The organism is Pseudomonas sp. CYM-20-01 (assembly GCF_023169845.1).
In the GTDB taxonomy this organism is placed as follows: Bacteria; Pseudomonadota; Gammaproteobacteria; order Pseudomonadales; family Pseudomonadaceae; genus Aquipseudomonas; species Aquipseudomonas azotoformans.
In genome coordinates this window covers 5,665,418-6,126,790 of the sequence record NZ_AP025169.1, presented here as the reverse complement: position 1 = coordinate 6,126,790, position 461,373 = coordinate 5,665,418, and the positions used below count along the sequence as shown (strand labels likewise).

The following is a 461,373-nucleotide window of genomic DNA, read 5'->3' as shown; positions in this document are numbered from 1 at the left end:
CGACTGTGGGTCGACGCCGTTGTTCTTCGACTTGGCCATCTTCTCGGTGCCGCCGATTTCCACCGGCAGGCCGTCGGCGATCAGCTTGGCGCTGATGACCTTGGCTTTGCTGTCGCGCTCAAGCTCGACGTCAGCCGGGTTGAACCAGGTGTAGGCGCCGTTGGCTTCACGGCGATAGTAGGTCTCGGCGACCACCATGCCCTGGGTCAGCAGGTTCTTGAACGGCTCGTCGGAGCTCACCAGGCCTTCGTCACGCATCAGCTTGTGGAAGAAGCGCGCGTACAGCAGGTGCAGGATGGCGTGTTCGATACCGCCGATGTACTGGTCAACCGGCAACCAGTGGTCGGCCGCGGATTTCTCTACCAGGCCGCCTTCATAGTGCGGCGAGGCGTAGCGGGCGTAGTACCACGAGGACTCGACGAAGGTGTCCATGGTGTCGGTTTCACGCTTGGCAGGCGCGCCGCATTTCGGGCAGCTGCACTCGTAGAACTCGGGCATGCGCGCCAATGGCGAACCGGCCCCGTCCGGCACCACGTCTTCCGGCAGGACGACTGGCAGTTGGTCTTCCGGTACTGGCACGTCGCCACAGCTTTCGCAGTGGATGATCGGGATCGGGCAGCCCCAGTAGCGCTGGCGGCTGATACCCCAGTCGCGCAGGCGGAACTGGGTGCGCGAGGCACCGAGGTTTTTCTTGACCAGCGCGACTTCGATGGCGTCGAAAGCGCCCTGGAAATCCAGGCCGTCGAACTCGCCGGAGTTGATCAGCGTGCCGTGCTCGCCGTAGGCGTCTTGCCACGGGGCCGGGTTAGTGTCGCCCGAGCTGGTGCGCACCACGGACTTGATCGGCAGGCTGTATTTAGTGGCGAATTCGAAATCGCGCTCGTCGTGGGCCGGCACTGCCATTACTGCGCCATCGCCGTAGTGCATCAGCACGTAGTTGGCGACCCATACCGGCAGCTTTTCACCGGTGAGTGGGTGCTCGACGAACAGGCCAGTCGGCAGGCCTTTTTTCTCCTGGGTGGCGACGTCGGCTTCGGCCACGCTGCCGCCTTTGCATTCGGCGATGAACGCCAGCAGCTCAGGGTTGTTCTGTGCAGCCTGGGTGGCCAGCGGGTGTTCGGCAGCCACGGCGACGTAGGTCGCGCCCATCAGGGTGTCCGGACGGGTGGTGAAGACTTTCAGTGCGCCCGCTGCGCCGATCGAGTCGACGTTGTACGGGAACTGCACTTCCATGCCCTTGGACTTGCCGATCCAGTTGCGTTGCATGGTCTTGACCTGTTCCGGCCAGCCCGGCAGGTCGTCGAGGCTCGACAAGAGTTCATCCGCGTAGGCGGTGATCTTGAAGTAGTACATCGGGATTTCGCGCTTTTCGATCAGCGCGCCGGAGCGCCAGCCGCGACCGTCGATCACTTGCTCGTTGGCAAGGACGGTCTGGTCGATCGGGTCCCAGTTCACGGTGCCGCTCTTTTTGTAGATCACGCCTTTTTCGAACAGGCGGGTGAACAGCCATTGTTCCCAGCGGTAGTAATCCGGCTTGCAGGTGGTGACTTCGCGGGACCAGTCCACCGCCAGGCCCAGGCTGCGCAGCTGGGACTTCATGTAGGCGATGTTTTCGTAGGTCCACTTGGCGGGGGCCACGTTGTTTTTCATCGCGGCGTTTTCCGCCGGCATGCCGAAGGCATCCCAACCCATGGGTTGCAGGACGTTCTTGCCTTGCATGCGCTGGTAACGGGAAATCACGTCGCCGATGGTGTAGTTACGCACGTGCCCCATGTGTAGCTTGCCGCTGGGGTAAGGGAACATCGATAGGCAGTAGTAAGTCTCCTTGCCTGGCTGTTCACTGACTTCAAAGGACTTTTGCTCGTCCCAGAAGGTTTGGGCGGCATTTTCTATTTCACGGGGCTGATATTGTTCGTGCATGGCTACTTTTGAACTGAATAGGGGTGGCCTAATCCTCTTCGGTGCAACATTCAGGTTGATCGACACCAAAAAGCGGCGCGTCCGTGCCCAAACCCTGCGGGAAGTGGAGTTACAGGAAGCGCCGTAGCATACATGACCCCACTCTATCGAGGGAAACCCTGATTGCTCTGGCAGGGCCGTCTGTCGCGGCGCCGGGCAGGCGCAGCCACGGGGGCTACGCTGTTTATTGGGGAGCAAGTCTTTCTTCAATGAGGTGAGGGGATGGTTGAATCGCAGCGAATCGTAACGAAACCGGAAATCTACGAAGGACTGATCGACCGATTGGGTCGTGCATTGGATGCAGCGAGGACAGCGGGCCGATTGCGTGATGAACGGCCTGTGGAGTTGGAACTGCGCGGTTTGACCCGCGCGGAGTTGGAACTGATCAAGGCTTATCTGGAGCGGAATGGGCGCGGTGCGCCTCCTCTGGTGGCAACCCCGCCACCCAAGGAGCCCACGCACTCTGCCAAGGTGGTGTGGCTCAAGGACTTGTCGGTCGGTCGCGGCCCGGAAAAACGCCGCTTCGTACGCTACAAGTAGTTCACTCCCCCTAGAGCAACACCTTCGCGTCATGTCACGGTAAAGATTGTCGCTAAACCCCGTTACACCTTAGGCTTCGGGCATCTTTGGAGATGCCCGATGCCTATTCGTTACTTCATTAAACAACTGCTCCTGCCGCCCGGCATTCTCTTGCTGCTGCTGGCCCTTGCCTGGTGGTTTCGGCGTAGCCGGCCACGCTTGGCGGGTTGCTGCTTTGCGCTGGGGTTTGGCGGTATGTGGCTGATCAGCCTGCCGGTGATGGTGGAGTGGGGCGCACGAGCCCTGGAGACTGAGCCGCCGTTGGCGCGGGAAGATTGGTCGACGCTGGCGCAACGCGCCGATGCGATCGTGGTGTTGGGCTCCGGGCGTGAGCGCGGTGACCCGGCCTGGGGCATCGATCAGCCGACGGGTACCGGCCTGGAGCGCCAGCGCTATGCCGCACGATTGGCCAAGGCCTCCGGGCTGCCGGTGCTGACGACCGGCGGCCTGCATTACGGCACACCGCCTAGCGAGGCGGAGCTGATGGCGGTGTCGATGCAGGATGACTTCGGTGTGACGGTGCGCTGGAAGGAAGAGCGCAGCCGAACCACCTGGGAAAACGCGCAGATGAGCGCAGAGATTCTCTTGCCCGAAGGCATCAAGCGCGTGGTGGTGGTGACCCAGGCCTGGCACATGCCGCGTTCGGTGTGGAGCTTTGAGAGAGCCGGCTTTACCGTGGTGCCGGCGCCGGTGGGGTTCCTGGGCGTGGACAACGCCAGGCCACTGGGTGGCTGGATGCCGGAGTTCGTCTCAGTGTGGCGCAGCGGGCAGTTGATCAACGAAGCGGTGGGGCAGGTGGGCTATCGGTTGTTCTACCGATAACGCGGCAGATCATCATGTGGGAGGGGGCTTGCCCCCGATAGCAGAGTGTCAGTCAGTACATCTGATACTGATACACAGCCATCGGGGGCAAGCCCCCTCCCACATTGGTTTTGGGTTGTCTGTCAGACGGTTTTGGACATGCGGCTCGCCAGCAGCGCCCAGCCAAACAGCCCCAGGCACACAATGATCAACGGCCACGAACGCCATTGCAGGTACGGCGTGAGGTTGTGCATGGGCACCACTTCACCGTAGAGGATGCCGCGTTCGAATTGCGGGATCTGCGCGGTGATCTGCCCGAACGGGTTGATCAGGCCGGTCACGCCATTGTTGGTGGCGCGGATCATCCAGCGGCCGGCTTCCAATGCACGCATCTGCGCCATTTGCAGGTGCTGCAATGGGCCGATGGAGCGGCCGAACCAGGTGTCGTTGCTGATGGTCAGCAGCAGATCGCTCTGCGCCGACAGGCCGGCGGCGAATTCCGGGTACACCACTTCGTAGCAAATGAACGGCGCAATCTGATAGCCCTTGGCCTGCAGCATCGCCTGGTCCGAGGGGCCGCGGGCGAAGTCCGACATCGGCAGGTCGAAGAAGGCAATCAGGCCGCGCAGCATGTCTTGCAATGGCACGTACTCACCGAACGGCACCAGTTTCTGCTTGAGGTAGGTGCCGTCGCCTTCGCCGACCACGGTGATGCCGTTGAAGTAGCGCTTCTGGTGGTGCACTTCCTGGCGGATCGGTACCCCGGTGATCAGCGCGGTGTGCCGGTCGGCGGCGAATTTGCCCATCATGCCCAGGTAGCCTTCGACAGACTCCTTGAGCACCGGCACCGCTGTTTCCGGCCATACCAGCAAGTCGACACGCTTGGAACTGAAGCTCATGTCGCGATACAGCGCGAGCTGCGCGTTGAGCTGCTCCGGGTCCCACTTCATGCTCTGTTCAACGTTGCCCTGGATGGCGGCTACGCTCAGCGGCGCGCCGGACGGACTGGTCCAGGCGTGATGCTTGAGCGCCAGGCCGATCGCCCAGGGCGCGACCAGCAACACCAGGCCGACACCGATAAACGCGTTGCGCTTGCCGGCCAGCAGGCGCGGCAGGTTGCACAGCAGGGCGGCGGTGAGTGCCAGGGCAAAGGAGATCAGCCACATCCCGCCCAGCGGCGCGAGGCCGGTGAGGGGGCCGTCGAGTTGGCTGTAGCCGGAGTACAGCCACGGGAACCCGGTAAGGAACCAGCCGCGAAACGCCTCCTGGCCGACCCACAACGCTGCGAATGTCAGCGCATCCGCCAGCGGCGCTTCGTTGCGGCGCAACCAGCGCGCCCACAACCAGGCGGGCAGGGCGAAGAACCAGGCGATGGCGGCGGTGAACAACAGCATCAGGAACCCCGCCAGCAACACCGAAGCGCCGCCGAAGTGGTGGATGCTGTAGTAGATCCAACTGGTGCCGGCACCAAACAGGCCGAAGCCGAAACACCAGCCACGACCCAGGGCCTGGTGTGGGCTCAGGTCCCGCAGCCCCACATAGAACAAGCCGACCGCGACCAGCGCAAACGGCCACAGGTCGAACGGCGCCAGCGCCAGGGTAGTGATGGCGCCGGCCACCACGGCCAGCAAATTACCGGGCCAGCCGGGAGCGGTGAGACGGCGCATGTCAGTCCTTAGCGGGCAATAGGGGTCAAGCGGATCAAGTGGATGCGACGGCTATCGGCATTCAGGATACGGAAGCGATAGGCGCCGATCTCGGTGGTTTCGTTACGTTTTGGCAGGTGGCCAAACGCACTCATCACCAGGCCACCGACGGTGTCGAACTCGTCGTCGGAAAATTCGCTGTCGAAGAACTCGTTGAAGTTCTCGATCGGCGTCAGCGCCTTGATCAGGAAGTCTCCGCTGGGCAGTGGCTTGATGTAGCTGTCTTCTTCGACGTCGTGTTCGTCTTCGATATCGCCGACGATCTGTTCCAGCACGTCTTCAATCGTGACCAGGCCGGCCACGCCGCCGTATTCGTCGATCACAATGGCCATGTGATTGTGGTTGGCGCGGAATTCGCGCAGCAGCACATTCAGGCGCTTGGATTCAGGCACGAAGGTCGCCGGGCGCAGCAGGTCCTTGATGTTGAAGCTGTCGCCGTTCTCCTTGAGGATCAGCGGCAGCAGGTCCTTGGCCAGCAGGACGCCCATGACATCGTCATGGCTTTCACCGATCACCGGGTAGCGCGAGTGCGCCGAGTCGATCACGGCCGGGAGGAACTCCCGTGGGGTCTGGGTCGCCTTGATGCTGATCATCTGCGAGCGCGGGACCATGATGTCCCGCACTTGCAGGTCAGCCACCTGGATGGCGCCCTCGACAATGGCCAGCGCTTCGCTGTCCAGCAACTTGTTCTGATGGGCCTCGCGCAGCAGCTCCAGCAGCTCCTGGCGGTTTTTCGGCTCGTGGGCAAAAGCCTGGGTCAGTTTACCCAGCCATGACTTCTGCCCGTTGCTCGATCGGTCTTCGCTCATAGCGATTACTCTGAATCCTTTATTGTTACAGTTGAGTGTTTTTAAGCTTCGTCGTCGGCATACGGGTCCCGATGACCCAATTCTGCAAGCAACGTTTGTTCCAGTGTTTCCATTTCCTCGGCTTCGTCATCGTCTATATGGTCGTAACCCAAGAGATGCAAGCAGCCGTGGATGACTAGATGGGCCCAGTGGGCCTCAAGTTCCTTGCCTTGTTCCTTCGCTTCGCGCTCCACCACCGCGACACAGATGACCAGGTCGCCCAGCAACGGGATATCCAGCAGCTCATCCGGCACGTCGGCGGGGAAGGACAGCACGTTGGTCGCGTAATCCTTCTGGCGCCAGGTGTGGTTCAGTTCGCGGCCTTCGGGCTCATCGACCAGGCGAATAGTCAGTTCCGAGTCGGCGCTGCGCTGGCGCAGGGCCAGGGCGCACCACTGACGGAACTGGGCTTCACTGGGGGCGGGCGCTTCGGTGGCCAGCTGCAGGTCTAGCTCAAGCATCGCGGCGAACGTCCTTGGACAACCCATCGTCACGGTGCTCGAAACGCTCGTAGGCCTCGACGATGCGCTGTACCAGCGGGTGGCGAACCACATCCTTGGGCATGAAGTGCGTAAAGCTGATGCCCGGCACATCCTTGAGCACCTCGATCACCTGGCCCAGGCCCGACTTGGTGCCCTTGGGCAGGTCGACCTGGGTGATGTCGCCGGTGATCACGGCGGTGGAGCCGAAACCGATGCGGGTGAGGAACATCTTCATCTGCTCGACCGTGGTGTTCTGGCTTTCGTCGAGGATGATGAAGCTGTTGTTCAAAGTGCGGCCGCGCATGTAGGCCAGCGGGGCGATCTCGATCACCTGGCGTTCGATCAGCTTGGCCACGTATTCGAAGCCAAGCATCTCGTACAGTGCGTCGTAGAGCGGGCGCAGGTACGGGTCGATCTTCTGGGCCAGGTCGCCGGGCAGGAAGCCGAGCTTCTCGCCAGCCTCGACCGCCGGGCGTACCAGCAGGATGCGGCGCACTTGCTCGCGTTCCAGCGCATCGACCGCGCAGGCCACGGCCAGGTAGGTCTTGCCGGTACCGGCGGGGCCGATGCCGAAGTTGATATCGTTGCCGAGGATTTCCTTGACGTACTTCTGCTGATTCAAGCCGCGCGGGCGAATCATGCCTTTTTTGGTACGCAGGGCCACGCTGGCTTCGGCCACGGGGTTGTTGGCCAGGTCTTCCACGGCCGATTCCTGCAGGTACAGGTGCACGGTTTCCGGCGACAGCTCGCTACCCTTGGTTTCACGGTAGAGGCGGCGCAGCAGGTTTTCTGCGGACGTGGTGTGTTGGGGTTCACCAATGAGCTCGAACTGATTGCCGCGATTGCGGATCTCGATGCTCAGGCGTTGTTCGATCAGGCGCAGGTGCTCGTCGAACTGTCCGCACAGATTGGCGAAACGGCGAGCCTCAAACGGCTCGAGGAGAAAACGATGGGGTTCTGCGATGGGTGCGTTCAAGGTTGTTTTTAGCCGCCCTTTGGCTGTTGAGGTGAAATAGAGAATAACGCCAGCTGCCCGTGTGCGAAAGCACTTACGTCATCGGAATGTTGCACGGTCAAAATGTGGGAGGGGGCTTGCCCCCGATAGCGCCGGTTCAGATAAAACATCTGTGTCTGACACGCCGTCATCGGGGGCAAGCCCCCTCCCACATTGAGTCGCTGTTAATCAGGTCATTATTGCAACAATGATCCGCGCAACGAGTGCGGTTGCGCCGCATCGATATGCACATCGGCAAACTGGCCGATCAGGGTCGGATTATCGCAGCGGAAGTTTACGATTCGGTTGTTCTCGGTACGCCCCTGCAATTCGCCCGGGTCTTTTTTCGAATAGTCGGTGACCAGGATGCGCTGGATGGACCCGACCATTTGTCGGCTGATCTCGAAACCCTGCTGGTTCAAGCGGTGTTGCAGCGCATTGAGGCGCTCTTTTTTCAGCGCTTCCGGGGTCTCGTCCGCCAGGTCGGCCGCCGGGGTGCCGGGGCGCTGGCTGTAGACGAACGAGTAGGAGAAGTCGAAACCGACGTCTTCGATCAGCTTCATGGTCTGCTCGAAGTCTTTCTCGGTCTCGCCGGGGAAGCCGACGATAAAGTCGGAACTGATGCAGATGCCCGGCACCGCTGCGCGCAATTTGCGCAGTTTGGATTTGTATTCCAGGGCCGTGTGGTTGCGTTTCATGGCCGCCAGAATGCGGTCCGAGCCCGATTGCACCGGCAAGTGCAGGTGTTTGACCAGTTCCGGCACTTCAGCGTGGGCCTGGATCAGGCTGTCGGAGAACTCCAGCGGGTGTGAGGTGGTGTAGCGGATGCGCTCGATACCGTCCACGGCCGCCACCACGCGGATCAGCTCTGCCAGGTCGGCCAGGCGGCCGTCCTCGGTCAGGCCGCGGTAGCCATTGACGTTCTGGCCCAGCAGGGTCACTTCGCGCACGCCGTTTTCGGCCAAGTGGATGATTTCCGACAGCACATCGTCAAACGGCCGGCTGACTTCTTCACCGCGGGTGTAGGGCACCACGCAGAAGGTGCAGTACTTGCTGCAGCCTTCCATCACCGACACGTAGGCGCTTGGCCCATCGATACGCGGCTCGGGCAAGTGGTCGAATTTTTCGATTTCCGGGAACGACACATCCACCTGCGGCAGCTTGGTGACGCGCGCGGCATCGATCATTTCCGGCAGGCGGTGCAGGGTCTGTGGACCGAAGACCACGTCGACATAGGGTGCGCGGTCGCGGATCGCGGCGCCTTCCTGGCTGGCCACGCAACCGCCGACGGCGATCACCATGTCCGGGTTGGCGAGTTTCAATTCGCGCCAGCGGCCCAGCTGGGAGTACACACGGTCCTGGGCCCGCTCGCGGATCGAGCAGGTATTGAGCAGGATCACGTCGGCATCTTCGGCGCGGGCGGTGACTTCCAGGGCCTGGTGTTCGCCCAGCAGATCGACCATGCGCGAGCTGTCGTACTCGTTCATCTGGCAACCGTGGGTTTCGATGTAAAGCTTCTTGGCCATGGGAATCGTCAACTGGTGGTAAAGAACCGCGCATTATAGGGGGCATGCCCATTGGTTCCTAGCGTTGTGCATCGGGTGCCATGCTATAGTTCGCGCCCTCTTTTATATCCCCGATGTGTTGTTCGCCCACCATGACCAAACGTGAAGCTCCAATCTACAAGGTGATTTTCCTCAACCAGGGCCAGGTGTTCGAAATGTACGCCAAGCAGATCTATCAGAGCGATCTGTGGGGTTTCCTGGAGGTGGAAGAGTTCGTCTTTGGCGAGCGCACCCAGTTGGTCGTCGACCCGGGCGAAGAGAAGCTCAAGGCACAGTTCGAAGGCGTGGTGCGCAGTTTTGTGCCGATGCATTCGATTGTGCGCATCGATGAGGTGGAGCGCCTGGGCACGCCGAAGATCAGCGAGGCACGGGGCACCAGCAATGTGATGCCATTTCCGATGCCTATGCCGGAGAAGTAAGGCGGCTGTCAGGGCAGGGGTGAGAAGGGCGAACGCCCATCGGCGCTCTGCAGTTCCAGAAGGTAGTTGCGGAAAATCTGGCCCAGCACCTGGGTCGCCACTTCCAGTTCATCGCGCTGCATGTGCTCGGCGACTTCGTCGGCGGTGTCCAGCGCGTCTTCGGCGCCGTTGACCGCGGCCATTTTCAATACGATGTAGGCCTGGACGTTATTGGCCGGCACGCCTTCACCCTTGAAGAACATATTGCCCAGTTGGAATTGCGCCTGGGCATGGCCCTGCAACGAAGCTTTCTCGAAGTAGCTCAAGGCTTTGTTGAGGTCGCGGGCGGGGTTCTTGCTGTCGTGGAAGTACTCGCCCAACTCGTATTGCGCCTGCGCATCCCCGCCGTCGGCCTGTTTCTGGCACGCGCTCAGAGCTTCGGCCTGGCTGTCTGGCTGGGTATTGAGGGTGCAACGACCCATCGCTGGGATTAACAACGAGTTGCCGCCTGCTTGTGCATGTGCCAGCAGCGGCTGAAGGAGCAACAGGCAGCCCAGAACCAGGGTGCGGCCGGTGCGTTTCATGGGAATCGACTTACCTCTGACGGGGCACGCGGACCCTCGGGGGATCCAATAAGCGCGCATTATGAAATAAGCAGGCCTCTGCTTACAAAGTCTTTACTCGTTTTTCTGCTGCTTGGGCAAGTTATCTGCCGGATTGCAGGTGAATTCTCGGAAAAACTCGGAAATATCTGTAAGCAAAGTAGCAAATCAGACACCGTTTGCGCGGTGCCGGATGTTCGCAGCCTATTACTTCAGTGCGGCGAAGGCGCGTTCAGCGGCGTCGAGGGTCAGTTTCAGCTCGGCTTCGCCATGGGCAATCGAGGTGAAGCCGGCTTCGAAAGCGCTCGGTGCCAGGTACACGCCGCCTTCCAGCATCAGGTGGAAGAAGCGCTTGAACAGATCGGCGTCGCTGCCCATCACGTCATCAAAGGTGACGATATCGTCGGCACCGCTGAAATACAGGCCGAACATACCGCCGGCCTGGGTGGTGACAAACGGAATGCCAGCGGCATCGGCGCGCTGTTGCAGGCCGTCGAGCAGGCGTGTGGTGTAGTCGGTCAGCTCGGCATGGAAGCCTGGGCGGCTGATCAGGCGCAGGGTGGTCAGGCCGGCGGCCATGGCCAGCGGGTTACCCGACAAGGTACCGGCCTGGTATACCGGGCCCAGCGGCGCGATGTGCTGCATGATCTCGCGCTTGCCGCCGAAGCAGCCCACCGGCATGCCGCCGCCGATGATCTTGCCGAAGGTGCTCAGGTCTGGCGTGACGCCGTAGTGCGCCTGGGCGCCGCCGAGGGCGACGCGGAAACCGGTCATCACTTCGTCGAAAATCAGCACCACACCGTGTTTGTCGCACTGCTCGCGCAGGCCTTCAAGGAAGCCCGGCGCGGGCGGCACGCAGTTCATGTTGCCGGCCACCGGCTCGACGATGATGCACGCCACGTCCTGGCCTACTTCATTAAGCATCTGCTCGACCGCGGCGATGTCGTTGAACGGCAGGGTCAGGGTGTGCTTGGCGAACGCAGCCGGTACGCCGGCCGAGCTTGGCACGCCCTGGGTCAGCAGGCCGGAGCCGGCCTTGACCAACAGGCTGTCGGAGTGGCCGTGGTAGCAACCTTCGAACTTGATGATGCTGTCGCGGCCGGTGAAACCGCGGGCCAGGCGGATCGCGCTCATGGTGGCTTCGGTGCCGGAGCTGACCATGCGCACCATTTCCATCGACGGTACGATCGAACAGACCAGGTCCGCCATCTCGGTTTCCATGGCGGTCGGCGCGCCGTAGGACAGGCCGTGTTCCAGTTGCTTGCGCACGGCATCCAGCACGTCCGGGTGGCTGTGGCCGAGAATCATTGGGCCCCAGGAGCCCACGTAGTCCACGTAGCGCTTGTCATCTTCGTCGGTGACGTAGGCGCCTTCGGCATGCTTGAAGAACAGCGGCGTGCCGCCCACGCTCTTGAACGCACGCACGGGGGAGTTCACACCGCCGGGGATGTGTTTCTGGGCATTGGCAAACAGCGTTTCGGAACGGGACATGATCGGGCTCTCTAAACTGAATTTTTAAGAAGGTCGTTGAACGCACGGGCGCGGCGCGTGACTTCCTGGGTTGTGTCGGCGCCAAACAGGCCGTGCACCACCGCCAGCAGATCGGCACCGTGGGCCACCAGGGGCTCGGCGTTCTCCAGGGTGATGCCGCCGATCACGCAGATCGGCAACTGCAGGCGCGCACGGGCCTGGGCCAGCATTTCGACGGTGGCGGCAGGGGCGCCGGGCTTGGTACTGGAATTGAAGAAGCGACCGAAGGCGACGTAGCTCGCACCTTCCTTGGCAGCCTGCTCGGCCAGTTCGATCTGGCTGTGGCAGGTAGAACCGATGATGGCCTTGGAACCGAGCAGGGCGCGGGCCGGGGTCAGCGGGCCGTCGGTCTGGCCCAGGTGCACGCCGACGCCGAGGCGCGCGGCCAGTTCGGCGTCGTCGTTGATAATGAGTTGAGTCTTGTAGCGTGAGCACAGCTCTCGCAGCTTTTCTGCTTCACGCAGGCGCCGGGCCTCGTCGCTGCTTTTGTCGCGGTATTGCAGCAGGGTCACGCCACCGTCCATCGCCGCTTCGACGTAGGCGAGGAATTTGCCGGCCAACAGTTGGCTGTCGGTAATGGCGTAAAGGCCACGTAGTTTCATCAGGCAGGCCTCGTGCTGTTAAGAGCAGAAATCCAGCGGCAGACGGCGCGGCACGAACTGGCCCTGGCCGAGTTGTTCAGCGTCACGCAGGGTGCGCCAAGTGTAGTTGAGGGCAGACTGCACGGCGCTCACCAGGCCTTCGCCCTGGGCGATCCGACCTGCCAGGGCGCTGGCCAGCGTGCAGCCCGAACCGTGGTAACTGCCGGGCAGGCGTTGGCAGTTAAAGGTCTGGCGCGTGCCGTCACGGCTGTAGAGGCGGTTGTGTACTTCGTGCTCGTCGCCATGTCCACCGGTGATCAGCAGGTGCTTTATATAGGGCAGCAGCTTCTCGGCGCATTCGTCTGCGGTGCCTTCGGGCAGTTCGGCGAGGATGCGCGCTTCGGGCAGGTTCGGCGTGGCGATCAGCGACAACGGCAACAGCCGCTCACGCATCGCATAACCGACCTCGTCCTTGCCCAGGCTGCCGCCACCACCGGCGCGCAGCACCGGGTCGCACACCACCGGCAGGTGCGGATGCGCCTGCAGCAGTTCGACCACGGTGTCGACCATCGCGGTCGAGCCGAGCATGCCGAGCTTGACCGCCGCCACTTCGGAGTCGCCGAGCACGGCATTGGCCTGGGCCAGCACCCACTCGCGGTCGAGCACGCGGAAATCGCTGACGTTGACCGTGTTCTGCACAGTCAGCGCGGTGACGGCCGGAGCCGCATGGCAACCCTGGGCGAGCAGGGCTTCGATATCTGCCTGCAAGCCGGCGCCACCACTGGGATCATGGCCGGAGAGACAGAGGACAACGGGGCGAGAGCTGTAGATATTCATGGTGCGCGAGCTTACCACCAAACGCTTTTGGCGGGGCTGTTGCGCACAGTAGGATTTTCACCGTGGGTGGAAGGTTTCAGCAACCCAAATGAGTGCATGCGAATTGCTGAAAGCCCCGTTCTAGAGCCTTTCAAAAAATTATTTCAATGGTGTCTAATAGCCTTTAGTGGCTATGCTAGAGTGGATCCAAACTACTAACTGTATTGCCGGTGTACGTCTTCTCAAAAGGAATGGGGGGCTTTTTTGACATAACCGGACAGGCCACGCTGGGGCTCTATGCGCTATTTGCTGATTTTATTGTTGTGCGGGCTGCCGATGCTCGCCAGCGCCATCGAGTTCAACCAGGACACGCGAAGCCTGCCGCTGGGGCGAGCCCTGCAAGTGCTCGAAGACCCGACCGATGCCCTCACCATCGCCGATGTCAGCGCACCCTCCGCTGTCACGCAATTCAAGCCCCACGATAAAGACACCCTGAATGCTGGTTATTCGCGCTCGGTGTTCTGGCTCAAGGTCAATCTGCACTACCTGCCCCAGAATCCTGAAGCCCAACGCACCTGGTTGCTGGAGCTGGCCTACCCGCCCCTCGACCATCTGGACCTGTACCTGCCCGACAGCACCGGCACCTATCGCCTCGCCGGGCGCACAGGGGATGCGCTGCCGTTTGCCGCCCGTGAGATTCGCCAGAACAACTACCTGTTCAAACTCGACTTCACGCCGGGCGAAGCGAAAACCGTCTACCTGCGCCTGCAAAGCGAAGGCTCGATCCAGGCGCCTTTGACGCTGTGGTCCAGCACCGCGTATCTGGAACAACAGCCGCTGCGCCTGTATGTGTTGGGCCTGATCTATGGCGTGTTGCTGGGCATGCTGGTGTACAACCTGTTCATCTATCTCAGCGTGCGCGACACCAGCTACCTCTATTACATCCTGTATATCGCTTCATTCGGCATGTACCAGCTGTCGGTCAATGGCGCGGCAGTGGAGTACTTCTGGCCGGACAACCCGTGGTGGGCGAATGCCGCGACGCCGTTCCTGATTGGCTCGGCAGCGTTGTTCGGCAGCCTGTTTGCGCGCAGCTTCCTGCACACGGCCCAGCACAGTCGCTGGATCAACCGTCTGTTGCTGGCGCTGGTGGCGTGTGGCGGTGTGGTGATGCTGCTGTCGTTGATGACCAGCTACGCCCTGGCGCTGCGCCTGGCCACCGGCTTGGCGCTGGTGTTTACCGTGACCATCTTTGTCGCGGCCATCAAGGCCTGGTATTGCGGGCAGCGGGTGGCGCGCTATTTCATCATCGCCTGGTCGGCGTTCCTGCTCGGCGGGGTGGTGAATACCCTAATGGTGCTGGGCTACCTGCCGAATATGTTCCTGACCATGTACGCCAGCCAGATTGGTTCGGCGATCGAAGTCGCGTTGTTGTCCCTGGCCCTGGCCGACCGCATCAATGCCATGCGTGAGCAACAGGCGCAGATCCTGTTCGACGCCAGCCAGAAGCTCGAAGTGCTCAACCTGCAGTTGGCACGCAGCAACCGACTCAAGGATGAATTCCTCGCCACCTTGACCCACGAACTGCGCACCCCGATGAACGGCGTGATCGGCTCCCTCGAACTGATGCAAACCGTGCCGCTGGATGCGGACCTGGCGCAATACCAGCAAACCGCCGCCGGCTCGGCGCGGGACATGATGCGCATGGTCAACGGTATCCTTACCCTCACCGAGTTGCAGGCCGGGCGCCTGGTTGCGCAGCCCGAGGTGTTCAGCCTGCGCGGTACCCTCGACACCTTGCGCCAGCAGTTCAGCGCCAGCGCCCAGAGCAAGGGCCTGGCGTTTTCCATCGACGTGGCGGACGAGCTGCCGGACCGTGTGCTGGGCGACGCCGACAAACTGTTGCAGTGCCTCGATTGCCTGCTGGATAACGCCTTCAAGTTCACCCACGAAGGTTCGGTACGCCTGCGTGTGGTCGGCGTGCCCCACAGCGACGGTCGCTTGCGCCTGAGCTTTATCGTCACCGATACCGGGATCGGCTTTGCTTTCCTGGATGAAGCCACCCTGTATCAGCGCTTCTTCCAGCTGGATGGTTCCACCACCCGTGAATACGGCGGCCTGGGCATCGGCCTGGCCATCTGCCGGCAACTGATCGAGCTGCTGGGCGGGCGCCTTACCCATCATTCCGAGCCGCGCAAAGGCAGCCGCTTCCAGCTGGAAGTGGAGGTCAGCCCGGTCGCGCCCGAGTCCAAGCCTGCGCCGGACAAGCAGCGTGCGCCCCAGGAGTGCTCGGTGCTGCTGGTGGATGACAACAGCGTCGGCCAGTTGGCGGTGCGCGGCATGCTGCTCAAGCTCGGTTACCGGGTGAAAACCGTGGACAGCGGCCCGAACGCGTTGGCGGCGTTGCAGGCGGCGGATTTCGACGCAGTGCTGTTGGATATTCCCGAGGGTGGTTTCTCGTTGTGCTGTCAGATTCGTGCGCTGCCGGGCTGTGGCGAATTACCAGTGATTGCCTTGAGCACGTCGCTGAATGTGTCGGAACGTGAGGGGTGCCATGGCATCGGGATTTCCGAGCGCCTGGCCAAGCCTGTGCGTTTCGAGGCATTGCAGGCGGTGTTGGAGCGTCGGTTGTTGCGCCCTTTAGAGGGCAAAAGCGCCGGACAATCGGCGGGTATGCCACTTTTTTAAGGGGTATGACGGTGCTTAACTGAAATGCAGGCCTCAACTGAACGTGGCCTTTTTTCTTGGAGGCCCGTCATGAACCTGCATCAATTTGCCGAAACCCACGACGTCACCAACCAGCCGCCGTCCCTGGACGGCACCAACCTGTACCGTATCGACTTGCCTTTGCAGGAATGGTCGCGCCGCTTTGGTGCCGGCTGGGCAAAAGCGAGTATCGATGCCTACGGTGCGTTGGCCGGCGGGCCATTGATGGAAGCCGGGTTCCTGGCGAACCAGAACAAACCGGTGTTCAGCAGCCATGACCGGTATGGCCATCGCATCGACCTCGTGGAGTTTCACCCGGCTTATCACGAACTGATGCGTACCGCTGTCGAACACGGCCTGCCGTCGCTGCCTTGGGCCCATCCGCAGTCCGGCGCCCACGTGGCCCGCGCCGCCATGACCTACCTGCACAGCCAGGCCGAAGCCGGCACCGGCTGTCCGCTGACCATGACTTTCGCCTGTGTGCCTGCGCTACGTCTGCAGCCTGACTTGGCTGACATCTGGCTGCCGAAAGTCCTCAATACCCAATACGATTCGCGCAACGTTGGCATCGCCCACAAGGCCGGTGCCACCATCGGCATGGCCATGACCGAGAAGCAGGGTGGTACCGATGTGCGTGCCAATACCACCCGGGCGTATCCGGTGGGAGCGGGCGGGCCAGGGCAGGCCTATGAACTGGTGGGCCACAAGTGGTTCTGCTCGGCACCGATGTGTGATGCGTTCTTGACTCTGGCGCAAACCGACAAGGGCCTCACCTGCTTCCTGCTGCCCCGGCACCGTCCGGATGACACGCGCAACGAGTTCTACATCCAGCGCCTGAAAAACAAACTCGGCAACTGCTCCAACGCCTCCAGCGAAGTGGAATTCCGTGGTGCCCTGGCCTGGATGATCGGCGAAGAAGGCCGTGGCGTGCCGACCATCATCGAGATGGTCGCCATGACTCGCTTCGATTGCATGGTCGGCTCCAGCGCCCTGATGCGCCAGGCGCTGACCCAGGCCAGCCATCATTGTGCCCATCGTTCGGTCGGCGGCCGCGTGCTCAGCGAGCAGCCGTTGATGCAGAACGTGCTGGCGGACCTGGCGCTGGAAAGCGAATCCGCACTGGCCCTGAGCCTGCGCATGGGCCGTGCGCTGGATCATCTGGACGATGAACAGGAAGCCAAGTTCGCCCGGCTGGTGACGGCGGTGGGCAAGTATTGGATCTGCAAACGTGCGCCGGCGATGATCAACGAGGCAGCTGAATGCATGGGCGGCGCCGGCTATGTCGAAGACAGCATTTTGCCGCGTCTGTACCGTGAGGCACCGGTGAACTCGACGTGGGAAGGGTCCGGTAACGTGCAGTGCCTGGACGTGCTGCGGGCGTTGTCGAAAGAGCCGGGTGTGCTGGAGGCGCTGTTTGTCGAACTGGGCGATGGGCATGGCGACAAGTTGCTTGTGCGGCATATCGAACAGCTCAAGTCGGCGTTCATGGACACCCAGGACATCCAGTACCGTGCGCGGCAACTCACCGAAGACATCGCCGTGGCATTGCAGGCCAAGTTGTTGCTGGAGGCGGGGATTGCGGCGGTCAGTGATGGGTTTATCGCCAGTCGGTTGGGCGAAACGTCCGCTCGGGTCTATGGCACCTTGCCTCGTGGTGTGGATGTGGCGGCGCTCGTCACCCGTTCCACCCCCAATCTATCGGACTAAAATGCGGTAAACATGTGGGAGGGGGCTTGCCGCCGATAGCGGTGTGTCAGCGATAGATGTGTTGGCTGACAGTCAGCTATCGGGGGCAAGCCCCCTCCCACATTTACCGCATTCCAACTCTGGTGTTTCGGTGAGGCCGGGATACAGGCAAGATAAAGGCCTGCAAGTCAGAACACAGGATGCTTACCGTGACCGAAGCTTTTGTTGTCGTTCAAACCGCTGAAGAAGCCGTGGACCGGCTGGCGGCCCTGCATGAGCGTGCCACTGGCGCGCTCAATCAAGCCCTCAAGCAATACCTCAAAGACCGCGTCGAGCCCGACGCCGCACAACGTGCGCTGTTTCGCTACCCGGAACTGCGCCTGACTTACCACTGCCACGGCGAAGTCCCACAGACCACCCGGGCGTATGCCAAGGTTCAACTACCAGGAACCTACAGTGTCACCGTCACCCATCCTGCAGCGTTCCGTAAATACCTGCTGGAGCAACTGGTGCCGCTGATGCACGACTTCACCGTGACCGTGGAAGTCGGCGTGAGCCAGCAGAACATCCCGTACCCCTACGTGGTGGAGCAGGGCGATGAACTGGCCGGCTCCGGCGTTACCGCTGCGACCTTGGCTCGCGTATTCCCGAGCACCGACCTGTCGGCCGCCACCGATGGCATCGCCGATGGCTTGTACGATTGGGAAAACACCGACCCGCTGCCCCTGGCGCTGTTCGATGCGGCCCGCGTGGACTTCTCCCTGCGCCGCCTGGTGCACTACACCGGCAGTGACTGGCGCCATGTGCAGCCGTGGATCCTGCTGACCAACTACCACCGGTATGTCGACCAGTTCATCCTGCATGGCCTGGAGCAACTGCGCAGCGACCCGCGCTTTATCCGCATGGTGCTGCCGGGCAACGTGGTGATCGACAAGAGCATGGATCACGGTGAGGCGTCGGCAATTGCCGCCGGTGTGGTGTGGCACCGTTACCAGATGCCGGCCTACCACCTGCAGGCCACCGATGGCCACGGCGTGACCCTGGTAAACATCGGCGTCGGCCCGTCCAACGCCAAGAACATCACCGACCACCTGGCCGTACTGCGTCCACATTGCTGGCTGATGATCGGCCACTGTGGCGGCCTGCGCCAATCCCAGACCATTGGCGACTACGTACTGGCGCACGCTTATATGCGCCGCGACGGCATTCTCGACCGCGTGGTGCCGCCGAACATCCCGATCCCGGCGCTGGCTGAAGTGCAGCTTGCGTTGCAGCAAGCGGCCGCCAACGTTACCGGCGAAAAAGGCGAAGAGCTGAAAAAACGCCTGCGTACCGGCACTGTGTTGACCTACGACGACCGTAACTGGGAACTGCGCTGGGCCCAGGAACGCCCACTGATCAACCTGTCCCGCGCCGTGGCCGTGGACATGGAAAGCGGCACCATCGCCGCGCAAGGCTATCGTTTGCGTGTGCCGTACGGCACCTTGTTGTGCGTGTCGGACAAGCCGCTGCACAGCGAAATCAAGCTGCCGGGTTCGGCCAACGCGTTCTATGAGCGCGCGGTCAGCCAGCACTTGAAGATCGGTATCGAGGCGGTGGACCTGCTGCGCACCGAACTCAACTCGCTGCACTCGCGCAAACTGCGCAGCTTCGACGAGCCGCCGTTCCGCTAAGCGGTTGGGATGGTCATTTAACGGTCAGGCCACTAGCATTGTCGGTCCTGACCGTTAGATGTTCCTTTGCCATGTCCCGTCCCACCCGTCCCGATTCGCGCCGCCCTGGCGTGAAAACCCCGTATTCCGCTGCGCGGCGTGTCGCCAAGGCGCCTCCGGCCGAGCCGAAGTTGATCCTGTTCAATAAACCGTTCGATGTGCTGACCCAGTTCAGCGACGAAGGCGGGCGCGCGACCCTCAAGGATTTCATCGATATCCCCGGCATCTACCCGGCGGGCCGCCTGGACCGTGACAGCGAAGGCCTGTTGCTGCTGACCAACGATGGCCAGTTACAGGCGCGTATCGCCGACCCCAAGCATAAGCTGGCGAAAACCTACTGGGTGCAGGTGGAAGGCGAACCCACCGAGGAACAGTTGCAACGCCTGCGCAAAGGCGTCGAACTGAACGACGGCATGACCTTGCCCGCCGAGGCTCGGCAGTTGGATGAGCCCGAGCTGTGGCCGCGCAACCCGCCCGTGCGCTTTCGCAAAAGCGTCCCGACGCACTGGCTGGAACTGATCATTCGTGAGGGGCGCAACCGCCAGGTACGGCGCATGACCGCTGCTGTCGGTTTGCCTACCTTGCGCCTGGTGCGCGTGCGGATTGGCGATTGGTCGATCGATGGCCTGGACCAAGGCCAGTGGAAGGAAGTACCGGCGCGCTTATAAGGCGCCGGACTCGATCAGGCCGATCACCACGCTCTTGATGATGAACGCGGCCACGCCCAGGCCCAGCACGAAGAACAGAATGAACGAGCCAAAGCGCCCGGCCTTGGACTTCTTCGCCAGGTCCCAGACGATAAAGCCCATGAAAATGATCAGGATCGTGACCAGGCCGGTCATCATCCATTCTTCGAAGAGGGCGGGGTCGATGTTGTTCATGGTGTTTTTCCGACAGGAGCAGGCGGGAAGTATAAGGCAGTGTTACAGACGCAACATTGACCTGAGTCGAAGCGCAATCCAAATGTGGGAGGGGGCTTGCCCCCGATGACGCTGGGTCAGTCATATATAGGCTGACTGACACTCAGCCATCGGGGGCAAGCCCCCTCCCACAGTTGATTTATATTGATCTCAGGTTCGCAGGTGCGTCAGGGGCAGTTCGGTGCTGTTCAACACCTGGTTCAGCACAAAGCTCGACCGCACACTGGTCACACCTTCGATGCGGGTCAAATGCCCCAGCAGCAGTTTCTGATAGTGATCCATGTCCGGCACCACCACCTTCAACTGATAGTCCGCATCCATGCCTGTCACCAGACTGCACTCCAGCACCTGGGGCAGGGTGCGGATCGCCGCCTCGAAGTTCTCGAAACGCTCGGGGGTGTGGCGGTCCATGCCGATCAGCACGTAGGCGGTCAGGCTCAGGCCGAGCATCTTGCGGTCGAGCAGGGCGACCTGGCGGGCGATGTAGCCGTCGTCCTCCAACTGCTTGACCCGGCGCGAGCAAGGCGACGGCGACAAGCCGATGCGTTCGGCCAACTCCTGGTTGGAGATCCTCGCGTCGCGCTGCAATTCCGCCAAAATACTCAGGTCGTATCGGTCAAGCTTGCTCATTGGGTTGGCCTTTGTCGTAACTATTGCGGTGAATTATCTATGAAGGGTTAAAAATTGCGCAAGCACTGTTTATTGACGCAATCTTCGCAATCATCTGTCGGGCGCCTACGGGTATCTTTATCAACAGAATCACCGCCTGGACAACAGTCCACAGCAGCCCGCCCAATCAGGCCCGCTGCGGCCGCCACCCCAGCAGGGTTGAGCCGGCCTCCAGGCTGCACACTGTCCACAAGACGGCGTGAGGTGAGCCAACGCCAAAAGCGTTGAGCCAGGACGAAGTTCTCAAGGGGTGGCCGACGGGTCACCCCTTTTCTTTTGCCTGCTGATAACCTGTCCGCGAACCGGGCCTGGCTTTTCCAGTCTCATGGACAGGCCCTAATCCGCAGTGAGGAATAGCATGAAGCGCATCTGGCGTATGGCAGGTGTAGGTTTGCTGATGGTCACCGTTGGCGTCCAGGCATTGGCCGACGAACGTGACAACGGGCCGCGTGGTGAAGGCGGCGGCCAGCATGAAAGAGGGCCGGAGGGTGGGCGACCTGGGGGGGGTAATGAGCCGCCGCGGCCGCAGAACAATCAGCCTCGGCCGGAAAACAATCAACCACGCCCGCAGAATCAGCATTTTGATCGTGGTGGCCAAAACGGTGGTGGCCAATGGCAAGGGCGCCCCCAAGGTAACGAGCAGGGGCGACCGCAGCCTCAACCGCAGCCGTCGAACAACCTGCCGATCCAGAGTCGCCCCGACACCGTGCGCCAGACCCAGGAACCGCGTCAGGGCTACTACCGCGACATCCCGCGCCGTAATGACGGCAACCCACACTGGGAAGCCGGCGGCCCAGGCTCGCGCCCCGGCGACAACCGCTGGCCAGGTCGCCCCGATGGGCATGGCAATGGCTGGGGCCCAGGCCCGCAACATCGCCCAGGCTATGTAATCGACCGCTTCCCCGACCGCAACTACCGCGTGCCTTACCGAGGCCAGGATTACTTCTACTCCGGCGGCTATTGGTATCGCCCGCAAGGCCCGCGTTATGTAGTGGTGACGCCACCCTACGGCATCCGCGTGCATTACCTGCCGGACTACGCGCGCGAAGTGTGGGTGGGCAGCACGCTGTTCTTCCTCGCGGCCGGTGCGTATTACACCTACGAAAGCAGCTCCCAACAGTACGTGGTGGTGCAACCACCGACGCAGGTGCCAGCGCCGCCGCCCGCGCCGCAAGGCAATGGCTATGACGTGGTGGCGTATCCCGCCAATGGGCAGTCGCCGGCCCAGGTGCAGCAGGACGGTTATGACTGCTATCGCTGGGCGGTGCAGCAAAGCGGTTTCGACCCGCAGCAAGTGACCTACGCGCCTGACCCGGCGGTGGTGCAAACCTACCGCCAGGCCCAGGGCAACTGCCTGAGCAGTCGCGGCTATCAGGTGCAGTACTAGGGTTTATTGCCCGTGACCACTTCCCGTGGGTCGGCGTGTACCAGCACTTCGGCACGCGGGTAGGCTTTGTGAATGGCGTCGGCGGCCTGGTCGCTGATGCCGTGGGCCACTGACAGCGTCAATTCCCCCGGCAGTTCCAGGTGCAGTTGCACAAACCAGTGGCTGCCGGAAATCCGCGTGCGCAAATCATGCGCGCCCAATACTCCCGGTACGCCACGGGCCAGTTCCAGCATGTGCTGGCTCACGTCCGGCGGCAGTTCTTCATCCATCAACACCGCAAAACTTTCCCGGGCGATCTGGACTGCGCTCCACAAGATGTAGGCGGCAATGCCCAGGCCGAACCAGGCGTCCACTTGATGGTAGCCAAAGCCCGCGAGCACCAGCGCCACCAGGATGCTGCCGTTGAGCATCAGATCCGAGCGATAGTGCAGCGAATCGGCGCGCACGGCGTTGGAGCCGGTTTCGCGGATCACCCGGTGTTGCAGCATCAACAAGGCCACGGTCAGCGCCAGGGAAAATACGATCACGCCGATGCTCAACCACGGTGCGCCGACCGGCTCCGGGTGTTGCAGGCGCTGGTAGGCCTGGAATGCGATCAGCACCGCGCTGCCGCCGATAAACAGCGCCTGGGCCATGCCGGACAGCGATTCGGCCTTGCCATGCCCATAGCGGTGATCGTCATCGGCTGGGCGCAGGGCGTAGTGCACCGCGAGCAAATTCAACAGCGAGGTTACGCCGTCCAACAGCGAGTCGGTCAACCCGGCGAGCATGCTCACCGAACCGCTGAGCCACCAGGCGATGGCCTTGGTGATAATCAGCGCACAGGCCACGCCCACCGAAGCGCGGGTGGCCAGGCGCAAGAGCCTGGCGTGTTCGGGACTGCTGGTCATGGACGGTCCTTAGGCAGCGGGTTGAAGGCCCAGGGATGCGAGTTGCTGCACGCTGCCCTTGAACTGGATCATGCGCGGGTCGTCCAGCGGCAGGCGGCGGCCGGTTTCCTTCTGGATGATGCTTTGCAGCTTGGCGTTGTCGACCTTACCGTCGGCGCCGATGGCGTCGTGGAGTTTGGCCGGGTCGACCTGGGCGGTCTTGCCCGGTTCGAAATAGATGGCGCCGGTGGCGAAGTCCACACCGAACGCGATCAGGCCGGGGATCACATAGAACAGCAGGCCCACGGCATCGAGCACGGCGATGGTCGGGTCGATCTTGCCATCGATTTGGCCACGGCGGTCCGGGTAGAAGATCGAACCGCAGGCCGTCAGTTGGCTCAGCAGGGTGACGGCAAGGACACCGCCGATGACACGGGAAGCGATACGCATAACATTCTCCTGAACACGATTTAAAGAGGACTATAAGCTAGATCGGCTGAACGGCGCCGTTCCAATGTGGGAGCTGGCTTGCCTGCGATTGCGGTGGTTCAGTCAGAAGTGCATTGGCTGACACGCCGCAATCGCAGGCAAGCCAGCTCCCACCTTTGATTGCATTCGCAATTGAAGTGGGTGGCGTTTCTGAGACCATCGTCGGCACTCGGCAGTTCGCCGTTATACTCGCCGCTCTGCTTTGGAGCCAGTATGAATTCGTTGCCGATTGATGAAGTTTTACCCGCCCTGCGTGACGCCTTGGCGAATCGCCATGAAGCCGTGTTGGAAGCACCTCCCGGCGCCGGTAAAACCACCCGTGTGCCCTTGGCGTTGTTGAACGAGCCCTGGCTGGCCGGGCAGACCATCCTCATGCTCGAACCTCGCCGCCTGGCCGCCCGTGCGGCGGCCGAACGCCTGGCCAGCGAGTTGGGTGAAAAAGTTGGCGAAACGGTCGGCTATCGCATTCGCTTGGACAGTAAAGTCGGCCCCAACACCCGCATCGAAGTGGTCACCGAAGGCATCCTCACCCGTCGCCTGCAAGACGACCCGGCGCTGGACGGTGTAGGCCTGCTGATCTTTGACGAATTCCACGAGCGCAGCCTCGACGCCGACCTGGCACTGGCCCTGAGCCTCAACGGCCGCGAGCTGTTTCGCGACGAGCAACCGCTGAAAATTCTGCTGATGTCCGCCACTCTGGAAGGGGAGCGCCTCGCCAGCCTGCTGGACGACGCGCCGATCCTGCGCAGTGAAGGCCGCATGTTCCCGGTGCAGATGCGCTGGGGCCGCCCTTATCAGCCCGGTGAATTCATCGAACCACGCGTGGTGCAAACCATCCTCGAAGCCCTGCACGACGAAACCGGCAGCGTGCTGGTGTTCTTGCCGGGGCAGGCGGAGATTCGCCGGGTCAACCAGCAGTTGGCGGACGCCTTGGGCGAGCGCAGCGATGTGCTGTTGTGCCCGCTGCATGGCGAACTGGACCTCAATGCCCAACGCGCCGCCATCGACCCGGCGCCCGCCGGTAAGCGCAAAGTGGTGCTGGCGACCAATATTGCCGAGACCAGTCTCACCATCAACGGCGTGCGCGTGGTGATCGATGCCGGGCTGGCACGCGTACCGCGTTTCGACCCGGGCAGCGGAATGACCCGCCTCGACACCCAACGCATCTCCCGCGCCAGCGCCACGCAACGTGCCGGCCGGGCAGGGCGCCTGGAGCCGGGCGTGTGTTATCGCCTATGGTCCGAGGACCAGCATGAAGGCCTGGCCGCCTATGGCAGCGCGGAAATCCTCGCCGCCGACCTGGCCGGCCTGGCCCTGCAGCTGGCGCGCTGGGGCGTTACGCCCACCCAACTGGTGTGGCTGGATGTGCCGCCCACCGCCGCGTATGCCCAGGCCCAGGACTTGCTGGTGCGCCTCGGCGCGTTGAATGACGACACACTCACCGCCCACGGCCAGAAAATGGCCGAGTTACCGGCCCACCCGCGTATCGCCCATCTGCTGTTGCGCGGGCAGGACCTGGGGCTGGCGAGCACCGCGTGCGATGTCGCCGCGCTGTTGGGCGAGCGCGACATCCTGCGCGGCGGCGGTGCGGATTTGCACAGTCGCCTGGCGCTGCTGTCCGGTGAAGAACGCGCGCGCGGTACTCAAGGCGGCGTGCAACGGGCCAAACAATTGGCCCGACAATATCGCGGCTACTTGAGAGGCCAGGCCACGCAACCCGTGGCGGATCCCGATCATCCGCGTTGGCTCGGCGCTCTGTTGGCGCTGGCCTACCCGGACCGCGTCGCCCAGCAACGTCGCCCAGGCGGCGCCGAATACCGCCTGGCCAACGGCCGCGCGGCGCTGTTCGCCGAGGCCGACAGCCTGATGAAGCAACCCTGGCTGGTCATCGCCGACCTGGGCAGCCGCCAGGGCCAGCGTGAAGAACGCATTTACCTGGCGGCGGATTTCGATCCGGCGCTGTTCGACACGGTGCTTGCCGAACAAGTGCGCAACGTCGATCAGCTTGACTGGGACGAGCGCGAAGGCGTGCTGCGCGCCGAACGCCAACGCAAAGTCGGTGAACTGGTGCTCAGCCGCGAACCGCTCACCGGCCTCGACGAGTCCGCACGCAGCCAGGCGCTGGTCAACCTGGTGCGTCGCAAAGGTCTGGAGCTGCTGCCGTGGACGCCGGAGCTGCGCCAATGGCAGGCCCGCGTGATGCTGCTGCGTCACCTTGACGCCGGTAAAGCCAGCGAGTGGCCGGATATCAGCGACAAGGCTTTGCTCGCCAATCTTGAAGATTGGCTGATGCCCTACCTGGGCAAAGTCTCGCGCCTGAGCCATTTCGCCAACCTGGATATCTCCAGCTTCCTGCACAACCTGCTGCCGTGGCCGCTGCCCCAGCGCCTCGATGAACTGGCGCCACAGCATGTGAAAGTGCCGTCGGGCTCGTCGGTGCGGCTGGACTACAGCGAACAGCCGCCGATCCTGGCGGTGCGCTTGCAGGAATTGTTCGGGCTGGCCGACACCCCGCGCATTGCTGGTGGGCGCCAGGTGGTGAAACTGCACCTGCTGTCCCCGGCGCGGCGGCCGGTGCAGGTCACGCAGGATCTGGCGAACTTTTGGCGCAGTACCTACGCCGAGGTGAAGAAGGATCTGAAGGGGCGCTACCCCAAGCATTACTGGCCGGATGATCCGTTGGTGGCCGAGGCGACGGCACGGATAAAACCTCGCAAGTCGTAACACCACAGGGTCCAAATGTGGGAGGGGGCTTGCCCCCGATAGCGGTCTGGCAGCGAGAGAGGTATTGGCTGACACACTGCCATCGGGGGCAAGCCCCCTCCCACATGGGTTTTACGGTGTTGGTTATGGCGCGGGGGGTAGCAGGAACCGGGCGATCACCGGCAGGTGGTTGGAGATGCGCAAGGTGTCTTCCTGGCGAACCTTCGCCTCGACCCGCTTGATCCGCGGGCTGTAGAACAGGTAATCCAGCGTGCGATCCGGCCCTTCCACACTGGGGTCGTTGGGGAAGTGGGTCAGCCACTTTTCACGGTCAATCCCGCTGGATTGACTGTTGCTCGGGATCATCGGGTATTTGTCCCACAGCAGGTGCAGCTCGCTGTCTGGCGAATACTGCCCGCGTTTGGTGGCGTCCAGGCGCAGGAACTGGCCCAGGGGCAGCAGGTTGAAATCCCCGCCGATCAGCCAGGGCGTGCCACGGCCTTCGAATTTATCCAGCAGCTTGACCGTGGTTTGTACCTGCTCCAGCACCGCGCTGCGCCCTGGGGCGTCACCGTCCAGGCGCGTGTTGAGCACCGCCAGTTGGCCGCCGTCGCTCAGGGGCAGGTAAGTCAGCAGCAAGGCCGGCTTGGGCTGGAACTGGCGGCTGAGGATGTTGGCCTCGGGTGCCGGCAATTGCAGGCGTTCGGCGTGTTCGATCTGATAGCGGCTGAGTGTCGCGAGCTTTCGGCCGACGCTGCCGAAGATATGCCAATCGGGCACGAAGTCCGCTTTCCAGTCGAAGGCCTGGGCGCTGCATGGGTACAGGTCGACCAGGCGTTCTTGCAGCAGGGCCAGTTGGTCCTGATAGTGGGAAGGCTTGGCGTTTTCGTCGAGCTCCTGCAACAGCAGGATGTCGGGTTGTTCGTCGCGGATCACTCGCGCCACTTCGTCGAGGCTGGCGGCCATGTCTTCCACGGTAGGCCGATCATCCGGGCCGCTGCCATCGACCGTGTCGTACCAGAACACGTAGTTCTTGCCGGCCAGGTATTGCACGTTCCAGGTCATGACCTTGAGCGCCTGCCCCGGCAGCAGCGTGGGCGCACGCGGCGCAACGCAACTCACCGGCAGGGTTTCCTTGGGCTCGGGGCGCCAGGTCAGGCTGTAGACCATGGCTGCAAACAACCCCGCGATGATCAGCAGGCTCAGCAAGGTGATGCGCAATAAACGGGTCATCGGCTCGGCTTATAGCGTTTCAGAGGTGACACGGAGCATATCACCGCGCGTCGGCATCGCCACCGATCAGCATGAATAAACGGAACAGCACCACGCTGGTAAACAACTGCAGGAAGCTGTGGGCGCTGTCCAGTAACAGGCCCAGCAGCGGCGCGGGCTCGGGGTAGGCCGCTACGCTGGCGCCCTTGAGCAGCCACAACGGCGTCATCACACACAGCAGGCACACCAGGATCCGCCAGAAATGCCCACGGCTCAGGCGGAAACTTTCCTTCATTGCTTCCAGCGCCGGCATGCCGCGCAGCACCAGCAGGTACTCGGCAAAGGCCAGCACCACCATCAGCCACAGGCCCGGCAGGAAATACAGCGACAGCCCCAGCAGAATCAGCAGTGTGCTCATGGCTGTCAGCAGGGCAAAGCGCGGCCACAGAGTCAGGGCCATGGCCCATACATCCTTGGTGCGCGGCGACTCGCCACGGGTGCGGGCATCCAGAAACAGGATCAAGGCCCCGGTGTACAGCGGGTACACCAGCAACCCCACCACCACGCTGTAGCCGGGGAATGCATCCTCGCCTACCACGTGATTCAGCACCTGTTGCAGCAGGGCTTCGAAAATCACCAACGGCAAGCACAACTGGACGATAGCGCCCAGGTTGCGTTGGGTGAAACGGAAGGAGTCGCGCAGCACGTCTAACGGATTCATCAAGTTCATCGCAGGCCTGAAAGCAAGGGCAACACTTTAACCGATCATCACCGGCGGTAAGCAAACGTAAACCTTGAGTAAAGACTATTGAAACAACTCGTAACACCCCCATAACTAGCACGGCGCCTGATCACAGGCGACACCACGATTTCTACCGGCAATCTAACGAGGTCGCCATGAACAGCGAAGAGCAAACCCTGATCGATGGACTGTTTTCACGGTTGCAACAAGCCGAAACGGACTCAGCCCCCCGCGACGCCCAGGCCGAAGCGCGGATCAAGGAGCACATGACGCGCCAACCAGCGGCCGGGTACTACATGACCCAGTCGATCCTGGTGCAGGAACATGCGCTCAAGAGCCTCGACGCGCAGAACAAGCAGCAGGCGCAGCAGATCCAGCAATTGCAGGATGAACTGCAGAGGGCCAAATCCGCGCAGCCTGCTCCGGCGAGCAGCGGCGGTTTCCTGTCGAGCATCTTTGGCGGCGGTGGTTCCCGTGATCAGCAGCCGGCTCAAAGTGCACCGCCTTCTTCTGGTGGCGGCTGGCGCGAACCGGCGCGGCCTGGGTTCAGCCAACCTGCCCCGCAGCAGAATTATCAACAGCCTGCTCCAGCCGCTCCGGTGGGCAGCGGCTTCCTCGGCGGCGCGATGAAAACCGCAGCCGGCGTGGCCGGTGGTGTATTGCTGGCCGAAGGCATCAGCAGCCTGTTCAACCACAATTCGCAACAGCCGCAAGTCGTGGAAGAAATCATTCGTGAGGAGCCAGCGCCTGCCAGTGACAACGGCAACTGGGGCAATGATGACCAGAAGTACGCCGGCAACGACAGCTGGGGCAGCAACAATTCGGACAGCTTCGCTGACAGCGACTATTCCGACGATTCGTCTTCTTTCGGCGACGACGATTCCTTCGTCTGACCCACCTCGGCCCGGGGCGCTGCGTCGCCCCGGTCTGATTTTTCCCGGCAACCCTCTCGCGGCTGGCATACTTGCACCCTTTCCGGGCCCTGGCGCCTGGCTGTCATGAGGAAGTGCGGTGAAGAAAATTGCAGTGTTCGCCGATGTGCAAAACCTCTACTACACCGTCCGCCAGGCCTATGGTTGCCACTTCAACTACGCCGCGCTGTGGGCTGACATCAGCGCGCGCGGGCAGATTGTCGAGGCGTACGCGTATGCCATCGACCGTGGCGACAGCAAGCAGCAGCAATTCCAGCAGATCCTGCGCAACCTCGGCTTCACGGTAAAACTCAAGCCCTACATCCAGCGCAGCGACGGCTCGGCCAAGGGCGACTGGGACGTGGGCATCACCCTCGACATCATGGACGCCGCCGACCACGTTGACGAAATCGTGCTGGCCTCCGGCGACGGGGACTTCGACATGCTCCTAGACCGGGTTATCCACAAGCATGGTGTTGAAGCCGTGGCCTATGGCGTGCCGGGGCTGACGGCCAATTCGCTGATTCGCGCCGCCAGCCGCTACGTGCCGATTGAAGGCGCGTTGTTGCTCAAATAGATCTTTTACGGAGTTGGAACAGGTTTGGAACGTATAGCGGTCATCGACTTTGAAACCACCGGCATCACCCCGAGCAGCCACTGCCGGGCCACGGAAATCGCGGTGGTCATCCTTGAGCGTGGCCAGATCGTGGACCGCTACCAGAGCCTGATGAATGCCGGTGTACGCGTTCCGGGTTTTATCGAACAACTCACCGGCATCAGCAACGCCATGCTGCGCAGCGCGCCGCCGGCGGAGCGGGTGATGAACGAGGTCAATGAGTTCGTCGGGACTACGCCGCTGATGGCGCATAACGCTGCGTTCGACCAGAAGTTCTGGGATTACGAATTGGGCTTGATCCGCCGCACCCGGTTACAGAAATTTGCCTGCTCGCTGTTGCTGGCGCGTCGCCTGATGCCGTCTGCGCCCAATCACAAGCTCGGCACGTTGAACGCCTTCGCTCAGCTGCCCCACACCGGCAAGGCCCACCGGGCGCTGGCGGATGCGGAGATGGCGGCCAACCTCACGGCGCACCTGGCCGAGGAACTGCGCCGTACCCACGGCTTGCGCGAACTGTCCCACGACCTGCTGTGCACCTTGCAGAAAGTGCCGGCGGCGAAGATCAATGAGCATTTGAAGAAGCATCGCGGGTTCTAACGTCGCCACACGCCCCAAAACACTGAGCTCTGAATGTGAAAATCAACATGTGGGAGGGGGCTTGCCCCCGATAGCGGCCTGTCAGCTACAGATGTATTGGCTGACACACTGCCATCGGGGGCAAGCCCTCTCCCACAGGGGTTCTGCGGTGTTTAGCGAGGCTGTACACAGGCCAACGCCCGATCCACCACCCCCTTCGCCATCTCCACCAAATGCATCACGGCCCGCTGTTGCGCCTTCATCGCCTCATTCGATGAATGCGCTGTCTCCACCGCGCAATGCAGCAAATCGGCCGCATGGGCGAGGGCGTCTTCGAAACTCAGGTTGTCGTTCAGGGTGAAGGTGGGCGCATCCGGGGCGGAGGCTTTTAGGTAATAGTCGATGGCTCGGCGATTGAGCAGGGCGTCTTCGCTGAGGAAACGGGGTGGATCGGGGGTTACTTTGACCATGGTGTAACTCCTCTGAATTAAGAAGCCATCACCGTTCGCTTGCACGCGAAAGAGGGTGGCAGCTGTACGCAGGTGTGCAAGACCGGGGCAAAGGAGAACCCGGCAGACCCCGAAGGTCTCCAGCGCACAGCCGCCATAACAGATAAACGTCGGTCATTAAAACCGCACGTTGAGATGTAGGGCGTTTGTGCACCTTTGCGAGCTGGACTTGCACGTCCGATCACCGATTTTTTCGATGACGGGGCGAGACTAGCTACCGGATCCGGCTGACGCAAGGCTCCAGGATTCTCTCGGAAACATCCTTCAAATGAAAGAGATAGGTCTTGCTGGCCATTGAAAACTTGGCTTTTGAAGGCAGGTTTCTGAATGGTCAGTAGGCAGAATCCTATCGCTGCCTAGAACCCTTCTGTTTTTCCGCTTCATTCAGATTGTCGACTTTGCGGTTCAACCACCATTTTTCCCATTCCCCTCCAACTGCCCCAACGGCACCCGCCGCTCTATCGCACTCGACAAAATAATCGAGGTCTTGCTGAACCCGAACTTCGCGATCCGGTTGATCAAATTCTCCAACTCCGGCATCGACCCCACCGCCGCCTGCATGATCACGCACGGGTCGCCGGTCACCCGATGGCATTCTGTCAGCTCTGGAATTTCCGCCAGCGCGTCGTACACCTTCTGACTGCCATGATTGGTCAGCCGCAGTTCAATCACGCACTGGATCGGCAACCCCACCTTGGATAAATCCACCTTGGCCTGATACCCGGTGATCACGCCACAGGCCTCCAGCTTGGCCAAGCGCTCGGCCACGGCAGGGGCGGAGAGGTTTACCGTGCGGGCCAGTTGCGCGTAGGACGCACGGCCGTCTTCGAGCAGTGCGCTGAGGAGCATGCGGTCGTATTTGTCCATGATAAGGCTCCAGTTGTGCGTGGCTTTCGAAAGCACGGTTTATAGCCTTCACAACCATGCTTTGGAAAGTGTAATGGCGTTTTAAACAGGTTTTGTAACTTATGTTTATCGACCTGCCTTTTTAGAATAAGCCTCTCTTCTCTCTGCCTTAGAGCTGCCCAATGCCTGGCCCACGTCGCTTTCCCTTACCGTTGATCGCTGCCTTTTTTGCGCTGTATGTGATTTGGGGCTCCACCTACCTGGTGATCCGCATTGGCGTGGAGTACTGGCCGCCGTTGATGCTGGGCGGGATTCGCTTTTTGGTGGCCGGTTTGGCGATGTATGGCTTTCTGCGCTGGCGCGGGGCACCGGCGCCGACCTGGGTGCAGTGGAAGGCGGCGGCGAAGATTGGCGTTCTGCTGCTGACCTTCGGCAATGGCGCGGTGACGGTGGCCGAGCACACCGGTGTCGCGTCCGGCGTAGCGGCGTTAGCGGTGGCGACGGTGCCGTTGTTCACCTTGTTGTGCGGCTATTTCTGGGGCGCGCGTAATACCCGCCTGGAGTGGGCCGGGGTGGTGCTGGGGATTATCGGCATTGCCATGCTCAACATGGGCTCCAACCTGCAATCAAGTCCGACCGGCGCGATGCTGTTGCTGTTTGCCGCCGCGTCCTGGGCGTTCGGTTCGGTGTGGAGCAAGCACTTGCCGTTGCCGGCGGGCGCGATGGCCAGCGCGGCGGAAATGATCATTGCCGGTGCGCTGCTGTTGGTGGGCAGTGCGCTGACCGGTGAGCGGTTGCACGCGGTGCCACCGATCGAGGGCTGGCTGGCCCTGGCTTACCTGGCGGTATTCGGTTCGATCATCGCCTTCAACGCCTACATGTACCTGCTCAAGCACGTGCGTCCGGCGGCGGCGACCAGCTATGCCTACGTCAACCCGGCGGTGGCGGTATTGCTGGGGATTGTGTTCGTGGGTGAGACCATCGGCGTCGAAGAAGCCCTGGCGATGCTGGTGATTATCAGCGCGGTGCTGTTGATCAGCCTGCCCCAGTGGCGCAAGCCCAAGCCGGAAATAAGGTAAACTGCGGCGCATTGCGACCTTGCGCTGAATTTTTCCTACGGTAAACACATGACTTTCGCCACCCTTGGCCTGATCGAACCCTTGCTGCGCGCCCTTGAGACGCTTGGCTACCAGACCCCGACGCCGGTGCAGGCGCAAGCCATTCCGGCGGTGCTGGCCGGTCGCGACCTGATGGCCGCAGCCCAGACCGGCACCGGCAAGACCGCCGGTTTCGCCTTGCCGCTCCTGCAACTGCTGACGATGGAAGGGCCGAAAGTCGCCGCCAACTCGGCGCGTGCGCTGATTCTGTGCCCGACCCGCGAGCTGGCCGAGCAGGTGCACGCCAGTGTTGCCGAGTACGCCCAACACCTGCCGCTCACCACCTACGCGGTGTACGGCGGCGTGAGCATCAACCCGCAGATGATGAAGCTGCGCAAGGGCGTCGACATCCTGGTCGCCACGCCGGGCCGCCTGATCGACCTGTTCCGCCAGAACGCGCTGAAACTCAACCAGCTGCAAACCCTGGTACTCGACGAAGCCGACCGCATGCTCGACCTGGGCTTCTCCGAAGAGCTGGCGAACATCTACCGCATGCTGCCGAAAAAGCGTCAGACCTTGCTGTTCTCCGCGACTTTCTCCGATGACATCCGCCTGCTGGCCGGGCAGATGCTCAACGATCCGCTGAGCATCGAGGTCAGCCCGCGCAACGTTGCTGCCAACACCGTGAAGCAGTGGGTGGTGCCGGTGGACAAGAAGCGCAAGCCGGAGCTGTTTGTGCACTTGATGCGCAAAGGTCGCTGGAAGCAGGTGCTGGTGTTCGCCAAGACCCGTAACGGCGTGGATGCGCTGGTGGATAAGTTGCAGGGCCTGGGCATCAACGCCGACGGCATCCATGGTGACAAGCCGCAAGCCACGCGCCAGCGTGCGCTGGACCGTTTCAAGTCGAGTGACGTGCAGATCCTGGTGGCCACCGACGTGGCGGCCCGTGGCCTGGACATCGAAGACTTGCCGCTGGTGGTCAACTTCGATTTGCCGATCGTGGCTGAAGACTACATCCACCGTATTGGCCGTACCGGGCGTGCGGGCAACACCGGTGAGGCGATTTCCCTGGTGTGTGCCGATGAAGTGAACATGCTGTCGGCCATCGAGATGCTCACGCGTCAGACCTTGACCCGCAAGATGGAGCCGGACTTCGAGCCGGAACACCGCGTGCCGGACACCGATGCCAGCGGGCAGGTGGTGAAGAAGCCGAAAAAGCCGAAGAAACCTAAAACGTCGGGTGGTGGCGGTAAGCGCAACCTGGGCAAGTGGGTGGACAGCGGCGAAGCGGCGCCGGTGGAGCCGTCGATCAAGCCGGTGCGCAAGGTGCCTGTTTTCAATACCGGGCCGCGCAAGAAGAAATGATTTTTTGGCGCTGCTGATGGCCTCATCGGGGGCAAGCCCCCTCCCACACTTTGATGTGTGAATACAGTCAAATGTGGGAGGGGGCTTGCCCCCGATGGCGGCCTTGAATTCAGCGCAAATCTCAGCGATTAAGCCACTCCAACATCCCCCGCCCAGCCGCCCGGCCGCTGGCAAAACACCCCGTCAGCAAATACCCGCCGGTCGGCGCCTCCCAGTCCAGCATCTCCCCCGCACAAAACACGCCTGGCAACTGCTTGAGCATCAGCCGCTCATCCAGCGCCTCGAACGGCACGCCGCCTGCGGTGCTGATCGCTTCATCCATCGGCCGGGTCTTCACCAGGGTCAAGGGCAGCGCCTTGATCGCCACCGCCAACTGCGCCGGATCATTGAAGTGGTCGGCCGGTGTCAACTCCCGCAGCAGCGCTGCCTTCACCCCATCCAACCCCAACTGACTGTGCAGGTGTTTGCTCATTGAGCGTGAGCCACGGGGTTTGGCCAGCGCAGCCTGGACCTTGTCCAGCGGCTTGCTCGGCAGCAGGTCGATGTGCACGGTGGCCGAGCCGTTGCGGTTGATCGCTTCGCGAATCGGCGCCGACAGCGCGTAGATCAAGCTGCCTTCGATGCCGGTGGCGGTGACCACACATTCGCCCAGCCGAGGCTTGTCATCCCCCAGCCCGATGGCGACGTTTTTCAACGGTGCGCCGGCGAATTTGCTGACCATCAATTCGCTCCAGGCCGACACCTCGAAACCGCAGTTGCTCGGTTGCAACGCGGTGCAGGGCACGCCGCGATCCTCCAGCAACTTGAGCCATGCACCGTCGGAGCCCAGGCGCGACCAACTGCCGCCGCCGAGGGCCAGCAGCACGGCGTCGCTGTGGACAGTTTTTTCGCCTTCGGGGTTGTGGATAAGTAAGCCGCCCTCGGCATTCCAGCCCAGCCAACGATGCCGGGTGTGGATAACCACGCCCTGATCGCGCAGGCGCTTGAGCCAGGCACGTAAAAGCGGTGCGGCTTTCATATCCGTAGGAAACACCCGGCCTGAGGTGCCGACAAAGGTCTCGATGCCCAAGCCATGAATCCACTCGCACAACGCCTCGGCACCAAAACCACGCAGCAGTGGCGCCATGTGCGGCGCACGTTCGGCATAGCGCGAAAGAAACGCCGGGTACGCTTCGGAATGGGTGATGTTCATGCCACCCACGCCGGCCAGCAGGAACTTGCGCCCCACGGACGGCATGCCGTCGTACAGGTCCACCCGCACGCCTGCCTGGCTCAGGACTTCAGCGGCCATCAGCCCGGCAGGGCCGCCGCCGATGATGGCAACGTGGGAAGGAGCAGTAGCGGACATCGTCAAGCCTGGTGAAAACGAAAGGGTGGCCATTGTAAGCAATGCCGCGCCATTACGGGGGGGAGAAAATCTGTAGTGGCGAGCGGGCTCATATGGGTCAGGCAAAACCGGTATTGGCGTAAGGCGGGTACTCATCCTTGCGGTCGGCGTCGGTGATCGGGCCGCCAGTGAGGCCATATTTATCCAGGGTCGGCACCAGGTTGCCAAAGAACGCGTCCTGCTGTTTTTCCCGCTTCACCACCTCGATGATCGGGAACACAAACGACGTCACGATGCCCACGCCTGCCGCAGCCCAGCCGAGTACACCGGCGAAGGTGCCGGCAATCGCCGCCGCATCCGCCACGCCGAACAGGCCGGCGCCGCCTTCAATAATCGAGGCCACCGCCGCGCCGGTGCCCAGGGCGCCGCTGGTGAGGGAGAAACCGGCGTTGACGTTGTCGCCGGCAAACGCGCTGTTGACCCCGCTGATCAGGCCGAACACGCCGCCGATGAAGCTGCCGGTGCCGCCGACGATCTTGCCCAGGTTGCCCAGGCGGTTGAGGCCGTCGGTGTTCTGCACCATTTTGCCGGTGGGGAAGTCGCCGATGCCCTGGGGTTTGTTCGGGTCAATCGGCGTGGGTTTCCAGGTCATGCCGTAGCCGGCCTCCTTGGCGTACTTGGTGCCGCCTTCGGTGATCAGCCCGGCGAACTGCATGCCCGCCGCCACGCGCCCGGCGTTGTCCGCCGGGCTGTTGCCGCCGGTGGCCGAGCGCGCCGCCAGTACGCCGCCGGCCAGCAGCGCACTGCCGATATGCAGCAGGCCCTGTTTATAGGCGTCACTGGCGTTGAGCTTCAGCCCATCGACGGCCTTGGGCAGCACGTCGCTGATCTTCTGGCCCTGGCGGTTCACGTCCCACATTGAGCGGATCAACGAGATCACGTCCTGCGGCTTGATCTGCACACCGCTGGCATCCTTGAACAGGTCCGGGTCGTCGGCCATGGCTTTGTCGATGATGGCCGTGGTCTTGGCCTCGTCAAAATTGCCATTGGCATCGCCGAACGCGCCTTTGAGCACGTCGTCGTTGGCGCCGTTGACCAGGGAGTCGGACACCGCCTGGTTGACGTATTGCTGCACCGTCGACGAATCCTGGGCCGAGACCTTGTCGCCGAGGAACTCCTTGAGCAACTCCGCCTTGGCCGCGTATTGGCCGATGGCGGTCATCGGGTCGGCGTTCGGCTGGGCGAGGGCGTCTTGCAGGTCTTTGCCGTTGAGGATGTGGTCTTTGAAGAATTGCTCGATGTCCCCGGACTTGCCGGATTTTTCGGCAATGACGCTGAGGTCCACATGGCCGTCGCCACCCAGGGCCAGGTCGGTGAGGGTGGCGTCGGTGCCGGCCAGGCTCAGAGCGTCGATCAACGACAGCGGTTTGCCATCAGCCCCTTTGGTGGCCAGGGCGGTGTTGAGCACATTGCCGCTGTTGATCTGGCCGTCCTGGTAGGCCTGCAGTTGGTGCTTGATCGCCGGGTCGCTGTTGACGATATCGCGCATGCCGGAGGCCTGGTTCTGCGAGAGGAAGGTCTTCACGTCCGGGTCACTGGAAAGCTTGGCGACGGCGGCGTCGAGCTGGTCGGTGACCTTGGATTTGGTCGGGTTGAGGTGGTATTGGGTATCGGCGGTGATCCCGGCGTACAGGTCGCCGTCGCCCACTTTGTCACTGGCGGCCATGCGGGCGCGGGCGTCACTGATTTCCATCATCACCGCGGCTTTGGTTTTGCCGTCGTAGTTTTCCGGGTGTTCGAGCACGTCCTTGGTCAGCTTGGAGGTGTCGACGTCGGCCACCGAGCTGCGCACCGAGGCGTTGCTGAGCATCATCAACACGCCGTGGTCGTCCTTGGGCGCCTGGTTTTCCAGCCAGGCGCCGATGTTTTTCTGTTGGGTGATGCCGTCAGCCTTCGCGGTGGCGGGCAGGTCGCCGGCCATGTCGAGGGTGCGCAGCATGCCCGGTGTCGACCAGTAGCCCGCGGCACCGGTCAGCTCGGGGCTCAGGCCGGAGTCATCCTTGATCGCCTTGAGGTTGGCGGTGTTCAGGCTGCCGTTGTTGGCGCGCTGGTTGGGGCCCTGCATCTCCGGGCCGGCGCTGCTCACGAGGGAAATGTTGGCCATGACGATGGCGGCGGACTTGGCGTTTTCCTTGGCCAGGCTCGTGGCATCCGGGTTCTTGCTGAGGAAGGTGCTGTAGGACTTCGAGGCAGCTGACAGATCCTTGTTGGATTGGCTGATGAACTTATCCACATCGGCGTGGGTAATCACCCCGTCGCTTTTGCCCAGGCCGCCGCTGTCCAGGGCGTTCATCAGGCTCGGGCTGCCGGCCAGGTATTTGAGGCAGGCCTGGGCTTCGGGCGGCAGGTCGGCGGGCGGGTTGGAGAAGTCGATGGGGCGGTCGTGCAGGCCCCATTTGTCCCAGTTGTCGCTGAGCATTTTCGAGGCGGCGCGCGGGCGATCGAGGTCGCGCTCTTCCTGGGTCGGCGTGCCGCTGGTGTTGCCGACAATTTTGTCCCAGTCCTTGGCGCTGGCGTATTTGGAGTTGTCGATCCAATTGGTGTCCACGGCGCCGCCGACGCCAAAAATGCCGTTGGATTCCTTGACCACCGAGGCGTACAGGTCGGGACTGATAGCCTGGGACACGATGATCTTGTCACCGGACGCGGTTTCGTAGCGGATCAGCCCGTGGCCGAGTTCTTCCGGCGTGCCCACCAGGTTCACGCTGCCGGCTTCATCGGCCCCGGCCAGGTGGTAGCCTGCGTTCTTGCTGTCGTTGATCAGGCCCCAGGTCTCGCCATCGGACTTCACTTTTTCGTACAGGTCGCTGTTGGTTTCCTTACTCACGACCACCTTATCGCCCGATAGGGTTTCGTAGCGAATCATCCCTGGACCGACTTCATCGGCCGGGCCGATGGCTTTGTAGGTGTCCAGGCCCGGTGCGGTGTCACCGGCCTGGGCGATGCGGTAGCCGTCGGCCTTGCTGGAGGCGAGGGCAGGGTTGTCGGTCACCGCCAGCACCTTGAAATTGCCGGGGTGGGCGGCGTCCTTGAAACCGGACAGGGCGCGGGACATTGCCGCGTCGAAGGTGGCGGCGACTTTCTTCAGGGCGTCGTCATTGCCGGGCGTCGAGCTGCTGCCGATCTTGTAGGTTGCCATCGCTGGGTACTCTGAAAGCGGAAGAGGCCCTCAGGTTGATGGCGGGGTGCGGCAGTTTTGTTGCAAAACGGCCATAAATGCCATGTTCCACAACGTTTCACGGTTGTGGAAAGGATTCTGGTTAAAAAACGTACAGCTTCCTACGGGCTATACTGGTTCTGGCTTTCAGCGCCTTACGCTCAAGTTATCCACAGGTGGTTCCACAGGCATTGTGGGTAACGCTCACAGTTCAGTGACAACCTGATGACGTCCACACCCGCTGCGCACTGTGGTGCAGGATGCCGTGTCGGCGGGCCAGTGCGGGGCGGTCTTTGCTGTAGCCGCCGCCGATCACGCCCATCACCGGGATGTCGCGGCCCAGGCAATGGCGCATCACGCTTTCATCGCGGGCGGCGACGCCTTGGTCGGTCAGCTTGAGGTAACCCAGGGCGTCGTCCTTGTGCACATCGACGCCGGCGTCGTACAGCACCAGGTCGGGCTGGTAGAGCGGCAGCAGGTAGCTGAGGGCATCGTCCACCACCTTGAGGTAGTCGGCGTCGCCCATGCCCATCGGCAGCGGGATGTCCCAGTCACTCTGGGCCTTGCGGGCGGGGAAGTTCTTTTCGCAGTGCAGCGATACAGTGATGGCGTCCGGCGTGTCGTGGAGGATGCGTGCCGTGCCATCGCCCTGGTGCACGTCGCAATCAAAGATCAGCACGCGGTTGACCCGGCCGCTGGCCAGCAGGTAATGGCTGATCACCGCCAGGTCGTTGAAGATGCAAAAGCCCGCCGGGTAATCGTAGTGAGCGTGGTGGGTGCCGCCGGCCAGGTGGCAGGCCAGGCCGTGTTCCAATGCTTGCTCCGCTGCCAGGATGGAACCGCCGACCGCGCGCACGGTGCGCCGGGCCAGGGCTTCGTTCCAGGGCAGGCCGAGGCGGCGCTGGTCTTCGCGGGACAACTCGCCGCCCATGTAGCGTTCGATATACCCCGCGTCATGGGCCAGGGCCAGAATTTCCGGCGGGCACAGCTGCGGGCGCAGCAGTTGGCTGTCCTCGGTCAGTCCAGTGGACACCAGGTGGTCGCGCAGCAGGCGGAACTTGTCCATGGGGAACCGGTGGTCCGCCGGGAACTCGGGGCTGTAGTCATCGTGGTAGATCAATGGCAAAGGCATGGGATTTTCTGACGGGAACCTGCGGCGCATCTTACCCGCGTTGTACACTCACGCACATGGCAAGGGAGGGGACCCATGGAGCCGATACTCGAATTGGAAAGCGCACGCTTGGTATTGCGCCAATGGCGCGACAGCGACTTGCCGGACTTTGCGCGCATGTGCGCCGACCCGCAGGTGATGCGTTATTTCCCGGCCACACTGAGCCACCTGGAAAGCGCCGCGTTGATCGGCCGGATTCGCGGCCACTTCGCCGAATACGGCTTTGGCCTGTGGGCCTTGCAACGCAAGGACACCGGGGAATTCATCGGCCTCACCGGGTTGCTGAATGTCAGCTTCGATGCCGACTTTACCCCGGCGGTAGAAATCGGCTGGCGCCTGGCCCGCGAACACTGGGGCCTGGGCTATGCCAGCGAGGCCGCCTGGACCGCATTGCGCTGTGGTTTTGATCGTCTGAACTTGGACGAGATTGTTGCCTTCACCACGGAAGCCAATCTGCCATCACAAAAAGTCATGCAGGCCATCGGTATGCATTACGATCCCCAGGCAGATTTTGAACACCCCAAGGTCGCAGCCGATGACCCGCTGCGCCATCATGTTTTGTACCGCATCACCCGCGCCCAATGGTTGGACACGCTGCACGGATAGGCAGCCCGGAATGCCCGATAGATTTTAGGAGTTGCTCAATGAGCCAAGTATTGGAAGATCTGGTGGACCTGCTGACCCTGGAGCCGATCGAGGAAAACCTCTTTCGCGGCCGCAGTCAGGACCTGGGTTTTCGCCAACTGTTCGGTGGCCAGGTGCTCGGCCAATCGCTGTCGGCCGCCAGCCAGACGGTAGAAGAAGCGCGGCATGTGCATTCGCTGCACGGTTATTTCCTGCGCCCCGGTGATGCGAAATTGCCGGTGGTGTATTCGGTGGATCGCGTTCGCGACGGCGGCAGTTTCAGCACGCGCCGCGTGACCGCTATCCAGAAAGGCCACCCGATCTTCACTTGCACCACCTCGTTCCAGTACGACGAGCAAGGCTTCGACCACCAGACCACCATGCCGGTGGTGGTCGGCCCGGAAAACCTGCCCTCGGAGCTGGAACTGACCCAGCAGCGTGCGCACCTGATCCCCGAGCACATGCGTGACAAGCTGCTGTGCCCCAAGCCGATCGAAGTGCGCCCGGTCACCGAAAAAGACCCGTTCAACCCGCAGCCGTCCGACCCGGTCAAGTACGTGTGGTTCCGTGCTGACGGCGCCCTGGCCGACGCGCCGGCGCTGCACAAATACCTGCTGGCCTACGCCTCGGACTTTGGCCTGCTGACCACCTCGCTGCTGCCCCATGGCAAAACCGTATGGCAGAAAGATATGCAGGTCGCCAGCCTCGACCACGCGCTGTGGTTCCACGCCGACCTGCGTGCCGATGACTGGTTGCTCTACGCCATGGACAGCCCGTGGGCCGGTAATTCCCGCGGGTTCTCCCGGGGCAGCGTGTACAACCGCGCCGGGCAGTTGGTGGCCTCGGTGACCCAGGAAGGCCTGATTCGCCATCGCAAGGATTGGGCATGAGCCTGGCGGACGTTAGACATTGGGTGTTCGACATGGACGGCACGCTCACGGTGGCGGTGCATGATTTCGCGGCCATTCGCGTAGCGTTAGAAATCCCGCCCGAAGACGACATACTCACGCACCTGGCAGCGTTGCCGGCGCAGGTTGGGGCGGCCAAGCATGCCTGGCTGCTGGAGCATGAGCGCGAGCTGGCGTTGGGTTCAGTGGCTGCCGACGGTGCGGTGGACCTGGTGCGCGAACTGGCCGGGCGTGGCTATCGCCTGGGCATCCTGACGCGCAATGCGCGGGAGTTGGCGCATATCACCCTGGAGGCGATTGGCCTGGCGGACTGCTTTGCCGTCGAGGACGTGCTGGGGCGGGATGATGCGCAACCCAAGCCTGATCCGGATGGTTTGCTGAAACTCGCAGCCGCTTGGGACGTTGCGCCCAGCGAGATGGTGATGGTCGGAGATTACCGTTTCGACCTGGATTGTGGCCGGGCGGCGGGGACGCGGACGGTGTTGGTGAATCTGCCGGAGAACCCGTGGCCGGAGTTGGCGGATTGGCATGCATCGGACTGCGCGGTGCTGCACCAGATGATCCAGCCCAGGCAATAGAGATCAACTGTGGGAGGGGGCAAGCCCCCTCCCACAGGTTATGGCGTGAACAGTACTTTCTGGCCCTCGGGCGACGTAAACATCCCATCCCCGTTATGCCCCACCCCCGGCACTTCCACCAGTTGATGGCTCAACTGCGGATGCCGCTGCTTGAGGTAGTCAAAATAGTTGCGCCCCCGAATCAGGCGGTACGCGCCCTGGGTTTCGGCGGCGCAGCTTTTGTCCAGCGCCGGGTGGTTCGGGTCGGTGTCCTGCTGGCCCAGCAGGTAGGTGATGTTGCGTGACACGTAAGCCTGCTCAAGCTGTTGGGCACTCTGGCCCTTGGCGTAGTCGGGGAGGTTGTGCAGGCCGTACTTCCAGTCGTTGAAGCCGGGGCAACTGGCGATGTCGAACTTCACCGGGCGTTGTGGGGTGAAGTAGGCGTAGGACGAGGGGTTGGCCACCACGTAACGCAGGCTGATGCCTTCGGTTTGCAGCATTGGGTGGTCGTGGCCGGTGAGGGCGAAGCGCTGCACCACCTGGCCGCCGCCGGAGTGGCCGGCGACCACGATTTCTTTCAGCGCTGGGAACAGCTTGCGGTTGCCCAGGTGTTTGATGATCTGGTCGAGGGCGCCGTAGGAGCTGATTGGCCCCGGACCGGTGGAAGGCTCGCCGGCCATCCAGTCATTGCCGTTCCAGCGCAACACCTGGTTTTCCAGATGGTTGCGCTTGACGTCGGACTCATTCAGAAACTGCGGTGCAATCACCAGCGTGTTGGTGGCCTGGCCGGCGTGCTCGGCGGCGTCTTCAGCGCTTTGCAGGTAGGTCTGCGCATTGCGCAGGCGGCCGTGCACGATGATCAGCGCGCGGGTGACCTGGGGCAGCGGCTGGCGCCAGTCCTGGCTCAAGCCCAGGCTGAGATCGCCGGCCTCCAGGTGGAAACGATCAGGGCTGACGTCCTTGACGCCGTGCTCGGCGGCCCAGGTAGAACACGTAACTAACAAGCCCAGCAGCCATCCCAATCGTTTATTCATTTAAAGACTCTTGGCGGTAAACGTGTCGCATTGAGTGATCTGGCCCTGGGCGAAGCCGGTCTTGAACCAGCGAACCCGCTGTGCCGAGGTGCCGTGGGTAAACGAGTCCGGCACAACGCGCCCCTGACCCTGTTGCTGCAGACGGTCATCGCCAATGGCGTTGGCCGCGTTCAGTGCTTCTTCAATGTCACCGGGCTCCAGCCAGTTGAGACGCTTTTGCGCACGGTTGGCCCACACCCCGGCGAAGCAGTCGGCCTGCAGTTCCTGACGCACCAGCAGGCCGCCATCGCCTTGCATCTGCCGGCCTTGCTGGCGCGCCGCCTGGATCTTCGACGAGATGCCCAGCAAGGTCTGCACGTGGTGCCCGACTTCGTGGGCGATTACGTAGGCCTGGGCGAAATCACCGGCGGCCTGGAAGCGTTGCGACATTTCCCGGAAGAAATCCAGGTCCAGGTATACCTGCTGGTCAGCCGGGCAATAGAACGGGCCGCTGGCGGAGGTGGCACCCCCGCAGGCGGAATTGACCCGGCCACGGAACAGGATCAGTTTCGGGTTCTTGTAGGCCAAGCCGTTTTCCTGGAACACCTGGCCCCAGGTGTCTTCGGTGTCGCCCAGGACGGCACGGACAAAATCCGCCTGCTCATCGTTGGCCGGCGGCGCCTGGCGCGTCTGCGTGCTCACTGACGGTGCCTGTTCCAGCTGGCCGGTCAACTGGCCGAGGATCTGCATCGGGTCCTGGCCGGTCAGCCAGCCGATGCCGACGATCAGCACGATCGCCGTGAGGCTCAGGCCCTTGCCGCCCCCAAAGCGCATACCGCCCCCACCGCCGCCGCTGTCATCGCGGGCGTCGACCACGTTGTCGCTGCGTCGGCCTTTTTTCCATAGCATGGGGCAATCCTCTTTGATGAACGGTCCTACAGGGATGTGGGTTGAGTATGGCCGTTATTAGCGGCAATACCCTTCGCCGGTATCGACGATCAAGCAATCCTTTTTATCCGCCAACCATTTCAAACCGGTGGCTTCGCCGTCGCCGGCGCTCAGTTGCTGCGGGCCGTCCGGACGGGTAAAGGCGATGCCGTCTTCGTTGGCTTCACCTTTGAAGGTGCCCGAGTCGTCGTCATCAAGGCCGTACTTCATGGTCAGGATGTAGTGACCACGGCCGATACTGTCGTCCTTGGCGATGGTGAGGTAGAGGCCTTCGACGCCGATCCACTTGCCGACCCATTTGTCGGTGGGCGGCGTTGCCGGCACCAGTGTGGCTTGTACGGACGCCGGGGCCGGCTTGGGGGCTGGCGCCTCTTGCTGGTTGCATGCGGTGAGCAGGGCAAGGGCAGACAGAACAAAGAGGATTTTTTTCATAGCGGCAAGGCCTTGATTAAAAAGTGTGCAACACGGCAGTCAACGTGCAGCGTTGGACTCGAATCCGGTGATTTAGTGCGCTGTTCGCACGGTGTTTGGTTATGCTCTAGGGGCAGACGCAGGCCCGGCTGCTAGATTACCGGGTTGAGTGCCACGCGTTCAGCTCGCCACGCAAGAGAATTCCATGACTGTCAGCACCCCCCTTTCCGGCGTCAATCACCCCTTCAAAGGCATTTTGCTGATTGTACTGGCGACGTTCCTGTTCTCCAGCCATGACGCCTTGTCCAAATACCTGGCCGGGTTTTACCCGATCGTGATGGTGGTGTGGGCGCGTTACCTGGTGCACACCTTGTTGATGGCCGGTATTTTCCTGCCGCAATCGGGTTTGCGCGTGCTGCGCAGCAAACGGCCGGGGATGCAGGTGGTGCGGGCGTTATGCCTGTTGGGCACCAGCCTGTTTTTCACCTCGGCGCTGCACTTCATCCCCCTGGCGGAAGCCACGGCGGTGAACTTCCTCGCACCGATCCTGGTGACGGCGCTCTCGGTGCCGCTGCTCGGCGAGCATGTGACGCGTGGCCAGTGGCTGGCGGTGATCTGCGGGTTTGTAGGGGTGCTGATCATCATCCACCCCGGTGGCGAACTGTTCACCCCGGCGGTCTTGCTGCCCCTTTGTTCAGCGCTGTTCTTCTGCTTCTACCAACTGCTCACGCGCATCCTCAGCCAATACGACACCCCCACCACCAGCAACTTCTTCGCCGGCCTGTGCAATACCCTGGTGATGAGTGCGATGGTGCCGTTCTTCTGGCAGGTGCCGACGCTGTGGCATGGGGTGTTGATGCTGGCCCTGGGCACCTGCGGGATGACCGCGCACTTGATGCTGACCCAGGCGTTCCGCTTCGCGGCACCGGCCTTGCTGGCGCCGTTCGGCTATTGTCAGATCGTGTTCGCGGGGTTGTTGGGCTGGCTGGTGTTCAACCACACCCCGGACCTGACCACGGTGGTCGGTATCGGGGTGATCTGCATGAGCGGGCTGGCCGCTGCCTGGCAGCAGCGGCGCCGGTAGCTGAGACGATAGATCAAACGTCTACGGTAGGGATCTTGCGCGGTGCCATGAAGTACATCCAGGTCAGCGCAATGAAGTACATCGCTGGGATCAGGGTGAACAACACGGTGTAGTTGTTGTTCGTGACCGTGAGGATGTGGCCGACGATCTGGGTCATGAACATGCCGCCGATGGCCGCGCACATGCCACCAAAACCGAACACTGTGCTCATCATGTGCTTGGGCGTGTAGTCCATCACCAGGCTCCAGATGTTGGCGGTCCAGGCTTGATGCGCGCCAATTGCCAGGGAGATGGCAAACACCGCGACCCACAGCTGGCTGGAGCCGGCCGCCATGATCACGCCGACGATGCAGCAGGCAAACAGCAGCATCGACAGCAGCCGCGCCTTGATCGAGTTCATGCCACGGCCGATCAGGAACGACGACAGGATCCCACCCCCCACGCTGCCGAAGTCGGCGGTCAGGTAGATGATGATCAGCGGGATACCCATCTGGGTCACGTTGATGCCCAGGTTGTATTGCTGGTTCAGGAACGGCGGCAGCCAATACAGGTAGAACCAGAACACCGGCGCGGTCAGCGAGTAGGCGAGGGCGAAGGCCCAGGTACCACGCATGCGCAGGATGCGGCTGAAGGGCACGCGGGGTTGTTCTGGTTCGACTTCCTGCTGCACGTAGTCCAGTTCGGACTGTTTAACGGTGGGATGGTCTTCCGGGTTGAAGTATTTCAAGCCCCAGAACAGCAGCCAGATCCCGCCGAGTGCCGACATGCACAGGAACGCCGCCTGCCAGCCCCACACGTGCAGGATCAACGGCAGCAGCATCGGCGTCATCATCGCGCCAACGTTGGTGCCGGCGTTGAAGATACCGGTGGCCACTGCCCGTTCGCCGGCCGGGAACCACAGGCGTGTGGTCTTGACGCAGGCCGGGTAGTTGGCGGCTTCGGTCAGCCCGAGAATGAAACGACAGACCATGAAGCCCACCGCCGAGGTGGCCAGGCCGTGGGCGCCGGTGGCCAGGCTCCACAACAGGACCGCGCAGAAAAACACGCGTTTCACGCCGACCCGGTCGATCAAGCGCCCCTGCAGCACAAAGCCGATGGCGTAGCCGACTTGGAACCAGAAGTTGATGTTGGCGTAGTCCATCGCCGTCCAGCTCATCTCCTTGGCGAGGATAGGCTGCATCACGCCCAATGCGGCGCGGTCGATGTAGTTGAGGGTGGTGGCGAAGAACACCAGGGCCAACATGCCCCAGCGCGTTTTACCCACGGCCAGGGCGCCGCGGATCTTGTCGCCGATGCCGGCGTGCGGGGTGTCCGGGCGGTCGGCCAGGACGGAGTTTTGCAGAGGCATGAGGTCGTACCCGTTTTTTGAAATTTTTATGGTGTGTTCTGGGTCTTGTTACTGAATCGATGGTGCGCAGTGGCTAAAAAATCGTCAATTCGCCAAAACGGCTTTGTGTTCGATAATCGCACCAAAAACTAACCGGTTCGTACATTTTAATTGCTGTGAACAGTTTAGCGGCCAATAATTTGCCGTAAATAAGACGCGCCTTAAATGCCGGGAGTCGCCCATGCAACGCTCTATTGCCACCGTTTCCTTGAGCGGAACCCTGCCGGAGAAACTCGAAGCCATCGCGGCCGCCGGGTTCGACGGTGTAGAAATCTTCGAAAACGACCTGTTGTATTACGACGGCAGCCCCCGCGAAGTTAGGCAAATGTGTGCCGACCTGGGCATTGCCATCACCTTGTTCCAGCCGTTTCGCGACTTTGAAGGCTGCCGTCGTGACCGCCTGGCCCGCAACCTGGAACGTGCCGAACGCAAATTCGACTTGATGCAGGAACTGGGCACCGACCTGGTGCTTGTGTGCAGCAATGCCTCGGCCGATTGCGTGGGCGACGAGCGCATTTTGCTCGATGACCTTGGCCTGCTCGCCGAACATGCCGGCCGCCGTGGCTTGCGCATCGGTTATGAAGCGCTGGCCTGGGGCAAGCATGTGAACACCTGGCAACAGGTGTGGAACCTGGTACGTCAGGTCGATCATCCGAGCCTTGGCGTCTTGCTCGACAGCTTCCACACCCTGTCCCTCAAGGGCGACCCGAGCGCCATCGCCGAGATTCCCGGCGACAAGATCTTTTTCGTGCAAATGGCCGACGCGCCGATCCTGGCCATGGACGTGCTGGAGTGGAGCCGGCATTTCCGCTGCTTCCCCGGCCAAGGCGAATTCGACCTGGCAGGGTTCCTTGCGCCGATCATCAAGAGCGGCTACACCGGGCCGCTGTCCCTGGAAATTTTCAACGACGGCTTCCGCGCCGCGCCCACCCGTGCGAACGCGGCGGATGGCCTGCGCTCCTTGCTGTACCTGGAAGAGAAAACCCGCGAACGCCTGAAACAGCAAGCACCGGCGCAACCGGTGGAGATTCTGTTTGATACCCCGCCGGCCAGCGAATACGACGGCATCGAGTTCCTCGAATTCGCCGTGGACGAGAGCCTTGGCGCCAAGCTGACCCACTGGTTGGAACGCCTGGGGTTCGTCAAGGCCGGGCAGCATCGCTCCAAGAGCGTAAGCCTGTTGCGCCAGGGCGATATCAACCTGATCCTCAACTGCGAACCCTATTCGTTTGCCCACAACTTTTTCGAAGCCCATGGGCCGTCGCTGTGTGCCACCGCGATTCGGGTCAGGGACAGCGCCAAGGCGCTGGAGCGGGCGGTGGCGTACAAAGGCCAGCCGTATCGCGGCCTGGTCGGGCCGAATGAGCTGGAGCTGGCGGCGGTGCGTGCGCCGGATGGCAGCCTGATTTACCTGGTGGATCAGAGCGAAGGCGGGCTCTACGACACCGACTTCAACCTGCAGCCCGCCGCGTCCTCCAGCGGCGGCTTGCTGCGCATCGACCACATGGCCATGGCCTTGCCGGCCGATAGCCTCGACAGTTGGGTGCTGTTCTACAAGAGCCTGCTGGATTTCGAAGCCGATGACGAAGTGGTGCTGCCCGACCCTTACGGCCTGGTGAAAAGCCGCGCGCTGCGCAGCCGTTGCAGCTCGATCCGCCTGCCGCTGAACATCTCTGAGAACCGCAACACCGCGATTTCCCATGCGCTGTCGAGCTATCGTGGCTCGGGCGTGCACCATATTGCCTTCGACTGCGCGGACATCTTCGCCGAAGTGCGCCGCGCCAAGGAGGCCGGGGTGCCGCTGCTGGATATCCCGCTCAACTATTACGACGACCTGGCGGCGCGTTTCGATTTCGACGATGAATTCCTCAGTGAGCTGGCGTACTACAACGTGCTGTACGACCGTGACGCCCAAGGCGGTGAGCTGTTTCACGTGTACACCGAACCCTTCGAAGGGCGGTTTTTCTTCGAGATCATCCAGCGCAAGAACGGTTATGCCGGCTACGGCGCGGCCAACGTGGCGGTGCGCCTGGCGGCCATGGCCAAATCGCGCAGCGGCGCGGTGCGCCAGGCGCGTTTATAACGGCGGCCCGGGTGCTTTCTTTCGGGGGGCATCGCGGCCCATAATCACGGCCTGCATAACACTGGCCGTGAGCGCACCATGACCACCGAGGCACCTCGCAAGAGTCGTAAGAACAATCCGGAAAAGACCCGCGAAAACATACTCCAGGAAGCCATCGTCGAGTTTGTCCAGCAGGGCCTTTCCGGCGCTCGCGTGGACGCGATCGCCGAACGCATCCACACCTCCAAGCGCATGATCTACTACTACTTCGGCAGCAAGGAGCAGTTGTACGTCGAGGTGCTGGAGAAACTCTACGGCGACATCCGCAACACCGAAACGCGCATGAACCTCACGGCCCTGGAACCGCGTGAAGCGATCCGGCGGCTGGTGGAGTTTACCTTTGATCACCATGACCAGAATGTGGATTTTGTGCGCATTGTCAGCATCGAAAATATCCACAATGCCGAGTACGTGAAGCGCACAGACACCATCAAGGCGATGAACAGCAAGATCCTTGAAGGGTTGGGGGAGACCTTGCGCCGTGGCGCCGAGCTGGGCTTGTTCCGCGAAGGGCTGGAACCGTTGGACGTGCACCTGCTGATCAACTCGTTCAGCTTTTACCGGGTGTCCAACCGCCATACCTTCAGTGAGATTTTTCAGATCGACCTGTCGGATGAGGCGGTTAAACAGCGGCATCGGGACATGATTTGTGATTCGGTGATGCGTTACCTCCAGGCCTGAAGTTTCAGGTTGGAATGCATTCAAAATGTGGGAGGGGGCAAGCCCCCTCCCACATTTGGATTTTTATTCCAACTCAGTCAGGTATTCATGCTTTGGAAATGCGCCAGCATCCTATCGGCATCCGGCACTTCCCCACTGAACAACTCAAACGCCTTCACTGCCTGAAACACCGCCATGTTGCCGCCATCCAGGGTGCGGCAGCCCAAGGCACGGGCATCGCGCAGCAGTTCGGTTTCCAGCGGGAAGTACACGATTTCAGCCACCCACAGTTCGGCCCGTAAAAAGGCGGCGGGCACTGGTGTGCCGGGCAGTTTGGCCATGCCCATCGGCGTGGTGTTCACCAGGCCATCGGCCTCGGCCACGGCGTTTTTCACGTTATTGCCCACTTGGGCACGGCCCGGCCCGAAACGTAGCGTGAGGTTATCCACAAGGTCGCGGGCGCGGGCGGGGTCCACGTCGAAAATACTCAACTGTTGCACCCCCTCGGCCAGCAGCGCATGGGCTACCGCCGCACCTGCGCCGCCGGCGCCCATCTGCACCACGTGTTGGCGGGCGACGTCACTCAAGTTGCGCCGAAACCCTTCGGCAAATCCCAGGCAATCGGTGTTGTGGCCGATGCGTTTGCCGTCCTTGAACACCACCGTATTGACCGCGCCGATGCCACGGGCCTCGTCGGACAGTTCATCGAGCAACGGCAGGATCGCCTGCTTGCACGGGTAGGTAATATTCAGCCCTGTAAAGCCTGTGAGTTCGGCGGCGCGCAGCAGATCGGGCAGGGCGTCGATATCCAGGTGCCGGGGTTCAAGGTCGATCAGGCGGTACAGGTAGCGCAAGCCTTGGGCATCGCCTTCGTGTTCATGCAGCGCGGGCGTACGGGAGGCCTGGATACCGGCGCCGATCAGGCCGGCGAGAATGCGCGGTTTCATCGGGCCGATCCTTTGAGCAACTGGCTGAAGTGTTCCAGTGCCAGGTGGTAGCCATGGCTGCCGAAACCCGCGAGCACGGCCTTGGCGATGGGCGAGACAAAGGAGTGATGACGGAATGCTTCACGGGCGTGCACGTTGGAGAGGTGCACTTCGATCACCGGCACTTCACTGGCCACCAGCGCGTCACGAATCGCCACCGAGGTGTGGGTCCAGGCCGCCGGGTTGATCACGATACCGGCGCAGCGGGCGCGGGCGCCGTGGATCCAGTCGAGCAGTTCGCCTTCATGGTTGGTCTGGCGGAATTCGATTTTCAGGCCCAACTGTTCAGCGCTTCGGCCGCACAAAGCAGCAACATCAGCCAGGGTTTCATGGCCGTAGGTGGCGGGCTCGCGAGTGCCGAGCAGGTTGAGGTTGGGGCCGTTGAGCACCAGCACGATAGGCGGCATGGGGCGTCTCTCCACAGTTATTGTTCGTTGTGGGGATAAAATGTACTGGTTGGTTAATTTGGTCAATTGATCGCAGCGGATGTGTTCGATTACCGAACTGTTAATCAGGCCTTTCATACCGCCGGATCAGATTAGATATCAATTGAAAATCATTCTCGACAACGCTTAAGATGCCCGCCTGTTTCCTTAACATTCCAGGGAGTCGGTTTGTCGGACGTGGATCTCAAAGGCCTGTTTCTCAAGCATGCCGATACCCTGCGCGGGTATCTGGCGCGCAAGGTACGGGACCCGCAATTGGCCGCAGACCTGGTGCAGGAGAGCTTCCTGCGCCTGGCGGAAAAGCCGGCCGGCGAGCGCATCGACAACTCCCAGGGCTATCTCTATCGAACGGCGAGCAATCTGCTGATCGACCATATTCGCCAGGAAGCGCGGCGCAAGACAGACTCCGTGCCCCATGAGGCGCTGGCCGAGATTGAAGATGACGTGGCCGGGTTGGAGGCTCAGGCAATGGCGCAGCAACAGCGACAGGCATTGAAGCAGGCACTGGCGGAATTGCCGGAACGCACCCAGCAGATTTTCCGTCTCAACCGCATCGAAGGCATGACCCACGCCCAGGTCGCCCGGCACCTGGACATCTCTGACAGCTCAGTACAAAAGCATCTGGCCAAAGCGTTGGCCTACGTGATGCAGCGCTTGCAGGAAGGCGAGAGGGCGCCATCCGACGAATGAATTACCGAAAAACGCCCGTTCACTCGTCACAGCGTTATATAACGAAAAATTCGAGATTCACACGTGAATAGCCAGGGTCCGCAACAGCACAGCATTACCGAGGAGGCCGCCGAGTGGGCGGTGCGCCTGCACGCCGGTGCCCTGACCGAACAGGAGCAGGCCGAGTTGCGGCATTGGATCGCCTGCGACAGCCGCCACGAAGCGGCATTGCGCTTTGCCGAACAGACCTGGGCGGCACTGGGCGAGGCGTACAAGGAGCCGCCGGTGAACCGCCAGCGCCCGTCGGCGGCGACGCAGCCTGTGCGCGGGACCAGGCGGCGCCGGCCATGGCAACGTGCGGCTGCCGTTGCGCTGGTCGTGGTGGTAGCCGGTGTCAGCTGGGGGCGTGGGCCGGACCTGTTGCTGCGCATGCAGGCCGACTACATCACCGAAAAAGGCGAAGTGCGCACCGTGCACCTGGCCGATGGCAGCAAGGTCGAGCTGGATTCCGGCAGTGCCATTCGCCTGGATTACGACGGTGTGCAACGCCGAATCAGCCTGCTGCAAGGCTCGGCGATCTTTGATGTGGCACCGAGGGTGGGCGAAGAAACCCGACCGTTCGTGGTGCAGAGCGCCGGGGGACAAACCCGGGCGCTGGGCACGCGGTTTGTGGTGGAGCGCGAGGGCGATAGCCAGGCGTGGACCGGCGTGTTGGAGCACAGTGTCGAGGTCACGCTGCAAGCTGTCCCGAAAAAAGGTCCGGCCGACAGAGTGGTCAAAGAAGGCCAGGCCGTACGCTACAGCACTCAGGAAGGCATCGTCCCTTTGGACCAGCTCGACGTAGCGCGCGCCACCAGTTGGCGACGCGGTGTGTTGATCTTTGATCGCCAGCCGTTGGCCAACGTCATCGAACAGCTCAACCGCTACCGCCCCGGGCGCGTGGTGTTGATCGACTCGGCATTGGGCGATCGTGAAGTCAGCGGTGTGTTCCGCCTCGACATGCTCGACACCGCTCTCGACACGCTCACCCAGGAACTGCAAGTGCAACGCTTGGACCTGGCAGGCCTCAGCCTGATCTATTGATGACCCGGTGGGGGCCAGCTCCCACCGCCTGAAATCCCCCTTCCTGAAAAACTTTCAAAAAACCTTACTGACTTCCTGCGCGTCGCACGTCTTGCTAGGTGAGAAGCATTCGCATAAACAAGAAAACGCTCAACGCAGGGAACCACAGAAATGTCAGCACTCAACAAGGGGCGTATCACCGCAAGCCGGTTAGCCCTGGCCATCCACTTGGGCCTGTTCGCCGCAGTGGCTCCAGTATTCGCTGCTCAGTCTCAGGCGAATGCGGCGCAACCTGCGGTGCTGATGCTGGATATCCCCGCGCAACCCCTGGGCAGTGCCGTGCTGGCATTCGCCGACCAGGCCGGCCTGCAAGTGCTGTTCGACAGCCAGCGCCTGGCCGGTTTGCAGAGCACGGCGGTGAAGGGGCAATACGGCGTGCAGGAAGGGTTGGCGCGTCTGCTGGGGAATGCGCCAGTGGAGTATCGCTTCAATGGCGAGCGCCAAGTCACCCTGACCCGCGTGGAGCAGAGCGGCGCCGCACTGGCGCTGGCGACCACCACGATCACCGGCCTGCACCCCAACGACTGGGTGTATGCATCGCCACGCTCGGTGAGTGTGGTCGGGCGTGAGCAACTGGACCGCAACCCGCCACGGCATGCCGCCGAGATGCTCGAAGAGGCGCCGGGTGTCTACTCGGCGGTCAGCCAGCAAGACCCTGGCCTGTCGGTGAACATTCGCGGTATCCAGGACTACGGCCGGGTCAACATGTCAGTGGACGGCATGCGCCAGAACTACCAGCAAAGTGGTCACCAGCAACGCAATGGCACGCTGTATGTCGACCCGGAATTGCTCTCGGAGGTGGTGATCGAGAAGGGCGCCACGTCTACGATGGGCGGCGCCGGGGTGATCGGCGGGGTGGCCAATTTTCGCACCGTGGAAGCGGCCGACCTGCTCAAGGGCGGCAAGGAAATCGGTGGGCGCATCCGTTTGACCAGCGGGTTGGGCGGGCGCAGCAACGGCACGCATTTTATCGGTAGTTCGGCGTTTGCCGTGGGCACCGATGTGTGGGACATGCTGGTGGCCGCCAGTGAGCGTCATCTCGGCGACTACAAACCCGGCACCCGGGGCAGCATCGGTGAGTTGCGCACCGGCAGTTCCTTCCTGCCGGCCAGTGAAGACCGGATCAAAAACTCTACCGTTGAGTACACCGGCTCGGTGATGCGCTCGCGCCTGCTCAAGCTGGGTCTGAACCTGCCCGTGGATCAGCGCCTGCAACTGAGCTACCTGACCACCGAAGTCAATTACGACGACGTCAACATGATGACCGCCGAAAAAGCCCAGCTGTGGGAGAAGCTCGGCAGCAGCAACGTCACGGCGCAGAACTTCGCGCTGGACTACAGCTACACGCCGGACAACCCGCTGATCGATTTCAAGGCCAAGCTTTATTACGTCGACACCCGTAATGACCAGACCACGCTGACCCGTGGCAGCAGCAAGGGCTATGACGTCACCTACCAGACCAATACCTATGGTGTGCAGGCGCAGAATATTTCGACCTTTGCCTTGAGCGAACTGTCGGTGATCAAGGCCAACTATGGCCTGGAGTTTTTCTACGACAAGGTCCGGCCGGACTCCAACCAGATGGTGGCCGCCGATTCGGCGGTGACGGCCTCGGCGGCGGAAAGCATCACGCCCAAGGGTGATCGGGCAATGGGCAGCCTGTTCGCGCGCCTGGACTACGACTACGACAACTGGCTGAACCTCAATGCCGGGTTGCGTTACGACCGCTATCGGCTGCGCGGTGAAACCGGCCTGAACACCCGTACCTTCATTATCGGCACCACTCGGCAGGTCGGCTTGCCCATGACCTATGACGTGGATCGGGAGGAAGGGCATTTCTCGCCGACCTTTGGCCTGTCGGTCAAGCCCGGCGTGGATTGGCTGCAATTGTTTGCCACGTACGGCAAGGGCTGGCGCCCGCCGGCCGTCACCGAATCGCTGGTCAGCGGCCGGCCACATGGCGGCGGTTCGGAATCGATTTTCCCCAACCCTTACTTGAAGCCCGAGACGTCCACGGCCTGGGAGGTCGGCTTCAACGTGCTGAAGGAAGACCTGCTGTTCGCCGAGGACCGCGTGGGCATGAAGGTCTCCTACTTCAACACCCGCGTGGATGACTTTTCCTATATGGCCCTGGGGGTGCAGCCGCCCGGTTATGGCATCGCCAACATCGGTAATGCGGCGTATGTGAACAACCTGGAAACCACGCGTTTTCGCGGCCTTGAGTATCAGCTGGATTACGACGCCGGGTTTGCCTACGGCCAGTTCAACTACACGCGCATGCTCGGCAGTAATACGTTCTGCAGCAAGACCGCGTGGCTGGGTGGCGTCACCAAGATCCAGAAAGGGCCGGGCAGCCGGGCGCCGGTAGACGCGATGGTGCCGGACGACGTGGCCAATGCGGGGCAGAGCTGCAGCGCGATCCTGGGCTCCTCCGAACACATGCCGATGGACCGTGGCACCGCGACGCTGGGTGCGCGGTTCCTTGAGCGCAAGTTGGATGTAGGGGTTCGTGCGCGCTACAGCGGCGGTTACTACGTCAAAGGTGGCGCCGGCGTGACCACCTCGCAAACCGGTGTCTATCCGGCCGACTGGAAACCCTACACCGTCTACGACCTGTACAGCAGCTACCGCGCCACCGAGCAGTTGACCCTGCGCCTGGCCATGGAAAACGTCACCGACCGCGCCTACCTGGTGCCACTGGGCGACGTATTGGCCTTCACCCTGGGGCGTGGGCGCACGTTGCAGGGCACCGTTGAATATCAGTTCTGACCGATTTTGCCCAGTGACGGGCAAAACCACAGCAGGCACTGGCTTGCTGCGGAGATACCACCCCATGACTTGGAGTTTTGCATGAGCATTTCTATTTCATACAGCACCGCCTACGCCGCTAACACCGTTGCCGAGTACCTGAGCGACTGGTCGGCTTACTTTGGTGACCTGAACCACCGTGAAGGGTCGGTCAAAGAGGGTTCGAACACTGGTGGTTTCAATCCTGGCCCGTTCGACGGTACCCAATATGGCGTGTCGAGCACTGTCAGCAACGCGGCGGTGGTGGCCAACGGCGACCTGCATTACACCTTGTTCAACCCGCCGTCGCACACCTTGTGGGGTTCGATCGACTCGCTAAACCTGGGCACTGTCCTCACCGGCGGCGCTGCCGGCGGTAGCTACGCCCTCGCCGAGCAGGAAGTCAGCTTCGCCAACCTGGGCCTGTCGAGCCTGCAGGCCGAAGGCCGCGATGGCCAGGTGCACAAAATCATCTACGGCCTGATGAGCGGCGACAGCTCGGCACTGGCGTCGGCGATCGACTCCCTGCTCAAGGACATCGACCCAAGCCTGTCGATCAACTCGACGTTCGACCAACTGGCCGCAGCCGGTGTGGCCCATGTGGACTCGGCTGCTGTCGCCGCCTCCGATGTGGCCCTGGTGGGCGTGCAAGACGTGCCTCAGGACTTCGCCCTGGCCGCTTAAGCAAAAAAGCGAATGGAAGATCGCTCTCCCATTCGCCGCATGACACACCGCCGTCGCCCAAGCCTTCTATTTCTTCAGCGACGGCGGTGCCGAATTCTGCGCAGCGTCGTACCGCCTGTCAACGCGACGGCGCTGCCCGCTCAACCCTTTGAGAATCCCCAGATGCGCCACGCCGGCAACGAAACCCTGGCCGCCCTCACGGCCTATAAAAGTGGCTTCTTCAACATCGGCCTGTTCTCGGCGGTGATCAACCTGCTGATGCTCGCCCCGGCGCTGTACATGCTGCAGGTGTACGACCGGGTGCTGGCCTCGGGCAATCAGATGACCCTGCTCATGCTGACGCTGATGATCCTCGGCCTGTTTGGCCTGATGGGCGCGTTGGAGTGGGTGCGCAGCCAGGTGGTGATCCGCCTCGGCACGCAGATGGACATGCGCTTGAACCAGCGGGTGTACGACGCCGCGTTCGAAGCGCAACTCAAGGGCGGCACCCAGGCGGCCGGGCAGGCGCTGCATGACCTGACCACGTTGCGTCAGTTCGCCACCGGCCAGGCGTTGTTCGCGTTTTTCGACGCGCCGTGGTTTCCGGTGTACCTGCTGGTGATCTTCCTGTTCCACCCCTGGCTCGGGCTGTTGGCGCTGGTCGGTGCGGTGCTGCTGATCGTGCTGGCGTGGGTCAACCATCACGTCAGCCAGGCGCCGATGGCGCTGGCCAGCCAACTGTCGATCAGCGCCAGCCAGCAGGCCACGGCCAACCTGCGCAATGCCGACACTATTGAAGCCATGGGCATGCTCGCCACGTTGCGCGCGCGTTGGTTCGGCCAGCACCAGGCGTTCCTGGCGCAGCAGAACCTGGCCAGTGAAAAGACCGCGACCGTCACCGCCTGGTCCAAGGGCGTGCGCCTGGCGTTGCAGTCGCTGGTACTGGGCCTGGGCGCGTTGCTCGCGGTGCAGGGCGCCATCACGCCGGGGATGATGATTGCCGGTTCGATCCTCATGGGCCGCGTGCTCAGCCCGATCGACCAGTTGATCGGCGTGTGGAAGCAGTGGGGCTCGGCGCGCCTGGCGTTTGATCGCCTGTCACAGATGCTGGAGGCCAACCCGGCACGGCCCGAACGCATGAGCCTGCCGGTGCCCAAGGGGCAACTGAGCGTCGAGCAAATCAGCGCCTGTGCCCCCGGCAGCCGTCGACCGGCGCTGGCCAATTTGGGCTTCAGCCTGGCGGCGGGTGAGGTGCTGGGGGTGATTGGGCCGTCGGGCTGCGGCAAATCCACCCTGGCCCGGATACTGGTGGGCGCCTGGGCACCCCTGGCCGGCAAGGTGCGGCTGGACGGTGCCGACCTGGCCCTGTGGGACAAACAGCAACTGGGCCCGCACATCGGCTACCTGCCGCAGGACATCCAGTTGTTCGCCGGCAGCATCGCGCAAAACATTGCACGGTTTGCCGAGGTCGAGGCGGACAAAGTCCTTGCCGCCGCGCAAATGGCCGGCGTGCATGAGCTGATCCTGCAACTGCCCCTGGGCTACGACACGCAATTGGGGGAGGGCGGCGCTGGATTGTCCGGTGGCCAGAAACAGCGGGTCGCCCTGGCGCGTGCGCTGTATGGCCTGCCCGCGCTGATCGTGCTGGACGAGCCCAATGCCAACCTCGATGAAGTCGGCGAACAAGCCCTGCTCCAAGCCATCGCCCAGCTCAAGCAACAGCGCCGCACGGTGATCCTGATCACCCACAAGCCCAACGTACTGACCCTCACGGACCAGTTGCTGATCCTCAAGGACGGCCAATTGCAGGCCTTCGGGTCGACGGCACGGGTGTTGGAGGCGCGGCAGAAACCGGCAGCGAGCAAACCGGTGTCGACCCTGAGCATGAGTTACCGCCTCGGTGAAGGAAAACAGGCATGAGCCAGAGCAAACCCGTGCTGATCAGTGATGCGCCGAACAACGTGCTGGCGCTGGATGATAAAAAATATTCACGGTTGGGCTGGCTGTTGGTGCTCGGCGGTTTTGCCGGGTTCCTCGGCTGGGCAGCGTGGGCGCCACTGGACAAGGGCGTGGCGGTGCCGGGCAAGGTCATGGTTTCGGGCCATCGCAAGACGGTGCAGCATCCGGCCGGGGGGATCGTGGAACGTATCGAGGTGCGCGACGGTGATGTGGTCAACGCTGGCCAGGTGCTGCTGCGCTTGAAGGAAACCCCGTTGCGCGGGCAGATGCAGTCCCTGCGCAGCCAGTACCTGGCATCCCTGGCCAGCGAAGCGCGTTTAAGTGCCGAAAGCGAAGGGCTGGCGGCGATCACCTTCGGCCCGGAACTGCTCAACGATCCTGAGGCGACCGGCACGCTGAGCCTGCAACGGCAACTGTTCCATAGCCGTGCCCAGGCACTGGCCACCGAGCAACAAGGCCTGCGCGAAACCATCGCCGGCGCCGAGGCCCAGTTGCGCGGCACGCGGGATTCGCAGGCGAGCAAAGTCCAGCAACGGGCCGCGTTGAATGAGCAACTGCAAGGCCTGCGCGAGTTGGCGCGTGACGGTTACATCCCGCGCAACCGCCTGCTCGACAGCGAGCGCCTGTATTCCCAGATCGACGGCGCCATCGCCGAAGACTACGGCCGCATCGGCCAATTGCAGCGCCAGGTGCAGGAACTGCGTCTGCGCATCCGCCAGCTTGGCGAAGACTTCCAGAAAGACCTGCGCGGCCAGTTGGCCGAGACCCGCACCCGCAGCGACGACCTGCGCAATCGCCTGGCTTCGGCCGAGTTCGAACTGGCCAACAGCCTGGTGCGAGCGCCGGCGTCCGGGGTGGTGGTGGGGCTGGACGTGTACACCGAAGGTGGGGTGATCAAGCCCGGCCAGGCGTTGATGGACATCGTGCCCCAGGGCGAGCCGCTGCTGGTAGAAGCTCGGGTGCCGGTGCAGATGGTCGATAAAGTGCATCCGGGCTTGCCGGTGGAGTTGATGTTCTCGGCGTTCAACCAATCCACCACGCCACGGGTGGCCGGTGAGGTGACGCTGGTCTCTGCCGACCGCCAGGTTGATGAGCGCACCGACGAGCCGTATTACACGCTGCGCGCCCAGGTCAGCGCGGCGGGCATGCAGCAACTGGACGGCGTGCAGATCCGTCCGGGCATGCCGGTGGAAACCTTCGTCAAGACGGGTGAGCGCTCGATGCTCAACTACTTGTTCAAACCCCTGATGGATCGCACCCACATGGCCCTGGTGGAAGAATGAAGGCGCTGTTTTTTACCTTGTGTTTGGGTTGCACCTCGGCGGCGCACGCCTTGGGTTTGCTGGAGGCCTACGACTTGGCCCTGCGCAATGATCCGTCCTTCCAGGCAGCCATCCAGGAGCGTGAGGGCGGTGAAGAAAATCGCGCGATCGGTCGTGCGGCGTTGTTGCCCAATTTATCGTGGAGCTATAACAACTCGCGCAATGAATCCGAAGTGACGGCGGGGGATGTCAAAAGCGACCGTGATTACCGCAGTTATGCCTCGACCCTGACCTTGCAGCAACCACTGCTGGATTACGAAGCCTACGCGCGCTTTCGCCAGGGCACCGCCCAGGCCTTGATGGCTGATGAGCGTTTTCGTGGCAAGAGCCAGGAACTGGCGGTGCGGGTGCTCAATGCCTACAGCCAGGCCTTACTTGCACAGGAACGTATCGAGCTGAGCCGCGCACAGAAACGCGCGTATGCCGAGCGCCTGCAACTCAATGACCGCCTGCTCAAAGGCGGCGAAGGCACCCGTACCGATGTGCTGGAAACCCAGGCGCGCCTGAGCCTGGCCCAGGCCGAAGAGATCGAATCCCAGGATACCCAGGACAGCGCCCTGCGCGAGTTGGAAGCCATCGTCGGCCAACCGTTGCAGATCGAAGAACTGGCGCCGCTGACGCGCCAATTCGAGATCCCGCCGCTGGAGCCCAACCGTTTTGAAACCTGGCGCGAACTGGCCATGGCCAACAACCCGGAACTCCAATCCCAGCACCACGCCCTGGACGTGGCCTCCTACGAAGTGGAACGCAAACGCGCCGGGCACCTGCCCAAGGTCAGCTTGTACGCCACGAGCCGCCAGACCAACTCCGACTCGGAGAGCAGCTACAACCAGAAGTACGACACCAACACGGTCGGCATCCAGGTCAGCCTGCCGCTGTTTGCCGGTGGTGGCGTGTCGGCGTCCACGCGCCAGGCGGCTAATCAACTGTCCCAGGCCCAATATGAACTGGACGTGCAAACCTCGGCCACGCTGGTGGAGTTGCGCAAGCAGTTCAACCTCAACACCAGCGGCGCGGCCAAGGTGCGCGCCTATGAAATGGCGGTCAGCTCCGCCACGGCGTTGGTCGCTGCGACAAAGAAGAGTGTTGCCGGCGGTGAGCGGGTCAACCTCGACGTGCTCGACGCCGAGCAACAACTGTTCACTGCCCGCCGCGACCTGGCGAATGCGCGGCATGCGTATCTGCTGGCGAGGATTCAGCTGAAGTATTACGCGGGGTTGCTGAGCGAGCAGGATCTGCGGGCGTTGGCGGAGTATTTCCAGCCCTCGGCATGAGTGGTTACAACCCGGCCGTCGCCGGGTTTTTTGTGCTTACTAGTCTGTGAAACAGCTTCGTGTAGTTGAAGCCGGTTGTCGGGTGGCAGGGGAAAATTGTTACCTGGCGGAAAATAACCTAACGGATGGGTTACGCCTGAGAATAGGCGCTTACAAGGGATATGTAATTTCGGTGTTTATCAGGGATGAGCATTGCCCGCCCCATGTGCATGTGCGGGGCAAGGAATGGGATGCGCGTTTTCGTTTCAGTTTTCTGGATGGGGACGTGGAGTTGTGGGACGTAGAGCCTGAGCGGCGGCGGCCACCCATGGCGGTTTTGAAAGAAATACGCTGGGCGATCATGCAGCGGCATTACTTGGCGCGGGCACGTAGGCTCTGGTGGGAATACCTGCAAACGGTCTGCCTGGAAAATCATTCCTGGGATTGGGAGGCCCGCGAGGTGTTGCCTGGGCTGATCATTCAGCCTGGAGTTTATGTGATCGCGCGTGCCCGGCACGATGTCGTGGGGCAGAAAACAATTTTGAATCTGGTCAGGGCACCGGGTTTTGTGGAGATTGAACTATGAAGCAAATCGTAAAAGCCAAAGTTGTACCCTATAAACCGCTCACTGAGGCCGATGTAGAAAAGGCGATAGCCCGAGGGCGCAAGACACGGCACCTTTATGCCCGTGCCAGCGCTGTGCGTTATGAAGACAACTGCCTTTCCATCGGCTTCAGCGACGGCAGTCGCGTTGTACTGCCGGTGGCTGGCCTGCCCGAGTTCGCGGGGTTTTCCCTGGAGGACTTTGAGCAACTGGAAGTCGGCTTTGGCGGAAAGGCGCTGTGCTGTGAGGCCCAAGACCTGGACGTTTCGATCACTGGCCTGATTGCCACCAGCAAACCCCTGATGGACCTGGCGATCAGCCTGGTTGCCTCGCGCAACGGTCGCAAAAGCAGCGCCGCCAAAGCCGCCGCCGCCCGCGCCAATGGCAAGAAGGGCGGACGGCCGCGCAAGAAGCAGCCGGAGGACGTCGAGTTACCGCCGAGTCAATAACACCCCGGATTCCATGTGGTGCGTCCACGGAAACTGGTCAAACATCGCGCATTTCGTAATCTTATGCGTGTCATGCAGTTGCGCGATGTTCGCCGCCAACGTCTCCGGGTTGCAGGAGATGTACAGGATGTTGTCGAAGCGCCGGGTCAGTTCGCAGGTGTCCGGGTCCATGCCGGCGCGGGGCGGGTCGACGAACACGCTGCCGAACTCGTAGCGCTTCAGGTCGATGCCGTGCAGGCGACGGAATGGGCGCACTTCATTCAGTGCTTCGGTGAGCTCTTCGGCGGAGAGGCGCACCAGGGTGACGTTACCCACCGCGTTTTCATCGAGGTTGCTCAAGGCCGCATTCACTGAGGTCTTGCTGATCTCGGTGGCCAGCACGTTGCGCACGCGCGTCGCCAGGGGCAGGGTGAAGTTGCCGTTGCCACAGTACAGTTCCAGCAGATCATCCGGGCGATCGCCCAGGGCTTCATAGGCCCAGTTGAGCATCTTCTGGTTCACCGTGCCGTTGGGCTGGGTGAAGGCACCTTCGGGCTGGCGGTAGCTGAAGGTACGGCCGCCGACTTCGAGCTTTTCCACCACGTAGTCATGGCCGATCACATCGCGCTTGCCCTTGGAACGGCCGATGATGCTGACATTCAAGTCGGCAGCCAGCTGGTTTGCGGCGGTGTGCCAGTGCTCGTCCAGCGGGCGGTGATAGCACAAGGTGATCATCGCGTCGCCAGCCAGGGTGGTGAGGAACTCCACCTGGAACAGCTTGTGGCTCAGGGCGGCGCTGGCTTGCCAGGCGGCCTTGAGCTGGGGCATCAACTGGTTGATGCGCTGGCTGGCGATGGGGAACTCTTCGATCAGGATCGGCGTGCGCTTGTCGTCCTGGGAGAACATCGCATAGTGGCGCTCACCACCTTCGCGCCACAGGCGGAACTCCGCGCGCAGGCGGAAATGCTGCAGCGGCGAGTCGAAGACCTGCGGCTCGGGCGCGTCGAACGGTGCCAACAGGTCACGCAAGCGCGTGACCTTGTCTTGCAGTTGAGCGGTGTAGCGTGCGGCGTCAAAAGTCATGCGTTGAACCAGCCCAGCTTGATCACAAACAGAATCGACAGAATCACCAGCGCCGGGTTCAGCTCACGGTAGCGGCCCGAAAGCAGCTTGATGGCGGTCCAGGCGATGAAACCGAAGGCGATGCCGTTGGCGATGGAGTAGGTGAAAGGCATCGCCAGGGCGGTGATCACCACCGGCGCTGCAACGGTAATGTCGTCCCAGTCGATTTCGGCTAGGCCCTGGGTCATCAGCACCGCCACGAACAGCAGGGCCGGCGCGGTGGCGAAGGCTGGGACGCTGGCGGCCAGTGGCGAGAAGAACAACGCCAGCAGGAACAGGATCGCGACCACGATCGCGGTCAAGCCGGTACGGCCACCGGCGCTCACGCCCGCAGCCGATTCGATGTAGCTGGTGGTGGTCGAGGTGCCGAGCAGGGAACCGGCCATGGCGGCGGTACTGTCGGCGATCAGCGCACGGCCCATTTTCGGCATGTGGCCATCCTTGCCCATCAGGCCGGCACGCTTGGCCACGCCGATCAGGGTGCCGGAGTTATCGAACAGGTCGACGAACAGGAAGGCGAAAATCACGCTGACCAGGCCGATATCCAGCGCGCCCTTGATATCCAGCTGCAGGAACGTCGGGGCCAGGGACGGCGGCATCGACGTCACGCCGCCAAAGGGTGTGACGCCCAGCAGGATGGAAACAATGGTCACCGCCAGGATGCCGATCAACACCGCGCCGCGCACGGCCAAGGCCTCCAGGGCTACGATCAGCACGAAGCCGAGGGTGGCGAGAATCGGTGCTGGTTGTTTCAAGTCGCCTAGGCCCACCATGGTGGCCGGGTTGCTGACCACGATCCCGGCGTTGTGCAGGGCGATCAAGGCCAGGAACAGGCCGATACCGGCGGCAATCGCCGAGCGCAGGGGCAGGGGGATGGCGTTGATGATCCATTCACGGATACGGAAGATCGACAGCAGGAAGAACAACACCGCCGAAATAAACACCGCACCCAGCGCCACCTGCCAGGTGTGGCCCATGTGCAGCACCACGGTGTAGGTGAAGAAGGCATTGAGGCCCATGCCCGGCGCGAGGGCGATCGGGTAGTTGGCGATCAGGCCCATCACGGTCGAACCGATGGCGGCCGCCAGGCAGGTCGCGACGAACACCGCGCCCTTGTCCATGCCGGTCTCGCCGAGGATGCTCGGGTTCACGAACAGGATGTAGGCCATGGCCAGGAATGTCGTGATGCCCGCGAGGATCTCGGTGCGCACGTTGGTGTTGTGTGCCTTGAGTTGAAACAGCTTTTCCAGCATGCCTGCTCCCTGTGACGCTCTGTGGCGTCGTGATTTGTTGACCTCTAAGTCAAAGCACAAACTGCGCCAAGCGCCTTTGGTTTCAGAGAGGATCGGAAAAAGCGGCGCATCATACCAGCAGCCGAGGCCTTGAGGCATACTGCGCCGACGTTTAAACGAAGGTCATCTGCAACATGAAAAACGCCAGCCCGTGGAGTCTAGCCCTGATCCCCTGTATCAGCCTGTTGCTCGGCGCAGCACCGGCCTGGGGCGCGACTGCACCGCCGTTGAGCGAAGTGCGGGTGTTCAAGGTTGAATCGGCGGCGTGCACGGAAGCCATTCCGGAGCGCGCGCAAAGCACGCAGATGTGCACGCACCGTGGGCCTACCAAAGTGTCGGTCATGGAAGTCGGCCTGGGCAACAACCCCATGGGCCGCTTTGATGGCGCAGAGCTCAATGGGCAGCGCACGGCGGTCTGCCAGGTGGGCAACATCAGCGAGGCCTGCAACGGGGCCGGCACGCTGATGGGCTACATCTATGTGTTTGACCTGAACGTGGAGGCCCAGGGCTGGTTCCAATACAGCAACTCCTCGATCAACCCTCCGCAGAACACCCTGACGACACTGCTCAATATCCGCTGATCAATCACCTTGAACGCTCATTACCCCGGGAAGTCGTACCCCTGAGACGGCGACTTCCCTGAACGCCGCGGATGTCCACCAACCCGTGAGGTGTTTATGAGCGCAACCCCCAATGGCGCGGCGGCCCAACCGTTCGTCAGCCACTCGATACGCCTGAGCCTCAACGGCCAGGATCGCCAACTGGATGTGTTGCCGTGGACCACACTGCTCGACCTGCTGCGCGAGCAACTTGACCTTGTCGGCAGCAAAAAAGGCTGCGACCACGGCCAATGCGGCGCCTGCACGGTGTTGCGCGATGGCAAGCGGATCAATGCCTGCCTGACCCTGGCGGTAATGTGCGACGGCGCCGAGCTGACCACCATCGAAGGCCTGGCCGACGGCGACCAACTGCACCCGATGCAGCAGGCGTTTATCAAGCACGACGCCTTCCAATGCGGCTACTGCACCCCCGGCCAGATCTGTTCCGCCGTGGGCCTGGCCAACGAAGGCCGCGCCCATGACACCGCGCAAATCCAGGAATTGATGAGCGGCAACCTGTGCCGCTGTGGCGCCTACAGCAATATCCGCGATGCCATCGAGGAAGTCCTGGAGGGCAAACCATGAACCCCTTCCATTACAGCCGGCCGACCGGCGTACAGGAGGCCGTGCACCTCAGCAGCGCTGCTTCGCGCTTTATCGCCGGGGGCACCAACCTGCTGGACCTGATGAAAGAAAACATCAGCCGCCCCGAGCATCTCATCGATATCACCGGCCTGCCGTTGCATGACATTCAGCAAACGGCCAGTGGCGGGCTGTTGATTGGCGCCCTGGTGAGCAATGCCGACCTGGCCTGGCACCCGTTGATCGAACAGCATTACCCGTTGCTCTCCCAGGCCATCCTCGCCGGTGCCTCGCCGCAGCTGCGCAATATGGCCAGTACTGGCGGCAACCTGCTGCAACGCACCCGCTGCTACTACTTCTATGACGCCACGGTGCCGTGCAACAAGCGCGAGCCCGGCAGCGGCTGCCCGGCGCGCACCGGCTTGAACCGCATCCATGCGATCCTGGGGGCGAGTGAGCAGTGCGTTGCTACCCACCCTTCGGACATGTGTGTCGCCCTGGCGGCATTGGCGGCGCGGGTACATGTCGAGGGCCGTGGCGGTGCGCGGATCATTGAGTTCGCCGACTTCCACCGTTTGCCCGGCGACACGCCGCAACGCGACAACCTGCTGGCCGACGATGAGTTGATCACCGCCATCGAACTGCCTGCCGACAACCTGGCAAGCCACAGCAACTACCTGAAGATTCGCGACCGCGCCTCTTACGCCTTCGCCTTGGTGTCTGTAGCCGCAGCCCTTGAGCTGGACGGTGACGTCATCGTCGACGCACGCCTGGCGCTCGGCGGCGTGGCCCACAAACCCTGGCGTGACCGCGCGGTGGAAGCCGGGCTGATCGGCCAGGTCGTCAGCCGCGAAACCTTCAGTCAAGCCGCCGACGCCCTGCTGCAAGACGCCGAACCCCTGGCGCACAACGGCTTCAAAATCAAGCTGGCGCGCCGGGGCATCATTCGTGCCCTGAGTGACGCCGCTGTCGCAGGAGAGCGCCCATGACTGCCATCGGCAAACCCTTGGACCGGGTCGACGGTCTGCTCAAGGTCACCGGCCAGGCGCGTTACGCCGGTGAGTTTCCCGAGGATGGCTTGCTGCATGGCAGCGTGGTGTCCAGCACCGTCGCCAAGGGCCGGGTGCTGCGTATCGACGCTTCCAGGGCGTTGGCGCTGCCGGGGGTGGTGGCGGTAATTGATCACCTCAACCGGCCAAAAATCGCCAGCTACGACGACGCTTTCCAGGACGACGACGCGGCCGACGGCTCACCGTTCCGCCCGCTGTACAACGACCGTGTGCTGTACAGCGGCCAACCCCTGGCCTTGGTGATCGCCGACAACCTCGAATTGGCGCGGCATGCTGGCTCCCTGGTGGAGATCGAGTACGCAACCGAAGCCTTCGAAACCGACCTGCTGGCCATGCAGGAACAGGCCTATGCCTCGCCGCAAACCCCGCCCAAGCCGCGCGGCAACTTCCAGGCCGAGTGGAGCGGCGCCGCCGTCAGCCTGGACCTGCACTACAGCACGCCCGTCGAACATCACAACCCGATGGAGCCGCACGCCAGCACCGTGCTGTATCAGCCGGACGGCACCCTGCATATCCATGACAAGACCCAGGGCCCGCAGAACTGCCAGGCCTATGTGCAAAAAGTCTTCGGCCTGGATAAAAGCCAGGTGCGCATCTTTGCCGCGTTCGTCGGCGGTGCGTTTGGCTCCGGTTTGCGCCCGCAGTACCAATTGCCGCTGGCGGTGATGGCGTCCCTGGCGCTCAAACGCTCGGTACGCGTTACCCTGACTCGCCAACAGATGTTTACCTTCGGCTACCGCCCGCGCACCCTGCAGCGTTTGCAAATGGGCGCGGCCGCCGACGGTCGTTTGCTCGCGCTGGGCCACACCGCTATCGGCCAGACCTCGCGCTTCGAGGATTTCAGCGAACATGTGGTGGAGTGGAGCGGCATGCTCTATCACTGCGACAACGTGCAACTGACCTACAACCTGGTGCCCCTGGACGTGTTCACGCCCCTGGACATGCGTGCGCCTGGCGCTGCCCTCGGGGTGATTGGCCTGGAGTGCGCCATGGATGAACTGGCCTGCGCCCTGGGGATCGACCCGGTGCAACTGCGGCTGATCAACTACGCCGAGCGCAACCAGAACGAAGACAAACCCTGGTCAAGCAAGGCCCTGCGCGAATGCTACCGCGAAGGTGCCGAGCGTTTCGGCTGGAGCCAGCGCAACCCGGAACCGCGCAGCATGCGCGACGGCCGCCAGTTGATCGGCTGGGGCATGGCCGGCGGTGTGTGGGAAGCCATGCAGATGAAGGCCAGTGCCAAGGCGCGGATCGACGCGCAGGGCAAGCTGACGGTCAGCAGCGCCACCACCGATATCGGCACTGGCACTTACACGGTGATGACCCAGATTGCGGCGCAGGCCAGTGGTGTGGCGGTCGAAGACGTGGCCTTTCTGTTGGGCGACTCCTCACTGCCCACCGCGCCACTGCAGGGCGGTTCGTTTACCGTGTCCTCGGTGGGGACGGCGGTGCAGCAAGCCTGCGAAGCGTTGACCGGCAAACTGCTGGCCATTGCCCGGCAGACATACCCGGTCTTCACGCAGGCAGAATCCGTACGCTCTGAAGACGGCCACTTGCACACCGGTGACGTGAGTGTGTCGTTGGCGCAGTTGGTCAAGGACAGTGGCGAAGACGCGTTGGAAGTGCAGGTCGACAGCGAGCCCGACAAAAAACGCGAGGGCTACAGCACCGCCACCCATTCGGCCGTCTTCGTCGAGGTGCAGGTGGATGAGGACCTGGGCACCATCAAGGTCCGCCGGGTGGTCAGTGCGATTGCCGCCGGGCGCGTTGTCAACCCCAAGATGGCCCGCAGCCAGATTCTTGGCGGGGTGGTGTGGGGCATCGGCATGGCCCTGCATGAAGAAACCCAGACCGATCATCAGTTGGGGCGCTTCATGAACCACAGCCTGGCCGAATACCATATCCCGGTGAACGCGGACATTGGCGAGATCGACGTGGTGTTTGTCGAGGAACATGACGAGATCGTCAACGCCCTCGGGTCCAAGGGCGTGGGGGAGATCGGCATTGTCGGTGTTGCGGCGGCGGTGGCGAACGCGATTTATCACGCCACCGGCAAACGGGTGCGGGAATTTCCCATCACCCTCGATAAGGTGCTCTGACACGGTCTAGCCAGCACTGATTATCCAAGTGTGGGAGGGGGCTTGCCCCCGATGGAGGGTGTCAGTCAACGATGCTGTGACTGACATGGCGCTAGCGGGGGCAAGCCCCCTCCCACATGGGTTATACGCTGGTTTTTTGAATAGGCTCTTCCACCGGTACGTGCATGCGATCCCGATTCGCCAGGGTCGGGAACAGCTTGATCCACACGCCCGTCACCACCAGCGTACCGATCCCGCCCATGACCACGGCGGGCACGGTGCCGAACCAGTGGGCGGTAATGCCGGATTCGAACTCACCCAACTGGTTGGATGCGCCGATAAACAGGCCATTGACCGCACTGACGCGGCCGCGCATGTCATCCGGGGTTTCCAACTGCACAAACGACGCACGGATGACCATGCTGATCATATCCGCCGCCCCCAGCACCACCAGCACCGCCAGGGAAAACCAGAAGGAGGTGGACAGGCCGAAGGCGATGGTCGCCACGCCAAACACACCGACAGCCGTGAACATCACGCGGCCCACATGGCGGTCCACCGAGAACCGCGCCAGCCACAATGACATCAACAATGCGCCCACCGCCGGCGCCGACCGCAGCAGGCCCAGGCCCCAGGCGCCGGTCAGCAGGATGTCTTTGGCGAACACTGGCAGCAATGCAGTCGCGCCGCCCAGCAGCACAGCGAACAGGTCCAGGGAGATGGCGCCGAGGATGTCCGGGCGGCTGCGGATAAAACGGATGCCGGCCAGCAGCGAATCCAGGGTGGCCTTGCCCTTGTTGAGCGGAGTCTGACGGGCGGGCAGGTTGAGGGTCAGCACGCAGGCAATGAGGTAAAGCACCACGGTGGGGCCATACACCCATACGCTGCCGAACGCATAGAGCAAACCGCCGAGGGCCGGCGCGACAATGGTTGCCAATTGCTGGGCAGACTGCGATGAGGCCACGGCTCGCGGGAACAAGGCGCTGGGCACAATACTTGGCAGCAACGCCTGGGTGGTCGGCATTTCAAAGGAGCGCGCAGCACCCAGCAGAAAGGCGAGAATAAAGATCATCTCGCGGGTCACGTTGCCGGTCAGGCCGCCGATGGCCAGGCTCAGTGCAATCAGCGCCTGCACGGTCTGGCAGATGGCGGCCACCTTGCGCCGTTCATAGCGGTCGGCAACGTGCCCGGTGTGCAACATGAACAGCACGCGAGGTACGAACTCCACCAGGCCGACCAACCCCAGGTCCAGCACATTGCCGGTCAGTTGGTAGAGGTTCCAGCCGATGGCCACGGTGAGCATCTGGAAGCCGCTGGCGGTAAAGATGCGCGCCAGCCAGAACGCGATGAAAGGGCGGTGGTGACGCAACAGCAACGCGGGTTCACTAGGCATCGGGGAATTCAGATCAGAGCCGGAGGGAGCGCCGAGATTATCATTAAGTTGTAACAGATAGTTGCAACAACTGAGCTGAGGCAGTCTGTCACGCGGCAAAAGACCACACAGTTCAATCCTGAAAATGGGACTACTCTTTCAGCAATGCTTGATCCAGATCAATGCCCGCCCGGGCATCGGCCTGGCGGCCTCAGGGCCAGATTCCCTACGCGGTTGGTTGAAAAAAAGAAACGAATCGAAATTCGCCAGGCTCCATATCCGTGGGGGCAGTGGGTGCAGGCTCCCGCCAGCAGCCGGTATTACCTGACAGAGGAAGACATATGTTCGGTTTGGAGGCGCTCGATCTCGCCCGAATTCAATTTGCGTTCACCATCTCTTTCCACATCCTGTTCCCGGCGATCACCATCGGCCTGGCCAGTTACCTCGCGGTGCTGGAAGGCTTGTGGCTCAAGACCCACAACGACACCTACCGTGACCTCTACCACTTCTGGTCGAAGATCTTCGCCGTCAACTTCGGCATGGGCGTGGTGTCCGGTTTGGTCATGGCCTACCAGTTCGGCACCAACTGGAGCCGCTTCTCGGACTTCGCCGGCGCCGTCACCGGCCCGCTGCTTACGTACGAAGTGCTCACGGCCTTCTTCCTCGAAGCCGGTTTCCTCGGCGTGATGCTGTTCGGCTGGAACAAGGTCGGGCGCAAGCTGCACTTTTTCTCCACCGTGATGGTGGCCGTGGGTACGCTGATTTCCACGTTCTGGATCCTCTCCTCCAACAGCTGGATGCAGACGCCCCAGGGCTTTGAAATCATCGACGGCCGGGTGATCCCGACCGACTGGTTCGCCGTGGTCTTCAACCCGTCGTTCCCGTATCGCCTGGCGCACATGGCCACGGCAGCCTTCGTGGCCACTGCGTTCTTTGTCGGTTCCTCGGCGGCCTGGCACTTGCTGCGCGGCAAGGACAACCCGGCGATCCGCAAGATGCTCTCGATGGCAATGTGGATGGCCCTGATCGTTGCGCCCATCCAGGCGGTGATCGGTGATTTCCATGGCCTCAACACCCTGAAGCACCAACCGGCGAAAATTGCCGCGATTGAAGGCCACTGGGAAAACATCGGTAACGAACCGACGCCGTTGATCCTGTTCGGCTGGCCCGACATGAAGGCCGAGAAAACCAAGTTCGCGGTAGAAATCCCCTACCTGGGCAGCCTGATTCTCACCCACTCCCTGGACAAACAGGTGCCGGCGCTCAAGGAGTTTCCACCGGAAGACCGCCCCAACTCGACCATCGTATTCTGGTCGTTCCGGGTCATGGTCGGCCTGGGCTTCCTGATGATCTTCACTGGCCTATTCAGCCTCTGGCTGCGCCGGGGCGACAAGATGTACACGTCCAAGCCGTTCCTGTACCTGGCGTTGTGGATGGGGCCGTCCGGCCTGATCGCGATTCTTGCGGGTTGGTTCACCACCGAGATCGGCCGCCAGCCGTGGGTGGTCTATGGCTTGATGCGCACGGCGGACGCGTCCTCCGGGCATAGCCTGGCGCAGATGACCATCACCCTGGTGTTGTTCGTGGTGGTGTACTTCGCGCTGTTCGGTGCGGGCCTGGGTTATATGATGCGCCTGGTGCGCAAAGGGCCTCAGACCCACGAAGGCAGCGAGCCCACCCACGGTGGCCCTGGCCAGAAACGTACGCCGGCCCGTCCGTTGTCCGCCGCCGATGATGGCAGCGATGACGACCACACCCACATCCAGCACAAGGGGCATTGAGATGGGTATTGATCTTCCGCTGATCTGGGCCGTGATCATCATCTTCGGCATCATGATGTACGTGGTCATGGACGGTTTCGACCTGGGTATCGGCATCCTGTTTCCGTTTATCCCGGGCAAGACCGATCGTGATGTGATGATGAACACCGTGGCCCCGGTCTGGGACGGTAACGAAACCTGGCTGGTACTGGGCGGCGCGGCGTTGTTCGGTGCGTTCCCGCTGGCCTATTCGGTGGTGCTGTCGGCGCTGTACCTGCCGCTGATCCTGATGCTGATCGGGCTGATCTTCCGCGGTGTAGCCTTCGAATTCCGCTTCAAGGCCAAGGACCACAAGCGTCACCTGTGGGACAAGGCATTCATTGGCGGCTCGCTGGCGGCAACGTTCTTCCAGGGCGTGGCGCTGGGTGCGTTCATCGATGGCATTCCAGTGGTGAATCGCCAGTTTGCCGGCGGTTCGCTGGACTGGCTCACGCCGTTCACGATGTTCTGCGGCGTGGCGCTGATCGTGGCTTATGCGTTGCTCGGCTGCACCTGGCTGATCATGAAGACCGAAGGCTCGTTGCAGGAGAAAATGCACAACCTGGCGCGGCCATTGGCCTTCGTGGTGCTGGCGGTGATCGGCATCGTGAGTATCTGGACGCCGCTGACGCACCCGGAAATCGCCTCGCGCTGGTTCACCCTGCCAAACCTGTTCTGGTTCCTGCCAGTGCCGATCCTGGTGCTGGTGACCATGTACGGGTTGATCCGCGCGGTGGCACGTAACGCACACTACACGCCATTCCTGCTGACGCTGGTGCTGATCTTCCTGGGCTACAGCGGTTTGGGCATCAGCCTGTGGCCGAACATCATCCCGCCGTCAGTCTCAATTTGGGATGCTGCCGCGCCGCCGCAAAGCCAGGGCTTCATGCTGGTGGGTACGCTGTTCATTATCCCGTTCATCCTGGGCTATACCTTCTGGAGCTATTACGTGTTCCGCGGCAAGGTCACCCACGAAGACGGTTATCACTAGGAGGGTCGTTCCATGTCCGGCAAACCTTCGTTGCACGAGATTGAACAGGCCGAGAAGCAGCCATTGTGGCGGCGCCTGGGGTGGCTGGCGATGATCTGGACTGGCAGTGTGCTGGCCCTGTTCGTCGTGGCCAGCCTGATGCGCATGTTTATGAATGCGGCCGGCCTGACCACCCACTGACATCCCGATCCGGGCTTTGCGGCCCGGCTTTCCAGCCCTGCTTTTTGCGAGAGAAGCAGGGTTTTTTTATTTGCGCGCCTTGAGGATCACGAACTTCGGCGTGGTGGCGACTTGCTCGACACCCCGGAACAGGCGTGCCAGCTTGGTGTGATAACCCAAATGTCGGTTGCCGACTATATAGAGGGCGCCGCCCACCACCAGTGCTTCCCGTGCCTGCTGGAACATGCGCCAGGCGAGGAAATCACCGACCACCTGCTGCTGGTGGAACGGTGGGTTGCACAGTACCACGTCCAGGGACTGTGGCTCTTGTCCGGCCAGGCCGTCGGCGGCACGCACCACCACATCACGTTCGCCGAGGGCGGCCTGCCAGTTCTCCAGCGCCGACTGCACGGCCATGTAGGACTCGTCCACCAAGGTGTAGTGTGCTTCGGGGTTGTGCAGGGCGCTGGCAATCGCCAGTACGCCGTTGCCGCACCCCAGGTCCGCCACGCGGGCGCTGCCCAGGTTTTTCGGCAGGTGGGGCAGGAACGCGCGGGTACCGATGTCCAGGCTTTCACGGCAGAACACGTTGGCGTGGTTCAGCAACTCGATAGCCGGTGCGTCGAGGGCGTAGCGGGTGGGGTAGGGCGAGACGGAAACGGGGCGGTCTTGCGCGGTGGCGATCAGCAGGCGTGCTTTTTTTACCGCGAGCGATGCGTGCATCGGGCCAATGTAACGCTCCAGCAACTCGCCCGCCGCCCGTGGCAAATGCTTGATCATTGCCCCGGCGATCACTTCGGCGCCTGGGGCCAGTTGGCCTTGCAAGCGGATCAGTTGTTCTTCCAGCAGCGCGAGGGTTTTGGGTACGCGGATCAGCACCCGGTCGAACGGCCCGGTGGGGAGGTGGCTGGCCGCGATGAACGGAACAGCGTCAAACGCCTTGCCGTTGCGCACCAGGTTTTTTTCCAGGCCTTGTGCCGCCAGGAACGAGTCGCCACTGGAGGTCACCTGCACCTGGCCCTGAAGGCTGGCGGCAAGGGCGCCGAAGCTGTCATTGAGCACCAGCACCCGGGTGTGTGCGGCCGGCTGCTGTTCGGCCAAATGGCTGAGCAGGTACTCGTCGGCGGCATCGAAGGCTTGCAGCGGATCGTTGTGTTGCTCTGGCTGGCGGATCAGATCGAGCTGGGCGAAGGGGCTTTCGAGCAGGGGCATGGCGGGGGAGGCTCTGGGTAAACAATGGGTGTTCGACTCGGGCGGCCGAACCGTCTGAGTGCACTACGGGCGATACCCCGGCGGGGCGGCTCAGCACTCAGAATGGGCGGTAAATGTTACGTTTATTTCAGCGGGATTACATGTGGTGTTTCTTGGCCGGTTAAATAATCCCGTACTGCGCGGCGCGAAGCACCGCAGCGATCTTGTTGTTGACCCCCAGTTTCTTGAGAGAACTGGCAATGTGAAAGCCCACCGTACGTTCGGACAAACAAAGTATGGCGGCGACATCTGCCGCCGTCTTGCCCTTACCAGACCACATGAGGACTTCCGTTTCCCGCGGGGTCAATTTGCAGGCCGGGTTGAGGCTGGCCTTCTCGGCAAACTTCTGCACCATTACGGCATGCATCGCGTGACAGAGCCATAGCACTATTGCCGCCTTTTCATACAGTTCTTCCGGGCTGATGTCACCCTTGCCACGGCTCAACGTCAGCATGCTGAATGCACCCCGGAAATCATGCACGCTGATGGTCATCGCCTTGTGTACGCCTAAGGTTTGGGCCAAAGACCAAAGGCTGGGCACATCTTTGAATGTTTCCTCCTGCCAGACAATGGGTAATACAGATTCCTTGCAATGCTTCACCACAGGGTCTACGTCGAAGTAATGCGCTTGGTCGTACAGTTTTTTCCATTCGTTTGAATAGTTTGTAAATTCTATGGGTTTGATTTGGCTCTTTGGGAGTTGAGAACTCATCTTGAAGGAACAGTTTTGGAAGCCGAGTTCGTAGGTTTTATTGACAGTCAGCTCAAATACGCTAGTGACCTCGTTCTCGCCTTCCAGCGTGTGGAGCCGTGTATTGCGCCAGTTAAGCATGGGTAAATCTCCATGGATTCTCCGTGACTTGGGGTACGTCCTTAACCCCCATAGCTGCACGAAAATCAGTGTAGGACACGGACTACAGGGTGAGAGGAAAATTTCGTTCTTGGGTGGCAAGCTTTAAGAATTTTTCCGCAGGAAGGTTAGTTGGCTAAGTAAGTGGCAAGTTGGAAAATCGCGATTTATGAGTGGCTTGAAGCCGCTGTAACAATCAACTAACAGCGCATTTATGAAGCGCCTTAAAAGGCTAATAGCGAATTGATTGGAGGTGCAATTAAGTTGCCATCACTGTGTGCTTGCGTGATGCCACTACCTATCGTAGGTGTTTCCGCACGTGACTTTGAGCGACACTAGAGCACCTGTAGAACGGAGCCCCCCATGACGGCCAGTGCTGAGAAATTTACCCGCCAGACCTTGCTCGACGTGCAATCGCTGACCCCCAGCCTGTTTACCTTGCGCACCACCCGCGACCCGGGCTTTCGTTTTACCGCGGGCCAGTTTGTGCGCCTGGGGGTTACCAAGGCAGATGGCAGCACGGTATGGCGTGCGTATTCCTTGGTGTCCTCGCCGTTTGATGAACACTTGGACTTCTTCTCGATTGTCGTCCCGGACGGTGAGTTCACCAGCGAACTGAGCCGCCTGCGTGTGGGCGATACCTTGATGGTGGAGCGCCAGGCCACGGGGTTCCTGACCTTGAACCGTTTCGTCGACGGCCGAGATCTGTGGATGCTGGGCACCGGCACCGGGGTGGCGCCGTTTTTGTCGATCCTGCAGGACTTCGAGGTCTGGGAGAAATTCGAACGCATCATCCTGGTGTACAGCGCACGCGAAGCCAAAGAGTTGGCTTACCAAGCGCTGATCAACACGTTGGGCGAACGCGAGTACCTGGCCGAATACGCGCACAAGTTCACCTACATCCCCATCGTCACCCGCGAACAACACCCCGGTGCGTTGAACGGCCGCATTACCACGCTGATCGAAAATGGCGAGTTGGAACGCGCGGCGGGCGTCGAACTGACCCCGGAGCATTCCCGTGTGCTGATCTGTGGCAACCCGCAGATGGTCGATGACACGCGCCAGTTGCTCAAACTGCGGGATATGAACCTGAGCTTGAGCCGTCGACCTGGCCAGGTGGCGGTGGAAAACTACTGGTAATAAAAAAGGCGCCTCACACCAGGCGCCTTTTTCATGCCGGCTCGATTAGAGCGGCTTGTCGTTCTGTGCCTTGAGCAGATCGCGGATCTCACCCAGCAACACTTCTTCCTTGGTCGGCGTCGGCGGCAGGCTTGGTGCCACGGCCTCTTCACGCTTGAGGCGGTTGATTACCTTCACACCCATGAAAATCGCAAACGCGACGATCACAAAGTCGATGACGCTCTGGATGAACTTGCCGTATGCCAGGACCACCGCAGGCACATCGCCTTGGGCGGCCTTGAGCGTTATCGCCAGGTCACCGAAGTCCACGCCCCCGATCAACAGACCAATGGGCGGCATAACCACATCGCCTACAAACGAGGAAACAATTTTGCCGAAGGCGGCGCCGATGATAATACCGACGGCCATGTCGACCACATTACCTTTGACCGCGAAGGCCTTGAACTCACTGATCACGCCCATAGGTTATTCCTTGTTACAGATGAGAAGGGTGGTACCCAGTGTAAGTCAGTCGTAGAGCGCTTGCCTGAAACAACCGCTAACACTGTCAGCTTTTATCGACACATTAAAACCCAATTAGTTTGCAAAGTGCCATCAATCGCGCGCGAAATACTCGCCAAATCAGCCGCTTACCAGATTATTTTATCAATCGGGTTGGTACGGCTTTTCTATTTATCTTCTGACTCGCGGGTCACTAGCCTCTGGCAAGCACAACTGAATGTGCACTAAAAAAACCAGAGGAAACCTCGATGAACAACCCAATGAGCCGCGGGCCTGTTACAGCCCGATCCGCGCTGGTACTGGTGACCGCCAGCCTGCTTTCCCTGTCTGTACACGCCGCCAACCTGACCCGCGACAACGGTGCCGCCGTCGGCGACAACCAGAACTCGCAAACCGCCGGCGCCAATGGCCCGGTGCTGCTCCAGGACGTGCAGCTTATTCAGAAATTGCAGCGTTTCGATCGCGAGCGCATCCCCGAGCGCGTCGTACACGCGCGTGGCACCGGCGCTCATGGCACCTTCACCGTCACTGACGGCCTTAGCGACCTGACCAAGGCCAAGGTCTTTGCGGCCGGCGAGGCGACGCCGGTGTTCGTGCGCTTCTCCGCTGTGGTCCACGGCAACCACTCCCCGGAAACCCTGCGTGACCCACGCGGTTTCGCCACCAAGTTCTATACGGCCGAAGGCAATTGGGATTTGGTGGGCAACAACTTCCCGACATTCTTCATCCGTGATGCCATCAAGTTCCCGGACATGGTCCACGCGTTCAAGCCAGACCCGCGTACCAACCTGGATGACGACTCGCGTCGCTTCGACTTCTTCTCCCACGTGCCCGAAGCCACCCGCACGCTGACCGAGCTGTACTCCGACTCTGGCACTCCGGCCAGTTACCGGGAGATGGACGGCAACGGCGTGCACGCCTACAAGCTGATCAACGCCAAGGGTGAAGTGCACTACGTCAAGTTCCACTGGAAGAGCCTGCAAGGCATCAAGAACCTCGACCCCAAGCAGGTCACCGAAGTGCAGGGCCGCGACTACAGCCACATGACCAACGACCTGGTCACCCACATCAACAAGGGCGACTTCCCCAAGTGGGACCTGTACGTGCAGGTGCTCAAGCCTGAAGACCTGGCCAAGTTCGATTTCGACCCGCTGGACGCCACCAAGATCTGGCCGGATGTACCCGAGCGCAAAGTCGGACAAATGGTGCTGAACCGCAACCCGGCCAACGTTTTCCAGGAAACCGAGCAAGTGGCCATGGCCCCGGCCAACCTGGTGCCGGGCATCGAGCCGTCGGAGGATCGCCTGCTGCAAGGCCGGGTGTTCTCCTACGCCGATACCCAGATGTACCGCCTGGGCGCCAACGCCTTGCAACTGCCGATCAACGCGCCACGGGTGACCGTCAACAACGGCAACCAGGACGGCGCGATGAACTTCGGCAAGACCACCACCGGAGTGAACTACCAGCCAAGCCGCCTGCTGCCACGGGAAGAACCGCAAACCGCACGCTACAGCCAGTCGGCGCTGTCAGGCAGCACCCAGCAGGCGAAGATCCAGCGTGAGCAGAACTTCAAGCAGGCAGGCGACTTGTACCGCTCCTACAGCAAGAAAGAGCGTCAGGACCTGATCGAAAACTTCGGCGGCTCGCTGGCCACCACCGATGACGAGAGCAAGCACATCATCCTGTCGTTCCTCTACAAAGCCGACCCGGAATACGGCACCGGCGTGGCCAAGGTGGCCAAGGGTGACCTGGCGCGCGTGAAGGCGTTGGCGGAAAAACTGACCGACTGATCCGTTGGTTACGGTCGGCGCCCCGATACGGGCGTCGACCCCTGGCAGGAGAAAAACCATGCGAATTTCTATCGGTTTGCTGATGACCATGCTGGCCTTTGTCGCCCATGCCGAGACTCCCGACCCGGTAGCGCTCAAGGCCCAGTTGCAGGACTACTACTTCGACGCCGCCCGCCGTGGTGACCTGGACATGCTCAACACCTTCATCGACGCCGGTTATAGCCTCAACACCCAGGACGACAAGGGCTACACCGCGCTGATCCTCGCCGCCTACCACGGCCAGGGGCCGTTCGTGGAGCGCTTGCTCAACGCCGGTGCCGACGCCTGCGTGCAGGACAAACGCGGCAACACCGCGCTGATGGGCGCGATCTTCAAGGGCGAGCTGAAAATCGCCCAGCGCCTGCTGGCCACCGACTGCAACCCCGACCAGCGCAACGGTGCCGGACAGACCGCCGCCATGTACGCCGGGCTGTTCAAGCGTGTCGAACTGCTCGATGAACTCAAGGCCAAAGGTGCCGACCTTAACGCCGAGGACCCGGTCGGCAACAGTGCTTCACGCTTGGCCAGTGGTGAAATCCGGACCCCGGCGTCGCGCTGAGCTATCATCGCGGTTTTTCGGTTGGAGGTTCTCAAATGGCAAAGGCCAAGCGCATGTACGGCTGCACGGAGTGCGGCGCGACCTTTCCCAAGTGGGCCGGCCAGTGCACCGAGTGCGGTGCGTGGAACACCCTGACTGAAACCATGATCGAGAGCGGCGGTGCGGCGGCCCCCACCGGCCGTGCCGGCTGGACCGGGCAGCAGGCGCAGATCAAGACCCTGGCTGAAGTCAGCGTGGAAGAAATCCCGCGATTTTCCACGGCATCCGGCGAGTTGGACCGCGTGCTGGGCGGCGGCCTGGTGGACGGCTCGGTGGTGCTGATCGGCGGTGACCCGGGCATCGGCAAATCGACGATTTTGCTGCAAACCCTGTGCAGCATCGCCAGCCGCATGCCGGCGCTGTATGTCACCGGCGAGGAATCCCAGCAACAAGTGGCCATGCGCGCCCGCCGCTTGGGATTGCCCCAGGACCAATTGCGGGTCATGACCGAAACCTGCATCGAAAGCATCATTGCCACGGCCCGTATCGAAAAGCCCAAGGTCATGGTGATCGACTCGATCCAGACCATTTTCACCGAGCAGTTGCAATCGGCGCCGGGCGGCGTGTCCCAGGTGCGCGAGAGCGCGGCGCTGCTGGTGCGGTATGCCAAGCAGAGCGGCACGGCGATCTTCCTGGTCGGCCACGTCACCAAAGAAGGCGCGCTGGCCGGGCCTCGGGTGCTGGAGCATATGGTCGACACCGTGCTGTATTTCGAAGGTGAATCGGATGGCCGCCTGCGTTTGCTGCGGGCGGTGAAGAACCGCTTCGGGGCGGTAAACGAATTGGGCGTGTTCGCCATGACCGACCGGGGACTGAAAGAGGTCTCCAATCCGTCGGCGATCTTTCTGACGCGTGCCCAGGAAGAAGTCCCGGGCAGTGTGGTGATGGCAACGTGGGAAGGCACCCGCCCGATGCTGGTGGAAGTGCAGGCGTTGGTCGATGACAGCCACCTGGCCAACCCGCGCCGCGTGACCCTGGGCCTGGATCAGAACCGGTTGGCAATGTTGCTGGCGGTATTGCACCGGCATGGCGGCATTCCGACCCATGACCAGGATGTGTTCCTCAACGTGGTGGGCGGGGTCAAGGTGCTGGAGACGGCGTCCGACCTGGCGTTGATGGCGGCGGTCATGTCGAGCTTGCGCAATAAACCGCTGCCTCACGACCTGCTGGTGTTTGGCGAGGTCGGCCTGTCGGGCGAAGTGCGCCCGGTACCGAGTGGTCAGGAACGGTTGAAAGAAGCGGCCAAGCATGGCTTCAAACGCGCAATCGTGCCCAAGGGCAATGCGCCGAAAGAGTCGCCGCCAGGCATAAAAATTATTGGGGTCACGCGCCTGGAGCAGGCGCTAGATGCACTGTTCGAATAAATCAGGGATGAATGCCATGCAACCATCGAAATGCTGGGGCGCAGTCGCCCTGTTTGTCGCCTTGGCCGGGTTGCCCGCTTTGGCGTGGGCCGAGTTGCCCGCCGGATATCGTCTGGCGCAAAAGCTGGCAACGGATGACGGCAGCGTTCTACAGGTGCTCGAAGACCAACGCATCAGCGCTCAGTTGCACAAGGACAGTTGGGGCAACGGGTTGGACGAAGATTCGTTCGACGAGCCCGGCGACCTGGTGGAAAAACCGTTGTTGGAAGCCCAGGTCCGGTTAGTGTCGGCCTCCGGCGACGTGATCGCCCATGAAGACCTCGGTTACCCGTTGGCCGAGGTCAAGAAAGCCCCGCTCAAGGGCTTGCCGGAGACGGTGTATTTCCTGGTCATCGACCAGACCGCGCCGATGGGTAGCTATAGCGGCCCGGCCACGCAGTTGTTAATGCCCGCCAAGCAACAACTCAAACCGATGGACTACAAAGGCACCGACGGCAAGATCAAGCCACTGACCCTGGCACAGACTGGCAAGGCCGCCTGGCAGGCGGCGACGCCAACCACGGGTGGGGCGGATGAATTGCTGCAAGTGTCGTCCTTCATGGACGGTGATGGGGACGAAGACTTCGCCACCCGTTACACCACCTACCGTTTTGCCGATGGCCTCTGGCAGGCTGCGTCGACTCAGAAAGCCGGCTTCTGGGAGTCGGAAAGCGACTTCCCGGCGCGTACGGCATTTCCCTGAGTCGTCACACTTCCAGCAAGGCGGCCAACTCTCGGTGCAGCTCATCCTCGTCACCCAGGTTCAACTCGATCAGCCGCCGCAAGTGGCTGATCGAGTCCAGGTCGATGTGCTGACACACAAAACCCAGTTGCCCAGGATCCTCATGGGTCAGTCGCACTTGCATCTTTATATGCGCCTTGGGATCCAGGCGGATGTCGACGTCGAACGGCAGCGCCTTGTTGCCCTTCCAGTCTTCCGGCCGTTGCACCAGCAGGCCCTTTAACGACAAATCCACCAATTGCACTGGCCATTCGCGGCCGTTTTGCCGAATTTCGGTCTTGGCATCAAAGGCGATGCGGCGGAAACGACGGCGGTCAGACGGTTGCTCGGTCATGGTGAAACCCTCCGGGGATAGGGGGATTGTAGCCGTGCGTCATTATTGGCCCGGGTTTTCTGCTTTTTTTGTCCGCAGAAGGCTCTAGACCAACGTAGGGGGGTGGCCTTTAAGTCCAGTAGCGCTAAACTCCGGATGGCTGTCCTTTCTGTCCACCCTGGCTGGAATACAAAAATGAAAAATAATAATAGCCTGCTACGCCACCTACCCTGGCTGGTGCTGGCAATCGTAGGAGCGTGCGCCCTGGGCGTAGTGGCCTTGCGCCGCGGCGAGGCGATCAACGCCTTGTGGATTGTGGTCGCTGCTGTGGCCATCTATCTGGTTGCGTACCGCTACTACAGTCTGTTCATCGCTAATAATGTGATGCAGCTCGATCCACGGCGGGCCACCCCCGCAGTGCTCAACAACGATGGTCTGGACTATGTGCCGACCAACAAACACATCCTGTTCGGTCACCACTTTGCGGCGATTGCCGGTGCAGGCCCGCTGGTCGGCCCGGTACTGGCGGCGCAAATGGGTTATCTGCCCGGCACGCTCTGGCTGATTGCCGGCGTGGTGCTGGCCGGTGCGGTGCAGGACTTCATGGTCCTGTTCCTGTCCACCCGTCGCAATGGCCGTTCCCTGGGGGACATGGTTCGCGAAGAGATGGGCCGCATCCCGGGGACCATCGCGCTGTTCGGCTGCTTCCTGATCATGATCATCATCCTCGCGGTGCTGGCGCTGATCGTGGTCAAGGCCCTGGCCGAGAGCCCATGGGGCATCTTCACGGTGATGGCGACCATCCCGATCGCGATGTTCATGGGCATCTACATGCGCTACATCCGCCCGGGCCGCATCGGTGAAATTTCGATCATCGGCGTGCTGTTGCTGCTGGGTTCGATCTGGCTGGGCGGGCAGATTGCCGCTGATCCGGTCTGGGCCAAAGCGTTCACCTTCACCGGCATTCAAATTACCTGGATGCTGATCGGCTACGGTTTCGTCGCCGCCGTCCTGCCGGTGTGGCTGATCCTGGCACCGCGTGACTACCTCTCCACTTTCCTGAAAATCGGCACCATCATCGCCCTGGCGATCGGCATCCTGGTCACCATGCCCGAGCTGAAAATGCCGGCCCTGACCCAGTTCATCGACGGCACCGGCCCGGTGTGGAAGGGCGGCCTGTTCCCGTTCCTGTTCATTACCATCGCCTGTGGCGCGGTCTCGGGTTTCCACGCGCTGATCTCTTCGGGCACCACGCCCAAGCTGCTGGATAACGAAACCAACGCCCGTTATATCGGTTACGGCGGCATGTTGATGGAGTCGTTCGTGGCCATCATGGCGATGGTTGCCGCTTCGGTGATCGAACCGGGCGTGTATTTCGCCATGAACAGCCCGGCCGCCGTGGTCGGTGGTGATGTGGTTGCCGTGGCGCAAACCGTCAGCAGCTGGGGTTTTTCGATCACGCCTGAGGCGCTGCAAGCCGTGGCCCATGACATCGGCGAAACCACCATCCTGGCGCGTGCCGGCGGCGCACCGACCTTGGCGGTGGGTATCGCACAGATCCTGCACAGCGTACTGCCGGGTGAAAACACCATGGCGTTCTGGTACCACTTTGCGATCCTGTTTGAAGCGCTGTTCATCCTGACGGCGGTGGATGCGGGCACCCGTGCCGGTCGTTTCATGCTGCAGGACCTGCTGGGCTCTTTCGTGCCGGCGCTGAAACGCACCGAGTCGTGGACCGCCAACCTCATTGCAACCGCCGGTTGCGTGGCGATGTGGGGTTACCTGCTGTACCAGGGCGTGATCGACCCACTGGGTGGTATCAACACCTTGTGGCCGCTGTTCGGTATCTCCAACCAGATGCTGGCGGGTATCGCGCTGATGCTGGCTACCGTTGTGCTGATCAAAATGAAGCGCCAACGCTACATCTGGGTGACCATGCTGCCGGCCGTCTGGCTGCTGATCTGCACCACCACCGCGGGCTTCATCAAGCTGTTCGACGCCAACCCGGCGATCGGCTTCCTGTCGCTGGCGAAGAAATACAGCGATGCATTGGCCAACGGCCAGATCCTGGCCCCGGCCAAGAGCATCGACCAGATGCAGCACGTGATCTACAACGCCTACACCAACGCAACGCTGACGGCGCTGTTCCTGTTCGTGGTGTTCAGCATCCTGTTCTATGCGCTCAAGGTTGGCGTCGCCGCCTGGGGCAACAAAGAACGTACGGATAAAGAAGCCCCGTTCCAGGCCGTACCGGACGCGTAATCGAGGGTTGCAACCATGTTCAATGACATCAGTCGCCTCGGTAAATACCTCGGTCAGGCCGCGCGCCTGATGGTCGGCATGCCCGACTACGACACCTACGTCGAGCATATGCAAACCAAACACCCGGACAAGCCGGTGATGGACTACAAGGCGTTCTTCCGGGAACGCCAGGAAGCCCGTTACGGCGGCAAGGGTGGGCCCAAGTGCTGTTGAGTTAACGCAACTCCCCTGTGGGAGGGGGCTTGCCCCCGATAGCGGTGTGTCAGTGACAGATAAGCGCCTGACACGCTGCTATCGGGGGCAAGCCCCCTCCCACATTTGTTTCTGTGTTCCTTCAAGGAGAATATTTTGTCCTCTCCCATCCCGGTCACCGTCCTCAGCGGCTTCCTCGGCGCCGGCAAGACCACCTTGCTGCGCCACCTGCTCAGAGCCGAGCACGGCCTGAAAATCGCCGTGATCGAAAACGAATTCAGCGACGCCGGTATCGACACCCAGCTGTTGGGCGCAGAGCCGGTGCAAGTCATGACCCTGTCCAACGGCTGCGTGTGCTGCACCATCCACACCGACCTGACCAAAGCCCTGTACCTGCTGCTCGAGCGCCTGGACAGCGGCGAGATCGCCTTCGACCGCCTGGTGATCGAGTGCACCGGCCTGGCCGACCCGGCGCCGGTGGCCCAGACCTTTTTCATCGACGAGGAATTGCGTGAGCGCTACATCCTCGACGGCATCATCACCCTGGTGGACGCGGCCCACGCCGAGCACCACCTGACCCAGACCATCGCCCAGGCCCAGATCGGCTTTGCCGACCGCCTGCTGGTGAGCAAGCGCGACCTGGTGGACGACGCCACCTTCGACGCACTCAGCGAACGCCTGACCCGCATCAACCGCCGTGCGCCGATTCGCGTGGTCGAGCACGGCAAGATTGATTTGGCCGAACTGCTCGATGTGCGCGGCTTCAACCTCAACGCGGGCATGAGCCTGCGCCCGGTGCGCGCCGCGCCGTCCATCGACCGTATCTCCAGCCTGGTGCTGCGCACCGACCAGCCGCTGGATATCGACCGACTCAGTGAGTTCATGAACGAACTGCTGGAAGACCACGGCAAGCAACTGCTGCGCTACAAGGGCGTGCTGAACATTGCCGGGGAAGACCGGCGCATGGTGTTTCAGGGCGTGCTGAAACTCTACGGTTTCGATTGGGATACCGAATGGGCCGAAGGCGAGGTGCGAGAGAGTGTGATCGTGTTCATTGCCGATGAGTTGCCCGAAGACAAAATTCGCGAAGGTTTTGCCAAGGTCTACCAACCCTGACTTGAAACACAATCAAATGTGGGAGGGGGCTTGCCCCCGATGAGGGTGTGTCAGTAGATAACTCTGTGACTGACACACTGCTATCGGGGGCAAGCCCCCTCCCACAATTAACTGTATTTCAAACTGGAATTGGCATAAAAAAGCCCGGCTCTTCAGCCGGGCTTCTTATTCAAGCAACTGCAATCAAGCGCCGTACACCGGCAGCTTCTTGCAGATGGCCTTGACCTTCTCACGTACCGCGTCGATCACGGCTTCGTTGTTCAGGTCTGCCAGGATGTCGCAGATCCAGCCAGCCAGTTCCTTGCACTCTGCTTCCTTGAAGCCGCGAGTGGTCACAGCCGGGGTGCCGAAGCGCAGGCCGGAGGTGACGAACGGCGAACGTGGGTCGTTCGGCACGGAGTTCTTGTTCACGGTGATGAAGGCTTTGCCCAGGGCAGCGTCAGCATCTTTACCGGAAATGTCCTGCTTGATCAGCGACAGCAGGAACAGGTGGTTCTCGGTACCGCCAGACACTACGTCAAAGCCGCGCTCGATGAACACGCTGGCCATGGCCTGGGCGTTCTTGACCACTTGTTGCTGGTAGGTCTTGAACTCAGGCTGCAGTGCTTCCTTGAAGCAGATCGCTTTGGCGGCGATTACGTGCTCCAGCGGGCCACCCTGGGCGCCTGGGAAGACAGCGGAGTTCAGCTTCTTCTCGATGTCGGCGTTGGCGCGAGCCAGGATCAGGCCGCCACGTGGACCGCGCAGGGTCTTGTGGGTGGTGGTGGTCACGACGTCAGCGAAAGGCACCGGGTTCGGGTAGACGCCAGCGGCGACCAGACCGGCCACGTGGGCCATGTCGACGAACAGGTACGCACCGACCTTGTCAGCGATGGCGCGGAAGCGTGGGAAGTCCAGGATCTGCGAGTAGGCAGAGAAACCGGCCACGATCATTTTTGGCTTGTGTTCAACCGCCAGGCGCTCGACTTCGTCGTAGTCGATCAGGCCGTTGGCATCGATACCGTATTGAACGGCGTTGTACAGCTTGCCGGAGGAGGAAACGCTGGCGCCGTGGGTCAGGTGACCGCCGTGGGCCAGGCTCATGCCCAGGATGGTGTCGCCGCCTTGCAGCAGGGCCAGGTATACGGCGCTGTTGGCTTGGGAGCCGGCGTGTGGCTGGACGTTGGCGTAGTCGGCGCCGAACAGTTCTTTTGCACGGTCGATGGCCAGTTGCTCAACCACGTCGACGTACTCGCAACCACCGTAGTAGCGCTTGCCTGGGTAGCCTTCGGCGTACTTGTTGGTCAGAACCGAGCCTTGAGCCTCCATCACCGCAGGGCTGGTGTAGTTTTCCGAAGCGATCAGCTCAATGTGCTCTTCCTGGCGCACGGCTTCTTGCTCCATGGCGGCGAAGAGATCGGCGTCGTACTTGGCAATAGTCAAATCACGGCTGAACATGGCGGTCCTCAAGGATCGGGGGCAGAAAAGGAGGGCATTCTAACCCAATGGGTTTTAGATGGCATATGAAAGGACATCATGTCGCGGACAAGTGGGGCTCATCTGGGGATAGGCGGTGGCTGCGAGTGCCTGATCGGGGGCTTGCCCCCGATGAGGCCAGTGGCCTCACCGCAAAACTTCAGTCGAACATGAACAGCGCATCATTGCTGAACTGCGCCTCGAACCGGTTCGCCGGCATCGGCCGTCCAAACAGATACCCCTGCACTTCATCACAGCCATGCTCACGCAGGAAATCCAGCTGCTCATGGGTTTCCACACCCTCGGCGATTACCGCCAGGTTCAGGCTGTGTGCCATGGCGATAATGGCGCGGGCGATCTGCGCGTCCTGTTCGCCAGAAGGCAGGCCGTCGACGAAGGTACGGTCGATCTTCAACACATCGATGGGGAATTGCTTGAGGTAGTTGAGCGAGGAGTAACCGGTGCCGAAGTCGTCGACCGCAATGCTCAGGCCCAGGTTTTTCAAGCTGTCGAGGATCTGCATGGCCTCGTTGACCTCACGCATCAGGATACTTTCGGTCAACTCCAACTCCAGGCACGCCGGCGGTAGGCCGGTGTCCTTGAGGATGGTGGCGATGCGCGTACCCAACTGGCCGTCGGAGAATTGCCGAGCCGAGATGTTCACCGAGACTTTCGGCACCCGCACCTTGTTCTGGTGCCAGGTCTTGAGCTGACGACAGGCCTCACTGATCACCCAGTCGCCCACATCCACCACCAGGCCCAACTCTTCCAGCACCGGGATGAAGTCTCCCGGCGGCACCAGGCCGCGGCGCGGATGACGCCAGCGCAGCAGGGCTTCGGCGCCGGTCAGGCGTTTGCCGTCGCCGCTGAACTGCGGTTGGTAATAGAGTACGAATTCGTTCTGGTCCAGCGCATGGCGCAAATCGCTTTCCAGCTCCAAGCGTTCCAGGGCGCTGGCGTTCATGTCGGCCTGGTAGAACTGGAAGTTGTTCTTGCCGCGTTCCTTGGCGTGATACATCGCCGTGTCAGCGTTTTTCATCAACTGGCTCAGTTCGTTGCCGTCCTGCGGGCTCAGGGCGATACCGATACTGGCGGTTACGAAGAACTCACGGCCCTCCAGCACGAAGGGTTTCACCAGGCTGGCGAGGATCTGCTCGGCCACATGAATCGCGCGGTTGAGTGCCATGTCACGGTTGACCCGTGGTTGCAGGAGCAAGGTGAACTCGTCGCCGCCCATGCGCGCCACGGTGTCGTCTTCGGCGACGCAGCCCAGCAGGCGCGTGGCCATTTCCTTGAGCATGCGGTCGCCGGCGGCGTGGCCCAGGGAGTCGTTGATCGGCTTGAAGCGGTCGAGGTCGAGAAACATCAGCACCACCCACGACTTCTGTCGTTCCGCCGATTGCAGCGCGGTGTGCAGGCGGTCCTGGAACAGCGTGCGGTTGGGCAGGTGGGTCAGGGCGTCGTAGTAGGCCAGGCGGTGGATACGCTGCTCGCTGGCTTTGCGCTCGCTGATATCACTGAAGAAGCACACGTAACTGGCCAGGTCGCCTTCATCGTCGAACACGGCGGTAATGCCGACCCACGCCGGGTAATGCTCGCCATTGCGACGCTTGAGCCACACTTCGCCTTCCCAGGTGCTGTGCTGGTGCAACTGCTTGAGCACATAGCGCAGGTGGGCTTCCTGTTGTTCATCGACGGTGAGCATGTTCGGCAACTGGTCGAGCACATCGCTGACCGCATAGCCGCTGACCCGGCTGAACGCCTCGTTGGCCTGCACGATATAGCCGGCGGGGTCGGTGATCAGGATCGCTGAGGTTGAGTGCTCGAAGACCGTGGCCGCCATGCGCAGGTCTTTCTCGGCGCGGCGTTGCTGGCTGATATCGCGGCCCACCCCGAGGATGCCCTCGAAGGCGCCGTGCTCGTCCCACACCAGCACCAGGCGCAGTTCGATCGGCACCTTGCGACCGTCGGCGCGCAGGCAGTCGAACAGGAACAGCTGGGTCTGGATCTCATCACGCAGCCTGTTCAGTGCCTCGGGGTCGCCCAGCGCGCGGCTGACCTGTTCCATCAGGCTGTAAATGCCGGTCAGTTGCTGCGGGTTGGCGATGATTGACTGCCAGCCGTTCTTGAACACCCAGTCCACGTCATAGCCGAGCACGGCGTTGACTGACGGGCTGATGTAGTTGAGGGCCAACTGGCTGTCGGTGGAGCAGATCACGTCGCTGATGCTTTCGGCCAGCATGCGGTAGCGCTGTTCGCTGTCGCGCAGGGATTCGCTGGCTTCGATCTGGTCGGTGATGTCCTTGGCCACGCCGATGATGCGGGTGATTTGCGCAGTCTTGTCCCGCGCCAGGGCCTGTTCGCGAATATCGAAGCGCCGCCAGTCGTTATTGCGGTGACGGAAACGCAGTTGGCATTGCAGTTGGGTGGTGTAGCCGACCTGGCGCTGTTGCTGGCGCAAGTCGTGGTAATGCTCGGCGTCTTCGGGGTGCAGCAGGATTTCCCAGAAGTACTCGCCCATTTGCTGCAATTCGGCCTTGTTATAGCCGAGGGCGTGGCCCAGATGGTGGTTGCTGAAAATCATGCGCTGGCTGATCACATCCTGCACATACAGGTGGTCGGGCACGGTGCGCACCACGTCCGACCAGAAACTCTCGCGTTCCACCAGCGACAGTTCGATCAGCTTGCGGCTGGTGATATCGCTGATGCTGAGGATCACCGCCTTGAAATCGTCCTGCTGCTCGGGCAGGCGCATCACTAGCCACAGGTATTGCTCGTTGCCGACCACGTCCTTGAGCTGGATTTCCAGCTCCAACTGGCTTTGTTGGGTCAGGACGGCTTCGAGAATCTGGTAACCGATGGACGTAGCGTTGCGTGGGCAGTCATCGATCAGGCGCTCCCAGGCCTGCTCGCAGGAACCCACATTCAGCAGGCTGACCGCCACCTGGTTGACCTCGGTGACGCGCAGTTCCTTGAGCAGTTGCTGGCGCTCGCCAGGGTTGTCCTGCAGCCAGGCGTGCAGTTGCTCGCGGGTTTCCAGCCGAGTCTTGTCGAAGAACGCATTCAGCCCCGACAGGTCCAGCACGCAGAGGGCCACGCCGGTGCCTTCGAAAATATCCTGGTAGCGCCGCCGCCCCTCATGCACCTGGCGCTGACGGCGGCGCATGTTGAGCAGCACGATCACCGGGATCAACGAGAACGCCAGGCCCAGCAGGCATTTACCGATGAAGGCCGGCAGCAGTTGCTCCAGCACGGCGCTGCGGTCGAACAGCCCGCGCAATTGCCAGTCGCTTTTGCTCAGGGGGGTGACCAGCACGCTTTTGTTCAATTCGTCCGGGGTCAGCGCCGAGGTCCACTGCGCCGGCATGCCGCTGTCACGGCTGACCACGCGATGGTTGATGCGGTTCTCGATGGCCCACATCGGGCGCTGGCCCTGGCCGTCCTGGCGGGTGAGGTTGGTCAGGTAGTTGGGGGCCAGGCGCAGCGCCCAATACATCCGTGAGCCGCCACTGGGCTGATGCAACAGTAGATAGATGAGGGTGCCGTCGTTGCTGTTGCTCAGGTAATAAGACTGGCCGTGGCTGCGTTGCACCAGTTCTTCGAGCCAGGCGCTGTCCTGGCTGTCGCTGGCACTGTCGCTGATCATCGCGCCGCTGGGGGCAAGCAGGGCGATGCTGCGCAGTTCCGGCAGCGAACGTTGCAAGGTCCGCATCAAGGCTTGTTGCTGTTCGCTGTCACGCGGTGGCTCGACCATCGGCAGCAGGTTCAGGGCAATCTTTGCGCTGAGGGCCATGTTCAGGCTGATCTGTTCAGCCAGGTCGGCGCTGTAGTCGATGGTGTATTGCTGCTGGTTCTTCTGGTTTTGCTGCAACTGGTCCAGCAGTTGCCAGAACAATAACGCGAGCAGCATAAGGACAAGCGTCGCCAATGCGCCTTTGAGGGTGCCGTGCAGGGGCGCTCCCGGCGCTATATGAGCGGCGCGCAGGGGAGTTGGCGGCGTGACTTTGGACAAGCTGTGATCCTGCGGTTTGGCTGGACTGGCGCGCGACGTGCACTATAAGCCGGACGCCCGGAGGGCGGCTAGCATGCCTTGACTTGTGGCAAAGTGCCAGCCCTTGCCTGGCTGGACTGACCAAGCGCATTCAGGTAGCTTTGCCGGTTACGCGGGGGCGTTCCAGCCCCAGATATTCAGGCTTTATACCGCACGCTGGCATTGATGATAGTCAACGGCCCGCGCCGCGCATGGCCTGGCACGGGCTTCGCCCGCTCAATTCATCAGTCACTGACGCTAGGTTCACCATGGCTCAATACGTCTTCACCATGCATCGGCTGGGCAAAGTTGTCCCCCCGAAGCGGGAAATCCTGAAAAACATTTCGTTGTCCTTTTTCCCCGGCGCCAAGATCGGCGTACTCGGCCTCAACGGTTCGGGTAAATCCACGCTGCTGAAAATCATGGCCGGCGTCGACACCGAGTTCGAAGGCGAAGCCCGCCCGATGCCAGACCTGAACATCGGCTACCTGCCGCAAGAGCCGATCCTGGATCCGACCAAGACCGTGCGTGAAGTGGTCGAAGAAGCCGTCAGCGTGATCAAGGACGCCCAGGCGCGCCTGGACGAGGTCTACGCCGCCTACGCCGAACCGGATGCCGACTTCGACAAACTGGCCGCCGAGCAGGCCAAGCTCGAAGCGATCCTGCAGGCCGGCGACGGTCATAACCTGGAGCGCCAGCTGGAAGTCGCCGCCGACGCGCTGCGCCTGCCGGCGTGGGACGCCAAGGTCGAACACCTGTCCGGTGGTGAGAAGCGCCGCGTGGCCCTGTGCCGCCTGCTGCTGTCGGCCCCCGACATGCTGCTGCTCGACGAACCGACCAACCACTTGGACGCCGATTCCGTCGCCTGGCTGGAACACTTCCTTCACGATTTCCCGGGCACCGTGGTTGCGATCACGCACGACCGCTACTTCCTGGACAACGTCGCCGGCTGGATCCTCGAACTCGACCGTGGCGCCGGTATCCCTTACGAGGGCAACTACTCCGGTTGGCTGGAAGCCAAGTCCGACCGTCTGGCCGCCGAATCCAAGCAGCAATCGGCCCACGAAAAGGCCATGAAGGAAGAACTGGAGTGGGTGCGCAAAGGCGCCAAGGCCCGCCAGTCCAAGTCCAAGGCCCGTCTGCAACGCTTTGAAGAAATGCAATCGCAGGAATTCCAGAAGCGTTCGGAAACCAACGAAATCTACATCCCGGCCGGTCCGCGCCTGGGTGACAAGGTCATCGAGTTCAAGAACGTTTCCAAAGGCTATGGCGACCGCGTGCTGATCGACAACCTGTCGTTCTCCATGCCAAAAGGCGCGATCGTCGGCGTAATCGGCGGTAACGGTGCGGGTAAATCCACGCTGTTCCGCATGCTGATGGGCAAGGAAACCCCGGATTCGGGCACCATCGAAGTTGGCGAAACCGTGCAGTTGGCCTGCGTGGACCAGAGCCGTGAAGACCTCGACGGCAGCAAGACCGTGTTCCAGCAGATTTCCGACGGCTCCGACCAGATCCGCATCGGCAACTATGAAATCCCGTCGCGTACCTATGTCGGTCGCTTCAACTTCAAGGGCGGCGACCAGCAGAAGTTCGTCAAGGACCTGTCCGGTGGTGAGCGCGGTCGCTTGCACCTGGCCCTGACCCTGAAAGAGGGCGGCAACGTCCTGCTGCTCGACGAACCGTCCAACGACCTCGACGTTGAAACCCTGCGTTCCCTGGAAGAAGCCCTGCTGGACTTCCCGGGCGCCGCCATTGTGATCTCTCACGATCGGTGGTTCCTTGACCGCGTCGCGACCCACATCCTGGCGTACGAAGACGACTCGCAAGCGGTGTTCTTCGAAGGTAACTACACCGAGTACGAAGCGGACCGTAAGAAGCGCCTGGGCGAAGCAGCTGCCCAACCGCACCGTGTACGGCACAAAAAACTGGCCTGATCCGGGCTGGTGGTTTGAAAGAGCGGAGCCTTCGGGCTCCGTTTTTTTTGCTTTCAAATGTGGGAGGGGGCTTGCCCCCGATAGCTGTGTGACTATTGGTGCGTCGCTTGAGCTGAAATCCCTGTTTAAGGGCAGAAATGGCCTGTGATTTACATCTAATGCACCATTTAAATTCACAAAGGCGACATTTTGCCCTGTCGCGGTGCGACATGAATTGTTAAAGTCCGGCCCAATCTCATTTAAAAACAATCAATTTGCCGAGACTTTTCATGATCGAATCCGTCGAATCCTTCCTTGCCCGTCTCAAGAAACGCGACCCTGACCAGCCGGAATTCCACCAGGCTGTAGAAGAGGTCCTACGCAGCCTGTGGCCGTTTCTCGAAGCCAACCCCCACTACCTGACCTCGGGCATCCTGGAGCGCATCTGCGAGCCGGAACGCGCGATTACCTTCCGGGTGTCGTGGGTGGATGATCACGGCAAGGTCCAGGTCAATCGCGGTTTCCGTATCCAGATGAACAGCGCCATCGGCCCGTACAAAGGCGGCCTGCGCTTCCACCCGTCGGTCAACCTGGGCGTGCTGAAATTCCTCGCCTTTGAGCAGACCTTCAAGAATTCCCTGACGTCGCTGCCCATGGGCGGCGGCAAAGGCGGCTCGGACTTTGATCCAAAAGGTAAGAGCGACGCCGAAGTCATGCGCTTCTGCCAGGCCTTCATGAGCGAGTTGTATCGCCATATCGGCGCGGATGTGGACGTGCCGGCCGGTGACATCGGCGTTGGCGCCCGTGAGATCGGCTTCCTGTTCGGCCAGTACAAGCGCCTGAGTAACCAGTTCACCTCGGTGCTGACCGGCAAGGGCATGACCTACGGCGGCAGCCTGATTCGCCCGGAAGCCACCGGTTTTGGCTGCGTATACTTCGCCGAAGAAATGCTCAAGCGCAACAACCAGCGGGTTGAAGGCAAGCGCGTGGCGGTGTCCGGTTCCGGCAACGTGGCGCAATATGCGGCGCGCAAGGTCATGGACCTGGGCGGCAAGGTGATTTCCCTGTCCGATTCCGAAGGCACCCTGTACGCCGAAAGCGGTTTGACCGAGGAACAATGGTCGGCCCTGTTGGAGCTGAAAAACGTGCAGCGCGGGCGCATCAGCGAACTGGCTTCGCGTTACGGCCTGGAGTTCCGCGCCGGTAAAACCCCTTGGGAACTGGCCTGCGATATCGCACTGCCCTGTGCGACCCAGAACGAACTCGATGCCGAGGCCGCCCGTACTCTACTGCGCAACGGCTGCCTCTGCGTGGCCGAAGGCGCCAATATGCCGACCACCTTGGAGGCTGTGGATCTCTTTATCGAGGCCGGCATCCTGTTCGCCCCGGGCAAGGCGTCCAATGCCGGTGGCGTGGCCGTGAGTGGCCTGGAAATGTCACAGAACGCCATGCGCCTGCTGTGGAGCGCCGGTGAAGTGGACAGCAAGCTGCACAACATCATGCAGTCGATCCACCATGCCTGCGTGCACTACGGCGAAGAAAACGGCCGCATCAACTACGTCAAAGGCGCGAACATCGCGGGCTTCGTCAAAGTTGCCGACGCCATGCTGGCCCAAGGCATCGTCTAAGCCTCGGGCTCGATCCGCAGCACTTCGATCAACTGATCGCCGACGGGGCGTTGCCACAACACCTCGTCGCCGACCTGGGCGCCCAGCAAGGCGCGGCCCAGGGGCGACCCCCAGTTGATCAAGCCGGCGCCGGCGTCGGCCTGGTCTTCACCGACCAACTGAATGCGTTGCTGTTCGTCCTGCTCATTGGCGAAGGTTACCCAGCTGCCGATCTGCACCTTGTCGGTGGACGTTGCGGGCGCCACCACTTGGGCGCTCTGCACCCGCTGGTTGAAGTAGCGCAAATCCCGCTCAAGATCCGCCTGGCGCTGCTTGTCGTCTTTGGCGGACTCCAGGCCGTATTCGTGCTGCAACTGCGCAACCTTGGCCTGCAACTGCGCCAGCCCTTGCGCGGTGAGGCGGTTGGGTTGCTCGCTGACCTGGCGCTCTACCGGCTGGTCGGGCTGGGCGGCGGCGTTGTCCTCGTTTACAAAAGCTCGGCTCATGACGTTCTCCCTCAATGGAGTTTGGGCCATCATCGCCGCGCAATCGTTCCCATGCTCTGCGTGGGAATGCTGCCCTGCACGCTCTGCGTCCGCTACCTACTGCGAACGATAGGCCCTGGCGGCGTCGCGGTCTTTCTCATGCTGCCAGGCGCGTTCGCGGTCGTCCCAGTGATTGTCCTTGTAGTCTCGCAGGTCTTCGTTCTCGCGCATGGCCTTGCACTGGCGAAAACCATCCTCCCAGCCCTCGGCGTATTCACGGTCCTTGAGATAACGCGGCACGTTCTTGCGAAACTCCCCGCTGATCACCCCGGCCGCCTGGCGACCGCTGCTGCAACCGTCATCAAAACCATCGGCAAACGCCGGTGGGTAACCCTTGGCCAACAACTCCTGATGGGTCGACTGGCAACCCGCCAACAACACCACTGCACACAGCATTACCGCAGACCGCCACATGGCGTACCCCCTGGCCGTTTCACGGCTGATAGGGGAAGTCTAGTCAGGGGTTTGTTGGAGCGGTGTGAAAGGATGGTGAGAAAGGTGTTGGGGTAAAGGGCCATCAATGACGATTCCCTTTAAATTGCAGGACGTTTCCTAGAGAATCTCTGGCCTATTGTGCCGTACCGTTTGGATCATTAGCCTCTTCGGGTCGCTGCATATCAGCGGCCGGGTTTAGCGATCCGAGCCTCAAGAGTGGCACCGCTCCCAATAGTATTAGCTGGCATCTGTCAGCTTTTAGCGTTTTATGGCGGCTGTGTGCGGGAGACCTTTGAGTCTACCCGGGGTGCTCTCAGACCCGGATCGCTAACCTGCACACAGCTGCCACCCTCTTCATGTTTAGCGATGTGATCTGGTGGCTCGACTTCATAAGAGAGCAATCATCATGAGCAAAGTCGTCCCTGATCCACCCTTGTCCGCAATCACCACACTCGGCGTCGTCACTTTCGGCGACTACGGCGAAAACGAAAAACCGCTGTTTCGTGTCAATTCCGGCATGCCGATTGAGGAAGCGCTGGAGCACGCCTCCACTTTGCTTTTTTATTCCAAGAAGCTCGCCATGGAAGCCGCAATGGATGTGCGTGGCGAGCAATACGCCTGGGCCGCGCACTATCTGTGTGAGATGGGCAAAGCCGTAGTGGATGACCTGACCCAGGCGATGACATCTGCAACTTAAGAGGTGAATTTGCTTCTGTGGTGAGCGGGGCAAGCCCGCTCACCACAGGGTTATCGACGGCTGAAAATATTCCGGTGCGGCTTTCAGTCGTAATAACCCACGGTTTTTTTCAGTTGATCCGCGTATTCGTAAATCTCATCAATGGATGAAATGGCGTGCCGGGTTTCATTTTTTTCCTCGTCGAATATCCCAAGGTATTTTTGGCTGCGATTGAAGTGAAGACGGCAGATAGGCTTGCGATTGTTGTCGTCCAGTAATATCCCAAAATAGCTCTGGGTATCGCGTTGAACGATTCGTTTGGCATCGACAACGGAGCGTACGACAGCGCGAACGATGTGATAACCCTCCAGTTCCTCAAGCGTCGTCAGGATCTTGTCTTCCGATTCGTCTCGTTCCTGAAGATCCGTATTCGCGCTGTTCGTGACAGTCAATGAAGCTATCGTTGGTTGAATTACGCCGCTCATGGCTGACTTGAGTCGATCATTGATTTGGTCATTCAGAAACTGAGCCAAGGCTTTTCGTGTCAGTTCGAAAAACTGCTCACGGACTTTCTGCGTGATCACGCCTTCGTAAACGCGGGAGGCGAAGAATTTTACGAAGTCGTCTTCCGGCTTGCTGACTTGAGCGCCAATCAGCTTCTTGAGCTGGCTGACATATTTCAGCTCTCCCGCAGCGTTAATGATTGAATCGACGTCGAAGGCTGACTTTGTCAGCTTTATCAACTCCGGTACGGAATACTCATCAATGTCCAGCAGGTCCAGCTCTAGAAATGGCTTTTCGTCCATCTTGTTAGGTGCGTCCAGATCAGTAAAAAACCGATAGACCTGACCGTTGGTGAGAATTGAGATTCTTGCGCTGGTGACATGAAAATACCGAAACAGCTGCGAGGCATGATTGATGCTCAGTGATTCGCCGATTTTTTTGCATTCAATGAGTATCTGAACTTCGCCGTCTTTCATGATGGCGTAGTCGATTTTTTCACCTTTCTTCGTCCCGACATCGCAGACAAACTCAGGCGTCACTTCTTGCGGATCAAACACGTCATAACCCAGCACCGTGTTGATAAACGGCATTACAAAAGCATTCTTGGTCGCTTCTTCTGTTTGAATGGCCGGGCCTTGCAACCGAACCTTGGCGGCCAGACTGGTGAGCTTTTCGAAAAATTCCATAGTAAGCCTCTTACCTATTCAGATCCGTGTATAGACGTGGTGGCAATTTGACTGCTACCCGAGACTAGACACAAATCCCCATAAAGCGAGGCTTCGTCGGAGCAAGTTTTCGATGACTCAAAAAAGCTAAAAAAACCGCAAGATTTCCTTCTTAGTAATCAGGGGCTTGAGGATGGCTTGTGAGTTTGCTGTGTAGGCGAATAATTTGGGTAATTCTTAGCGAGTTTCCGTGAGCGCAGTATGCTCCGCCAATTCCTGCTGGATAAACGCCGCAATCATCGCGCGATACACCTTCTCGGTGACCTCGGGATTGGCGCCCACGGCCTGGGATATCTCCCGTACCTTGGCGATTACCTGTTCAACCCGTTGTGGTGCCTTGACGCTGTCCGTGTCTTTCTTGAAGCGTGCAGCCTGGGAGACGTAGGCACCACGTTCGGCCAGCAGGGTGACGATCTGCTGGTCGAGGCGGTCGATATGGGTGCGGATTTCTTCGAGGCTGGTGGTGTTAACGGCCATGTTAGTGGGGCTCCTTTTAGTTGGAACTGAATAGACGCTGAGCCAATGTGGGAGGAGGCTTGCCTCCGATGACGGCGTGTCAGTCGATGGATACGTGACTGATGCACTGCTATCGGGGGCAAGCCCCCTCCCACATTCTGGTTCACTGGGCGTGGGTTAGTAGTGGTACCACTTCACTTCAAGCATCACTTCATTCACTGGCGTCGACAGGTGGCTGTACTCGCGTTGGGCGCTCAAACGCAGGCCGAGGTTGCGCGACAATTCCCACTGTTGGTTCAGGCTGATGCTGCGGCGCACTTCGCCATTGGTGAAGAAGTCGCCCTTGGCTTCCAGGCTCAGGTTGCCCAGTGGGTTCTTCCACAGCACGCCGGTGTTGAACCCGGCCGCCGGGGAGATGGCTTCGCTGAAGTCATTGTTGTGCTCCACGCGCACGGTGCCGAGGGCGAAGCCGAGCATGTCGTCGCTCAACTGCCAGGTGCCGCCGGCGCCGCCGTTGACGTGGGCGACCAGGGTTTCGTCGTCGTGTTTGCCGGGCACGCGTTCAAGGCCGCCAGTGACTTGCCAGGACCACGGCTGCAACAGGGCGTTGCGTGGGGTCAGGGAGCGGATGGTGGCCAGGTCCAGTTGCTGCAGTTGCCAGTGGTTGCCTTCGTACTGGCGCAGTTTCATCTGCAGGATTTCGATCTGTGCGCCGAGGGGGAAACCTTCGGCGTTGTCGTTGAGGTCGTGGTAGGCCATGCGCAGGCCGTATTCGCCGAAGGCCTTGTCGCCACGGGTGCCGATGCCGGCTTGCCAGGTGCGCGACTCATGGCCGTTTTCCGGCAGGCCGGGCGGGGTGATCTTGAGGTCGGGCGCCGGGTTCTGGTTGATTGCGCGCAGCAGTTCGAAGCTGCGTTGGGAGCGCGCGGTGTCGCGCTCCAGGCCATTGGCGCGGTAGCGGCCGAGGCGGTAGGCGGCGTCGATGATCAGGGCTTGGCGGTCTTTCGCGATGGCCTTGAACGCAGGCTCCTGCAGCTGCTTCTGGTCATCGCTGACCTTCAACACCCACTGCTGTTCGTCGCTGTCCAGCGGCTTGGCGCGCTCCAACAGCTCGCGTTCGCGGGACGGGCGGTAGTCGATCCTTTCCACCAGGCCCGCATCCTTGACGGCCTTGACCGTGTCGGTCGGGATGGCGGTCAGTGGAAACTGTTCGGTCAGGCGCAGGCCGGGGCGGGCCACTTGCAGCAGTTCGAGCAGGCGATAGGAGCAGTTTTCGTCGAAAAAGAAGTAGTCGAACTGGATCTGCTTGAGCTCCCACACGTGCTCGACCATGCGCTCGGTCTCGACCTGGGTGAGGTTGAGGCGGTATTCCCACAAGTCGCGATTCTCAAGGCTGCGGTATTCGGAGAGTTTTTCCTGGTAAGGCACTAGCGCGAACAGGCCGGGGTAGCCGCCCATCAGGCCTTTCCAGGCGTAAAGAATACTGTTGTCGGAGCCTTCGATATAGGCGCCGAAGTTGATCGCATAGCTGAGCAGGGCGGTGTTGTTGCTTTGCACGTCGGCCTGGTCGATGCGCAGCAGGGTGTGGCCAAACATCGACGACGGGCTGTTGAGGTAGGCCGCCGGGAAGATCATCACTGCGCTGTGCGGGGCGACGTCCTTGAACCATTGCTTGAATTCGGTGCAGTCCACGGCAGGCAGGTCAGTGAGGTGCAACTGATCCTTGAGCCAGCGGGTCCGTGCGGGGTAAACGCATTGGGCGTGCTTTTGACCCAGGCTGGCGGGCGCGTAGAGCGCGTCAACGGTGGCCTTGAGCTCGGCGTCCGGGTGGTGGGCGCCATCGGGTGCGAGGAAGAATTTCTTGTCGCTGACATAGCTGCGCCAGCCACTGATTTTGCCGGCTTCATAATGGCCGAGGGACAGCCAGAACGGATCGTTGGCCAATTGCTGCAAACGTTGATCATCAAGATGCGGGGCCGCATACAGCGGGGCGCAGGCAAAGAGTGCCATCCAGGCAAAGCGTTTGAGCATAGGGGCAACTTAAGTCGGAAATAAGAGAGACCCAAAGGGGAGGCGGGCCCAAAAATAAAACCCGCGCCTTAAGCAGGCGCGGGCTGCACGAGCTTAAGCCTGGGTAGCGTATTTCGCCAGACGGGCATCGCTTTTCAGTACAGCAATGGTGTTGTTGTGCACGTCGTCAGCGGTCACGTCAGCCTTGCTGAAGATCTGCTGGAAGTGCTCGTGGGTCACGGCCGCGAAGTGCTCGCGATCTTCCGGCGCCACGCCCAGTACCACGGCGTAGGTGGTCAGTGCTTCGCCATTACCCTTGGCCATGTCTTCGGACAGCTCGTTCATCATGCCATTCATGGCAATCCACGATTTGCCGCCGTAAGTCAGGGCGCTGTTGGTGCTGCAACCGTTGGTGCCCGAGGTCATGCCGAAAGTGGCGTTACCCGAAGTACCGTTGGTGGTGGAAGCCAGGAAGTGAGCCGGAGTGCCGCGCTGGCCTTCGAACAACATGTTGCCCCAACCGCAGTTCGGGCCACCTGGTGCTTCTGCCATTGCATTGAGGGAGACGACGGTGAAGAGAGTACCGAGAAGGATCCGTTTCATAGCTTTGTTCTCTTTGTGTGCAAACCAATGGACAAGGGTTCAGGCGCGTCGCAGCGCCCTAGGGGCCAGTTATTAGTCCAACCCGCGCAGTTTGGAGTTTAGGCACGTTCCAAGGGTTCCGTGCATTTTTCTAAAACATTCGATGATGACGCGATATTTTTGCAGGACGCGTCCCGTGTCTATGCTTTCCCACAGGCGCGCCTTGCCAGAGCGCGTAACCGGGAGCCAGAATGCCGTCATCTGCCCCGCCTGATGTAAGGAAGCCCGATGCCTGATCCTGTTGCTGCCAGCTTGCGTCTAGCGCCCGAAGCGCTGACTCGCCCCTTCTCCGCTGAACAGTTCAGCTTCTCGACCACCAATGATTTGGAGCCCTTTCGCGGTGTGCTTGGCCAGGAACGTGCGGTTGAAGCGTTGCAGTTTGGTGTGGCCATGCCACGCCCCGGTTACAATGTGTTTGTCATGGGCGAGCCGGGCACCGGCCGCTTTTCGTTCGTCAAACGCTACCTGAAGGCCGAAGGCAAACGCCTGCAGACCCCGGCTGATTGGGTCTACGTGAATAATTTTGATGAGCCTCGCGAACCCCGCGCCCTGGAATTGCCCGGCGGCGCAGCGGCGGCGTTCATCAACGACATCAACGGTTTGATCGACAACCTCGCAGCCACCTTCCCGGCGGCCTTCGAACACCCGACGTATCAACAGCGCAAGAGCGCCATCGACCGCGCCTTCAACCAGCGCTACGACAAGGCCCTGGACGTGATCGAACGCCTGGCCCTGGAAAAGGATGTGGCGCTGTACCGCGACAGCTCCAACATTGCCTTCACGCCGATGCTCGACGGCAAGGCGTTGGACGAAGCTGAGTTCTCGCAGCTGCCGGAAGCCGACCGCGAGCGGTTCCACACGGATATTTCCGAGCTGGAAGAGCGCCTCAACGAAGAACTGGCGAGCCTGCCACAGTGGAAGCGTGAGTCGAACAACCAACTGCGCCAGTTCAACGAAGAAACCATCACCCTGGCCTTGCAGCCTTTGCTTGCACCGTTGTCGGAAAAGTACGCGGAAAACGCAGGCGTATGCGGTTACCTGCAAGCCATGCAGGTGTACTTGCTCAAGACCGTGGTCGAGCAACTGGTGGACGACGCCAAAACCGACGCCCAGGCGCGCAAGCTGCTCGAAGAGCAGTACTGCCCAAGCCTGGTGGTCGGCCATCCGGTCAACGGCGGCGCACCGGTGGTGTTTGAGCCGCACCCGACCTACGACAACCTGTTCGGCCGCATCGAATACAGCACCGACCAGGGCGCGCTCTACACCACCTATCGCCAGCTGCGCCCCGGCGCGTTGCACCGTGCCAACGGCGGTTTCCTGATTCTTGAAGCCGAAAAAATGCTCAGCGAGCCGTTCGTGTGGGACGCTCTCAAGCGCTCCCTGCAATCGCGCAAGTTGAAGATGGAATCGCCGCTGGGCGAGCTGGGCCGCCTGGCCACCGTGACGCTCAACCCGCAGATGATCCCGTTGCAGGTCAAGGTGATCATCATCGGTTCGCGCCAGTTGTACTACGCGTTGCAGGATGCCGATCCGGACTTTCAGGAGATGTTCCGCGTACTGGTGGACTTCGACGAAGACATCCCGATGGTCGACGAAAGCCTGGAGCAGTTCGCCCAATTGCTGAAAACTCGCACGTCGGAAGAAGGCATGGCGCCGCTGACTTCGGACGCGGTGGCGCGGTTGGCGACTTACAGCGCACGGTTGGCGGAACACCAGGGGCGCTTGTCGGCGCGCATCGGGGATTTGTTCCAGCTGGTCAGCGAGGCAGACTTCATTCGCCACCTGGCTGGCGACGAAATGACCGATGCCGGGCATATCGAACGCGCACTCAAGGCCAAGGCCACGCGTACCGGGCGGGTGTCGGCGCGGATTCTCGACGACATGCTCGCCGGGGTGATCCTGATCGACACCGCCGGTGCGGCGGTGGGCAAGTGCAACGGGCTGACGGTGCTGGAAGTCGGTGACTCGGCCTTTGGCGTGCCGGCGCGGATTTCCGCCACGGTGTACCCGGGCGGCAGCGGTATTGTCGACATCGAGCGTGAGGTCAACCTCGGCCAGCCGATCCACTCCAAGGGTGTGATGATCCTCACCGGTTACCTGGGCAGTCGTTATGCCCAGGAATTCCCGTTGGCGATCTCGGCGAGTATCGCGCTGGAGCAGTCCTACGGTTATGTGGACGGCGACAGCGCCTCCCTTGGCGAGGCGTGCACCTTGATCTCGGCCTTGTCGAAAACCCCGCTCAAGCAATGCTTCGCCATCACCGGCTCCATCAACCAGTTTGGTGAAGTGCAGGCGGTGGGTGGGGTCAACGAGAAGATCGAAGGCTTCTTCCGCCTGTGCGAAGCGCGCGGTTTGACTGGTGAACAGGGTGCGATCATTCCCCAGGCCAACGTCGCCACGTTGATGCTCGATGAGAAGGTGCTGCAGGCCGTGCGTGCCGGGCAGTTCCATATCTATGCCGTGCGCCAGGCGGACGAGGCGTTGAGCCTGTTGGTGGGCGAGCCTGCCGGTGAGCCGGATGCCGAAGGGCAGTTCCCGGAGGGCACGGTGAATGCGCGTGTGGTAGAGCGGTTGCGCGCGATTGCCGAGATGATCAGCGAGGATGACCTGAAGGAGGCGGAAAAGGAGTTGGCGCAGGAGGCGTTGGCGCAAGCCAAGCCCACCTGACGGCGTAGTGGCTTATTGGGCTGGGCGGGCTCCTGTGGTGAGCGGGCTTGTTGTGGTGAGCGGGCTTGCCCCGCGTTGGGCTGCGAAGCGGCCCCAAAACCAGACAACTGAGTTCTGTCTGGAAGAACGCGGCGACTGGATTAGGGCGGCTGCGCCACCCAACGCGGGGCAAGCCCGCTCACCACAGGAGCCCGCTCGCCACAACAAGCCCCTCACCACATGACCAGTAAAACCGTCATGAATTTGGCGCGACTGTAGGGCCAACGCCCGTTGGTCCCTACAACCTTGGTTTGTCGTGGTTTTCTTCTATTCTGTGCTCAAGGGATATCCACAGGAGTCGCGGGATAGAAACAGCCTCGCCCCAGGCGCAGGTTGAACACCGATCTACCGAGGGTCGCCGCCATGCCGCGCAACCTTTGCCTTACCCGCCAGTGCTTTGGCCTGGTCACCCGTATCGAATGTTCCATTCGCCCTCTTGCGGGGGATAACGGGATGTGGACCTTGTTGTTTGCCGCCGGAATGACCGGTGAACAGCCTTCCACTATCAAGTCCCAAGGCCCGTTCCCCGGGCCCTTCGTCGCGGAAAACATGCTGGAGTCCATCGTGGACAGCCTGACCCAGCACGGTTACGAGAAAGCGGGTGACCCGCAGATCTGGTGCCTGCACATGCAGGCCCATCTGCGACAGCTCAATGGTGACACCCAGCACTGATCGCTATTTGCCCTCGGGCTTGTCCAGCTTGACCTCGAAACCGTATTGCACGGTGCTCAGGTCGGTGCGCTGGTAGCTTTCCAGGGCGGTCGGCTGGCCGTAGAAGTAATGCACGTCAAACAGCGCCGTGCCGTACTCCTCGGCACGGTGGCTGACGCCGAGGATTTCCTTGAGGTAGTTGCCGCTGGCGTCCTTGGCGTAGAAGCGCCAGCTGTCGGCGGGGAACTCCTTCTGGTCGACGATCAGCGCGTTGTCCTTGAGCGACAGCCCCTTGGGCAGCTTGGCCACGTCGATCTCGGCTTTGTCGATGGTCGCCAGGAACAGCGGGATCGAGCCCACCACATACGCCGGGTTTTCCGGGAACAGGTTCAGGTCGTAGGTCAGGGTGCCGCGTGCCGGGTTCAATTCAAACGCCTCGGCCGGCAGTTCGATCGGCTCACCGCGCTCGCCTTTTTCGTCGGCAGTGAAGAAGGTCACTGGCGACTCGCTGCTGTTGCGCTCGCTGCCCACCAGGTCGTCATTGAAGGTGAACGGGTGGTCGAACACGATGTGCGCGGCGCTGGCGTCTTCAACCGACTGGCTGATGGTGACGCTGTTTTTCAGTTGGTCCTCGGTCATGCCCGCGTCTTTGAGCCAGCTGGCCGCGCCGTCGTCATACACGGTGACCGGCATCGGCAGGGCCTGGACGCTGTTCTGCAGGCTGTTCTTGTCGAAGCGCATCACCGGCAGGTCGAGGTCTTTGCGCGTGCGCGTGGCGGTGGAAAAATCCAGTACGTTGACCTGCAGGTTGTCGATCACGCCATTGAAATACACCTTGGCGTAATGGCTGTTTTGTTTGTGTTCGAAAGCTTTTTGCTCATCGGTGAGCTGTTTCTCGAACGCCTCCGACCAGGCCTTCTGCTTTTGCATCTCGGCCAGTTGTTTCTCATAGAACGCCACTTGGGCGCTGCTTTCGTTGATCGAGCCGGAGCGGGTAAGGAATTGCCCGGTACTGTCGCGTGCCTGTACCAGTAGTGGGTTGGGCGATTCATCGCCGACTTCAGGCGCCAGCGGTTGGCTGTTGGTCAGCTCGATCTCGGCGTAGTTCTTTTCCAGGAGCAGCAGGTTGAGGGTGATGTTGCCCTCGGTGCGCTTGTGGCCCACGTCTTTTTTCGACAGATCAAAGGTCAACACCTTGCCCGGCGCGACCACTTCCACCGTGCCCTTGAGGCTGACGGGCTGTGGCTGGCTCTTGTTTTCCGTCTCGATGCCGTCGATGAACGGGTAGGTCACCGTCAGGTCGTCGGGGTTGGTCAGGTTGGAGCTGCTGGGGCTCAGTTGGATGCCCGGATCGGTTTCCGACCATTCCGGCTGGAAGGGGATGACCTTGTTGTTGCTCAAGGTCACCGACTGCCACTCCAGGCCATGGGGGAAGGGGAACTGGTCAGGCATGTTGAAGCTGAACGGGAACACCGGCTGCAAGTCGGTCAGGTAGTCGGAGTGGGAGGTCTTGCGCAGCACGAACAGGCCATTGATATAGGTGTCCACCAGCGCCTGGGGCGTGGGGTAGTGCTTGAGCAGGGCCAGGGTGTCTTCGCCGTACTCGGCTTCGATGGGTTTGCTGGCGAGCTTGACCCGCGCCCGCTCCAGCAGCAGCAGCGAACCGCCCAGGTCGGCGACGGCGTCACGCAGCTTGGGGTCCTGGATGCTGTCCAGGGAGTGTTCGAACTTTGCGGTTTTCTCTTCGAGGGTGGTCTGCTTCTGCTCGTCGCTGGGGGAGCAGCCGCCAGCCAGCAGCAATGCCGCGCACAGGCCGATACTGGCCAAAGGGGATCGCACATCCATCATCTGAGTTTTTCCTGTCCGACGTCATTGAGCCGAGTTGTTATTGGGCTCGACACTAGCAGAAAAATTCTCTTACAGATGCCGCACAGGTCAGTTTTCTCGTGGTGACAGGTGTCTTATAGCGGCTGGTATACTCGCCGCCATTTCTAGCCAAGCTGTGTGAGATTCAATGGAACGCTTTATCGAAAATGCTATGTACGCCTCGCGCTGGCTGCTGGCGCCGATCTATTTCGGCTTGTCCCTGGGGCTGCTGGCGCTGGCGCTGAAATTCTTCCAGGAAGTGATTCACCTGCTGCCGAGCGTGTTCTCGATGGCCGAGTCGGAGCTGATCCTGGTGCTGCTGTCGTTGATCGACATGGCCCTGGTTGGCGGCTTGCTGGTGATGGTGATGATTTCCGGCTACGAGAACTTCGTCTCGCAGCTGGATATCGATGAAAACAAAGAGAAGCTCAACTGGCTGGGCACCATGGATTCTTCATCGCTGAAGATGAAAGTGGCGGCCTCCATCGTGGCGATCTCGTCCATCCACTTGCTGCGCATCTTCATGGACGCCAAGAACGTCGATCCGCAGCATCTGATGTGGTACGTGATCATCCACATGACCTTCGTGATCTCGGCGTTTGCCATGGGTTACCTGGACAAGGTCACCAAGCACTGATGCCCCGCGCCGGCCTTACTGCTCCACGAAGTAGTAAGGCTGGCGATTGATCGACATTTGCTTGATCACCTTCACCGGGGTCGCCAGGTCATCGGTGTGGTCCAGCAGCGCAACGTTGCCGGGCTTGGCGCCGAGGTAGCTGTGCAGCTCGGCCTCGGTCTTCAGGATCGGCAAGTAGGCCTGCAGATAGAACACGCTGGCCCCGGCGATGCGCTCGTTGGGCTGGAACAGCACCACTTCCTTGCCTTCATCCTTGAACGCCTGAACCTGGCTGATCACCGGGACGAACGACTGGCGCACGTCCGCTTTGGGCGCAAACCAGAACGCGGCGATCAGGTAGCAGCCTATGGCCAGGGTGAAAACGCCACCCACGATGGTTTTGTGATGTGTGTAGAGCGCAGGTTTATGGGCTTTCAGCCAATCCAGCAGCACTCGTGCATACTCCGCGGCCAGGACGGCGGCGGCTGGCGCGAGTGCCATCAGGTACACCGTGCGTTTGCTCGAGGCCAGGGTCAGCAGGGTGAACTGCGCCACCAGCCAGACGCTGAAGAACAGGTGGTAGCGGTTGCGCACCAGGGTTTTACGGAAGTGCCACAGGCCCAGGTACACCAGGATGTTCCAGGGCAGGAATGCCTCCGGCAGCTTGACGATGTAGTAGTAGAACGGCTCGTAATGCCCGGCCTCGACAAACGAACCGCTGAACCGGCCGACGCTGTTGGTCAGCAACACTTCGGCCACCGCTTGCATGCCGCCACGCTGGAACAGGAAGCCCAGCCAGATCACCAGTGGCACCAGCGCCACCAAGGTGAACAGCGCGGGCTTGAGCCAGTCGCCAAGGCGCAGGCGCTTGTCCATGACGCTGGTACTGGCCAGGTACACAAAAATCACAATGCCCGGCATCGCCAGGCCCAGTACGCCTTTGCTGAGGGTGGCGATCACCATCCCTGCGGTAAACAGTGCCCAGGCGCCTGTGCTTGAACCTTGGCGATCGTGTCGCACGGCCTGGTAGAACGCCAGCAGCGCGGTGGTTACGCCGAGGGTGAGCAGCGAATCTTCACCCACACCGCGCGCATTGCTCCAATAACTGGCCATGGTCGCCAGCATCAAGGCCGCGCTGAACGCCAGCGTCTGCGGCCGACCGAACTTGCGCAGCATTGTGTAAAGCAGCATCACGCTGAACAACCCGGCAAATGCCGAAGCCAGGCGCACCGCCCAGGTGGTGCCGCCAAACAGGCGAATCGCCCCGGCATCGATCCACAGGCTCAGGGGTGGTTTTTCCAGGAAAGGTTCACGGAACAACTGGGGCACCACCCAGTTATTGTCCAGGTGCATGGCCATGGCGATCCCGGCCACGCGGGCTTCGGTGGAGCCTTGCAGCTCGTGGTTACCCAGGGCAAAGAAGAACAACAGACCAGCAAGCAGGAACAGCAGGGGAGCGGGACGCGTCATGGAGTGTGGCTACCAGGGCAGGAGGACCGTCCGGGGGAACGGTCATTGCAATGGGCTAGTATCCGTCGGCGTTTCTGAATATTTCGTGAACGAATGTGGGTTTTTTGTAAGGTAGGTCACGGCGCCATCAAGCTGGGCAGTGCGGCTTTACCTTCCGGGGTCAGCACAGGCTCCAATTGCTCCCAGGTAAAGCTCAGTTCGTTATCGCAGCCATCGCCTTGGGCGGGCGTCGACAGTTGCAGGCCCTGGGTGTTGAAGCTCAAGTCGAACGAGGAATAACTGGTCACGGCCGGGCACCCTTCGTCCGTGGTGGTCTGCTTGGTCAGCCAGGTGCTGAAAGCGGCCGGCAGTTTGACCTGACCCGAGTAGGGCGTGTCCCATTGCTCATGGCCGCCCAACCACGTCCAGGGGTCGACCTTTTCACCGGTTTGCAGGTTCCAACTGTGCAGGCCCCAACTGATGCCCCCGCGCCCGTAGCCCGCCGACCAGCGATAGAACCGCACGGTGATCCAGTGCGATGACCAGTAGAACGGTTCCACCGCGATCTCGCTGGTGGTGGTGCCGCCGCTCTGGTCCAGTGAGTTGCGCCGCTCCCTGTAGAAATCGGCCTGGCCGTCCGGGTTGATGGCCATGCGCGCGAGCTCGCGGTTGATCTTGTCGATGGCCGCACCGTCGCCTTCGAGTTTCAGGATGACCTGGCCCCCTTGGGTCTTCACTTGATAGGCGTGTTCGGCGAAGGTTTTTCGCTCGACCGTTACCGCGGGTGGCACGGCTTCAAGCGCATTGTTATAGGCATCGCTGGCACAACCGTCGGTGTCCGCGCGTTTGAGCATCAGCGCCAGGCTTTTACCGCCGAGGGTTTTGCTCCAGGTGCCGGTCAGCGTGTCGCCCTGCGGCTCATCCAACTGCCAGAAGCCGGTTTGCCCTTCCTCGGCCCACGGCTCACTGGCGTTGGCTTGAGTGAGCTGAATGGGCGTCAGGATGCGTTGGTAGTAGTAGCTGCCATTGGCGCCGTGGGCACCGTTGAAACAGGCGGTGATCGCGGACTTGCCCAAGGTGCCGGTCCAGACACCGGCCAGGTCGGCGGCGTTTGCAAGCAGAGGGGAGCAGGCAAGGGTGAGGATGGCGAGTGGCTTGAACACGGGTATCGGACTTCCGGGTGTCTGATAGAGGGGAGCAGGGTAATCGTAAGTGGGGGGGGATTCCAGATAGGGACTGTTTTGCGTTGCAGGCTTACATTTTTATCTGATCAAATTTCCCGGGCGCAGAAAAACGCCATGGCACGCTGAATGCGGCTGCTCCTCTTATCAACGCTGATTGATTCATGATGGCCGGCCACCATCGCACGAGATTGTGCGCCTTGTTCCAATAGGTCTCGTTATTCCAGTGTTTCGCCAGACAGAAAATGGGGAGCCCGCAGTCTCGAAATGCCTGTTTTTCTGCATGCCCTTTGGTAAAGCGGTCTTGAGAGATAACCACCCAATCACCTTCATCGCGAAGCACTGATATCCAGGAAACATCACTTGCGTTCTGGGGGAATTTATCCCTGAGCGGAACTACGCCATGCTCATGGACTTTTGAAAGTTCATTCAATGCTCGCGCCAGTGCAGGTGGCAGGTTGTGGTCCAGAAGGAAATTCAAGCCGCGCGCCTTTGCTCGAACTCGATAGCGGCTCTTACAGCGGAGGGTGGGATCTCGTATAGCAGGGCAATACGTTTTGTGTCGTTTCCTTCCGCCTCATAGGCGTTAAACAGCGTTGCGGTGTCGATACCCGCTCCAGTCAGTACCGGCTTTCCAAAATTCCTGGCGGGGTCCAGTACGACGATCTTGCTGCGTTTGACTGGGTACCAGCGTTGGGCCGAGCCTTTGCCGGTGTAGTCGATCCCCTCGTACAACGATGGGCTGATGACGTGCTTGAACGCGTATTGTTTTTTAATCAGGTCCAGCAGTGTCTCGTCGCCTGTCTCATCCAGAACAGTCGCAAAGATGCTGCGACCATCTGTTTGGAAGCGCTTGCAGGTGAACGGGTAGGCTTGACCGAACAGCTCTGAGGCTTGTCGGGAGGCGTTGCGAATGGCTTGCAGGCTCACGCCGTGTTGACGAAAGGCGTGCACGAAGCGAATTTCAAGCAGGTCATGGAAGCTCAATATGTATTCGTTCACATCCATCAGTTCTGATTGCCAAAGGCCGGGATGATGAATGCCGTTGGAACTGTAACCGAATAGCCATCTACGAATATCTGCGGCGGGGATACCGGTGTAAAGGGAGGCTTCACTGGGGGTATAGAGGCCGACGCCCACAAGGGGGCTGGGCGAGACAGTGCTTTGCATGAAGGGCCTCCTTATTCGTGAATGGGCGTGCTGGAGTCTGGGGGCTTGAGTGATTGCGTTCAATCTTCGGCAGACGAGCAGTCCTCTGAAGACTATTCGAGCAACCGAGTTCGCGCCAGTTCATCCACGGCGCGCCAACATGCAGGACTTTTCTGGCTGCTTGAGTAAGCGGGTGTAGTCCATATCGGTGACTTCCAACAGCTCGCAGCATTCTTCAGGTAAGACAGAAACTCCTAACCTGTCTCTAATGAGAAGTATTATCATGTGTGACTTTCCTTAGCCGTCCCCTGGATATCGCACCGATGGCCTCATCTTCTTCTGCCCATCAGGTTGTGGGCGAACTCTACGCCCAGCACCACAGCTGGGTGGTGCAGTTGTTGCGGCGCAAGCTGGGTGGGCAAGAGCAGGCCCTGGACTTGGCGCAGGATACCTTCGTGCGGATCCTGAGCAGCGGCAGCGTGCCGGTTTTTCGTGAGCCGCGAGCCTACCTTACGACTGTCGCCAGCCGTTTATGCGGGCAGTACTTCCGTCGCCAGGCGTTGGAGCGAGCGTATGAACAGTCGCTGATGATCCTGGAGCCCGAACACATGCCGTCGCCGGAAACCCGTTTGCTGGTGCTTGAAGCGTTGGACGCCGTCGGCCAGGTGCTGGACGGGTTGGGCAGCAAGGTGCGCGAGATCTTCCTGCTGTCCCAGTTGGATGGCCTGACTTATCCACAGATCGCGGAGCACATGGACCTCAGCGTGAATGTGGTGCAAAAAGCCATGCTTAAAGCCTATCGCCATTGCTACCTGGCGGTTTACGCGGCATGAACCGTTTCAAGCCCGCCAATAATCAGCCCCTGGACGAGCACGTGTTGGACCAGGCGCTGAACTGGATGGTCGCGCTGCAATCGGGCACCTGCGGCGCCGCCGAGCAGCAGGCTTGCCAGCAGTGGCGCAACGATAACCCGCAACATGAGTTGGCCTGGCAGCGCTTGGCTGGGCTCAGCCGCGACATGCGCCTCCACACGCACACATTGCCCGCGCCCAGCGCCCGCCAATTGTTGCGCGCACGCAGTGGTCCATCGCGGCGCACCGTGCTCAAGGGCCTCGCCGGCCTGAGCGTGGCCACCGCCGTTGGCCTGAGTGTGCGCGAGCGGGCGCTGTTGCCGGAGCTGTTCAGCGATTACCACACCGCTACCGGGGAGAGACGGCACCTGCGCCTGGCCAATGCCGGGGAATTGCAGTTGGATACGCGCACCGCTGTGGATATCCGTGGCGCCCACTTGGCGCTGAACCTCGGTCGGCTGCTGTTGACCACAGGCCCGCGCGCCGACATTGCGGTCCAGACTGCCAATGGCTGGGTACGGCCTGCGGCATTCTCACAGATCATCATCAGCCATGACCTGCTTCGCCAGCAGGGTACGCGGGTGCAGATGCTCTCGGGCAGCGCCTCTGTCGAGCCGTTGCACGGTGTCGGCACGCAACTCGGTATCGGCCAGCAATTGATCTTCAATCGTCTTCAGAGCAGTCAGCCAGCAGCCGTGCCATCCACCGCCGACGCCTGGACCCAAGGCCTGTTGATCGCCGAGCGCATGCCGCTCGGCGCAGTACTCGAAGAACTCGACCGCTACCGGCGTGGCGTGCTGCGCTGCGACCCTGCGGTGGCGAGTTTGCAGGTGTCAGGTTCGTTCTCGCTGGACCAGCCCGAAGCCAGCCTCGACCTGCTGGCCAAGGTGTTGCCCGTGCGCGTGCAGCGGGTGTTCGGCTACCTGGCGACCGTCGGGCCCGCCTGACCGAAAAATAGTGTTCACCGCGTGGCAGGTTTTCCCATCTCGAGCATCAAGACAGGTAAGACGCAGAAAAAAGCGTCCACCCAACCCTTTCACGACAGGACAGTCTTTATGCTCAGCCGCGTCAGCGCTTTGCGCACCGTTATCCTCGGTTTATCGGTGGCAACCGCAAGCCACAGCATCATGGCCGCCACTGCGGCGCCTACCCAGCAACAATCCCAACCTCGTGCGTATGACATTTCGCCCGGTAGCCTGGACCGTGTGTTGGGGGCCTTTGGGCAGCAAGCGGGCGTGATGATCGGCATTGATTCGGCGCTGGCAGCCGGCATTCAGAGCAAAGGGCTCAAAGGTAATTTCTCGGTGGACGAAGGCCTGGAGCACCTGTTGAGCCCGGCGGGCTTGCAGGCGGAGCACGAGCAGGGTGGCTATCGCGTGGTCGCCAAGCCGTTGTCCCAGGACGGCAAGGTAGAGTTGCAGACCACCCAAGTCAGCGCCAACCAACTCGGCACGGTCACCGAAGGCACGGGCTCGTATACCCCGGGCACCATCGCCACGGCCACGCGCCTGGTACTGACACCACGGGAAACACCACAATCGATCTCGGTGGTCACCCGCCAGGTCATGGATGACTTCGGCCTCAACTCCATCGATGACGTAATGCGCCACACGCCAGGCATCACCGTGTCGACCTATGACACCGAGCGCACCAACTATTACTCGCGTGGTTTCTCCATCGAGAACTTCCAGTACGACGGCATTCCGACCCTGCGCGACGCCCAATACTCGGCAGGCCAGACCATGACTGACATGGCGATCTACGACCGCGTCGAAGTGCTCAAGGGCGCCACCGGCCTGCTCACCGGTGCCGGTGGCCCGGGCGGCACCATCAACCTGATCCGCAAGAAACCGACCTCCGAGTTCAAAAGCAGCATCGAACTGGGCGCGGGCTCCTGGGATAACTACCGTTCCCAGGTCGACGTCAGCGGCCCCCTGACCGACACCGGCAACGTGCGTGGCCGTGCGGTGGCGGCGTATCAGGACAAAAAGTCGTTCCTCGATCACTACTCGCGCAAGACCAGCGTGCTCTACGGCATCCTCGAAGTCGACCTGACCCCGGACACCCTGCTGACCCTGGGCGCCGACTACCAGGACAGCGACCCCAAAGGTTCCAGCTGGACCGGCACCCGCACCATCTTCGACGCCACCGGCAACAAACTCGACCTGCCGCGCTCGTTCAACAACGGGCCCAAGTGGGGTTCATGGCAACAATACAGCCACACCGTGTTCGCCACCCTGGAACACAATTTCGACAACGGCTGGGTCACCAAAGGCCAGTACAACCATCAGGTCAATGGCTATGACGCGCCGCTGGGCTACATCTCCCAGGACTCCGCCACCGCCAGTTCGATCTATGCGGCCAAGTACACCGGTGACACCACCAGCGACAGCCTGGATGTGTACGCGTCGGGCCCCTTTGACCTGTTTGGCCGTGAACACGAATTGGTGATCGGGCAGTCCGTGTCGAGCTCTCGCTGGAAGGGCAAGGACTACCGTAACCCTGTCTACTTCAACAACGCCTATGACTTTTACAACTGGCACGGTGAAGCCATTGAACCGGCGTGGGGCAAGGCTTCCCGGTTCAGCGATGAAATCACGCGTCAGACCGGCACCTACATCACCGGGCGCTTCAGCCTGACCGACGCGATGCACCTGTTGCTGGGCACGCGGGTGGCCAACTATCAAGTCACTGGCACCAGCGACACCGAAGAAAGCGGCAAGGTCGTGCCGTACGCCGGCCTGACGTACGACCTCAACGAAAACCTCACCGCCTACGCCAGCTACACCGAAATCTTCAAGCCGCAAACCCAGTACCGCGACCGCACCAACACCATGCTTGAACCGGACGAAGGCAAAAACTACGAGATCGGCCTCAAGGGCGAATTCTTCGACGGTCGCCTGAACGCCAGCCTCGCCTACTTCGAGGTGCACGAGACCAATCGCCCGATCGCCGATACCGCCTGGAACTCCCAGCCGGCCGTTGATTACGCGTACATGGGCACCGAGAGCAAAACCAAAGGCTACGAAGCCGAAATCTCCGGCGAACTCGCCCCCGGCTGGCAGTTGCAAGCCGGCTACACCCACAAGATCGCCCGTGATGCTGATGGTAAGAAAGTGGCGACCTGGGAGCCCGAGGATCAGGTCACCCTATACACCAGCTACAAACTCCAAGGCAGCCTGGACAAACTCACCCTAGGTGGTGGCACGCGCTGGCAGAGCGCGGGCTGGCAAACCGTGCGCAACTGGGGCTATCCGGGCGGCGGTCGTTCGGAAAAATTCACCCAGGACCCGTACTGGCTGGTGGACGTGATGGCGCGCTATCAACTGACGAAAAACCTGTCGGCCACGCTTAACGTCAACAACTTGTTCGACAAGAAATACTTCACCAATATCGGGTTCTATGACTCGGCGTACTACGGTGACCCGCGCAATGTGATGGTGACGACGCGCTGGGATTTCTGAAGCGCATGACAGTAAAAGGCCGAGTTTCCTCGGCCTTTTTTATTATTGGAATGCTTGTGTGTCTTGGGTGAGGACCAGTACTCGCTCTACCAACAGTTCGCTCAGCACGATCAATTGCTGGGTGGCTAGCAGCTTGTGACGGCTGGCACCTTCGAGTTCGAAGGCCAGGTCGGTGGTCATGGCGTTGAGTGAGGCGAGGGTTTCGCTGGCTTGGATTAGTAGGGTTTCGGGGGAGATGTCTGGGGCGAGGGTGAAGAGGGTTGTTGGGGGTGGATTGGGGGTGATCTTTTTCATGGCTGAAACTCCTTGATTGATGGAGTCGCCAGACATCGCTGCTAAACGAAAAGGGTGGCGACTGTACGCGGGTTAGCAGACCAGGAATCAAGGAACCCGGCGCACCCGAAAGTGCCCCACGCACAGCCGCCATAATACGCACCAGCGGATGCTGACAGCATCGCTGGAACGGATGGTGGCTTTGCAGGCCTTGATAGTAAACGAGCTGCTAAACCCGGTCGCTGATTTTGCAGCGACTGGGGGAGGCTATCTGTGTGGTGGGCGTTGCACCAGTTCATCAATGGCGCGATAGCTTGACGGAAAATTCTGAAGGGCCGTCCTGTGGGCTTTCTAAACTCCAGAAACCACAAAACCCGCACTAGGCGGGTTCTGTCGATGCTTCGAATTGGTGGGCCGGGGGGATTTGAGCCCGTAAAGCAAACTATTAATTTATCGAATTAATATCGATTTTTATCTTTGACTGGAATACCAGTTGGAATAATGCAGCCTACTCCCACGACCTGTTTACATTTGATCTTGCCAGGATGCTTCATGACCACTGCTATGGCCCTCTGAAAATGTCAGTACCCATATATCGGCGACGGCACGGTCGGGTAAGCCCTGTAGACGTGCCGGAAAACATTCTCAGCCAGGATTTTGATCTCACTCTCACTGTAGTCTTTATCCGGAAGCCCGGTGCTGTCGTCCCAGAGGAAGTCATAGATTTTCTGCTTCACAGCGTCGCGCGTGCTTTCCTTCTCGCGCCAGTTCTCGACCCTAAGCCGCTCGGCTTTCAGGGTTTCCAGCAGCTCGGCAGAGACCTTCTTGATCTTTGCTGTATCGCCCTTGGAGAGCTGTGGCTTTGAGAGGAGGTCGAACAAGGCGAGAGTTTCTTCATCAAGCCCCTCCTCCATGGCGCGTCGTTCTTCTGCACTCAGATCATCGACAAGCTTCAGAAGCGCCTCGAAGGTCTTTTGGATAGTGAGCCGGTTTTTCTCAAGATTGTATTCATCGACAAGTTTGTCGTAGTGAGCCTGGAAGTCAGTACGCAGGGGGTTCTTCATCAGAAGGATGTTCAGACGTTTTTCGATGACATCCTTCAATCCCTGCACGGCGGTGTGCTTGGCCGGAGATTTTGCAAACTCCAAACGCAGCCGTTCGAAGTCGATCTTGCTAATGTCATAGACCCCAGCTCCCTCACCTGTAGCGGTACGGGTGTGGATCGCTTCATCAACGATCCCGTGAAGCTGACGGATGATGTCGCTGATGTCAGCGGCTTCCTGGTCGGCCTGCAAACTTTTGTAGATGATATTGATCGCATCCCTGGTATCGCGCTGCCCATTCACGCCGGGCACATTGATACAGGCTTTGAACTTCTTGAAGACCTCGCGAGCCATAATCTCAAAGCGCTTGCGAGTCTGATCGTTCTCGTTGACTACCTCTTTGGCCTCGATGATGGCAGCGTTTCGCGCAAAGCCTGTCTTCTCGTTGATGTCTTCAAGGCGAAAGCCCTGGACTTGAAGGAAGTCGCGTACAAAGCCGATGGCTTCGATGAGCTCTGCGAGAAGGTCTTCCTTAGGCAAGGTAGGGTCGAGTTCGCTCTCATCATCCCCATGCCCCTCATCTCCGCGACCGGCAAAGGTAGACAGGGCCTCGCGCAGGTTTTTGAGGATGCCGCAGTAATCGACGATCAGACCGTTATTTTTGCCTTCTGCAACACGGTTCGCGCGGGCAATAGCCTGCATAAGCGTGTGAGCCTGCAAAGGCTTGTCGAGATAAAGTGTGGACAGGGTTGGTACGTCAAAACCGGTCAGCCACATGGCGCAGACGATAGCCACGCGAAACGGGTGTTCAGGCTTTTTGAATGCACTCTCAAGGTCGATACGCTTTCCATCGCCAAGCAGAAAACCCTCTTTCATCAGGCGACGATGCGGGGTGATGTCCAGGTCCCATTTACGGAACTTGTCCACTTCGCCTTGTTCTTCGCTCACCACAACGGCGATCTGCGTTTCCCGCATCCAGTCGATCTGACGGCGACGCCAGATATCATCTTGCTCATCCAGAGCGCTCGGCAGGTCTTTTTCCAGTAGTGCGATGTGATCTTGCCAGTAGGCATCGATCAGCTTGTGCATGCGCACGCAGGTTATTTTGTCGATACAAACGAGCATGGCCTTGCCTGTTTCCCAGCCATTGGCGTAATGCTGGACAAAATCCTGTGCAACCTGTTCGAGGCGGCTGGTGCTGGTGATGATGTGGTAGTCACGTTTCAGCGCGCGCTCCAGGCGTTGCTGAATATCGATATCCTCAATCTCTAACTCTTCAAGTTTTGCCGCAATTTTCTCATTTAGGCCCTTCGGATCGGCAACACTATGTTCGTCGCCATCCTCATCTACAAAGCGTAGCTGTTCGCCGCGCGCGTCGTAATAGAGCGGTACGGTGGCGTTGTCTTCTACGGCGCGTTGGAAGTCGTAGGTGGAGACGTATTCACCGAAGACCTTTTTGGTGATTTCATCATCCTTGAACAGTGGCGTACCGGTGAAGCCGATGAAGCTGGCACCGGGCATGGCGTTGCGCATGTTTAGTGAGAGCGTGCCGTACTGGGTACGGTGCGCTTCGTCAGTAATGACGATGATGTCATCCCGTTCCGAGTAAGGTTTCTCGGGATCGACCTTTTTGTTGAATTTCTGAATTAACGAGAATACGAAAGCTTTGTGCTGCCCCAGCAACTCTTGCAAATGCTCGCCGCTGGTGGCACGGCACGGATCACGGTCGTTATCCACAACCCCGCACCCGCCGAAGGTTTTGTAGATCTGAGTATCTAGATCCTCGCGGTCGGTCAGGACGACAAAGGTGTAGTTGCCGCCGAGCTTTCGGTGGACCTTACGGGCAAAGAACACAATTGAATAGGACTTGCCGGAGCCTTGGGTGTGCCAGAAAACCCCGAGTTTGCCGGCACGGGCTTTACGATCCTTCACGGCATCAATGGCGCGATTAACACCTAGGAACTGGTGATTCCGGGCGACGATTTTCACGAGTTTTCCAGTGCTCTCATCGAAGAGAATGTAGTTCTCGAAGATGTCCATCAAGTTCGCTTTGGAGCACGTGCCTTTCAGCAGCGTCTCCATGTCCACAACGCCGGGACTGTCCTCATGCAAGCGCTTCCAGTCGTTGAAATGCGTAAATTTGCTAGAGACCGAGCCGATCTTGGCGTCCACGCCATTGCCCAAGACGATGAACGCGTTGTGGTGGAAGAGATGCGGGATGGTGTCCTTGTAATCAGCAAAGTTTTTCTCGTAAGCCGACTTGATGTCCTTATGGACATTCTTGAGCTCCATGAACACGAGCGGGATGCCGTTCACGAAGCACACTATATCGGCGCGTCGGCGATACAGTTCACCTTTGACCCACAGTTCTCGCACGACGAGGAAGTGGTTTTTTTCAAGATTATCGAAGTCGAAAAGGCGAAGGCGCTTTTTGACGCGCTCACCTTTCTCGTTGCGGAAGCTGACCTCAACGCCATTTTTATGAAGATTGTCCTTCTCGCGATTGGTCGCCAGCAGCACAGAACTGCTGCTGTACTCATTCACAATACGCAAAGCGTCTTCATAGGCCTCCGTCGGGAGACCGGGATTGAGGTCGATTAGCTTCTGGCCAAGGTAGCGGTTCAGCACTACTTCAGTTTCACTGGTGCGACCGAGGGTGCCTTCCTTGCCTAAAACCTCCTGCATGGCGTAGATCGACTCATCCCACTGCAAGTCATGCAATAGGTAGTTAGTAGTCGTTTCCTGCGCTAGGTGATCCTCGGTCATCGCATTCATACGGTGATGTCTCCATTCATCAGTCGAGGCAATAGTAAGTCACGGGCTCTGATCAAAGTCTTGTTTTGAATCGAGAGAGTTTTGAGTGTTTCAATAGCATCAGAAACTTGCTCATTAAAAGCATCCAGCAGAGGCTCTGGCGGGACATTTAACTTTGATGTTTTCAGGTAGCTCCAGTCTGCCCGGGGCATCTTAGATCCTTCTTTTACAGTCTTCGAGGCAAGAGCAACAAAAAAATCACTGGATAAATATAGCAGGCAGTAGTAGTAAAGTAACCCGCTTGCAGGCCTTATAACAATAGCATCGGAAGAGGTAATGCCTTCGCAGAGGGTAAAGCCCACCTTGTGGAAGTACGGTCTGATTTTTCCGAACAGAATATCCCCTAGCGAAAACCTTAGCTTTGTGCTTGTTACCCTCTCTGCTGAATCCCACTGACTCAGAGTAATTGAGCGGCGCGGCATGTGCTCCAATCCGATGTAAGGCGTATCCGGATCAAGCTTATCCGGAGAGACGCTATTTTTGATCTCAGTGCAAATTTCATTGAGTGGGACATTTCCCCATCCGTCTGGCACACAATTCGTAACTCTAATATGCTCGTGCCCTGGAAAGCGTAGCTGGGTGAACCACTCGTTGAATAATTGTCGGCAATAATCTTCAATAAGCTGAATACGCCGATTGTTATTCCTTACTAAATCGTCATAGGTGGATATGTAGTTCGCAATTTTTATTTGCTCACTAAGCTCTTGAGGGACTCGAAACTTTATTGAAAGAAGCTTCTCTTGGCTAAGGTTGTCTTGCGCCGCCCCCTGAGTGAATTGCTTGTATTCAAGCTTTAATTTTGCATCAAACAGGTATTTTACGTATCGAGCATCCGCCTTTTCACTATCGGGAATAAACCCAATGATGCTATCAGGAAAGCATGCGTCAATTCCCAGTATAGAGGTTTCAGCAATATTGGCAGCGATTGTTATACATAGCGTGCCAGCAGGCCATAGCTTGCTCTGAGCCAACCCTGCTTCGCTATAAGTTTGGCTAAAATCGTTAAGATATAGCCCCGCGTGCTTTACGTCGCCGGTTTGTATAAAAGGATATTGACCACCGTAAAGATGTTCGGCATCTCTTGGCCTATGGCGGGACCTTCCCCGAGAGACATATCCAAGCTCATTTAGTGAGCGCTCAACCCAAGTCATACCCCAAGCCCTTCAAAATTCTGCGAAATTTTTTCCGCTAAGAATACGGCTTCTTCGTTTAGCCCCTTGAGCTCAATATGGATATCTTTCATTACCTCGTCAAAATCAAAATCCTCATCAATTTCCTCAGGTGCTACTTCAACGTATCGCCCTGGAGTTAGGCTCCAATCAGCCTCCTCAATATCTTCTATTGATACAAGTTTGACGAGGCCTTTCACATTTGCTAGTTTCCCTTCGGGAAAGCGGTGTAGCAGCCAATGCGCTTGTTTATAAAAATATCGAACTTGTTTGAGCTGCTCTATCGCTACTCGCCTCGCGGCATCTGCTGTTTTTTTCAGACTTACACGACGAGTTCCATGGATGCTTGCGTAATCCCAGTGTTCACTTTCTCTCGCAGTATGCTCGCCTTCGCAAAGCTCAATAAGCCGTGTGCTGAGTTTGTAAGAGTGGTCAATCAGCTTAATCAAATCACGGCTATTCACAGCAAGTTCTTTGAGGCAAACATCTTTCTCTGTAAAGTCGTACAGCTCTTTTGCTGTCTCTTTTGTGCTGCCGCCCCACCATTTGTGTAGGTCGTTTTTCAAAACTTTTAAGCTAGCCCAGTCAGAATCAATTTGCTCAACAGCTGTGAGTAGTTCACCGTGCAGAGTAACATGCAAATGTTCAGCACTAGCTCCACTTTCCAATTGCTTAAGGAATGGCTCCATTGCTGCATAGAGCGCCTTAAACGCTGCAATAAAATCTGGAACCGGCTCTGCAAGTAATTTATCTGACTTTTCGCAAGCGTGGGCTTCGAGCAGTGCTCTATCTATATAGCTTTGCACAAGCTCAATAAAACGATCCGCCTCTCCTCGATATAGCCATAAAATTGAGGTTAAATTATTAAGTTGCTCAGGGCTAAAGTCGTAGATTTTTCGTGTGACTTTACGGTAAACATTCCTTGCGTCAAGCATCAGGACTTTGTTCTGGTGCTCCTTGGGTTTATCTTTGTTAAGAAACCAAAGCTGACAGGGGACTGTACGTGTGTAGAAAAAGTTGCTGCGGATGTCGATCATGGCGTCGACATGGCCTGATTTCACAAGCTGTTCGCGCACCTTGACATCTTCACGGCCCGCACTTGATGCTTGCGAGGACATGACAAAACCTGCCCGCCCTTTGTCATTTAGGTAACTATAGAAATATTGAATCCAGAGATAGTTTGCATTTGGGACTTTCTTGGTTTTGTTGATGCCGGGGATGCCAAATGGCAGGCGCGGATCATTCTTGATTTTCTCAGCATCCACCTCGTCTACGTTAAACGGAGGATTCGCCATGACGAAATCGACATTGCCCCAAAGGTTTTCATGGGGATCGTTGTAATATGTGATGGCCTGTTCGCCGCCGACAACGTTACCTTCAAGACCATGAACAGCAAGGTTCATTTTGCAGAGGCGAGTCGTTACACGGTTCTTCTCATGGCCAAAGAAGGTGAGTTTGTTCGGATCTTCTTTATGGACTTCTAGGAAATGAGCGCTTTGCACGAACATGCCGCCAGAGCCGCACGCCGGGTCAAATACGATACCGTGATCGGGCTCCAGCACGTTGGTGATGAGCTGCACCAAAGATACAGGCGTGAAGAACTCTCCACCGTCATGCGCCCCTTGGTCGGCAAACTCGGTCAGGAAGTACTCGTAGATGCGACCGAAAATATCCCCGGTAGCCTTCTTCAACTCGTCCGGGTTCAAGGTCCGCAAGAGCTGTCCGAGGACATCGTTCGGGATACTGCGATACTCGTTCTTAGGCAACTGGCTCGCTAGGTTGGCATAATCCTTCTCAATGGACTCCATCGCCTTGATGATGGCTTCGGCACGATCATCGGCGTCGGTCAGCGCTACAAGGGCGTCAAATTCAGCCTTAGGATTGAGGAAAATTGCCCCTTTCTGCGAAAAATCTTCCTTCGTGAGCTCACGGGGCTTGCCGCCCCGGCTCGGCAAACTCGCAACGATTTGTCCCTTTACGGCGAGGAAGCGGCTATAGGCGTGACGCAGAAAAATCAAGCCCATCACGGGCAGGAAATATTCGTTGCTGGCTAGTTCAGAGTTGCTACGAAGGGTGTCTGCCGCCTTCCAAAGCCGTCTTTCAATTGCCTCGATGTTTTCTAACTGAGCCAAAACAGCATCCTTTTAATAACACGGGTATGAGGACAGCTCACAGCGCTCCCGGCCTTCGAAGCCGCTTGGAGCGCCAATCCTCAAGAAAGCAACGATTCTAGTTTCTTAGGCCATGTTTTGATAGCCAGCACTATGGCCAGCAAACAATTGGTTAGGGGGGCTCATATGGGAGCGTGGGTTACGAGGATGGTTTGGAAATACTCGTGACTCACCGCCTAAGTGTTAGTGAGATAAAGTAATCTACCTAAACGTTATCTCGTCCAACCATGAATTGAGCACTACATATCTTCTTCCGTGCTGCAACAGCTCTAGGTCGCTTTCAGGGGATGAGGCTAGCAATCTCATCAACGCAATGACGAGGTGCGTCCCATGCGGCTCCAGATCAATCGTGCAGTAAGCCGATAGTAATACAACGTTGTATTCGCGCGGCCGTCTAGATAGAAAGCCAGAAACCATCGCACATGCTTAACCTGCCAAACCCACGGATTCTCGCGCTGCCACCGCTTTTGAATAGCCACATGCATAATCCGGGCTTGCCGAAGATGGCGTTGCTGCGTAGCAGTCGAGCCAGTCAATACGCCACTCAGGAAAAGCGCCATATCGAATGGCTTGGTCATGTCCGACCTCCAATATATGCTGATACCACGTCGATTCGGTGATGTCCGAGCTCAAAGCTGATCTGTTGGCGCGCCTGTCGAGCAAGGTCGTGATCAACGCGATAACAGTGGCCACCACTAACCGGTGCGGGGTCACCGGTAAGTTGCTTGTACCGTTCGCAAGCGTAAGCCGCTCTTAGTTCATGAAAGCTTTTCAGTCCTTGTTCGTGCAGTGTTTTACGCGCAGGGCACACGGTCTGTTGCAAGAACGTTGCGTAGCTTTCGTCTCGAGCCAGCAAGTTACGGCTGCCGATTGGTGACGCATTTCGAGCGAACTGTAGCGCCGCCCTCACTTTTTCATTGGCCACGACCCAGCGTGGTGCCGAAGCTCCGGACCTGCCACCTTTGGTCCCATCCTGAATATTGATGCGGCCTAAGTGTTTAGCCTCACATTGCAAACGTGGCAGGTCAGCCAAGATCGTTTCGCGCAATCGCATGCCGGTTGCGCGGGCCAAGTAGACGATCGCAGCGACGCGGTAGTGTTGCTGCTCACGAAGCGCTTCAATCACTCGACTCAGTTGTTGATGCTCTTGGCCATCCGGTGCTCGCGTGCGTACGTTTGATCGCTGCATGCCGAGTGTCTTGCTCGGGCTGGCGATTTTCACGTACTGGTCGCCGCGTAGTGCTGCGAGGGTACGGTTTACGCTACTCAGGCGGTTCTGCGCGGTGGCGATGCAGATTTCACCTTGTTGGATTTGCTGACGCAGGTGTTTGGCGTAGCTGTGCAAGGTACTGCGATCTATCTGGCGGGCGTCGTTGTAACCGGGGCCGTCCGCTGACCGACACCACTTCACGAAAGCCTGCCAGCGATCACTGTATGCTTTGACCGTAGCGAAGTGGCCGCCGGCAAACATATCTTTCAGCGCTTGTGGGCCGGCATAGCTGAGCTGACGGCCGTAGCCAAAGTTGCGCCCGTCACGTCGGCCGACCAATGCCATCGGCTTCACCGTTTTCATTGTCTTGCAGAAAGCGCAGCACCGCTTTCCAGTGGGCGCTGATCTTGTTCACTTGTTGCCAATGTGCGGGACGAATAATCAGGGCGTTTTGCTGATGCCGCAGTATTGCTCCCTCTTCGCGCAGTTGGTGGATCAGTTGGCCGATGTTGACAGGCCCTAAGGCGGGTGTGGCGACAACGGCGACAGTGGCGACAACCCTTGTAGTTGCTGCTCTGAAGCATGGCGACAAGGCGGCGACGGAAGTGGCGACACTCCGCAATGCAGGTCGTGTCTGATGCTGCGCCTGGTAACGGCGCACCGCGTCATTGAGGCGGAACATGGCGCACCTCGAAGGTCTTTCCGTCAGAAGAGTCCAGCCAGCTATGTGAGATTAATTCGACCAGCAGCGTAATGGTGTGATGACTGCTTTTGCGGGCAAAGCGGGGGCCATTGCGATTGAGGTCGCGGACGGTAAATTGGGTCCAGCCTTTTTGCGTCAGCCAGCGCAGCAGTCGATCCGCCTCCTCGCGTAACGTGTTGATGGGCTCTTGCTCCGTCAGGCGCTGGATTTCGGCCAGGTAGTAATCCATCAGCGTCGAGGCACGCTGGATATGGGGTTCGTCCACTACGGGCGCGTCTTCAATCACCGCCAATACCCCGGCGATACGCAGTACATTGGCGGCTGCTTTCCCGGCGACAGATTGAATGCCGGCCAGCTCGCCAAACTCACCAGATTGGCATTCGATGGTGTCGTGAATATCGATCCAGGCAGTGCGCGCGCTGGGTGTCAGTTCCAGCCTGTCAGGGTTAAGTGAACCATCGTTGTGTAGCGACAGCGGCTTATCCAACAGAGCGGTAATGCGCGCTTGATAGCGCTGGATCCTGGCATCTCGCGTCAGGTCGACGGCCTTGTACAAGCGCCGCCCCACCAGGCGTTCGGGCCAACTGATCAGGCAGCGCCCAAGAATGCCTTGGCCGTTGATCATTCGATCTGTGAGTAGCTGGTTGGCCAGGTAAGGTTGCAGCATCAGATGCAGACTGAGACGGCGATCATAAGCTCGCAGGCTTTCCCCAGGCATGGACCGCGCTCGGTCGATAGGGCTGCCGTCCCAGAGTGCTGACAGGGTGGTGATTGCCTTGAGTTGGTTCTCTTTGCTCATGGTGCTGCTGCCCAAAAACTGGCCACCCTCATCGTTGAATAACCCCATGCTGGGCAAACCCTGGCATAGGTTTTTGATCAGCGCCTCAATGGTGGGCTCGGCGATGATCAACCTGGGCGGGACGGGGTCGGATAACTCACGAGCTTCGTGCTTTCCTCGAATGGCGGCGCGATTGGCTTTCAGTTGCTGCAAGTACAACATCCACTGCCGCCGCTCCCACTCACGCGCAGCCGCCAGCGCCAGATGATCCACTGCGCTTTTCCGATCACCCGACGATGCCACCGTCAGCATGTACAGGGATAACGGATAAACACGGCCATCGAGCTGCACATTAGCGTGCGACTGGGTCACCAGGGCGGCAGTGGCCAACACCGATTGCGCAGCCATGGCGCAGGGCACGCCGATCACCTCGGCCATGCGTTCGACGGCTGGTCCTAATATCTGTCCCAACGCTTCGACCGGATACGCCAGCGGCTCGGGCCGGTATTCCAGCAGCGGCTGTGGCAGGTCAAACGCTTCGCACAATTGCATCGTCATTCTCCTGGTGCTTCGAATTTCTCCCTCACTCTCCCCGCCACGGTTGTTGAGTGTTATCAGGGATCAAGGCCCCTGCAGCCTGTGAGGGTTGTCCACTTACGTGGGACGGGCGGCTCTTTACGACCGGGAGCTTGGGCATCTCATGATCTGGCCTCCTGAGCACCGATAACGGTGGGCGGGTGGAGGCTGCGCTGGCTGACGAGACCAGCGCCGCGAGATCCTGAGTCTGTTACAGGCAGTAATGCGATGACCAGCGCGTGCCTGACTGTCAGTCAGGTGCAGTGCATTCCGTGGGCTGCGGCACCATCATCTGCATTGCTGCTGCGGGTGACATCGGGGTTTGTCACGCCGATTGTCACAGTGACAAACGCTGCAATGTGTTGCCCGGCAAGGGCTGCGGCAGTAGTTTCGGCGCCCGTCTCTTTCCTGGAGAAAGAGACGGGCGTGGGCTGCCGCATTTGCACTGTGGATAAGTTGGCTTCGATCACGTTGGGCGTGACTGCGCGCCTAATTGGAAGCGAGCGCGCATGGCTGGGACCACCACTGTAGGGCGTAGCCTTAAAGATCCCTGGCTACCTGGGCAATGCTGTCGATGACAGCGCTCTACGGCTCTGGTGTAGCGCGTGCTCGGAGGGTGGTCAACCGTGTATGGGGTGGGGTTTTTAGGCGATGGATGTGTATGGAGGACGGTGGCTTTGAATGGACAGTGGGCCGTTCGTCGGTTTTTAAAGTGAGCCCCTGAGGACGGGAAGGCAAAGCCTTCCTGCCCTCAGGGGCTGGGCCTTAAAAGCTTGTGGGCGATGCAGATGGTGGCGACGGTCGCCGCTTTGTCGCCTTGCGCAGGACCGCTAAATAAGTGGGTTGTCGCCAGTGTCGCCGCTGTCGCCGCTGTCGCCAGTAGGAGCTGATTAACGAAACGGGATGACGTTCCCGTTTTTGTTTTCATGAATGGCCGTCACCGACAAATTGCCGGTTGCGGCTTTTTGGATGTACTCGCTCCACCAAACCATCATCGGACGCCGGCGCTCGATGTAGTCCGCTCGGTTGTACGCGCTTCTGACTTCGTCTTTGTCGACGTGGGCGAGGGCGACTTCGATCAACTCCGGGTCCCATCCATGTTCGTTGAGGATGGTGCTGGCCATTGATCGCAGGCCGTGGCTGACCAACCGATCCTGGAAGCCCATACGCTTTAATGCCATGTTCGCGGTCTGGCTGTTTGCGTGTGTACGCGGATTTCGGTCGGCCGGAAATACATGTTCCCGGTGGCCGCTGTAGGGCTTGAGTGTCTCTAGCAGCGCGAGCGTCTGGTCGCTTAGGGGGATGGGGTGCGCTCGGCGTTTTTTCATGCGCTCCTTTGGGATGGTCCAGATGCGTTTCTCGAAATCAATTTCTGCCCAGGCCGTTCCGGCAGCCTCGGCAGGGCGGGTCATGGTGTGCAGTTGCCATTCGATCAGGCAGCGGGTGATGCGTTTGATGCTGGCGTTGGCAATCGCCAGCATCAGGTCGGGTAGTTCTTCGGGGGGAAGTGCCGCCATGTTTTGTTTTTGCGGTTTCTTGAAGGCTGCCCGAATGCCGCTGAGCGGGTTCGCGAAGATCAGCCCGCAGTTGACGCCGTAGGCCATGATTTCGTTGAGACGTTGGGAAAGTCGCTTGACCGTCTCCAGGCTGCCTTTGGCCTCGATCGGGCGTAGGAGCTTGATGATCATGGGGGCGGTAATGTCTGCGAGCGGCGTGGCTTTCAAGCTGGGGAACACATGCAGGGTGAGCGAGCGCCAGATGTCTTCGGCGTAGGCCGTTGTGACTGAGTGCTTTTTCAGTTCGAACCAGGCGTTGGCCACCTTCTCGAGTGTGTGTTCGGTCTTCGCCAGCTTGGCTTGCCTGAGCTCATCGCGGTGAGCCTTGGGGTCAATGCCTAGCGCCAGTAGTTCACGTGCTTCTTGAGCTTTCTTTCTGGCGTTCGCCAACGAGAGAGCCGGGTAAGGGCCCAGCGCCATATTGAGGCGGTTTTTGGTTACCGGCTCGCGGTAGTTGAAATTCCATATCATCGAGCCACTGGCTCTGACTCTGAGTTGAAGGCCGTCGCCGTCAGTGAGAACGAAGTCTTTTCCTGTTGCCTTGACTGCCTTGAGTTGGCGGTCTGAGAGGCGGGTTGCATTAGTAGGCATGAGAGCTACCTCCGACACCGTTTTGGTATCCCAAAAATAACACCGGTGGGTCCGGGATACCAAATGGGATACCAAAACGTCTGGAACTCTAAACGCCTCTGCGGAAGCTAATGGCCCTGAAGCCCTTGATTTCACTGGATCCCAGGCACAAAAAAAGACGTCCGTGGACGTCTTTAGATGATGAGGTGGTGGAGCCGGGGGGATTTGAACCCCCGTCCGCCAGTACTCCGCTGTCGGTACTACATGCGTAGCCGTTTCTATTAAGTTAACCCTCAGCGACCCGAAGGGCAGGGTGCTTTGGGCGAGTTGTGTAAGTTTTAGCCGCTTCGTCCACAACGTACTGCACGGCGATTCTGTTCTATATGACAATCACTTTGGGTTTACAGACATCCCCTGGTGATTGCTGGACCCGAAGGTACCAGAAGCTCAGGGCTAAGGCTGCTTACGCAGCGAGAGCGAATTCCTGGCCGTAGTTTTCGTCATTGGCAACTATAAGAAGTTGCAACAGTGGATTTACGAGTTCTGTTACCAACTCGGCATGCACCTAAAGTTTCGCGACCGGCGTCGAATCCTAAACGGCCCCGTGCTTGTAACTCGTTGTTTCTTAGTGAGTGACAAGCCTATGCAGTGTACGCCAAACACTCGCGGAAGGCCAACCCGAAGGTTGGTCTTCCGCTATGGCGCTGCCTATTGGCCGCCTTTTTCGCTGTTCTGCAGGTCTTGCAGCGCCTTCGAGGTGATCTCGATGCACTTTTTGTCATCACCCGCGGCGTGGGCCGCTTTGGCCTGGGACACGGCGGTGTCTATCTCGCCGCTTTTACCACTGGTATCGGTGGCGAGCAGGGCCTTACCGTTGTTGATTTTGTCCAGATTGATTTTGCACAGATCCGGCTCGCCCGCCGCGAATACAGGGGAAGCCAGCATCGCAGCGGTAATGAACAAGCCAGCAAGAGCGGAACGCTTCATCGGGTATCTCCTTGCGCAAAAGGGCTCGACGCTGCTGGCGTTCAACCGCTGCCAGCGACATCACTGATGAGCCTCGTGTGTCGAGGCCTATGCAGATGACTACGCCGGCGCGCAGGGGTTCTGTTTTTTTTGCAGGATCAGTGAGCGCGGGCCTGGGTGACGCGGTCCACCAGGTAGACCAACCCGTGATAATCGATGCCGCCATGCTGGCTCAGGCCGATCTCGCAGGTACGGCTGGTGGAGATGCCTTCGCTGCAATATTGCACCGCATCCTTGAGGCTGCGCAGTGAGTGGGCGTTGAGTTCCGGCGTGGTGAAGCCTTTGTCGCCGGCAAACCCGCAGCAATGAATGCCTTCCGGGATCACCACGGTGTTGGAGCAGCGGCGAGCGAGGTCGATCAGGGCCTGGCTCTCGCCCAGGTGCTGGGTGCTGCAGGTGACGTGCACCGCAATCGGCGCGTCCTGGGGGGTGAAGTCGAGGCGATCCATCAGGTGGGTGCGGATAAATCGCACAGGGTCGTAAAGATCCAGGCGCGTTTCGCCCAGGTCCTGCACCAGGCGCAGGGTGCAGGGGCTGGTGTCGCAGTAGATCGGGTCGAGCCCGCCGCGACTGGCGTGGAGCAGCGCGCCGATCAGTTCCTGGCGCTTGTGTTCGGCCTGTTCGGCGTAGCCTTTGGAGGCGAACGGCTGGCCGCAGCAGAGGTCGTCCTGGTTGTCGGGAAATACGACTTGGTAGCCGGCTTTTTCCAACAGATTGCGGGTTTTGTCGTACAGCGACATCTGCTCTTTATCGCCCGCCGCCGGGCCCATGGCGCGTGAGACACAGGCCGCCAGGTAGACCACCCGTGGCCGCTCGTCCGTCACTGCCGGGCTGAAGCGAATGGCTTTTTCCGGCTGTGGCATGGCGTTGGTCCACTGCGGAATCTGTCCCTTGGACAGCTTGGTCACGCTGGCCGATAGCTTTGCCAGGCGCGGCGCGCCGAGCAGCATGCGTGCTCCATTGGCCACATGCAGTGTAAAACGCGCGCCTTGCAGCGCGGTGGCGAAATGCGTGGCGAGCCATTCGGCGGTTTTCGTACGGTCAGCATCGCGGCTGCGCAGTTTTTTCACCAGGTCGCCGGTATTGATTCCTACAGGGCAGCGCTGGGCGCAAAGCCCGGTGGCGGCGCAGGTGTCGATGCCGTGGTACTGATACGCGGCTTCCAACTCAGTGGTGTCGACACCGGCGCGTTTCTTCGCCTGGATATCGCGCCAGATAACGATGCGTTGGCGCGGGCTCAAGGTCAGGCCTTTCGACGGGCATACCGGTTCGCAGAAGCCGCATTCGATGCACTTATCCACAAGCTCGTCGGCGGCGGGCAGTGGCTTGAGGTGCTTGAGGTGGATTTGCGGGTCTTCGCTGAGCACCACGTCCGGGTTGAGAATGCCGTTGGGGTCGAGCAGGCGCTTGAGTTGCCACATCAGTTGATAGGCGTCGCTGCCCCATTCCAGCTCGACAAACGGCGCCATATTGCGGCCGGTGCCATGTTCTGCTTTCAACGAACCACCGAACTCTACGGCTACCAGTTGCGCTACGTCGTCCATGAACGCTTGGTAGCGTGCGACTTCTTCCGCGCTGTTGAAGCCTTGGGTGAACACGAAGTGCAGATTGCCTTCCAGTGCGTGTCCGAAAAGTATCGCTTCGTCGTAGTGATGTTTGTCGAACAACTCGATCAAGCGATTCACGCCGATTGCCAGTTGTTCAACCGGGAAGGTCACGTCCTCGATGATCACCGTGGTGCCGGTTTTGCGCACGGCGCCGACGGCAGGGAAGGTGTCCTTGCGGATCGCCCATAGGCGGGCGTTTTCCACAGGGTCTTCGGTGAAGCCGACTTGCTTCTCCACCGGAAACGGGGCCAGGGAGGCCATGATCAGCGCCAGTTGCTCGTGCAGTAACGACGAGGAAGCTGCACGCGACTCGATCAAAAGGGCGCAGGCATTTTCCGATAGGTGCTGTACGAAAGCGGGCATGCCCGGCTTGTTCTGTACCGAGCGCATGCTGCGACGGTCCAGTAGCTCGACGGCCGAAACGGGTTGGGTCTTGAGGACAGTTACTGCATTGCAGCAGGTTTCGACGTCGGGGAACACAATCAACGCCGACGCTTTGTTGGGGTGATCGATCACAGTGTCGTAGGTGACCGCGCTGATAAACCCAAGGGTGCCCTCGGAGCCCACCAGCAGATGGCTGAGGATATCCAGCGGCTCATCGAAATCCACCAAGGCATTGAGTGACAGCCCAGTGGTATTTTTCAGACGATATTTGTGGCGGATCTTTGCCGCCAGTTCAGCGTTTGCCCGGGTCTCGCGACCGAGTGTCGCCAAGCGTTCCAGGAGCGCGCTGTGCTGTTCGCGAAACGCTGCCACGCTGGCCGCGTCTTCGGTATCCAGGCGGCTGCCGTCCGCCAATACCAGGCGTATCCCGGCCAGGGTGTGGTAGGTGTTCTGCGCCGTGCCGCAGCACATGCCGCTGGCGTTGTTGGCGACGATACCGCCGATCTTGCAGGCGTTGATCGATGCCGGGTCTGGCCCGATCTTGCGCCCGAACGGCGCCAGCCACGCGTTGGCCTGGGCGCCGATGACGCCGGGCTGCAGGCGGATTTGTGCCCCCTGCCCACGGATCTCGCGGCCGTTCCAATTGTCCCCCAGCACGATCAGCACCGAGTTGCTGATGGCTTGCCCGGACAGGCTGGTGCCGGCGGCGCGGAAGGTCACTGGAACATGGTCGCGCTGAGCCAGTTGCAGCAGCGCGACGACTTCGTCTTCCGACTCCACACGGATTACCAGCTGTGGGATCAGTCGGTAAAAACTGGCGTCGGTGCCGAAGGCGAGGGTGGAAAGCGGGTCGTCGAAGCGTCGATCTTTCGGGATCAGTTGTGTGACGTCGCGCAGGAAAGCAGCAGGCAGGCTCATCGGTCCTCCAGAAATAGCTGACGCCGGAACCGTTGTCCGGCGTCGATTCTTACCCTATAGCGTGCAGGTCTCAGTGCACCAGCATACCGGTGAACCAGTAGGCCTGGGCCAGGGTGATCAGCCCGACGATGGTGGCGAAGAACAGGCTGTGCTTGAGGGTGAAGCGGAACAGGTCGGATTCCTTGCCCACCAGGCCGGTGGCGGCGCAGGCCACGGCGATAGATTGAGGCGAGATCATTTTGCCGGTGACGCCGCCGCTGGTATTCGCGGCAACCAGCAGGGTGTCGTTCACACCGATCTGATGCGCAGTGGTGGCTTGCAGCGAGCTGAACAGGGCGTTGGACGATGTGTCGGAACCTGTCAGGAAAACCCCCAGCCAGCCGAGGAAAGGTGAGAAGAACGGGAAGGCTGCACCGGTGCCAGCCAATACCAGCGCCATGGTCGAAGACATGCCGGAGTAGTTGGTGACGAAGGCGAAGGCCAGCACCATGCCGATGGAAAGGATCGGCCAGCGCAGTTCGTAGAAGGTCTCTTTTAAAGTGGTAAGACCAGTCTTGATGTCGATTTTAAGTACCAGCATCGAGATCAGCGCGGAGAAGAAAATCGCGGTACCGGTCGCGGAAATCGGGTCAAGCTTGAACACGGCCGGGATAGCGGTGGGGTTGGTCACGATCGGGGCAACCTTGATCACCAGTTGATCCAGGTGCGGGATCGCGAAGTTGAACACCCAGCTGTACATCGAGCCACCGGCGGCGAACATTGCTTTGAACGGCTTGAGGGTCCAAATGGTGACCAGTACGGTGAGAATCAGGAACGGCGACCAGGCCTTGAAAATCTGCACCAGGCTGTAGGGCGAGACAATCGTGTTGCGCGGCAGGCCGAAACCGCCTGCGCTCGCAGTGACCGCAGCGCTGGAAGTGGCGCCGGCAATCTGTGCGCCCGCAGTGCGCTTGGGCTGCCAGACTTTCAGAAACAGGGTCAGGGAAATCAGGCTGGCCAGGGCCGAGGTGATGTCCGGCAGTTCCGGGCCGATGAAGTTGGAGGTGAAGTACTGGGTGATGGCAAAGCTCAAGCCCGCGACCAGCGCGGCCGGCCAGGTTTCACGTACGCCGCGCAGGCCGTCCATCATGAACACCAGCCAGAACGGCACGAACAGCGACAGCAGAGGCAATTGGCGGCCAGTCATGGCGCCGATCTTGAACGCGTCGATGCCAGTGACTTGCCCGGCAACGATGATCGGGATTCCCAGGGCGCCGAATGCGACAGGCGCGGTGTTGGCGATCAGGCACAGGCCGGCGGCGTACAGCGGGTTGAAGCCCAGGCCGACCAACAATGCGGCGGTGATCGCCACGGGGGCGCCGAAACCGGCCGCACCTTCCAGGAAGGCACCGAAGCAGAAGCCGATCAGCAGCACTTGCAGGCGTTGGTCGTCGGTAATCGACAGGACCGAACTGCGGATGATCTCGAACTGGCCGCTTTTGACCGTGAGTTTGTAGAGGAACACCGCGGCGACGATGATCCACGCGATAGGCCATAGGCCGTAGGCAAAGCCGTAACCGGCAGCGGCCAGCGCCATGTCCACCGGCATCTGGAAGGCGAAGATCGCCACCAGGATCGACAGCGCCAGGGTGATGCTGCCGGCTACGTGGCCTTTGAGGCGAAATACGGCCAGGGCCAGAAAGAAGAATACGATCGGAATGACGGCCGCCAATGCGGACAGGCCGAGGCTGCCGAGCGGGCTGTAGAGCTGTTGCCAGGTTTGCATATGGGGTGGCCCCTGATTGTTGTTGTTTGATCAGCTTGGATAATTGGTAATACCAATTTGCAGTCGCTGTTGGCTAGAGTAAAAGCCTTGCTGGGGGCGTGTCAATTTGCCGCCTGCGAAACTTTGGTCGTAGGTCGCTGTGCAGGGTGTTCTGATCGGTTGAAAGGAAGGCGTTCTGATAGGTGCCGCAAGCGCCGCGATAGGCCAGAATAGAGGCCCTGGCGAGTGGTCGGGATGGTGGAGAGTGAGTGATGGGGTTTGATCAGGTGCGTCAGCGCCGTTTGTCTGACGATATTGTCGAGCAGCTTGAGGGCATGATCCTTGAGGGCACGCTGAAGTCGGGCGAGCGTTTGCCGGCCGAGCGCGCTTTGGCTGAGCAGTTCGGGGTGTCGCGGCCTTCCTTGCGCGAGGCGATCCAGAAGTTGGCGGCCAAAGGTTTGCTGGTCAGTCGCCAAGGCGGGGGCAATTATGTGGCTGAGTCCCTGGGCTCCACGTTCAGTGATCCGCTGCTGCATCTGCTGGAGAACAATCCCGAGGCCCAGCGTGATCTGCTGGAGTTTCGCCAGACCCTTGAAGCCTCTTGCGCCTATTACGCCGCGCTGCGCGCCACGGAGGTTGATCGCGAGCGACTTACGGCGGCCTTCGAAGCACTACAGGATTGCTATACCCGGTCCGATGAGGTAAGTCGGGCCGAGGAGGGCGCGGCCGATGCGCGGTTTCACTTGGCGATCGCCGAAGCCAGCCATAATGCCGTGTTGCTGCACACCATTCGCGGTCTGTTCGACCTGCTCAAACGTAACGTGGTGACCAACATTGGTGGGATGTACCAACAGCGTACGGAAACCCGCGACATGCTGATCAGTCAGCATCGGGATTTGTACCTGGCGATTATCGAAGGTCGCGCCGAGCAGGCGCGCGAGGTTTCAACACGTCACCTGCTGTATGTGCAGGAAGTGCTGGAGGAAGTGCGTCAGGAAGTTCAGCGCGTGGCGCGTGCGGAGCGGCGCAAGGGGATGTAGCCGAGGGTGGGCGCCCACGGCTGCATCGCAGCAAGGATTATTCTTCCTTGCCCTTGTTGCGCACGGCGCGATGCAGTTCGCGGTTGGAATCACGTTCGCGCTCGGAATCACGCTTGTCGTATTCCTTCTTGCCCTTGCCCAGTGCGATTTCGCACTTGACCAGGTGCTTGCTCCAATACCAGGACAGACAGACGCAGGCATAACCCTTCTGCTGTACAGCGGCTGCGAGCTTTTCCAGTTCGCGGGCATTGAGCAGCAACTTGCGCGTACGCACCGGGTCGGCGATCACGTGGGTGCTCGCGGTGGTCAGCGGGGTGATATGACTGCCGAGCAGCCACGCCTCGCCATCCTTGAGCAGCACATAACTGTCGACCAGTTGCAGCTTGCTGGCACGCAGACTCTTTACTTCCCAGCCGGCCAGGACCAGACCAGCCTCGAACCGATGTTCGATGAAGTAATCGTGTCGCGCCTTTTTGTTTTGCGCGATGGTCCCTGTGGGGTGTTTCTTTTGTTTAGCCATAGGGGCGGCATTATAGGGAGTTGCGAGCGTGTCGGCTACGGTCAACCTGCGTGCTTGAGCGTGTTGGACGAATCCCGGACAATGCGGGCAGTTCTCTGGATTTTTTCTTTCGCGGATCGGGCTGTTTTTTCGCGATGTTTGCCTCAGCTGTGGAAATAACGCACACATGACGACGCATATTCAACGTTCGGCGCTGTTGCCCTATCCGGCACAGGCGCTCTATGACCTGGTCAACGACGTGGCGCGTTACCCGGAATTCCTGCCGTGGTGCTCAACGGCCGAGGTGCTGGAAAGCAGTGATGAGCACATGGTCGCCAGTGTCGGGGTCGCGAAGGGCGGCCTTAGTCAGCATTTTGTTACGCGTAATGTACTGGTGCCCGGTAAGTCCATCGAAATGAATTTGCAGGAAGGGCCGTTTACCCAGCTGCATGGCGTATGGGTGTTCAAGGCGCTGACGGATAAGGCCTGCAAAATCAGCCTGGATCTTTCTTTTGATTACGCCGGGCCTATTGTGCGGGCGACGCTGGGCCCGTTATTCAACCAGGCGGCCAATACCCTGGTGGATGCATTTTGTCAGCGGGCCAAGCAGCTGCATGGTTGAGTTCGAAGTGGTGTATGCCGCCGAGGATCGCCAGGTGTTGCTGGCGGTGACGGCGCCGGCGGGCACCCAGCTGCGTGCTGCGGTGCAGGCGTCGGGTATTGCAGTGCAATTTCCCGAGCTGGATTTGGCGGATTGTCCTTTGGGGATATTCGGCAGGGTGGTTACGGATGCTGATGTGCGCCCAGTGCAGGACGGTGACCGTATTGAGATTTACCGGCCGTTGCTGGCGGACCCGAAAGAAGTGCGCCGGCTTCGCGCGGCCAAGGCGGCCTTGGCCAGGCAGCAGAGTTCATAGGCCAGTCAAATGGCAAACAGCAAAAAGCCCGGCATGCCGGGCTTTTTGTTGAGCGCCGCAAACTTACTGCGGGCTGGTGTCCAGAGGCTGAGGCGTCGGGACGGGCACTGTTTCCACGCCGTCGACGTCTTTCTGGATCTTGTCGAGCAAGGAGCCGGGCTTGGCTGGTACTTCGGACTTGGGCTTCTCAGCTTCCTGCGCAGGCGCAGTCACGTTGTTGCCGTTATCCTTGCCAAGCAGGGCTTCATCACGGCTTACGCCGGGCATGAAGTCGCCGGACAGGCTGACAAGCTGGTCATTGCCATTGAAGATGACACTGACGCGCTCCTGCTGGCGTTCACCGCCACCTGGCTGCAGGCTGTAGAGATAATCCCAGCGATCGGCATGGAAAGTGTCGGTCAGCAGGGGGTTGCCCATGATAAACCGTACTTGCCGTCGGGTCATTCCGGGCCGTAACTGGTCTATCATGTCCTGCGTGACGACATTGCCCTGCTGGATGTCGATTTTGTAAACCCCGGGGAATGAACAACCGGCGAGTGCGAGCAGTCCCACAAAGGTGAAACTGGTTAGCAAGAGCTTGGTGTTTTGCATCGGTGGGCGACTTCCACTATCTTGGCTGGGACAACGTAAACGCCGATCATACCCGTATTAAGAGAAGCTGCGAAGCAGCATCCGCGAGAAAGCTAACCATGGTTGAAAATAGCGAACTACGCAAAGCCGGTCTCAAAGTGACTCTGCCACGAGTCAAGATTCTACAAATGCTCGATTCTGCTGAGCAGCGCCACATGAGTGCCGAGGATGTCTACAAGGCACTGATGGAGTCTAACGAGGACGTTGGCCTGGCCACGGTTTACCGTGTGCTGACCCAGTTTGAAGCCGCAGGGCTGGTGGTTCGTCATAATTTCGACGGCGGTCATGCAGTGTTCGAATTGGCTGACGGTGGTCATCACGACCACATGGTTGACCTGGATACCAATGAGGTTATCGAGTTCACCAGCCCCGAAATTGAAGCGCTGCAGCATAAGATTGCTGAAGAGCATGGCTTCGATCTGGTTGACCATAATCTGGTCCTTTACATCCGTAAGAAAAAGTAACAAGCGCTGCAGATTTACGCTGCAAAACGATCGAAGGCGACCTCAGGGTCGCCTTCGTGCTTTCTATAAGAAGGAAATTTTTCGCTCAGGCCTTTGCCGCCACGACCATTTTCTTCGCGTGCGCCAACGACTCCTTGGTCAAATCAATACCGCCGAGCATGCGCGCCACTTCTTCCACGCGTTCCGACTTGTTCAACTTGGATACGGCTGTGTGCGTTGCATCACTGCCGCGTACCTTGTGCACAAACAAGTGTTGATGCCCTTGGGCTGCCACTTGCGGCAAGTGAGTGACCGTCAGTACCTGACCTCTATCCCCCAGGCGTCGCAACAGTTGGCCAACAATTTCTGCTGTCGGCCCGCCAATGCCCACGTCAACTTCGTCGAACACCAGCGTCGGCACCCGGGAGGTTTGCGCGGTAATCACCTGGATCGCCAGGCTGATCCGCGAAAGCTCGCCGCCGGATGCCACTTTTGCCAACGCCTTGAGTGGCTGCCCAGGGTTGGCGCTGACCAGCAGTTCCACCTGTTCCAGGCCGTGGGGTTGCAGCTCGTTGCTGGCGTTGGCGCGCAGTTCAATGGTGAAGCGCCCGCCCGGCATGCCCAGGCGTTGGATCTCCAGCTCTACTGCGCTGGCCAGGCCGGTCGCGGCTTGTTGGCGCAGGTCGCTCAGTTCGCGCGCTTTCTCCTGGTAATGACGAGCGAACGAGGCGAGTTCTTCGCCCAGTCGTTCGATGGATTCGTCATTCGCATTCAGGGTCTCGATTTCATCCAGCAGCTTTTGCTGCATCGTTGCCACTTCGGTGGGCTGGATTCGATGTTTGCGCGCCAGGGTATAGATGGTGTCCAGGCGCTCTTCTATTTCCTGCAGGCGTGCAGGATCGGCATCGAAGTGGTCCAGAAAGCGATTCAATTCACCGACCGCTTCCTCCACCTGAATCTGTGCACTGGTGAGCAGTGTCGTAGCTTCGCTCAGCGAGCCGGAGGCATTGTTCACGCTCGACAAGCGATTGAGGCTGGCAGTCAGTGCATTGAGCACGTTGCCTGAGTCGCTTTCACTGCATTGCTCTACCACCTGGCGACAAATGCCCAGCAAGGTTTCAGCGTTGGTGAGGTTCTTGTGTTCCTGCTCAAGCTGCTCCAGTTCAGTCTCGCCCAGGCCCAGGCTTTCCAGTTCTTCGAGTTGATAACTGAGCAACTGATGACGAGCGCGTTGTTCATCGCCGGAGTTGGAGAGTCGCTCCAGTTCCTGCCGCGTCTGGCGCCAGCGCTGGGCGGCAAGTTGCACCTGGCGGGCAAGGTCTGTGGCACCGGCATATTCATCGAGCAGGCGGCGATGGGTGTCGGTTTTCAGCAGCGACTGGTGCTCATGCTGGCTGTGGATATCGATAAGCAACTCGCCCAGGGCTTTCAAGTCGCCCAGTGGGCAGGGCGTGCCGTTGATATAGCCGCGAGAGCGACCTTCCGCCGTGATAACCCGGCGCAGAATGCACGGGCCTTCATTATTAAGGTCGCGTTCGGTCAACCAGGTTTCGGCCTCGGGAATATCGGCCAGGTCGAAGGTGGCCAGGATATCGGCCTTGTCTGCGCCGGGGCGCACCACGCCGCTGTCGGCGCGATCACCCAGGGTGAGGCCCAGGGCATCGAGCATGATCGACTTGCCGGCGCCGGTTTCGCCTGTGATTACGCTCATCCCGCGATCCAGTTCGAGATCCAGATGTTCAACGATGGCGTAATTATGTACGGACAGGTGCACGAGCATGACGGGCGCTCCCAGGCTTTAGGTCTGGTTATTTATACAGTGTTTTGTTCAGGGCTGACAATCCTGGCGCTTAGCTCGATTTGCTTGAATGAGCGTGTTTTTTAGCGCAATGCGGAATGGGGCGGCAGGAATTGATCCCGATCATGGGAAAGACTTTTGGTAACGCCTGCGCTCTTGAACCTGGAAATTGTGGCCCCATATACCGGAACAGAAGCGCGAGTTGAGTTCGTGCATGATTTTGAAAGGAGAAAACTATGGCTGACGAACAGACGCAGGATACGCAAACTCCAGACGCCAATTCGGCTGTCGGCGATGAGCTGGCAACGCGTGTGCAAGTGCTCGAAGAGCAATTGGCTGCTGCGCAGGATCAATCTTTGCGTGTTGCCGCCGATCTGCAGAACGTCCGCCGCCGTGCCGAGCAGGATGTAGAAAAGGCTCACAAGTTCGCGCTGGAAAAATTTGCCAGTGACTTGCTGCCGATCATCGACAGCCTGGAGCGTGGTCTCGAGTTGTCCAACCCGGACGATGAAAACATCCGCCCGATGCGCGAAGGGATCGAGCTGACCCTGAAAATGTTCCAGGACACCCTGAAGCGTTATCAGCTGGAAGCCATCGATCCAACCGGCGGCGAACCGTTCAACGCTGAACATCACCAAGCCATGGCCATGCAGGAAAGCCATGACCTGGAGCCTAACAGCGTGCTGAAAGTGTTCCAGAAGGGCTACCTGCTTAACGGTCGCCTGCTGCGCCCGGCGATGGTCGTGGTGAGCAAGGCGCCTGCACCGGTTTCGCCTTCTATTGATGAGCAGGCTTGAAATACGCTGTAAAGCCCCCATCTATAAGTCAAGCGTTTAATTGCTACCGCAGTTAGCCACCACTGCTGCGGCAACCAAATTCAAGTTTCGGGAGAGTAAATCATGGGCAAAATTATCGGTATCGACCTGGGGACCACCAACTCCTGCGTCTCCGTCATGGAAAACGGCAAAGCCAAAGTTATCGAGAACGCCGAAGGCGCGCGTACCACGCCGTCGATCATTGCTTACGCAAATGATGGCGAGATCCTGGTTGGTCAGTCGGCCAAGCGTCAGGCTGTCACCAACCCGCACAACACCCTTTACGCGGTTAAACGTCTGATCGGTCGTAAGTTCGACGAAGAAGTCGTACAGAAAGACATCAAGATGGTGCCTTACAAAATCGCCAAGGCTGACAACGGTGACGCCTGGGTTGAAGTAAATGGCAACAAGATGTCTGCGCCGCAGATCTCGGCTGAAGTCTTGAAAAAGATGAAGAAGACTGCCGAAGACTATCTCGGCGAAACAGTGACCGAAGCGGTGATCACCGTTCCGGCCTACTTCAACGACAGCCAGCGCCAGGCGACCAAAGACGCCGGCCGCATTGCGGGCCTGGACGTAAAACGTATCATCAACGAGCCAACCGCAGCCGCTCTGGCCTACGGTATGGACAAGGCCAAAGGCGACCACACCGTGATCGTTTATGACCTGGGTGGCGGTACTTTCGACGTGTCGGTCATCGAGATCGCTGAAGTTGACGGCGAGCACCAGTTCGAAGTGTTGGCCACCAACGGCGACACCTTCCTGGGTGGTGAAGACTTTGACATCCGTCTGATCGACTACCTCGTTGATGAGTTCAAGAAAGAAAGCGGCATGAACCTCAAGGGTGACCCGCTGGCCATGCAGCGTCTGAAAGAAGCTGCCGAGAAGGCCAAGATTGAACTGTCCTCGAGCATGTCGACCGACGTAAACCTGCCGTACATCACTGCAGACGCCACCGGTCCTAAGCACTTGAACGTGAAGATCTCTCGCGCCAAGTTGGAAGCACTGGTTGAAGACCTGGTTCAGCGCACCATCGAACCTTGCCGCATCGCTTTGAAAGACGCTGGTATCGACGTTGGCTCCATCAACGACGTGATTCTGGTAGGCGGTCAGACCCGTATGCCACTGGTTCAACAGAAAGTTACCGAGTTCTTCGGTAAAGAAGCACGTAAAGACGTGAACCCGGACGAAGCAGTTGCCATGGGTGCTGCCATCCAGGGTGCGGTATTGGCCGGCGACGTCAAAGACGTGCTGCTGCTGGACGTCAGCCCGCTGACTCTGGGTATCGAAACCATGGGCGGCGTGATGACTGCGCTGATCGAGAAAAACACCACGATTCCTACCAAGAAATCCCAGGTGTTCTCGACTGCCGACGACAACCAAGGCGCTGTGACCATTCACGTGCTGCAAGGTGAGCGTAAGCAAGCGGCTCAGAACAAGTCCCTGGGCAAGTTCGACCTGGCCGAGATTCCACCAGCACCACGTGGCGTGCCACAAATCGAGGTGACCTTCGACATCGATGCCAACGGCATCCTGCACGTCGGCGCGAAAGACAAGGCCACCGGCAAAGAGCAGAAGATCACCATCAAGGCCAACTCCGGTCTGTCTGATGAAGAAATTCAACAGATGATCCGTGATGCTGAAGCCAACGCTGATGCGGATGCCAAGTTTGCTGAACTGGCTGGCGCCCGTAACCAGGGTGACGCACTGGTTCACTCGACACGCAAGATGGTCGCTGATGCTGGCGATAAAGTGACTGCTGAAGAGAAAGCTGCCATCGAAGCCGCTGTAGTTGCCCTGGAAGCCGCTGTAAAAGGCGACGACAAGGCGGCTATCGAAGCCAAGATCGAAGAGCTGTCGAAAGTCTCTGCGCCAGTGGCTCAGAAAATGTACGCCGAACAAGGCCAGCCGGCTGACGGTGCTGCGCAGCACGCAGAGCCTGAAGCCAAGCACGACGACGTTGTCGACGCCGAGTTCGAAGAAGTCAAAGACCAGAAGTAAGTTGGTCGCCCGGTTGACCGCTATCAAGCGGTGACTGGTAGGATGTCGCCGCGCGGGAGCTTGCTCCCGCGTTGGCGTGTCTGGGGTATGCGAATTTTTACAGCATGCGACAGTGTTCGGATGCTGGCGGTGTGATCGGGAATGCTCCTGCTTTCCGAGCAGTAAATACCGCATTTTTGGCCGGGTACCTGGCTAAAAGTAGTAATGACCAGGATCGTTGAATTGACGTGAGTTGGGTCCGGGCCTGTATTGGGGCTCAACGAGTTTGGCAAGGCTCAGGAGGGTCTGGCTGAACGTCCTTAAGAGTGCAAAGACTTATGGCAAAGCGTGACTATTACGAAGTATTGGGTGTGGAGCGCGGCTCCAGCGAGGCGGACCTGAAGAAGGCCTACCGTCGCCTGGCGATGAAGCATCACCCGGACCGTAATCCGGATAGCAAAGAATCCGAAGAAATGTTCAAAGAGGCCAATGAGGCCTACGAATGTCTGTCTGATCCCAACAAGCGTGCGGCGTACGACCAGTATGGCCATGCCGGCGTCGACCCGAGCATGGGTGGCGGCGGTGCCGGTTTTGGTGGTCAGAACTTCTCCGATATCTTCGGCGACGTATTCAGCGACTTCTTCGGCGGTGGCCGGGGTGGTCAGCGTGGCGGCGCCCAGCGTGGCAGCGACTTGCGCTACACCCTGGAGTTGAACCTGGAAGAAGCCGTGCGCGGCACCAGCGTGAATATCCGTGTGCCGACGCTGGTCAACTGCAAGCCGTGCGACGGTTCGGGGGCCAAGAAAGGTTCTTCGCCGATCACTTGTCCGACGTGCGGCGGTATTGGTCAGGTCCGTATGCAGCAGGGCTTCTTCTCGGTGCAGCAGACCTGTCCGCGTTGCCATGGTCAGGGCAAGATCATTTCCGATCCGTGCGACTCGTGCCACGGCGAAGGCCGTGTCGAAGAGTACAAAACCCTTTCGGTGAAAGTGCCGGCGGGTGTGGATACCGGTGATCGCATTCGCCTGTCGGGCGAGGGCGAGGCGGGGACTCAAGGTGGTCCTACGGGCGACCTGTACGTGGTGATCAATGTGCGCGAGCACTCGATCTTCCAGCGTGACGGTAAGCACTTGTTCTGCGAAGTGCCGATAAGCTTTGTTGATGCGGCGCTGGGTGGCGAGCTTGAAATTCCAACTCTCGACGGTCGGGTCAAGCTCAAGATCCCTGAGGGCACGCAGACCGGCAAGCAGTTCCGTATCCGCGGCAAGGGCGTTGCGCCGGTGCGTGGTGGCGGTGCTGGTGACCTGATGTGCCGTGTGGCGGTAGAGACTCCGGTCAATCTGGATCGTCGTCAGCGTGAGCTGCTTGAAGAGTTCCGCAGTTCGTTGGACGGTAACAGCTCTCAATCGCCGCAAAGTTCTGGCTTTTTCGAAGGCGTGAAGCGCTTCTTCGGCGACCTGTAAGGAATTGAGTATGCGACGTATAGCCGTAATGGGCGCTGCCGGGCGCATGGGCAAGACACTGGTCGAGGCGGTGCAGCAGCGCTCGCCGGCCTCCGGGCTGACCGCGGCGATCGTCCGCCCGGGCAGCACGTTGATCGGTGCGGATGCCGGTGAGTTGGCTTCGCTGGGGCGCATCGGCGTTTCGTTGTCCGGCAACCTGGAGCAGGTAGCTGACGAGTTCGACGTGCTGATCGACTTCACTCTGCCGGACGTGATGCTGAAAAACCTGGCGTTCTGCCGCAAGGCGGGCAAGGCGATGGTAATCGGTACTACCGGTTTGACGGTTGAGCAGAAGCAGTTGTTGGTGGAGGCGGGCAAGGATATTCCTATCGTTTTCGCGGCCAACTTCAGTGTGGGCGTGAACCTGTCGCTCAAGCTGCTTGATTTGGCCGCCCGTGTGCTCGGGGATGAAGCGGATATCGAAATCATCGAGACCCATCACCGCCACAAGATCGATGCGCCGTCAGGTACTGCTCTGCGCATGGGCGAAGCGATTGCCGATGCGTTGGGTCGCGACTTGTCGAAAGTGGCGGTGTATGGCCGTGAAGGCCACACCGGTGCGCGCGCGCGCGACACCATCGGCTTTGCAACCGTGCGTGGTGGTGATGTGGTGGGTGACCACACCGTGTTGTTCGCCGCTGAGGGCGAGCGCCTGGAAATCACGCACAAGGCGTCCAGTCGCATGACGTTTGCCAAGGGCGCGGTGCGTGCTGCGCTCTGGTTGGAGGGGCGCGAGGCGGGCCTTTACGACATGCGCGATGTGCTGGATCTGCACTAATCAGTAGCTAAAACGGGGCCTCAAGCTTATGCTTAGGCCCCGTTTTTACCCGCTAAGCGACGTCCTGTCGCATTCCCCTGCCTTTAAGGCTCATTAGCGGTGGACCAAAAAAGCCTTTTTCTGTAAGCTACAGCTTTAGTGTGTCCACTAAAAGCGCGCAGAATAATTCGGTGAAGAAGCGGGGTGACGTGTCCATACGTCACTCCGCTTTTTTACAACCTGCGATCGCCCTTTCAGGCTTTATTTACGGGAGGTCTTCTTGACTAAGCCAGCCATACTCGCCCTTGCTGATGGCAGCATTTTTCGCGGCGAAGCCATTGGAGCCGACGGTCAGACCGTTGGAGAGGTAGTGTTTAACACTGCCATGACCGGCTATCAGGAAATCCTTACCGATCCTTCCTACGCCCAACAGATCGTTACCCTGACCTATCCGCACATCGGCAATACCGGTACTACACCGGAAGACGTCGAGTCTGATCGTGTCTGGTCGGCGGGTCTGGTGATTCGTGACCTGCCACTGGTTGCGAGCAACTGGCGTAACACGATGTCGCTGTCCGATTACCTGAAAGCCAACAACGTGGTGGCGATCGCAGGTATCGATACACGCCGCCTCACGCGCATCCTGCGTGAGAAAGGCTCGCAGAACGGCTGCATCATGGTCGGTGACAATATTTCCGAAGAGGCGGCGATTGCCGCAGCCCAAGGTTTCCCTGGCCTGAAGGGCATGGACCTGGCGAAAGTCGTCAGCGTCAAAGAGAAGTACGAATGGCGCTCCACGGTCTGGGACTTGAAGACCGACAGCCATGCGACCATCGACGCCGCTGAACTGCCTTACCACGTGGTCGCCTACGACTACGGTGTGAAGTACAACATCCTGCGCATGCTGGTCGAGCGCGGTTGCCGCGTGACCGTGGTGCCGGCGCAAACCCCGGCCAGCGACGTGCTCGCCCTGCAACCGGACGGCGTGTTCCTGTCCAACGGCCCGGGTGACCCTGAGCCATGCGACTACGCCATCCAGGCGATCAAGGAAGTGCTGGAAACCGAGATTCCGGTGTTCGGTATCTGCCTCGGTCACCAGCTGCTGGCCCTGGCCTCCGGCGCCAAGACCCTGAAAATGGGGCACGGCCACCACGGCGCCAACCACCCGGTACAAGACCTGGATACCGGCGTTGTGATGATCACCAGCCAGAACCACGGTTTTGCGGTAGATGAAGCCACCCTGCCGAGCAACGTGCGCGCCATTCACAAGTCGCTGTTCGACGGTTCCCTGCAGGGCATCGAGCGCACCGACAAGAGCGCGTTCAGCTTCCAGGGCCACCCTGAAGCCAGCCCGGGCCCGAACGACGTAGCGCCGCTGTTCGACCGTTTCATCAATGAGATGGCCAAGCGACGCTGACTGAGCGGCCTGCGGGCGGCCCTGAGTGTCGGTGGCCCCCGCAGGCTCTTCAAAGATTGTTCAAGACGGCTTGCCGACTGACCTGCGGATTTGAGTGACAAACCCATGCCAAAACGTACAGACATAAAAAGCATCCTGATTCTCGGCGCTGGCCCGATCGTGATCGGCCAGGCCTGCGAATTCGACTACTCCGGCGCCCAGGCCTGTAAAGCCCTGCGCGAGGAGGGCTACCGCGTCATCCTGGTGAACTCCAACCCGGCCACTATCATGACCGACCCGGCCATGGCCGACGCTACCTACATCGAGCCGATCAAGTGGCAGACCGTTGCCAAGATCATCGAGAAAGAGCGTCCGGACGCGCTGCTGCCGACCATGGGTGGCCAGACCGCACTGAACTGCGCCCTGGACCTGGAGCGCGAAGGCGTCCTGGAAAAATTCGGCGTAGAGATGATCGGCGCCAATGCCGACACCATCGACAAGGCTGAAGACCGCTCGCGTTTTGACAAGGCCATGAAGTCCATCGGCCTGGCGTGCCCGCGTTCCGGTATCGCCCACAGCATGGAAGAAGCCAATGCGGTCCTCGAGACGCTGGGCTTCCCGTGCATCATTCGTCCGTCCTTCACCATGGGCGGCACCGGTGGCGGTATCGCGTACAACCGTGAAGAGTTCGAAGAGATCTGCGCCCGCGGCCTGGACCTGTCGCCGACCAAAGAGCTGCTGATCGACGAATCCCTGATCGGCTGGAAAGAATACGAGATGGAGGTTGTCCGCGATAAGAAGGACAACTGCATCATCGTCTGCTCCATCGAAAACTTCGACCCGATGGGCGTGCACACCGGTGACTCGATCACCGTCGCTCCGGCACAGACCCTGACCGACAAGGAATACCAGATCCTGCGTAACGCCTCCCTGGCGGTACTGCGCGAGATCGGTGTGGAAACCGGCGGCTCCAACGTTCAGTTCGGTATCTGCCCGAACACTGGCCGTATGGTCGTGATCGAGATGAACCCGCGCGTATCCCGTTCGTCGGCCCTGGCGTCGAAAGCCACCGGCTTCCCGATCGCCAAGGTCGCGGCCAAGCTGGCCGTGGGTTACACCCTGGACGAGCTGTCGAACGACATCACCGGCGGCAAGACTCCGGCGTCCTTCGAACCGTCCATCGACTACGTCGTGACCAAGCTGCCACGTTTTGCCTTCGAAAAATTCGCCAAGGCTGACGCGCGCCTGACCACCCAGATGAAGTCTGTCGGTGAGGTCATGGCCATCGGCCGTACCTTCCAGGAATCCCTGCAGAAAGCCCTGCGCGGCCTGGAAGTGGGCGTTTGCGGCCTGGACGAGAAGCTCGACCTGAGCAACCCGGAAAGCATGAGCGTGCTCAAGCGTGAGCTGACCGTGCCGGGCGCCGAGCGTATCTGGTACGTGGCGGACGCCTTCCGCGCCGGCATGACCGTCGAAGATATCTTCGGCATGAACATGATCGATCCGTGGTTCCTGGTGCAGATCGAAGATCTGATCAAGGAAGAGGAGAAGGTCAAGACCCTGGGTCTGGCCAGCATCGACCGCGACATGATGTTCCGCCTCAAGCGCAAAGGTTTCTCTGATCAACGTCTGGCCAAGCTGCTGGGTGTGACCGAGAAGAACCTGCGTACCCATCGCCACAAGCTGGAGATCTTCCCGGTCTACAAGCGCGTTGACACCTGCGCGGCCGAGTTCTCCACCGACACCGCCTACCTGTACTCCACCTATGAGGAAGAGTGCGAAGCCGCGCCGTCGGGTCGCGACAAGATCATGATCCTGGGTGGCGGTCCGAACCGTATCGGCCAGGGTATCGAATTCGACTACTGCTGCGTTCACGCCGCCCTCGCCCTGCGCGAAGATGGCTACGAGACCATCATGGTCAACTGCAACCCGGAAACCGTTTCCACTGACTACGACACCTCCGATCGCCTGTACTTCGAACCAGTGACCTTGGAAGACGTGCTGGAAATCGTGCGCGTCGAGAAGCCCAAAGGCGTGATCGTCCAGTACGGCGGCCAAACCCCCCTGAAGCTGGCGCGTGCCCTGGAAGCTGCCGGCGTGCCGATCATCGGTACCAGCCCGGACGCCATCGACCGTGCAGAAGACCGCGAGCGCTTCCAGCAAATGGTTGAGCGCCTGAACCTGCGTCAGCCGCCAAACGCCACTGTGCGCAGTGAAGACGAAGCCATCCGCGCAGCCAGCAAGATCGGCTACCCGCTGGTGGTGCGTCCGTCCTACGTGCTGGGCGGTCGTGCGATGGAAATCGTCTACGAAGAAGAAGAACTCAAGCGTTACCTGCGCGATGCGGTGAAAGTGTCCAACGACAGCCCGGTGCTGCTGGACCACTTCCTCAACTGCGCCATCGAGATGGACGTGGACGCGGTGTGCGACGGTACCGACGTGGTGATTGGCGCGATCATGCAGCACATCGAACAGGCGGGCGTTCACTCCGGTGACTCGGCTTGCTCGCTGCCACCGTACTCGCTGCCAGCGCACATCCAGGACGAGATGCGCGAGCAGGTCAAGAAAATGGCCCTGGAACTGGGCGTAGTCGGCCTGATGAACGTACAGTTGGCGCTGCAAGGCGAAGACATCTACGTCATCGAAGTCAACCCACGTGCTTCGCGTACCGTGCCATTTGTTTCCAAGTGCATCGGCGTCTCCCTGGCCATGATCGCTGCGCGCGTGATGGCCGGTAAGACCCTGAAGGAAATCGGCTTCACCAAGGAAATCATTCCGAACTTCTACAGCGTGAAAGAGGCGGTGTTCCCATTCGCCAAATTCCCTGGCGTGGACCCGATCCTGGGCCCAGAGATGAAGTCCACCGGTGAAGTCATGGGTGTGGGCGATACCTTCGGTGAAGCCTTTGCCAAGGCCCAGATGGGCGCCAGCGAAGTGCTGCCGACCGGCGGTACTGCCTTCATCAGCGTGCGTGATGACGACAAGCCACTGGTTGCAGGCGTAGCCCGTGATCTGATCAACTTGGGCTTCGAAGTCGTGGCCACCGCCGGGACCGCCAAGCTGATCGAAGCTGCCGGCCTGAAAGTGCGTCGCGTGAACAAGGTGACGGAAGGCCGTCCGCATGTGGTCGATATGATCAAGAATGACGAAGTCACCCTGATCATCAACACCACCGAAGGTCGCCAGTCGATCGCGGACTCCTACTCCATTCGTCGTAACGCCTTGCAGCACAAGATCTACTGCACCACCACCATTGCTGCTGGCGAAGCCATCTGCGAAGCGCTCAAGTTCGGTCCTGAAAAGACCGTGCGCCGCTTGCAGGATCTACACGCAGGATTGAAGGCATGATCAAATACCCAATGACCGTCCAGGGCTTCAAGGCCCTGGAAGAGGAGCACGCCCACCTGACCAAGGTCGTCCGTCCGAAGCTGAGCCAGGACATCGGTACGGCCCGCGAACTGGGTGACCTGAAGGAAAACGCCGAATACCACGCTGCCCGCGAGCAGCAAGGTATGGTCGAGGCGCGGATCCGTGACATCGAAGGCCGTTTGCAGAACTCGGTGGTCATCGATGTGACGACCATTCCGAAGACAGGCAAGGTGATCTTCGGCACCACTGTGGAAATCGCCAACGTTGAAACTGACGAAAGCGTGGTCTACCACATCGTTGGTGAGGATGAAGCTGATTTCAAACTCGGCAAAATCTCTGTCGGTTCCCCGCTGGCCCGTGCCTTGATTGCCAAGGAAGAGGGTGATGTGGTGGCTGTAAAGACGCCAGGTGGCGTAATCGAGTACGAGATTGTTGAAGTTCGTCACGTCTGAAAGACGGCGCCCGCTTCGTGCGGGCGCCATGCTTTGGCAGCTCTCTCAGATGCTTTGGGTGGGCGGCCTTTGGTTGTTGCACATTGGTGTGCTGCCGGCGCTCGGCCTGATAGGCCTGGCACCGCTGCTGATCGATGAGATCGATGGATTACTCAGTGCGCTGTTGGTGGGTTTCGCGGCGGCGTGCGTGACGCTCCAGGCATTGGTGCTGGTCAAGGCCGAGGGCTTGGAGAGTTTGTGGCGGGATATTCGCGGGCAACTGCTGTTGATGGCGCTGTATGCATGCGCAATGTTTTGCGTGGTGCATGTCTGGTTGCCGGAAGCGTTGCGTTGGCAGCTATTCAGCTATCTTGTGCTAGGGTTCTCCGGCCTGGTGCTGGTTTTACAGCCTGCACCGGGATGGAGTGGCGGGGCGCGCGAAGCACGCCCGTGACCCTTTTTGTAATTTAAAAGCTACTTGAAGCGGTGTACGTTCGACAGTTGCTTGTTGACGCTGAAGTTCTTGCGATACAGCAGCGCCATCTTGCCGATGACCTGGACCAGGTCCGCTTTGCCTGCCTTGCACAGTTCTGCAATGGCAGCCAGGCGCGCTTCGCGATCAAGGATGTTGACCTTGATCTTGATCAGTTCATGATCGTTCAGCGCACGTTCGAACTCGGCTAACACACCTTCAGTCAAACCGTTATCTGCCACAATCAGAACTGGTTTCAGATGGTGGCCAATGGATTTGTACTGTTTCTTCTGCTCTTGAGTGAGCGGCATAATCTGACCCCTGCGTCTGATCTTGTAAAAAGCGGCGGCCAGTTTACCCGAGCGAGTCCGGGACCGCCCAGTTAATCACGACCCGTTTTATTTTTCGAGGTGGCCCGTGGCCCGTTCCAAAACCAGCCTTAAGTGGCTACAAGAACATTTCAACGATCCTTACGTCAAAAAGGCGCAAAAGGACGGCTACCGTTCCCGGGCCAGCTACAAACTGCTGGAGCTCCAGGACAAGGACAAATTGTTTCGCCCCGGCATGAGTGTGATCGACCTGGGCGCTGCCCCGGGTGGCTGGTCCCAGGTGGCCAGTCGTCTGATTGGTGGGCAAGGCCGATTGATCGCTTCTGACATCCTGGAGATGGACAGCATCCCGGATGTGACCTTCGTGCATGGTGACTTCACCCAGGATGCGGTCCTGGCCGAGATCCTGGAAGCTGTAGGAAATTCGCAGGTGGACCTTGTGATTTCCGACATGGCACCCAATATGAGTGGGTTACCGGCTGTTGATATGCCGCGAGCCATGTTCCTGTGCGAATTGGCACTGGATCTGGCGGGTCGGGTATTGCGTCCGGGTGGTGATTTCCTGGTCAAGGTCTTCCAGGGGGAAGGTTTCGACGAGTACCACAAGAACATTCGCAAGCTGTTCGACAAGGTACAGATGCGCAAACCGGACTCCTCGCGTGACCGGTCTCGCGAGCAGTATCTGTTGGCGCGGGGGTTCCGTGGCATCGAAGGCGCCGCCAGTGATGAGCGTCTTTGAAGGTTTGAAGGGAGTCGATAGGTTTTTTTATATCGCTTTCGTCACGAAGCTTTACGAATATTGTGTAGTCAAAGTTTCACAAAGGGTTACAGACGGCGCCTGCCAGTGTTGTAGGTAATGTAGTAAGTTAGGCCGGTGAATATCATGCGAAGCGCGCGCCAGTAGCGGAGCTTGCTTCAGAGGGTAGTTAATTGAACGATATGGCAAAGAATCTGATCCTGTGGTTGATCATCGCGGCTGTCCTGGTGACGGTGATGAACAACTTCTCCAGCCCTAACGAGCCGCAGACCCTCAACTATTCCGACTTCATCCAGCAAGTTAAGGATGGCAAGGTCGAGCGCGTAGCGGTTGATGGCTACGTGATCACCGGCAAACGCAACGATGGCGACAGCTTCAAGACCATTCGTCCGGCAATCCAGGACAACGGTCTGATCGGCGACCTGGTGGATAATCACGTGGTGGTCGAAGGCAAGCAGCCTGAGCAGCAGAGCATCTGGACCCAATTGCTGGTAGCCAGCTTCCCGATCCTGGTGATCATCGCCGTGTTCATGTTCTTCATGCGCCAGATGCAAGGCGGTGCGGGAGGCAAGGGCGGCCCGATGAGCTTCGGCAAGAGCAAGGCTCGCCTGCTCTCTGAAGACCAGGTGAAAACCACCCTGGCTGACGTTGCGGGTTGCGACGAAGCCAAGGAAGAAGTGGGCGAGCTGGTCGAGTTCCTGCGCGATCCGGGCAAGTTCCAGCGCCTGGGTGGCCGTATTCCTCGCGGTGTGCTGATGGTTGGCCCTCCGGGTACCGGTAAAACCTTGCTGGCCAAGGCAATTGCCGGTGAAGCCAAGGTGCCTTTCTTCACCATTTCCGGTTCTGACTTTGTCGAGATGTTCGTCGGTGTTGGTGCTAGCCGTGTTCGCGATATGTTCGAACAGGCTAAAAAGCATGCGCCTTGCATCATCTTCATCGATGAAATCGACGCCGTCGGTCGCCACCGTGGCGCCGGTATGGGCGGCGGTCATGACGAGCGTGAGCAGACCCTTAACCAGTTGCTGGTTGAGATGGATGGCTTTGAAATGAACGACGGCATCATCGTGATCGCTGCCACCAACCGTCCTGACGTGCTGGACCCTGCGCTGCTGCGTCCAGGCCGTTTCGACCGTCAGGTTGTGGTGGGCTTGCCGGATATCCGTGGCCGCGAACAGATCCTGAAAGTGCACATGCGCAAAGTGCCGATGGGCGACGACGTGGCTCCGGCCGTGATTGCCCGTGGTACTCCAGGCTTCTCCGGTGCCGACCTGGCTAACCTGGTCAACGAGGCCTCGTTGTTCGCTGCCCGTACTGGCAAGCGTATCGTGGAGATGAAAGAGTTCGAATTGGCCAAAGACAAGATCATGATGGGCGCCGAGCGCAAATCCATGGTCATGTCCGAGAAAGAGAAGCAGAACACCGCTTATCACGAAGCTGGTCACGCCATCGTTGGTCGTGTCGTGCCTGAGCACGACCCGGTCTACAAGGTGTCGATCATCCCGCGTGGTCGGGCGCTGGGTGTCACGATGTTCCTGCCGGAAGAGGATCGTTACAGCCTCTCCAAGCGTGCACTGATCAGCCAGATATGCTCGCTGTACGGCGGCCGGATTGCTGAAGAGATGACCCTGGGCTTCGACGGCGTCACCACTGGTGCTTCCAACGACATCATGCGTGCCAGCCAGATTGCGCGGAACATGGTGACCAAGTGGGGCTTGTCGGAAAAACTCGGTCCATTGATGTATGCCGAGGAAGAAGGCGAAGTGTTCCTGGGGCGTGGCGGTGGTGGTCAAAACGCCAGCTTCTCCGGTGAGACAGCCAAGCTGATCGACTCCGAGGTGCGCAGCATCATTGACCAGTGCTACGGCACGGCCAAGCAGATCCTCACGGACAACCGCGACAAGCTGGATGCCATGGCAGATGCGCTGATGAAGTACGAGACCATTGACGCCGACCAGATCGACGACATCATGGCCGGTCGCACGCCGCGCGAGCCTCGCGATTGGGAAGGTGGTTCGGGCACTTCTGGCACTCCGCCAGTGGTTCAGAACGAACGCCCTGAAACCCCGATTGGCGGTCCCGCAGCTGACGTCTAAGGTTTGAAATGACTTCTGTGTTGTCCTCCACCCGGTTGCCTTGCGGCAACCGGGTTCTTGATTTGGCCCATACGCACGTCATGGGCATTCTCAATGTAACCCCCGACTCCTTTTCCGATGGTGGTCGCTTCAGTCAACTCGATGCGGCGTTACGTCATGCCGAGGCGATGGTGGCGGCTGGCGCGACGTTGATTGACGTGGGGGGGGAGTCGACGCGGCCTGGCGCTCGCATCGTTTCTCCCCTGGAAGAGTTGGAGAGGGTTGCGCCAATTGTTGAGCGCATTGCACGTGAGCTGGATGTGATCATCTCGGTTGATACGTCGACGCCGGCCGTGATGCGTGAGACGGCGCGCCTTGGGGCGGGGCTGATCAACGATGTGCGCTCGCTTCAGCGTGACGGTGCGCTTGATGCGGCTGCGGCCACCGGTTTGCCGGTTTGCCTGATGCATATGCTGGGTGAGCCCGGCAATATGCAAGACAACCCTCACTACGATGATCTTGTTGGTGAGGTGAGTGGGTTTCTTGCCGAGCGGGTTGCGCAATGCACTGCTGCCGGGATTGCTGCAGAAAAGATCGTCCTCGATCCCGGTTTTGGCTTCGCCAAGACCCTGCAGCACAATCTAAGTCTGTTCAAACATATGGAGTCCTTGCATGCCCTTGGTCGGCCTCTTCTGGTCGGCGTTTCACGCAAGAGCATGATCGGGCTGGCGCTGAATCGTCCTGTGGGCGAGCGGCTGTACGGCGGTCTTGCGCTGGCGGCGCTTGCAGTCACCAAGGGGGCGCGTATCTTGCGGGTGCATGATGTTGTCGAGACGATGGATGTGGTGCGTATGATGGCCGCGGTAGAATCAGCCGAATAAGAATGATGGAGCACTTATGACTAAAAAATATTTTGGTACCGACGGTATTCGCGGTCGGGTCGGCGAGTTCCCAATTACTCCTGATTTCATGCTCAAGCTCGGTTGGGCTGCAGGTATGGCGTTCCGCAGCATGGGCGCGTGCCGCATCCTAGTGGGCAAGGACACTCGTATTTCGGGGTATATGTTCGAGTCGGCGTTGGAGGCGGGGCTGTCTGCCGCAGGTGCCGATGTGATGCTGCTGGGGCCGATGCCGACGCCGGCGATCGCTTACCTCACGCGTACCTTTCATGCTGAAGCCGGTATCGTAATCAGTGCCTCGCATAACCCTCATGATGACAACGGCATCAAATTCTTCTCGGGCCAGGGCACCAAGCTCCCGGACGAGATCGAGCTGATGATCGAAGAGCTTCTGGATGCGCCGATGACGGTGGTCGAGTCCAGCAAGCTTGGCAAAGTGTCGCGTATCAACGACGCCTCCGGCCGATACATTGAGTTCTGCAAAAGCAGCGTGCCAAGCAGCACCAATTTTGCCGGCCTGAAGATTGTGGTCGATTGCGCCCATGGTGCGACCTACAAGGTGGCGCCGAGCGTATTCAAGGAGTTGGGCGCAGACGTGACGGTGCTGTCGGCTCAGCCTAACGGATTGAACATCAACGAGAACTGTGGCTCCACCCACATGGAGCAGTTACAGGCGGCCGTCCTTGCCGAGCATGCCGACCTGGGTATTGCCTTCGACGGTGACGGTGATCGCGTGCTGATGGTGGACCACACAGGCGCCATTGTTGATGGTGATGACCTCCTGTTCATCATTGCCCGCGACATGCATGAGCGTAACAAGCTGCAAGGTGGTGTCGTCGGTACGCTGATGAGTAACCTGGGGCTTGAACTGGCCTTGGCGGATCTGGGTATTCCGTTCGTGCGTGCCAATGTCGGCGACCGCTATGTGATCGCCGAGCTGCTTGAGCGCAACTGGCAGGTGGGTGGCGAGAATTCCGGGCACGTTGTCTGCTTCCAGCACACCACGACAGGTGATGCGATCATTGCTGCGCTCCAGGTGCTTATGGCCATGAAGCGTCGTGAAGAGAGCCTGGCCCAGGCGCGCCAAGCTATGCGCAAGTGTCCGCAAGTATTGCTGAATGTGCGTTTTGCTGGCGGTGAAAATCCTATTGAGCATCCGGCTGTCAAAGAGGCATGCGAGCGTGTAACCCTGGCAATGGCGGGGCGTGGCCGTGTGCTGTTGCGCAAGTCCGGCACAGAGCCATTGGTGCGTGTCATGGTCGAAGGTGACGATGAAACACAGGTTCGCGGCCATGCCGAAGACCTGGCAAAACTGGTAACTGAAGTTTGCGCCTGAATTCGGCTTGCCAGTGATGATGTGGTTGGGTAACATCTGCGCCCACTTTGACCGACGAGGTACAGCATGCGTCGCACTATGGTAGCTGGTAACTGGAAGATGCACGGTACCCGCGCCAGTGTCGCTGAGCTGATCAATGGCCTTCGTCACTTGGCCTTGCCGAGCGGTGTTGATGTCGCGGTTTTCCCGCCTTGCTTGCATATCACCCAAGTGGTTGATGGCTTGAAGGGCAAGTCGATCCAGGTCGGCGCGCAGAATTCTGCGGTGGAAGCCATGCAAGGTGCATTGACCGGTGAGATAGCGCCGAGTCAGTTGGTCGATGCGGGTTGTTCCTACGTGCTTGTCGGGCACTCCGAGCGCCGTCAGATGATGGGCGAGCGTGATGGGACGCTCAATCGCAAGTTCGCAGCAGCACAGGCTTGTGGCTTGATTCCGGTGTTGTGCATAGGGGAGACCCTGGAGCAGCGCGAATCGGGCAAGACTCTTGAAGTTGTCTCGCGTCAACTGGGCAGCATCATCGAGGAACTGGGTGTTGGTGCGTTTGCAAAGGCAGTAATCGCCTACGAGCCGGTCTGGGCCATTGGCACCGGGCTGACTGCTACACCGCAACAGGCGCAGGATGTGCACGCAGCCATCCGTGCGCAGTTGGCGGCGGAGAATTCTGAAGTCGCACAAGGTGTGCGGCTTCTATACGGCGGCAGCGTGAAGGCGGCCAATGCGGTCGAACTGTTCGGCATGCCGGATATCGATGGGGGGCTCATTGGTGGAGCTTCCCTGAATGCAGATGAGTTCGGTGCGATCTGTCGCGCCGCGGGAAACTGAAAAAATGCTGGAAACAGTCGTAGTCGTTTTTCATCTGTTGGCTGCTCTGAGCGTAGTTGCTCTGGTTTTGCTGCAACAGGGTAAAGGTGCGGATGCTGGTGCGTCTTTCGGTGCAGGTGCTTCAAATACTGTGTTCGGAAGCCAAGGTTCCTCTACCTTTCTTAGTAAGTTTACTGCTATACTTGCCGCCGGTTTCTTCATAACCAGCTTGGGGTTAGGTTACTTTGCTAAAGAGAAAGCTCATGTGCTGACTCAAGTAGGTCTCCCAAATCCAGCAGTGTTGGAAGTACCAAAAGCAAAACCGGCTTCTGATGATGTCCCGGTGCTTCAAGAGCAAAAGTCGGCTACTCCAGCGACTGACGTACCTCCAGCTCAAGAGCAGAAGTAAGAAGGGTTGTAAACGCTGTATTGCCGAGGTGGTGGAATTGGTAGACACGCAACCTTGAGGTGGTTGTGCCCATAGGGTGTAGGGGTTCGAGTCCCCTTCTCGGTACCAATTATCAGGAGAGCCCGCTGTTGCGGGCTTTCTTGTAGGTGGAAGGTTACATTGACCCTTTAAGGGATCGGTCGTATACTTCCGCCCCAGCTTTGTCGCGGGGTGGAGCAGTCTGGTAGCTCGTCGGGCTCATAACCCGAAGGTCGTCGGTTCAAATCCGGCCCCCGCAACCAGTTTTAGCGGAGCCCCTTTTAAGGGGCTTTTTGTTAGCTGGACACTTTCAACGCCGCTGTTCGACGGCGTTTCAAGGATGGGCGTTTCGCCCATTTTTTTATTTTGCACAGCATGCACATACATGCACGAGGGGGTTCAGGTGTCGAGCAAGCTAGAAGAGTTGCAGGCCTTGTTGGCCCCGGTGGTCGTGGCCCTAGGCTATGAATGCTGGGGTATTGAGTTTTCGGCTCAAGGTCGCCACTCAATGTTGCGCGTTTATATCGATAAAGAGGGCGGCGTGCTGGTGGACGATTGTGCCATTGTCAGCCGTCAGATCAGCGGTGTGCTGGATGTTGAAGATCCGATCGCCGTTGAATACACCCTCGAAGTTTCCTCGCCAGGCATGGAACGCCCACTGTTCACTATTGATCAGTTTGCAAAATTTGCCGGTGAACAAGTGAAGATCAAGCTGCGCTCTCCCTTTGAAGGGCGACGCAACTTTCAGGGCCTTCTGCGCGGTGTAGAAGAGCAGGATGTCGTGGTGCAGGTAGAAGACCATGAGTTCCTGTTGCCGATCGATATGATCGACAAGGCCAACATTATTCCCAGTTTTGACTGAGACGCGGATCCCGCGGATCCAATGGCTTGCGAAAGGCGAGGCGTACGATGAGCAAAGAAGTACTGCTGGTTGTTGAGTCGGTATCCAATGAAAAGGGCGTACCGGCAAACGTGATTTTTGAAGCGCTGGAGCTGGCCCTGGCCACTGCTACCAAGAAGCGTTTTGAAGACGAAGTTGATCTGCGTGTGGAAATCAACCGCCACACCGGTGCCTATGAGACTTTCCGTCGCTGGACGGTCGTCGAAGAAGCCGATCTTGATGATCCGGCCATCGAAACCTGGCCAAGCAAGGTTGCCGAAACGCATCCTGGTGCCAAGGTCGGTGATGTCGTCGAAGAAAAGATCGAATCGATCGAATTCGGCCGTATCGCTGCACAGACCGCCAAACAGGTCATCGTGCAGAAGGTTCGCGAAGCCGAGCGCGCTCAAGTCGTTGACGCCTATCGCGAGCGCCTGGGTGAAATCATCTCCGGCACCGTGAAAAAGGTCACCCGCGATAACGTGATCGTCGACCTGGGCAACAACGCCGAAGCGTTGCTGGCTCGCGAAGACATCATTTCCCGCGAAACCTTCCGTGTTGGCGTGCGTCTGCGTGCGCTGCTCAAGGAAATCCGCACCGAGAACCGCGGCCCACAGTTGATCCTGTCGCGTACCGCGCCGGAAATGCTGATCGAGCTGTTCCGTATCGAAGTGCCGGAAATCGCCGAAGGCCTGATCGAAGTCATGGCTGCGTCCCGCGACCCGGGTTCGCGTGCCAAGATCGCGGTCCGCTCCAAGGACAAACGCATCGACCCGCAAGGCGCTTGCATTGGTATGCGCGGTTCGCGCGTCCAGGCGGTGTCGGGCGAGTTGGGTGGCGAGCGTGTGGACATCGTCCTGTGGGACGATAACCCGGCGCAGTTCGTGATCAACGCCATGTCGCCGGCTGAAGTGGCGGCAATTATCGTTGACGAGGATGCCCATGCAATGGACATCGCCGTTGGCGCAGACAATCTGGCTCAGGCCATTGGTCGTGGTGGTCAGAACGTGCGTCTGGCCAGCCAACTGACCGGTTGGACCCTGAACGTGATGACCGAATCGGACATCCAGGCTAAGCAGCAAGCTGAAACCGGTGACATCCTGCGCAACTTCATCGAAGAGTTGGAAGTCGATGAAGACCTGGCGCAGGTGCTGGTAGATGAAGGCTTCACCAGCCTGGAAGAGATTGCCTACGTACCGTTGGAAGAAATGCTCAACATCGACGGCTTTGACGAAGACACCGTCAACGAGCTTCGCGCTCGGGCCAAGGATCGTTTGTTGACTAAAGCCATCGCTACTGAGGAAAAGCTGGCAGACGCCCATCCGGCCGAAGACCTGCTCTCGCTTGAGGGTATGGACAAGGATTTGGCGATGGAACTGGCGGTGCGCGGCGTAATTACCCGCGAAGACCTGGCCGAGCAGTCTATTGACGATCTGCTCGACATCGACGGCATTGACGATGATCGTGCCGGCAAGTTGATCATGGCCGCCCGAGCCCATTGGTTCGAGTAACTAGGCGCGGCCTGAGGAGAGAAGTGCATGACGCAAGTCACGGTGAAACAACTGGCCGATGAGGTCAAAACACCGGTAGAGCGCCTGTTGCAGCAGATGCGTGAGGCAGGTCTGCCGCACACCGCCGCCGATGAAGGTGTGAGCGATAGTGAGAAGCAGTCTTTGCTGACTCACTTGAAGAGCAGCCACAAGGCGAAAGTGGAAGAACCGCGCAAGATTACATTGCAGCGCAAAACCACCAGCACCCTGCGTGTTGCTGGTAGCAAGAGCATCAGCGTTGAAGTACGCAAGAAGAAAGTCTTCGTACAGCGCAGCCCGGAAGAAATCGAAGCCGAGCGCAAACGCGAACTGGAAGAACGTCGCGCAGTAGAAAATGCTGCTCGTCAGAAGGCTGAAGAAGAAGCCAAGCGTCGCGCCGAAGAAGAAGCGCGTCGCCAGCCTGCTGCTGCGCAACCTGCTGCCACTGAAGCGGTCGCTGCGCCTAGCGCGCCAGTTGAAGCTGTGCGTGAGGCCGCTCCGGTTGCCGCTGCACCAGCACCGGCTGCTGACGCTCGCAAGCGCGACGAACCTCGTCGTCCGGACAAACCGCGTGCCGACGATAACAATCGTCGCGGTGGTGGTGGCGATGGCGAGCGCAAAAACGCTCCGCATCGTGCCTCGGTCAAAGAGAAAGCGCCTGCGCCACGCGTTGCCCCACGCACTACCGACGAAGAAAGCGATGGCTTCCGTCGTGGTGGTCGCGGCAAGGCCAAGCTGAAGAAACGCAACGCCCACGGTTTCCAGAGCCCAACCGGCCCTGTCGTGCGTGAAGTGAAGATCGGCGAGACCATCACTGTGGGCGATCTGGCCCAGCAGATGTCGGTCAAGGCTGCTGAAATCATCAAGTTCATGTTCAAGCTGGGCACTCCGGCCACCATCAACCAGGTACTGGATCAGGAAACTGCCCAGCTTGTTGCTGAAGAATTGGGCCACAAAGTGACCCTGGTCAGCGACACCGCCCTGGAAGATTCCCTGGCCGAGTCCCTGAAGTTTGAAGGTGAGGCAGTTTCCCGTGCACCGGTTGTGACCGTAATGGGCCACGTTGACCACGGTAAAACTTCCCTGCTCGACTATATCCGTCGTGCCAAGGTAGCCGCAGGCGAAGCCGGCGGTATCACCCAGCACATCGGCGCTTACCACGTTGAAACTGACCGTGGCATGGTGACGTTCCTCGACACCCCTGGTCACGCTGCGTTTACCGCAATGCGTGCCCGTGGTGCCAAGGCGACCGACATCGTGATCCTGGTGGTTGCAGCGGACGACGGCGTGATGCCACAAACCATCGAAGCCGTTCAGCATGCCAAGGCAGCTGGCGTTCCGTTGGTAGTCGCTGTGAACAAAATCGACAAGCCGGGCGCCGATCTTGATCGCATCCGTAGCGAACTGTCGGTTCACGGCGTGACATCCGAAGAGTGGGGTGGCGACACTCCATTCGTACCGGTCTCCGCGAAGATGGGTACTGGTGTTGACGAACTGCTCGAAGCCGTTCTGCTGCAAGCCGAAGTTCTGGAACTGACTGCTACGCCATCGGCTCCTGGCCGTGGTGTTGTGGTTGAATCCCGTCTCGACAAGGGCCGTGGCCCGGTTGCGACCGTTCTGGTTCAAGACGGTACCCTGCGCCAAGGCGACATGGTGCTGGTCGGTTCGAACTACGGCCGTGTACGTGCCATGCTCGACGAGAACGGCAAGCCAATCAAGGAAGCAGGTCCTGCTATCCCGGTCGAGATCCTTGGCCTGGACGGTACTCCGGACGCTGGCGACGAGATGAGCGTGGTAGCCGACGAGAAGAAAGCCCGTGAAGTGGCTCTGTTCCGTCAAGGCAAGTTCCGTGAAGTCAAGCTGGCCCGTGCTCACGCCGGCAAGCTGGAAAACATCTTCGAGAACATGGGCCAGGAAGAGAAGAAGACGCTTAACATCGTCCTCAAATCTGACGTACGTGGTTCCCTCGAAGCGTTGAACGGCGCCTTGAACGGCCTGGGTAACGACGAAGTGCAAGTGCGCGTTGTCGGTGGCGGTGTCGGTGGTATCACCGAGTCCGACGCTAACCTGGCACTGGCTTCCAACGCTGTACTGTTCGGCTTCAACGTGCGTGCCGATGCCGGCGCTCGCAAGATCGTCGAGCAGGAAGGCCTGGACATGCGTTACTACAACGTCATCTACGACATCATCGAAGACGTCAAGAAAGCCCTCACCGGCATGCTTGGCAGCGACGTCCGGGAGAACATCCTGGGTATCGCCGAAGTACGTGACGTGTTCCGCTCGCCGAAATTCGGCGCGATCGCCGGCTGCATGGTGGTTGAAGGCACCGTGTACCGTAACCGTCCAATCCGTGTACTGCGTGAAGACATCGTTATCTTCGAAGGCGAGCTGGAATCCCTGCGCCGCTTCAAGGATGACGCTTCTGAAGTACGTGCCGGCATGGAATGCGGTATCGGCGTCAAGAGCTACAACGACGTCAAGGCTGGTGACAAGATCGAAGTCTACGAGAAGGTTCAGGTTGCTCGCAGCCTCTAACTCGCGCACTTCAGGAGCCACGCAGCGCGTGGGCATGCAAATGCCCCGCGCAGCGTACGGACTCTAAACGCAACGCCCGGTCTGGCTTTTGTCAGGCCGGGCGTTTGCCGCTTTCAGACCCCACGGGTTTCACCGTGTGGCAGTAACAGGTAACAAGACATGGCAAAAGAATACAGCCGTACCCAGCGTATCGGCGATCAGATGCAGCGCGAGCTGGCCCAACTGATCCGTCGCGAAGTCAAAGACCCACGCGTTGGCCTGGTCACCATCACCGCCGTTGAAGTGAGCCGTGACGTGGGTCACGCCAAGATCTTCATCACCGTGATGGGGCAGGACAGCAGCGAAGAAATCGCGCAAAGCATCAAGGTGCTCAACTCGGCTGCAGGTTTCCTGCGCATGCAGTTGGCCCGTGAAATGAAGCTGCGCAGCGTGCCCCAGCTGCACTTCCACTACGACGAAAGCGTCGTGCGGGGTGCACACCTGTCGGCCCTGATCGAGCGCGCCGTGGCTGAAGACAGCCAGCACCCGTCCACACCTGAAGACGCCAAGGAGTAAGCGGTGGCTCAGGTCAAACGTATCCGTCGCAACGTCAGCGGTATCATTCTGCTCGACAAACCCATTGGCTTTACCTCCAATGCCGCGTTGCAGAAGGTCCGCTGGCTGCTCAATGCCGAGAAAGCCGGGCACACCGGCAGCCTCGATCCCCTGGCCACCGGCGTGTTGCCGTTGTGCTTTGGCGAGGCCACCAAGTTCTCCCAATACCTGCTCGATTCCGACAAGGGTTATGAAACCCTGATGCAACTGGGCAAGACCACCACCACGGCCGACGCCGAAGGTGATGTTTTGCAGGTTCGCGACGTGACCGTTGGTCGTGCTGATATTGAAGCGGCTTTACCCGCTTTTCGTGGGGAAATCAGTCAGATACCGCCGATGTACTCGGCGCTCAAGCGTGACGGACAACCCCTTTACAAGCTGGCACGTGCGGGCGAAGTAGTGGAGCGCGAACCTCGTTCTGTTACTATTGCGCGCTTGGAATTGCTCGCCTGTGAAGGCGACACCGCCCGGTTGGCCGTGGACTGCAGCAAAGGCACCTATATCCGTACCCTGGTGGAAGATATTGGTGAAAAGCTCGGTTGCGGCGCGTACGTTGCAGAACTGCGACGCACCCAGGCCGGTCCTTTCAGCCTGGCCCAGACGGTCACGCTGGAAGAGTTGGAAGCGGTGCATGCCGAAGGCGGCAATGAAGCAGTTGATCGCTTCCTGATGCCATCGGACAGCGGTTTGCTCGATTGGCCATTGCTGCACTTCTCGGAGCACAGCGCGTTCTACTGGCTCAACGGCCAGCCGGTACGCGCTCCGGATGCCCCGAAGTTCGGCATGGTGCGAGTACAGGATCATAACGGTCGCTTTATCGGTATCGGTGAAGTGAGCGAAGACGGGCGTATAGCGCCACGTCGACTGATTCGGTCAGAATGACCGAACGAGGGTGGCTGTTAACAGGCACGGTCACTACTCATTTTTAGATACAGGGATTTGTCCCTGGCCTGTTGAAACTGCCCTTTGGGTGGTTTCCTGAAAAAAAGGATTGCCTCATGGCTCTCGATGTTCAAGAAAAAGCACAAATCGTTGCTGACTATCAGCAAGCTGTTGGTGACACTGGTTCGCCAGAAGTGCAAGTTGCACTGCTGACCCACAACATCAACAAGCTGCAAGGTCACTTCAAGGCCAACGGTAAAGACCACCACTCGCGTCGTGGTCTGATCCGCATGGTAAACCAGCGCCGTAAGCTGCTGGACTACCTGAAAGGCAAGGATCTGGGTCGTTATCAGACTCTGATCGGTCGCCTGGGTCTGCGTCGCTAATAAGCGATTGCGCTAGAGGTTGGTTGTCTGCCGTGTGCCAGTGGGATTTCCGCTGGTCCATGGCAGGCTCCCAGCCTCAAGTTTTATCTGGATACACGTTTTACCCTGGACGAGCGTCGGGCCGATTCCCGGCATTGCCCAAGAATTTCGCAAGAAGACAAGTTCCCCAAGAGCCACAAAGAAGGTAGGACACCGTGAACCCGGTTATCAAAAAATTCCAGTTCGGTCAGTCGACCGTTACCCTCGAGACAGGCCGTATCGCCCGTCAAGCCTCCGGCGCAGTGCTGGTTACCGTTGATGACGACGTTACCGTACTGGTGACCGTTGTTGGCGCCAAGACCGCTGACCCGAGCAAAGGCTTCTTCCCTCTGTCCGTTCACTACCAGGAAAAAACTTACGCTGCCGGTAAGATCCCTGGCGGTTTCTTCAAGCGCGAAGGCCGTCCTTCCGAGAAAGAAACCCTGACTTCCCGACTGATCGACCGTCCGATCCGTCCGCTGTTCCCAGAAGGCTTCATGAACGAAGTGCAGGTTGTCTGCACCGTCGTTTCCACCAGCAAGAAAACCGATCCTGACATCGCTGCGATGATCGGTACCTCGGCGGCCCTGGCCATCTCCGGTATTCCTTTCGATGGCCCGATCGGCGCAGCGCGCGTTGCGTTCCACGAAAGCACCGGCTACCTGCTGAACCCGACTTACGAGCAACTGAAAGCATCGAGCCTGGACATGGTCGTTGCCGGTACCTCGGAAGCCGTACTGATGGTTGAATCGGAGGCCAAAGAGCTGACCGAAGACCAGATGCTGGGCGCTGTACTGTTCGCCCACGACGAGTTCCAGGCGGTCATCAAGGCTGTCACCGAACTGGCTGCCGAAGCTGCCAAGCCAACCTGGACCTGGGCTCCACAGGCTGAGGCCACCGAACTGCTGGGCGCTATCCGCTCCGAGTTCGGCGCTGCCATCTCCGACGCCTACACCATCACCGTCAAGGCCGACCGTTACGCGCGCCTGGGCGAGTTGAAGGACCAGGTTGTGGCCAAGCTGTCCGGTGAAGAAGGTCAGCCTTCCTCCAGCGAAGTAAAAGCGGCGTTCGGCGAAATCGAATACCGCACCGTTCGCGAAAACATCGTTAACGGCAAGCCACGTATCGACGGTCGTGACACTCGCACCGTACGTCCGCTGAACATTGAAGTCGGCGTTCTGCCGAAGACTCACGGTTCGGCTCTGTTCACCCGTGGTGAAACACAGGCTCTGGTCGTTGCGACCCTGGGTACCGCCCGTGACGCACAACTGCTGGACACCCTGGAAGGCGAGAAAAAAGACCCGTTCATGCTGCACTACAACTTCCCTCCGTTCTCGGTGGGCGAGTGTGGTCGCATGGGTGGCGCTGGTCGTCGCGAAATCGGTCACGGCCGTCTGGCCCGCCGTTCGGTCCAGGCCATGCTGCCTGCCGCTGACGTGTTCCCGTACACCATCCGCGTCGTATCGGAAATCACCGAATCCAACGGTTCCAGCTCCATGGCTTCCGTTTGCGGTGCGTCCCTGGCACTGATGGATGCTGGTGTACCGATGAAGGCGCCGGTTGCCGGTATCGCCATGGGTCTGGTTAAAGAAGGCGAGAAGTTCGCCATCCTGACCGACATCCTGGGCGACGAAGACCACCTGGGTGACATGGACTTCAAGGTAGCCGGTACCGCCAAAGGTGTGACCGCGCTGCAGATGGACATCAAGATCAAGGGCATCACCGAAGAGATCATGGAAATCGCCCTGGGCCAAGCCCTGGAAGCGCGCCTGAACATCCTCGGTCAGATGAACCAGATCATTGGTCAGTCCCGTACCGAACTGTCGGAAAATGCTCCGACCATGATCGCGATGAAAATCGACACCGACAAAATCCGTGATGTTATCGGTAAAGGCGGCGCGACCATCCGTGCGATCTGCGAAGAGACCAAGGCTTCGATCGACATCGAAGACGACGGCTCGATCAAGATCTTCGGCGAAACCAAGGAAGCGGCTGAAGCAGCACGTCAGCGCGTCCTGGGCATCACTGCCGAGGCAGAGATCGGCAAGATCTACGTCGGTAAGGTTGAGCGCATCGTCGACTTCGGCGCATTCGTCAACATCCTGCCGGGCAAAGACGGTCTGGTGCACATCTCCATGCTGAGCGACGCTCGCGTTGAGAAAGTCACCGACATTCTGAAGGAAGGCCAGGAAGTGGAAGTGCTGGTACTGGACGTGGACAACCGCGGCCGTATCAAGCTGTCCATCAAGGACGTAGCAGCAGCCAAGGCTTCGGGCGTTTAATCACCCCCAAGCTTCACGCTGAAAAAGAGGACTCTTCGGAGTCCTTTTTTTATGGGAGCAGGAAAATACCTAAAAATCAGGCGCTTAATACAAAGCAAAAGCCGCAACTTGCATGCAGGCTCAGACGGCATCATGCAAGTTGCACGAATCCGGATTTTTGTGTTTTTTATAAGTCATTGTTTATAAAGGATTTAATTGCTATTGCCGACTTGGCACACTGTCTGCAATAACCCTGTTAACGCTGCAGCATCAAGGTTCACACACTGCAGACTTTCAATAAAACAGGAGTTACTCGTATGAAGAAGTTCGCTCTCGCTACTGCTACCGCTCTGACCCTGGCCATGGGTGCTAACGTGGCCTTTGCCCAGACTTCCCAAGCTCCAATGACCTTGGCCGCCGGTGAAGTCACCAAGGCTAAAGAAACCACTTCGGACACTTGGATCACCACCAAAGTCAAAGCTGACCTGCTGACCGAAAAAGGCATTCCGGGTTCGGACATCAAGGTAGAAACCAACAAAGGCGTGGTTTCCCTGTCCTCGACCGTTGCGATCTCCGATTCGCAAAAAGCCACTGCTGTAGCCATCACCAAGAAAATCAAAGGTGTAACTGCTGTTTCTGCTGACGGCCTGATGGCTGGCGGCGCTACCAAGGCTGACAACATCGACAAAACCAAAAGCGCAGCGGCTGGTGCCAAAGAGTCCACCTCGGACACTTGGATCACCACCAAAGTAAAAGCTGACCTGGTTACCGAGAAAGGCATTCCTGGTACCGACATTAAAGTCGAAACCAACAAAGGCGTAGTGTCCCTGTCTTCGACCGCTCCGGTTACCGAAGCTCAGAAAACTACCGCGGTGAACATCACCAAGAAAATCAAAGGCGTTAAAGCTGTATCGGCCGATGGCCTGAAAGCAGAGTAAAACGCATCGTTTTCGTCTGAACTGGACGGCGGCGGCTTAGGGTGAGTTAGATATCCACCCAAATGCACCTCTGGAGTTCATGCGACCGACCACACGGATGTGGTCATTACAGGCCCCGGCACTTGTGTCGGGGCCTGTTCTATTGTGGGTCGGAATATCTGTGAAGGGCAGATGAAGATTAAATGTGGGAGCGAGCAAGCCCACTCCCACATTTGGATAGTGCTGCTCAGACGTTACTCGGCATCCAGATGCATTGGCGTGACCACCCGACCATCTTTCTCAGCCTGGCCCAGGTTGGCATCGATGAAGTACACCCGATCATCTTCCAGCTGGCCCTTATCCACCAGGTAGTCCTTGATGGTGCTGGCACGGTCCTGGCCAAGTTGGCGCAGCAGCACGTCACTGCCACTCCAGAACTTGATCACGCCGTCGCGCAGCTTCGCGCTGCGGTCATTGCTGCTCAGGTCCTTCCACTCGGCCGGCGGTTGTTGTTTCAGGCGGGTGCGGTAGATGCCTTCCAGCAACGGCGCTTTTTCCTTCTCGGGTACGACAAGCAACGAGGCCTGGGCGGGAACTTTGTCGCCACGACGTTGAAGAATCTTGTAGTAGTTGTACTGGTATTCACGCTCCAGTCGCTGGGCAGCAAGGAATGGCCCATCGCTGCTGGCCGCCGCTGTGCCTTCGATTTCCAGGCGCAGGGTAGGGCGTTCCTTAAGTGCTTTAGCCAACGTGTTCAGGGCGCCTTCCGCATCCTTGTTCAATTCGCTTGAGCCTGGGGCGAACGACACATTGCCGAGGTCTTCCGAGCCGCCGCCCGTCACCAGCCCACCGATAAACTTGAAGGGCGCCGTTGCCGCGCGCACTACCAGGTTACGCAGGGTCTGCCAGACGATCGGCATCACACTGAATTGCGGGTTGTTCAAGTCACCGGTGACCGGCAGTTCGATGGAGATCTTGCCGTCACTGTCCTTGAGCAAAGCGACGGCCAGGCGAATCGGCAAGTCCACGGCGTCGGCGCTGTCGACTTTCTCGCCCAGTTGCAATTGCTCAACCACCACTTTGTTCTCGGCCTTCAACTGGCCCTTGGTGATGACGTAGTGCAGGTCGAGGTTCAGGCGGCCCTTGCGGATACGGAAGCCGGCGAACTTGCCGGAATAAGGCGTCAGGGTGGTCAGTTCGACACGTTTGAAGCTGGTCGCAATGTCCAGCGCCGCCATCGGGTCGAACGGGTTCACGCTGCCCTTGATGGTCACCGGTGCATAGCGATCAACCTTGCCCTTGATGTCGACGCTGGCCGGTTTGGCCTGGCGGCTGTCGATGGTGCCGATCTGCCCGTTGAGCTGTTGAATCGCGGTGGCGAAGTTGGGTGTGAGGCTGAAGTCAGCAAAATTGGCCGAGCCGTCATTGATCGCAATCTGCCCGATGCGAATGCCCAAGGGCTTGTCCTTGCTGGCGGGCTTGGGACCTTTGTCGGGCGCTTGCGGAATCAGCAGGTCATCAACGTTGGTGGTGCGGTCATCGTTGATCATGAAGCGCGCATACGGCTGCAGCAGGTTGACCTTGTCGATCGACAGGCTGTCGCCGTGCTGGTAGTTCACGCCTTCAAGCACCAGCCGCTGCCATTTGAGGAAGTCGCGGGTCTTGAGGGTGTCCAGGGTGTGCAATTGGTCGACCTGCGCACGGCCGGTGACCTGAAGCTTCAGAGGATCAGTGCTTTTCAGGTTCACATCCAGATTGCTGCCGAGCATGCCGCTGCGCAGTTCCAGGCGGATGAACGGGCTGATGTAGGACTGGGCCACCCGCAGGTCGATGTCCTGGGTGTTCACTTTAAGCTTGGCACTGACCGGGTTGAGGTTGACCTCGCCGGTCGCCTGGAGCTTGCCTTGCTTGCCCACGCCGGAGTCGACCTTCAAGGTAAACGGGCTCTGGTTGAGGCTGTCGAAATTCTGCAGGTCGACGTTCAGCGGGCCGAGTTCCAGCGCTACCGCCGGCTTGGCCTGGCGGTCAGCCAGGTGCACCTGATAGTTACGCAGTTGCACGTCCTTGAGCAGCACTTGCCAGGGTTTGCTGGGCGCGGCAGGTTCGGCTTTTGGCGAGTCGGCGGTAGCGGGTGCGTTTTTCGGTTCCGGCGCCTTGGCCGGTTTGCTCGGCTGGCTGGCGAACAGTTTCTGCCAGTCCAGTTGCCCGTCGGCCTCAAGGGCCGCCCAGGTTTCCAGTTTGTTGCTGCGGATCTTGCCGACCACCACGTGCTGCTTGGCCAGGTCCACCGTGGTCTCGCTGACGTCCAGGCGTTCCAGGCGCACCAATGGGCGGCCGTCCGGTGCCTTGATGGCAAAGGGCGCGATGCTGGCGGCGGTGTTGGTCAGGTTCAGCTCGGTCTCTTTGGCCAGGCTGAATTTGTACTCGGTGCTGAAGTTGAGCACGCCGTCTTCAAGCACCAGTGGCAGCGCATCACGTACATAGGGCCACCAGGCTTTCATCTTGCCGTTGGTGACTTTCAATGTACCTTCGGAGGTGATCGGCACCAGGCTGAAATTGCCTTTCCAGTCGATCTGTCCACCTGCCGGGCCAGCTGCGACCAGGGTCATGTCGGCATTGTCTTCAGGCAGTGTGCTGAGGTTCTTCAGCTCGAAGTCGAGTGTGTCGTAGAGGAATTCGATGGGCTCGCTGGGGCGCAAGTCCTCGAAGTGCACATAACCACCGGCCAGCTTGATGCTGTCGATACGCAAAGGGAACGGTTTGGCATCGGGATTGGCCGGTGTTGGCTCGCTGGGCGGCAGCTTGAACAACTGCGCCAGGTTGAGTTGGCCGGACTTGTCGAAGAGCAATTCGGTCTTGGGCTTGTCCAGTTGTACATCGGCCAGGTGCAGGGCACGGGTCCAGAGACTGTCGATCTGCAGGTTGGCGTAGAGGCGTTCGAACCCGACCTGTTCCTTGCCGGGCTCACCGATCTTCAGGCCCCACAGGGTCAACTCCAGGCTGAACGGGTTGAGCTCGATTCGCTCGATCCGCGCCGGCACCGTGGCGTAATTGGCCAACTGCTGGTTGGCGATGCGAAGGGCGATGCCGGGGAGAATCAAAAAGCCCAGCAAGCTGTACAGGGCAAGGGCAGTCAACAAGGCGCCAGCGGCGCGAATCAATCCTTTGGGCATGGGGCGGCGCCATCTATGTCAAACAGGAGTGCCTTGGAGTATGGCACGGGTTTTCGGTTCCGAAGAGCAAGGGCCTTTGAGAAACCTCTTACAGCTGAAGTATCAGGGTTTTCAGGGGCGGTTGCTGATCCTGGGACGGGAAGTCCGCTCCAGGCGTCATGATTTGCCAGTCACGCACCGGACGCCCGGCTTTTTCTGCACAACGCAGTACCTGTTCGCGCCAATCCTCCATGCTGACTTTCGCCAGGTTGTTGCAGCAGATCAGCACGCCATTGTCGGCGGTCGCCAGTAGTGCAGGCTTGAGCAGGCTCTGGTAGTCGCGCAGCAGGTCGACGGTGCCGAACGCGCTCTTGGCCCAGGCTGGTGGATCCAACAGCACCAGGTCGTATTGACGTTGCTCCAGGCGCGGATAACTCGGCAGCTTTTGCCCACGGCGTTGGGTGATCGGCAGACCCGCCAATTGGCGAATCGCCGGGAAGTAGTCCGACTGTACAAACTCCATGCTCGGCAATTGCGGGTTCAGCAAGCCGTTTTCCCGACCTACCGCCAGGTTGCCCTCGGCGAAGTCCAGGTTGCACACCTCACGGGCGCCACCGGCGGCGGCGCTCAGGCCCACGCCACAGGTGTAGGCGAACAGGTTGAGCACGCTTTTGCCGGCGCTGTGGGTCTTGACCCAGCCCCGGGTGTTACGCAGGTCGAGGAACAGCAGCGGGTCCTGCCCGGCATGCCGCCCACGTACGCGGTAACTGAGGCCCCACTCGTGGCCAACCAGGTCCCCCAGTGCGGCGGGTTCGGCGCGATACACCGTGTCTTCGCGGTCAATGCGCGAATTGCCACGGGCGCGATCGTTGTACACCAGCAACAACTCCATGCCCATGTACTGGTTGACCTGTTGATGCAGGTCCAGCAGGTCGGCGGTTTCCAGGGATTGGTGGAAACTCTGCACCAGCAATTGCGGACCGTAGCGGTCGATGGTCAGGCCGCCGGCGCCTTCCTGGCTGCCATGGAACAGCCGGTAACAGTCGGTGCCCTGGGCATGCAGTTCGCTGATCAGGTCTTGGCGATGATCGAGGGCGGCGCGCAGCGCCTGATTCAGAGAAGACATGGAGCGCGCCTTGCTGGGAAATTGAGGGCGCGAAGTTTAACAGCTATGCGCCGTCACCTACATCAACCCCATCCGGCGATGGGCGCGTTGCACCGAACCATTGCGCATCGCCCAGCGCAGCATCGGCGCACTGCGTTTGACGCCGGCACGGATCATCTGGCGTTGCAGCGGGCTCTGGTGCTGGTCGAGCATGGCGCTGGCCCAATCCGGCAGCAGGTCGATCCCCGCGCGCATCATCAAGCTGCCAAATGGCTTGGCCAGCACGCTGGGTGAGGGGGCATTCAGCAGTAATCGCAGCACTTCTCGGCTGCGATCGTCGCACAGCAATTGCGGGCGGATGCGTGTCAGATAATCCGAAACTTCCTGCCGAGAGCGCGGAACATGCCGCGCACCCAGCCGTTCAGCGACCAAGGCAATTTCACTGTAGTAACGGTCCTGGTCGCGACCGGACAGGTGCGGGTTGCGGTAACGCAAGTGGGCGGCCAGGAAGTTACTGACTTCCGCCACATGCACCCAGGTCAGCAGCTCCGGGTCGCTGGCCGCATAGGGGCGACCATCCGGCGCGTGGCCGACCACCTGCAGGTGAATGGTGCGGACTTTTTCGATCAGCCATTCGGCGTCTTTGCGCGAGCCGAATGTCGTACCCGAAATGAACTGCGAGGTCCGCCGCAAGCGCCCAAGCATGTCCTGGCGAAAGTTCGAGTGGTCCCACACCCCGGCCAGGGCCAGCGGGTGCAAGGCTTGCAGCATCAAGGCGCTGATGCCGCCGATAAGCATGCTGCTGAAGTCGCCATGTACTTGCCAACTCACCGAGTCGGGCCCGAACAGGCCTGGGTCGCCCTTGGGGTTTTCCAGGTCCAGTTGGCCCAGCGACAGGCCGGTCAGGCTCATCAGTTGGGTTTCGATACGGCTGCGGATAAATTCCATGGCGACTCAAGGGTTTCCTATCGGTTCAGGCGCTTGTCGATCAAGCCGTCCACTACGCTCGGATCGGCCAGGGTCGAAGTGTCACCCAGGCTGTCCAGCTCGTTGCAGGCAATCTTGCGCAAAATCCTGCGCATGATCTTGCCGGAACGGGTTTTCGGCAAGGCCGGAGCCCATTGGATCAGTTCCGGCTTGGCGAAGCTGCCAATTTCTTTGCTGACCAGGTCCAGCAGGTGTTTTTTTAACGCATCGCTGGGTTCCACGCCATTCATGGGGGTGACAAAGGCATAGATGCCCTGGCCTTTGACATCATGTGGGTAGCCCACCACGGCGGCCTCGGCCACCTGGTCGTGCAGTACCAGGGCGCTTTCCACCTCAGCAGTGCCGATGCGATGGCCGGACACGTTGATCACATCGTCGATGCGCCCGGTGATCCAGAAGTCGCCGTCCTCATCGCGGCGTGCGCCGTCACCGGTGAAGTAGTAGCCGGGGTAGGGTTTGAAGTAGGTGTCGACCATGCGCTGCGGATCGCCGTACACACTGCGGATCTGCCCCGGCCAGCTGGCTTTGATCGCCAGCACGCCACTGCCGGCGCCGCTGAATTCCTTGCCTTGTTCATCGAGGAGTACCGGCTGTACGCCAAACATAGGCTGGGTCGCGCACCCAGGCTTGATGCGCTGGGCGCTGACCAGTGGGCTGAGCATGATGCCGCCGGTCTCGGTCTGCCACCAGGTATCGACAATCGGGCAGCGCTGTTCGCCCACGGCATTGAAGTACCAGTCCCAGGCCTCCGGGTTGATCGGTTCGCCGACACTGCCCAGCAGGCGCAGGCTGGCGCGGGAAGTGTTCTCCAGCGGGCCGTGGCCTTCGCGCATCAAAGCGCGCAGGGCGGTGGGCGCGGTGTAGAAGATGTTGACCTGGTGCTTGTCGATCACCTGCCAGAAGCGTGAACTGTCCGGGTAGCTCGGCACGCCTTCGAACATCAGCGAGGTCGCGCCATTGGCCAGCGGGCCGTACACGATGTAACTGTGGCCGGTGACCCAGCCCACATCGGCGGTGCACCAGAACACTTCGCCGTCGCGGTAATCGAGTACGTACTTGAAGGTCATCGCCGCTTGTAGCAGGTAGCCGCCGGTGGTGTGCAGCACGCCCTTGGGTTTGCCGGTGCTGCCGGAGGTGTAGAGGATGAACAGCGGGTCTTCGGCGTCCATCGGCTCGGGCGGACAGTCTTCGCTGGCGGCGTCCAGGGCTTGTTGATATTTGAGGTCGCGGCCTTCGCTCCAGTTAACGGTCGCTCCGGTGCGCTCCACTACCAGCACCGTAGTCACATTCGGGCAACTGGCCAGGGCCTTGTCGACATTCTGCTTCAGCGCCACCGGCTTGCCGCCGCGCACCCCTTCGTCTGCGGTGATTACCGTGCGGCAGTCGGCGTCGAGAATACGGTCGCGCAGGGCATCCGGCGAGAAGCCACCAAATACCACGGAGTGCACCGCGCCAATCCGCGTGCAGGCGAGCATGGCATAGGCGGCCTCCGGGATCATCGGCATGTAGATGCACACCCGGTCGCCTTTCTTAACGCCACGTCTTTTCAGCACATTGGCCAGGCGGCTGACGTTCTGGTGCAGTTGGCGGTAGGTGATTTTGGAAGATTTTGTCGGATCATCGCCTTCCCAGATGAAGGCCGGCTGATCGGCGCGTTGCGCCAGGTGACGGTCGATGCAGTTGTAGCTGACGTTCAACTGGCCACCGGCAAACCATTGGGCAGCGCCGGTGTGGATGTCTGAGCGTTGAACGGTGTGCCAGGGGGTTACCCAGTCGAGAAAGTGCGTGGCCTGTTCAGCCCAGAAGGTGTCCGGCTGTTCGATGGATTGGCGGTAGAGGCGCTGATAGTCCTCTTGACTGAGTTGCGCAGCCCGGCGGACGGCATCGGCGGTGGGGAACGTGCTGATATCGAACATGAGCGATCCTTATTCTTGTTTTTGCGACAAGTCATAAAGATGCACCCAGCAGGGGGAGGGTTCAAGGCCAACGTCCAAACGGACGTTGGCCCTGCAATACCTGGATCAGCCGCGATGACGACCGCGGAAGTAGTTGATCAGGCCCTGGGTCGAAGCATCCTCGGCCGAGGTTTCTTCGGCGCCGGTCAGGCGGTTGTAGACGCCCTTGCCCAGCTCCTTGCCCAGTTCCACACCCCATTGGTCGAAGGCGTTGATACCCCAGATCACGCTCTGTACGAACACTTTGTGCTCGTACATGGCCACCAGGGCGCCCAGGCGACGCGGGCTGATGCGTTCGACCACGAGGGTGTTGCTCGGACGGTTGCCCGGAATCACCTTGTGCGGTGCCAGCTTCTGCACTTCGTCTTCCGGGATGCCTTTGTCGCGCAGCTCGGCTTCCGCTTCGGCGCGGGTCTTGCCGAGCATCAGTGCCTGGCTTTGGGACAGGCAGTTGGCGTACAGCCATTGGTGGTGGTCGGACACCGGGTTGAAGCTGACGATCGGCACGATGAAGTCGGCCGGGATCAGTTGGGTCCCCTGGTGCAGCAACTGGTGGTAAGCGTGCTGGCCGTTGCAACCCACGCCACCCCAGATCACCGGGCCGGTATCAGTGGCGACGGGCGTACCGTCCTGGCGCACGCTCTTGCCGTTGGATTCCATGTCCAGCTGTTGCAAGTGTTTGGTGATGTTACGCAGGTAGTGGTCGTACGGCAGGATCGCGTGGCTCTGCGCGCCCCAGAAGTTGCCGTACCACACGCCCAGCAGGCCGAGCAGCACCGGCATGTTCTGTTCGAACGGGGCGTTCTGGAAATGCTGGTCCATGGTGTAGGCGCCGGACAGCAGTTCCTTGAAGTTGGACATGCCGATGGCCAGGGCGATGGGCAGCCCGATGGCCGACCACAGCGAGTAACGGCCGCCGACCCAGTCCCACATCGGGAAGATGTTTTCTTCGCGAATGCCGAAGGCCACGGCCGCCGCATTGTTGCTCGACACGGCGATGAAGTGGCGGTACAGCTCGGCTTCCGAGCCACCCTGGGCCAGGTACCAGGCGCGGGCGGCCTGGGCGTTTTTCAGGGTTTCCAGGGTGTTGAAGGATTTCGACGAGACGATGAACAGCGTGGTTTCAGCGCGCAGCTTCATGGTCAGCTCGTGGAACTCGCTGCCGTCGATGTTCGCCAGGTAATGGCAGCGCACGCCTTTATGGGCGTAGGACAACAGGGCTTCGGAGACCAGCTCCGGGCCGAGGAACGAGCCACCGATACCGATGTTCACCACGTCGGTGATCGGTTTTTCGGTGTAGCCACGCCACAGGCCGTCGTGGATGCGGCCGACCAGGTCGGTGATCTGGTTCAGCACCTTGTGCACGTCCGGCATGATATTCACGCCGTTGACCGACAGCTTGTCTCCCACCGGGCGGCGCAGGGCGGTATGCAGCGCCGGGCGGCCTTCGGAAGAATTGACCGGCTCGCCTTTGTACAGCGCGTCGATCGCGTCCTTGAGGTGAACCTCTTTGGCGAGGTTTACCAGCAGGTCACGGGTTTCGCTGGTGATCAGGTTTTTCGAGTAATCGAGGAAAAGTCCGCAGCTGCTCAGGGTGAACTGGGAAAAACGCTGAGGATCGGCATTGAACGCTTCGCGCATGCTGAAATCCTGCATGGCTTGGCGATGTTGATTGAGCGCTTGCCAGGCGGGCAGAGCGGTAACGTCATGAGGGGTGCGGTAGTACGCCATCGCTGCGGGTTTCCTTTTATTACGGGGACTGCCTTTAGGACACTTATTTGCCTGGAACATCCAGTCTTTGATCGAGCATTGGGTTCCAGACAGCGCTAACCATAGCGCAGGGCGATTACATTAAACCTAGCGTGTCGATATGTCTTGGCTTTGTCTGCGCTCATGCCGGTACTTTTTTATACCGGCACTTTCAATTTACCAACAAGCAGGGCACGTTGAGGGAGGTCAGGCGAGGGTCAGATGCAGGTTATCGATGAGGCGCGTGGCCCCTAGATAGGCTGCCACCAGGATCACGATATCCCGATCTTCTGCCGATGCCGGGCGCAAATGCACGCCCTGGCGCACTTCGAGGTAGTCCAGACGTAACCCGGCGGCTTCGATCTGGCGGACCTGTTCGGCGCGCAGCTTGGCGAAGTCACGGTCACCGGCTTTGATTGCAGCGCCGATCTGGCTGAGGCTGCGGTACAGCACCGGCGCGATGGCGCGTTGTTCTTTGGTGAGGTAGCCGTTGCGCGACGACAGCGCGAGGCCGTCGTCGGCGCGCACGGTGGGCTCGCCGATGATCTGGATCGGCATGTTCAGGTCATGCACCATGGCGCGGATCACGGCCAGTTGCTGATAGTCCTTCTGGCCAAACACCGCCATGTCCGGCTGCACCATGTTGAACAGCTTGCTGACCACCGTCGCCACGCCTTCGAAATGCCCGGGACGGCTGGCGCCGCACAGGCCTTCGGACAGTTGCGGCACGCTGACACGGGTCTGGCCGGTCATGCCGCCGGGGTACATTTCCTCGACGGTAGGTGCGAACAACAGATTGCATCCGGCCTGCAGCAGCTTTTCCTGATCGGCGGCCAGGGTGCGCGGGTATTTGTCCAGGTCTTCGCCGGCGCCAAATTGCAGTGGGTTGACGAAGATGCTGGCGACCACGAAATCCGCTTGCTGGGCGGCCTTGGTCACCAGGGTGGCATGACCGCTGTGCAGGTTGCCCATGGTGGGCACAAAGCCGATGCGCTTGCCGGCGCTGCGGGCATGCGTCACGGCAGCCCGCAGTTCACGTACGGTTTTAACGATGTTCATGCAGAGAACCCATGTTCGGCGGCCGGGAAGGTCACGCCTTTGACTTCGGCGACGTAAGCGCTCAAGGCGTCATGGATGCTGCTCTGGCCGGCCATGAAGTTCTTCACGAACTTCGGCACGCGGCCGCTGATCGACAGACCGAGCATGTCGTGCACCACCAGCACCTGGCCATCGGTTGCCGAACCCGCGCCGATACCGATCACTGGCACTTTCACGGCCTGGGTGATTTCCGCCGCCAACTCGCTCGGCACACATTCGAGCAGGATCATGGCCGCGCCGGCCTGTTCCAGCGCGATGGCGTCCGCGCGCATCTGGCGCGCCTGGGCCTCATTGCGGCCCTGTACCTTGTAGCCGCCGAGGATGTTCACCGACTGCGGCGTCAGGCCCATGTGCGCACACACCGGCACGCCACGCTCCGCGAGCAGGCGGATCGACTCGGCAAGCCACACCGCGCCTTCAACTTTGATCATGTGCGCACCGGCTTGCATCAGTTTGCCGGCATTCTGGAAGGTCTGTTCGAGTGTCGCGTAACCCATGAACGGTAGGTCGGCGATGATGAAGGCGCCATCGTTACCGCGCTTGACGCTGGCAGTGTGGTACGCAAGTTCATCGGTGGTGACGGGCAGGGTGCTGTCATTCCCTTGAAGAACCATGCCCAGGGAGTCGCCCACCAGCAGCACTTCAACCCCGGCCTGGCAACTGGCGTGGGCGAACGTGGCGTCATAGCAGGTCAGCATGGCGATTTTTTCACCTTTGAGCTTGAGGCTCTGCAAGGTGGTCAGGGTAACGTCTGGCATGAAAAGGGTCCTCGTTCAGGCGCTTGGAAACAGCGAGTAACGCGCGTGAGTCTTCGTTTATACAGGCGCACTGTCTTGAGAGCAGTGCTTATAAGGCCTGGATTGCGCCCTTCAGCGCCGGGTTGGCGGCAGCGGGACGCCTATAGTCGTAAGGAGGACACGGGAAGTCAATTGGATGTGTTACCGCATTGTTACGATGACGGTGTTACCGCTGTTACTGACGCGATTCAGCAGCGGTGAGGCGTTCAAGACCGACAAACGGGCAGGCTTCAAGCAGTTCGTCGAGGGTTTGCCCATCGGGTAACGCCAGGCTGGCGGGCGCCAGTTCGGCCAACGGGTACAGCACAAACGCCCTGAGGTGCATCTGGTAGTGCGGCACCTTGAGGCGCGGCTCATCGATCAGTCGATCGCCAAACAGCAGGATGTCCAGGTCGAGCGTGCGTGGGCCCCAACGCTCAAGGCGTTCGCGGCCCTGGTCGTTCTCGATGGCTTGCAGCGCATCCAGCAAATCAAGCGGCGCAAGATTGCTGTCCAGGGCTGCCACCGCATTGGTGTAGCGCGGCTGCCCAGGGAGCAGTGAGTCACTTTGATAGAAGGCAGAGACCCCGGCGACGTGGGTGTCGGGCAATTGCGCCAGCGCTTCGATAGCGCTGCGCAATTGCTGATCCGGGGCAGCCAGGTTGCTGCCCATGCCAATGTAGATGCGTTCCACGTTTATTCGCCCGAGGCGTCGGCCGCGCTACGCTTGCGCTTGCTGCTGCTGCGGCGACGCTTCTTCGGCCCGGTGCCTTCACCATCGCCTTTGCTGCCGAGGTCACGGATCATGTCGCGGCGTTCGCTGTCATTGGCATCCTGGTAGTCGGTCCACCATTCGCCCAGGCCGTCGGTCTGCTCGCCGGCGCTTTCACGCAACAGCAGGAAGTCGTAGCCGGCACGGAAACGCGGGTTGTCCAGCAACAGATCGGCACGTTTGCCGCTGCGGCGTGGCAGGCGTTCCTGCATGTCCCAGATCTCACGGATCGGCATGGTGAAACGTTTCGGAATGGCGATGCGCTGGCACTGCTCGGCAATCAGCTCATGAGCGGCTTCCTGCATGGCCGGGATCGGCGGCATCCCACGCTCCTGCAAGCGCAGTACGCGTTTTGGCAACGCCGGCCACAACAGCGCGGCAAACAGGAACGCCGGGGTGACCGGCTTGTTCTGCTTGATGCGCAGGTCGGTATTGATCAGCGCTTCGCTGATCAAGGTGTGGGTGTACGTCGGGTTGTATTCCAAAGCCTCGGCGCTGGCCGGGAACAGTGGGTCGAACAACTGCAGGTCGACGAGCATTTCGAAGGTGTCGGCGGCATAGCCCGAGAGGAACAGCTTCAACACTTCTTCGAACAGGCGGGCCGAGGGGATCTCGCGCAGCATCGGTGCCAGTTCGCGAATCGGCGCAGCGGTGTGGCGCTCAATGCCGAAGTTGAGCTTGGCGGCAAAACGCACTGCTCGCAGCATGCGCACCGGGTCTTCCTGGTAGCGCTGGACCGGGTCGCCGATCAGGCGGATCAGGTTGTTGCGAATATCGTGTACGCCATTGGCGTAGTCGAGAATGCGCTCGCTGACCGGGTCGTAATACAAGGCATTGATGGTGAAGTCGCGGCGCTGCGCGTCTTCTTCCAGGGTGCCATAGACGTTGTCGCGCAGGATGCGCCCGCTTTCGTTACGTGAGGACTGGTTGGTGTCTTCCTCTTCATCGTTTTGCGGGTGGCCGGCGCGGAACGTTGCAACTTCGATGATTTCGCGACCGAAGTGGATATGCACCAGCTTGAAACGCCGACCGATGATCCGCGCATTGCGGAATTCGGCACGCACCTGCTCAGGCGTGGCGCTGGTGGCGACGTCGAAGTCCTTGGGCGTGATATTGAGCAGCATGTCGCGTACACAACCGCCCACCAGATAAGCCTGGTAGCCGGCGTTCTGCAAACGTTCGACGATATTCACCGCATAACGGCTGAATTGAGCGCGTTGCAGCGAATGCTGGCTGCTGTTGAGCACTTCAGGCGTGCTGCGTTTGTGTTGCGTACGACGCAAGGGAGAACGGAATGACTGGAACAACTTCTTCAGCATGGGATGCACTGTTTGAAGGAATGTTCGGCCATAACGAAGAATGACCGCATGATGGGCGGGGATTCTAGCATTTAGTCAGGGGATGGTGTAGGAACAAGCTGCAAGCCCCAAGCCAAAAGCTTCAAGAGGTTGCTGGACGGTCAAATCGCGGAAACTACAAGGGGAGCCGAAGCTCCCCCAGAAGTAGTTGCGTGCTCTATTTTTATTATTGGTTGCGGGCTTCTTGTTTTTGTTGATCGCCCTCGCCATGAAGCTTCACCTTCATGACACTCCCAATCGGGAGTCAAGAGCAAACGGATTGCTTTGGTCGCTGTGTTGCTGATCTACGATCCAACCAGTTCAGGCTCTGCCTTAGGGCAGTTTTTGTTGTTCTCGGCCTGGTTGCGGGGCAAGCCCCAAATGCAACGCCTCTCCAAAAGAATCAGTTAGCTGCGCCTCCGCCGTGTTGTTTTTGTTATGCGTGAGTCGATTCGTCTTATTTTTATTGTCTTGTACAAAGCTTGTTATTGTTTTTGTACTAAGCATATAGCAGGGTGCGTGCCAACTTTTGCACCGCCCAGCAAAACCGGGGGGTTGAGGTGGTTTCGGGTTTTTGACGGACCAAAAAAAGCCGGGGCTTCGTTACCGTAAGCCCCGGCTTTTGTTACGCGAAATATCCGCGGTAACAGTTTTTTCACATCTGCGGGTGTTACCTGTGAGGGCGCCCCCTCAACTCTCGCTGGTCACGCCGGTCTTACGCCGTGGAATGCCCAGGCGCTGGCGACGTTCCCACAGGCATTTACGGCTCACGCCCAGCTTGCGCGCCAGTTCGGTCTCGGTCATGTGGTCCTGATGCTCAAGGACGAAGTGCTGGAAGTAGTCTTCCAATGACAGATCTTCCGTCGGCTCATGGCTGGTGTTGCTACCGCCGCCCTGTTGGGGGGCCAGGCCGATGAAGTCATCGTCTTCCAGATCGCTCAGCTCAATGTCGATGCCCAGCAGCTCGGCGGAAATCTCCGGGCTCTCCGACAGGATCACCGCTCGCTCGACCGCATTTTCCAGCTCCCGCACGTTACCTGGCCACGAGTAGTGGCGAATCGCTTGCTCGGCGTCCGGAGCGAACTTCAGGTCGGTTCGGTTGATGCGCGCGCTCTGGCGCTGCAGGAACGCGTTGGCGATCTCATTGACGTCGGCGCCACGCTCACGCAGGGCCGGCAATTTGAGTGCGATCACGTGCAGGCGGTAATACAAGTCCTCACGGAACTGGCCGATCTTGGCCAGGCTCTTCAAGTCTCGGTGGGTAGCAGCGATCAGTCGAACATCGACCTTCTGCGATTGCACCGAACCCACGCGGCGAATCTCGCCTTCTTGCAGTACACGCAGTAACCGCGCCTGGGCTTCCAAAGGCAGTTCGCCGATCTCGTCGAGGAACAGCGTGCCGCCGTCCGCCGCTTCCACCAGGCCCGCACGCCCGGCGCTGGCGCCGGTAAACGCGCCTTTTTCGTGGCCGAACAGTTCGGACTCGATCAGGGATTCAGGGATCGCTGCGCAGTTCACCGAGATCATCGGCGCCTTGGCGCGCTTGGACAGGTTGTGCAGGGCACGGGCCACCAGTTCTTTACCGGTGCCGGACTCGCCCTGAATCAAGACATTGGAGTCGGTGGGCGCGACTTTGCGGATCTTGCTGTACAGGTCCTGCATGGGTGGGCAGGAACCGATGATGCCGATCTCGCCGTTGCTGTTGTCGACGCCTGGCTTGTCATTGGTTTTGCCCGCAGGGCGTTGCTCGGCCGGCGTGCTGCTGGCCGACTGGCGGTCACGCAGGATACGGGCCACTGCCTGGAGCATCTCGTCATGGTCGAAGGGCTTGGCGATGTAGTCCACCGCGCCCATCTTCATGGAGTCCACCGCCGACCGCAGGCTGGCGTAGCTGGTCATGATCAGCACCGGAGTGCCCTGGCCAAGCTTGATCAACTCGGTGCCAGGCGCGCCAGGCAGGCGCAGGTCACTGACAATCAGGTCGAACGTGGGAATGCTGAAACGCTCTTGGGCTTCCTGCACCGAGCCGGCTTCGCTGACCTGGTACTGATTTCGTTCAAGCAGGCGACGCAAGGCAGAGCGGATAATGGTTTCGTCTTCGACGATCAAAATGTGCGGCATTGATTCAATTCTCTCGACGGTCTCAGTTCACAGCGGACGTCGCTTCGACATGACGCGGCAAGGTCACCCGAATACGGGTGCCGCGTTGGCTTTCGGTGTCAGCCGGGCTGTCGATGGTGATTTGTCCATAATGCTCTTCAACGATGGAATAGACCAGTGCAAGGCCCAGACCGGTACCTTCACCTGGGTCCTTGGTGGTGAAGAAGGGTTCGAACAATCGGTCCATGATGTTCTGTGGAATACCGCTGCCTTCATCCTCGACGATCAGATCGACCGTATGTTCGAAAGCCTCGGTCTTGACGCGTACGGCACCGCCGGCCGGGGTGGCGTCACGGGCGTTGGACAGCAGGTTGATCAGCACTTGGGCGAGGCGTTGGGAGTCGCCGTCGACCCAATGGTCGGGGTCGCATAAATTGAAGAACTGTACTTCGAAATTGCGCCGGTTCAAGGCCAGCAGCCCAATGGCGTCCTGTGCCACCTCGGCCAGGCACACGGCTTCGTCGTGGTTCTGGTGGGCGCCGGCATGGGCAAAGCTCATCAGCGACTGCACGATGCGCGAGACACGTTTGGTCTGTTCGAGAATCTGCCCGCTGATCTCGGTGATTTCGCCATCTTCTTCACGCTCTTCCCGCAGGTTCTGCGCCAGGCAGGCGATACCGGTGATCGGATTGCCGATTTCATGGGCCACGCCCGCCGCCAACCGGCCGATGCTCGCCAGGCGCTCGGAGTGAACCAGCTTGTCTTCGAGCATCTGGGTTTCGGTCAGGTCTTCCACAAGCAACACCAGGCCGCTGTTGCCGGGGGCCAGCGGCTCGTCGATCGCGGCTTTGTGCAGGTTGAGCCAGCGGGTCTGGCCGTCGAGGGCCAGGTGTTGTTTGTGCAAATGCTCGTCGGGCAGATTGATGAAACCTTGCAACAGTTCTTTCCACGGCTCGCCGAGGGTGTTGAGGCGTGAGCCGACCACACGTTGCGCCGCGATGCCGGTGAGTTCTTCCATGGCCTTGTTCCACATCAGGATCTCTTGATCCTTGGCCAGGGAGCATACGCCCATGGGTAATTCCTGCAGGGTCTGGCGGTGGTAGCGGCGCAAGGCATCGAGTTCGGCGGCCAGGCCTGTGAGGCGCGAGTGGTAGTCCTCCAGCCGGCTTTCGATGAAATGGATGTCTTCGGTTACGTAGTTTTCACCGCCGGCCTTGTAGGGCAGGAAGGTTTCCACCATGTCCTGGGACACGCTCGGCCCCATCAAACCGGACAGGTTGGCTTCGATACGGTCACGCAGACGCCGTAGCGCGTACGGGCGGCGCTCATCGAACGGCAGGTAGAGATCGCGCAGCGCCTGCTCGACTTCCTTTTGTGCGGCTTTGGCACCTAACGGCTTGGCCAGTTGCGTGGCGAACTCCTGGGGTGAGGCCGCATGCAACTCACGCCGTTGCGGGCGGCGCACGTTGTCCACCGCACAGGCTTCGGCGGCGCTGGTTTCTTCCGGGCTGGCGTTGGTGAACAGCGAGATCAGGGTGAACATCAAGACGTTGGCGGCCAATGACGCAATCGCGGCCATGTGCCAACTGGTGTCATCCAGCACGTAGATCATGTTCAGTAACGGGATGTAGAAGCCCTGCAGGTTGCCGACCAGCGGCAGCAGCATGGTCACGACCCACACCAGGATGCCCGCCAGCAGCCCGGCGATGAAGCCGCGCCGATTGGCCGTCGGCCAGTACAGGACCGACAGCACGCCCGGCAGGAACTGCAAGGTGGCGACAAATGCGACGATCCCCAGGTTGGCCAGGTCCTGGCCCGCGCCCAGCAGCAGGTAGAAACCATAGCCGGCCATGATGATCGCGACGATCAACGCGCGCCGCGTCCATTTCAGCCAGCGATAGATATTGCCCTCGGCCGGCGGTTGGTACAGCGGCAATACCAGGTGGTTGAGCGCCATGCCCGAGAGGGCCAGGGTGGTCACGATGATCAGCCCGCTGGCAGCTGACAACCCGCCCACATAAGCGAGTAGCGCCAAGGCCGGGCTGTTCGCGGCAATGCCGATGCCCAGGGTGAAATACTCAGGGTTGGTGGTGGCACCCAGTTTTAAGCCTGCCCACAGGATCAGCGGCACCGCCAGGCTCATCAACAGCAGAAACAACGGCAAACCCCAGCTGGCGCTGACCAGTGAGCGCGGGTTGAGGTTCTCGGTGAAGGTCATGTGGTACATGTGCGGCATCACGATCGCCGAAGCGAAGAACACCAGCAGCAGTGTGCGCCAGGGGCCTTCCTGCAATGGCGTATGCAGGGCGGCGAGGGCGGTCTGGTTCTGCAATAGCCACAGTTCCAGCTGTTGCGGGCCGTCGAACACCCCGTAAAGCGCGTACAGGCCAACGCCGCCGATGGCGATCAGCTTGATCACCGACTCAAAGGCAATCGCGAACACCAGGCCTTCGTGTTTTTCGCGGGTGGCGATGTGGCGTGAGCCGAAGAAAATCGTGAACAGGGTGATCAGCGCGCAGAAGGCCAGGGCGACCCGATGTTGCACCGGTTCGCGGGTCAGGATGCTGATGGAGTCCGCCACCGCCTGGATTTGCAGGGCCAGCAACGGCAAAACGCCGATCAGCATGAAAATCGTGGTCAGCGCACCGGCCCAGGTGCTGCGGAAGCGGAAAGCGAACAGGTCGGCCAGGGATGACAGCTGGTAAGTGCGGGTGATCTTCAGGATCGGGTACAGCAGCACAGGCGCCAGCAGAAACGCGCCGGACACCCCGAGGTAGCTGGAGAGAAAGCCGTAACCGTATTGATAGGCCAGGCCTACGGTGCCATAGAACGCCCAGGCGCTGGCGTAAACGCCAAGGGACAAGGTGTAGGTCAGCGGATGGCGAATGATCGCCCGCGGAATCATTCCACGCTCACTGATCCAGGCCACCCCGAACAGCGCGGCCAGGTAGGCGGCGCTGATCAGCAGCATCTGGGTGAGGCTAAAGCTCATCGGCATCTTTTTGGCTCTGCAGGATGAAAGTCACGACGATCAGGATCAGCCACAGCAGATAAGGGCGATACCAGGCGCCCGTGGCGTCGATCCACCAATCCATGATGGCGGGGGAAAACAGGTAGATCCCGACGACCAGCAGCAGGACCAATCGATAGATGTACATGTTGGCCTCTGTGTAAAAACGTGCGGCGATGGTAACGGATGCTTGGCAAGCTGCAAGCGCCTTCAGCTCAATTGCGCTTCGGCCAGCGTGAGTGTGCGCGGTATCCGCGTGGCGTCCCAGTGCTGGATGCCCCAGTCCAGCAGTTCCCGTGGGCGGGCGTACTCGAGTTCTTCCCCGGGTTGCTGGCCGAGGGCGCGCAGAGCCCTTAATAGCAAAGGCGTGGCCTGGTCGGGTGTCAACGGTGGGGAGCGGTAGGACTTGCCCAATTTGTTACCGTCCGGCTGCACGATCAGCGGCACATGCAGGTAGCGCGGCTGGCGCAGGCCCAGCAGTTCCTGCAGGTAGAGCTGGCGTGGCGTGGAGTCGAGCAGGTCGGCGCCGCGCACGATGTCGGTAACACCTTGCCACGCATCGTCGAGGACCACGGCCAATTGATAGGCATAGAGGCCATCGCGGCGACGGATGATGAAATCGCCTACATCGCGGCCCAGATGCTGTCGGAATTCGCCCTGGACGCGGTCGGTAAAGTGGTAGGCAAGCTCAGGAACACGCAGACGGATGGCCGCGTCCTGCTGATCGTGACCGGCATTGCGGCATAGGCCTGGGTAGATCCCGTTGTAGGCTTCCAATTGTTTTCGTGAGCAGGTGCAGGCGTAGGCCAGGCCGTGGTTGAACATATCGTTCAGCACTTTGGCGTAGGCTTCGTGCCGTTCGCTTTGTCGGACCAGTTCGCCGTCCCATTCAAAGCCATAACTTTCCAGTGCATGCAGGATCGCTGCCTGGGCGCCGGGCTCTTCACGAGGTGGGTCGAGGTCTTCCATACGCATGAGCCAGCGGCCTTGGTTGGCGCGGGCGTCGAGGTAGGAGGCGAGGGCGGCGACCAGTGAGCCGAAATGCAAATGGCCGCTGGGCGTGGGGGCAAAACGCCCGATATAGGTAGAGGCTGTCATGGGCCGGATACTACTGGAAATTCGGTAAACGCCAGAAACAAAAATGGGGCGTTCGTACGCCCCATTCGTTCAGCTCGGCTGGATTACTTGCCGACTTGTTTTTCCTTGATTTCGGCCAAGGTCTTGCAGTCTACGCAGAGGTCCGCAGTTGGGCGGGCTTCCAGGCGACGAATACCAATCTCGACGCCGCAGGATTCGCACCAGCCGTATTCTTCGTCCTTGATCAGCTGCAGCGTCTTGTCGATCTTCTTGATCAACTTGCGCTCGCGATCACGTGCGCGCAGTTCAAGGGCGAATTCTTCTTCCTGGCTCGCACGGTCGGCGGGGTCAGGGAAGTTGGCTGCTTCGTCCTTCATATGGTCAACCGTACGGTCGACCTCCTGCATCAAGTCCTGTTTCCACTTGTTCAGGATCTTGGTGAAGTGCTCGCGCATGGGCTCGCCCATGTACTCCTCACCTTTCGTCTCTACGTAAGGTTCGAAGCCGTTGAGGCCTTGAGTCTGCTGTTGCTTTGCTTGGGTGGACATGAATAGACCGCCTCTCACTCTTCTAATCCATTGCGCAGGATTGCAACGTCACCGACACCTGCCGGCCCTGCGGCTGCAAGCGGGCGAACTTACCAGATAGATTCGGGGTGCGCCACTCCCGGTTGTCGAGGCCCACGGCAAAGCGGTTGCAAACTGCGACAGCCCGCCATTGCTGGGTATGTGTTGCCTCGAATGTAGATTTTAGTCGTTTTGCAGGCGCTTGCCCGGACTGCATCTGCTGTCGGGCAGGCAATAGAACATGTTTTACGGCGTGGGTTCGGTAGAATCCAGATTTTGTCCTCACCGTTAAGGAAGGCTAATGGCCCAGCCCTACAGTGCGCGCAGTCGCGCCATCGAACCTTTTCATGTCATGGCATTGCTGGCGCGGGCCAATGAGCTGCAGGCTGCCGGCCATGATGTGATCCACCTGGAAATCGGCGAGCCGGACTTCACCACTGCCGAGCCGATCATCCAGGCCGGCCAGGCCGCATTAGCCAACGGCAAGACTCGCTACACCGCGGCCCGTGGCCTGCCTGAACTGCGCGAGGCCATCAGCGGTTTCTATCAGCAGCGCTACGGGTTGAACGTCGACCCCGAGCGTATCCTGATCACCCCCGGCGGTTCAGGCGCATTGTTGCTGGCCAGCAGCTTGCTGGTGGACCCTGGCAAGCATTGGCTGCTCGCAGACCCTGGTTACCCGTGCAATCGTCACTTCCTGCGCCTGGTAGAGGGCGCGGCCCAGTTGGTGCCGGTCGGCCCGGAGGTGCGCTATCAGTTGACCGCCGACCTGGTGGCCAAGCACTGGGACCAGGACAGTGTGGGCGCGCTGGTGGCCTCGCCAGCCAACCCGACCGGGACGATCCTCAGCCGTGACGAATTGGCTAGCCTTTCTGCGGCCATCAAGGCGCGTAATGGCCATTTGGTGGTGGATGAGATTTACCATGGCCTTACTTACGGCACCGACGCGGCCAGCGTGCTGGAAGTCGACGACGAGGCTTTCGTTCTGAATAGTTTTTCCAAGTATTTCGGCATGACCGGCTGGCGCCTGGGTTGGCTGGTGGCGCCGCCGGCGGCAGTGGGCGAGTTGGAGAAGCTGGCGCAAAACCTCTACATCAGCGCGCCAAGCATGGCCCAACACGCCGCGCTGGCGTGTTTCACCCCACAAACCCTGAGCATTCTGGAAGAGCGCCGTGCTGAGTTCGGTCGCCGTCGGGACTTCCTGTTGCCCGCTTTGCGCGAGCTGGGGTTTGGCATCGCGGTCGAGCCTGAAGGGGCGTTCTATTTGTATGCCGATATCAGCGCGTTTGGCGGTGATGCCTTCGCATTCTGCCGTCATTTCCTTGAAACCGAGCATGTGGCGTTCACGCCTGGCCTGGATTTCGGTCGCTACCAAGCCGGTCATCATGTGCGTTTTGCCTACACGCAAAACCTTGATCGGCTACAAGAAGCAGTGGAGCGGATTGCCCGTGGTCTGCGGAGCTGGCAAGGCTGATGCGCTTTAATCCTCCCCTTGAAGAAGCGCGCCTGATTCGCCGCTATAAGCGTTTTCTCACCGATATCGAGACCGTTACCGGTGAGTTGCTGACTATTCATTGCCCCAACACGGGCTCGATGCTCAATTGCATGGTGGAAGGCGGACAAGTCTGGTTCAGTCGCTCCAATGACCCCAAGCGCAAATTGCCCGGCACCTGGGAAATCGCCGAGACGCCCCAGGGCCGGTTGGCCTGTGTGAACACGGCGCGCGCCAATCAACTGGTCGAGGAGGCGCTGCATGCAGGGGTGATCACTGAGCTCAACGGCTTTACCGCGTTGAAACGCGAAGTGCCTTACGGCCAGGAGAAAAGCCGCATCGACTTTCGCCTGGATTATCCCGACGGTGCGGCCTACGTCGAAGTCAAAAGCGTGACGCTGGGCTTTGACGGCTCTGCGGTTGCGGCGTTTCCCGATGCGGTGACCCAGCGTGGCGCCAAGCATTTGCGCGAGCTGGCGCATCTGGCGCGGGAGGGTGTGCGTGCGGTGCAGTTGTACTGCGTCAATCTCTCGGGGATTGAGGCCGTGCGACCTGCGGTGGAAATCGACGCGGGTTACGCCGCCGCCTTGCGTGAAGCCAAGGCGGCGGGGGTAGAAGTGCTAGCGTATGGCGTGCGGGTGACCTGCGAAGACATCTGTGTGGACCGACGCCTGGACGTGCTGCTCGACTAGAGTTCCACCCACAGACCCTGGGCGTCTTCGCAGCCGCGCAAGGCGGTCAGGCTTTGCCCGGCGCAAGGGCCGGCGATGCATTCGCCGTTCTCGATCAGGAACAGGGCGCCGTGGGTCGCGCATTGGATCAGGCTGGCGCTGTCATCGAGAAACTGGTCGGGTTGCCATTCCAGTGGAATGCCACGATGGGGGCAACGGTTGATGTAGAAGTACGCAACACCGTCGCGGCGCACGGCCAGCAGCTTGCACCCGTCGATGTCAAAACCGAGGCTGCTGTTGGGCGCGAGTGCGGTGGAGGGGCAGAGAAACTTCATTGCAATCCTTAAGTGCCTTGACGTTCAAATGCAAACAATTATCAAATGCCGGCTTCGCCCGTCAGCTGACCGGGCGCTCAATACGATGCCAGACGGGCGTTTGCTGTCACATTGATGAGTGCTTGAGCGGCCCTGCCCTTGGAAGGAAACCCTGTTATGCGCCTGAGTACCAGCGCTATTGCGCTAGTTGTCGGACTGCTGGTCAACCACGGGGCGCAAGCCTCTGAACTGCCACAACGTTGGGTGAGTGCCGGTGGGGCACTGTCGGAATGGGTGGCGGCCCTGGGCGGTGAGTCGAAATTGGTCGGGGTGGACACCACCAGCCAGCATCCTGAATCCCTCAAGGCGTTACCGAGCATTGGCTATCAGCGGCAGTTGTCGGCGGAAGGCATTCTGAGTCTGCGCCCGCAGGTGCTGGTTGGCACCGAAGAAATGGGGCCACCGCCAGTGCTGGCGCAGATTCGCAGCGCGGGCGTGCAGGTGGAGATGTTCTCGGCGCAACCGGATCTGCCTACATTGAAAGGCAATCTTCAACACCTGGGTAAGTTGCTGGGCAGCGAGGCCAAGGCCAACGAATTGTTTACCGGATATGAGCAGGCACTGGATCAGCAGAAGCGCTGGGTGAGCAAGGCCCAGTCCACGCAAAAGGCGCCAGGCGTGTTGTTGTTGCTCGGGCACGCGGGCGGCAAGCCGCTGATTGCGGGCAAAGACACGGCGGCTGACTGGATGTTGCAGCAGGCGGGTGGGCGCAATCTGGCGACCCATGAAGGTTACAAGCCGTTTTCGGTGGAGTCATTGGCGGGCTTGAGCCCGGATGTGCTGGTGTTTGCTGACCGTGCCCTCAGCGGCGATGCGGCGCGTGCGGCGCTGTTCAAGGAAAACCCGATCCTGGCGTCCACGCCGGCGGCCAAGAGCGGGCGAGTGTTTGAAGTCGACCCCACCTTGCTGGTTGGAGGACTCGGGCCACGCCTGCCGCGAAGTCTAGCGGACCTGTCTGCCGGGTTTTACCCCTCCCAAGCCAAGCCTGCCCCATGACGACTTTGGTTAAACCGAAGACGCTGTTTATTGGGCTGGTGCTGTTGTGTGTCTTGGCGATCTGGCTTTCGCTGGCACTGGGGCCGGTCAGCCTGCCTTTGCTGGATACGCTCAAGGCCGCGCTGCGTTTGATGGGGTTGCCGATCGAGGCGCAAGGGCTGGAGCAGGCTGAGCTGATCCTGGGGCAGATCCGTTTGCCGCGCACGCTGCTGGGGTTGGCGGTCGGCGGTGTGTTGGCTTTGTCCGGTGTGGCAATGCAGGGGCTTTTTCGCAACCCCCTGGCTGATCCGGGCCTGGTGGGGGTTTCCAGCGGTGCCGCCTTGGGGGCGGCGGTGGCGATTGTCGGCGGTTCGTTTTTCGGCGGTTTGCCGGATGCGTTCGGGCCGTATCTGTTGTCACTCTGCGCATTCCTGGGGGGCTTGGGTGTGACGGCGCTGGTCTATCGGCTGGGACGGCGCAACGGCCAGACCAACGTCGCGACCATGCTGCTCGCGGGTATTGCCCTTACGGCTCTCGCCAGTTCGGCGGTGGGTCTGTTCACCTACCTGGCCGACGACGCGACATTGCGTACCCTCACTTTTTGGAACCTGGGCAGTCTCAACGGCGCCAGCTATTCACGGTTATGGCCGCTGTTGCTGGTGAGCGCGGGCGTGGCGCTGTGGTTGCCGCGCAGGGCTCGCGCGCTGAATGCCTTGCTGCTCGGTGAGTCTGAAGCCAATCACCTCGGTATTGATGTGGAGGGCCTCAAGCGTGAATTGGTCTTCTGCACCGCCTTGGGTGTGGGCGCGGCGGTGGCGGCTGCGGGCATGATTGGGTTCGTGGGATTGGTGGTGCCGCATCTGGTGCGTTTGCTGGCGGGGCCGGATCATCGGGTGCTGTTGCCTGCATCGGTCCTGGCGGGTGCGAGTCTGTTGTTGTTTGCCGATCTGGTTGCGCGGCTGGCCCTGGCGCCGGCTGAGTTGCCAATCGGTATCGTCACTGCGTTTATTGGCGCGCCGTTTTTTCTTTACCTGTTGTTGCGGGGGCGTGCCTGATGCTGCGTGTAGAAAACTTGCAGATCTGCCGTGGTCGCAAAATCGTGTTGGCGGATGTCACGCTTGATCTGTTGCCGGGTGAAGTGCTTGGCGTGCTGGGTCCCAATGGAGCGGGCAAGAGTACGCTGCTCGGTGCGCTGTGCGGCGAGTTGCATCCGGACCAAGGCAAGGTGTGCCTGGATCAACGTCCTTTGCAGGAGTGGAGTGGGGCACAACGAGCGCAGCGCCTGGCGGTGTTGCCACAAAGCTCGACACTGGACTTTGCTTTCCGTGTTGAAGAGGTTGTCGGCATGGGGCGCTTGCCCCACCAGACTGGACGCGTGCGCGATGATGAGATTATCGAGGCGGCCTTGCAGGCGGCTGACGTCGGGCACTTGAGCGGTCGCAGCTATCTGGCGTTGTCCGGTGGCGAGCGCCAGCGGGTGCACCTGGCGCGGGTGCTGGCGCAATTATGGCCGGGTGAAGCGGGGCAGACGCTGCTGTTGGATGAGCCGACGTCAATGCTGGACCCTTTGCATCAGCACACTACGTTGCAGGCCATTCGTACCTTCGCCGATCGTGGGGCGGCGGTGTTGGTGATCCTTCACGACTTGAACCTCGCAGCCCGTTACTGTGACCGTATTCTGTTGCTGGAGGCGGGGCGCCCGCATGCCTTGGATACGCCGGCGCAGGTGATGCAACCTGAGCCCTTGAAAGCTGTGTTTGGTCTGGATGTGCTTGTGCAGGCCCATCCCGAGCGCGGGCATCCTCTGATCATTGCGCGCTGAATCCGGCTTTTCCATAGGCAAAAAAAGACCCGGCAAAAGCCGGGTCAAATAACCGTGATTAGCCTGATGAGGAGATAATCTGAGAGTCCGAACCAATGGTCTTTCAGTTATCGGCTGATCTCGCGACCAGTTGTGATAATCATAACGATTCTCATTTGAGAGTCAACCTTTGTTTTCTCAGTGTCTGCGGGTTTTCTCAAACGCGCGTTCGGAATGTCTGTAAACATGGGGCCTGATAGTCGATCTAATTCTTTTGGCGCGTTGAAATAGCGTCAAGTTGACGGTTCAGCGCTTCCTTGCGTTCGGCAGGAATGTCATTCCAATGCACGTCCATCAGTGCCCCTTCGATGGCATACAGAAGCACTTTCGATGCACGAAACCCGCGCGTCCGCACGGCCCGGTAGGCATCGACCGCACCTAGGCGACGCAAGTCGGATGCACTATGGATGCCCACCGCATGCAGCCACTGTGCTGACGTCTTGCCAAGGTTTTTCAGGTGTTGCAGCTCATCGTTCATCAAGCCTCCTTGCGACGGCCGAATGGTGCGGTGGGTATCGTAACCAGGCAAGCCTGAACAGAAGTGTAGCGCTCAGTAGGAAAAGCGTAGTTCTTTAGTCGGAAACGGCCTAAAGACGTATAAGCATGATGAGGTCAGGCAGGCAGGAAGTCCCCGGCACGCCTGTGCGAAACCGGGGCAGAAGCAGGAGGGGTCAGCGAGTGCGATAGCGCAGGCGTGTGCCGAAATTGACCGACATGAGAATCTCGTCAGCGCTCAGTTCCGGCGGGAAGTACGTGCCGGAAATCTGCGCGTGGGCCAGGCTGGCGCCCTCCAGCGGGCAGTTGCGCAGGTCCAGCCCGCGCAAATCGGCAGATCGGAAATAGGCGTCGGTAAAGTCCACCCCCGCCGCGTTCAGTTCGCGCAAGTCCAGCCCGCGGAAGTCACCACCGCGCATGTCGATGACACCGTCTTTTGGGCGTTCCTGGTTGAAGCCTCGGACATCGTCTTTATGCAGGAGCGAGTAAAGCGGAGTATCAAGAAGCTTGGGCTGACTCATGACGGCGACTCCCGTTGGATTTATGACGCCATTATAGTGCCACTATTGCTCGGTCGTGCGCCCCAAGTAGGCGACACGACCAAGAAATTTTTCTTACAGGCCTGGCAGACGCTGGCGAATATGCGCCACCAGTGCGTCGAGGGTCCCGCTTTCATTGGTCTCGACGCGCTTGCTGAGGAGCAACTCCTCGGCGGTGAGTGGATCACGATGGGCTTGCTGTTCTTCGATAACAGTCAGTGTTGCGTCGGACGGATCGTTTTTGTCCGCCTGACGTTGCGCCAACCAGCTGGCAATAACGGCTTGTGGGGCGTTGCAATCCAGAATCAGGAAAGGCGCACCCGTGGCTTCGGCAACTTTGGCAGCCGCATCGCGTTGTTCACGTTTCAGGAAAGTCGCATCCAGCACGACCGGGTAGCCGGCACGCAGCACGGTATCGGCGATTTCGTTCAGGCGTGCGTAGGTCGCGGCACTGGCGTCGGCCGCGTAGATACCGGCCTGTGGTGTGTTTTCCACCTGTTGCTCGCCAAACAGGCGCTTGCGCTCCACGTCCGAGCGCAGGCGCACCGCACCCAGTGCTTCCACCAGGCGCATGGCCACATGGCTTTTACCGACAGCCGAAACGCCGTGGGTAATGGCCAGGAAACGCGATGGAATGGTGCTGTAGCTTTCCGCCAGGTTGGCGTAGTTGCGGTACTGGCGCAGGGTCGTGGCGCGCTGCACCGGGCTGGCCTCGCTCGGCATGCTGAACAGTGCGATCTTGGCGCGGACCAGGGCGCGGTAGGCTTTATAGAAGTTCAACACTTCCAGGCCCTGATAGTCACCGGTCAACTCCAGATACTGACTGATGAAGCGACGTGCCAGGGACTTGAGCCCACGGTCTTCCAGGTCCATGGCCAGGAAGCCGGTATCGGCGTACACATCGGTGAAGCGGAAGGGCTCGTTGAACTCGATGCAGTCGAAGATCACCACGTGGCCGTCGATCAACGTTGCGTTACCCAGGTGAATATCACCGTGGCATTCGCGGGTGAAGCCGTCCTGCTTGCGCTGGGAAAACAGTGGCTTGAGGCGCTCGAAGCTGCTTTCGGCCCAGGCTTGCAAGGCTTCCAGCTGGGCCAGGTCGGCCTTGTCGCTGAGGAATGGGCGGATCTGGTCGAAGTTCTGGCGAACCGGAGCCATTACCTCATCCGGCGTGCCGGCCGGGTGCTGCTGTGGCACTTTTGGTGCAGAGAGATGGAAGTGCGCGATCTGCTTGGCCATTTCATCGATGTGCGCGCTGGTCAGTTCGCCATTGGCTTGCAGGGTGCTGAGCAACTGGCTTTGCGGGAACTGGCGCATTTTCAGTGCGTATTCGATAACCGGCCCATCGCCACCCAATTGCGGGGCTTCGGCTGTGCCGGTGATCGGCAACACTTCAAGATACAAATCTTCGGTCAGGCGCTGATTGAGGCGCAGCTCTTCGTTGCAGAAATGGCCACGCTTTTCCAGATCGGTGAAGTCCAGAAATCCGAAGTTCATCGGTTTTTTTAGCTTGTAGGCGTAAGGACCGGTCAGTACGACCCAGGAAATATGGGTCTCGATGACTTGGAACGCTTCAACCGGATGGGGGTATAAAGCCGGATTTTGCAGGGCAGCGATCAGGGACTGGCTCACGGGCGATCCTTCAGAGTCTGGGGAAAAACATGGCGGGCATTATGGCTGCTGCGACCGCTTGTGCAAACCGCTGTCCGGCTCATGTTGATCATCAATAAAGTGCGTATAATCCGCCGCCATGACTCGAACCCGATCTCCCCGTTCCCGTAAAAAACCTCCTTCCCGTGGCCTGCGCCCCTGGCTTGGCTGGGCGCTCAAGCTTGGCCTGGTAGGCCTTGTGGTGCTTGCCGGCTTTGCGGTCTACCTCGACGCTGTGGTGCAGGAGAAGTTCTCCGGCAAGCGCTGGACCATTCCGGCCAAGGTGTACGCGCGCCCGCTGGAATTGTTCACCGGCCAGAAGCTGAGCAAGGATGACTTCCTGACCGAACTCGACGCCTTGGGCTATCGTCGTGAGCCCGTGAGCAACGGTCCGGGTGCAGCGGCTGTCAGCGGAAATACCGTCGACCTGAACACCCGCGGCTTCCAGTTCTATGAAGGCCTGGAAAAAGCCCAGCCGGTGCGCGTGCGTTTCTCCGGCGATTACGTCGCCGAGTTATCATCTCTCAACGGCTCGAAGCTGCCTGTGGTTCGCCTTGAACCGTTGATGATCGGTGGTATTTACCCGAAGAACCTTGAAGATCGCATCCTGATCAAGCTCGATCAGGTACCACCTTACCTGCTGGAAACCCTGGTCGCCGTTGAAGACCGTGATTTCTATCATCACTGGGGCGTCTCGCCGAAATCGATCGCCCGTGCAGTCTGGGTGAACACGTCCGGCGGCAAGATGACCCAGGGCGGCAGTACGCTGACGCAACAATTGGTCAAGAACTTCTACCTGACCAACGAACGCAGCCTGACCCGCAAACTCACCGAAGCGATGATGGCGATGCTGCTGGAGTTGCACTACAGCAAGCAGGAAATCCTCGAGGCGTACCTCAACGAAGTATTCGTCGGCCAGGACGGTCAGCGCGCGGTGCATGGTTTCGGTCTGGCCAGCCAATTCTTCTTTGGCCAACCGCTTTCCGAACTGAAGCTGCACCAGGTTGCGTTGCTGGTGGGTATGGTCAAGGGGCCTTCCTACTACAACCCGCGCCGCAACCCCGAGCGTGCGCTGGAGCGTCGTAACCTGGTGCTGGATGTTTTAGAGCAGCAAGGTGTTGCCACCGCTGAACAAGTTGCTGCCGCGAAGAAAATGCCATTGGGTGTCACTACCCGCGGCAAGCTGGCAGACAGTTCTTTCCCGGGCTTTATCGACCTGGTCAAGCGCCAGTTGCGTGAAGACTACCGCGACGAAGACTTGACCGAGGAAGGCCTGCGGATCTTCACCAGTTTCGACCCGATCCTGCAGATGAAGGCCGAAGCTTCGGTCAATGACACGTTCAAGCGTATGACGGGCCGTAAGGGCGCGGATGAAGTCGAAGCGGCCATGGTCGTGACCAACCCGGAAACCGGGGAGGTCCAGGCCCTGGTCGGTAGCCGCCTGGCCAGCTTCGCCGGTTTCAACCGTGCGCTGGATGCGGTGCGGCCGATTGGTTCGCTGGTCAAACCGGCGGTCTACCTCACGGCTCTGGAAAAACCGAGCAAGTACACCCTGACCAGTTGGCTGTCTGACGATCCGCTGTCAGTGAAAGGCGCGGACGGGCAGGTGTGGACGCCACAGAACTTTGATCGTCGCTCCCACGGGACCGTGTTCCTGTACCAGGGGTTGGCGCATTCCTACAATATCTCTACTTCGCGTCTCGGCCTCGAAGTGGGAGTGCCAAACGTCCTGAAGACCCTCGGGCGCCTGGGCATTACGCGTGAGTTCCCGGCGTTCCCTTCGATCCTGCTGGGTGCTGGCGCAATGACCCCAATGGAAGTCGCGACGATGTACCAGACCCTGGCCAACGGTGGTTTCAATACACCGATGCGCGGGATCCGCAGCGTGCTGACCGCTGAAGGCGAGCCGCTCAAGCGTTATCCGTTCCAGATTCAGCAGCGTTTCGATGCAGGCTCCATCTACTTGATCCAGAACGCCATGCAGCGTGTGATGCGTGAGGGTACCGGTAGTTCGGTCTACAAGGTGCTGCCGTCCAACCTGACACTGGCGGGCAAGACCGGTACCAGTAACGATTCGCGCGACAGTTGGTTCGCAGGTTTTGGCCAGGATGTGCTGGCGGTGGTGTGGATGGGGCGTGACGACAACGGCAAGACGCCGTTCACCGGCGCCACCGGTGCGTTGCAGGTCTGGACCAGTTTCATGCGCAAGGCCGATCCGCTGCCGTTGAACATGCCGCAGCCGGACAACATCGTGCAGGCCTGGATCGATCCGCACACCGGGCAGGGCTCCGATGCCAACTGTCCGGGCGCAGTACAGATGCCGTATATTCGCGGCAGCGAACCGCCACCCGGCGCCGCATGCGGTGGCAGTGCCCCTGCAGACGCGGAATCGGTGATGGATTGGGTCAAGGGCTGGATGAATTAAGCAAAGAGGGTTTCAAGTGAACAAGTGGTGGATTCCAGCTATTACAGCTCTGGCTTTGCTCAATGGTTGCGCCAGCGTGCAGCGCGGCTCCATTCCCGTGGTGGACTCGAGCACGACCGTGTCCAATAACGACCGGATCTCGGCCAATGGCGGGTTCCGCCAGACCGTGACCAACCGTCCCGCCCAGGCCAAGCCGCAAGCTGTGCCGCAGGATTCGGGCGTGGTGGTGATGGTGCCTGGCGGTGGTGCGGCCACATCGGCACCAATCAGCGCCGAGCCGTGGACCCCTGGCCCGAGCAACTCCGGTCCGATCGATACCACGCCGATTCAGACGGCCCCGGCCACCCAGGGCACCTACAACATGCCATCGACGCCGAGTGGCATTCCCTCGTCCTCCAGCGGCGGCGGCCTGTCGGCTGACGAGCAATTGGACGGGCCGGTGCTGGCCCTGTTGACCACTGCCCAGCAACAGCAGGCGGGTGGTGATCTGAACGGTGCGTCTTCGAGTCTCGAACGTGCCCAGCGCGTTGCGCCGCGTGAACCGCAAGTGCTATATCGCCTGGCCCAGGTGCGCATGGCCCAGGGCGACGCGCCGCAGGCCGAGCAATTCGCCCGTCGTGGCCTGACCCTGGCCAACGGTCGTCCAGACCTGCAAGCCAGCCTGTGGGCCTTGATTGGTGACGCGCGTGCCGCGCAAGGCGACGCCGCCGGTGCCGCCCAGGCGCGCCAGAAAGCCAAGGTCAGCCTCTGATGGATGCACGGTTTCCCGCCATTGCCGAACAGTTGCTGCTGATCGAACGAGAGTTGCGTGTGCAGGGCTGGTGGGACGAGGTGTCCCCCAGCGTCGAGGCGCTCAGCAGCGTCGAACCCTTTTCGGTGGACACGCTGGACTTTCACCAGTGGCTGCAATGGATATTCCTGGTGCGCATGAAGCAGATCCTCGAGCAGGACCTGCCGCTGCCCAATGCGTCGGGCATTCTGGAAATGGCCGAGATGGTCTACGCCGATCGCCCGCTGGAAAGCCTTGGCTTACGTAATGCGCTGAAAAAGTTCGACCAACTGATCGTCGACGCTCGTTAATTGCCTGACTGTCGGTTTTTCCGGCAGTCTTGCGCACATTTCTACCGCTTGACGACATTCAGGCGAGTTTTATCCCTCCTCAAAGCCCTTTCTTCTACGTTCTCATGCGCTTAGTTGGAAAAAAGCGCAATTATTGCTTGACTTGAAGGGCCTGAAACAGAAGAATCCAAAGTCCGCTGTATCGGGACTGCCAGAAGCAGGCCCGCTCAGCAGATCATGAGGCGCACATCCGCGCCGACCTGTTACACCCGCAACGCGTTACCTCGCGCTGGGTGGGAAAAGCCCGCAACACTTGGGACGATCCCAATACTTGCTCAGTCAGTGCTGACGTAGTCGGCGACCACCGTCGCTCATGCTCTGTTGAGAAGTAAACCTATTAAGACCCGTCGGTTTTCAACGGACGGTATTCTGGCGTTTTAGAGGTGAACAACGTGGAGCTTTTATCTGGCGGTGAGATGCTCGTCCGCTTTTTGCGTGACGAAGGCGTCGACTATATCTACGGGTACCCAGGTGGTGCTCTGCTGCATGTTTACGACGCACTGTTCAAGGAACCGGCTGTTACCCACATCCTGGTTCGCCACGAACAGGCCGCGACCCATATGGCTGACGGTTATGCCCGTGCCACCGGTAAAGCCGGCGTGGTACTGGTAACGTCCGGCCCAGGCGCAACCAATGCCATCACTGGCATCGCGACTGCGTATATGGACTCTATCCCGATGGTGGTCATTTCCGGCCAGGTGCCCAGCACCATGGTGGGGACCGATGCATTCCAGGAAACCGACATGATCGGTATCTCCCGGCCGATCGTGAAACACAGCTTCATGATCAAGCATCCTTCGGAAATCCCGGAAGTCATGAAAAAGGCCTTCTACCTCGCACAGTCCGGTCGCCCGGGTCCTGTGGTGGTCGATATCCCCAAAGACATGACCAATCCGGCCGAAAAATTCGAATACATCTTCCCGAAGAAAGCCAAGCTGCGCTCCTACAGCCCGGCGGTCCGCGGGCATTCGGGGCAAATCCGCAAGGCGGCAGAAATGCTGTTGGCGGCCAAGCGCCCAGTGCTGTACTCGGGCGGTGGTGTGATCCTGGGCGGCGGTTCTGCACCGCTGACCGAACTGGCCAAGCTGCTCAACCTGCCGGTCACCAACACCCTGATGGGCCTCGGCGCTTTCCCGGGTACGGACCGTCAGTTCGTCGGTATGCTCGGCATGCACGGCAGCTACACCGCCAACCTGACCATGCACCATGCCGACGTGATCCTGGCCGTGGGCGCGCGGTTCGATGACCGTGTGATCAATGGCGCGAGCAAGTTCTGCCCGAATGCCAAGATCATCCATATCGACATCGACCCGGCGTCCATCTCCAAGACCATCAAGGCCGATGTGCCGATCGTAGGTCCTGTTGAAAGCGTGTTGACCGAAATGGTTGCCGCGCTCAAGGACATCGGTGAGACGCCGAACAAGGAATCCGTTGCAAGCTGGTGGAAGCAGATCGACGAATGGCGCGGTGATCGCGGCCTGTTCCCTTACGACAAGGGTGACGGCAGCATCATCAAGCCACAAACCGTGATCGAGACCCTGTGCGAAGTGACCAAGGGCGACGCCTTTGTGACCTCCGACGTGGGCCAGCACCAGATGTTTGCGGCGCAGTACTACAAGTTCGACAAACCTAACCGCTGGATCAACTCCGGTGGGCTGGGCACGATGGGCTTTGGTTTTCCTGCGGCCATGGGTGTGAAACTGAGCTTCCCGGACACTGACGTTGCGTGCGTCACCGGTGAGGGCAGCATCCAGATGAACATCCAGGAACTGTCGACGTGCCTGCAGTACGGCCTTCCGGTGAAGATTGTCTGCTTGAACAACGGCGTGCTGGGCATGGTTCGTCAATGGCAGGACATGAGCTACAACAGCCGTCACTCCCACTCCTACATGGAGTCGCTGCCGGATTTCGTAAAATTGGTTGAAGCCTATGGCCACGTCGGCATTCGCATCACCGATCTGAAAGATCTGAAGCCGAAGATGGAAGAGGCGTTCGCCATGAAGGACCGCCTGGTGTTCATCGATATTCAGGTGGATACCAGCGAGCACGTCTACCCGATGCAGATCAAAGACGGCTCTATGCGCGACATGTGGCTGAACAAGACGGAGCGTACTTAATCATGCGGCACATTATCTCCCTGCTTCTGGAGAACGAACCCGGCGCTCTGTCTCGTGTTGTCGGCCTGTTTTCGCAACGCAACTACAACATCGAAAGCCTGACTGTGGCCCCGACCGAAGACCCGACCCTGTCGCGTCTGACGTTGACCACCGTAGGCCATGATGAGGTGATCGAGCAGATCACCAAGAACCTCAACAAGCTGATCGAAGTGGTCAAGCTGGTCGACCTGTCGGAGAGTGCCCACATCGAGCGCGAGCTGATGCTGGTCAAAGTCAAGGCTACGGGTGCCCAACGTGCCGAGATCAAGCGCACGACCGACATTTATCGCGGGCAGATCGTCGATGTGAGCGCCAGCGTTTATACCGTTCAACTGACCGGTACGAGCGACAAGCTGGACAGCTTTATCCAGTCGATCGGGACGGCCTCGATTCTGGAAACGGTACGCAGTGGTGTCACCGGCATTGCCCGTGGCGACAAAGTACTCAGCATCTAACCCAAATTAGCGAATGGCCTTACGGCCTGGATATATAGAGGAACCTCATGAAAGTTTATTACGATAAAGATTGTGACCTGTCGATCATCCAGGGCAAGAAAGTCGCCATCATCGGCTACGGTTCCCAAGGTCACGCGCAAGCGTGCAACCTGAAAGATTCCGGCGTTGACGTGACCGTTGGCCTGCGCAAAGGCTCGGCCACTGTTGCCAAGGCTGAAGCCCACGGCCTGAAGGTGACTGACGTTGCTTCCGCTGTTGCTGCTGCCGACCTGGTCATGATCCTGACCCCGGACGAGTTCCAGTCCGCGCTGTACAAGAACGAAATCGAGCCGAACATCAAGAAGGGCGCTACCCTGGCCTTCTCCCACGGCTTCGCGATCCACTACAACCAGGTCGTGCCACGCGCTGACCTGGACGTGATCATGATCGCGCCAAAAGCGCCGGGTCACACTGTACGTTCCGAGTTCGTCAAAGGCGGCGGTATTCCTGACCTGATCGCGATCTACCAGGACGCATCGGGCAACGCCAAGAACGTAGCACTGTCCTACGCTGCCGGCGTCGGTGGCGGTCGTACCGGCATCATCGAAACCACCTTCAAGGACGAGACTGAAACCGACCTGTTCGGCGAACAAGCCGTACTGTGCGGCGGCACCGTCGAACTGGTAAAAGCCGGTTTCGAAACCCTGGTTGAAGCGGGCTACGCGCCAGAAATGGCCTACTTCGAGTGCCTGCACGAACTGAAACTGATCGTTGACCTCATGTACGAAGGCGGTATCGCCAACATGAACTACTCGATCTCCAACAACGCCGAATACGGCGAGTACGTGACTGGCCCGGAAGTGATCAACGCCGAGTCCCGTCAGGCCATGCGCAACGCCCTGAAACGTATTCAGGACGGCGAATACGCCAAAATGTTCATCAGCGAAGGCGCTACCGGCTACCCTTCGATGACTGCCAAGCGTCGTAACAACGCCGCTCACGGTATCGAAGTCATCGGCGAGCAGCTGCGCTCCATGATGCCGTGGATCGGTGCCAACAAGATCGTCGACAAAGCCAAGAACTAAGTCGTACGTATCAAGGGAAAACGCGGCCTAGGCCGCGTTTTTTCGTTTGGGCGGCGGGTTCTGGTATAAAGCTGCATCGTTTGCGGGCGAACACTCGCCGCAAGTTTCTGTCGAACTTTTTTCACACCGTTGCAAGGTAAAGTCCATGAGCGAACGTCCCGAAGAGCCAAGCCAGGCTCCTGACGCCGAAAGCCTGCTGCCGATCGATGAACATGTTGAGGAAGGGCATGACGCGGAAGGTCGCAAGGTCCGGCATCGTGGCATCTATCTGCTGCCCAACCTGTTTACCACGGCGAACCTGTTTGCCGGGTTCTACTCCATCATCAACTCCATGAGCGCACAGAGTGCCCTGGCAGCGGGTGATGCGGCGAGCGCCAGCAAGTATTTCGGTTTTGCTGCCATCGCAATCTTCGTGGCCATGGTGCTAGACGGCCTTGATGGCCGTGTGGCGCGCATGACCAATACCCAGAGCGCATTCGGTGCCGAGTACGACTCGTTGTCGGACATGGTTGCGTTTGGCGTCGCCCCCGCATTGCTGGCGTTTGCCTGGGCGCTGGGTGATATGGGTAAGGTTGGCTGGATGGTTGCCTTCATCTATGTTGCCGGTGCTGCCTTGCGCCTGGCGCGCTTCAATACCCAGGTGGGGACTGCCGACAAGCGTTACTTCATCGGTCTGGCCAGCCCTGCTGCTGCGGGTGTGGTGGCGGGTATTGTCTGGGCCTTCAGTGATTACGGCATCCAGGGGTCGAAGATGTCGTTTCTGGTGGCCTTGATGGTGGCCGCTGCCGGCATGCTGATGGTCAGCAACATCAAGTACAACAGCTTCAAGGAACTCGACTTGAAGGGGCGTGTACCTTTCGTAGCGATTCTGGCAGTTGTGCTGGTGTTTGCCGTGGTGTTCAGTGATCCGCCGCGCATCCTGTTGCTGGCGTTCCTGGTGTACGCCGCTTCGGGGCCGGTTCAGTACTTGCTGCATCTGCGCCGGGACAAAACATTGCCTTAATGTAATTTCCCCCATACTCCGCAGTCTATTGGTGCATCAGTCCTCCAATGCTGCGGAGTTGCCATGTTAATCAAATTACCCAAAGCGTCCGATTGCCATGAGTCGGATGTCACGCCTGAATCCTTCTATCTCTCTCGCCGCAGCTTGCTCGGCGGTGCGCTTGCCGGCATTGCAGCCAGCAGCTTGCCGCGTTTGGCCGGTGCCGACGAGGTGTCGCGCTATGCCGATGTTGAAGCGGGCAGGGCGCCGAGTTGGTTTGCCGAGAAGCTGCCGGGCACCAAGTGGCAGGCAGTCACGGTGAAGGACGAGGCGATCACGCCTTTCAAAGACGCTACGCACTACAACAACTTCTATGAGTTCGGTACAGGTAAGGGTGACCCGGCCACGAATGCCGGTTCACTCAAGACCGAGCCGTGGAGCGTTGTTATTGATGGCGAGGTTGCTAAGCCAGGCCGTTATGCCTTGGAAGACTTCATGAAGCCCTATCAGTTGGAAGAGCGGATCTACCGTCTGCGCTGTGTTGAGGCATGGTCGATGGTTATTCCATGGATCGGTTTTCCCATCTCCGCGCTGCTCAAGCAAGTTGAGCCGACCTCGAAGGCCAAGTATATCCGTTTTGAAACCCTCCAGGATCCCAAAAGCATGCCGGGGCAGCGTTCGAGTTTTGGCTTGATCGATTGGCCTTATGTGGAGGGCTTGCGTCTGGATGAGGCGATGAATCCTCTGGCGATCCTGGCGGTGGGTATGTATGGGCGTGAGTTGCCCAATCAGAATGGTGCGCCGCTGCGCCTGGTGGTGCCTTGGAAGTACGGCTTCAAGAGTGTGAAGTCCATTGTGCGGATCAGTCTCGTGAGTGAGCAGCCGAAAACCACGTGGCAGAGCATCGCTGCTGACGAGTATGGGTTCTACGCGAATGTGAACCCTACAGTCGATCACCCACGTTGGACTCAGGCGCGGGAGCGTCGTCTGCCGAGTGGGCTGTTCAGTCCTAATGTACGTGAGACGCAGATGTTCAATGGGTACTCGGATGAGGTGGCCTCTCTTTATACCGGTCTCGATCTGCGGAAGAACTACTGATGCGTTATCCGATCTGGCGCGTTGGCGTCTTTATAGCAGCGGCGATTTGGCCACTGTTTTGGCTCTTTGAAGCGTGGCGTTCTGTCCTGGGGCCGGATCCAGGCAAGGTACTGGTCGATCGACTAGGGCTTGGCACGTTGATTCTGTTACTGATTACCCTGGCCATGACGCCGCTGCAGAAGCTCAGCGGTTGGCCGGGGTGGATAGCCGTGCGTCGGCAACTGGGGTTGTGGTGCTTTGCGTACGTTGTGCTGCATCTGGCTGCTTATTGTGTATTTGTGCTTGGGCTGGATTGGTCGCAACTTGGGGTGGAGCTGCGCAAGCGGCCCTACATTATTGTCGGGGCGCTGGGGTTTGTTTCCCTGTTGGTTTTGGCGGTGACGTCGAATCGTTACAGTCAACGTCGGTTGGGGACTCGTTGGAAGAAGCTGCATCGCTTGGTGTATGTAATTCTTGGGCTGGGTTTGCTGCATATGTTGTGGATCGTGCGAGCGGACCTCAAGGAATGGGCTATCTATACTTCTATAGGTGCGTTGCTGTTGGTGCTACGGATACCGCCCGTAATGCGGAGAATCCCGCGCCTTATTGCGAAAAAACCACTTTCTGCAACAAAAGCGTAATTAAGGGTTGACGGCAGATTCTGGAAGTCTATAATTCGCCCCACTTCCGGCGCAGTCGAAACGGAAAACTCCTTGGTAAACAAAGAGTTACGCAGAATTCGACAGCGAGTTGCTTCAGTTCATCGAAGCCCAGAAGGAGTTGGTAGAGCAGTGTTGTCTGGCTCTATTAACGTTTCGATCCTCTCGGTCGAAAGCGGAGAAAAAGAGGTGTTGACAGCAGCGTGTAACGCTGTAGAATTCGCCTCCCGCTAACGAGAGATCGGAAGCGCAAGTGGTTGAAGTTGTTGAAGAAATCTTCGAAAACTTCTGAAAATAATCACTTGACAGCAAATGAGGCTGCTGTAGAATGCGCGCCTCGGTTGAGACGAAAGATCTTAACCAACCGCTCTTTAACAACTGAATCAAGCAATTCGTGTGGGTGCTTGTGGAGTCAGACTGATAGTCAACAAGATTATCAGCATCACAAGTTACTCCGCGAGAAATCAAAGATGTAACCAACGATTGCTGAGCCAAGTTTAGGGTTTCTTAAAAACCCAAAGATGTTTGAACTGAAGAGTTTGATCATGGCTCAGATTGAACGCTGGCGGCAGGCCTAACACATGCAAGTCGAGCGGTAGAGAGAAGCTTGCTTCTCTTGAGAGCGGCGGACGGGTGAGTAATGCCTAGGAATCTGCCTGGTAGTGGGGGATAACGTTCGGAAACGAACGCTAATACCGCATACGTCCTACGGGAGAAAGCAGGGGACCTTCGGGCCTTGCGCTATCAGATGAGCCTAGGTCGGATTAGCTAGTTGGTGAGGTAATGGCTCACCAAGGCGACGATCCGTAACTGGTCTGAGAGGATGATCAGTCACACTGGAACTGAGACACGGTCCAGACTCCTACGGGAGGCAGCAGTGGGGAATATTGGACAATGGGCGAAAGCCTGATCCAGCCATGCCGCGTGTGTGAAGAAGGTCTTCGGATTGTAAAGCACTTTAAGTTGGGAGGAAGGGCAGTTACCTAATACGTGATTGTTTTGACGTTACCGACAGAATAAGCACCGGCTAACTCTGTGCCAGCAGCCGCGGTAATACAGAGGGTGCAAGCGTTAATCGGAATTACTGGGCGTAAAGCGCGCGTAGGTGGTTTGTTAAGTTGGATGTGAAATCCCCGGGCTCAACCTGGGAACTGCATTCAAAACTGACTGACTAGAGTATGGTAGAGGGTGGTGGAATTTCCTGTGTAGCGGTGAAATGCGTAGATATAGGAAGGAACACCAGTGGCGAAGGCGACCACCTGGACTAATACTGACACTGAGGTGCGAAAGCGTGGGGAGCAAACAGGATTAGATACCCTGGTAGTCCACGCCGTAAACGATGTCAACTAGCCGTTGGAAGCCTTGAGCTTTTAGTGGCGCAGCTAACGCATTAAGTTGACCGCCTGGGGAGTACGGCCGCAAGGTTAAAACTCAAATGAATTGACGGGGGCCCGCACAAGCGGTGGAGCATGTGGTTTAATTCGAAGCAACGCGAAGAACCTTACCAGGCCTTGACATCCAATGAACTTTCTAGAGATAGATTGGTGCCTTCGGGAACATTGAGACAGGTGCTGCATGGCTGTCGTCAGCTCGTGTCGTGAGATGTTGGGTTAAGTCCCGTAACGAGCGCAACCCTTGTCCTTAGTTACCAGCACGTAATGGTGGGCACTCTAAGGAGACTGCCGGTGACAAACCGGAGGAAGGTGGGGATGACGTCAAGTCATCATGGCCCTTACGGCCTGGGCTACACACGTGCTACAATGGTCGGTACAGAGGGTTGCCAAGCCGCGAGGTGGAGCTAATCCCATAAAACCGATCGTAGTCCGGATCGCAGTCTGCAACTCGACTGCGTGAAGTCGGAATCGCTAGTAATCGCGAATCAGAATGTCGCGGTGAATACGTTCCCGGGCCTTGTACACACCGCCCGTCACACCATGGGAGTGGGTTGCACCAGAAGTAGCTAGTCTAACCTTCGGGAGGACGGTTACCACGGTGTGATTCATGACTGGGGTGAAGTCGTAACAAGGTAGCCGTAGGGGAACCTGCGGCTGGATCACCTCCTTAATCGACGACATCAGCTGCTCCATAAGTTCCCACACGAATTGCTTGATTCATTGAAGAAGACGATAAGAAGCAGCCCGAAATTGGGTCTGTAGCTCAGTTGGTTAGAGCGCACCCCTGATAAGGGTGAGGTCGGCAGTTCGAATCTGCCCAGACCCACCAATTTTGTGTGGGAAACGCCTGTAGAAATACGGGGCCATAGCTCAGCTGGGAGAGCGCCTGCCTTGCACGCAGGAGGTCAACGGTTCGATCCCGTTTGGCTCCACCACTACTGCTTCTGAAAGTTTTGAAAGCTTAGAAATGAGCATTCCACCAAGACGGTGATGAATGTTGATTTCTAGTCTTTGATTAGATCGTTCTTTAAAAATTTGGGTATGTGATAGAAAGATAGACTGAACGTTACTTTCACTGGTAGCGGATCAGGCTAAGGTAAAATTTGTGAGTTCTCTTAGTTGAGAAATTCGAATTTTCGGCGAATGTCGTCTTCACAGTATAACCAGATTGCTTGGGGTTATATGGTCAAGTGAAGAAGCGCATACGGTGGATGCCTTGGCAGTCAGAGGCGATGAAAGACGTGGTAGCCTGCGAAAAGCTTCGGGGAGTCGGCAAACAGACTTTGATCCGGAGATGTCTGAATGGGGGAACCCAGCCATCATAAGATGGTTATCTTGTACTGAATACATAGGTGCAAGAGGCGAACCAGGGGAACTGAAACATCTAAGTACCCTGAGGAAAAGAAATCAACCGAGATTCCCTTAGTAGTGGCGAGCGAACGGGGACTAGCCCTTAAGTGGCTTTGAGATTAGCGGAACGCTCTGGAAAGTGCGGCCATAGTGGGTGATAGCCCTGTACGCGAAAATCTCTTAGTCATGAAATCGAGTAGGACGGAGCACGAGAAACTTTGTCTGAATATGGGGGGACCATCCTCCAAGGCTAAATACTACTGACTGACCGATAGTGAACTAGTACCGTGAGGGAAAGGCGAAAAGAACCCCGGAGAGGGGAGTGAAATAGATCCTGAAACCGTATGCGTACAAGCAGTGGGAGCAGACTTTGTTCTGTGACTGCGTACCTTTTGTATAATGGGTCAGCGACTTATTTTCAGTGGCGAGCTTAACCGAATAGGGGAGGCGTAGCGAAAGCGAGTCTTAATAGGGCGTCTAGTCGCTGGGAATAGACCCGAAACCGGGCGATCTATCCATGGGCAGGTTGAAGGTTGGGTAACACTAACTGGAGGACCGAACCGACTACCGTTGAAAAGTTAGCGGATGACCTGTGGATCGGAGTGAAAGGCTAATCAAGCTCGGAGATAGCTGGTTCTCCTCGAAAGCTATTTAGGTAGCGCCTCATGTATCACTGTAGGGGGTAGAGCACTGTTTCGGCTAGGGGGTCATCCCGACTTACCAAACCGATGCAAACTCCGAATACCTACAAGTGCCGAGCATGGGAGACACACGGCGGGTGCTAACGTCCGTCGTGAAAAGGGAAACAACCCAGACCGTCAGCTAAGGTCCCAAAGTTATGGTTAAGTGGGAAACGATGTGGGAAGGCTTAGACAGCTAGGAGGTTGGCTTAGAAGCAGCCACCCTTTAAAGAAAGCGTAATAGCTCACTAGTCGAGTCGGCCTGCGCGGAAGATGTAACGGGGCTCAAACCATACACCGAAGCTACGGGTATCACGTAAGTGATGCGGTAGAGGAGCGTTCTGTAAGCCTGTGAAGGTGAGTTGAGAAGCTTGCTGGAGGTATCAGAAGTGCGAATGCTGACATGAGTAACGACAATGGGTGTGAAAAACACCCACGCCGAAAGACCAAGGTTTCCTGCGCAACGTTAATCGACGCAGGGTTAGTCGGTCCCTAAGGCGAGGCTGAAAAGCGTAGTCGATGGAAAACAGGTTAATATTCCTGTACTTCTGGTTATTGCGATGGAGGGACGGAGAAGGCTAGGCCAGCTTGGCGTTGGTTGTCCAAGTTTAAGGTGGTAGGCTGAGATCTTAGGTAAATCCGGGATCTTAAGGCCGAGAGCTGATGACGAGTTACCTTTTAGGTAACGAAGTGGTTGATGCCATGCTTCCAAGAAAAGCTTCTAAGCTTCAGGTAACCAGGAACCGTACCCCAAACCGACACAGGTGGTTGGGTAGAGAATACCAAGGCGCTTGAGAGAACTCGGGTGAAGGAACTAGGCAAAATGGCACCGTAACTTCGGGAGAAGGTGCGCCGGTGAGGGTGAAGGACTTGCTCCGTAAGCTCATGCCGGTCGAAGATACCAGGCCGCTGCGACTGTTTATTAAAAACACAGCACTCTGCAAACACGAAAGTGGACGTATAGGGTGTGACGCCTGCCCGGTGCCGGAAGGTTAATTGATGGGGTTAGCTAACGCGAAGCTCTTGATCGAAGCCCCGGTAAACGGCGGCCGTAACTATAACGGTCCTAAGGTAGCGAAATTCCTTGTCGGGTAAGTTCCGACCTGCACGAATGGCGTAACGATGGCGGCGCTGTCTCCACCCGAGACTCAGTGAAATTGAAATCGCTGTGAAGATGCAGTGTATCCGCGGCTAGACGGAAAGACCCCGTGAACCTTTACTATAGCTTTGCACTGGACTTTGAATTTGCTTGTGTAGGATAGGTGGGAGGCTTTGAAGCGTGGACGCCAGTTCGCGTGGAGCCATCCTTGAAATACCACCCTGGCAACTTTGAGGTTCTAACTCAGGTCCGTTATCCGGATCGAGGACAGTGTATGGTGGGTAGTTTGACTGGGGCGGTCTCCTCCTAAAGAGTAACGGAGGAGTACGAAGGTGCGCTCAGACCGGTCGGAAATCGGTCGTAGAGTATAAAGGCAAAAGCGCGCTTGACTGCGAGACAGACACGTCGAGCAGGTACGAAAGTAGGTCTTAGTGATCCGGTGGTTCTGTATGGAAGGGCCATCGCTCAACGGATAAAAGGTACTCCGGGGATAACAGGCTGATACCGCCCAAGAGTTCATATCGACGGCGGTGTTTGGCACCTCGATGTCGGCTCATCACATCCTGGGGCTGAAGCCGGTCCCAAGGGTATGGCTGTTCGCCATTTAAAGTGGTACGCGAGCTGGGTTTAGAACGTCGTGAGACAGTTCGGTCCCTATCTGCCGTGGACGTTTGAGATTTGAGAGGGGCTGCTCCTAGTACGAGAGGACCGGAGTGGACGAACCTCTGGTGTTCCGGTTGTCACGCCAGTGGCATTGCCGGGTAGCTATGTTCGGAATAGATAACCGCTGAAAGCATCTAAGCGGGAAACTAGCCTCAAGATGAGATCTCACTGGAACCTTGAGTTCCCTGAAGGGCCGTCGAAGACTACGACGTTGATAGGTTGGGTGTGTAAGCGCTGTGAGGCGTTGAGCTAACCAATACTAATTGCCCGTGAGGCTTGACCATATAACACCCAAGCAATTTGACTACTCTAACGAGCATCAGATTGCGGTGTGTGAAGACGAAGATGAACCGAAAGTTCGACGCTCACAAAGCACCGAAAGCTGTCACATACCCAATTTGCTGAAGCGAGGCCCAGGCCACGACTCAGTACCCGAATTTCTTGACGACCATAGAGCATTGGAACCACCTGATCCCATCCCGAACTCAGTAGTGAAACGATGCATCGCCGATGGTAGTGTGGGGTTTCCCCATGTGAGAGTAGGTCATCGTCAAGATTAAATTCCAGAACCCCTGACTGCTAACGCAGTCAGGGGTTTTGTTTTGGGCGGTCGAAAAGACAGCTAACATCCCAATTCGGCCAACAACTGTCCACAGTGCTAAAGTCGCACCCTCGATTTTGCCTTTCCCAAGGAAGCCGTTATGCCGGATGCGACGTCCCTTAGTGCTGGATTCATGGTGGTTCACGGCAACCGCCTGGACGAGCTTCGCAGCCTAGTGGTCAGTTGGATGCGCCGCTACCCCTTGGCACCCTTGGAAAACGAAATCGCCCTGGTACAAAGCAATGGCATCGCCCAGTGGCTCAAGCTGGCCCTGGCTGAAGATCCGGAAGACGACGACATGGGCGGTTGCGGCATCGCCGCAGCAATCGATGTTCAACTGCCCGGCAGCTTTATGTGGCAGCTCTACCGCATGGTCTTGGGCAAAGATGAAATCCCGCCCAAATCCCTGCTCGATAAAGCCCCACTGACTTGGCGCCTGATGCGCCTGCTCCCGGAGCTTATCGATCAGCCGCACTTCGAACCGTTGCAGCGCTTCCTCACCCACGACACCGACCTGCGTAAACGCTACCAACTCGCCGAGCGCCTGGCTGACCTGTTCGACCAATACCAGGTCTACCGCGCCGACTGGCTGGAAGACTGGGCCGCCGGCCGCCACCAGTTGCGTAACGGTCGAGGTGAATCCAAACCCCTTAACCCAGCCAACTGCTGGCAAGCCGAACTATGGCGCGCGCTGCTATTGGATGTTGGTGAAGAAGGCATGGCCGAAAGTCGCGCAGGCGTTCACCAACGCTTTATCGAGCGCATCAATACCCTGGAAAAAGCGCCCGAGGGCCTGCCATCCCGCGTCATCGTTTTCGGCATCTCCTCGTTGCCGGCCCAGGCGCTGGAAGCCCTCGCCGGCCTCGCGCGCTTCAGCCAAGTCCTGCTCTGTGTGCACAACCCTTGCCGACACCATTGGTCTGACATCGTCGCCGACAAAGACCTGCTGCGTAACGAATACAAGCGTCAGGCGCGTAAAGCGGGCATGCCGGTCACCATCGACCCACAAACCCTGCACCAGCATGCCCATCCGTTATTGGCCGCGTGGGGCAAACAAGGTCGTGACTACATCAGCTTGCTGGACAGCTATGACGACCCCAACAGCTACCGCGCCGCTTTCCGCGACGGTCGCATCGACCTGTTCAGCGACAGCGAGCCGACAACACTGCTCAATCAACTCCAGGACGATATCCTCGAACTGCGCCCACTCAATGAAACCCGCGAGCTATGGCCCGCCGTGGATCTGGAGCGCGATACCTCAATCCGCTTCCACATCGCCCACAGCGCCCAACGCGAAGTAGAAATCCTCCACGACCAACTGCTCCAACGCTTCAGCGCCGACCCCACGCTGCGCCCCCGGGACATCATCGTCATGGTCCCCGACGTCGACAGCTACGCGCCGCATATCCGCGCCGTGTTCGGCCAGCTTGAGCGCAACGACCCACGCTTCATCCCGTTCACCCTGACCGACCAAGGCCAACGCGGCCGCGACCCTCTGCTGATTGCCGTCGAACACCTGCTGAAACTCCCCGACAGCCGCTTCCCCGTCAGCGAAATTCTAGACTTGCTCGACGTTCCAGCACTGCGCGAACGCTTTGCCATCAAGGAGCGCGACCTGCCCACGTTGCACCGCTGGATCGAAGGCGCCGGCATCCGCTGGGGGCTCAACGCCGAGCAACGTGCCGGCCTCGGCCTGCCAACGGAGCTGGAGCAAAACAGTTGGCGTTTCGGCTTGCGCCGCATGTTACTCGGTTACGCCGTAGGCACCGGCGCAGCGTGCGCCGGTATCGAGCCTTACGACGAAATCGGTGGACTCGACGCTGTCCTGATCGGCCCGTTGGTCGCCTTGCTCGACGCACTCAACGATGCGCACCAAGCCCTGTCGCAACCCGCTCCCGCCAAGGAGTGGGGTGAACGCCTGCAACGCTTGATGCAACTGTTTTTCCTGCCGAGTAGCGAACACGACGACTACCTGTTGGGCCAACTCGAACAACTCAGAGAAACGTGGCTGGAAACCTGCGAGTCCGTTGGCCTGTACGATGACTTACCCCTCACCGTAGTCCGTGAAGCCTGGTTGGCGGGTTTGGATCAAGGGCGCCTGTCCCAACGCTTCCTCGCCGGGGCTGTCAATTTCTGCACACTGATGCCCATGCGTGCAATTCCCTTCAAGCTGGTGTGCCTGCTCGGTATGAACGACGGCGATTACCCGCGCGCGCAACCACCGCTGGACTTCGACCTGATGGGCAGTGACTACCGCCCCGGTGATCGTTCACGCCGCGAAGACGACCGCTACCTGCTGCTCGAAGCGCTGCTTTCAGCCCGTGACCAGCTCTATATCAGCTGGGTTGGCCGCAGCATTCGCGACAACAGTGATCGCCCGGCCTCGGTGTTGATCGGCCAACTGCGTGACCATCTGGCCAGTGGCTGGCACTCCGCTGACAGTGACGAGCCGCTGATCGATGCCATGACTCAAGAGCACCCACTGCAACCATTCAGCGCTCGCTACTTCCATGAGGGCGATGTGCTGTTCAGCTATGCCCGCGAATGGCAGTTGCTCCACGAGGCAGCCGATGCCACCGCAACAGAACCCGTCCTGGCACCTCATCAACAGGACGAGCCCCTGAACCTCGGCCAGCTTCAGGACTTCCTGCGTAACCCGGTCAAACACTTCTTCAGCCAACGGCTGAAAGTGTTCTTCGAGGCCGCCGAAGTACCGCTGGCTGACGAAGAACCCTTCGTGCTCGACGCACTGCAACGCTACAGCCTGAGCGACAGTCTGCTTAGCGCAGCACTCACCGAGCCCGATCACTTCGACCAGGCCCTGAACGCCCAGGCTTTGCGCCTACAAGGCAGTGGCCTGTTGCCGATGGTGGGTTTCGGCGAGTGCCTGCGCAACGAACTGATCGAACCCTTGCCTGGCCTGCTGCAACGCTACCAACAATTATTGGCCCTCTGGCCCACCCCGCACCCCGGCGCCGAGCCGATCAGTTTTGAGCATCGCGGCATTCAGTTGGAAGGCTGGATCAGCGGGCTGCATCGACGCAGTGATGGCGGGTTGCTGAGCGTCACCACCATCCCCAACAGCATCGGTTCGATCAAGACCCGCAAGTGGCATCGCCTGATTCGGCCCTGGGTCAATCACGTAGTGGCCTGCGCCTGCGGCCTGCCGCTAAGCACCGCCTTGGTGGCCAGCGACGACACCTTGCTGCTGCCACCGCTGGATCGAGCCCATGCCCAGGAAATCCTCGGCAACCTACTGCTGGCCTGGCATACAGGGATGAGCAAACCGCTGCCCCTTGCCGTCAAAACCGCGTTTGCGTGGCTCGGCCAAACCGATCCAGCCAAGGCCGAAGCGGCTGCGAGTAAAGCCTATGAAGGTGACGGGCTCAATAACGAAGGCGAGCGCCGCGAAACCCCAGCGCTCACCCGGCAATTCCCCGACTACGCCACACTCATCGCCAGCGAAGAATTCGAAGGATGGTGCGAAACCCTGTATCGCCCCCTGCTCAACGCCCCCTGGCGATCACTCACCGGCGAGGAGGCCAGCGCATGAACAGCAAACCCTTGGCCCTGGCCTTCCCGCTCAACGGCAGCCAGCTGATTGAAGCCAGCGCCGGCACCGGCAAGACCTTTACCATCTCCGCCCTCTACCTGCGCCTGGTCCTCGGCCACGGTGGCGATGAATCAGGCTTTGACCGCGAACTGCTGCCGCCGCAAATCCTGGTAGTGACCTTCACCGATGCTGCCACCAAAGAGCTGCGCGAACGCATCCGCATCCGCCTGGCTGAAGCAGCACGCTTCTTCCGCGAAGAAATTGAACAGCCCGACGCTCTGATCGCCGATCTACGCGATGAATACCCGCTCGAACAATGGCCCGCCTGCGGCAACCGCCTGGACATCGCTGCGCAATGGATGGACGAAGCCGCCGTTTCGACCATCCACAGTTGGTGCCAGCGCATGCTGCGCGAGCACGCCTTCGACAGTGGCAGCCTGTTCACCCAGACCCTGGAAACCGACCACAGCGACCTGCTTGGTGAAGTGCTGCGCGACTACTGGCGGCTGTTCTGCTACCCGATGCACGACGATGCGCTCAACTGGGTGCGCAACAACTGGGGCGGGCCCGCCGCGTTGATGCCTCGGGTACGTGCGCTGTTCGGCAGCGAACGGCCCGCCGATGAGACCCGCGAGCCCGCCGAGCTGATCAACGCCTGCCTGCAAGAACGCCGTGAAGCGCTGGTACAACTGAAGGCGCCGTGGCAGCAATGGGCCGCCGAGCTACGTGATATCTGCCTGCAAGCCGTGGCGGCCAAAGCCGTCGATGGTCGCAAGATGCAAGCCCGCTACTTCGAACCCTGGTTCGAGAAGATCAGCGCCTGGGCTGCTGACGACACCCTCGAACAACTCGATATCGGTACCGGCTTCACTCGCCTGACACCCGACGGCATGGCCGAAGCCTGGAAGGGCGAGCCGCCGCGGCATCCCGGTATCGATGCCATGGCCGGCCTCAAGGCTGCCCTGGATGCCTTGCCGACGCCCGACGCCGCCGTGCTGCAGCACGCGGCGGGTTGGGTTGGCAAACGCTTCGAAGAGGAAAAGCGTCGACGCGCCGAAATGGGCTTCGACGACATGCTCATCCGCCTCAACGCCGCCCTGCAAGCCGACGGCGGCGAACGTCTGGCGAGTGTGATCCGCGAGCAATTCCCGGTGGCCCTGATCGACGAATTCCAGGACACCGACCCGGTGCAATACAGCATCTTCGACAGCATCTACCGCATCGAAGAAAACCACCTCGACAGCGGCCTGTTCCTGATCGGCGACCCCAAGCAGGCGATCTACGCTTTCCGTGGCGCCGACATCTACACCTACCTGCGCGCCCGCCAGTCCACCACCGGCCGCCATCACACCCTGGGTACCAACTTCCGCTCCAGCCATGCGATGGTCGAGGCGGTGAACCATGTGTTCCAGCGTGCGGAAACGGGCCGGGGTGCGTTCCTGTTCCGCGAGCCGGATGGCGAAAACCCCGTGCCGTTCCATTCGGTGCTGTCCCAAGGCCGCAAGGAGCACTTGCAGGTCGATGGGCACACGTTGCCGGCGTTGAACCTCTGGCACTTGCCCACCGATCAGCCGATTTCCAACGTGCTGTATCGTCAGCAATTGGCGGCAGCCTGTGCCACGCACATTGTTGAATTGCTCAACGGTGGGCAACAAGGCACTGCCGGTTTCCTGCAACCGGACGCGAGCTTCAAAGGCGTGCTGCCGTCAAACATTGCCATCCTGGTGCGCGACGGCAAGGAAGCCCAGGCGGTGCGCGCCGAACTGGCCGCCCGAGGTGTGCGCAGTGTTTACCTGTCCGACAAAGATTCGGTCTTCGCCGCCCAGGAAGCCCACGACCTGCTGGCCTGGCTCAAGGCCTGCGCCGAACCGGACGTGGAGCGCCCGCTGCGTGCCGCGTTGGCCTGCGTCACCCTGAACCTGTCTTTGCCGGAACTGGAGCGTCTGAACCAGGACGAACTCGCGTGGGAAAGCCGCGTCATGCAGTTCCGTGGCTACCGCGTAATCTGGCGCACCCAAGGCGTGCTGCCGATGCTGCGGCGCCTGCTGCACGACTTCAAACTGCCGCAAACCCTGATCGCGCGCAGTGACGGTGAGCGTGTGCTGACCAACCTGCTGCACCTCAGCGAACTGCTGCAACAGGCTGCATCGGAACTGGACGGCGAACAGGCGCTGATCCGCCATCTGGCCGAACACCTGGCGCTCTCGGGCCAGGCGGGTGAAGAACAGATTCTGCGCCTGGAAAGTGATGAGCAACTGGTCAAGGTCGTGACCATCCACAAATCCAAAGGCCTGGAATACGACCTGGTTTTCCTGCCGTTCATCTGCTCGGCCAAACCGGTGGACGGTAGCCGCTTGCCGCTGCACTACCACGATGAACACGGCAAATCCCAGGTGAGCCTGCGCCCAACGCCTGAGTTGATCGCCCAGGCCGATAACGAGCGCCTCGCCGAAGACCTGCGCCTGTTCTACGTGGCCCTGACCCGAGCCAAACATGCGTGCTGGCTGGGCATCGCCGACCTCAAGCGCGGCAACAGCAATAGCTCCGTGCTGCACCTGTCGGCACTGGGCTATTTGCTTGGCGCAGGAGCATCGCTGGGAGAGTCCGCCGGTTTGGCGCGCTGGCTCTTGGACCTTCAAGAGGGTTGCACGGCAATCAACTACGCCCAAGTACCCGAAGCGCAAGACATCGTCTTCCACCCACCGCGCAACCAAGCCACGCTGCGTGCGCCCCTGCTGCCCAAGCGCAAGGCGGCGGAAAACTGGTGGATTGCCTCCTACAGCGCCTTGCGCATCGGCGACAGCATGAGCGCTGCCACGCTCGAAGCGCCGGAGAACCCGCAGGCCCAGAAGTTGTTCGATGACGAACGCCTCGACCCCGACGCACCCCGCGAAGTGGCGGCATCTGGCGGCGACATTCACCGTTTTCCACGCGGTCCCAACCCCGGGACCTTCCTCCACGGTCTGCTGGAGTGGGCCGGGGAGGAGGGCTTCAACGTCACACCCGAGGCCATCGAAAAGGCCGTGGGCGCCCGCTGCAATCGGCGCAACTGGGAAGGCTGGATCATCACCCTGAGCAGTTGGCTCGGCCACCTGCTGCAAACGCCATTGCCGGTGGAAAACGGTCACGTTTCCCTCAGCGGGTTGCAGCAGTACCAGATCGAGATGGAGTTCTGGTTCGCCAGCCACAAAGTCGACGTACTCGCCCTCGACAAGCTTGTATGCCAATACACCCACAACGGCGCCTCCCGCGTTGCCGCCGAACCGGTGTTGCTCAACGGTATGTTCAAGGGCTTTATCGATTTGACTTTCGAGCACGGCGGCCGCTATTACGTGGCCGATTACAAATCCAATTGGCTCGGCCCCGACGATTCCGCCTATACACCGGACGCCATGGAACAGTCGATCCTTGAGCATCGGTACGACCTGCAATACGTCCTTTACCTGCTTGCCCTGCACCGCCAACTCAAGGCGCGCCTGCCGGACTACGACTACGACCGCCATGTCGGTGGTGCGCTGTACATTTTCCTGCGTGGCACGCAGTCGGCGAGCCAAGGTGCGTATTTCACTCGACCGCCGCGGGAACTGATCGAAAGCCTGGACCTGCTGTTCCAGGGCAAGCCTATCCCGCCCAAGGTTGAGCCCGCCTGGGAACAAGGAGTGCTGTTATGAGCCTGTCGCCGTTACCGCTGGAAGCGCTGACGCCCCTCAGCCACGCCGCCGACCTGGTGCAATTGCTGGAGCGTTGGGTGGATCGCGGCTGGTTGCGTGCCCTGGACAAAGCCTTCGTCGGCTTCCTGCACGAACTTGACCCACAGGCTGACCCGCTGGTGCTGCTGGCCGCCGCGCTGACCAGCCATCAATTGGGTCATGGTCACGTCTGCCTCGACCTGTTCGAGACCCTCAAGGCGCCGGACTTCGCCCTGTCGTTGCCGCCTGAAGGCGACTTGCAAACCGGCGCCATGCTGCTGCCGTCGCAGTTGCTCGACGGCCTCGACGGCGCGCACTGGTGCCACGCGCTGGCTGCCAGCCACCTGGTCGCGCTTGCCGTCGATGGCAGCGAGTCCGCCCAAAGTCGCCCGCTGGTCCTCTCCGGCAAACGCCTGTACCTGCGCCGCTACTGGAGCTACGAGCGGCGCATCGACTCGGCCTTACGCCTGCGGCTCGCCACCCAGGAAAACGTCGCCGCCGATTTGCCGCAGCGCCTGAACAGTTTGTTCGACCAGGCGCCGCCGGACGGCGTGATCGACTGGCAAAAACTCGCCTGCGCCCTGGCCACTCGCGGTGCATTCAGCATCGTCACCGGTGGCCCCGGCACCGGCAAGACCACCACCGTGGTGCGCCTGCTCGCGTTGCTGCAAGCGCCGGCCGTTGAGGCTGGCAGCCCGTTGCGTATTCGCCTGGCCGCGCCCACCGGTAAGGCTGCCGCACGCCTCACCGAGTCCATCAGTCAGCAAGTGCTGTCGCTGAAAGTGCCGGACAACGTGAAGGAAAAAATCCCGACCCAGGTCACCACCGTCCACCGCCTGCTGGGCAGCCGCCCGGGCACGCGGCACTTCCGCCACCACATCGGTAACCCGCTGCCTTTGGATGTGCTGGTGGTGGACGAAGCCTCGATGATCGACCTGGAAATGATGGCCAACCTGCTCGATGCCTTGCCGCCTCATGCACGCCTGGTGCTGCTGGGCGACAAGGACCAACTCGCGTCAGTAGAGGCGGGCGCCGTCCTCGGTGACTTGTGCCGCGATGCCGAAGCTGGCTTCTACAGCGCCGAGACCCGCCAATGGCTGCAAGCTGTCAGTGGCGAAGACCTCAGTTCCAGCGGCCTGCAGGAGGACCTCGACGCCAGCCACCCGTTGGCCCAGCAAGTGGTGATGCTGCGTTTCTCACGGCGTTTCGGCGAGGGCAGTGGCATCGGCCAACTGGCGCGTTGGGTCAACCAGCAAAATGCCGAAGAGGCGCGCAAGCTGCTGGCGGCGCGCAGTCACAGTGATCTGTTCTGCATCAGCCTCAAGGGCGAGCACGACCACGCCCTGGAGCGCCTGGTGCTGGACGGGCAGGGTGATGGTGCCCACGGTTATCGCTATTACCTGAACCTGCTGCAAAGCGCCCGCCCTTCACTTGATACCCCGCGCGAAAGCGACGCTTGGACCCACTGGGCGCAACAACTGCTGCACGCCTTTGATGCATTCCAACTGCTCTGCGCGGTCCGCAAAGGCCCCTGGGGCGTGGAAGGCCTGAACCTGCGCATCACTGCCGCCCTGCGCAAGGTGCGTTTGATCGAAGGCGACGAGCAGTGGTACGAAGGCCGCCCGGTACTCATGACCCGCAACGACTACGGCCTGGGCCTGATGAACGGCGATATCGGCATCGCGCTGAAACTGCCCGAAAGCGACGGCGGCCCCCAGGTGTTGCGCGTTGCCTTCCCACGCAACGACGGCCAGGGCGGTGTGCGATTTGTGCTGCCTAGCCGTCTGAACGATGTGGAAACCGTGTACGCCATGACCGTGCACAAATCCCAGGGCTCCGAGTTCACCCACACCGCATTGATCCTGCCGGATGCGTTGAACCCAGTGCTCACCAAAGAATTGATCTATACCGGCATCACGCGGGCCAAGCGCTGGTTCAGCCTGATCGAGCCCCGAGGCGGCGTGTTTGAAGAGGCGGTCAGGCGCAAGGTCAAGCGCTTGAGTGGGTTGATGCTGGAATTAGGCCACGAACCGGAAAAAACTGACTGACAGATCATGCCATTTTTCTGATTCAGTCGACTGATTTTTCTGGAAAAATAGCGGCCCCCGCGAAGGCCTACTCTTCGCGGGGTTTTGCGCCGCTGTGCTATCGTTGCGGCATCATCTAAAAAACACCTGAGAGAATCGCTGCATGAACGTGGCTGTCTCGCCCACAGAGCGCAGTTTGAGCTGGAGACGCCTGCTGCTGGTGGCGGTGCTGTGTGTGCTCGCGCCACACACCTTCGCCCAGGCGCCCGACCCCGCAGGCCTCGCCGCCCAGCGCGCCCAGTCGGTCACCCAAGTGGTACTCGGTATCCTCAGTTATGCGCGCTGGCCGGTCGAGCCTGCGCAATTGCGCCTGTGCATCGTCGGCCCCACCCAATACACCGACGACCTGATCAAAGGCACCACCCAGGCCACCGGTCGTCCGGTGGTGGTGCAGCGCCTGCTGGCCAACCATCCCGATATCGTCAATGCGTGCGATGCGGTGTACATCGGCAAGCTGAGTGCCGATGAGCGTAGCCAGTTGTTCACTTCGCTGATCGGTCACCCGGTGCTCAGCATCAGCGAAGGCGGCGACCAGTGCACCGTGGGCAGCCTGTTCTGCCTGCGGGTGAGTGATGAGCAAGTGTCCTTCGAGGTCAACCTCGACTCCGTCGCCCGCAGCGGTGTGCGCATTCACCCCAGCGTGCTGCAGTTGTCCCGTCGCCGAGCGCCTGCGCCATGAAGGCCGATAACGTGCGACCGACGTTGCGCTCGGTCATTGGCCGAGGGCACCTGATCCTGGCGCTGGTGGCCGTGACGCTGGCGAGCGTCTCGCTGACCCTGCTGGGTGTATTGGCGTTGCGGGTGTACGCCGAACACAACCTGCACCTGATCGCGCGCTCCATCAACTACACCGTCGAAGCGGCGGTGGTGTTCAACGACAGCGCGGCAGCCACCGAAGCCCTCAGCCTGATCGCCTCCACCGAAGAAGTGGCCCAGGCCGAAGTCTTCGACGCCAATGGCAAGTTGCTGGCGCAGTGGATACGTCCGGATACCGGCATGCTCTCGCGAGTTGAACTGGAACTGGCGCACACCCTGCTCGAACAACCCATCAGCCAGCCTATCCTCCACCAAGGCCGAGCCATCGGCAGCACTCACCTCACCGGTCACGGCGGTAGCCTCTTGCGCTTCCTGCTCAGCGGCCTGGCCGGGATCCTCATCTGCACCGCGCTCAGCGCGTGGATTGCCCTGCACCTGGCGCGACGCCTGTTGCGTGGTATCACCGGCCCACTGCAAAGTCTCGCCGCCGTGGCCCACGCCGCCCGTAGCGAGCGCGACTTCGACCGCCGCGTACCCCCGGCAAAAATCGCCGAGCTCGACAGCCTGGGCAGCGACTTCAATGCCTTGCTCGGCGAGATGGAAGCCTGGCAAAACCACCTGCAAAGCGAAAACGAATCCCTCGCCCACCAGGCCAACCACGACAGCCTCACCGGCCTGCCCAACCGCGCGTTCTTCGAAGGGCGTCTGATCCGTGCCCTGCGCAGTGCGGCCAAGGCCAAGGAACAACTGGCGGTGCTCTACCTCGACAGCGACCGCTTCAAAGAGATCAACGACAGCTTTGGCCACGCCGCCGGTGATGCCGTGCTCGTGGCCGTGGCCGAGCGCGTGCGTGCGCAATTGCGTGAGGATGACCTGGTCGCGCGCCTGGGCGGTGATGAGTTCGCCATCCTGCTGGCGCCGTTGCACAAGGTGGAAGACGCGCAGCGTATCGCCGACAAGATCATCGCCAGCATGGACCTGCCCATCCCCGTGCCCGGCAACACGCAGGTATTGACCTCCCTCAGTATTGGCATCGCCATCTACCCTGATCATGGCGCCACACCCGGCACCTTGCTCAATGCTGCCGACGCGGCGATGTACCAGGCCAAACGTTTGTCCTCGGGCGGCCAGCAACCGGCAGAGTCGGAGCCCTCCGCCGCCAACGTTCACCACAGGAGCTGATCCCTTGTTCTCGACCGTGCGTTTCATGTTTATCCCCATGCTGGTGGCACTGCTCGCCCTCGGCGGCTGCCAGACGCCACCCCCCAAAGGCCTTACCCCGGCGCAAGTAGCGGTCCTCAAGCAGCAAGGCTTTGAACTGACCGACGAAGGCTGGGCATTCGGCCTGTCCGGCAAAGTGCTGTTTGGCAGCGACGTCGAGACGCTCAACCAACCCAGCACCGACATCGTCCAACGCATCGGCAAGGCCCTGCTGGGCGTGGGCATCGAACGCGTGCGCGTCGACGGCCACACCGATGCATCGGGCAAGGAAACCTACAACCAGCAACTGTCCCTGCGCCGGGCGAAAAGCGTGGCGACGGTGCTGACCGGCGTGGGTATGAAAGAAGAAAACATCCAACTGCGCGGGTTGGGTAGCAGCGAGCCGGTGGCCTCCAACGATACGGCGGCAGGGCGCACGGAAAATCGGCGGGTGTCGATTGTGGTGATTGCGGACTGAGGCCGTCCCACCAATCACAATGTGAAACCCAATCAACTGTGGGAGGGGGCTTGCCCCCGATGGCGGAGTGTCAGAACCAAATGCATTGGCTGACCCACTATCGGGGGCAAGCCCCCTCCCACATTTGGTTTTGCGGTGTGCCTGAAACAGCGTTTACTAAGTAATTTTTTCGTAGGAAAGCTCTGCCATGACGAATGTTGATGGCTAGGCTGACGAGGTTTCGCTTTCTCGCACGAAGTCGGCTTAGTTAAATGGCCGCTCTGAGTCGCCCCAAAGCTCATCATTCAAATCCTCCGATACCAGCCACAAGCCGAGCCCCATGGACAACTCCGATATCGCGATCACGCTGGTCTTGATCTCAGCTTTCATGCACGCCACTTGGAACGCTGTCGTCCGCGCCGGCAGCAGTCGCTTCATGACCTTGGCCATGGTGGATGGCACCGCGCTGGTGATATGCCTGTTGGCGTTGCCGTTTGTCAGCGTGCCGAGCCTGGAGGTGTGGGGCTACATCCTCGTCTCCGTGGGACTCAATACGGTCTATCGGCTATTTCTGATCAAAGCCTACGAAACGGGAGATTTCGGGCAGGTGTACCCGGTGATGCGTGGGATACCGCCGGTATTGGTCGCGTTATTTTCCTACTTTCTGTTGCATGAGCAGTTGTCACGCGAGGCGCTGGCGGGTGTGGTGTTGATTTGTGTAGGCATTATCAGCCTGACCTTTGTGCGCAGGATGACGGCGCAGATGCTCAAGCCGATCCTGATGGCGGTGTGTGCCGGGGCGTTCATCGCGGCTTACACGGTGGTGGACGCCAAAGGCGTGAGAGCCAGTGAAACGGTGTTGCAATACATCATCTACCTGACGGTATTCCAGAGCATTCCGATCCCGGTGCTGGCGTTTTCCAGGGAGCGTTTGGCCTTGATGCGTGCGATACGTAGGCATTGGCGAGTCGGCCTGTTGGGCGGTGTTTTTTACCTGGCGTCTTACGGATTGGTGTTGTTTGCGTTGTCGCTGGACGCGGTGGCCAAGGTCTCAGCGCTGCGGGAAACCAGTGTTATTATCGGCGCCATTATTGCCGCGCTGTTCTTTCGCGAACAGTTCGGTTGGCGACGGATGCTGTCGGCATTCGTCATTGTTTGCGGGATCATCTCTATCAAAGTGAGCACATGATGGCCCGGCGTCCGCCTCCCACTCCGATGCTTCAAGCGTTCGTCAGCGCTGCGCAAACCGGTAGCTTTGCGCGTGCGGCGTCGCAGCTTAACCTCACCGCCAGTGCCATCAGCCATCAAATTGCAGGCCTGGAGGAGTGGTGGGGCGTGCAGTTGTTTGAGCGGCATTCGCGCGGCGTCAAACTGACCTCCGCGGGGCAGGCTTTGTTGCCGGTCACCGACGGATTTTTCAAGGCGCTGGATGGGGTCTTGCATTCACTCAACCCCGCAAAGTCCCGTCCGCTGTACCTCTCATGCACGTCCTCGCTCTGTTCGACATGGCTGATCCCCAGGATGCACGGCTCTCACACTGAGGCTTCGTTCAACCTTGATCTGGTGTTGACCAGCGCCGACATCAACAGCACCAGTCTGGAAGCGCATCAATACGATGTCGCTGTGGTGATGGGGTACGGCGAGTACCCGGATCATCATGTTGAACTGCTGATGCGTGACGCGGTGTTCCCCGTTTGCTCGCCGGAATTTCTGCGGTTGAAGGGGGATATCGCGCCGGGGGATGTCGCCCAATATCCGCTGATTCATCGGGTGGACGATCAGGTGTGTCCGGGGTGGGAAAGCTGGTTTGCGTTTCAGGGCCTGCCGACTCCGCCTTATCACCATGGGCCGCGATTTCCGGATTCGAGCCTGGCGATCAATCTGGCGGTAAAGGGCACAGGGATTGCGCTGGGCAGGACTGCATTGGTGTATGACCAATTGGAAAACGGTGCATTGGTTGCGTTGAAAAGCCCCGTGATGATGTCCCCAGCGGCCTACTACATCATTTGTCGAAATGGGCGGCAGTCAGAGCCGGATATTGCGCGTCTGATTGAATGGCTCAAGACCCGTGCGGGTGAGTTCCTGCGCGAAGTTCGGGCTCGGTATCCACAAATAGCCGGTACCACCGCCGTTTAAATGTGGGAAGGAGCAGGGCTCCTCCCGCATTCGAACGGTGTTCGCTTAACGGCCCGGTGTCATCGCTTGCGTCAGGTCATCGACCACGGCTTTGCCCATTTCACACAGGTAATGCGCGGCCCACGCGTATTGCTCGCAGCGTACATCCATGGCGGCTTCCATCGCGAGTTTCTTGGAGTAGAACAGCAGGGTGGAGGCGTGTTCCAAGGCTTCCTCGATCGGCATGCCGGAATTGACGCGGAACAGGGGGTTTTCGTTTTCACCATAGTCGCCGAAGGTGACGACGCCGAGGGTGGTGATGGAGGAAAGCGGTGGGTCGGGGACGATTTTGGACATGGTTTTTCCTTAGGTTAATAAGTAGAAACCGCCACAGCACGTCGCTAAACATGGAGAGGTGGCAGCTGTACGCGGGTTAGCGAACCGGTAACCTAGGGAACCCGGTAGACCCCGAAGGTCTCCCGCGCACAGCCGCCATAACACGATAAGGCAGGCAAAAATGCCAGCCAAAGGAGTTGCGGAGATTGAGCCTACGTTTCTCGGGTCGCTAAACCCAATCGCTGTTTTGCAGCGACCCGAGGAGGCTAGACAGTCAAATCTTGCGGCGCAATAGGCCAGAGATTCTCTAGGAAACGTCCTGCAAATTAAAGCGAATCATCGTTGATGGCCCTTTAATCCGCGAACCTGATCTCCCTTGTCTCCCCCATCAACAACCCCTGATTCTGCTCCGTCACTTCCCTGATGTAATCCCACAACAACGTAATCCGCTTCAACTTGCGCAAATCCTCCCGGCAGTACATCCAGAACTGGCGAGTGATGGAAATCTGCTCCCCCAACACCGGCAACAACCGCGGATCCTGCGCCGCCAAAAAGCACGGCAGTATCGCCATCGACCGCCCCTGCTGCGCCGCCACGTACTGCGCAATCACGCTGGTACTGCGCAAACTGGCGCTGGCGCCGGGCACCACATTCGCCAGGTACAGCAGCTCCGAACTGAACGCCAGATCATCCACATAGCTGATAAACGGATGCTCGGCCAAATCCGCAGGTTTGCGGATCGGTGGGTGTTGGTCCAGGTATTCCTGGGTCGCGTACAGCTGCAATTTGTAGTCGCACAATTTGCAGCACACATACGGCCCATGTTCCGGCCGTTCCAGGGCGATGACGATGTCGGCTTCGCGCTTGGACAGGCTGATGAAGTGGGGCAGGGGCAGGATGTCGACCGAGATGGCCGGGTAGGTGTCGACGAAGTGGCTCAGTTGCGGGGTGACGAAGAAGCTGCCGAACCCTTCGGTGCAGCCCATGCGCACATGCCCGGACAGCGCCACGCCGGAGCCGGAGACTTGTTCGCAAGCCATGTGCAGGGTGCTTTCGATGGACTCGGCATAGCCGAGTAAACGCTGGCCTTCGCTGGTGAGGACGAAGCCGTTGGTCCGGGATTTTTCGAACAGCAGGGTGCCGAGGGACACTTCCAGTGAACTGATGCGCCGCGACACGGTGGTGTAGTCCACCGCCAGGCGCTTGGCGGCCACGCTGGCCTTGCGGGTGCGAGCCACTTCGAGGAAAAACTTCAGGTCATCCCAGTTCAGGGAGCCCAGCGACGTGATGTTTTTTTGCATATTGGTCCGGCTTTTATGTGCGTTCTTATTAGAGATTTGCACATCTATACTCCAAAAACAGTCCGAACGCCTCATTTCCCAAGGCGGTTACGCGCCTTGTCTCTGTATAAATATAAGATTGGAGACCACATGAACGCATCTGCCGATATTTCCGTGCAACAGGTCAAGTTGCTGATCAATGGTGAATGGGTCGAGTCCAAGACCACCCATTGGCAAGACATCGTTAACCCGGCCACCCAGCAAGTGCTGGCCAAAGTCCCTTTCGCGACCTCCGATGAAGTCAACGCCGCCATCGACGCCGCTCATCAAGCTTTCCAGACCTGGAAGCTGACGCCGATCGGCGCGCGCATGCGCATCATGCTCAAGCTGCAGGCCTTGATCCGCGAACATTCCAAGCGCATTGCCGTGGTGCTCAGCAATGAGCAGGGCAAGACCATTGCCGATGCCGAAGGCGATATTTTCCGTGGCCTGGAAGTGGTGGAGCACGCCTGTTCCATCGGCACCCTGCAAATGGGCGAATTCGCCGAGAACGTCGCCGGTGGCGTCGACACCTACACATTGCGCCAACCGATCGGTGTGTGCGCCGGCATTACCCCGTTCAACTTCCCGGCGATGATTCCGCTGTGGATGTTCCCGATGGCGATCGCCTGTGGGAATACCTTCGTCCTCAAGCCGTCCGAGCAGGACCCGCTGTCGACCATGCTGCTGGTGGAGCTGGCGCTGGAAGCCGGTGTGCCGGCTGGCGTGCTCAACGTGGTGCACGGTGGCAAGGATGTCGTGGATGCGCTGTGCACCCACAAGGACATCAAGGCCGTGTCCTTCGTCGGTTCGACGGCAGTGGGCACCCATGTGTACGACCTGGCTGGCAAACATGGCAAGCGCGTGCAGTCGATGATGGGCGCCAAGAACCATGCGGTGGTGCTGCCGGATGCCAACCGTGAGCACACCCTCAATGCCCTGGTCGGTGCCGGTTTCGGCGCGGCGGGCCAGCGTTGCATGGCCACCTCGGTGGTGGTGCTGGTGGGTGCGTCCAAGCAATGGCTGCCGGACCTCAAGGCCCTCGCGCAAAAGCTCAAGGTCAACGCGGGCAGCGAAGCCGGCACCGATGTCGGCCCGGTGATTTCCAAGCGCGCCAAGGCACGCATCCTGGAGTTGATCGAAAGCGGTGTGAAGGAAGGCGCCAAGCTGGAGCTGGACGGCCGCGACATCAAGGTGCCGGGCTTCGAGCAAGGCAACTTTGTCGGCCCAACCCTGTTCTCGGGCGTGACCACTGATATGCGTATCTACACCGAGGAAATCTTCGGCCCGGTGCTGGTGGTGCTGGAAGTCGACACCCTCGACCAAGCCATCGCCCTGGTCAACGCCAACCCGTTCGGCAACGGCACTGGCCTGTTCACCCAGAGCGGCGCGGCGGCGCGTAAATTCCAGAGCGAAATCGATGTAGGCCAGGTCGGCATCAACATCCCGATTCCGGTGCCGGTGCCGTTCTTCAGCTTCACCGGCTCCCGGGGCTCCAAGCTCGGCGACCTCGGCCCGTACGGTAAGCAAGTGGTGCAGTTCTACACCCAGACCAAGACCGTCACCAGCCGCTGGTTCGATGACGACACGGTCAACGATGGCGTCAACACCACCATCAACCTGCGCTGATTCCGGGAGACAACCATGAAGATTGCATTTATCGGCTTGGGCAACATGGGGGCCCCCATGGCCCGAAACCTGATCAAGGCAGGTCACGCGCTGAACCTGTTCGACTTGAACCAGGTGGTACTCAAGGAATTGGCCGAGTTGGGCGGCACCATCAGCGATTCACCACGCGATGCGGCGAAAGACGCTGAGCTGGTGATCACCATGCTGCCCGCCGCCGCCCATGTGCGCAGCGTGTGGCTGAATGAAGACGGTGTACTCGCCGGCATCGGCAAAGGCGTACCGGCGGTGGATTGCAGCACCATCGACCCGCAAACCATCCGCGACGTAGCGGCTGCGGCGGCCAGGCAAGGCGTAACCGTAGCCGACGCCCCAGTCTCCGGCGGCACCGGTGGCGCCGCTGCTGGGACGCTGACTTTCATGGTCGGCGCCACCCCGGAACTGTTCGCTACCCTGCAACCGGTGCTGGCGCAGATGGGCCGCAACATCGTGCACTGCGGTGAGGTGGGTACCGGGCAAATCGCCAAGATCTGCAACAACCTGTTGTTGGGGATCAGCATGGTCGGCGTCAGCGAAGCCATGGCATTGGGCGACGCGTTGGGCATCGATACTCAGGTGTTGGCGGGGATCATCAACAGCTCGACCGGGCGTTGCTGGAGTTCCGACACCTACAACCCATGGCCGGGCGTGATCGAAACGGCGCCGTCGTCGCGTGGCTACACCGGTGGGTTTGGTGCGGACCTGATGCTCAAGGATTTGGGCCTGGCTACCGAAGCGGCACGTCAGGCGAAGCAACCCGTGATCCTGGGCGCCGTGGCCCAACAGTTGTATCAATCGATGAGCCAGCGCGGGGAAGGGGGCAAGGACTTTTCGGCGATCATCAACAGCTATCGCAAGCCCAAGTAGGGGCGTTTCCGGGAGCCTGCCTTCAGTGGGCCCCCGGGTTTTTGCGGTTAACGAGCCTTTTGGCCTTTCAGCCAGCATCCCACCACATAAGGCACCAGGCTTGATGCCTTTCCTCGCATGAATTCGTAGCCGTAGGGCTTACGCGAAACAGCCAGTCCAATCAGGACCTTTTCGGCAGAGTGCCTGGCTTTCGTAACCAAGCCTGCGGCCGGTTGAGTGGTCAGTGATGTGCCCACGGCCAGCACTTTCTCTGCGTTTTTAAAGTGCTGCAGCGCCTTCTCGATATTTGGCACATTTTCGCCATACCAGACGATATACGGGCGTAATTGGCTGCCTTTTTCACAGGTGTCGCCGAGCAAGATCGGCTTATCGTCGATCTTGTAAATCAGTTGCTCGTCGACCGTACTTTGCGCCAGGTTGATTTGACCATGCAGATGCAGAACACACGTGGACCCTGCCCGCTCGTGCAGGTCGTCGACGTTTTGCGTGATCACCACTACATCAAACTGCTGCTCCAACTCCGCTAGGGCGCGGTGCGCCGCATTGGGCTGCGCAGCCCACGCCTTGTGCCGCAACGCGTTATAGAACGCGAGCACGTCCGCGGGGTGTCTATGCCATGCCTCGGGCGTAGCGACGTCTTCGACGCGATGGTCCATCCACAGTCCGGTTTCGTCGTTGAACGTGTCCAGGCCACTTTCGGCACTGATGCCAGAGCCGGTGAAGATGACGATTTTTTGCCTGTCGAATTCAGCCGTCATGGGGAGGGCTCCATTGCTCGTGACGAATACGCCTGAAAAATCTTGAATTCATCGTTGGCCCAAGGCTACACCCGATCTTGCTACGGTTTGCGCCCTTTCGTTGTTAACGCGGCTTTCTGATCTTTCCACTCTACTCGTAAGAATCTGATCGTAATGGCACGTCGATACTCGAACTCCCTCAAGTACCTGGTCTTTCAATCTCAATCGAGAAAGGCGGCACTGGCTTCATTCATCGAGCAGTGGACTGCATTGGGCCATCAGTGGCTCGACGCTGCGAAAGTACGCTTCGATGTGATTGATGGTCGGGCCATAGAGGCGTTTTACCTCTGGGGAGGTGACGCCCAATTTCCCTGGGAGGATGTTCCGGCCTGGAGGGCCTTGGACGCTAAAGGGTTTGATTTGTCGATCTGGCACGATGAGCAACTATGTGGCCTCTGTTACGCAACGCCTCGTGACAGTAAAGTCACGATCAAGATTGTGCTTCTCGAAGGTAACTCAGATAGCGAACATCCCTTGAAAGGCTTGATCGCTGCGCTTGCCCTCGGCGCCATCGACGCATACGCGCGTGTCATCGGGTGCTCTCGAATCGAAATTCAGGAGCCACGACCAGACGTCGTACAGACGTATAAGCGACTTGGCTTCACCTATGACGAAAAGCACCGCCTTGTGATTTCAGTTGAGCGCACCTAGTATTGGGCGCATGTACAAGGCTCACAGAGGCTTGGGTTAATGAAAGCGACAAACCAGAAATCAGACACGCAATGGGTCGAGACGTTTTGCGCCGAAGCCAAGAAGCTTGGCGGCCCAACGTCTGCCAATCAAAAAAGGTTTTTCAGCGTAGCTATTGAGCATGGTAAAGACATGGAGCCGACAGGCCCCTTGGCTGGCAAGAGCCGCTGAAACGCACAAAAAACCGCCGTTACAGGCGGTTTTCTGTTCTTGAAATCAGCGGATTGCCAGTTCAAGCAAACACAAAATACTTACGCACCGTCTCGACCACTTCCCACGTCCCCTTCATCCCTGGTTCCACCACAAAGATATCCCCAGCGCGCAAGTGAATCGGCTCCATGCCTTCTGGCGTGATGATGCAGTAGCCTTCCTGGAAATGGCAGTATTCCCACTTCACGTAATCCACGTACCACTTGCCCGGTGTGCAGATCCAGGTGCCCATGATCTTGCTGCCGTCTTCGCTGGTGTAGGCGTTGAGGTTGACGGTGTGCGGGTCGCCTTCGAGCTTTTCCCATTTGCAGGCGTCCAGGACCGGCAGGGGGTGGGTGTCGCGCAGTACGGTGATGGGCTTGGACATGATGCCTCCGAGGCAGGGAATGGAAGGATCCACACTAAGGCCTGGGGCGTTGCGTCAGTGGTCTGAACTCGACATCGGGATGCCCAGAAGCGCAGCGGTGTTTATTTGATATAACCCATCACCAATCCGCTATTTCCTCGCAATAAGTGCGAAAGATTTCCCCCTTCACGCCAGAATTCGCAAGAAAATTCGCGGCCGGCCCTCGTATCATTCACCCCAGTAACCGCCGAGAGCCTGCAAATGAACCCAATAAAAACGTGGTGGGATATCAGCCCGCCCTTGAGTACGGCGACCCCGACCTGGCCGGGGGATACGCCGTTCCAGGAAGAGCGCGTATGGCAGTTTGGCCCGGAATGTCCGGTGAATGTCGGGCGCATCACCTTGTCGCCGCACACCGGCGCCCATGTGGATGCGCCGCTGCATTACAGCGCGGACGGCGCGGCCATTGGTGAGGTGTCGTTGGATGTGTATATGGGGCCGTGCCGCGTGCTGCATTGCCTGGACAGCGGCGCGCTGGTGCAGCCGCATCAGTTGGAGGGCCGTGTGGATAACGTGCCCGAGCGTGTGTTGCTGCGTACTTATCCACAAGCGCCGCTTACCGAATGGGATTCGAACTTCACCGCCATCGCCCCACAAACCATCGAGTTGCTCGCCAGCCTGGGAGTGCGCTTGATCGGTATCGACACGCCATCCCTGGACCCACAGCAGTCCAAGACCATGGATTCCCACAACGCCGTGGCGCGCCATGGCATGGCGATTCTTGAAGGCATCGTGCTCGATGACGTCCCCGAGGGCGACTATGAATTGATCGCCCTGCCGCTGCGTTTTGCCAACCTCGACGCGAGCCCTGTCCGCGCCATTCTCCGCCCGCTCAAGGAGCCCACGCGATGAGTCAATGTCCCTTCTCTGCCGATTATCAGCCGCCCGAAGAATGGCATAACGCCGAACTGAATTTTTCCGGGTCCATGAGCTACGGCGATTACCTGGACCTGGGCAAAGTCCTCAGCGCCCAGCACCCGCTGTCGCCGGACCACAACGAAATGCTCTTCATCATCCAGCACCAGACCTCCGAGCTGTGGATGAAACTGATGCTCCACGAGCTCAAGGCCGCCCGTGAACACGTGCGCCTGGGCGAGCTGCCACCGGCGTTCAAGATGCTGGCGCGGGTGTCGCGGATCTTCGATCAACTGGTGCACGCCTGGGCGGTGCTGGCCACGATGACGCCGTCAGAGTACAAGGCGATCCGCCCGTTCCTGGGCCAGTCGTCGGGGTTCCAGTCGTTCCAGTACCGTGAGATCGAATTTATCCTCGGCAATAAAAGCGCGGCGTTGTTGCGGCCCCATGCCCACCGGCCTGAGCTGTTGAACGAGTTGAAAGTGGCGATTGCCACGCCGTCGCTGTATGACGAAGCGATCAACCTGATGATCAAGGCGGGCCTGGCGATTGATCCGAAACGTGCCGAGCGCGACCCGACGGCGGCGACGGTTCACGATGAGTCGGTGGAGGCGGCGTGGCGCGAGGTGTATCGCGACCCGAACCGTTATTGGGACCTGTATCAATTGGCCGAGAAGTTTATCGACCTGGAGGATTCGTTCCGCCAGTGGCGCTTCCGCCATGTGACGACGGTAGAGCGGATCATCGGCTTCCAGCCGGGCACGGGTGGCACGGAGGGTGTGGGGTATTTGCGCAAGATGCTCGACACCGTGCTGTTCCCCGAGTTGTGGCGAGTACGCTCCACGCTGTAAACAAAATGTGGGAGGGGGCAAGCCCCCTCCCACAGGCATCACTGCGCGTTGACTACCGCGTGGCTCCTGCGAACCCGCAGCCGATAGGCAATGTAGATAATCCCCACCCACACCGGCATCGCATACACCGACTCGCTGATGCCCGGAATCGCCAGCATCACGCTGATGATCATCACCATGAACGCCAGGCACAGGTAGTTGCTGAACGGGAACCAGAAGGTCTTGAACGACGGCGTCAGGCCTTGTTCGCCCATGGCCTTGCGGAACTTGATGTGGGTGATGCTGATCAGCGCCCAGTTGATCATCAGCGAGGCAACCACCAGCGCAAACAGCAGCTCCAGGGCGCTCTTCGGTGCGACGTAGTTGACCACCACGCACAACATCGTCACCAGGGCCGAAATCGCCAGGGCGCGGATCGGCACGCCTTGCTTGTTCAACTTCATCAGCGATTTGGGTGCGTCGCCTTGCTCGGCCAGGCCGAACAGCATGCGGCTGTTGCAGTACACGCCGCTGTTGTACACCGACAGCGCCGCGGTCAGCACCACGAAGTTGAGGATGTGGGCGGCGGTGTCGTTACCGATCAGCGAGAAGATCTGCACGAATGGGCTGCCGCTGTAGGCGTCGCCCGACGCGCCAAGGGTCTGCAGCAGTTGGTCCCATGGGTAGAGCGACAACAGCACGGTCAGCGCGCCGACGTAGAAAATCAGGATGCGGTACACCACCTGGTTGATCGCTTTCGGGATCACTTTGCGCGGCTCGCTGGCTTCGGCGGCAGTGATGCCGACCAGTTCCAGGCCACCGAACGAGAACATGATGAACGCCATGGACATCAACAGCCCCATGCCGCCATTGGGGAAGAACCCGCCGTGGCTCCACAGGTTGCTGACCGTGGCTTGCGGGCCGCCGGTGCCGCTGAACAGCAGGTAGCAGCCGAGCACGATCATGCCGACAATCGCCACCACCTTGATGATCGCGAACCAGAACTCGGCTTCACCGAAGAACTTCACGTTGAGGGTGTTGATCAGGTTCACCGCCACGAAGAACACCAGCGCGCTGACCCAGGTCGGGATCTCCGGCCACCAGAACTGGATGTACTTGCCCACCGCCGTCAGTTCGGCCATGCCCACCAGTACGTAGAGTACCCAGTAGTTCCAGCCGGCCAGGAAGCCTGCGTAGCCGCCCCAGTATTTATGCGCAAAATGGCTGAAGGAACCGGCCACCGGCTCTTCGACGATCATCTCGCCGAGCTGGCGCATGATCAGGAACGCGATAAAACCGGCAATCGCGTAGCCGAGGATCATCGACGGCCCCGCCGACTTGAGTACCCCGGCCGAGCCGAGGAACAACCCCGTGCCGATCGCCCCTCCCAAGGCGATCAGCTGAATGTGCCGGTTCTTCAGGCCACGCTTGAGGCCCACCGGGTTAACCATGTCATCCGCCATTAACATTCCCTTCTACTTGTTTTTCTCAGGGTGGAGTGCACGCCGCATCTACCCCTCAGAAGTGCTGAGGGTCAGATATTACTCTGCGTGAACTTTTCGTAATACAACTGAACGCCATCAAGTGCCTGATCCGCCAGCCATTGTTGGACGGATTCGACCATTGGAGGGGGGCCGCACAGGTACATATCCGCCGATCTGTCCCGCAATTCGGCCAGGTCGAAATGCGCGGTGAGGTAGCCGCGTTTGCCGGGCCATTCGTCCGAGGGCGCGCTGAGCACTTCGGTGTAGCGAAAGCCCGGGATTTTCGCGGCGTAGGCCTGGATGCGCGCCGCTTCACACAAGTCTTCTGCGCCACGCACGCCGTAGTACAGGTGCACGGGCTGGTCGCAGCCGTTGACGGCCAGTTCATCGAGCATGCCCAGCAGGGCTGATAATCCGGTGCCGCCCGCCACCAGCACCAAGGGTTTGGTGACATGGCGCAGGTAGAAGGCGCCGAGTGGCGCTTCCATCATCAGTTCATCGCCGACCTGGCAGCGCTCGCGCAGGTAGTTGCTCATCACCCCATCGGGCAGCAGGCGCACCAGGAATTGCAGTTGATTGCCTGGCAGGTTGGCGAAGGAGTACGAGCGCCAACTGTCTGTGCCGGGCACCGCCAAGCGTGCATATTGGCCGGGCAAAAAGTCCAGCGCCTGCTCCAACTGCACCTGCAGGATCGCCGTGCTGGCCGACACTTGCTCAACCGCGCTCACGGTGCCCTTGACCTGAACCGGCCCCGGCGCATTGCACAAGCTCGAATCAAAGTCGAAATAGAATGTCGCGTCGGACTTCACCCGCGTCTGACAACTGAGCATCTTGCGCTGTTGCAGGTCGAGGCTGGACAGCGCTTCTTCGTCGACATAATCCTGGCTGTAGTCGCCGGACTCGCAACGGCCCTGGCAGGTGCCGCACACGCCTTCGCGGCAATCCAGCGGGATCTTGATGCCGTTGCGCAACGCGGCATCCAGCAGGATTTCATTGGCTCCGACGGGGAAGAACAGGGTCTTGCCGTCGGCAAAACTGAAGGCTACTTTGTGATTCATCCACCGTTCTCCATGGATTTTATAACTGTAGTGAGCGGGCTTGCCCCGCGCTGGAGTGCGCAGCGCTCCCAAGCTTTTGGGGCCGCTGCGCAGCCCAGCGCGGGGCAAGCCCGCTCACTACAAGTCACAGTCGGCTGTCAAAGGTGATAGAAATCCAGCACCGAGTTGATGGTGTCGTTGAGCAGCAACGCATGCTTGCGGGTGATCAACCAGCTGTCGCCTTCAGGTTTCAGGGTGTAGGTGGCGTGGCCGTAAAACTGCTCTGAAGTGGCCAGGCGATAGAACAGCGTGTGCCAGTTCAACTTCACCTCCAGCGTGCCATCCGCCTGTTCGGCGATGCGCACGTTGTTGATCAAATGCAGCGTGCGCGGCATCGGTGTGGCCGACGCCGCCTTGCCGGTGCGCAGGCGGAACACGCGGTCCTCCAGGCCCGAGCGGTTGGCGTAATAGATCAACGACATCTCGCGCTTGGGGTCGCGGGTGTAGACGTGCTCCGAGTCCCATTGCGGCAGGTGGAACTCACTCTGCGGGTCGAACAGCTGCACATAGGCGTCCCAGTCCTGGGCGTCGCACAACTCGGACTTGCGGTAGAAGAACTGCTCGATCCGGTACTGCAATGGGGCATTCATCAGTTCACCTCCCGCAGTGTCAGCGCTTGATTGTCCAGGCCCTTGAGCAGGAACTGCTGCCAGTTGCGGTGCTGGTTCACGTAGAGGCCTTCATGGGTGAACTCGGTGCCGGTCATGGCCGGTTGAATGCCGATGGCTTCGCTGTTCGGCGTGGGGCCGGTTGCCCAGCGGTGGCTGCCACGGGAGATATCGCTCCAGCGTTCAAGCCGGCCCTGGAACCCGCGCTGGGCTTCGCGGAACTCCACCAGGTCATCTGGCGTGCCCATGCCGGACACGTTGAAGAAGTCCTCGAACTGGCGAATGCGGTTTTCGCGGTCGGCGTCGGACTCGCCCTTCACCCCCAGGCACTGGCTGATGATCTCGGTCTTGTTCCACGCCACCGGGCGGATGATGCGCAGCTGCGAGCTGATCTGGTCGAGGAAGAACAGGCTCGGGTAGATATTCAGGTTGCGCAGGCGATGCATCATCCACTCGGCCTTTTGCTGGCCGTGCTCCTGCACCAGACGCGGCATGATGGTGGCGTAGCCGGAGCGCACGCTGGGGTTGGGCATGTCGCTGAACAGCACACTGTGGCCGTTGTTGAAGGCGAACCAGCCGTCATCGGTGTTGGCGTCACCGGCGCCGAGCTTGCTGTAGTCCAGGGTGCTGCCGGCGCCGGTGCCGTTCTCGGTGTTCACCTGTTGCCGGTGCTGCACCGTGGCCACGTAGTTGTAGTGCACGGTGCTGACGTGATAACCGTCCAGGCCGTTTTCGTTCTGCAGCTTCCAGTTGCCGTCGTAGGTGTAGGCGGATTTGCCCGGCAGTACTTCCAGCTCACCGGTGGCGGACTGCGCGACCATCATGTCGAAGAACACTTTGGCGTCGCCGAGGAAATCCTCCAGGCTGTCGCTGCCATTTACGTCCAGGCTGATAAACACAAAGCCCTTGTAGCTCTCGATGCGTGCCTTTTTCAGGCCGCGTGTGGCTTTGTCGAAACCCTCCGGGTATTCCCCCGGTGCCTTGACCTTCACCAGCCGGCCATCGCTCTTGTAGCACCAGGCATGAAACGGGCAGGTGAACGTGGATTGGTTGCCCTTGCCGACCCGCGTCAGCGTGGTGCCGCGGTGCTGGCAGGCGTTGATCAGCGCATTGAGGCGGCCTTCGCCATCGCGAGTGATGATCATCGGCTGGCGCCCGGCGCGCATCGTCACGAAGTCGTGGTTGTTGGCCAGTTCGCTTTCGTGGCAGGCGTAGATCCAGTTCTTTTCGAAGATCAGTTCCATCTCCAGATCGAACAGTTCCGGCTCGGTGAACATGTCGCGGGCGATGCGAAACACTTCATCCACCGGGCGAAAGTCCAGGCAACCTTCGATAAACGTTTTCCACTGCTCGACGCTTCTTGCACCACTCATGGGAGGCACCTTTTTGATAGGGGCTAATCGGTGGTTTATTAGAGGCAGTGGTGCAGGGTGCGGGCTATCCGCTTAGTGGGGGAACCTGCGCCGGATAATTGGGCAGCAAATACCCAACCCGGTGCAGGAAGGTGACGGGATGCGCTACTGTCTTGCAGGGCAATGGCCGGAAAAACCGGTGGTTTATCCACTTAGTCGACTATTGCTATCCACCCGCTGGCCATTGCGCCGGCGTGGCGCATTATTTGCTGTCGAACAACAACGACGCGCCGCCAGAGCGCGCAACAGCCTAACCGCCGTGGGTGCACCCTGATGAGCAGCCAAACGATTCAACGCTTCGACCTGGAAGGCGCCCGCAGCTGGATGTCGGGCATTTGCGGGCCCCATCGCCTGGCCACCAATACGCCGGAGCGCCTGCGCTTTCACCACAGCGCCAACGTGTTCAAGTCCCGCGCCACCACCCTGGGCGTGATTGAATACGGCACCGACGTGACCATCGACATCGAAGACGCCGAGCACTTCAGCAGCTACAGCTTGAGCCTGCCGTTGGTGGGCGAGCAGGAGTTGAGCACGAACGGTGAGCGCCTGATCTCCAACCGCGATCAGGGTGTGATCATCTCGCCCAACGAGCATCAGGTGCTGGCGATTTCCGGTGATTGCCGCAAGCTGCAGGTGGTGATCACGCGGGCGGCGATGAGTGAATCACTGGAAGGTTTGCTGCAACGGCCGATTGAGGCGCCGCTGCGCTTTGAGTCGGTGATGGACGCCGTGGACGGGGCTTCAGCGTCCTGGTGGCGCATGGCGCGCTACTTCATCGCCGAGCTTGAGCATGGAAGCGAGTTATACGAGCAGGCCGCTTTTACCCGCGACCTGGAAAGCTCGCTGATCAAGGGCCTGATCCTGGCCCAGCCGAACAACTACTCCGAAGAGTTGCGCGATGTCCTCGGCGTGAAACTGCCGCATTACCTGATCCGTGCGCGGCAGTACATCCATGACAACGCTCGGGACACCGTGCACCTGGAAGACCTGGAAGCTGCTGCGGGGGTGTCGCGGTTCAAGTTGTTCGATGCCTTTCGCAAATATTTTGCCCTGTCGCCGATGGCCTATTTGAAGAAGCACCGGCTGTGCGCGGTACGCCAGGAAATCCTCGAGCACGGCTCTACCCGCACCATTTCCGAAATCGCCCTGGGCTGGGGCTTTACTCACCTGGGGCGGTTCTCGGCGGAGTATCGCAAGCTGTTCGATGAGTCGCCGAGCCAGACTTTGCAGCGCAACGATGCGCGGCGCCTGCGTGGCTAGATCAACTCTTCCACCAGTTGCAGGCAATGACTGAGACCCGGCGACTGGTCATTTACCCGTCGGCTGAGAATGATCGGCGACGTCGCAGTGGCCTCCACCACCGGTGTGTAGCCGATGTCTGCGCGGTGCAGCACTTGCACCGAGGCCGGCACCAGCGTCACGCCCATGCCGGCGCCGACCAGGCCGATGGCGGTCTGCAATTCGTTGGTCCACTGCGCCACCTTGAGGCTCAGGCCGTGGGCGTCGAACAGCGCGATCACATGGTCGGCATAGCTGGGGCGTGGGTTGCCGGGGTAGAGCACAAAGGGCTCGGCAGCCAGTTGGGCGAGGGTGGCGGGCGCATCAAGCAACGGGTGGCCGGCGGGCAGGACGGCGACCAGCCGGTCCTCCACCAGCACGCGTTGGACAATGGCCGGGTCATCGATGCGAATCCGCCCGAACCCCACATCAATGCGCCCGGCCTTGAGCGCTTCGACCTGCTGCAAGGTGGTCATCTCCGACAGCCCCAGTTCCAGCTCCAACGCCTCATGGGTACGCAGCCGGCGGATCAATTCAGGCAGCACGCCGTACAGGGTCGACGGCGCAAAACCGATGCCCAGCCACGTCTTCTCGCCCTGGCCGATACGTCGGGTGTTGTCGCAGACCTTGTTCAATTGCTCCAGCAGCACGTTGGCGTGTTCATAAAAAAAGCGCCCGGCCTCGGTCAGTCGCAGCGGTCGGCCACGCTCAAGCAAAATGACACCCAGTTCATCCTCCAATTGCTGGATCTGCCGACTCAACGGCGGCTGGGCGATGTGCAGGCGTTCGGCGGCGCGGGTGAAGTTCAGGGTTTCTCCCAGCACCTGGAAATAGCGCAGGTGACGCAATTCCATGACGGCTCCTTTCATACCTTGAGGGTATTGTGCGAGACCCATTCTATATTGGAAGCCTTGAAAAATACGGCACAGAATCGGCTAAAACCTATAAAGAACCCAACGGGTATTGCCATGCCGATTTGCGCCATCGAGTCGATCGAGACGATCATCGTCGACCTTCCTACCATCCGCCCGCACAAGCTGGCGATGCACACCATGCAAAACCAGACCCTGGTGATCATCCGCCTGCGCTGCGCCGACGGCATCGAAGGCATCGGCGAAGCCACCACCATTGGCGGCCTGAGCTACGGCAATGAAAGCCCCGACAGCATCAAGGTCAACATCGACCGTCACTTCGCGCCGCTGCTGATCGGCCAGGACGCCAGCAACATCAACGCCGCCATGTTGCGCCTGGAGCGCAGCATTCGTGGCAACACCTTTGCCAAGTCCGGTATCGAAAGCGCCTTGCTCGACGCCCTCGGCAAACGCCTGGGCCTACCGGTCAGCGAGCTGCTCGGCGGGCGTGTGCGCGACGCGCTACCGGTGGCCTGGACCCTGGCCAGCGGCAACACCGAAAAGGACATTGCCGAGGCCGAAAAGATGCTCGACCTGCGCCGCCACCGCCTCTTCAAATTGAAGATCGGCGCCGGTGAAGTCAGCCACGACCTGGCCCACGTGATCGCGATCAAAAAGGCCCTGGGCGACCGCGCCAGCGTGCGCGTCGACGTCAACCAGGCCTGGGACGAAGCGGTGGCACTGCGGGCGTGCAAGGTGCTTGGCGACAATGGCATCGACCTGATCGAACAGCCCATCTCGCGCAATAACCGCAGCGGCATGGCGCGGCTCAACCTGTCGAGCCCGGCGCCGATCATGGCGGATGAGTCCATCGAGTGCGTCGAGGATGCGTTCAACCTGGCCCGAGAAGGCGCGGCGTCGGTGTTCGCCCTCAAGATCGCCAAGAACGGCGGCCCGCGTGCCGTGCTGCGCACTGCCGCGATTGCCGAAGCGGCGGGGATCGGCCTGTACGGCGGCACCATGCTCGAAGGCGGCATTGGCACCCTGGCGTCGGCCCATGCCTTTCTTACGCTGAACAAACTGGCGTGGGACACCGAACTGTTCGGCCCGTTGCTGCTCACCGAAGACATCCTCACCGAGCCGCCGGTGTACCGCGATTTCCAGCTGCATATCTCCACCGCACCGGGCTTGGGCCTGGCCATCGATGAAGAGCGCCTGGCGTTCTTCCGTCGTGACAAACACTAAGAGGCGCCTGCCATGTTGTTCCACGTAAAAATGACCGTGAACCTGCCGCTCGACATGAACCCCGAGCGCGCTGCCAGCCTCAAGGCCGATGAAAAGGCCCTGGCGCAGCGCCTGCAACAGGAAGGCAAATGGCGCCACCTGTGGCGCATCGCCGGGCACTACGCCAACTACAGCGTGTTCGATGTCGACAGCGTGCAGGCACTGCATGACCTGCTGATGCAACTGCCGTTGTTCCCCTATATGGCCATCGAAGTGAACGCCCTGTGCCGGCACCCGTCGTCGATCCATGAAGACGACCGCTAGGCCGGCTTCCAAACGAATAACTACAAGATGAGGAATGCACCATGTCCATCCGACTGTCCCAGACTGCCCATGCCCAACAGTTTCTCGAAGAAGCCAGCGGCAACCTCAACGACGCTGGTAACCCGCGGACCAAGGCGCTGATCTACCGGATCCTGCGCGACACTGTGAACATCATCGAAGACCTGGAAGTGACCCCGGAAGAGTTCTGGAAGGCGGTCAACTACCTCAACGAACTGGGCAAGCACCAGGAAGCCGGATTGCTCGCCGCCGGGCTGGGCCTGGAGCATTACCTGGACTTGCTGATGGACGCCGCCGATGAGGAATCCGGCAAATCCGGCGGCACGCCGCGCACCATTGAAGGCCCGCTGTATGTGGCCGGGGCGCCGCTGTCGAAGGTCGAGGCGCGGCTGGACGATGGCAAGGACGACGCGGTGCCGCTGTTCATGCGCGGGCAGGTGCGCGACACCAACGGCAAACCGTTGGCCGGGGCGATTGTGGACGTGTGGCAGGCCAACACGGGGGGGACTTACTCGTGGTTCGATCCGACGCAATCGGAGTTCAACCTGCGCCGACGCATCGAGACCGATGCCCAAGGCAACTACCGGTTCCGTAGTATCGTGCCGTCGGGCTACGGTTGCCCACCGACCGGGCCGACCCAGCAACTGCTGGATCAGCTCGGGCGCCACGGGCAGCGGCCGGCGCATATCCACTTCTTTATTTCGGCGCCGGGGCATCGGCACCTGACCACGCAGATCAACCTGTCGGATGACCCGTACCTGCATGATGACTTTGCCTATGCGACACGGGATGAGTTGATCGCCGAGATTCGCTTCAGCGACGACCCGCAACTGGCGCAGGAGTTTGGCGTGGAAGGGCGGTTTGCGCAGATCGATTTTGACTTTGAGCTGCAGGTGGCGGAGGCGCCGGTGGAGCAGAAACGCATGCAGCGAGTCCGCGCTCTGGAAGATTAAACGCGATTCAAAAATGTGGGAGGGGGCTTGCCCCCGATAGCGGTGTGTCATTGAACAGTTCAGCCACTGACACTCCCTCATCGGGGGCAAGCCCCCTCCCACATTTGACCGATGGTGTTGCGGTTATTTGCGTACCACCAAGTCCAGCACCTCATCCCGATCCTTGATCTTCTGCAACACAATCTCCGAGCGGATATCCATCACCCCCGCCGTGCGGTTCAGGTGGTTCACGATAAAGTCTGAAAAGTGCTTGAGGTTGCGCGCCTGCACCCGCAGCACATAGTTGCTGGCGCCGGTGATCACGTAGGCGCTGGCGACCTCCGGCCAACCTTGCACCTTCTTGATGAACGTCTCGTGCCAATCCTCCACATCCTGACGCAACGACAGGTGCACGATGGCCTCCAGCTCGATCCCCAACTGCTCCGCATTCAACACCGCACGGTAACCGCTGATGATGCCCTCGCTCTCCAGCAGGCGCAGACGGCGCAGGCACGCGGACGGTGACAGCGCGACTTTTTCGGCCAATTCCTGGTTGCTGATGCGGCCATCCTGTTGCAGGAAATGCAGGAGGCGCAGGTCGGTGGCGTCGAGAATCATGGTTAGAATAAATCCGCGTGTTTGGGGGTTAAATTCGAATTTCCTACAGCTTAATTAGCCTGTTGCCCGCCACTTTGCACGAAAATTCTCTAAAAGTTCGTTCATTATTTGGTCCATCCTTACCTATAAAAGCCAGGACTATCCATGACCACTCGAAGCCACTGCCAAGCCCTCGACGAACAGGACCCGCTGGCGCCATTGCGCCGCCAGTTTGCGTTGCCAGAGGGGGTGATCTACCTCGACGGCAATTCCCTCGGCGCCCGCCCGGTGAAGGCATTGGCACGGGCTCAGGCGGTGATTGCCGAAGAGTGGGGCAATGGCCTGATCCGCAGTTGGAACAGTGCTGGCTGGGCGGACCTGTCCCAGCGCCTGGGCAACCGCCTGGCGCCGCTGATCGGCGCGGGCGACGGCGAAGTGGTGATCACCGATACCACGTCCATCAACCTGTTCAAGGTGCTCAGCGCTGCGTTGACCGTGCAGCGTCAACGCCAGCCGCACCGCAAGGTGATCGTCAGCGAGGCGAGCAACTTTCCCACCGACCTGTACATCGCCGAGGGCTTGGCCGAGCTGCTGCAACAGGGTTATTCCCTGCGCCTGGTGAACAGCCCGGACGAATTGCCCGAGGCCATCGACCAGGACGTGGCGGTGGTGATGCTCACCCACGTCAACTACAAGACCGGCTACATGTACGACATGCAGGCGCTGACCGCCCTGAGCCATGAGTGCGGCGCGCTGAGCCTCTGGGACCTGGCGCACTCGGCAGGCGCGGTGCCCATCGACCTGCATCGGGCCGGTGCCGACTATGCGATTGGCTGCACCTACAAGTACCTCAACGGCGGCCCGGGCGCCCAGGCGTTTGTGTGGGTCAACCCGGCGCTGGTGGATGTGGTGCGACAGCCATTGTCGGGCTGGTTCGGCCACACCCGGCAGTTCGCCATGGAGTCGACGTACGCACCGAGTGCCGGCATCGCGCGTTACCTGTGCGGCACCCAGCCGATCACCTCGCTGGCCATGGTGGAATGTGGGCTGGAGATTTTCGCCCAGACCGATATGGCGAGTTTGCGCAGCAAGTCCCTGGCGTTGACCGATCTGTTTATCGCATTGGTCGAAGCACGTTGCGCTGCTCATGAACTGGTGCTGATCACCCCGCGTGAACACGCCCGGCGTGGCAGTCATGTGAGCTTTGAACACCCCGAAGGCTATGCCGTGATCCAGGCCTTGATCGCCCGTGGCGTGATCGGTGACTACCGCGAACCGCGCATCATGCGCTTTGGATTCACGCCGTTGTACACAAGCTTTACCGAGGTGTTTGACGCTGTGGAAATCCTGGGTGAAATCCTCGACAACCACACCTGGGACCAACCGCAGTTCAAAGTCCGCAACAGCGTCACCTGACCACAACGCAGATAAAAATGTGGGAGGGGGCTTGCCCCGATTGCAGTGTGCCAGCCAATACAGCGTTGACTGATCCACCGCTATCGGGGGCAAGCCCCCTCCCACAGGGAATCTGTGACAACAGTTCAATAGTGCAATCACAATAATAAAGGGGCACACCACGTGACTACGCCAGACACCGGCTTTGCCGAGATCACCCACCGCGAACTGGGCCTGCGGCGCCAGCTCACTTCCGGCCAGATGAGCATGATCGCCATCGGCGGCGCCATTGGCACCGGGCTGTTCATGGGCAGTGCTTATGCCATTGGGTATGCCGGGCCCAGTGTGCTGGTGAGCTACGCCATCGGCGCGTTGATCACCTTGCTGTTGATGGGCTGCCTGGCGGAGATGACGGTGGCGCATTCCACCTCCGGCTCGTTCGGCGCCTATGCCGAGTTCTATATCAGCCCGCTGGCCGGCTTCCTGGTGCGCTACGCCTACTGGGCGGCGATCGTGCTGGCGGTGGGCGCCGAGGTCACGGCGGTGGCGATGTACATGAAGTACTGGTTCGCCAACGTGCCGGAATGGGTGTGGATCGTGTCGTTTTCCAGCGTGCTGATCCTGCTCAACGCCATCAGCGTGAAGACCTTCGGCAACTTCGAATACTGGTTCTCGACGATCAAGATCAGCGCCATCGTCGGCTTCATCATCCTTGCGGTGTACGTAGTGTTCGGTTCCGGCAACCCGGAGTACGGCGTGCAGAACTACACGGCCCACGAGGGGTTTTTCCCCCATGGCCTGAGCGGCATGTGGATCGCGGTGATCGTGTCGATCTTCAGCTACCTGAGTGTGGAGATGATCGCCGTGGCCGCCGGTGAAGCCGCCGACCCGGAGCAGGCGGTGAAGAAAGCCTTCCGTGCGACCATCGTGCGCCTGGTGGTGTTTTACCTGCTGACCCTGGCGCTGATGCTGGCCATCGTGCCGTGGAACCAGGCCGGGCAGACCCAGAGCCCGTTCGTCACGGTGATGCAGACCATCGGCATTCCCGGCGCTACCGGGGTAATGAACTTCGTGATCCTGATCGCGGCGCTCTCGGCCATGAACAGCCAGCTCTACATCACCACCCGCATGATGTTCAGCCTGTCCCGTGCCGGCTTCGCGCCCAAGTCCATGGGCACCTTGAGCAAGAGCGGCATCCCGCTGAACGCGTTGCTGCTGTCCAGTTCGGGCATCGCCCTGGCGACATTGCTCAACGTGGTGTACCCGGAAAGTTCGTTCACCTTGATGATGGCAATCTCGATGTTCGGCGCGATCTTCACCTGGTTCATGATCTTCCTTACGCACCTGTTCTTCCGTCGCTACCGCCAGTGCCACGGCGGGCCGAAGCTGTCGTTCCAACTGCGCTTTTTTCCCTACAGCACCTTGCTGGGCCTAGTGCTGATGGGCGCGGTGATGATCACCACGTATTTCACCGAGGCGTTCAAGATGACGCTGGTGTTTGGTGTGCCGTTCCTGTTGATTCTGTCGGCGGTGTATTACGGGTTTTTCCGCAAGGGCAGGGCCAAGGCGTCGAACAAGGCCTTGGCATAACCGGGCAGCTGTTCGAACGAGCGCGCACATAACAGCAGTTTCCGACAGGCCCACTCCTCTTGCAGGGGGTGGGCCTTGAAGGTGGGTTCCAGTGGCCAGCGCTCCAGTGCCGCCTGGGGCACGATACCCAGGCCGGCGCCGCGGGCGACCATGCGGATCACCCCATCAAACCCCTCGGCGCGGATGCGTGTTTGCAGACGGAAACCTGCGTGCAATGCCTGTTCTTCGAGGTAAACCGTCAACGCGCTGTGGGCGGTGAGGCCCACAAAGTCGTATTGCAGGCTATCGATAAAGCTCCCTGCGGTGAACGGATGATCCTGCGGTGTGATCAGCACCAGCGGGTCATCGCGAAACGGCAGGGTCTGCAGGCCGTGGGTGTCTACCGCGTCGGAAATGATCCCGAGGTCCGCCGTGCCCTGGCGCAAGGCCTGGGTGATGCGCAGGCTCGGCAGTTCCTGCAGGTCGATGTCGAGGTTGGGGTGTTCGCGCAAAAAGTCTGCCAGTAACTCCGGCAGGTATTCGCTGAGGGCCGTGGTGTTGCACAGCAGGCGCACCTGGCCCTTGATGCCGTTGGCGTATTCCGCCAGGTCCTGTTGCAGGTGCTCGGCCTGTTGCAGCAGCAGGCGGGCATGGCGAGCCAGGGCTTTGCCGGCGGGTGTTGGGGTAACGCCACGGCGGCCACGCTCAAGAAACGCGATACCCAGCGAAGCCTCCATCGCCCGGATACGCGCACTGGCGGCAGCCAGGGACAAATGGCTGCGGGCCGCCCCGGCGGTGATGTTGCCGGTGTCGAAGATGTGCAGGTAAAGGCGCAGGTCTATCAGGTCAAAGTGCATGGCACCAGCCTCTGTATAAACAAGAGTCTGCCTCAGTATATGGCGAATTTTCGACCTCATCGAAAAACCGCACAATCACTCCATGAATACCTTCCTCGCGTTCTACCAAAATATCGGCCCCGCCCTGACACTGCTGGTGATCGGCACCTTCATGCTCGCCGGCACCGTCAAGGGTGTGATTGGCCTGGGCTTGCCGACAGTCTCCATGGGCTTGCTCGGCCTGGCTATGCTGCCGACGCAGGCTGCGGCGTTGCTGATCATCCCTTCGACGATCACCAACCTGTGGCAACTGGCGTCCGGTGGTCATTTGAGTGCGTTGCTCAGGCGCTTGTGGCCGATGCTGCTGCTGATCTTCCTGGGCACTGGGCTGGGCACGTTGTGGCTGGGCATGAGCGGGGGAAGCTGGGTGGGCCATGCGTTGGGCGGGGCGTTGCTGGTGTATGCGCTGAGCGGTTTGTTCCTGCCGACGTTCAACGTAAATCCTGCGACTGAACGTTGGCTGGGCCCCGTGTGCGGGGTGATCACCGGCATCATCACCTCGGCGACCGGTGTGTTCGTGATTCCCGCCGTGCCCTATCTGCAAGCCCTGGGCCTGAACCGTGATCAGTTGGTGCAGGCGCTGGGGCTGTCGTTCACTGTTTCCACCCTGGCATTGGCCGCAGGGCTGGCCTGGCGCGGCACGCTCGGTGGCGGTGAAATCAACGCGTCGTTGCTGGCGCTGGTGCCGGCGCTATTGGGCATGTGGTTGGGTCAGGTAGTGCGTCAGCGCATCAGTGCGGTGTTGTTCAAGCGCGTATTTTTCATCGGCATGGCATTGCTGGGCGCCCATCTGCTGATCAGTGGTTAACAATGCGCAGGTGATTCGTGCTTTTTGGTCAAATGTATTTTGCCTCACCGCTGCTTATTCCGAGGGGGCAATGTCGATAGCCTGCCGGCAGACATTGTTAACCCCTCTGGATACCCCATGAAAAAAGTCCTCTTGCTCAACGGCGGCAAAAAGTTCGCTCACTCCGATGGCCGCTACAACACTACCCTGCATGACACCGCTGTGGCGGCGTTGGATCGTGCTGGCATCGACGTCAAGGTCACCCACATCGACGAAGGCTACGACGTGGCCGAAGAAGTCGGCAAATTCCTCTGGGCCGATGTGATCATCTACCAGATGCCCGGCTGGTGGATGGGTGCACCGTGGATCGTCAAGAAGTACATCGACGAAGTCTTCACCGAAGGCCACGGCAGCCTGTACGCCAGCGACGGCCGCACCCGCTCCGATGCCTCACAGAAATACGGCAGCGGCGGCCTGATCCACGGCAAACAGTACATGCTCTCGCTGACCTGGAACGCGCCGCAGCAAGCCTTCGACGACCCGACCGACTTCTTCGAAGCCAAGGGCGTGGACGCGGTGTATTTCCCGTTCCACAAGGCCAACGAGTTCCTCGGCATGACCGGCCTGCCCACGTTCCTGTGCGTGGACGTGATGAAACGCCCGGCCATCGAAGCTGACGTGGCGCGCTACGAGCAGCATCTGGCGCAGGTGTTCAAATTCTCGGTGTAAGCTGCGCTGAACCGATAACGAGGAGCGCCTGTGAAAGCCCGGTCCGATGAGCTGCAGATCTTCGTCAGCGTGATTGAATGTGGTTCGATTTCCGCCGCCGCCGAGCAAGTCGGGCAGACGCCCTCGGCTGTCAGCCGCACGTTGTCGCGCCTGGAAGCCAAGCTCGACACCACGCTGATCAACCGCACCACGCGGCGCATGGACCTGACCGAAGAGGGCAAGTACTTCTTCGAGCAGGCCAAGGTGATCCTGGCGCAGATGGAAGAGCTGGAAGAGCGCCTGTCATCACGCCAGCAGAAACCGGCGGGGCGCCTGCGCGTCAACGCTGCCGTGCCGTTCATGCTGCATGGGATCGTGCCGTACATCGCCGAGTTTCGTAGCCTCTACCCGGATATCCAGTTGGAGTTGAACAGCGATGACGTGATCATCGACCTGCTGGAACAGAGCACCGATATCGCCATTCGCATCGGCGCCCTGGCTGACTCGACCCTGCACGCGCGATCTCTTGGCTGTACGCCGCTGCATATCCTCGCCAGCCCCGGCTACCTCAAGCAATACGGCACGCCCACCACGGTGGCCGAGCTGGCCGATTACACGCTGTTGGGGTTCACCCAGACCGAAACCCTCAACCACTGGCCGCTGCGCCATGTGGAGGGCGATCGCTGGCTGATCCAGCCCGGCGTGGCCGCGTCCAGCGGCGAAACCGTGCGCCAGTTGGCGCTGGAGGGGCAGGGCATCTGCTGCCTGTCGAACTTCATGACCATTGACGATATCGAGGCCGGGCGCCTGGTGCCGGTGCTGGAGGCGTTCAACAGCGGGTATCGCCAGCCGATCCACGCAGTGTTCTACCGCAACTCGCAGCTGGCATTGCGTATCCAGTGTTTCCTGGACTTTATCCAGGCCAAGCTGGCGCGGTATGCCTGCTGATTCGTGACCTGAGCGCAAGAGTGAATTGGGCGCCAAGGGCTTATTCGTCAGGGATGAGGCCTTGATACTGGGTCCATCACTTACCCAGCCAGGAGAGTCCTCCATGAACGTATTCATTACCGGCGCAGCAGGTTTTATCGGCGGTTCCATCGCGACCGGCCTGGTCAAGGCCGGCCACACCGTTACCGGCCTGGTGCGCAGCGCCGAGCAGGCTGCCGAGATGACCGCACTGGGCGTCAACCCGGTGATCGGCACCCTGGATGACGCGGCTGTATTGACCGAGCAAGCGCAACAGGCCGACGCGGTGATCAACGCCGCCAGCAGCGACCACCGTGCTGCCGTGGAAACTCTGCTCGCGGCGTTGAAGGGCTCGAACAAGGTGTTCCTGCACACCAGCGGTTCGAGCATTGTCGGGGATGCGTCGGGCGGCAAGGCCAGCGATGTCATCTACTTCGAGGGCAACCTGCCGGAGCCGACGGTCGACAAGGCGGCTCGTGTGGCCATCGACAATCTGATCCTCGCGGCGGCCAATGATGGCGTGAATTCGGCAGTGATCTGCAACACCCTGATCTACGGCCACAGCCTGGGTGTTAAGCGCGACAGCGTGCAATTGCCGCGTCTGCTCAAACAAGCACGTAAAAGCGGCGTAGTGCGCCACGTGGGCACCGGGCAGAACATCTGGTCCAACGTGCACATCGAAGACGTGGTGGCGTTGTACCTGTTGGCTCTGACCAAGAATGTGCCCGGTACTTTCTACTTCGTGGAAAGCAGCGAGGCCGCGTTTATCGACATGACCACCGCCATCGCCGAAGCGCTGAACCTGGGCAAACCGCAGGATTGGCCATTGGCCGACGCTGAAGCCGAGTGGGGCTATGAAATGGCCAACTATGGCTTGGGCTCCAACAGCCGGGTGCGCGGCAAGCAGGCCCGTGAACTGTTGGGCTGGGCGCCGAAGCGTACGTCGGTGGTGGAGTGGATTCGCCACGAAATGGTGTGATGTTCACTTGATCCCCAGGGTGTTGCTATCGGGGGCAAGCCCCCTCCCACAGTTGACCGAGTTCCAACTATAGAGTGCAGTCTAGTGTGGGAGGGGGCTTGCCCCCGATTGGCACGACTCGGTCTTTGAGACTAGCTCCATCTCCCTCAATTCCGTACCATTCCCCGCCTTATCCCCGCATTACCCTGGTACTTCATGAACCTCACCCGTCTGCGCGCCGATGTCCTGGCCGGCCTCACCACGTCTTTTGCGTTGCTGCCCGAATGCATCGCCTTTGCCCTGGTGGCTCACCTCAACCCGTTGATGGGGCTCTACGGCGCTTTCATCATCTGCACCCTCACCGCGTTGTTCGGCGGCCGGCCCGGCATGGTGTCCGGTGCGGCCGGCTCGATGGCGGTGGTGATCGTCGCGCTGGTGGTGCAACACGGTGTGGAGTATCTGCTGGCGACGGTGTTGCTGGGCGGCTTGATCATGGTCGCCTTCGGCCTGCTGCGCCTGGGCAAGCTGGTGCGCATGGTGCCGCACCCGGTGATGCTGGGCTTCGTCAACGGCTTGGCGATCATCATTGCCCTGGCGCAGTTGGAGCATTTCAAAAGTGGTGAAACCTGGCTCAGCGGCACGCCCTTGTACGTGATGACCGGCCTGGTGCTGGTGACCATGGCCATCGTCTACCTGCTGCCGCGCATCACCCGCGCCGTGCCGCCTGCGTTGGTGGCGATCCTCGGCGTGGGGCTGGCGGTGTACCTGCTCGGCCTGCCGACCCGCACCCTTGGCGACATGGCCCACATCGCGGGCGGCCTGCCGACTTTCGCGCTGCCGCAGATACCGTGGACCGTGGAAACCCTGGGCATTATTGCGCCGTACGCGTTCCTGATGGCCATGGTCGGCTTGCTGGAAACCCTGCTCACCCTCAACCTCACCGACGAAATCACCGAGACCCGTGGCTACCCCGACCGTGAAAGCGTGGCCCTCGGCGCGGCGAACATGGTCTCCGGCCTGTTCGGCGGCATGGGTGGCTGCGCGATGATCGGACAGACCGTGATCAACCTCAGCTCCGGCGGGCGCGGGCGTTTGTCCGGGGTGTTTGCCGGGGTGATGATTCTGTTGTTCATCCTGTTCCTGTCGCCGTTCATCGAGCGCATTCCGCTGGCGGCGCTGGTGGGCGTGATGTTCGTGGTGTCCCAGCAGACTTTCGCCTGGGCCTCGTTGCGGGTGATCAACAAGGTGCCGCTCAATGACGTGCTGGTGATTGTCGCGGTGACGGTGATCACGGTGTTCACCGACCTGGCCACGGCGGTGCTGTGCGGGATCGTGATTGCGGCGTTGAATTTCGCCTGGCAGCAAGCGCGCGAGCTCTATGCCGATGAGCATCTGGAGGCCGATGGCAGCAAGCTCTATCGCCTGCATGGCACGTTGTTCTTCGCCTCGACCACGCCGTTTTTGAACCAGTTCGACCCGGCCAACGACCCGGCCCAGGTGACGCTGGATTGCCGTCACCTGAGCTTTGTCGACTACTCGGCGATTGCCGCGTTGATGACCCTGCGCGAACGCTACAGCAAGGCCGGCAAGCACCTGCGGGTGCTGCATCTGTCGGAGCGTTGCAAGAAGCTGCTCAAGCGCGCCAGGGTTCACCACGACTGACTGACTACGGCCCGACCAGGTCTTCGAGTTCCTGCGCGCGGGTCTGGGTCATGTCCAGCACGCAGCCGGAACCGTTGACCCGGTCGATGCTGCCGCCGGTGGCGGAACCGGCGAAGGCGCAATTGGCGTCACGGTATTTTATCCACAGGCGCTGCACGTCTTGCAGTTGCTGCTTGCGCGGGCCTTCCTGGGCGGCGAGGGCGGTCTTGTAGGCGCGGTTCAGGCGTGCGTCCTGCACCTTGGCTTCGTTGGCGTTGCACGTAACCATGTCGGCGGTGGTGTTGGCGCTGTCCATGCACTTCTTCAGCGCTGGGTTGTCGGCGGCCGACGCGGTGCCGCACAGGGCAAGGACCAGGGCGCTGGCGGCAAGGGAGGTGCGAATCATGGTCGTTTTTCCTGGGCATGAGTGGAGGCGCATTTTATGACTCGATGACGGCGTTTGAGTTTCCGGCATCCTCTGATCTTCATGTAAGAACACCCCTCGAATTTTCATTCACGCCTGTCGGGCTTATCCCAACGCGACAGCGCTTACCTGTGGGCGAAAGTTATTTTCATAAAAATTGAAAATTTCCACCGGTAATGATTTATGAGTTTCACAACCAATTCGACGTGACCCTTTCCGAGGAGTACCGCATGGCCGCATCACCGGGCTTCGGGCTGTTGGCATACGCTGCCATCGCCATCATTGCTTTGATCGTGCTGATTGCACGTTACCGACTCAACCCGTTTATCGTCATCACCCTGGTGTCCATCGGCCTGGCGCTGATGGCCGGGATGCCGGCGGACACCATCATGGGTTCCTACGAGGCGGGTGTCGGCAAAACCTTGGGGCATATCGCCCTGGTGGTGGCGTTGGGCACCATGCTCGGCAAGATGATGGCCGAGTCCGGCGGTGCCGAGCAGGTGGCGCGCACGCTGATCAACCGGTTTGGCGAACGTAACGCGCATTGGGCGATGGTGTGCATCGCGTTCCTGGTGGGGCTGCCGCTGTTTTTCGAGGTGGGGTTTGTGTTGCTGGTGCCGATCGCCTTTACCGTGGCGCGCAGGGTCGGCGTGTCGATCCTGATGGTCGGGCTGCCGATGGTCGCCGGTCTGTCGGTGGTGCATGCGTTGGTGCCGCCGCACCCGGCGGCGATGATGGCGGTGCTGGCGTATAACGCGTCGGTGGGGCAGACCGTGCTGTATGCGATTCTGATCGGTATTCCTACGGCAATTATCGCCGGCCCGGTCTACGCCAAGTTCATCGTGCCGCGTATTCATCTGCCGGCGGAAAACCCGCTGGAACGCCAATTCATCGAGCGCGAACCGCGTACCCGTTTACCGAGCTTTTCCCTGACCATGGGCACCATCCTGTTGCCGGTGGTGCTGATGATGATCGGCGGCTGGGCCAACGTGATCTCTACGCCGGGCACCGGTTTTAACCAGTTCCTGCTGTTTATCGGCAACTCGGTGATCGCGCTGCTGGTGGCGACCCTGGTGAGCTTCTGGACCTTGGGGATTGCACAGGGCTTCAACCGTGAGTCGATCCTCAAGTTCACCAATGAATGCCTGGCGCCGACCGCGAGCATCACCTTGCTGGTGGGCGCGGGCGGCGGGTTGAATCGCATCTTGGTGGACGCCGGTGTCACTAACGAAATTCTCGGCCTGGCCCATGCCTTCCACCTGTCGCCGTTGGTGATGGGCTGGTTGTTTGCCGCGCTGATGCGTATCGCCACAGGTTCGGCCACGGTGGCCATGACCACCGCGTCTGGAGTGGTAGCGCCCGTCGCCCTGGGCCTGGGTTATCCACACCCTGAGTTGCTGGTGCTGGCCACCGGCGCAGGTTCGGTGATCTTTTCCCATGTGAACGACGGCGGCTTCTGGCTGATCAAGGAATACTTCAATATGACGGTGATCCAGACCTTCAAGACCTGGACCGTGTTGGAGACGTTGATTTCGGTGGTCGCCTTCGGTCTGACTTATGGTCTGTCCTGTATTTTGTAACCCGGAGAGCCCATGGACATCCTCTACCAGATCCGCGCTCGCCAGGACGCCTTCAGCGCCGGCGAAGGGCGTATCGCCAAGCTGATGCTGGATGACGTGGGGTTTGCCGCGTCGGCCAGCCTGGAGGAGTTGTCGCAACGGGCCGAGGTCAGTACGGCCACGTTGTCACGGTTTGCGCGCAGCGTGGGGTGTCGGGACTTGCGTGATCTGCGCCTGCAACTGGCCCAGGCCAGCGGCGTCGGCAGTCGCTTCCTCGACCCGGCAGGGTTGCCGGAACAGTCGGCGTTTCATCGGCAGATCCTGGGGGATATCGAGGCGACGTTGCGTCAGCATCTCTCCGGATTCAACCAGGCCAGTTTTGTCGATGCGGTCAGCCTGTTGGGCAAGGCGCGGATGATCCATGCGTTCGGCATGGGCGGCCCGTCGAGCCTGTGCAGCGATGAGTTGCAGGTGCGCCTGGTGCGCCTGGGCTATCCGATTGCGGCCTGCCATGACCCGGTGATGATGCGGGTTACGGCGGCGACGCTGGGGCCTGAGCATGCGTTGATTGTGTGTTCTTTGACTGGCCTCACCCCCGAACTGCTGGACGTGGTGGCGTTGGCGCGCAACTACGACGCGCGCATCGTCGCCATCACCCTGGCCGACTCGCCCTTGGCCCAATTGGCCGATGTGCTGCTGCCGCTGCAGCCGGCCGAAACCAGTTTTATCTACAAGCCCACCGCCGCCCGCTACGGCATGCTGCTGGCTATCGACCTGCTCGCCACCGAGTTGGCCCTGGCCTCGCCGGATGGCAATCAGGAACGCCTGCGCCGGATCAAGCTGGCCCTGGACGATTATCGCGGCGGGCCTGACAGCCTGCCGCTTGGAGACTGATATGAAGTACGACACGCTGATTCGTCAGGCATTGATCATCGATGGCAGCAACACCCCAGGCTATGTGGCCGATGTGGGGCTGCGCGCCGGACGTATCGAGGCGATTGGTGATTTGTCGAGCGCATCGGGCGCGCATGAGGTTGACGCTCAGGGGCGTGTGCTGGCGCCGGGTTTTATCGACGTGCACACCCATGATGACACGGTGGTGATCCGCCATCCGCAGATGCTGCCCAAGCTCAGCCAGGGTGTGACCACGGTGATTGTCGGCAACTGTGGCATCAGTGCGTCGCCGGTGACGTTGCGCAGTGATCCGCCGGACCCGATGAACCTGTTGGGCAGCGCTGCGGCGTTTGTGTATCCGCGTTTCACTGACTATCGAGCAGCGGTCGAACAGGCTCACCCGGCGGTCAACGTTGCCGCATTGATCGGTCACACGGCACTGCGCAGCAATCACATGCAAGACCTGCATCGCAGCGCTTCAGCGGACGAAATCGCCGCCATGCGCGTGCAGTTGCAAGAAAGCCTCGAAGCCGGTGCCCTAGGGTTATCCACAGGCCTGGCCTACGCCAGCGCGTTCAACGCCGAGACCGATGAGGTGCTGCAACTGAGTGAAGAACTGACGGCCTTCGGCGCGGTGTACACCACCCATTTGCGCAGCGAATTCGAGCCGGTGCTGGAGGCGATGGACGAGGCGTTTTTGATTGGCCGACATGCCCAGGCACCGGTGATCATTTCCCACCTCAAATGTGCCGGCGCCGGGAATTGGGGGCGTAGTCCGCAGTTGTTGGCATCGCTGGAGCGGGCGGCGAAAACCCACCCGGTGGGCTGTGATTGTTATCCCTATGCTGCGAGTTCTTCGACCCTGGACCTCAAGCAGGTGACCGATGCGTTTCGCATCACCATCACCTGGTCGACGCCGCACCCGGACATGGGGGGGCGTGATCTGCAGGACATTGCCGCTGAGTGGGATATTTCGCTGATGGACGCAGCGCGTCGCCTGCAACCGGCGGGGGCAGTGTATTACGGGATGGATGAGGCGGACGTACGGCGGATTCTCGCGCATCCGTTGTCGATGGTGGGGTCGGATGGGTTGCCAGAGGACCCGTTCCCGCATCCGCGTTTGTGGGGTGCGTTTCCACGGGTGCTGGGGCATTTCAGCCGGGATGTCGGGTTGTTCCCGTTGCACACTGCCGTGCACAAGATGACCGGCTTGTCGGCGGCGCGATTTGGCCTGGCCGAGCGCGGTGAAATCCGCGAAGGGCACTGGGCCGACCTGGTGCTGTTCGACCCTTTGCGCGTGCGCGATGTGGCGGACTTCAAGCAACCACAGCGGGCGGCGGAAGGCATTGATGGGGTGTGGGTCAACGGAGTGTTGAGCTACTGCGACGGGCAGGCGAACGGTCAGCGGCAGGGGCGTTTCCTGGCGCGCAGTGGGGATTTGCGTCGGGGATTTTCGTCTTTATAGTGGGCGCTCTTATGAACGGAGCGATTGCCATGCACTTAGGAAAAGTCACCCCCATCCTGCGGATTTTCGATGAGGCCAAGGCGTTGGAATTCTACGTCGACTTTTTGGGGTTCAAGGTGGATTGGCAGCATCGTTTTGAAGCGAGTTTTCCGTTGTACCTGCAAGTGTCGCTGGGTGAATGCGTGTTGCATTTGACTGAGCACCATGGCGATGCGTCGCCGGGCGCGGCGGTGCGGATTCAGGCCCAGGGGGTGGACGCGTATCAGCAGCAATTGGTGGGCAAGGATTATCGGTATGCCAAGCCAGGGGTTGAGGAAACGCCTTGGGGCGCGCGGGAGATGAGCATCAAGGACCCGTTTGGGAATCGGCTGGTGTTTGTTGAGGAAGGTGAGGGCTGAGGGGCAAATCGCAGGCAATAAAAAAACGCCTTGGTAGGGCGGTTTTTTTTGCAACACCAGTTAGTGGCTGGGGTTGCACTCTCAAAGGACGCAATCGACTCGCGTCCGAAGGCCCACGTGTTCCGGTAAGTGTGCTGGAGGTAAGGCCCAACTCACGGAGGGCCGAGTATGTCTAAGTTTGCCTGTGGCGAGGGAGCTTGCTCCCGTTGGGCTGCGTAGCAGCCCCAAGCATTCACTGCGCTCTCAACTTCAAATCTGCATCAACTTGATCAGGGCCGCTTCGCGCCCTAACGGGAGCAAGCTCCCTCGCCACAGGGACTGCGGCTTTTATACCCGGAAATGACTGACCATCTGCTGCAACTGACTGCCCAACCGCGCCAGTTCCACACTCGACTTGGCCGTCTCATCACTCGCCGTAGCGGTCTGCTCCGACACATCACGCACATTCACGATGCTGCGGCTGATCTCTTCAGCCACTGCGCTTTGCTGCTCGGCGGCGGCGGCGATCTGCTGGTTCATCGACTGGATATTCGACACGGTACGGGTGATGTTCTCCAGCGATACACCAGCTTTGCGCGTCAGCTCGACACTGCTGTCGGTGAGGCTGCGGCTGTTGTTCATCACGTTGGCCACTTGCTGGGTGCCGTTCTGCAAACCGGCGACCAGGCCTTCGATTTCCTCGGTGGATTTTTGCGTGCGCTGGGCCAGGCCACGTACTTCGTCGGCCACCACGGCAAACCCACGCCCGGCTTCACCGGCACGCGCCGCTTCGATCGCCGCGTTGAGGGCCAGCAGGTTGGTCTGTTCGGCCACGGCCTTGATCACGTCCATCACGCTGCCGATCTTGTTGCTCTCTTGTTGCAGATGGGTCATGGCGTCGGTGGAGCGCGCCACCTCAGCGGCCAGGCGTTCGATCTGGGCGATGGCCTCAGCGACCACTTTGTCGCCGGCACGGGCTTGGCCATCGGCGTCAGCAGCGGCCAGGGAGGCTTGCTCGGCATTACGCGCGACTTCCTGCACGGTGGCGGTCATTTCGTGCATCGCCGTGGCGACCTGGTCGGTCTCGATTTTCTGGCTGTTCACGCCGGCGCTGGTCTGCTCGGTGACGGCCGACAGTTCTTCGGCGGCGCTGGCGATCTGGGTCACGCCGTCGCGGATGCCGCTGATCAATTCGCGCAAGGTGGTGCCCATGCGCTGGATGCCTTGTTGCAGCACGCCCAGCTCATCGCGGCGGGTGATCTGGATGTTGTGGCTCAGGTCACCGGAAGCGATGCGCTCCACCACGGCCAGGGTTTCCTGGATCGGGCGGGTGATCTGGCGGGTGATCACCAAGGCAGCAATGATGCCGACCAGCAGGGCCAGCAAGGTGCTGATCAATTGCAGGCTGCGGGCCTGGGCGCTTTCGGCGTCACGGCGATCCAGCTGGATGTCGTACAGCTTGTCGCTGATCGTCACGATGTCGGCGCCCTGGGTGGTCATTTCGGCGCGGGCGGTGACGATGTTGGCATTGGCGGCTTTGTAATTCTGCACAGCCGTGCGGTAGGCGCCCAGGGCAGTTTCCAGCGCTGTCAGTGCGTTCTGCTGGCTGCTACCGAAGGCGGCGCTGAGGTCTTTCAAGCCCGCGATGGCTTTTTCAATCTGTGCGGCGGCACGGGCTTCGGTGTCCGGGTTGACGTTACCGGTGTACCCGCGAACTTCGTAGCGCGCCAATTGGAATTGCATCTTGGCGTCGGCCACGGCCTGGAACTGGGCCAGGTGCTCCGTGCTGTCAGGCATTTGCTTGACGCTGTTCTCCAGCGCATTGATCTGCGCATTGGCGATGTCGGCTTTGTCGCCCATTACTTGGCGAGAGGCGTTGCCGTTACGGTAGGCCTCACGCATTTTATTTAGCGACTGCTGGTAAGCGGTGATGATCGCTTTCTGCTCGTTGAGCAGCTTGACGTTCTCCGGGCTCTTGAAGCTGTCCAGCAGTTTCTGTTGCTGGGCAGCGAAGGCATCCAGGTTGGTCTGTACGTTCTGGGCCACGGCCTCGTCGCCGTTGGCGAGCATGTATTGCAGGCGCACGATGCGCAGCTTGGTCAGCGACGCGTTGAGCTGGGTGATGTCGCTCATCCAGTTGCTACGGTCGATCAGGCTGCCCAGGCTGGTCCAGCCAGTGAGGGCGAGGATCGAGGTGAGGACCAGCACCAGGCCGAAGCCCAGGCCGAGTTTGAGGTTGACGCTGATGTTACCGAACCAGCTGTTCATCGAATGCTCCGCAAAGGTGATGTCTGTCTGCTGGGCGGTGTTGTTGTTTGAGCCAGCCAAGATGTGTAGCGCTGTATCGGCGGGTGAGTGGGAATCTGAAACTTTTTATTCGTGAATAGATGAGCGCCCCCGCGAGTAACCGACTAACGGCGGCCCGCCGGCACGAGGCGCCAAGCTCATCGTGCGCGCCGGTTTTGTGCTAGTCTGCGGGCCCTTTTAGTTTTGGATGACACGGGAAACTGTGTCGCCCTACAGCGGAGCCTCTTCATGTCCGAAGTTAATCTGTCCACCGACGAAACCCGCGTCAGCTACGGTATCGGCCGTCAGTTGGGCGACCAACTGCGCGACAATCCGCCACCTGGTGTAAGCCTGGACGCAATCCTGGCCGGCCTGACCGACGCTTTCGCCGGCAAGCCAAGCCGTGTTGACCAGGAGCAAATGGCTGCCAGCTTCAAAGTGATCCGTGAAATCATGCAGGCCGAAGCGGCTGCAAAGGCTGAAGCTGCGGCGGGCGCTGGCCTGGCATTCCTGGCTGAAAACGCCAAGCGTGATGGCATCACCACCCTGGCCTCCGGCCTGCAGTTCGAAGTGCTGACCGCCGGTGATGGCGCCAAGCCAACCCGTGAAGACCAAGTGCGTACTCACTACCACGGCACCCTGATCGACGGCACTGTGTTCGACAGCTCCTACGAGCGCGGTCAGCCTGCAGAATTCCCGGTTGGCGGCGTGATCGCCGGCTGGACCGAAGCCCTGCAACTGATGAATGCCGGCAGCAAATGGCGTCTGTACGTGCCGAGCGAACTGGCTTACGGCGCTCAAGGCGTTGGCAGCATCCCGCCGCACAGCGTTCTGGTGTTCGACGTCGAGCTGCTCGACGTTCTGTAAGACCTGCTGATTACCTGTGGGAGCGAGCCTGCTCGTCCCCACAGTGTTTTGCGGGTGTGTTCATGGATGGAACTTGCCATTCAGCTCCGTCGCCGGGCGCAACGCTCGGGCATAGCAGAACAGAAACAGATTACGCACCACCTCCTTCAGCACTCCAGGTTCACTCGAACTCAGGCCATTCACGTCCAGGTCGCCCTGATCCTGCAGTTCACTCAGCGCTTCTTCTTCCAGTACCGCACAGACTTCACCGGTTTCCCGATGCAGGATCCGCAGGTAAGGGTGTGGGCGGTCCAGCCAGGCATCTATCAAATAAGTCATGGGTCGCATCTCCTTGATGGGTTTCAATGAGAATAATTCTTATTCGTAGAATAGCAAGTGCCTATTGGCGATTTCCGGGTTTTTCTGTGTGGATATTGCGAGAGGTCAACGCAGAGGGCGAAACGCCATCCCGCGGCGGGCGCGGGATGGGTGCAGCGGGTTCAGACTTTACGCACGAACTCGGACTTGAGCTTCATCGGGCCGATACCGTCGATCTTGCAATCGATATCGTGGTCACCGTCGCACAGGCGGATGTTCTTGACCTTGGTGCCGACCTTGACTACCAGGGAGGTGCCTTTGACCTTGAGGTCCTTGATCACGGTGATGGTGTCGCCGTCCTGCAGGACGTTGCCCACAGAGTCTTTCTTCACGGCTTCATCGCCGGCCGCTTCGGCCTCGCCAGTGGCGGACCACTCATGGGCGCATTCCGGGCAGATCAGCTGGGCGCCGTCTTCGTAGGTGTATTCGGAATTGCATTTCGGGCAGGGTGGCAACGTGCTCACTAAAGCTCCTTGAAAGTCAGGATGGCTAAAAGTCGCACATTATATAGGGATTTGTGGTCTTACAGGTTGTATGAAATCTAAATGTGGGAGGAGCCCCTCCCACATTCGTCCGCGTCAGTGCGTGCGGGCGACCGCAAACTCACTCAGCTCGACCAGGGCGTCCCGGTATTCGCTGGCTGGCAGGGCTTCCAGGCACTGGATGGCACGCGCCACGAAATCACGCGCCAGTTGCGCGGTGTAGTCCAGGGAACCCGACGCTTCGACAGCGGCGCGGATGGCTTCGAGGTCTTCGATACCACCTTTCTGGATCGCCTTGCGCACCAGGGCGGCCTGTTCCGGCGTACCTTCGCGCATGGTGTAGATCAGCGGCAAGGTCGGCTTGCCTTCGGCCAGGTCGTCACCGACGTTCTTGCCCAGGGTTTCGGCATCGCCACGGTAGTCGAGCAGGTCGTCCACCAGTTGGAACGCCACGCCCAGGTGATCGCCAAAGGTGCGCAGCGCTTCGGCCTGTTCGGCGGTGGCGTTGCACAAGGCTGCGGCGCTGTGGGTGGAGGCTTCGAAGAGCATCGCGGTCTTGCCGCGGATCACTTCCATGTAGGTTTCTTCGGTGGTGCTGGCGTCGCGGACCTTCGACAGTTGCAACACTTCGCCTTCGGCGATGATGCGCGTGGCCTGTGAAAGAATCTTCATCACCGGCATCGAGCCGAGTTCAACCATCATTTCGAACGAGCGCGAGTAAAGGAAATCGCCTACCAGTACGCTGGGGGCGTTGCCCCACATGGCATTGGCGGTCTCGCGGCCACGGCGCATACCGGACATGTCGACCACGTCGTCATGCAGCAGGGTGGCGGTGTGCAGGAATTCGATGGTGGCTGCCAGCAGGCGCAGGTCATCGCCTTCACGGCCCAGGGCCTTGCCGCACAGCAACACTAATAAAGGACGCAGGCGCTTACCGCCCGCCGACGTAATATAGTCGCCAATTTTGGAGACCAGCGGCACTTTAGAAGTCAGCTGCTTCTTGATGATGCCGTCGACGGCGCTAAAATCGTCCGCGACCGCGCGGTAGAAAGCTTGGGGTTGCATCAGCGACAGTCGCTCCAGAAGGGTTGCGCGGCATGCTAGGACCCAGGCCCCGTAGTGTCAAGGCGCGATAGACGGCCTCTTGCAACACCCCGTTGCCTTGCGTACAATCGCGCACCCTGAACTTCCTGGGCAGCACCTGCCTTACGCAATTGCATTCGGGACGTCCATCCCATGCAGCCATGCCAGCCAATACCTCTTCTTATAAAGCGCTGGGTGAGCAGGATTATCGGAGAAATACCATGTCGTACGCAGTAATTGTTACTGGTGGCAAGCAATACAAAGTCGCCCCAGGTGAATACCTGAAGATCGAAAAACTGGAAGTCGCTACCGGCGAATCCGTTACTTTTGATCGCGTTCTGTTGGTCGCCAATGGCGATGACGTGAACATCGGCGCTCCAGTTGTTGCTGGCGCTACCGTTGTGGCTGAAGTGATCTCCCAAGGTCGTCACGATAAAGTCCGCATCATCAAGTTCCGTCGTCGTAAGCACCACATGAAGCGTATGGGCCACCGCCAGTGGTACACCGAGATCAAAATCACCGGTATTCAGGCTTAATTTCAGCCTAATTCCTCACTAGGAGAATTGACTCATGGCACACAAAAAAGCTGGTGGTAGTACCCGTAACGGTCGCGACTCAGAAGCCAAACGCCTTGGCGTTAAGATGTATGGCGGCCAGAAAATCATTCCGGGCAACATCATCGTGCGTCAGCGCGGCACCCAATTCCACGCCGGTTACGGTGTAGGCATGGGTAAAGATCACACCCTCTTCGCGAAAATCGAAGGCGTGATCAAGTTTGAAGTAAAAGGCGCGTTCAACCGCCGTTACGTGAGCGTTGTCGCAGCTTAATTGCGAGATCGCTGGAAAAGCCCTGTCTTGCGACGGGGCTTTTTCGTTTGTGGGGTGAGTCTCTTGCAAAGCTGTTTGTAATGGGCTCAGGCGCTGGTTTTGCGGTCGCTGATTGAGGTCGCTGCGCTCATTTTTGCAAGAGTCTTATGTCTTGGTTTCTTAAGCTCGTCCAAGCGGCGAGAGGCGTTTTGTTATGAAGTTCGTTGATGAAGTTTCCATCCGAGTAAAAGCAGGCGACGGCGGTAACGGTTGCATGAGTTTCCGTCGCGAAAAATTCATCGAAAACGGTGGCCCCAACGGCGGTGACGGCGGTGACGGCGGTTCCATCTACATGATGGCCGACGAAAACCTCAACACCCTGGTCGACTACCGTTACACCCGGCACTTCGATGCCGAGCGTGGCTCCAACGGCGGCAGCACCGACTGCACCGGTAAAAAAGGTGAAGACCTGGTACTGCGCGTACCGGTCGGCACCACGATCATCGACTCCGCGACCCAGGAAGTAATCGGCGACCTGACCAAGGCCGGCCAGAAGCTGATGGTGGTGCAGGGCGGCTGGCACGGTCTGGGTAACACCCGATTCAAGTCCAGTACCAACCGTGCGCCACGCCAGACCACGCCAGGCAAGCCGGGTGAGCAGCGTGACCTCAAGCTGGAAATGAAAGTACTCGCCGACGTGGGCCTGCTGGGCCTGCCAAACGCCGGTAAAAGTACCTTCATCCGCTCGGTGTCGGCCGCCAAGCCGAAAGTCGCTGACTACCCGTTCACCACCCTGGTGCCGAACCTGGGTGTGGTCAGCGTCGATCGTTGGAAAAGCTTTGTGATCGCCGACATTCCCGGCCTGATCGAAGGTGCTTCCGATGGTGCAGGCCTGGGGATTCGCTTCCTCAAGCACTTGTCGCGTACCCGTTTGCTGTTGCACCTCGTGGACATGGCGCCGCTGGATGACACCAGTGCACCGGATGCCGCCGAAGTGATCGTCAGCGAACTGACCAAGTTCAGCCCGTCCCTGGCTGAGCGTGATCGTTGGCTGGTGCTGAACAAGTGCGACCAGATCCTCGAAGAAGAACACGAAGCGCGCGTCAAGGAAATCGTCGACCGCCTGGAGTGGGAAGGCCCGGTCTACGTGATCTCTGCCATTGCCAAAGAAGGCACCGAGCGCCTGACCCGCGATATCATGCGCTACCTTGAAGACCGTGCCGACCGCCTGGCGGCCGACCCGGTGTTCAAGGCCGAACTGGCCGAACTCGACCAGCGCATCGAAGACGAAGCCCGCGCTCAACTGCAGGCTCTGGATGACCAGCGCGCCCTGCGCCGCAGCGGCGTGAAGTCGGTCCATGACATCGGCGACGACGATTGGGACGAAGAAGACGTGGATGATGAAGACGGTCCTGAAATCATTTACGTGCGCGACTGATTCGTTGCGATAAACTTGAACGCCGCTCCTTATAGAGCGGCGTTTTAGTATCCGGGTTTAACGTTATGGGCCGCGCTGGGTCGCGCTGCCCTCAATCTAAGGTTGAAGATGATGCGGAGCAAAGTGACAGGTGCGCAGCGCTGGGTCGTAAAGATCGGCAGTGCGTTGCTGACGGCGGATGGCAAGGGGCTGGATCGCGCAGCCATGGGCGTCTGGGTCGAGCAGATGGTGGCCTTGCATGAGGCTGGCGTGGAGTTGGTGCTGGTGTCGTCCGGGGCGGTTGCTGCCGGGATGAGCCGCCTCGGCTGGACCGCGCGACCCAGCGCGATGCACGAACTGCAAGCTGCCGCCGCCATTGGCCAGATGGGCCTGGTGCAAGCCTGGGAATCCAGCTTTGCCGAGCACGGTCGCCACACGGCGCAGATCCTGCTGACCCACGACGACCTGTCCGACCGCAAGCGCTACCTCAATGCCCGCAGCACCTTGCGCGCGCTGGTGGAGCTCAAGGTCATCCCGGTGATCAACGAAAACGACACCGTGGTCACTGACGAAATCCGCTTCGGCGACAACGACACCCTGGCCGCCCTGGTGGCCAACCTGGTGGAAGCCGACCTGCTGGTGATCCTCACCGACCGCGATGGCATGTTCGACGCCGACCCGCGCAACAATCCCGACGCTCAACTGATTTACGAAGCCCGTGCCGATGACCCGGCGCTGGACGCCGTGGCCGGCAGCGTTGGTGGTGCCCTGGGCCGTGGCGGCATGCAGACCAAGCTGCGCGCTGCGCGCCTGGCGGCGCGTTCCGGCGCCCACACCATCATCGTCGGTGGGCGCATAGAACGTGTGCTGGACCGACTCAAGGCCGGTGAACGCATCGGTACGCTGCTGTCACCGGAACGCGGCATGCTCGCGGCGCGCAAACAGTGGCTGGCCGGTCATCTGCAAACCCGTGGCACGCTGGTGCTGGACGAGGGTGCCGTGTCGGCGTTGTCTCAAGGCAACAAGAGCCTGCTGCCGGTGGGCGTCAAGTTGGTGCAGGGCAGCTTCCGCCGGGGCGAGATGGTGGTGTGCGTGGCGCCGGACGGTCGCGAGATCGCACGTGGCCTGGCCAACTACAGCGCGCTGGAAGCCCAGAAAATTATTGGACAATCCTCCGATGCGATTGTCGGAGTATTGGGTTACATGGCTGAACCGGAACTGGTGCACCGCGATAACCTGATCCTGGTCTAACCATAGGAAGCACACGATGCGCGTGATGAAGGGATTGCTCGGCCTGCTGTTGGCCATGCCACTGCTGGCCTCTGCTGAAGAAATTGGCCAGGTGTCGACTGTGTTCAAGTTTGTCGGGCCCAACGACCGAATCGTTGTTGAAGCCTTTGACGACCCCAAGGTCGACGGCGTGACCTGCTACCTGTCACGCGCCAAGACCGGCGGTGTGAAAGGCGGCCTGGGCCTGGCCGAAGACCGCGCCGAAGCCTCGATCGCCTGCCGCCAGGTAGGCCCGATCCGCTTCAAGGGCGAACTCAAGGACGGCGACGAAGTGTTCAAGGAGCGCACCTCCCTGGTGTTCAAGACCATGCAGGTGGTGCGCTTCCTCGACAAGAAGCGCAACACCCTGGTGTACCTGGTCTACAGCGACCGCCTGATCGAAGGCAGCCCGCAGAACGCGGTGACGGCGATTCCGATTTTGCCCTGGCCTACCGCTCAGTAACTCGCAGGCGCGTTTTGCAATCGGCGTCTATGATTGCAGGCTTGCGAGTTGTAATCTCGAAGTGCCGCAATGCGAAGAACATGGGATATCTGGAGTTCGTCATGAGTGCTTTCCACGACCTGAAACTCAAAGCTTTGGACGGACAAGAGCTACCGCTGGCGCCCTTCAAGGGGCAAGTGGTACTGGTGGTCAACGTGGCCTCCAAATGTGGCTTGACCCCGCAATACGCCGCGCTGGAGAACCTCTACCAGCAGTACAAGGACCAGGGGTTTACCGTGCTTGGCTTGCCGTGCAATCAGTTTGCTGGCCAGGAGCCAGGGACAGAAGAAGAGATCCAGGAGTTCTGCAGCCTGAACTACGGGGTGACATTCCCGTTGGGCAGCAAACTTGAGGTCAACGGTCCTGACCGTCACCAGTTGTACCGCCTGCTGGCAGGCGAGGGCGCAGAGTTTCCTGGGGATATCACCTGGAACTTCGAAAAATTCCTGCTGGGCAAGGATGGGCGAGTGCTCGCGCGCTTCTCCCCACGCACCGCACCGGATGACCCGACGATCGTCCAGGCCATCGAAAAAGCCCTCAGCTGAGCGCCGCAGTTGTAGTGAGCGGGCTCGTCCCGCGCTGGGCTGCGTAGCAGCCCCAACCGGCCATCACTTTTACCCCTTAATCACCCAGATCAATAGTGCTACCCAGCATGCTGCACTCCCCATATTATCCACATCATAAACCCCGTCTTCCGTGGAGTGCCCCCATGCCCGTCCAAGCCTTGTTCAAACCCTTCCAGCTCGGTGCATTGCAACTGTCGACCCGCGTCGTCATGGCGCCGATGACCCGCTCGTTCTCGCCGGGTGGCGTGCCCAACTCCAAAGTGATCGAGTACTACCGTCGCCGCGCCGCCGCCGGCGTGGGCTTGATCATCACTGAAGGTACAGTGGTCGGCCACCAGGCCTCCAACGGTTACCCCAATGTCCCGCACTTCTACGGTGAAGCCGCCCTGGCCGGCTGGAAGAAAGTGGTCGACGCGGTACACGCCGAAGGCGGCAAGATCGTCCCGCAGTTGTGGCACGTAGGCAGCGTGCGCCGTATCGGCACTGAACCTGACGCCAGCGTGCCGGCTTACGGCCCGATGGAAAAACTCAAGGATGGCAACGTCGTCGTGCATGGCATGACCCAGCAAGACATCAAGGCTGTGATCAACGCCTTCGCCCAAGCCGCCAAGGATGCGCAGCGCATCGGCATGGACGGCGTGGAGATCCACGGCGCCCACGGCTATCTGGTCGATCAGTTCTTCTGGGAAGGCAGCAACCAGCGTACCGACGAATATGGCGGCAGCCTGGCCAACCGTTCGCGCTTTGCCATTGAACTGATCCAGGCTACCCGCGCTGCGGTCGGCCCTGATTTCCCGATCATCTTCCGCTTTTCCCAGTGGAAACAGCAGGATTACACCGCGCGCCTGGTGCAAACCTCGCAAGCGCTGGGCGAGTTTCTCAAGCCGTTGTCTGATGCGGGTGTGGACATTTTCCACTGCTCCACTCGGCGTTTCTGGGAGCCGGAATTCGAAGGTTCCGACCTCAACCTGGCCGGCTGGACCCGTCAGCTCACCGGCAAGCCGACCATCACCGTGGGCAGCGTGGGCCTGGATGGCGAGTTCCTGCAGTTCATGGTCAACACCGACAAAGTCGCGCAACCGGCCAGCCTGGAGAAGCTGCTGGAGCGCTTGAACAACGACGAGTTTGACCTGGTCGCCGTGGGCCGTGCCCTGCTGGTGGACCCGGATTGGGCGTTGAAGGTGCGCGAAGGGCGCGAGGGCGACATCCTGCCTTTCAGTCGTGAGGCGTTGACGACCCTGGTGTAAGCGGCGACAGGGCGGGCACCGGATGCCCGTCCTTGCAGACCCCACGCAGCTGACGCTCGAACTGCTCGATAATCGCCGGCCAGCCCTGGCGGCTGGCGTGTTGGCGGGCATTCAGGCGCATGCGGCGCAAGCTTTCGGCGTCTTCCAGCAACCAGTTGGCTGCCTCGCAAAATGCGTTCTCATCCCCGGGCATCGCCAGCACGCCGTTGTAGCCGTGGCGGATATGCTGGGTTGCAGCGGCCTGGTCGTAGGCCACCACCCCCAACCCGGATGCCATCGCTTCCAACACCACGTTGCCGAAGGTTTCGGTGAGGCTGGGGAACAGGAACACATCGCCCGATGCGTAATGCCGCGCCAGTTCTTCACCGCGCAAGGTGCCGCAGAAGATTGCTTCCGGCAGCTCCTTTTCCAGCGTCGCGCGTTGTGGGCCATCGCCGACGATGATCAGTTTCATCTGGCGCATTGGGTAGGTGTCTTGCAACGTTTCGAAGCAGCGCTTTAGCAGGCCCAGGTTTTTCTCGTGCGCCAGCCTGCCCACGTAGAGCACGGCAGTCTGTTCGCTGTTCAATGCCCAGCTTTCCCGCAGCGCATTGTCACGTTTTGCGGGATGGAACAGTTGGCTGTCCACCCCACGTGACAACATTCCCAAGCGTTCGAAATGCCGGCGCTCGAGCTCCAGGCGCTGGCTGGCGCTGGGCACCAGGGTCAGGGTTGAGCGGTTATGAAACCAGCGTAGGTAGTGCGTGACCATCCGGCTCAGCATGCTCAAGCCGTACTGGTTCGAGTATTGCTGGAAGTTGGTGTGAAAACCGCTGACCACGCTGATCCCCAGGCGCCGCGCAGCACGCAGGGCAGACAAACCCAGGGGGCCTTCAGTGGCGATGTACAGCACGTCCGGACGCTGACGCGTCCAGCGCCGCAGCAGCTTGTGCATCGACGACTGGCCCCACTGCAGGCCCGGATATCCCGGCAGCGGCCAGCCACGGCATAGCAGTAACGCGTCGTCGCTGGGGCGGCTCTGGTCGACGCCCTGGCGCGGGCGTACCAGCTCGACTTGATGGCCACGCGCCCGCAACCCCTCGCACAGGCGGCCAAGGGTATTGGCCACCCCGTTGATCTCTGGCGGGAAGGTTTCGGTGATAAGGGTGATGTGAAGCGAAGCTGTCGTCATGACCCACAGTGTCACCGTGGGCCATGTCGTCATTGTGTCATCGAGATGATGGATTTATGACTGAGTCACCTTTTGCTGCGCTGCCATCGCCTCGGCGCCTTGCTCGCGCACCCAGAACAACGTCGCTCCAGCCACCGCCGCTGGCATCATCAGCAGGTTGACCACCGGCACCAGCAACACCAGGTAGACGATGCCGCCGAAACTCATGCTCTGCCAGCGCTTCTGGCGCAGCCAGGCGAGCATCTCGTTCCAGCCCAGCTTGTGGTTATCGGCCGGGTAGTCGATGTACTGGATTGCCATCATCCAGACGCCGAAAGCCACGTCGTTCACAGCCCTTTCCCAAGGAAGTGAATAGGAAATGTATCAGCGATATGGAAAGACTGAAAGTCTTGGGTTTGTCTCATCGCTCCCCGGACTCGGTTGATTTAATGGTATGTAGGCTGGGTAGGGTGATACGGGATTTTGACGTCAAAATTGCATTCCTTTCGGGTAAATGGTTTTATTGGCCATCACTGGTTATTTGACCAGTGCTTTGGATGGGGCCTCTCAGAGAAAATTTGATGCAGACAATTTTGGATTTGATCGAAAACGCAACGATGCAGGCTTGGATTTGGGGACCCTTGATGGGGGTGGTCTTGGGTGCTTTGTTCGCGGGTGTGACTAATTCGCCAACTGTAAATGCACCCGTCACCGTGACTCAGACGACAAATACATACATCACAAAAGTCGTCGTGAGCCAGCAACGCTCAAGTTCTGGTGACGATGGTGGCGGTGCTATGGCTGTTCTAATCGCCGCAGGTTTCGGTCTGGTCTTTCTGGTCTGGAAATATGCGATACATATCGACCTTGTGCATCATTGTCTCTGGGCGCTTTTGTCAACTTTGCTGTCTTTCAGCTTGACCACTGCCCTGGTTTCTCTGGTTAAAGGGCAGTTCACGTCAAGTAGTTGGGGCGTTTACATAGCCGCGCCTGTCGTAATTCTTGCTGTTTGTGGTCGCCTTCTATCGCTGGCAAAAGCATCTTTTGATCCTGATCTAACGCAACTGGCATCTCAGCATACATTTTTGGATTTTTACGTTCATAGCCTATCGACATACGGGCAGTCCCTGATGATTTTTCAGGTTCTTGGTGTGGCATTGATCTTTCTTGTGATGGTTTTCACTGGGGTCGCACTGCTTCACTATCTGGCACTGATGAACCAGCGTAGCTATGGCCCACTGCAAGGTTTTTGGATGTTTTTGACCGGCGCCACTATGTTTTTCTCGGGGAAAATGTGGTTTCTCGTTATGGCCATTGTGCTCGGATTGAGCTATGTGTTGGTCGAACCGAGTTTGATGCCAACGTGGGCAACTCAACGATAGTATTGCAGGCGTAACGCTCTGTAATGGCCATCAGGTATGAGAGGCGGTCCGACCTCATACCTTCGAACATCGTTTCAAGTGTTAGCAGGCCATCACTATTCGGGGCATTTCATAATGAATGGATTCCTTCTGACTGGTAAGATTCGTGGATACGCTGACCCCTTCTGATCGAAGCCTTCGTATGGCTAGGGTGAAGTCAAAGGGTACCAAGCCGGAAATGGTGGTGCGACGGCTACTTTTTTCGATGGGGTATCGCTACCGGCTTCACGACCGTAGCCTTCCAGGCAGCCCTGACATTATTTTCAGAGGTCGGAAGAAAGTCATTTTCGTCCATGGATGCTTTTGGCATCGACATGATGGCTGCCCACTCGCACGCTTACCTAAGTCTCGGTTGGACTTCTGGATTCCAAAATTGGAAGGCAACAGGGAACGTGATACACGCACGCTGCATCAGCTAAATTCACTGGGATGGGATGTTCTTGTGATTTGGGAATGCGAGCTTAAAGATTTGAATTTACTAGAGAAAATGCTGAATGGCTTTCTTGGTCGGGGGAACACGCAATGAAATCCGTTGAGCTATTCGCTGGTGCGGGCGGCCTTGCTATGGGGTGTGAAATCGCTGGGTTTTCACATTTGGCTGTCGTTGAGTGGGATAAGTGGGCTTGCGATACCGTTCGCGAAAATCAGAAGCGTGGCTACCCATTGGTGCAACATTGGAATTTGCACGAAGGTGACGTGCGTGGTTTTGATTGGAGCAGCGTCCCGGAGGGCATTGAATTGCTTGCCGGTGGCCCTCCGTGTCAACCGTTCTCCATCGGCGGTAAGCATGGTGCATACGACGACAGTCGTGACATGTTTCCTGCGACCGTTGAAATCATCCGCAGATTGAAGCCTAAAGCGTTCATCGTTGAAAACGTAAAAGGTCTGACGCGTGCAGCTTTCGCAAATTACTACCAGTACATTTTGCTACAGCTTGAGTTCCCCGAGTTGCCACGTCGTAAGGACGAGGGATGGCATGACCATCTGATGCGTCTGCAAGCCGAACGAACCTCTGGTAAGCGCAAAGGTAAAGGCCACACCTACAACGTGGTACCAACCCTTGTGAACGCTGCTGATTATGGCGTACCACAGAAGAGGGAGAGGGTCTTCATCGTTGGATTTCGGGACGACCTTGGAGTTGAATGGTCCTTTCCGGAAGAGACACATAGCTATGATGCCTTGCTGCATTCGCAGTGGGTTACCGGTGAATACTGGGCCAGGCACGGTCTGAGAATGCCTGAAGTTCCCGCAAAGCTGGTGTCACGCGTCCGTAAGTTGAAGAGTGATCTGTTTCCTGTGGATAAAGCACCATGGCGAACAGTTCGTGATGCAATTGCTGATCTTCCTGATCCTGAAACCCGTGCAGCGTTGAAAGTGCCTAACCATACGTTTCAGGGAGGGGCTCGCTCTTACCCGGGCCACACTGGGAGTCCGTTAGATTTACCAGCAAAAACACTGAAAGCTGGTGACCATGGCGTACCTGGTGGTGAGAACATGTTGGTCAAGGAGAATGGAGACGTGCGTTATTTCACTGTCCGTGAAAGCGCCCGTATTCAAACGTTCCCAGACGGTTTCCGGTTCCATGGCAGTTGGTCCGAAACCATGCGACAGCTCGGCAATGCTGTCCCCGTATTGTTGGCACAGCACGTAGCGTCGAGCGTTGCGGAAAAATTGGCGATTGCTGAAATCATCCGTATTCAGAAAACCGTCAAGAAGGTGGTAAACGTCGCATGACGGGCAAGGTCGTTCCATTCAATCCGCTAGATAAGAAAAATCTGGGAGCCAGCGTTGCAGAGGCGTTGCTATCGAAGGAAGTACATCCTCTAAATGCTTTGCCCATTTTTGACGGGGCAGGTGTGTATGCGATTTACTACACCGGCGACTTTCCTGCGTATGCGCGTTTGGCGTCATTGAACCAAAATGGACAGTTCATGTTGCCTATTTATGTAGGTAAAGCTGTGCCTGCTGGTGCCCGTATGGGTGGCGATTTAGGTTCATCACCTGGAAAGGTTCTTCAAAAACGATTGAAGGAGCACGCAGACAGTATTCGCGCAGCAGAAAATCTGAGTATCGATGATTTTCATTGTCGGTTTTTGGTCGTAGACGATATTTGGATTCCTCTGGGAGAGTCGTTGATCATTGCGAGATTCACCCCTGTTTGGAATTCGCTAATCGATGGTTTTGGTAACCATAATCCGGGTAAAGGTCGGCACGCCGGCATGCGTCCACGTTGGGACGTTTTACACCCAGGGCGTTCATGGGCGATGAATCTTGCCGATCGGCCGGAGAAAGCGAAGGATATCGAGGATGATGCCGCCACCTATCTTCGGGAACGAGCACCAAGTCTGTCGACTCAATTCATCAAAGCAGAAGGCGAGTAATATCGTCGGCAAAAATCGAAATTCTTCACCATCTCTGAAACGCTGACACCCCCAAAAATCACTCCCACGCATCTGCCATGAATACATGGCAGATTGCTTTGTGCTGGCCTATGGACATCTATCTCGATATCGAATACGGTGGAGAAAATAGACATATATATGAGCTAGCTTGGGCGAAGGGATGATGACTCAATGCGGATCAGCGGCAGTGGTGAAAAGTTTGAGTTGTATATACTTTCGCTATGGTTTTTATTTCTTTTAATTATCGTAATTACGATTGATGTGCCATTTTGCTATGGTGAAGACTGTAAGTTTATAGGTTTGGCATCTTTACTACAGAGAAATATAATTTCTGTTATTGCATTCGGGTTTCTGGCTTTTGGTACCTTGTATTATTTTCGATTTGATTATCGGGTCGCCGGAAGTAAAAGTATTGCTGCTAGAATTGTGAAAATCGAAGATGTGAATTATGAGCATCTTACATTTCTAACAACTTATATCATTCCTTTAATTTGTTTCAATTTGACCAGTTTCAGATATTTGCTTGCTTTGGGAATATTGTTGTTTGTTATAGGTGTGATATACGTTAAGACTGATAAGTTTTATGCTAATCCTACATTGGCCGTACTCGGATTTAGAGTATATAAGGTCAATTTGCAGACGCGTTTGGGATTGGTTGAAGGTGTTGTGGTTATTTCAAAGGAACGTTTGGCTGAAGGGGACCAAGTAAGTCGCTTGGGACTAGATGATAAAGTCTACTTCGTAAGGAAAGCGTAATGTCAATTGACGATCTGAAAACAAAAATAGCAGCAGTTGTAGCGGATGGTTGCGGTTCTGAAATATTTTTCCTTTTGGATTCTGATAATGGCATGCAAATTAAAAAGGCTGATATAGACGAGGTGCCCCAAGCAGAACTAACCAAAATGTTTGTAGATGCGATTACCAATAAGATACTTCTAAATGATGAGATTTCCCTGATCAAATTGTCGAATGCGGATGAGCGCAGGGAAACCATATATCATTATGATATGCCAGATGTTCCTGTGGAGTTACAACACCTGCGAAACATCATAGCAGCGGATGACTTTGAGGAGTTTTCATTTGCCAATGATAATTTGAATAATCTTGAAGGTATACTGGTTCTGCTTGGTAATGCAGAACATCAAATGGCGCTTTACAAATACCAATATCCGGTGTCATTGCTGAGAAAGGATACAGGGTTTAATTTGATGCGTTCTCGCGGAACCAATCGATTCAAAAAGCTTGATGAAGACGTGTTGAAAATAAATGCAAAGTTCGAGTTCTTCAAAATAGATGGTCAATACTATATTTTGGACTTGAAGGCGTTGGAACGTTTTTTTGGATTTCATGAAGCTATTAAGAATATTGCTGCAAAAGGGATTGAAAACATCAGGCAGGCTGGTCTTGTTGATAATGTACAGGTTCTTTCCGACCGGCTGGATGATATTTCATTTTCGAGAAAGCTTGTCCGTGCCGCTAGTGCTTCACCGGTTCTAAATCTGATCCCCAACGCAGAAGTCATCAGTTTTGCAAGTACGCACCCCGCCCTGCGAGGACGGTTTAAACTAACGGATGATGGAGAGCGGTTCAACTTGCGTACTAAAACATCGCAAACATTATTTTTGAAATTGTTGAATGATGATTTTCTTCAGTCGGAACTTACTAAGCGTTATTATGATAGCTTGGCAAAGGATGCTATTGACGCTGGTGTGGTCCCAGCCCCAGCCCCAGCCGTATGAGTATGTATGCTTGATATTTAGTCTTTACTTTTATTGTTGTAGGTGTACAAGCGTGCATGGGACCCATCTACCCTTTACCCCAAATAGGGTGGTGGCGTTTATCTAGACCCCCGGAGGGGTGCCGGGGGTGTTCCAGTGACGCTTGACAGTTGCAATCCCAATGCCTAGTTCGCTGGCAACCTGTGTCTGGATTAACCCCTGCTTTTTTAATCGTTGCACTTTGTTTGTAGTATCTACCGCGATTGGGCGACCAAGCTGCTTTCCTTCAGCTTTGGCACGTATCAATCCTTGCTGAGTACGTTCTATCAGCAGATCACGTTCAAACTCAGCTACGGCGCTCAAAACCTGCATTGTCATCTTACCTGCCGGACTGGTCAGGTCTACGCCGCCTAATGCTAAGCAATGTACTCGAATTCCAATTCCAGCTAGATGTTCAACGGTCTGACGCACATCCATTGCATTTCGACCCAATCGGTCCAGTTTGGTCACAATCAGTACGTCACCTGTTTCCATTCGATCCAATAGCTTTTGAAACCCTTGGCGTTCACTGGCAGCGATGCTGCCCGATATGACTTCTTCTATTACCCTGCTTGCCTGTACGTCGAATCCGGCTGCTTTCACTTCTTGTATTTGGTTTGCAGTGAACTGAGTGGATGTTGAAACACGGCAGTATAGAAATGTGCGGGACATGGGATGTACTCACGTATCATTAAACGTGGTATCACTGTAGATTAGTATCGTTTTGTGCGCAAGGCTATTTTGTTGATACGTTTGAGGCGACCGATTTCGCGCATCACCTAACGGTCGTTTGATGATCCCAATGGAGCCTATGCCCCGACACCTTGACTTATGGCAGATTGCCGCTATCTATTTCTGGTGGGTGGGAAACATCATCCGCATGTTCAATGTGTAGGCGTACGGCCTCGCTTGAAAAACCATCACTACAAACAAAAAGGACAACGCATGTTTACTGATATCAAGCCCGGCCCAAAACCCAAACGCGAGGATGGCAAGGACGACCGGAGACACCACGTAAATCCCGAAACCAAGCCTAAGCACCCAACACTTCCGACGCACAAGCCCACCAAGTAGTGTGTTAGGAAATGCTGTACCCGGTGGAGCTGCTACTTGGTGTGCTCCACTGCTCAATTGTCATGAGTGACGACCCTCCTAGATGCCAGCGCCCCGCCTGCTGGTGTCAGGCCCAAATCAGTGTACTGGCACAGCCCCACGTAGGTGCCGGACACTAGGCGCTAGGCTGAAAGTTGCCTAAACGCTGGTGCATCCCAACTCTCTATCGTCTTCTACCCAGAGGCGATTGCCGCCAACAAATCCCTGTCTCGCCCACATACCGACATAGCGCATTTTCCTTTCAAATCAACCGAGCCTCTTCAATAGATAAATACTATCTCAAGACTCTCTTGGTAGGGGCCTGGCACATGCACGCTCTTGTCGAATATTGGTGGTTTTAAGCTGGAATGGCGATTTTTGTGCAAGAACTACCATTTGGGTGATATCACCGCAAAAAGCTTAGCGCTCGATCCCTACAAGCCACGGAAACACTGGGCGATGGACCCGTAGCCTCAGAACACTGCTCTAAGGGACGCCGCCCACACAAGAGGTTTCCGTGGGGTTTTCTTTGGTTAAACGAAGTTATTGATAGGGGTCGAAGTCCCGCCCAACATGAACACCACTCTTCAGGGTTATTTGATGTCCGAACGCTTTAGAGTTACCAATCTGCGCTACAGCGGTGATCCCTTTTATCCTGAATTCCTTTGCTGCCTTCATCAGCTTGTCTGCCACATAGGTTTTGGTGGTCTGGTAGTGGCTTTGATCTCGGTCGGGGTAGTTAAAGCTCCATACTGTATCCACGTTCTTCAACTTAACCCAGTTCGAACTCTCTAAGAGTGCATTGAATTCATAACGCACGCCTTCTGCATCCTCAAGATCAAGTGAAACCATTACTTGCAACATTCCATGCTTCCTTTCTATGGTTAACGACTGCACCACATGCTGTGGAATCAGTTCGCCATTAGCATGACAGGGAGGTTAGACTGCGGGCAATGCTGTGATGACGAATGAACGTGTTTTACCAAGACCAAGGAAAGCTGGCGAATGGGACGATTGAGCGGGTGGCAACGACTGTGGGCTGTTGGGTGCGTTCTTGCAGCAATTGTCCTTTCAGTGGCGGGATCAGAGATTGAAACCGAGAAGCAGGTCAGAGACAGCTGGGAGCAAATAAAGAATACCCGAAGCCGCGAAATTGCCCAGCAAGGAGCGGAGATGTTGGAGGGGGTACAATCGAGCCAAGCCCGAGAAGCGCTATATGAACTCTCGCAGGTGCAAATTGATCGTGCAATGGTTCGATTGGACTCCTTGAGGGACCAAGCATTACTGGATCTACCTGCGAGGCAAGGAGCGCAGGCTAGGCGACTGATCTACGCCTGGTTTGCATGGGCTGCTGCAACGTATGCCATCGGATGGGCAATAGGATGGATATACCGAGGCTTTCGCCCCAAGGCTGCATAACCATCCCCATCTCACGCTGTATAAGCTACCGGACTTGGATCAGCGGACTGTCACCAATCTGCACCACGTAAGCGATAGTGGGCAGGCTGGCATGGTGAGCGGCCTGTCTCAAGGCTTGATCTACTTTCTTGGCAATGGGAGCCCGGTTCAATTCATCTTGGTAGGTGGTAGTCCAGACTGAGTAATCAGGTGCTCGCTGCCAGCCTTGTTTGCGAAGTGACATTTGAAACTTCAATCGTTGCAGGACCGTAGCATCTTTTAACCGGGGTATCGCTGTGCAATGCACCATGGAAATATTCTCTGTGTTGGACGCTCACCCTGTGTCGATTCTCACACAACACCATCAGACTAAATCCCATTGCAGGGGCAAAGCAGCAATCAATTTGACTCTGGGGTATCGCTAACTGCTTTCTCTAAATCCGATATGAGAACGGATGGAGGGCATCGCAATGCATGTGCAAGCTTGAACACAACTGCAATTGTGGGATGGTGAATTCCTCGCTCGATCAAGCTGACATAATTGCGCTGCACATCAGCTTCATGGGCAAGCTGTTCCTGGGTCAGTCCGGCGTCCCTGCGCTTCTGGCGAAGGACCTTACCGAAAGCTACGCCGATATCCACTTTTACAGTCCGGTCTCAAAGACGGGTCACTGTCGGTGATGGCTGTGGATACGTCCTCACAGTATACTGTGAATATTGAGATAAAATTCACTGAAACCGAGGTCAGTATGAAGCTCTACACCGCAATCTTTATCGCAGCGATCAGCATGCCCGTAGCCAGTGTGGCCGGAATCTGTTCACTAGAATTTGGGGACGTCTCGGACATCAGACAAGCATTGGGCGTTGGCGTGCTGACGGCCTTCATCATGCTGGTAGCTGCGCTGATCTTATTCTTGGCTGGGATTCCCGCGACCTTACGCCGTCTGCGCCCCCAGACCAATTCAAGCAACTGACTTTCAAGGACGAATCGCATGACGCTTTTTCGACGAGCCTTGTTGTTGATGGCATCAGGAACCGCATCCAGCGCTATATCAGCCGCCCAAACTGGCAAGGGCACATCTGATGATTTGCTATGGGCATTCCTCTTAGCAGCCCCACCAGTAGCTTACGCAGTGAACAAGTGGTGGCGATGGGGTCTTGGCTTCAAATTTGGTAATGCAAGCGGTGCGGGCTTTCTGTCCGCATTGAAGTGGTCGTCAATCGCCGCCGTCTGGGTCGCAATTGTAATGGGGTTAGTATGGTTGATGTACAAGAACTGATGTTTGTGAAGCAAGTTATTAACCAAAACAAACCGCCTGTTCAATAATACACATCGCTAGATATTTATGCCCGTTAGCGGGGGCTTCACATGGAACGCTTCTTGCTAATAGTGTTATCTGGCTTGTCAATAATTAGAATAATGGAAGTATTATGCGAAAAATTATTTCGGCCTTGATGTTTTTGCCTGCGATTGCACTTGGGCAGAGTTACAGTGAAACAAATTTGAAAGCACTGGAAGACGCCAACAATGTGATGTACTGGGGTGGGCTGTCAAGGGCATTTGCAAGCAACCAAAACCAAGAATTAAACTGGTTCAAAAACAAAGCATTTGAACTGGATAAAGAGTTCGCAATAACTGCGTGCGGTGATGGCCTTTGTTACATATTGGGAGAGCGTGACAATTTGAGGGTTGCGGTCAAACAGCAAGAAGGCGATTTCAATGGGCGAAAACTACAAGGGCAGTTTGTTCGTGTGGTAGGTACAGATATGTACGGAACGCTAGTTATTGAACGGTTAACTACTAATAAGAAAATCGTAAAGCAGCCAGTCAGACAGCCGAATACCGCACCTATACCAACACCTATATCCATCAAACAACAATATCCTCATCTGGCTGCTCACTTTGACGAACTTATTAAGTCCAGAGCTTCCGAGGGCTGGTCACGGCCGCCATCTGTAAGGCAGGAAATGGTCGTTGAACTGCAAATCAGCATCAGTCCAGATGGTACTGTCACATCAGTTGACGTAGCGAAATCCAGTGGTGACTTGGCATTTGATAAATCAGCAGTAGCAGCAGTCAAGAACATTGGGCGACTGACTGAAATGCAGGGAATGAAACCTATTGATACACTCAAGTACCGATCATTTCAAATGACATTTACGCCAGAAGATTTGGCTTTGTGAAAGGAGACCCAAAACTGATCTGTTTTGAATGTATTTACGAGCTTGCAAAGTTTAGCTTGTGACTGCTAAGGAATGGATCGGTTTTTACGGAAGTTCACTGAACTGATACTTGGATGTTGTATTAGATGATCGATATTCTGGAACTGCATGCGAGGTGACGAGCGTGCAATGCGGAGCATGCGCCATGAACGATTATACGGCGTTTTGGAGGCCGAAAACGATTTCGGGGTAACCCGTGGCGGTTTGACCTAGATCAACTCCTAAATTGATCTAGAGGCTTGTACAGGGTTGGTTGATGCAGAACGTTGCTGGAGTATGGTTGAAAGTATTGACTGTATAATCAAACATACGACGCGAAGCGGAGTATCCCTTGCCCTGCAAGGGATCAGGCAGTATATATTTAGAATCTAAAGTCGGTTAGCGAATTCGTTCGCTACGCGCCCGAATTATTCGCTGCGCGAATGGATGTTTTTGATTTTTAGTATGATCCCTTTAAAGATTATAAGAGAATTAACTAATTCTGAGTGGCCGAACTAATTTTCATGCTGGTCTGTTTTCGCTCTTTATTGTAGTTGTATATTGTGTTTACTGAAATTTCAGTGCGTTTTGCAACGACGGCAGGCTTCAAACCAGTTGCCAGCAAACGCATTGCTTCGGATTTACCCGGTTCAGGCTTTGGCCCTGGGGCTTCAAGCTTTCTGTATGTACGTGCATATTTCATATCAATGACTGCACCTTCCAGGTACGTGTTGATCAAATATTCGGCCACTTCGTAGGTTTGAACGTAAAGAATCACGTCTGCGGTGGACGTTTGGTCTCGTAACGAGCAGCGGTATACGTTTTGAAGCGTTGCATCGAACAGGTACGTTTGCGTCCATGCGTTACGCAGTGATTCATAGGATTGGTTATATTTTTCAGCCAATTGCATCAAGCACTTTGTGGCAATGGTGACGTGGTTTCCGTGAAACATGCATAATGCATCGTGTACGTGCGACCAAAGATTTAACCCACGGCTATCCATATTGCATTTAATTAAATTGTTCTTGTAGTCAAGTTTTGCCCAGTCTTGTACGAATACCAGGCATTGACGACCAGGATCAACTATTCCGGAAACTAAGTCGGCAATAACTTGAATGTTGCGGGTTCCTGTTTCGACTACTTGGTTTGCATTCTCTGGTTTGTAAGGGGAGTTCAAAACCGACTTGCTACACTGATCTGATGTCAGCATAGGGTAAATTGTGATTTTCTTTCTGTGTTTCGATGGTTTGTGTGGTGTCAGGCTCGATTTTTGGTAGTTAAAGCCATGTGCGTTTGCGAACCACTCAAAAAGCGATCCAGTCCATGTAGCAGTAAGTAGATGTACTTCACGGCAGTGCTTGAATCTGTCGAAAAAACCAGCTTCATCAGCAAAGTATACTAGGGAATACTTTGAATCATCTTCGTTCGAAATGAAAATGTCTTGGCGAGCAAGTGCTGCTTCGTATATTTGGAGGGCATCCTTCGATAGCAATGATGTCGGTCCGGCACCGTTTGAGTTTGTATTAAATGCACGCAGCTCATCTTCTACTTTTTTTGTGCAACCTGATTTGATTGTCACTCGGCCGCACAAGCCAACGTCAAGGTATTGTAATGCTGATAACTGGGAACTCTTTACCTTGTTAGCTTGTGGCCTTACTGGAGTCGGTAACTCGTCAACAATCGCGATCCAGTTCTTTAGGTGATTGGTTCTACACTGGTGGAATGCTGCCTGTTGACATACGATCAGATTGTTAGCTTCGGTAGGGTCAAGGCTTTTGTTTAATGTTGCAATTGCAGCAACTCCATCTCCGCTATCAATTTTCAATGGTGTAAGCCCGAGGGCGCATAGTTTTTTGAAAACTTCATCCGCGAGAGATATCGTTGGTACCACAAATAACACTTGTTTGCCGGTAGCCAGCCACTGAGGAACGACTCGGCACGCGTTGTGAGTTTTACCCGTCCCGGGTCGAGATAAAGCGATGTGAATAGTGTTGTTCATTTTGAGTTCAGATGAAAGCGTGATTGCTTGTCACCATCTTTGCACGAGTTTGGGCCTTGATAAACATTGGCTAGGATGAATTTTGATTGGTTGATAACTAGCACTTATCTGTAAGGCTTTGTGTTTAGGTAAGGTTGAGGGTGAATTGCATCAAATGTTTGGATGTATTGCTCGGTGGGGACCTTGTTTTGTGAGTTGTAGTTGCATCAAAGTCATGGTGTGCAAGGCTTTGGGAAAGTCCAAAGCCTTATTCTATAAAATTATTCTATGTGATTAGTTGGCACGTCCTTCGTCAAACGAAATTGATCTGAATTACCCTTTTCGCTTGTGATCTCTTCAGCGGTGGGTAACAGACCTGCTGCTTTCGCAATGCTCGGTAGTTTCCGGATTTCTTCGGACATTCGTGACAATGGATTAATGCCATAGCTATCACCAATGTGTCCAGACGCGTGGCCGGTAATCCAGTCAGAAAGTTCTTTCGCGATCCCGTATTCTCGGGCAAGCGTCTTGAATGTATGCCGGAAACCGTGAAGGGGATGGCGACCTTTTCGATACACACCCCAACGGATAACCATTGGACGCCACGCTTTGGAAACGATGCCCGCAAAGCCATCGGATACCTTTACCAATTGGGGAAATAAGCGGGATTCCCGGTCCTTACCGGCTACCAGCTCCAGTATACCTAGGGTAAGCAGGTCATCATGCAGAGGAATATCGCGTCGGCTTCCTTCGGTCTTGACGGATTTGTCTGGTTTGTCATCATCGATCCGCATAAACCATTGCCCTTTGGTGTCTTGTCGTAAGTCACATACATACAATTGGCTAATTTCTTCGCGCCTCGCACCGGTGTAGGCTGCGATTATTGGTAACCAAAACAGCGCATTACCAGGTCGGCCCGTTGTATGTCGTAGAGCTTTGAACTCGGGTTGACTGAAAATTTTGATTAACTCATTCCATTCATAACCCTTGTCATCGTCGAGCATCCTCTTCGGTTTCGATGACCCTAGTCGCTTGTTGATGCGCGATGTGCTTACGGGATTATGCGCCATCAGTCCTGTATCAACTGCATAAGAAAAGACAGATGAAAGTCGGGCAATAATGAGCCGAATCGATGATGTGGCCAGCGGCGTGTTGCTGTGTTTTACAAATGATTTAGTTAGCTTCTCCGCAAAGTCTTGAATGTGCTTTGGCCCGATTTCAGCAATGTTGTGGTCTGCCACCAGGGCGATGAACCTATCAACCGCCCTTTTATAGTCAACAGTGTGGCGTCGGATCACGTGAGCAGGTTTGCTCGCTAGTCCTATTGATTCCGTATACCGAAGAAATGTTTCTGAGAGCCTGATGGCGTTGGGTTTGGTTGAACTGGCGGTTTCGTATTCAGGTTTTGTATGGGCGCAGTTCGTCATGGAGAAGGCGTTAAAGAGCGGAGTTCCGACTGGGACAGAATTGTCGTTGCGTACCTGATGGAAAAAGCGCTCTGACTCAGCGTATGCAAGCGCAAAGGCTGCCTTCGCTTCGTGGTGATTCCGTGTATTCAGCGAGCGGCGAATTTCAGTTCTGCCAATCACCGGTCGTATGTCATCTGGCACCCTGCGCCTCAGGTAATAGATACCAGAGTCGGGGTGCCGGAATGGTTGTGCTATCAGTGCCATATGTACCAGCCTTGTGTATCAGTGGGCTGGGAAAGGGCTGTTCAGACAAGCGGTCGAAAGCGGTTGTTCGATGGATTTATGACTTGGCTACAGTCTGCGCCGCCATCGCCTCGGCCCCTTGTTCGCGTACCCAGAACAGCGTCGCCCCGGCTACTGCCGCCGGCATCATCAGCAGGTTGACCACCGGCACCAGCAACACCAGGTAAACGATGCCGCCGAAGCTCATGCTCTGCCAGCGCTTCTGGCGCAGCCAGGCGAGCATCTCGTTCCAGCCCAGCTTGTGGTTATCGGCCGGGTAGTCGATGTATTGGATCGCCATCATCCACACGCCAAACAGCAACCACAGCGGTGCAGCGACCAAATTGACCACCGGAATAAACGACAGGATAAACAGGCCGATGGCCCGTGGCAGGAAGTAGCCCAGCTTGCGCATCTCCCGGGCGAGGGTGCGCGGTACCATCGCGATCAGCTCGCCCCAACTGAAGGCCGGGAAGTCATCGGTGCCGCGCACCACCACTTCCACCTTCTCCGAGAGAAAGCCGTTGAAGGGGGCGGCGATGATGTTGGCGAGCATGGTGAAGGTGAAAAACACCATCAACACCACGAGCACCACGAACAATGGCCAGAGCAGATAGTTCAGGAAGCTCAGCCAACTCGGCAGCGTCGGCATCAGGTGATCGACCCACAGGCTGAACTGATGACCGGCGAAATAGATCAAGCCAACGAACAGTACCAGGTTGATCGCCAGCGGCAGCAGCACAAACAGACGCAGGCCGGGGCTCAATACGAGTTTGAGGCCTTCGCGCAGGTATTGCGGGCCGGAAAGAGCAGGGGCAGGCATGGAGAACTCCGAGCAAAAGGGCGAACGCGCCGACCTTACCGGCTTTACATCGCAGGCGAAAGCCGCGACATCAGCCGTAACAAACCCGTCGATCAGTCGGGCCAACTACATAGTGACCGTCTATGAGCTGGATTGTTATTCCGTATTTCCTTAATCTTGCCCCCCTCGATACGCTGCACCCATTATTTTTCAGGGCCTGCGAGTTCAAGCCTTCCCCAAGTGCTTCGTGGTCCCTTTTTTATTCCAGCCGCCTTGTAGTCCGGGCGGTCGATAGGAGTGAGTCATGTCTGATACCCGTCATTCGCGAGTGATTATTCTCGGTTCCGGCCCTGCCGGTTACAGCGCCGCTGTCTACGCTGCCCGGGCCAACCTCAAGCCGCTGCTGATCACCGGCATGCAGGCGGGCGGTCAATTGACCACCACCACCGAAGTCGACAACTGGCCGGGCGACGTCCACGGCCTGACCGGCCCGGTGCTGATGGAACGCATGAAAGAACACGCCGAACGCTTTGAAACCGAGATCGTGTTTGATCACATCAACCAGGTCGACTTCTCCAAGAAGCCTTACAGCCTGACCGGCGACAGCGGCGTGTACACCTGTGACGCACTGATCATCGCCACTGGCGCCAGCGCTCGTTACCTGGGCCTGCCGTCGGAAGAAGCGTTCATGGGCAAGGGCGTTTCCGCCTGCGCGACCTGCGACGGTTTCTTCTACCGCAACAAACCGGTGGCCGTGGTCGGCGGTGGCAACACCGCCGTGGAAGAGGCGCTGTACCTGGCCAACATCGCCAGCACCGTGACCCTGGTTCACCGCCGCGAGACCTTCCGCGCCGAGAAGATCCTGATCGACAAGCTGCATGCCCGTGTCGCCGAAGGCAAGATCATCCTCAAGCTCAATGCCACCCTGGACGAAGTCCTGGGCGACAACATGGGCGTGACGGGTGCCCGCCTGAAGAACAACGACGGCAGCTTCGACGAGCTGAAAGTCGACGGCGTGTTCATCGCCATCGGCCACACCCCGAACACCTCGCTGTTCGAGGGCGTGCTGGAAGCCAAAGACGGTTACCTGGTGGTGCAGGGCGGCCGTGAAGGCAACGCCACCGCGACCAACATCGAAGGTATCTTTGCTGCCGGTGACGTGGCCGACCACGTCTACCGCCAGGCCATCACCTCGGCCGGCGCCGGTTGCATGGCGGCATTGGATGCCGAGCGTTACCTGGATGGTCTGAAAGACGCTGCGTTCTAACCAACGCCGCAAACAAATGTGGGAGGGGGCTTGCCCCCGATAGCGGTGTATCAGCCAGGTATTCATTAGCTGACACGCTGCAATCGGGGGCAAGCCCCCTCCCACATTTTGATTCAGGTCTGGCTCAGGATTTGCGAGTCAGGGGCTGGGCGGTGAACTTCACACCGGCCAGGCCGTTTGCGATCAATGCGCGGATATTGCCGTGGTCGCTGCCCTCAGGCGTCGCCACCACTGAGCGGTAATGTTCACCAAACGCCAGCAGCGCTTCCTGATCGCTCAAGCCTTCCAGCAGCGCCAAACCCAACGTCTTGCACGACCCTTCGTTCTGCCCTGCGGCATTCTCTACCTCGCCATTGGTGAACGCCTGTGGCTGGTACTCATAACCGGCAGCGACAAACGCCAGGGTATCGGCAAAAACATGTTCGCCGCTGTTGAGGCTGGCGCGCAGGGTGTTCAAATCAGTCATGGGTTTTTCCTTTGGCGAACGCCGCCTGTTGATCGGCGCTGGCTTCTTTCTGGTATTGGGTTTTCCATTCGGCGTACGGCATGCCGTACACCACTTCACGGGCGTCATCGAGGCTCAGCTCGATCTGGCGCGCGTCGGCCTCGGCCTTGTACCACTTGGACAAGCAGTTGCGGCAGAAACCGGCGAGGTTCATTAGGTCGATGTTCTGCACATCCTTGCGGCTGTCCAGATGCGCCACCAGCCGGCGAAAGGCGGCGGCTTCGAGTTCGAGGCGTTGTTGGTCGTTCATAAGGTTCACGCAAATCTCAGGGGTTAACGGCTGGCCGCCAGGGTAATCGAAACCGACTCCGCAAAGCGCAACGCATGGGGCTTGTCCACTTCCACTTCGGCGTACAGCACCGACTCATTGCTCATCACCAGGTCCAGCAGTTCCTGGGTCAGGCGCTCCAGCAGGGCAAACCGGTTGCCCTCCACATGCGCGATGATCGCCTTGGTGATGGTGCGGTAGTTCAGCGCGTGGTCGATATCGTTGTCGCGCACAGCTTCCTGGGCGGCGTACAGGATGGTCAGGTTGATCAGCACATCCTGCTTGTTGAGGATTTCCTCCTCATTGATACCGATAAAGGTGCGCAGGCACAGGTCCTTGACCCGGATGCGCGCCATGCCTGGTTGAAGTTGTGGCATTGCTACTTGCTCCGTCCGATCAGTTGCAGGAACTCCATGCGCGTGGTGTTCGACTCGCGGAACGCGCCGAGCATCACCGAGGTGTTCATGGTTGAATTCTGTTTTTCCACACCGCGCATCATCATGCACATGTGCTTGGCTTCGATCACCACGGCCACACCGGCGGCCTGGGTCACTTGCTGGATGGCATCGGCGATTTGCCGCGTGAGGTTTTCCTGGATCTGCAGGCGGCGGGCGAACATGTCGACGATGCGTGCCAGCTTTGACAGGCCGAGCACCTTGCCGGTTGGGATATAGGCCACATGGGCCTTGCCGATAAAGGGCAGCAGGTGATGCTCGCACAGCGAGTACAACTCGATGTCCTTGAGGATCACCATCTCGTCATTGTCGGAGGCAAACAGCGCGCCGTTGACGATTTCGTCCAGGTTCTGCTCGTAGCCATGACACAGGTACTGCATGGCCTTGGCGGCACGCTTGGGGGTATCGAGCAGGCCTTCGCGCTCGGGGTCTTCGCCCAAGCCCTTGAGGATCTCGCGGTAATGGTGGGGCAGGGATAAGGTCATACAACATCCTCACAAACGGCTTACTTGATATGCCGCCCGCCGTTGACGGTCAGGGTGGTACCGGTGACATAGGGGTTGTCCAGCAGGTAACGCACGCTCTGGTAGATCACCTCGGGCCCGGGCTCGATGCCCAGTGCCGACTTGGCCAGTACCTTGGTGCGGTAGGCCGCGTCGTCGCCGTCGTTGAACATCACCATTGCCGGGGCGATGCCGTTGACCTTGATCAGCGGCGCGAACTGCGCGGCAAACGACAGCGTAAGGCTGTCGAGCCCGGCCTTGGTGGCGCAATAGGCGATGTGCTGGCGGCTGCCCTTGCGCACCACGTCATCGCTGATGTGCACGATGTCGGCCGGTGTCGAGCGGTGCAGCAAGGGTGAACAATGCAGGTTGATCAGGTACGGCGCAAGCATGTGCACGCTGAACATGTCGGTAAACGCGCGGCTTTCGTCGTCGGGCGACTCCGCCATCCAGGCCGAGGCGTTGTGGATGATCGCACGCAGGCTCTGGGTATGGGTGTTCAGCTCAGCGATAAACGCCAGGATGCCGGCCTCGCTGGAGAAGTCGGCAAACACTGCGATCGCCCCACGCTCGCGCAACACCTGCACGCCAGGTCGTTCGCTGCGGTAGCTGAAAATCACCGGGTGGCCGTCATCCAGCAAGCGCTGGGCGCAATGCAGGCCGACACGCTGGCCGGCGCCGGTGATCAGGATCGGGGCGTTTGTTGCAGTCATGGGAGGCTCGAGTCGCTGGCAGGTTGAAACTATACCAGCGACCGAGCGCCCCTGTATTCACGCCGCGGCTTCGCTAGCCTTGCGCGGTGCAGGGGCAGGATGCAGCCAGTTTGCCAACAGGTGGGTCGACAGCGGGATGAACCAGTAAACCATCAGTGGCGTCAGCGCCAGGGTACTGACCAGCACGCGCGGTGCCAGGTCCAGTTCGCTCAGCAGCGGCCCCAGCACAAAATTGAACAACAGTGACACCGGGAAAAACGCCAGCCAGATGGCTACGGCCTGCTTCCAGCGAGGTGGGCGCGCGCCCACTGCGCCGAACCAGCCGTCGATGCCGCGCACGCGGTGTTCGGACGGGTCGGCAAACAGCTCACTGCCACGGCTCAGCCACGCACTGCGGGACGCGGAAAACTCCCAGGCATGCAGGGTTTTTTCATCGGCGAAGCGGAAAATAATCTGGAATTCATCATCGTTGGGCGGCGGGGCAAGCACGCCTGAGCCCAGGTAACCCGGAAAATCCGTGGCCAATTGCTCGCCTTCACGCAGCCAGGCCATCAATTCTTCGTAGCGACCCTTGGCCACGCGACGCGCAACCATCAGGGTGACGGGGGAGGTAGACATTGTGTATCTCCAAATATTCAGGTGCGCCGGGCCGGGTAGGGGGCGCACAAACAAAGCGGCGGGGTGGTGCCGCTCTGTAAAAACAGGCAAGGATTATTCCTGTTTTGCACAAATACGCCAGAGGCATTGGTCCGAATAAGCTGGGACCTTGAAAAAGACAGGTCTAAGGGCGTTAAATGAGGTTCTATTTACCGTTGGTTTTTTGGTCTCCAATGCCCGTGATCACTGCCTCCCATGATAGCAATTTGCATCTTGAATCGACCGATTCCGATAAGCTGTTTCCAATTCGTGAAGTCTCGAGAATGACAGGCGTCAATCCGGTCACCTTGCGTGCCTGGGAGCGACGTTACGGCCTGATCCAGCCCGTACGCACCGAAAGCGGGCATCGGTTGTATTCCAAGGCTGATATTACGACCGTCAATCGTATCCTCGATTGGATCGAGCGCGGTGTGGCGGTCAGCAAGGTTGGGAAAATTCTCGCCCGTGACGACCAGCAAGCCCTGGCTGTTCGCGCCGAGCAAGACTCGCTGGAGGGCGGGGACTGGGCTCAATGGCAGGCACAGATGATGCAGGCTGTCAGCGCGTTCGACGACCGACGGTTGGAACACCAGTACGCCAGTGTTCTTGCCACCTACCCCCTCAGCGTGGCTTTTGAAGACATCCTGATGCCGCTTTGGCACGAGCTGTTGCGTCACCAGGGCCGGTTCGGTCAGGCCAGCGAATGGTTGTTTTTCGATAACTTCCTGCGAGTCCGGGCCTTGCAGCGCCTGCAACTGGCCTGTGCGGAGCCGTTGTCGCGGGTGCTGCTTGCGGCCATCCCCGGCGAGTGCCGCAAACTGGAATTGTTGGTGGCTGCGCTACTGATGAGCCGAGAGAACTTGGCGGTGAAGGTCCTGGCGGTCGGCCAGCCGCTGGACGAATTGACGCTGATCTGTGAGAAGACCCATCCCCAGGCACTGATCGTGTTTTCCAATCATGCACACAATCATGAGCGGGTGGGACGCTTGAATCGCTTGGCGCAGACCCTGGATTGCCCATTGCTGATCGCCGGCGCCGCTTCGGACCTGGCGGAAAAAGACCTTGTGGGCTCGCCCGTCGGTTGCCTGGGCAGTGACGGGCGCTTGATGCAGCGCCGCCTGCAGCAGTTCCTCAGCGGCAACCTGGATACCTGAAATCAGGCGTGCACGTGCGGGTGCACCAGGCGGTGCTGATGCAGGATGAACTGGCGCAGACGCTCGGTTTCATCCGCATCACTCTGGCTCAGGCGATAGGCGAACAAGCCTCGGGCGGTTTCCCGCTCCAATGTGCCGCGCAAGGCGATGCGCTCGTAGCCGGATGGGCTGAACCATAGGGAAAAGGTTTTCGGTGGTTTGACCCGCCCGCGAATCTCCACCAGCACCCCCTTGAACGAAACTTCATGCACCCACAACGCACTGAGGTTGCCCCTGATGTTCTCCAGCGCCACCGGGGTTTCCAGGGCCAGGCGCCAGGGACGAATCATCGGCCCGTCTTCGAAAATGCTTGGCACGCCCAAACGCAGGTGCACGGCATTGAACTCGTCTTCCACCAAGTGCAAGGGGAAGGTCAGTTGCTGATTATCGAATTGTGCCTGGATGGTGAGGTGGTCGTGAGCGGCCAGCCGGGTAAGCAAGTCGCGAATCTGTGCGCCGCCGTTAACGGTCAGGCTCGATGAAGCATCCCGCAGGTTGAGTTGCGGGTTGTGCTGCATGTTCTGAATGAAATCCAGCTCGTCCTGGGTCAGGAGCGCATCGCGTTGCATCACTCGTGCTCATTAGGGGGTGTTAAAATGCCATTATCCCCCCTAATGATCGCACTTCCTAAATTTTGTTAGATCCGCTCGTCGCTTTGAGCGCGGCCAGTTCGGCCTTGACCTGGGCCAGTTCGCTTTCCAATTGGGTGACGCGCTGCTGGGCCTTGACCTGCAACGTGACGTCTTTTTGTACGCCGACGAAATAAGTCTGCTTGTCGGCCTCGTTGTACACCGTCGACAGCGACAGCTCATTCCAGAAATGGCTGCCGTCCTTGCGGTAATTGCGCAAGATTTCCCGGCATGCACCTCCGCTTTCCAGTGCCTCTCGAATCGCCATCAGTGCTGGCTGATCACGGTCGCCCGACTGCAGGAAGCGGCAATCCTGGTAGAGAATTTCATCCAGGGTGTAGCCGGTCAGGCGTTCGAAAGCTGGGTTGACGTAGATCAGCGGCTTGTCTTTGCCTTCGCGCTCGGCGACGACGATACCGTCGTTGGAGGCGTTGATGACCAGTTGCATCAGCTTGGCGTTAATCATTGAGCGGTCCATGGCTTGTTTTTGAACTGTGGAGTTTATGGCAAGCCCTGAATGTTGCACGGGGCGCGCCGAAAAAATTGTGGCAGCTGTTAATATCCCAGGCTTTCGCTCAACTACAGGATCAGATTGATGAAAGTCGCCATCCTTTCCGGCTCGGTCTACGGCACGGCTGAAGAAGTCGCCCGTCACGCTGTCGGCATTCTCAATGCCGCCGGTTTCGAGGCCTGGCACAACCCTCGCGCCAGCCTCGCCGATGTGCAGGCGTTTGCGCCGGACGCGTTTCTGGCGGTGACGTCCACCACCGGCATGGGCGAATTGCCCGACAATCTCCAACCCCTGTACTCAACGATTCGTGATCAACTGCCCGCCGCTTGGCGCGGCCTGCCCGGTGCGGTGATCGGCCTGGGCGACGCCAGCTACGGCGACACCTTCTGCGGTGGTGGCGAGCAGATGCGCGAGCTGTTTGGCGAGCTGGGCGTGCGCGAAGTACTGCCGATGTTGCGCCTGGACGCCAGCGAAAGTGTGACCCCGGAAGCCGACGCCGAACCGTGGCTGGCGGAGCTGGTCACTGCACTGCGCGCTTGACCGGAAACTCACGCAGCAATGCCAGCCAGGCCTGGGCGGCTTTCGACAGATAGGCGCCGTCACGCCAGATAAATGCAATGTCCCAGCGCAAGTAGTCGGGCGCCTTGAGCGTCAGGCGCACCACCCCCGGTCGCACCAGCCCACGGGCGACCACGCTGGGCAGCAGCACCACGCCCTGGCCGGCGGCGACCAGCGCGGCGAGGAAGTCCGCCTGGCCACTGCGACCGATTTCCTTCGGCGTAAAACCCAACTGCTCACACGCCTGCATCAGGCGGTCGTTCAGCACGAAACTGCGCTGGTACATCAGGAACGGCGTGTCGGCCAATTCCTCCAGGCGTACCTGGGCGTTTTCCGCCAACGGATGATCAATCGGCAACAGCGCGTCCAGGGGCTCATCGCAGAACGCTTGCCAGGCAAACGCCGAGTCGCTGGGTTTCAGGCTGCCCCCTACTTCCAGTTCGCCGCTCAGGATGGCCTGTTCGATATTGCGACTGCCGCCCTCCAGCAACTGGATGGTCACGTTCGGGTAACGCCTGCGGTATTCGGCAAACAGCCCGGCAAACAACGTATCGCCGGCCAACAATGGCAGGCCAAGGCGCAACTCGCCTCGGGTCAACTGGTGCATATCGTCCAACTCGCTGAGTAGCTCGTTTTGCAGGCGCAGCATGGCTTCGGCGCGTTGCAGGACGACTTGGCCGGCGGCGGTCAGGCGAATCTGCGAGCCGATCCGGTCGAGCAGGGGCGTGCCCAGGCTCTGCTCCAATTGCGCAACCTGTTTGCTGACGGCGGACTGGCTGATATGCAGGGTTTTGCCGGCCTGGGTAAAGCCACCGCGGTGGATTACCTCGACGAAGCTGCGTAGCTGTTTGAATTCCATGTGCGAAATTCCGATTTGGAATAGCTGGCAGTCTAACAATTCGCTGTGGGGATGGGACATGCCTCTTTAAAATGAAGGCCTGCGAGGACCCAAAGCCCATGAAACGTTTCACCCGTCTGTTGATTGAACTGGTCGTGCTACTGGCCATTTACCTGTTCGGCTGCCAACTGGCCGTGTGGTGGGCGTGGCAGATTCCCGGCGGTGTGGTAGGCCTGGGCCTGTTGTTGATGGTCTTCGCCAGCGGCCTGGTCAAACCGGCGGCCCTGCAACTGGGGGCCGGCGTGCTGATGGCTGAAATGCTGCTGTTCTTCATCCCTGCGCTGATGAGTCTGCTGGACTACGGCGGCCTGCTGCGCAATGACGGTTGGCGCATCCTGCTGGTCATCGGCCTCAGCACCCTGGCGGTGATGCTGGTGACCGCGTTCACCGTGGAGCTGGTGTGCCGCTGGAGGCTGCGCCATGAAGCTTGAGCTGATGCCGGTGTTCTGGCTCGCCTTGACCGTGGGCGCATATGTCTTCAGCCGCTGGATCTACCGCCGTACCGGGCGTTATCTGTTGTCGCCGCTGATCCTGGTGCCCGTGCTGTTGCTGGCGGTGGCCGTGCCGATGAACACGGCCTACGCCGAATACTCCGCCGATACTCACTGGCTGATGCTGGTACTCGGCCCCGTCACCGTGGCATTCGCCGTGCCGATCTGGCAGCAGCGGCGGTTGCTGGCGCGTTACTGGTCGGCGTTGTTGCTGGGGATGGTGGCGGGCAGCGTGGCGTCCATCGCCACCTCATTTGGCTTGGCCAAAGCGTTGGCCCTGGACAGCTCGGTGACCCTGTCTCTGGTGCCGCGCTCCATCACCACGCCGTTCGCCATGCCGGTGTCCTCCGACCTGGGTGGCGTGCCTGAACTGACGGCGGTGTTCGTGATGTTCACCGGTGTGTTTGGGGCGATGCTCGGCGGTGTGCTGCTCAAATGGCTACCCCTGCGTACGCCGCTGGCGCGCGGTGCGCTGTTTGGCGTGGGTGCCCACGGTGCGGGCGTGAGCCGGGCCCATGAAGTGGGCGGCGAAGAGGGCTCGGTTGCTGGCCTGGTGATGGTCCTGACCGGCTTGCTCAACCTGTTCGCCGCGCCTTTATTGGCGGCACTTCTCTGACGTCGCTTGCACGGATTTAAACTATTCTCAAGGCTGACCCGCACGGTCATCAAGCTGGCTGCCAAGGCAACTACGGCGGGCAGGGCGTCTGACTAGACTGGCCCATCACTCAAAAAACAATAAGAAAGTGCGCCAAGGAGGTCGTTGCCGTGAGTCTAGCCCCCGTTCCATCGCCACAGAATGTCAAAGATCAGGTCGGCGCCGCCGAATGGCAGACCCGCGTCGACCTGGCCGCCTGCTACCGCCTGGTGGCGATGCACGGCTGGGATGACCTGATCTTCACCCATATCTCGGCCAAGGTGCCGGGCACCGACGATTTCCTGATCAACCCCTACGGGCTGATGTTTCACGAGATCACCGCGTCGAGCCTGGTCAAGGTCGACCAGGCCGGCAACAAGCTGATGGACAGCCCCTACGAGATCAACCCGGCGGGCTACACCATCCACAGCGCCATCCATGAAGTGCGCCACGATGTGACGTGCGTGCTGCATACCCACACCGCTGCCGGTGTCGCGGTGGCGGCGCAGAAGCAGGGCGTCTTGCCGATCAGCCAGCAATCGATCTTCGTGCTGTCGAGCCTGGCTTATCACGCCTACGAAGGCGTGGCGCTGAACCACGAAGAGAAGGCCCGTTTGCAGGCCGATCTTGGCCAAAATAATTTCCTGATGCTGCACAACCACGGTCTGCTGACCTGCGGCAGCACCATCGCCGACACGTTTCTGATGATGTTTACCTTCCAGCGCGCCTGCGATATCCAGGTGCTGGCCCAGAGCGGCGGGGCGGATTTGATCCCCATCGGGCCGCAGATCCTCGCCGGTGCCAAGGCGATGGTGGCGGCTGTCACAAAGAGTGCGCAAGGTATGGGGGGCGCGCTGGCCTGGCCGGCGTTGCTGCGCAAATTGGACAGCCTCGATCCTGGGTATAAAACCTGATGCCTCTCGCCGAGATCCCGCTGAGTGTCTGGCGCAAACGCAGCCAGACCTTCGACTTTAACGGACGCACTATCCGCTACTGGGTGGCGGGGCAGGGCGAACCCTTGTTGTTGATCCATGGCTTTCCCACTGCCAGTTGGGACTGGCATTACCTGTGGCAGCCCCTTGCCCAACGCAACCTGGTGATCGCCTGCGACATGCTCGGTTTTGGCGACTCGGCCAAACCCCTCGACCATGGTTATTGCCTGTTGGAACAGGCAGACTTGCAACAGGCGCTGCTGGAGCACCTGCGTGTGGATCAGCCGGTGCATGTGCTCGCCCACGACTATGGCGACAGCGTGGCCCAGGAACTGCTGGCCCGGCACTGCGAAGGCCGCTTTCACATGGCCAGCTGCGTGTTTCTCAACGGCGGGTTGTTCCCGGAAACCCATCGTCCGGCGCTGGTGCAAAAGCTGCTGCTCAGCCCCTTGGGCTGGATGATCGGTCGCGCGTTCGGGCGCAATGCCCTGGCCAACAGTTTCAGCCAGATATTCGGCCCCAACACCCGCCCCAGCGAAAGCGCCCTGGACGATTTCTGGAGCCTGATCGACCGCAACGATGGCACGCGCATCCTGCACAAACTCATCGCTTACATTCCTCAGCGTCGGCGCCTGCGTGAGCGTTGGGTGGCGGCGATGCAACACACTGATGTGCCGCTGCGGGTGATCGACGGCGAGATCGACCCGATCTCCGGTGCCCACATGGTGGCGCGTTATCACGAACTGGTGCCTCACGCCGACACGGTGCTATTGGCCAATATCGGCCATTACCCGCAGATCGAGGCGCCGGTACAGGTGCTCAAGCATTACCTGGCGTTTCGTGATCGCATCGGCCACTCGGCTCCGCGAATGGCCTATTCCTGATCGGACGATTATCCCTCAGCCTTATCGAGCACCATTCAGCCCTGGCCGGCTTTATTGTGACCAGCGCCCCGGTGCCTGACACTCGACCCATTCCCATTGTCGCCATTGGAGTTCGGTATGAGTGAATCAGTGCAGTTCCAGGATAAGGTCGTGATCGTCACCGGTGCCGGTGGCGGATTGGGCCGGGCCCATGCGCTGCTGTTCGCCAGGCATGGCGCCAAGGTTCTGGTCAACGATCTCGGCGGTTCCACGCAAGGTGAAGGCGCCAATGCGTCCGCCGCCGACCGGGTGGTGGCCGAGATTCGCGAAGCGGGCGGTATCGCCGAGGCCAACCACGACTCTGTCACCGACGGTGACAAGATCGTGCAGAACGCCCTCGACGCCTTCGGCCGTATCGATGTGGTGGTCAACAACGCCGGGATCCTGCGCGACAAGACCTTCCACAAAATGGACGACAGCGACTGGGACCTGGTTTACCGGGTTCATGTCGAAGGCGCCTACAAAGTCACCCGCGCCGCCTGGCCCCATCTGCGCGAGCAAGGGTATGGCCGGGTGATCTTCACCGCGTCCACCTCGGGTATCTACGGCAACTTCGGCCAGTCCAACTACGGCATGGCCAAGCTCGGCCTGTACGGCCTGACCCGAACGCTGGCGCTGGAAGGACGCAAGAACAACATCCTGGTCAACGCCATCGCCCCCACCGGCGGTACACGCATGACCGAAGGCTTGATCCCGCCGCAGGTGTTCGAACGCCTCAAACCGGAACTGGTCAGCCCGCTGGTGGTGTACCTGGGCAGTGAAGCCTGCCAGGAAACCTCCGGGCTGTTTGAAGTGGGCGGCGGTTGGATCGGCAAGACCCGCTGGGAACGCAGCCTGGGTGTGGGCTTTGACCCTGAGGCGGGGTTCTCGCCCGAAGACGTGGCGGCGCACTGGCAGCAGATCTGCGACTTCGAAGGCGCGGCACACCCCAAGGACAACATCGAAGCGTTGAAGGAAATGATGGCCAACTTGCAGAAGTACAGCCTGTGATCGTTGCTTGAAAAAGCTTTAATCCTGCGGGGCGCTGATGGCGCCCCGTTTTATTCAGGGCAAAAAAAAGCCGCTGCAAACGCAGCGGCTGAAGTCAGACGTTGGATCAAGGAGCGACAAATCAACGTCAGTGAACACCGGTAACAGATTGAAAACAGGCCTCAATCCATTTGAATCTGGCTTTTCTTCCGGTCGGGGGAAGCGGGCCGTTTGCCCTGAAAGCCCGCTAAGAATAGTCGTTTGTAACAGGATGAGTAATGCCGGTTCGTGACAAGGACTGTTACTAAAACGGCAATAGTGTCCGTACGTGCTATCCATTCCCCTGATAACCCCCTATCCACCCGCTGCATGCCCCCGGCCAGACCCCGGCCAGAGCGCCTTGTCATCCTTTCGAGCGACAACACGAATCCCTCCTTGGTGCGCTTATCGCTCCTGAGACGCGGCAGTAGGGTGGGGCCTTCTGTCACTCACCGGGGAAGACGCATGACAAGAACAACAATGCGCGCCATCTTCAGGCCACAGGCGCTGGCCGCTGCGGTTGCGTTGGGGTGCTGTGCCCAGGCACAGGCTGTTTCGTTCAACATTGGCGAGATCGAAGGGCAATTCGATTCCTCGCTGTCGGTGGGCGCGAGTTGGGGCATGCGCGACGCCGACAAAAAACTGGTAGGCACCGTCAACGGCGGTACTGGCCAGGCGTCTACCGGGGATGACGGGCGCCTGAACTTCAAGAAGGGCGAGACCTTCTCCAAGATCTTCAAGGGCATTCACGACCTGGAGCTCAAGTACGGTGACAGCGGCGTCTTCGTGCGCGGCAAGTACTGGTACGACTTCGAGTTGCAGGACGAAGACCGCGAGTTCAAGCAGATCAGCAATCACCATCGTGACGAGGGCGCGCGTTCATCCGGCTATGAATTGCTCGATGCCTTCGTGTATCACAACTATTCGATTGGCGACCAACCGGGCAACGTGCGCCTCGGTAAGCAAGTGGTCAGCTGGGGCGAGAGCACCTTTATCGGTAACTCGATCAACAGCATCAACCCCATCGACGTTTCGGCCTTCCGCCGCCCGGGCGCAGAGATCAAGGAAGGGCTGATCCCGGTGAACATGCTGTTCGCCTCCCAGAGCCTGACCAACCAACTCACCGTGGAAGGCTTCTACCAGCTGAACTGGGAAAACACCGTGCTGGATAACTGCGGCACATTCTTTGGTGGGGATGTGGCGGCCCATGGCTGTAATGGCAACTACACGGTGGGCAACCCGGCGATTGCGCCGTTGCAGCCTGTCGCCGCCGCGTTTGGGCAAGGCTTTCAAGTGACTCGTGAAGGGGTGATCGTGCAGCGTGCGCAGGATCGCGACGCGCGTGACAGTGGTCAATTCGGTACGGCGTTGCGTTGGTTGGGGGATGACACCGAATACGGCTTGTATTTCATGAACTACCACAGCCGCACCCCGACCGTGGGCACCATCACCAACAATACGAGCCTGGCCCGGCTCGGTGCGATCGCCGGTGCAGCCAATGGCATCGCGCCCGGCTCCGGCGCAGGTCTGGTCCAGAGCCTGATGCTTGGCCGTGGCCAGTACTACCTGGACTACCCGGAAGATATCCGCCTGTTTGGTGCGAGTTTCTCCACCACATTGCCCACCGGCACGGCGTGGACCGGCGAGATCAGCTATCGCCCCAATGCCCCGGTGCAACTCAACACCACCGACCTGACCCTGGCCCTGATCAACCCGGTCGCCGGGCAACTGGCCTCGCCGATCCGCAGCAACTTCGGTGACGACAACAAAGGTTACCGCCGCAAGGAAATCACCCAGATCCAAAGCACCATGACCCAATTCTTCGACCAGGTACTGGGCGCTGAACGCCTGACCCTGGTCGGCGAAGCGGCCTACGTGCACGTTGGCGGGTTGGAGGACAAATCCAAGCTGCGTTATGGCCGCGACTCGGTGTATGGCGCCTACGGTTTCCAGGGTGACACCGACGGTTTTGTCACGGCCAACTCCTGGGGGTACCGCGCGCGGGCGATCCTCGACTACAACAACGCGATTGCCGGGGTGAACCTCAAGCCCAACCTGTCCTGGTCCCATGACGTGGCCGGCTACGGCCCCAACGGCCTGTTCAACAAGGGCGCCAAGGCCATCAGCGTCGGCGTGGATGCGGATTACCGCAGCACTTATACCGCCAGCCTCAGCTACACCGACTTTTTCGGCGGCGACTACAACACCCTCACCGACCGCGACTTCATCGCCCTCAGCTTCGGCGCGAACTTCTGATCTGGCTTAAGGAAGGACAACACTCTATGCGTAAGATAATTGCGGTAATGGCCCTCAGCCTGTTGGCCGTCAACGTGATGGCCGCGGTCTCCCCGGAAGAGGCGGCCAAGCTCGGCACTACGTTGACCCCGGTGGGCGCCGAGAAAGCCGGCAACGCCGATGGCTCGATCCCTGCCTGGACTGGAGGCATCCCGAAAAACGCCGGAGCCGTGGACAGCAAGGGCTTCCTGGCTGACCCGTTCGCCAGTGAAAAACCGCTGTTCGTGATCACCGCGGCCACCGTCGACAAGTACAAGGACAAACTTTCCGACGGCCAGGTGGCCATGTTCAAGCGCTACCCCGAGACCTATAAGATCCCGGTGTACCCGACCCACCGCACCGTCAACCTGCCGCCGGAGATCTATGAATCGATCAAGCGCAGCGCGTTGAACGTCAAGCCGATCAACGATGGCAACGGCCTCGAAGGGTTCACCGGCAACCGCTACTACGCGTTCCCGATTCCCAAGAATGGCGTGGAGGTGCTGTGGAACCACATCACCCGTTACCACGGCGGCAACCTGCGCCGCATCATCACCCAGGCCACCCCGCAGACCAATGGGAGCTACACGCCGATCCGCTTCGAGGAAGAAGTGGCGGTGCCGCAACTGATCCCCGACATGGACCCGGCCAAGGCGGCCAACGTGCTGACCTTCTTCAAGCAGTCGGTGACGGCGCCGGCGCGCCTGGCGGGCAACGTGCTGCTGGTGCATGAAACCCTCGACCAGGTGAAGGAACCACGCCTGGCGTGGATCTACAACGCCGGCCAGCGTCGTGTGCGCCGGGCGCCGCAAGTGGCGTACGACGGACCTGGCACCGCCTCCGATGGCCTGCGTACTTCGGACAACTTCGACATGTTCTCCGGCGCGCCGGACCGCTACGACTGGAAGCTGGTGGGCAAGAAGGAGATGTACATCCCCTACAACAGTTACAAGCTGGACCAGCCGACGCTCAAGTACGACGACATCATCAAGGCCGGCCACATCAACCAGGACCTGACCCGCTATGAACTGCACCGCGTGTGGGAAGTGGTCGGCACGGTCAAGCCGAGTGAGCGGCACATCTACGCCAAGCGCCACATGTACATCGACGAAGACAGCTGGCAGGTGGCGCTGGTGGATCACTACGACGGCCGTGGCCAACTGTGGCGGGTCGCCGAAGGCCATGCGCAGTTCTACTACGACCACCAGACCCCGGCCTACACCGTGGAAACCCTGTACGACATCATCGCCGGGCGCTACATCGCGCTGGGCATGAAGAACGAGGAGAAGAGCAGCTTCGTGTTCGGCTTCAATGCCAAGGCGGCGGATTACACCCCGGCTGCGCTGAGGGCCGAAGGCGTTCGCTGATCACCCTCTGACCTGGCCGGGACCCTTCGGGCTCCCGGCTTTTTTATGCCCGCCAATCACCCCGCTGAATACTTCTTCAACTACTGCCCGCCACAGGACTAGGGTAGACGCCACGTTGCATAACAATAAGAACGCAGGATGCAGCAATGACCGCCATGACACGCTGCCTGGACCGTCCTGGATTCATGCCTCGGCTGTCCGCCCACCATCTGTTGCGCCCACGCCTGGCCGGGCCTCTGCTGGCAGCGCCGGTCAGGGTCAAGTTGCTGTGCGCCCCCGGCGGCAGCGGCAAGAGTGCGTTGCTGGCCGAATGTGCGTTGCAGGCGCCAGCGGGATGCCAGGTGTACTGGTTGCCGCTCAATGGTGTCGCCCTGAGCCCCCTCGACCTTTGCCGGCGCCTGGCGCAAAACCTCGGCTTGGCCTTCACTGACGAAGCCACGCTGCTGTCGGATCTTGGCCGCTGGCCAACATCGGCCTGGGTGTTCCTCGATGATTTCTGCCGCTTGCCCACCCCCGAAACCGATGCCTTGCTCGACCGCCTGCTCACGGCAAGCAGCCCCTCGTTGACCTGGTGGCTGGGGGCGCGGCGCCGTCCGGCCTGCAACTGGCCGCGCCTGTTGCTCGACGATGAATTGCTGGAGGGCGGCACTGAGTTGGCGTTCACCCTTGAAGAAATTCAGCAACTGCTCCCGCTGGGGCCGTCAGCGGACAGCGTGTGGCAGTTCAGCGCCGGCTGGTGCGCCGGCGTGCGTATTGCGTTGCTGGGGGACGGCCATCCGCAGAAAACCTTGCTCGATTATTTGCAGCACGAACTGTTCAGCACCTTGCCGCCCGAGCTGACCGAAGCCTGGCGCGTGCTGGCCCACATGCCACGCTTTAATTCGGGATTGTGCGAGCACTTGTTCGGCTTTGGCGACGGTGACCACTACCTGCGCGAGTTGCAGGCGCTCGGCGCCTTTATCCAGCCTTGGGAAGATACCGAGTGGTTGCAGGTTTTCCCGCCGCTTGCCCAGCTGATACGCGATGACCCCTGGCCGGCCAAGCGTTCCTGGCATCGGCGTGCCTGCCAATGGTTCACCGCCGAACAGGACTGGCAGGCCGCGTTCGAGCACGCGCTGCTGGCCGAAGAGTACGAGGTGGCAGTCAGCCTGTTGCAGCATTTCAGTTTCGAAGACCTGTTCCGCCAGCAGAACGCCGTATTGCTGCTGCGTTTGCATGAAGAGCATGGTGAAGAGTTGATGCTCGGCTCGGCGCAACTGGTGGGGCTGGTGACGGCGGCGTTGCTGTTCGCCGGGCGCTTCGACCAGGCCGCGCAATGTATCGACCAGTTGGCACGGTTCGCGCCGCAACCGACGGCGGCGCAACAACGCTACCTGCTGGCGCGCTGGCAGGCACAGTGGGGCTGGCTGCTGCACTTGGGCGGCGATGCCGAACGCTCCCGCGCGCATTTCCTCGAAGCGCTGCAAGCCTTGCCCGACAGCGCCTGGACGTCGCGGCTGATGTGCCTGTCGGGCCTCACTCAGCAAGCACTGCTGCGCGGCGAACTGGACGTAGCCCAGGCGCTGAGCCGCGAAGCGTTGTGCCTGGCCCGCGCCCATGGGTCGTTGCTGCTTGAGGCGTTGCTTGAACTGGATCACGCGCAGTTGCTGGAGCAGCGCGGCGCCCCGTATCGGGCGCAGAGCCTGCTGGAGAGTGTGCAGGCGATGTTGATCAAGCAACGTCTGAAAGCCGGGCCGCTGGTGGGGCGCATCGCCCTGCGCCGTGGGCACCTGGCGTTGCGTCAGGGCCAGGACAGCCTGGCTGCCGAGTGCTTCGAGAGCGGCATGCAGATGTGCCTGCACAGCCAGGACAAGCGCGTGCTTTATGGATTTCTCGGCCTGGCCCTGCTGGCCGCCAACCGTGGCGACTACGCCGAGGCCTTTGTGCAACTGCGCGAGGCCGAACGCTTGATGCAACAGCGCCAGGTCCCCGACACGGTGTACCGCGCAGTGTTGCTGTTGGTCAGTGGGCATTTCTGGTTGCAGCAGGGGCGCGCCGAATTGACGGTGGAAGCGGTGCGTCGTGTGCTTCGCCACTTTCGTGGTCCCCAGGCCAAACAGGCGCCGCCGGCCACCCTGGAACTGATCCCGCGCCTGGAATACCTGCTGGTGCTGGCAGAAGTGAAGCTGGGCTGCGCCGAGCAACCGGTGGCGCGGCTGACGGCTTTGCTGGAGGCAACCCATCAACGCGGCATGCTCTGCCTGGAAACCGAACTGCACCTGGTGCTGGGGGAGGTGGCCTGGCAAATGGGCGACTCGGCCCTGGCGCGTCGCTCGCTGCAAACCGGGCTGGAGCTGGCGGCGCGTTGTCAGGTACAGCAAGCGATTCGCGAACTGCGGTTGCGCTCGCCGGGGTTGCTCAGTGAGTTGGGCATGGAACCTCAGGCGGCCGTGTCGGGCGCGGCAGAGAATCCCTTGAGCCAGCGCGAGCTGGAAGTGCTGCAGTTGATCGCCCTGGGCAACTCCAACCTGGAAATCGCCGATCGCCTGTTTATCTCCCTGCACACCGTCAAGACCCATGCGCGGCGCATCCACAGCAAGCTGGGGGTGGAACGGCGTACGCAAGCAGTGGCCAAGGCCAAGACCCTGGGGTTGATGACCTAGGCGCTGAAGGCTTGGCGGTATTCGCCGGGCGTGGCGCCCATGGCCTGGCGGAAGCGATGGGTGAAGTGGCTGGCGCTGGAAAAGCCACACATCAACGCGATTTCACCCAAGGGCAGCGCGCCGCTGCGCAGCAGCGCCTGGGCGCGGGTCAGGCGGCGCGCCAGCAGGTACTGATGGGGCGGCAGGCCGAAGCTTTGGCGGAACATCCGCGCGAAATGGTATTCCGAGAGTGCGCACAGGCCGGCCAGGTGGCCTAGGCTGATCGGGTCTTCCAGGTGCTGGTCGATGTACTCCACCAACAGCCGCCGCTGGTACGCCGCCAGCCCGCCTTTAAGGCGCAGCCCGTCGCGTGCGCCCACTTGGCTGAGCAGCGTTTGGCTGAGCATTTCATGGGCCAGGCTGCTAGTCAGCAGGCGCTCGGCGGGTTCGTGCCAGTTCAGCGCTATCAACTGATGAAAGCGTCGCGCCTGGCCGGCGTCCTCCAGAAAGGTGCTTTCGCGCAATTGCAGGGCGCGCGGTTCGCGGTCGAGCAGGGTGACGCAACCGAGTGCGAATTGCTCCGGGCTGAAATACACATGGGCCAGGCGGATTTCGCCGTTGATCACCCAGGCCGACTGGTGTTCGGCGGGCAGGATGCACAGTTTGTCGGGGCCGCCCTTGGTGCCGGGTTGGTCGCGTCGAAAGGTGCCGGTGCCGCCGCCGATGTAGCAGGACAACGTGTGATGGCTGGGGGCCTGGTAGTCCTGCGCGTCGTGATGGTTGCTCCATAGCGCCGCAGACAAGCCGTCACCGAGCTCGGCGCAGGCTTCGAGGCGTGCGTTGGGCGAGCGGTTAAGCGCTTGGAAGACTTGCAGGGATTCCAGGTCTGGCATGGTTCGTACTCTCTGACGCCTTGCATCCTACTCCGCGCGCTGGTTGCTGTGATCCCATTGGCCGACAAAAGCGCAAGATTGTGCAAGAGCGCATCCCAGGCTGGGGGCCACACTGTGGCTCAACCGATGGAGCCCGCTATGAATCTTTTCCTGTATTTACTCACCGTGCTGATCTGGGGCACCACCTGGATCGCCCTCAAATGGCAGTTGGGCGTGGTGGCGATTCCTGTGTCCATCGTCTATCGCTTCGGCCTGGCAGCACTGGTGTTGTTTGCACTGTTGCTGGTGAGCCGCAGGTTGCAGGTGATGAACCTGCGCGGGCACCTGATCTGCCTGGCCCAGGGGCTGTGCCTGTTTTGCGTGAACTTCATGTGCTTCCTCACGGCCAGCCAATGGATCCCCAGCGGCTTGGTGGCGGTGGTGTTTTCCACGGCCACGCTGTGGAACGCGCTGAATGCCCGGGTGTTTTTCGGCCAGCGGGTGGCGCGCAATGTATTGATGGGTGGCGGCCTGGGGCTGGCAGGGTTGGGCCTGTTGTTCTGGCCGGAGCTGGTGGGGCACACCGCCAGCCCGCAGACCTTGCTTGGCCTTGGGTTGGCGTTGCTGGGGACCATGTGTTTCTCGGCCGGCAATATGCTCTCGAGCCTGCAACAGAAGGCCGGGCTCAAGCCGCTGACCACCAATGCGTGGGGCATGGCTTATGGATCGGCAATGCTGGCGACTTACTGCGCGGTGCGCGGGATTCCCTTCGAGATGGACTGGAGCGCGCGGTATATCGGCGCGCTGGGGTACCTGGTGATTCCAGGTTCGGTGATCGGCTTTACCGCGTACCTGACGCTGGTCGGGCGCATGGGGCCGGAACGTGCGGCCTATTGCACCGTGCTGTTCCCGGTGGTGGCGCTGAATGTGTCGGCGTTTGCCGAGGGGTATCAGTGGACCGCACCGGCGTTGGCGGGGTTGGTGCTGGTGATGCTGGGCAATGTGCTGGTGTTTCGTAAGCCCAAGCCAGCGAGCCCGGCCTTCAAGGCAAAGGCAATCTAAAAATGTGGGAGGTGCCTGGGTTATTTGAGGCCCAGGCGCTTGGCCATCCGCCCGAGGTTGGCACGGTCCAGGCTCAGTTCGCGGGCGGCGCTGGCCCAGTTGTGCTGGTGGCGTTCCAGGCAGGCGCTGATGACCTGGCGCTGATACTGCTCGGTGGCCTGGCGCAGGTCGCCGGTCACCAGGGCGACCGCCTCGGCGGGTTCTTCGACCAGCGCTGCGCTGACATCGGGCAGGTCCAGGTCCTGTGCATTCAGGCTGAGAATCTTCGGACGCTCGCGACAGTTACCCAGTGCTTTCAGCGCGCTGCGTCCGATCAAATGTTCCAGCTCCCGCACATTGCCCGGCCAGTTATAGGCCAACAGTGCCGCCTGGGCATCGCTGGTCAGACGCAGGCTGCCCAGGCCCATGCGCGAGCGGTTCTGCTCCAGGAAGAAACCGGCCAGCAGCAACACATCGCGTCCGCGCTCACGCAGCGCCGGGACCTGCAGCGGGTACACACTGAGGCGGTGGTAGAAGTCGGCGCGGTAGCGGCCGTTGCGCACCTCGTCGGCGAGGTCGCGGTTGGTGGCGGCGATCAGGCGCACGTCCACCTGGTGTTCCTTGTCCGAGCCCAGGCGTTGCAGCTGGCCGCTTTGCAATACGCGCAGCAGCTTGGCCTGTACGGTCAGTGACAGTTCGCCCACTTCATCCAGGAACAGTGTGCCGCCGTTGGCCAGTTCGAACTTGCCGCGACGTTCGTTCAACGCGCCGGTAAAGGCGCCGCGTACGTGGCCGAACAACTCGCTCTCCACCAGGGTTTCCGGCAGGGCGGCGCAGTTGAGGCTGATCAGCGGTTTGTCGGCGCGGGGCGAAGCGGCGTGGATGGCCTGGGCCACCAGTTCTTTGCCCACGCCGGTTTCACCGGTGATCAGCACGGTGAGGTCACTGCCGCCCACCAGCTTGATCTCTTCCACCAGGCGTTTGTGGGGTTTGCTCTGGCCGATCATTTCCTTGTGCTGCTGGCCGCTGGCCTCGCGGTAGATTTCGGCGCGCAGGGTCAGGCGTTCGATGCGTTCGGCGACGTTCACGGTGGCGGCGGCGAGACTGGCGAACGCCTGCAGGGCGTCCAGTTCCACGCGTTCGAAACGCTCGGTGTCGAGGGCGTCCAGGGTCAGCAGGCCCCAGGGCTGGTCGTCGACGAACAGCGGGCAACCCATGCAATCGTGTACTTCCAGGTGCCCGTGCAGACCCTCGACCAGGCCGTCGTAGGGGTCGGGTAATTCGCTGTCGCTGTCAAAGCGCGTGGGGCCGGGGCTGCTGAGCAGCACGGCAAAGCGCGGGTGCTCGCTGACCTTGAAGCGTCGACCCAGGGTGTCGGCGCTCAACCCGTCCACCGCCAGCGGCACCAGCCACTCGCCGTCCAGGCGCAACAGCGCGGCGGCATCGCAGGGCAGCAGGGCGCGCATGGCTTGCAGCAGGCGGCGGTAACGCTCGCCTTCGGGCAGTTCGCGGGACAGGTCGGCGACCAGGGGCAGCAGGGTGGTGAGCAGCGATTGCGCAGTCATAATGACTCCTTGTAGTCCTAATGACTATAAGGTGTAGGAAGTCATACTGACTACACATTAATTAAGTTATTGAAAATTAACGGTTTATTAGTTGGCACGAATACTGAGTAGGTAAAGGCAATCAGTAAAGAAGCCCAGGAGGCTCCCATGCTTAGTGCCCAAGACCGTGCCATCGTCAAATCCACCGTGCCCCTGCTGGAAAGCGGCGGTGAAGCGCTGATCACCCATTTCTACCGCATGATGCTGTCCGAGTACCCGGAAGTTCGCCCGCTGTTCAACCAGGCCCACCAGGCCAGCGGTGACCAGCCCCGTGCCCTGGCCAATGGCGTGTTGATGTATGCGCGACACATTGATCAGCTCGACCAGTTGGGCGACCTGGTAGCCAAGATCATCAACAAGCACGTGGCCCTGCAGATCCTGCCGGAGCATTACCCGATCGTCGGTGCCTGCCTGTTGCGGGCGATTTCCGAAGTGCTGGGCAGTGAGATTGCGACCCCTGAGGTCATGAATGCCTGGGGTGCGGCCTACGGCCAATTGGCGGATATCCTGATCGGCGCTGAAGCGGTGATCTACGACGAGAAGGCCCAGGCGCCCGGTGGCTGGCGTGGGGCGCGGCCGTTTATTGTGGTCAAGCGCGTGGTCGAGAGCGACGAGATCATCTCCTTCTATTTCGCTCCTGTGGACAACGGTCCGATCCTCGCCGCTGCGCCGGGCCAGTACATCGGCATGAAGCTGGTGCTCGACGGTGAGGAAGTGCGCCGCAACTACTCCCTGTCGGCGTTGACCGATAGCGGTATGTATCGCATCAGCGTCAAGCGCGAAGCCGGTGGCCGGGTGTCCAACTACCTGCACGACCAGCTGCATGTCGGTGCGACCATCGACCTGTTCACCCCGTCGGGCGAGTTCACCCTGGCGGCCAGCGACAAACCGCTGGTGCTGATCAGCGGCGGGGTCGGGATCACGCCGACCCTGCCGATGCTCGAAGCCGCCCTGGCCACCGAGCGCCCGGTGCACTTTATCCACTGCGCACGTAACGGCGGCGTCCATGCGTTTCGTGACTGGGTGGACGCCCTGGCGGCGAAGCACCCGCAGCTCAAGCGCTTCTACTGCTACACCGAAGACGATGGCGTAAGCCCGGCGGCGGACAAGGTGGGCTTGCTCAGCCAGGAACAACTGGCCGCCTGGCTGCCCGAGCAGCGCGACCTGGACGCCTACTTCCTCGGGCCTAAGGGCTTCATGGCCGCGATCAAGCGCCACCTCAAGGCCCTGGGTGTGCCCGAGCAGCAAAGCCGCTACGAATTCTTTGGCCCGGCTGCTGCCCTGGAATAAGGCGGTCAAAGGTGTGGGAGGGGGCTTGCCCCCGATAGCGGTAGGTCGGTTGCACATAAGCTGGCTGATCCACTGCTATCGGGGGCAAGCCCCCTCCCACATACAGCGGTCTATTTCTCTGGATTAATCCGCTGTTAACCCCCCTCTGTTTAAACGGTGGCCTGTGTGTAAACTTGCGGCCATTGGCACAACCAAACAAAGGGATACGGGGATGAGTGACGAATTGCGTTTAGGCAGGGAGCGGCGCTTTCTGGTGTTGCTGGGCATCATCTGCCTGGCGCTGATCGGCGGTGCGTTGTACATGCAGGTGGTACTCGGCGAGGCGCCATGCCCGTTGTGCATCCTGCAGCGCTATGCCTTGCTGTTGATCGCGATCTTCGCGTTCATCGGCGCGGCCATGCGTAAAAAAGGTGCGATCACGCTGTTCGAGGGCCTGGTGGTGCTCAGCGCCCTTGGCGGTGTCGCTGCCGCCGGTCATCACGTGTACACCCAGTTCTTCCCCCAGGTCAGCTGCGGCATCGATGTGCTGCAACCGATCGTCGATGACCTGCCGCTGGCCAAGGTGTTCCCTCTGGGCTTCCAGGTCGATGGCTTCTGCAGCACACCGTACCCACCCGTACTGGGGCTTTCCCTGGCGCAATGGGCATTGGTGGCCTTCGTGCTGACCGTGATCCTGGTGCCGCTGGGCATCTATCGCAATCGCCAGCGCAAAGCCTGAATCATTCACTCAAACGCCCCGGCGCTTATTCATGAAGGCCGGGGCGTTTTTGCGTGTGGGGATTTGTGAACGGAACGTGACGCCGGACAATTTTGGCTGCGCGCGGTGTGCGACATGTTGTCACACGGAAGCCGCCGCAGGACGTTTCTGACCCGCCAAACCCCCGCTTAAATTTGCATAAAACCGCCAAGATGTGCTGTCAGTTCGGGGCGCCGGGAAGGCCGCGCACCTCGCGCCGCGCCAGGGATTCGGTGATGTCCGAATGCCTTGTTTTATGGGGGGTTGCATCGGTTTGGCAGCCCCTTACACGCGGTAAGGGGTGCGGCAGGCTGCCCTATAACACGGCATTTTTTGTGGTTTTTGTTGAGAATCGAACGCGATAAGATCGCGAACCGTTGCAATAATGGTGAAGGATTATTGCTGTAATCGATAAAAATTATTTCTTTATAAGACATGGTTTATACATCGCTAGCTAACTACAATCGCCCGCACTGAATGTCCGGTGCTGTTCAATATTTGAGCACTGGAGCGGTCGAAGGGCAGATGGATGGCTCTGTGCGACCCCAAGGTTCCGGCAGCCTTTCAACTATCCGCACCAAATGGAATTGGTCTGTAACAAGGCCTTTAACCACGAAATCGAATAAGAACTCACCGCAGGTCCGTGAAACGTTCCCTTATGACGTGATGGGCAGGCTCTTATTCAATCGAAGAGAAATGCCAACCCTTGGCAGGGTGAAGTGTTGGCGATCAAAACCCAACTGCATTGCGCAAGCTGCTTTAGAGGTCGTGAGATGAGTAAAAACAGGTACCCCCGATTACTAGGCTTTTTGCCGCTGCTTGGCATGATGTTAATGCTGGGAGGCTGCAAGTGGACCTTGATGGACCCGAAAGGACAGATCGGTCTGGATCAACGAAACCTGATCATCACCGCCACCCTGCTGATGCTGCTGGTCGTGGTCCCTGTGATCATCATGACCTTCGCCTTCGCCTGGAAATACCGCGCGTCGAACACCAGCGCGACCTACGCGCCGAAGTGGTCGCACTCCACCAAGATCGAAATCGCGGTGTGGCTGGTCCCGATCCTCATCATCATCGCCCTGGGTTACATCACCTATAAGTCGACCCACGAGCTGGACCCGTACCGTCCGCTGGAGTCCGACGTCAAGCCGATCAACATCGAAGTGGTCGCGCTGGACTGGAAGTGGCTGTTCATCTACCCGGACCTGGGTATCGCCACGGTCAACGAGATCAAGTTCCCCGAGCACACCCCGCTCAACTTCCGGATCACCTCCGACGCCGTGATGAACTCGTTCTTCATCCCAGCCCTGGGTGGCCAGATCTACGCGATGGCAGGCATGCAGACCCGCCTGCACCTGATCGCCAACGAAAAAGCTGAAATGGAAGGCATCTCCGCGAACTACAGCGGCGCTGGCTTCACCGGCATGAAATTCAAAGCGATCTCGACGAGCCAGGAAGATTTCAACGCCTGGGTAGCCGAAGTCAAGGCCGCACCTAAACAGCTTGATCAAGCTGAATACGATGCCCTGACCAAACCAAGCCAGAACAACCCAGTCGCCCTGTACTCCACGTATGAGCCGAACCTGTTTCAGAAAATCGTCGACAAGTACGAAGGTATGAAGCCAGGCAAGCCGGTCAAGCACGAGAAGAAAGAAGTGGCCGTGGTTGAAGGTTCTGACACGGGCTCGCATTCAACTGCTGGGGCAGAGGAGTAAACGATGTTTGGTAAATTAAGTTGGGATGCGGTCCCGTTCCACGAGCCGATCGTGATGGTGACCATCGCCATGATCGCGCTGGGTGGTCTGGCACTGTTTGCAGCAATCACTTATTTCAAGAAGTGGACCTACCTGTGGACCGAGTGGCTGACGTCCGTCGACCACAAGAAAATCGGTGTCATGTACGTCATCGTTGCCATGGTCATGCTGCTGCGTGGTTTTGCCGACGCCATCATGATGCGTACCCAGTTGGCCATGGCCACCGAGGGTTCGCCTGGCTACCTGCCACCTGAACACTATGACCAGATCTTCACCGCCCACGGTGTGATCATGATCATCTTCATGGCGATGCCATTCTTCACCGGCCTGATGAACCTTGCCTTGCCGCTGCAGATCGGTGCCCGTGACGTTGCCTACCCGTTCCTGAACTCCCTGAGCTTCTGGCTGCTGGTTTCCGGTGTTGTACTGATCAACGTATCCCTGGGCGTCGGCGAATTCGCCAAGACCGGTTGGGTTGCGTATCCGCCATTGTCGGGTATCCAGTACAGCCCTGGCGTGGGTGTGGACTACTACATCTGGGCGCTACAGTTATCAGGGCTCGGGACGACATTGACGGGGGTCAACTTCCTGGCCACCGTCCTGAAAATGCGCGCCCCTGGCATGAAACTGATGGACATGCCGATCTTCACCTGGACCTGCACCTGGGCCAACGTCCTGATCGTGGCTTCGTTCCCGATCCTGGCCGCTACCATGGCGCTGCTGTCGCTTGACCGTTACCTGGATTTCCACATTTTCACCAACGAACTTGGTGGCAATCCAATGATGTACGTGAACCTGTTCTGGGCATGGGGTCACCCTGAGGTGTACATCCTGATCCTGCCAGCGTTCGGTATCTTCTCTGAAGTGATCTCGACCTTTACCGGCAAGCGCCTGTTCGGTCACCACTCGATGGTCTACGCATCGGGCGCAATCTCCGTACTGGGCTTCATGGTGTGGCTGCACCACTTCTTCACCATGGGTTCGGGTGCCAGCGTCAACGCCTTCTTCGGCCTGGCGACGATGCTGATTTCCATCCCGACGGGGGTGAAGCTATTCAACTGGCTGTTCACCATCTACCACGGCCGTCTGCGCATCACCAGCCAGGTTCTGTGGACCCTGGGCTTCATGGTGACCTTCGCCATCGGCGGCATGACCGGCGTACTGCTGGCCATCCCGGGTGCTGACTTCGTCCTGCACAACAGCCTGTTCGTGATCGCTCACTTCCACAACGTGATCATCGGTGGTGCGGTATTCGGTTACATCGCTGGTTTCAGCTTCTACTTCCCGAAAGCGTTCGGCTTCAAGCTGCACGAAGGTTGGGGCAAGGCTGCATTCTGGTTCTGGATCTCGGGCTTCTTCGTCGCGTTCATGCCGCTCTACGCGTTGGGCTTCATGGGCATGACCCGTCGTCTGAACGCCACTACCAACCCTGAGTGGGTGCCGTACCTGTACGTCGCCATGTTCGGTGCGGTGATGATCGCTGTGGGTATCGCATGCCAGCTGATCCAGCTGTACGTGAGTATCCGTGACCGTAAGCAGAACGCTTGCGAATCCGGCGACCCATGGAATGGCCACACCCTGGAATGGTCGACTTCGTCGCCACCGCCGTTCTACAACTTCGCCGTGATCCCGACTGCGAACACCATTGATGCGTTCACCGAAGCCAAGGAAGACGGTACTGCGTACCAGCGTCCGAAGCACTATGAGCCGATCCACATGCCAAACAACACCGCCACTGGCGTGGTGATGGGCGCGCTGTTGACCGTGTTCGGTTTCGCGATGATCTGGCACATCTGGTGGCTGGCAATCGTGAGCCTGGTGGGCACTATCGGTTACTTCATCATTCACGCTGCCCGTGATGATCAAGGCTACATGGTGCCGGTCGAGACGATCGAGCGCATCGAAGCCGAGCAGCACGCTCGCCTGGTAGCCGAGAAGAAGATCCCGGCCAACCGTGTTGAAACCTCGTTGGAACAGGCTTAAACCATGTCGAACTTAGTGACCAATGCTGGACACGCCCATGTCGATGACCATGGGCACGATGACCATCACCACGACTCGGGGCCGATGACCGTTTTCGGTTTCTGGCTCTACCTGATGACCGACTGCATCTTGTTTGCGTCGATCTTCGCGGTGTACGCGGTACTGGTAAACAACGTAGCGGGTGGCCCGTCGGGCCACGACATCTTCGAACTGCCTTACGTGCTCGGCGAAACCGCCTTGCTGTTGTTCAGTTCGATCACCTACGGCTTCGCCATGTTGGCCTTCTACAAGGGCAACAAGAAAGGCGTACTGAGCTGGTTGGCCCTGACCTTCCTGTTCGGCCTGGGCTTCATCGGCATGGAGATCAACGAGTTCCACCTGCTGATCTCCGAAGGCTACGGCCCGCACCGTTCCGGCTTCCTGTCCGCGTTCTTCACGCTGGTAGGCACCCACGGTCTGCACGTGTCTGCCGGCCTGCTGTGGATGGCGGTGATGATGTATCAGGTCAATAAGCACGGCCTGACCAACACCAACAAGACTCGCCTGACCTGCCTGAGCCTGTTCTGGCACTTCCTGGACGTGGTCTGGATCTGCGTCTTCACCGTTGTTTACCTGATGGGGACTCTGTAATGGCTAATGCACACTCCCATGACCATGACAGCCATGATGCAAGCCACGGCAGCGTCAAGTCGTACGCCATCGGCTTCATCCTGTCGGTAATCCTGACGCTCATCCCGTTCGGTCTGGTGATGTACCCGACCCTGCCGAAGTCGATCACCTTGATGATCGTGCTGGCATTCGCGGTGATTCAGGTTCTGGTGCACCTGGTGTACTTCCTGCACCTGGACCGTTCCAAGGAGCAGCGCGACAACGTGGTTGCGTTCGTGTTCGCAGGGATCGTAATCGTACTGCTGGTTGGCCTGTCGATATGGATCATGTTCAGCATCCATACGTTCATGATGGCGAAGTGAGGTAAGACCCGATGTCGCTTAAGCACTTTATCCAAATCACCAAACCGGGGATCATTTTCGGTAACGTGCTTTCTGTGGCGGGCGGTTTCTTCCTGGCCTCCAAGGGACATGTCGATCTGGCCATCTTCCTGGCTGCAATGATCGGTACGTCCCTGGTGGTAGCTTCCGGATGTGTGTTCAACAACTGCATCGACCGTGACATCGATATCAAGATGGAGCGCACCAAGAATCGCGTGCTGGTCCAGGGCCTCATCTCCCTGAAACTGGCACTGATCTACGCGACCGTCCTGGGTGTTGCCGGTGTGGCGTTGTTGTACAAGGTGGCCAACCCGCTGGCGGCGCTGTTTGCCGTGATCGGTTTTGTCATCTACGTCGGCCTCTACAGCCTGTACCTCAAGCGCAAGTCGGTTCACGGCACGCTGGTGGGCAGTCTGTCGGGGGCGATGCCGCCGGTGATTGGTTATGTGGCTGTAACCAATAGCTTCGACATGGCCGCGCTGACGCTACTGGTGATGTTCAGCCTGTGGCAGATGCCGCATTCCTACGCCATCGCGATTTTCCGCTTCAATGACTACCTGGCTGCGTCGATTCCGGTATTGCCGGTAAAGCGTGGTATCCAGGTCGCCAAGAAACACATCCTGCTGTACATCCTGGCCTTCCTCGTGGCGACCTTGATGTTGACCTTCAGTGGCTACGCCGGCATGAGCTACCTCGCCGTTGCCGCCGCCATGGGCATGTACTGGTTGTACATGGCCTGGACCGGCTACAAGGCGGTGGATGACACCGTCTGGGCACGCAAGCTGTTCGTGTTCTCGATCTTCACCATCACCGCGCTGAGCGTGATGATGTCCCTGGATTTCCAAGTACCGAAAGAGCTGCTGCTGACCTACGCTCACTGAGTGGTCCCGCAGTGAAAAAGCCCCGCCTTCGAGAGAAGCGCGGGGCTTTTTCTTGGACGGGGTTTAAATCCCCGGCTGCGTTTATCGTCATACCCCTCAGTACGTGCTGTGCGAATCCATCACCCGCCTACAAGGAGTAGCCCTATGGTCAGCGTAAGTCGTCGCTCCCTTCTCGCCCTGGGCGCAGCCCTGCCTCTGCTGGGGCGCCTCGATTGGGCGGTTGCCAGCCCGCCGCCGACCAAGCCTGACAAGGTGCTGCTCAACTACAACGAAAGCCCCTATGGGCCATCACGGGCTGCCCGAGAAGCCATGCAGAAGGGAATCGCAACAGCCGGGCGTTATCCCTATAAACACATGTACGCCCTGGCCGGGCTGTTTGCCCAACAACAGGGCATTGCCGAAGAACAGGTGGCGGTATTTGCCGGCTCCATGGCTGCCCTGCGCTATGCAGTGCTGGCATTCACCAGCGAAACCCGCGGACTGGTGATGCCCACACCTTCCTACGAAGTGCCACGCCAGGCCGCTGAGTCGAACAGGGCCTCGGTGAAGGAAGTCAGCCTCAACGCCGACCACGCCCACGACATCCCGGGCATGCTCGCCGCCGATCCCCAGGCTGGCATGCTCTATCTGTGCAACCCCAACAACCCTACAGGCACTGTCACGTCCACTGATGCCATCCGCCAGGCCTTGGCAAACAAACCCAAAGGCAGCGTGCTGGTGGTGGACGAGGCCTATATCGACTTTGCCGATGTTCCCAGCGTGGTCAGTTGGGTCAAGGACCACGACGACCTGCTGGTGCTGCGCACCTTCTCGAAAATCTACGGCATGGCCGGTGCGCGCCTGGGCCTGGCAATCGGTCATCCGGCGCTGCTGGAGCGGCTGGCCGTGTTTGGCGGTGACAACGTGCCGGCAGGCAGCACGTTGCTGGGTGGCCTTGCCAGCCTGCAAGACGTGAAACTGCTGCCGCAACGCAAGGCACTGAACAGCCAACTGCGTGATGAAACTGTGGCTTGGTTGAAGGGGCGTGGTTTCACCTGCACGGCGTCACAGGCCAACTGCTTCATGATCGACGTGAAACAGCCGGCGGAGCAGGTGATCGAGAAGCTGGCGGCACACGGTGTGCTGATCGGCCGGGTGTTTAAAAGCTGGCCGCAGTGGGTACGGGTGACGGTGGGAGACAAGCAGGATATGGCGCGGTTTCGCGAGGTGTTTGCGCAGCAGGTCAGTTGACGCGACGCCGATCAAACGTGGGAGCGGTACCCAGTAGTGTTGCGGATTAAGGCTCATCCCTTTCAAGGTCTTTGAAAAACCGACCCTATCTGGCTGAGGACGAACACTGCAACTGTGGCGAGCGGGCTTGTCCCGCGTTGGGTTGCGAAGCGACCCTTGAAGGAGGAATGCGCTGAGACAGGCATTCTTCGGCCGCGGGTTTCAGGGCTGCTGCGCAGCCCAACGCGGGACAAGCCCGCTCGCCACAGAGTACTTTTCGCCTGTTCTACCTAAAGACCTTGAAAGGGCTGGGATTAAGGGTTACTGCTGCGCGATGCTGTACCCATCAAACGCCGTCTGCTGCTGCAACGCAGTAATCACACTCTTGCGGCTCAAAGGCTGCTCGGCGCCGGTGTTATCCACAAAGCTCTCGGCTTCCAGCTCCGCTTCATCGCCTTCACCCACAAAGCTGAATCCCAGGAACTCGAACGCCTCACGGTCAACGTTAAGCTTCGAACGCGGCGTGCGCAGCGGCAGGGTGACGCTGATGCCATCCTTGCTGATCACAAACACTTCGGCTTCTTTCTTCGGGCGGGATGCCTTGCTCTTGCCGGCGCTCGGGTTGCTGATGGCCTGGTGGCTCTGGTTCAGCACTTTAAGCGCCAGGCCGTAGACCAGCTCCTGGAACTCGGGGTCGCCCTTGAAGCTGGACAGGATGCGGCTGATGGAGAACTGGCTGCTCAAGTTTTCCAGGGCAGCGTTGTCGGCGGCCTCGGCATCCTTGAGCTGCTTGAGCTGACCCATCAGGTCGTAGGCCTTGTCGTCGTCGAAGGCATCGTGGGCCTGACGGATGGCCACGCGCAGTTCGCGGATCTGATCGCTTTCCTTGGAGGTGTGGAAAGCGTCCAGCACCATCTCGCTGATGATCTTGGCCGCGGGCAGATGCTGTGAAAGATTGATGGCGTTTTCGTATTCGGCTTTGGCGTGCAAGGCGACGACGGATTCTTCGGCGGCGGATTGTTCGGTGTAAGAATCGGACATTGAAATTTCACTACTTCAGTAAACGAGGACAAAAAAGCGTCGGGCATTTTCAGGGGGGAGGGAGGTCAGGTCAAGGCAGCACAATGCCCTTATCCCGACGCAACGCCGTCAGCGCCCGTTGCAGTCGGACTGCCCGCCCGCAAAACAGACCTACGGTAAACCCCGACACGCCGCCAACGGCCATCAGCATCGACGGCGTGCTCAGCAGCAACGGATGCACGGCCTGTTGGTAACCGAAGTAGTACTTCACCGCAAAGAACAGCTGCGAGATCAGCAAGGTTTTCCAGGTGCCCGGCAACACCAGGGTTTCGCCATTGGCATCCAACCTTGCGTCTTCGGCACTGAACAACGCCATCCCCACCAGGCTGCCCAGCACCGCACCGCCGACCCAGGCGCCGCTCGACAAGATTGAAGGCGCCAGGGACATCAACGACCACATCACCAGCACCACCGGCAGAATCACCAGCGAGCGACGACTCTCGCGTCCGCCCAGGCAGGCTTTGATGCCGTAGTAGCAAATCCACAGGTAAATGGCATAGACCCAAATGGGCGTGCCTTGAAGGATGTCGAGCATAGCGTGCGTCCTTGCAGTGTGTGGGCGGTGGTGGATAGTCGTTGAGTACCGACACCGTTGTCCAGCGATCTGCCCCTGACCCACATCAACACCCTTCGCCCACAAAACCGTTACAACACAGAGGCCTGATGAACCCATAAAAACGACCACTGACCTGCGCCCAGGGGACCACCCCACGCCGGGTTATTAAAGGACTAATGCGATGGCGCTTTCCCTTTCCCGCCTGGCCTTGCTGGGGGCGACACTTTGCCTGTCTCTTCCCCTGCTCGCCAACACGCCTGACCCCTCGCTGATTGAACAGGGCAAATACGTCGCGCAACTGGGTGACTGCATTGCCTGCCACACCGCCAAGCAAGGCAAGGTCATGGCCGGCGGCCTGGAGTTGAGCACGCCGATGGGCACGATCTTTTCGAGCAACATCACGCCGGACCGCGAGACGGGCATTGGCGGCTACACCTTCGAACAGTTCGACCGCGTCATGCGCGAAGGCGTAACGCCGACGGGCATGAACCTGTACCCGGCGATGCCGTATCCGTCCTACGCCAAGATGAGCGAAACCGACATGCGCGCCCTGTACGCCTACCTGATGCAAGGCGTCGAGCCGGTGCAGCAGGCCAATCTTGAGGCGGACATGGGCTTTCCGTTCAACCAGCGCTGGGGCCTGGCGCTGTGGAATTTCGCCTTTCTCGATAAACAGCCCTTCCTGGCCGATCCGGCGCGAGATGAACAGCTCAACCGTGGCGCCTACCTGGTCCAGGGCCTGGGCCACTGCGGCTCCTGCCACACCCCACGGGGCATTGCCTTCCAGGAAAAAGCCATGAGCGACGCGGGGCGCAGTGGCCAGCATTACCTGGCCGGTGAAACAGTCGAGCATTGGCGCGCCTTGAGCCTGCGCAACCTGTGGACCGTGGAAGACACCGTGCAACTGCTCAAGACCGGGCAGAACCGCTTTGCCACGGTCTCCGGCAACATGGCTGATGTGATTCACCACAGCACCCAGCACTTCAGTGACGACGACCTGACGGCCATTGCCCGTTACCTGAAGTCCCTGCCGCCCGGCAAGGACGACCTGCCCATGCCGGCTGTGGCCGTGGCGCCCGCCGCGCCCCCGGCGGACTTGTTCACCAGCCGCGGTGGCCTGGGTTACATGCAGTTCTGCAGCGACTGCCACCGCAGCGATGGCGCGGGCGTGAAAGGCCTGTTCCCATCCCTGGCGGGCAACCCGAGCATCGCGTCCAGCAACCCGACTTCACTGCTGCACATCACCCTCACCGGTTGGGAGACCGCACAGACGGCGACGCACCCACGGGTCTACACCATGCCGGGTTTCGCCCGTTTGAAAGATCAGGAAATCGCCGAAATCCTGACATTCGTGCGCACCCGTTGGGGCAACGAAGGCACGCCGATCAGCGCTGCCCAAGTGAAAAAACTGCGTGACCAACTCAACCCGGCCACCACGGACTCATCGGCGTTTGAAACCCCGCGACTGGCCAATCTGCTCGCTGCCCCGAATGCCGACCAAGTCATTCGTGGCATGCGCCTGCACCTGCAAACCAAAGCGCTGTTGCCCGCCAATGTCGGAAACTCGCTCAACTGCACCAGTTGCCACCTCAATGCCGGCACGGTGGCGGATGGTTCGCCGTTCGTGGGCGTCTCGGCGTCTTTCCCCAGCTATGCGCCGCGTGCGGGCAAGGTGGTGACCCTGGAAGAGCGCATCAACGGCTGTTTCCGCCGCTCGATGAATGGCACGCCACTGCCGCCGCAATCGGCGGATATGCAGGCGATGGTTGCGTACTTCGACTGGATGAAAAACAACACCCGTCCCGAAGACAAAGTCGCCGGGCGCGGCGTAGGCAAGGTCGATCCGGCGCTCAAGCCGGACCTGGCCAATGGCAAGCAGGTGTACGCCAAACAGTGCGCGGTGTGCCATGGCGACAACGGCCAGGGCCTGGCACGCGCTGATGGCGAGCTGATCTACCCGCCGCTGTGGGGCGAGCAATCGTTCAACATCGGCGCCGGCATGGCGCGCACCTACACGGCGGCAGCGTTCGTCAAACGCAACATGCCGATCGGCTTTCACGAGAAATTCCCGCTGGGGCAGGGCGGTTTGTCGGACCAGGAAGCCGTGGACGTGGCGGCGTATTTCTCGGGTCAACCGCGCCCGGACTTCCCCGACAAGGTCAAGGACTGGCCGAGCGGCGGCAGACCCGTGGATGCGCGTTACTAGCCCAACTGCTTGAGGCAGGCCTCGAGGATATCCAGGCCTTCCTCCAGCACCGCAGGCTCGATGGTCAGCGGCGCAAGCAAACGGATGATGTGCCGCGACTTACCGCTGGGCATCAGCAACAACCCGGCGTCCCGCGCCAGGCTTAATAGTTGAGCGAGCTGCTGCGGTGCGGGTGTGCCGTCGGTGTGGGCCAGCTCGATGCCGCGCATGGCGCCGACACCGGTCAAGCGCCCCAGGTACGGCAGGCCTTGCGCGCGCCAGCTTTCATAGCGGCTGACGATCGCGTGTTGCTGCTCTGCGCCCCAGGTCTCCAGGTGTTCGTCGGTCATCGCGTCCAGCGTGGCCAAGGCCGCCGCACACGCGATGGGGTTACCGGAATAGGTCCCACCCAAACCGCCTTTGGGCAGGTTGTCCATCAGCGTTTTGCGCCCGACCACGGCGCCCAGCGGCACTCCACCGGCGATGCTTTTGCCGAGCAGGATCAAGTCCGGTTCGATGCCCAGGCGCGAGAACGCGAAGCGCTGGCCGGTACGGCCAAAGCCCGACTGGATTTCATCGGCAATCAGCAGGATGTCGTGCTCATCGCAAAAGCGTCGCAACGTCTGGGCAAATTCGCGATCCAGTGCGAGAAACCCGCCTTCGCCCTGTACCGGTTCGATGATGAAACAGGCCACATCGTTGACATCGATTTCCACGCTGAACAGGCGCTCCATGGCCTTCAACGCCTCGGCGCAGGTCACGCCAGTGTCGGCACTCGGGTAGGGCAGGTGATACACCGGTCCCGGCAGCACACCGACCTTCTGTTTGTAAGGCGCTACCTTGCCGTTGAGGTTGAGCGTGGCCAGGGTGCGGCCGTGGAAGGCGCCGTCGAAGGCGATCACCGCCGTGCGGCCAGTGGCGCCGCGTACGATCTTCAGGGCGTTTTCCGCCGCTTCCGCGCCGCTGTTGGTGAGCATGCCGCTGACCGGGTAGGTCACCGGGATGAATGCGGTCAGCCGCGCCATCAGTTCGATGTAGGGTGTGTGCGGGGCGGCGTTGAACGCGTAGTGCGTCAACCGGGTGGCTTGGTCACGAATCGCCTCGACCACGCCCGGGTGGCAATGACCGAGGTTGAGCACACCGATGCCGCCGACAAAATCGATGTAGCGTTTGCCCGTGGTGTCCCAGACTTCGGCGTTCTTACCGTGGCTGAGGCTGATGGGGTGAACGATGGAAATCGACTGGCTGATGGTTTCGTGGCTCATGAATCGCAGACTCGACAGTGACGGGCGTCCTTTTATCTAAGCCGGGCGCTCACCCTTGTCGCAAACGAAATAAAGTCGCCGGGTCATGACTGAAAATCGCGATGTGCGCTCACATAGTCGACCATCCAGCTCAGGAAGGCCTTCACCTTGGGGATCTCGCCGGCATGTTCGGCATGGGCGATAAAGTGCGCGCCGCTGCTGGGCATCGCATAGTCCCAGGGGATCATCAGGCTGCCCTGGGCCAGCTCTTCGGCCACCAGGTACTGCGGCACCAAGGCTACGCCATAGCCCGATTGCGCCGCGCGAATGCACATGTAGAACGTGTCGAAGCGCGGCCCGTGATAGCTGTTCTGCGAGTGCAGGCCCTGCTCCAGGAACCATTCATGCCAGGCCTCCGGGCGCGAGGTGCATTGCAGCAGGGTGTGGCGCGACGAAGCATCACTGCCTTCGGCGACAAAGCCCGGCGCACACACCGGTACCACCGCCTCACGGAACAGCTCGATGCAGGTTGCTCCCGGCCATGAACCCTGGCCGAAGAAAAACGCGATATCCGCCTTGGCCTGCAACACATCGAACGGCTCCAGCTCGTTGCGCACATCCAGGTGAATGTTCGGATGTTGCGCCGCGAAATCCTTGAGCTTGGGCACCAGCCAACGGTCGCCGAAGGTCGGCTGGGTGGCGATGCGCAGCACTTCGGTTTCGCCGCCGTAGGTGAGGATGTAACGGCTGGAGATGTCCACCTGTGTGAGGATCTTGTGCACTTCGGCCAGGTACAGCGACCCGGCCGGTGACAGGTACAAACGCTGGCGCACCCGGTCGAACAAGTTGTGGCAGAGCATCTCCTCCAACTGCGCCACTTGTTTGCTCACCGCACTCTGGGTCAGGTGCAGCTCCTCGGCGGCGCGGGTGAAGCTCAAGTGGCGGGCGGCCGCTTCGAAGCATTGCAGGGCGGTCATCGAAGGGGTCAAGCGTTTTGAAATCATGCACTTCATTCCAAATCGGAAGGAGCCTTTGCCTAAAGGTCGTTTGTGGCAGCGCTGCGAAGCCGTAGATACTGCCCGGCAGCACTATAAACCGGCGCGGGCTGCACGGCGCCGAATAATAAGGAATGACAGGGAGAGCCTTGCATGAACCCATTCAAAACCACCTTGGCCGTGATCGGCACCACCGCTGCATTGGGCCTGGCGAGCAGCGCCTATGCGGGCGTGACCCTGGACGCGATCCAGAAAAAAGGCTTCATCCAGTGTGGTGTCAGCGACGGCCTGCCGGGTTTCGGCGTGCCGGACAGCACGGGCAAGATGACCGGCATCGATGTAGACGTGTGCCACGCAGTGGCGGCGGCAGTGTTCGGCGATGCATCGAAAGTGAAGTTCACCCAGTTGACCGCCAAGGAGCGCTTCACCGCGCTGCAATCCGGTGAAATCGACTTGATCTCGCGCAACACCACTTGGACCAGCTCCCGCGATTCGGGCATGGGCCTGGTGTTCACCGGCGTGACCTACTACGACGGCATCGGCTTTCTGGTGAACAACAAACTGGGCGTTACCGGCGCCAAGCAACTGGACGGCGCGACCGTGTGTATCCAGGCCGGCACCACCACCGAGCTGAACGTATCGGATTACTTCCGCACCCACGGCATGAAGTACACGCCGATCACCTTCGACACCGCCGACGAAAGCGCCAAGGGCCTGGAAGCCGGGCGTTGCGACGTGCTGACCACCGACCAGTCGGGCCTGTATGCCCAGCGCATCAAGATGGCCCACCCGGACGAGTTCGTGGTGCTGCCGGAAGTGATTTCCAAGGAACCGTTGGGGCCGTTGGTGCGTAAAGGCGATGACGAGTGGTTCAGCATCGTCAAGTGGACCTTGTTCGCCATGCTCAATGCCGAGGAAATGGGCATCACTTCGCAGAACGTCGAAGAGCAGGCCAAGACCACCAAGAACCCGGATGTCGCGCGGTTGCTCGGCGCTGATGGCGAATACGGCAAGGACCTGAAGCTGCGCAAGGATTGGGTGGTGCAGATCGTCAAGCAGGTGGGCAACTACGGCGAAGTGTTCGAGCGCAATATCGGCCAGGGCAGCGTGCTGAAGATCAAGCGCGGGCTCAACGCGCTGTGGAACAACGGCGGCATCCAGTACGCGCCGCCGGTTCGGTAACACGGGGGCTGTTATTCAGAGACCCCATCCTTCCCCGCCGCCTTGGCGCGGTACAGCGCCTGGTCGGCACGCGCTATCAGGGCGGCGGGGGATTCATCCCGTTCGCGCTCGGCTACACCCAGGCTCAAGGTGACGCTGAAGTCGTGGCTGTGCGGACTGTTGCTCAATTGCTGGCGGATGCTATGTGCCAGTGCCTTCGCGCTGTCCAGCGAGGTCTTGGGCAGGACCAGCACAAACTCGTCGCCGCCCCATCGGGCCAACAGATCACCTGGGCGAATACAGCGTTGCAGACATTCAACCACCTGCACCAGCGTCTGATCGCCCACGCCATGACCAAAACGGTCATTGATCGGCTTGAAGTCATCGATATCCATCGCGATCAGCGTCAGCGGCAGGCGAAAGCGTTGGGCGCGGTCGCATTCTTCCAGCAGCACTTTCTCCAGGCGGTAGCGGTTGGCGACCAGGGTCAGGGCATCCCGTTCGGCCAGCGAGCGGTTTTCATCCAGCTGTAGCTGCAACTGCTGGTTGACCCGCGACAGCTCGCGTGTGCGCTCGGCCACCAGTGCCTCAAGGGATTGATTGCGTTGCTCCAACTGCTCGACGGAGCATTTTCGCAGATGAATGTCGCGGTGGGCGCCCACCATCCGTGCGACCGAGCCGTCTGCGTTACGCGCAATCACATAGCCACGGTCTTCGATCCACAGGTAGCTGCCATCTTTTTTGCGACAGCGGTATTCGGCTTGGTAGTGAGGGGCGCGACGGTGGATGTAGTCGTCAAACAACTTCATCACTTGGGCATAGTCGTCCGGGTGAATCACGCTTTCCCAGGTGAATACACTGTTCTCCAGCGCGTGGCGGGGATAACCCAGCATTTCGTACCAGCCTGGGTTGCGGTAGACGAACCCGGTGTTGGCGTTCCAGTCCCAGATCCCGTCGCTGACCAACTCCAGCACGGTGTGCAGCATGTCGGCGTTGAAGTGAGAGAAGTCCTGTTCCAACGGGTTGTTGTCGGAGTTATCGACCATGTGCGCATTCCTTGCCTGAGCAGGCCTCAAGGCCTGCCGTTGTTGACGCCGATACTCCGTGGCTGGCGCTACTGTACAACGGGGCCTGGGTGCTTTGAATAGGGCAGATGTACGGCTAAAGGTTGATGGCTAATGGCTATTTACCAGGTGCCATCATCTCCGTCCGCCCCTTCCCATCCGCGTTGTGCTGGTAGATCGCCTCAGGCTGGCCTTGCTCGTTGAAAAACACCTGGCCGATCCCCGCCGAATTCCACAACCGCTCGCCGGCTTCGGCGTGCTCGGGAATATGCGGCACCACCTGCATACTGCGACGGCGCGTGAGCCCGTTGAGGGGCGAGCGGGGTGAGTAGAGCCAACGGTTGAGCCGGTCAAACCATTCCAGCAAGCGTGGGGGGAATTCATTCTTGATGCCGCTGCTGGTGATCTGCCAGATCCTTGGGCCGGCGTTGCGATGGCGGATCAGCACTTCGTAGACGAACGAATAGTGAACGTCACCTGAAAGGATCACGTAGTTACCCGGCGTACGCGAGTGGCGGAAGATATTGAGGATCACCTGGGCAGCGCCACGATGGGCCATCCAGTTTTCCGCATCCACCAGCAACGGGTGCCCGCACCAGCTGAAAATTTTCTGGACTGTTTCGATCAACTTCACGCCAAAGATGGGGGCGGGTGACACGATAATGGCCGAGGGATGGTCGAGCAGCTCCTGTTGCAGCTCACTCAACGCCTCCCAGTCGAGCAGGCCGGACGGTTGCTTGAGGGTGAACTCGCTGCGCCAACGGCGGGTGCGGGTGTCGAGTACCACCAGGGCTGGGGTGGTGGGTAGTACGTAGTGCCATTGCTGGAACTTGAGCAGCGCGTCGATCAATTCATCCTGGGCGGCGGCATCCAGGTGATTGGCCTGTGGCTGGCAGGTAAGCGCCTGGGTTTGGCTGACCAGCTTGCTGAACGCATCCGGCTGATTGCCCCAGCCCTGGCACAGCAGGTAGGCCAGCAAAGCGTTGCCGATGATGCGTTTAGAGAACGGGTGGCCGTAGGCGGTGGCTTCCCATTGGGCGCTGAGGTTCCAATCGTCAGTGATGTCGTGGTCGTCAAAGATCATCAAGGTGGACAGGTGGGCAAACACCCGGGCGACACCTGGCAGGCCCTCGCGGAATCGGTCGAGCTGCACCTGTTCGCGGGCGTAGCGCTGCAGTTCTTCTGTGCTCAGTTGCGGCGCTTCAGGCGCGATCAGTTCCCAGGGCGTCGGCGACCATACCAGCAAGTACATCGCAATGACTTCAGCGAAGGTGACCAGGTGATTGTCGGCAGTGCTGCTGGTGAAGATCGGCTTTTTCACACCGCCAAAGAAGCGTTCACGCAGGGTTTCGTTGCTGTCCAGTGCGGGCAGCAGGTCGGCACGATGGTAGTAACTGGCACGATGCCCGTAGAGGCTTGCGCTGTCGTCGATCACGGCGCCCTCCAGGTATTCATCGAACAGGCCCAGGCGTGTGATCAATGCATGTATTGCGCGCAACATCGGCCCGGCCACATCGTCGGCGTACACCTGGTCGCCGCTCATCATCAGCAGGGCCGGGCGGTCGGCGGGAGTGGAGGCGTTGGCCAGCAGGCGATCGACACACAGCAGGCCTTCATCGGCGCTGTGGTGGGGTTTGCGGCATGAGCCGTGTACCAACTGATGAATACGGCTGTGCAAAACAAAACTTGGGTATTGGGTGTTGGCGTACAGCAGGTGGGGTGCCCACTCGGCGATGCCGGTGTTGTCGAACAACACGTCGTAACCGATCGCGACGTCCAGGGGCAGGGCCTCGTCCAATGGCACATCGATCAAGTGGATAAAAGCATGGTGCCCAACCGATACGACCTTGCAATGATCAAGGTTGATCTCCAGGGTTTGGGCGGGTAGATGCAACTGCAGGGTCAGTTCCAGGGCTCGACTTCCCACCAGCCACAACACCAGGCGCCGGGGTTCGAGGCGGCGCAGCAGTGGGCCGGCCAATACGGCGGGCAGTGTGTCGAGGTGCGGCATGCAGGTAAGGGTTCCACGCTGGGTTTAACCGGCAAGGTTAGCCCAGTGAATGTCATGGTTTTGTTAAACAACAGTACGAAGGGCCGTGCACTGCCCTTCGTATTAAGGCGGGTTAGAGCAACCTGCCTTGACCCAGAGTGTCTAGCCCACCTCCGCTTTTGCGACGGTCGTTGGCTGCCGTGCTCTCAGGATCGGCGGCGCTCAGTTGCGAGTGTGTGACGTCAATGCTGCGCTTCCTGCGCTGGGGCTCTGCATCATCCTGCTGCAGTGGAGGGTATTGAAAGCTGCCCAGTGTGTGATTGATAGCGCTTAGCATGGATGTTTCCTTCTATTGAGTAGAGGACTACTTCGCCTGTAGCAGCGAAGCGAGGCCAAATTTATAGAGGGCGAAACGAGTCAGCTATAAACGCGCTGCTGCAAGATATGACACGGGTGGCCAGTGCTTTCAGAAGTCATCCGAGGCGCTGTTGGCGCAACCGTCCAGCCCGGGAGATGTCGCGCCTTCCTGGCCCTCGCGTACAAAGGCCGCCCGATTTTCCGCCACCACATTGCGCAACGCGCTGTAGTAATCCGGCAGTTTCTGCAGGCTGTCGGTGAGCGGCAACAATGACGCACGGGTATCGACGGTGCCGCCCACCAGGCTGATGGTGCCCAGGGTTTGCACGGTATCGCTGTCGCCCAGTGGCGAAACCAGGAAGCCCAAGACCTTGCCCGCTGCATCCCGGCTATTGCTGGTGCCCAGCAACGGCAGTTCGACAATCGGCCCATTGCCGATCCCCCACACACCGAATGTCTGGCCGAAGTCGGCTTTATGGCGCGGGATGCCCAGGCGATCCGACACATCGAACAACCCCACCACGCCCACCGTTGTGTTCACGGCGAAGCGCCCCAGGGTATTGACCGACCGTCTCGGGTTGCCTTGCAGCAGGTCGTTGATGAATATCTCCGGCTCGCTGAAGTTGCTCGCGAAGTTATGCACACCCTGCTGGAAAAAATCCGGCAGGTAACGGTAGCCTCGCGCTACCGGTGCCAGGGCGTAGTCATCTACAGCACGGTTGAACGCGAACACGCCGCGGTTGACCGGCTCGGCCGGGTCATACACCGGGTAATTCACCTGCGCACAGCGAGTCGCGGGCTCTACCGGGGCCGGGCTTGCGCAGCCCGTCAGGTAAGACACTGTCAGCAACAGCACGGCCTGGCGGGCCAGATGCCGGGGGTAGGTCAGCGAGCACATGGGCACAGTCTCCGCAAAAAAGGGAGGCCGATCCTGGCAGTGCGACCTTGCGCAAAGATGTCTGGTTTATTGCGCCGTTGACGCTTTATTGCACGATTGAAATATATGACGGACCGTGCCGAATGGTTTTAGATAGCGCCTCGACCCCACCCAGTGAAGACCGTCGGTGAGCAACTTGTTGATTGTGGACGATGACCTTGAAGTCCTCGCCCTGCTGAAAAAATTTTTCCTGCAACACGGCTATGGGGTCGAGACGGCTGCCAGTGGCGCCGAGCTGTGGGCGGCCATGGAGCGCCAGCCGGCTGACCTGATCATCCTCGACCTGATGCTGCCCGGTGACAACGGCCTGCTGCTGTGCCAGCGCCTGCGCCAGCAATATGCGACGCCGGTGATCATGCTCACCGCCATGGGCGAACTCAGCGATCGCGTGGTAGGCCTGGAAATGGGCGCCGACGACTACTTGAGCAAACCTTTCGATGCCCGCGAATTGCTGGCCCGGGTGCGCGCAGTCATGCGCCGTGCGGGTGAAGCGCGACCGCCGATGGGGGAGGTCGCCCGCCCATTGATCCGCTTTGCTGGCTGGCAACTGGATCTCACGCGCCGCGAATTACGCTCGCCCGACCAGGTGATGATCCCGTTGTCGTCCGGCGAGTTCGACCTGCTGCTGGTGTTCGCCGAACACCCCCAGCGCGTGCTGACCCGCGAGCAGTTGTTGAACCTGGCGCGGGGCCACAGCCACGACGCGTTTGATCGCAGCATCGACGTGCAAGTGAGCCGCCTACGCCGCAAGCTGGAATTCGATACCAAACGCCCGGCGATGATCCGCACGGTACGCAACGGCGGTTACCAATTCACCGTCAGCGTGACGCGCTCATGAGTCGCCGCCCACGCGACACCGTGGCCCGCTGGATCGCCCTGACGGTGCTGATCGCGATGTTCACCGCATTGGCGTTCAACGCCCTGTTCGTGAAGCTGGCGGGGGTTTGGGCACGGCCGCCGCTCACCGAAACCGGCCTGCTGGAAAAAATCGCCGTGGTGGTGCGCGTGGTCGAAGCGTCGGCGCCGGCGCAACGACCGCGTCTGGCAGAAGTAATGGCTGACGACGCGTTCAGCGTGAGGTGGTCGGCGCAGCGAACAGCATTTGATTTGCCCGTGCTGCAGGACCCGGATTTCCAGTCGGGAGAACAGGCCTTCGAGCACCTGCTCGACGGCCCGATCCGCCCTATGGAAGCCTATGAACCGTCCGATTGGCCCGACGGCAATGGCCACTACATGCTGCTGATGCAACTGGCTGATCATTCCTGGCTGATGTTCACCGCGCCTGCCCGCAGCTGGGGCCTGGACGAGGGCGCACGCAGTGTGATCGTGGTATTGCTGGTGCTGATCTCCACCGCACTGGTCACCCTGGTGGCCACTCGGCGACTGGCGCGACCGCTGCAGGACTTTGCCCACGGCGTTCGGCGCTTTGGTGCAGACTTTCGCGCACCGCCCGTCGAACCGGTGGGGCCTCATGAAATCCGCCAGGCGATCCTTGCGTTCAACAGCATGCAGGCGCAGTTACGCCACTTCATCCAGGACCGCACGCAAATGCTCGCGGCCATCTCCCACGACCTGCGTGCGCCGCTGACGCGCCTGCGCCTGCGCGGGGAATTCATCGAAGACGCCGACCAGCAGCAGCGGCTGTTTCGCGACGTCGATGAAATGCAGGCCATGATCAACACCGCCCTGGAATTCTTCCGCGACGACGCCCGCCTGGAACCGGCCACCCAACTGGACCTGGCCGAGTTGCTGCAAACCCTGATCGACGACTACCGCGACCAGGCGCTCGACATCACCTTTCACGGTCCGCCACGCCTGGTGTATTTCGGCAGGCCCCTGGGGCTCAAGCGGGTGATGACCAACCTCGTGGACAACGCGATCCACTATGGCGTCGCGCCGGAGATCGAGTTGCAGCACACACAGGACGAGGTGGTGATTCGCGTGTTGGATCGCGGCCCGGGCATTGCGGCTGAACATCGGGAGGAGGTGTTCCTGCCGTTCTATCGCCTGGAAGGCTCACGCAACAAAAGCACGGGCGGTGTGGGCTTGGGGCTCTCGACCGCCCGGGCGATTGTGCTGGAACACGGCGGCACCCTGACCCTGACCGAACGCCACGGCGGAGGGCTGGAAGCGGTGGTGGTGCTGCCGGTTTAAGGGGACCTTGTCGTGAGCGGGCTTGCCCCGCGCTGGGCTGCGCAGCAGCCCTCAAACCACCCACTCAGGTATGCGAGTCGTCGATCACCTTCGGCACCGTAAACCGGAACTCACTCCCCCGACCCACTTCACTCTCGGCAACGATCTTGCCGCCGTGGGCCTGGACGATACCTTGGGTGATATACAGCCCCAGCCCGCTGCCGGTCGGGTTGTTTTCCGTCTGGGTCCAGTAACGGTCAAACACGTGCGGCAGTTGTTCCGGTGCAATGCCTTCGCCGGAGTCGCGCACGGAGAACACAATTTCTTCGCCATTGCTCATGGCACTGATGCCGATGTTGCCCTGGCGCGGAGTGAACTTGATCGCGTTGCCGATCAGGTTCGACAGCACCTGGAACAGACGCTCCGGGTCGGCATTGATCTGCAGGCCCGGCTCGGCGTTGAAAGACAGGTCGATGCCCTTATCCATCGCCAGCGGTGCCAGCAGGGAATAGGCTTCCTCGAAGATCTGGGTCACGTCGAGTGCCACCGGCTTGACCACATACCGCCCGGCCTCGATTTTCGAGGTGTCGAGCAAGTCTTCCAACAGCACGTTCATGCGCCCGGCGGCCTGTTGCATGGTGTCGATAGCCGAGGAAATGCGTCGCGAGGTGTGTGGGCCATCGGAGCTGAAGGCCTTTTGCATCATGCCGCACAGCATCGAGATCACCGTCATCGGGTTACGCAGGTCGTGGGACACCACCGCCACCAGCTCATCACGCGCACGCACCGCTTGTTGCTCGCGCAGCACCTGGCGCGCCAGGTCGTTTTCCAGGGCCGAGCGGCGCAGGTCGTTGGCGGCAAAGTGGTCGCCGTGGCTCCATTTGGTGGAGATACCGGCCATTTCCACTTTCCAGATTTCAAACGAGGTGCGTGGGCGAAGGCGCAGGCCGGCGTCAGAGTTTTCCAGGTCCAGCGGTTTTTTCGGGTCGCCGCTCCAGTTGATGTTCTCCTTAACTTCCGGGCGGAACCACAGCACACCGTTGTCCACAGGCTTAGGCAGGCTCATGGCCAATACGCCACTGGCCACTTGTTGGAACTCGGCGGCCGGTGGGTAAACCGACACCAGGTTATGGCTGGAAAACACCGGCTCACCGCGCCCTTGCAGCCACTTGTGCAAGGCACGGATCTGCGCCGGTTCCGGGCAGTTGCCGTAGCGGTGCAGTTGTTTGTCTTCGATGATCGCCACGCCGCCGGACAAGGTCAGGTCCATCAGCAACTGCGGTTGCTGGGCCAGGCCGTCGAATACGTTCTCTGCCGAGCGCTTCATCGCTTGGTCGAGCAACGCCAGGGCCTCGACTTTCTCTTCGCGCTGGCGGCTCAGGTCCAGGGCCTCCATGGCGCTGATCTGCAGCGACAGCACCTGGCCGATGGTCTGGCAGGCAGTGCGCAAGTCGTTCGGCACCAGCAGCGGCTCGCGGTTGCCGCAACTGATCAGGCCCCAGAGTTTGTCGCCCTTCATCAGCGAGATGCTCATGGACGACAACACGCCCATGTTCTGCATGTACTGACAGTGGATCGGCGACACGCTGCGCAGGGTGGCAAAGCTCAGATCCAGCGGCTGGCCGGTGTCCGGGCGCAGCTTAGGCAACAGCGGAACCGGCTCGTAGGCCGCGTTCGGGATGATGCGTAGCCAGTTGGTGCGGTACAGCTCGCGGGCCTGCTCCGGGATGTCGGACGCGGGGAAGAACAACCCGTTGAACAGCTCCATGGACGGCGCCGACGCTTCGGCGATCACCTGGCCGTGGCCTTCGTCTTCGAAGCGGTAGATCAGCACGCGGTCGTAGCCGGTCATGGCCTGGATTTCAGTCACGCTGATTTCGTACAGCGCTTGCAGGGTTTTCGCCGACTGCAAACGTTGCAGCATCTTGCCCAGGTCACTGGTGCGCCCGTTCAGTGCCCGTGGACGGAAGTCTTTGAGACGCGGCTCGAATTCCAGCACCAGCACATTCTGATGGCGGTGCAGCAGGCCTTCGAACTCTGCGCCGTTAAAGGAAACGTGCAGCGGCGGCGCGTCAAAAAACGTGTTGTTTTCGGCCATGGCAGCAACGGCCTGGGCGTGCTCGGCGCCCACCAGCGTGTGCAGCGGCTGGCCCAGCAGCGCCTCGGGCGCATGGCCGAACAAGCTGCCCACGTTGGCGCTGACCTGGATGATATTCAGCTCGGGCTCGGACAATGTCAGCAGCACGCCATGGGGCTGGATCGCCCCCGGGAAGCGAATCGGCTCGTTGGCACAGTTGGCAAGCAGCTCTTCAAAATCTTCGGGTTTCATAGCAGTACCTCCTGGCTGTCGAGCCATTGCTCAAAGCAGCGGAATGTCGAACGGGCTGCCTCTACCGCGCGCTGTTTGGCGGGGGCATCCAGCGGCAGGCGGCCCAGATAATCGAGAAAGTCTTTCCAGCGTCGACCGGTCTCGGCGCCGTATACATCGAGAAACGCCCCACCGTTATCGGCATTGACGTCCAGGCGCTGGGCCATTTCCCGGCGCAGCACTTGGCCGCCGAGGGTCGCGCCTTCCAGCACGTACAGGGCTCCGAGGCAAGCGGCGGGGGTGTCGAGGTTCGGCAGTTCGGCGCAGCGGGGCAGGGCGCCGATAGCCTGTTCATTCAGGCCCAGTGCATCGAGATCGTGCACTAGCGTCGGGGTTTTCGTACGTAACCCATGGTCGAAGCCCTCAGGTATCAAATCGCATTCGTACAACGCTGCTTCCATCGGCCCATAAAACCCGTAGTACGCCTCAAGCAAGCGCTGATACCAATCGGCATCCAGGCGCTCAGAGAAAAACGGCAGGCGCTTTTCCAACGCCACATGCAGCAGGGCCGTGCCTGTGCGCAACGTTTCCAGCAAAGAGGGCGCACCAACGTCATGGGCCTGTGAATGCATTCAATGAGCTCGAACTGTGGGCCTCTCGGCCATGAATGACGCGTTTTATGGGCGACAATTCTACACAACTCAAGGCAGGCAGCTGTACGCACAAGGCGAAAAGGCTGACCAGCGGATCAGAAAAGTCGCTCCTTGCTTCATCAATGACCACAGCGCCCGCCATGAAGTTCGGTTCGAGTGATGTTGAAGCGCTATCAATGCATGGATAGACCTTGCTGGGTGAGCGCGGTTTGCACACATTGGATCAAATGTTCGGAGCTCCAGGGCTTGGGCAGGAACCGCACCGAGCCGCCCAACTGTGTCGCCAGCTTCGTATTACCGGAGGTCAACACCACTGGCACCGTCGGCCAACGATGCGCCACCACCTTGCTCAGATCGTAGCCGTTGAGCAAACCCGGCATCTGGATATCGCTGACAATCAGGTCCACCGGATCGTCGCCCCGCTCCAGGTAAATCATCCCTTCATCCGCCGAAGGAAACGACGTCACCACCGCGCCGAATTCCTCAAGCACATCCACCATCAACGCCCGAATGATTTCGTCGTCTTCCAATACCAAAATCGATGGCTGAGCCATGATCCTTACTCCACCATCAGGGTTCATAGAGGTGGAGTAGAACACAGCTGCATAGGTTCGATTGGATATGTATGAAGCGATGGATGGTCATTCAGAGGGTCTAGGTGGCACATTTGCGCAAGGGGGGCGGGAGGATAGTGGCGCTGCGCCCCCCCCAAGGACTGAAACGGTAATCTGGATGAGCATGCGCTCCAGACAAACAGGCATAATCGCCCGCTACAACTGCTGTGGAGTCTGCCATGAAGTACGCCCTGTTCACCCTCGCCCTGGCCCTCAACGCAAGCCCCGCTTTGGCGGCCGGCGACGCCGAGGCGGGCGGCAAACTCTTCACCAAGACCTGCGGCGGCTGCCACAGCATCGGCGAAGGTGCGCGCGGCGGTTTTGGTCCGCAGCTCAACGGCATCATTGGCAGGCCCGCCGGGACGACCACGGACTATCAATATTCCGACGCGATGAAAAACTCCGGTGTGGTCTGGACCCGCGACAAGCTCGCCGCCTATATCGAAGCGCCGAAGAAGGTGGTGAGTGGCACGCGGATGATTTTTTGGGGCATCAGCGACCAGGACAAGATTGCCGACATCCTGGCCTACCTCGAAACTTTCCAGCCCCAATAATCACTCTCGTACGTTGCTGAACAGCATCAACCGTGCGCTCTCATGCAGCCCTCGGGTCAAGCCCTGCAAACGTTGAAACTCTTCGGGGTGCTGCGCGGCTACGTTCTCTCGCGGGCTGGGTGAGGCCAGGTCATGCAGGGTCGGCGAGCTGCCGTCGTGTTGCATCTGCAGCAGGAAGTGCCGGGTGACGCCGCCAATGATCGGGAAGGTGCCTTCGCGCAACACCAGCGGCACCACGCGTTCGCCTTCGGGCGCCGGTTGCTGGATATCACGCCCCAGCGCGCCATTGCGAAACGGTATGCCCGCCATGCCGGCGACGGTGGGCAACAGGTCCGCCAGGCCCACGGCCTCCTCGATCACCCGGGGGGCCAGGCCAGGGGCGTGGATCAGCAGCGGTACGTTATTGCTCTCCAAACCAAGCTGCTCAAAGGCCGGCGCCATGTGCGGGATCTGGCTGATGCGCGTGTTGTGGTCGCCGAAGAACACGAAAATGCTGTTGTCGTACCAGCCGCCGGCCTTGGCGATTTCCATCAGGCGGCCGATGTTGTAGTCCAGCAATCGCACCGCGTTGTACTGCTCGACGCTGCGCGACCCGGCGGCCTGGACGTGCTCCAGGGTCACGTCCTTCACCTGGAAACCATCGTTTTGCTTGGGGATGGTAAACGGGCGATGGTTGCCGGAGGTTTGCAGGTAGGCGAAGAACGGCTGGTCCTTGGGCACGGCGCGCAGCAACTGGTCGCCTTCCTTGAACAGGTCCAGGTCGGAAATGCCCCACACATCCACCCGTGGTGAACGCCAGTGGCGTTCTTCATACAACTGCACACCGTCGATGCTCTGACGAATCAACGCGTTGATATTCGCCCAGCCGGCATTGCCGCCGATCATGTAGAACTTCTGGTAACCCTCGAAGGCGTTGATCAGCGTGTGCTGGCGCGTGATCAGCGGGTTGCGCGTGGCAGTCTCCTGGCGGGTCACGTCCGGCACGCCGCTGATGCTGGCCCACACGGTCTTGGCGGTGCCGGTGACGGGCACGTAGAAGTGTTTGAAGAACCAGCTCTGGGTGGCCAGTTTGTCCAGGTTCGGCGTGGGGTTGAGCGGGTTGCCGTAGGCGCCTACGGCGCTGGTGCCAAGGGATTCGAGCATCACGAAGATCACGTTGGGCGGGCGCTCGCCCGCCAGGCGATACGGCTGCACGCTCTGGCTGCGAATAAAGTTGAGTTGCTGCGCATCAGGTTGGTCGACTCCCAGGTAGTCGGCGATCTGCGGGTAATGCTTGCGCACCTGGGCTTCATCAAACTGCGACTGGCCGACCTTGAGGGTGTCGTACAAAAACAGCACCGGGTTCAGTCCTACCGCCGCCACTTGGCTGTTGCCGGAAAAGAACGCATCACTCCAGCGCAAGGGCACCGGGTTTTCCAGATTGAGATGGGCGACGCGGCCGAGCAGCGCCAGTAGCACGCCGACCACTGCAATGGCGGAAACGGCGACCAAGGACAGCTTGCCGCTGGCGCTGGGCGCACGGTCGAGTGTCAATCGTTCGAGACAGACGAGCGCCCAGACCCACAGCGCCACCGCCGCCAGCCAGCAGGCAGTTATCCACAGCACTGGGTAGGTTTCCCACACCATCTGTTGTGAAATCTGTGCGTCTTGCAGGTAGCGCAGCACCGTCGCATTGATGCGTACGCCGAGGTAGGCGTAATGGCCGAAGTCGATGATGTACACCAGGCCGACCAATGCCAGCGCCACCGTCAGATACCCGCGTGCCAGCCAGCGCAGGGCCGGCAGAGTGACGAGGTTCCAGCGCGGCAGCCATGCCAGCACGGCCAGCGGCAGCAGGACCAGCACCGCCAGGCGCAGGTCGAACCGCAGGCCGATGCCCAGGGTTTCCAGCAGGGCCGGAGTACTGAAGTCAAGGCCGGAAAAACCCAACACAAATACCAGCCGCAACGCCGCCAGCAGCACAAACACCAACCCGATCGCGCCCACGCCGTAGCGCAGGCGGCGTGATTGCAACGCACTCATTATTTTTCCCATTCTTTAAAACGACGCAGAACCCATGTGGGAGCGGGCTTGCCCGCGATAGCGGTGGTTCAGTAAACATAGCGGTAACTGATACACCGCTATCGCGGGCAAGCCCGCTCCCACAGTTTGAATTGCATTAGTCCGGCGACTACGCAGTAGACCGTCAGCAGCGGATCGACCAGATAGTCCCAGTAGTTTTCCGATGCCTTGAGCCGCAGCGCGAACGCCAGCGTGCCCACCGCCAACATCCACACCGCCAGCGCGTTGCGCAGCCACAGCATCACCAGTGCCGCCGCAGCCACCAGCACAATCATCGGGCGAGGGTTGAAGCCCCAGCGATAAGGATCGACATAGGTCAGGCCTAAGGTGGCGGGGTACAACAACAGGCTCAGCAGCCCAAAGAGCAGCAGCATCTGTACCTGATGGGGTCGATCCAGCGCCCGCACCACGCCCAGCCGGCACAACCCCACCCATGCCAACAACACCAAGGTGCTGATCGCCAAGTCATCAGTAAAACTGCGCACATACGCCGCCAGGGGCAGCGCATTGACCGGGATAAAACTCACCGCCACCAACACCGGTAGCAACCATGGCCGCCACGCTTCGGTGAAGCGCAGCGCGCTCAGCGCCACGAAACCCAGCAACACAAAACTCAAATGGGCCTGCCACACAGCAACCATCACAGACGCTCCGCCAGCCAAGCTTCGTTGAAGCTGACATGCTTGATAAAGGTGTTATTCCACGAATACACCAGGTGGTACATGCCGTCCGGGCTGCGGCTGAAATACGGGTATTCGTATTCGAAATCGCAGCCCTGGGGTTTGCACACGCGGTAGTCGAGGTTACTGAGGAAGCGCTGCTCCAGCGGCAGGCGCCGGGCACCGCTGGAGGCGCGGAAGCCCTCGCCGATGATTGCTTTATAGGCCTCGGGCGAAAACGGTTGGCCGAGCGGGTCGGGTGACTGGTCCAGTTCCACCACGGTGCGCCACTGTGTGAGCTGTGCGTCGGTGCCATACAGGCTGAGCTTGAAGCGACCGTCCTCCAAGTCATTGAGAGCCACCAGCAAACCATCATCCTGCGTGCCCACCGCCGCCAGCGATGAATTGGGGTTGGCTGGCGCCAGCGGGTAGGGCTCGCTCCAAGTCTGCCCGGCGTCTTCGGTGCGGCTGGCCAGCACGCGGTGGTGGGTGTCGCCGGCGTAACGCAACATCGCCACGGCGCGTAGGCCATCCTGCGGCACGATAGTCGGTTGCAGGGAATGCTTGCCGCGGCTGATGCGGAATTTGTCGATCACCGCCCCGTCGGCGCTCAAGTACAGGTACTCGGCAAACTTGCCCATGAACTCGTGATACACCGGCAGCCCGATGGAGCCATCGGCATGGAACACCGGCGCGGCGCGCACCAGCGTGCTGATGTTGAAGAACGGCGACGTCACCAGTTGCCGCGGTGCCGACCAACTGGCGCCCAGGTCATCCGATACCATCACATTGATCGCACTGGCGGCCCAGCCCCCAACCGATACCGACACATAAAACATCCACAGGCGTTGGTCTGGCGCCAGGGCAATCACCGGGTTGCCGAGCTTGCGGATATAGCGCTGGGTGCCGTCGCGGGTGCTTTCCCGCGTGGCCAGCACCTGCTCGGCGCCCCATTCGCCGGCGCGTGCGTCGAAGCGCGCGGTACGCACTTGCACATCGGCGGCACCTTCGCGGGAACCGGCGAACCACACCGCCATCAGGTCGCCACCGGGCAGGGCAGTGACGGACGAGGAGTGCACAAAGTCGGTGAGCTGTGTCGATACAAACCGGCTGGTGTACTGCGGGGCCGATGCCACTTTGGCGGTGTTCGGGCTCACCTGGGCAAACGGTGCCAGTAAATGGGGCGGATGGCTTTGCCAGGCGGCGAAAAACACCGCGAGCAGGCCGACGATCAGGAGGACGGAGCGCATAGGGAACCTGTGGGTCAAAGAATTACGGCGCACGTTCATCCGGCAGGCGCTTCCTGCGACCGGTGAGCATGGATAACGGCAGGTTTTCCCGCACCTGGAGGCTTTCGACGATCGCTGCCAGCACATGCACGCAGACTAGGCCCAGAAGCACATTGGCGGCAGTCTCGTGGATTTGCAGCGGCCAATCGGCACCCCACAAAGCGTCGACTTCCTGCATCAGAAAACCGCTGATACCCAGGGTCAGCAGCGCCAGCAACATCAATAGCATCACCAGCGCGCCAATCGGCGAATGGCCCAGGCGATGCTGTGGCCGACCGCTGAGGAGCGAGCGTAGGTGGGCAGTCAGGCGTCGTGGCGTCGGCCAGAAGTCCGTCCATTGGGCGCTACGCGGTCCGACAAATCCCCACACCCCACGTACCAGCAACCAGGCCATGGCGTAGTAGCCCAGCCAGACATGCCAGTCGTCGCCTGCTTCGTTAAAGAAGTAATTGGCGACAAAGACCCCGGCGATAGAGCCATGAAACAGCCTCACCAACGGGTCCCACAGCCGCAGGGATTCGCCTGGCATCAGCCTTTGATCTCGGTCTTCACGGCTTTGCCGGTGACCGGGTCGTGGTAGATCTCGACCTTGCGCTTGTCTTTGTCAAAGCCATAGATCTCGTAGCAGTTGCCGTCGGTGACCTTGAACTTGCTGATGGTGTAGCCTTCGGCCTTGAGCTTGTCCTGGAAGGCTTTTTCGTCCTGCCATTGCGAGCGTTCGGCGGTGGTGCACTGCGGGCCGGCGACGGCCAGGGGGCTGGCGAGAATCAGGGACAGCAGGAGAATTTTGCGCATGGAAAAGCTCTCAGCAAACGTAGGAGTTTGCACAGTGCAAAACCAACCTTAGTGCAAGCTTAGTTGGCAACGAGCAGTAACATCTTTGCCGAGGGTGCGCCGGTGAAACCCGGCATGATTTCGCCGTTTCCTACAGAGAATCCGTAATGCGCCTACTCCTTGTCGAAGATGACCGTGCCCTCGGCCAGGGTATTCGCGTGGCCCTGGGCGCCGAAGGCTACACCCTTGACTGGCTGCAAGATGGCGTTGCCGCCCTGCATGCCCTGCGCACGGAGTCGTTCGACCTGCTGCTGCTCGATCTCGGCTTGCCACGCCTCGACGGCCTCGACCTGTTGCAGCAACTGCGCGCCGAGCAACACGACTTGCCGGTGCTGATCCTCACCGCCCGCGACGGCACCGCCGAACGCATCGCCGGCTTGGACGCGGGCGCTGACGACTACCTGGTCAAACCCTTCGATGTGGAAGAACTCAAGGCTCGTGTCCGTGCGCTGTTGCGCCGTAGCCAGGGCCGCGCGCAACCGCTGCTGGAACACGCCGGCGTCAGCCTCGACCCGGCCACGCAGCAGGTGCGTTACCAGGACGCCGACATCATCGTCACCCCCATGGAATACCAACTGCTGCACCAACTGATGGTGCGCCCCGGCAAGGTCGTGACCCGCGAGCGGCTGTCCCGCGCGTTGTATGGCTGGCAGGACCGGGTCGAGAGCAACACGTTGGAAGTACTGATTCATAACCTGCGTAAAAAGTTATCCACCGAGTTGATCCGCACCGTACGCGGTGTCGGCTATGTGCTGGTACTCACCGCATGACCTCGGTTCGCGCGCGCATCCTCATCCCGGTGTTGGTGTTGATCCTGTTGGGCGATGCCTTGATCAGCTGGTTGGTCCTGCGCGACAGCCACCACGAAATCGAAGAAGTCTACGACGCCCAACTCGCCCAGAGTGCGCGCCTGCTGCAAGGCGTGCTGCGCCAGCGTGACCCTGAGGACGCGGGTTGGGAACGGTTGTACCAGGCGTTCGACCAGGCCATGAGCCGCGTCGGCGAGGACGGCGTGGCCCATCCCTATGAAACCCGCCTGACCTTCCAGGTCTGGAACAGCGCGGGTGAGCTGCTGGTGCGCTCCGCCGAAGCGCCGGTGCTGGCGGCGCCACCGACCACCCTGGGTTCCCATGACCTGATGGACAACGGCAACGACTGGTGCGCCTTCCTCCTCGCCGACTCGCAACAGGGCGTGTTGATCTGGGTGGGTGAGCGCGACGACATCCGCCAGGACGTGATCCAGCGCATCATGCGCCACACCCTGTGGCCCACGCTGATCGGCGTGCCGCTGCTGACGGTGCTGATCTGGCTGGTGATCGGCTGGGGCTTCAAACCGCTGCGCGCCATGGTGTTGTCGATTCGTGGACGCAATACCGAAACCTTGCAACCGCTGCACCTCAACCCACTGCCGACCGACCTGGAACCCATGCAGACCGCGCTGAACCGGCTGCTGGTCCAAGTGGATGAACTGCTCGACCGCGAACGCCGCTTCATCGCCGACGCCGCCCATGAACTGCGCACGCCCCTGGCGATCCTGCGCATTCACGCGCAGAACGCGCAAAGCGCCGTCACTGGAGAACAGCGCCGCGAAGCCTTGGATTTTCTAGTCAATGGCGTCGACCGCGCTACCCGTATTGGTAGCCAGTTACTGACCATGGCGCGCATCGAACCCCAGTTGCACAACCCCGTGTGCGGCCGTGTGCACCTGACTGAACTGGTGCGCGAAGAACTCGCCGAATTGACCCCCCTGGCCATGGAAAAAGGCGTAGAGCTGGTGCTCGAAGGCAACGAAGACTGCTGGGTCGAAACCGAGCCCGTGGCGCTGGCGATTGCGCTGCAAAACCTGGTGACCAATGCGCTTAACTTTTCCCCGGCGGGCAGTGAAGTGACAGTCGTGATGGGGGCTCATTGTTTGAGTGTCAAAGACCGGGGCCCCGGGATTGATGAGGCGCAAATGGAGCGCCTGTTCGAACGGTTCTACAGCCGGGATAATGCCAATGGCGCGGGCTTGGGGTTGGCGATTGTGCAGATGATCGTCGGCAAGATCGGCTGTCGGTTGGCGCTGCATAACCGCAAGCAGGGTGGGTTGTGCGCTCGGTTGGTGTTTGAGAGCGCCTGAACGGCGGCATCGCTCATCCCTCCTGAAGCGGAACAATCCGTTTAAATTCGGGTCCAGTCATCACACTCTTCCCCGATAAGGACATCCCCCGTGAAGCGAATCGCGCTGCTCTCCATTGCCCTGGCCCTGGGCGCCTGCCAATCCAACCAACGCGACTCATCGCCCAGCCTGCTCAAGGACGGCATTCAGTTTCGCCAGAAAACCGTGGCTGTGGATGCGGAGCACGCCAAAGTCATCATGAAGTCCAGTGGCGGCACTCCCGCCGTCGACTTCTCGATCAGCCGCGAAGGCGACCCCGACCCACGCATGGAAGCCCTCGGCACCGTGATGGACACCGGTGAAGGCAAGGTCTTCAACTGGATCGCCAAGCTCAACCAGACCGTGGCCAGTGCGGGCTTCAAGCGTTTTCCACAACTGGAAATCCAGGCCGACCCCGGCAAGAAACTCACTGTATCGGGTTACGCGAACGACACCCGCACCGGTTACTACTACACCTGCGGGCCGATGATGAATACGTTCAGCCCGGAGAAGGCAAAGGTGTATCTGGTGGAATTTCAATTCAAGGGGTCGGGGTGTGAGCAGCATGTGTATGACGTGACCGATCCGGCGAATCGGGTACCGGTGGCTGAGGCGGGGAGTGGGGTTAAGTCGGGTTGAGGGTTAGCCGTGGTGTGGTAGACCCTGCGGGAATACCACACCGTTGAAGGTGTGGGTGCAGCAGTTGCAGCAGGGTTTCATCTGCTCGGGCGTCAGCTGTGGGTTGACCTTTTGCAGCAGGCCGCCTTCGTCGACATACAAGCCGCTGTAGTAGCTGTTTTCATCCGTTCTCACGTAATCCTGCTTGTCGCTTTCATGTTGCGCGACCATCCAGAACACCGGCTCCGGACGATCCAGGCGGGCGTTGGCTTCGCTGAACACCTGGTCCCATGGGTGGCCGACTTTGGAGAGGAGAAAGCGGAATAGCGGGGTGTAATCAAAGCCATGCCGTTGATGGCTATGCATCGACCCGCGGTTTGATTGTTTGTCTTTTTCGCCTTTGGTGTGCCGCTCATACCGGTAGGCGCGACAACTGCCGTGGCGCACGCCATGGGTTCGGGTGTTGACTGAGCGGTAGAGGAGGGGTTTTTGCGATGTGGGTTTCATTGCATCACGACGCCTTTTTGGATTGTTTTGGAGGCGGTGGCCAGGCGCCTTGGTAGCGGAAGGAGATTTGGTAGTCGAAAAGGCCAGGCTCTATAACGTGTCGGAAATGTGGCTGGAGAATCGCTACCCAACTTGGGAGAACATCGAATCCTCCGGCATAAATTTGAGGCTCGTCATGGAGGTCCAGTGCTTTGAGAATGCCATCATCCTCGTTGAGGTTTGCTGAGTATTCGTCCGCCTCTAAGTTTTCGGTTTGTTTGTCAAACCATTCCAGTCTTATCTTCATCACCATGATTGACTCTCCGTTTATTTTGTAATTCGCCGTTCATCTTTCGCCGGGCCCCGCTGCTCTCCCGTATATGGGTCAAATGAACCTAGGTGTTTCACATCGCTGTATCGGTAGACTTCCAGCTCACCTTGTTCCGAATCCCACTCAAAAAGTCTCTTTCCTTTCGCGTCCTTCCAACGTTCCCGAAGACCGCCGCCGTTACGTTTTCGCGTCTTTCTCTTCTGTTCTATAATTGCATCACGACGCTTTTTTGGACTGTTTTGGAGGCGGTGGCCAGGCGCCTTGGTAGCGGAAGGAGATTTGGTAGTCGAGGTGGTTGGGTTGGATCACGTGCTGGAAGTACGGCTGAATTAGCGTTATCCAATTGGGTTGGACGTTGAATACGTCGGCATATATCGCGGTCTCTTCGCTTAAGCCCAATGCTTCAAAAATACTGTCTGGGTCTGCGATATCCGCTGAGTATTCATCCGCTTTCAAGTCATTGCTGTGCTTTTCGTACCATCGCAGTCTGATTTTCATCACCATTTCAAAATCCTCTTTATCTATAAATTCGACGTTTCGGATCCGCCGGTCCTCGACGCTCGGCGGTATAAGGATCAAATGCACCGAGGTGTTCCAAGTCACTGTTTCGATAGACTTCCAGCTCGGCTTTCTTGGAATCCCATTCAAATATTTTTCTTCCTTTTGCGTCTATCCAACGTTCACGTAAGCCAACGCCACCTCTTCTTGGCGTCACAGGCCTTTGCGGAATCAGACCAGGGAAGCCTGTTATATCTTCGGCTTTGGGGGCTGGGAAGTAGTCATGGTCTGGGTTTCTGAGCCCTTTCCTTGGCTTGTTGAGCACCACATACAGCGGCCGTACCCCCGACTCCACCGGGAACACCAGAATAAAATCCCGATACTCCGGTGGATAAACCGGGTTCACCAGAATCTGCGCCGCTTTCTCCGTCGGCGGATAAATCCAGATCACCGGCGCTTGCGGCGCAGCCTCCAAGGCCGGAATCCCCAGCGTGTCACTGGGATCAACGGCGGGCGTCCAGATCAGCTCCACACCCTCACCCAAATCCGCCACAAACTGATCGTTACGCTGTTGAAACTGCACCACATCAATCATCTGCCAATCGGCATGGTTGCCCGTGTAGAACCCATACCCCTTGAGCGTGCCGTCCTCGCGTTGCTCGATATGCAACCGCATCTGCGACCGCGCCCGTTGCATCGAACGCAACTGCTCCTCGTTGTAGAGCGCGCTATCACCCAACTCTGACGGCCAGGCCAGCGCCACCAAACCCGTCAGCAGGCCCCCGGCGACCGATCCAACGGCAGTCGCCGCCGACTCCCAAACCGCCGACCGCAACGCCAACTGCCCCAAGCCAGCGGGCAATGTGCTGCCGCCGATCTTGCGCAAGGCAACCGCGCCCCTGCTATCCACCTCACTCCCACCCAGCAGGCTTAAGTGGCCGTACTCCCTGATCAGCTCCAACGGCACATACCCGGCCGGGTTGAAGTAATGAGTGATGCCGTCAGGCAGTTGGCAAGGCTTCATGAAGACGCAGCCGGGAGGTCTGGCTCGCGTGGGGGCAGGGGATGGCTCGAAAAAATCAACCGATGGCGAATACGGCGCACGCGATGGCTGCGGCGCCAGGATGCGTCGTTTGCGTAACTCTTCTTCGGTGGGTGGGTAAAAGCGTTCTGGCATGACGGGCTCACGTCCTTGTGCGAGGAGGTGAGCCTACGAGGGGGGAGCGATGGGAGGTATTGGCTTTGTTCGATGCCTGGTGTGGGAAAAGGCAACAGGTTGTCAGCGCTCTAGAAGGCGAGCGTTTGAGCGCCTTGATCCATACGCGACAGGTGTGTGCGTTTTGTCCTGCAAACCAAGCCTACGTATTGCGTAGGACCGTTCTGGATTCGCTCTGACGTTCTCTTTAGCCGCACCGTGTTTGCTACGGTCGCGGAAAAATACGCATGGAAAAGCAGAATGCTGACATTCAACACCCTATGGAAAAACCACCCGGAAATCTTTGGTGACGCAGCACCATGCAGAACCAACGGCGCCAAGAATTTCAGTGATCAATGCGCGATCAATCTTGAAGTGGCACTGCGTAGATCTGGCGTTGACCTGAGCAGATTAAGCAGCGTGCGCTATTGTTGGCAGCATCCCAAAAGCGAGGGGCACATACCGGCCGCAGAGGAAATGGCCAACGCTTTAAGCCGCGGCATCATTCCCGGTTTACGAAGCGTGAAGAAGATAAAACCCGAAAGCTTCGAAGATGAGCTGGCTGGGCATCAAGGCATTATCTTCTTCAAAGACTTTTGGCGCCGGGGAAACGAGTCGTTCGGTAATCGCAGTGGTGATCACATCGACTTGTGGAACGGGCGGCGGTTGACGGACTGGTTGAGCTATCCGCGTATTCAGCTGGGATTTTCGATTGAAGGGACGTTCTCGGATTATCACGAGTCCAGGGAGATATGGTTTTGGAAGGTTGCCTGAAAGTGGTTAAGGGGGTGGTGTTTGTTGTGCTGGTGGTTGCGGTGGCACTTGGGGTGTTTAACGGTGTGGTAGTGGTGGTATCGGCGTATTTTGGGCCGTTTTATGAGGGGGATGCGGAGCAGAGCCGGAATTTTGGGCTTTGGCTGGTGGGGAATGGGGTGGTTGTTGTCGGGGCCGTGGCGGGTGGAGTGGGTTGGTATCGCAGGTTTCTGCGAAGGAGGTGATGAGCTTACCAAGCGGAAGTAGGAGCCTATTGGGTAGCGCCCGATGTTGGTGTTTCGAATATTGCGATTTTCGTTTGTTTCGTTTAGGTTTGGTCTCAACTGAATTTCGAAACACCGGAGTTGCATCATGATGGCCAATCACCTCCCTAAAACCATTCCTCCTCTGGAAAAGGAAGTCGAAGCTGCCGTACAAGGCCAGCGTGAGCTGGCCTCGCTGCTGTCGACCAAATTTGAAACCCAGCGCATCGACATCTTCGACAAAGAAGATAAGCCTCACAGCCTCGTACTCCCCACCTCAGCACTGCGCTTGCTGGTCGATATTTTGGGCGAGTTAGCGATCGGCAATGCGGTCAAGGTAGTCCCGGTGCACGCTGAATTGACATCGCAGGAAGCGGCTGACCTGCTTAACGTTTCACGGCCGCACTTGGTCAAGATGCTGGAGGAGGGCGCTATTCCCTTTACAAAAACCGGTCGGCATCGACGCATCCGTTTTTCGGACTTGATGGCGTTCAAGCAGCGGAGGGATGAGGAAAGTCAGGAGGCGATGGAAGCGTTGGCACAACAGGCACAGGAGTTGGGAATGGGGTATGACGGATGAGGTGTTCGCCTTTTACTGCTGTATACGATGCTTGTGTTCTTTACCCGGCAGCGCTTCGGGATTTACTGATGTGGCTTGGCTTGTCAGGGCTGTATCGAGCGAGATGGACCCGCCAGATTCATGAGGAGTGGAAGCGCAACGTACTCAAGAACCGGCCCGATCTGACGGCGGAGCAAGTGAATTGCACGTCAGCGCTGATGGACAAGGCTATACCTGACGCTTTGGTGACGGGATATGAGGATCTGTGCTCGAGTCTGGATCTGCCCGATCCAGATGATCGTCACGTGCTGGCGGCGGCAATTCGGAGCAAAGCTGAGGTTATCGTGACGTTCAATTTGAAAGATTTCCCGGCGCACATTCTGTCTGCTTATGATATTGAGCCGATGCATCCAGATGACTTTATTTCGGATCTTTGGGATCTGGATCAGGCGGCGGTGCTGGGAGCGGCGCAGAAGCAGAGGCGGGCGTTGAAGCGGCCTCCGATGGAGGCGGGGAGTTATCTTGAGATGTTGATGCGGCAGGGGTTGGTGCAGACTAGTAAGGTGCTGGGGCCTTATGAGTTGATGCTGTAAATTTCATACGAACGGTGCAGTTCTCGCTAAGATCACGCTTTTAATAAAAGTACTGTGTGGTTCCAATCAATTCAGCTTTTTTATCTATCGTGTGCCTGTATCAGGGTGAGGATTTGCATTAATAATGCTACAGATAAAATTGCAAATTGCTCTTTAGGTGTGATGTCGGAAAGATTCCTCGCTTGATCTAGTGGTGTTTTTTTAGCGTGTTTTTGAATGATGCATGTATCGCACTTCTCTGGTCGGGTGAAAGCTGTTTGTAAAGGTTGTTTGTTTTCTCCTTGTCAATTTTTGTGTCAATCCTGTGCGCAAATTTATTTCGAATCGTCCCGACTGCTAAAAGTGCTGGGGCGAAATCTTTTGGCATCCCTACCGCAACTGCTAGGTTTACCTTTTGAGAGAAGTCGAGCTGCATCTTTTTGATGTGCTCATAATCTGAAACTAATATTTCAATCAGCTGCTCAAGAGCTGACTCTATATAAATGTGCGTGCGGATGGTTGCTCCTAATTCGTCCTCTTTTAGTATGTTCGAGTAAAATGAATCTAAATTTAATGTCTTTTGCTCAGGTTTCATATGTGTGCTGGTCTCGTCGACTGCTTTTATATTGTTTAATAAAAAGTTATTGGCTTTTGATTTCAGTTGATTTTTTCTGCTTCATCAGACACGTTTAGCCACAAAGCCGATTTTCCGCTAATCAGTCTTTAGGCTACTTTTGGCGTGTCGTCGACTTTCGGCGATCGGGCCTGGAAACCCGTGGAACAATAGCGCACAGGCGCCACTATTTATCACGATTGCTGGTGTTTTTGTGCCAGCATATCCGTGTTATGGCGGCTGTGCGCGGGAGACCTTCGGGTCTGCCGGGTTCCTATTGTCCCGGTTTTCCAGCCTGCGCATAGCTGCCACCCACTCGCCTGGAAACGAACGTGGCGGCTCTTATCTACATTAGGAGTTAAGCCAATGAGCGTTTCTGACAGGTCGTACCCACGCAATACCATCGTAAGCATCTCCAACCACTCTGGAGGTGCCCAATGATCAACCCACCCCTCAACAACACCCTCGGCATCATCACCTTCTCCACCTGCGGCAAGCAGCCGAACCTCCACCGTCTATTCCGCGTCAATTCCGGCGTGCCCATCCGTGATGCCCTGGAGCATGCCTCCGAGCTGTTGCACTGTTCCAAGTTGCTGGCGTTGGATGCAGCCATGGATTCCAGTGCAGATCGCTATGCCTGGGCGGCGCATTATTTGGGGGAGATGGCCAAGGCGGTGGTGGATGATTTGGCGAATGGGATGTTGCCGAATGGGGCGGTGGAGGAAGGGGAAGGCGTTGGTGTGTAGGGCTGTGGTTTGATGGTGTGGGAGGGGGCCCTATCGGGGGCAAGCCCCCTCCCACATTTTGATTGGGGGACCGCCGTCTAAATCAATTGCCTGCCGATCAGGCCAGCAGGTGCTTGGAAATCAACCGCGAGATTTCCACAATCGAGGTCTTGCCGGTAAATTCGAATTTCACTTTGCCCAGCGACGAAAAGTAAATCTCCAGCTCCGAATCCAGATCAAACGTCCCGGATGTCTCCACCGAATACGCCACGATGTTTTTATACGGCAGCGACGTGAAGTCCTTCTTGCTGCCGGTAATCCCCTGCACGTTCACCGCGATGATGCGCTTGGTGGTGAATACCACGCCGTCGCGCATGGCCTTGTAGGCGTCGACCACTTCTTCTCCGTCCAGCAGCAGGGCGGCGACGCGTTCGGCGTATTCGTTGTTTTGCTTGAGCTTGAAGAAGCCTTTGTTGTTGAAGTCGATCATGTCCTGCCTCTTGGGTGTATGCCGTTTTGCTCGCGGATCTGTATCTAACGCGCGCATTTTGAACGCCCTACCATGGCGGCCAAGCCGACAACCTTGACCAAATATTTCGCTGACAACCTAACACCCCAGGAGCCCAACAATGCCCGAACTATCCAGTTGGCTGGCTTATGCGCTGATTTCACTCGGCATGGTGCTCACGCCCGGCCCGAACATGATTTACCTGATCTCCCGTTCGATCTGCCAGGGCCGCACGGCCGGGTTGATTTCCCTGGGGGGCGTGGCTTTGGGTTTCCTGGTTTATATGCTGTGCGCCGCCTTGGGGATCACGGCTCTGGTCATGGCGGTGCCGTTTGCCTATGACGCGCTGCGTTTCGGCGGCGCGCTGTACCTGGCGTACATGGCTTGGCAGGCGATCCGGCCGGGTGGGCGTTCGCCGTTCCAGGTGCGGGACTTGCCCAAGGACAGCCCGCGCAAGCTGTTCACCATGGGCCTGGTGACCAACCTGCTCAACCCCAAGGTGGCAGTGATGTATTTGTCGCTGCTGCCGCAGTTCATCGACCCGAACGGCCATGGCAGCGTGCTGACGCAATCCCTGGTACTGGGCTTTACGCAGATTTTCATCAGCGTGAGCGTCAACGCGACGATTGCCACCATGGCGGGGTCGATCGCAGTGTTTTTCGTCACCCGGCCCAGCTGGCAAGTGGTGCAGCGCTGGTTGATGGGCTCGGTGTTGATGGGGCTGGCGGTGCGGATGGCGGTGGAAGGGCGGCGCTGAACCGCGCGTTACAGAATGGCTTTCAGGTAATCCTTGAGTGCGTTGAGCGGGGCATTGAGTTCATCCAATGTCGACGCCTGGCGCACGCCCAGCGCCAAGCGCTGCAACTCGCGCCCCATCACCGTATCGGCCCCGCCCAGGGCTTCAAGCGCTTGATCCACACATTCCGCGACTTTGGATTGAATGACCGCTAAATCCTCCTGCCGCACCAGCAACCCGAATACCTCCCGCTCATACCCATCCATCACCGGATCGTCCCGCAAAACCGGGCTGCCGCCGTCCGTCTCGTGCACCAGCTTCAGTGCAAAAAGCGCAACAGCTTCCAGCGTCAACTCCATGGTCTTGGTTCCTAGGGCTTGGGGGAGGGCGATGATCACTGTTCTACGCAGGAAAAAAAAGACCCCAATACCGCGAACTGCCAGGCTCACGCCCCTGTGAAGTCATTTGCCCAAGGAACAATATTAATTAGCCATGTTCCAACTCGCCGTGCCAAATGCACTCGGCCACCAGACGGGGGCGGTGCAAGGCTTGACCCATTACAAGGACGGAAAAACGCATGCACTCACTTCCCACCCAGGCCCCCACAGACTCGCAAGTTGTGAGGATTAATCGATGATCTATCGCGGCGCAGGCTGGCTGACGTTGTTTACACCGGTGGCGATGGTGCTGCTATTAATGTGGCTGTGGCCCGACCCCAGCGTCAAACCCGGCAACACATCGCTGATGCAGGTGTTGCTCGGCTTCGGGGCGGGGTCAGCGATCAACACCGTGCTGGGCTTTGTACTGAACCGACAACCGCACGCCGATGGCGTGCGCCACCACTTCTTTTTCATGCCGATGCAATGGCCGGCGCTGGCGATCACGGTGGTCTGCACGCTGATTGCCTTGCTGAAATAACCCTCCCGGCCGCTCGTCCGGGGCGGCCGCGTCTTGACCTGTTCAAGGCTGACACGATAAGTGGAGTGAGTGTCTCATAACAGTATGAGCGAGCAGGCGACGCCAGCCTCAGATCCACTGGTCATTCACAGCCGTGAGCTCCCCACCTTCATGCCCGGTATTCAAGATGCCCCGTGGCTCGATCATCATCAGCTTGGCCTCGCCTTCGGCGGCTGTGCGGTGCGCTACGCCCCGAGGGACCACGTACAGCTCACCCGGTGCGACATAGACCGGGCCGTCTGCAAGGTCGATACGCAGGGTACCGTCAAGTACCAGAAAGGCCTCGTCGGTTTCGGGGTGGGAGTGCCAGATGAACTCGCCTTCGATGCGCACGACTTTGAACTGGTAGTCGTTCATCTCCGCAACGACGCGTGGGCTCCATGGTTGGTCGATCAGGTCAGCTTTTTGGATGAGATTTATGGGGTGTGTCGGGGGCTGTGACTGAGACATGTCGGAGACTCTGCTGGATAAGAGTCGTCAGGTTAGCGAATGAGGGATCGAGGGCGCTTGTACGATCCTGCAAGCAGCCTGAGCGTGTCAGCTGGCGTCACCTACACTTAACTCCGTGCTCAGTCACACACCGGTCATAAACCAGACGGAAGGCACTCAACAGACCTAAAGTTGAGCCGCTAGGGGCGGATAAACTCTATGTCGTTTACATCCGCAACACTGTTCAAGGATCGAACTCATGCCCCAGCGCCCATCCAGCCGCACGCACCTTCCCGTTTATCCTCGTTTCCGTTGGTTCGCCTTGATTCCGGTCGTGCCGGCCGTTGTGTGGATACTCGTGCAATCCACTTCGCCGGCCAATCTGCTGGCCTGCACGGTACTGGTGATGATCGGCCTCGGTGCCTGTGCCTGGAGCGCGGCTTCACAGCGCAACGCACTGCAGCGAGCGATTGCTCAGGCGCAGGCGGACCAATCGAGTGTGTACGCGCATAACGGCTTGGCCTCGCGTGCACAGCTCGATGAGGTATTGCTGGGCGCCATGCCCATCTGGGCCAAGCAGGTGGAAAGCTCGCGCCATCAGACCGAGGAAGCGATTGTGAGCCTGGTGAACCGTTTCACCGGGATCGCCACCCGCTTGGAGGAAACGGTACAAGCGTCGCAGCACGCGGCCGGCGAGCTGGACGGGCAGGCCGCTGACGGCGCGCTTGAGGTGCTGGCACGCAGTGACAGCGAGTTGAGCCAGGTGATCAATTCGCTCAAGGCCACGCAAACCAGCCGTGACCAGACCCTGGCGCAGGTGCGCAGCCTGACCGCCTACACGGGCGAGCTGCGTACCATGGCCGCTGATGTGGCAGCGATTGCCGCACAAACCAACCTGCTGGCCCTCAACGCGGCCATCGAAGCGGCGCGCGCCGGTGAGGCCGGTCGCGGCTTCGCGGTGGTGGCCGATGCGGTGCGCAGCCTGTCGAGCAAATCCAGTGAAACGGGCCAGCAGATGTCGGCCAAGGTCGACATCATCAATAACGCCATTACTCAATTGGTGCAGGCCGCGTCCAGCAGTGCCGACCAGGACAGCCATTCGGTGGCCGAGTCCGAAAACAGTATTCAAATGGTGCTCACACGCTTCCAGAACATCACTGGGCGTCTGGCCGAATCCGCCGACCTGCTCAAACAGGAAAGCTACGGCATCCGCGATGAGATGACCGAGGTGTTGGTCAACCTGCAATTCCAGGACCGGGTCAGCCAGATCCTCAGTCACGTGCGCGACAACATGCACGCCCTGCATGACCATCTGCAACAGGCCAACCAGACCCCGGACCAGCCGCTGGACATCGACGCTCGCCAGTGGCTGGCGCGCATGGAAACCACCTATGCCACTGACGAGCAACGACGCCTCCATCGTGGCGAGGCGGCAGTGCAGTCGAATTCCCAAGACATCACTTTCTTTTAGGAGCACATCATGGCGAAGAATGTATTAGTGGTCGACGACTCCAGCAGCGTGCGCCAAGTGGTCGGCATCGCCTTGAAAAGCGCCGGTTACGACGTGATCGAGGCCAGCGACGGCAAGGACGCCCTGAACAAGCTGACCGGGCAAAAAGTGCACCTGATCATCAGCGACGTGAACATGCCCAACATGGATGGCATCACCTTCGTCAAGGAGGTGAAGAAGCTGGCCAACTACAAGTTCACCCCGATCATCATGCTGACCACCGAGTCTCAGGAATCGAAGAAGGCCGAAGGCCAGGCCGCGGGCGCCAAGGCATGGGTGGTCAAGCCATTCCAGCCGGCGCAGATGCTGGCGGCGGTCTCCAAATTGATCCTGCCCTGACACCCGGCGCCAGGGAGGCCAACATGCCGATCACTCACGAAACAATCGACGACACTACCCATGTGGGCATCGACGGCGAACTCACGATCTACACCGTCGCTGAACTGGCGGGCGCGTTGTGGCCGCAGATGGGCGCGGCGCCGCGCCTGGAACTGGACCTGTCCCAGGTGACGGAAATGGACGGTGCCGGCCTGCAGTTGCTGGCCGTCATCCAGCGTGAAGCCGGCATTGCCGGCACCGCCTTGAGTGTCACCGGCCAGAGCCAGGCAGTCATGCAGGCGCTCCAACTGTGTCGCAGCGCCGCTCTTTAAGCGGCACTGTCCCGTTCATTGATCGACAAGGAAAGTCCAGGTGAGCATCAATCTCGATCAGGCACTGCAGACCTTCATCGTCGAGGCGCGCGAGCTACTGCAGGCCATGGAGCAATCCCTGCTGCAGTTGGAAAGCGACCCCGGCGACCAGGATGCCATCGGCGCGATTTTCCGCGCCGCGCACACTATCAAGGGTTCCGCCGGACTGTTCGGCCTCGCGTCGATCGTGGGGTTCACGCATATCGTCGAAGACGTTCTCGATCGCCTGCGCGATGGCAGTGTGGCGGTGGACGCGGCGTTGATCGCGCTGCTGCTCAAGTGCGGCGACCACATGCTTGAACTGATCGACGTGGTCGCCAGTCGCGGTGAGACGCCGACCCCGGCCACGCTGGAGCGCGGTGAGACCTTGCGCGAGGCGCTGAGCGACTATCAGCCGCTGCGCACCGCCACTGCCGACGTCGTACCCGCTGCGGTGCACGACGACACAGGGGCCGACGTGCTTTGGCATATTTCTCTGCGTTTCGGCGTGGACGTGTTCCGTAATGGCATGGACCCGCTGTCGTTCCTGCGCTACCTCGATACGCTGGGGCAAATGGTGCAGGTCACCACCCTGACCGACAGCATCCCCGCCCTGGAGCACTGGGACCCGGAAAGCTGCTACCTGGGCTTTGAGATCGACCTGCGTTCGACGGCCAGCCATGCCACGCTCAACGAAGTGTTCGACTTCGTGCGCGACGACTGTGACGTGCACATCCGCGCCGTCGACGAAACGCCCGCAAGCAGCGTCGCCATCGGCAGTGACCTGATCGCGCAAGCCGAGCCAGGCCTGGCCCCCGCGTCGCCCCAGCGCCAGCCAGCGAACAGCGAGGCGAAAACCCGCGACGGCAGTTATGTTCGGGTCAACGCCGACAAGCTCGATGAGTTGATCAACCTGGTCGGCGAATTGGTGATCGCCAGCGCCGGCGCCAGCCTGTTGGCGCGCTCCTGTAACAACGACCCGCTGCAAGAGGCCACCTCGACGGTGTCCGGGCTGGTAGAAGAGATTCTCGATGGTGCCCTGCACCTGCGCATGATCCCCATCGGCGACACGTTCAACCGCTTCCGTCGCGTGGTGCGCGATGTCAGCCAGGAACTGGGCAAGGACATCGAGCTGATCATCAGCGGCGCGGAGACCGAGCTGGACAAGACCGTGGTCGAGAAGATCGGCGACCCGCTGATGCACCTGCTGCGCAACGCCATGGACCACGGTATCGAAAGCGCCGATGCGCGACGTGCGGCGGGCAAGTCGAGCAAGGGCCATCTGAGCCTGAATGCCTACCACGACTCCGGAAGCATCGTCATCGAAATCGCCGATGACGGCGCCGGGCTCAACCGCGACCGCATTCTGGAAAAAGCCCAGGAACGCGGGCTGGTGGCCAGCGGCGCGGTGCTCTCCGACCAGGAGGTCTACAACCTGATCTTCGAGGCGGGCTTCTCTACCGCCGAGGCCGTCACCAACCTGTCCGGGCGTGGCGTCGGCATGGACGTGGTCAAGCGCAATATCACGCTGTTGCGCGGCACCGTGGACCTCGACAGCCGCCCAGGCCAGGGCACGGTGGTGCGCATTCGCTTGCCGCTGACCCTGGCGATCATCAATGGCTTCCTGGTCGGCGTCGACCAATCCACCTACGTGATTCCGCTGGACATGGTCCAGGAATGCGTCGAGCTGGATGAACGCCAGCGCCAGTCGAGCCGCGATCAGGGCTATCTGGACCTGCGTGGCGAGGTGCTGCCCCTGGTGGACTTGCGCGACCACTTCAGCCACGAAGGCCCGGCCGCTCGCCGTCAGAACGTGGTGGTGGTGCGCTATGCCGAGCACAAGGCCGGGCTGGTGGTCGATGACCTGCACGGCGAGTTCCAGACCGTGATCAAGCCACTGGGCAAGTTGTTCGGAGCACTGCGCGGTATCAGTGGCTCGACCATTCTGGGCAGCGGCGCAGTGGCCTTGATCCTGGATGTACCGGCGCTACTCAATCAAATCGTACAACTGGAAGCCCGCACGGCCCAGGCGCCTCAGTCGCCACCGCTCGTCGCCCGCTGACGTCTTTGCAATTCCATGGAGGTTCCCTGATGAAATGGTTCTACGATCTTAAAATTTCCACCAAGCTGATCAGCTCTTTCCTGGTGGTCCTGGCCCTCACCGGGGCCATGGGCGCCTTCGCTATCCTTCAGCTCGGTGCCGTCAACCAGGCCGCCCAGGACATCAAGGGCAACTGGATGCCCTCCATGCGTGCAGCCGCAGGCATGCGTTTTTTTGCTGCCAACTATCGCTTGAAAGAAAACCGCCACATCGGTACCGAGATTCCCGAAGAAAAGGCCCAGGCCGAACGCGAAGCCACCGAAGCGCGCCAGCAGTTCGAAACCCGCATGCAGACCTACGAGCAATTGCTGTCGAACGATGACGATCGTCAACTCCTGCTCAGCGTGAAAAGCGCATGGGATGCCTACATTGCGAGCAGCAAGCAGGTCCTGGAGTTTTCCCGTCAGAACCAGGAAGCCCAGGCGCGCAGTTTGCTCCGGGGTGAATCCAAAGGGCATTTCGATGAGGTGACCAACCGCCTGCAGAAAATGGTCGAGCTCAATGACGCCGGCGCCACTGCCGCGGGTGACAAGGGCTCGGCGCTGTATGAAAGCTCACGCGTGTCGATCATCGCGGTACTGGTCGCATCCCTGCTGATCGGTCTGGGCCTGGCGATATTCATCGCGCGGATCATTTCCCGGCCGTTGCGCCAGGCGGCGAGCGCCGCCGAGCAATTGGCCGAAGGCAACCTTAATGCGCACATCGAGCCAGGTGGCAAAGATGAAACCGGCATGGTGCTCAACGCCATGCGCAACATGGTCGGCAAGCTGGCCCATATCATCGGCGAAGTGCGTAACGCCTCCGATAACCTTGCCAGCGCCTCCGAACAAGTCAGCGCCACCGCGCAATCGATGAGCCAGGCCACCAGTGAACAGGCTGCCAGCGTCGAGGAAACCAGTGCGTCGGTCGAGCAGATGAGCGCCAGCATCAATCAAAACACCGAAAACGCCAAGGTCACGGACGGCATGGCCAGCAAAGCGGCCAAGGAAGCCACCGAGGGCGGCGAATCGGTACAGCAGACGGTGGTGGCGATGAAGAAAATCGCCCAGCGCATCAGCATCATCGATGACATCGCCTACCAGACCAATCTGCTCGCGCTTAATGCCGCCATCGAGGCCGCTCGGGCCGGCGAGCACGGCAAGGGTTTCGCCGTGGTGGCCGCCGAAGTGCGCAAGCTGGCCGAACGCAGCCAGGTCGCCGCCCAGGAAATCGGCGAACTGTCTTCCAGCAGCGTGGAGATGGCCGAGAAAGCCGGCAAGTTGCTCGACGAAATGGTGCCTTCCATCAACAAGACGTCCGACCTGGTGCAGGAAATCAGCGCGGCGTCCGAAGAACAGGCCGCCGGCGTAGCGCAGATCAACACGGCGATGACCCAGCTCAACCAAGTGACCCAGCAAAACGCCTCGAGCAGTGAGGAACTGGCGGCCACGGCCGAAGAAATGAGCAGCCAGGCCGAGCAACTGCAACAGGCCATGAGTTTCTTCGTGCTGGATTCAGCGTCCAAGGCTGCGGTGCAAAGCACCGGCGTGGACAGCCCCGGCAGCACGCCCAACCGTCAACCGCCGCGCACCAAACCAACGCCGCCGCGCAAGGCGTTCGCCTACACCATGGCCAGTGCCCCGGACGAATCGGATTTCACCCGCTTCTGATCGCACGATCGATGCGGGCCTACAAGGGAGAGTAGTGACATGGGCGCAGTAATGACGACTCGGCAGACCGCAGTGGCGGTCGATGAGGATGCGCAGTACCTGACCTTCATGCTGGGCGGCGAAATGTTCGCCATCGGCATCCTGGGGATCAAGGAAATTATCGAATACGGCAGCCTGACCGTGGTGCCGATGATGCCCGCTTTCGTGCGCGGGGTGATCAACCTGCGCGGCGCAGTGGTGCCGGTGGTGGACTTGTCGGCGCGCTTTGGGCGGGCCAACTCGGCGATCACCCGGCGTTCCTGCGTGATCATCATCGAGGCGAGTACCGAGGACGGTCAGCCACAGGACATCGGGCTGCTGGTCGATACGGTATCTGCCGTGCAGGAGATCCCGGCCACGCAGATCGAACCGCCACCCAGCTTCGGTGCGCGCATTCGCGCCGATTTCATCAGTGGCATGGCCAAGGTCGAGGGCAAATTCGTGATCGTGCTGGAAGTGGACAAGGTGCTGTCCATCGACGAGATGTCCAGCCTGGCCGAGGCCGGCCAGGCGCCGGCCCCTGACCTCGACCTGCGTTGAGGCTCGATCATGTCAGACACCGTCTCCATCGACGATCATGAATTCGGTCAGTTCCAGACCTGGCTGTACCGGGCGGCCGGCATCAACCTGTCGCCCGCCAAGAAAGCCCTGGTGGCCGGGCGCCTGTTCAAGCGCCTCAAGCACTATGAGCTGCAGAGCTATGGTGAGTATTTCAAGCTGATCATGAATGACCAGCGCAAGGGCGAACTGCAGGTTGCGCTGGATTTGCTGACCACCAACGAAACCTATTTTTTTCGCGAGCCCAAGCACTTCGACTTCCTGCGTCAGCACGTGTTGCCCCAGGCCGCGCCGGGCCGGATGTTTCGCGTGTGGAGCGCGGCGAGTTCCACCGGCGAAGAGCCCTACAGCCTGGCGATGACCCTGGCCGAAAGCCTCGGCACCACGCCCTGGGAAGTGATCGGCTCGGACATTAGCTCCCAGGTACTGGCCAAGGCGCGCACAGGGCATTACTCAATGGAACGCATTGAGACATTGCCCCAGCCGCTGCTGGTCAAGTACTGCCTCAAGGGCATGGGACGTCAGGAGGGCACCGTCCTGATCGACAAGACCTTGCGCAACCGCGTCAACTTTATCCAGGTCAACCTTAACGAAGCGCTGCCGGCGCTGGGGGAGTTTGAGGTGATTTTCCTGCGCAACGTGATGATTTATTTCGATCAGCAGACCAAGAGCCAGGTGGTCGCGCGTCTGTTGCCGCTGCTTAAACGCGGCGGTTATTTGATCATCAGTCACTCCGAAAGCCTCCACGGCGTCAATGACACCTTGAAGCTGGTGGCGCCGTCGATTTACCGCAAGCCATGAAAAAGCCCGTGGGTACGACCGAAGTGGTATTGGCGCCTGGCCAAGTCAGTTTTGCAACGCGGCCGACGCGCCTGCGGACCTTGCTCGGCTCATGCGTGGCGATCACCTTTTGGCATCCGCAGCGGCTGATCGGCGGCATGTGTCACTTCATGCTGCCGGGGCGCCTGCGCAACCATCAGCCCCTCGATGGCCGGTATGCCGACGAAGCCCTGGAACTGCTGCTGCGCCACGCGCAAATCAATGGCACGCATGCACGGGATTACCAGGTCAAGTTGTTCGGTGGCGGCGAGATGTTTCCTGATCTGCAACGCCGCCTGCCGACGCAGGACGTGGCCAGCCTGAATATTCGCGCGGCGCTGGCCCTGGCCGAGCGTCATCACCTGCACCTGACCGCCCAGGACATGGGCAGTACCGGTTACCGCACGATCATGTTCGACCTGTGGAACGGCAACGTCTGGGTTCGGCACCAACCAATGGGAATACTTCAAGAAGATGCCTACCAAAAAAATCAGTGTGCTGCTGGTCGATGATTCGGCCGTGGTGCGCCAGGTACTGCTGGCGATTCTCAGCGATACGCCGGATATCCACGTCATGGGGGCGGCTTCCGACCCGATTTTCGCCATGGACAAACTGGCGCGGGAATGGCCGGACGTGATCGTGCTGGATGTCGAAATGCCGCGCATGGACGGCATCACGTTTCTCAAGAAAATCATGAGCGAGCGGCCGACGCCGGTGGTGATCTGCTCCTCGCTGACCCAGAAAGGCGCGGAAACCTCCCTGCAGGCGCTGTCGGCGGGCGCTGTGGAAATCATCACCAAGCCCTCAACCGGCCTGAAGAGTTTCCTGATTGAGTCGGCGGCCGAGTTGGTGGCCGCGATCCGGGCCGCAGCGAACTCCAACGTCAAGAACCTGGGAAAGCGCAGCGTCAGCCCGCCATTGACCCCGGCCAGCAAGCTCAGTGCCGATGCGATCCTGCCAGCCGGCAATGGCCACGCCATGGCCCAGACCACCGAGCGTATCGTCGCCATCGGCACCTCCACCGGCGGCACCCAAGCGCTGGAAGCCGTGCTGACGGCACTGCCGCGCGTATGCCCGGGTATGGTGATCGTGCAGCACATGCCCGAGAAGTTCACCGCTTCGTTCGCCGAGCGCCTCAACAGCGTGTGCGAAATCGAGGTGCGCGAAGCGCGCAACAACGACCGTATCCTGCCTGGCCTGGCCCTGATCGCACCCGGCGGCAAGCACCTGATGGTCAACCGCAGCGGCGCCTATTACCACGCTCAGGTGATCGATGGACCGCTGGTCAACCGCCATCGACCCTCCGTGGATGTGCTATTTCGCTCGGTGGCCCGCTACGCCGGCAGGAATGCCACCGGCATCATCATGACCGGCATGGGCGACGACGGCGCGCGCGGGCTCAAGGAAATGCTCGAGGCCGGGGCCGCGACAGTCGCCCAGGATGAAGCCAGTTGCGTGGTGTTCGGCATGCCCAAGGAAGCCATCAAACTCAACGCCGCTCAGCGCATCATGGCGTTGGAGGATATTTATCGGGCGATCTTGCATAAGTGAGGGGGAGTGGGAGGGGGAAGGGAGTTGTTGCGTCGACAAACCACTTTTCTACAGACGAAAAAAAAGACCTTGAATTTCAAGGTCTTTTTTTAAGATGGTGCCCCGAGGGAGACTCGAACTCCCACTCCTTTCGAAAACGGATTTTGAATCCGCCGCGTCTACCAATTCCGCCATCAGGGCTCAATGGCGGCGAAGTATAGAGAGGTGATTACCGTTGGTCAATCACGTTTCATGGTCAATTTTGACTATTTCCGCTAGACTTCCCGGCCCTGCTAGACGAACCCCATCATGCGCGTTGCTGACTTTACTTTTGAGCTCCCTGATTCGCTGATCGCTCGCCACCCTTTGGCCGAGCGTCGCGCCAGTCGACTGCTGACCCTGGACGGGGTGAGCGGTGCCCTCGCACACCGTCAATTCACTGATTTGCTTGAGCATTTGTGCCCAGGCGATCTGATGGTGTTCAACAATACCCGGGTGATTCCGGCGCGGCTGTTTGGCCAGAAAGCCTCCGGCGGCAAGCTGGAGATTCTGGTGGAGCGGGTGCTGGACAGCCATCGCGTGCTGGCCCATGTGCGCTCCAGCAAGTCGCCGAAACCGGGGTCGAGCATCCTCATTGATGGCGGTGGCGAAGCCGAGATGGTGGCGCGCCATGATGCGCTGTTCGAGCTCAAATTTGCCGAAGAAGTGTTGCCGCTGCTGGAGCGTGTCGGCCATATGCCGTTGCCTCCTTATATAGACCGCCCCGACGAAGACTCGGACCGCGAGCGCTATCAGACGGTGTACTCCCAACGCCTGGGCGCCGTTGCCGCGCCGACGGCCGGGTTGCATTTCGACCAGCCGCTGCTGGATGCGATTGCGGCCAAGGGCGTCGAGACCGCCTATGTGACCCTGCACGTGGGGGCCGGTACGTTTCAGCCGGTGCGTGTGGATAACATCGAAGACCACCATATGCACAGCGAGTGGCTGGAAGTCAGCCAGGACGTCGTGGATGCCGTGGCTTCGTGCAAGGCGCGGGGCGGGCGGGTGATCGCGGTGGGCACCACCAGCGTGCGCTCGCTGGAGAGTGCGGCGCGTGATGGCGTGCTCAAGCCGTTCAGTGGCGACACTGACATCTTTATCTACCCAGGCCGGCCGTTCCATGTGGTCGATTGCCTGGTCACCAACTTCCATTTGCCGGAATCCACGCTGTTGATGCTGGTGTCGGCATTTGCCGGTTATCCCGAGACCATGGCCGCATATCAAGCCGCCATCGCCAATGGATACCGTTTTTTCAGCTACGGTGATGCGATGTTTATCACCCGTAACCCGGCGCCACGCGGCCCAGAGGAACAACTATGAGTCGTATGTCGTTTGAATTGCTCGCCACCGACGGTAAAGCCCGTCGTGGTCGCCTGACTTTCCCGCGCGGCACCGTCGAGACCCCGGCCTTCATGCCCGTGGGCACCTACGGCACCGTCAAGGGCATGCTGCCGCGTGACATCGTCGCCACCGGCGCCGAGATCATCCTCGGCAACACCTTCCACCTGTGGCTGCGCCCGGGCACGGAAGTGATCAAGAAGCACGGCGACCTGCATGACTTCATGAAGTGGCAGGGCCCTATCCTGACCGACTCGGGTGGTTTCCAGGTGTTCAGCCTGGGTGCCATGCGCAAGATCAAGGAAGAGGGCGTGACCTTCGCCTCGCCGGTGGACGGTTCCAAGGTATTCATGGGCCCGGAAGAGTCGATGCAGGTGCAGCGTGACCTGGGTTCCGACATCGTAATGATTTTCGATGAGTGCACGCCGTACCCGGCCGATGAAGACGTCGCGCGGATTTCCATGGAGTTGTCGCTGCGTTGGGCCCAGCGCTCGAAGAACGCCCATGGCGACAATACGGCGGCGCTGTTCGGGATCGTCCAGGGCGGTATGCATGAAAGCCTGCGCAAACGCTCGCTCGAAGGTCTCGACAAGATCGGTTTTGACGGCCTTGCCATCGGCGGTCTGTCGGTGGGCGAGCCCAAGCACGAGATGATCAAGGTACTGGATTACCTGCCGGGCCTGATGCCGGCTGACAAACCTCGTTACCTTATGGGCGTTGGCAAACCGGAAGATCTCGTAGAGGGTGTGCGCCGCGGTGTGGACATGTTCGATTGCGTGATGCCAACCCGTAATGCCCGCAATGGGCATCTGTTCATCGATACAGGCGTGCTGAAGATCCGTAACGCGTTCCATCGCCATGATGATTCGCCGCTGGATCCCACCTGTGACTGCTACACCTGCCAGAACTTCTCCCGTGCTTATCTGCACCATCTGGACAAGTGTGGGGAAATGCTGGGTAGCATGTTGAATACCATCCACAATTTGCGTCACTACCAAGTCCTGATGGCTGGTTTGCGCGAGGCTATTCAACAGGGTACATTGGCCGCCTTCGTCGATGCCTTCTATGCCAAGCGCGGGCTCCCTGTGCCGCCCTTGGACTGAGTTTTCCGACCCTAAGATTCACTATTTGCAACTGGAGTGCTAAATGAGCTTTTTTATCTCTAACGCCATGGCTGATGCCGCTGCGCCTGCCGCTGCCGGTCCTATGGGCGGTGGTTTCGAGTGGATTTTTCTGGTCGGCTTCCTGGTCATCTTCTACCTGATGATCTGGCGTCCACAGGCCAAGCGCGCCAAAGAGCAGAAAAACCTGCTCGGCAGCCTGCAAAAAGGCGACGAAGTGGTGACCACTGGCGGTATCGCCGGCAAGATCACCAAGGTTTCCGATGCTTTCGTGGTCCTGGAAGTCTCCGACACCGTAGAAATGAAGTTCCAGAAGGGCGCCATCGCCGCCACGCTGCCAAAAGGCACGCTCAAAGCGATCTGAGTAACAACCTTTACCAATCGACGGGGCGCGCAAGGCGCCCCGCGTTATAAGCGGGCGGCGTGATGCTGAACAAATACCCTCTGTGGAAATACGTACTGATCCTGGCGGTGCTGGCGATCGGTTTTATTTATTCCGCTCCCAATCTTTATCCTGATGACCCGGCGATCCAGATCACTGGCGCCAGCACTTCGCTGCAGGTCAATCAGGCCGATCTGGACCGTGCGAGCAAAGCGCTCACTGATGCGGGGATCCAGGTCAAGGCGGCAACATTGGCGGCGGGTGCCAAAGGCGGCTTGTTGCGCCTGACCAAGGCAGAAGACCAATTGCCGGCCAAGGACGTCGTACGCAAGGCCATGGGTGATGACTATGTAGTCGCGCTCAATCTGGCACAGACCACGCCACAATGGCTGCGCAGCATTGGCGCGCACCCGATGAAGCTGGGCCTGGACTTGTCCGGTGGTGTGCACTTCCTGCTGGAAGTCGACATGGACAAAGCCCTCGACGCTCGCCTGAAAGTCTACGAAGGCGACGTGAAGAGCCTGCTGCGCAAAGAGAAGCTGCGCTATCGCAGCCTGCCGCAGTTCAACGGTGCCATCCAGCTGGGTTTCTCTGACGAAGCGTCCCGCGAACAGGCCCGTGCGCTGGTCCGCAAGAACTTCAACGATTTCGACATCGTACCGGCCGACCTCAATGGTCAGCCTGTACTGCGCCTGGCGATGACGCCGGCCAAGATCGCGGAAATCCGTGAATACTCCATCAAGCAGAACTTGACCACGGTGCGTAACCGCGTCAACGAGCTGGGTGTAGCCGAGCCGATCGTCCAGCGCCAGGGCGCCAACCGCATCGTGGTTGAGCTGCCGGGCGTGCAGGACACGGCTGAAGCCAAGCGTATCCTGGGCAAGACGGCCAACCTGGAATTCCGTCTGGCGGCCGAGCCGGGTGCTACCCGCGCCACTGCCGAGGAGTTCGAGTTCCGCGAAGGCAATCGTCCTCCTGCACTGATCGAGCGTGGCTTGATCATCACCGGTGACCAGGTCACCGATGCCAAGGCCGGTTTTGACTCGCAGCACGGTACGCCTGAAGTGAACATCCGCCTGGATGGCCACGGTGGCGACCTGATGAGCCGCGCCACGCGCAGCAACGTTGGTCGCAGCATGGCGGTGATCTTCATCGAGCAGCGCCCTGTCACCACTTACACCAAGCAGATGGTCGACGGCGTCGAGAAGGACGTACCGGTCCAGACCTTCAAGGAAGAGAAGAAGATCATCAGCCTGGCGACCATCCAGTCGCCGCTGGGTGCTCAATTCCGCATCACTGGCCTGAACGGCCAGGGCGAATCCTCGGAGCTGGCCCTGCTGCTGCGTGCCGGTGGCCTGGCCGCACCGATGTACTTCGCTGAAGAACGTACCATCGGCCCGAGCCTGGGTGCCGACAACATCACCAAGGGTATCGACGCGGCGTTGTGGGGCATGTTGTTCGTGTCGCTGTTCATCATCGCCATCTACCGCTTCTTCGGCATCATCGCCACCGTGGCCCTGGCGGGCAACATGGTGATGCTGCTGGCCCTGATGTCGCTGCTGGGTGCTACTCTGACCCTGCCAGGTATCGCCGGTATCGTACTCACCATGGGTATGGCGGTAGACGCCAACGTACTGATCTTCTCGCGGATCCGTGAAGAGATCGCGGCGGGCATGACCGTACAGCGTGCAATCAACGAAGGCTTCGGCCGGGCATTTACTGCGATTCTCGACTCCAACCTGACCACCTTGCTGGTCGGCGGGATTCTCTTTGCCATGGGCACTGGCCCGGTCAAAGGTTTTGCGGTGACCATGTCCCTCGGTATCTTTACCTCGATGTTCACGGCCATCATGGTGACCCGCGCAATGGTCAACCTGATCTTTGGCGGGCGTGACTTCAAGAAGTTGTGGATTTAAGGGGCTGCCATGTTACGTACAATCAACTTCATGGGCGTTCGCAACATTGCGTTCGGCGTCACCGTGCTCCTTACCGTTCTGGCGTTGTTCAGCTGGTTCCATAAGGGCCTGAACTACGGTCTGGACTTCACCGGCGGTACGCTCATCGAGCTGACCTACGAGAAGCCGGCCGACGTTACCCTGGTGCGCAACGAGCTGGTCAAGGCCGGCTATCACGAAGCCATCGTGCAGAGCTTCGGTGCGACTACCGACCTGCTGGTGCGTATGCCGGGCGAAGACCCGCAACTGGGTCACCAGGTGGCCGAGGCCTTGCAGAAGGTCGGCGGCGACAACCCGGCGTCGGTCAAGCGCGTCGAGTTCGTCGGCCCGCAAGTGGGTGAAGAACTGCGCGACCAGGGCGGCCTCGGCATGCTGATGGCGCTGGTCGGCATCATGATCTACCTGGCGTTCCGCTTTCAGTGGAAGTTCGGTGTTGGCGCGATCGTGTCGCTGATCCACGACGTGATCGTGACCGTGGGTATCCTGGCGTACTTCCAGGTGACCTTCGACCTGACCGTGCTGGCGGCTGTGCTGGCGATCATTGGTTACTCGCTCAACGACACCATCGTGGTATTCGACCGGGTTCGCGAGAACTTCCGTGTACTGCGCAAGGCCTCGCTGATCGAGAACATCAACATCTCCACCACCCAGACCCTGCTGCGCACCATGGCGACGTCGATCTCCACGTTGCTGGCGATTGCGGCGCTGATGATCTTCGGCGGCGACAACCTGTGGGGTTTCTCCCTGGCGTTGTTCATCGGCGTGCTGGCGGGTACCTACTCGTCGATCTATATCGCCAACGTGGTGCTGATCTGGCTGAACCTCAACAGCGAAGATCTGATCCCTCCTGCGGCTACTGGCAAGGAGGTTGACGACCGCCCTTGATGGGCGCTTGTTGATCCGCTGTTACAAAGAAGGCACGAGTATTGAACTCGTGCCTTTTTTTTTGCTCCAAGGCTGGGTATAGCGCGGATCTTTCGATCCGTTTGTGATGGTCAGGAGGTTCACGTGAACAAGTCGTTACTGGTTGGTGCGGTATTGGGTGCTGTCGGTGTGACTGCCGGGGGTGCTGTTGCCACCTACAGCCTGGTAAAAAGCGGCCCTGAGTATGCGCAAGTGCTGGCAGTGCAGCCGGTGAAAACCCAGATTAAAACGCCGCGTGAGGTCTGCAAGGACGTCGCCGTGACTCGGCAGAAGCCCGTGCAGGATCAGCACCAGATCGTCGGTACGGTGGTCGGTGCACTGGCCGGTGGCCTATTGGGTAACCAGGTCGGTGGCGGTAACGGTAAGAAGCTGGCTACCGTAGCCGGTGCGGTCGGTGGCGGTTATGCCGGTAACAAGGTTCAGGAAGGTATGCAGAACCGCGATACCTACACCACCACGCAAACCCGTTGTAACACCGTCAACGACATCAGCGACAAGGTTGTCGGTTATGACGTGCGTTACACCTTGGATGGCAAGGAAGGCTCGGTGCGTATGGACCGTGATCCAGGCGGCCAGATTCCGGTCGACAAGGAAGGCCGCTTGGTGCTGGGCCAGAACCAGCAGTAATCTCAAGCCTGGTACAGATGCAAAAAATTATGTGAGTTCAAAATGTGGGAGGGGGCTTGCCCCCGATAGCGGTGGATCAGTCAGCTTGTTAGGTGCTGACCCACTGCAATCGGGGGCAAGCCCCCTCCCACAATTGATTTGTGTTGTTGCTGGAGTTGCGGCAAACCTCAAATCCCAGGCATAAAAAAAGCACCCCTCGGGGTGCTTTTTTGTGCCTGCTCGCTTAGCGCTTCAGCGAAGCCGGCAGGTGCGGCTGGATCGCCGTCAGTACTGCCTTGAAGCATTTGGTATTACCGGCAACCACGTGGCCTTTTTCAAGGAAGTCGTGACCGCCGGTGAAGTCGCTCACCAAACCGCCTGCTTCCTGGATCAGCAGCGCGCCTGCAGCCATGTCCCACTCGGACAGGCCCGACTCCCAGAACGCATCAAAACGACCGGCGGCCACGTAGGCCAGGTCCAGGCTTGCTGCGCCAGCGCGACGGATGCCGGCGGTCTGGCCAACCAAGGCGCGGAACATGCCCAGGTAGTTTTCCAGGTTGTCCATCTGGTCGTCACGGAACGGGAAGCCGGTACCCAGCAGGGCGCCGTCCAGGCTGGTACGACCGCTGACACGCAGGCGACGACCGTTCAATTGGGCGCCACGGCCACGGCTGGCGGTGAATTCTTCCTGGCGGACCGGGTCCAGAACAACGGCGTGTTCCAGGCGGCCACGGTATTTGCACGCGATGCTCACGGCAAAGTGCGGGATACCGCGCAGGAAGTTGGTGGTGCCATCCAGTGGGTCGATGATCCACAGGTAGTCTTCGCCTTCACCGCTGCCTTTGTGCAGGCCGGTTTCTTCACCGAGGATGCCGTGGGTAGGGTAGGCCTTGCGCAGGGCGTCGATAATTTTCTGTTCGGCGGCGCGATCCACCTCGGATACGTAATCCTTGGCGTCTTTTTCGTCGACCTTGATGGTATCCAGGCGCTCGATGGAGCGGAAGATCAATTCACTGGCGCTGCGGGCGGCGCGCAGCGCGATATTCAGCATGGGCTGCATGGATGTGTCACCTAAGGTTGTTAAAGAAAGCCGAGCATTCTAGCAGAAACTTTCTTCAGGTGAAGGACGACGTTAGCTTTCATGGCATAACCTTAGGCTGTTCTGTAAGATTTGCTCCCCTTTCCCGTGTCCGAGAGCGCCTCCCTTGCTGCAAAACATTCGTGTCGTCTTGGTCAATACCAGTCATCCCGGCAACATCGGCGGGGTGGCGCGAGCCATGAAAAACATGGGGCTGACGCGCCTGGTGCTGGTCGAACCACGCGTGTTCCCGCATCACGAGGCCGATGCCCGCGCATCCGGTGCCAATGACCTGCTTGAAAAAGCCCAGGTCGTCGCCACCTTGGAAGACGCTTTGGTCGGCTGCAACCTGGTGCTCGGTACCAGTGCCCGCGACCGTCGCATCCCCTGGCCATTGCTGGATCCTCGTGAGTGCGGCACCAAGGTGGTGGAAGAGGCCGCCGGTGGCGCTGAAATCGCCTTGGTGTTTGGTCGTGAAGACTCCGGCCTCACCAATGAAGAGCTGCAGCGATGTCACTACCACGTGCACATCCCATCAGACCCTGAATTCAGCTCGCTGAACCTCGGGGCAGCGGTGCAGGTGTTGACTTACGAAGTGCGCATGGCCTGGCTGGCCGCTGCTGGTCAGCCAAGCAAGGTAGAGAAGGAAGAGGTTGCCTCGACCAAAAGTGGCGAGTTGGCCACCATGGACGAGCTGGAACGGTTCTATGAACACCTGGAGCAAACCCTGGTGGCCATCGAGTTCCTCGATCCGGAAAAACCACGGCACTTGATGGCGCGCCTGCGTCGCCTTTACGGACGCAGCTCGGTCAGCCGGGCAGAAATGAATATATTGCGTGGCATCCTCACGGAAACCCAGAAGGCGGCCCGTGGCGAGCTTCTTAAACGGAAGGATTAAAAATGTTCGAGCGTTTGCGAGAAGATATCCAGAGTGTTTTCCACCGTGACCCGGCGGCGCGCAATGCCTTTGAAGTGCTCACCTGCTACCCGGGCATGCACGCCATCTGGATCCATCGCCTGTCCGGCACCTTGTGGGGCATGGGCTGGAAATGGCTGGCGCGGCTGGTGTCGAACTTCGGTCGCTGGTTGACCGGGATCGAGATTCATCCGGGTGCCAAAGTCGGGCGCCGTTTCTTTATCGACCACGGCATGGGCATCGTGATTGGTGAGACCGCCGAAATTGGTGATGACGTCACCCTTTATCAGGGCGTGACCCTGGGCGGCACCAGCTGGAACAAAGGCAAGCGGCACCCCACGCTGGGTGATGGCGTGGTGGTGGGGGCGGGCGCCAAGGTGCTCGGCCCTTTCACTGTCGGCGCGGGTGCCAAGGTTGGCTCCAATGCGGTGGTGACCAAGGCCGTGCCTCCGGGGGCTACCGTAGTCGGTATCCCGGGCCGGATCATCGTCAAGCCGGAAGTTGGCGATGAGCAGGAAGCCAAGCGCAAGGCGATGGCCGAGAAAATCGGTTTTGATGCCTACGGTGTCAGCGAAGATATGCCCGACCCGGTGGCACGCGCTATCGGCCAGTTGCTCGACCATCTGCAGGCGGTGGACGGCAAGTTGGAGGGTATGTGTGGTGCGCTGAAGGATCTGGGTAGCCCGTATTGCGCCAAGGATCTGCCTGAGTTGCGCGAAGAAGACTTCGCCGAAATCAAGGACGAAGCCGCCACCAAGGTCGGCTGAGGCCTCGCGACCAATGCAGCTCAAATGTGGGAGGGGGCTTGCCCCCGATGACAGTGGGTCAGTCGATGCATTCTTCAGCTGTCAGACTGCTATCTGTAGCAAGCCCCCTCCCACATGTTGACCTCCGTTGATCCAGCAATCTCCATCCGGCCCTGTTCCCGCTGTTCGTCCCCACCCCATCCTGCTATGATTCGCGCGCCCTTTTTACGGGTAATCCTGACTAAAGTACTAGGTCTTATAGTTGACTTAAATACTCGGGAATCGCATACTTGCTCCCATTCTGAAACACCTTGGTACTTGTCCATGAGACTGACTACAAAAGGCCGATACGCGGTGACCGCCATGCTCGACTTGGCTTTGCACGCGCAAACTGGGCCGGTGTCCCTGGCCGATATCTCTGAGCGCCAAGGCATTTCCCTGTCCTATCTCGAGCAACTGTTCGCCAAATTGCGTCGCAGCAACCTGGTGTCCAGTGTGCGTGGGCCGGGTGGTGGCTATCAGTTGTCCCGTGACATGCAGGGCATTCAGGTCGCCCAGGTGATCGACGCGGTCAACGAATCCGTCGACGCCACCAAATGCCAGGGGCTGGGTGATTGCCACGCCGGCGACACCTGCCTCACGCACCACTTGTGGTGTGACTTGAGCCTGCAGATCCATGAGTTTTTGAGTGGTATCAGCTTGGCTGATCTTGTGACTCGCCGTGAGGTGCAAGAAGTAGCCCAGCGTCAGGACCAGCGCCGTTGCAACACCAAGGCGCCGCGTCTGGACAAGATCGAAGCGTCCGCCGTCGAGTGACAGCCGAAGAGCTAACGGCACGCCAGCCAGCCTGATTTAGGAGAAAGTCCATGAAATTGCCGATTTACCTTGATTACTCAGCGACCACCCCGGTTGATCCGCGTGTCGCGCAAAAGATGAGCGAATGCCTGCTGGTTGACGGAAACTTCGGCAACCCGGCCTCCCGTTCCCACGTATTCGGCTGGAAAGCCGAGGAAGCGGTCGAGAACGCTCGTCGCCAGGTGGCAGACCTGGTTGGCGCAGATCCGCGTGAAATCGTCTGGACCTCCGGTGCCACCGAGTCCGACAACCTGGCTATCAAGGGCGCGGCGCATTTCTACGCGACCAAGGGCAAGCACCTGATCACCACCAAGATTGAGCACAAGGCTGTCCTCGACACCATGCGCCAACTGGAGCGTGAAGGTTTCGAGGTTACCTACCTCGAGCCGACCACCGACGGTATCGTCACCCCGGCCATGATCGAAGCCGCGCTGCGTGAAGACACCATCCTGGTTTCCGTGATCCACGTGAACAACGAAATCGGCACCATCAACGACATCGCGGCCATCGGCGAGCTGACCCGTTCCAAGGGCATCCTGCTGCACGTCGACGCTGCCCAGTCCACCGGCAAGGTCGACATCGACCTGTCGAAGCTGAAAGTCGACCTGATGTCGTTCTCGGCCCATAAAACCTATGGCCCTAAAGGCATTGGCGCCCTGTACGTGAGCCGCAAGCCACGTGTGCGCATCGAAGCCACCATGCACGGCGGCGGTCACGAGCGCGGCATGCGTTCGGGTACCTTGGCGACCCACCAGATCGTCGGCATGGGCGAAGCCTTCCGCGTGGCCAAGGAAGACATGGCTGCCGAAAACGTGCGCATCAAAGCGCTGAGCGACCGCTTCTACAAGCAGGTCGAAGGCCTTGAAGAGCTGTACATCAACGGCAGCATGACCGCCCGTGTACCGCACAACCTGAATTTGAGCTTCAACTATGTCGAAGGCGAGTCGCTGATCATGGCGCTCAAGGACCTGGCGGTTTCGTCCGGTTCGGCCTGCACCTCGGCGTCCCTTGAGCCTTCGTACGTACTGCGCGCACTGGGCCGCAACGACGAACTGGCACACAGCTCGATCCGCTTTACGTTCGGCCGTTTCACCACCGAAGAGCAAGTCGACTACGCCGCGCAGAAAGTCTGCGAAGCCGTCAACAAGCTGCGCGTCCTGTCGCCGCTGTGGGACATGTACAAAGACGGTGTCGATATTTCCAAGATCGAGTGGGCGGCACACTAACTATAGAAGCCGCCACCCCAGCTCTGTAGGAACGTGGCGGAAAACGCAGGCGTTTCTACAGGGTTCCAGAGCGGCCCTGATGAGTGAGGATTCAGTACCATGGCTTACAGCGAAAAGGTCATCGACCACTACGAAAACCCGCGCAACGTCGGCAAGATGGACGCGGAAGACCCTGATGTCGGCACCGGCATGGTCGGCGCTCCGGCGTGCGGCGATGTGATGCGCCTGCAGATCAAGGTCAACGACGCTGGCGTTATCGAAGACGCCAAGTTCAAGACCTACGGCTGCGGTTCGGCCATCGCTTCCAGTTCGCTGGCGACCGAATGGATGAAAGGCAAGACCCTGGATGAGGCTGTCACCATCAGCAACACCCAGCTGGCCGAAGAACTGGCCCTGCCGCCCGTGAAAATCCACTGCTCGGTACTCGCAGAAGACGCCATCAAGGCGGCCGTTCGCGACTACAAGCAGAAGAAAGGCTTGATCTAAGCATTTGGCGACGAGTAAGGAGTCAATGATGGCTATCAGCATGACAGAAGCGGCTGCGCAGCACATTCGCCGCTCCCTGAATGGGCGCGGTAAAGGTGAGGGGATTCGTCTGGGTGTTCGCACCACGGGCTGTTCCGGCCTTGCCTACGTGCTGGAGTTTGTCGACGAGGTGGTTGCGGAAGACCAGGTGTTCGAAAGTCACGGCGAAAAAGTGATTATCGACCCTAAAAGCCTGACCTACCTGGACGGCACCGAGCTCGATTTCGTCAAGGAAGGGTTGAACGAAGGCTTCAAGTTCAACAACCCCAACGTACGCGGTGAATGTGGCTGCGGCGAAAGCTTCAACATCTGAGGCTATTCGTGGGTACTCCTTGTCATTTCGCTTTATTCGAGCTGCAGCCGAGCTTTCGGCTGGACCTTGAGCAACTTGCCACGCGCTACCGAGAATTGGCGCGTGGCGTGCATCCGGACCGCTTCGCTGACGCTTCCGAGCGTGAGCAACGTCTGGCGCTGGAGCAATCGGCCAGCCTCAACGAAGCCTATCAGACGCTCAGAAGCCCCCCGAAACGCGCGCGCTACCTGCTCGCGATGAACGGTGGTGAGTTGCCGCTGGAAGTTACGGTGCACGATCCGGACTTCCTGATGCAACAGATGCAATGGCGCGAAGAACTCGAAGACTTGCAGGACGAAGCCGATCTGGCCGGTGTCGCAATCTTCAAGCGTCGTCTGAAAACGGCCCAGGATGAGCTCAACGAAAGCTTCGCAGCCTGTTGGAATGACGCAGCGCAGCGCGAACAGGCCGAACGCCTGATGCGGCGCATGCAGTTCCTCGACAAGCTCACCTACGAAGTGCGCCAGCTAGAAGAGCGCCTCGACGATTAACCCAGTGTGCTGCCCGTGATGCACGCCTGATAGACAGATAAGACCTGATTACCATGGCCCTACTGCAAATCGCCGAACCCGGCCAAAGCCCTCAACCGCACCAGCGTCGCCTGGCGGTCGGGATTGACCTGGGCACCACCAATTCCCTGGTTGCTGCCTTGCGCAGCGGCTTGTCCGAGCCGCTGCCGGACGCTGATGGCCAGGTGATTCTGCCGTCTGCCGTTCGCTACCACGCCGACCGCATCGAAGTCGGTGAGTTGGCCAAGCTGGCGGCGTCTTCCGACCCTTTGAATACCGTACTGTCGGTCAAGCGCTTGATGGGTCGTGGTCTGTCCGACGTCAAGCAATTGGGCGACCAGCTGCCGTACCGCTTTGTTGGCGGCGAATCCCATATGCCGTTCATCGACACTGTCCAAGGCCCGAAAAGCCCGGTGGAAGTGTCGGCCGATATCCTCAAGGTGCTGCGCCAGCGCGCGGAGAAAACCCTGGGCGGCGAACTGGTCGGTGCCGTAATCACCGTTCCGGCTTATTTCGATGACGCTCAGCGTCAGGCCACCAAGGACGCGGCGAAACTCGCCGGCCTGAACGTATTGCGCCTGCTCAACGAGCCGACCGCAGCGGCCGTGGCCTATGGCCTGGACCAGCATGCAGAAGGCCTCGTCGCTATTTACGACTTGGGCGGCGGTACCTTTGATATTTCGATCCTGCGCCTGACCGGCGGCGTCTTCGAAGTGCTCGCCACCGGCGGCGACAGCGCCCTGGGCGGCGATGACTTCGACCACGCCATTGCGGGCTGGATCATCACCAGCGCCGGCTTGTCTGCCGATCTGGACCCGGGCGCGCAGCGCAACCTGCTGCAAACCGCCTGCGCGGCCAAAGAAGCGCTGACCAATGCTGCAAGCGTTGAAGTTTCCTACGGCACCTGGTCGGCCCAACTGACCCGCGAAGCTTTCGATGCGTTGATCGAGCCAATGGTTGCCCGCAGCCTGAAAGCCTGCCGCCGCGCGGTGCGCGATTCCGGTATCGAGCTGGAAGAAGTCGGTGCCGTGGTCATGGTCGGTGGGTCCACCCGCGTACCACGCGTGCGTGAAGCCGTCGCCGAAGCTTTTGGCCGCCAGCCGCTGACTGAAATCGACCCGGATCAGGTGGTCGCCATCGGCGCCGCGATCCAGGCTGATACCCTGGCCGGCAACAAGCGTGATGGTGGCGAATTGCTGCTGCTCGACGTTATCCCGCTGTCCCTGGGCCTGGAAACCATGGGGGGCCTGATGGAGAAGGTGATTCCACGCAACACCACCATCCCCGTCGCCCGCGCCCAGGACTTCACCACTTACAAAGATGGCCAGACGGCCATGATGATCCATGTGCTGCAAGGTGAACGCGAGCTGATCAGCGACTGCCGCTCCCTGGCGCGCTTTGAATTGCGCGGTATCCCGGCCATGGTCGCGGGCGCAGCAAAGATTCGCGTGACCTTTCAGGTCGACGCCGATGGCCTGCTCAACGTCGCCGCGCGCGAGTTGGGTTCGGGTGTGGAAGCCAGCATCCAGGTCAAGCCGTCCTACGGCCTCACCGACGGTGAAATCGCCAAGATGCTCAAGGACTCGTTCCAATATGCCGGTGACGACAAGGTCGCCCGTGTATTGCGTGAGCAGCAAGTCGACGCCCAGCGCCTGCTCGAAGCGGTGCAGGGCGCGCTGGATGCCGACGGCGAGCGCCTGCTGGATGCCGAAGAGCGCATGGTCATCGACCTGCAGATGCAGGAACTGGCCGAACTGATGAAAGGCAACGACGGTTATGCCATCGAGCAACAGACCAAGCGCCTGTCGCAAGTGACGGATGCCTTTGCCGCCCGCCGCATGGATCAGACGGTGAAAGCCGCACTGGCCGGGCGCAACCTGAATGAAATCGAGGAATAATTAATGCCGCAGGTCATTTTTCTGCCACACGCCGAGCATTGCCCGGACGGTATGGTCGTGGAGGCTGAGACCGGCAAGTCCATCCTCGAAGTTGCCCATGACAACCACATCGAGATCGAAAGTGCCTGCGGCGGTGTCTGCGCCTGCACCACCTGTCATTGCATCATCCGCGAGGGTTTCAACACTCTGGAAGAAGCAGACGAGCTGGAAGAGGACTTTCTTGATCGTGCCTGGGGCCTGGAAGCGACTTCTCGCCTAAGCTGTCAGGCAAAGGTCGGCACGGAAGACATCACTGTCGAAATTCCGAAGTATTCCCTCAACCATGCTGCCGAAGCGCCGCATTGATTCAAGGAAGTGTCATGAGTCTTAAATGGGTTGATGTGCAAGAGATCGCTATCCTGTTGGCAGATGCCAACCCGGATCTGGATCCTTACTCCCTGAACTTTGTAGCTTTGCGTGACATGGTCATGGCGTTGCCAGGGTTCGAAGATGAGCGTGATCGCGGTGGTGAAAAGGTCCTGGAGGCTATCCAGACTGCCTGGAAAGAAGAACAGGACTGACGCCTCCCTTACGCAGTTAGGCAATACCCAATAACCCGCGTATAATTCGCGGGTTTAATTTTTCGTAAATTACCGTTTCTGGAGTTACACCATGGCTGTTCAACGTACTTTCTCCATCATCAAGCCTGACGCTGTTGCAAAAAACGTCATCGGCGAGATCACCACTCGTTTCGAAAAAGCCGGCCTGAAGGTTGTAGCTTCGAAACTCAAGCAACTGTCCAAGGCTGAAGCTGAAGGCTTCTACGCTGAGCACAGCGCTCGTGGCTTCTTCGGCGACCTGGTTGCCTTCATGATCTCCGGTCCTGTTGTTGTCCAGGTTCTGGAAGGCGAAAACGCTATCGCTCTGAACCGTGAGCTGATGGGCGCTACCAACCCTAAAGAAGCCGCTGCCGGCACCATCCGTGCTGACTTCGCCGAGTCCATCGACGCCAACGCTGTACACGGTTCGGACTCCGAAGCTGCTGCTGCTCGCGAAATCTCGTACTTCTTCGCCGCTACTGAAGTAACCGCTCGCTAAGCATCGGCTTAAAGAGTGAGGGTGAATCCATGACGACATCGACTGTAAAAACCAACCTGCTGGGGCTGACCCAGCCGGAAATGGAGAAATTCTTCGACTCAATCGGGGAGAAGCGTTTCCGTGCCGGTCAGGTAATGAAATGGATTCACCACTTTGGCGTCGATGATTTCGACGCCATGACGAACGTCAGCAAGGCCCTGCGCGACAAGCTCAAGGCCATTGCTGAAGTACGTGGTCCCGAAGTGGTCAGCGAGGACATCTCCAGCGATGGCACCCGTAAGTGGGTGGTGCGCGTGGCGTCCGGCAGCTGTGTCGAGACTGTGTACATTCCCCAGGGCAAACGCGGCACCTTGTGCGTTTCGTCCCAGGCAGGCTGTGCCCTGGACTGCAGTTTCTGCTCCACCGGCAAGCAAGGCTTCAACAGCAACCTCACCGCCGCCGAAGTAATCGGCCAGGTGTGGATTGCCAACAAATCCTTTGGCAGCGTCCCGGCGACCGTCGACCGTGCCATCACCAACGTGGTGATGATGGGCATGGGTGAGCCGCTGCTGAACTTCGACAATGTGGTTTCGGCCATGCACCTGATGATGGACGACCTGGGCTACGGCATCTCCAAGCGCCGTGTGACCCTGTCCACCTCCGGCGTGGTGCCGATGATCGATGAGCTGTCCAAGCACATCGACGTCTCCCTGGCGTTGTCGCTGCACGCACCCAATGACGCATTGCGTAACCAATTGGTGCCAATCAACAAGAAGTATCCGCTTAAGATGCTGCTCGAATCTTGCCAGCGCTACATGTCGTCCCTGGGTGAAAAGCGCGTGCTGACCATCGAGTACACCTTGCTCAAAGACATCAATGACAAGGTCGAGCACGCGGTCGAGATGATCGAGTTGCTCAAGAACACCCCGTGCAAGATCAACCTGATTCCGTTTAACCCGTTTCCACATTCTGGCTACGAGCGACCGAGCAACAACGCCATCCGCCGTTTCCAGGATCAACTGCACCAGGCTGGCTACAACGTCACCGTCCGCACCACCCGTGGTGAAGACATTGACGCCGCCTGTGGCCAATTGGTCGGGCAGGTGATGGACCGCACCCGCCGCAGCGAGCGTTATATCGCCGGACGTGAAGTGAACGCCGCCGACGATTTACCGCTGATCGCTGTGAATCGAATCTGAGAGAGGATCTCTATGCCCTTGCGCCTTGCGCTGCTTCTGCTTGTTACCGGCCTGTCGGCTGGTTGTGTTTCATCGGGCCATGACAGCCCTATGCAAACCGGTAAAGGCCGTGATGAGGCGCGAGTTGCCTATGTGCAACTGGGCTTGGGTTACCTTCAGCAAGGGATGAACGAGCAGGCCAAGGTGCCGTTGAAGAAGGCGCTTGAGCTGGACAGCGACGATGCCGACGCCAATGCCGCACTGGCCCTGGTGTTCCAGGCCCAGGCCGAGCCTGAACTGGCGGACCGGTATTTCCACAAGGCCCTGGCCGCACGCCCTGCCGACCCGCGGCTGCTGAACAACTACGGCAGTTTCCTGTTTGCGCAGAAGCGTTATGACCAGGCCGCTCTTTATTTCCAGCAGGCCAGCGCCGATACCCTCTATCCTGAGCGTTCGCGGGTGTTCGAGAACCTCGGGGTCACCTCGATCCGCCTCGGCCAGCGCGACAATGCCCGCCGGCAACTGGAAAAAGCCCTGCACTTGAATGGTCGCCAGCCTCGGGCATTGCTCGAAATGGCTGAGATATCCTTTGATGACAGGCATTATGTGCCGGCACGTGACTATTACGAGCGTTTTAGCCTGCTCAGCGGGCAAAATGCACGTAGTCTATTGCTCGGTGTGCGGCTGGCGACGGTTCATGAAGAACGCGACACGGCTGCACGTTTTGGCCAGCAACTCGAACGACTCTATCCCGGTACGCCGGAATATCAGCAATACCTGTCGGAGCAATGATGAAAGCGGCGCACCCGGAAGTTGTAGCAGCTAATCGCGTAAACCCAGGCGACACCTTGCGTCAGGCCCGCGAAAGCAATGGTTGGTCGCTGGCGGAAGTGGCCCTCAAGCTCAATTTGACCAGTACATCCCTGGGCAACCTGGAAGCTGGCGCGTTCGATAAGTTGCCTGGGCATACCTTCGCCCGCGGCTATATCCGTGCCTATGCCAAGCTGCTGGGGATCGACCAGACTGTTCTAGTCCAGGAGTTCGACCAGTTTACCGGCACCGACTCCCAAGGTAGCAATGTGCATGGCTTGGGTCGCATCGAAGAACCGGTGCGGGTTTCCCACACGATTTTGCGAATTGTCAGCCTGTTGCTGCTGATCGCTGTCATTGGTGGCGGTTTTGTCTGGTGGCAAGACCAGACCTCCCAGCGCACCAAGGACCTGACCAGCAACGCCATGGAGCACGTCGAAGTCGAAAGCGCCGACGGCACTACCCAGATTCATCCGCTGGACGAGCCGGAAGACCAGGCTGTCGCCCAAGGCCAGGCCGCGCCTGAAGCATCCGCCGCTACTGAGCTGCCAGCACCGGAAACCGCGCCTGCCGCGACCGCTGCCGCAACGGTTCCCGCGACGCCGGCTGCTTCGGGGGCCATAGCCCATACACCGGCCGCTCCAGTGCAGGCGCCAGCGACTCCAGCGCCAACCGCTCCGGCAGCTCCTGCGATTTCGCCACCTACCACCCCAGCGTTGATCGCCGGTGATGGCCGCGTACAGATTACCTTCGTCGCCGACTGCTGGACGCAAGTCACCGACGGCAATGGCAAAGTGCTGTTTAGCGGTCTCAAGCGTAAGGGAGATACGCTCGACCAAGGCGGCAAGCCTCCTTTGACGCTGCGTCTGGGCTTTGCCCGTGGCGCGCAAGTGGCCTACAACGGCCAGCCTGTAGACGTAGCGCCGTTCACCACCGGCGAGACCGCTCGCCTGAAGTTGGGACAATAGTCATGCACGGCGAATCTCCAATCAAACGTCGCGTATCGCGCAAAATCTGGGTCGGCTCGGTGCCGGTGGGTGGCGATGCCCCCATCGCCGTACAGAGCATGACCAACAGCGACACCAATGACGTGGCCGCCACCGTTGCCCAGATCAACCGTCTGGAAGCCGCTGGCGTGGACATCGTGCGCGTCTCCGTACCGGACATGGACGCTGCCGAGGCCTTTGGTCGCATCAAGCAACTGGTCAAGGTGCCGTTGGTTGCCGACATTCACTTCGACTACAAGATCGCATTGCGCGTCGCCGAGCTGGGTGTGGACTGCCTGCGTATCAACCCGGGCAACATTGGTCGCGAAGACCGTGTGCGTGCCGTGGTGGATGCTGCTCGCGACCGTGGTATTCCGATCCGTATCGGCGTCAACGCCGGCTCCCTGGAAAAAGACCTGCAAAAGAAATACGGCGAGCCGACCCCGGCGGCGCTGGTCGAATCGGCGCTGCGCCACGTTGAGCACCTTGAACGCCTGAATTTCCAGGACTTCAAGGTCAGCGTAAAGGCCTCCGACGTGTTCATGGCGGTAGAAGCCTACCGCCTGCTGGCCAAGGAAATCGTACAGCCGTTGCACCTGGGTATCACTGAAGCAGGCGGTTTACGTTCAGGCACAGTGAAATCTGCGGTGGGTCTCGGTATGCTGCTCGCCGAAGGGATTGGCGATACTATCCGCATCTCCCTGGCGGCAGACCCGGTAGAGGAAGTGAAGGTCGGTTACGACATCCTCAAATCCCTGCATTTGCGTTCCCGAGGCATCAATTTCATTGCCTGTCCGAGCTGCTCGCGGCAGAACTTCGACGTGGTGAAAACCATGAACGAGCTGGAAGGGCGCCTCGAAGACCTGCTGGTGCCGCTGGATGTCGCGGTAATTGGTTGTGTGGTCAACGGGCCGGGAGAAGCCAAGGAGGCGCACATCGGTTTGACCGGCGGTACACCGAACCTGATCTACATCGACGGCAAACCGTCGCAGAAGTTGACGAATGACAATCTGGTGGATCATCTCGAAAGACTGATCCGCGAGAAAGCGGCCGAAAAGGTCGCGGCTGACGCAGCGCTGATCGCGCGCGGCTAAGAACGAATTTAAGGATTTGATGTGAGCAAGTCTCTGCAAGCCATTCGTGGCATGAACGACATCCTCCCGGAGCAGACGCCGCTGTGGCGCTACTTCGAGAGCACTGTTGCGCGCCTGCTGGATAACTACGGTTACAAGCAGATCCGCATGCCGATCGTTGAGTTCACCGAGCTGTTCAAGCGCTCCATCGGTGAAGTGACCGACATCGTCGAAAAAGAGATGTACACCTTTGAAGACCGTAACGGCGACTCCCTGACCCTGCGTCCGGAAGGTACTGCCGCGTGCGTGCGCGCCGTGCTCGAACATGGCCTCACCGGCGCTGGCCAGCCGCAGAAACTGTGGTACATCGGCCCGATGTTCCGTCACGAACGCCCACAGAAAGGCCGTTATCGCCAGTTTCACCAGATCGGCCTGGAAGTGTTCAACATCGACGGCCCGGACATCGACGCCGAGTTGATCGTACTGACCTGGCGCCTGTGGGGCCTGCTGGGTATGCGCGACGCGGTCAAGCTTGAACTCAACAGCCTGGGCACCAGTGAATCCCGCGGCCGCTACAAAGTGGCCCTGGTCGAGTACCTGTCCGCCCACCTGGACAAGTTGGACGAAGACAGCCAGCGCCGTCTGAAGACCAACCCATTGCGCGTCCTCGATACCAAGAACGCCGATACCCAGGCCGTGCTGGTCAATGCGCCGAAAATGGCCGACTACCTGGACGACGAGTCTCGTATCCACTTCGAGGGCCTCAAGGCTCGGCTGGATGCGGCCGGTATCCCGTTCGTGATCAACACCAAGCTGGTGCGCGGCCTCGATTACTACAGCAAGACCGTATTCGAGTGGGTCACCGACAAACTCGGCGCCCAGGGCACCGTGTGTGCCGGTGGCCGCTACGACGGCCTGGTCGAGCAGATGGGCGGCAAGCCGACCACCGGCGTGGGCTTCGCCATGGGCATCGAGCGGCTGATCCTGCTGCTGGAAACCCTTGAGCAGGTCCCGGAAGAGATCTCCCGTCAGGTGGACGTGTACCTGTGCGCCTTTGGCGAGGCCGCCGAACTGGCAGCCCTGGCCCTGAGCGAAAAGGTTCGCGACCAACTGCCCAATCTGCGCCTGCAAGTCAATGCGGGCGCCGGCAGCTTCAAGAGCCAGTTCAAGAAGGCCGACAAGAGCGGTGCGTTGTATGCACTGATCCTCGGCGAAGACGAGCTGGCCCAGCAAGTGATAGGTTTCAAACCCCTGCGTGGCCAGGGTGAGCAACAGAACATTGCCTTTGATGCGCTCGCTGCGCACTTGGCCACCTGCGTCGTGCAGGGTTGAAGCTGTCGAACAGCCGAATTTAGCGATTAAGGAGTATTGGGGTGTCGAGTACTGATGATGAGCAACTGGCCGAGTTCAAGGACTGGTGGCAGCGCAACGGCAAGCCTCTGGTTACTGGCGGTCTGCTGGCTTTAGTGGTTGTCTTCGGCTGGCAAGCCTGGACCAAGTATCAGGCCAACCAGTCCCAAGGCGCCTCGATCCTCTATCAGCAATTGTTGGAAACCACCCTGACGCCGGACGGCAAGCCCGACCCTGCGCAGGTTGCAGACCTGGCCGGCAAGCTGAAGAACGAATTCGGCGGTAGCACCTACGCCCAATACGGCAGCCTGTTCGTCGCGAAAGTCGCGGTCGACACCGGCAAGCTGGACGACGCTGCCGCTGAGCTGAAGGCCATCGCCGACAAGCCGACCAACCCGACCCTGGGTGAAATCGCACGTCAGCGCCTGGCGCAGGTACTGGCGGCACAGAACAAGGCTGACGAAGCACTCAAACTGCTCGACGGCGATGCTGACAAGGCATTTGTAGCCACTCGCGAAGAGCTCAAGGGCGACCTGTTGGTCCAATTGGGTCGTACCGACGAAGCCAATGCTGCGTACAAGAAAGCCAAGGCGGCGCTGTCTGATGAAGCGGCGGTCGGTGGCTTACAAATCAAGCTGGACGACTTGGCCAAAGGGGATGCGTGACGTGATCCGTTGGAAACATGCAGCATTGCTGGCTCTGGCCGTTCTGGCCGCGGGTTGCAGCAGCAACAGTAAGAAAGAACTGCCGCCTGCGGAGCTGACCAGCTTCAAGGAAGAAGTGGTCCTGCAAAAGCAGTGGAGCCGCTCCATCGGTGACGGCCAGGGCGAAACCTACAACATGCTGGTACCGGCTATCGACGGTGACAACATTGTCGCTGCTGACGTGACCGGCGTAGTGATCTCCATGGATCGCATGAACGGCGACGTGAAGTGGAAGAAAGACCTCGAAATTCCGGTATCCGGCGCAGTAGGCGTGGGTTACGGCATGGTCTTGCTCGGCACCCTCAAGGGCGAAGTCGTGGCGTTGGATTCCAGCACCGGCGAAGAGAAATGGCGCGCTCGCGTGACCAGTGAAGTGCTCGCACCGCCTGCCACCAACGGCGATATCGTCGTGGTGCAAACCCAGGACGACCGTGTGATCGGCCTCGACGCCAGCACCGGCGCACAGCGTTGGTTGTACGACAGCACGCCTGCGGTGCTGACGCTGCGCGGTACCAGTGGTCCGATTGTGACCAACAATCTGGCCGTTGCAGGCCTGTCGACCGGTAAAGTGGTCGCCTTGGATACCCAGAACGGCGTGCCGGCCTGGGAAACCCGTGTGGCCATCCCGCAAGGTCGTTCCGAGCTGGACCGCGTAGTGGACATTGACGGCGGCTTGCTGTTGTCGGGTGAAACCATCTACGTCGCCACTTACCAGGGCCGTGTTGCGGCACTGGACCTGCAGAGCGGCCGCGTCAACTGGCAGCGTGATGCTTCCAGCTACGCCGGTGTCGCCCAAGGGTTTGGCAGCGTCTATGTCAGCCTGGCGTCCGGCACTGTCGAAAGTGTCGACGAGCGTTCCACCACGGCACTGTGGAGCAACGACTCCCTGGCGCGCCGCCAGTTGTCGGCACCGGAAGTCTTCTCCAGCTATGTAGCGGTCGGTGACTTCGAAGGCTACCTGCACCTGCTGAGCCAGGTGGATGGTCGTTTCGTCGGTCGCGAGCGTATCGACAGCGACGGCCTGCGTGCGCGTCCGCTGGTGGTGGGTAACATGCTTTATGTGTTTGGCAACAGCGGCAAGCTGGAAGCCCTGACCATCAAGTAAGAACTATGCTTGGGGTAACACCCAGGCGGCCCCGCTTCGGCGGGGCATGCGGCATTTGATTATGCTGCCCCGAGCACCAGCCGCTGCCTTGCAGCGGCTTTTGTATTTTCTGAAATAACGAAGTGGAGAGCCGCATGGTTCCCGTAATCGCCCTGGTGGGCCGACCTAACGTCGGCAAGTCCACCTTGTTCAACCGCCTGACCAGGACTCGCGACGCTATCGTCGGCGACTTGTCCGGTCTGACCCGTGATCGCCAATACGGTGAGGCAAAGTGGCAAGGGCGCTCCTACATTATCGTCGACACCGGTGGTATCTCCGGTGACGAGCATGGCATGGACGAAAAGATGGCCGAGCAGTCGTTGCTGGCCATTGAAGAAGCCGATGTCGTGTTGTTCCTGGTGGACGCCCGTGCGGGCTACACCGCTGCCGACCAGATGATTGGCGAGCACCTGCGCAAGCGCAACAAGCGTTCCTATCTGGTCGCGAACAAGATCGACAACATCGATCCTGAAGCTGCCCGAGCCGAATTCAGCCCGATGGGCCTGGGCGATGCGATCCCGGTCGCCGGGGCGCACGGTCGCGGTATCACCCAGATGCTGGAAATTGCCCTGCGCGATTTCCCCAAGGATGACGTCGAGGAAGAAGAGGGCGAAGAGGAAATCGTCGCCGAAGGTGAGGAAGCCAAGCGCATTCCTGGCCCGAGCGAAAAAGACGGTATCAAGATCGCTATCATCGGTCGTCCTAACGTCGGCAAGTCGACCCTGGTCAACCGCATGCTCGGTGAAGACCGAGTCATCGTCTATGACCAGCCCGGCACCACCCGCGACAGCATCTACATCCCGTTCGAACGTAACGAGGAAAAGTACACGCTGATCGACACCGCCGGTGTGCGCAAGCGCGGCAAGATCCACGAGGAAGTTGAAAAGTTCTCGGTGGTGAAAACCCTGCAGGCGATCAAAGACGCCAACGTGGTGATCTTCGTGATGGACGCCCGCGAAGGCGTGGTGGACCACGACCTCAACCTGCTGGGCTTTGCCCTGGAGGCCGGTCGTGCGCTGGTGATCGCGATCAACAAGTGGGACGGCATGACGCCGAGCGAGCGCGATTTCGTCAAGATCGAGCTGCAACGCCGCCTGTTCTTCGTCGAGTTTGCCGATATCCACTTTATCTCGGCACTGCACGGCACCGGCGTGGGCAACCTCTACGCGTCCGTACAGAACTCGTTCAAGTCCGCGGTCACCCGCTGGCCGACCAACCGTCTCACCCAGATCTTGGAAGACGCGGTTGGCGAGCACGCGCCGCCGATGGTCAACAACCGCCGGATCAAACTGCGTTACGCCCACTTGGGCGGTGCCAACCCACCGATTATCGTGATCCACGGTAACCAGATCGAGAAGGTGCCCAAGTCCTACGTGCGTTACCTGGAAAACACCTACCGGCGTGTCTTGAAACTGGTCGGTACGCCGATCCGTATCGAGTTCAAGGGTGGTGAGAACCCATACGAAGGCAACAAGAACACACTGACTGACCGTCAGGTGAACAAGAAGCGTCGTTTGATGACTCACCATAAGAAGGCCGACAAGAAGCGCCGCGATAAGAAGTAATCGTAGCTTCAAGTTGTTAGCTGCAAGAGAGGGCTCCTTTGGAGCCCTTTTTTGTGCCTGGCGGTTTGCCCCTTGACCTGCTTATGGCTTGCAGCTTAAAACTTGCTGCTCAGCCGAAGGGGGCTCCCATGATCACCAGCAAGCTGCCGAATGTCGGCACGACCATTTTTACCACCATGTCGCAACTCGCTGCCGAGACCGGCGCGCTGAACCTGTCCCAGGGCTTCCCGGACTTCAATGGCCCCCAGGGTTTGCTCGACGCAGTGGGCAAGCATATCGCCCTCGGGCATAACCAATACGCGCCCATGACCGGCTTACCGGTGCTGCGCCAGCAGGTGGCCGCCAAGATCGCCCGCAGCTATGGCGCCACAGTCAATGCCGACACTGAAGTGACCATCACTCCAGGCGCCACCGAGGCGATCTTCTGCGCGATCCAGGCGGTGATTCGCAACGGTGATGAAGTCATCGTGTTCGACCCCAGCTACGACAGCTACGAGCCGTCGGTGGAGCTGGCGGGGGGTCGCTGCGTGCATGTGCAACTGCGCCTGGATGGCTTTGCGCTGGACTTCGAGAAGATCAAGGCGGCCCTGTCACCGCGTACGCGCATGATCATCCTCAACTCCCCACATAACCCGACTGGCGCGCTGATCAGCCGCGCCGAACTGGACCAGTTGGCCGAACTGATTCGCGAGCGTGACATCTACCTGGTCAGCGATGAGGTCTACGAACACCTGGTGTTCGACGGCGTGGCCCATGTCAGCGTGTTGGCCCACGAAGAACTCTACCAGCGCGCCTTCGTGGTCAGCTCTTTCGGCAAGACCTACCACGTCACCGGCTGGAAAACCGGCTACGTCGTCGCCCCGCCGGCCCTCACCGGCGAACTGCGCAAGGTGCATCAATACGTCAATTTCTGTGGCGTAACCCCATTGCAGTACGCGCTGGCCGATTTCATGGCTGAGCACCCGGAGCATGTCGATGAGTTGCCGGCGTTCTATCAGGCCAAGCGCGATCTGTTCTGCGACCTGCTGGCGCCATCGAGCTTCAGCTTTACCCCAGTGACCGGCACCTACTTCCAACTGGTGGATTACTCACAGATCCGCCCGGACCTGGATGACGTCGCCATGTCGCTGTGGATGACCCGCGAACACGGCGTGGCGACGATTCCGGTCTCGGTGTTCTACCAGACCCCACCCCAAGGCCAGCGCCTGGTGCGCCTTTGCTTTGCCAAACGTGAGGAAACGCTGCAACAAGCGGCTGAAAAACTATGCGCGATCTGAGTGCTCTGCCGAACCTGAACATCGCCCTGGTCCAGACCAGCCTGGCCTGGCACGACCGCCAAGCCAACCTTGAGCACTTCGGGTTATTGTTGGAGCAGGCGAAAGGCGCTGATCTGATCGTGTTGCCGGAGATGTTCACCACCGGTTTTTCCATGGAGTCAGCAACCCTGGCCGAACCCGAGAACGGGCCGACCCACCGTTGGCTGCAGGCCCAGGCCGCGAAGTACAACGCCGTCATCACCGGCAGCCTGATCATCCAGGCTGCCGACGGCAGCCATCGCAACCGATTGCTGTGGGCACGGCCGGATGGCGAGGTGTTGCATTACGACAAGCGCCACCTGTTCCGCATGGCCGGCGAGCACAACCACTACACCCCCGGTGAGCGCCAGGTACAGTTCGAAGTGAAGGGCTGGCGTATTCGCCCGTTGATTTGCTACGACCTGCGCTTCCCGGTGTGGAGCCGCGATGCTCAGGACACAGACCTGCTGCTGTACACCGCCAACTGGCCAGGAGCGCGGCGCTCGCACTGGAACCGACTGCTGCCGGCGCGGGCCATCGAGAACCTGTGTTATGTGGCGGCGGTAAATCGGGTGGGCACGGATGGGAAGGGCTTTGCCTACACCGGGGATAGCCAGGTGTTGGACTTCCAGGGCGAGACGCTGCTGAGTGCGGGGGAGGCGGATGGAGTGTTCCAGGTGAGCCTGGATGCGGCGGAATTGGCCGCGTATCGCACCAGGTTTCCAGCCAACCTGGATGCCGATACTTTCCAGTTTGTCTGACAGACCGCTATCGGGGGCAAGCCCCCTCCCACACTTTAATTTGTGAATACATTCAAAATGTGGGAGGGGGCTTGCCCCCGATGAGGCCCTCACAGACCACAAAAAACCAAAAAAAAGGCCCCAGGACTCATATCCAGGGGCCTTTCACATTTTAAGCAGACTGCTTACGCTGCTTTTGCTTCCTGCTGGCTCAACGAACGGTTCAGCGCACTGAACAGCGCCTTGAAGCTCGCTGTGGTGATGTTTTCATCAATCCCCACACCATGCACCGGACGCTCGCCGTTCACACGCAGTTCGATGTAGGCCGCCGCCTTGGCGTTGGTGCCCGCACCGATCGCATGTTCGTTGTAGTCCATGATCTCCACGCCAATCGGCAAGCCGGCCACCAACGCTTCCAGGGCGCCGTTGCCTTTGCCTTTCCAGTGCAGGTTGGTTTCGCCCTGGCCCTTGCCCGCGACTTCCACCTCGACAAAGCTGTTGCCGTTCTCTTCCTGCAGGCGATGGCTGACCAACGCGTACGGGGTGTTGGCTTGCAGGTATTCACGCTGCAGCAAGGCATAGATCTGCGGTGCAGTCATCTCCAGGCCGACGCGGTCGGTTTCGGCCTGTACCACCTGGCTGAACTCGATCTGCATGCGACGTGGCAAGCTGATGTCGTATTCCTGCTCCAGCAGGTAGGCGATGCCGCCTTTGCCCGACTGGCTGTTCACGCGAATCACCGCCTCGTAGCTGCGACCAATATCGGCCGGGTCGATCGGCAAGTACGGCACTTCCCACAGCGCATCGTCTTTCTGCTGGGCGAAACCCTTGCGGATTGCATCCTGGTGCGAACCGGAGAACGCGGTGTGCACCAGGTCACCCACGTACGGGTGACGCGGGTGAACCTGGATCTGGTTGCACTCTTCGACGACTTTGCGCACGCCATCGATGTCGGAGAAATCCAGCTGTGGGTCGAGGCCCTGGGTGTACATGTTCAGTGCCACGGTGACCAGGTCGACGTTGCCGGTGCGCTCGCCGTTGCCGAACAGGCAGCCTTCGACGCGGTCGGCGCCGGCCATCAGGCCCAGCTCGGTGGCGGCCACGCCGGTGCCACGGTCGTTGTGGGTGTGCAGGCTGATGATCACGCTGTCACGGCGATTGATATGGCGACCGAACCATTCGATCTGGTCGGCATAGATGTTCGGCGTGGCGCATTCCACGGTGGCCGGCAGGTTGAGGATCATCTTGTGCTCGGGCGTCGGGTTCCACACCTCGATCACCGCGTCACACACCTCCTTGGCAAACTCCAGCTCAGTAGCGCTGAAGGTCTCCGGGGAGTATTCGAAGGTCCACTGGGTTTCCGGCTGCTGGGCGGCGTATTTGACGAACAACTTGGCGGCGTTGACCGCGATGGCCTTGATGCCTTCCTTGTCCTGGTTGAACACGATGCGGCGGAAGGACGGCGACGTGGCGTTGTACAGGTGCACGATGGCTTTCTTGGCGCCGCGCAGGGATTCGAAGGTGCGTGCGATCAAGTCTTCACGGCCCTGGGTCAGCACCTGGATGGTGGTGTCCTCGGGGATGTGGCCGTCTTCGATCAGGGTGCGCACGAAGTCGAAGTCGGTTTGCGAGGCGGCCGGGAACGAAGCTTCGATTTCCTTCACGCCGACGGCGACCAGGGTCTTCCAGAAGCGCAGCTTTTTCACTGCGTCCATCGGCTCGATCAGCGACTGGTTGCCATCACGCAGGTCGGAGCTGCACCAGATCGGCGCTTCGGTGATGGTCTTCGATGGCCAGGTGCGGTTCGGGATATCGATGGTCGGAAACGCGCGGTACTTCGAAGACGGGTCTTTGAGCATGCTCATCGGGAAATCCTTTGTTGTAGGGGCCGAGAAAAGGCGGCCTGCCGTAGAACTGTTTTTAGGGATAAAACGTAAAGACGAGGCAGATCGATTCAGCCTGGCAGTCGTGCACTGACGAGGCACAGGCTGCGGTGCTGGCGGAGCTGAATGAGGGTGTGAGAGGTTTTCATAAGCTCAACCCTAACCGTCGGGGTGAAAGATGGCAAGCAGTCGCTAAAAATTGAGAGAAGTTCTTCTATTGGCGTAGAAAACGAGATTTTGTGCCTGAAGATGAATTAATGTCTGGATATAATTGCGCGCCCATTATCGAGCGCGCAATTCAGCGTTTCAGGGTTGGAACGCCCCGATAAAGATCGCCGGGTCGACCCGCGCATCGTTCAGGCTGACGTTCCAGTGCATGTGCGGGCCGGTCGCACGGCCAGTCGAACCGACCTTGCCCACCACCGCGCCGCGTGTGAGTTGATCGCCCACTTTCACATCGATCTTCGACATGTGGCAGAACATGCTGATAAAGCCCTGGCCGTGGTCGACGAATACCGTGTTGCCGTTGAAGAAGTAGTTGCCCACCAGGATCACCTTGCCGTTTGCCGGCGTCTTGATCGGCGTACCGGCCGGCACCGCAAAGTCCAGGCCCGAATGGGGATTGCGCTCTTCACCGTTGAAGAACCGCCGCACGCCGAATTTGCTCGACAGCGGCCCGTTCACCGGTTTGTCCAGCACCAGGTTGCTCGGCAGGTTAGGGCTGAAACTGCGGTAGGCCTTGAGCTGCACTGCCAATTCGCCTTCGATGCGCTTGAGCTGCGCCGGGTCAGGGTTTACCTGGCTTTTGTTTTTCAGGGTGATGCGCTGTTCCGGGTACTTTTTGTAGCCGACGATAAACGGCAGGTTGCGCCCGCCGCTGCTGATGCGCTCATTGCCAGGCTTGACCGTCAACGGAATACCGACAATCGCCAGCCAGGTGTCCGCTTCTTTCACCACCAGTACCGGCTTGCCCAGGTACGTGGCTTTGGGTGCGGCAGCGGAAGGGCCAAGTTCGACCACGGCAACCCCGCCAGGCACGGGCTTGTTGAGGGTTCGGGTAATGTAGCTGTCGGCCTGTGCGTTAAAGGCAAGGCACAGCAGCATCAACACACTAAAGAGACGTGGCATCAATCAATCCAATAACGAAAGGGTGACGGGTGTCAGGTGGTTGTCTTCCACCCGCACCTGCAATTGGCCCTCACCGAGGCGCGCGGTCAGGCGCTGGCCGGTGTGGGTCTGCGCGGCATTGCGAATGGCCTGGCCGCGCTCATCCAAGAGGATGCTGTAGCCACGACCCAGGGTCGCCAGCGGGCTGACCACGTGCAGCGTCTGCATCTGGCTTTGCAGTTGCAGGCGCCGTGCCTTGAGGCCTTCGCGCATGGCGCGGGGCAGGCGTTCGGCGAGACTGTCCAGGCGTTGGCGCAACAGGGCCAACTGGCGGCCCGGGTGCTGGCCGGCAAGGCGCGTTTCAAGGCGGATCAGGCGTTCACGGCGGGTATTGAGGCTGCGCTCGAAGGCACGGCGCAGGCGCATGTCCAGGTCGTCCAGACGCTGGGCTTGCTGGCGCAGACGTTCACCGGGGTGACGCAGGCGTCGGGCCATGCCTTCCAGGCGCAGGCGGTCGTGGCTCAGGCGGTTGCGCATCAGCAGCACCAGGCGGCGGTGCAGGTTTTCAACCTGGCGCACCAGGTGGCTGGCGTCTGGCGCGAGCAATTCGGCTGCGGCGGAAGGGGTGGGGGCGCGCACGTCCGCCACGAAGTCGCTGATCGACACATCGGTCTCGTGGCCGACGGCGCTGACGATCGGCGTGACGCAGGCGTCCACCGCACGGGCCACGGCTTCTTCGTTGAAACACCAGAGGTCTTCCAGCGAGCCGCCGCCACGGGCCAGGATCAGCGCATCGAAGCCACGGGCATCGGCGAGTTTCAACGCGCGCACAATCTGCGGGATCGCTTCGCGGCCTTGCACGGCAGTGGGGATCAGGGTCAGTTCAATGTTGGGCGCACGGCGGCGGAACACACTGATGATGTCGCGAATCACCGCGCCGGTCGGCGAGCTGATAATGCCGATGCGTCGTGGATGCGCCGGCAGCGGCACTTTGCGTTCGGCACTGAACAGGCCTTCGGCGCTGAGCTTTTCCTTCAGTGCATCGAACGCCAGGCGCAGCGCCCCATCACCGGCCGGTTCCACCGTATCGAGGATCAATTGGTAATCACCCCGGCCCTCGAACAGCGAGACCTTGCCGCGCACTTTCACCGCCAGGCCATCCTTCAGCGCCTGGCGCACCCGCGCAGCGTTGTTGCGGAACAACGCGCAACGCACCTGGGCGCCGCTGTCCTTGAGCGTGAAATACACATGCCCGGAGGCCGGGCGGGCGAGGTTGGAGATCTCGCCTTCGACCCAGATATTGGTGAACACGTCTTCCAGCAACACCCGCGCACGGCCGTTGAGCTGGCTGACAGTCAGGACTTCGCGGTCCAGGCCTAAACGAGCAAAAGGATCTTTAATCATGGGCGGCAGTTTATAGGCATTCGTGCAAGGTTTGACAGAATTGCTCCACCAGCGCGCTCGGCGCCTGTGCGCAGGCCAGGGCCACGGTGCTGAGGCAGTCCGGGTCGGCCAGGGGTAAAAAGTGCACGTTGGCGGGGGCGATGTCCTGCATGGATTTTGGTAACAAGGCAATACCGAAGCCGGCCTGGATCAATTGCAACTGGGTGGTCTTGCGCGACATCACTCGCGCGGCCTTGGGGAAAAATCCGGCACGCATGCATAGCTCGGCTGATAGATAGCTCAGGCCGCCGCGCTGGGGGTGGGGTATTGAAATAAACGCTTCCTCCTTCAATTGCCCTAGCTCGATGGGCGCCTGACTACGCGCTAACGCATGGTTGGGCGGTACGGCCAGCAGCAGTTGCTCGCTATACAAAGGCATCACCCGAACCCCCTCGCGCTGGCGCAGCACCGGCGAGCGCAGCACGCCGACCTCAAGGCGACCTTCGGCGATTTCTTCCAACTGCGCTTCGGAGGACAGTTTGACGATGTCCATCGACACCCCAGGGCAGCGTTCCAGCCAAGCGCTGATGCCCTGCAGCAAAGGGCCGCTCATCGGCACAGTGCTCGAATGGCTCAGGCGCAGCGTACCCAGTTCGCCATTGCCCACTTGTGTCGCCATTTGGCTGGCCTTGAGCAGTTCACTCAGCAGGTTGCGGGCTCGCGGATAGAAGGCTTCGCCCGCCGCCGTAAGCCTCGGTTGGCGTGCGGTGCGTTCGAACAGCGGGGTTTGCAGCTGGGTTTCCAGCTCCTTGATCTGTCGGCTCAAGGCTGACTGCGCCACAAACAGGCGTTCGGCGGCGGCACTGAAGCTGCCGCAGTCGGCGATTTCGACGAAGTAACGCAGTTGGCGGGTTGATATCACGCGTCATGCCTTTTCGAGATAGGTGGCGGGCTTTGAAGATATTAGTCGCATCTCTCACCGATGGCTAAAGTGATGATCATCTCGTACAAGGAATACCCCATGAGCCCGGTTGAGCTGATGAGTCAGTGGTCGTTTGGTGGTGTGGATTGGCTGGTGATCGGCGTGGGTGTGGTGGTGGCCTACATCGTGTTTGGCATCGCGGGATTCGGTACCGCATTGGTGGCGGGGCCGCTGCTGATCCTGTTCATGCCGCTGTCGAAGATCATCCCGCTGCTGGTGCTGCTGGATTTTGTCGCGGCATTTGGCAACCTGCTGCAATCGCGGCGCGAGGTGAACAAGCCGGAGTTGCTGCGATTGCTGCCGTGCATGGCGGTTGGCTGCACACTCGGCGTGGTGTTTTTGCTCAACTTGCATTCGGACCTGCTGCTGTTGTTGATGGGCCTGTTTATCAGCGCCTACGCGCTCTACAGCCTGGCGGTGAAGGCGCGGCCGACGCAACTGGCGGCGGGGTGGTCGATACCGATGGGCACGGTGGGTGGGTTGTTTGGGGCGCTGTTCGGCAGTGGTGGCTTCTTATATGCGATCTACCTCAACAGTCGCCTGTCCAAAGACGCGGCGCGCGCCACCCAGAGTGCGTTGATCAGTTGCAGCACGGTGGTGCGCCTCAGTCTGTTCCTGATCGCCGGGGTGTATGCTGATTTACCGTTGTTGATGTTGGCACTGTGCCTGTTGCCGGCGATGGCGTTGGGGCTGTGGTGTGGGCGCAGGTTGACGATGCGCATGTCGCGTGAGGCGTTTGTGCGGCTGGTGACCTGGCTGGTGCTGACCAGCGGTATTGCATTGATCGGGCGGTATTTGAGTACTTGACCTGTTCTTTTCAGGGATTAAGCTGCCTGCCTTCAGGGCCTCTTCGGGGGCAAGTGGCCACACCGCAGGACTCCCATGAATTCCCAAAGCATCCTTGTCCCGAAAATCTCCACCTTGCCCGTCCACGAACCCCGCGCCCGGGCGATCGTGCGCTGGCTGGTGCGCAAGAACATCATCAAGGAAGAGCTGACCACCTGTGGCCGCACCGGCAACCGCATGGGCTACGCCCTGGCCGATGGCGCCCGTGCCGTGGTGCTTTACCCCGAGGCACTGCCGTTCAACGAGCCGATCAATGGCCTGGAGATCATCTACAAGCGCTGCATCTACACGCCGGCCAAGGGCTTTCTCGAAGAAGCCGGTTGCCCGGAATGCCGCAAGGAAGTCGGCGAAGCGCTGTTCGAAAGCCTGGAAGACTGGATGCCCGGCCACACCGACAACTTCACCTGCCCGCTGTGTGGGCATGAAGACGACATCAACGGGTTCCTGTTCCTGCAGGAATGCGGGTTTTCCAACCTGGGATTCATCTTCAACAACTGGGCGGAAGCGGGGTTCAAGCAGAGTTTTATCGACGAATTCGCCGATTGGCTGGACCAGAAGATGAGTTGGGTCAAAGTCGAGTTGTAACCCTCCTGATCCGATCGTTCCCACGCGGAGCGTGGGAACGATCGGGACAGTTAAATTACCCATCTATCAGTATTACCAAGTTTGTCAGAGTTTTACATTGAGCCCGACAGGGTGCATGTATATAATGGCGCGCTTCCATTTTCCCGCTCGGGAGCCCCCGCGATGCTGCGTATCAGCCAAGAAGCTCTGACATTCGACGACATTCTCCTAGTGCCCGGTTATTCCGAGGTGCTTCCTAACGAAGTCAGTCTCAAGACCCGCCTAACCCGTGGCATCGAGCTGAATATTCCCCTGGTTTCCGCTGCCATGGACACCGTCACCGAAGCCCGTCTGGCCATCGCCATGGCTCAGGAAGGCGGCATCGGCATCATCCACAAGAACATGACCATCGAGCAGCAAGCTGCCGAAGTGCGCAAGGTCAAGCGTTACGAAGCCGGTGTGGTGAAAGATCCGATCACCATCGAAGCCGACGCCACCGTGCGTGACCTGTTCGACCTGACCCGCCTGCACAACATCTCCGGCGTTCCGGTACTGCACGATGGCGACCTGGTCGGCATCGTCACTTCCCGTGACGTGCGTTTCGAGAACCGTCTTGAAGTCACCGTCCGCGAAGTGATGACGCCCAAAGAGCGTCTGGTCACTGTCAAGGAAGGCGCCGACAAGAACGATGTGCGCGAACTGCTGCACAAGCACCGCATCGAGCGCGTGCTGATCGTCGACGACAAATTCGCCCTCAAAGGCATGATGACCGTCAACGATATCGAAAAAGCCAAGGCTTACCCACTGGCCAGCAAGGATGACCAAGGTCGTCTGCGCGTTGGCGCTGCGGTCGGCACCGGTAAAGACACCGGCGACCGCGTTTCGGCGCTGGTCGCTGCCGGTGTGGACGTAGTGGTGGTCGACACTGCCCACGGCCACTCCAAAGGCGTGATCGACCGCGTGCGTTGGGTCAAACAGAACTTCCCTGAAGTGCAAGTGATCGGCGGCAACATCGCCACCGGCGCTGCCGCCAAGGCCTTGGCTGAAGCGGGCGCCGATGCGGTCAAGGTCGGTATCGGCCCTGGCTCGATCTGCACCACGCGTATCGTCGCCGGTGTGGGCGTGCCGCAAATCAGCGCCATCGCCAACGTTGCTGCTGCCCTTGAAGGCACCGGCGTACCGTTGATCGCCGACGGCGGCATCCGTTTCTCCGGTGACCTGTCCAAGGCCATCGTGGCCGGTGCTTCCTGCGTGATGATGGGCTCGATGTTCGCCGGTACCGAAGAAGCGCCAGGCGAGATCGAACTGTTCCAGGGCCGTTCCTACAAGGCTTACCGCGGCATGGGTTCGCTGGGCGCCATGTCCCAGGCGCAAGGCTCTTCGGACCGTTACTTCCAGGACTCCTCGGCAGGCGCCGAGAAGCTCGTCCCGGAAGGCATCGAAGGCCGTGTGCCGTACAAAGGCACCCTGAGCGCGATCATCCATCAACTGATGGGCGGCCTGCGTTCCTCGATGGGTTACACCGGCAGCGCCGACATCGAAGAAATGCGTACCAAGCCTGAGTTCGTACGGATCACCGGCGCCGGCATGGCTGAATCCCATGTCCACGACGTGCAGATCACCAAGGAAGCGCCAAACTACCGCGTAGGTTGAGGCTTCCAGCAAAATGTTAAGTAACCGGGGCTGTTCTTCAGCCCCGAGTTGTTTCTGATTCATTAGACGAGACTGACTTCATGGCCCTCGACATTCACGCCCACCGCATCCTGATCCTCGATTTCGGTTCCCAGTACACCCAGCTGATCGCCCGCCGCGTGCGCGAAATCGGCGTGTACTGCGAACTGCATCCGTTCGACATGGACGACGAAGCGATCCGCGAATTCGCACCGAAAGGCGTCATCCTCGCCGGTGGCCCCGAGTCCGTGCACGAAGCCAACAGCCCGCGTTGCCCGCAAGCCGTGTTCGACCTGGGCGTACCGGTCTTCGGCATCTGCTACGGCATGCAGACCATGGCCGAACAACTGGGCGGCAAGGTCGAAGGTTCCGAGCTGCGTGAATTCGGTTATGCCCGTGTCGATGTGGTCGGCAAGAGCCGCCTGCTGGACGGCATCGAAGACCACGTCGACGCCGACGGCCTGTTCGGCCTCGACGTGTGGATGAGCCACGGTGACAAGGTCACCAAGATGCCGCAGGACTTCCACATCCTGGCCAGCACCCCGAGCTGCCCGATCGCCGGTATGTTCAGCGACGAGCGTCGTTACTACGGCGTGCAGTTCCACCCGGAAGTGACCCACACCAAGCAAGGCGGGCGCATCCTGTCGCGCTTCATCCTCGACATCTGCGAGTGTGAAGCCCTGTGGACCCCTTCGAAAATCGCTGAAGACGCCATCGCCCAGGTGCGCGCCCAGGTCGGCACCGACAACGTATTGCTTGGCCTGTCCGGCGGTGTTGACTCCTCCGTGGTCGCCGCCCTGTTGCACAAAGCCATCGGCGACCAACTGACCTGCGTGTTCGTCGACAACGGCCTGCTGCGCCTGCACGAAGGTGAGCAGGTGATGGCCATGTTCGCCGAGAACATGGGCGTCAAGGTAATCCGCGCCAACGCTGAAGATCAGTTCTTGAACAACCTGGCCGGCGAGTCCGACCCGGAGAAGAAGCGCAAGATCATCGGCCGCACCTTCATCGACGTGTTCGATGCCCAGTCCAACAAACTGGACAACATCAAGTACCTCGCCCAGGGCACCATCTACCCCGACGTGATCGAGTCGGCCGGCGCCAAGAGCGGCAAGGCCCACGTGATCAAGTCCCACCACAACGTGGGTGGCCTGCCTGAGGAAATGAACCTCAAGCTGGTCGAACCGCTGCGCGAACTGTTCAAGGACGAAGTCCGCCGTTTGGGCCTGGAACTGGGCCTGCCGTACGACATGGTCTACCGCCACCCATTCCCGGGCCCGGGCCTGGGCGTGCGCATCCTCGGTGAAGTGAAGAAGGAATACGCCGACCTGCTGCGTCGCGCCGACCACATCTTCATCGAAGAACTGCGCAAGGCCGACTGGTACCACAAGGTCAGCCAGGCGTTCGTGGTGTTCCAGCCGGTGAAATCCGTGGGTGTGGTAGGCGATGGCCGTCGCTACGCGTGGGTTGTGGCCCTGCGTGCGGTAGAAACCATCGACTTCATGACCGCCCGCTGGGCACACCTGCCGTACGAGCTGCTGGAGACTGTCAGCGGTCGTATCATCAATGAGATCGAAGGCATTTCGCGCGTGACGTATGACGTGTCGAGCAAGCCGCCGGCGACGATTGAGTGGGAGTGATCCCGCAGCGCTGTACGAAAAAACCGGCTTAGGCCGGTTTTTTCATTTCAGACGTAGACGTTGATCAGAAGTCGTAACGCACGTTCGCAGTGAAGGTGTCGGCGTCGAAACCGCTGCTGGTCAGGTAGTTGTACGTCCCGCCCACGCTCCACGCGCCCACGCGGTAGTTGGCGCCCAGTCCCAGCTCGTAGCTGTCGCGCGCCGGTGTTGCGCCTGTGGTGGTGAACGGGGTACCGCCAAGCACGAAGGTGGAGGTGGTGCCGGCCTTGTCGCCGATGAAGTCGTGCCAGGCCATCAGCTTGGCTTCCGGTTCAAAGCTGCCCACACCTACGTCAAAAGCGGCCGCCAGGCGAGCGCCCAGGCCCATTTCGCCGATTTCATAGCGCTGGCTGCCAACGTTGAGGGCGGCTGAGCTGCCTTTTTCACGGTACGAATCAATCGATACGTTGGCATAGCGCGCACCGACCTGTGGTTCCAGCAGCCACTGTTTGTCGAGCTGGAATGTGTAGCCTGCCAGCGCGTTGACGCCGAAAATCTCACTGTCGTAGTCGGCCTTGGCGCGGGTGCCGGCGATGTAGCGTTTGGATTCGTTGTCGTTCCAGCCGTACATCAGTGAGGTGTCGACAAAGAAGTTGTCACGGGCCCAGTTGCCGTACAGGGTCAGTGCATGGCCGTTGACGTCGGTCTTGTTGCCCTGGTCGGTTTTCACGTCGCTGGTCAGGTAGCTGTAAGCCAGGCCCACTGTGGTATCGGCGTTGAGCTTGCCGTCGGCGCCCACGGCGATGCCGTTGGTGTTGGCATCATAGCCGTCGATACCGTTGCGGCTGTCCTGGTTGGCATCGCTGGACAGTGCCTGCAGCCATACGCCTTGTCCGGCCAGCACGTCACCGGAGGACAGGCCGCTACGCGCTTTGCTGGCGCGGCGGTTGAGGGTACTGGCGACCAGGTTCTGGCTGCTGGTGGCTGCGTTGATCGCGCCACGGCTGACGTCCGGGCTCAGGCTTTCGGCCAGTTTGGCCAGTTCTTCGCTGGAGGCGGCGTTGGCGAATTGCTGGAACACCGGGTCACTTTCGTCCAGTTGGCCCATGAGCGTGTTCTTGAATGGTTTGATGGCGCTCACCGCGTTGCGTGAACCACGGGCGCTCATCAGGTCTTGCGTGATTACCTCATCACTGCGGGTGGCAACCAGTGCTTTCACGTCCTGGCCTTCGATGCCGAAGCTCCTCACCTCAAGCAGCGCCGAGGAGGAAACCACGGACAGGTTCTGCGGGTCTTCCCAGGTGCCAGAGTTGATCAAGGTGTAGCGCGTGCCCTGGGCCGACGTGCGGAAGTCATCAGAGCGCGCCTGCAATTCGATCTGGCTGCCTGCAGAGAAGAAGGTATTGCCAGTGACTTTCAGGATCGGCGTGTTGGGCAGTGTGTTGTTGTCCAGCAGCAGGCGCAGGCGCGCGGTGGCGCTGTCCAGGTCGAGGCCGCCCACAATCGTGGTCTGCGGGCGAAGCAGCGTCAGGCGGCCATCGCCGATATCGACGTAACCGGCGCGGATGGTCGAGCCATCGAACATCGCGTCCCCTCGCACCAGCACACCACTCAGGCCCAGCAGGTCACCCTTGACCTGGCCACCCTCCCAGTAGAAATACGAACGTGGGGCATTGTCGTCCGCCAGAATGGCTGCGCTGCCGCCTTCGATCAGGCCACCTGTCTGCCTGATGGAGAGGGTGTCGGAACCGCCGGAGGTGTCGAGACTGCGAAAGCGGATACCGACCCCGTCTGCGGAGATAGTCCCGCTGTTGTAGATACCACTCGTCATCTGACCCGTAAAGCGTGCGTTCTCGATGTCGATACCCACAGAGTCGATGCCACGTGCGGTGATAGTGCCCGAGTTATTGATGCGCGCCTGGGACGAGGTGATCAGCATGCCTTCGGCATTGGCGCCTGTCACAGTGATGTTGCCGTTGTTGTTCACTTCACCAGCGATCTTTGCCAGATACAGGTCCAGCCCGACGACGGCGTCACCGCTCACCGTAATGTCGCCATTATTTACCAAGTCGCCACCGACGTTGGAATTGAGGGTCATGGCGATACCGGACGGGAAGTCGGTGGGGGTGGCAGCCGTCAGGTTGATTTTGCCCTGGTTGACCAGGTTGCCCGCCAGGGTCACGTTGGTCAGCTCTACACCTGCGTTTTGCGATGTCCCGGTGAAGGTGGCGTTATTGAATACGTCACCGGAGCTGCTGTATGCCCCTGTGCTCAGGTCGTGGTTCAAGTCGGGGGCGGGTACGGCATATGCTGTCGCAGTAGCAGTCGCGACGGACAGCGCCAACAAAGAGCGGCGCAGGTGGGAAACATTCAAGGCAGTATCCTTACAGGGCAGAAACTGACAGGGAACAACCCACGCGTCAGCGTCTGTTTTAGGCATCCCTGCCAGCTTGTCAGTGAATTGCTGATTCAAGCGCGTGGGAATCTACACGATGCCTGTAGGACAATTCATCATAAAAAGGATAAGTGACGAAAAAAATCTAATAAATGCGACGTTACCGTTATTTTTCGCGGTATTACGGGGTAATTGAGCAACAAATTAAACTTTTAGGTGGTGGTTATGGTCGCGCTAGGGGAATGGTATTCAGATGTTTTTAAGCGGACCTATTTTCCCTTGATTTCAGGATTCTCATGCATCAATGGTGTTTTATCCCATCGGCTCCACGTCGCTTCCCACCCCCTGTCATGACTTGCTCCCGGTACATGAACGAATTCGGAGAGGGGCGAGTCAAGCGCCTGTTGATACCTGTCCGCCAAACGACTTGGAACGATCAGGTCTGCTTCGCCGATGAGATGACGCTGGGGCAACAAGGCGAGTTGACTACGATAGTCCAGCGGATCCAGTGAACCGTCGAGTGGCGACAGGCCTTTCATCGTCGCCCACAGGCGTGGACTGAGATTGCCAGCGAGGGTTTGCACCTGGGTAACATCATTGCGCTGTGCCGCTAACAATAATGCGAGCGCGGCACCACCGGAGTACCCGACCAGTTCGAACTCACTGTTGCCGTAGCGCTGTTTTAATTGATCCAGCGCCTGGCTGAGGCGGGTGACCACTTCCTGAGAAAATCGTCGGTGGGTCCAGAGCGCTGATTCGCAGGCTGCGACCATGACGAACTGGCAGGGGCGTGCCAGGTACGCATTCGGTGTCGGATCATTGATCGCCAGCCGTGGTACCAACAGATTGTGCGGGCTCGGATCCAGGCTGGGTTGAGTGGCCGTGGCCCAGGAATGACCATCGCCTTCCAGGTACACACGCAGGCGAGTGATCTTTTCTGCAGTGTGCGGCGCAAGTATGAAGAGAGGAAAGTGCTCTCCCGGCAGGACCTCCCATTGTCGATGGTGCTCCTCAGCCAGTTGTTGCAGAGCCTCGCGCGGTGATTGGCAGGCGATGAGAAGAGCGCTGAGCATCACCACCCAGACTTTGTATAAGCCGGCCAATGCCCGACGACAGGGAAAGTATCTACTCATCATGTTTTATAACGCGTCATTGGCAATGGAGTCGTCGGCATTAGCGGCCTAGTTCCAGGCTGAATCAAGGCAGCTCCGGCCGCAGGTTTGTACTCGGGGATTGAGAACAATACCATCCCGGAAGTGGGGATTCGCAAGGTCGCAGCCATTCTTGAGGGCTTGGGATATGAGTTGACGGCCATCCCCAAACGTCGGCGCAAGACCCTTGATGAGCTGAAATCGGAGAATATCCATGACCAGTCAACGTGAGCGGCTCTATATCGGCGAAGGCGGCGTGCCTGCGGGAACGCTCGGGCGGGGAGAGGAGAGCCGCCGCGATACGGTTTTCTCATATAACGACACCGTCAGCGAAGAGAATGCCGTCTCCCTGACCATGCCGGTGCGCCTGGAAAGCTACAACTGGGAGTATGGAGTCCATCCTCTGTTCGAGATGCATATCCCCGAGGGGCATCTCAAGGACGAACTTGTGCGACGCTTCAGCAAGTCGGTGCGCGGCTTTGACGACTTCGCGTTGTTGAGCATTGTAGGCCCGCATCAGTTGGGGCGTATCAGCGTTGCCCATGACGCGGATGGCGAGTCACCGCCTGAGGTCAAGCTCTCCGAGCTGTTGGTCTATGACGGGGCCAAAGACCTGTTTGACGACCTTCTGAAAACCTACGCCACCTACTCGGGGGTGTCGGGTGTTCAACCCAAGGTGCTGGTAGGGGAGAAGATGACTGCTGCGTGGACGGCAGGACTGGCCAAGAGTATCGCGGTGCAATGACCTCCCCGACTTGTGTCTACCGCCGCGCAATATCCGAAAAGTAAAACTTATCCAACGTATGCCGCGACTCGGTGTACTCGAACTGCCGCCCGTCCTGCAAAAACGTCTGGTTGCTCACCACGATCACATGGCTCTGACCTTCAAGGTCGAGGTGTGTCTGGTCATCCTTGCTGCGCGGCAGGGCTTCGATGGTGCGTTGGGCGTAGGCGATTTGCAGTTGCAAGGACTGTTCGATAAACGCGTAGATCGACTGCTCGGCAATCGAGCGGTCCAGGCCGGGGATCACGTCGGCCACGAAGTGGTTGATGTCGAGGATCACCCGTTTGCCGCCGATGCGCCGTACCCGTTTGATGCGGGTGATCAGGGTGCCGGGTTCGGCTTCGATGTGTTGCAGCAGTGAACCTTCCAGCGAGAATTGGGTGAACTCGACTACTTCGGTGCGTACGTCGTCGCCCAGGTCGGCGTGGGTTTCGTGAAAGCTGACGATGCCGCCAAGTTGGAACTCGATCGGGTTGGGCGACAACACGAAGGTGCCCTTGCCGTGGATCTTTTGTGCAAACCCGCGCTCCTGCAACTGCTCGATGGCGCGACGCACGGTACCTCGGCTGGCCTGGTAGCTGTTCATCAATTCGGTTTCGGAGGGAAGGCGCGTGCCACGTTGCAGGCGTTCAGTCGTGATGCTGGCAAGCAGATCCGTATAGATCTGGTTGTATTTGCTCATGGGGATGGCTCTTTGCCGGGGTTGCGGTCAAGGCAGGAACCTTAGTGGCCCGGCTGGGGTTTGTCCATTGGACCCTTGGATTTATGCGGCGCGCAGCGGTGCGGCGTCCTACAAAAAATAAACAATATGTAACTCGTACAGACGAGTTGTTGCTTTAACTCGTACAGACGAGTACTTTTGCCCTCGGCGTGCTTCCAATGACTGCCCCCAATAAAAAAAACCAAAGTGGAAACCAAGCATGAGCCACGACTATTCGACTATCGCCCGCGAGATTCTCGAGAACCTCGGGGGTAGCGACAACCTTGAGCAAGCTGCCCACTGTGTGACCCGCCTGCGCCTGGCGCTCAAGGACCCGAGCCTGGTCAACAGCCGCGCGCTGAACCAGGTCGATCTGGTCAAGGGCTCGTTCTTCACCGGTGGATTGTTCCAGGTGGTGATCGGCCCCGGCGAAGTGGAGAAGGTCTACGCCGCCCTGCGTGAACAGACCGGCCTCGCCGCCGCGACTATCGCTGACGTGAAGAAGAAGGGCGCCGACAAGACCAACGCCATGCAGCGCCTGGTGCGCGTGTTCTCCGATGTGTTCATGCCGATCCTGCCCGCGTTGATCATCGCCGGCCTGTTGATGGGCGTGAACAACCTGATGGGTGCCAAGGGCATGTTCATCGAGGGCAAGACGCTGCTGGAGGCCTATCCGAATCTGGATGGCCTGTGGAGCCTGATCAACCTGATGGCCAACACCTCGTTCGTGTTCCTGCCGGCCCTGGTGGGCTGGTCGGCGGCGAAGCGGTTTGGCGGCAGTGAAATCCTCGGCATCGTGCTCGGCCTGATGCTGGTACACCCGGACCTGCTCAACGCCTGGAACTACGGCAAGGCGGTCGCTGGTCTCGACGGCCAGAGCCTGCCGTACTTCGATATCTTCGGTTGGTTCAAGATCGAAAAAGTCGGCTACCAGGGGCAGATCCTGCCGATCCTGATGGCGGCGTATGTGATGAGCGTCATCGAGAAATGGTTGCGCGCACGCGTCCCCAATGCGATTCAGCTGCTCGTCGTGCCCATCACCACCATCGTCGTTACCGGCGTGCTCGCCCTGGCGATCATCGGCCCGGTGACCCGTCACCTCGGCATCCTGATCACCGAAGGCGTGGTCACCCTGTTTGACCTGGCGCCGATGGTCGGCGGGGCGATTTTCGGCCTTCTGTATGCGCCGCTGGTGATCACCGGCATGCACCACATGTTCCTCGCCGTGGACCTGCAACTGATCTCCACCCAGGGCGGCACCTTTATCTGGCCGATGATCGTGATGTCCAACCTGGCCCAGGGCAGCGCCGCGCTCGGTGTGTTCTACATGACCCGCAATGCGCGGGACAAAAGCATGGCCTCGACCTCGGCGATTTCTGCGTATTTCGGCATCACCGAACCGGCAATGTTCGGCGTGAACCTGCGCTTCAAGTTCCCGTTCTATGCCGCGCTGCTCGGCTCGGCGCTGGGCAGTATTTTCCTGTCGCTGAACAAGGTGCAGGCGTCGGCGATCGGCGTCGGTGGCTTGCCTGGATTCATTTCGATCATGCCGCAGTACATCCCCAGTTTTGTGATCGGGATGGTGATCGCGATTGTCGTGCCGTTCGTTTTGACCTGTGCGTTGAGCATGAAGATTGTTCGGCCTGGGTACCGCGTCGCCTGAACCGGCGCAATCGGGGGCAAGCCCGCTCCCACATTGAAACGCATTTCAAATGTGGGAGGGGCGGTGCGACGACTCGACTTGCCCCCGATGAGGCCCGAAAGGCCTGCACAACAATCAACTGAAGGAGCCCACCATGCAAGACTGGCAACACTCGGTGATCTACCAGATCTACCCCAAAAGCTTCCACAGCCACGCGGGTAACGCCACCGGTGACCTGCTGGGCATCGTGGACAAGCTCGACTACCTCAAGTGGCTGGGTGTGGACTGCCTGTGGATCACCCCATTCCTGCGCTCGCCGCAACGCGACAACGGTTACGACATCAGCGACTACTACGCCATCGACCCCAGCTACGGAACCATGGCCGACTGCGACTTGCTGATCAGCGAAGCGGCCAAGCGCGGCATCAAGCTGATGCTCGACATCGTGGTCAACCACACCTCCATCGAGCACGAATGGTTCCAGCAGGCACGCAGCAGCCTGGACAATCCGTACCGCGACTTCTACATCTGGCGCGACCAGCCGAACAACTGGGAATCCAAGTTCGGCGGCTCGGCCTGGGAGTACGAGGCGCAAACCGGCCAGTACTTCCTGCACCTGTTCGACCACACCCAGGCCGACCTGAATTGGGACAACCCCAAGGTGCGCGCCGAGGTGTTCAAGCTGATGCGCTTCTGGCGCGACAAGGGCGTGGGCGGTTTCCGCCTGGATGTGATCAACCTGATCTCCAAGCCCGCCGATTTTCCCGAGGACACCAGCGACGGCCGCCGTTTCTACACCGACGGCCCGAACGTGCATGAATACCTGCAGGAAATGCACCGCGAAGTCTTCGAGGGGCATGACCTGATTAATGTCGGCGAGATGTCGTCCACCAGCCTCGAGCACTGCATTCGCTACTCCAATCCCGCGTCGAAAGAGCTGTCGATGACCTTCAACTTTCATCACCTGAAAGTCGACTACCCGAACCTGCAGAAGTGGGTGAAGGCTGACTTCGACTTCCTGCAGCTCAAGCAGATCTTCTCTGACTGGCAGCTGGGCATGCAGGCCGGTGGCGGCTGGAACGCGCTGTTCTGGTGTAACCACGACCAGCCGCGGGTGGTCTCGCGTTTCGGCAATGACGGTGAACATCGCGTGGTCTCGGCCAAGATGCTCGCCACCGCGCTGCACTTTCTCCAGGGCACGCCATATGTGTACCAGGGCGAAGAACTGGGCATGACCAATCCGGGCTTTGACCGGATCGAGCAGTACCGCGATGTGGAGACCCTGAACATCTTCCGACTCAAGCGTGATGCGGGGGAATCCGCGGCGTCGAGCATGGCGGCGATCATGCAGAAGTCCCGCGACAACGGCCGTACGCCGATGCAGTGGCATGCCGGGGAAAACGCCGGTTTCAGTACCGGTGAACCCTGGATTGGCATTCCGGCCAACGCCTCCATCATCAACGTCGAAAGCCAGCTGGATGACCCCGAGTCCGTGCTGCATCACTACCGCGCGTTGATTGCGTTGCGCCGTCATGAACCTCTGATCCAGGAAGGTATTTATCGCGAGCTGCTGCAAGGCCACTCGCAAGTCTGGGCGTACCTGCGCGAAGGCCAGGGCGAGCGTCTGCTGGTGCTGAACAACTTCTACGGCACGCCCTGCGAAATCCAACTGCCGGACAACGTGATCAACCAGGCGACCGAGCAACGCCTGCTGATCAGCAACTACCCCGACTGCCCGGTGCGAACGGGCACGGTTGCATTGCGTCCTTACGAATCGTTCGTGCTGCACCTCAAGGACTGAGACCTGTTGTAACCCCGTGTGGGAGCACGGGGCGCTTCAAAAAACATAATAAAAATATCGGAGTGCTTCATGAAAACAACAATAAAGCTGGGCCTCGTTGCGTCTTGCCTGGGCTTGCCGTTCGGCGCTCAAGCCCTGGAATTTGCCGGTTACCTGCGCAGCGGCGCGGGCACTTCCACGGGCAGCGGCCCGCAGCAGTGCTTCCAACTGCCGGGGGCGCAATCCAAGTACCGCCTGGGTAACGAATGCGAGCAATACGCCGAGCTGGAGCTGCGCCAGGACCTGCTCACCCTCGACGACGGCTCGGTGCTCAGCGTCGATGCCATGGCATCGCTCTACAACAAGTACGACCGCGCGCTGAAGTTCCAGGGCGAAGACAACGGCACCGCGCGCATGCCGCAGATGTATGCGCAGTGGTCCAACCTGCCCAGCCTCAATGGCGGTTCACTGTGGGCCGGCCGGCGTTACTACAAACGTAATGACATCCATATCTCCGACTTCTACTACTGGAACCAGAGCGCCACGGGCGGTGGTATCGAGGACGTGCTGATCGGCGACCTCAAGTACAGCTACGCCATTTCTCGTAAGGACAACCTGTACCAGAAGGAATACGCGACCCGTCATGACTTCAACGTTGCAGGCTTCAAGACCAACCCCGGCGGGGAGCTGGAGCTGGGCCTTAGCTACATCGAAAAAGCCGGCGGGCGTGACACCAACAGCGGCTGGGCGATCACCGCGCAGCACGTGCAAAAACCTTTCCTGGGCGGCAAGAACAAGTTCGCCTTGCAGTACGGCGAAGGCCCCGGCACCGGCCTGGGTTACACCGGCAATACCTTCCTGGACAACAGCAGCAAAAGTTACCGCGCCGTGGAGTTTTTCGACTGGCAGGTGACCCCGCGTTTCGGTGGGCAGATCGAAGCGGTGTACCAGAAGGATATTCGTCCGGGCAGCCAGGACCAGACCTGGATGTCCCTCGGTGTGCGCCCGGCGTACGCCATCAGCGAGCAGTTCAAACTGGTCACGGAGCTTGGGCATGATCAGGTCGAGGCTACGGGCGGGACGCGCAAGCTGAGCAAATTCACCTTCGCCCCGACCTGGTCGCCCAAAGGCCCGGATTTCTGGGCGCGGCCGGAGGTGCGCTTGTACTACACCTATGCCACCTGGAACGAAGCGGCCAAGCGTGCGGCGAATGAATTGGCGGCGGGGTCGGCGTTGTCCGATACCGGCTCGTATGGCACGGCGCGGCATGGGTCGAACGTTGGTGTGCAGGTTGAGTACTGGTGGAAGTGATCCTTCCTCCGCTCAATATATCTACAGAACAAAACAGCAGGTGAAGTCATGACCACAACGCAACCCCTGGAATTGCTGGCGCCCTTGTCGGGTGTGCTGCTGGCGCTGGACAAGGTGCCCGACCCGGTCTTCTCCAGCCGCCTGATCGGCGATGGCCTGTGCATCGACCCCACGTCGCAGACCCTCTGCGCGCCATTGGCCGGGACGATCAGCAATATCCAGGGCAGTGGTCATGCCGTCAGCATTACCGACGACAACGGCGTCCAGGTGCTCATGCACATCGGCCTGGACACTGTGAACCTGGCGGGCAAGGGCTTCACCCGGTTGGTGCAGGAAGGCCAGCGGGTGGAGACCGGGCAGCCGTTGATCGAATTCGATGCCGACTACGTGGCGCTCCATGCGCGCAGTCTGCTGACCTTGATGCTGGTGGTCAGCGGCGAGCCGTTCAGCGTGTTGGCCACTGATTGTGTAGAGGTCGGCCAGCCGCTGTTGCAGTTATCCCCAGGTGAAGCCGTTGACACAGTGGACGAAGAGGAGGGCGACGCACTGTTCTCCAAACCGCTGACTTTGCCCAATGCCAACGGTTTGCACGCCCGCCCGGCGGCGGTGTTCGCCCAGGCCGCGAAGGGCTTCAAGGCGAGCATCTACCTGCACAAGCAAACCCAGAGCGCCAACGCCAAATCACTGGTAGCGATCATGGCGCTGCAAACCGTGCACGGCGATACCTTGCAGGTGAGCGCTGCGGGTGAGGATGCCGAAGTGGCGATCAAGGCGCTGGTGGCCTTGTTGGCTGAAGGTTGTGGCGAGGTAGTGGCGAGCGTTGCCGAGCCGTTGGCAACGCAGTCGTCGGCGACCGTGCTAGGTGGCGTGTGTGCATCGCCGGGGTCGGCGACCGTGCTAGGTGGCGTGTGTGCATCGCCGGGGTCGGCGTTTGGCCAGGTGGTTCAAGTGACTGAACCTGAGTTGACCATCACTGAACATGGCACGGGTGAAGCCACTGAGCGTGCTGCTTTGAAGCGTGGCCTGCTGGCTGCCACTGAGGCATTGCAGGCGCTGCGGGACAAGGCTGCTGGCAGTGCCCAGGCCGAGATTTTTCGCGCTCACCAGGAATTGCTCGAAGACCCGACCTTGCTGGAACACGCCCACAGTTTGTTGGCGGAGGGCAAGAGCGCCGCGTTTGCCTGGAACAGTGCCACGCTCGCGACCGTCAAGCTGTTCCAGGGCCTGGGCAATGCGCTGATCGCCGAGCGCGCGGCAGACCTGGCGGACGTCGGCCAGCGCGTACTGAAACTGATCCTGGGCATCCAGGACAGCGCCTGGGACTTGCCGGAGCGCGCGATCCTGATCGCCGAGCAATTGACCCCCTCGCAGACGGCGAGCCTGGATACCCGCAAAGTGCTGGGGTTCGTCACCGTCGGTGGTGGCGCGACCAGCCACGTCGCGATCCTGGCCCGTGCCCTTGGCCTGCCGGCCATTTGCGGTGTTTCAGCCGAGGTTCTGGGGCTGGCCAATGGCAAACAGGTGCTGCTCGACGCCGACAAAGGTGAGCTGCACCTGGAGCCGAACCTGGCCGAAATCGAGCAGTTGGAAACTGCCCGCAAGCAACAGGTGCTGCGCCATCAGCGCGATGTGGCGCAGGCGTCGTTGCCCGCCACCACCCGCGACGGCCATCACGTTGAAGTCACCGCCAACGTGGCCTCCTTGCAGGAAGTTGAGCAATCCCTGACCCTCGGCGGTGAAGGCGTCGGCCTGCTGCGTTCAGAATTTCTCTACCTGGACCGCAACCGTGCGCCAGGCCCCGATGAACAAGCAGCCACCTACACCGCCATCGCCCGTGCCCTGGGCACCGAGCGCAACCTGGTGGTGCGCACCCTGGACGTGGGTGGTGACAAGCCGTTGGCCTATGTGCCGATGGATGCCGAAACCAACCCGTTCCTCGGCCTGCGCGGCATCCGCCTGTGCCTGGAACGTCCTGAGCTGCTGCGCGAACAGTTCCGCGCGATCCTTGCCAGCGCCGGTTTTGCGCGCCTGCACATCATGTTGCCGATGGTCAGCCTGCTGTCGGAGCTGCACCTGGCGCGCAAGATTCTGGAAGAGGAAGCGCTGGCGCTGGGGCTTACCGAGCTGCCGAAGCTGGGCATCATGATTGAAGTACCGTCCGCCGCGCTGATGGCGGATGTGTTCGCGCCCCACGTGGATTTCTTCTCCATCGGCACCAACGACCTGACCCAATACACCCTGGCCATGGACCGCGACCACCCGCGCCTGGCCAGCCAGGCCGACAGCTTCCACCCGGCGGTGCTGCGCCTGATCGCCACCACCGTCAAGGCCGCCCATGCCCATGGCAAGTGGGTAGGGGTGTGCGGTGCGCTGGCCTCCGAAGCGCTGGCCGCGCCGGTGCTGATCGGGCTGGGCGTGGACGAGTTGTCAGTCAGCGTGCCGTTGATCCCCACCATCAAGGCCACCGTGCGCGAACTGGACCTGGCCGACTGCCAGATCATCGCCCGCCAAGTGTTGGGCCTGGAAGAAGCCGCCCAAGTGCGTGAGGCCCTTCGCCAATATCACGCAGCTACCGTTGAAACCTCACCTGTCATGGAGCTTTGAGCATGTTCGAGAAATTGCAGCGGGCGTTCTGGAAGGCCCTGACGCCGGATTTGATTGCCGAGACCGTAGCAACACCGACGCAGAGTCTATTGCCGGCCGAAGTAATCAGCGCGCTGGGCGGCGCGGACAACCTCAAGTCGCAGCAGCGTGTGGCGTTGACGCGGGTGAGGGTGCAGTTGCAGGATGTGGGGCGGTTGGATGAGGTGGCGTTGAAGGCGGCGGGAGTACCGGCAGTGATGATGCTCGCAGGCGGAGTGGTCCACCTGCTTACCGGCCTCTAAGCCCGGTAGAGATCCCAATGTGGGAGGGGGCTTGCCCCCGATTGCAATGTATCTGCCAGCTTAGTAGTAACTGACACACCGCTATCGGGGGCAAGCCCCCTCCCACCGGGTTTTGTGGTGTTCTTACAATTGAGGGTTATCTTCCGGCGGCTTGGTCTTGTCGATACCCGGCACATGCAAGTTGCCTTCGACCACCTGGTTGCCCTCCAGCTGCGGCTGGGTCACCCAGGTGAGTATGTCGTAGTAACGCCGGATGTTCGCCACAAAGTGCACCGGCTCACCGCCTCGCGCATACCCGTAGCGGGTCTTGCTGTACCACTGCTTCTGCGACAGGCGCGGCAGCATCTTTTTCACATCCAGCCACTTGTTCGGGTTCAGGCCCTCGCGCTTGGCCAGCGTGCGCGCATCCTCCAGGTGACCGGTGCCGACGTTGTAGGCGGCGAGGGCGAACCAGGTGCGATCCGGCTCGGCGATGCTGTCGTCCAGTTCATCCTTGATCTTGGCCAGGTACTTGGCGCCGCCCATGATGCTTTGCTTGGGATCCAGGCGGTTGGACACGCCCATGGCCTGGGCGGTGTTCTGGGTCAGCATCATCAGGCCGCGCACGCCGGTCTTGGAGGTGACGGCCGGCTGCCACAGCGATTCCTGATAGCCGATGGCGGCCAACAGGCGCCAATCGACCTTTTCTTCCTTGGCATAGGCGCGGAAGTGTTTCTCGTACTTGGGCAAACGCTGCTGCAGATGCTGGGCGAAGGTGTAGGCACCCACATAACCGAGCACATCAACGTGCCCGTAGTAGCGGTCTTTCAGGCGCTGCAACGTGCCGTTCTTTTCGACTTTATCCAGGTAGCTGTTGATCTCGTTGAGCAGGCTGTTGTCTTCACCCGGCGCCACGGCCCAGCTCTGGTTGCTGGCATCGCCGAGGTCGAACGCCACGCGCACGTTGGGGAAGTACACCTGGTTCATCGCCACTTCGTTGGAGTCCACCAGGGTCAGGTCGATTTGCCCCTCGTCCACCATGCGCAGCAGGTCGACCACCTCAACGGCGTCGGATTCTTCGTATTCAATCGCAGGATTCTGCTTTTTAAGCGCCGCCAATTGTTCGGCGTGGGTGCTGCCCTTGAGCACCATGATCTTCTTGCCCACCAGGTCTGCCGCGTTCGTCGGGCGGGACTGGCCGTTGCGGTAGATGATCTGCGGGGTGACTTCCAGGTAAGGGTGGGAGAAACGCACCTGCGCCTTGCGCTGTTCGCTGCTGACCAGACCGGCGGCGGCGAGGACCGGGCCGTTGGGTTTGCCCAACTGGCCGAACAGGTCGTCGAGGTTGTCGGCGGTCTCGATCTCCAGCTTCACGCCCAGGTCGTCGGCGAAGCGCTTGACCAGTTCGTACTCGAAACCGGTTTCGCCGTTGCGGTCCTGGAAATAAGTCGCCGGGCTGTTCCGGGTGATCACCCGCAATACGCCATCCTCCTTGATTCGCTCGAGCGTGCTGGGTTTATCAACACAGGCGCTGAGCATCAGGAAGAGTCCGGTGGCGATGAGCCATTTGGCGCATCGCGGTCGCAAAGCCGTTGGGGAGAACATCTGCGCAGTATACGCAAACGGCCCACGGCGCCATATCTCGACAGCATGGGCGTTGTCTGCTAGCGCTGGCAAAACTGTGCTGCAACCCGCAGAAACGCGGCTTGGCGAGGGATTGTGACGGTTAAAATAACTGCGCCGAATGCCCCCTATGACCCCGCGAAAGGGGTGTAATCCGGCCAACTGACGTTCGGCGGCAGCCACCGGTAGCGTTTCGGGTGCCGTTGGCGGCGGTTTACGCTAGAATGCACGGCCTCAAAGCACACCCCCTTCCCGAGGCTGTCCCGAAGATGTTGATCCTGCGCGGCGCTCCTGCCCTTTCTGCCTTTCGCCACAGCAAACTCCTTGAGCAACTGAGCCAGAAGGTTCCAGCTGTTACAGGCCTGTACGCTGAATTTGCTCACTTCGCCGACGTTACCGGCGTATTGACCGCCGACGAACAGCAAGTGCTCGCACGCCTTCTGAAGTACGGCCCAAGCGTTCCCGTTCAAGAGCCGACTGGCCGCTTGTTCCTGGTTCTGCCACGGTTCGGCACCATCTCGCCTTGGTCGAGCAAGGCCAGCGATATCGCCCGCAACTGCGGCCTGGAGAAAATCCAGCGCCTGGAGCGTGGTATCGCTTTCTATGTCGCCGGCCAGTTCAGCGATGCCGAGGCCGAGCTGATCGCCAGCAGCCTGCATGACCGCATGACCCAGATCATCGTCAGCCAGCTGGAACAGGCTGCCGGCCTGTTTAGCCACGCTCTCGCCAGGCCGCTGACCGCGATTGACGTGATCGGTGGTGGCCGTGCCGCCCTCGAGAAGGCCAACACCGAACTGGGCCTGGCCCTGGCCGAAGACGAGATCGACTACCTGGTCAATGCCTTCAACGGCTTGAAGCGCAACCCGCACGACATCGAACTGATGATGTTTGCCCAGGCCAACTCCGAGCACTGCCGTCACAAGATCTTCAACGCCAGTTGGGACATCGACGGCGAAAGCCAGGAAAAAAGCCTGTTCGGCATGATCAAGAACACCTACGTGATGCACAGCGAAGGTGTTCTTTCTGCTTATAAGGACAACGCCTCGGTGATCGTCGGCTCCGTCGCCGGCCGTTTCTTCCCGGACCCTGAGACCCGCCAGTACGGCGCGGTGCAGGAGCCGGTGCACATCCTGATGAAGGTCGAGACCCACAACCACCCGACTGCGATTGCCCCGTTCCCGGGCGCAGCCACCGGTTCCGGCGGCGAAATCCGCGACGAAGGCGCCACCGGCCGTGGCGCCAAGCCCAAGGCGGGCCTGACCGGTTTCACCGTCTCCAACCTGCAGATCCCGGGCTTCGAACAGCCGTGGGAAGTGCCGTACGGCAAGCCTGAGCGCATCGTCACCGCGCTCGACATCATGATCGAAGGCCCACTGGGCGGCGCTGCGTTCAACAACGAATTCGGGCGTCCGGCCCTGACCGGTTACTTCCGTACGTTCGAGCAGTCCATCACCACCCCGCGTGGCGATGAAGTGCGCGGTTACCACAAGCCGATCATGTTGGCCGGCGGCATGGGCAACATCCGTGAAGAACACGTCAAGAAAGGCGAGATCCTGGTCGGCTCCAAGCTGATCGTGCTCGGCGGCCCGGCAATGCTGATCGGCCTCGGTGGCGGCGCCGCTTCCTCCATGGCCACCGGCACCAGCTCGGCAGACCTGGACTTCGCTTCGGTACAGCGCGAAAACCCAGAAATGGAGCGTCGCTGCCAGGAAGTCATCGACCGTTGCTGGCAGTTGGGTGACAAGAACCCGATCAGCTTCATCCATGACGTCGGCGCGGGCGGTTTGTCCAACGCCTTCCCGGAACTGGTCAACGATGGCGACCGCGGTGGCCGCTTCGAATTGCGCAATATTCCAAACGACGAGCCGGGCATGGCCCCGCACGAAATCTGGAGCAACGAATCCCAGGAACGCTACGTGCTGGCGGTTGGCGCAGAAGACTTCGCGCGCTTCCAAGCCATCTGCGAGCGTGAGCGCTGCCCGTTCGCCGTGGTCGGCGAAGCCACTGCCGAGCCGCAACTGACGGTCACCGACAGCCACTTCGGCAACAGCCCGGTGGACATGCCGCTCGAAGTGCTGCTGGGCAAAGCCCCGCGCATGCACCGTTCCGCTGTGCGTGAAGCCGAGCTGGGCGATGATTTCGACCCAAGCACGCTGGAACTGGCCGACAGCATCGAACGCGTGCTGCACCACCCGGCCGTGGCGAGCAAGAGCTTCCTGATCACCATCGGCGACCGTACCATCACCGGCCTGGTGGCCCGTGACCAAATGGTCGGCCCGTGGCAGGTTCCGGTGGCCGACGTTGCCGTCACCGCTACCAGCTTCGACGTCTACACCGGTGAAGCCATGGCCATGGGCGAGCGTACCCCGCTGGCCCTGCTCGACGCTCCGGCGTCGGGCCGCATGGCCATTGGTGAAACCCTCACCAACATCGCCGCATCGCGCATCGGTAAGCTGTCCGACATCAAGTTGTCGGCCAACTGGATGTCCGCAGCCGGCCACCCGGGTGAAGATGCGCGCCTGTACGACACCGTCAAGGCGGTCGGCATGGAGCTGTGCCCTGAGCTGGGTATCACCATTCCGGTGGGCAAGGACTCCATGTCCATGGCCACCCGTTGGAACGAAGACGGCGTCGACAAGACAGTCACCTCGCCGCTGTCGCTGATCGTCACCGGTTTTGCACCGGTCACCGACATCCGCCAGACCCTGACCCCGCAACTGCGCATGGACAAGGGCACCACCGACCTGATCCTGATCGACCTGGGCCGTGGCCAGAACCGCATGGGCGCTTCGATCCTGGCGCAGACCCATGGCAAGCTCGGCAAACAGGCACCGGACGTCGATGACGCCGAAGACCTCAAGGCGTTCTTCGCCGTGATCCAGGGCCTCAATGCCGACGGCCACCTGCTGGCTTACCACGACCGTTCCGATGGTGGTCTGCTGACCAGCGTCGTCGAAATGGCCTTCGCCGGTCACTGCGGCCTGAACATTGTGCTCGACAGCGTTGCCGAGGATGCGGCCGAGATCAACGGCATCCTGTTCAACGAAGAGTTGGGCGCGGTGATCCAGGTGCGCCAGGACGCTACCCCGGACGTACTTGCACAGTTCAGCGCCGCCGGCCTGGACGACTGCGTGGCGGTGATCGGCCAGCCGATCAACAACGGCGAGATCAACATCTCCTTCAACGGCGATACTGTTTTTGCCGGTCAGCGCCGCTTGCTGCAACGCCAGTGGGCCGAGACCAGCTACCAGATCCAACGCCTGCGTGACAACGCCGATTGCGCCGAGCAGGAATTCGACGTGATCCTGGAAGAAGACAACCCGGGCCTGAGCACCAAGCTCAGCTTCGACGTCAACCAGGACATCGCCGCGCCTTACATCAAGAAAGGCATTCGCCCACAGGTTGCCGTACTGCGTGAGCAGGGCGTCAACGGCCAGGTGGAAATGGCGGCCGCGTTCGACCGTGCCGGCTTCAATGCGATCGACGTGCACATGAGCGACATCCTCGCCGGTCGCGTTGACCTCAACGAGTTCAAAGGCCTGGTGGCCTGCGGCGGTTTCTCCTACGGCGACGTGCTGGGTGCCGGTGAAGGCTGGGCCAAATCGGCCCTGTTCAACAGCCGTGCGCGTGATGCGTTCCAGGGTTTCTTCGAGCGCAACGACAGCTTCACCCTGGGTGTGTGCAACGGTTGCCAGATGATGTCCAACCTCAGCGAGCTGATCCCGGGCAGCGAGTTCTGGCCGCACTTCGTGCGCAACCGTTCCGAGCAGTTCGAAGCCCGTGTCGCCATGGTGCAGGTGCAGGAGTCCAACTCGATCTTCCTGCAAGGCATGGCCGGTTCGCGCATGCCAATCGCCATCGCCCACGGTGAAGGTCACGCTGAGTTTTCCAGCGAAGAAGCTTTATTGGAAGCCGACCTGTCCGGTTGCGTGGCCATGCGTTTCGTCGACAACCATGGCAAGGTCACCGAGACCTACCCGGCCAACCCGAACGGCTCGCCGCGCGGGATCACCGGCCTCACCAGCCGCGACGGTCGCGTGACCATCATGATGCCGCACCCGGAGCGTGTATTCCGCGCCGTGCAAAACTCGTGGCGCCCGGAAGAGTGGAACGAAGACGGCGCCTGGATGCGCATGTTCCGTAACGCCCGCGTGTGGGTGAACTAAGACGGTGTACAAGCTCGCCTTCTTTGTGCCCGACAGCCATGTGGAGACGGTGAAGATCGCCGTCTTTGCCGCCGGCGGCGGGCGCATCGGCAACTACGACAGCTGCGCCTGGCAAGTGCTGGGCCAGGGCCAATTCCGCGCGTTGGACGGCAGCCAGCCGTTCATCGGACAGGTGGGCCAGGTTGAAGGGGTTGAAGAGTGGAAGGTGGAGTTGGTGGTGGCGGATGAGTTGATTGTGGCTGTTGTGGCTGCTTTGAAACTCAGCCACCCGTATGAGACACCGGCCTATGAGGTGTGGCAGTTGGCGGACTTTTGATTCGCATGCTGCAAAAACAAGAAACCCGCTGGGCCAGTTTGGTCAGCGGGTTTTTTGTTGTCTGTCAGGGCCTCATCGGGGGCAAGCCCCCTCCCACCTTGGCAATGCGGTCAACTGTGGGAGGGGGCTTGCCCCCGATGAGGCGAGAACAGCCACTGCATCTCTAAACCCTGGCGCCGACCTCTCGACCACTGACCAACCGCTCCAACGCCTCACCCAACCCGGAAGCCTTGTCACCAATCAACAGGTGCCAAACACCGCTCTCAAGCTGACTCATACCTTGGCAACCGAGCGCAGTGAGCTGAGCTTCAGACAGCCCCGAATCATCTCCCAACTCCACGCGCAAGCGGGTCATCGCCACCGCTTCCAACTGCCGCACATTCGCTTGGCCACCCAACGCACTCAGCCACTTCTCGGCCTCCTGCACATTCACCGCCACCGGCTTATCCACAGGGGAAACCTTCACCGGCGCGCTGGCAACAAACGAAGGCATGGCCAGCCGGATTTCATCAGCAATGCTATCCGCCATCGGCCCAACCACCACCTGCAAACTCCCGCCGTTACCCGGCCGAACCACGGCCATGGCGCCCAGTGCTTTCAGCTCCGCATCCACCGCTTGGTTGCGATCAACCATGTCCAGGCGCAGACGGGTAGTGCACGCACCCACGCTCAGCAGGTTCGCCGCACCCCCGAGCGCACGAATATAGGCACTGGCGCGCTGGTTATCCGTCATCACCTCAGCCTGCACCACCTGGATATCTTCCCGCCCCGGCGTCTTCAGGTTGAACTTGCGAATGCAGTAGTTGAACACGCTGTAGTAGATCAGCGCATACGCCAACCCCACCGGGAACACCAGCCAGCCGTTGGTGGACTTGCCCCAACCCAGCACCATGTCGATAAACCCACCGGAGAAGGTAAACCCGAGGTGGATATTCAGCAGATTAGTGACCGCCATCGACAGGCCGGTCAGCACCGCATGGATCAGGTACAAAAACGGCGCGAGGAACATGAAGGCGAATTCAATCGGCTCGGTCACCCCGGTCAGAAACGACGTCAGCGCCATCGACAGGAAAATCCCTCCCATCACTTTGCGCCGTTCCGGCAGCGCATTGCGGTACATCGCCAGACACGCCGCTGGCAGCCCGAACAGCATCACCGGGAACATGCCGGTCATGAACTGGCCGCCTTTGGGGTCGCCAGCAAAATAACGGGTCAGGTCGCCGGTCACCACGGCACCGGTCACCGGGTCGGTGAAGGTGCCAAACACGAACCACGCCATATTGTTGAGGATGTGGTGCAGACCGGTGACGATCAGCAGGCGGTTGAACACGCCAAACACGAAGGCGCCCAGGCTGCCGCTCTCCATCAGCAACACGCCGAAGCTGTTGATGCCATGCTGGATCGGCGGCCAGATCAGGCCGAAGATCACACCCAGCGCGACCGCCGAGAACCCCGTGACAATCGGTACGAACCGTCGTCCACCAAAAAACGCCAGGTACTCCGGCAGCTTGATGTCCTTGAAGCGGTTATACAGCGCGCCTGCCATCAAACCACTGGCGATACCGGCAAGCATGCCCATGTTGATGGTCGAGTCCATCACCTTGAGCGTGGAAACCATCACCAGGTAACCAATCGCCCCGGCGAGACCCGCCGTGCCGTTGTTGTCTCGGGCGAAGCCCACGGCAATGCCGATGGCGAAGATCAGCGCCAGATTGGCGAAGATCGCCTGCCCGGCGTCGTGCATCACCGCGATGTTCAAAAGATCGGTGTCGCCCAGGCGCAGCAACAGGCCGGCGATCGGCAGGATCGCGATCGGCAGCATCAGTGCACGGCCCAGGCGTTGCAGGCCTTCGATGAAATGTTGGTACATGGCGAGTCTCCTTTTTTCTTGTTGTTGTCAGCTCAGCGGCCAGTGGTGTTGACAGGCTTGGCGAACGGCCTTGGCGCTGCTCAGGTCGAGCAGGCCCTGGCTCAGTTGCCGGCATTGCGCCGCGTCCAGGTGGCGGACGCGGTCCTTGATTTCTCCGATCTGCGGCGGGCTCACCGACAGTTCGCTGACACCCAGGCCGACCAGTACCGGCGTGGCCAGCGGATCGGAAGCGAGGGCACCGCACACGCCGACCCAGCGCCCGTGTTTGGCTGCCCCGGCGCAGGTCTGGGCGATCAGCCTCAGCAACGCCGGGTGCAGCGCATCGACGCGGGCGGCGAGGCCGGCGTGGTCGCGGTCCATGGCCAGGGTGTACTGGGACAGGTCATTAGTGCCGATGGATAAAAAGTCCGCGTGCCTGGCCAGTTGCTCGGCCATCAATGCCGCGGCGGGCACTTCGATCATCACGCCCAGTTCGGGGCGCTGGGTCAGTTCCAGCTCGGCGCACAACTCATCCAGGCGTTGGCGGATCTGCAGCAGTTCATCCACTTCGCTGACCATCGGCAGCAGGATGCGGCAGCGTTCCAGCGGGCTGACTTGCAGCAGCGCCCGCAGTTGCTGGTCGAGCAGTTCCGGGCGTACCTGGGCCATGCGGATACCGCGCAGGCCCAGCACCGGGTTGGCCTCGACCGGCAGCGGCAGGTAGTCGAGCTGCTTGTCGCCACCTACGTCGATGGTGCGGATGATCACCGACTTGTCGCCCATGGCGTCCAGCACGGCCTGGTAGGCCTGGCGTTGTTCCTGCTCATCCGGCGCGGTGCGGCGGTCGACGAAAAGAAATTCGGTGCGCAGCAGGCCGACGCCATCGGCACCGTTTTCAAATGCCACCTGGGCTTCGGCACTGGAGGCGACATTCGCCGCGACTTCGATGCCCACGCCATCGGTGGTACGCGCCGGTTGTTGGGCCTGCGCTTGTTGCTGCTGGCGTCGCAGTTTTTGCGCGTCGCGAATCTGGTGGACTTCGGCATGGCGCGCGTCGTTGGGGGCTAGTTCCAGGCGGCCGTTGGCGGCGTCCAGCACCACCCGTTGGCCTTGGGGCACGTCGAGTACTTCGGCGCCCAGCGCGACCACACAGGGCAAGCCTTTACCACGGGCCAAAATAGCCACATGGGAAGTGGCGCCGCCTTCGGCCATGCAGATGCCGGCGGCGTTTTGCGCGCTCAGTTGCAGCAGGTCGGACGGGGTCAGTTCGTGAGCGCTGACAATCGCCCCTGCGGGCAATTCGAAGTGCCAGGCTTCGCCAAGCAGTGCGCGCAGTACCCGTTGTTGCAGGTCGCGCAGGTCGTTGGCGCGTTCGGCAAACAGCGGTTTGCCCAACGCCAGCAACACGGCGCATTGCGCCTGGATCGCATCGCGCCAGGCATGAGTGGCGGCGCTGCCGTGCTCGATGGCGGCGGTGGCGGCGTCCAGCAGGGTCGGGTCTTCCAGCAGGGCAAGGTGGGCGGCGAAGATGTCTTCTTCTTCAACGTTCTTGCGCTGGCGGGCGTGCTCCAGGGTGCTGCGGATTTCGCTGCGCACCTGCTCCAGGGCGGCGTCCAGGCGTTGCAGTTGTTCGTCGGCAGCATGCTTGCCGGTGTCTGCCGGCAGTTCGATACCGGTCAGGCGAAACAGCGGCCCGCAGACCAGGCCCGGTGCGGCACACACGCCTTGCAATACACCGACCTCGGTATTGACCCGACGGGGCGCGGCGACGACTGGGGCGTGGTGTTCTTCGTTGATCACGGCTGACAAGGCCGCGACCACCGCCTGCATCGCCGCCTCGGCATCCTTGCCGCGACAGCTCACACGCACCTCATCGCCTTCGCCAATCCCCAGGCCCAGCAAACCGATCAGGCTGTCACACGAGGCGGTTTTATCGCCGAAGTGCAGCGAGGCCTGACTGCTGAAACCCTGCGCAGCCTTGCGCACCAACGCCGCCGGGCGGGCATGCAAACCACCACGATGGGTGATGCGTACGCTGGCGCTGGCTTCACCCGCCGAGTTATCCACAGACGCCGAAACCGACGCGGCCAAACGCGCGACAATCTGCAACAACGGCTCGCCGACCTTGACCGTTTTAGCCGCCACCGAGCGCAACTCGAAGCGCTCGCCATTGGTCAGGATGATCAGGCTCACCAGGCTCTTGCACTGGCGCGCAATGCGGTCCAGATCGAACTGCACCAATGCCTGGCCCTTGCTAACGCGCGCGCCGTCCTTGACCAGCAAGGCAAAGCCTTCGCCGTTCAGTTCCACTGTATCGATGCCCACATGCATCAACACTTCGGCACCGTTATCGGCACGGATCGTCAGCGCATGCCCGGTGCGGGCGACGTGGATGATCACCCCGTCACATGGCGCATGCAGGCAATCGTTCAACGGGTCGATGGCAATGCCGTCGCCCATGGCGCCGCTGGCGAATACTTCGTCGGGAACATTGCCCAGGGCCAGCACCGGCCCGCTGAGGGGGGCGCTGAGGGTCAGGTCATTATTGTTGTTGGACATGGGCACGGTACTCATCAGGAAAACGCGACTCAGTGAGTGCGGGTAACTTTGCTCAGGTGACGCGGCTGGTCCGGGTCCATGCCCCGGGCTTCAGCCAGGCCAGCGGCCATGACGTAAAAGCTTTGGATGGCCAGGATCGGGTCCAAACTCGGGTGTTCGGCGCGGCTCAGGGTCAGGTCGCGCTCGGCGATGTCGTCCGGCGCGGCCAGCAACACGCGGGCACCGCGTTGGCGCATGTCGGCGGCCAGGCTCAACAGGCCAGCCTGCTCGGCGCCACGCGGGGCGAACACCAGCAGGGGGTAGTTATCGCCAATCAAGGCCATCGGGCCGTGGCGCACTTCGGCGCTGCTGAAGGCTTCGGCCTGGATCGCCGAGGTTTCCTTGAGCTTGAGCGCGGCTTCCTGGGCGATGGCAAAACCGGCGCCGCGACCGATCACCATCAATTGCTGGCAGCCGCGCAGGGCGTCGATGGCGACCGTCCAGTCCTGCTTGGCGGCGGCACGCAGTTCGTCCGGCAAGGCGCGACAGGCTTGGAGCAAATCGGCTTCCTGGTTCCAGTGGCCGATCAGCAGCGCGCTGGCACTCAGGGTGGCGATAAAACTTTTGGTGGCGGCAACGCTTTGCTCCGTCCCGGCGCACAGCGGCACATGGAATTCACAGGCGGCTTCCAGCGGCGAGTCTTCGGCGTTGACCAGCGAAATGCTCAGGGCGCCGCGTTTGCGCAGCAGGCGCAAGCTGTTGACCAGGTCCGGGCTTTGCCCCGACTGCGAGAAACCGAACGCCACTTGGCCGCTGACTTTCAACGGGGCTTGCAGCAGGGTCACCACCGACATCGGCAGCGACGCCACCGGAATGCCCACGTGTTGCATGGCCAGGTAGGCGAAGTAGCTGGCGGCGTGGTCGGAGCTGCCCCGGGCGATGGTCATCGCCACTTGCGGTGGCTGACGGCGCAGGCGCCCGGCGACGTCTTCCAGCAGCGGGTCCAGGCGTTGCAATTGCGCCGACACGGCGTCGCAGGAGGCCAGGGCCTCTTCAAGCATTTTTGAAGTCAATGGTTTCTCCTTCGACCATTACGTCGGTGAGTGTCAGGGAGCGGTCCAGGCGTACGCAGTCGGCAAAGCTGCCGGGTTGCAGGCGGCCGCGTTCTTCCAGGCCCAGGTAGTCCGCAGGAAATTGCGACAGGCGTTGTGAGGCTTCGCTGATGGGCAGGCCGATCTTCACCAGGTTGCGCAGCGCCTGGTCCATGGTCAGCGTGCTGCCGGCCAGGGTGCCGTCGGCCAGGCGCACGCCGCCCAGGCATTTGGTCACGGTGTGGCTGCCCAGCTTGTATTCACCATCGGGCATGCCGGCGGCGGCGGTGGAGTCGGTGACGCAGTACAGGCACGGGATCGAGCGCAAAGCCACGCGCATGGCGCCGGGGTGCACATGCAGCAGGTCCGGGATCAATTCGGCGTACTTGGCGTGGGCCAGCGCGGCGCCGACGATGCCTGGCTCGCGGTGATGCAGCGGGCTCATGGCGTTGTACAAATGGGTGAAGCTGGTGGCGCCGGCAGCGAGGGCGGCGACGCCTTCTTCGTAGCTGCCCAGGGTGTGGCCTATCTGCATGCGCACGCCGCGTTCACTGAGGGCGCGGATCAGGGCATCGTGGCCGGCGATTTCCGGGGCGATGGTGATTACACGGATCGGCGCCAGGCGCAGGTAGGCTTCCACTTCGGCCATCAATGCGGTGTGGGCGAAGTTGGGTTGGGCGCCGAGTTTTCCCGGATTGATGTAGGGCCCTTCCAGGTGCACACCCAGTACGCGGGCGCTGCCCGTCGGACGCTGTTCGCAGAAGGTGCCGAGCTGGCCGAGTACGCTGGAGATTTCATCTACCGGCGCCGTCATGGTCGTAGCCAGTAGAGAAGTCGTACCAAAACGCACATGGGTGCGGGTGATGGTCTCGAAGGCTTCAACGCCTTGCATGATGTCTTTGCCACCACCGCCGTGGACGTGCAGGTCGATAAAACCTGGCAGCAGGTAGGGCCGGTCGTTGTCAGCCGGGTCGCAGGGGTCGCCTTCGATGGCGACCACCTTGCCGTGCTCGTGCACCAGGCGGCCGCGAATCCAGCCGTTGGGCGTGAGGATGTTGTCTTCGGACATGGGCAGTTCTCTAAATTCGCAGTTCAGCGGAATAGTCATGGCGGCGCAGCTCTGCGACGAAGTCGTAGTAGTCGTTGCGGCAGTAGGTGTCGGTGATTTCAATCGGCGTGTTGTCGGCGGTGTAGCCGACCCGGGTCATCAGCAGCATGGCGGTACCGGGGGCGATGCCGACCAGCTTGGCGAACTCGTCGGAGGCGTTGATCGCCTGGATATGCTGCAGGGCACGCACCACCGGTTTGCCGATGCCTTCCAGGTATTCGTACAGCGAATGACCGATGGCTTGGGGCTGCGGCAGCACCAAGGCGGGCAGGGTGCTCATTTCAATCGCCATCACCGTGTCGTCCGCCTTACGCAAGCGCTTGAGGCGTGCCACTTTGTCGGCGGGCGACAGGCCCAGGCGGATCATCTCTTCGTGGGTCGGCTGGGTCAGTTCACGCTCCAGCCATTGGGAGCTGGGCACAAAACCCTTGAGTCGCAGCATCTCGCTGAACCCCGACAGGCGCGACAGCGGCTGCTCCAGGCGTGGCGAAATGTAAGTGCCGGAGCCTTGGTTGCGGCGGATCAGCCCTTGGGCAAACAACACTTCCAGCGCCTTGCGAGCGGTGACTCGCGAAATGCTCAGTTGCTCGCTGAGTACGCGTTCCGATGGCAGGGCTTGTTCGGACGTCCACTGGCCGGCATGGATCGCTGCTTCCAGTTTGCGCGCCAATTGCAGGTACAGCGGCGTGGATTGTTTGTCGTCGGGGCGCAGGGCCAGGATGGGATTCATCTGTCAGGTTTCCGATGCGGTTATTGGAGTGTTGTCGCCCGGTATTGGCCGGAAATTAATACCACTTAAATACCATGTCAATGCAGCGAAAACAGTGCGTTCATTGATTTAAGGGCCCTGCAATGGGGCCTGGTATCAAGTGGTATTAGAGAGGTCTTTATCGCGCGCAGAACGGCGCAGCCCGCGGGGATGAACTGGTATTCACCGGCGGGCGCAGGCTGGGATGGGAATTTTTTTTGAATTATTTTACGAACGGTACGAGATTACGGACGAATCTCGATCAGTGTGCCGTCCTTGACCAGGTTCCAGACTTCACGCATATCCACGTTGCGCATGCCGATGCAGCCGTCGGTCCAGTCCAGGGTGTGGAACCACTGCTCCGGGTATTCCTCGGTATCGGGGGTGCCGTGGATCATGATCATGCTGCCGGGTTTCACGCCTTCGCGGCGGGCGCGGGCGGCGTCGCTGATATTCGGGTAGGAGATGTGCATGGCCAGGTTGAAGCGGTCGCTGGTCTTGCGCCAGTCGATCCAGTAGAGCCCCTCTGGCGTGCGGCGGTCACCCTCGATCAGCTTGTGGCCCTTGGGGTTCTTGCCCAGGGAAATGCGGTAGGTCTTGAGCGGCTTGCCGTCGTTGATCAACTGCAACTGATGGGCGGACTTGAGCACCAGGACCTTTTCGACGGTCTTGCCGCCCAGGGTTTCCACGGTCGAGGCTGATGACAGGGTCGCGAACGACAGGCAGATAAGCGCAAGCAGCCAACGCATTAAAACGGTATCCCTGGTCATGGAGCGGGCAACACCCGCGGCTCTACGGCCTCGCTGCGCACCGGGAAGGCCTGCTGCCGACGGTCAGCGAAATAGTATTCGAGGGTACGCCCGACCGTGCGGAACGCCAGCTCGGACCAAGGGATGTCGGCTTCGTCGAATAGCTGCACTTCAAGGCTTTCGGGGCCTGCGGCGTAGTCCAGGTCCACCAGGTCGGCACGGTAGAAGATATGCACCTGGTTGATATGCGGCACGTCGATCAGCGTGTAGATGCTCAGGTTGTGCACGCGGGCGCAGGCTTCTTCCAGGGTTTCGCGAGCGGCGGCCTGTTCGACCGTCTCGCCGTTTTCCATGAAGCCGGCGGGCAGGGTCCAGTAACCCAGGCGCGGCTCGATGGCGCGGCGGCACAGCAGCACTTTATCGCCCCATACCGGCACGGTGCCGGCGACGATATTGGGGTTCTGGTAGTGGATGGTCGAGCAGTGATCACACACAAAGCGCAGGCGGCCGTCGCCTTCGGGGATGCGTTGGGTAACCGGTTTGCCGCACTGGCTGCAGAAATTCATGCTGGGGTTCCTGGAAAGTGCGTCTATCTTGGCGTGACGGGCAGGGCGCTGCAAGTTGTCGTTTAGCGACACCGGGCGGGTTTTGGGGTTGGGCGCCCGTACGCTTTGGTGCATGATGCAAGGTAGCCAACAGACCGAGATGACTCATGCTGGACGAGCTACTTCGCCGGGTAAGCAACCACACCCCCCACCTGCTTGAAGCCGACGGGCGTTTCCCCGAGGCCGCGGTGCTGGTGCCGATTACCCGCAGTGACGAACCTGAGCTGATCCTGACCCTGCGCGCCAGCGGCCTGTCGACCCATGGTGGCGAAGTGGCCTTTCCCGGTGGACGCCGCGACCCCGAAGACCCGGACCTGATCTTCACCGCGCTACGTGAAGCGGAAGAAGAGATCGGTCTGCCACCCGGCCTGGTCGAAGTCATCGGCCCGCTGAGCCCCTTGATCTCCCTGCATGGCATTCGGGTCACGCCGTATGTCGGCGTGATCCCTGATTACGTCGAATACCTGGCCAACGATGCGGAGATTGCCGCGGTTTTCAGCGTGCCCTTGGACTTCTTCCGACAGGACCCACGCGAACATACCCACCGGATCGATTACCAGGGCCGCAGTTGGTACGTGCCCAGCTATCGGTTTGGCGAATACAAGATCTGGGGGCTGACGGCGATCATGATCGTCGAGCTGATCAATCTGCTCTATGACGACGCCAAGATCAGCCTGCATCAACCGCCCAAGAGTTTCATCAATATCTAAGCCATCGTTTGAATGGCAACGCCGTGAGGAAAAACCATGAAATACCGCCTGGGCGACGCCCGCGTCGAGACTCATCCACACAGCTGGGTAGCGCCGAATGCCACCCTGGTGGGCAAGGTCAAGCTGGAGGAGGGCGCCAACGTGTGGTTCAACGCGGTGTTGCGTGGCGACAACGAACTGATCCTGATCGGCAAGAACAGTAACGTGCAGGACGGCAGCGTGATGCACACCGACATGGGCTACCCGCTGACGCTGGGCACCGGCGTGACCATCGGCCATAACGCCATGTTGCACGGTTGCACGGTGGACGATTACAGCCTGATCGGCATCAATGCGGTGATCCTCAACGGCGCCAAGATCGGCAAGCACTGCATCATCGGCGCCAATTCGCTGATCGGTGAAGGCAAGGAAATTCCCGATGGTTCGCTGGTAATGGGCTCGCCGGGCAAGGTGGTGCGTGAACTGACCGACGCGCAGAAACGCATGCTCGAAGCCAGCGCCGCGCACTATGTGCATAACTCGCAGCGTTATGCGCGGGACCTGGTCGAGCAGGAAGAATGAACCCGATTGAACGTCCTGTTGCGTCGCCTTGCGTGAGTATTTGCGCGCTGGACGATGACGATATCTGCACGGGCTGCCAGCGTACGGTGGATGAGATTACGCGCTGGAGCCGCATGGATAATGCCGAGCGCCGGGTGGTGCTGGGGCTGTGTCATGAGCGGGCGCTGGCGAGTGGGTTGGTGTGGATGATGCCTGGCAAATCCGGTGTCTGAACCGCCGCTATCGGGGGCAAGCCCCCTCCCACATTGTTCGGCGCCGGCCATGACACCTCGGTCAACTGTGGGAGGGGGCTTGCCCCCGATAGGGTCCACCCAGACGACATATTTCAAAATGTGAAGTACCCTGTGCCCCTTGTTCACAGGTCCACTCCCATGCTCTTCCTGATCGCCTACATCAGCAGCGTCGTGCTGATCAACTTCGCCTTCTCCACCGCCCCGCACCTGGATGTCATCTGGTCCGCCTGGGGTGGCCTGGTCTTTATCCTGCGCGACATGGTGCAAACCCGCTTCGGCCATGGCGCAATCATCGCCATGCTGGCCGCGCTGGTGCTGTCGTACGTCACGTCCGACCCGGCCATCGCCCTCGCCAGCGCCACGGCCTTCGCAGTGTCCGAGTGTATCGACTGGCTGGTGTTCAGCATCACCAAGCGTCCGCTGCACGACCGCCTGTGGATCAGTTCGGCGCTGAGCATTCCCCTCGACACCTTTATCTTCTTCGGCCTGATCGGCGCGCTTACCCCGGCGGTGGCGGGAACTGCGCTGGTGTCGAAGTTCGCCGGGGTCACGGTGGTGTGGCTGATCATGGCCTGGCGTATCCGCAAGCGGGCCGTCGCCAACTGAGGCCAATTCCTGCAGTTCATGTAAAATGCCGGCCTTTCTCCCAATGATCCGCTCCCCTGAGGACCTGAGATGACCCGAATCGGAACTCCATTGTCGCCAACCGCGACCCGCGTTTTGCTGTGTGGCTGCGGTGAGCTGGGCAAGGAAGTGGTAATCGAACTGCAGCGCCTGGGCGTTGAAGTGATTGCCGTGGATCGCTACGCCAACGCGCCGGCCATGCAGGTTGCGCACCGTAGCCACGTGATCAACATGCTCGACGGCGCCGCGCTGCGTGCGGTGATTGAGGCGGAAAAACCGCACTTCATCGTGCCGGAAATCGAAGCCATCGCCACCGCCACCCTGGTGGAATTGGAAGCCGAAGGCTTCACCGTAATCCCGACCGCGCGCGCCACCTCGCTGACCATGAACCGCGAAGGCATCCGCCGCCTGGCCGCCGAAGAGCTGGACCTGCCGACCTCGCCGTACCACTTCGCCGATACCTTCGAAGACTACAGCAAGGCTGTGCAGGACCTGGGCTTCCCGTGCGTGGTCAAGCCGGTGATGAGTTCGTCGGGCAAGGGCCAGAGCCTGCTGCGCAGCGTCGATGACGTGCAGAAAGCCTGGGACTACGCCCAGGAAGGCGGCCGTGCAGGTAAAGGCCGTGTGATCATCGAAGGCTTTATCGACTTCGACTACGAAATCACCCTGCTGACCGTGCGCCACATCGGCGGCACCACCTTCTGCGCGCCAGTCGGCCACCGTCAGGAGAAGGGCGACTACCAGGAATCCTGGCAGCCACAGGCCATGAGCCCGATTGCCCTGGCCGAATCCGAGCGCGTTGCCAAGGCGGTTACCGAGGCCCTGGGTGGCCGCGGCCTGTTTGGCGTGGAGTTGTTCATCAAGGGTGATCAGGTGTGGTTCAGCGAAGTGTCGCCACGCCCGCATGACACCGGTTTGGTGACCCTGATTTCCCAGGACCTGTCGCAGTTCGCACTGCATGCTCGTGCGATCCTGGGCCTGCCGATCCCGTTGATCCGTCAGTTCGGCCCTTCGGCCTCGGCGGTGATCCTGGTGGAAGGGCAGTCGACCCAGACGGCGTTCGCCAACCTGGGCGCCGCGTTGAGCGAGCCTGATACCGCCCTGCGCCTGTTCGGCAAACCGGAAGTGAATGGCCAGCGCCGCATGGGCGTGGCGTTGGCGCGGGATGAGTCGATTGAAGCGGCCCGGGCCAAGGCGACCCGTGCTTCCCAGGCAGTGGTGGTAGAGCTCTAAAAGCATCGGGGGCAAGCCCCCTCCCACACTTGATCCAGTTCACAGAGTTAGATTTGTGAATACATTCAAATGTGGGAGGGGGCTTGCCCCCGATAGCGGTCTATCAGCCCACGCGATTCAAATCATTATCCCGCGTCTCTTTCAGGCACAGCACAGCAATCAAGCTGAGCAACGCCGCCGCCGACACATACCCACCGACATAACTCAGCCCACCCATCGCCACCAGTTTGGTCGCGAAGAACGGTGCGGCGGATGCCCCCACAATTCCCCCCAGGTTATACGCCGCCGAAGCGCCGGTATAACGCACGCGTGTCGGGAACAGTTCCGGCAACAGCGCGCCCATCGGGGCGAACGTCACGCCCATCAGGAACAGCTCCAGCGCCAGGAACAGCGCCACCGCCCAGGTCGAACCGTGGGTGAGCAATGGCTCCATGGTAAAGCCCGACAGAATCGCCAGGATCGCGCCGACGATCAGCACCGGTTTGCGTCCGTAACGATCACTGGCCAACGCTGCCAATGGCGTCGCCAGCCCCATGAACAGCACCGCAAAGCACAGCAGGCCGAGGAAGGTTTCGCGGCTGTAGCCCAGGGTTGAAACGCCATAACTCAGGGAAAACGCAGTAGTGATGTAAAACAACGCATAGCACACCACCATTGACGCAGCGCCCAGCAACACCGGCAGCCAATGCTGGCTGAACAGTTCCACCAACGGCACTTTGACCGGCGCTTGCTTGGCGACGGCGTTGGCGAACACCGGCGTCTCGTGCAGCTTCAATCGTGCGTACAGGCCCACCATCACCAGCGCCGCGCTGAGGATGAACGGGATGCGCCAGCCCCAACTGCGGAACTGTTCGTCACTCAGGCTCATGGCCAGGATCAGGAACAAACCGTTGGCCGCCAGGAAGCCGATTGAAGGCCCTAGTTGCGGGAACATGCCGAACCAGGCGCGTTTGCCTTTGGGAGCGTTCTCGGTCGCCAGCAGCGCTGCGCCGCCCCATTCACCGCCAAGGCCCAGGCCCTGGCCGAAGCGCAGTACGCACAACAGGATCGGCGCCCACGCCCCGATGCTGTCATAACCGGGCAACAAACCGATCAGCGTGGTGCACACGCCCATCAGCAGCAGCGAGGCCACCAGGGTCGATTTGCGCCCGATACGGTCGCCAAAGTGACCGAACAGCGCCGACCCCAGTGGGCGGGCGATGAAGGCGATACCGAAGGTCAGGAACGACGCCAGCATCTGCGCGGTGCCGGAAGTCTGCGGGAAGAACACCGGGCCGATCACCAGCGCAGCGGCCGTGGCGTAGATATAGAAATCGTAGAACTCGATGGCGGTGCCGACGATGCTCGCCGTGGCGACACGTGCGGTCGAGTTGGTCGGGGCAGCGGCGGGCGCGGCCTCGTTGTAGGTGGTGCTCATGGTGGTATCCCTGACGGTCATTGCGCGTTTGGACGCGGATTATTATTGGTCGAACTCCCATGGATCAGGGTAGCGCGCGGGGCGGCTCGGGATGGGAGCGAACACCGGTCAGACGCGGTTTAACGGTGCCTGGACGCGTTCAGTGCGGGTAGCACGCGGTCGGGCAGGGCTCTGGTAAGCCGTCCCGATTATAGGAAGGGGTTTGAACATACAACAAGTCAAAATGTGGGAGAGGGCTTGCCCCCGATAGCTGTGTATAGCCACTTGATGCGGTGACTGACACTCGGCCATCGGGGGCAAGCCCCCTCCCACATTATTTGATTACGAATTAAGCGGCGACCGGCATCCGGCTGGTATGCCAGATCAGCACCTTGCTCACCCGGTTGTCCTCGGTCTCGAGGATTTCCAGGCGGTAGCGGCCTATTTTCAGGCACACCGCGCAATCCGGAATGGTCTCCAGCGCTTCGGTCACCAGGCCATTGAGGGTCTTGGGGCCGTCGCTGGGCAGGTGCCAGTTGAGGCTCTTGTTCAGTTCGCGGATCGAGGCGGCGCCGTCGATGATGTAGCGGCCATCCGGTTGCGCTTCGATATGCGGGTTGTCCGCACTCTGTTCGCTTTCGAACTCACCGACGATTTCTTCGAGAATGTCTTCCAGGGTCACGATGCCGAGTACTTCGCCGTATTCATCCACCACCATGCCCAGGCGACGCTGCTGTTTGTGGAAGTTCAGCAGTTGCAGTTGCAGCGGGGTGCTTTCCGGGACGAAGTAGGGCTCGTGGCAGGCGGCGAGCAAGGCCTCTTTGGTCAGGCTGGCGTCGGGCAACAGGTGCTGGATCTGCCGCGTGTTGAGTACGGCTTCGACCTGGTTGATATCACTGTGGAACACCGGCAGGCGCGTGCGCTGGGAGGTGCGCAGTTGCTCGATGATCTCCTCGATGTCGTCATCCAGGTTGATGCCGTCTACCTCGCTGCGGGGCACCAGGATGTCGTTGACGGTGATGTTGTCCAGAGCATGGATGCCCGGCATGCCGGGGGTGCGCCCCTCTGCGACCTCGGGTTCGGGCTCGTCATCATGGTCAGGCAGCGGTTCGTCGCTTTTCTTCACCATGCCGGTCTTGCGCGCGAACGGGCGCAGCAGCAACAGACTGATAGCGTTGAGCAGCCAGGCCAGGGGGTAGACGATTTTCAGTGGCACGCCCAGCAGCGTATTGCCAAAGCCCAGTACCGCTTGTGGATAGCGGGTGGCCAGGGCGCGGGGCAGGTAATCGGCCAGAATCAGCAGGATCGCGCAGGAGATCAGCCAGCCGAGCCACGGCCCGTTCTGCGCCCAGGCGTAAATGGCTAGCAGCGTGCACAGGATAACCACGGCGGCGCGACACAGGCTGTTGCACAGGATCAGGCTGTTGCGCGGAAAGCTCAGGCGGGTGGCCGCCTTGTCGCCCTGGCGTGTACCGGGGCGCAGTGCCAGCAAATGTTGCTGGGCGGCTTCGATGGCGGTAAACAGAGCGGCCCATAACACCAGCAGGGCGATTACCGCGAGCATCGGCTCCAGGGGCAAGTTGTCCATGATCGCCGCCCGTCAGATATGCAGGATGTATTCGCGAACCAGCTTGCTGCCGAAATAGGCCAGCATCAGCAGGCAGAACCCGGCCAGGGTCCAGCGGATCGCCTTGTGCCCGCGCCAGCCGAGGCGGTTGCGGCCCCACAGCAGGACGCTGAACACGATCCAGGCCAGGCAGGCCAGCAGGGTCTTGTGCACCAGGTGCTGGGCGAACAGGTTTTCGAAGAACAGCCAGCCGGAGATCAGCGACAGCGAGAGCAAGGTCCAGCCGGCCCACAGGAAACCGAACAGCAGGCTTTCCATGGTTTGCAGTGGCGGGAAGTTCTTGATCAGCCCGGACGGATGCTTGTGCTTGAGCTGGTGGTCCTGCAGCAGCAGGAGCAGGGCCTGGAACACCGCGATGGTGAACATGCCATAGGCCAGGATCGACAGCAGGATGTGCGCGAGGATGCCCGGCTCTTCATCGATCACCGGCACCGTACCGGTAGGCGCGAATTGCGCCAGCAGCACAGTCAGCATGCCCAGCGGGAAGAGCAGCACCAGCAGGTTTTCGACCGGGATCCGGTAACAGGCCATCAGGGTCAGCGCGATGACGGCCGCCGCGATCAGGCTGGCGGCGCTGAAAAAGTCCAGGGCCAGGCCGACCGGCGTCATCAAGTGCGTGAACAGGCTGGCCGCATGGGCGAGCAAGGCGAGGACACCAAGGCCTACCAACAGGCGTTTGTCCGCCTTGGTGCCCTGGGCCAGACGAGTGCCCTGATAGACGGTCGCAGCGGCGTACAAGATGGCGGCGGCGAGGCTGGGTAGCAAACTGGGTGACAAAGGGAGCATAAATCCTGTTAGGCAAGCCCGAAAGGCGCTGAGTTTGGCATACCCCCGCGCAACACGAAAGACTCCCGGGCCAGACAGCGGGTGTGCATGGGCGCAGTCTTCGCTATAATCCGCGACCTGCCCACGCCGCAGGCTCGCCGAGCGCTGTTTTTAATAGCGATTTACCACAGCCTGGGCCGCCATTACCTCGGTCTATGAATAGGGCCTGAAAGGATCGCGCATGTTTGAAAATCTGACTGACCGTCTCTCGCAGACGCTGCGCCACGTTACCGGCAAGGCCAAGCTGACCGAGGACAATATTAAAGACACCCTGCGTGAAGTGCGCATGGCGTTGCTGGAAGCCGACGTGGCCTTGCCGGTGGTGAAGGACTTCGTCAACTCGGTCAAAGAGCGCGCGGTGGGCACCGAAGTGTCCCGCAGCCTGACCCCGGGCCAGGCGTTCGTGAAGATTGTCCAGGCCGAACTCGAAAGCCTGATGGGCGCGGCCAACGAAGACTTGAACCTCAGTGCGGTGCCGCCGGCTGTCGTCTTGATGGCGGGTCTGCAAGGTGCGGGTAAGACCACCACCGCCGGCAAGCTGGCGCGCTTCCTTAAAGAGCGCAAGAAGAAGTCCGTGATGGTGGTGTCGGCCGACGTGTACCGTCCGGCCGCTATCAAGCAGCTGGAAATGCTCGCGGGCGAAGTGGGCGTGACCTTCTTCCCGTCCGACCTGAGCCAGAAGCCAGTCGACATCGCCAACGCTGCCATTAAAGAAGCCAAGCTCAAGTTCATCGACGTGGTCATCGTCGATACCGCCGGTCGCCTGCACATCGACGAAGAGATGATGGGCGAGATCAAGGCGCTGCATGCCGCGATCAACCCGGTCGAGACGCTGTTCGTGGTCGACGCCATGACCGGCCAGGACGCGGCCAACACCGCCAAGGCCTTCGGCGACGCACTGCCGCTGACCGGCGTGATCCTGACCAAGGTCGACGGCGATGCCCGTGGCGGTGCCGCGCTGTCGGTACGTGCCATCACCGGCAAGCCGATCAAGTTCATCGGTATGGGCGAGAAGAGCGAAGCGCTCGAACCGTTCCATCCCGAGCGTATCGCCTCGCGCATCCTCGGCATGGGCGACGTGCTCAGCCTGATCGAGCAGGCCGAAGCTACCCTCGACAAAGACAAGGCCGACAAGCTTGCTAAAAAGCTGAAGAAGGGCAAGGGCTTCGACCTCGAAGACTTCCGCGACCAGCTGCAACAGATGAAGAACATGGGCGGCCTCGGCGGCCTGATGGACAAGCTGCCGAACATCGGCGGTGTGAACCTGGCGCAGATGGGCAATGCCCAGGGCGCGGCAGAGAAGCAGTTCAAGCAGATGGAAGCCATCATCAACTCCATGACCCCGGCCGAGCGCCGCGACCCTGAGCTGATCAGCGGTTCGCGCAAGCGTCGGATCGCCATGGGTTCCGGCACCCAGGTGCAGGACATCGGTCGCTTGATCAAGCAACACAAGCAGATGCAGAAGATGATGAAGAAATTCTCCGCCAAGGGCGGTATGGCCAAGATGATGCGCGGCATGGGCGGTATGTTGCCCGGCGGTGGCATGCCCAAGATGTAAAGAATTCGAGCGGGAGCCCAGCTCCTGCTCCGACCCACAGGGATGTGGGATCTCCAGCAAACCCGCCGTTGGCGGGCGCTGACTCGCCGTTTTAACCGACGGCTCTATAGCAGATCTGAATGGCACGCTGATAGGCGCCAGAAAAAGACATTTGCAAAAGTCCGGATATTCCTTAGAATATGCGGCCTTTCGGGCACCTATGCCCGCTGTGCATTTAGATTTGCAGCACCGACTACAGGAACGATGTTCACATGCTAACAATCCGTCTTGCCCTTGGCGGCTCCAAAAAGCGCCCGTTTTACCACTTGACCGTAACCGACAGCCGCAACCCGCGCGACGGTTCGCACAAGGAACAGGTTGGTTTCTTCAACCCTGTTGCTCGTGGTCAAGAAGTTCGTCTGTCCGTGAACCAAGAGCGCGTAGCCTACTGGCTGAGCGTGGGTGCACAGCCATCCGAGCGCGTTGCAAAACTGTTGAAGGACTCGGCTAAGGCCGCAGCCTGAGCAATATGAACGCGACGCCAGCTGTTGCTGATGATTTGATCGTTATCGGCAAGATTTACTCGGTTCATGGCGTTCGCGGCGAAGTGAAGGTGTATTCCTTTACTGATCCGACTGAAAACCTGTTGCAGTACAAAACCTGGACGCTCAAGCGCGAGGGTAGTGTGAAACAGGTCGAGCTGGTCAGTGGACGCGGGAGCGACAAGTTCCTGGTCGCAAAGCTCAAGGGTCTTGATGATCGTGAAGAAGCTCGTCTTCTGGCCGGTTATGAGATCTGCGTGCCGCGCAACCTGTTCCCTGAATTGACCGACGGCGAGTACTACTGGTACCAGCTGGAAGGTCTGAAGGTTATTGATCAACTCGGGCAACTGTTCGGGAAAATCGATCATCTTCTGGAAACCGGCGCCAATGATGTAATGGTGGTCAAGCCTTGCGCTGGCAGCCTGGATGATCGCGAACGCCTGTTGCCCTATACCGAGCAATGCGTGTTGGCCGTCGACCTGGCAGCGGGCGAGATGAAGGTGGAATGGGACGCGGACTTCTAAGCGTGGCTAATTTGCGCATTGAAGTGATCAGTTTGTTTCCCGAGATGTTTTCCGCCATCAGCGAGTACGGCATCACCAGTCGGGCGGTGAAACAGGGGCTGTTGCAGCTTACCTGTTGGAATCCGCGAGACTACACGACGGATCGACATCACACTGTGGACGATCGCCCATTTGGCGGTGGCCCGGGCATGGTGATGAAGATCAAGCCCCTGGAAGACGCGTTGGTTCAGGCCAAGGTCGCTGCCGGGGAGAAGGCGAAGGTGATTTACCTGTCCCCTCAAGGCCGTCAGCTGAAACAGGCTGGGGTCCGCGAACTGGCGAATGAGGAAGCACTGATCCTGATTGCCGGTCGCTATGAAGGCATTGACGAGCGTTTTATTGAAGCTCATGTCGATGAAGAGTGGTCGATTGGGGACTATGTCCTGTCTGGCGGCGAGCTGCCAGCGATGGTCCTGATAGATGCGGTTACACGACTGCTGCCTGGAGCTTTAGGGCATGCGGACTCCGCGGAGGAAGATTCCTTCACGGATGGTTTGCTGGATTGCCCGCACTACACCCGACCGGAGGTGTATGCGGATCAGCGTGTTCCCGACGTATTGCTAAGTGGCAATCACGCACACATCCGGCGTTGGCGTTTACAGCAGTCCCTTGGTCGGACCTATGAACGACGCGCCGATCTTCTGGAAAGCCGCTCGCTTTCTGGAGAAGAGAAGAAGCTGCTCGAGGAATACATCCTCGCGCGGGACGATAGTTAACAACGTATCGATGGTAGGTCCATTGACTTACCTTAGGAGCACAGCATGACTAACAAAATCATCCTTGCACTCGAAGCAGAGCAGATGACCAAAGAGATCCCTACCTTTGCCCCGGGCGACACCATTGTCGTTCAGGTGAAAGTGAAGGAAGGCGACCGTTCGCGTCTGCAAGCGTTCGAAGGCGTGGTAATCGCCAAGCGTAACCGTGGTGTGAACAGTGCTTTCACTGTTCGTAAAATCTCCAACGGTGTTGGCGTAGAGCGTACTTTCCAGACCTACAGCCCGCAAATCGACAGCATGGCCGTCAAGCGTCGCGGTGACGTACGTAAAGCCAAGCTGTACTACCTGCGTGACCTGTCCGGTAAAGCAGCTCGCATCAAGGAAAAACTGGCTTAAGTCCAGCTTCCCGATGCAGAAAAAAGCAGCCTACGGGCTGCTTTTTTGTGCCTGAAATTTGTCCCTTTCCCGGTATTTGTCCATGACCACCCGTCTTGAAGAAATCCAGCGTCGCACCGACCTGTCCGTCACCCACGTGACCAAGGCTGTGTTCCCGCCGACCACCAACCACCACAACACCTTGTTCGGTGGCACCGCCTTGGCGTGGATGGATGAAGTGTCGTTCATCACGGCCACGCGTTTTTGCCGGTTGCCGCTGGTGACCGTCTCTACCGACCGTATCGATTTCAATCACGCCATCCCGGCGGGTTCCATCGTCGAGCTGATCGGCCGTGTGATCAAGGTCGGCAACACCAGCCTCAAGGTCGAGGTGGAAGTGTTCGTCGAGAGCATGAGTGCCGATGGTCGCGAAAAGGCGATCCAGGGTGTGTTCAGTTTTGTGGCCATTGATGCAGACAAGCGCCCGGTACCGGTGCTGCCTGGATTTGTAGACTGATTCAGATCGAGTCGCGGCCATCGGGGGCAAGCCCCCTCCCACATTTGGAACGCATTCCTCTGTGGGAGGGGGCTTGCCCGCGATAGGATGTCGCTGACAACACCTTTTCCAAGTGCGAACCCCCATGCCTGCCATTGACCATCCATTGATCGACCGTTTCCTCGACGCCCTGTGGCTGGAAAAAGGCCTCTCGGACAACACCCGCCAGGCCTACCGCAGCGACCTTGCGCTGTTCAATGGTTGGTTGCAGGAGAAAAACCTCGAGCTGATCAACGCCGGCCGCGAGCTGATTCTCGACCACTTGGCCTGGCGTCTGGAACAGAACTACAAGCCACGTTCCACCGCACGATTTCTTTCCGGCGTGCGTGGTTTTTATCGCTATCTGCTGCGGGAAAAGCTGATCGCCCTCGACCCCACCCTGCAAGTCGATATGCCACAACTTGGCAGACCGTTGCCCAAATCCCTGTCGGAAGCCGACGTGGAGGCCTTGCTCGCCGCCCCCGACCTCAGTGAGGCCATCGGTCAGCGCGACCGCGCCATGCTCGAAGTGCTCTACGCCTGTGGCCTGCGGGTGACCGAGCTGATCAGTCTGACCCTGGAGCAAGTCAATCTGCGCCAGGGCGTGTTGCGGGTGATGGGCAAAGGCAGCAAGGAGCGGCTGGTGCCGATGGGCGAGGAAGCGATTGTGTGGGTCGAGCGCTATATGCGCGATGCCCGCAGCGAACTGCTCGGTGGACGGCCCAGTGATGTGCTGTTCCCCAGCTTGCGTGGCGAGCAGATGACTCGCCAGACCTTCTGGCACCGCATCAAGCACCAGGCCAAGGTCGCCGGGATCGGCAAGGCGCTGTCGCCCCACACACTGCGCCATGCATTCGCCACGCATTTGCTCAACCACGGTGCGGATTTGCGTGTGGTGCAGATGCTGCTCGGCCACAGCGATTTGTCCACCACCCAGATCTACACCCACGTGGCCCGCGCGCGTTTGCAGGATATGCACGCCAAGCACCACCCGCGAGGCTGAAAACGTCCAATTTATCCGGCCACGGGCTGCCCTGCGGCCCAACTGTGGTAGGCTTTGCCGGTTAGCAAAGGGGACGACCCAGACCTGTGTTTCCAAGCAGTGTTACTGCCCGTCCCTGCATCTGCCTTCAGGAGTTCCCATGCGCTTGACCCAGATTATTGCCGCCGCAGCCATTGCGTTGGTTTCCACCTTTGCCTTTGCCGATGACGCCGCCGAGCAGACCATCCGCAAAAGCCTGGCCAACCTGCAGCTCGACACCCCGATCGAGAGCATCAGCGCCAGCCCGATGGCCGGCCTGTACGAAGTCAAGCTCAAGGGTAGCCGCGTGCTGTATGCCAGTGCCGATGGTCAGTACATCGTCCAGGGCTACCTGTTCCAGTTGAAGGACGGCAAGCCGGTCAACCTGACCGAGAAAGCCGAACGCCTGGGTGTTTCCAAGCTGATCAATGGTATTCCGGTGGCTGAAACCGTGGTTTACCCAGCCATCGGCGAGACCAAGACCCACATCACCGTGTTTACCGACACCACCTGCCCGTACTGCCACAAGCTGCACGCCGAAGTGCCTGCGCTGAACAAACTGGGTGTGGAAGTGCGCTACGTGGCGTTCCCGCGCCAGGGCCTGGGTTCGCCGGGTGACGAGCAGCTGCAAGCCGTATGGTGCTCGGCCGACAAAAAAGCGGCCATGGACAAGATGGTCGACGGCAAGGAAATCAAGGCCGCCAAATGCGCCAACCCGGTCTCCAAGCAGTTCGCGTTGGGCCAGTCCATCGGCGTCAACGGTACACCGGCCATCGTTTTGGCTGACGGCCAGGTGATTCCGGGCTACCAGCCGGCACCACAAGTTGCGAAACTGGCGCTGAGTGCCAAATAAACCAGCATCGTCGAACCTTTGACGATCATGGCCTGTGGATAAGTCGACAGGCCGTTAATTGAAAGCCGCAGTCGTGCGGCTGTTTTCCACGGCCGACCTCGCGTCGGCCGTTTCATGGGGAGTTCTTCAGTGAAACCGGTCAAAGTAGGCATCTGTGGGTTAGGGACCGTCGGTGGCGGCACCTTCAACGTACTTCAGCGTAACGCTGAAGAAATTTCCCGCCGTGCAGGGCGTGGGATTGAAGTGGCGCAAATTGCCACGCGTTCGCCAAAGCCTCAGTTCGAAACGACCGGTATTGCGATTACCAACGATGTCTTCGCCGTGGCCACCAACCCTGAAATCGATATCGTGATCGAACTGGTGGGTGGCTACACCGTTGCCCGCGAACTGGTGCTCAAGGCCATCGAGAACGGCAAGCACGTGGTCACTGCCAACAAGGCGCTGATCGCCGTGCACGGCAACGAGATCTTCGCCAAGGCGCGTGAGAAGGGCGTGATCGTGGCATTCGAAGCCGCAGTGGCCGGTGGCATCCCTGTGATCAAGGCGATCCGTGAAGGCCTGTCCGCCAACCGCATCAACTGGGTGGCCGGCATCATCAACGGTACCGGCAACTTCATCCTCACCGAAATGCGCGAGAAGGGCCGCACCTTCGAAGACGTTCTCGCCGAGGCCCAGGCCCTGGGTTACGCCGAAGCCGACCCGACCTTCGACGTGGAAGGTATCGACGCCGCGCACAAGCTGACCATCCTGGCGTCCATCGCCTTTGGTATCCCGCTGCAGTTCGACAAAGCCTACACAGAAGGCATCACCAAGCTGACCACGGCCGATGTGAACTACGCCGAAGCCCTGGGCTACCGCATCAAGCATCTGGGCGTGGCGCGCAGCACGCCGGCCGGTATCGAGCTGCGAGTGCACCCGACGCTGATCCCGGCCGACCGCCTGATCGCCAACGTCAATGGCGTGATGAACGCGGTGATGGTCAACGGTGACGCCGCCGGTTCCACATTGTTCTACGGCGCCGGTGCCGGCATGGAGCCAACCGCTTCGTCGGTGATCGCCGACCTGGTGGACGTGGTGCGTGCGATGACCAGTGACCCGGAAAACCGTGTGCCGCACTTGGCGTTCCAGCCGGACTCGCTGTCGGCTCACCCGATCCTGCCGATCGAAGCCTGCGAAAGCGCCTATTACTTGCGCATCCAGGCCCAGGACCACCCGGGCGTGTTGGCCCAAGTGGCGAGCATCCTGTCGGAGCGCGGTATCAACATCGAGTCGATCATGCAGAAGGAAGTCGAGGAGCAAAACGGCCAGGTGCCGATGATCCTGCTGACCCACCGCGTGCTCGAGCAGCACATCAACGATGCCATCGCTGCCCTGGAAGCCCTGCAAGGCGTGGTCGGCCCGGTGGTACGGATTCGCGTCGAACACCTGAACTAATGGTTTTGCGGCAAGAGCCCCGCAAGTTCGGCGGCCCTTGTTCAAGAATGCTCTAGAGGAGCTAGTCATGCGTTATATCAGTACCCGCGGCCAGGCACCGGCCCTGAATTTCGAAGACGTCCTGCTGGCAGGCCTTGCCACGGACGGCGGCCTGTACGTGCCGGAAAACCTGCCACGCTTCACCCAGGAAGAGATCGCTTCCTGGGCCGGCTTGCCGTACCACGAACTGGCCTTCCGGGTGATGCGCCCGTTCGTCACCGGCAGCATTCCGGATGCGGACTTTAAAAAGATTCTGGAAGAAACCTACGGTGTGTTTTCCCACAACGCCATCGCACCGCTGCGCCAACTGAATGGTAACGAGTGGGTGCTGGAGCTGTTCCACGGCCCGACCCTGGCCTTCAAGGACTTCGCCCTGCAGTTGCTGGGGCGTCTGCTGGACTACGTGCTGCAGAAGCGCGGCGAGCGCGTGGTGATCATCGGTGCCACCTCCGGTGATACCGGTTCGGCGGCCATCGAAGGTTGCAAGCACTGCGAAAACGTCGACATCTTCATCCTGCACCCGCACAAGCGTGTGTCGGAAGTGCAGCGCCGCCAGATGACTACCATCTTCGGCGAGAACATCCATAACATCGCCATCGAAGGCAACTTCGATGACTGCCAGGAAATGGTCAAGAACAGCTTCGCTGACCAGAGCTTCCTGAAGGGCACACGCCTGGTGGCGGTGAATTCGATCAACTGGGCGCGGATCATGGCCCAGATCGTCTACTACTTTCATGCCTCGCTGCAGTTGGGCGGCCCGGCGCGTTCGGTGTCGTTCTCGGTGCCGACCGGTAACTTCGGCGATATCTTCGCCGGTTACCTGGCGCGCAACATGGGCCTGCCGATCAACCAATTGATCGTCGCCACCAACCGCAACGACATCCTGCACCGCTTCATGAGCGGCAACCAGTACGTCAAGGAGACCCTGCACGCGACCCTGTCGCCGTCCATGGACATCATGGTCTCGTCGAACTTCGAACGCCTGCTGTTCGACATGCACGGTCGCAACGGTGCGGCGATTGCCGGCTTGATGGACACCTTCAAGAGCGGCGGCGGTTTCAGCGTGGATGAAGAGCGCTGGACCGAAACCCGCAAGCTGTTCGACTCCCTGGCCGTGGACGACGCGCAGACCTGCGAAACCATCGCTGAAGTCTATGCCCAGACCGGCGAGCTGCTCGACCCGCACACCGCCATCGGCGTGAAGGCCGCCCGCGACTGCCGTCGCAGCCTGGATATCCCGATGGTCATCCTGGGCACCGCCCATCCGGTGAAATTCCCGGAAGCGGTGGAGAAGGCCGGTGTTGGCAAGGCGCTGGAGTTGCCGGTGCACCTGGCTGACCTGTTCGAGCGTGAAGAGCGTTGCACGGTGTTGGCCAATGACCTGAAGGCCGTACAGGCGTTTGTGAGCCAGCATGGCAACCGGGGTAAGCCGTTGTAAGGCACACCGCGTAGACAAAAACGCCGCTTTCCCTTCCTGGGGCAGCGGCGTTTTTCGTTTCTGGCAGGCCCCGCTTGGTATACGCGGCTACGTGAGTAGTTTCTGTACGATAGCCAAGACAGTGCTGAACGCCGTAAACATGACCATGACGACACCCAATGGATACCAGAAATTCTCACGGGTTATCTTGTGTGTCTCGGCAGTGAGTTTGCGTTGCTCCGCATAAATGCGTGATATGTCGGCGTGAATCTTCTCTAGCGCAGCTTGCTCTTTATCGTGTTCCAGCATCGTATTTATCCTTCGCAATAAGGGCCTTTTGACATGCGCTCCTGCCTGCAAGGCAAAGTGATCAGCGCCCACCGAGTATAGGATTCACCTTGGGCCTCAACGCCCGGAACCCCCAAAAAAGCCGCCCATTGCGTAAGCACTTATGTGCGGCCGTTTTTTCGTTGTCATGTTGCAAGCGCATGCTGGAATCCGTCACCCCCTGACGGCCCCATAAAGACGATAAAGCGAACTTTCCTACGTCACAAACAGTCACTTAGGATAGATGCAGCTCCCGTTGAAACGATTGTTCCCGAACTATTGAGTGGTGATCGAGATGGAAAGTATCAGCCTATTGCTCGAAGAAGCACTGAGCCCTTATCAGGTTACGCTGACCACCTCTGGTGTGCAGGACGAGTGCCTGGTAACCGTTAAGAATCCTGCTGGCGCCATCGTGGTCGAGCGTGACGTCGACCGCGCCCAATTGATGGACAAGCGCGTGCTGGTGGATGTAGTGGATTGCCTGCTGCGTGACATCAAAATTGCCGAAGGACGTCTGGAACCCTCGGTCATAGCAGCCTTGCGCAACGCAGCCCAGACTCGCAACGCCACCGCCGCATGAAGAATTGTTTAACTGTGGAAACTTCCTACAGCGTGGCCGGTCAGATTTTGTAACAGCAAGAGCAAACATTGTGCTCCGGTGTTTGTGCCTTGCTGTACTGGTCTTTGTAGGCCACGTTTAACCCCAAAGTGTCTCCCCACGCTTTGGGGTTTCTTTTTGCCTGCGATTTGTCAGGCAAGTCATCTGGCACAGGGCATCTGGTGCCAAAGCCTGGCGGAATGGGACATCAGATCGCGCCTTCCTCGCGCAAGCGCACAATGGCGGCCGCGTCGTAGCCCAGGCCAGCGAGCACTACGCTGTTATGTTCACCCAGTTGCGGCCCCACCCATTCGCAACTGCCCGGCGTGTCCGACAGCTTGGGCACGATGCCCGGCATCTTGAATTCCTTGCCGCCGGGAAGCCGGGCCTTGAGGAACATCTCCCTGGCGAGGAATTGCGGGTCGCCCAACATGTCCTCGGCACTGTAGATCCGGCTGGCAGGCACCTCGGCTTTGTTCAACAGGTCGACCACCTGATCCAGCGACAGTGAGTTCACCCAGCGATCAATCACGCCGTACAGTTCATCACGGCGGCTGTCGCGCCCGTCATTGCTGGCCAGTACCGGATCGATGGCCAAGTCCTCACGACCAATGGCCGACATGAAGCGCTTGAAGATCGCATCGCCATTGGCGCCGATCTGCACATGCTTGCCGTCGGCGCTGGTGTGGATGGAGGAGGGCGTGATGCCGGGCATGATGTTGCCGGTGCGCTCGCGAATAAAGCCAAACACGTCGAACTCCGGGATCATGCTTTCCATCATGGCGAAGATGGCTTCGTACAGCGCCACATCCACCACCTGGCCCAGGCCACCGTTGACCTCGCGATGACGCAGCGCCATCAGTGCGCCGATCACCGCCCACAACGCGGCAATCGAGTCGCCGATGGAAATGCCGGTACGCACCGGCGGGCGATCTTCGAAACCGGTGATATAGCGCAGGCCGCCCATGGATTCACCCACCGCACCGAACCCTGGCTGGTCTTTCATCGGCCCGGTCTGGCCAAAGCCGGAGAGACGCACCATCACCAACTTGGGGTTCAGCGCGTGCAGGGTCTCCCAACTCAGGCCGAGCTTTTCCAGCACGCCGGGGCGGAAGTTCTCGATCAAGATGTCGGCGTCCGCCAACAATTGTTTGAGGATGGCCAGGCCGTCCGGGTGCTTGAGGTTCAGCGTCAGCGACTGCTTGTTGCGCGCCTGCACGAACCACCACAGCGAAGTGCCCTCGTACAACTTGCGCCATTTTCGCAGCGGGTCGCCGCCGTCCGGTGATTCGACCTTGATCACCTCGGCGCCGAACTCCGCGCAGATACGCGAGGCGAACGGGCCGGCGATCAGGGTGCCGAGTTCGATGACTTTCAGGCCGGCAAGTGGTTTGGCATTGAACGACATGAGGATCCTTGTCTGCGCAGGGCGGTGGTGTGATGCCTTTTAACATAGGCGAGCAGCCCAGGGCAGCGCTGGATTCGTTGATTGGCCTCGTCATCGGTTAGACTGGCCGCCTTTCCCTGTCTCTAGAAGCCCGTTCATGGCCCAGCCGTCCACGACCTACAAATTCGAACTCAACCTCACCGACCTCGATCGCTCGGTGTACGAGAGCGTCAAACAGACCATCGCCCGCCACCCGTCGGAAACCGAAGAGCGCATGACCGTGCGTCTGCTGGCCTACGCCCTCTGGTACAACGAGCAGTTGTCGTTCGGACGTGGCCTATCAGATGTAGACGAGCCAGCCTTGTGGGAAAAAAGCCTGGATGACCGGGTGTTGCACTGGATCGAAGTCGGCCAGCCCGATGCGGACCGCCTCACCTGGTGCTCGCGCCGCACTGAACGCACCAGCCTGCTGGCCTACGGCAGCCTGCGTGTGTGGGAAGGCAAGGTGGTGCCGGTGGCGAACAACCTGAAAAACGTACACATCGCCGCCGTGCCGCAGGAAGTCCTTGAGACCCTGGCCAAGGACATGCCGCGTGTTATCAAGTGGGATGTGATGATCAGCGAAGGCACGATCTTCGTCACCGACGACCGCGGCCAGCATGAAGTGCAGTTGCAGTGGCTGGTTGGCGAACGCGGTTGATTGGATCGCCGCCGGTCACCTGTTTTATTTCCGTATCAGAAGAGAAGTATCCGTCACCCCATGCGTATCGATCCCCGCCCGTTGCCCGCCGTCCTGCCGTTTCTTGGTGAATTGCCGCCGCTGTTGACCCGTCTTTACGCCGCGCGCGGGGTACAGTCCGAGGCCGAACTGGATAAAAGCCTGGCGCGGTTGATTCCCTACCAGCAGCTCAAGGGCATCGACGCGGCGGTCGACCTGCTGGTGACGGCGTTGGAGCAACGCCAGCGCATCCTCATTGTCGGTGACTTCGACGCCGACGGCGCCACCGCCAGCACCGTGGGCACCTTGGGCCTGCGCCTGCTCGGTGCGGCCCATGTCGATTACCTGGTGCCCAACCGTTTCGAATACGGCTACGGCCTGACCCCGGAAATCGTCGCCGTTGCCTTGCAGCGCGAGCCGCAGTTGCTCATTACCGTGGACAATGGCATCTCCAGCGTCGAAGGCGTGGCAGCGGCGAAAGCGGCGGGGTTGCAGGTGCTGGTGACCGACCACCACTTGCCCGGCGACGAGTTGCCGGCGGCGGATGCCATCGTCAACCCGAACCAGCCGGGCTGTGAATTCCCGAGCAAGGCGCTGGCTGGCGTGGGCGTGATCTTCTACGTGCTGATGGCCTTGCGTGCGCGCCTGCGCAGTTTGGGCTGGTACGAGAACAAGCCACAGCCAAACATCGGCGAGTTGCTCGACCTGGTCGCCCTGGGCAGCGTCGCTGACGTAGTGCCCCTGGACGCCAACAACCGCATCCTGGTGCATCAGGGGCTGGAACGTATCCGCGCCGGTCGTGCACGGCCGGGGATCAAGGCGATCCTGGAAGTGGCCAAGCGCGACGCCGCGCGTATCACCTCCACCGACCTGGGGTTTATCCTCGGGCCGCGTTTGAACGCCGCCGGGCGCCTGGATGACATGAGCCTGGGCATCGAATGCCTGCTCACCACCGATGTGGCGGCTGCCCGTGAAATGGCCGCGCAACTGGATGGCATGAACCAGGACCGCAAATCCATCGAACAAGGCATGCAGCGCGAGGCCCTGGCCCAGCTCAAGGACTTGCCGGTGGAGTCGATGCCCTACGGTTTGTGCCTGTTCGACCCGGAATGGCACCAAGGTGTGATTGGGATTCTGGCGTCGCGCATGAAAGAGCGCTACTTCCGCCCGACCATTGCCTTCGCCGACGCTGGCGACGGTTTGCTCAAGGGCTCTGGGCGCTCTGTGCAGGGTTTTCATATCCGTGATGCCCTGGCGGTGGTCGCCAGCCAGCATCCGAACCTGATCAGCAAATACGGCGGTCACGCGATGGCGGCCGGGCTGACATTACCCGAGGAAAACTTTCCGCTGTTTGCCGAAGCCTTCGATGCCGAAGTGCGTCGGCAACTGCGCGAAGAAGACCTGACCGGTCGTCTGCTGTCAGACGGCACACTGGCGGTGGAAGAGTTTCACTTGGAACTGGCCCGCGCGTTGCGACATGCCGGGCCATGGGGGCAGCACTTTCCGGAGCCGTTGTTCCACGGCGTGTTTCAGTTGGTGGAGCAGCGCGTGGTGGGCGAGCGGCACTTGAAGGTCGTGCTCAAGAGCGAATGCGGCTCGGTGAAGCTCGATGGCATTGCGTTTGGGGTGGACCGGGAGATCTGGCCGAACCCGACGGTGCGCTGGGTGGAGCTGGCCTACAAGCTGGATGTGAACGAGTTTCGCGGGAATGAAACCGTGCAGTTGATGATTGCGCATATCGAACCGCGCTGAATCTAAACAACATTGCAAATATAAATGTGGGAGGGGGCTTGCCCCCGATAGCGGCACTTCAGTCAGCTTATCTGTAGCTGACCCACCGCCATCGGGGGCAAGCCCCCTCCCACATTTTAAGCCATGTAATAGCTGGAGTTACTCGGCTTTATCCTTGGCCTGGTGCTTCACGATGATATCCACCAACCGCTTGGCCAGCGCCGGGTAGTTCTCATCGAAGTGATGCCCACCTGGCAGCTTGACGGCTTCACCTACGGCCGTCTTGTCCGTGCAGCCACTCTCGTCGACTTCTTCGGCGCCGTAGATGCACACCACTTTGTCAGCCGGCAGCTTGGCCATTTCCGGGCCGGTGGCGGCTTCTTTGCCCGCGTTGCCCAGCCAGCCTTCCACTTCAATTTCAAAGCTGCCAGTACGTGCAAACGCCAGCAGGATGATTGCGTCCACACGCTGCTGCTCGTTCTCCGGCAGGCGATTGTAGATGGCTGGCAATACATCGGCACCGAACGAATAGCCGGTCAGTACGAAGCGCTTGGTGCCCCATTTCTGACGGTAGTGCTGCATCAGCTCGGTAAGGTCCTTGGCGCTTTGTTCCGGGGTTTTGTGCTGCCAGTAGTAGCGCAGCGTGTCGATGCCCACCACCGGGTAGCCGATCTTGGCCATCTCGCCAGCCACATCACGGTCGAGGTCGCGCCAGCCGCCGTCGCCGGACAGGAACAGGGTGACAGTGTCCTTGGCCTGGCCGGCCGGTACTTCAACCACCGGAATCGCCAGGCCGCCGTTGTCCGAGCCCACCAGTTGCTTGCGCAACTCGTTGTTCAGCACTTGCGGGTAATGAATGTCGTAGTCACTGATGCTGGTGGTGGCACGCGGTGTGTCACGGACGAAACTGGCGGCGTCATCCTCAGGGTTGTCGTTCCAGGCCACCAGCCAGTTGCCGTGGGCGGAGGTTTTCGGCAGCGGGTCGGTGCAGCCTGGCTGGGTCATGGCGAAGCCGACGGAGATGGCGTTGGCCTTGTCGTCGGTCTGTGCCGCCAGCCAGCGCCAGGCCAGGCTTGCACCGGGGCCGATGCCACTAACCAGCGTCGCCGGGCCCTTGAGCTGGCCCAGGGCGCCTTGCAGCGCTTGTTCCTGCAGCTTGCAGTCATCCTTGGGCAGGACCACCTGGACAATCTGCGCCTTGCCGCCTTGGCTCAGGGCAATCAACTGGCTGTCGGTCAGGGTTTCATCGGCCATTACGGCCACGGCCACGCGGGCTTTCGGCGTGCCGTTGGGGGTCACCCGGGTCATGACCGAACCGTCGGCCTGGGGCAGTTGCTCCAGCACCGGTTGTGGGGCAGGGCGGTTCCAGTACCAATAGCCGCCACCCAGGATCAGGGCGAGCAGCACTACAAAGGCCAATACATACCGCCAGGAGCGTCGAATCATCAGCGTTTCACCAATCCAGTCAAGCCGCCCGCGATCAGGGCGGCGGTATCGGCCAGTGCCACCAGCGGATCAAGTCCTGCGGGCACGGCCATGTAACGGGGTTCCCAGTCAGGCTGGAACTTGTCTTTGAAGCGGCGCAAACCTTGGAAGTTATACAGTTGCTCGCCACGGCGGAACACCATCGAGCCCAGGCGTTGGGTCAGCGGTGCGCCGCGTCGTGGTTGCAGGCCCGACAACGGCACCATGCCGAGGCTGAAGCGGGCGTAGCCGTGACTCTTATAATGTTGAATCAGGCCGACCATCATGAATTCCATGGTCAGCTTGGGCGCGTCCGGGTGGGCGCGCATCAGGTCGAGACTGGCCAGGTCATGGTTGTAGGTCTCGAGCAGGTTGGCGAAGGCCACCGGGCGCCCTTCGAAGCGAATGATCGCTATGCGGAAGTGCTTGAGGTAGTCGTCGCTGAAGCGTCCCAGGGAAAAGCCCTTTTCCCGCACGTTCTTGCCGGTCAGCCAGGCATCGGAGATCACCTTGAGCTCGTCCATCGGCGCGGTGCCCGGTTCGCAGATCTCCAGGGACAGGCCGTCCCGCGAGCCACGGTTCCAGGTGTAGCGCAGGTCCTTCATCTCTTTGCCCTTGGCTTCCAGGTCAAAGCGTTTCAGGTCGACGCGGGCTTCTTCGCCCAGCTTGATCGCGGTGAGGCCGATGTCCATGTAGTACGGCAGGTTCTCCGCACGCACCTGGTAGAACACCGGGCGGGCGTGGTGGATGTCGCACAGGTCACGGAACTGCCAGATCATCTCGGCGCGGGGTTGGGTTGGCCCGATTGGGTCGTACAAGGCCACCAGGCTGCGACCGCGACGGGCGTACATCAGGAAGGCTTCGTCGTTGGGGTGGAACAGCAGCGCCTTGTCGCCGGTGAGCGCCAGGCCGCCGTCGGGCTGTGAAGAGGCCATCAGGATTTTGCTGGCGCGCTCCAGTTCATCGGGTGTCGGCAAATGGATCACCGGGCGCGCGGTACGCAGCAGCCAGGTCAGGGACACGATCACCAGCAACACGGCGGCGCCGAGCAGCGAGCGCAGGCCACGGGGGGCGTTGGCGTCCAGGGTGAACTGCCACCACAGCTGATGGCTGTACGGTACGTCCTGATAGGCGAACAGCAACAGCCAGATCGACGCCCCGAGCACGCAGACACTGGCCACCAGGTACAGCGGCGAGAACGGCAGCTCGGTAAGGCGGCTGGCGCGATAGAACGAGCGTCGGAAGATCGCCAGCAGGATCGCGGTCATGGTCATCAGGCTGGCTTCTTCCCAGTCGAAGCCTTTGAGCAGCGAGAGCAGGGCGCCCGCCAGCAAGAGCACCATGGTCAGCATCCAGGCGGCCGACAGGCGTCGACGCAGGCCTTGGGCCAGCAGCAGGCACAACACGCCGATCAGGCTGGCGCCAAAGTGCGAGGCGTCAATCAGGCGGTGGGGAATCAGGAAGCCGATGTTTTCCAGGCGCGAGTCGATTTCGGGCGTGGCGCCAGAGAACAGCAGGACCACGCCGGACAGAAAAACCAGGACGGCCAGTACTGGCGCCGCCAGCCCCGAGGCGACCCGCAGGCTTTGCTGGGTCTGGAACAGGCGCTGCGCTTCGTTGACCAGCAGGAACACGCAGGCGATCAGCAGGGGCAGCACCACGTAGATCATGCGGTACAGCAGCAGGGCGGCGGCCAGTGGCGCGGCGCCCAGTTTGTCGGCGAAGGCTGCCAGCAGGATCGCTTCGAATACACCCACACCGCCCGGTACATGGCTGAGTACACCGGCGGCCAGCGCCAGCAGGTACACGAGCAGGAAGGGGCCGAAGGGCGGAGCCTCGGGCAACAGCATATAAAGGACGGTCGCGGCGGCGGCAACGTCCAGTGCGGTAATGATCAGTTGCAGGAAGGTCAGGCGACGGCCCGGCAGGCGCAAGGTGCGGCGGCCGGCTTTGACCAACAGGTTGTCCGGGTAGGGTTGCTCCGGCAGGCGACGGCGATAAATGCCGATGCACAACACCGCCGACAACAGCAGCACCGCGCCGGCAATACCGCCCAGCACCGCTTGCGGTAAATGCAGGTAGGTCGATGCGGCGGGCAGGTTGCTCAGTGTTGCCAATGCAGCCAGTGGCGGCAGGGCAGTGCCCAGCGCCAGGCTGGCGAACACGGTCATATGGGCGACTTCGGATGCACCGATGCCATGGCGTGCATATAAACGGTAGCGTACCGATCCGCCGGAAAGCATCGACAGGCCAATGGCATTGCCGATGGCGAATGCGGTAAAGCCGCCAAGGGCCAGGGTCTTGGCGGGCAGGTTTACGCCGGCATAGCGGGCGCCGGAGAATTCATAGCCTAATAGAATGACAAAACCGGCAATGGCTGCGGCAAACGCACCGAGCAGGGCCGGCTTGGGCACTTCCAGGATCGAGTCGTGGAGGGCGTAGAGGTCCAGCTCCAGCAGCAGGTGGCGGCAGGCGATCAGGGCAATGGCAAACAGCAATAAGGTGACGGCCAGCCCGATAGGTTGCCGGTACTTGCTCACCAGATCCAGCCAGCGCAAGCGGGTGGGTGTGATCGGTTGTTCTGCTGTGACGGTGTCTTGTGGTTCAGACGAGTTGGCGCGCATCAATCACCTCGTGGATTGTGCGCGACAGGATGGAGGTATCCAGCCAAGTTACCAATCCCTATGGACAAAATAATTACAAATATTAACGCGTATCGCCGGGGGCGGCGACTGCGGCCATTGGTCGTAGAGGGCAGCGCTTGAGCATTGAGCATAGCTTGCAATGAGATGGACTCTACAAACCGCGTGCGGTTTCATGAAAGATGCCATGCCATTGTTTCAGAAGAACTTTTTCACCAGATACAAAAAAGGCCACTCTTTCGAGTAGCCTTTTTTGATGTTTGGTTGCGGGAGCCGGATTTGAACCGACGACCTTCGGGTTATGAGCCCGACGAGCTACCAGACTGCTCCATCCCGCGTCTGTGGGCGGCATTCTACAGTCCAGCGCCGAGGTGTCAACCGTTAATGAGCCGATGGGTCAAATAAGTGTGAATTAGCCGTTGAATGTCGGCCATGCACCGTAAGTGCGCGAAGGGCAAAGATTTTTTGTCTTACAATTTTCGTACAGGTCAAAACAGGCAGGCACAAAAAAGGCCACTCTTTCGAGTAGCCTTTTTTGATGTTTGGTTGCGGGAGCCGGATTTGAACCGACGACCTTCGGGTTATGAGCCCGACGAGCTACCAGACTGCTCCATCCCGCGTCTGTGTGTCGGCATTCTACAGAGGAACGCCGGTGTGTCAACCTGTGAATTAAAGAAAAGCGCTTGTGGTTCAATCGCTTAGCTCTCCATAAAGGCCTCTTGATACCCCGCGAGCCCAGTCTGGCCGAGGCTTTCAGCTCTATCGGAAGGCCAAATCCGATTGAGAAAATAAATTCATCCTGGAATTTTCCTACCGCTTGAGCGGAAGATTCAAACTACTGGTGCTATATACAGGTGTGAATGCGATACTGGCCACCCGTAGGTACACACCCCGTTTATATGACGCAGCGCAAAATCATCCACGTCGACTGTGATTGCTTCTACGCCGCCATCGAGATGCGCGATGACCCGAGCCTGGCGCAAAAACCGCTGGCGGTGGGCGGCTCGGCGGACCGGCGCGGCGTGATTGCCACCTGCAACTACGAGGCGCGCGCCTATGGCGTGCGCTCGGCCATGTCGTCGCGGCATGCCTTGAAGCTGTGCCCGGACCTGACCATCGTCAAGCCACGCATGGACGCCTACAAGGAAGCCTCGAAGGAAATCCAGACGATCTTTCGCGACTACACCGACCTGATCGAACCGCTATCGTTGGACGAGGCTTACCTGGATGTGTCCGACAGCCCGCACTTTGGCGGCAGCGCCACGCGCATCGCCCAGGACATTCGTCGCCGTGTCTCCAACCAACTGCACATCACCGTGTCCGCAGGCGTGGCGCCGAACAAGTTCCTGGCCAAGATCGCCAGCGACTGGAAGAAACCCAACGGCCTGTTTGTGATTACCCCGGACCAGGTCGAAGACTTTGTCTCACAGTTGCGGGTCAGCAAGTTGCACGGTGTGGGCAAGGTCACGGCCGATAAACTGGCACGCCTGGGCATCGAAGACTGCCTGCAACTGCGCGAGTGGAACAAGCTGGCGCTGGTGCGCGAATTCGGCAGTTTTGGCGAGCGGCTGTGGAGCCTGGCGCGTGGGATTGATGACCGTGTGGTGCAGAACGACAGTCGCCGACAATCGATCAGTGTGGAAAATACCTATGACGTGGACCTGCCGGACCTCTCAAGCTGCCTGGCCAAACTTCCCGAACTGATGGAAACCCTGGCCGGGCGCATGGCGCGCATCGATAGCAGTTACAGGGCGGGCAAGCCGTTCGTGAAGGTGAAGTTTCATGACTTTACCCAGACCACACTGGAACAGGCTGGGGCAGGGCGGGATCTGGAGAGTTATCAACAGCTGCTGACGCAGGCGTTCAACCGCGGAGGCAAGCCGGTGCGCTTGTTGGGGATTGGTGTGCGGTTGTTGGACCTGAGCAATGGCAACGAGCAGCTCGAATTTTCCTGGTAAAAATCGGGAGCAAATGTGGGAGGGGGCTTGCCCCCTCACACATTTGACCGGCAACAATTTGAGGGGCTCAGCGTGCGCCGGGATCTGCGACTAGCCGCCCCGCATCCTTGGTCAGCGCCTGCAGAAACTCTTGCTGCAACTCGGGATCATTGCGCGTCAGTTCGATCAGGCTTTGCTCCAGCTCACTGGCCTCTTCTTCCAGGCCCAGCTCCGACAAGCGCTTGACCCGGTGCACCCACTGGCTGACTTCATCGTCTTCCAGATCGTCGTAGATCAAACCGTGGGCTTCGAGCAACTTGCCGCGCAGGGTGTTGCTGATCGCCAGGGTCGAGTCCGAATGCACATCGTCCTGGCCATCTTCCACGCTGATCTTCAAGGTGGTGACGCGGTTCAGGTCCTGCTCGGCAAATGGGCTGTCCAACAGGTTCAGGCGCAGGACGCCGTTGCGGTCGGTGGTCAGCTCATGGGTCTGCTTGCCGGCGGTGACCTGCACCGGGCGCTCGCTCCAGGGCAGGCTCGAATACTCCACGCGCTTGTCGCGCTGGACTTCATCGATACCCGCCAGGTTCTGTTGTGCACGGCCGTGGGATTGCACGTTCATGAACGGGTTGAGGCCGTCCACGCCATAGGTCAGCCAGTCATGGGTCATGCTGGTCGGCAGGTGGCCGAGGGCGAAGATATTCGCCACGTTGGCACCCGCGCCCGCCACCAGGGCAACCGCACCCAATGGCATCTCGTAGAGCTTGCGCCAGGGCTGGTAGGGGGTATAGCGGTCGTAACGACGGGTGACTTCGAACTCGGTGACCTCGAAGGTCTTCTGCTCGTGAATGCGAACCCGGCGTTGCGGCAGCTCCAGCACTTTGGGCTCGCCTACATCGATCTGCAGGCTGTGGTCGAGCAACTTACGCTCGACTCGCTCTTCGTGCTCACTGCGTTGCGACATCTGGTTGGCGCAGCCGCTGACCAGCAGGGCGCCGCACAAGGCGGCGCCCCCCAGGGCTCTGGTGTTTCGCTTGAACATGACTTCTCTTGATCTGGTTTTCAGCGACGAATACGCGCCTGAAGGAAAGACAGCACGTCAGCCACCGGCAACGGTTGGGCTTCGGCTTCGGTCCGGCTCTTGTATTCCAGATTGCCATCCGCCAGGCCGCGGTCACTGACCACGATCCGGTGCGGGATGCCAATCAGTTCCATGTCGGCGAACTTGATGCCCGGGCTGGTTTTCTTGTCCCGGTCATCCAGCAGCACTTCAAAACCAGCAGCCGTCAATTCGGCATACAGCTTGTCGGTGGCTTCGCGTACTTGCTCGGTTTCATAACGCAGCGGCACCAGGGCGACCTGGAACGGCGCCAGGGCGTCACTCCAGATGATGCCTTTGTCATCGTTGTTCTGCTCGATGGCAGCGGCAACCACGCGGGATACGCCAATGCCGTAGCAGCCCATGTCCAGGGTGATCGGCTTGCCGTTCTCGCCCAGCACTTCGCACTTCATCGCCTTGCTGTACTTGTTGCCCAGCTGGAAGATGTGCCCGACTTCGATGCCGCGCTTGATTTCCAGGGTGCCCTTGCCGTCCGGGCTTGGGTCGCCAGCTACCACGTTACGCAGGTCGGCCACGGTCGGCACCGGCAGGTCACGTTCCCAGTTCACGCCGAAGTAGTGCTTGTCGTCGATGTTCGCGCCGATACCGAAGTCGCTCATCAGCTCGACCGAACGGTCGATGATGATCGGCAGCGGCAGGTTCAGCGGGCCGAGCGAACCGGCACCGGCGCCAATGGCGTCGCGCAGTTCGGCGTCGGTGGCCATGACCAGCGGGCTGGCCACGCCAGGTTGCTGGGCCGCCTTGATTTCGTTGAGCTCGTGATCGCCACGGATCACCAGGGCAATCAGCTTGCCTTCTTCCTCGGCACGCACGATCAGGGTCTTGATGGTCTTTTCAATCGGCAGATTGAATTTTTCCACCAGGGCCGCGATGGTCTTGGTATCCGGCGTGTCCACCAGGCGCAGCTCTTCGGCCGGGGCTGGACGGGAAGTTTCCCGTGGCACGGCTTCGGCTTTCTCGATGTTCGCCGCGTAGTCGGAACCGTTGCTGAACACGATGTCGTCTTCGCCGGACTCGGCCAGCACGTGGAATTCGTGGGAGCCGGCGCCGCCGATGGAGCCGTTGTCGGCTTCAACCGGGCGGAACTTCAAGCCCAGGCGCGTGAACACGTTGCAGTAGGCCTGGTGCATGCGGTCGTAGGTGACCTGCAAGGACGCTTGGTCAGCGTGGAACGAATAGGCATCCTTCATGATGAATTCGCGGCCGCGCATCAAGCCGAAGCGTGGGCGGATTTCGTCACGGAACTTGGTCTGGATCTGATACAGGTTCAGCGGCAGCTGCTTGTAGCTGCTCAGCTCGTTGCGCATCAGGTCGGTGATCACTTCTTCGTGGGTCGGGCCGGCGCAGAAATCGCGGCCATGGCGATCCTTGAAGCGCAGCAACTCAGGCCCGTACTCTTCCCAGCGCCCGGATTCCTGCCACAGTTCAGCCGGTTGGGTGCTCGGCATCAACACTTCCAGAGAGCCGGCGGCGTTCATTTCTTCACGAACGATGGCTTCGACCTTGCGCATCACCTTCAAGCCCATGGGCAGCCAGGTGTAGAGGCCGGAGGCCAGTTTGCGGATCATGCCGGCGCGCAGCATCAGCTGGTGGCTGATCACGACCGCGTCGGAAGGCGTTTCTTTCTGTGTGGCGAGCAAATATTGACTGGTACGCATGGTAGGCCGTTGTCGGTTGCTTGGACTTGAAATGACTTGGGATTGTACGGGCGCCGGCTGCTGGAGTACAGGCATCAGAACGCAGAGGGGTATGTGGGAGGGGGCTTGCCCCCGATAGCGGTGGATCAGTAACACATAAGCGCCTGACAACCTGCTATCGGGGGCAAGCCCCTCCCTCATTGTCAGTCTTCGGTCGGCGGACTCAACCGCGCCCGCCGATTTTCCTGGAACCAGTGCAACGCGATCAGGAACAGCGTCGGCACGCCCAGCAGGCAGGTGATCAGGAAGAAATTGTGATACCCGAACTTCTCCACCATCACCCCCGAATACCCGCCGATAAGGCGCGGCAGCAACAGCATGATCGAGCTGAGCAGGGCATATTGGGTGGCGGAGAACTTGAGGTTGGTCAGGCTCGACAGGTACGCCACGAACGCTGAGGTCGCCAGCCCTGAGCTGAAGTTATCCAGGGAAATGGTGAAGATCAGCATCTGCAGGTCCGGGCCCATGTCGGCGAGCATCACGAACAGCAGGTTGGTGCCAGCCGACGCCACGCCGCCGATGAACAGGATCGGCAGGATACCGAAGCGCACAATCAGCAGGCCGCCCATACCTGCACCCAGCAGGGTCATGATCAGGCCGAAGATCTTGCTGACGCCGGCGATCTGGTCCTTGGTGAAGCCCTGGTCGATGTAGAACACGTTGGCCATCACGCCCATCACGGTGTCGGACATGCGGTAGGTGGCGATCAGCCCCAACAACAGCAATGCCTGCCAGCGGTAACGCAGGATGAAGTCGTTGACCGGTGTCAGCACCGGCGCTAGACCCCGGCGACCCATGGCCGACAGGCACAGCGACGTGAGGGTTATATAGAGGATGGCGCGCAGGAAGGCGCGGTCTTCCATCAGCAGGTCCCACAGGCTCACGCCGTGGAATATCACGCTGCCGAAGTCCGTGTTGAACAACTGGGTAAACATCGCCGGTACCGATACCAGCAGCACGATCAGCACAAACACCGATGCCAGTTGGTGTACGAAGCTGTAGCGCCCGGCCTGCAACTGGGTGCGCAGTGGCACATCAGGTTCGCGCATGAACAGCGTGGTCAGCAGCGCCGGAATCATCAGTACGCCGAACAGCACGTAGGTGCCGGTCCAGGCCGAGTGCTTGTAGTTGAAACCGGTGGAGCCGAACCCTTCGGCAAAAAACAGTGCGCCTGCCGTAGCCAGCAGGGCGGCGATGCGATAACCGGACATGTAGCTGGCGGCCAGCGCGGCCTGGCGGCTGTCGTCGGCGATTTCCAGGCGGTAGGCGTCCACCGCGATGTCCTGGGTGGCGGAGGCGAAGGCGACGATGACGGCGATAGCGATCAGCCAGGACAAGTGTTTCTGTGGGTCGCAGAAACCCATGCCGATCAATCCGAGGATCACCAGCGACTGGGCCAGCACCAGCCAGGAACGGCGGCGTCCGAGTTTACCGAGCAGTGGCAGGCGCCATTGGTCGAGCAGCGGCGACCAGACCCATTTAAAGGCATACGCCAAACCGATCAGGCTCGCATAGCCGATGGTCTCGCGCGCCACACCGGCTTCGCGCAACCACACCGAAAGCGTCGAGAACACCAACATGTAAGGCAGACCGGCGGCAAAGCCGAGCAACAACAGGACTAACGTCGAAGGGCTGGCATAGGCAGCGAGCGCGGCGCGCCAGGTTTTACGGGGCATGGGCTGGAGTCTGCCTCAGATTTGCGGAAACAAAGCGCGCACTCTAACCGCTGTGCTCTACCGGGCGCCAGCCATGGCGCTGAATATCCACGCGATTGTTGCGGACCGTGACGCCTTCGTCGCGCAAACGCGCCCGTTGTTCGTCGCCTGAAGCACTGCCCACCGGCAGACTTATCCGACCACCGGCACCCAGCACACGGTGCCACGGCAGCCTGGTGTCTTCAGGCAGTTGGCTCAACGTACGACCCACCCAGCGCGCAGCACGGCCGAGGCCCGCCAGGTGAGCCAGCTCGCCGTAACTCACCACGCAGCCTGGTGGCACTTGTGCCAGGGTCAGGTACAGCGCAGTACGGCGCATCTCGGCAGGGCTTTGCGGCGACTCGGCTGGTTGATTCATTGCGCGGCTATCCGTTGAAATCGTCGGCATTTTTGTAAGAAACGTCTGTAAACATGGCGATGAGCATTGAACTCGACCCCGATACTTGAGTCAGTCCTAGCTATCTAACACGATAATGCCTCCTTTTCGCCAACCTTGAGCCCCATACCCGCTTATGTTGTCCAGAACCCTGCTGTGCCTTGCTGTTTTCAGCGCCTCCACGCCCTTGCTGGCCGACACCGTCTGGTTGAAGAACGGTGACCGCCTGACCGGCAAGATCAAAGTCTTCGATGGCGGCAAATTGCTGATCCAGACCGACTACGCCGGTGCCATCCCCGTGGACTGGAAGCAGGTGAAAACCCTGGAGAGCGACCAGGAATTATTGGTCAAACAGGACGCCTACACCGGCGAGAAGGCCAAGTCTCTGAAGGCAGCGGATGATGGCAAGGTGGTGCTGGCCAACGGCGAGGCGCCCAAGACGGTGGACTTGGCAAGCATCCAGCAGATCATCAAGCCCAAGCCGGTGATCGAAGACCTGGTGTGGAAGGGCAATGTCGACCTGGCGCTGGACTACAAGCGCGCCGAAAAAGACACCAACGACTACGACATCGACTTCAAGACCACGGCGCGGCATGGCCAGTGGCGCCACACCGGCCAGGGCGAATACAACCGTGAGTTCCAGGACGATGTCACCACCACCGACAACTGGGCCCTGGAATACGACCTGGACCGTTTCCTCACCGAGCATTGGTTCTGGCAGGGACGCTTGACCTACAAGCGCGACAAGGTCGAAGACCTGTCCCGCCAGCGCACCGTCGGCACCGGCCCCGGCTACCAGTTCTGGGATGATGAACTGGGCGCGTTCTCCCTCGGTTCGCTGGTCAACCGCACTGACTATGAATATGCCGAGGGTGGCAAAGACAACTTCTACTCGGTGGCCATGAAGTGGAACTACAACCGCTACCTGGTGGGCAAGACGGTTGAGTTCTTCACCAATGGTGAACTGGGCCGGCCGATTGATGGGCCCGTGGATTACTCCCTGGATGCGGAAATGGGCCTGCGCTACAAAGTCACCGAATGGGCCTCCCTCAACCTCAAGGCCGAGCGCGACATCATCAGCGGCGACTCCGAGAGCAGCCTGAGCAAGACCCGCTACACCGCTGGTTTCGGTGTGGCCTGGTAACACGGGCGCACAAAACCTGCTTGGCAACCTTTGCGGATATGATTACCTTGCGTTGAGATCCATTCCCATATGCCATGGGCGGCTGAATACCCGAGGAGTCATACGTTGAGCGCACAGGTTGCCAAGAACGCCCGAGAGCTGTTGCTCAAGGAATACCGTGGGGCTCTCTCCACTTTATCCAAAGCCATGCCTGGCTTCCCTTTCGGCTCGGTCGTACCGTATTGCCTCGACGAGCAGGGTCGCCCGTTGATCCTGATCAGCCGCATCGCACAGCACACCCATAACCTGCAGAAAGACCCCAAGTGTTCGTTGCTGGTCGGTGAGCGTGAGGCCGATGACGTGCAGGCCGTCGGGCGCCTGACCTACCTGGCCGAAGCGGAAAAGCTGGAGGAGGGCGCGGCCATCGAGGCGGCGGCCGAGCGTTACTACCGCTACTTCCCGGACTCCGCCAACTACCACAAGGCCCACGACTTCGACTTCTGGGTACTCAAGCCCGTACGCCACCGTTACATCGGTGGCTTTGGGGCGATTCACTGGATCGACCAGTTGAACCTGGCCAATCCGTTCGCCGGCAAGGCCGAGCGCAGCATGATCGAACACATGAACAGCGATCACACCAAGGCCATTGCCCATTACGTCGATCTCGGCGGTTTGCCGACTTCCGAGCCCGCTCAATTAGCCGGCATCGACAGCGAAGGCATGCACTTGCGTATCGGCCATTCCTTATATTGGTTGCCGTTTGCGGAGCCTTGCAACACGCCGACACAAGTACGCGAAGCCCTGGTTTCATTGGCCAATGCCGAGGCCTGGCCGAAAAAAGCCACTGCTGACGCTTGAATTCACGAAACGGCGACGTCATCTAAGGTGGACTGGCAAGGCATTCTTGCGTTGAGGAACCATTTGATGCGCCCTTTTTTATTGCTCTTTCTGCTGTTCCCGGTGTTGGAGCTGTTCGTATTCGTTCAAGTCAGCAGCGCGATCGGGTTTTTCCCGGCCCTGTTGCTGATCATTCTCGGCTCGATGCTCGGCGTGCTGGTGCTGCGCGTCGCCGGCCTGGCCACGGCGCTGCGTGCCCGTGAAAGCCTGAACCGTGGCGAGCTGCCCGCACAGACCATGCTTGAAGGCCTGATGATGGCCCTGGCCGGTGGCCTGTTGATCCTGCCGGGCTTCATCAGCGATGTGGTGGGTCTGGTGATGTTGCTGCCGTTCACCCGCAAGCTGCTGGCCAGCAAGATGCGCCAGCGCGCCGAAGAGGCGGCGATTCGCCAGCGAGCCTTTGCCGACGACCTGCAACCCCGTGGCGGACCGGCTCCACGCCAGCCGCTGGGGCGTGAAGGGGATGTGATCGAAGGCGAGTTCGAACACCGCGACAGCAAATAACCGCTTCATTGGCACGGCACCTTCGGGTGCCGTGTTGCTTTCAACCGTCGGCGCCTGCAAAAAATTTCCGTCGCGGCCCCTTGTAATAAGCTTATGCGCCCTTATGTAACGGTCACCGCAAGGTTTCTGGTGGCGACACCAGACAGACTTCCGCGTCTTGCTTGGCGAGGCGCGACCGGCACAGCCGGAATACAACCCGCCGGTACAGACACCGGCCGATGAAAAACACAATTAGGAGAGATCGACAATGAGCAAGCTTCGTCCTCTGCACGACCGCGTCGTAATCCGTCGCAGCGAAGAAGAAAAGAAAACCGCTGGCGGGATCGTTCTGCCAGGTTCGGCTGCTGAAAAAGCCAACCACGGTGTGATCGTCGCTGCTGGCCCAGGCAAGACCCTGGAAAACGGTGAAGTGCGTGCTCTGGCCGTTAAAGTCGGTGACAAGGTTGTATTCGGCCCTTACTCCGGCAGCAACACTGTGAAAATCGACGGCGAAGACCTGCTGGTCATGGCTGAGAACGAGATTCTCGCCGTACTGGAAGCGTAATTTCCCCGCTCATTTTCCCGTTACTCCAAAGTATTTAAGGATTATCGATCATGGCTGCTAAAGAAGTTAAATTTGGCGATTCCGCCCGCAAGAAAATGCTCACCGGTGTCAACATCCTGGCTGACGCAGTAAAAGCGACCCTGGGCCCGAAAGGCCGTAACGTGATCATCGAGAAGAGCTTCGGCGCTCCGACCATCACCAAGGACGGCGTTTCCGTCGCCAAAGAAATCGAACTGGAAGACCGTTTCGAAAACATGGGCGCGCAGCTGGTCAAAGACGTTGCCTCCCGTGCCAACGATGACGCAGGCGACGGCACCACCACCGCTACCGTCCTGGCCCAGGCGATCGTCAACGAAGGCTACAAGGCCGTTGCTGCCGGCATGAACCCGATGGACCTCAAGCGCGGCATCGACAAGGCGACCATCGCCATCGTTGCTGAGCTGAAAAACCTGTCCAAGCCATGCGCCGACACCAAGGCTATCGCTCAGGTAGGCACCATCTCCGCCAACTCCGACAGCTCCATCGGCGACATCATTGCCGAAGCCATGGAAAAAGTCGGTAAAGAAGGCGTGATCACCGTTGAAGAAGGCACTGGCCTGGAAAACGAACTGTCGGTTGTAGAAGGCATGCAGTTCGACCGTGGCTACCTGTCTCCGTACTTCGTCAACAAGCCGGAAACCATGGTTGCCGAGCTGGACAGCCCGCTGATCCTGCTGGTCGACAAGAAAATCTCCAACATCCGCGAAATGCTGCCCGTGCTGGAAGCCGTTGCCAAAGCCGGCCGCCCACTGCTGATCGTTTCCGAAGACGTTGAAGGCGAAGCCCTGGCGACGTTGGTTGTGAACAACATGCGTGGCATCGTTAAAGTCGCAGCCGTCAAGGCGCCAGGCTTCGGCGACCGTCGCAAGGCCATGCTGCAGGACATCGCCGTTCTGACCGGCGGTACCGTTATCTCCGAAGAAATCGGCCTGAGCCTGGAAAGCGCCACCCTGGAAAACCTGGGTAGCGCCAAGCGCGTGACCATCTCCAAGGAAGCCACCATCATCGTTGACGGTGCTGGCGTTGAGCAGGACATCCAGGCGCGCATCACTCAGATCCGTGCCCAGGTTGCCGAAACTTCCTCGGACTACGACCGTGAAAAACTGCAAGAGCGTCTGGCCAAGCTGTCTGGCGGCGTTGCAGTGATCAAGGTTGGCGCCGGTTCCGAAGTTGAAATGAAAGAGAAGAAAGCCCGCGTTGAAGACGCCCTGCACGCAACCCGTGCAGCCGTTGAAGAAGGCGTGGTACCTGGCGGTGGCGTTGCGCTGATCCGTGCTCTGGAAGCCCTGACCAACTTGACCGGCGACAACGCTGACCAGAACGTCGGTATCGCTGTGCTGCGTCGCGCTGTTGAAGCGCCACTGCGCCAGATCGCTGCCAACTCCGGCGACGAGCCAAGCGTTGTGGTCAATGAAGTCAAGAACGGCAAAGGTAACTACGGTTACAACGCTGCGACTGGCGTCTACGGCGACATGATCGAAATGGGCATCCTGGACCCAACCAAGGTGACTCGTTCCGCGCTGCAAGCTGCAGCTTCCATCGGCGGTCTGATCCTGACCACCGAAGCTGCAATTGCCGACAAGCCTAAGGCTGAAGGCGCAGCTGGCGGCGGTATGCCAGACATGGGCGGCATGGGTGGCATGGGCGGCATGATGTAAGCCAGCCTTACCCGGCTCATAAAAAACCCCGCCTGCAGTGATGCAGGCGGGGTTTTTTTATGCTTGGTTGAGCGTTCAGCCCATGCCGCCGCGTCGCAACAGCCTCTTGAAGGTCATCCCTCTGGCAAGCGCCGAGGGCACACGTGCAGAGGACCACGGTGCAGATGTGTGGCCGAGCGGCCCTTGGGCAGACAGAGTCGCGGCTTTAGTGCGTGGCCTGGGTATGGGCCGCCGCCAGCGGCTGGACATGGTCACCTCGCCCAGCAGTTTAAGGGTGTGGGAGTCGTAGCCGGGCGACTTGATCGAACCAGTGAAGTCAGGCGCTGCGCGGCTCACGGCAGCCGCTTGGCTGGTCAGCAGCGCGCTGGCGACGATACACAGCGATAGCATCAACGTGGGTAAATGCTGTTTTGGGGGACGCATGAACGGGCTCTCCAACCGGGTCCAAAGGACGGGGACCCAGGGCGCAGGGGCAACCCTGGATCAGGTGGCGAGATTACGGAGAATGCCAGCGGTTCACTGTCACAGGCTGTAACACGAAGGTTACTGGGGGCGCAGTGGCAGGATCAGGGTCAGGCGTGCCCCGCCCAACGGGCTGCGCGCCACAGACAGCTCACCGCGATGCCATTGGGTGGCGCGCCTGGCCAGTGCCAGCCCAAGGCCGAAGCCGCCGGGTTCATCGCCACCCATGGCCAATCGTACAAACGGCTCGAATATCTTTTCGCGGTTTTCAGCGAGTATGCCCGGGCCGTCGTCGTCCACATGCAGCACCAGGTGCTGGTCATCCTGTTGGGCTGCACTGACGCTGACTTGGTCGCGGGCGTAGGTGATGGCGTTGCTCAACAGGTTGCGCACGATCAGATGCAACAAGGCGCGATCGCCGATCAATTGCAGGTCCGCCGGCTCGGTGTCCAGGCTCAGGCGCCGCTGATGCCCGTCGAGCAAGGCAAACTCCTGATGCAACCAGTCACGGATAGGGATGGGCTCATGCTGCAGGTCGGCGGGCGCGCCGGCCATCCGGGCAAAGGCCAGGCTGGCGCGCACCAGGGCTTCAAGCTCTTCCACATCGGTTTGCAGGCGTTCCTGCAAGCGTATGCGCGTGGAGGGGTCGTCGCTTTTGCTCAGCAGGGTCAAGGCGAAGCGCATGCGGGCCAACGGTGTGCGCAATTCATGGGAGACGGCCTGGGAAACCTCTCGGTGGCGTTCGCTCATGGCATTGATGTCTTGGGCATGTTGCTGCAAGGTCTGCAGCACGGGCGCCCATTCCTTGCCCATGGCCGGCAGCATCGCGTTGGGCGTGCGGGCCAGGGTGCCCAGGCAGGCATCAAGGGCCAGCAGATCAGCATTTCGTTGGCGGCGTGCACGCAGACCGAACCACATCCACAGCAACAGCGGCAGGGCGGCCACGCACGCGGTGATCCCATACACCGGGAATTGCAGCAGGTCCTTGACCTCGGCGGTTCCCCACATCGGACCGAATTGGATCAGCGTTTTGTCATCGAATGGGAAATAGGTGATGTCTTCATCGCTGCTCTGTGCCGGTTGCTGGTGTTGCAGCATGATCAGGGCTTCGGGCGGCAGTTCGACCTCGCCCAGGGTGACGAGGCGGATCGGGTACTGGAAGCGCGCGCGCAGTACCTCCATACGGGCTTCACGCTGGTCGGCCGGCAGGGCCTTGAGTTGCTCCGCCACCAGATAGCCCGGCCCGGCCATCAAGCGCAAAAAGCTGTATTCGCCGACAAATACCGAGGCATTGGCGCACAGCCACAGCAAATACAGGGTCAACGCGCCCCAGCCGGTGCCTGCGAGAATCGCCATCCAGGGTCGCACTCTAGAGAACATGCCGGGCCTCTCGCGGTGTTTCGACAAACAGGTAGCCCTGGGCCGTGATGGTCTGGATCGTCACCGGGCACCCCAGGCTCATCAGCTTTTTGCGCAGACGTGACACGCGCATATCCACCGAGCGATTGAGCCCGTCGTACTCCAGGCCGCGCAGGCTTTGCAGGAGTTTTTCCCGGGTCAGCAACACACCGCAGTGGCGGGCGAAGATCGCAAGCAACTCGAACTCGGCCACCGAGAACTGCAAGGGCACCTCGTCGAGCCAGGCGAAATGGCCGTTGAGGTCCAAGCGGAATGTGCCCCATTGGTAAGACGCACGGGGCGCCTGGGGATGGCGACGCAGCAGCGAGCGGATACGCGCCAGCAACAACAGCGGGTCGACCGGCTTGACCACGTAATCGTCCGCACCAACGTTGAACCCCGTCAATTGCTCGGCGTTTTCGTCCAGCGCCGTCATCATCAGGATCAGGCCGGGGTACTGCTCGCGGATCTGTCGGCACAGGGTAAAACCGTCGATGCCGGGTAGCATCACATCCAGGATCAACAACGCCGGTTTTTCGTCAAGAATGCGCTGGGCGGCACGGTCGCCACGGTGCTCAACCGCCACGCTGAAACCTTCGGCGCGCAGGAACTCCGCCGTCAGGGCGGCCAGTGGGCGGTCATCTTCGATCAGCAGCAGGGTGTCGGACATGAAAGGGCGTCGTCGCCGGAGAATGGGCGCAAGTGTTACGCCCTTGCCCCGCAGGAGGCAAGGGCCCACGTGTGGCGATCAGCGGGCGCTGATCGCAGGTTCTGCAACCTTCGGTGCTTTCCAGCCCAGCAACTGCTGTTTGAAACCATAGCTTGCGGCCTGGTAGTAGGTGATGGCGCGCAGGATCAGCGGGTCATCACTGCCCACCCGCAGCTCCTGGCTTTCACCCAGGGCCTGATCGTGGCGACGCAGGCCCTGGCGTGGGCTGAGGATCGCCAGGTCTTTGCCGTCAAACAACCCCAGGTGCTGGTAGTTGCCGACCACCACACGCGGTGGTAGCGGATTGTCTTGCAACAGGTTACGGCCGAAGAAGGTCGATTCGTAGCTCAGGTTGAGCAGGCCGAGCAAGGTGGGCGCCAGGTCGATCTGGCTGGCCAGTTGCGCGGTTTCCCGGGCGTCGACCAGTTTGGGCGCATAGATGAACAGCGGAATCTGGTAGTTGCTGATGGGCAGGTCTTCCTTGCCTGCGCTGCCGGCCGTGTGGTCGGCGACGAACACGAAGATCGTGTTATCGAACCACGGCTTCTGGCGTGCCGCCTCCAGGAATTCGCCGATGGCGTGGTCGGTGTACTTCACCGCGCCGTCGCGGCCGTTGCCGGATTTGATATCGATGCGCCCATCCGGGTAGGTGTAGGGGCGATGGTTGGAGGTGGTCATCAGTTGCAGCAGGAACGGCTGCTGCTTGGCGTAGTCGGCATCGGCCAGCTTCAGGGTTTGTTTGTAGAGGTCTTCGTCGGCCATGCCCCAGGCGTTTTTGAATGAGATCTCCGATTCGGGCACGCTGCTCTGGTCGACGACCCGATAGCCGTTGCCGCTGAAGAACGCATTCATATTGTCGAAGTAACCGCGCCCGCCATAGACGAACACGCTGTCATAGCCGATGGCGGTGAGTTGCTGGCCCAGGCTGGCGAAGCCACTTTCGCGGCCGATGCGTTTGACGATCGAGCGGCCCGGTGTCGGTGGGATCGCCAGGGTGATGGCCTCCAGGCCCCGATCCGTGCGGGTGCCGGTGGCATAGAAGTTATTGAAGTACAGGCTCTGCTTGCGCAGCGCATCCAGGTTGGGCGTGAGGTTGCGCTCGTCGCCGTTGCTGCCCATGTATTTGGCGCTGAAGCTTTCGATGGTCACCAGCACGATATTGGGTGTGCGCGGCGTGCCGGGGTTGTCGATGGCGCGGCGGATATCCAAGGGGTCCTTGTCGATGAAGCGAGCATTGGGCTCACTCAGTTCGGCGCGCAACTGTTTGGCGACGACATCCGCGGGCAGGCTTTTATAGAACTGGGTGTAGTCCAGTTCATTGTTACGGAACGCGGCGAAAAACTGATACGGGCCATTGCTCGCCAGCTCGTTTTTGTAGGCGTTGCCGCCTTGGGCGCGCGGGCTGTCCTGGCTGATCAGTTGCAGGCTGAGGCCGGCAACGATCAAAAGGCCCAGGGCATTGACCAGGCGACCCCGCATTGTCGGCAGCGGTGCATTCATCGCGGCGTTGAACGGTTTGCGCAGGGCCAGGCTCAACACAACGGCGAGCATCGCCAGCAGGCTAAGCAACTTGCCGATCGGGTAGGACTCCAGAACGTTGTTCAACACCTCATCGGAGTACACCAGGTAATCGACGGCGATAAAGTTGAAGCGCACGCCGAATTCATCCCAGAACAACCACTCGGCGACCGAGGTGAACAGCATGGCGAACAGGCTGACGGTCAGCACCGCCTGCAGGAACCAGCGGTGACCGCGACGGCGCCAGAGGGCGGGTGGGCATAGCAGCAGATACAGCCCCAGTGGCAGGGCCGCGTAGGCCAGAAAGCCGAGGTCGTACAGCAGGCCCACGCCAAACACCGGCAGCAGGTTGCCACCGACTTCATCCAGGTGAGTAATGAGCAACACGCTGCGCGTGAGCAGGAACACAACCAGCCAGGCACCGGTGACCAACAGCAAATAGCGCATAGGCGCTGTTTTGAGAAACCCCATGTCCAACTTCCTTATATCGATGGGCGCGATCTTCGCCCTGACACTGTAGTCAGTTTGTGAAGCTATAGTGAAAATCTCGTTCAACTAAAATATCGGTTGAAAACCTTTATCGACGGCCCTTGCGGGTCTATCCCTGAGCCACACTTGGCCTTAAGCTGCGCGAGCCAACACGGCCGTTACCGCGTACGGAGACACTGCCCATGCGAATTCTATTGGTTGAAGACAACCGCGATATTCTGGCCAACCTGGCCGATTACCTGGGGCTCAAGGGCTACACCGTGGACTGTGCGCAGGACGGTTTGTCGGGCCTGCACCTGGCCGCCACCGAGCATTACGACCTGATCGTGCTCGACATCATGCTGCCCGGCATCGATGGCTACACCCTGTGCAAGCGCCTGCGTGAAGATGCCCGCCGCGATACGCCGGTGATCATGCTCACCGCCCGCGACCAACTGGACGATCGGCTACAGGGCTTCAAGTCCGGCGCCGATGACTACCTGCTCAAGCCCTTTGCCCTGTCGGAACTGGCCGCCCGCATCGAAGCCGTGCTGCGCCGTGCCCAGGGCGGCGGTCGCCGCGCCCTGCAGGTGGGTGATCTGAGCTACGACCTCGATACCCTGGAAGTCACCCGCGAAGGGCGCCTGCTCAAGCTCAACCCGGTCGGCCTGAAGCTGCTGGCGGTGTTGATGCAGAAGAGCCCGCACGTGCTGCGCCGAGAAATTCTCGAAGAAGCCCTGTGGGGCGATGACTGCCCGGACAGCGACAGCCTGCGCAGCCACGTTCACCAATTGCGCCAAGTGATCGATAAGCCGTTCGCCAAGCCGTTGCTGCAAACGGTGCACGGTGTGGGTTATCGCCTGGCCGAGGGTCGTGATGGAGTTTAAGCAAAGCCTTGCGCAACGGATCATCATCGCCTTTGCCTTGATGAGTGCGTTGGTGGCGGGGGCCTTCGCCATGGGCATTGTCGCGACGGTGCACCTGGTGGAAGAGAAGTTGATCTCGGCGGGCCTGGGCGGCGACTTGCAACGCCTGCTGCTGATGGACACCGTCGAGGACTGGCGGCACCGGCCCGAGCCAGACCAGCTATTTTATTTCAGCGGCGGCCCCGGCGACTTCGAGTTGCCCAAGGACCTGCGTCACCTTGAGCCCGGTTTCCATGAAGTATTCCGCGAGGCGCTGTCGTACCACGCCATGGTCGAAGTGGTCGATGGGCGGCGCTACGTGCTGTTGCAGGATCAAAGCGATTTCGAAGAGCGCGAGCGCGTGTTGTTCGCCGTGGTGCTGGTGGGCTTTGTGCTCAGCCTGGCGCTGGCGGTGTTCCTTGGTTGGGTACTCGCTCGCAAGGTGATGGCGCCGGTGGTGCGTCTGGCCCGTCAAGTGCGTCACCGCGACCAACTGCTCGGCCTGGCCCCGCCCTTGGCGCCGGATTACGCGGCGGATGAAGTGGGCGAGTTGGCGGTGGCGTTCGACGCCACGCTGGGACGGCTGCGCCAGGCGCTGTCCCGTGAACAGCTGTTTACCAGTGACGTGAGCCATGAACTGCGCACACCGTTGATGGTACTGGCCAGCTCCTGTGAATTGCTGCTGGAAAACCCCGCTATCGATCAGCGCGGGCGCAACCAGGTATTGCGCATTGCTCGGGCCTGCGAAGAAATGCGCGAACTGGTGCAGACCTTCCTGATGCTGGCCCGTGCCCAGCACAACGACGCGGCGATGTCGCCCCAGGTCAGCCTGACGCAGGTGGCGGATGATCTGCTCGGCATCTGGCGTGAGCCCATCGAGCACAAAGGCCTGGAGCTGATCTACCAGCCCGGCAATCCCCTGGATACACGCTATAACACCACCTTCCTGCATGCGGTGATGGGCAACCTGCTGCGCAATGCCCTGCACTACACCGAGCAGGGGTTTATCCGACTCACCCTGGAACCGAGCGGATTTATCGTGGAGGACAGCGGTGTCGGTATCCCCGAGGACAAGCGCGAGGCGATGTTCGAGCCGTTCGTACGCGGCAGCGAGAAGCGCGGTGAGGGCCTGGGGCTGGGGCTGTCGCTGGTGCAGCGTATCTGCGAGAACCAGGGCTGGAGCGTCAGC

415 protein-coding genes, 7 tRNA genes, 3 rRNA genes, 1 other RNA gene and 6 pseudogenes (2 of these 432 only partly in view) are annotated in these 461,373 nt (G+C 60.0%); 256 read left to right on the top strand and 176 right to left on the bottom strand.

Features of this window, described 5'->3' with window-relative positions; translation table 11 throughout:
- Window positions 1-1,920, bottom strand: the 5' portion of a protein-coding gene (gene leuS, locus M2497_RS27870) for a leucine--tRNA ligase (protein WP_248484822.1). Its footprint begins 687 nt before the window's first position; 1,920 of the gene's 2,607 nt are visible here — the first part of the coding sequence; its start codon is at window positions 1,918-1,920; its stop codon lies off the left edge, out of view.
- Window positions 1,921-2,181: 261 nt separating this feature from the next.
- On the opposite strand from leuS, the gene M2497_RS27865 reads away from it, so the two are divergent.
- A complete protein-coding gene (locus M2497_RS27865) occupies window positions 2,182-2,499 on the top strand; it encodes a hypothetical protein (RefSeq protein ID WP_058427763.1) in 318 nt (105 codons plus the stop codon).
- A gap of 99 nt (window positions 2,500-2,598) precedes the next feature.
- Window positions 2,599-3,360, top strand: coding sequence for a YdcF family protein (locus M2497_RS27860; RefSeq protein WP_248484820.1), 762 nt, complete (start codon window positions 2,599-2,601; stop codon window positions 3,358-3,360).
- 122 nt (window positions 3,361-3,482) lie between these two features.
- Here the strand turns inward: M2497_RS27860 and lnt are convergent, their stop codons facing one another.
- From lnt to miaB, 5 genes are all read right to left on the bottom strand, one after another.
- Complete coding sequence (gene lnt / locus M2497_RS27855; RefSeq protein WP_248484817.1) at window positions 3,483-5,006, bottom strand: apolipoprotein N-acyltransferase; 1,524 nt, start codon at window positions 5,004-5,006, stop codon at window positions 3,483-3,485.
- Window positions 5,007-5,014: 8 nt separating this feature from the next.
- Window positions 5,015-5,854, bottom strand: a complete 840-nt coding sequence (locus M2497_RS27850) for an HlyC/CorC family transporter (RefSeq protein WP_010206772.1) — start codon at window positions 5,852-5,854, stop codon at window positions 5,015-5,017.
- A 41-nt stretch (window positions 5,855-5,895) separates the two neighbouring features.
- Window positions 5,896-6,354 (bottom strand): rRNA maturation RNase YbeY, encoded by a 459-nt coding sequence (gene ybeY / locus M2497_RS27845; RefSeq protein WP_248484808.1) that lies wholly within the window; start codon window positions 6,352-6,354, stop codon window positions 5,896-5,898.
- On the bottom strand, window positions 6,347-7,351 hold the full coding sequence (locus M2497_RS27840) for a PhoH family protein (protein ID WP_058427759.1): 1,005 nt from the start codon (window positions 7,349-7,351) through the stop codon (window positions 6,347-6,349). Before M2497_RS27840 ends, ybeY begins: the two co-directional genes overlap by 8 nt.
- 215 nt (window positions 7,352-7,566) lie before the next feature.
- Window positions 7,567-8,895: a tRNA (N6-isopentenyl adenosine(37)-C2)-methylthiotransferase MiaB gene (gene miaB, locus M2497_RS27835; protein WP_058427758.1), complete on the bottom strand. Its 1,329-nt coding sequence runs from the start codon at window positions 8,893-8,895 to the stop codon at window positions 7,567-7,569.
- Between the two features lie 131 nt (window positions 8,896-9,026).
- On the opposite strand from miaB, the gene M2497_RS27830 reads away from it, so the two are divergent.
- The gene (locus M2497_RS27830; protein WP_003194436.1) at window positions 9,027-9,353 is read left to right on the top strand and encodes a DUF1820 family protein; all 327 of its coding nucleotides are present in this window, start codon (window positions 9,027-9,029) and stop codon (window positions 9,351-9,353) included.
- 8 nt (window positions 9,354-9,361) lie between these two features.
- Here M2497_RS27830 and M2497_RS27825 read toward each other — a convergent pair whose 3' ends face one another.
- From M2497_RS27825 to M2497_RS27810, 4 genes are all read right to left on the bottom strand, one after another.
- Complete coding sequence (locus M2497_RS27825) at window positions 9,362-9,916, bottom strand: tetratricopeptide repeat protein (protein ID WP_071489908.1); 555 nt, start codon at window positions 9,914-9,916, stop codon at window positions 9,362-9,364.
- 225 nt (window positions 9,917-10,141) lie between these two features.
- Window positions 10,142-11,425, bottom strand: coding sequence for a glutamate-1-semialdehyde 2,1-aminomutase (gene hemL / locus M2497_RS27820; protein WP_016973898.1), 1,284 nt, complete (start codon window positions 11,423-11,425; stop codon window positions 10,142-10,144).
- Window positions 11,426-11,436: 11 nt separating this feature from the next.
- Window positions 11,437-12,066: a thiamine phosphate synthase gene (gene thiE / locus M2497_RS27815; protein WP_248484798.1), complete on the bottom strand. Its 630-nt coding sequence runs from the start codon at window positions 12,064-12,066 to the stop codon at window positions 11,437-11,439.
- Window positions 12,067-12,084: 18 nt separating this feature from the next.
- Entirely contained in the window at window positions 12,085-12,882 is a 798-nt protein-coding gene (locus M2497_RS27810) for a hydroxymethylpyrimidine/phosphomethylpyrimidine kinase (protein ID WP_248484796.1), read from the bottom strand.
- Window positions 12,883-13,158: 276 nt separating this feature from the next.
- Here M2497_RS27810 and M2497_RS27805 point away from each other — a divergent pair, with 276 nt between their 5' ends.
- The 4 genes from M2497_RS27805 to M2497_RS27790 all read left to right on the top strand — a co-directional run bounded on the left by M2497_RS27805 (window position 13,159) and on the right by M2497_RS27790 (window position 19,633).
- Window positions 13,159-15,549 carry a hybrid sensor histidine kinase/response regulator gene (locus tag M2497_RS27805; protein WP_248484794.1) on the top strand — a complete coding sequence of 797 codons (2,391 nt, stop codon included), beginning with the start codon at window positions 13,159-13,161 and terminating at the stop codon, window positions 15,547-15,549.
- A 69-nt stretch (window positions 15,550-15,618) separates the two neighbouring features.
- Complete coding sequence (locus tag M2497_RS27800; protein ID WP_248484792.1) at window positions 15,619-17,274, top strand: acyl-CoA dehydrogenase family protein; 1,656 nt, start codon at window positions 15,619-15,621, stop codon at window positions 17,272-17,274.
- A gap of 179 nt (window positions 17,275-17,453) precedes the next feature.
- A complete protein-coding gene (gene amn, locus M2497_RS27795) occupies window positions 17,454-18,926 on the top strand; it encodes an AMP nucleosidase (protein ID WP_172963337.1) in 1,473 nt (490 codons plus the stop codon).
- Between the two features lie 71 nt (window positions 18,927-18,997).
- Window positions 18,998-19,633 carry a pseudouridine synthase gene (locus M2497_RS27790; RefSeq protein ID WP_058427752.1) on the top strand — a complete coding sequence of 212 codons (636 nt, stop codon included), beginning with the start codon at window positions 18,998-19,000 and terminating at the stop codon, window positions 19,631-19,633.
- On the opposite strand, the gene M2497_RS27785 is transcribed toward M2497_RS27790, so the two are convergent.
- Both M2497_RS27785 and M2497_RS27780 read right to left on the bottom strand, forming a co-directional pair.
- Window positions 19,628-19,837, bottom strand: coding sequence for a DUF2788 domain-containing protein (locus tag M2497_RS27785; RefSeq protein WP_025999909.1), 210 nt, complete (start codon window positions 19,835-19,837; stop codon window positions 19,628-19,630). The genes M2497_RS27790 and M2497_RS27785 overlap by 6 nt on opposite strands.
- A gap of 198 nt (window positions 19,838-20,035) precedes the next feature.
- Window positions 20,036-20,515 (bottom strand): Lrp/AsnC family transcriptional regulator, encoded by a 480-nt coding sequence (locus M2497_RS27780; RefSeq protein WP_003194418.1) that lies wholly within the window; start codon window positions 20,513-20,515, stop codon window positions 20,036-20,038.
- A gap of 397 nt (window positions 20,516-20,912) precedes the next feature.
- Here M2497_RS27780 and M2497_RS27775 point away from each other — a divergent pair, with 397 nt between their 5' ends.
- Window positions 20,913-21,941, top strand: a complete 1,029-nt coding sequence (locus M2497_RS27775) for a DUF6515 family protein (protein ID WP_248484782.1) — start codon at window positions 20,913-20,915, stop codon at window positions 21,939-21,941.
- On the opposite strand, the gene M2497_RS27770 is transcribed toward M2497_RS27775, so the two are convergent.
- Both M2497_RS27770 and M2497_RS27765 read right to left on the bottom strand, forming a co-directional pair.
- A complete protein-coding gene (locus tag M2497_RS27770) occupies window positions 21,938-22,831 on the bottom strand; it encodes a cation diffusion facilitator family transporter (protein ID WP_058427750.1) in 894 nt (297 codons plus the stop codon). The two genes, M2497_RS27775 and M2497_RS27770, sit on opposite strands and share 4 nt — an antisense overlap.
- A 9-nt stretch (window positions 22,832-22,840) precedes the next feature.
- Window positions 22,841-23,260, bottom strand: a complete 420-nt coding sequence (locus M2497_RS27765) for a hypothetical protein (protein WP_058427749.1) — start codon at window positions 23,258-23,260, stop codon at window positions 22,841-22,843.
- 252 nt (window positions 23,261-23,512) lie between these two features.
- Between M2497_RS27765 and hrpB the strand changes: the two genes are divergently transcribed.
- Entirely contained in the window at window positions 23,513-26,023 is a 2,511-nt protein-coding gene (gene hrpB / locus M2497_RS27760) for an ATP-dependent helicase HrpB (RefSeq protein WP_248484780.1), read from the top strand.
- Window positions 26,024-26,146: 123 nt separating this feature from the next.
- Here hrpB and M2497_RS27755 read toward each other — a convergent pair whose 3' ends face one another.
- Together M2497_RS27755 and M2497_RS27750 are read right to left on the bottom strand one after the other, a co-directional pair.
- The gene (locus M2497_RS27755) at window positions 26,147-27,235 is read right to left on the bottom strand and encodes an endonuclease/exonuclease/phosphatase family protein (protein WP_248484779.1); all 1,089 of its coding nucleotides are present in this window, start codon (window positions 27,233-27,235) and stop codon (window positions 26,147-26,149) included.
- Between the two features lie 40 nt (window positions 27,236-27,275).
- Entirely contained in the window at window positions 27,276-27,935 is a 660-nt protein-coding gene (locus M2497_RS27750; RefSeq protein ID WP_071490028.1) for a YciC family protein, read from the bottom strand.
- Window positions 27,936-28,111: 176 nt separating this feature from the next.
- Between M2497_RS27750 and M2497_RS27745 the strand changes: the two genes are divergently transcribed.
- The 3 genes from M2497_RS27745 (at window position 28,112) to M2497_RS27735 (ending at window position 30,080) form a co-directional block, all read left to right on the top strand.
- Window positions 28,112-28,849 carry a DUF2076 domain-containing protein gene (locus tag M2497_RS27745; protein ID WP_068932002.1) on the top strand — a complete coding sequence of 246 codons (738 nt, stop codon included), beginning with the start codon at window positions 28,112-28,114 and terminating at the stop codon, window positions 28,847-28,849.
- A gap of 118 nt (window positions 28,850-28,967) precedes the next feature.
- Window positions 28,968-29,444, top strand: coding sequence for an NYN domain-containing protein (locus tag M2497_RS27740; RefSeq protein ID WP_025858209.1), 477 nt, complete (start codon window positions 28,968-28,970; stop codon window positions 29,442-29,444).
- A gap of 24 nt (window positions 29,445-29,468) precedes the next feature.
- On the top strand, window positions 29,469-30,080 hold the full coding sequence (locus M2497_RS27735) for a 3'-5' exonuclease (RefSeq protein WP_248484777.1): 612 nt from the start codon (window positions 29,469-29,471) through the stop codon (window positions 30,078-30,080).
- A 152-nt stretch (window positions 30,081-30,232) separates the two neighbouring features.
- Here M2497_RS27735 and M2497_RS27730 read toward each other — a convergent pair whose 3' ends face one another.
- Complete coding sequence (locus tag M2497_RS27730; protein ID WP_248484775.1) at window positions 30,233-30,529, bottom strand: DUF3077 domain-containing protein; 297 nt, start codon at window positions 30,527-30,529, stop codon at window positions 30,233-30,235.
- A 444-nt stretch (window positions 30,530-30,973) separates the two neighbouring features.
- Window positions 30,974-31,435 (bottom strand): Lrp/AsnC family transcriptional regulator, encoded by a 462-nt coding sequence (locus M2497_RS27725; protein ID WP_248484773.1) that lies wholly within the window; start codon window positions 31,433-31,435, stop codon window positions 30,974-30,976.
- A 161-nt stretch (window positions 31,436-31,596) separates the two neighbouring features.
- Between M2497_RS27725 and yedA the strand changes: the two genes are divergently transcribed.
- A complete protein-coding gene (gene yedA / locus M2497_RS27720) occupies window positions 31,597-32,493 on the top strand; it encodes a drug/metabolite exporter YedA (RefSeq protein ID WP_248484771.1) in 897 nt (298 codons plus the stop codon).
- A gap of 48 nt (window positions 32,494-32,541) precedes the next feature.
- The gene (locus tag M2497_RS27715) at window positions 32,542-33,876 is read left to right on the top strand and encodes a DEAD/DEAH box helicase (RefSeq protein WP_248484769.1); all 1,335 of its coding nucleotides are present in this window, start codon (window positions 32,542-32,544) and stop codon (window positions 33,874-33,876) included.
- Between the two features lie 121 nt (window positions 33,877-33,997).
- On the opposite strand, the gene M2497_RS27710 is transcribed toward M2497_RS27715, so the two are convergent.
- From M2497_RS27710 to M2497_RS27700, 3 genes are all read right to left on the bottom strand, one after another.
- Complete coding sequence (locus tag M2497_RS27710; RefSeq protein WP_248484760.1) at window positions 33,998-35,224, bottom strand: TIGR03862 family flavoprotein; 1,227 nt, start codon at window positions 35,222-35,224, stop codon at window positions 33,998-34,000.
- Window positions 35,225-35,321: 97 nt separating this feature from the next.
- Complete coding sequence (locus M2497_RS27705; protein ID WP_248484758.1) at window positions 35,322-38,402, bottom strand: type III effector HrpK domain-containing protein; 3,081 nt, start codon at window positions 38,400-38,402, stop codon at window positions 35,322-35,324.
- Between the two features lie 229 nt (window positions 38,403-38,631).
- The gene (locus M2497_RS27700; protein WP_248484756.1) at window positions 38,632-39,552 is read right to left on the bottom strand and encodes a histone deacetylase; all 921 of its coding nucleotides are present in this window, start codon (window positions 39,550-39,552) and stop codon (window positions 38,632-38,634) included.
- A gap of 75 nt (window positions 39,553-39,627) precedes the next feature.
- Between M2497_RS27700 and M2497_RS27695 the strand changes: the two genes are divergently transcribed.
- Genes M2497_RS27695 through M2497_RS27685 form a run of 3 tightly spaced genes read left to right on the top strand, consistent with a single transcriptional unit; the run spans window position 39,628 to window position 41,701 of the window.
- On the top strand, window positions 39,628-40,197 hold the full coding sequence (locus tag M2497_RS27695) for a GNAT family N-acetyltransferase (protein WP_248484754.1): 570 nt from the start codon (window positions 39,628-39,630) through the stop codon (window positions 40,195-40,197).
- A gap of 38 nt (window positions 40,198-40,235) precedes the next feature.
- The gene (gene tesB, locus M2497_RS27690) at window positions 40,236-41,105 is read left to right on the top strand and encodes an acyl-CoA thioesterase II (protein ID WP_025858197.1); all 870 of its coding nucleotides are present in this window, start codon (window positions 40,236-40,238) and stop codon (window positions 41,103-41,105) included.
- Window positions 41,102-41,701: an HAD family hydrolase gene (locus M2497_RS27685; protein WP_248484752.1), complete on the top strand. Its 600-nt coding sequence runs from the start codon at window positions 41,102-41,104 to the stop codon at window positions 41,699-41,701. The genes tesB and M2497_RS27685 overlap by 4 nt, the downstream gene beginning before the upstream one ends.
- A 38-nt stretch (window positions 41,702-41,739) precedes the next feature.
- Here the strand turns inward: M2497_RS27685 and M2497_RS27680 are convergent, their stop codons facing one another.
- Genes M2497_RS27680 through M2497_RS27670 form a run of 3 tightly spaced genes read right to left on the bottom strand, consistent with a single transcriptional unit; the run spans window position 41,740 to window position 44,073 of the window.
- Window positions 41,740-42,714, bottom strand: a complete 975-nt coding sequence (locus M2497_RS27680) for an alpha/beta hydrolase (RefSeq protein ID WP_248484750.1) — start codon at window positions 42,712-42,714, stop codon at window positions 41,740-41,742.
- A complete protein-coding gene (locus M2497_RS27675) occupies window positions 42,715-43,602 on the bottom strand; it encodes a neutral zinc metallopeptidase (RefSeq protein WP_058427734.1) in 888 nt (295 codons plus the stop codon).
- A 57-nt stretch (window positions 43,603-43,659) separates the two neighbouring features.
- Window positions 43,660-44,073: a membrane lipoprotein lipid attachment site-containing protein gene (locus M2497_RS27670; RefSeq protein ID WP_248484748.1), complete on the bottom strand. Its 414-nt coding sequence runs from the start codon at window positions 44,071-44,073 to the stop codon at window positions 43,660-43,662.
- 184 nt (window positions 44,074-44,257) lie between these two features.
- Here M2497_RS27670 and M2497_RS27665 point away from each other — a divergent pair, with 184 nt between their 5' ends.
- On the top strand, window positions 44,258-45,136 hold the full coding sequence (locus tag M2497_RS27665; RefSeq protein ID WP_058427732.1) for a DMT family transporter: 879 nt from the start codon (window positions 44,258-44,260) through the stop codon (window positions 45,134-45,136).
- 13 nt (window positions 45,137-45,149) lie between these two features.
- Here the strand turns inward: M2497_RS27665 and M2497_RS27660 are convergent, their stop codons facing one another.
- Window positions 45,150-46,484, bottom strand: coding sequence for an MFS transporter (locus M2497_RS27660; protein ID WP_248484746.1), 1,335 nt, complete (start codon window positions 46,482-46,484; stop codon window positions 45,150-45,152).
- Window positions 46,485-46,704: 220 nt separating this feature from the next.
- Between M2497_RS27660 and quiC the strand changes: the two genes are divergently transcribed.
- Together quiC and M2497_RS27650 are read left to right on the top strand one after the other, a co-directional pair.
- A complete protein-coding gene (gene quiC / locus M2497_RS27655) occupies window positions 46,705-48,606 on the top strand; it encodes a 3-dehydroshikimate dehydratase QuiC (protein WP_248484737.1) in 1,902 nt (633 codons plus the stop codon).
- 78 nt (window positions 48,607-48,684) lie between these two features.
- A complete protein-coding gene (locus M2497_RS27650; RefSeq protein WP_033897904.1) occupies window positions 48,685-49,326 on the top strand; it encodes a TetR/AcrR family transcriptional regulator in 642 nt (213 codons plus the stop codon).
- A 77-nt stretch (window positions 49,327-49,403) separates the two neighbouring features.
- Here the strand turns inward: M2497_RS27650 and M2497_RS27645 are convergent, their stop codons facing one another.
- The gene (locus tag M2497_RS27645; protein WP_248484735.1) at window positions 49,404-50,252 is read right to left on the bottom strand and encodes a shikimate dehydrogenase; all 849 of its coding nucleotides are present in this window, start codon (window positions 50,250-50,252) and stop codon (window positions 49,404-49,406) included.
- A complete protein-coding gene (aroQ, locus tag M2497_RS27640; protein ID WP_010206717.1) occupies window positions 50,249-50,698 on the bottom strand; it encodes a type II 3-dehydroquinate dehydratase in 450 nt (149 codons plus the stop codon). Before aroQ ends, M2497_RS27645 begins: the two co-directional genes overlap by 4 nt.
- 207 nt (window positions 50,699-50,905) lie before the next feature.
- Here aroQ and M2497_RS27635 point away from each other — a divergent pair, with 207 nt between their 5' ends.
- From M2497_RS27635 to M2497_RS27595, 9 genes are all read left to right on the top strand, one after another.
- The gene (locus M2497_RS27635) at window positions 50,906-51,427 is read left to right on the top strand and encodes an RNA polymerase sigma factor (RefSeq protein WP_058427728.1); all 522 of its coding nucleotides are present in this window, start codon (window positions 50,906-50,908) and stop codon (window positions 51,425-51,427) included.
- Between the two features lie 63 nt (window positions 51,428-51,490).
- The gene (locus tag M2497_RS27630) at window positions 51,491-52,489 is read left to right on the top strand and encodes a FecR family protein (protein ID WP_248484733.1); all 999 of its coding nucleotides are present in this window, start codon (window positions 51,491-51,493) and stop codon (window positions 52,487-52,489) included.
- 150 nt (window positions 52,490-52,639) lie between these two features.
- Window positions 52,640-55,297, top strand: a complete 2,658-nt coding sequence (locus M2497_RS27625; protein ID WP_248484722.1) for a TonB-dependent receptor — start codon at window positions 52,640-52,642, stop codon at window positions 55,295-55,297.
- Window positions 55,298-55,378: 81 nt separating this feature from the next.
- Window positions 55,379-55,999: a heme acquisition protein HasA gene (locus tag M2497_RS27620; protein ID WP_248484720.1), complete on the top strand. Its 621-nt coding sequence runs from the start codon at window positions 55,379-55,381 to the stop codon at window positions 55,997-55,999.
- A 162-nt stretch (window positions 56,000-56,161) separates the two neighbouring features.
- On the top strand, window positions 56,162-57,898 hold the full coding sequence (locus M2497_RS27615) for a type I secretion system permease/ATPase (RefSeq protein WP_248484712.1): 1,737 nt from the start codon (window positions 56,162-56,164) through the stop codon (window positions 57,896-57,898).
- Entirely contained in the window at window positions 57,895-59,220 is a 1,326-nt protein-coding gene (locus tag M2497_RS27610; RefSeq protein ID WP_248484710.1) for an HlyD family type I secretion periplasmic adaptor subunit, read from the top strand. Before M2497_RS27615 ends, M2497_RS27610 begins: the two co-directional genes overlap by 4 nt.
- Window positions 59,217-60,533 carry a TolC family outer membrane protein gene (locus M2497_RS27605; protein WP_248484708.1) on the top strand — a complete coding sequence of 439 codons (1,317 nt, stop codon included), beginning with the start codon at window positions 59,217-59,219 and terminating at the stop codon, window positions 60,531-60,533. The genes M2497_RS27610 and M2497_RS27605 overlap by 4 nt, the downstream gene beginning before the upstream one ends.
- Before the next feature lie 136 nt (window positions 60,534-60,669).
- A complete protein-coding gene (locus M2497_RS27600) occupies window positions 60,670-61,098 on the top strand; it encodes a DUF4160 domain-containing protein (protein WP_248488265.1) in 429 nt (142 codons plus the stop codon).
- Window positions 61,095-61,565 (top strand): DUF2442 domain-containing protein, encoded by a 471-nt coding sequence (locus M2497_RS27595; protein ID WP_248484706.1) that lies wholly within the window; start codon window positions 61,095-61,097, stop codon window positions 61,563-61,565. Before M2497_RS27600 ends, M2497_RS27595 begins: the two co-directional genes overlap by 4 nt.
- Here M2497_RS27595 and trmA read toward each other — a convergent pair.
- Together trmA and M2497_RS27585 are read right to left on the bottom strand one after the other, a co-directional pair.
- Window positions 61,548-62,627, bottom strand: a complete 1,080-nt coding sequence (trmA, locus tag M2497_RS27590) for a tRNA (uridine(54)-C5)-methyltransferase TrmA (protein WP_248484704.1) — start codon at window positions 62,625-62,627, stop codon at window positions 61,548-61,550. The two genes, M2497_RS27595 and trmA, sit on opposite strands and share 18 nt — an antisense overlap.
- On the bottom strand, window positions 62,624-63,919 hold the full coding sequence (locus M2497_RS27585; RefSeq protein ID WP_071493628.1) for an NCS2 family permease: 1,296 nt from the start codon (window positions 63,917-63,919) through the stop codon (window positions 62,624-62,626). Before M2497_RS27585 ends, trmA begins: the two co-directional genes overlap by 4 nt.
- Window positions 63,920-64,092: 173 nt before the next feature.
- Between M2497_RS27585 and M2497_RS27580 the strand changes: the two genes are divergently transcribed.
- The 4 genes from M2497_RS27580 to M2497_RS27565 all read left to right on the top strand — a co-directional run bounded on the left by M2497_RS27580 (window position 64,093) and on the right by M2497_RS27565 (window position 68,308).
- The gene (locus M2497_RS27580) at window positions 64,093-64,539 is read left to right on the top strand and encodes a DUF4879 domain-containing protein (RefSeq protein ID WP_248484702.1); all 447 of its coding nucleotides are present in this window, start codon (window positions 64,093-64,095) and stop codon (window positions 64,537-64,539) included.
- A gap of 96 nt (window positions 64,540-64,635) precedes the next feature.
- Complete coding sequence (locus M2497_RS27575) at window positions 64,636-65,142, top strand: 2Fe-2S iron-sulfur cluster-binding protein (protein ID WP_071493627.1); 507 nt, start codon at window positions 64,636-64,638, stop codon at window positions 65,140-65,142.
- Window positions 65,139-66,128, top strand: coding sequence for a xanthine dehydrogenase family protein subunit M (locus M2497_RS27570; RefSeq protein ID WP_248484700.1), 990 nt, complete (start codon window positions 65,139-65,141; stop codon window positions 66,126-66,128). Before M2497_RS27575 ends, M2497_RS27570 begins: the two co-directional genes overlap by 4 nt.
- On the top strand, window positions 66,125-68,308 hold the full coding sequence (locus tag M2497_RS27565) for a xanthine dehydrogenase family protein molybdopterin-binding subunit (protein ID WP_248484698.1): 2,184 nt from the start codon (window positions 66,125-66,127) through the stop codon (window positions 68,306-68,308). The genes M2497_RS27570 and M2497_RS27565 overlap by 4 nt, the downstream gene beginning before the upstream one ends.
- Before the next feature lie 121 nt (window positions 68,309-68,429).
- Here M2497_RS27565 and M2497_RS27560 read toward each other — a convergent pair whose 3' ends face one another.
- Window positions 68,430-69,680, bottom strand: coding sequence for an MFS transporter (locus tag M2497_RS27560; protein WP_248484696.1), 1,251 nt, complete (start codon window positions 69,678-69,680; stop codon window positions 68,430-68,432).
- A 320-nt stretch (window positions 69,681-70,000) separates the two neighbouring features.
- On the opposite strand from M2497_RS27560, the gene M2497_RS27555 reads away from it, so the two are divergent.
- Genes M2497_RS27555 through M2497_RS27545 form a run of 3 tightly spaced genes read left to right on the top strand, consistent with a single transcriptional unit; the run spans window position 70,001 to window position 72,629 of the window.
- Entirely contained in the window at window positions 70,001-71,440 is a 1,440-nt protein-coding gene (locus M2497_RS27555; RefSeq protein WP_248484694.1) for a cytochrome ubiquinol oxidase subunit I, read from the top strand.
- Between the two features lies 1 nt (window position 71,441).
- The gene (gene cydB / locus M2497_RS27550) at window positions 71,442-72,449 is read left to right on the top strand and encodes a cytochrome d ubiquinol oxidase subunit II (protein ID WP_058427711.1); all 1,008 of its coding nucleotides are present in this window, start codon (window positions 71,442-71,444) and stop codon (window positions 72,447-72,449) included.
- Window positions 72,450-72,461: 12 nt separating this feature from the next.
- Window positions 72,462-72,629, top strand: coding sequence for a DUF2474 domain-containing protein (locus M2497_RS27545; protein ID WP_010206690.1), 168 nt, complete (start codon window positions 72,462-72,464; stop codon window positions 72,627-72,629).
- A 66-nt stretch (window positions 72,630-72,695) separates the two neighbouring features.
- On the opposite strand, the gene M2497_RS27540 is transcribed toward M2497_RS27545, so the two are convergent.
- Complete coding sequence (locus M2497_RS27540) at window positions 72,696-73,820, bottom strand: methyltransferase (RefSeq protein ID WP_248484692.1); 1,125 nt, start codon at window positions 73,818-73,820, stop codon at window positions 72,696-72,698.
- Window positions 73,821-73,980: 160 nt separating this feature from the next.
- Complete coding sequence (locus M2497_RS27535) at window positions 73,981-74,691, bottom strand: LuxR family transcriptional regulator (protein WP_248484690.1); 711 nt, start codon at window positions 74,689-74,691, stop codon at window positions 73,981-73,983.
- Between the two features lie 381 nt (window positions 74,692-75,072).
- Between M2497_RS27535 and M2497_RS27530 the strand changes: the two genes are divergently transcribed.
- Window positions 75,073-75,849 (top strand): ferredoxin--NADP reductase, encoded by a 777-nt coding sequence (locus tag M2497_RS27530; protein WP_248484688.1) that lies wholly within the window; start codon window positions 75,073-75,075, stop codon window positions 75,847-75,849.
- 45 nt (window positions 75,850-75,894) lie between these two features.
- Here the strand turns inward: M2497_RS27530 and mscL are convergent, their stop codons facing one another.
- Complete coding sequence (gene mscL, locus M2497_RS27525; protein ID WP_248484686.1) at window positions 75,895-76,311, bottom strand: large-conductance mechanosensitive channel protein MscL; 417 nt, start codon at window positions 76,309-76,311, stop codon at window positions 75,895-75,897.
- A gap of 287 nt (window positions 76,312-76,598) precedes the next feature.
- On the opposite strand from mscL, the gene katB reads away from it, so the two are divergent.
- Genes katB through M2497_RS27505 form a run of 4 tightly spaced genes read left to right on the top strand, consistent with a single transcriptional unit; the run spans window position 76,599 to window position 80,883 of the window.
- On the top strand, window positions 76,599-78,140 hold the full coding sequence (gene katB / locus M2497_RS27520; RefSeq protein WP_058427707.1) for a catalase KatB: 1,542 nt from the start codon (window positions 76,599-76,601) through the stop codon (window positions 78,138-78,140).
- Between the two features lie 58 nt (window positions 78,141-78,198).
- On the top strand, window positions 78,199-78,738 hold the full coding sequence (locus M2497_RS27515; RefSeq protein WP_248484684.1) for an ankyrin repeat domain-containing protein: 540 nt from the start codon (window positions 78,199-78,201) through the stop codon (window positions 78,736-78,738).
- Between the two features lie 35 nt (window positions 78,739-78,773).
- On the top strand, window positions 78,774-80,141 hold the full coding sequence (gene radA, locus M2497_RS27510; protein ID WP_058427705.1) for a DNA repair protein RadA: 1,368 nt from the start codon (window positions 78,774-78,776) through the stop codon (window positions 80,139-80,141).
- Window positions 80,142-80,157: 16 nt separating this feature from the next.
- On the top strand, window positions 80,158-80,883 hold the full coding sequence (locus tag M2497_RS27505) for a hypothetical protein (RefSeq protein ID WP_248484681.1): 726 nt from the start codon (window positions 80,158-80,160) through the stop codon (window positions 80,881-80,883).
- Window positions 80,884-80,887: 4 nt separating this feature from the next.
- Here the strand turns inward: M2497_RS27505 and M2497_RS27500 are convergent, their stop codons facing one another.
- Window positions 80,888-81,256, bottom strand: coding sequence for a PilZ domain-containing protein (locus M2497_RS27500; protein ID WP_058427704.1), 369 nt, complete (start codon window positions 81,254-81,256; stop codon window positions 80,888-80,890).
- A 174-nt stretch (window positions 81,257-81,430) separates the two neighbouring features.
- Between M2497_RS27500 and M2497_RS27495 the strand changes: the two genes are divergently transcribed.
- The 3 genes from M2497_RS27495 to yjiA all read left to right on the top strand — a co-directional run bounded on the left by M2497_RS27495 (window position 81,431) and on the right by yjiA (window position 84,805).
- Window positions 81,431-83,497, top strand: a complete 2,067-nt coding sequence (locus M2497_RS27495) for a carbon starvation CstA family protein (protein WP_248484678.1) — start codon at window positions 81,431-81,433, stop codon at window positions 83,495-83,497.
- A 15-nt stretch (window positions 83,498-83,512) separates the two neighbouring features.
- Window positions 83,513-83,710: a YbdD/YjiX family protein gene (locus M2497_RS27490; RefSeq protein WP_003194308.1), complete on the top strand. Its 198-nt coding sequence runs from the start codon at window positions 83,513-83,515 to the stop codon at window positions 83,708-83,710.
- 135 nt (window positions 83,711-83,845) lie between these two features.
- The gene (yjiA, locus tag M2497_RS27485) at window positions 83,846-84,805 is read left to right on the top strand and encodes a GTPase (RefSeq protein WP_248484676.1); all 960 of its coding nucleotides are present in this window, start codon (window positions 83,846-83,848) and stop codon (window positions 84,803-84,805) included.
- Between the two features lie 183 nt (window positions 84,806-84,988).
- Here yjiA and glyA read toward each other — a convergent pair whose 3' ends face one another.
- Entirely contained in the window at window positions 84,989-86,242 is a 1,254-nt protein-coding gene (gene glyA / locus M2497_RS27480; RefSeq protein ID WP_058427701.1) for a serine hydroxymethyltransferase, read from the bottom strand.
- Window positions 86,243-86,420: 178 nt separating this feature from the next.
- Window positions 86,421-90,272, bottom strand: a complete 3,852-nt coding sequence (locus tag M2497_RS27475; protein WP_282579040.1) for a bifunctional diguanylate cyclase/phosphodiesterase — start codon at window positions 90,270-90,272, stop codon at window positions 86,421-86,423.
- A 287-nt stretch (window positions 90,273-90,559) separates the two neighbouring features.
- On the opposite strand from M2497_RS27475, the gene ettA reads away from it, so the two are divergent.
- Both ettA and gdhA read left to right on the top strand, forming a co-directional pair.
- Window positions 90,560-92,224 (top strand): energy-dependent translational throttle protein EttA, encoded by a 1,665-nt coding sequence (gene ettA / locus M2497_RS27470; RefSeq protein ID WP_024077495.1) that lies wholly within the window; start codon window positions 90,560-90,562, stop codon window positions 92,222-92,224.
- A gap of 269 nt (window positions 92,225-92,493) precedes the next feature.
- Window positions 92,494-93,831, top strand: a complete 1,338-nt coding sequence (gene gdhA, locus M2497_RS27465) for an NADP-specific glutamate dehydrogenase (RefSeq protein ID WP_248484674.1) — start codon at window positions 92,494-92,496, stop codon at window positions 93,829-93,831.
- Here gdhA and M2497_RS27460 read toward each other — a convergent pair.
- The gene (locus tag M2497_RS27460; RefSeq protein ID WP_248484672.1) at window positions 93,828-94,316 is read right to left on the bottom strand and encodes a GreA/GreB family elongation factor; all 489 of its coding nucleotides are present in this window, start codon (window positions 94,314-94,316) and stop codon (window positions 93,828-93,830) included. The genes gdhA and M2497_RS27460 overlap by 4 nt on opposite strands.
- A 96-nt stretch (window positions 94,317-94,412) precedes the next feature.
- On the bottom strand, window positions 94,413-94,769 hold the full coding sequence (locus M2497_RS27455; RefSeq protein WP_058427696.1) for a hypothetical protein: 357 nt from the start codon (window positions 94,767-94,769) through the stop codon (window positions 94,413-94,415).
- A 427-nt stretch (window positions 94,770-95,196) separates the two neighbouring features.
- Between M2497_RS27455 and M2497_RS27450 the strand changes: the two genes are divergently transcribed.
- Complete coding sequence (locus M2497_RS27450) at window positions 95,197-95,487, top strand: DUF3077 domain-containing protein (protein ID WP_058427695.1); 291 nt, start codon at window positions 95,197-95,199, stop codon at window positions 95,485-95,487.
- A gap of 83 nt (window positions 95,488-95,570) precedes the next feature.
- Here M2497_RS27450 and M2497_RS27445 read toward each other — a convergent pair whose 3' ends face one another.
- The 4 genes from M2497_RS27445 to M2497_RS27430 all read right to left on the bottom strand — a co-directional run bounded on the left by M2497_RS27445 (window position 95,571) and on the right by M2497_RS27430 (window position 99,764).
- The gene (locus tag M2497_RS27445; RefSeq protein ID WP_248484670.1) at window positions 95,571-96,656 is read right to left on the bottom strand and encodes a type I restriction endonuclease; all 1,086 of its coding nucleotides are present in this window, start codon (window positions 96,654-96,656) and stop codon (window positions 95,571-95,573) included.
- A 216-nt stretch (window positions 96,657-96,872) separates the two neighbouring features.
- Window positions 96,873-97,172, bottom strand: coding sequence for a chorismate mutase (locus tag M2497_RS27440; protein ID WP_248484668.1), 300 nt, complete (start codon window positions 97,170-97,172; stop codon window positions 96,873-96,875).
- A gap of 156 nt (window positions 97,173-97,328) precedes the next feature.
- Window positions 97,329-99,182 carry a DUF4105 domain-containing protein gene (locus M2497_RS27435; RefSeq protein ID WP_248484666.1) on the bottom strand — a complete coding sequence of 618 codons (1,854 nt, stop codon included), beginning with the start codon at window positions 99,180-99,182 and terminating at the stop codon, window positions 97,329-97,331.
- Between the two features lie 93 nt (window positions 99,183-99,275).
- A complete protein-coding gene (locus tag M2497_RS27430; protein WP_015885974.1) occupies window positions 99,276-99,764 on the bottom strand; it encodes a DUF3015 domain-containing protein in 489 nt (162 codons plus the stop codon).
- 267 nt (window positions 99,765-100,031) lie between these two features.
- Here M2497_RS27430 and M2497_RS27425 point away from each other — a divergent pair, with 267 nt between their 5' ends.
- Both M2497_RS27425 and M2497_RS27420 read left to right on the top strand, forming a co-directional pair.
- Complete coding sequence (locus M2497_RS27425) at window positions 100,032-102,470, top strand: ATP-binding protein (protein WP_248484664.1); 2,439 nt, start codon at window positions 100,032-100,034, stop codon at window positions 102,468-102,470.
- Window positions 102,471-102,872: 402 nt separating this feature from the next.
- On the top strand, window positions 102,873-103,181 hold the full coding sequence (locus M2497_RS27420; protein WP_058427690.1) for a hypothetical protein: 309 nt from the start codon (window positions 102,873-102,875) through the stop codon (window positions 103,179-103,181).
- A 3-nt stretch (window positions 103,182-103,184) separates the two neighbouring features.
- Here M2497_RS27420 and M2497_RS27415 read toward each other — a convergent pair whose 3' ends face one another.
- Window positions 103,185-105,008 carry a hypothetical protein gene (locus tag M2497_RS27415; protein ID WP_248484656.1) on the bottom strand — a complete coding sequence of 608 codons (1,824 nt, stop codon included), beginning with the start codon at window positions 105,006-105,008 and terminating at the stop codon, window positions 103,185-103,187.
- A 166-nt stretch (window positions 105,009-105,174) separates the two neighbouring features.
- Between M2497_RS27415 and M2497_RS27410 the strand changes: the two genes are divergently transcribed.
- Window positions 105,175-105,663, top strand: a complete 489-nt coding sequence (locus tag M2497_RS27410) for a TIGR00645 family protein (RefSeq protein WP_017253710.1) — start codon at window positions 105,175-105,177, stop codon at window positions 105,661-105,663.
- A gap of 15 nt (window positions 105,664-105,678) precedes the next feature.
- Here the strand turns inward: M2497_RS27410 and M2497_RS27405 are convergent, their stop codons facing one another.
- The 4 genes from M2497_RS27405 to M2497_RS27390 all read right to left on the bottom strand — a co-directional run bounded on the left by M2497_RS27405 (window position 105,679) and on the right by M2497_RS27390 (window position 109,442).
- Window positions 105,679-107,112: a glycosyltransferase family 39 protein gene (locus M2497_RS27405; protein WP_248484653.1), complete on the bottom strand. Its 1,434-nt coding sequence runs from the start codon at window positions 107,110-107,112 to the stop codon at window positions 105,679-105,681.
- A gap of 116 nt (window positions 107,113-107,228) precedes the next feature.
- On the bottom strand, window positions 107,229-108,254 hold the full coding sequence (locus M2497_RS27400; protein WP_248484651.1) for a hypothetical protein: 1,026 nt from the start codon (window positions 108,252-108,254) through the stop codon (window positions 107,229-107,231).
- A gap of 91 nt (window positions 108,255-108,345) precedes the next feature.
- Window positions 108,346-108,753 carry a hypothetical protein gene (locus M2497_RS27395; protein ID WP_248484649.1) on the bottom strand — a complete coding sequence of 136 codons (408 nt, stop codon included), beginning with the start codon at window positions 108,751-108,753 and terminating at the stop codon, window positions 108,346-108,348.
- Window positions 108,750-109,442: a DUF433 domain-containing protein gene (locus M2497_RS27390; RefSeq protein ID WP_248484641.1), complete on the bottom strand. Its 693-nt coding sequence runs from the start codon at window positions 109,440-109,442 to the stop codon at window positions 108,750-108,752. The genes M2497_RS27395 and M2497_RS27390 overlap by 4 nt, the downstream gene beginning before the upstream one ends.
- A gap of 302 nt (window positions 109,443-109,744) precedes the next feature.
- On the opposite strand from M2497_RS27390, the gene M2497_RS27385 reads away from it, so the two are divergent.
- From M2497_RS27385 to M2497_RS27375, 3 genes are all read left to right on the top strand, one after another.
- Window positions 109,745-110,254 carry a sigma-70 family RNA polymerase sigma factor gene (locus M2497_RS27385; RefSeq protein WP_179040709.1) on the top strand — a complete coding sequence of 170 codons (510 nt, stop codon included), beginning with the start codon at window positions 109,745-109,747 and terminating at the stop codon, window positions 110,252-110,254.
- Window positions 110,251-111,219, top strand: coding sequence for a DUF4880 domain-containing protein (locus M2497_RS27380; protein ID WP_248484639.1), 969 nt, complete (start codon window positions 110,251-110,253; stop codon window positions 111,217-111,219). Before M2497_RS27385 ends, M2497_RS27380 begins: the two co-directional genes overlap by 4 nt.
- A 108-nt stretch (window positions 111,220-111,327) precedes the next feature.
- Entirely contained in the window at window positions 111,328-113,736 is a 2,409-nt protein-coding gene (locus tag M2497_RS27375; RefSeq protein ID WP_282579039.1) for a TonB-dependent siderophore receptor, read from the top strand.
- Window positions 113,737-113,778: 42 nt separating this feature from the next.
- On the opposite strand, the gene M2497_RS27370 is transcribed toward M2497_RS27375, so the two are convergent.
- From M2497_RS27370 to M2497_RS27310, 13 genes are all read right to left on the bottom strand, one after another.
- A complete protein-coding gene (locus M2497_RS27370; RefSeq protein WP_248484637.1) occupies window positions 113,779-114,030 on the bottom strand; it encodes a DUF6124 family protein in 252 nt (83 codons plus the stop codon).
- A 560-nt stretch (window positions 114,031-114,590) separates the two neighbouring features.
- Window positions 114,591-117,827 carry a type I restriction endonuclease subunit R gene (locus M2497_RS27365; protein WP_248484635.1) on the bottom strand — a complete coding sequence of 1,079 codons (3,237 nt, stop codon included), beginning with the start codon at window positions 117,825-117,827 and terminating at the stop codon, window positions 114,591-114,593.
- Window positions 117,824-119,017, bottom strand: a complete 1,194-nt coding sequence (locus M2497_RS27360) for a restriction endonuclease subunit S (RefSeq protein ID WP_248484633.1) — start codon at window positions 119,015-119,017, stop codon at window positions 117,824-117,826. Before M2497_RS27360 ends, M2497_RS27365 begins: the two co-directional genes overlap by 4 nt.
- The gene (locus M2497_RS27355) at window positions 119,014-121,167 is read right to left on the bottom strand and encodes an N-6 DNA methylase (protein WP_248484631.1); all 2,154 of its coding nucleotides are present in this window, start codon (window positions 121,165-121,167) and stop codon (window positions 119,014-119,016) included. Before M2497_RS27355 ends, M2497_RS27360 begins: the two co-directional genes overlap by 4 nt.
- A gap of 344 nt (window positions 121,168-121,511) precedes the next feature.
- Window positions 121,512-121,784: a hypothetical protein gene (locus M2497_RS27350; protein WP_248484629.1), complete on the bottom strand. Its 273-nt coding sequence runs from the start codon at window positions 121,782-121,784 to the stop codon at window positions 121,512-121,514.
- Window positions 121,781-122,761: an integrase domain-containing protein gene (locus M2497_RS27345; protein WP_248484627.1), complete on the bottom strand. Its 981-nt coding sequence runs from the start codon at window positions 122,759-122,761 to the stop codon at window positions 121,781-121,783. The genes M2497_RS27350 and M2497_RS27345 overlap by 4 nt, the downstream gene beginning before the upstream one ends.
- Entirely contained in the window at window positions 122,739-123,098 is a 360-nt protein-coding gene (locus M2497_RS27340) for a hypothetical protein (RefSeq protein WP_248484625.1), read from the bottom strand. Before M2497_RS27340 ends, M2497_RS27345 begins: the two co-directional genes overlap by 23 nt.
- A complete protein-coding gene (locus M2497_RS27335; protein WP_248484624.1) occupies window positions 123,082-124,449 on the bottom strand; it encodes a YfjI family protein in 1,368 nt (455 codons plus the stop codon). Before M2497_RS27335 ends, M2497_RS27340 begins: the two co-directional genes overlap by 17 nt.
- A 914-nt stretch (window positions 124,450-125,363) precedes the next feature.
- A complete protein-coding gene (locus tag M2497_RS27330; RefSeq protein WP_248484622.1) occupies window positions 125,364-126,620 on the bottom strand; it encodes an integrase domain-containing protein in 1,257 nt (418 codons plus the stop codon).
- Between the two features lie 186 nt (window positions 126,621-126,806).
- Window positions 126,807-127,203, bottom strand: a transfer-messenger RNA (tmRNA) gene (ssrA, locus tag M2497_RS27325).
- Between the two features lie 104 nt (window positions 127,204-127,307).
- Window positions 127,308-127,586: a hypothetical protein gene (locus M2497_RS27320; RefSeq protein WP_010206635.1), complete on the bottom strand. Its 279-nt coding sequence runs from the start codon at window positions 127,584-127,586 to the stop codon at window positions 127,308-127,310.
- 137 nt (window positions 127,587-127,723) lie between these two features.
- Window positions 127,724-130,534, bottom strand: a complete 2,811-nt coding sequence (locus M2497_RS27315) for an FAD-binding and (Fe-S)-binding domain-containing protein (protein WP_248484620.1) — start codon at window positions 130,532-130,534, stop codon at window positions 127,724-127,726.
- 70 nt (window positions 130,535-130,604) lie between these two features.
- Window positions 130,605-132,299 carry a lactate permease LctP family transporter gene (locus M2497_RS27310; protein ID WP_058427665.1) on the bottom strand — a complete coding sequence of 565 codons (1,695 nt, stop codon included), beginning with the start codon at window positions 132,297-132,299 and terminating at the stop codon, window positions 130,605-130,607.
- A gap of 251 nt (window positions 132,300-132,550) precedes the next feature.
- On the opposite strand from M2497_RS27310, the gene M2497_RS27305 reads away from it, so the two are divergent.
- Complete coding sequence (locus tag M2497_RS27305; protein ID WP_034107087.1) at window positions 132,551-133,318, top strand: GntR family transcriptional regulator; 768 nt, start codon at window positions 132,551-132,553, stop codon at window positions 133,316-133,318.
- A gap of 37 nt (window positions 133,319-133,355) precedes the next feature.
- On the opposite strand, the gene smpB is transcribed toward M2497_RS27305, so the two are convergent.
- A complete protein-coding gene (smpB, locus tag M2497_RS27300) occupies window positions 133,356-133,838 on the bottom strand; it encodes an SsrA-binding protein SmpB (RefSeq protein ID WP_058427663.1) in 483 nt (160 codons plus the stop codon).
- Between the two features lie 166 nt (window positions 133,839-134,004).
- Between smpB and M2497_RS27295 the strand changes: the two genes are divergently transcribed.
- Both M2497_RS27295 and M2497_RS27290 read left to right on the top strand, forming a co-directional pair.
- Complete coding sequence (locus M2497_RS27295; RefSeq protein WP_005791512.1) at window positions 134,005-134,439, top strand: type II toxin-antitoxin system RatA family toxin; 435 nt, start codon at window positions 134,005-134,007, stop codon at window positions 134,437-134,439.
- Window positions 134,432-134,734 carry an RnfH family protein gene (locus M2497_RS27290; protein WP_248484618.1) on the top strand — a complete coding sequence of 101 codons (303 nt, stop codon included), beginning with the start codon at window positions 134,432-134,434 and terminating at the stop codon, window positions 134,732-134,734. Before M2497_RS27295 ends, M2497_RS27290 begins: the two co-directional genes overlap by 8 nt.
- 63 nt (window positions 134,735-134,797) lie before the next feature.
- Here the strand turns inward: M2497_RS27290 and M2497_RS27285 are convergent, their stop codons facing one another.
- On the bottom strand, window positions 134,798-135,325 hold the full coding sequence (locus tag M2497_RS27285; protein WP_071493569.1) for an outer membrane protein assembly factor BamE: 528 nt from the start codon (window positions 135,323-135,325) through the stop codon (window positions 134,798-134,800).
- A 98-nt stretch (window positions 135,326-135,423) separates the two neighbouring features.
- On the opposite strand from M2497_RS27285, the gene fur reads away from it, so the two are divergent.
- Window positions 135,424-135,828 carry a ferric iron uptake transcriptional regulator gene (gene fur, locus M2497_RS27280; RefSeq protein ID WP_003194220.1) on the top strand — a complete coding sequence of 135 codons (405 nt, stop codon included), beginning with the start codon at window positions 135,424-135,426 and terminating at the stop codon, window positions 135,826-135,828.
- Window positions 135,829-135,913: 85 nt separating this feature from the next.
- Here the strand turns inward: fur and recN are convergent, their stop codons facing one another.
- The gene (gene recN / locus M2497_RS27275) at window positions 135,914-137,587 is read right to left on the bottom strand and encodes a DNA repair protein RecN (RefSeq protein WP_058427660.1); all 1,674 of its coding nucleotides are present in this window, start codon (window positions 137,585-137,587) and stop codon (window positions 135,914-135,916) included.
- 254 nt (window positions 137,588-137,841) lie between these two features.
- On the opposite strand from recN, the gene grpE reads away from it, so the two are divergent.
- From grpE to M2497_RS27235, 8 genes are all read left to right on the top strand, one after another.
- The gene (gene grpE, locus M2497_RS27270; RefSeq protein WP_248484616.1) at window positions 137,842-138,402 is read left to right on the top strand and encodes a nucleotide exchange factor GrpE; all 561 of its coding nucleotides are present in this window, start codon (window positions 137,842-137,844) and stop codon (window positions 138,400-138,402) included.
- Window positions 138,403-138,504: 102 nt separating this feature from the next.
- Complete coding sequence (dnaK, locus tag M2497_RS27265) at window positions 138,505-140,421, top strand: molecular chaperone DnaK (protein ID WP_248484614.1); 1,917 nt, start codon at window positions 138,505-138,507, stop codon at window positions 140,419-140,421.
- 317 nt (window positions 140,422-140,738) lie between these two features.
- The gene (gene dnaJ, locus M2497_RS27260; protein WP_248484612.1) at window positions 140,739-141,863 is read left to right on the top strand and encodes a molecular chaperone DnaJ; all 1,125 of its coding nucleotides are present in this window, start codon (window positions 140,739-140,741) and stop codon (window positions 141,861-141,863) included.
- Window positions 141,864-141,873: 10 nt separating this feature from the next.
- The gene (gene dapB / locus M2497_RS27255) at window positions 141,874-142,680 is read left to right on the top strand and encodes a 4-hydroxy-tetrahydrodipicolinate reductase (RefSeq protein ID WP_248484610.1); all 807 of its coding nucleotides are present in this window, start codon (window positions 141,874-141,876) and stop codon (window positions 142,678-142,680) included.
- A gap of 259 nt (window positions 142,681-142,939) precedes the next feature.
- On the top strand, window positions 142,940-144,076 hold the full coding sequence (gene carA, locus M2497_RS27250; protein ID WP_071493565.1) for a glutamine-hydrolyzing carbamoyl-phosphate synthase small subunit: 1,137 nt from the start codon (window positions 142,940-142,942) through the stop codon (window positions 144,074-144,076).
- Window positions 144,077-144,181: 105 nt separating this feature from the next.
- The gene (gene carB, locus M2497_RS27245) at window positions 144,182-147,403 is read left to right on the top strand and encodes a carbamoyl-phosphate synthase large subunit (RefSeq protein ID WP_010206612.1); all 3,222 of its coding nucleotides are present in this window, start codon (window positions 144,182-144,184) and stop codon (window positions 147,401-147,403) included.
- Window positions 147,400-147,876 (top strand): transcription elongation factor GreA, encoded by a 477-nt coding sequence (greA, locus tag M2497_RS27240; protein ID WP_248484608.1) that lies wholly within the window; start codon window positions 147,400-147,402, stop codon window positions 147,874-147,876. The genes carB and greA overlap by 4 nt, the downstream gene beginning before the upstream one ends.
- Before the next feature lie 28 nt (window positions 147,877-147,904).
- A complete protein-coding gene (locus M2497_RS27235) occupies window positions 147,905-148,309 on the top strand; it encodes an MFS transporter (protein ID WP_248488262.1) in 405 nt (134 codons plus the stop codon).
- A gap of 20 nt (window positions 148,310-148,329) precedes the next feature.
- Here the strand turns inward: M2497_RS27235 and yhbY are convergent, their stop codons facing one another.
- The gene (yhbY, locus tag M2497_RS27230; RefSeq protein ID WP_028617972.1) at window positions 148,330-148,638 is read right to left on the bottom strand and encodes a ribosome assembly RNA-binding protein YhbY; all 309 of its coding nucleotides are present in this window, start codon (window positions 148,636-148,638) and stop codon (window positions 148,330-148,332) included.
- Window positions 148,639-148,744: 106 nt separating this feature from the next.
- Between yhbY and rlmE the strand changes: the two genes are divergently transcribed.
- The 16 genes from rlmE to M2497_RS27150 all read left to right on the top strand — a co-directional run bounded on the left by rlmE (window position 148,745) and on the right by M2497_RS27150 (window position 164,971).
- Window positions 148,745-149,395 (top strand): 23S rRNA (uridine(2552)-2'-O)-methyltransferase RlmE, encoded by a 651-nt coding sequence (gene rlmE / locus M2497_RS27225; protein WP_010206606.1) that lies wholly within the window; start codon window positions 148,745-148,747, stop codon window positions 149,393-149,395.
- Window positions 149,396-149,595: 200 nt separating this feature from the next.
- Window positions 149,596-151,506, top strand: a complete 1,911-nt coding sequence (gene ftsH / locus M2497_RS27220) for an ATP-dependent zinc metalloprotease FtsH (protein WP_058427653.1) — start codon at window positions 149,596-149,598, stop codon at window positions 151,504-151,506.
- 8 nt (window positions 151,507-151,514) lie between these two features.
- Window positions 151,515-152,366 (top strand): dihydropteroate synthase, encoded by an 852-nt coding sequence (folP, locus tag M2497_RS27215; protein WP_248484606.1) that lies wholly within the window; start codon window positions 151,515-151,517, stop codon window positions 152,364-152,366.
- Between the two features lie 16 nt (window positions 152,367-152,382).
- Complete coding sequence (gene glmM, locus M2497_RS27210; RefSeq protein ID WP_248484603.1) at window positions 152,383-153,720, top strand: phosphoglucosamine mutase; 1,338 nt, start codon at window positions 152,383-152,385, stop codon at window positions 153,718-153,720.
- Window positions 153,721-153,786: 66 nt separating this feature from the next.
- Complete coding sequence (gene tpiA, locus M2497_RS27205; RefSeq protein WP_058427650.1) at window positions 153,787-154,542, top strand: triose-phosphate isomerase; 756 nt, start codon at window positions 153,787-153,789, stop codon at window positions 154,540-154,542.
- 4 nt (window positions 154,543-154,546) lie between these two features.
- The gene (secG, locus tag M2497_RS27200) at window positions 154,547-154,930 is read left to right on the top strand and encodes a preprotein translocase subunit SecG (RefSeq protein WP_003194191.1); all 384 of its coding nucleotides are present in this window, start codon (window positions 154,547-154,549) and stop codon (window positions 154,928-154,930) included.
- A 22-nt stretch (window positions 154,931-154,952) separates the two neighbouring features.
- Window positions 154,953-155,038, top strand: a tRNA-Leu gene (locus tag M2497_RS27195).
- A 96-nt stretch (window positions 155,039-155,134) separates the two neighbouring features.
- Window positions 155,135-155,211: transfer RNA gene (locus M2497_RS27190), tRNA-Met, on the top strand.
- A 140-nt stretch (window positions 155,212-155,351) separates the two neighbouring features.
- A complete protein-coding gene (rimP, locus tag M2497_RS27185) occupies window positions 155,352-155,810 on the top strand; it encodes a ribosome maturation factor RimP (protein ID WP_032865935.1) in 459 nt (152 codons plus the stop codon).
- 47 nt (window positions 155,811-155,857) lie between these two features.
- Window positions 155,858-157,339, top strand: coding sequence for a transcription termination factor NusA (gene nusA, locus M2497_RS27180; protein WP_025857112.1), 1,482 nt, complete (start codon window positions 155,858-155,860; stop codon window positions 157,337-157,339).
- 27 nt (window positions 157,340-157,366) lie between these two features.
- Window positions 157,367-159,892: a translation initiation factor IF-2 gene (gene infB, locus M2497_RS27175; protein WP_071489997.1), complete on the top strand. Its 2,526-nt coding sequence runs from the start codon at window positions 157,367-157,369 to the stop codon at window positions 159,890-159,892.
- 159 nt (window positions 159,893-160,051) lie between these two features.
- Window positions 160,052-160,447 carry a 30S ribosome-binding factor RbfA gene (gene rbfA / locus M2497_RS27170; RefSeq protein ID WP_016973761.1) on the top strand — a complete coding sequence of 132 codons (396 nt, stop codon included), beginning with the start codon at window positions 160,052-160,054 and terminating at the stop codon, window positions 160,445-160,447.
- Window positions 160,448-160,450: 3 nt separating this feature from the next.
- On the top strand, window positions 160,451-161,368 hold the full coding sequence (truB, locus tag M2497_RS27165; RefSeq protein ID WP_034117853.1) for a tRNA pseudouridine(55) synthase TruB: 918 nt from the start codon (window positions 160,451-160,453) through the stop codon (window positions 161,366-161,368).
- Between the two features lie 116 nt (window positions 161,369-161,484).
- Window positions 161,485-161,754: a 30S ribosomal protein S15 gene (rpsO, locus tag M2497_RS27160; protein ID WP_003177875.1), complete on the top strand. Its 270-nt coding sequence runs from the start codon at window positions 161,485-161,487 to the stop codon at window positions 161,752-161,754.
- 194 nt (window positions 161,755-161,948) lie between these two features.
- Window positions 161,949-164,054, top strand: a complete 2,106-nt coding sequence (pnp, locus tag M2497_RS27155; RefSeq protein ID WP_105698723.1) for a polyribonucleotide nucleotidyltransferase — start codon at window positions 161,949-161,951, stop codon at window positions 164,052-164,054.
- A 296-nt stretch (window positions 164,055-164,350) separates the two neighbouring features.
- A complete protein-coding gene (locus M2497_RS27150) occupies window positions 164,351-164,971 on the top strand; it encodes a BON domain-containing protein (RefSeq protein WP_071493559.1) in 621 nt (206 codons plus the stop codon).
- Between the two features lie 233 nt (window positions 164,972-165,204).
- On the opposite strand, the gene M2497_RS27145 is transcribed toward M2497_RS27150, so the two are convergent.
- From M2497_RS27145 to dksA, 14 genes are all read right to left on the bottom strand, one after another.
- A complete protein-coding gene (locus tag M2497_RS27145; RefSeq protein ID WP_248484601.1) occupies window positions 165,205-168,123 on the bottom strand; it encodes a DUF748 domain-containing protein in 2,919 nt (972 codons plus the stop codon).
- A gap of 88 nt (window positions 168,124-168,211) precedes the next feature.
- On the bottom strand, window positions 168,212-169,228 hold the full coding sequence (locus tag M2497_RS27140) for a class I SAM-dependent methyltransferase (protein WP_248484598.1): 1,017 nt from the start codon (window positions 169,226-169,228) through the stop codon (window positions 168,212-168,214).
- Window positions 169,229-169,285: 57 nt separating this feature from the next.
- Window positions 169,286-170,155: an oxygenase MpaB family protein gene (locus tag M2497_RS27135; protein WP_248484596.1), complete on the bottom strand. Its 870-nt coding sequence runs from the start codon at window positions 170,153-170,155 to the stop codon at window positions 169,286-169,288.
- 17 nt (window positions 170,156-170,172) lie between these two features.
- Window positions 170,173-172,110, bottom strand: coding sequence for an acetate--CoA ligase (gene acs / locus M2497_RS27130; protein WP_248484586.1), 1,938 nt, complete (start codon window positions 172,108-172,110; stop codon window positions 170,173-170,175).
- Window positions 172,111-172,215: 105 nt separating this feature from the next.
- Complete coding sequence (pgi, locus tag M2497_RS27125) at window positions 172,216-173,880, bottom strand: glucose-6-phosphate isomerase (RefSeq protein WP_248484583.1); 1,665 nt, start codon at window positions 173,878-173,880, stop codon at window positions 172,216-172,218.
- A gap of 225 nt (window positions 173,881-174,105) precedes the next feature.
- Window positions 174,106-174,957: a pantoate--beta-alanine ligase gene (gene panC / locus M2497_RS27120; RefSeq protein ID WP_248484581.1), complete on the bottom strand. Its 852-nt coding sequence runs from the start codon at window positions 174,955-174,957 to the stop codon at window positions 174,106-174,108.
- Window positions 174,954-175,754 carry a 3-methyl-2-oxobutanoate hydroxymethyltransferase gene (gene panB, locus M2497_RS27115; RefSeq protein WP_248484578.1) on the bottom strand — a complete coding sequence of 267 codons (801 nt, stop codon included), beginning with the start codon at window positions 175,752-175,754 and terminating at the stop codon, window positions 174,954-174,956. Before panB ends, panC begins: the two co-directional genes overlap by 4 nt.
- Window positions 175,755-175,968: 214 nt before the next feature.
- Window positions 175,969-176,466 carry a 2-amino-4-hydroxy-6-hydroxymethyldihydropteridine diphosphokinase gene (folK, locus tag M2497_RS27110; RefSeq protein WP_248484575.1) on the bottom strand — a complete coding sequence of 166 codons (498 nt, stop codon included), beginning with the start codon at window positions 176,464-176,466 and terminating at the stop codon, window positions 175,969-175,971.
- 2 nt (window positions 176,467-176,468) lie between these two features.
- Window positions 176,469-177,863 carry a polynucleotide adenylyltransferase PcnB gene (locus M2497_RS27105; protein WP_248484574.1) on the bottom strand — a complete coding sequence of 465 codons (1,395 nt, stop codon included), beginning with the start codon at window positions 177,861-177,863 and terminating at the stop codon, window positions 176,469-176,471.
- Between the two features lie 708 nt (window positions 177,864-178,571).
- Window positions 178,572-180,002: a sigma-54 dependent transcriptional regulator gene (locus M2497_RS27100; RefSeq protein ID WP_248484572.1), complete on the bottom strand. Its 1,431-nt coding sequence runs from the start codon at window positions 180,000-180,002 to the stop codon at window positions 178,572-178,574.
- A 22-nt stretch (window positions 180,003-180,024) separates the two neighbouring features.
- Window positions 180,025-182,979, bottom strand: a complete 2,955-nt coding sequence (locus tag M2497_RS27095; protein WP_248484570.1) for a sensor histidine kinase — start codon at window positions 182,977-182,979, stop codon at window positions 180,025-180,027.
- Window positions 182,963-183,139, bottom strand: coding sequence for a hypothetical protein (locus M2497_RS27090; RefSeq protein WP_003176118.1), 177 nt, complete (start codon window positions 183,137-183,139; stop codon window positions 182,963-182,965). The genes M2497_RS27095 and M2497_RS27090 overlap by 17 nt, the downstream gene beginning before the upstream one ends.
- Before the next feature lie 62 nt (window positions 183,140-183,201).
- A complete protein-coding gene (gene gluQRS / locus M2497_RS27085) occupies window positions 183,202-184,089 on the bottom strand; it encodes a tRNA glutamyl-Q(34) synthetase GluQRS (RefSeq protein WP_248484568.1) in 888 nt (295 codons plus the stop codon).
- An 83-nt stretch (window positions 184,090-184,172) separates the two neighbouring features.
- The gene (dksA, locus tag M2497_RS27080; RefSeq protein WP_058427634.1) at window positions 184,173-184,616 is read right to left on the bottom strand and encodes an RNA polymerase-binding protein DksA; all 444 of its coding nucleotides are present in this window, start codon (window positions 184,614-184,616) and stop codon (window positions 184,173-184,175) included.
- Window positions 184,617-184,935: 319 nt separating this feature from the next.
- On the opposite strand from dksA, the gene M2497_RS27075 reads away from it, so the two are divergent.
- Window positions 184,936-186,108, top strand: coding sequence for a pyridoxal phosphate-dependent aminotransferase (locus M2497_RS27075; protein ID WP_248484566.1), 1,173 nt, complete (start codon window positions 184,936-184,938; stop codon window positions 186,106-186,108).
- A complete protein-coding gene (gene sfsA, locus M2497_RS27070) occupies window positions 186,108-186,818 on the top strand; it encodes a DNA/RNA nuclease SfsA (RefSeq protein WP_248484564.1) in 711 nt (236 codons plus the stop codon). Before M2497_RS27075 ends, sfsA begins: the two co-directional genes overlap by 1 nt.
- Here sfsA and M2497_RS27065 read toward each other — a convergent pair.
- On the bottom strand, window positions 186,815-187,132 hold the full coding sequence (locus tag M2497_RS27065) for a Rieske 2Fe-2S domain-containing protein (protein WP_071490014.1): 318 nt from the start codon (window positions 187,130-187,132) through the stop codon (window positions 186,815-186,817). The two genes, sfsA and M2497_RS27065, sit on opposite strands and share 4 nt — an antisense overlap.
- A 156-nt stretch (window positions 187,133-187,288) precedes the next feature.
- Here M2497_RS27065 and M2497_RS27060 point away from each other — a divergent pair, with 156 nt between their 5' ends.
- From M2497_RS27060 to M2497_RS27050, 3 genes are read left to right on the top strand one after another with little or no spacing between them, the layout of a single operon-like run.
- Entirely contained in the window at window positions 187,289-188,167 is an 879-nt protein-coding gene (locus M2497_RS27060; RefSeq protein ID WP_248484557.1) for an ABC transporter substrate-binding protein, read from the top strand.
- Window positions 188,164-189,201, top strand: coding sequence for an iron ABC transporter permease (locus M2497_RS27055; protein WP_248484555.1), 1,038 nt, complete (start codon window positions 188,164-188,166; stop codon window positions 189,199-189,201). Before M2497_RS27060 ends, M2497_RS27055 begins: the two co-directional genes overlap by 4 nt.
- Window positions 189,201-189,968, top strand: a complete 768-nt coding sequence (locus M2497_RS27050) for a heme ABC transporter ATP-binding protein (protein ID WP_248484553.1) — start codon at window positions 189,201-189,203, stop codon at window positions 189,966-189,968. The genes M2497_RS27055 and M2497_RS27050 overlap by 1 nt, the downstream gene beginning before the upstream one ends.
- 244 nt (window positions 189,969-190,212) lie before the next feature.
- On the opposite strand, the gene M2497_RS27045 is transcribed toward M2497_RS27050, so the two are convergent.
- The 3 genes from M2497_RS27045 to M2497_RS27035 form a co-directional block, all read right to left on the bottom strand.
- Window positions 190,213-190,485, bottom strand: a complete 273-nt coding sequence (locus tag M2497_RS27045) for a TfoX/Sxy family protein (protein ID WP_071490018.1) — start codon at window positions 190,483-190,485, stop codon at window positions 190,213-190,215.
- 193 nt (window positions 190,486-190,678) lie between these two features.
- Window positions 190,679-191,023: a pentapeptide repeat-containing protein gene (locus tag M2497_RS27040; protein ID WP_058427626.1), complete on the bottom strand. Its 345-nt coding sequence runs from the start codon at window positions 191,021-191,023 to the stop codon at window positions 190,679-190,681.
- A gap of 93 nt (window positions 191,024-191,116) precedes the next feature.
- Window positions 191,117-192,673: a bifunctional aminoglycoside phosphotransferase/ATP-binding protein gene (locus M2497_RS27035; RefSeq protein WP_248484551.1), complete on the bottom strand. Its 1,557-nt coding sequence runs from the start codon at window positions 192,671-192,673 to the stop codon at window positions 191,117-191,119.
- Between the two features lie 118 nt (window positions 192,674-192,791).
- Between M2497_RS27035 and mrcB the strand changes: the two genes are divergently transcribed.
- From mrcB to M2497_RS26925, 22 genes are all read left to right on the top strand, one after another.
- Window positions 192,792-195,116 carry a penicillin-binding protein 1B gene (gene mrcB / locus M2497_RS27030; protein WP_248484549.1) on the top strand — a complete coding sequence of 775 codons (2,325 nt, stop codon included), beginning with the start codon at window positions 192,792-192,794 and terminating at the stop codon, window positions 195,114-195,116.
- 16 nt (window positions 195,117-195,132) lie between these two features.
- On the top strand, window positions 195,133-195,867 hold the full coding sequence (locus M2497_RS27025) for a hypothetical protein (RefSeq protein ID WP_248484547.1): 735 nt from the start codon (window positions 195,133-195,135) through the stop codon (window positions 195,865-195,867).
- Window positions 195,867-196,196, top strand: coding sequence for a YqcC family protein (locus tag M2497_RS27020; RefSeq protein WP_071490023.1), 330 nt, complete (start codon window positions 195,867-195,869; stop codon window positions 196,194-196,196). Before M2497_RS27025 ends, M2497_RS27020 begins: the two co-directional genes overlap by 1 nt.
- 431 nt (window positions 196,197-196,627) lie before the next feature.
- Window positions 196,628-198,352 (top strand): acetolactate synthase 3 large subunit, encoded by a 1,725-nt coding sequence (locus tag M2497_RS27015; RefSeq protein WP_248484545.1) that lies wholly within the window; start codon window positions 196,628-196,630, stop codon window positions 198,350-198,352.
- Window positions 198,353-198,354: 2 nt separating this feature from the next.
- Entirely contained in the window at window positions 198,355-198,846 is a 492-nt protein-coding gene (gene ilvN, locus M2497_RS27010; RefSeq protein ID WP_003176102.1) for an acetolactate synthase small subunit, read from the top strand.
- A 47-nt stretch (window positions 198,847-198,893) separates the two neighbouring features.
- Window positions 198,894-199,910, top strand: coding sequence for a ketol-acid reductoisomerase (gene ilvC, locus M2497_RS27005; protein WP_003176099.1), 1,017 nt, complete (start codon window positions 198,894-198,896; stop codon window positions 199,908-199,910).
- Between the two features lie 145 nt (window positions 199,911-200,055).
- Complete coding sequence (pssA, locus tag M2497_RS27000) at window positions 200,056-200,913, top strand: CDP-diacylglycerol--serine O-phosphatidyltransferase (protein ID WP_058427621.1); 858 nt, start codon at window positions 200,056-200,058, stop codon at window positions 200,911-200,913.
- 63 nt (window positions 200,914-200,976) lie between these two features.
- Window positions 200,977-201,990, top strand: a complete 1,014-nt coding sequence (msrP, locus tag M2497_RS26995) for a protein-methionine-sulfoxide reductase catalytic subunit MsrP (RefSeq protein ID WP_248484543.1) — start codon at window positions 200,977-200,979, stop codon at window positions 201,988-201,990.
- Window positions 201,990-202,610, top strand: a complete 621-nt coding sequence (msrQ, locus tag M2497_RS26990; protein WP_248484533.1) for a protein-methionine-sulfoxide reductase heme-binding subunit MsrQ — start codon at window positions 201,990-201,992, stop codon at window positions 202,608-202,610. The genes msrP and msrQ overlap by 1 nt, the downstream gene beginning before the upstream one ends.
- Window positions 202,611-203,155: 545 nt before the next feature.
- A 16S ribosomal RNA gene (locus tag M2497_RS26985) occupies window positions 203,156-204,692 on the top strand.
- A gap of 82 nt (window positions 204,693-204,774) precedes the next feature.
- Window positions 204,775-204,851: transfer RNA gene (locus M2497_RS26980), tRNA-Ile, on the top strand.
- Between the two features lie 30 nt (window positions 204,852-204,881).
- Window positions 204,882-204,957: transfer RNA gene (locus tag M2497_RS26975), tRNA-Ala, on the top strand.
- 249 nt (window positions 204,958-205,206) lie between these two features.
- Window positions 205,207-208,098 (top strand): 23S ribosomal RNA (locus M2497_RS26970).
- Between the two features lie 156 nt (window positions 208,099-208,254).
- A 5S ribosomal RNA gene (gene rrf / locus M2497_RS26965) occupies window positions 208,255-208,370 on the top strand.
- Together the 16S, 23S and 5S rRNA genes with 2 tRNA genes alongside form the textbook arrangement of a ribosomal RNA operon.
- A 145-nt stretch (window positions 208,371-208,515) precedes the next feature.
- Window positions 208,516-211,968 (top strand): exodeoxyribonuclease V subunit gamma, encoded by a 3,453-nt coding sequence (gene recC / locus M2497_RS26960; protein ID WP_248484530.1) that lies wholly within the window; start codon window positions 208,516-208,518, stop codon window positions 211,966-211,968.
- On the top strand, window positions 211,965-215,639 hold the full coding sequence (recB, locus tag M2497_RS26955) for an exodeoxyribonuclease V subunit beta (RefSeq protein ID WP_248484528.1): 3,675 nt from the start codon (window positions 211,965-211,967) through the stop codon (window positions 215,637-215,639). Before recC ends, recB begins: the two co-directional genes overlap by 4 nt.
- Window positions 215,636-217,705 (top strand): exodeoxyribonuclease V subunit alpha, encoded by a 2,070-nt coding sequence (gene recD / locus M2497_RS26950; RefSeq protein WP_248484527.1) that lies wholly within the window; start codon window positions 215,636-215,638, stop codon window positions 217,703-217,705. The genes recB and recD overlap by 4 nt, the downstream gene beginning before the upstream one ends.
- 142 nt (window positions 217,706-217,847) lie before the next feature.
- Entirely contained in the window at window positions 217,848-218,423 is a 576-nt protein-coding gene (locus M2497_RS26945; RefSeq protein WP_248484525.1) for a YfiR family protein, read from the top strand.
- The gene (locus M2497_RS26940) at window positions 218,420-219,682 is read left to right on the top strand and encodes a diguanylate cyclase (RefSeq protein ID WP_248484523.1); all 1,263 of its coding nucleotides are present in this window, start codon (window positions 218,420-218,422) and stop codon (window positions 219,680-219,682) included. The genes M2497_RS26945 and M2497_RS26940 overlap by 4 nt, the downstream gene beginning before the upstream one ends.
- Window positions 219,683-219,686: 4 nt before the next feature.
- On the top strand, window positions 219,687-220,178 hold the full coding sequence (locus tag M2497_RS26935; RefSeq protein WP_248484513.1) for an OmpA family protein: 492 nt from the start codon (window positions 219,687-219,689) through the stop codon (window positions 220,176-220,178).
- A gap of 319 nt (window positions 220,179-220,497) precedes the next feature.
- Window positions 220,498-221,346 (top strand): EamA family transporter, encoded by an 849-nt coding sequence (locus M2497_RS26930; protein ID WP_248484511.1) that lies wholly within the window; start codon window positions 220,498-220,500, stop codon window positions 221,344-221,346.
- Complete coding sequence (locus tag M2497_RS26925) at window positions 221,346-222,293, top strand: LysR substrate-binding domain-containing protein (RefSeq protein WP_348984780.1); 948 nt, start codon at window positions 221,346-221,348, stop codon at window positions 222,291-222,293. Before M2497_RS26930 ends, M2497_RS26925 begins: the two co-directional genes overlap by 1 nt.
- A 45-nt stretch (window positions 222,294-222,338) precedes the next feature.
- On the opposite strand, the gene M2497_RS26920 is transcribed toward M2497_RS26925, so the two are convergent.
- Window positions 222,339-222,629 (bottom strand): DUF3077 domain-containing protein, encoded by a 291-nt coding sequence (locus M2497_RS26920; protein WP_248484507.1) that lies wholly within the window; start codon window positions 222,627-222,629, stop codon window positions 222,339-222,341.
- Between the two features lie 332 nt (window positions 222,630-222,961).
- Window positions 222,962-223,909 (bottom strand): LysR family transcriptional regulator, encoded by a 948-nt coding sequence (locus M2497_RS26915; protein ID WP_093128239.1) that lies wholly within the window; start codon window positions 223,907-223,909, stop codon window positions 222,962-222,964.
- 129 nt (window positions 223,910-224,038) lie between these two features.
- Here M2497_RS26915 and M2497_RS26910 point away from each other — a divergent pair, with 129 nt between their 5' ends.
- Window positions 224,039-225,556, top strand: coding sequence for a CoA-acylating methylmalonate-semialdehyde dehydrogenase (locus M2497_RS26910; RefSeq protein WP_248484505.1), 1,518 nt, complete (start codon window positions 224,039-224,041; stop codon window positions 225,554-225,556).
- Window positions 225,557-225,571: 15 nt separating this feature from the next.
- Entirely contained in the window at window positions 225,572-226,459 is an 888-nt protein-coding gene (gene mmsB, locus M2497_RS26905) for a 3-hydroxyisobutyrate dehydrogenase (protein ID WP_248484503.1), read from the top strand.
- Window positions 226,460-226,506: 47 nt separating this feature from the next.
- On the opposite strand, the gene M2497_RS26900 is transcribed toward mmsB, so the two are convergent.
- Entirely contained in the window at window positions 226,507-227,217 is a 711-nt protein-coding gene (locus tag M2497_RS26900; RefSeq protein ID WP_248484501.1) for a Sir2 family NAD-dependent protein deacetylase, read from the bottom strand.
- 153 nt (window positions 227,218-227,370) lie between these two features.
- Between M2497_RS26900 and M2497_RS26895 the strand changes: the two genes are divergently transcribed.
- Together M2497_RS26895 and M2497_RS26890 are read left to right on the top strand one after the other, a co-directional pair.
- Entirely contained in the window at window positions 227,371-227,907 is a 537-nt protein-coding gene (locus M2497_RS26895) for an N-acetyltransferase (RefSeq protein ID WP_248484499.1), read from the top strand.
- 39 nt (window positions 227,908-227,946) lie between these two features.
- Complete coding sequence (locus tag M2497_RS26890; protein WP_248484497.1) at window positions 227,947-228,117, top strand: hypothetical protein; 171 nt, start codon at window positions 227,947-227,949, stop codon at window positions 228,115-228,117.
- A 61-nt stretch (window positions 228,118-228,178) separates the two neighbouring features.
- Here M2497_RS26890 and M2497_RS26885 read toward each other — a convergent pair whose 3' ends face one another.
- On the bottom strand, window positions 228,179-228,523 hold the full coding sequence (locus M2497_RS26885) for a cupin domain-containing protein (protein WP_015885872.1): 345 nt from the start codon (window positions 228,521-228,523) through the stop codon (window positions 228,179-228,181).
- Between the two features lie 240 nt (window positions 228,524-228,763).
- Here M2497_RS26885 and kynB point away from each other — a divergent pair, with 240 nt between their 5' ends.
- Together kynB and kynA are read left to right on the top strand one after the other, a co-directional pair.
- Window positions 228,764-229,414: an arylformamidase gene (gene kynB / locus M2497_RS26880; RefSeq protein ID WP_248484495.1), complete on the top strand. Its 651-nt coding sequence runs from the start codon at window positions 228,764-228,766 to the stop codon at window positions 229,412-229,414.
- Window positions 229,411-230,268 (top strand): tryptophan 2,3-dioxygenase, encoded by an 858-nt coding sequence (gene kynA, locus M2497_RS26875; protein ID WP_248484492.1) that lies wholly within the window; start codon window positions 229,411-229,413, stop codon window positions 230,266-230,268. Before kynB ends, kynA begins: the two co-directional genes overlap by 4 nt.
- Before the next feature lie 38 nt (window positions 230,269-230,306).
- Here kynA and M2497_RS26870 read toward each other — a convergent pair whose 3' ends face one another.
- The 4 genes from M2497_RS26870 to antA form a co-directional block, all read right to left on the bottom strand.
- Window positions 230,307-231,710 carry an amino acid permease gene (locus M2497_RS26870; RefSeq protein ID WP_248484490.1) on the bottom strand — a complete coding sequence of 468 codons (1,404 nt, stop codon included), beginning with the start codon at window positions 231,708-231,710 and terminating at the stop codon, window positions 230,307-230,309.
- Window positions 231,711-231,781: 71 nt separating this feature from the next.
- Window positions 231,782-232,789: an anthranilate 1,2-dioxygenase electron transfer component AntC gene (gene antC / locus M2497_RS26865; RefSeq protein WP_248484488.1), complete on the bottom strand. Its 1,008-nt coding sequence runs from the start codon at window positions 232,787-232,789 to the stop codon at window positions 231,782-231,784.
- 137 nt (window positions 232,790-232,926) lie between these two features.
- Window positions 232,927-233,418 carry an anthranilate 1,2-dioxygenase small subunit gene (gene antB / locus M2497_RS26860; protein WP_058425695.1) on the bottom strand — a complete coding sequence of 164 codons (492 nt, stop codon included), beginning with the start codon at window positions 233,416-233,418 and terminating at the stop codon, window positions 232,927-232,929.
- On the bottom strand, window positions 233,418-234,809 hold the full coding sequence (gene antA / locus M2497_RS26855) for an anthranilate 1,2-dioxygenase large subunit (protein ID WP_248484486.1): 1,392 nt from the start codon (window positions 234,807-234,809) through the stop codon (window positions 233,418-233,420). Before antA ends, antB begins: the two co-directional genes overlap by 1 nt.
- A gap of 312 nt (window positions 234,810-235,121) precedes the next feature.
- Between antA and M2497_RS26850 the strand changes: the two genes are divergently transcribed.
- Window positions 235,122-236,108 (top strand): helix-turn-helix domain-containing protein, encoded by a 987-nt coding sequence (locus tag M2497_RS26850; RefSeq protein WP_248484484.1) that lies wholly within the window; start codon window positions 235,122-235,124, stop codon window positions 236,106-236,108.
- Here M2497_RS26850 and M2497_RS26845 read toward each other — a convergent pair.
- The gene (locus M2497_RS26845; RefSeq protein ID WP_016974899.1) at window positions 236,105-236,980 is read right to left on the bottom strand and encodes a LysR family transcriptional regulator; all 876 of its coding nucleotides are present in this window, start codon (window positions 236,978-236,980) and stop codon (window positions 236,105-236,107) included. The genes M2497_RS26850 and M2497_RS26845 overlap by 4 nt on opposite strands.
- Window positions 236,981-237,094: 114 nt before the next feature.
- Here M2497_RS26845 and M2497_RS26840 point away from each other — a divergent pair, with 114 nt between their 5' ends.
- The 3 genes from M2497_RS26840 to catA are packed head-to-tail and all read left to right on the top strand — an operon-like array spanning window position 237,095 to window position 239,496.
- Entirely contained in the window at window positions 237,095-238,222 is a 1,128-nt protein-coding gene (locus M2497_RS26840) for a muconate cycloisomerase family protein (protein ID WP_248484482.1), read from the top strand.
- Between the two features lie 12 nt (window positions 238,223-238,234).
- Complete coding sequence (catC, locus tag M2497_RS26835; protein ID WP_071496358.1) at window positions 238,235-238,525, top strand: muconolactone Delta-isomerase; 291 nt, start codon at window positions 238,235-238,237, stop codon at window positions 238,523-238,525.
- Window positions 238,526-238,566: 41 nt separating this feature from the next.
- Window positions 238,567-239,496: a catechol 1,2-dioxygenase gene (gene catA / locus M2497_RS26830; protein WP_248484480.1), complete on the top strand. Its 930-nt coding sequence runs from the start codon at window positions 238,567-238,569 to the stop codon at window positions 239,494-239,496.
- A 123-nt stretch (window positions 239,497-239,619) separates the two neighbouring features.
- Here catA and M2497_RS26825 read toward each other — a convergent pair whose 3' ends face one another.
- Complete coding sequence (locus M2497_RS26825) at window positions 239,620-240,093, bottom strand: Lrp/AsnC family transcriptional regulator (protein WP_003176072.1); 474 nt, start codon at window positions 240,091-240,093, stop codon at window positions 239,620-239,622.
- Between the two features lie 144 nt (window positions 240,094-240,237).
- Between M2497_RS26825 and kynU the strand changes: the two genes are divergently transcribed.
- Window positions 240,238-241,488: a kynureninase gene (gene kynU / locus M2497_RS26820; protein ID WP_248484478.1), complete on the top strand. Its 1,251-nt coding sequence runs from the start codon at window positions 240,238-240,240 to the stop codon at window positions 241,486-241,488.
- A 162-nt stretch (window positions 241,489-241,650) separates the two neighbouring features.
- Window positions 241,651-243,057 carry an amino acid permease gene (locus M2497_RS26815; protein ID WP_248484476.1) on the top strand — a complete coding sequence of 469 codons (1,407 nt, stop codon included), beginning with the start codon at window positions 241,651-241,653 and terminating at the stop codon, window positions 243,055-243,057.
- On the opposite strand, the gene M2497_RS26810 is transcribed toward M2497_RS26815, so the two are convergent.
- Entirely contained in the window at window positions 243,003-243,893 is an 891-nt protein-coding gene (locus M2497_RS26810; protein ID WP_248484474.1) for a LysR substrate-binding domain-containing protein, read from the bottom strand. The genes M2497_RS26815 and M2497_RS26810 overlap by 55 nt on opposite strands.
- A gap of 82 nt (window positions 243,894-243,975) precedes the next feature.
- Between M2497_RS26810 and M2497_RS26805 the strand changes: the two genes are divergently transcribed.
- The 5 genes from M2497_RS26805 to M2497_RS26785 all read left to right on the top strand — a co-directional run bounded on the left by M2497_RS26805 (window position 243,976) and on the right by M2497_RS26785 (window position 249,013).
- Window positions 243,976-244,740: a sulfite exporter TauE/SafE family protein gene (locus M2497_RS26805; RefSeq protein WP_248484472.1), complete on the top strand. Its 765-nt coding sequence runs from the start codon at window positions 243,976-243,978 to the stop codon at window positions 244,738-244,740.
- 117 nt (window positions 244,741-244,857) lie between these two features.
- Window positions 244,858-245,448 carry an NAD(P)H-dependent oxidoreductase gene (locus M2497_RS26800; RefSeq protein ID WP_071496364.1) on the top strand — a complete coding sequence of 197 codons (591 nt, stop codon included), beginning with the start codon at window positions 244,858-244,860 and terminating at the stop codon, window positions 245,446-245,448.
- Window positions 245,449-245,478: 30 nt separating this feature from the next.
- The gene (locus M2497_RS26795) at window positions 245,479-246,375 is read left to right on the top strand and encodes a LysR family transcriptional regulator (protein WP_248484470.1); all 897 of its coding nucleotides are present in this window, start codon (window positions 245,479-245,481) and stop codon (window positions 246,373-246,375) included.
- A 103-nt stretch (window positions 246,376-246,478) separates the two neighbouring features.
- The gene (locus M2497_RS26790; protein ID WP_248484468.1) at window positions 246,479-247,372 is read left to right on the top strand and encodes an NAD-dependent epimerase/dehydratase family protein; all 894 of its coding nucleotides are present in this window, start codon (window positions 246,479-246,481) and stop codon (window positions 247,370-247,372) included.
- A gap of 195 nt (window positions 247,373-247,567) precedes the next feature.
- Window positions 247,568-249,013 (top strand): SulP family inorganic anion transporter, encoded by a 1,446-nt coding sequence (locus M2497_RS26785; RefSeq protein ID WP_248484458.1) that lies wholly within the window; start codon window positions 247,568-247,570, stop codon window positions 249,011-249,013.
- A gap of 4 nt (window positions 249,014-249,017) precedes the next feature.
- On the opposite strand, the gene M2497_RS26780 is transcribed toward M2497_RS26785, so the two are convergent.
- Complete coding sequence (locus M2497_RS26780) at window positions 249,018-249,398, bottom strand: lysozyme inhibitor LprI family protein (RefSeq protein ID WP_248484456.1); 381 nt, start codon at window positions 249,396-249,398, stop codon at window positions 249,018-249,020.
- Window positions 249,399-249,646: 248 nt separating this feature from the next.
- Between M2497_RS26780 and M2497_RS26775 the strand changes: the two genes are divergently transcribed.
- From M2497_RS26775 to M2497_RS26760, 4 genes are read left to right on the top strand one after another with little or no spacing between them, the layout of a single operon-like run.
- Window positions 249,647-250,996, top strand: coding sequence for a gluconate:H+ symporter (locus M2497_RS26775; protein WP_248484454.1), 1,350 nt, complete (start codon window positions 249,647-249,649; stop codon window positions 250,994-250,996).
- 12 nt (window positions 250,997-251,008) lie between these two features.
- The gene (locus tag M2497_RS26770) at window positions 251,009-251,869 is read left to right on the top strand and encodes a MurR/RpiR family transcriptional regulator (RefSeq protein WP_248484452.1); all 861 of its coding nucleotides are present in this window, start codon (window positions 251,009-251,011) and stop codon (window positions 251,867-251,869) included.
- Window position 251,870: 1 nt separating this feature from the next.
- Window positions 251,871-253,334 (top strand): D-aminoacylase, encoded by a 1,464-nt coding sequence (locus tag M2497_RS26765; RefSeq protein WP_248484450.1) that lies wholly within the window; start codon window positions 251,871-251,873, stop codon window positions 253,332-253,334.
- 29 nt (window positions 253,335-253,363) lie between these two features.
- Window positions 253,364-253,732: a glyoxalase superfamily protein gene (locus M2497_RS26760; RefSeq protein ID WP_248484448.1), complete on the top strand. Its 369-nt coding sequence runs from the start codon at window positions 253,364-253,366 to the stop codon at window positions 253,730-253,732.
- 327 nt (window positions 253,733-254,059) lie between these two features.
- Here the strand turns inward: M2497_RS26760 and M2497_RS26755 are convergent, their stop codons facing one another.
- Window positions 254,060-255,979, bottom strand: a complete 1,920-nt coding sequence (locus M2497_RS26755) for a methyl-accepting chemotaxis protein (protein WP_248484446.1) — start codon at window positions 255,977-255,979, stop codon at window positions 254,060-254,062.
- A 267-nt stretch (window positions 255,980-256,246) separates the two neighbouring features.
- Here M2497_RS26755 and M2497_RS26750 point away from each other — a divergent pair, with 267 nt between their 5' ends.
- The gene (locus M2497_RS26750) at window positions 256,247-256,864 is read left to right on the top strand and encodes an FKBP-type peptidyl-prolyl cis-trans isomerase (RefSeq protein ID WP_003176055.1); all 618 of its coding nucleotides are present in this window, start codon (window positions 256,247-256,249) and stop codon (window positions 256,862-256,864) included.
- 60 nt (window positions 256,865-256,924) lie between these two features.
- On the opposite strand, the gene M2497_RS26745 is transcribed toward M2497_RS26750, so the two are convergent.
- The 3 genes from M2497_RS26745 to M2497_RS26735 form a co-directional block, all read right to left on the bottom strand.
- Window positions 256,925-257,182: a hypothetical protein gene (locus M2497_RS26745; RefSeq protein ID WP_056858344.1), complete on the bottom strand. Its 258-nt coding sequence runs from the start codon at window positions 257,180-257,182 to the stop codon at window positions 256,925-256,927.
- Window positions 257,183-257,343: 161 nt separating this feature from the next.
- Window positions 257,344-257,685, bottom strand: a complete 342-nt coding sequence (locus M2497_RS26740) for a zinc ribbon domain-containing protein YjdM (RefSeq protein ID WP_058425716.1) — start codon at window positions 257,683-257,685, stop codon at window positions 257,344-257,346.
- Between the two features lie 114 nt (window positions 257,686-257,799).
- Complete coding sequence (locus M2497_RS26735; RefSeq protein ID WP_058425717.1) at window positions 257,800-258,768, bottom strand: polyprenyl synthetase family protein; 969 nt, start codon at window positions 258,766-258,768, stop codon at window positions 257,800-257,802.
- Between the two features lie 239 nt (window positions 258,769-259,007).
- Between M2497_RS26735 and rplU the strand changes: the two genes are divergently transcribed.
- From rplU to M2497_RS26700, 7 genes are all read left to right on the top strand, one after another.
- Window positions 259,008-259,322: a 50S ribosomal protein L21 gene (rplU, locus tag M2497_RS26730; RefSeq protein ID WP_007950961.1), complete on the top strand. Its 315-nt coding sequence runs from the start codon at window positions 259,008-259,010 to the stop codon at window positions 259,320-259,322.
- A 34-nt stretch (window positions 259,323-259,356) separates the two neighbouring features.
- Entirely contained in the window at window positions 259,357-259,614 is a 258-nt protein-coding gene (gene rpmA / locus M2497_RS26725; protein ID WP_003176049.1) for a 50S ribosomal protein L27, read from the top strand.
- A 193-nt stretch (window positions 259,615-259,807) separates the two neighbouring features.
- Window positions 259,808-261,031 (top strand): Obg family GTPase CgtA, encoded by a 1,224-nt coding sequence (cgtA, locus tag M2497_RS26720; protein ID WP_176996947.1) that lies wholly within the window; start codon window positions 259,808-259,810, stop codon window positions 261,029-261,031.
- A 111-nt stretch (window positions 261,032-261,142) separates the two neighbouring features.
- Entirely contained in the window at window positions 261,143-262,261 is a 1,119-nt protein-coding gene (proB, locus tag M2497_RS26715) for a glutamate 5-kinase (protein ID WP_248488261.1), read from the top strand.
- 16 nt (window positions 262,262-262,277) lie between these two features.
- Window positions 262,278-262,742 carry a CreA family protein gene (locus M2497_RS26710; RefSeq protein ID WP_015885841.1) on the top strand — a complete coding sequence of 155 codons (465 nt, stop codon included), beginning with the start codon at window positions 262,278-262,280 and terminating at the stop codon, window positions 262,740-262,742.
- Between the two features lie 101 nt (window positions 262,743-262,843).
- Window positions 262,844-263,326 (top strand): glutathione peroxidase, encoded by a 483-nt coding sequence (locus tag M2497_RS26705; protein ID WP_071489177.1) that lies wholly within the window; start codon window positions 262,844-262,846, stop codon window positions 263,324-263,326.
- A gap of 164 nt (window positions 263,327-263,490) precedes the next feature.
- Window positions 263,491-264,594, top strand: a complete 1,104-nt coding sequence (locus M2497_RS26700) for an NADH:flavin oxidoreductase (RefSeq protein WP_248484444.1) — start codon at window positions 263,491-263,493, stop codon at window positions 264,592-264,594.
- On the opposite strand, the gene M2497_RS26695 is transcribed toward M2497_RS26700, so the two are convergent.
- Window positions 264,563-265,765: a glycosyltransferase family 1 protein gene (locus M2497_RS26695; protein ID WP_248484442.1), complete on the bottom strand. Its 1,203-nt coding sequence runs from the start codon at window positions 265,763-265,765 to the stop codon at window positions 264,563-264,565. The two genes, M2497_RS26700 and M2497_RS26695, sit on opposite strands and share 32 nt — an antisense overlap.
- A 54-nt stretch (window positions 265,766-265,819) precedes the next feature.
- Window positions 265,820-266,080: pseudogene (locus M2497_RS26690) on the bottom strand (EI24 domain-containing protein); the annotation flags it as partial.
- Window positions 266,081-266,325: 245 nt separating this feature from the next.
- On the opposite strand from M2497_RS26690, the gene M2497_RS26685 reads away from it, so the two are divergent.
- The 6 genes from M2497_RS26685 (at window position 266,326) to kwaB (ending at window position 271,306) form a co-directional block, all read left to right on the top strand.
- On the top strand, window positions 266,326-267,126 hold the full coding sequence (locus M2497_RS26685; protein WP_248484439.1) for a hypothetical protein: 801 nt from the start codon (window positions 266,326-266,328) through the stop codon (window positions 267,124-267,126).
- Between the two features lie 145 nt (window positions 267,127-267,271).
- Window positions 267,272-267,691, top strand: a complete 420-nt coding sequence (locus M2497_RS26680) for a very short patch repair endonuclease (RefSeq protein ID WP_104994801.1) — start codon at window positions 267,272-267,274, stop codon at window positions 267,689-267,691.
- Window positions 267,688-268,899, top strand: coding sequence for a DNA cytosine methyltransferase (locus tag M2497_RS26675; RefSeq protein ID WP_248484437.1), 1,212 nt, complete (start codon window positions 267,688-267,690; stop codon window positions 268,897-268,899). The genes M2497_RS26680 and M2497_RS26675 overlap by 4 nt, the downstream gene beginning before the upstream one ends.
- Window positions 268,896-269,546 (top strand): Eco29kI family restriction endonuclease, encoded by a 651-nt coding sequence (locus tag M2497_RS26670; RefSeq protein ID WP_248484435.1) that lies wholly within the window; start codon window positions 268,896-268,898, stop codon window positions 269,544-269,546. Before M2497_RS26675 ends, M2497_RS26670 begins: the two co-directional genes overlap by 4 nt.
- A 192-nt stretch (window positions 269,547-269,738) precedes the next feature.
- Complete coding sequence (gene kwaA, locus M2497_RS26665) at window positions 269,739-270,323, top strand: anti-phage protein KwaA (protein ID WP_248484425.1); 585 nt, start codon at window positions 269,739-269,741, stop codon at window positions 270,321-270,323.
- Window positions 270,323-271,306, top strand: a complete 984-nt coding sequence (kwaB, locus tag M2497_RS26660) for an anti-phage protein KwaB (RefSeq protein WP_248484422.1) — start codon at window positions 270,323-270,325, stop codon at window positions 271,304-271,306. The genes kwaA and kwaB overlap by 1 nt, the downstream gene beginning before the upstream one ends.
- Before the next feature lie 102 nt (window positions 271,307-271,408).
- Here kwaB and M2497_RS26655 read toward each other — a convergent pair whose 3' ends face one another.
- From M2497_RS26655 to M2497_RS26645, 3 genes are all read right to left on the bottom strand, one after another.
- Window positions 271,409-271,996: a recombinase family protein gene (locus M2497_RS26655; RefSeq protein WP_248484420.1), complete on the bottom strand. Its 588-nt coding sequence runs from the start codon at window positions 271,994-271,996 to the stop codon at window positions 271,409-271,411.
- A 963-nt stretch (window positions 271,997-272,959) separates the two neighbouring features.
- Window positions 272,960-273,280, bottom strand: a complete 321-nt coding sequence (locus tag M2497_RS26650) for a hypothetical protein (protein ID WP_248484410.1) — start codon at window positions 273,278-273,280, stop codon at window positions 272,960-272,962.
- 933 nt (window positions 273,281-274,213) lie between these two features.
- Entirely contained in the window at window positions 274,214-274,456 is a 243-nt protein-coding gene (locus tag M2497_RS26645) for a helix-turn-helix transcriptional regulator (protein ID WP_104994793.1), read from the bottom strand.
- A 107-nt stretch (window positions 274,457-274,563) separates the two neighbouring features.
- On the opposite strand from M2497_RS26645, the gene M2497_RS26640 reads away from it, so the two are divergent.
- From M2497_RS26640 to M2497_RS26630, 3 genes and pseudogenes are all read left to right on the top strand, one after another.
- Complete coding sequence (locus tag M2497_RS26640; RefSeq protein WP_248484408.1) at window positions 274,564-274,788, top strand: hypothetical protein; 225 nt, start codon at window positions 274,564-274,566, stop codon at window positions 274,786-274,788.
- 18 nt (window positions 274,789-274,806) lie between these two features.
- On the top strand, window positions 274,807-275,094 hold the full coding sequence (locus M2497_RS26635; RefSeq protein ID WP_248484406.1) for a hypothetical protein: 288 nt from the start codon (window positions 274,807-274,809) through the stop codon (window positions 275,092-275,094).
- A 610-nt stretch (window positions 275,095-275,704) separates the two neighbouring features.
- Window positions 275,705-275,998, top strand: a pseudogene (locus tag M2497_RS26630) (energy transducer TonB); the annotation flags it as partial.
- A gap of 514 nt (window positions 275,999-276,512) precedes the next feature.
- Here M2497_RS26630 and M2497_RS26625 read toward each other — a convergent pair.
- From M2497_RS26625 to cysZ, 3 genes are all read right to left on the bottom strand, one after another.
- On the bottom strand, window positions 276,513-278,015 hold the full coding sequence (locus M2497_RS26625; RefSeq protein WP_248484404.1) for a hypothetical protein: 1,503 nt from the start codon (window positions 278,013-278,015) through the stop codon (window positions 276,513-276,515).
- 260 nt (window positions 278,016-278,275) lie between these two features.
- Window positions 278,276-279,667 carry a site-specific integrase gene (locus tag M2497_RS26620; RefSeq protein ID WP_248484402.1) on the bottom strand — a complete coding sequence of 464 codons (1,392 nt, stop codon included), beginning with the start codon at window positions 279,665-279,667 and terminating at the stop codon, window positions 278,276-278,278.
- A gap of 76 nt (window positions 279,668-279,743) precedes the next feature.
- Complete coding sequence (gene cysZ, locus M2497_RS26615; RefSeq protein ID WP_248484400.1) at window positions 279,744-280,508, bottom strand: sulfate transporter CysZ; 765 nt, start codon at window positions 280,506-280,508, stop codon at window positions 279,744-279,746.
- Between the two features lie 283 nt (window positions 280,509-280,791).
- Here cysZ and trxB point away from each other — a divergent pair, with 283 nt between their 5' ends.
- On the top strand, window positions 280,792-281,754 hold the full coding sequence (gene trxB, locus M2497_RS26610) for a thioredoxin-disulfide reductase (RefSeq protein WP_017137935.1): 963 nt from the start codon (window positions 280,792-280,794) through the stop codon (window positions 281,752-281,754).
- A 124-nt stretch (window positions 281,755-281,878) separates the two neighbouring features.
- On the opposite strand, the gene M2497_RS26605 is transcribed toward trxB, so the two are convergent.
- Genes M2497_RS26605 through M2497_RS26580 form a run of 6 tightly spaced genes read right to left on the bottom strand, consistent with a single transcriptional unit; the run spans window position 281,879 to window position 284,816 of the window.
- On the bottom strand, window positions 281,879-282,220 hold the full coding sequence (locus M2497_RS26605) for a HopJ type III effector protein (protein ID WP_248484398.1): 342 nt from the start codon (window positions 282,218-282,220) through the stop codon (window positions 281,879-281,881).
- Complete coding sequence (locus tag M2497_RS26600) at window positions 282,213-282,509, bottom strand: DUF1244 domain-containing protein (RefSeq protein ID WP_248488260.1); 297 nt, start codon at window positions 282,507-282,509, stop codon at window positions 282,213-282,215. The genes M2497_RS26605 and M2497_RS26600 overlap by 8 nt, the downstream gene beginning before the upstream one ends.
- Before the next feature lie 23 nt (window positions 282,510-282,532).
- Window positions 282,533-282,904 carry a dihydroneopterin triphosphate 2'-epimerase gene (gene folX, locus M2497_RS26595; protein WP_248484396.1) on the bottom strand — a complete coding sequence of 124 codons (372 nt, stop codon included), beginning with the start codon at window positions 282,902-282,904 and terminating at the stop codon, window positions 282,533-282,535.
- A gap of 2 nt (window positions 282,905-282,906) precedes the next feature.
- Window positions 282,907-283,467, bottom strand: a complete 561-nt coding sequence (gene folE / locus M2497_RS26590) for a GTP cyclohydrolase I FolE (RefSeq protein ID WP_248484394.1) — start codon at window positions 283,465-283,467, stop codon at window positions 282,907-282,909.
- Between the two features lie 20 nt (window positions 283,468-283,487).
- The gene (gene folM, locus M2497_RS26585) at window positions 283,488-284,198 is read right to left on the bottom strand and encodes a dihydromonapterin reductase (protein WP_248484386.1); all 711 of its coding nucleotides are present in this window, start codon (window positions 284,196-284,198) and stop codon (window positions 283,488-283,490) included.
- A gap of 57 nt (window positions 284,199-284,255) precedes the next feature.
- Entirely contained in the window at window positions 284,256-284,816 is a 561-nt protein-coding gene (locus M2497_RS26580) for an antibiotic biosynthesis monooxygenase (RefSeq protein WP_248484384.1), read from the bottom strand.
- A gap of 212 nt (window positions 284,817-285,028) precedes the next feature.
- Here M2497_RS26580 and M2497_RS26575 point away from each other — a divergent pair, with 212 nt between their 5' ends.
- The gene (locus tag M2497_RS26575; RefSeq protein ID WP_248484382.1) at window positions 285,029-285,988 is read left to right on the top strand and encodes a MerR family transcriptional regulator; all 960 of its coding nucleotides are present in this window, start codon (window positions 285,029-285,031) and stop codon (window positions 285,986-285,988) included.
- A 2-nt stretch (window positions 285,989-285,990) separates the two neighbouring features.
- On the opposite strand, the gene M2497_RS26570 is transcribed toward M2497_RS26575, so the two are convergent.
- Window positions 285,991-286,596 carry a hypothetical protein gene (locus tag M2497_RS26570; RefSeq protein WP_248484373.1) on the bottom strand — a complete coding sequence of 202 codons (606 nt, stop codon included), beginning with the start codon at window positions 286,594-286,596 and terminating at the stop codon, window positions 285,991-285,993.
- Window positions 286,597-286,654: 58 nt separating this feature from the next.
- Window positions 286,655-287,122, bottom strand: a complete 468-nt coding sequence (locus M2497_RS26565; RefSeq protein WP_248484371.1) for a PAS domain-containing protein — start codon at window positions 287,120-287,122, stop codon at window positions 286,655-286,657.
- Window positions 287,123-287,251: 129 nt separating this feature from the next.
- Here M2497_RS26565 and M2497_RS26560 point away from each other — a divergent pair, with 129 nt between their 5' ends.
- A complete protein-coding gene (locus tag M2497_RS26560; protein WP_058426776.1) occupies window positions 287,252-287,707 on the top strand; it encodes a flavodoxin in 456 nt (151 codons plus the stop codon).
- On the opposite strand, the gene M2497_RS26555 is transcribed toward M2497_RS26560, so the two are convergent.
- Window positions 287,688-288,584 (bottom strand): LysR family transcriptional regulator, encoded by an 897-nt coding sequence (locus M2497_RS26555; RefSeq protein WP_248484369.1) that lies wholly within the window; start codon window positions 288,582-288,584, stop codon window positions 287,688-287,690. The two genes, M2497_RS26560 and M2497_RS26555, sit on opposite strands and share 20 nt — an antisense overlap.
- A gap of 98 nt (window positions 288,585-288,682) precedes the next feature.
- Between M2497_RS26555 and M2497_RS26550 the strand changes: the two genes are divergently transcribed.
- From M2497_RS26550 to M2497_RS26515, 8 genes are all read left to right on the top strand, one after another.
- Window positions 288,683-289,054: a CidA/LrgA family protein gene (locus M2497_RS26550; RefSeq protein ID WP_248484360.1), complete on the top strand. Its 372-nt coding sequence runs from the start codon at window positions 288,683-288,685 to the stop codon at window positions 289,052-289,054.
- Window positions 289,044-289,730 carry an LrgB family protein gene (locus tag M2497_RS26545; RefSeq protein ID WP_248484358.1) on the top strand — a complete coding sequence of 229 codons (687 nt, stop codon included), beginning with the start codon at window positions 289,044-289,046 and terminating at the stop codon, window positions 289,728-289,730. The genes M2497_RS26550 and M2497_RS26545 overlap by 11 nt, the downstream gene beginning before the upstream one ends.
- A gap of 149 nt (window positions 289,731-289,879) precedes the next feature.
- On the top strand, window positions 289,880-290,662 hold the full coding sequence (locus tag M2497_RS26540) for a class II aldolase/adducin family protein (RefSeq protein WP_248484356.1): 783 nt from the start codon (window positions 289,880-289,882) through the stop codon (window positions 290,660-290,662).
- Window positions 290,662-291,564 carry an alpha/beta hydrolase gene (locus M2497_RS26535; RefSeq protein WP_248484353.1) on the top strand — a complete coding sequence of 301 codons (903 nt, stop codon included), beginning with the start codon at window positions 290,662-290,664 and terminating at the stop codon, window positions 291,562-291,564. Before M2497_RS26540 ends, M2497_RS26535 begins: the two co-directional genes overlap by 1 nt.
- Before the next feature lie 117 nt (window positions 291,565-291,681).
- Window positions 291,682-292,593 (top strand): SDR family oxidoreductase, encoded by a 912-nt coding sequence (locus tag M2497_RS26530; protein ID WP_058426770.1) that lies wholly within the window; start codon window positions 291,682-291,684, stop codon window positions 292,591-292,593.
- A 483-nt stretch (window positions 292,594-293,076) separates the two neighbouring features.
- Window positions 293,077-294,867: a DUF1302 domain-containing protein gene (locus tag M2497_RS26525; RefSeq protein ID WP_248484351.1), complete on the top strand. Its 1,791-nt coding sequence runs from the start codon at window positions 293,077-293,079 to the stop codon at window positions 294,865-294,867.
- Window positions 294,868-294,893: 26 nt separating this feature from the next.
- Window positions 294,894-296,252, top strand: a complete 1,359-nt coding sequence (locus M2497_RS26520; protein WP_248484348.1) for a DUF1329 domain-containing protein — start codon at window positions 294,894-294,896, stop codon at window positions 296,250-296,252.
- A 146-nt stretch (window positions 296,253-296,398) separates the two neighbouring features.
- Window positions 296,399-298,894: a LuxR C-terminal-related transcriptional regulator gene (locus tag M2497_RS26515; protein ID WP_248484346.1), complete on the top strand. Its 2,496-nt coding sequence runs from the start codon at window positions 296,399-296,401 to the stop codon at window positions 298,892-298,894.
- Here the strand turns inward: M2497_RS26515 and M2497_RS26510 are convergent.
- Entirely contained in the window at window positions 298,891-299,766 is an 876-nt protein-coding gene (locus M2497_RS26510; protein WP_248484344.1) for an AraC family transcriptional regulator, read from the bottom strand. The two genes, M2497_RS26515 and M2497_RS26510, sit on opposite strands and share 4 nt — an antisense overlap.
- Before the next feature lie 138 nt (window positions 299,767-299,904).
- Between M2497_RS26510 and M2497_RS26505 the strand changes: the two genes are divergently transcribed.
- On the top strand, window positions 299,905-300,807 hold the full coding sequence (locus M2497_RS26505) for a DMT family transporter (RefSeq protein ID WP_248484342.1): 903 nt from the start codon (window positions 299,905-299,907) through the stop codon (window positions 300,805-300,807).
- Between the two features lie 20 nt (window positions 300,808-300,827).
- Here M2497_RS26505 and norR read toward each other — a convergent pair whose 3' ends face one another.
- Entirely contained in the window at window positions 300,828-302,351 is a 1,524-nt protein-coding gene (norR, locus tag M2497_RS26500) for a nitric oxide reductase transcriptional regulator NorR (RefSeq protein WP_248484339.1), read from the bottom strand.
- 147 nt (window positions 302,352-302,498) lie between these two features.
- Here norR and hmpA point away from each other — a divergent pair, with 147 nt between their 5' ends.
- Both hmpA and M2497_RS26490 read left to right on the top strand, forming a co-directional pair.
- A complete protein-coding gene (gene hmpA / locus M2497_RS26495) occupies window positions 302,499-303,680 on the top strand; it encodes an NO-inducible flavohemoprotein (protein WP_248484337.1) in 1,182 nt (393 codons plus the stop codon).
- A gap of 211 nt (window positions 303,681-303,891) precedes the next feature.
- On the top strand, window positions 303,892-304,398 hold the full coding sequence (locus M2497_RS26490; protein ID WP_058426762.1) for a disulfide bond formation protein B: 507 nt from the start codon (window positions 303,892-303,894) through the stop codon (window positions 304,396-304,398).
- 472 nt (window positions 304,399-304,870) lie between these two features.
- Here the strand turns inward: M2497_RS26490 and M2497_RS30740 are convergent.
- Window positions 304,871-305,162: pseudogene (locus M2497_RS30740) on the bottom strand (hypothetical protein).
- Between the two features lie 27 nt (window positions 305,163-305,189).
- Here M2497_RS30740 and cyoA point away from each other — a divergent pair.
- The 6 genes from cyoA (at window position 305,190) to M2497_RS26460 (ending at window position 311,253) form a co-directional block, all read left to right on the top strand.
- The gene (gene cyoA, locus M2497_RS26485) at window positions 305,190-306,131 is read left to right on the top strand and encodes a ubiquinol oxidase subunit II (protein ID WP_058426761.1); all 942 of its coding nucleotides are present in this window, start codon (window positions 305,190-305,192) and stop codon (window positions 306,129-306,131) included.
- 3 nt (window positions 306,132-306,134) lie between these two features.
- Complete coding sequence (gene cyoB / locus M2497_RS26480; RefSeq protein ID WP_071489204.1) at window positions 306,135-308,153, top strand: cytochrome o ubiquinol oxidase subunit I; 2,019 nt, start codon at window positions 306,135-306,137, stop codon at window positions 308,151-308,153.
- Window positions 308,154-308,156: 3 nt separating this feature from the next.
- Window positions 308,157-308,783 (top strand): cytochrome o ubiquinol oxidase subunit III, encoded by a 627-nt coding sequence (locus M2497_RS26475; protein WP_058426759.1) that lies wholly within the window; start codon window positions 308,157-308,159, stop codon window positions 308,781-308,783.
- The gene (cyoD, locus tag M2497_RS26470; RefSeq protein WP_016979640.1) at window positions 308,783-309,124 is read left to right on the top strand and encodes a cytochrome o ubiquinol oxidase subunit IV; all 342 of its coding nucleotides are present in this window, start codon (window positions 308,783-308,785) and stop codon (window positions 309,122-309,124) included. Before M2497_RS26475 ends, cyoD begins: the two co-directional genes overlap by 1 nt.
- An 11-nt stretch (window positions 309,125-309,135) precedes the next feature.
- Window positions 309,136-310,023 (top strand): heme o synthase, encoded by an 888-nt coding sequence (gene cyoE, locus M2497_RS26465; RefSeq protein ID WP_003194050.1) that lies wholly within the window; start codon window positions 309,136-309,138, stop codon window positions 310,021-310,023.
- Window positions 310,024-310,167: 144 nt separating this feature from the next.
- Window positions 310,168-311,253 (top strand): pyridoxal phosphate-dependent aminotransferase, encoded by a 1,086-nt coding sequence (locus M2497_RS26460; protein WP_248484335.1) that lies wholly within the window; start codon window positions 310,168-310,170, stop codon window positions 311,251-311,253.
- A gap of 300 nt (window positions 311,254-311,553) precedes the next feature.
- On the opposite strand, the gene M2497_RS26455 is transcribed toward M2497_RS26460, so the two are convergent.
- Complete coding sequence (locus M2497_RS26455) at window positions 311,554-312,273, bottom strand: hypothetical protein (protein ID WP_248484332.1); 720 nt, start codon at window positions 312,271-312,273, stop codon at window positions 311,554-311,556.
- 70 nt (window positions 312,274-312,343) lie between these two features.
- Window positions 312,344-312,847, bottom strand: a complete 504-nt coding sequence (locus tag M2497_RS26450) for a DUF6622 family protein (RefSeq protein WP_248484329.1) — start codon at window positions 312,845-312,847, stop codon at window positions 312,344-312,346.
- A 202-nt stretch (window positions 312,848-313,049) separates the two neighbouring features.
- Here M2497_RS26450 and M2497_RS26445 point away from each other — a divergent pair, with 202 nt between their 5' ends.
- Entirely contained in the window at window positions 313,050-315,074 is a 2,025-nt protein-coding gene (locus M2497_RS26445; RefSeq protein WP_248484327.1) for a c-type cytochrome, read from the top strand.
- Here M2497_RS26445 and M2497_RS26440 read toward each other — a convergent pair.
- Together M2497_RS26440 and M2497_RS26435 are read right to left on the bottom strand one after the other, a co-directional pair.
- On the bottom strand, window positions 315,071-316,318 hold the full coding sequence (locus M2497_RS26440) for an aspartate aminotransferase family protein (protein ID WP_248484325.1): 1,248 nt from the start codon (window positions 316,316-316,318) through the stop codon (window positions 315,071-315,073). The two genes, M2497_RS26445 and M2497_RS26440, sit on opposite strands and share 4 nt — an antisense overlap.
- Window positions 316,319-316,401: 83 nt before the next feature.
- Window positions 316,402-317,301: a LysR substrate-binding domain-containing protein gene (locus M2497_RS26435; protein ID WP_248484317.1), complete on the bottom strand. Its 900-nt coding sequence runs from the start codon at window positions 317,299-317,301 to the stop codon at window positions 316,402-316,404.
- A gap of 144 nt (window positions 317,302-317,445) precedes the next feature.
- On the opposite strand from M2497_RS26435, the gene M2497_RS26430 reads away from it, so the two are divergent.
- Window positions 317,446-318,474, top strand: a complete 1,029-nt coding sequence (locus M2497_RS26430) for an amino acid ABC transporter substrate-binding protein (protein ID WP_058423421.1) — start codon at window positions 317,446-317,448, stop codon at window positions 318,472-318,474.
- 11 nt (window positions 318,475-318,485) lie between these two features.
- Here the strand turns inward: M2497_RS26430 and M2497_RS26425 are convergent, their stop codons facing one another.
- From M2497_RS26425 to M2497_RS26415, 3 genes are all read right to left on the bottom strand, one after another.
- Window positions 318,486-319,499, bottom strand: coding sequence for a diguanylate cyclase (locus M2497_RS26425; RefSeq protein WP_248484315.1), 1,014 nt, complete (start codon window positions 319,497-319,499; stop codon window positions 318,486-318,488).
- A gap of 136 nt (window positions 319,500-319,635) precedes the next feature.
- A complete protein-coding gene (locus M2497_RS26420; protein ID WP_248484313.1) occupies window positions 319,636-321,528 on the bottom strand; it encodes an alkaline phosphatase D family protein in 1,893 nt (630 codons plus the stop codon).
- A 445-nt stretch (window positions 321,529-321,973) separates the two neighbouring features.
- Window positions 321,974-322,762: a VacJ family lipoprotein gene (locus M2497_RS26415; protein WP_248484310.1), complete on the bottom strand. Its 789-nt coding sequence runs from the start codon at window positions 322,760-322,762 to the stop codon at window positions 321,974-321,976.
- A 166-nt stretch (window positions 322,763-322,928) separates the two neighbouring features.
- Between M2497_RS26415 and M2497_RS26410 the strand changes: the two genes are divergently transcribed.
- Both M2497_RS26410 and M2497_RS26405 read left to right on the top strand, forming a co-directional pair.
- Window positions 322,929-323,639 (top strand): response regulator, encoded by a 711-nt coding sequence (locus M2497_RS26410; RefSeq protein WP_248484308.1) that lies wholly within the window; start codon window positions 322,929-322,931, stop codon window positions 323,637-323,639.
- Window positions 323,636-324,955 carry an ATP-binding protein gene (locus M2497_RS26405; protein WP_248484306.1) on the top strand — a complete coding sequence of 440 codons (1,320 nt, stop codon included), beginning with the start codon at window positions 323,636-323,638 and terminating at the stop codon, window positions 324,953-324,955. Before M2497_RS26410 ends, M2497_RS26405 begins: the two co-directional genes overlap by 4 nt.
- 64 nt (window positions 324,956-325,019) lie before the next feature.
- Here the strand turns inward: M2497_RS26405 and M2497_RS26400 are convergent, their stop codons facing one another.
- The 3 genes from M2497_RS26400 to M2497_RS26390 form a co-directional block, all read right to left on the bottom strand.
- Window positions 325,020-327,263, bottom strand: coding sequence for an ATP-binding protein (locus M2497_RS26400; protein ID WP_248484304.1), 2,244 nt, complete (start codon window positions 327,261-327,263; stop codon window positions 325,020-325,022).
- Complete coding sequence (locus M2497_RS26395; RefSeq protein WP_248484302.1) at window positions 327,260-327,874, bottom strand: biliverdin-producing heme oxygenase; 615 nt, start codon at window positions 327,872-327,874, stop codon at window positions 327,260-327,262. Before M2497_RS26395 ends, M2497_RS26400 begins: the two co-directional genes overlap by 4 nt.
- 194 nt (window positions 327,875-328,068) lie before the next feature.
- Window positions 328,069-328,449, bottom strand: a complete 381-nt coding sequence (locus M2497_RS26390; RefSeq protein WP_248484300.1) for a response regulator — start codon at window positions 328,447-328,449, stop codon at window positions 328,069-328,071.
- A 239-nt stretch (window positions 328,450-328,688) separates the two neighbouring features.
- Between M2497_RS26390 and M2497_RS26385 the strand changes: the two genes are divergently transcribed.
- A complete protein-coding gene (locus M2497_RS26385) occupies window positions 328,689-329,063 on the top strand; it encodes a cytochrome c family protein (RefSeq protein WP_248484298.1) in 375 nt (124 codons plus the stop codon).
- On the opposite strand, the gene M2497_RS26380 is transcribed toward M2497_RS26385, so the two are convergent.
- From M2497_RS26380 to M2497_RS26360, 5 genes are all read right to left on the bottom strand, one after another.
- Window positions 329,064-331,085, bottom strand: coding sequence for a sulfatase-like hydrolase/transferase (locus M2497_RS26380; RefSeq protein ID WP_248484295.1), 2,022 nt, complete (start codon window positions 331,083-331,085; stop codon window positions 329,064-329,066).
- Window positions 331,086-331,183: 98 nt separating this feature from the next.
- Window positions 331,184-331,765, bottom strand: a complete 582-nt coding sequence (locus tag M2497_RS26375) for a hypothetical protein (RefSeq protein ID WP_248484293.1) — start codon at window positions 331,763-331,765, stop codon at window positions 331,184-331,186.
- Window positions 331,765-333,033, bottom strand: a complete 1,269-nt coding sequence (locus tag M2497_RS26370; RefSeq protein WP_248484285.1) for a sialidase family protein — start codon at window positions 333,031-333,033, stop codon at window positions 331,765-331,767. Before M2497_RS26370 ends, M2497_RS26375 begins: the two co-directional genes overlap by 1 nt.
- A 22-nt stretch (window positions 333,034-333,055) precedes the next feature.
- A complete protein-coding gene (locus tag M2497_RS26365; protein ID WP_248484283.1) occupies window positions 333,056-333,601 on the bottom strand; it encodes a cytochrome b/b6 domain-containing protein in 546 nt (181 codons plus the stop codon).
- Window positions 333,601-333,867, bottom strand: coding sequence for a PepSY domain-containing protein (locus M2497_RS26360; protein WP_015885790.1), 267 nt, complete (start codon window positions 333,865-333,867; stop codon window positions 333,601-333,603). Before M2497_RS26360 ends, M2497_RS26365 begins: the two co-directional genes overlap by 1 nt.
- A gap of 146 nt (window positions 333,868-334,013) precedes the next feature.
- Here M2497_RS26360 and M2497_RS26355 point away from each other — a divergent pair, with 146 nt between their 5' ends.
- The 3 genes from M2497_RS26355 to M2497_RS26345 all read left to right on the top strand — a co-directional run bounded on the left by M2497_RS26355 (window position 334,014) and on the right by M2497_RS26345 (window position 336,682).
- Window positions 334,014-334,676 carry a response regulator gene (locus tag M2497_RS26355; protein ID WP_248484281.1) on the top strand — a complete coding sequence of 221 codons (663 nt, stop codon included), beginning with the start codon at window positions 334,014-334,016 and terminating at the stop codon, window positions 334,674-334,676.
- Window positions 334,673-336,025 carry a sensor histidine kinase gene (locus M2497_RS26350; protein ID WP_248484271.1) on the top strand — a complete coding sequence of 451 codons (1,353 nt, stop codon included), beginning with the start codon at window positions 334,673-334,675 and terminating at the stop codon, window positions 336,023-336,025. Before M2497_RS26355 ends, M2497_RS26350 begins: the two co-directional genes overlap by 4 nt.
- A gap of 90 nt (window positions 336,026-336,115) precedes the next feature.
- Entirely contained in the window at window positions 336,116-336,682 is a 567-nt protein-coding gene (locus M2497_RS26345; RefSeq protein WP_071496422.1) for a hypothetical protein, read from the top strand.
- Between the two features lie 3 nt (window positions 336,683-336,685).
- Here the strand turns inward: M2497_RS26345 and M2497_RS26340 are convergent, their stop codons facing one another.
- The 5 genes and pseudogenes from M2497_RS26340 to M2497_RS26320 all read right to left on the bottom strand — a co-directional run bounded on the left by M2497_RS26340 (window position 336,686) and on the right by M2497_RS26320 (window position 339,153).
- Window positions 336,686-337,027, bottom strand: coding sequence for a hypothetical protein (locus M2497_RS26340; protein ID WP_348984767.1), 342 nt, complete (start codon window positions 337,025-337,027; stop codon window positions 336,686-336,688).
- Between the two features lie 145 nt (window positions 337,028-337,172).
- Window positions 337,173-337,460, bottom strand: a complete 288-nt coding sequence (locus M2497_RS26335; protein ID WP_248484267.1) for a colicin E3-like toxin immunity protein — start codon at window positions 337,458-337,460, stop codon at window positions 337,173-337,175.
- 14 nt (window positions 337,461-337,474) lie between these two features.
- Window positions 337,475-337,690, bottom strand: a pseudogene (locus M2497_RS26330) (colicin E3/pyocin S6 family cytotoxin); the annotation flags it as partial.
- A 4-nt stretch (window positions 337,691-337,694) separates the two neighbouring features.
- A complete protein-coding gene (locus M2497_RS26325; RefSeq protein WP_248484265.1) occupies window positions 337,695-337,982 on the bottom strand; it encodes a colicin E3-like toxin immunity protein in 288 nt (95 codons plus the stop codon).
- A 13-nt stretch (window positions 337,983-337,995) separates the two neighbouring features.
- Window positions 337,996-339,153, bottom strand: a complete 1,158-nt coding sequence (locus M2497_RS26320; protein WP_248484263.1) for an S-type pyocin domain-containing protein — start codon at window positions 339,151-339,153, stop codon at window positions 337,996-337,998.
- A 279-nt stretch (window positions 339,154-339,432) separates the two neighbouring features.
- Between M2497_RS26320 and M2497_RS26315 the strand changes: the two genes are divergently transcribed.
- From M2497_RS26315 to M2497_RS26300, 4 genes are all read left to right on the top strand, one after another.
- Window positions 339,433-339,945, top strand: a complete 513-nt coding sequence (locus M2497_RS26315; RefSeq protein WP_248484261.1) for a type VI secretion system amidase effector protein Tae4 — start codon at window positions 339,433-339,435, stop codon at window positions 339,943-339,945.
- Entirely contained in the window at window positions 339,942-340,169 is a 228-nt protein-coding gene (locus M2497_RS26310) for a hypothetical protein (protein WP_248488259.1), read from the top strand. The genes M2497_RS26315 and M2497_RS26310 overlap by 4 nt, the downstream gene beginning before the upstream one ends.
- A 127-nt stretch (window positions 340,170-340,296) precedes the next feature.
- Entirely contained in the window at window positions 340,297-340,767 is a 471-nt protein-coding gene (locus M2497_RS26305) for a helix-turn-helix domain-containing protein (RefSeq protein ID WP_248484258.1), read from the top strand.
- A complete protein-coding gene (locus tag M2497_RS26300; protein ID WP_248484256.1) occupies window positions 340,764-341,339 on the top strand; it encodes a PIN domain-containing protein in 576 nt (191 codons plus the stop codon). The genes M2497_RS26305 and M2497_RS26300 overlap by 4 nt, the downstream gene beginning before the upstream one ends.
- A gap of 187 nt (window positions 341,340-341,526) precedes the next feature.
- Here the strand turns inward: M2497_RS26300 and M2497_RS26295 are convergent, their stop codons facing one another.
- Window positions 341,527-341,913, bottom strand: a complete 387-nt coding sequence (locus M2497_RS26295; RefSeq protein ID WP_248484238.1) for a hypothetical protein — start codon at window positions 341,911-341,913, stop codon at window positions 341,527-341,529.
- Window positions 341,914-342,368: 455 nt separating this feature from the next.
- Between M2497_RS26295 and M2497_RS26290 the strand changes: the two genes are divergently transcribed.
- Window positions 342,369-342,677, top strand: a complete 309-nt coding sequence (locus M2497_RS26290) for a DUF3077 domain-containing protein (RefSeq protein ID WP_248484236.1) — start codon at window positions 342,369-342,371, stop codon at window positions 342,675-342,677.
- 97 nt (window positions 342,678-342,774) lie between these two features.
- Here M2497_RS26290 and M2497_RS26285 read toward each other — a convergent pair whose 3' ends face one another.
- Window positions 342,775-343,146 carry a PH domain-containing protein gene (locus tag M2497_RS26285; protein WP_071496425.1) on the bottom strand — a complete coding sequence of 124 codons (372 nt, stop codon included), beginning with the start codon at window positions 343,144-343,146 and terminating at the stop codon, window positions 342,775-342,777.
- Between the two features lie 139 nt (window positions 343,147-343,285).
- On the opposite strand from M2497_RS26285, the gene M2497_RS26280 reads away from it, so the two are divergent.
- Window positions 343,286-343,921 carry a LysE family translocator gene (locus M2497_RS26280; RefSeq protein ID WP_248484234.1) on the top strand — a complete coding sequence of 212 codons (636 nt, stop codon included), beginning with the start codon at window positions 343,286-343,288 and terminating at the stop codon, window positions 343,919-343,921.
- 8 nt (window positions 343,922-343,929) lie between these two features.
- On the opposite strand, the gene M2497_RS26275 is transcribed toward M2497_RS26280, so the two are convergent.
- A complete protein-coding gene (locus tag M2497_RS26275) occupies window positions 343,930-344,259 on the bottom strand; it encodes a hypothetical protein (protein WP_248484232.1) in 330 nt (109 codons plus the stop codon).
- Window positions 344,260-344,533: 274 nt separating this feature from the next.
- On the opposite strand from M2497_RS26275, the gene M2497_RS26270 reads away from it, so the two are divergent.
- Entirely contained in the window at window positions 344,534-344,818 is a 285-nt protein-coding gene (locus M2497_RS26270) for a hypothetical protein (protein WP_201026013.1), read from the top strand.
- A 108-nt stretch (window positions 344,819-344,926) separates the two neighbouring features.
- Here the strand turns inward: M2497_RS26270 and M2497_RS26265 are convergent, their stop codons facing one another.
- Window positions 344,927-345,307 carry a cupin domain-containing protein gene (locus M2497_RS26265; RefSeq protein WP_248484230.1) on the bottom strand — a complete coding sequence of 127 codons (381 nt, stop codon included), beginning with the start codon at window positions 345,305-345,307 and terminating at the stop codon, window positions 344,927-344,929.
- Between the two features lie 238 nt (window positions 345,308-345,545).
- On the opposite strand from M2497_RS26265, the gene M2497_RS26260 reads away from it, so the two are divergent.
- From M2497_RS26260 to M2497_RS26220, 9 genes are read left to right on the top strand one after another with little or no spacing between them, the layout of a single operon-like run.
- Window positions 345,546-346,757: a methyl-accepting chemotaxis protein gene (locus tag M2497_RS26260; RefSeq protein WP_248484228.1), complete on the top strand. Its 1,212-nt coding sequence runs from the start codon at window positions 345,546-345,548 to the stop codon at window positions 346,755-346,757.
- Between the two features lie 9 nt (window positions 346,758-346,766).
- Window positions 346,767-347,135: a response regulator gene (locus M2497_RS26255; RefSeq protein ID WP_058423391.1), complete on the top strand. Its 369-nt coding sequence runs from the start codon at window positions 346,767-346,769 to the stop codon at window positions 347,133-347,135.
- A gap of 23 nt (window positions 347,136-347,158) precedes the next feature.
- The gene (locus M2497_RS26250; protein ID WP_248484225.1) at window positions 347,159-347,446 is read left to right on the top strand and encodes an STAS domain-containing protein; all 288 of its coding nucleotides are present in this window, start codon (window positions 347,159-347,161) and stop codon (window positions 347,444-347,446) included.
- A gap of 40 nt (window positions 347,447-347,486) precedes the next feature.
- On the top strand, window positions 347,487-349,526 hold the full coding sequence (locus M2497_RS26245; protein ID WP_248484223.1) for a chemotaxis protein CheA: 2,040 nt from the start codon (window positions 347,487-347,489) through the stop codon (window positions 349,524-349,526).
- A 29-nt stretch (window positions 349,527-349,555) separates the two neighbouring features.
- Window positions 349,556-351,214, top strand: a complete 1,659-nt coding sequence (locus tag M2497_RS26240) for a methyl-accepting chemotaxis protein (protein ID WP_248484221.1) — start codon at window positions 349,556-349,558, stop codon at window positions 351,212-351,214.
- Between the two features lie 39 nt (window positions 351,215-351,253).
- Complete coding sequence (locus M2497_RS26235; protein WP_058423387.1) at window positions 351,254-351,793, top strand: chemotaxis protein CheW; 540 nt, start codon at window positions 351,254-351,256, stop codon at window positions 351,791-351,793.
- A 9-nt stretch (window positions 351,794-351,802) separates the two neighbouring features.
- Window positions 351,803-352,612: a CheR family methyltransferase gene (locus M2497_RS26230; RefSeq protein WP_092249251.1), complete on the top strand. Its 810-nt coding sequence runs from the start codon at window positions 351,803-351,805 to the stop codon at window positions 352,610-352,612.
- On the top strand, window positions 352,609-353,142 hold the full coding sequence (gene cheD / locus M2497_RS26225) for a chemoreceptor glutamine deamidase CheD (RefSeq protein ID WP_058423385.1): 534 nt from the start codon (window positions 352,609-352,611) through the stop codon (window positions 353,140-353,142). The genes M2497_RS26230 and cheD overlap by 4 nt, the downstream gene beginning before the upstream one ends.
- Window positions 353,105-354,181, top strand: a complete 1,077-nt coding sequence (locus tag M2497_RS26220) for a chemotaxis response regulator protein-glutamate methylesterase (protein ID WP_248484219.1) — start codon at window positions 353,105-353,107, stop codon at window positions 354,179-354,181. Before cheD ends, M2497_RS26220 begins: the two co-directional genes overlap by 38 nt.
- 95 nt (window positions 354,182-354,276) lie before the next feature.
- Here the strand turns inward: M2497_RS26220 and M2497_RS26215 are convergent.
- Window positions 354,277-354,361, bottom strand: a tRNA-Leu gene (locus M2497_RS26215).
- A gap of 108 nt (window positions 354,362-354,469) precedes the next feature.
- On the opposite strand from M2497_RS26215, the gene queA reads away from it, so the two are divergent.
- From queA to M2497_RS26185, 6 genes are all read left to right on the top strand, one after another.
- Window positions 354,470-355,519, top strand: a complete 1,050-nt coding sequence (gene queA, locus M2497_RS26210) for a tRNA preQ1(34) S-adenosylmethionine ribosyltransferase-isomerase QueA (RefSeq protein ID WP_248484216.1) — start codon at window positions 354,470-354,472, stop codon at window positions 355,517-355,519.
- 5 nt (window positions 355,520-355,524) lie between these two features.
- The gene (tgt, locus tag M2497_RS26205; protein ID WP_003175976.1) at window positions 355,525-356,640 is read left to right on the top strand and encodes a tRNA guanosine(34) transglycosylase Tgt; all 1,116 of its coding nucleotides are present in this window, start codon (window positions 355,525-355,527) and stop codon (window positions 356,638-356,640) included.
- A gap of 43 nt (window positions 356,641-356,683) precedes the next feature.
- On the top strand, window positions 356,684-357,022 hold the full coding sequence (gene yajC / locus M2497_RS26200; RefSeq protein WP_003175975.1) for a preprotein translocase subunit YajC: 339 nt from the start codon (window positions 356,684-356,686) through the stop codon (window positions 357,020-357,022).
- Between the two features lie 62 nt (window positions 357,023-357,084).
- The gene (gene secD, locus M2497_RS26195; protein WP_058423382.1) at window positions 357,085-358,956 is read left to right on the top strand and encodes a protein translocase subunit SecD; all 1,872 of its coding nucleotides are present in this window, start codon (window positions 357,085-357,087) and stop codon (window positions 358,954-358,956) included.
- Between the two features lie 9 nt (window positions 358,957-358,965).
- The gene (gene secF / locus M2497_RS26190; protein ID WP_248484214.1) at window positions 358,966-359,880 is read left to right on the top strand and encodes a protein translocase subunit SecF; all 915 of its coding nucleotides are present in this window, start codon (window positions 358,966-358,968) and stop codon (window positions 359,878-359,880) included.
- A 123-nt stretch (window positions 359,881-360,003) separates the two neighbouring features.
- Window positions 360,004-360,546: a glycine zipper 2TM domain-containing protein gene (locus M2497_RS26185; RefSeq protein WP_015885750.1), complete on the top strand. Its 543-nt coding sequence runs from the start codon at window positions 360,004-360,006 to the stop codon at window positions 360,544-360,546.
- Window positions 360,547-360,769: 223 nt separating this feature from the next.
- Here M2497_RS26185 and suhB read toward each other — a convergent pair whose 3' ends face one another.
- Entirely contained in the window at window positions 360,770-361,585 is an 816-nt protein-coding gene (suhB, locus tag M2497_RS26180) for an inositol-phosphate phosphatase (RefSeq protein ID WP_003175971.1), read from the bottom strand.
- Window positions 361,586-361,730: 145 nt separating this feature from the next.
- Here suhB and trmJ point away from each other — a divergent pair, with 145 nt between their 5' ends.
- The 21 genes from trmJ (at window position 361,731) to M2497_RS26075 (ending at window position 380,552) form a co-directional block, all read left to right on the top strand.
- On the top strand, window positions 361,731-362,501 hold the full coding sequence (trmJ, locus tag M2497_RS26175; protein ID WP_010207895.1) for a tRNA (cytosine(32)/uridine(32)-2'-O)-methyltransferase TrmJ: 771 nt from the start codon (window positions 361,731-361,733) through the stop codon (window positions 362,499-362,501).
- A 2-nt stretch (window positions 362,502-362,503) separates the two neighbouring features.
- Window positions 362,504-363,286, top strand: coding sequence for a serine O-acetyltransferase (gene cysE / locus M2497_RS26170; protein ID WP_248484212.1), 783 nt, complete (start codon window positions 362,504-362,506; stop codon window positions 363,284-363,286).
- 303 nt (window positions 363,287-363,589) lie between these two features.
- Window positions 363,590-364,081, top strand: a complete 492-nt coding sequence (gene iscR, locus M2497_RS26165; protein ID WP_003194020.1) for a Fe-S cluster assembly transcriptional regulator IscR — start codon at window positions 363,590-363,592, stop codon at window positions 364,079-364,081.
- Window positions 364,082-364,131: 50 nt separating this feature from the next.
- A complete protein-coding gene (locus M2497_RS26160; RefSeq protein ID WP_058423378.1) occupies window positions 364,132-365,346 on the top strand; it encodes an IscS subfamily cysteine desulfurase in 1,215 nt (404 codons plus the stop codon).
- Window positions 365,347-365,445: 99 nt separating this feature from the next.
- Window positions 365,446-365,832: a Fe-S cluster assembly scaffold IscU gene (iscU, locus tag M2497_RS26155; protein WP_028617851.1), complete on the top strand. Its 387-nt coding sequence runs from the start codon at window positions 365,446-365,448 to the stop codon at window positions 365,830-365,832.
- Between the two features lie 28 nt (window positions 365,833-365,860).
- Window positions 365,861-366,184, top strand: a complete 324-nt coding sequence (gene iscA / locus M2497_RS26150; RefSeq protein WP_003175963.1) for an iron-sulfur cluster assembly protein IscA — start codon at window positions 365,861-365,863, stop codon at window positions 366,182-366,184.
- 8 nt (window positions 366,185-366,192) lie between these two features.
- Window positions 366,193-366,714 (top strand): co-chaperone HscB, encoded by a 522-nt coding sequence (gene hscB / locus M2497_RS26145; protein ID WP_248484210.1) that lies wholly within the window; start codon window positions 366,193-366,195, stop codon window positions 366,712-366,714.
- Window positions 366,715-366,767: 53 nt separating this feature from the next.
- On the top strand, window positions 366,768-368,630 hold the full coding sequence (hscA, locus tag M2497_RS26140; RefSeq protein ID WP_248484208.1) for a Fe-S protein assembly chaperone HscA: 1,863 nt from the start codon (window positions 366,768-366,770) through the stop codon (window positions 368,628-368,630).
- Between the two features lie 3 nt (window positions 368,631-368,633).
- The gene (fdx, locus tag M2497_RS26135; RefSeq protein WP_016971995.1) at window positions 368,634-368,975 is read left to right on the top strand and encodes an ISC system 2Fe-2S type ferredoxin; all 342 of its coding nucleotides are present in this window, start codon (window positions 368,634-368,636) and stop codon (window positions 368,973-368,975) included.
- A 14-nt stretch (window positions 368,976-368,989) separates the two neighbouring features.
- On the top strand, window positions 368,990-369,190 hold the full coding sequence (iscX, locus tag M2497_RS26130; protein ID WP_016977667.1) for a Fe-S cluster assembly protein IscX: 201 nt from the start codon (window positions 368,990-368,992) through the stop codon (window positions 369,188-369,190).
- 91 nt (window positions 369,191-369,281) lie between these two features.
- Window positions 369,282-369,707: a nucleoside-diphosphate kinase gene (ndk, locus tag M2497_RS26125; RefSeq protein ID WP_003175956.1), complete on the top strand. Its 426-nt coding sequence runs from the start codon at window positions 369,282-369,284 to the stop codon at window positions 369,705-369,707.
- A gap of 29 nt (window positions 369,708-369,736) precedes the next feature.
- Window positions 369,737-370,885 (top strand): 23S rRNA (adenine(2503)-C(2))-methyltransferase RlmN, encoded by a 1,149-nt coding sequence (gene rlmN / locus M2497_RS26120; protein ID WP_071496434.1) that lies wholly within the window; start codon window positions 369,737-369,739, stop codon window positions 370,883-370,885.
- A gap of 12 nt (window positions 370,886-370,897) precedes the next feature.
- Complete coding sequence (gene pilW / locus M2497_RS26115) at window positions 370,898-371,656, top strand: type IV pilus biogenesis/stability protein PilW (protein ID WP_248484206.1); 759 nt, start codon at window positions 370,898-370,900, stop codon at window positions 371,654-371,656.
- Entirely contained in the window at window positions 371,656-372,642 is a 987-nt protein-coding gene (locus tag M2497_RS26110) for a RodZ family helix-turn-helix domain-containing protein (RefSeq protein WP_248484204.1), read from the top strand. Before pilW ends, M2497_RS26110 begins: the two co-directional genes overlap by 1 nt.
- Before the next feature lie 2 nt (window positions 372,643-372,644).
- Window positions 372,645-373,754 (top strand): flavodoxin-dependent (E)-4-hydroxy-3-methylbut-2-enyl-diphosphate synthase, encoded by a 1,110-nt coding sequence (gene ispG / locus M2497_RS26105; RefSeq protein ID WP_248484202.1) that lies wholly within the window; start codon window positions 372,645-372,647, stop codon window positions 373,752-373,754.
- A 21-nt stretch (window positions 373,755-373,775) separates the two neighbouring features.
- Window positions 373,776-375,065 (top strand): histidine--tRNA ligase, encoded by a 1,290-nt coding sequence (hisS, locus tag M2497_RS26100; RefSeq protein ID WP_248484200.1) that lies wholly within the window; start codon window positions 373,776-373,778, stop codon window positions 375,063-375,065.
- A gap of 41 nt (window positions 375,066-375,106) precedes the next feature.
- On the top strand, window positions 375,107-375,748 hold the full coding sequence (locus tag M2497_RS26095; protein ID WP_032890712.1) for a YfgM family protein: 642 nt from the start codon (window positions 375,107-375,109) through the stop codon (window positions 375,746-375,748).
- A complete protein-coding gene (gene bamB / locus M2497_RS26090; RefSeq protein ID WP_248484198.1) occupies window positions 375,741-376,892 on the top strand; it encodes an outer membrane protein assembly factor BamB in 1,152 nt (383 codons plus the stop codon). The genes M2497_RS26095 and bamB overlap by 8 nt, the downstream gene beginning before the upstream one ends.
- 134 nt (window positions 376,893-377,026) lie before the next feature.
- Window positions 377,027-378,496 (top strand): ribosome biogenesis GTPase Der, encoded by a 1,470-nt coding sequence (gene der, locus M2497_RS26085; RefSeq protein ID WP_016977675.1) that lies wholly within the window; start codon window positions 377,027-377,029, stop codon window positions 378,494-378,496.
- 128 nt (window positions 378,497-378,624) lie between these two features.
- Window positions 378,625-379,773 carry a pyridoxal phosphate-dependent aminotransferase gene (locus M2497_RS26080; protein ID WP_248484196.1) on the top strand — a complete coding sequence of 383 codons (1,149 nt, stop codon included), beginning with the start codon at window positions 378,625-378,627 and terminating at the stop codon, window positions 379,771-379,773.
- Window positions 379,761-380,552: an amidohydrolase gene (locus M2497_RS26075; protein WP_248484194.1), complete on the top strand. Its 792-nt coding sequence runs from the start codon at window positions 379,761-379,763 to the stop codon at window positions 380,550-380,552. Before M2497_RS26080 ends, M2497_RS26075 begins: the two co-directional genes overlap by 13 nt.
- Before the next feature lie 164 nt (window positions 380,553-380,716).
- Here the strand turns inward: M2497_RS26075 and leuA are convergent, their stop codons facing one another.
- The 4 genes from leuA to M2497_RS26055 all read right to left on the bottom strand — a co-directional run bounded on the left by leuA (window position 380,717) and on the right by M2497_RS26055 (window position 385,826).
- Window positions 380,717-382,396, bottom strand: coding sequence for a 2-isopropylmalate synthase (gene leuA, locus M2497_RS26070; protein ID WP_248484192.1), 1,680 nt, complete (start codon window positions 382,394-382,396; stop codon window positions 380,717-380,719).
- 324 nt (window positions 382,397-382,720) lie between these two features.
- On the bottom strand, window positions 382,721-383,542 hold the full coding sequence (locus M2497_RS26065; RefSeq protein WP_248484190.1) for a M23 family metallopeptidase: 822 nt from the start codon (window positions 383,540-383,542) through the stop codon (window positions 382,721-382,723).
- Between the two features lie 3 nt (window positions 383,543-383,545).
- A complete protein-coding gene (xseA, locus tag M2497_RS26060) occupies window positions 383,546-384,925 on the bottom strand; it encodes an exodeoxyribonuclease VII large subunit (protein ID WP_102591898.1) in 1,380 nt (459 codons plus the stop codon).
- 10 nt (window positions 384,926-384,935) lie between these two features.
- Window positions 384,936-385,826, bottom strand: coding sequence for a LysR family transcriptional regulator (locus M2497_RS26055; RefSeq protein ID WP_248484187.1), 891 nt, complete (start codon window positions 385,824-385,826; stop codon window positions 384,936-384,938).
- A 99-nt stretch (window positions 385,827-385,925) separates the two neighbouring features.
- Here M2497_RS26055 and M2497_RS26050 point away from each other — a divergent pair, with 99 nt between their 5' ends.
- The 4 genes from M2497_RS26050 to guaA all read left to right on the top strand — a co-directional run bounded on the left by M2497_RS26050 (window position 385,926) and on the right by guaA (window position 390,607).
- Entirely contained in the window at window positions 385,926-386,693 is a 768-nt protein-coding gene (locus M2497_RS26050) for a sulfite exporter TauE/SafE family protein (RefSeq protein WP_248484185.1), read from the top strand.
- Window positions 386,694-386,768: 75 nt separating this feature from the next.
- Window positions 386,769-387,317: a hypothetical protein gene (locus M2497_RS26045; RefSeq protein WP_021492272.1), complete on the top strand. Its 549-nt coding sequence runs from the start codon at window positions 386,769-386,771 to the stop codon at window positions 387,315-387,317.
- A 162-nt stretch (window positions 387,318-387,479) separates the two neighbouring features.
- Window positions 387,480-388,949: an IMP dehydrogenase gene (guaB, locus tag M2497_RS26040; RefSeq protein WP_010207937.1), complete on the top strand. Its 1,470-nt coding sequence runs from the start codon at window positions 387,480-387,482 to the stop codon at window positions 388,947-388,949.
- 80 nt (window positions 388,950-389,029) lie between these two features.
- On the top strand, window positions 389,030-390,607 hold the full coding sequence (gene guaA, locus M2497_RS26035; protein WP_248484182.1) for a glutamine-hydrolyzing GMP synthase: 1,578 nt from the start codon (window positions 389,030-389,032) through the stop codon (window positions 390,605-390,607).
- A 64-nt stretch (window positions 390,608-390,671) separates the two neighbouring features.
- On the opposite strand, the gene M2497_RS26030 is transcribed toward guaA, so the two are convergent.
- Together M2497_RS26030 and M2497_RS26025 are read right to left on the bottom strand one after the other, a co-directional pair.
- A complete protein-coding gene (locus tag M2497_RS26030) occupies window positions 390,672-392,960 on the bottom strand; it encodes an autotransporter outer membrane beta-barrel domain-containing protein (RefSeq protein WP_248484180.1) in 2,289 nt (762 codons plus the stop codon).
- Window positions 392,961-393,250: 290 nt separating this feature from the next.
- Window positions 393,251-394,114 (bottom strand): alpha/beta hydrolase, encoded by an 864-nt coding sequence (locus M2497_RS26025; protein ID WP_248488258.1) that lies wholly within the window; start codon window positions 394,112-394,114, stop codon window positions 393,251-393,253.
- Window positions 394,115-394,207: 93 nt separating this feature from the next.
- On the opposite strand from M2497_RS26025, the pseudogene M2497_RS26020 reads away from it, so the two are divergent.
- Window positions 394,208-394,363 (top strand): annotated as a pseudogene (locus M2497_RS26020) (transcriptional regulator); the annotation flags it as partial.
- Window positions 394,347-394,817: pseudogene (locus M2497_RS26015) on the top strand (HipA N-terminal domain-containing protein); the annotation flags it as partial. The pseudogenes M2497_RS26020 and M2497_RS26015, both read left to right, overlap by 17 nt.
- A 76-nt stretch (window positions 394,818-394,893) precedes the next feature.
- Here M2497_RS26015 and treR read toward each other — a convergent pair.
- Window positions 394,894-395,598 (bottom strand): trehalose operon repressor, encoded by a 705-nt coding sequence (gene treR / locus M2497_RS26010; RefSeq protein WP_248484178.1) that lies wholly within the window; start codon window positions 395,596-395,598, stop codon window positions 394,894-394,896.
- 238 nt (window positions 395,599-395,836) lie between these two features.
- On the opposite strand from treR, the gene treP reads away from it, so the two are divergent.
- From treP to M2497_RS25985, 5 genes are all read left to right on the top strand, one after another.
- Window positions 395,837-397,279 (top strand): PTS system trehalose-specific EIIBC component, encoded by a 1,443-nt coding sequence (gene treP, locus M2497_RS26005; RefSeq protein ID WP_248484175.1) that lies wholly within the window; start codon window positions 395,837-395,839, stop codon window positions 397,277-397,279.
- A gap of 133 nt (window positions 397,280-397,412) precedes the next feature.
- The gene (treC, locus tag M2497_RS26000; protein WP_248484173.1) at window positions 397,413-399,059 is read left to right on the top strand and encodes an alpha,alpha-phosphotrehalase; all 1,647 of its coding nucleotides are present in this window, start codon (window positions 397,413-397,415) and stop codon (window positions 399,057-399,059) included.
- Window positions 399,060-399,128: 69 nt separating this feature from the next.
- Window positions 399,129-400,349, top strand: coding sequence for a carbohydrate porin (locus M2497_RS25995; protein WP_248484170.1), 1,221 nt, complete (start codon window positions 399,129-399,131; stop codon window positions 400,347-400,349).
- A 48-nt stretch (window positions 400,350-400,397) separates the two neighbouring features.
- Complete coding sequence (gene ptsP, locus M2497_RS25990; RefSeq protein WP_248484168.1) at window positions 400,398-402,953, top strand: phosphoenolpyruvate--protein phosphotransferase; 2,556 nt, start codon at window positions 400,398-400,400, stop codon at window positions 402,951-402,953.
- A 2-nt stretch (window positions 402,954-402,955) separates the two neighbouring features.
- A complete protein-coding gene (locus tag M2497_RS25985) occupies window positions 402,956-403,234 on the top strand; it encodes a PTS transporter subunit EIIB (RefSeq protein ID WP_248484166.1) in 279 nt (92 codons plus the stop codon).
- A 123-nt stretch (window positions 403,235-403,357) separates the two neighbouring features.
- Here the strand turns inward: M2497_RS25985 and mltF are convergent, their stop codons facing one another.
- Window positions 403,358-404,818: a membrane-bound lytic murein transglycosylase MltF gene (mltF, locus tag M2497_RS25980; protein ID WP_248484164.1), complete on the bottom strand. Its 1,461-nt coding sequence runs from the start codon at window positions 404,816-404,818 to the stop codon at window positions 403,358-403,360.
- A gap of 287 nt (window positions 404,819-405,105) precedes the next feature.
- Between mltF and purL the strand changes: the two genes are divergently transcribed.
- Window positions 405,106-409,002: a phosphoribosylformylglycinamidine synthase gene (gene purL, locus M2497_RS25975; protein ID WP_248484162.1), complete on the top strand. Its 3,897-nt coding sequence runs from the start codon at window positions 405,106-405,108 to the stop codon at window positions 409,000-409,002.
- A 4-nt stretch (window positions 409,003-409,006) separates the two neighbouring features.
- On the top strand, window positions 409,007-409,318 hold the full coding sequence (locus M2497_RS25970) for a YqfO family protein (protein WP_248484160.1): 312 nt from the start codon (window positions 409,007-409,009) through the stop codon (window positions 409,316-409,318).
- A 163-nt stretch (window positions 409,319-409,481) separates the two neighbouring features.
- Here the strand turns inward: M2497_RS25970 and nagE are convergent, their stop codons facing one another.
- The 7 genes from nagE to M2497_RS25935 all read right to left on the bottom strand — a co-directional run bounded on the left by nagE (window position 409,482) and on the right by M2497_RS25935 (window position 417,967).
- Window positions 409,482-411,188, bottom strand: a complete 1,707-nt coding sequence (nagE, locus tag M2497_RS25965; protein ID WP_248484158.1) for an N-acetylglucosamine-specific PTS transporter subunit IIBC — start codon at window positions 411,186-411,188, stop codon at window positions 409,482-409,484.
- 27 nt (window positions 411,189-411,215) lie between these two features.
- Entirely contained in the window at window positions 411,216-413,726 is a 2,511-nt protein-coding gene (gene ptsP / locus M2497_RS25960) for a phosphoenolpyruvate--protein phosphotransferase (RefSeq protein ID WP_248484155.1), read from the bottom strand.
- A 29-nt stretch (window positions 413,727-413,755) separates the two neighbouring features.
- Entirely contained in the window at window positions 413,756-414,778 is a 1,023-nt protein-coding gene (locus M2497_RS25955; protein WP_248484153.1) for an SIS domain-containing protein, read from the bottom strand.
- On the bottom strand, window positions 414,759-415,865 hold the full coding sequence (gene nagA / locus M2497_RS25950) for an N-acetylglucosamine-6-phosphate deacetylase (protein ID WP_248484151.1): 1,107 nt from the start codon (window positions 415,863-415,865) through the stop codon (window positions 414,759-414,761). The genes M2497_RS25955 and nagA overlap by 20 nt, the downstream gene beginning before the upstream one ends.
- A 10-nt stretch (window positions 415,866-415,875) precedes the next feature.
- Window positions 415,876-416,634, bottom strand: coding sequence for a GntR family transcriptional regulator (locus M2497_RS25945; protein ID WP_248484149.1), 759 nt, complete (start codon window positions 416,632-416,634; stop codon window positions 415,876-415,878).
- Window positions 416,635-416,897: 263 nt separating this feature from the next.
- On the bottom strand, window positions 416,898-417,401 hold the full coding sequence (locus M2497_RS25940; protein ID WP_179028730.1) for a L,D-transpeptidase family protein: 504 nt from the start codon (window positions 417,399-417,401) through the stop codon (window positions 416,898-416,900).
- A gap of 17 nt (window positions 417,402-417,418) precedes the next feature.
- Complete coding sequence (locus M2497_RS25935; RefSeq protein WP_248484147.1) at window positions 417,419-417,967, bottom strand: NUDIX hydrolase; 549 nt, start codon at window positions 417,965-417,967, stop codon at window positions 417,419-417,421.
- A gap of 146 nt (window positions 417,968-418,113) precedes the next feature.
- Here M2497_RS25935 and M2497_RS25930 point away from each other — a divergent pair, with 146 nt between their 5' ends.
- From M2497_RS25930 to purT, 5 genes are all read left to right on the top strand, one after another.
- Window positions 418,114-418,716 (top strand): CoA pyrophosphatase, encoded by a 603-nt coding sequence (locus tag M2497_RS25930; RefSeq protein WP_248484145.1) that lies wholly within the window; start codon window positions 418,114-418,116, stop codon window positions 418,714-418,716.
- A 36-nt stretch (window positions 418,717-418,752) separates the two neighbouring features.
- A complete protein-coding gene (locus tag M2497_RS25925) occupies window positions 418,753-419,277 on the top strand; it encodes a gamma carbonic anhydrase family protein (protein WP_028617818.1) in 525 nt (174 codons plus the stop codon).
- Entirely contained in the window at window positions 419,274-419,489 is a 216-nt protein-coding gene (locus M2497_RS25920; RefSeq protein ID WP_248484143.1) for a DUF1289 domain-containing protein, read from the top strand. Before M2497_RS25925 ends, M2497_RS25920 begins: the two co-directional genes overlap by 4 nt.
- Before the next feature lie 159 nt (window positions 419,490-419,648).
- Window positions 419,649-420,116 carry a VUT family protein gene (locus M2497_RS25915; protein ID WP_015885703.1) on the top strand — a complete coding sequence of 156 codons (468 nt, stop codon included), beginning with the start codon at window positions 419,649-419,651 and terminating at the stop codon, window positions 420,114-420,116.
- A 69-nt stretch (window positions 420,117-420,185) separates the two neighbouring features.
- The gene (gene purT / locus M2497_RS25910; RefSeq protein WP_065939222.1) at window positions 420,186-421,367 is read left to right on the top strand and encodes a formate-dependent phosphoribosylglycinamide formyltransferase; all 1,182 of its coding nucleotides are present in this window, start codon (window positions 420,186-420,188) and stop codon (window positions 421,365-421,367) included.
- Between the two features lie 103 nt (window positions 421,368-421,470).
- On the opposite strand, the gene M2497_RS25905 is transcribed toward purT, so the two are convergent.
- The 3 genes from M2497_RS25905 to ccsA form a co-directional block, all read right to left on the bottom strand.
- Window positions 421,471-422,784, bottom strand: coding sequence for an MFS transporter (locus tag M2497_RS25905; protein ID WP_248484141.1), 1,314 nt, complete (start codon window positions 422,782-422,784; stop codon window positions 421,471-421,473).
- A gap of 328 nt (window positions 422,785-423,112) precedes the next feature.
- Entirely contained in the window at window positions 423,113-424,351 is a 1,239-nt protein-coding gene (locus M2497_RS25900; protein ID WP_248484139.1) for a transporter associated domain-containing protein, read from the bottom strand.
- Between the two features lie 12 nt (window positions 424,352-424,363).
- On the bottom strand, window positions 424,364-425,167 hold the full coding sequence (ccsA, locus tag M2497_RS25895) for a cytochrome c biogenesis protein CcsA (RefSeq protein WP_170856094.1): 804 nt from the start codon (window positions 425,165-425,167) through the stop codon (window positions 424,364-424,366).
- Between the two features lie 229 nt (window positions 425,168-425,396).
- On the opposite strand from ccsA, the gene ffh reads away from it, so the two are divergent.
- The 10 genes from ffh to thrC all read left to right on the top strand — a co-directional run bounded on the left by ffh (window position 425,397) and on the right by thrC (window position 434,268).
- The gene (gene ffh / locus M2497_RS25890; RefSeq protein ID WP_003193965.1) at window positions 425,397-426,773 is read left to right on the top strand and encodes a signal recognition particle protein; all 1,377 of its coding nucleotides are present in this window, start codon (window positions 425,397-425,399) and stop codon (window positions 426,771-426,773) included.
- Between the two features lie 251 nt (window positions 426,774-427,024).
- Window positions 427,025-427,276 (top strand): 30S ribosomal protein S16, encoded by a 252-nt coding sequence (gene rpsP, locus M2497_RS25885; protein WP_003175899.1) that lies wholly within the window; start codon window positions 427,025-427,027, stop codon window positions 427,274-427,276.
- 5 nt (window positions 427,277-427,281) lie between these two features.
- Window positions 427,282-427,818: a ribosome maturation factor RimM gene (gene rimM / locus M2497_RS25880; protein ID WP_053135622.1), complete on the top strand. Its 537-nt coding sequence runs from the start codon at window positions 427,282-427,284 to the stop codon at window positions 427,816-427,818.
- Window positions 427,800-428,573, top strand: coding sequence for a tRNA (guanosine(37)-N1)-methyltransferase TrmD (gene trmD / locus M2497_RS25875; RefSeq protein ID WP_248484137.1), 774 nt, complete (start codon window positions 427,800-427,802; stop codon window positions 428,571-428,573). The genes rimM and trmD overlap by 19 nt, the downstream gene beginning before the upstream one ends.
- A gap of 45 nt (window positions 428,574-428,618) precedes the next feature.
- Window positions 428,619-428,969, top strand: coding sequence for a 50S ribosomal protein L19 (rplS, locus tag M2497_RS25870; RefSeq protein WP_003175895.1), 351 nt, complete (start codon window positions 428,619-428,621; stop codon window positions 428,967-428,969).
- An 82-nt stretch (window positions 428,970-429,051) separates the two neighbouring features.
- Window positions 429,052-429,465 (top strand): acyl-CoA thioesterase, encoded by a 414-nt coding sequence (locus M2497_RS25865; protein WP_003193963.1) that lies wholly within the window; start codon window positions 429,052-429,054, stop codon window positions 429,463-429,465.
- Window positions 429,466-429,589: 124 nt separating this feature from the next.
- Entirely contained in the window at window positions 429,590-430,486 is an 897-nt protein-coding gene (gene xerD / locus M2497_RS25860) for a site-specific tyrosine recombinase XerD (RefSeq protein ID WP_058423323.1), read from the top strand.
- 139 nt (window positions 430,487-430,625) lie between these two features.
- On the top strand, window positions 430,626-431,357 hold the full coding sequence (locus tag M2497_RS25855; RefSeq protein ID WP_010207987.1) for a thioredoxin fold domain-containing protein: 732 nt from the start codon (window positions 430,626-430,628) through the stop codon (window positions 431,355-431,357).
- A gap of 129 nt (window positions 431,358-431,486) precedes the next feature.
- Window positions 431,487-432,791: a homoserine dehydrogenase gene (locus tag M2497_RS25850; RefSeq protein WP_010207988.1), complete on the top strand. Its 1,305-nt coding sequence runs from the start codon at window positions 431,487-431,489 to the stop codon at window positions 432,789-432,791.
- 67 nt (window positions 432,792-432,858) lie between these two features.
- Window positions 432,859-434,268, top strand: coding sequence for a threonine synthase (gene thrC / locus M2497_RS25845; RefSeq protein ID WP_248484135.1), 1,410 nt, complete (start codon window positions 432,859-432,861; stop codon window positions 434,266-434,268).
- 87 nt (window positions 434,269-434,355) lie between these two features.
- On the opposite strand, the gene M2497_RS25840 is transcribed toward thrC, so the two are convergent.
- Window positions 434,356-434,556 carry a hypothetical protein gene (locus M2497_RS25840; RefSeq protein WP_248484133.1) on the bottom strand — a complete coding sequence of 67 codons (201 nt, stop codon included), beginning with the start codon at window positions 434,554-434,556 and terminating at the stop codon, window positions 434,356-434,358.
- A gap of 313 nt (window positions 434,557-434,869) precedes the next feature.
- Between M2497_RS25840 and M2497_RS25835 the strand changes: the two genes are divergently transcribed.
- A complete protein-coding gene (locus M2497_RS25835; protein WP_058423321.1) occupies window positions 434,870-435,154 on the top strand; it encodes a DUF3509 domain-containing protein in 285 nt (94 codons plus the stop codon).
- A gap of 226 nt (window positions 435,155-435,380) precedes the next feature.
- Here M2497_RS25835 and M2497_RS25830 read toward each other — a convergent pair whose 3' ends face one another.
- Window positions 435,381-436,580 carry a CaiB/BaiF CoA-transferase family protein gene (locus M2497_RS25830; protein ID WP_248484131.1) on the bottom strand — a complete coding sequence of 400 codons (1,200 nt, stop codon included), beginning with the start codon at window positions 436,578-436,580 and terminating at the stop codon, window positions 435,381-435,383.
- A 136-nt stretch (window positions 436,581-436,716) separates the two neighbouring features.
- On the opposite strand from M2497_RS25830, the gene M2497_RS25825 reads away from it, so the two are divergent.
- Together M2497_RS25825 and recJ are read left to right on the top strand one after the other, a co-directional pair.
- Window positions 436,717-437,259 carry a YaeQ family protein gene (locus M2497_RS25825; RefSeq protein ID WP_032858231.1) on the top strand — a complete coding sequence of 181 codons (543 nt, stop codon included), beginning with the start codon at window positions 436,717-436,719 and terminating at the stop codon, window positions 437,257-437,259.
- A 60-nt stretch (window positions 437,260-437,319) separates the two neighbouring features.
- Complete coding sequence (recJ, locus tag M2497_RS25820; RefSeq protein ID WP_248484129.1) at window positions 437,320-439,029, top strand: single-stranded-DNA-specific exonuclease RecJ; 1,710 nt, start codon at window positions 437,320-437,322, stop codon at window positions 439,027-439,029.
- A gap of 138 nt (window positions 439,030-439,167) precedes the next feature.
- Here recJ and M2497_RS25815 read toward each other — a convergent pair whose 3' ends face one another.
- The 4 genes from M2497_RS25815 to M2497_RS25800 form a co-directional block, all read right to left on the bottom strand.
- Complete coding sequence (locus M2497_RS25815) at window positions 439,168-440,454, bottom strand: AcvB/VirJ family lysyl-phosphatidylglycerol hydrolase (protein ID WP_248484127.1); 1,287 nt, start codon at window positions 440,452-440,454, stop codon at window positions 439,168-439,170.
- Entirely contained in the window at window positions 440,454-443,096 is a 2,643-nt protein-coding gene (mprF, locus tag M2497_RS25810; RefSeq protein ID WP_248484125.1) for a bifunctional lysylphosphatidylglycerol flippase/synthetase MprF, read from the bottom strand. Before mprF ends, M2497_RS25815 begins: the two co-directional genes overlap by 1 nt.
- 279 nt (window positions 443,097-443,375) lie before the next feature.
- Window positions 443,376-443,452, bottom strand: a tRNA-Met gene (locus tag M2497_RS25805).
- Between the two features lie 205 nt (window positions 443,453-443,657).
- A tRNA-Met gene (locus M2497_RS25800) sits at window positions 443,658-443,734 on the bottom strand.
- A gap of 279 nt (window positions 443,735-444,013) precedes the next feature.
- Here M2497_RS25800 and dinB point away from each other — a divergent pair.
- Entirely contained in the window at window positions 444,014-445,072 is a 1,059-nt protein-coding gene (gene dinB, locus M2497_RS25795) for a DNA polymerase IV (RefSeq protein ID WP_064054577.1), read from the top strand.
- 67 nt (window positions 445,073-445,139) lie between these two features.
- Here the strand turns inward: dinB and M2497_RS25790 are convergent, their stop codons facing one another.
- The 4 genes from M2497_RS25790 to M2497_RS25775 form a co-directional block, all read right to left on the bottom strand.
- Entirely contained in the window at window positions 445,140-446,093 is a 954-nt protein-coding gene (locus M2497_RS25790; RefSeq protein WP_248484123.1) for a hypothetical protein, read from the bottom strand.
- Window positions 446,094-446,113: 20 nt separating this feature from the next.
- Entirely contained in the window at window positions 446,114-447,829 is a 1,716-nt protein-coding gene (locus M2497_RS25785) for a proline--tRNA ligase (protein ID WP_248484121.1), read from the bottom strand.
- A 182-nt stretch (window positions 447,830-448,011) separates the two neighbouring features.
- Window positions 448,012-449,544 carry an AmpG family muropeptide MFS transporter gene (locus tag M2497_RS25780; RefSeq protein ID WP_071489296.1) on the bottom strand — a complete coding sequence of 511 codons (1,533 nt, stop codon included), beginning with the start codon at window positions 449,542-449,544 and terminating at the stop codon, window positions 448,012-448,014.
- 43 nt (window positions 449,545-449,587) lie between these two features.
- Complete coding sequence (locus M2497_RS25775) at window positions 449,588-449,971, bottom strand: MGMT family protein (protein ID WP_240164080.1); 384 nt, start codon at window positions 449,969-449,971, stop codon at window positions 449,588-449,590.
- Between the two features lie 124 nt (window positions 449,972-450,095).
- Between M2497_RS25775 and M2497_RS25770 the strand changes: the two genes are divergently transcribed.
- The 5 genes from M2497_RS25770 (at window position 450,096) to groL (ending at window position 454,724) form a co-directional block, all read left to right on the top strand.
- Window positions 450,096-451,103, top strand: a complete 1,008-nt coding sequence (locus tag M2497_RS25770) for a DUF481 domain-containing protein (RefSeq protein ID WP_058423310.1) — start codon at window positions 450,096-450,098, stop codon at window positions 451,101-451,103.
- 105 nt (window positions 451,104-451,208) lie between these two features.
- On the top strand, window positions 451,209-451,940 hold the full coding sequence (locus M2497_RS25765; protein WP_248484119.1) for a DUF2470 domain-containing protein: 732 nt from the start codon (window positions 451,209-451,211) through the stop codon (window positions 451,938-451,940).
- 66 nt (window positions 451,941-452,006) lie between these two features.
- Window positions 452,007-452,483: an FxsA family protein gene (locus M2497_RS25760; RefSeq protein ID WP_248484117.1), complete on the top strand. Its 477-nt coding sequence runs from the start codon at window positions 452,007-452,009 to the stop codon at window positions 452,481-452,483.
- 247 nt (window positions 452,484-452,730) lie between these two features.
- Window positions 452,731-453,027, top strand: coding sequence for a co-chaperone GroES (locus M2497_RS25755; protein WP_071496483.1), 297 nt, complete (start codon window positions 452,731-452,733; stop codon window positions 453,025-453,027).
- Window positions 453,028-453,077: 50 nt separating this feature from the next.
- On the top strand, window positions 453,078-454,724 hold the full coding sequence (gene groL / locus M2497_RS25750) for a chaperonin GroEL (protein ID WP_248484115.1): 1,647 nt from the start codon (window positions 453,078-453,080) through the stop codon (window positions 454,722-454,724).
- A gap of 75 nt (window positions 454,725-454,799) precedes the next feature.
- On the opposite strand, the gene M2497_RS25745 is transcribed toward groL, so the two are convergent.
- From M2497_RS25745 to M2497_RS25730, 4 genes are all read right to left on the bottom strand, one after another.
- The gene (locus M2497_RS25745) at window positions 454,800-455,147 is read right to left on the bottom strand and encodes a hypothetical protein (protein ID WP_248484113.1); all 348 of its coding nucleotides are present in this window, start codon (window positions 455,145-455,147) and stop codon (window positions 454,800-454,802) included.
- 120 nt (window positions 455,148-455,267) lie between these two features.
- Window positions 455,268-456,566, bottom strand: a complete 1,299-nt coding sequence (locus M2497_RS25740) for an ATP-binding protein (protein ID WP_248484111.1) — start codon at window positions 456,564-456,566, stop codon at window positions 455,268-455,270.
- Entirely contained in the window at window positions 456,556-457,254 is a 699-nt protein-coding gene (locus M2497_RS25735) for a response regulator transcription factor (RefSeq protein ID WP_248484109.1), read from the bottom strand. The genes M2497_RS25740 and M2497_RS25735 overlap by 11 nt, the downstream gene beginning before the upstream one ends.
- A gap of 78 nt (window positions 457,255-457,332) precedes the next feature.
- A complete protein-coding gene (locus M2497_RS25730; RefSeq protein WP_248484107.1) occupies window positions 457,333-459,282 on the bottom strand; it encodes an LTA synthase family protein in 1,950 nt (649 codons plus the stop codon).
- 200 nt (window positions 459,283-459,482) lie between these two features.
- Here M2497_RS25730 and colR point away from each other — a divergent pair, with 200 nt between their 5' ends.
- Together colR and M2497_RS25720 are read left to right on the top strand one after the other, a co-directional pair.
- Window positions 459,483-460,166 carry a two-component system response regulator ColR gene (gene colR, locus M2497_RS25725; protein WP_003175870.1) on the top strand — a complete coding sequence of 228 codons (684 nt, stop codon included), beginning with the start codon at window positions 459,483-459,485 and terminating at the stop codon, window positions 460,164-460,166.
- Window positions 460,156-461,373 carry the 5' portion of a HAMP domain-containing sensor histidine kinase gene (locus M2497_RS25720; RefSeq protein WP_179028699.1) on the top strand. It continues 63 nt past the right edge of the window, so only the first 1,218 of its 1,281 coding nucleotides appear in the window; its start codon is at window positions 460,156-460,158; the stop codon falls past the right edge of the window. Before colR ends, M2497_RS25720 begins: the two co-directional genes overlap by 11 nt.

Coding starts and splice junctions, on each gene's coding strand:
- M2497_RS27865 (WP_058427763.1), top strand. CDS start 2,182: ATGGTTGAATCGCAGCGAATCGTAACGAAACCGGAAATCTACGAAGGA.
- M2497_RS27860 (WP_248484820.1), top strand. CDS start 2,599: ATGCCTATTCGTTACTTCATTAAACAACTGCTCCTGCCGCCCGGCATT.
- lnt (WP_248484817.1), bottom strand. CDS start 5,006: ATGCGCCGTCTCACCGCTCCCGGCTGGCCCGGTAATTTGCTGGCCGTG.
- M2497_RS27850 (WP_010206772.1), bottom strand. CDS start 5,854: ATGAGCGAAGACCGATCGAGCAACGGGCAGAAGTCATGGCTGGGTAAA.
- ybeY (WP_248484808.1), bottom strand. CDS start 6,354: ATGCTTGAGCTAGACCTGCAGCTGGCCACCGAAGCGCCCGCCCCCAGT.
- miaB (WP_058427758.1), bottom strand. CDS start 8,895: ATGGCCAAGAAGCTTTACATCGAAACCCACGGTTGCCAGATGAACGAG.
- M2497_RS27830 (WP_003194436.1), top strand. CDS start 9,027: ATGACCAAACGTGAAGCTCCAATCTACAAGGTGATTTTCCTCAACCAG.
- M2497_RS27825 (WP_071489908.1), bottom strand. CDS start 9,916: ATGAAACGCACCGGCCGCACCCTGGTTCTGGGCTGCCTGTTGCTCCTT.
- hemL (WP_016973898.1), bottom strand. CDS start 11,425: ATGTCCCGTTCCGAAACGCTGTTTGCCAATGCCCAGAAACACATCCCC.
- thiE (WP_248484798.1), bottom strand. CDS start 12,066: ATGAAACTACGTGGCCTTTACGCCATTACCGACAGCCAACTGTTGGCC.
- M2497_RS27810 (WP_248484796.1), bottom strand. CDS start 12,882: ATGAATATCTACAGCTCTCGCCCCGTTGTCCTCTGTCTCTCCGGCCAT.
- M2497_RS27805 (WP_248484794.1), top strand. CDS start 13,159: ATGCGCTATTTGCTGATTTTATTGTTGTGCGGGCTGCCGATGCTCGCC.
- M2497_RS27800 (WP_248484792.1), top strand. CDS start 15,619: ATGAACCTGCATCAATTTGCCGAAACCCACGACGTCACCAACCAGCCG.
- amn (WP_172963337.1), top strand. CDS start 17,454: ATGCTTACCGTGACCGAAGCTTTTGTTGTCGTTCAAACCGCTGAAGAA.
- M2497_RS27790 (WP_058427752.1), top strand. CDS start 18,998: ATGTCCCGTCCCACCCGTCCCGATTCGCGCCGCCCTGGCGTGAAAACC.
- M2497_RS27780 (WP_003194418.1), bottom strand. CDS start 20,515: ATGAGCAAGCTTGACCGATACGACCTGAGTATTTTGGCGGAATTGCAG.
- M2497_RS27775 (WP_248484782.1), top strand. CDS start 20,913: ATGAAGCGCATCTGGCGTATGGCAGGTGTAGGTTTGCTGATGGTCACC.
- M2497_RS27770 (WP_058427750.1), bottom strand. CDS start 22,831: ATGACCAGCAGTCCCGAACACGCCAGGCTCTTGCGCCTGGCCACCCGC.
- M2497_RS27765 (WP_058427749.1), bottom strand. CDS start 23,260: ATGCGTATCGCTTCCCGTGTCATCGGCGGTGTCCTTGCCGTCACCCTG.
- hrpB (WP_248484780.1), top strand. CDS start 23,513: ATGAATTCGTTGCCGATTGATGAAGTTTTACCCGCCCTGCGTGACGCC.
- M2497_RS27755 (WP_248484779.1), bottom strand. CDS start 27,235: ATGACCCGTTTATTGCGCATCACCTTGCTGAGCCTGCTGATCATCGCG.
- M2497_RS27750 (WP_071490028.1), bottom strand. CDS start 27,935: ATGAATCCGTTAGACGTGCTGCGCGACTCCTTCCGTTTCACCCAACGC.
- M2497_RS27745 (WP_068932002.1), top strand. CDS start 28,112: ATGAACAGCGAAGAGCAAACCCTGATCGATGGACTGTTTTCACGGTTG.
- M2497_RS27730 (WP_248484775.1), bottom strand. CDS start 30,529: ATGGTCAAAGTAACCCCCGATCCACCCCGTTTCCTCAGCGAAGACGCC.
- M2497_RS27725 (WP_248484773.1), bottom strand. CDS start 31,435: ATGGACAAATACGACCGCATGCTCCTCAGCGCACTGCTCGAAGACGGC.
- yedA (WP_248484771.1), top strand. CDS start 31,597: ATGCCTGGCCCACGTCGCTTTCCCTTACCGTTGATCGCTGCCTTTTTT.
- M2497_RS27715 (WP_248484769.1), top strand. CDS start 32,542: ATGACTTTCGCCACCCTTGGCCTGATCGAACCCTTGCTGCGCGCCCTT.
- M2497_RS27710 (WP_248484760.1), bottom strand. CDS start 35,224: ATGTCCGCTACTGCTCCTTCCCACGTTGCCATCATCGGCGGCGGCCCT.
- M2497_RS27705 (WP_248484758.1), bottom strand. CDS start 38,402: ATGGCAACCTACAAGATCGGCAGCAGCTCGACGCCCGGCAATGACGAC.
- M2497_RS27700 (WP_248484756.1), bottom strand. CDS start 39,552: ATGCCTTTGCCATTGATCTACCACGATGACTACAGCCCCGAGTTCCCG.
- M2497_RS27695 (WP_248484754.1), top strand. CDS start 39,628: ATGGAGCCGATACTCGAATTGGAAAGCGCACGCTTGGTATTGCGCCAA.
- tesB (WP_025858197.1), top strand. CDS start 40,236: ATGAGCCAAGTATTGGAAGATCTGGTGGACCTGCTGACCCTGGAGCCG.
- M2497_RS27685 (WP_248484752.1), top strand. CDS start 41,102: ATGAGCCTGGCGGACGTTAGACATTGGGTGTTCGACATGGACGGCACG.
- M2497_RS27680 (WP_248484750.1), bottom strand. CDS start 42,714: ATGAATAAACGATTGGGATGGCTGCTGGGCTTGTTAGTTACGTGTTCT.
- M2497_RS27675 (WP_058427734.1), bottom strand. CDS start 43,602: ATGCTATGGAAAAAAGGCCGACGCAGCGACAACGTGGTCGACGCCCGC.
- M2497_RS27670 (WP_248484748.1), bottom strand. CDS start 44,073: ATGAAAAAAATCCTCTTTGTTCTGTCTGCCCTTGCCCTGCTCACCGCA.
- M2497_RS27665 (WP_058427732.1), top strand. CDS start 44,258: ATGACTGTCAGCACCCCCCTTTCCGGCGTCAATCACCCCTTCAAAGGC.
- M2497_RS27660 (WP_248484746.1), bottom strand. CDS start 46,484: ATGCCTCTGCAAAACTCCGTCCTGGCCGACCGCCCGGACACCCCGCAC.
- quiC (WP_248484737.1), top strand. CDS start 46,705: ATGCAACGCTCTATTGCCACCGTTTCCTTGAGCGGAACCCTGCCGGAG.
- M2497_RS27650 (WP_033897904.1), top strand. CDS start 48,685: ATGACCACCGAGGCACCTCGCAAGAGTCGTAAGAACAATCCGGAAAAG.
- M2497_RS27645 (WP_248484735.1), bottom strand. CDS start 50,252: ATGAAACCGCGCATTCTCGCCGGCCTGATCGGCGCCGGTATCCAGGCC.
- aroQ (WP_010206717.1), bottom strand. CDS start 50,698: ATGCCGCCTATCGTGCTGGTGCTCAACGGCCCCAACCTCAACCTGCTC.
- M2497_RS27625 (WP_248484722.1), top strand. CDS start 52,640: ATGTCAGCACTCAACAAGGGGCGTATCACCGCAAGCCGGTTAGCCCTG.
- M2497_RS27620 (WP_248484720.1), top strand. CDS start 55,379: ATGAGCATTTCTATTTCATACAGCACCGCCTACGCCGCTAACACCGTT.
- M2497_RS27615 (WP_248484712.1), top strand. CDS start 56,162: ATGCGCCACGCCGGCAACGAAACCCTGGCCGCCCTCACGGCCTATAAA.
- M2497_RS27610 (WP_248484710.1), top strand. CDS start 57,895: ATGAGCCAGAGCAAACCCGTGCTGATCAGTGATGCGCCGAACAACGTG.
- M2497_RS27605 (WP_248484708.1), top strand. CDS start 59,217: ATGAAGGCGCTGTTTTTTACCTTGTGTTTGGGTTGCACCTCGGCGGCG.
- M2497_RS27595 (WP_248484706.1), top strand. CDS start 61,095: ATGAAGCAAATCGTAAAAGCCAAAGTTGTACCCTATAAACCGCTCACT.
- trmA (WP_248484704.1), bottom strand. CDS start 62,627: ATGACTTTTGACGCCGCACGCTACACCGCTCAACTGCAAGACAAGGTC.
- M2497_RS27585 (WP_071493628.1), bottom strand. CDS start 63,919: ATGCTGGAAAAGCTGTTTCAACTCAAGGCACACAACACCAACGTGCGC.
- M2497_RS27580 (WP_248484702.1), top strand. CDS start 64,093: ATGAAAAACGCCAGCCCGTGGAGTCTAGCCCTGATCCCCTGTATCAGC.
- M2497_RS27575 (WP_071493627.1), top strand. CDS start 64,636: ATGAGCGCAACCCCCAATGGCGCGGCGGCCCAACCGTTCGTCAGCCAC.
- M2497_RS27570 (WP_248484700.1), top strand. CDS start 65,139: ATGAACCCCTTCCATTACAGCCGGCCGACCGGCGTACAGGAGGCCGTG.
- M2497_RS27565 (WP_248484698.1), top strand. CDS start 66,125: ATGACTGCCATCGGCAAACCCTTGGACCGGGTCGACGGTCTGCTCAAG.
- M2497_RS27560 (WP_248484696.1), bottom strand. CDS start 69,680: ATGCCTAGTGAACCCGCGTTGCTGTTGCGTCACCACCGCCCTTTCATC.
- M2497_RS27555 (WP_248484694.1), top strand. CDS start 70,001: ATGTTCGGTTTGGAGGCGCTCGATCTCGCCCGAATTCAATTTGCGTTC.
- cydB (WP_058427711.1), top strand. CDS start 71,442: ATGGGTATTGATCTTCCGCTGATCTGGGCCGTGATCATCATCTTCGGC.
- M2497_RS27545 (WP_010206690.1), top strand. CDS start 72,462: ATGTCCGGCAAACCTTCGTTGCACGAGATTGAACAGGCCGAGAAGCAG.
- M2497_RS27540 (WP_248484692.1), bottom strand. CDS start 73,820: ATGCCCCTGCTCGAAAGCCCCTTCGCCCAGCTCGATCTGATCCGCCAG.
- M2497_RS27535 (WP_248484690.1), bottom strand. CDS start 74,691: ATGCTTAACTGGCGCAATACACGGCTCCACACGCTGGAAGGCGAGAAC.
- M2497_RS27530 (WP_248484688.1), top strand. CDS start 75,073: ATGACGGCCAGTGCTGAGAAATTTACCCGCCAGACCTTGCTCGACGTG.
- mscL (WP_248484686.1), bottom strand. CDS start 76,311: ATGGGCGTGATCAGTGAGTTCAAGGCCTTCGCGGTCAAAGGTAATGTG.
- katB (WP_058427707.1), top strand. CDS start 76,599: ATGAACAACCCAATGAGCCGCGGGCCTGTTACAGCCCGATCCGCGCTG.
- M2497_RS27515 (WP_248484684.1), top strand. CDS start 78,199: ATGCGAATTTCTATCGGTTTGCTGATGACCATGCTGGCCTTTGTCGCC.
- radA (WP_058427705.1), top strand. CDS start 78,774: ATGGCAAAGGCCAAGCGCATGTACGGCTGCACGGAGTGCGGCGCGACC.
- M2497_RS27505 (WP_248484681.1), top strand. CDS start 80,158: ATGCAACCATCGAAATGCTGGGGCGCAGTCGCCCTGTTTGTCGCCTTG.
- M2497_RS27500 (WP_058427704.1), bottom strand. CDS start 81,256: ATGACCGAGCAACCGTCTGACCGCCGTCGTTTCCGCCGCATCGCCTTT.
- M2497_RS27495 (WP_248484678.1), top strand. CDS start 81,431: ATGAAAAATAATAATAGCCTGCTACGCCACCTACCCTGGCTGGTGCTG.
- M2497_RS27490 (WP_003194308.1), top strand. CDS start 83,513: ATGTTCAATGACATCAGTCGCCTCGGTAAATACCTCGGTCAGGCCGCG.
- glyA (WP_058427701.1), bottom strand. CDS start 86,242: ATGTTCAGCCGTGATTTGACTATTGCCAAGTACGACGCCGATCTCTTC.
- ettA (WP_024077495.1), top strand. CDS start 90,560: ATGGCTCAATACGTCTTCACCATGCATCGGCTGGGCAAAGTTGTCCCC.
- gdhA (WP_248484674.1), top strand. CDS start 92,494: ATGATCGAATCCGTCGAATCCTTCCTTGCCCGTCTCAAGAAACGCGAC.
- M2497_RS27460 (WP_248484672.1), bottom strand. CDS start 94,316: ATGAGCCGAGCTTTTGTAAACGAGGACAACGCCGCCGCCCAGCCCGAC.
- M2497_RS27455 (WP_058427696.1), bottom strand. CDS start 94,769: ATGTGGCGGTCTGCGGTAATGCTGTGTGCAGTGGTGTTGTTGGCGGGT.
- M2497_RS27450 (WP_058427695.1), top strand. CDS start 95,197: ATGAGCAAAGTCGTCCCTGATCCACCCTTGTCCGCAATCACCACACTC.
- M2497_RS27445 (WP_248484670.1), bottom strand. CDS start 96,656: ATGGAATTTTTCGAAAAGCTCACCAGTCTGGCCGCCAAGGTTCGGTTG.
- M2497_RS27440 (WP_248484668.1), bottom strand. CDS start 97,172: ATGGCCGTTAACACCACCAGCCTCGAAGAAATCCGCACCCATATCGAC.
- M2497_RS27435 (WP_248484666.1), bottom strand. CDS start 99,182: ATGCTCAAACGCTTTGCCTGGATGGCACTCTTTGCCTGCGCCCCGCTG.
- M2497_RS27430 (WP_015885974.1), bottom strand. CDS start 99,764: ATGAAACGGATCCTTCTCGGTACTCTCTTCACCGTCGTCTCCCTCAAT.
- M2497_RS27425 (WP_248484664.1), top strand. CDS start 100,032: ATGCCTGATCCTGTTGCTGCCAGCTTGCGTCTAGCGCCCGAAGCGCTG.
- M2497_RS27420 (WP_058427690.1), top strand. CDS start 102,873: ATGCCGCGCAACCTTTGCCTTACCCGCCAGTGCTTTGGCCTGGTCACC.
- M2497_RS27415 (WP_248484656.1), bottom strand. CDS start 105,008: ATGATGGATGTGCGATCCCCTTTGGCCAGTATCGGCCTGTGCGCGGCA.
- M2497_RS27410 (WP_017253710.1), top strand. CDS start 105,175: ATGGAACGCTTTATCGAAAATGCTATGTACGCCTCGCGCTGGCTGCTG.
- M2497_RS27405 (WP_248484653.1), bottom strand. CDS start 107,112: ATGACGCGTCCCGCTCCCCTGCTGTTCCTGCTTGCTGGTCTGTTGTTC.
- M2497_RS27390 (WP_248484641.1), bottom strand. CDS start 109,442: ATGCAAAGCACTGTCTCGCCCAGCCCCCTTGTGGGCGTCGGCCTCTAT.
- M2497_RS27385 (WP_179040709.1), top strand. CDS start 109,745: ATGGCCTCATCTTCTTCTGCCCATCAGGTTGTGGGCGAACTCTACGCC.
- M2497_RS27380 (WP_248484639.1), top strand. CDS start 110,251: ATGAACCGTTTCAAGCCCGCCAATAATCAGCCCCTGGACGAGCACGTG.
- M2497_RS27375 (WP_282579039.1), top strand. CDS start 111,328: ATGCTCAGCCGCGTCAGCGCTTTGCGCACCGTTATCCTCGGTTTATCG.
- M2497_RS27370 (WP_248484637.1), bottom strand. CDS start 114,030: ATGAAAAAGATCACCCCCAATCCACCCCCAACAACCCTCTTCACCCTC.
- M2497_RS27365 (WP_248484635.1), bottom strand. CDS start 117,827: ATGAATGCGATGACCGAGGATCACCTAGCGCAGGAAACGACTACTAAC.
- M2497_RS27360 (WP_248484633.1), bottom strand. CDS start 119,017: ATGACTTGGGTTGAGCGCTCACTAAATGAGCTTGGATATGTCTCTCGG.
- M2497_RS27350 (WP_248484629.1), bottom strand. CDS start 121,784: ATGACCAAGCCATTCGATATGGCGCTTTTCCTGAGTGGCGTATTGACT.
- M2497_RS27345 (WP_248484627.1), bottom strand. CDS start 122,761: ATGGCATTGGTCGGCCGACGTGACGGGCGCAACTTTGGCTACGGCCGT.
- M2497_RS27340 (WP_248484625.1), bottom strand. CDS start 123,098: ATGTTCCGCCTCAATGACGCGGTGCGCCGTTACCAGGCGCAGCATCAG.
- M2497_RS27335 (WP_248484624.1), bottom strand. CDS start 124,449: ATGCAATTGTGCGAAGCGTTTGACCTGCCACAGCCGCTGCTGGAATAC.
- M2497_RS27330 (WP_248484622.1), bottom strand. CDS start 126,620: ATGCCTACTAATGCAACCCGCCTCTCAGACCGCCAACTCAAGGCAGTC.
- M2497_RS27320 (WP_010206635.1), bottom strand. CDS start 127,586: ATGAAGCGTTCCGCTCTTGCTGGCTTGTTCATTACCGCTGCGATGCTG.
- M2497_RS27315 (WP_248484620.1), bottom strand. CDS start 130,534: ATGAGCCTGCCTGCTGCTTTCCTGCGCGACGTCACACAACTGATCCCG.
- M2497_RS27310 (WP_058427665.1), bottom strand. CDS start 132,299: ATGCAAACCTGGCAACAGCTCTACAGCCCGCTCGGCAGCCTCGGCCTG.
- M2497_RS27305 (WP_034107087.1), top strand. CDS start 132,551: ATGGGGTTTGATCAGGTGCGTCAGCGCCGTTTGTCTGACGATATTGTC.
- smpB (WP_058427663.1), bottom strand. CDS start 133,838: ATGGCTAAACAAAAGAAACACCCCACAGGGACCATCGCGCAAAACAAA.
- M2497_RS27295 (WP_005791512.1), top strand. CDS start 134,005: ATGACGACGCATATTCAACGTTCGGCGCTGTTGCCCTATCCGGCACAG.
- M2497_RS27290 (WP_248484618.1), top strand. CDS start 134,432: ATGGTTGAGTTCGAAGTGGTGTATGCCGCCGAGGATCGCCAGGTGTTG.
- M2497_RS27285 (WP_071493569.1), bottom strand. CDS start 135,325: ATGCAAAACACCAAGCTCTTGCTAACCAGTTTCACCTTTGTGGGACTG.
- fur (WP_003194220.1), top strand. CDS start 135,424: ATGGTTGAAAATAGCGAACTACGCAAAGCCGGTCTCAAAGTGACTCTG.
- recN (WP_058427660.1), bottom strand. CDS start 137,587: ATGCTCGTGCACCTGTCCGTACATAATTACGCCATCGTTGAACATCTG.
- grpE (WP_248484616.1), top strand. CDS start 137,842: ATGGCTGACGAACAGACGCAGGATACGCAAACTCCAGACGCCAATTCG.
- dnaK (WP_248484614.1), top strand. CDS start 138,505: ATGGGCAAAATTATCGGTATCGACCTGGGGACCACCAACTCCTGCGTC.
- dnaJ (WP_248484612.1), top strand. CDS start 140,739: ATGGCAAAGCGTGACTATTACGAAGTATTGGGTGTGGAGCGCGGCTCC.
- dapB (WP_248484610.1), top strand. CDS start 141,874: ATGCGACGTATAGCCGTAATGGGCGCTGCCGGGCGCATGGGCAAGACA.
- carB (WP_010206612.1), top strand. CDS start 144,182: ATGCCAAAACGTACAGACATAAAAAGCATCCTGATTCTCGGCGCTGGC.
- greA (WP_248484608.1), top strand. CDS start 147,400: ATGATCAAATACCCAATGACCGTCCAGGGCTTCAAGGCCCTGGAAGAG.
- M2497_RS27235 (WP_248488262.1), top strand. CDS start 147,905: ATGCTTTGGCAGCTCTCTCAGATGCTTTGGGTGGGCGGCCTTTGGTTG.
- yhbY (WP_028617972.1), bottom strand. CDS start 148,638: ATGCCGCTCACTCAAGAGCAGAAGAAACAGTACAAATCCATTGGCCAC.
- ftsH (WP_058427653.1), top strand. CDS start 149,596: ATGGCAAAGAATCTGATCCTGTGGTTGATCATCGCGGCTGTCCTGGTG.
- folP (WP_248484606.1), top strand. CDS start 151,515: ATGACTTCTGTGTTGTCCTCCACCCGGTTGCCTTGCGGCAACCGGGTT.
- glmM (WP_248484603.1), top strand. CDS start 152,383: ATGACTAAAAAATATTTTGGTACCGACGGTATTCGCGGTCGGGTCGGC.
- tpiA (WP_058427650.1), top strand. CDS start 153,787: ATGCGTCGCACTATGGTAGCTGGTAACTGGAAGATGCACGGTACCCGC.
- secG (WP_003194191.1), top strand. CDS start 154,547: ATGCTGGAAACAGTCGTAGTCGTTTTTCATCTGTTGGCTGCTCTGAGC.
- nusA (WP_025857112.1), top strand. CDS start 155,858: ATGAGCAAAGAAGTACTGCTGGTTGTTGAGTCGGTATCCAATGAAAAG.
- infB (WP_071489997.1), top strand. CDS start 157,367: ATGACGCAAGTCACGGTGAAACAACTGGCCGATGAGGTCAAAACACCG.
- rbfA (WP_016973761.1), top strand. CDS start 160,052: ATGGCAAAAGAATACAGCCGTACCCAGCGTATCGGCGATCAGATGCAG.
- rpsO (WP_003177875.1), top strand. CDS start 161,485: ATGGCTCTCGATGTTCAAGAAAAAGCACAAATCGTTGCTGACTATCAG.
- M2497_RS27150 (WP_071493559.1), top strand. CDS start 164,351: ATGAAGAAGTTCGCTCTCGCTACTGCTACCGCTCTGACCCTGGCCATG.
- M2497_RS27145 (WP_248484601.1), bottom strand. CDS start 168,123: ATGCCCAAAGGATTGATTCGCGCCGCTGGCGCCTTGTTGACTGCCCTT.
- M2497_RS27140 (WP_248484598.1), bottom strand. CDS start 169,228: ATGTCTTCTCTGAATCAGGCGCTGCGCGCCGCCCTCGATCATCGCCAA.
- M2497_RS27135 (WP_248484596.1), bottom strand. CDS start 170,155: ATGGAATTTATCCGCAGCCGTATCGAAACCCAACTGATGAGCCTGACC.
- acs (WP_248484586.1), bottom strand. CDS start 172,110: ATGTTCGATATCAGCACGTTCCCCACCGCCGATGCCGTCCGCCGGGCT.
- pgi (WP_248484583.1), bottom strand. CDS start 173,880: ATGGCGTACTACCGCACCCCTCATGACGTTACCGCTCTGCCCGCCTGG.
- panC (WP_248484581.1), bottom strand. CDS start 174,957: ATGAACATCGTTAAAACCGTACGTGAACTGCGGGCTGCCGTGACGCAT.
- panB (WP_248484578.1), bottom strand. CDS start 175,754: ATGCCAGACGTTACCCTGACCACCTTGCAGAGCCTCAAGCTCAAAGGT.
- M2497_RS27105 (WP_248484574.1), bottom strand. CDS start 177,863: ATGCTGAAGAAGTTGTTCCAGTCATTCCGTTCTCCCTTGCGTCGTACG.
- M2497_RS27100 (WP_248484572.1), bottom strand. CDS start 180,002: ATGCCGCACATTTTGATCGTCGAAGACGAAACCATTATCCGCTCTGCC.
- M2497_RS27095 (WP_248484570.1), bottom strand. CDS start 182,979: ATGCCGATGAGCTTTAGCCTCACCCAGATGCTGCTGATCAGCGCCGCC.
- M2497_RS27090 (WP_003176118.1), bottom strand. CDS start 183,139: ATGTACATCTATCGATTGGTCCTGCTGCTGGTCGTCGGGATCTACCTG.
- gluQRS (WP_248484568.1), bottom strand. CDS start 184,089: ATGACAGCCTCTACCTATATCGGGCGTTTTGCCCCCACGCCCAGCGGC.
- dksA (WP_058427634.1), bottom strand. CDS start 184,616: ATGTCCACCCAAGCAAAGCAACAGCAGACTCAAGGCCTCAACGGCTTC.
- M2497_RS27075 (WP_248484566.1), top strand. CDS start 184,936: ATGGCCCAGCCCTACAGTGCGCGCAGTCGCGCCATCGAACCTTTTCAT.
- sfsA (WP_248484564.1), top strand. CDS start 186,108: ATGCGCTTTAATCCTCCCCTTGAAGAAGCGCGCCTGATTCGCCGCTAT.
- M2497_RS27065 (WP_071490014.1), bottom strand. CDS start 187,132: ATGAAGTTTCTCTGCCCCTCCACCGCACTCGCGCCCAACAGCAGCCTC.
- M2497_RS27060 (WP_248484557.1), top strand. CDS start 187,289: ATGCGCCTGAGTACCAGCGCTATTGCGCTAGTTGTCGGACTGCTGGTC.
- M2497_RS27055 (WP_248484555.1), top strand. CDS start 188,164: ATGACGACTTTGGTTAAACCGAAGACGCTGTTTATTGGGCTGGTGCTG.
- M2497_RS27050 (WP_248484553.1), top strand. CDS start 189,201: ATGCTGCGTGTAGAAAACTTGCAGATCTGCCGTGGTCGCAAAATCGTG.
- M2497_RS27045 (WP_071490018.1), bottom strand. CDS start 190,485: ATGAACGATGAGCTGCAACACCTGAAAAACCTTGGCAAGACGTCAGCA.
- M2497_RS27040 (WP_058427626.1), bottom strand. CDS start 191,023: ATGAGTCAGCCCAAGCTTCTTGATACTCCGCTTTACTCGCTCCTGCAT.
- mrcB (WP_248484549.1), top strand. CDS start 192,792: ATGACTCGAACCCGATCTCCCCGTTCCCGTAAAAAACCTCCTTCCCGT.
- M2497_RS27020 (WP_071490023.1), top strand. CDS start 195,867: ATGGATGCACGGTTTCCCGCCATTGCCGAACAGTTGCTGCTGATCGAA.
- ilvN (WP_003176102.1), top strand. CDS start 198,355: ATGCGGCACATTATCTCCCTGCTTCTGGAGAACGAACCCGGCGCTCTG.
- ilvC (WP_003176099.1), top strand. CDS start 198,894: ATGAAAGTTTATTACGATAAAGATTGTGACCTGTCGATCATCCAGGGC.
- pssA (WP_058427621.1), top strand. CDS start 200,056: ATGAGCGAACGTCCCGAAGAGCCAAGCCAGGCTCCTGACGCCGAAAGC.
- msrP (WP_248484543.1), top strand. CDS start 200,977: ATGTTAATCAAATTACCCAAAGCGTCCGATTGCCATGAGTCGGATGTC.
- msrQ (WP_248484533.1), top strand. CDS start 201,990: ATGCGTTATCCGATCTGGCGCGTTGGCGTCTTTATAGCAGCGGCGATT.
- recC (WP_248484530.1), top strand. CDS start 208,516: ATGCCGGATGCGACGTCCCTTAGTGCTGGATTCATGGTGGTTCACGGC.
- recB (WP_248484528.1), top strand. CDS start 211,965: ATGAACAGCAAACCCTTGGCCCTGGCCTTCCCGCTCAACGGCAGCCAG.
- recD (WP_248484527.1), top strand. CDS start 215,636: ATGAGCCTGTCGCCGTTACCGCTGGAAGCGCTGACGCCCCTCAGCCAC.
- M2497_RS26945 (WP_248484525.1), top strand. CDS start 217,848: ATGAACGTGGCTGTCTCGCCCACAGAGCGCAGTTTGAGCTGGAGACGC.
- M2497_RS26940 (WP_248484523.1), top strand. CDS start 218,420: ATGAAGGCCGATAACGTGCGACCGACGTTGCGCTCGGTCATTGGCCGA.
- M2497_RS26930 (WP_248484511.1), top strand. CDS start 220,498: ATGGACAACTCCGATATCGCGATCACGCTGGTCTTGATCTCAGCTTTC.
- M2497_RS26925 (WP_348984780.1), top strand. CDS start 221,346: ATGGCCCGGCGTCCGCCTCCCACTCCGATGCTTCAAGCGTTCGTCAGC.
- M2497_RS26920 (WP_248484507.1), bottom strand. CDS start 222,629: ATGTCCAAAATCGTCCCCGACCCACCGCTTTCCTCCATCACCACCCTC.
- M2497_RS26915 (WP_093128239.1), bottom strand. CDS start 223,909: ATGCAAAAAAACATCACGTCGCTGGGCTCCCTGAACTGGGATGACCTG.
- M2497_RS26910 (WP_248484505.1), top strand. CDS start 224,039: ATGAACGCATCTGCCGATATTTCCGTGCAACAGGTCAAGTTGCTGATC.
- mmsB (WP_248484503.1), top strand. CDS start 225,572: ATGAAGATTGCATTTATCGGCTTGGGCAACATGGGGGCCCCCATGGCC.
- M2497_RS26900 (WP_248484501.1), bottom strand. CDS start 227,217: ATGACGGCTGAATTCGACAGGCAAAAAATCGTCATCTTCACCGGCTCT.
- M2497_RS26895 (WP_248484499.1), top strand. CDS start 227,371: ATGGCACGTCGATACTCGAACTCCCTCAAGTACCTGGTCTTTCAATCT.
- M2497_RS26890 (WP_248484497.1), top strand. CDS start 227,947: ATGAAAGCGACAAACCAGAAATCAGACACGCAATGGGTCGAGACGTTT.
- M2497_RS26885 (WP_015885872.1), bottom strand. CDS start 228,523: ATGTCCAAGCCCATCACCGTACTGCGCGACACCCACCCCCTGCCGGTC.
- kynB (WP_248484495.1), top strand. CDS start 228,764: ATGAACCCAATAAAAACGTGGTGGGATATCAGCCCGCCCTTGAGTACG.
- kynA (WP_248484492.1), top strand. CDS start 229,411: ATGAGTCAATGTCCCTTCTCTGCCGATTATCAGCCGCCCGAAGAATGG.
- M2497_RS26870 (WP_248484490.1), bottom strand. CDS start 231,710: ATGGCGGATGACATGGTTAACCCGGTGGGCCTCAAGCGTGGCCTGAAG.
- antC (WP_248484488.1), bottom strand. CDS start 232,789: ATGAATCACAAAGTAGCCTTCAGTTTTGCCGACGGCAAGACCCTGTTC.
- antB (WP_058425695.1), bottom strand. CDS start 233,418: ATGAATGCCCCATTGCAGTACCGGATCGAGCAGTTCTTCTACCGCAAG.
- antA (WP_248484486.1), bottom strand. CDS start 234,809: ATGAGTGGTGCAAGAAGCGTCGAGCAGTGGAAAACGTTTATCGAAGGT.
- M2497_RS26850 (WP_248484484.1), top strand. CDS start 235,122: ATGAGCAGCCAAACGATTCAACGCTTCGACCTGGAAGGCGCCCGCAGC.
- M2497_RS26845 (WP_016974899.1), bottom strand. CDS start 236,980: ATGGAATTGCGTCACCTGCGCTATTTCCAGGTGCTGGGAGAAACCCTG.
- M2497_RS26840 (WP_248484482.1), top strand. CDS start 237,095: ATGCCGATTTGCGCCATCGAGTCGATCGAGACGATCATCGTCGACCTT.
- catC (WP_071496358.1), top strand. CDS start 238,235: ATGTTGTTCCACGTAAAAATGACCGTGAACCTGCCGCTCGACATGAAC.
- catA (WP_248484480.1), top strand. CDS start 238,567: ATGTCCATCCGACTGTCCCAGACTGCCCATGCCCAACAGTTTCTCGAA.
- M2497_RS26825 (WP_003176072.1), bottom strand. CDS start 240,093: ATGATTCTCGACGCCACCGACCTGCGCCTCCTGCATTTCCTGCAACAG.
- kynU (WP_248484478.1), top strand. CDS start 240,238: ATGACCACTCGAAGCCACTGCCAAGCCCTCGACGAACAGGACCCGCTG.
- M2497_RS26810 (WP_248484474.1), bottom strand. CDS start 243,893: ATGCACTTTGACCTGATAGACCTGCGCCTTTACCTGCACATCTTCGAC.
- M2497_RS26805 (WP_248484472.1), top strand. CDS start 243,976: ATGAATACCTTCCTCGCGTTCTACCAAAATATCGGCCCCGCCCTGACA.
- M2497_RS26800 (WP_071496364.1), top strand. CDS start 244,858: ATGAAAAAAGTCCTCTTGCTCAACGGCGGCAAAAAGTTCGCTCACTCC.
- M2497_RS26790 (WP_248484468.1), top strand. CDS start 246,479: ATGAACGTATTCATTACCGGCGCAGCAGGTTTTATCGGCGGTTCCATC.
- M2497_RS26785 (WP_248484458.1), top strand. CDS start 247,568: ATGAACCTCACCCGTCTGCGCGCCGATGTCCTGGCCGGCCTCACCACG.
- M2497_RS26780 (WP_248484456.1), bottom strand. CDS start 249,398: ATGATTCGCACCTCCCTTGCCGCCAGCGCCCTGGTCCTTGCCCTGTGC.
- M2497_RS26775 (WP_248484454.1), top strand. CDS start 249,647: ATGGCCGCATCACCGGGCTTCGGGCTGTTGGCATACGCTGCCATCGCC.
- M2497_RS26770 (WP_248484452.1), top strand. CDS start 251,009: ATGGACATCCTCTACCAGATCCGCGCTCGCCAGGACGCCTTCAGCGCC.
- M2497_RS26765 (WP_248484450.1), top strand. CDS start 251,871: ATGAAGTACGACACGCTGATTCGTCAGGCATTGATCATCGATGGCAGC.
- M2497_RS26760 (WP_248484448.1), top strand. CDS start 253,364: ATGCACTTAGGAAAAGTCACCCCCATCCTGCGGATTTTCGATGAGGCC.
- M2497_RS26755 (WP_248484446.1), bottom strand. CDS start 255,979: ATGAACAGCTGGTTCGGTAACATCAGCGTCAACCTCAAACTCGGCCTG.
- M2497_RS26750 (WP_003176055.1), top strand. CDS start 256,247: ATGTCCGAAGTTAATCTGTCCACCGACGAAACCCGCGTCAGCTACGGT.
- M2497_RS26745 (WP_056858344.1), bottom strand. CDS start 257,182: ATGACTTATTTGATAGATGCCTGGCTGGACCGCCCACACCCTTACCTG.
- M2497_RS26735 (WP_058425717.1), bottom strand. CDS start 258,768: ATGCAACCCCAAGCTTTCTACCGCGCGGTCGCGGACGATTTTAGCGCC.
- rplU (WP_007950961.1), top strand. CDS start 259,008: ATGTCGTACGCAGTAATTGTTACTGGTGGCAAGCAATACAAAGTCGCC.
- rpmA (WP_003176049.1), top strand. CDS start 259,357: ATGGCACACAAAAAAGCTGGTGGTAGTACCCGTAACGGTCGCGACTCA.
- cgtA (WP_176996947.1), top strand. CDS start 259,808: ATGAAGTTCGTTGATGAAGTTTCCATCCGAGTAAAAGCAGGCGACGGC.
- proB (WP_248488261.1), top strand. CDS start 261,143: ATGCGGAGCAAAGTGACAGGTGCGCAGCGCTGGGTCGTAAAGATCGGC.
- M2497_RS26710 (WP_015885841.1), top strand. CDS start 262,278: ATGCGCGTGATGAAGGGATTGCTCGGCCTGCTGTTGGCCATGCCACTG.
- M2497_RS26705 (WP_071489177.1), top strand. CDS start 262,844: ATGAGTGCTTTCCACGACCTGAAACTCAAAGCTTTGGACGGACAAGAG.
- M2497_RS26700 (WP_248484444.1), top strand. CDS start 263,491: ATGCCCGTCCAAGCCTTGTTCAAACCCTTCCAGCTCGGTGCATTGCAA.
- M2497_RS26695 (WP_248484442.1), bottom strand. CDS start 265,765: ATGACGACAGCTTCGCTTCACATCACCCTTATCACCGAAACCTTCCCG.
- M2497_RS26685 (WP_248484439.1), top strand. CDS start 266,326: ATGCAGACAATTTTGGATTTGATCGAAAACGCAACGATGCAGGCTTGG.
- M2497_RS26675 (WP_248484437.1), top strand. CDS start 267,688: ATGAAATCCGTTGAGCTATTCGCTGGTGCGGGCGGCCTTGCTATGGGG.
- M2497_RS26670 (WP_248484435.1), top strand. CDS start 268,896: ATGACGGGCAAGGTCGTTCCATTCAATCCGCTAGATAAGAAAAATCTG.
- kwaA (WP_248484425.1), top strand. CDS start 269,739: ATGCGGATCAGCGGCAGTGGTGAAAAGTTTGAGTTGTATATACTTTCG.
- kwaB (WP_248484422.1), top strand. CDS start 270,323: ATGTCAATTGACGATCTGAAAACAAAAATAGCAGCAGTTGTAGCGGAT.
- M2497_RS26655 (WP_248484420.1), bottom strand. CDS start 271,996: ATGTCCCGCACATTTCTATACTGCCGTGTTTCAACATCCACTCAGTTC.
- M2497_RS26650 (WP_248484410.1), bottom strand. CDS start 273,280: ATGTTGCAAGTAATGGTTTCACTTGATCTTGAGGATGCAGAAGGCGTG.
- M2497_RS26640 (WP_248484408.1), top strand. CDS start 274,564: ATGAAGCTCTACACCGCAATCTTTATCGCAGCGATCAGCATGCCCGTA.
- M2497_RS26635 (WP_248484406.1), top strand. CDS start 274,807: ATGACGCTTTTTCGACGAGCCTTGTTGTTGATGGCATCAGGAACCGCA.
- M2497_RS26625 (WP_248484404.1), bottom strand. CDS start 278,015: ATGAACAACACTATTCACATCGCTTTATCTCGACCCGGGACGGGTAAA.
- M2497_RS26620 (WP_248484402.1), bottom strand. CDS start 279,667: ATGGCACTGATAGCACAACCATTCCGGCACCCCGACTCTGGTATCTAT.
- cysZ (WP_248484400.1), bottom strand. CDS start 280,508: ATGCCTGCCCCTGCTCTTTCCGGCCCGCAATACCTGCGCGAAGGCCTC.
- trxB (WP_017137935.1), top strand. CDS start 280,792: ATGTCTGATACCCGTCATTCGCGAGTGATTATTCTCGGTTCCGGCCCT.
- M2497_RS26605 (WP_248484398.1), bottom strand. CDS start 282,220: ATGACTGATTTGAACACCCTGCGCGCCAGCCTCAACAGCGGCGAACAT.
- M2497_RS26600 (WP_248488260.1), bottom strand. CDS start 282,509: ATGAACGACCAACAACGCCTCGAACTCGAAGCCGCCGCCTTTCGCCGG.
- folX (WP_248484396.1), bottom strand. CDS start 282,904: ATGCCACAACTTCAACCAGGCATGGCGCGCATCCGGGTCAAGGACCTG.
- folE (WP_248484394.1), bottom strand. CDS start 283,467: ATGACCTTATCCCTGCCCCACCATTACCGCGAGATCCTCAAGGGCTTG.
- folM (WP_248484386.1), bottom strand. CDS start 284,198: ATGACTGCAACAAACGCCCCGATCCTGATCACCGGCGCCGGCCAGCGT.
- M2497_RS26580 (WP_248484384.1), bottom strand. CDS start 284,816: ATGTCTACCTCCCCCGTCACCCTGATGGTTGCGCGTCGCGTGGCCAAG.
- M2497_RS26575 (WP_248484382.1), top strand. CDS start 285,029: ATGCCCGTGATCACTGCCTCCCATGATAGCAATTTGCATCTTGAATCG.
- M2497_RS26570 (WP_248484373.1), bottom strand. CDS start 286,596: ATGCAACGCGATGCGCTCCTGACCCAGGACGAGCTGGATTTCATTCAG.
- M2497_RS26565 (WP_248484371.1), bottom strand. CDS start 287,122: ATGATTAACGCCAAGCTGATGCAACTGGTCATCAACGCCTCCAACGAC.
- M2497_RS26560 (WP_058426776.1), top strand. CDS start 287,252: ATGAAAGTCGCCATCCTTTCCGGCTCGGTCTACGGCACGGCTGAAGAA.
- M2497_RS26555 (WP_248484369.1), bottom strand. CDS start 288,584: ATGGAATTCAAACAGCTACGCAGCTTCGTCGAGGTAATCCACCGCGGT.
- M2497_RS26550 (WP_248484360.1), top strand. CDS start 288,683: ATGAAACGTTTCACCCGTCTGTTGATTGAACTGGTCGTGCTACTGGCC.
- M2497_RS26545 (WP_248484358.1), top strand. CDS start 289,044: ATGAAGCTTGAGCTGATGCCGGTGTTCTGGCTCGCCTTGACCGTGGGC.
- M2497_RS26535 (WP_248484353.1), top strand. CDS start 290,662: ATGCCTCTCGCCGAGATCCCGCTGAGTGTCTGGCGCAAACGCAGCCAG.
- M2497_RS26530 (WP_058426770.1), top strand. CDS start 291,682: ATGAGTGAATCAGTGCAGTTCCAGGATAAGGTCGTGATCGTCACCGGT.
- M2497_RS26525 (WP_248484351.1), top strand. CDS start 293,077: ATGACAAGAACAACAATGCGCGCCATCTTCAGGCCACAGGCGCTGGCC.
- M2497_RS26520 (WP_248484348.1), top strand. CDS start 294,894: ATGCGTAAGATAATTGCGGTAATGGCCCTCAGCCTGTTGGCCGTCAAC.
- M2497_RS26515 (WP_248484346.1), top strand. CDS start 296,399: ATGACCGCCATGACACGCTGCCTGGACCGTCCTGGATTCATGCCTCGG.
- M2497_RS26510 (WP_248484344.1), bottom strand. CDS start 299,766: ATGCCAGACCTGGAATCCCTGCAAGTCTTCCAAGCGCTTAACCGCTCG.
- M2497_RS26505 (WP_248484342.1), top strand. CDS start 299,905: ATGAATCTTTTCCTGTATTTACTCACCGTGCTGATCTGGGGCACCACC.
- norR (WP_248484339.1), bottom strand. CDS start 302,351: ATGACTGCGCAATCGCTGCTCACCACCCTGCTGCCCCTGGTCGCCGAC.
- hmpA (WP_248484337.1), top strand. CDS start 302,499: ATGCTTAGTGCCCAAGACCGTGCCATCGTCAAATCCACCGTGCCCCTG.
- M2497_RS26490 (WP_058426762.1), top strand. CDS start 303,892: ATGAGTGACGAATTGCGTTTAGGCAGGGAGCGGCGCTTTCTGGTGTTG.
- cyoA (WP_058426761.1), top strand. CDS start 305,190: ATGAGTAAAAACAGGTACCCCCGATTACTAGGCTTTTTGCCGCTGCTT.
- cyoB (WP_071489204.1), top strand. CDS start 306,135: ATGTTTGGTAAATTAAGTTGGGATGCGGTCCCGTTCCACGAGCCGATC.
- M2497_RS26475 (WP_058426759.1), top strand. CDS start 308,157: ATGTCGAACTTAGTGACCAATGCTGGACACGCCCATGTCGATGACCAT.
- cyoD (WP_016979640.1), top strand. CDS start 308,783: ATGGCTAATGCACACTCCCATGACCATGACAGCCATGATGCAAGCCAC.
- cyoE (WP_003194050.1), top strand. CDS start 309,136: ATGTCGCTTAAGCACTTTATCCAAATCACCAAACCGGGGATCATTTTC.
- M2497_RS26460 (WP_248484335.1), top strand. CDS start 310,168: ATGGTCAGCGTAAGTCGTCGCTCCCTTCTCGCCCTGGGCGCAGCCCTG.
- M2497_RS26455 (WP_248484332.1), bottom strand. CDS start 312,273: ATGTCCGATTCTTACACCGAACAATCCGCCGCCGAAGAATCCGTCGTC.
- M2497_RS26450 (WP_248484329.1), bottom strand. CDS start 312,847: ATGCTCGACATCCTTCAAGGCACGCCCATTTGGGTCTATGCCATTTAC.
- M2497_RS26445 (WP_248484327.1), top strand. CDS start 313,050: ATGGCGCTTTCCCTTTCCCGCCTGGCCTTGCTGGGGGCGACACTTTGC.
- M2497_RS26440 (WP_248484325.1), bottom strand. CDS start 316,318: ATGAGCCACGAAACCATCAGCCAGTCGATTTCCATCGTTCACCCCATC.
- M2497_RS26435 (WP_248484317.1), bottom strand. CDS start 317,301: ATGATTTCAAAACGCTTGACCCCTTCGATGACCGCCCTGCAATGCTTC.
- M2497_RS26430 (WP_058423421.1), top strand. CDS start 317,446: ATGAACCCATTCAAAACCACCTTGGCCGTGATCGGCACCACCGCTGCA.
- M2497_RS26425 (WP_248484315.1), bottom strand. CDS start 319,499: ATGGTCGATAACTCCGACAACAACCCGTTGGAACAGGACTTCTCTCAC.
- M2497_RS26420 (WP_248484313.1), bottom strand. CDS start 321,528: ATGCCGCACCTCGACACACTGCCCGCCGTATTGGCCGGCCCACTGCTG.
- M2497_RS26415 (WP_248484310.1), bottom strand. CDS start 322,762: ATGTGCTCGCTGACCTACCCCCGGCATCTGGCCCGCCAGGCCGTGCTG.
- M2497_RS26405 (WP_248484306.1), top strand. CDS start 323,636: ATGAGTCGCCGCCCACGCGACACCGTGGCCCGCTGGATCGCCCTGACG.
- M2497_RS26400 (WP_248484304.1), bottom strand. CDS start 327,263: ATGAAACCCGAAGATTTTGAAGAGCTGCTTGCCAACTGTGCCAACGAG.
- M2497_RS26395 (WP_248484302.1), bottom strand. CDS start 327,874: ATGCATTCACAGGCCCATGACGTTGGTGCGCCCTCTTTGCTGGAAACG.
- M2497_RS26390 (WP_248484300.1), bottom strand. CDS start 328,449: ATGGCTCAGCCATCGATTTTGGTATTGGAAGACGACGAAATCATTCGG.
- M2497_RS26385 (WP_248484298.1), top strand. CDS start 328,689: ATGAAGTACGCCCTGTTCACCCTCGCCCTGGCCCTCAACGCAAGCCCC.
- M2497_RS26380 (WP_248484295.1), bottom strand. CDS start 331,085: ATGAGTGCGTTGCAATCACGCCGCCTGCGCTACGGCGTGGGCGCGATC.
- M2497_RS26375 (WP_248484293.1), bottom strand. CDS start 331,765: ATGGTTGCTGTGTGGCAGGCCCATTTGAGTTTTGTGTTGCTGGGTTTC.
- M2497_RS26370 (WP_248484285.1), bottom strand. CDS start 333,033: ATGCGCTCCGTCCTCCTGATCGTCGGCCTGCTCGCGGTGTTTTTCGCC.
- M2497_RS26365 (WP_248484283.1), bottom strand. CDS start 333,601: ATGCCAGGCGAATCCCTGCGGCTGTGGGACCCGTTGGTGAGGCTGTTT.
- M2497_RS26360 (WP_015885790.1), bottom strand. CDS start 333,867: ATGCGCAAAATTCTCCTGCTGTCCCTGATTCTCGCCAGCCCCCTGGCC.
- M2497_RS26355 (WP_248484281.1), top strand. CDS start 334,014: ATGCGCCTACTCCTTGTCGAAGATGACCGTGCCCTCGGCCAGGGTATT.
- M2497_RS26350 (WP_248484271.1), top strand. CDS start 334,673: ATGACCTCGGTTCGCGCGCGCATCCTCATCCCGGTGTTGGTGTTGATC.
- M2497_RS26340 (WP_348984767.1), bottom strand. CDS start 337,027: ATGCATAGCCATCAACGGCATGGCTTTGATTACACCCCGCTATTCCGC.
- M2497_RS26335 (WP_248484267.1), bottom strand. CDS start 337,460: ATGGTGATGAAGATAAGACTGGAATGGTTTGACAAACAAACCGAAAAC.
- M2497_RS26325 (WP_248484265.1), bottom strand. CDS start 337,982: ATGGTGATGAAAATCAGACTGCGATGGTACGAAAAGCACAGCAATGAC.
- M2497_RS26320 (WP_248484263.1), bottom strand. CDS start 339,153: ATGCCAGAACGCTTTTACCCACCCACCGAAGAAGAGTTACGCAAACGA.
- M2497_RS26315 (WP_248484261.1), top strand. CDS start 339,433: ATGCTGACATTCAACACCCTATGGAAAAACCACCCGGAAATCTTTGGT.
- M2497_RS26305 (WP_248484258.1), top strand. CDS start 340,297: ATGATGGCCAATCACCTCCCTAAAACCATTCCTCCTCTGGAAAAGGAA.
- M2497_RS26300 (WP_248484256.1), top strand. CDS start 340,764: ATGAGGTGTTCGCCTTTTACTGCTGTATACGATGCTTGTGTTCTTTAC.
- M2497_RS26295 (WP_248484238.1), bottom strand. CDS start 341,913: ATGAAACCTGAGCAAAAGACATTAAATTTAGATTCATTTTACTCGAAC.
- M2497_RS26290 (WP_248484236.1), top strand. CDS start 342,369: ATGATCAACCCACCCCTCAACAACACCCTCGGCATCATCACCTTCTCC.
- M2497_RS26285 (WP_071496425.1), bottom strand. CDS start 343,146: ATGATCGACTTCAACAACAAAGGCTTCTTCAAGCTCAAGCAAAACAAC.
- M2497_RS26280 (WP_248484234.1), top strand. CDS start 343,286: ATGCCCGAACTATCCAGTTGGCTGGCTTATGCGCTGATTTCACTCGGC.
- M2497_RS26275 (WP_248484232.1), bottom strand. CDS start 344,259: ATGGAGTTGACGCTGGAAGCTGTTGCGCTTTTTGCACTGAAGCTGGTG.
- M2497_RS26270 (WP_201026013.1), top strand. CDS start 344,534: ATGATCTATCGCGGCGCAGGCTGGCTGACGTTGTTTACACCGGTGGCG.
- M2497_RS26265 (WP_248484230.1), bottom strand. CDS start 345,307: ATGTCTCAGTCACAGCCCCCGACACACCCCATAAATCTCATCCAAAAA.
- M2497_RS26260 (WP_248484228.1), top strand. CDS start 345,546: ATGCCCCAGCGCCCATCCAGCCGCACGCACCTTCCCGTTTATCCTCGT.
- M2497_RS26255 (WP_058423391.1), top strand. CDS start 346,767: ATGGCGAAGAATGTATTAGTGGTCGACGACTCCAGCAGCGTGCGCCAA.
- M2497_RS26250 (WP_248484225.1), top strand. CDS start 347,159: ATGCCGATCACTCACGAAACAATCGACGACACTACCCATGTGGGCATC.
- M2497_RS26240 (WP_248484221.1), top strand. CDS start 349,556: ATGAAATGGTTCTACGATCTTAAAATTTCCACCAAGCTGATCAGCTCT.
- M2497_RS26235 (WP_058423387.1), top strand. CDS start 351,254: ATGGGCGCAGTAATGACGACTCGGCAGACCGCAGTGGCGGTCGATGAG.
- M2497_RS26230 (WP_092249251.1), top strand. CDS start 351,803: ATGTCAGACACCGTCTCCATCGACGATCATGAATTCGGTCAGTTCCAG.
- cheD (WP_058423385.1), top strand. CDS start 352,609: ATGAAAAAGCCCGTGGGTACGACCGAAGTGGTATTGGCGCCTGGCCAA.
- M2497_RS26220 (WP_248484219.1), top strand. CDS start 353,105: ATGCCTACCAAAAAAATCAGTGTGCTGCTGGTCGATGATTCGGCCGTG.
- queA (WP_248484216.1), top strand. CDS start 354,470: ATGCGCGTTGCTGACTTTACTTTTGAGCTCCCTGATTCGCTGATCGCT.
- tgt (WP_003175976.1), top strand. CDS start 355,525: ATGTCGTTTGAATTGCTCGCCACCGACGGTAAAGCCCGTCGTGGTCGC.
- yajC (WP_003175975.1), top strand. CDS start 356,684: ATGAGCTTTTTTATCTCTAACGCCATGGCTGATGCCGCTGCGCCTGCC.
- secD (WP_058423382.1), top strand. CDS start 357,085: ATGCTGAACAAATACCCTCTGTGGAAATACGTACTGATCCTGGCGGTG.
- secF (WP_248484214.1), top strand. CDS start 358,966: ATGTTACGTACAATCAACTTCATGGGCGTTCGCAACATTGCGTTCGGC.
- suhB (WP_003175971.1), bottom strand. CDS start 361,585: ATGCAGCCCATGCTGAATATCGCGCTGCGCGCCGCCCGCAGCGCCAGT.
- cysE (WP_248484212.1), top strand. CDS start 362,504: ATGTTCGAGCGTTTGCGAGAAGATATCCAGAGTGTTTTCCACCGTGAC.
- iscR (WP_003194020.1), top strand. CDS start 363,590: ATGAGACTGACTACAAAAGGCCGATACGCGGTGACCGCCATGCTCGAC.
- M2497_RS26160 (WP_058423378.1), top strand. CDS start 364,132: ATGAAATTGCCGATTTACCTTGATTACTCAGCGACCACCCCGGTTGAT.
- iscU (WP_028617851.1), top strand. CDS start 365,446: ATGGCTTACAGCGAAAAGGTCATCGACCACTACGAAAACCCGCGCAAC.
- iscA (WP_003175963.1), top strand. CDS start 365,861: ATGGCTATCAGCATGACAGAAGCGGCTGCGCAGCACATTCGCCGCTCC.
- hscA (WP_248484208.1), top strand. CDS start 366,768: ATGGCCCTACTGCAAATCGCCGAACCCGGCCAAAGCCCTCAACCGCAC.
- fdx (WP_016971995.1), top strand. CDS start 368,634: ATGCCGCAGGTCATTTTTCTGCCACACGCCGAGCATTGCCCGGACGGT.
- iscX (WP_016977667.1), top strand. CDS start 368,990: ATGAGTCTTAAATGGGTTGATGTGCAAGAGATCGCTATCCTGTTGGCA.
- ndk (WP_003175956.1), top strand. CDS start 369,282: ATGGCTGTTCAACGTACTTTCTCCATCATCAAGCCTGACGCTGTTGCA.
- rlmN (WP_071496434.1), top strand. CDS start 369,737: ATGACGACATCGACTGTAAAAACCAACCTGCTGGGGCTGACCCAGCCG.
- pilW (WP_248484206.1), top strand. CDS start 370,898: ATGCCCTTGCGCCTTGCGCTGCTTCTGCTTGTTACCGGCCTGTCGGCT.
- M2497_RS26110 (WP_248484204.1), top strand. CDS start 371,656: ATGAAAGCGGCGCACCCGGAAGTTGTAGCAGCTAATCGCGTAAACCCA.
- ispG (WP_248484202.1), top strand. CDS start 372,645: ATGCACGGCGAATCTCCAATCAAACGTCGCGTATCGCGCAAAATCTGG.
- bamB (WP_248484198.1), top strand. CDS start 375,741: ATGCGTGACGTGATCCGTTGGAAACATGCAGCATTGCTGGCTCTGGCC.
- der (WP_016977675.1), top strand. CDS start 377,027: ATGGTTCCCGTAATCGCCCTGGTGGGCCGACCTAACGTCGGCAAGTCC.
- M2497_RS26080 (WP_248484196.1), top strand. CDS start 378,625: ATGATCACCAGCAAGCTGCCGAATGTCGGCACGACCATTTTTACCACC.
- M2497_RS26075 (WP_248484194.1), top strand. CDS start 379,761: ATGCGCGATCTGAGTGCTCTGCCGAACCTGAACATCGCCCTGGTCCAG.
- leuA (WP_248484192.1), bottom strand. CDS start 382,396: ATGAGCATGCTCAAAGACCCGTCTTCGAAGTACCGCGCGTTTCCGACC.
- M2497_RS26065 (WP_248484190.1), bottom strand. CDS start 383,542: ATGCCACGTCTCTTTAGTGTGTTGATGCTGCTGTGCCTTGCCTTTAAC.
- xseA (WP_102591898.1), bottom strand. CDS start 384,925: ATGATTAAAGATCCTTTTGCTCGTTTAGGCCTGGACCGCGAAGTCCTG.
- M2497_RS26050 (WP_248484185.1), top strand. CDS start 385,926: ATGAGCCCGGTTGAGCTGATGAGTCAGTGGTCGTTTGGTGGTGTGGAT.
- M2497_RS26045 (WP_021492272.1), top strand. CDS start 386,769: ATGAATTCCCAAAGCATCCTTGTCCCGAAAATCTCCACCTTGCCCGTC.
- guaB (WP_010207937.1), top strand. CDS start 387,480: ATGCTGCGTATCAGCCAAGAAGCTCTGACATTCGACGACATTCTCCTA.
- guaA (WP_248484182.1), top strand. CDS start 389,030: ATGGCCCTCGACATTCACGCCCACCGCATCCTGATCCTCGATTTCGGT.
- M2497_RS26025 (WP_248488258.1), bottom strand. CDS start 394,114: ATGAGTAGATACTTTCCCTGTCGTCGGGCATTGGCCGGCTTATACAAA.
- treR (WP_248484178.1), bottom strand. CDS start 395,598: ATGAGCAAATACAACCAGATCTATACGGATCTGCTTGCCAGCATCACG.
- treP (WP_248484175.1), top strand. CDS start 395,837: ATGAGCCACGACTATTCGACTATCGCCCGCGAGATTCTCGAGAACCTC.
- treC (WP_248484173.1), top strand. CDS start 397,413: ATGCAAGACTGGCAACACTCGGTGATCTACCAGATCTACCCCAAAAGC.
- M2497_RS25995 (WP_248484170.1), top strand. CDS start 399,129: ATGAAAACAACAATAAAGCTGGGCCTCGTTGCGTCTTGCCTGGGCTTG.
- ptsP (WP_248484168.1), top strand. CDS start 400,398: ATGACCACAACGCAACCCCTGGAATTGCTGGCGCCCTTGTCGGGTGTG.
- M2497_RS25985 (WP_248484166.1), top strand. CDS start 402,956: ATGTTCGAGAAATTGCAGCGGGCGTTCTGGAAGGCCCTGACGCCGGAT.
- mltF (WP_248484164.1), bottom strand. CDS start 404,818: ATGTTCTCCCCAACGGCTTTGCGACCGCGATGCGCCAAATGGCTCATC.
- purL (WP_248484162.1), top strand. CDS start 405,106: ATGTTGATCCTGCGCGGCGCTCCTGCCCTTTCTGCCTTTCGCCACAGC.
- nagE (WP_248484158.1), bottom strand. CDS start 411,188: ATGTACCAACATTTCATCGAAGGCCTGCAACGCCTGGGCCGTGCACTG.
- ptsP (WP_248484155.1), bottom strand. CDS start 413,726: ATGTCCAACAACAATAATGACCTGACCCTCAGCGCCCCCCTCAGCGGG.
- nagA (WP_248484151.1), bottom strand. CDS start 415,865: ATGTCCGAAGACAACATCCTCACGCCCAACGGCTGGATTCGCGGCCGC.
- M2497_RS25945 (WP_248484149.1), bottom strand. CDS start 416,634: ATGAATCCCATCCTGGCCCTGCGCCCCGACGACAAACAATCCACGCCG.
- M2497_RS25940 (WP_179028730.1), bottom strand. CDS start 417,401: ATGCGTTGGCTGCTTGCGCTTATCTGCCTGTCGTTCGCGACCCTGTCA.
- M2497_RS25935 (WP_248484147.1), bottom strand. CDS start 417,967: ATGAATTTCTGCAGCCAGTGCGGCAAACCGGTTACCCAACGCATCCCC.
- M2497_RS25930 (WP_248484145.1), top strand. CDS start 418,114: ATGCTGGACGAGCTACTTCGCCGGGTAAGCAACCACACCCCCCACCTG.
- M2497_RS25925 (WP_028617818.1), top strand. CDS start 418,753: ATGAAATACCGCCTGGGCGACGCCCGCGTCGAGACTCATCCACACAGC.
- M2497_RS25920 (WP_248484143.1), top strand. CDS start 419,274: ATGAACCCGATTGAACGTCCTGTTGCGTCGCCTTGCGTGAGTATTTGC.
- M2497_RS25915 (WP_015885703.1), top strand. CDS start 419,649: ATGCTCTTCCTGATCGCCTACATCAGCAGCGTCGTGCTGATCAACTTC.
- purT (WP_065939222.1), top strand. CDS start 420,186: ATGACCCGAATCGGAACTCCATTGTCGCCAACCGCGACCCGCGTTTTG.
- M2497_RS25905 (WP_248484141.1), bottom strand. CDS start 422,784: ATGAGCACCACCTACAACGAGGCCGCGCCCGCCGCTGCCCCGACCAAC.
- M2497_RS25900 (WP_248484139.1), bottom strand. CDS start 424,351: ATGGACAACTTGCCCCTGGAGCCGATGCTCGCGGTAATCGCCCTGCTG.
- ffh (WP_003193965.1), top strand. CDS start 425,397: ATGTTTGAAAATCTGACTGACCGTCTCTCGCAGACGCTGCGCCACGTT.
- rpsP (WP_003175899.1), top strand. CDS start 427,025: ATGCTAACAATCCGTCTTGCCCTTGGCGGCTCCAAAAAGCGCCCGTTT.
- rimM (WP_053135622.1), top strand. CDS start 427,282: ATGAACGCGACGCCAGCTGTTGCTGATGATTTGATCGTTATCGGCAAG.
- trmD (WP_248484137.1), top strand. CDS start 427,800: ATGGGACGCGGACTTCTAAGCGTGGCTAATTTGCGCATTGAAGTGATC.
- rplS (WP_003175895.1), top strand. CDS start 428,619: ATGACTAACAAAATCATCCTTGCACTCGAAGCAGAGCAGATGACCAAA.
- M2497_RS25865 (WP_003193963.1), top strand. CDS start 429,052: ATGACCACCCGTCTTGAAGAAATCCAGCGTCGCACCGACCTGTCCGTC.
- xerD (WP_058423323.1), top strand. CDS start 429,590: ATGCCTGCCATTGACCATCCATTGATCGACCGTTTCCTCGACGCCCTG.
- M2497_RS25855 (WP_010207987.1), top strand. CDS start 430,626: ATGCGCTTGACCCAGATTATTGCCGCCGCAGCCATTGCGTTGGTTTCC.
- thrC (WP_248484135.1), top strand. CDS start 432,859: ATGCGTTATATCAGTACCCGCGGCCAGGCACCGGCCCTGAATTTCGAA.
- M2497_RS25840 (WP_248484133.1), bottom strand. CDS start 434,556: ATGCTGGAACACGATAAAGAGCAAGCTGCGCTAGAGAAGATTCACGCC.
- M2497_RS25835 (WP_058423321.1), top strand. CDS start 434,870: ATGGAAAGTATCAGCCTATTGCTCGAAGAAGCACTGAGCCCTTATCAG.
- M2497_RS25830 (WP_248484131.1), bottom strand. CDS start 436,580: ATGTCGTTCAATGCCAAACCACTTGCCGGCCTGAAAGTCATCGAACTC.
- M2497_RS25825 (WP_032858231.1), top strand. CDS start 436,717: ATGGCCCAGCCGTCCACGACCTACAAATTCGAACTCAACCTCACCGAC.
- recJ (WP_248484129.1), top strand. CDS start 437,320: ATGCGTATCGATCCCCGCCCGTTGCCCGCCGTCCTGCCGTTTCTTGGT.
- M2497_RS25815 (WP_248484127.1), bottom strand. CDS start 440,454: ATGATTCGACGCTCCTGGCGGTATGTATTGGCCTTTGTAGTGCTGCTC.
- mprF (WP_248484125.1), bottom strand. CDS start 443,096: ATGCGCGCCAACTCGTCTGAACCACAAGACACCGTCACAGCAGAACAA.
- dinB (WP_064054577.1), top strand. CDS start 444,014: ATGACGCAGCGCAAAATCATCCACGTCGACTGTGATTGCTTCTACGCC.
- M2497_RS25790 (WP_248484123.1), bottom strand. CDS start 446,093: ATGTTCAAGCGAAACACCAGAGCCCTGGGGGGCGCCGCCTTGTGCGGC.
- M2497_RS25785 (WP_248484121.1), bottom strand. CDS start 447,829: ATGCGTACCAGTCAATATTTGCTCGCCACACAGAAAGAAACGCCTTCC.
- M2497_RS25780 (WP_071489296.1), bottom strand. CDS start 449,544: ATGCCCCGTAAAACCTGGCGCGCCGCGCTCGCTGCCTATGCCAGCCCT.
- M2497_RS25775 (WP_240164080.1), bottom strand. CDS start 449,971: ATGCCGACGATTTCAACGGATAGCCGCGCAATGAATCAACCAGCCGAG.
- M2497_RS25770 (WP_058423310.1), top strand. CDS start 450,096: ATGTTGTCCAGAACCCTGCTGTGCCTTGCTGTTTTCAGCGCCTCCACG.
- M2497_RS25760 (WP_248484117.1), top strand. CDS start 452,007: ATGCGCCCTTTTTTATTGCTCTTTCTGCTGTTCCCGGTGTTGGAGCTG.
- M2497_RS25755 (WP_071496483.1), top strand. CDS start 452,731: ATGAGCAAGCTTCGTCCTCTGCACGACCGCGTCGTAATCCGTCGCAGC.
- groL (WP_248484115.1), top strand. CDS start 453,078: ATGGCTGCTAAAGAAGTTAAATTTGGCGATTCCGCCCGCAAGAAAATG.
- M2497_RS25745 (WP_248484113.1), bottom strand. CDS start 455,147: ATGCGTCCCCCAAAACAGCATTTACCCACGTTGATGCTATCGCTGTGT.
- M2497_RS25740 (WP_248484111.1), bottom strand. CDS start 456,566: ATGTTCTCTAGAGTGCGACCCTGGATGGCGATTCTCGCAGGCACCGGC.
- M2497_RS25735 (WP_248484109.1), bottom strand. CDS start 457,254: ATGTCCGACACCCTGCTGCTGATCGAAGATGACCGCCCACTGGCCGCC.
- M2497_RS25730 (WP_248484107.1), bottom strand. CDS start 459,282: ATGGGGTTTCTCAAAACAGCGCCTATGCGCTATTTGCTGTTGGTCACC.
- colR (WP_003175870.1), top strand. CDS start 459,483: ATGCGAATTCTATTGGTTGAAGACAACCGCGATATTCTGGCCAACCTG.